The 459776-nt window shown below is 68.9% G+C and carries 406 protein-coding genes, 7 tRNA genes, 3 rRNA genes, 3 pseudogenes and 1 riboswitch (2 of these 420 cut by a window edge); of the genes and pseudogenes, 149 read left to right on the top strand and 270 right to left on the bottom strand.

All coding sequences use genetic code 11. From position 1 onward, the window contains the following. Positions 1–1329, bottom strand: the 5' portion of a protein-coding gene (locus tag EL338_RS08425) for a peptide MFS transporter (RefSeq protein ID WP_126333350.1). The gene continues 135 nt to the left of window position 1, outside the view; 1329 of the gene's 1464 nt are visible here — the first part of the coding sequence; its start codon is at positions 1327–1329; the stop codon falls past the left edge of the window. Between the two features lie 45 nt (positions 1330–1374). After that, the gene (locus EL338_RS08420) at positions 1375–2637 is read right to left on the bottom strand and encodes an FAD-dependent monooxygenase (RefSeq protein ID WP_197721923.1); all 1263 of its coding nucleotides are present in this window, start codon (positions 2635–2637) and stop codon (positions 1375–1377) included. Positions 2638–2678: 41 nt separating this feature from the next. Here EL338_RS08420 and EL338_RS08415 point away from each other — a divergent pair, with 41 nt between their 5' ends. Further along, a complete protein-coding gene (locus EL338_RS08415) occupies positions 2679–3251 on the top strand; it encodes a TetR/AcrR family transcriptional regulator C-terminal domain-containing protein (protein WP_235666407.1) in 573 nt (190 codons plus the stop codon). A 100-nt stretch (positions 3252–3351) separates the two neighbouring features. Here EL338_RS08415 and EL338_RS08410 read toward each other — a convergent pair whose 3' ends face one another. The 4 genes from EL338_RS08410 to EL338_RS08395 all read right to left on the bottom strand — a co-directional run bounded on the left by EL338_RS08410 (position 3352) and on the right by EL338_RS08395 (position 7882). Further along, positions 3352–3609: a hypothetical protein gene (locus EL338_RS08410; RefSeq protein ID WP_126333349.1), complete on the bottom strand. Its 258-nt coding sequence runs from the start codon at positions 3607–3609 to the stop codon at positions 3352–3354. 38 nt (positions 3610–3647) lie between these two features. Beyond that, entirely contained in the window at positions 3648–4895 is a 1248-nt protein-coding gene (locus tag EL338_RS08405; protein ID WP_163792078.1) for a phosphotransferase family protein, read from the bottom strand. A gap of 69 nt (positions 4896–4964) precedes the next feature. Continuing rightward, complete coding sequence (locus tag EL338_RS08400) at positions 4965–5801, bottom strand: energy-coupling factor transporter transmembrane component T family protein (RefSeq protein WP_126333347.1); 837 nt, start codon at positions 5799–5801, stop codon at positions 4965–4967. Continuing rightward, complete coding sequence (locus EL338_RS08395; protein WP_126333346.1) at positions 5798–7882, bottom strand: ABC transporter ATP-binding protein; 2085 nt, start codon at positions 7880–7882, stop codon at positions 5798–5800. The genes EL338_RS08400 and EL338_RS08395 overlap by 4 nt, the downstream gene beginning before the upstream one ends. 78 nt (positions 7883–7960) lie before the next feature. Between EL338_RS08395 and EL338_RS08390 the strand changes: the two genes are divergently transcribed. Beyond that, the gene (locus EL338_RS08390; protein WP_126333345.1) at positions 7961–8410 is read left to right on the top strand and encodes a MarR family winged helix-turn-helix transcriptional regulator; all 450 of its coding nucleotides are present in this window, start codon (positions 7961–7963) and stop codon (positions 8408–8410) included. A 30-nt stretch (positions 8411–8440) separates the two neighbouring features. On the opposite strand, the gene EL338_RS08385 is transcribed toward EL338_RS08390, so the two are convergent. Beyond that, positions 8441–9460 carry an esterase-like activity of phytase family protein gene (locus EL338_RS08385; protein ID WP_126333344.1) on the bottom strand — a complete coding sequence of 340 codons (1020 nt, stop codon included), beginning with the start codon at positions 9458–9460 and terminating at the stop codon, positions 8441–8443. Next, on the bottom strand, positions 9461–10165 hold the full coding sequence (locus EL338_RS08380; RefSeq protein WP_126333343.1) for a VIT1/CCC1 transporter family protein: 705 nt from the start codon (positions 10163–10165) through the stop codon (positions 9461–9463). A 100-nt stretch (positions 10166–10265) separates the two neighbouring features. On the opposite strand from EL338_RS08380, the gene EL338_RS08375 reads away from it, so the two are divergent. Then, positions 10266–12203: an acyl-CoA dehydrogenase family protein gene (locus tag EL338_RS08375; protein ID WP_126333342.1), complete on the top strand. Its 1938-nt coding sequence runs from the start codon at positions 10266–10268 to the stop codon at positions 12201–12203. A gap of 10 nt (positions 12204–12213) precedes the next feature. Here the strand turns inward: EL338_RS08375 and EL338_RS08370 are convergent. After that, a tRNA-Asn gene (locus tag EL338_RS08370) sits at positions 12214–12285 on the bottom strand. 156 nt (positions 12286–12441) lie between these two features. Here EL338_RS08370 and EL338_RS08365 point away from each other — a divergent pair. Continuing rightward, the gene (locus EL338_RS08365; protein WP_126333341.1) at positions 12442–12681 is read left to right on the top strand and encodes a hypothetical protein; all 240 of its coding nucleotides are present in this window, start codon (positions 12442–12444) and stop codon (positions 12679–12681) included. Here the strand turns inward: EL338_RS08365 and EL338_RS08360 are convergent, their stop codons facing one another. From EL338_RS08360 to EL338_RS08345, 4 genes are all read right to left on the bottom strand, one after another. Then, on the bottom strand, positions 12682–12918 hold the full coding sequence (locus EL338_RS08360; RefSeq protein ID WP_126333340.1) for a DUF7155 family protein: 237 nt from the start codon (positions 12916–12918) through the stop codon (positions 12682–12684). A 2-nt stretch (positions 12919–12920) separates the two neighbouring features. Next, positions 12921–13175, bottom strand: coding sequence for a DUF7155 family protein (locus EL338_RS08355; RefSeq protein ID WP_126333339.1), 255 nt, complete (start codon positions 13173–13175; stop codon positions 12921–12923). 54 nt (positions 13176–13229) lie between these two features. Beyond that, on the bottom strand, positions 13230–15128 hold the full coding sequence (gene dnaG, locus EL338_RS08350) for a DNA primase (protein ID WP_126333338.1): 1899 nt from the start codon (positions 15126–15128) through the stop codon (positions 13230–13232). A gap of 119 nt (positions 15129–15247) precedes the next feature. After that, the gene (locus EL338_RS08345) at positions 15248–16552 is read right to left on the bottom strand and encodes a deoxyguanosinetriphosphate triphosphohydrolase (protein WP_126333337.1); all 1305 of its coding nucleotides are present in this window, start codon (positions 16550–16552) and stop codon (positions 15248–15250) included. 70 nt (positions 16553–16622) lie between these two features. Here EL338_RS08345 and EL338_RS08340 point away from each other — a divergent pair, with 70 nt between their 5' ends. Together EL338_RS08340 and EL338_RS08335 are read left to right on the top strand one after the other, a co-directional pair. Further along, complete coding sequence (locus tag EL338_RS08340; RefSeq protein WP_126333336.1) at positions 16623–18653, top strand: TPM domain-containing protein; 2031 nt, start codon at positions 16623–16625, stop codon at positions 18651–18653. 65 nt (positions 18654–18718) lie between these two features. Further along, positions 18719–19561 carry a DUF1206 domain-containing protein gene (locus tag EL338_RS08335; protein WP_126333335.1) on the top strand — a complete coding sequence of 281 codons (843 nt, stop codon included), beginning with the start codon at positions 18719–18721 and terminating at the stop codon, positions 19559–19561. 22 nt (positions 19562–19583) lie between these two features. On the opposite strand, the gene EL338_RS08330 is transcribed toward EL338_RS08335, so the two are convergent. Next, a complete protein-coding gene (locus EL338_RS08330) occupies positions 19584–20969 on the bottom strand; it encodes a glycine--tRNA ligase (protein ID WP_126333334.1) in 1386 nt (461 codons plus the stop codon). A 111-nt stretch (positions 20970–21080) separates the two neighbouring features. Beyond that, on the bottom strand, positions 21081–21734 hold the full coding sequence (locus tag EL338_RS08325) for an SIMPL domain-containing protein (RefSeq protein WP_126333333.1): 654 nt from the start codon (positions 21732–21734) through the stop codon (positions 21081–21083). 134 nt (positions 21735–21868) lie between these two features. On the opposite strand from EL338_RS08325, the gene EL338_RS08320 reads away from it, so the two are divergent. Both EL338_RS08320 and EL338_RS08315 read left to right on the top strand, forming a co-directional pair. Continuing rightward, on the top strand, positions 21869–22219 hold the full coding sequence (locus EL338_RS08320; RefSeq protein WP_126333332.1) for an ArsR/SmtB family transcription factor: 351 nt from the start codon (positions 21869–21871) through the stop codon (positions 22217–22219). Beyond that, positions 22216–22608: a Fur family transcriptional regulator gene (locus EL338_RS08315; RefSeq protein WP_126333331.1), complete on the top strand. Its 393-nt coding sequence runs from the start codon at positions 22216–22218 to the stop codon at positions 22606–22608. The genes EL338_RS08320 and EL338_RS08315 overlap by 4 nt, the downstream gene beginning before the upstream one ends. On the opposite strand, the gene EL338_RS08310 is transcribed toward EL338_RS08315, so the two are convergent. Genes EL338_RS08310 through recO form a run of 3 tightly spaced genes read right to left on the bottom strand, consistent with a single transcriptional unit; the run spans position 22605 to position 24776 of the window. After that, a complete protein-coding gene (locus EL338_RS08310; protein ID WP_126333330.1) occupies positions 22605–23081 on the bottom strand; it encodes a hypothetical protein in 477 nt (158 codons plus the stop codon). The two genes, EL338_RS08315 and EL338_RS08310, sit on opposite strands and share 4 nt — an antisense overlap. Beyond that, positions 23081–23974 (bottom strand): decaprenyl diphosphate synthase, encoded by an 894-nt coding sequence (locus tag EL338_RS08305; RefSeq protein WP_126333329.1) that lies wholly within the window; start codon positions 23972–23974, stop codon positions 23081–23083. The genes EL338_RS08310 and EL338_RS08305 overlap by 1 nt, the downstream gene beginning before the upstream one ends. Next, the gene (recO, locus tag EL338_RS08300) at positions 23910–24776 is read right to left on the bottom strand and encodes a DNA repair protein RecO (protein ID WP_126333328.1); all 867 of its coding nucleotides are present in this window, start codon (positions 24774–24776) and stop codon (positions 23910–23912) included. The genes EL338_RS08305 and recO overlap by 65 nt, the downstream gene beginning before the upstream one ends. A 96-nt stretch (positions 24777–24872) precedes the next feature. Here recO and EL338_RS08295 point away from each other — a divergent pair, with 96 nt between their 5' ends. The 3 genes from EL338_RS08295 (at position 24873) to EL338_RS08285 (ending at position 27464) form a co-directional block, all read left to right on the top strand. After that, complete coding sequence (locus tag EL338_RS08295) at positions 24873–26294, top strand: amidase (RefSeq protein WP_126333327.1); 1422 nt, start codon at positions 24873–24875, stop codon at positions 26292–26294. A gap of 17 nt (positions 26295–26311) precedes the next feature. Then, a complete protein-coding gene (locus EL338_RS08290) occupies positions 26312–26860 on the top strand; it encodes a CAP domain-containing protein (RefSeq protein ID WP_372940703.1) in 549 nt (182 codons plus the stop codon). Positions 26861–26960: 100 nt separating this feature from the next. Continuing rightward, positions 26961–27464: a CAP domain-containing protein gene (locus EL338_RS08285; protein WP_126336743.1), complete on the top strand. Its 504-nt coding sequence runs from the start codon at positions 26961–26963 to the stop codon at positions 27462–27464. Between the two features lie 9 nt (positions 27465–27473). On the opposite strand, the gene era is transcribed toward EL338_RS08285, so the two are convergent. Genes era through EL338_RS08265 form a run of 4 tightly spaced genes read right to left on the bottom strand, consistent with a single transcriptional unit; the run spans position 27474 to position 31300 of the window. Beyond that, positions 27474–28397, bottom strand: a complete 924-nt coding sequence (era, locus tag EL338_RS08280; protein WP_126333326.1) for a GTPase Era — start codon at positions 28395–28397, stop codon at positions 27474–27476. After that, the gene (locus EL338_RS08275; RefSeq protein ID WP_126333325.1) at positions 28394–29695 is read right to left on the bottom strand and encodes a hemolysin family protein; all 1302 of its coding nucleotides are present in this window, start codon (positions 29693–29695) and stop codon (positions 28394–28396) included. Before EL338_RS08275 ends, era begins: the two co-directional genes overlap by 4 nt. Then, entirely contained in the window at positions 29692–30246 is a 555-nt protein-coding gene (gene ybeY / locus EL338_RS08270; protein ID WP_126333324.1) for an rRNA maturation RNase YbeY, read from the bottom strand. Before ybeY ends, EL338_RS08275 begins: the two co-directional genes overlap by 4 nt. Before the next feature lie 7 nt (positions 30247–30253). Further along, entirely contained in the window at positions 30254–31300 is a 1047-nt protein-coding gene (locus tag EL338_RS08265; RefSeq protein ID WP_126333323.1) for a PhoH family protein, read from the bottom strand. A 178-nt stretch (positions 31301–31478) separates the two neighbouring features. Between EL338_RS08265 and EL338_RS08260 the strand changes: the two genes are divergently transcribed. Further along, positions 31479–32597, top strand: coding sequence for a GGDEF domain-containing protein (locus EL338_RS08260; RefSeq protein WP_126333322.1), 1119 nt, complete (start codon positions 31479–31481; stop codon positions 32595–32597). On the opposite strand, the gene EL338_RS08255 is transcribed toward EL338_RS08260, so the two are convergent. The 3 genes from EL338_RS08255 to hrcA are packed head-to-tail and all read right to left on the bottom strand — an operon-like array spanning position 32594 to position 35592. Beyond that, entirely contained in the window at positions 32594–33337 is a 744-nt protein-coding gene (locus EL338_RS08255; RefSeq protein ID WP_126336742.1) for a 16S rRNA (uracil(1498)-N(3))-methyltransferase, read from the bottom strand. The two genes, EL338_RS08260 and EL338_RS08255, sit on opposite strands and share 4 nt — an antisense overlap. A gap of 18 nt (positions 33338–33355) precedes the next feature. Further along, on the bottom strand, positions 33356–34507 hold the full coding sequence (dnaJ, locus tag EL338_RS08250; RefSeq protein ID WP_126333321.1) for a molecular chaperone DnaJ: 1152 nt from the start codon (positions 34505–34507) through the stop codon (positions 33356–33358). Between the two features lie 41 nt (positions 34508–34548). Next, positions 34549–35592: a heat-inducible transcriptional repressor HrcA gene (hrcA, locus tag EL338_RS08245; protein ID WP_126333319.1), complete on the bottom strand. Its 1044-nt coding sequence runs from the start codon at positions 35590–35592 to the stop codon at positions 34549–34551. Between the two features lie 152 nt (positions 35593–35744). On the opposite strand from hrcA, the gene EL338_RS08240 reads away from it, so the two are divergent. Beyond that, entirely contained in the window at positions 35745–36053 is a 309-nt protein-coding gene (locus EL338_RS08240; RefSeq protein ID WP_126333318.1) for a type II toxin-antitoxin system VapB family antitoxin, read from the top strand. Between the two features lies 1 nt (position 36054). On the opposite strand, the gene EL338_RS08235 is transcribed toward EL338_RS08240, so the two are convergent. From EL338_RS08235 to EL338_RS08200, 8 genes are all read right to left on the bottom strand, one after another. After that, the gene (locus EL338_RS08235; RefSeq protein WP_126333316.1) at positions 36055–36267 is read right to left on the bottom strand and encodes an MbtH family protein; all 213 of its coding nucleotides are present in this window, start codon (positions 36265–36267) and stop codon (positions 36055–36057) included. Continuing rightward, complete coding sequence (gene mbtG / locus EL338_RS08230; protein ID WP_126333314.1) at positions 36245–37537, bottom strand: NADPH-dependent L-lysine N(6)-monooxygenase MbtG; 1293 nt, start codon at positions 37535–37537, stop codon at positions 36245–36247. Before mbtG ends, EL338_RS08235 begins: the two co-directional genes overlap by 23 nt. Then, on the bottom strand, positions 37534–41961 hold the full coding sequence (locus EL338_RS08225; RefSeq protein WP_126333313.1) for a non-ribosomal peptide synthetase: 4428 nt from the start codon (positions 41959–41961) through the stop codon (positions 37534–37536). Before EL338_RS08225 ends, mbtG begins: the two co-directional genes overlap by 4 nt. Beyond that, entirely contained in the window at positions 41958–47144 is a 5187-nt protein-coding gene (locus tag EL338_RS08220; protein ID WP_126336741.1) for a non-ribosomal peptide synthetase, read from the bottom strand. The genes EL338_RS08225 and EL338_RS08220 overlap by 4 nt, the downstream gene beginning before the upstream one ends. Positions 47145–47205: 61 nt before the next feature. Beyond that, complete coding sequence (gene mbtD / locus EL338_RS08215) at positions 47206–50181, bottom strand: mycobactin polyketide synthase MbtD (protein ID WP_126333311.1); 2976 nt, start codon at positions 50179–50181, stop codon at positions 47206–47208. Beyond that, positions 50178–51497, bottom strand: a complete 1320-nt coding sequence (locus tag EL338_RS08210) for a beta-ketoacyl [acyl carrier protein] synthase domain-containing protein (protein ID WP_126333309.1) — start codon at positions 51495–51497, stop codon at positions 50178–50180. The genes mbtD and EL338_RS08210 overlap by 4 nt, the downstream gene beginning before the upstream one ends. Further along, positions 51494–52237 (bottom strand): thioesterase II family protein, encoded by a 744-nt coding sequence (locus EL338_RS08205; protein WP_126333307.1) that lies wholly within the window; start codon positions 52235–52237, stop codon positions 51494–51496. Before EL338_RS08205 ends, EL338_RS08210 begins: the two co-directional genes overlap by 4 nt. After that, entirely contained in the window at positions 52234–55767 is a 3534-nt protein-coding gene (locus EL338_RS08200) for a non-ribosomal peptide synthetase (RefSeq protein ID WP_126333305.1), read from the bottom strand. Before EL338_RS08200 ends, EL338_RS08205 begins: the two co-directional genes overlap by 4 nt. 107 nt (positions 55768–55874) lie before the next feature. On the opposite strand from EL338_RS08200, the gene EL338_RS08195 reads away from it, so the two are divergent. Together EL338_RS08195 and EL338_RS08190 are read left to right on the top strand one after the other, a co-directional pair. Continuing rightward, the gene (locus EL338_RS08195) at positions 55875–57548 is read left to right on the top strand and encodes a (2,3-dihydroxybenzoyl)adenylate synthase (RefSeq protein ID WP_126333303.1); all 1674 of its coding nucleotides are present in this window, start codon (positions 55875–55877) and stop codon (positions 57546–57548) included. 117 nt (positions 57549–57665) lie between these two features. After that, on the top strand, positions 57666–62858 hold the full coding sequence (locus tag EL338_RS08190; protein WP_126333301.1) for a type I polyketide synthase: 5193 nt from the start codon (positions 57666–57668) through the stop codon (positions 62856–62858). A 1-nt stretch (position 62859) separates the two neighbouring features. Here EL338_RS08190 and hemW read toward each other — a convergent pair whose 3' ends face one another. Continuing rightward, the gene (gene hemW, locus EL338_RS08185; RefSeq protein ID WP_126333299.1) at positions 62860–64035 is read right to left on the bottom strand and encodes a radical SAM family heme chaperone HemW; all 1176 of its coding nucleotides are present in this window, start codon (positions 64033–64035) and stop codon (positions 62860–62862) included. Between hemW and EL338_RS26895 the strand changes: the two genes are divergently transcribed. The 4 genes from EL338_RS26895 to EL338_RS08170 all read left to right on the top strand — a co-directional run bounded on the left by EL338_RS26895 (position 63968) and on the right by EL338_RS08170 (position 67478). Next, positions 63968–64225 carry an Ms4527A family Cys-rich leader peptide gene (locus tag EL338_RS26895; RefSeq protein ID WP_353961623.1) on the top strand — a complete coding sequence of 86 codons (258 nt, stop codon included), beginning with the start codon at positions 63968–63970 and terminating at the stop codon, positions 64223–64225. The genes hemW and EL338_RS26895 overlap by 68 nt on opposite strands. A gap of 124 nt (positions 64226–64349) precedes the next feature. Then, positions 64350–66044, top strand: coding sequence for a nitrite/sulfite reductase (locus EL338_RS08180; protein ID WP_276005601.1), 1695 nt, complete (start codon positions 64350–64352; stop codon positions 66042–66044). A gap of 7 nt (positions 66045–66051) precedes the next feature. Continuing rightward, on the top strand, positions 66052–66765 hold the full coding sequence (locus EL338_RS08175; protein ID WP_126333298.1) for a phosphoadenylyl-sulfate reductase: 714 nt from the start codon (positions 66052–66054) through the stop codon (positions 66763–66765). Further along, positions 66744–67478: a sirohydrochlorin chelatase gene (locus EL338_RS08170; RefSeq protein WP_126333297.1), complete on the top strand. Its 735-nt coding sequence runs from the start codon at positions 66744–66746 to the stop codon at positions 67476–67478. Before EL338_RS08175 ends, EL338_RS08170 begins: the two co-directional genes overlap by 22 nt. A gap of 1 nt (position 67479) precedes the next feature. Here the strand turns inward: EL338_RS08170 and EL338_RS08165 are convergent, their stop codons facing one another. The 6 genes from EL338_RS08165 to EL338_RS08145 form a co-directional block, all read right to left on the bottom strand. Beyond that, complete coding sequence (locus tag EL338_RS08165; RefSeq protein WP_126333296.1) at positions 67480–68523, bottom strand: sulfate/molybdate ABC transporter ATP-binding protein; 1044 nt, start codon at positions 68521–68523, stop codon at positions 67480–67482. A gap of 17 nt (positions 68524–68540) precedes the next feature. Beyond that, on the bottom strand, positions 68541–69359 hold the full coding sequence (gene cysW, locus EL338_RS08160) for a sulfate ABC transporter permease subunit CysW (protein ID WP_126333295.1): 819 nt from the start codon (positions 69357–69359) through the stop codon (positions 68541–68543). Then, the gene (cysT, locus tag EL338_RS08155; protein ID WP_126333294.1) at positions 69356–70213 is read right to left on the bottom strand and encodes a sulfate ABC transporter permease subunit CysT; all 858 of its coding nucleotides are present in this window, start codon (positions 70211–70213) and stop codon (positions 69356–69358) included. The genes cysW and cysT overlap by 4 nt, the downstream gene beginning before the upstream one ends. A gap of 31 nt (positions 70214–70244) precedes the next feature. Then, a complete protein-coding gene (locus EL338_RS08150) occupies positions 70245–71267 on the bottom strand; it encodes a sulfate ABC transporter substrate-binding protein (protein ID WP_126333293.1) in 1023 nt (340 codons plus the stop codon). A gap of 125 nt (positions 71268–71392) precedes the next feature. After that, positions 71393–71485, bottom strand: a complete 93-nt coding sequence (locus EL338_RS26890; protein WP_353961622.1) for an Ms4533A family Cys-rich leader peptide — start codon at positions 71483–71485, stop codon at positions 71393–71395. Between the two features lie 135 nt (positions 71486–71620). Next, entirely contained in the window at positions 71621–71836 is a 216-nt protein-coding gene (locus EL338_RS08145; RefSeq protein ID WP_126333292.1) for a hypothetical protein, read from the bottom strand. Between the two features lie 100 nt (positions 71837–71936). On the opposite strand from EL338_RS08145, the gene EL338_RS08140 reads away from it, so the two are divergent. Next, positions 71937–73919 (top strand): glycoside hydrolase family 15 protein, encoded by a 1983-nt coding sequence (locus tag EL338_RS08140; protein WP_126333291.1) that lies wholly within the window; start codon positions 71937–71939, stop codon positions 73917–73919. A 16-nt stretch (positions 73920–73935) separates the two neighbouring features. Here EL338_RS08140 and EL338_RS08135 read toward each other — a convergent pair whose 3' ends face one another. The 3 genes from EL338_RS08135 to EL338_RS08125 all read right to left on the bottom strand — a co-directional run bounded on the left by EL338_RS08135 (position 73936) and on the right by EL338_RS08125 (position 76889). Further along, complete coding sequence (locus EL338_RS08135) at positions 73936–74589, bottom strand: biliverdin-producing heme oxygenase (protein WP_126333289.1); 654 nt, start codon at positions 74587–74589, stop codon at positions 73936–73938. A gap of 70 nt (positions 74590–74659) precedes the next feature. After that, the gene (gene stf0, locus EL338_RS08130; protein WP_126333287.1) at positions 74660–75463 is read right to left on the bottom strand and encodes a trehalose 2-sulfotransferase; all 804 of its coding nucleotides are present in this window, start codon (positions 75461–75463) and stop codon (positions 74660–74662) included. Positions 75464–75515: 52 nt separating this feature from the next. After that, the gene (locus tag EL338_RS08125) at positions 75516–76889 is read right to left on the bottom strand and encodes a sulfatase family protein (protein ID WP_126333285.1); all 1374 of its coding nucleotides are present in this window, start codon (positions 76887–76889) and stop codon (positions 75516–75518) included. A 116-nt stretch (positions 76890–77005) separates the two neighbouring features. Here EL338_RS08125 and cysK point away from each other — a divergent pair, with 116 nt between their 5' ends. Beyond that, a complete protein-coding gene (gene cysK, locus EL338_RS08120; RefSeq protein WP_126333283.1) occupies positions 77006–77941 on the top strand; it encodes a cysteine synthase A in 936 nt (311 codons plus the stop codon). 6 nt (positions 77942–77947) lie between these two features. Beyond that, complete coding sequence (gene epsC / locus EL338_RS08115) at positions 77948–78532, top strand: serine O-acetyltransferase EpsC (RefSeq protein ID WP_126333281.1); 585 nt, start codon at positions 77948–77950, stop codon at positions 78530–78532. 3 nt (positions 78533–78535) lie between these two features. Here epsC and lepA read toward each other — a convergent pair whose 3' ends face one another. Next, complete coding sequence (lepA, locus tag EL338_RS08110) at positions 78536–80416, bottom strand: translation elongation factor 4 (protein ID WP_126333280.1); 1881 nt, start codon at positions 80414–80416, stop codon at positions 78536–78538. Between the two features lie 75 nt (positions 80417–80491). On the opposite strand from lepA, the gene EL338_RS08105 reads away from it, so the two are divergent. Then, positions 80492–81103 (top strand): type II toxin-antitoxin system PemK/MazF family toxin, encoded by a 612-nt coding sequence (locus EL338_RS08105; RefSeq protein WP_126333278.1) that lies wholly within the window; start codon positions 80492–80494, stop codon positions 81101–81103. A 19-nt stretch (positions 81104–81122) separates the two neighbouring features. Here the strand turns inward: EL338_RS08105 and EL338_RS08100 are convergent, their stop codons facing one another. Together EL338_RS08100 and EL338_RS08095 are read right to left on the bottom strand one after the other, a co-directional pair. Continuing rightward, positions 81123–81743, bottom strand: a complete 621-nt coding sequence (locus EL338_RS08100) for a GNAT family N-acetyltransferase (protein WP_235666405.1) — start codon at positions 81741–81743, stop codon at positions 81123–81125. A gap of 31 nt (positions 81744–81774) precedes the next feature. Then, entirely contained in the window at positions 81775–82206 is a 432-nt protein-coding gene (locus tag EL338_RS08095) for a CBS domain-containing protein (protein ID WP_126333277.1), read from the bottom strand. A gap of 168 nt (positions 82207–82374) precedes the next feature. Here EL338_RS08095 and EL338_RS08090 point away from each other — a divergent pair, with 168 nt between their 5' ends. Next, positions 82375–83211, top strand: a complete 837-nt coding sequence (locus EL338_RS08090; RefSeq protein ID WP_126333275.1) for a ribonuclease Z — start codon at positions 82375–82377, stop codon at positions 83209–83211. 9 nt (positions 83212–83220) lie between these two features. Here EL338_RS08090 and EL338_RS08085 read toward each other — a convergent pair whose 3' ends face one another. The 3 genes from EL338_RS08085 to EL338_RS08075 are packed head-to-tail and all read right to left on the bottom strand — an operon-like array spanning position 83221 to position 86746. Beyond that, positions 83221–84060 carry a transglutaminase family protein gene (locus EL338_RS08085; protein ID WP_126333273.1) on the bottom strand — a complete coding sequence of 280 codons (840 nt, stop codon included), beginning with the start codon at positions 84058–84060 and terminating at the stop codon, positions 83221–83223. A gap of 2 nt (positions 84061–84062) precedes the next feature. Next, positions 84063–85037 carry an alpha-E domain-containing protein gene (locus tag EL338_RS08080; RefSeq protein WP_126333272.1) on the bottom strand — a complete coding sequence of 325 codons (975 nt, stop codon included), beginning with the start codon at positions 85035–85037 and terminating at the stop codon, positions 84063–84065. Then, positions 85037–86746: a circularly permuted type 2 ATP-grasp protein gene (locus EL338_RS08075; RefSeq protein ID WP_435404896.1), complete on the bottom strand. Its 1710-nt coding sequence runs from the start codon at positions 86744–86746 to the stop codon at positions 85037–85039. Before EL338_RS08075 ends, EL338_RS08080 begins: the two co-directional genes overlap by 1 nt. Before the next feature lie 186 nt (positions 86747–86932). Here EL338_RS08075 and rpsT point away from each other — a divergent pair, with 186 nt between their 5' ends. Continuing rightward, positions 86933–87193 carry a 30S ribosomal protein S20 gene (rpsT, locus tag EL338_RS08070; protein WP_126333268.1) on the top strand — a complete coding sequence of 87 codons (261 nt, stop codon included), beginning with the start codon at positions 86933–86935 and terminating at the stop codon, positions 87191–87193. A gap of 1 nt (position 87194) precedes the next feature. On the opposite strand, the gene holA is transcribed toward rpsT, so the two are convergent. From holA to EL338_RS08015, 11 genes are all read right to left on the bottom strand, one after another. Next, on the bottom strand, positions 87195–88181 hold the full coding sequence (gene holA / locus EL338_RS08065; protein WP_235666404.1) for a DNA polymerase III subunit delta: 987 nt from the start codon (positions 88179–88181) through the stop codon (positions 87195–87197). 43 nt (positions 88182–88224) lie between these two features. After that, on the bottom strand, positions 88225–89712 hold the full coding sequence (locus EL338_RS08060) for a ComEC/Rec2 family competence protein (protein WP_126336738.1): 1488 nt from the start codon (positions 89710–89712) through the stop codon (positions 88225–88227). Positions 89713–89726: 14 nt separating this feature from the next. Then, positions 89727–90569, bottom strand: a complete 843-nt coding sequence (locus tag EL338_RS08055) for a ComEA family DNA-binding protein (protein WP_126333264.1) — start codon at positions 90567–90569, stop codon at positions 89727–89729. A gap of 87 nt (positions 90570–90656) precedes the next feature. Further along, positions 90657–91493 carry a DegV family protein gene (locus tag EL338_RS08050; protein ID WP_126333262.1) on the bottom strand — a complete coding sequence of 279 codons (837 nt, stop codon included), beginning with the start codon at positions 91491–91493 and terminating at the stop codon, positions 90657–90659. A 3-nt stretch (positions 91494–91496) separates the two neighbouring features. Continuing rightward, entirely contained in the window at positions 91497–92231 is a 735-nt protein-coding gene (octT, locus tag EL338_RS08045; protein WP_126333260.1) for a diglucosylglycerate octanoyltransferase, read from the bottom strand. Further along, positions 92221–92889 carry a glucosyl-3-phosphoglycerate phosphatase gene (gpgP, locus tag EL338_RS08040; RefSeq protein WP_126333258.1) on the bottom strand — a complete coding sequence of 223 codons (669 nt, stop codon included), beginning with the start codon at positions 92887–92889 and terminating at the stop codon, positions 92221–92223. Before gpgP ends, octT begins: the two co-directional genes overlap by 11 nt. Then, entirely contained in the window at positions 92886–93281 is a 396-nt protein-coding gene (gene rsfS / locus EL338_RS08035) for a ribosome silencing factor (RefSeq protein WP_126333256.1), read from the bottom strand. The genes gpgP and rsfS overlap by 4 nt, the downstream gene beginning before the upstream one ends. Then, entirely contained in the window at positions 93278–93898 is a 621-nt protein-coding gene (gene nadD, locus EL338_RS08030) for a nicotinate-nucleotide adenylyltransferase (protein ID WP_235666487.1), read from the bottom strand. The genes rsfS and nadD overlap by 4 nt, the downstream gene beginning before the upstream one ends. A gap of 91 nt (positions 93899–93989) precedes the next feature. Further along, a complete protein-coding gene (locus EL338_RS08025; RefSeq protein ID WP_126333252.1) occupies positions 93990–95441 on the bottom strand; it encodes a vWA domain-containing protein in 1452 nt (483 codons plus the stop codon). Between the two features lie 10 nt (positions 95442–95451). After that, a complete protein-coding gene (locus EL338_RS08020; RefSeq protein WP_126333250.1) occupies positions 95452–96327 on the bottom strand; it encodes an AAA family ATPase in 876 nt (291 codons plus the stop codon). A 20-nt stretch (positions 96328–96347) separates the two neighbouring features. Continuing rightward, entirely contained in the window at positions 96348–97607 is a 1260-nt protein-coding gene (locus tag EL338_RS08015) for a glutamate-5-semialdehyde dehydrogenase (RefSeq protein ID WP_126333248.1), read from the bottom strand. A gap of 32 nt (positions 97608–97639) precedes the next feature. Here EL338_RS08015 and EL338_RS08010 point away from each other — a divergent pair, with 32 nt between their 5' ends. Continuing rightward, positions 97640–98506 (top strand): ribokinase, encoded by an 867-nt coding sequence (locus tag EL338_RS08010; RefSeq protein WP_126333246.1) that lies wholly within the window; start codon positions 97640–97642, stop codon positions 98504–98506. A 7-nt stretch (positions 98507–98513) separates the two neighbouring features. On the opposite strand, the gene EL338_RS08005 is transcribed toward EL338_RS08010, so the two are convergent. Beyond that, on the bottom strand, positions 98514–100556 hold the full coding sequence (locus EL338_RS08005; protein WP_126333244.1) for an NAD(+) synthase: 2043 nt from the start codon (positions 100554–100556) through the stop codon (positions 98514–98516). Between the two features lie 108 nt (positions 100557–100664). Here EL338_RS08005 and EL338_RS08000 point away from each other — a divergent pair, with 108 nt between their 5' ends. Further along, positions 100665–101507, top strand: a complete 843-nt coding sequence (locus EL338_RS08000) for an NAD-dependent protein deacetylase (RefSeq protein ID WP_126333242.1) — start codon at positions 100665–100667, stop codon at positions 101505–101507. A 34-nt stretch (positions 101508–101541) separates the two neighbouring features. Here EL338_RS08000 and EL338_RS07995 read toward each other — a convergent pair whose 3' ends face one another. Next, complete coding sequence (locus tag EL338_RS07995) at positions 101542–102783, bottom strand: cytochrome P450 (RefSeq protein WP_126333240.1); 1242 nt, start codon at positions 102781–102783, stop codon at positions 101542–101544. Between EL338_RS07995 and EL338_RS07990 the strand changes: the two are divergent. Further along, a pseudogene (locus EL338_RS07990) lies at positions 102772–103110 on the top strand (TetR/AcrR family transcriptional regulator); the annotation flags it as partial. The gene EL338_RS07995 and the pseudogene EL338_RS07990 overlap by 12 nt on opposite strands. A gap of 14 nt (positions 103111–103124) precedes the next feature. Here the strand turns inward: EL338_RS07990 and proB are convergent. From proB to EL338_RS07930, 12 genes are all read right to left on the bottom strand, one after another. Beyond that, positions 103125–104237, bottom strand: coding sequence for a glutamate 5-kinase (gene proB / locus EL338_RS07985; protein WP_126333238.1), 1113 nt, complete (start codon positions 104235–104237; stop codon positions 103125–103127). Continuing rightward, positions 104234–105682 (bottom strand): GTPase ObgE, encoded by a 1449-nt coding sequence (gene obgE, locus EL338_RS07980; RefSeq protein ID WP_126333236.1) that lies wholly within the window; start codon positions 105680–105682, stop codon positions 104234–104236. The genes proB and obgE overlap by 4 nt, the downstream gene beginning before the upstream one ends. Positions 105683–105768: 86 nt before the next feature. Continuing rightward, positions 105769–106026, bottom strand: a complete 258-nt coding sequence (gene rpmA / locus EL338_RS07975) for a 50S ribosomal protein L27 (protein ID WP_126333234.1) — start codon at positions 106024–106026, stop codon at positions 105769–105771. A 16-nt stretch (positions 106027–106042) separates the two neighbouring features. Beyond that, on the bottom strand, positions 106043–106354 hold the full coding sequence (rplU, locus tag EL338_RS07970) for a 50S ribosomal protein L21 (protein WP_126333232.1): 312 nt from the start codon (positions 106352–106354) through the stop codon (positions 106043–106045). Positions 106355–106541: 187 nt separating this feature from the next. Beyond that, positions 106542–109631 (bottom strand): ribonuclease E, encoded by a 3090-nt coding sequence (gene rne, locus EL338_RS07965; protein WP_435404895.1) that lies wholly within the window; start codon positions 109629–109631, stop codon positions 106542–106544. 314 nt (positions 109632–109945) lie between these two features. Further along, positions 109946–110356 (bottom strand): nucleoside-diphosphate kinase, encoded by a 411-nt coding sequence (gene ndk / locus EL338_RS07960; RefSeq protein WP_126333231.1) that lies wholly within the window; start codon positions 110354–110356, stop codon positions 109946–109948. Between the two features lie 40 nt (positions 110357–110396). Beyond that, complete coding sequence (locus tag EL338_RS07955) at positions 110397–111173, bottom strand: M15 family metallopeptidase (protein ID WP_235666403.1); 777 nt, start codon at positions 111171–111173, stop codon at positions 110397–110399. A gap of 34 nt (positions 111174–111207) precedes the next feature. Beyond that, positions 111208–111534 (bottom strand): DUF4233 domain-containing protein, encoded by a 327-nt coding sequence (locus EL338_RS07950; protein WP_179967258.1) that lies wholly within the window; start codon positions 111532–111534, stop codon positions 111208–111210. A gap of 56 nt (positions 111535–111590) precedes the next feature. Beyond that, entirely contained in the window at positions 111591–113003 is a 1413-nt protein-coding gene (folC, locus tag EL338_RS07945; protein WP_126333228.1) for a bifunctional tetrahydrofolate synthase/dihydrofolate synthase, read from the bottom strand. Continuing rightward, positions 113000–115666, bottom strand: a complete 2667-nt coding sequence (locus EL338_RS07940; protein ID WP_126333227.1) for a valine--tRNA ligase — start codon at positions 115664–115666, stop codon at positions 113000–113002. The genes folC and EL338_RS07940 overlap by 4 nt, the downstream gene beginning before the upstream one ends. A 118-nt stretch (positions 115667–115784) precedes the next feature. Next, positions 115785–116390 carry a DUF937 domain-containing protein gene (locus EL338_RS07935; protein WP_126333226.1) on the bottom strand — a complete coding sequence of 202 codons (606 nt, stop codon included), beginning with the start codon at positions 116388–116390 and terminating at the stop codon, positions 115785–115787. 93 nt (positions 116391–116483) lie between these two features. After that, on the bottom strand, positions 116484–117752 hold the full coding sequence (locus EL338_RS07930; RefSeq protein WP_126333225.1) for a saccharopine dehydrogenase family protein: 1269 nt from the start codon (positions 117750–117752) through the stop codon (positions 116484–116486). A 71-nt stretch (positions 117753–117823) separates the two neighbouring features. Here EL338_RS07930 and EL338_RS07925 point away from each other — a divergent pair, with 71 nt between their 5' ends. After that, complete coding sequence (locus tag EL338_RS07925; protein WP_126333224.1) at positions 117824–118996, top strand: FAD-dependent oxidoreductase; 1173 nt, start codon at positions 117824–117826, stop codon at positions 118994–118996. A 69-nt stretch (positions 118997–119065) separates the two neighbouring features. Here EL338_RS07925 and EL338_RS07920 read toward each other — a convergent pair whose 3' ends face one another. From EL338_RS07920 to EL338_RS07900, 5 genes are all read right to left on the bottom strand, one after another. Next, positions 119066–119389, bottom strand: a complete 324-nt coding sequence (locus EL338_RS07920; RefSeq protein WP_126333223.1) for a transglycosylase family protein — start codon at positions 119387–119389, stop codon at positions 119066–119068. A gap of 717 nt (positions 119390–120106) precedes the next feature. Continuing rightward, positions 120107–120670, bottom strand: a complete 564-nt coding sequence (gene mobA, locus EL338_RS07915; RefSeq protein ID WP_126333222.1) for a molybdenum cofactor guanylyltransferase — start codon at positions 120668–120670, stop codon at positions 120107–120109. A 105-nt stretch (positions 120671–120775) separates the two neighbouring features. Beyond that, positions 120776–121864, bottom strand: coding sequence for a 2-oxoacid:ferredoxin oxidoreductase subunit beta (locus tag EL338_RS07910; RefSeq protein WP_126333221.1), 1089 nt, complete (start codon positions 121862–121864; stop codon positions 120776–120778). Continuing rightward, positions 121861–123828: a 2-oxoacid:acceptor oxidoreductase subunit alpha gene (locus EL338_RS07905; RefSeq protein ID WP_235666402.1), complete on the bottom strand. Its 1968-nt coding sequence runs from the start codon at positions 123826–123828 to the stop codon at positions 121861–121863. The genes EL338_RS07910 and EL338_RS07905 overlap by 4 nt, the downstream gene beginning before the upstream one ends. A gap of 432 nt (positions 123829–124260) precedes the next feature. After that, complete coding sequence (locus tag EL338_RS07900; protein WP_126333219.1) at positions 124261–125274, bottom strand: LacI family DNA-binding transcriptional regulator; 1014 nt, start codon at positions 125272–125274, stop codon at positions 124261–124263. Positions 125275–125359: 85 nt separating this feature from the next. Here EL338_RS07900 and EL338_RS07895 point away from each other — a divergent pair, with 85 nt between their 5' ends. From EL338_RS07895 to EL338_RS07880, 4 genes are read left to right on the top strand one after another with little or no spacing between them, the layout of a single operon-like run. Continuing rightward, the gene (locus EL338_RS07895) at positions 125360–126547 is read left to right on the top strand and encodes a phytanoyl-CoA dioxygenase family protein (protein WP_126333218.1); all 1188 of its coding nucleotides are present in this window, start codon (positions 125360–125362) and stop codon (positions 126545–126547) included. Further along, positions 126544–127554, top strand: a complete 1011-nt coding sequence (locus EL338_RS07890) for a Gfo/Idh/MocA family protein (protein WP_126333217.1) — start codon at positions 126544–126546, stop codon at positions 127552–127554. The genes EL338_RS07895 and EL338_RS07890 overlap by 4 nt, the downstream gene beginning before the upstream one ends. Then, entirely contained in the window at positions 127551–128411 is an 861-nt protein-coding gene (locus EL338_RS07885; protein WP_126333216.1) for a sugar phosphate isomerase/epimerase family protein, read from the top strand. The genes EL338_RS07890 and EL338_RS07885 overlap by 4 nt, the downstream gene beginning before the upstream one ends. Further along, positions 128408–129382, top strand: a complete 975-nt coding sequence (locus tag EL338_RS07880) for a Gfo/Idh/MocA family protein (protein WP_126333215.1) — start codon at positions 128408–128410, stop codon at positions 129380–129382. Before EL338_RS07885 ends, EL338_RS07880 begins: the two co-directional genes overlap by 4 nt. Positions 129383–129459: 77 nt before the next feature. On the opposite strand, the gene EL338_RS07875 is transcribed toward EL338_RS07880, so the two are convergent. After that, positions 129460–129852: a heme-binding protein gene (locus EL338_RS07875; RefSeq protein ID WP_126333214.1), complete on the bottom strand. Its 393-nt coding sequence runs from the start codon at positions 129850–129852 to the stop codon at positions 129460–129462. 547 nt (positions 129853–130399) lie between these two features. Between EL338_RS07875 and EL338_RS07870 the strand changes: the two genes are divergently transcribed. Beyond that, positions 130400–131458: an IS110 family RNA-guided transposase gene (locus EL338_RS07870; RefSeq protein ID WP_126332096.1), complete on the top strand. Its 1059-nt coding sequence runs from the start codon at positions 130400–130402 to the stop codon at positions 131456–131458. 48 nt (positions 131459–131506) lie between these two features. On the opposite strand, the gene EL338_RS07865 is transcribed toward EL338_RS07870, so the two are convergent. The 4 genes from EL338_RS07865 to EL338_RS07850 form a co-directional block, all read right to left on the bottom strand. Then, positions 131507–132325 carry an ATP-binding cassette domain-containing protein gene (locus EL338_RS07865; RefSeq protein WP_126333213.1) on the bottom strand — a complete coding sequence of 273 codons (819 nt, stop codon included), beginning with the start codon at positions 132323–132325 and terminating at the stop codon, positions 131507–131509. 10 nt (positions 132326–132335) lie between these two features. Then, positions 132336–133394 (bottom strand): ABC transporter permease, encoded by a 1059-nt coding sequence (locus EL338_RS07860; RefSeq protein ID WP_126333212.1) that lies wholly within the window; start codon positions 133392–133394, stop codon positions 132336–132338. Continuing rightward, positions 133394–134380, bottom strand: a complete 987-nt coding sequence (locus EL338_RS07855; protein WP_126333211.1) for a substrate-binding domain-containing protein — start codon at positions 134378–134380, stop codon at positions 133394–133396. The genes EL338_RS07860 and EL338_RS07855 overlap by 1 nt, the downstream gene beginning before the upstream one ends. A 169-nt stretch (positions 134381–134549) precedes the next feature. Beyond that, a complete protein-coding gene (locus tag EL338_RS07850) occupies positions 134550–135278 on the bottom strand; it encodes a GntR family transcriptional regulator (protein WP_435404894.1) in 729 nt (242 codons plus the stop codon). A gap of 216 nt (positions 135279–135494) precedes the next feature. On the opposite strand from EL338_RS07850, the gene iolC reads away from it, so the two are divergent. The 8 genes from iolC to EL338_RS07810 all read left to right on the top strand — a co-directional run bounded on the left by iolC (position 135495) and on the right by EL338_RS07810 (position 145171). Further along, positions 135495–136469, top strand: a complete 975-nt coding sequence (gene iolC / locus EL338_RS07845; RefSeq protein WP_126333209.1) for a 5-dehydro-2-deoxygluconokinase — start codon at positions 135495–135497, stop codon at positions 136467–136469. Continuing rightward, positions 136462–137337 (top strand): Cgl0159 family (beta/alpha)8-fold protein, encoded by an 876-nt coding sequence (locus EL338_RS07840; RefSeq protein WP_126333208.1) that lies wholly within the window; start codon positions 136462–136464, stop codon positions 137335–137337. The genes iolC and EL338_RS07840 overlap by 8 nt, the downstream gene beginning before the upstream one ends. A 3-nt stretch (positions 137338–137340) precedes the next feature. After that, positions 137341–138228: a 5-deoxy-glucuronate isomerase gene (iolB, locus tag EL338_RS07835; RefSeq protein ID WP_126333207.1), complete on the top strand. Its 888-nt coding sequence runs from the start codon at positions 137341–137343 to the stop codon at positions 138226–138228. A 2-nt stretch (positions 138229–138230) separates the two neighbouring features. Continuing rightward, on the top strand, positions 138231–140180 hold the full coding sequence (gene iolD / locus EL338_RS07830) for a 3D-(3,5/4)-trihydroxycyclohexane-1,2-dione acylhydrolase (decyclizing) (protein WP_126336736.1): 1950 nt from the start codon (positions 138231–138233) through the stop codon (positions 140178–140180). A 5-nt stretch (positions 140181–140185) separates the two neighbouring features. After that, entirely contained in the window at positions 140186–141223 is a 1038-nt protein-coding gene (locus EL338_RS07825; RefSeq protein ID WP_126333206.1) for a Gfo/Idh/MocA family protein, read from the top strand. Positions 141224–141535: 312 nt separating this feature from the next. After that, positions 141536–141961: an MmpS family transport accessory protein gene (locus EL338_RS07820; RefSeq protein ID WP_126333205.1), complete on the top strand. Its 426-nt coding sequence runs from the start codon at positions 141536–141538 to the stop codon at positions 141959–141961. Then, positions 141958–144840 (top strand): MMPL/RND family transporter, encoded by a 2883-nt coding sequence (locus tag EL338_RS07815; protein ID WP_126333204.1) that lies wholly within the window; start codon positions 141958–141960, stop codon positions 144838–144840. Before EL338_RS07820 ends, EL338_RS07815 begins: the two co-directional genes overlap by 4 nt. Before the next feature lie 43 nt (positions 144841–144883). After that, a complete protein-coding gene (locus EL338_RS07810) occupies positions 144884–145171 on the top strand; it encodes a hypothetical protein (protein WP_179967176.1) in 288 nt (95 codons plus the stop codon). A gap of 169 nt (positions 145172–145340) precedes the next feature. Here the strand turns inward: EL338_RS07810 and EL338_RS07805 are convergent, their stop codons facing one another. Next, entirely contained in the window at positions 145341–145811 is a 471-nt protein-coding gene (locus EL338_RS07805) for a DUF5078 domain-containing protein (RefSeq protein WP_126333202.1), read from the bottom strand. Between the two features lie 29 nt (positions 145812–145840). Beyond that, entirely contained in the window at positions 145841–146227 is a 387-nt protein-coding gene (locus tag EL338_RS07800) for a DUF732 domain-containing protein (protein ID WP_126333201.1), read from the bottom strand. Between the two features lie 77 nt (positions 146228–146304). Between EL338_RS07800 and EL338_RS07795 the strand changes: the two genes are divergently transcribed. Further along, the gene (locus EL338_RS07795) at positions 146305–148635 is read left to right on the top strand and encodes an FdhF/YdeP family oxidoreductase (protein WP_126333200.1); all 2331 of its coding nucleotides are present in this window, start codon (positions 146305–146307) and stop codon (positions 148633–148635) included. After that, positions 148623–149447, top strand: a complete 825-nt coding sequence (gene fdhD / locus EL338_RS07790) for a formate dehydrogenase accessory sulfurtransferase FdhD (RefSeq protein WP_126333199.1) — start codon at positions 148623–148625, stop codon at positions 149445–149447. Before EL338_RS07795 ends, fdhD begins: the two co-directional genes overlap by 13 nt. Before the next feature lie 92 nt (positions 149448–149539). On the opposite strand, the gene clpX is transcribed toward fdhD, so the two are convergent. The 5 genes from clpX to EL338_RS07765 form a co-directional block, all read right to left on the bottom strand. Beyond that, complete coding sequence (gene clpX, locus EL338_RS07785) at positions 149540–150823, bottom strand: ATP-dependent Clp protease ATP-binding subunit ClpX (protein ID WP_126333198.1); 1284 nt, start codon at positions 150821–150823, stop codon at positions 149540–149542. Positions 150824–151053: 230 nt separating this feature from the next. Further along, positions 151054–151671 carry an ATP-dependent Clp protease proteolytic subunit gene (locus EL338_RS07780; RefSeq protein ID WP_179967257.1) on the bottom strand — a complete coding sequence of 206 codons (618 nt, stop codon included), beginning with the start codon at positions 151669–151671 and terminating at the stop codon, positions 151054–151056. A gap of 32 nt (positions 151672–151703) precedes the next feature. Further along, positions 151704–152288 carry an ATP-dependent Clp protease proteolytic subunit gene (locus EL338_RS07775; protein ID WP_163792329.1) on the bottom strand — a complete coding sequence of 195 codons (585 nt, stop codon included), beginning with the start codon at positions 152286–152288 and terminating at the stop codon, positions 151704–151706. A 103-nt stretch (positions 152289–152391) separates the two neighbouring features. Beyond that, positions 152392–153804, bottom strand: coding sequence for a trigger factor (tig, locus tag EL338_RS07770; RefSeq protein ID WP_163792071.1), 1413 nt, complete (start codon positions 153802–153804; stop codon positions 152392–152394). A 43-nt stretch (positions 153805–153847) separates the two neighbouring features. After that, positions 153848–153921 (bottom strand) — tRNA-Pro (locus EL338_RS07765). A 150-nt stretch (positions 153922–154071) separates the two neighbouring features. Here EL338_RS07765 and EL338_RS07760 point away from each other — a divergent pair. Further along, positions 154072–154145: transfer RNA gene (locus EL338_RS07760), tRNA-Gly, on the top strand. A 63-nt stretch (positions 154146–154208) separates the two neighbouring features. Here the strand turns inward: EL338_RS07760 and EL338_RS07755 are convergent. After that, positions 154209–155297 (bottom strand): methyltransferase, encoded by a 1089-nt coding sequence (locus tag EL338_RS07755; protein WP_163792069.1) that lies wholly within the window; start codon positions 155295–155297, stop codon positions 154209–154211. Positions 155298–155506: 209 nt separating this feature from the next. Between EL338_RS07755 and EL338_RS07750 the strand changes: the two genes are divergently transcribed. Both EL338_RS07750 and EL338_RS07745 read left to right on the top strand, forming a co-directional pair. Next, positions 155507–156694, top strand: a complete 1188-nt coding sequence (locus tag EL338_RS07750) for a serine hydrolase domain-containing protein (protein ID WP_126333195.1) — start codon at positions 155507–155509, stop codon at positions 156692–156694. Between the two features lie 47 nt (positions 156695–156741). Beyond that, complete coding sequence (locus tag EL338_RS07745; RefSeq protein WP_126333194.1) at positions 156742–157545, top strand: DUF1542 domain-containing protein; 804 nt, start codon at positions 156742–156744, stop codon at positions 157543–157545. On the opposite strand, the gene EL338_RS07740 is transcribed toward EL338_RS07745, so the two are convergent. The 4 genes from EL338_RS07740 to EL338_RS07725 form a co-directional block, all read right to left on the bottom strand. Further along, the gene (locus EL338_RS07740; RefSeq protein WP_126333193.1) at positions 157542–158339 is read right to left on the bottom strand and encodes an Fpg/Nei family DNA glycosylase; all 798 of its coding nucleotides are present in this window, start codon (positions 158337–158339) and stop codon (positions 157542–157544) included. The two genes, EL338_RS07745 and EL338_RS07740, sit on opposite strands and share 4 nt — an antisense overlap. Before the next feature lie 9 nt (positions 158340–158348). Next, the gene (locus EL338_RS07735) at positions 158349–158822 is read right to left on the bottom strand and encodes a ribose-5-phosphate isomerase (RefSeq protein ID WP_126333192.1); all 474 of its coding nucleotides are present in this window, start codon (positions 158820–158822) and stop codon (positions 158349–158351) included. Positions 158823–158875: 53 nt separating this feature from the next. Then, on the bottom strand, positions 158876–159754 hold the full coding sequence (locus EL338_RS07730) for an oxygenase MpaB family protein (RefSeq protein WP_235666401.1): 879 nt from the start codon (positions 159752–159754) through the stop codon (positions 158876–158878). Positions 159755–159941: 187 nt separating this feature from the next. Beyond that, on the bottom strand, positions 159942–160550 hold the full coding sequence (locus tag EL338_RS07725) for a mycothiol-dependent nitroreductase Rv2466c family protein (RefSeq protein ID WP_126333190.1): 609 nt from the start codon (positions 160548–160550) through the stop codon (positions 159942–159944). A gap of 97 nt (positions 160551–160647) precedes the next feature. On the opposite strand from EL338_RS07725, the gene pepN reads away from it, so the two are divergent. Next, positions 160648–163239: an aminopeptidase N gene (gene pepN, locus EL338_RS07720; protein ID WP_126333189.1), complete on the top strand. Its 2592-nt coding sequence runs from the start codon at positions 160648–160650 to the stop codon at positions 163237–163239. Between the two features lie 76 nt (positions 163240–163315). Here the strand turns inward: pepN and EL338_RS07715 are convergent, their stop codons facing one another. The 3 genes from EL338_RS07715 to EL338_RS07705 form a co-directional block, all read right to left on the bottom strand. Continuing rightward, entirely contained in the window at positions 163316–163795 is a 480-nt protein-coding gene (locus tag EL338_RS07715; protein ID WP_126333188.1) for a DUF5130 family protein, read from the bottom strand. Continuing rightward, positions 163782–163991, bottom strand: a complete 210-nt coding sequence (gene ctaJ, locus EL338_RS07710) for an aa3-type cytochrome oxidase subunit CtaJ (RefSeq protein WP_126336733.1) — start codon at positions 163989–163991, stop codon at positions 163782–163784. Before ctaJ ends, EL338_RS07715 begins: the two co-directional genes overlap by 14 nt. A 77-nt stretch (positions 163992–164068) precedes the next feature. Further along, the gene (locus tag EL338_RS07705; protein WP_126333187.1) at positions 164069–164728 is read right to left on the bottom strand and encodes an HNH endonuclease; all 660 of its coding nucleotides are present in this window, start codon (positions 164726–164728) and stop codon (positions 164069–164071) included. Between the two features lie 147 nt (positions 164729–164875). Between EL338_RS07705 and EL338_RS07700 the strand changes: the two genes are divergently transcribed. Further along, positions 164876–165910, top strand: coding sequence for a sensor domain-containing protein (locus tag EL338_RS07700; RefSeq protein ID WP_197721922.1), 1035 nt, complete (start codon positions 164876–164878; stop codon positions 165908–165910). Between the two features lie 6 nt (positions 165911–165916). Next, a complete protein-coding gene (locus tag EL338_RS07695; protein WP_163792067.1) occupies positions 165917–166318 on the top strand; it encodes a globin in 402 nt (133 codons plus the stop codon). Positions 166319–166322: 4 nt separating this feature from the next. Here the strand turns inward: EL338_RS07695 and EL338_RS07690 are convergent, their stop codons facing one another. From EL338_RS07690 to ssb, 5 genes are all read right to left on the bottom strand, one after another. After that, positions 166323–166988, bottom strand: a complete 666-nt coding sequence (locus EL338_RS07690; RefSeq protein WP_126333184.1) for a DUF8185 domain-containing protein — start codon at positions 166986–166988, stop codon at positions 166323–166325. Next, positions 166985–167398: an acyl-CoA thioesterase gene (locus EL338_RS07685; protein WP_126333183.1), complete on the bottom strand. Its 414-nt coding sequence runs from the start codon at positions 167396–167398 to the stop codon at positions 166985–166987. The genes EL338_RS07690 and EL338_RS07685 overlap by 4 nt, the downstream gene beginning before the upstream one ends. After that, the gene (locus EL338_RS07680) at positions 167398–172257 is read right to left on the bottom strand and encodes an NAD-glutamate dehydrogenase (RefSeq protein WP_126333182.1); all 4860 of its coding nucleotides are present in this window, start codon (positions 172255–172257) and stop codon (positions 167398–167400) included. The genes EL338_RS07685 and EL338_RS07680 overlap by 1 nt, the downstream gene beginning before the upstream one ends. A gap of 80 nt (positions 172258–172337) precedes the next feature. Continuing rightward, on the bottom strand, positions 172338–174011 hold the full coding sequence (ettA, locus tag EL338_RS07675) for an energy-dependent translational throttle protein EttA (RefSeq protein WP_126333181.1): 1674 nt from the start codon (positions 174009–174011) through the stop codon (positions 172338–172340). Positions 174012–174182: 171 nt separating this feature from the next. Beyond that, complete coding sequence (gene ssb, locus EL338_RS07670; RefSeq protein ID WP_126333180.1) at positions 174183–174635, bottom strand: single-stranded DNA-binding protein; 453 nt, start codon at positions 174633–174635, stop codon at positions 174183–174185. Positions 174636–174823: 188 nt separating this feature from the next. On the opposite strand from ssb, the gene EL338_RS07665 reads away from it, so the two are divergent. Continuing rightward, positions 174824–176074, top strand: coding sequence for an HNH endonuclease signature motif containing protein (locus EL338_RS07665; RefSeq protein WP_126333179.1), 1251 nt, complete (start codon positions 174824–174826; stop codon positions 176072–176074). 664 nt (positions 176075–176738) lie between these two features. Here EL338_RS07665 and EL338_RS07660 read toward each other — a convergent pair. The 5 genes from EL338_RS07660 to EL338_RS07640 form a co-directional block, all read right to left on the bottom strand. Further along, positions 176739–178742: a bifunctional copper resistance protein CopD/cytochrome c oxidase assembly protein gene (locus tag EL338_RS07660; RefSeq protein WP_126333178.1), complete on the bottom strand. Its 2004-nt coding sequence runs from the start codon at positions 178740–178742 to the stop codon at positions 176739–176741. Between the two features lie 33 nt (positions 178743–178775). Continuing rightward, complete coding sequence (locus EL338_RS07655) at positions 178776–181112, bottom strand: glycerol-3-phosphate 1-O-acyltransferase (RefSeq protein WP_126333177.1); 2337 nt, start codon at positions 181110–181112, stop codon at positions 178776–178778. Then, positions 181109–182755: an HAD-IB family hydrolase/lysophospholipid acyltransferase family protein gene (locus tag EL338_RS07650; protein WP_126333176.1), complete on the bottom strand. Its 1647-nt coding sequence runs from the start codon at positions 182753–182755 to the stop codon at positions 181109–181111. Before EL338_RS07650 ends, EL338_RS07655 begins: the two co-directional genes overlap by 4 nt. Then, positions 182755–184224: a WS/DGAT/MGAT family O-acyltransferase gene (locus EL338_RS07645; RefSeq protein ID WP_126333175.1), complete on the bottom strand. Its 1470-nt coding sequence runs from the start codon at positions 184222–184224 to the stop codon at positions 182755–182757. The genes EL338_RS07650 and EL338_RS07645 overlap by 1 nt, the downstream gene beginning before the upstream one ends. A 103-nt stretch (positions 184225–184327) precedes the next feature. Next, positions 184328–185521, bottom strand: a complete 1194-nt coding sequence (locus tag EL338_RS07640; protein WP_235666484.1) for an alpha/beta hydrolase — start codon at positions 185519–185521, stop codon at positions 184328–184330. Positions 185522–185725: 204 nt separating this feature from the next. Here EL338_RS07640 and EL338_RS07635 point away from each other — a divergent pair. The 3 genes from EL338_RS07635 (at position 185726) to EL338_RS07625 (ending at position 186659) form a co-directional block, all read left to right on the top strand. Next, positions 185726–185799: transfer RNA gene (locus EL338_RS07635), tRNA-Arg, on the top strand. A gap of 90 nt (positions 185800–185889) precedes the next feature. Next, the gene (locus EL338_RS07630; RefSeq protein WP_126333173.1) at positions 185890–186372 is read left to right on the top strand and encodes a hypothetical protein; all 483 of its coding nucleotides are present in this window, start codon (positions 185890–185892) and stop codon (positions 186370–186372) included. After that, entirely contained in the window at positions 186372–186659 is a 288-nt protein-coding gene (locus EL338_RS07625) for a hypothetical protein (protein WP_126333172.1), read from the top strand. The genes EL338_RS07630 and EL338_RS07625 overlap by 1 nt, the downstream gene beginning before the upstream one ends. Before the next feature lie 372 nt (positions 186660–187031). On the opposite strand, the gene EL338_RS07620 is transcribed toward EL338_RS07625, so the two are convergent. The 8 genes from EL338_RS07620 to EL338_RS07585 form a co-directional block, all read right to left on the bottom strand. Next, positions 187032–188225: a hypothetical protein gene (locus EL338_RS07620; RefSeq protein ID WP_126333171.1), complete on the bottom strand. Its 1194-nt coding sequence runs from the start codon at positions 188223–188225 to the stop codon at positions 187032–187034. A 222-nt stretch (positions 188226–188447) separates the two neighbouring features. Next, a complete protein-coding gene (locus EL338_RS07615; RefSeq protein WP_126333170.1) occupies positions 188448–188666 on the bottom strand; it encodes a hypothetical protein in 219 nt (72 codons plus the stop codon). Continuing rightward, entirely contained in the window at positions 188663–188959 is a 297-nt protein-coding gene (locus EL338_RS07610) for a hypothetical protein (protein WP_126333169.1), read from the bottom strand. Before EL338_RS07610 ends, EL338_RS07615 begins: the two co-directional genes overlap by 4 nt. Continuing rightward, positions 188956–189279: a hypothetical protein gene (locus tag EL338_RS07605; protein WP_126333168.1), complete on the bottom strand. Its 324-nt coding sequence runs from the start codon at positions 189277–189279 to the stop codon at positions 188956–188958. Before EL338_RS07605 ends, EL338_RS07610 begins: the two co-directional genes overlap by 4 nt. 94 nt (positions 189280–189373) lie before the next feature. After that, a complete protein-coding gene (locus EL338_RS07600; RefSeq protein WP_126333167.1) occupies positions 189374–191200 on the bottom strand; it encodes a DNA primase family protein in 1827 nt (608 codons plus the stop codon). Continuing rightward, the gene (locus EL338_RS07595; protein WP_126333166.1) at positions 191197–191526 is read right to left on the bottom strand and encodes a DUF2742 domain-containing protein; all 330 of its coding nucleotides are present in this window, start codon (positions 191524–191526) and stop codon (positions 191197–191199) included. The genes EL338_RS07600 and EL338_RS07595 overlap by 4 nt, the downstream gene beginning before the upstream one ends. 265 nt (positions 191527–191791) lie before the next feature. After that, positions 191792–191998: a helix-turn-helix domain-containing protein gene (locus EL338_RS07590; RefSeq protein WP_126333165.1), complete on the bottom strand. Its 207-nt coding sequence runs from the start codon at positions 191996–191998 to the stop codon at positions 191792–191794. A 144-nt stretch (positions 191999–192142) separates the two neighbouring features. After that, entirely contained in the window at positions 192143–193258 is a 1116-nt protein-coding gene (locus EL338_RS07585; protein ID WP_126333164.1) for a tyrosine-type recombinase/integrase, read from the bottom strand. A gap of 276 nt (positions 193259–193534) precedes the next feature. Between EL338_RS07585 and EL338_RS07580 the strand changes: the two genes are divergently transcribed. After that, a complete protein-coding gene (locus EL338_RS07580; protein WP_126333163.1) occupies positions 193535–194290 on the top strand; it encodes an enoyl-CoA hydratase in 756 nt (251 codons plus the stop codon). Here the strand turns inward: EL338_RS07580 and EL338_RS07575 are convergent, their stop codons facing one another. From EL338_RS07575 to EL338_RS07540, 8 genes are all read right to left on the bottom strand, one after another. Beyond that, positions 194291–195427, bottom strand: coding sequence for a dihydrolipoamide acetyltransferase family protein (locus EL338_RS07575; protein WP_126333162.1), 1137 nt, complete (start codon positions 195425–195427; stop codon positions 194291–194293). After that, positions 195424–196488, bottom strand: a complete 1065-nt coding sequence (locus EL338_RS07570) for an alpha-ketoacid dehydrogenase subunit beta (RefSeq protein WP_126333161.1) — start codon at positions 196486–196488, stop codon at positions 195424–195426. The genes EL338_RS07575 and EL338_RS07570 overlap by 4 nt, the downstream gene beginning before the upstream one ends. Position 196489: 1 nt before the next feature. Then, the gene (pdhA, locus tag EL338_RS07565; protein WP_126333160.1) at positions 196490–197590 is read right to left on the bottom strand and encodes a pyruvate dehydrogenase (acetyl-transferring) E1 component subunit alpha; all 1101 of its coding nucleotides are present in this window, start codon (positions 197588–197590) and stop codon (positions 196490–196492) included. 114 nt (positions 197591–197704) lie between these two features. Continuing rightward, positions 197705–198505: an HpcH/HpaI aldolase/citrate lyase family protein gene (locus EL338_RS07560; RefSeq protein WP_126333159.1), complete on the bottom strand. Its 801-nt coding sequence runs from the start codon at positions 198503–198505 to the stop codon at positions 197705–197707. Then, complete coding sequence (locus EL338_RS07555) at positions 198505–198996, bottom strand: MaoC family dehydratase (RefSeq protein ID WP_126333158.1); 492 nt, start codon at positions 198994–198996, stop codon at positions 198505–198507. Before EL338_RS07555 ends, EL338_RS07560 begins: the two co-directional genes overlap by 1 nt. 5 nt (positions 198997–199001) lie before the next feature. Continuing rightward, positions 199002–200162: an acyl-CoA dehydrogenase family protein gene (locus EL338_RS07550; protein ID WP_126333157.1), complete on the bottom strand. Its 1161-nt coding sequence runs from the start codon at positions 200160–200162 to the stop codon at positions 199002–199004. Then, positions 200155–202146, bottom strand: a complete 1992-nt coding sequence (locus EL338_RS07545) for an acetyl-CoA carboxylase biotin carboxylase subunit (protein ID WP_126333156.1) — start codon at positions 202144–202146, stop codon at positions 200155–200157. Before EL338_RS07545 ends, EL338_RS07550 begins: the two co-directional genes overlap by 8 nt. An 8-nt stretch (positions 202147–202154) precedes the next feature. Then, on the bottom strand, positions 202155–203705 hold the full coding sequence (locus tag EL338_RS07540) for a carboxyl transferase domain-containing protein (RefSeq protein WP_126333155.1): 1551 nt from the start codon (positions 203703–203705) through the stop codon (positions 202155–202157). Positions 203706–203797: 92 nt separating this feature from the next. On the opposite strand from EL338_RS07540, the gene EL338_RS07535 reads away from it, so the two are divergent. Further along, positions 203798–204424, top strand: a complete 627-nt coding sequence (locus EL338_RS07535) for an SACE_7040 family transcriptional regulator (RefSeq protein WP_126333154.1) — start codon at positions 203798–203800, stop codon at positions 204422–204424. Here the strand turns inward: EL338_RS07535 and EL338_RS26135 are convergent. From EL338_RS26135 to EL338_RS07525, 3 genes are all read right to left on the bottom strand, one after another. Continuing rightward, entirely contained in the window at positions 204421–204576 is a 156-nt protein-coding gene (locus tag EL338_RS26135; protein ID WP_170217432.1) for a DUF6131 family protein, read from the bottom strand. The two genes, EL338_RS07535 and EL338_RS26135, sit on opposite strands and share 4 nt — an antisense overlap. Before the next feature lie 40 nt (positions 204577–204616). Next, positions 204617–204817 carry a hypothetical protein gene (locus EL338_RS26445; protein ID WP_126333153.1) on the bottom strand — a complete coding sequence of 67 codons (201 nt, stop codon included), beginning with the start codon at positions 204815–204817 and terminating at the stop codon, positions 204617–204619. A 121-nt stretch (positions 204818–204938) separates the two neighbouring features. Continuing rightward, a complete protein-coding gene (locus tag EL338_RS07525; protein WP_126333152.1) occupies positions 204939–206831 on the bottom strand; it encodes an alpha/beta hydrolase family protein in 1893 nt (630 codons plus the stop codon). A 123-nt stretch (positions 206832–206954) separates the two neighbouring features. Here EL338_RS07525 and EL338_RS07520 point away from each other — a divergent pair, with 123 nt between their 5' ends. After that, entirely contained in the window at positions 206955–207719 is a 765-nt protein-coding gene (locus EL338_RS07520) for an MmpS family transport accessory protein (RefSeq protein WP_126333151.1), read from the top strand. A 1-nt stretch (position 207720) separates the two neighbouring features. On the opposite strand, the gene EL338_RS07515 is transcribed toward EL338_RS07520, so the two are convergent. Beyond that, positions 207721–209064, bottom strand: coding sequence for an MFS transporter (locus tag EL338_RS07515; RefSeq protein WP_126333150.1), 1344 nt, complete (start codon positions 209062–209064; stop codon positions 207721–207723). A gap of 59 nt (positions 209065–209123) precedes the next feature. Here EL338_RS07515 and cmrA point away from each other — a divergent pair, with 59 nt between their 5' ends. Next, entirely contained in the window at positions 209124–209930 is an 807-nt protein-coding gene (gene cmrA / locus EL338_RS07510; protein ID WP_126333149.1) for a mycolate reductase, read from the top strand. Between the two features lie 10 nt (positions 209931–209940). Here the strand turns inward: cmrA and EL338_RS07505 are convergent, their stop codons facing one another. Further along, positions 209941–211488 carry a helicase HerA-like domain-containing protein gene (locus EL338_RS07505; RefSeq protein ID WP_126336732.1) on the bottom strand — a complete coding sequence of 516 codons (1548 nt, stop codon included), beginning with the start codon at positions 211486–211488 and terminating at the stop codon, positions 209941–209943. 163 nt (positions 211489–211651) lie between these two features. Here EL338_RS07505 and orn point away from each other — a divergent pair, with 163 nt between their 5' ends. Next, the gene (gene orn / locus EL338_RS07500; protein ID WP_163792065.1) at positions 211652–212287 is read left to right on the top strand and encodes an oligoribonuclease; all 636 of its coding nucleotides are present in this window, start codon (positions 211652–211654) and stop codon (positions 212285–212287) included. 46 nt (positions 212288–212333) lie between these two features. Continuing rightward, positions 212334–212406, top strand: a tRNA-His gene (locus EL338_RS07495). Positions 212407–212467: 61 nt separating this feature from the next. Here the strand turns inward: EL338_RS07495 and EL338_RS07490 are convergent. The 4 genes from EL338_RS07490 to EL338_RS07475 all read right to left on the bottom strand — a co-directional run bounded on the left by EL338_RS07490 (position 212468) and on the right by EL338_RS07475 (position 217855). After that, complete coding sequence (locus tag EL338_RS07490) at positions 212468–214141, bottom strand: PPE domain-containing protein (RefSeq protein WP_126333147.1); 1674 nt, start codon at positions 214139–214141, stop codon at positions 212468–212470. A 66-nt stretch (positions 214142–214207) separates the two neighbouring features. After that, positions 214208–214386: riboswitch (cobalamin riboswitch) on the bottom strand. A gap of 5 nt (positions 214387–214391) precedes the next feature. Further along, on the bottom strand, positions 214392–215348 hold the full coding sequence (locus EL338_RS07485) for an acyl-ACP desaturase (protein WP_435404892.1): 957 nt from the start codon (positions 215346–215348) through the stop codon (positions 214392–214394). Positions 215349–215459: 111 nt separating this feature from the next. Further along, positions 215460–216608, bottom strand: coding sequence for a transporter substrate-binding domain-containing protein (locus EL338_RS07480; RefSeq protein ID WP_235666400.1), 1149 nt, complete (start codon positions 216606–216608; stop codon positions 215460–215462). A 32-nt stretch (positions 216609–216640) separates the two neighbouring features. Next, positions 216641–217855: a L,D-transpeptidase gene (locus EL338_RS07475; RefSeq protein ID WP_126333145.1), complete on the bottom strand. Its 1215-nt coding sequence runs from the start codon at positions 217853–217855 to the stop codon at positions 216641–216643. Between the two features lie 164 nt (positions 217856–218019). Here EL338_RS07475 and EL338_RS07470 point away from each other — a divergent pair. Both EL338_RS07470 and EL338_RS07465 read left to right on the top strand, forming a co-directional pair. Next, a tRNA-Lys gene (locus EL338_RS07470) sits at positions 218020–218095 on the top strand. A gap of 344 nt (positions 218096–218439) precedes the next feature. Then, complete coding sequence (locus tag EL338_RS07465; protein ID WP_126331946.1) at positions 218440–219687, top strand: IS256 family transposase; 1248 nt, start codon at positions 218440–218442, stop codon at positions 219685–219687. 9 nt (positions 219688–219696) lie between these two features. On the opposite strand, the gene EL338_RS07460 is transcribed toward EL338_RS07465, so the two are convergent. Continuing rightward, positions 219697–220098 (bottom strand): hypothetical protein, encoded by a 402-nt coding sequence (locus tag EL338_RS07460; protein ID WP_126333144.1) that lies wholly within the window; start codon positions 220096–220098, stop codon positions 219697–219699. A gap of 84 nt (positions 220099–220182) precedes the next feature. Between EL338_RS07460 and EL338_RS07455 the strand changes: the two genes are divergently transcribed. Next, positions 220183–221268, top strand: a complete 1086-nt coding sequence (locus EL338_RS07455) for a zinc-dependent alcohol dehydrogenase family protein (RefSeq protein WP_235666399.1) — start codon at positions 220183–220185, stop codon at positions 221266–221268. A gap of 35 nt (positions 221269–221303) precedes the next feature. Here the strand turns inward: EL338_RS07455 and EL338_RS07450 are convergent, their stop codons facing one another. After that, the gene (locus EL338_RS07450) at positions 221304–222260 is read right to left on the bottom strand and encodes a GlxA family transcriptional regulator (RefSeq protein WP_126333143.1); all 957 of its coding nucleotides are present in this window, start codon (positions 222258–222260) and stop codon (positions 221304–221306) included. A 25-nt stretch (positions 222261–222285) separates the two neighbouring features. Then, entirely contained in the window at positions 222286–223266 is a 981-nt protein-coding gene (locus EL338_RS07445; protein ID WP_235666481.1) for an extracellular catalytic domain type 1 short-chain-length polyhydroxyalkanoate depolymerase, read from the bottom strand. Between the two features lie 409 nt (positions 223267–223675). Between EL338_RS07445 and EL338_RS07440 the strand changes: the two genes are divergently transcribed. The 4 genes from EL338_RS07440 to EL338_RS07425 all read left to right on the top strand — a co-directional run bounded on the left by EL338_RS07440 (position 223676) and on the right by EL338_RS07425 (position 229682). Beyond that, positions 223676–224335: a sigma-70 family RNA polymerase sigma factor gene (locus tag EL338_RS07440; protein ID WP_126333141.1), complete on the top strand. Its 660-nt coding sequence runs from the start codon at positions 223676–223678 to the stop codon at positions 224333–224335. Positions 224336–224384: 49 nt separating this feature from the next. Next, positions 224385–225944, top strand: a complete 1560-nt coding sequence (locus EL338_RS07435; RefSeq protein WP_126333140.1) for an alpha/beta hydrolase — start codon at positions 224385–224387, stop codon at positions 225942–225944. 127 nt (positions 225945–226071) lie between these two features. Continuing rightward, positions 226072–227700, top strand: a complete 1629-nt coding sequence (locus tag EL338_RS07430; RefSeq protein ID WP_126333139.1) for a glutamate synthase-related protein — start codon at positions 226072–226074, stop codon at positions 227698–227700. Next, on the top strand, positions 227697–229682 hold the full coding sequence (locus EL338_RS07425; protein WP_126333138.1) for a thiamine pyrophosphate-dependent enzyme: 1986 nt from the start codon (positions 227697–227699) through the stop codon (positions 229680–229682). Before EL338_RS07430 ends, EL338_RS07425 begins: the two co-directional genes overlap by 4 nt. Before the next feature lie 61 nt (positions 229683–229743). Here EL338_RS07425 and EL338_RS07420 read toward each other — a convergent pair whose 3' ends face one another. Beyond that, positions 229744–229992, bottom strand: a complete 249-nt coding sequence (locus tag EL338_RS07420; protein WP_126333137.1) for a hypothetical protein — start codon at positions 229990–229992, stop codon at positions 229744–229746. Positions 229993–230072: 80 nt separating this feature from the next. Then, entirely contained in the window at positions 230073–230828 is a 756-nt protein-coding gene (locus EL338_RS07415) for an SDR family NAD(P)-dependent oxidoreductase (RefSeq protein WP_308213146.1), read from the bottom strand. Between the two features lie 147 nt (positions 230829–230975). Between EL338_RS07415 and EL338_RS07410 the strand changes: the two genes are divergently transcribed. The 5 genes and pseudogenes from EL338_RS07410 (at position 230976) to EL338_RS07380 (ending at position 236013) form a co-directional block, all read left to right on the top strand. Further along, on the top strand, positions 230976–231548 hold the full coding sequence (locus tag EL338_RS07410; protein WP_126333136.1) for a TetR/AcrR family transcriptional regulator: 573 nt from the start codon (positions 230976–230978) through the stop codon (positions 231546–231548). 96 nt (positions 231549–231644) lie between these two features. Next, a complete protein-coding gene (locus EL338_RS07405) occupies positions 231645–232469 on the top strand; it encodes a helix-turn-helix domain-containing protein (protein ID WP_126333135.1) in 825 nt (274 codons plus the stop codon). 367 nt (positions 232470–232836) lie between these two features. After that, entirely contained in the window at positions 232837–233718 is an 882-nt protein-coding gene (locus EL338_RS07400) for a dioxygenase family protein (protein ID WP_126333134.1), read from the top strand. A gap of 29 nt (positions 233719–233747) precedes the next feature. After that, positions 233748–234395 (top strand): FMN-dependent NADH-azoreductase, encoded by a 648-nt coding sequence (locus EL338_RS07395; protein WP_126333133.1) that lies wholly within the window; start codon positions 233748–233750, stop codon positions 234393–234395. Between the two features lie 671 nt (positions 234396–235066). Further along, a pseudogene (locus EL338_RS07380) lies at positions 235067–236013 on the top strand (DUF5996 family protein). Between the two features lie 82 nt (positions 236014–236095). On the opposite strand, the gene mhpA reads toward EL338_RS07380, so the two are convergent. The 3 genes from mhpA to EL338_RS07365 all read right to left on the bottom strand — a co-directional run bounded on the left by mhpA (position 236096) and on the right by EL338_RS07365 (position 239922). Further along, on the bottom strand, positions 236096–237709 hold the full coding sequence (gene mhpA, locus EL338_RS07375) for a bifunctional 3-(3-hydroxy-phenyl)propionate/3-hydroxycinnamic acid hydroxylase MhpA (RefSeq protein WP_126333132.1): 1614 nt from the start codon (positions 237707–237709) through the stop codon (positions 236096–236098). Positions 237710–237844: 135 nt separating this feature from the next. Continuing rightward, complete coding sequence (locus EL338_RS07370) at positions 237845–238783, bottom strand: fumarylacetoacetate hydrolase family protein (RefSeq protein WP_126333131.1); 939 nt, start codon at positions 238781–238783, stop codon at positions 237845–237847. After that, entirely contained in the window at positions 238780–239922 is a 1143-nt protein-coding gene (locus EL338_RS07365; protein ID WP_126333130.1) for a VOC family protein, read from the bottom strand. The genes EL338_RS07370 and EL338_RS07365 overlap by 4 nt, the downstream gene beginning before the upstream one ends. Before the next feature lie 110 nt (positions 239923–240032). On the opposite strand from EL338_RS07365, the gene EL338_RS07360 reads away from it, so the two are divergent. Then, positions 240033–240758 (top strand): TetR/AcrR family transcriptional regulator, encoded by a 726-nt coding sequence (locus tag EL338_RS07360; RefSeq protein WP_126333129.1) that lies wholly within the window; start codon positions 240033–240035, stop codon positions 240756–240758. Positions 240759–240979: 221 nt separating this feature from the next. Beyond that, positions 240980–241234 (top strand): hypothetical protein, encoded by a 255-nt coding sequence (locus tag EL338_RS07355; RefSeq protein WP_126333128.1) that lies wholly within the window; start codon positions 240980–240982, stop codon positions 241232–241234. 226 nt (positions 241235–241460) lie between these two features. On the opposite strand, the gene EL338_RS07350 is transcribed toward EL338_RS07355, so the two are convergent. The 7 genes from EL338_RS07350 to EL338_RS07320 all read right to left on the bottom strand — a co-directional run bounded on the left by EL338_RS07350 (position 241461) and on the right by EL338_RS07320 (position 247122). Then, positions 241461–242675, bottom strand: a complete 1215-nt coding sequence (locus tag EL338_RS07350) for an MFS transporter (RefSeq protein ID WP_126336727.1) — start codon at positions 242673–242675, stop codon at positions 241461–241463. Between the two features lie 47 nt (positions 242676–242722). Beyond that, a complete protein-coding gene (locus EL338_RS07345) occupies positions 242723–243205 on the bottom strand; it encodes a MarR family winged helix-turn-helix transcriptional regulator (RefSeq protein WP_126333127.1) in 483 nt (160 codons plus the stop codon). Positions 243206–243259: 54 nt separating this feature from the next. Further along, complete coding sequence (gene ehuA, locus EL338_RS07340) at positions 243260–244024, bottom strand: ectoine/hydroxyectoine ABC transporter ATP-binding protein EhuA (protein WP_126336726.1); 765 nt, start codon at positions 244022–244024, stop codon at positions 243260–243262. Positions 244025–244049: 25 nt separating this feature from the next. Further along, positions 244050–244721 (bottom strand): ectoine/hydroxyectoine ABC transporter permease subunit EhuD, encoded by a 672-nt coding sequence (gene ehuD, locus EL338_RS07335; RefSeq protein ID WP_126333126.1) that lies wholly within the window; start codon positions 244719–244721, stop codon positions 244050–244052. Beyond that, positions 244721–245413, bottom strand: coding sequence for an ectoine/hydroxyectoine ABC transporter permease subunit EhuC (gene ehuC / locus EL338_RS07330; RefSeq protein WP_126333125.1), 693 nt, complete (start codon positions 245411–245413; stop codon positions 244721–244723). The genes ehuD and ehuC overlap by 1 nt, the downstream gene beginning before the upstream one ends. A 4-nt stretch (positions 245414–245417) precedes the next feature. Beyond that, the gene (gene ehuB / locus EL338_RS07325) at positions 245418–246320 is read right to left on the bottom strand and encodes an ectoine/hydroxyectoine ABC transporter substrate-binding protein EhuB (RefSeq protein ID WP_235666398.1); all 903 of its coding nucleotides are present in this window, start codon (positions 246318–246320) and stop codon (positions 245418–245420) included. A 574-nt stretch (positions 246321–246894) separates the two neighbouring features. Continuing rightward, positions 246895–247122, bottom strand: coding sequence for a DUF3618 domain-containing protein (locus EL338_RS07320; protein WP_126333123.1), 228 nt, complete (start codon positions 247120–247122; stop codon positions 246895–246897). A 751-nt stretch (positions 247123–247873) separates the two neighbouring features. On the opposite strand from EL338_RS07320, the gene bcp reads away from it, so the two are divergent. Next, complete coding sequence (bcp, locus tag EL338_RS07315; protein WP_126333122.1) at positions 247874–248347, top strand: thioredoxin-dependent thiol peroxidase; 474 nt, start codon at positions 247874–247876, stop codon at positions 248345–248347. A 250-nt stretch (positions 248348–248597) separates the two neighbouring features. On the opposite strand, the gene EL338_RS07310 is transcribed toward bcp, so the two are convergent. From EL338_RS07310 to EL338_RS07295, 4 genes are all read right to left on the bottom strand, one after another. After that, on the bottom strand, positions 248598–248999 hold the full coding sequence (locus EL338_RS07310; protein WP_126333121.1) for a DUF2510 domain-containing protein: 402 nt from the start codon (positions 248997–248999) through the stop codon (positions 248598–248600). 123 nt (positions 249000–249122) lie between these two features. Beyond that, the gene (locus EL338_RS07305) at positions 249123–250463 is read right to left on the bottom strand and encodes a dipeptidase (RefSeq protein WP_126333120.1); all 1341 of its coding nucleotides are present in this window, start codon (positions 250461–250463) and stop codon (positions 249123–249125) included. A 127-nt stretch (positions 250464–250590) separates the two neighbouring features. Continuing rightward, positions 250591–250980 carry a holo-ACP synthase AcpS gene (gene acpS / locus EL338_RS07300; RefSeq protein ID WP_126333119.1) on the bottom strand — a complete coding sequence of 130 codons (390 nt, stop codon included), beginning with the start codon at positions 250978–250980 and terminating at the stop codon, positions 250591–250593. Positions 250981–251026: 46 nt separating this feature from the next. Next, a complete protein-coding gene (locus EL338_RS07295) occupies positions 251027–260278 on the bottom strand; it encodes a fatty acid synthase subunit beta domain-containing protein (RefSeq protein WP_435404891.1) in 9252 nt (3083 codons plus the stop codon). A gap of 893 nt (positions 260279–261171) precedes the next feature. Here EL338_RS07295 and EL338_RS07285 point away from each other — a divergent pair. The 3 genes from EL338_RS07285 (at position 261172) to EL338_RS07275 (ending at position 264145) form a co-directional block, all read left to right on the top strand. Next, positions 261172–262440, top strand: coding sequence for an MFS transporter (locus EL338_RS07285; protein ID WP_126333117.1), 1269 nt, complete (start codon positions 261172–261174; stop codon positions 262438–262440). 86 nt (positions 262441–262526) lie between these two features. Next, positions 262527–263081 carry a hypothetical protein gene (locus tag EL338_RS07280; protein WP_126333116.1) on the top strand — a complete coding sequence of 185 codons (555 nt, stop codon included), beginning with the start codon at positions 262527–262529 and terminating at the stop codon, positions 263079–263081. Next, positions 263078–264145 carry a PrsW family intramembrane metalloprotease gene (locus tag EL338_RS07275; RefSeq protein ID WP_235666397.1) on the top strand — a complete coding sequence of 356 codons (1068 nt, stop codon included), beginning with the start codon at positions 263078–263080 and terminating at the stop codon, positions 264143–264145. Before EL338_RS07280 ends, EL338_RS07275 begins: the two co-directional genes overlap by 4 nt. Before the next feature lie 45 nt (positions 264146–264190). On the opposite strand, the gene EL338_RS07270 is transcribed toward EL338_RS07275, so the two are convergent. Genes EL338_RS07270 through EL338_RS07260 form a run of 3 tightly spaced genes read right to left on the bottom strand, consistent with a single transcriptional unit; the run spans position 264191 to position 268523 of the window. Further along, a complete protein-coding gene (locus tag EL338_RS07270) occupies positions 264191–266197 on the bottom strand; it encodes a YhgE/Pip domain-containing protein (protein WP_126333115.1) in 2007 nt (668 codons plus the stop codon). A gap of 2 nt (positions 266198–266199) precedes the next feature. Next, on the bottom strand, positions 266200–266853 hold the full coding sequence (locus EL338_RS07265; RefSeq protein WP_126333114.1) for an ATP-binding cassette domain-containing protein: 654 nt from the start codon (positions 266851–266853) through the stop codon (positions 266200–266202). 53 nt (positions 266854–266906) lie between these two features. Then, complete coding sequence (locus EL338_RS07260) at positions 266907–268523, bottom strand: PucR family transcriptional regulator (protein ID WP_126333113.1); 1617 nt, start codon at positions 268521–268523, stop codon at positions 266907–266909. A gap of 81 nt (positions 268524–268604) precedes the next feature. Here EL338_RS07260 and EL338_RS07255 point away from each other — a divergent pair, with 81 nt between their 5' ends. Further along, positions 268605–270104 carry a CoA-acylating methylmalonate-semialdehyde dehydrogenase gene (locus tag EL338_RS07255; protein WP_126333112.1) on the top strand — a complete coding sequence of 500 codons (1500 nt, stop codon included), beginning with the start codon at positions 268605–268607 and terminating at the stop codon, positions 270102–270104. Between the two features lie 100 nt (positions 270105–270204). Next, positions 270205–271587: an aspartate aminotransferase family protein gene (locus EL338_RS07250; protein WP_126333111.1), complete on the top strand. Its 1383-nt coding sequence runs from the start codon at positions 270205–270207 to the stop codon at positions 271585–271587. Positions 271588–271591: 4 nt separating this feature from the next. Here EL338_RS07250 and EL338_RS07245 read toward each other — a convergent pair whose 3' ends face one another. After that, on the bottom strand, positions 271592–272014 hold the full coding sequence (locus EL338_RS07245) for a DUF1707 domain-containing protein (RefSeq protein WP_126333110.1): 423 nt from the start codon (positions 272012–272014) through the stop codon (positions 271592–271594). 91 nt (positions 272015–272105) lie between these two features. On the opposite strand from EL338_RS07245, the gene EL338_RS07240 reads away from it, so the two are divergent. The 3 genes from EL338_RS07240 to EL338_RS07230 all read left to right on the top strand — a co-directional run bounded on the left by EL338_RS07240 (position 272106) and on the right by EL338_RS07230 (position 274426). Beyond that, on the top strand, positions 272106–272732 hold the full coding sequence (locus EL338_RS07240; protein WP_163792059.1) for a TetR/AcrR family transcriptional regulator: 627 nt from the start codon (positions 272106–272108) through the stop codon (positions 272730–272732). 249 nt (positions 272733–272981) lie between these two features. Continuing rightward, positions 272982–273740 carry an Rv1363c family protein gene (locus EL338_RS07235; protein ID WP_126333108.1) on the top strand — a complete coding sequence of 253 codons (759 nt, stop codon included), beginning with the start codon at positions 272982–272984 and terminating at the stop codon, positions 273738–273740. Positions 273741–273805: 65 nt separating this feature from the next. Then, positions 273806–274426, top strand: coding sequence for an Rv1363c family protein (locus tag EL338_RS07230; protein WP_126336723.1), 621 nt, complete (start codon positions 273806–273808; stop codon positions 274424–274426). An 8-nt stretch (positions 274427–274434) separates the two neighbouring features. Here EL338_RS07230 and EL338_RS07225 read toward each other — a convergent pair whose 3' ends face one another. The 4 genes from EL338_RS07225 to EL338_RS07210 all read right to left on the bottom strand — a co-directional run bounded on the left by EL338_RS07225 (position 274435) and on the right by EL338_RS07210 (position 278025). Then, the gene (locus EL338_RS07225) at positions 274435–274629 is read right to left on the bottom strand and encodes a (2Fe-2S)-binding protein (RefSeq protein ID WP_126333107.1); all 195 of its coding nucleotides are present in this window, start codon (positions 274627–274629) and stop codon (positions 274435–274437) included. A 22-nt stretch (positions 274630–274651) separates the two neighbouring features. Further along, positions 274652–275257, bottom strand: coding sequence for a fatty-acid--CoA ligase (locus EL338_RS07220; RefSeq protein ID WP_276006071.1), 606 nt, complete (start codon positions 275255–275257; stop codon positions 274652–274654). A gap of 26 nt (positions 275258–275283) precedes the next feature. Then, positions 275284–276711, bottom strand: a complete 1428-nt coding sequence (locus tag EL338_RS07215; protein WP_220096884.1) for a FadD3 family acyl-CoA ligase — start codon at positions 276709–276711, stop codon at positions 275284–275286. A 123-nt stretch (positions 276712–276834) separates the two neighbouring features. Then, positions 276835–278025, bottom strand: coding sequence for an amidohydrolase family protein (locus EL338_RS07210; RefSeq protein ID WP_126333104.1), 1191 nt, complete (start codon positions 278023–278025; stop codon positions 276835–276837). Positions 278026–278196: 171 nt separating this feature from the next. Here EL338_RS07210 and EL338_RS07205 point away from each other — a divergent pair, with 171 nt between their 5' ends. After that, positions 278197–278913, top strand: coding sequence for an enoyl-CoA hydratase/isomerase family protein (locus EL338_RS07205; RefSeq protein ID WP_126333103.1), 717 nt, complete (start codon positions 278197–278199; stop codon positions 278911–278913). Here EL338_RS07205 and EL338_RS07200 read toward each other — a convergent pair. Beyond that, positions 278910–279554: a TetR/AcrR family transcriptional regulator gene (locus EL338_RS07200; protein WP_126333102.1), complete on the bottom strand. Its 645-nt coding sequence runs from the start codon at positions 279552–279554 to the stop codon at positions 278910–278912. The genes EL338_RS07205 and EL338_RS07200 overlap by 4 nt on opposite strands. A 136-nt stretch (positions 279555–279690) precedes the next feature. Between EL338_RS07200 and EL338_RS07195 the strand changes: the two genes are divergently transcribed. The 5 genes from EL338_RS07195 to EL338_RS07175 all read left to right on the top strand — a co-directional run bounded on the left by EL338_RS07195 (position 279691) and on the right by EL338_RS07175 (position 285294). Further along, positions 279691–281013, top strand: coding sequence for a cytochrome P450 (locus EL338_RS07195; protein ID WP_126333101.1), 1323 nt, complete (start codon positions 279691–279693; stop codon positions 281011–281013). A 27-nt stretch (positions 281014–281040) separates the two neighbouring features. Beyond that, the gene (locus EL338_RS07190) at positions 281041–282225 is read left to right on the top strand and encodes a cytochrome P450 (RefSeq protein WP_126333100.1); all 1185 of its coding nucleotides are present in this window, start codon (positions 281041–281043) and stop codon (positions 282223–282225) included. Positions 282226–282259: 34 nt separating this feature from the next. Further along, positions 282260–283099: a mycofactocin-coupled SDR family oxidoreductase gene (locus EL338_RS07185; protein ID WP_126333099.1), complete on the top strand. Its 840-nt coding sequence runs from the start codon at positions 282260–282262 to the stop codon at positions 283097–283099. 93 nt (positions 283100–283192) lie between these two features. After that, positions 283193–284470 (top strand): hypothetical protein, encoded by a 1278-nt coding sequence (locus tag EL338_RS07180; RefSeq protein ID WP_235666395.1) that lies wholly within the window; start codon positions 283193–283195, stop codon positions 284468–284470. Between the two features lie 11 nt (positions 284471–284481). Further along, a complete protein-coding gene (locus EL338_RS07175; RefSeq protein WP_126333098.1) occupies positions 284482–285294 on the top strand; it encodes an SDR family NAD(P)-dependent oxidoreductase in 813 nt (270 codons plus the stop codon). 15 nt (positions 285295–285309) lie between these two features. Here the strand turns inward: EL338_RS07175 and EL338_RS07170 are convergent, their stop codons facing one another. The 3 genes from EL338_RS07170 to EL338_RS07160 all read right to left on the bottom strand — a co-directional run bounded on the left by EL338_RS07170 (position 285310) and on the right by EL338_RS07160 (position 289932). Then, on the bottom strand, positions 285310–287712 hold the full coding sequence (locus EL338_RS07170; RefSeq protein WP_126333097.1) for a CaiB/BaiF CoA-transferase family protein: 2403 nt from the start codon (positions 287710–287712) through the stop codon (positions 285310–285312). 4 nt (positions 287713–287716) lie between these two features. Continuing rightward, a complete protein-coding gene (locus EL338_RS07165) occupies positions 287717–288685 on the bottom strand; it encodes an enoyl-CoA hydratase/isomerase family protein (RefSeq protein ID WP_126333096.1) in 969 nt (322 codons plus the stop codon). Between the two features lie 74 nt (positions 288686–288759). Further along, positions 288760–289932 carry an amidohydrolase family protein gene (locus tag EL338_RS07160; protein ID WP_126333095.1) on the bottom strand — a complete coding sequence of 391 codons (1173 nt, stop codon included), beginning with the start codon at positions 289930–289932 and terminating at the stop codon, positions 288760–288762. Positions 289933–290291: 359 nt separating this feature from the next. Between EL338_RS07160 and EL338_RS07155 the strand changes: the two genes are divergently transcribed. From EL338_RS07155 to EL338_RS07135, 5 genes are read left to right on the top strand one after another with little or no spacing between them, the layout of a single operon-like run. Continuing rightward, complete coding sequence (locus tag EL338_RS07155; RefSeq protein ID WP_126333094.1) at positions 290292–291332, top strand: phosphotransferase family protein; 1041 nt, start codon at positions 290292–290294, stop codon at positions 291330–291332. A gap of 1 nt (position 291333) precedes the next feature. Then, a complete protein-coding gene (locus tag EL338_RS07150; protein ID WP_126333093.1) occupies positions 291334–292095 on the top strand; it encodes an SDR family NAD(P)-dependent oxidoreductase in 762 nt (253 codons plus the stop codon). A gap of 30 nt (positions 292096–292125) precedes the next feature. After that, positions 292126–293433: an acyl-CoA dehydrogenase family protein gene (locus EL338_RS07145; RefSeq protein ID WP_126333092.1), complete on the top strand. Its 1308-nt coding sequence runs from the start codon at positions 292126–292128 to the stop codon at positions 293431–293433. Then, positions 293430–294056 (top strand): TetR/AcrR family transcriptional regulator, encoded by a 627-nt coding sequence (locus EL338_RS07140; RefSeq protein WP_126333091.1) that lies wholly within the window; start codon positions 293430–293432, stop codon positions 294054–294056. Before EL338_RS07145 ends, EL338_RS07140 begins: the two co-directional genes overlap by 4 nt. Continuing rightward, a complete protein-coding gene (locus tag EL338_RS07135; RefSeq protein WP_126333090.1) occupies positions 294053–295027 on the top strand; it encodes an NADPH:quinone oxidoreductase family protein in 975 nt (324 codons plus the stop codon). The genes EL338_RS07140 and EL338_RS07135 overlap by 4 nt, the downstream gene beginning before the upstream one ends. A 27-nt stretch (positions 295028–295054) precedes the next feature. Here EL338_RS07135 and EL338_RS07130 read toward each other — a convergent pair whose 3' ends face one another. The 3 genes from EL338_RS07130 to EL338_RS07120 form a co-directional block, all read right to left on the bottom strand. Continuing rightward, a complete protein-coding gene (locus EL338_RS07130; RefSeq protein ID WP_163792320.1) occupies positions 295055–296239 on the bottom strand; it encodes a cytochrome P450 in 1185 nt (394 codons plus the stop codon). Positions 296240–296326: 87 nt separating this feature from the next. After that, positions 296327–296521 (bottom strand): ferredoxin, encoded by a 195-nt coding sequence (locus EL338_RS07125; RefSeq protein ID WP_126333088.1) that lies wholly within the window; start codon positions 296519–296521, stop codon positions 296327–296329. Beyond that, positions 296518–297207 (bottom strand): TetR/AcrR family transcriptional regulator, encoded by a 690-nt coding sequence (locus EL338_RS07120; RefSeq protein WP_126333087.1) that lies wholly within the window; start codon positions 297205–297207, stop codon positions 296518–296520. Before EL338_RS07120 ends, EL338_RS07125 begins: the two co-directional genes overlap by 4 nt. A gap of 175 nt (positions 297208–297382) precedes the next feature. On the opposite strand from EL338_RS07120, the gene EL338_RS07115 reads away from it, so the two are divergent. Further along, positions 297383–298102: an alpha/beta fold hydrolase gene (locus tag EL338_RS07115; protein WP_126333086.1), complete on the top strand. Its 720-nt coding sequence runs from the start codon at positions 297383–297385 to the stop codon at positions 298100–298102. Positions 298103–298106: 4 nt separating this feature from the next. On the opposite strand, the gene EL338_RS07110 is transcribed toward EL338_RS07115, so the two are convergent. From EL338_RS07110 to EL338_RS07065, 10 genes are read right to left on the bottom strand one after another with little or no spacing between them, the layout of a single operon-like run. Continuing rightward, positions 298107–298895: an SDR family NAD(P)-dependent oxidoreductase gene (locus tag EL338_RS07110; RefSeq protein WP_126333085.1), complete on the bottom strand. Its 789-nt coding sequence runs from the start codon at positions 298893–298895 to the stop codon at positions 298107–298109. After that, a complete protein-coding gene (locus tag EL338_RS07105; RefSeq protein WP_126333084.1) occupies positions 298892–299764 on the bottom strand; it encodes an alpha/beta fold hydrolase in 873 nt (290 codons plus the stop codon). The genes EL338_RS07110 and EL338_RS07105 overlap by 4 nt, the downstream gene beginning before the upstream one ends. A 12-nt stretch (positions 299765–299776) precedes the next feature. After that, complete coding sequence (locus tag EL338_RS07100) at positions 299777–300535, bottom strand: alpha/beta fold hydrolase (RefSeq protein ID WP_126333083.1); 759 nt, start codon at positions 300533–300535, stop codon at positions 299777–299779. Between the two features lie 25 nt (positions 300536–300560). Then, positions 300561–301559, bottom strand: a complete 999-nt coding sequence (locus EL338_RS07095) for a cyclase family protein (protein WP_163792057.1) — start codon at positions 301557–301559, stop codon at positions 300561–300563. 2 nt (positions 301560–301561) lie between these two features. After that, positions 301562–302395: a coniferyl-alcohol dehydrogenase gene (locus EL338_RS07090; RefSeq protein WP_126333082.1), complete on the bottom strand. Its 834-nt coding sequence runs from the start codon at positions 302393–302395 to the stop codon at positions 301562–301564. A 2-nt stretch (positions 302396–302397) separates the two neighbouring features. Next, a complete protein-coding gene (locus tag EL338_RS07085) occupies positions 302398–303714 on the bottom strand; it encodes an LLM class flavin-dependent oxidoreductase (protein WP_126333081.1) in 1317 nt (438 codons plus the stop codon). A gap of 11 nt (positions 303715–303725) precedes the next feature. Beyond that, the gene (locus EL338_RS07080; protein WP_126333080.1) at positions 303726–305501 is read right to left on the bottom strand and encodes an FAD-binding protein; all 1776 of its coding nucleotides are present in this window, start codon (positions 305499–305501) and stop codon (positions 303726–303728) included. Next, entirely contained in the window at positions 305498–306415 is a 918-nt protein-coding gene (locus EL338_RS07075) for a 3-carboxyethylcatechol 2,3-dioxygenase (protein WP_235666394.1), read from the bottom strand. Before EL338_RS07075 ends, EL338_RS07080 begins: the two co-directional genes overlap by 4 nt. Next, complete coding sequence (locus EL338_RS07070; protein ID WP_126333078.1) at positions 306372–308096, bottom strand: bifunctional 3-(3-hydroxy-phenyl)propionate/3-hydroxycinnamic acid hydroxylase; 1725 nt, start codon at positions 308094–308096, stop codon at positions 306372–306374. Before EL338_RS07070 ends, EL338_RS07075 begins: the two co-directional genes overlap by 44 nt. Next, the gene (locus tag EL338_RS07065) at positions 308096–308962 is read right to left on the bottom strand and encodes an alpha/beta fold hydrolase (protein WP_126333077.1); all 867 of its coding nucleotides are present in this window, start codon (positions 308960–308962) and stop codon (positions 308096–308098) included. Before EL338_RS07065 ends, EL338_RS07070 begins: the two co-directional genes overlap by 1 nt. 107 nt (positions 308963–309069) lie before the next feature. On the opposite strand from EL338_RS07065, the gene EL338_RS07060 reads away from it, so the two are divergent. Continuing rightward, on the top strand, positions 309070–309795 hold the full coding sequence (locus tag EL338_RS07060; RefSeq protein WP_126333076.1) for an IclR family transcriptional regulator: 726 nt from the start codon (positions 309070–309072) through the stop codon (positions 309793–309795). A gap of 29 nt (positions 309796–309824) precedes the next feature. Beyond that, entirely contained in the window at positions 309825–311471 is a 1647-nt protein-coding gene (locus EL338_RS07055) for an FAD-dependent oxidoreductase (protein ID WP_126336720.1), read from the top strand. Here the strand turns inward: EL338_RS07055 and EL338_RS07050 are convergent. Together EL338_RS07050 and EL338_RS07045 are read right to left on the bottom strand one after the other, a co-directional pair. Continuing rightward, a complete protein-coding gene (locus EL338_RS07050; protein ID WP_126333075.1) occupies positions 311468–312460 on the bottom strand; it encodes an NAD-dependent epimerase/dehydratase family protein in 993 nt (330 codons plus the stop codon). The genes EL338_RS07055 and EL338_RS07050 overlap by 4 nt on opposite strands. Next, positions 312450–313994 carry an AMP-binding protein gene (locus EL338_RS07045; RefSeq protein ID WP_126333074.1) on the bottom strand — a complete coding sequence of 515 codons (1545 nt, stop codon included), beginning with the start codon at positions 313992–313994 and terminating at the stop codon, positions 312450–312452. Before EL338_RS07045 ends, EL338_RS07050 begins: the two co-directional genes overlap by 11 nt. Positions 313995–314150: 156 nt before the next feature. Here EL338_RS07045 and EL338_RS07040 point away from each other — a divergent pair, with 156 nt between their 5' ends. Both EL338_RS07040 and EL338_RS07035 read left to right on the top strand, forming a co-directional pair. Then, positions 314151–314624 carry a hypothetical protein gene (locus tag EL338_RS07040; protein WP_126333073.1) on the top strand — a complete coding sequence of 158 codons (474 nt, stop codon included), beginning with the start codon at positions 314151–314153 and terminating at the stop codon, positions 314622–314624. A 2-nt stretch (positions 314625–314626) separates the two neighbouring features. Then, positions 314627–315046 (top strand): Rv2576c family protein, encoded by a 420-nt coding sequence (locus tag EL338_RS07035; protein ID WP_126333072.1) that lies wholly within the window; start codon positions 314627–314629, stop codon positions 315044–315046. Positions 315047–315087: 41 nt separating this feature from the next. Here EL338_RS07035 and EL338_RS07030 read toward each other — a convergent pair whose 3' ends face one another. After that, complete coding sequence (locus tag EL338_RS07030) at positions 315088–315492, bottom strand: hypothetical protein (protein ID WP_126336719.1); 405 nt, start codon at positions 315490–315492, stop codon at positions 315088–315090. Positions 315493–315679: 187 nt separating this feature from the next. Here EL338_RS07030 and EL338_RS07025 point away from each other — a divergent pair, with 187 nt between their 5' ends. Together EL338_RS07025 and EL338_RS07020 are read left to right on the top strand one after the other, a co-directional pair. Further along, entirely contained in the window at positions 315680–316393 is a 714-nt protein-coding gene (locus EL338_RS07025) for an Rv1363c family protein (protein WP_235666393.1), read from the top strand. 150 nt (positions 316394–316543) lie between these two features. After that, a complete protein-coding gene (locus tag EL338_RS07020) occupies positions 316544–317017 on the top strand; it encodes an Rv2253/PknI dimerization domain-containing protein (RefSeq protein WP_435404890.1) in 474 nt (157 codons plus the stop codon). 143 nt (positions 317018–317160) lie between these two features. On the opposite strand, the gene EL338_RS07015 is transcribed toward EL338_RS07020, so the two are convergent. From EL338_RS07015 to EL338_RS06965, 11 genes are read right to left on the bottom strand one after another with little or no spacing between them, the layout of a single operon-like run. Continuing rightward, the gene (locus EL338_RS07015; RefSeq protein ID WP_126333071.1) at positions 317161–318930 is read right to left on the bottom strand and encodes an MCE family protein; all 1770 of its coding nucleotides are present in this window, start codon (positions 318928–318930) and stop codon (positions 317161–317163) included. After that, positions 318930–320285, bottom strand: coding sequence for an MCE family protein (locus tag EL338_RS07010; protein WP_126333070.1), 1356 nt, complete (start codon positions 320283–320285; stop codon positions 318930–318932). The genes EL338_RS07015 and EL338_RS07010 overlap by 1 nt, the downstream gene beginning before the upstream one ends. Then, positions 320282–321736, bottom strand: coding sequence for an MCE family protein (locus EL338_RS07005; RefSeq protein WP_126333069.1), 1455 nt, complete (start codon positions 321734–321736; stop codon positions 320282–320284). Before EL338_RS07005 ends, EL338_RS07010 begins: the two co-directional genes overlap by 4 nt. Further along, a complete protein-coding gene (locus EL338_RS07000) occupies positions 321736–322818 on the bottom strand; it encodes an MCE family protein (protein ID WP_126333068.1) in 1083 nt (360 codons plus the stop codon). The genes EL338_RS07005 and EL338_RS07000 overlap by 1 nt, the downstream gene beginning before the upstream one ends. Then, positions 322818–323843 carry an MCE family protein gene (locus tag EL338_RS06995; RefSeq protein WP_126333067.1) on the bottom strand — a complete coding sequence of 342 codons (1026 nt, stop codon included), beginning with the start codon at positions 323841–323843 and terminating at the stop codon, positions 322818–322820. The genes EL338_RS07000 and EL338_RS06995 overlap by 1 nt, the downstream gene beginning before the upstream one ends. Further along, on the bottom strand, positions 323840–325045 hold the full coding sequence (locus EL338_RS06990) for an MCE family protein (protein ID WP_179967175.1): 1206 nt from the start codon (positions 325043–325045) through the stop codon (positions 323840–323842). Before EL338_RS06990 ends, EL338_RS06995 begins: the two co-directional genes overlap by 4 nt. Before the next feature lie 20 nt (positions 325046–325065). Then, a complete protein-coding gene (locus EL338_RS06985) occupies positions 325066–325923 on the bottom strand; it encodes an MlaE family ABC transporter permease (protein WP_126333066.1) in 858 nt (285 codons plus the stop codon). 14 nt (positions 325924–325937) lie between these two features. Continuing rightward, the gene (locus tag EL338_RS06980; protein ID WP_126333065.1) at positions 325938–326759 is read right to left on the bottom strand and encodes an MlaE family ABC transporter permease; all 822 of its coding nucleotides are present in this window, start codon (positions 326757–326759) and stop codon (positions 325938–325940) included. After that, entirely contained in the window at positions 326749–327120 is a 372-nt protein-coding gene (locus tag EL338_RS06975) for a hypothetical protein (RefSeq protein ID WP_126333064.1), read from the bottom strand. The genes EL338_RS06980 and EL338_RS06975 overlap by 11 nt, the downstream gene beginning before the upstream one ends. Before the next feature lie 14 nt (positions 327121–327134). Continuing rightward, a complete protein-coding gene (locus EL338_RS06970; protein WP_126333063.1) occupies positions 327135–328343 on the bottom strand; it encodes a CaiB/BaiF CoA transferase family protein in 1209 nt (402 codons plus the stop codon). After that, positions 328340–329842, bottom strand: coding sequence for an aldehyde dehydrogenase family protein (locus EL338_RS06965; RefSeq protein WP_126333062.1), 1503 nt, complete (start codon positions 329840–329842; stop codon positions 328340–328342). The genes EL338_RS06970 and EL338_RS06965 overlap by 4 nt, the downstream gene beginning before the upstream one ends. Before the next feature lie 336 nt (positions 329843–330178). Between EL338_RS06965 and EL338_RS06960 the strand changes: the two genes are divergently transcribed. From EL338_RS06960 to EL338_RS06950, 3 genes are read left to right on the top strand one after another with little or no spacing between them, the layout of a single operon-like run. Then, positions 330179–331039, top strand: coding sequence for a mycofactocin-coupled SDR family oxidoreductase (locus EL338_RS06960; RefSeq protein ID WP_126333061.1), 861 nt, complete (start codon positions 330179–330181; stop codon positions 331037–331039). A gap of 48 nt (positions 331040–331087) precedes the next feature. Then, positions 331088–331279, top strand: coding sequence for a ferredoxin (locus EL338_RS06955; RefSeq protein WP_126333060.1), 192 nt, complete (start codon positions 331088–331090; stop codon positions 331277–331279). A gap of 52 nt (positions 331280–331331) precedes the next feature. Then, positions 331332–332696: a cytochrome P450 gene (locus EL338_RS06950; RefSeq protein WP_126333059.1), complete on the top strand. Its 1365-nt coding sequence runs from the start codon at positions 331332–331334 to the stop codon at positions 332694–332696. 81 nt (positions 332697–332777) lie between these two features. On the opposite strand, the gene EL338_RS06945 is transcribed toward EL338_RS06950, so the two are convergent. Continuing rightward, positions 332778–333950: an acyl-CoA dehydrogenase family protein gene (locus EL338_RS06945; RefSeq protein WP_126333058.1), complete on the bottom strand. Its 1173-nt coding sequence runs from the start codon at positions 333948–333950 to the stop codon at positions 332778–332780. 213 nt (positions 333951–334163) lie between these two features. Here EL338_RS06945 and EL338_RS06940 point away from each other — a divergent pair, with 213 nt between their 5' ends. The 4 genes from EL338_RS06940 to EL338_RS06925 are packed head-to-tail and all read left to right on the top strand — an operon-like array spanning position 334164 to position 337804. Continuing rightward, on the top strand, positions 334164–335270 hold the full coding sequence (locus EL338_RS06940; RefSeq protein WP_126333057.1) for an amidohydrolase family protein: 1107 nt from the start codon (positions 334164–334166) through the stop codon (positions 335268–335270). 30 nt (positions 335271–335300) lie between these two features. After that, positions 335301–336452, top strand: a complete 1152-nt coding sequence (locus EL338_RS06935; RefSeq protein WP_126333056.1) for an amidohydrolase family protein — start codon at positions 335301–335303, stop codon at positions 336450–336452. A 5-nt stretch (positions 336453–336457) separates the two neighbouring features. Further along, on the top strand, positions 336458–336886 hold the full coding sequence (locus EL338_RS06930; RefSeq protein ID WP_126333055.1) for a Rieske (2Fe-2S) protein: 429 nt from the start codon (positions 336458–336460) through the stop codon (positions 336884–336886). 18 nt (positions 336887–336904) lie between these two features. Continuing rightward, positions 336905–337804 (top strand): alpha/beta fold hydrolase, encoded by a 900-nt coding sequence (locus tag EL338_RS06925; protein ID WP_126333054.1) that lies wholly within the window; start codon positions 336905–336907, stop codon positions 337802–337804. Positions 337805–337818: 14 nt separating this feature from the next. Here EL338_RS06925 and EL338_RS06920 read toward each other — a convergent pair whose 3' ends face one another. Further along, positions 337819–338301 (bottom strand): hypothetical protein, encoded by a 483-nt coding sequence (locus EL338_RS06920; RefSeq protein ID WP_126333053.1) that lies wholly within the window; start codon positions 338299–338301, stop codon positions 337819–337821. A gap of 62 nt (positions 338302–338363) precedes the next feature. Here EL338_RS06920 and EL338_RS06915 point away from each other — a divergent pair, with 62 nt between their 5' ends. The 8 genes from EL338_RS06915 (at position 338364) to EL338_RS06880 (ending at position 345699) form a co-directional block, all read left to right on the top strand. Next, positions 338364–339680, top strand: coding sequence for an NADH-ubiquinone oxidoreductase-F iron-sulfur binding region domain-containing protein (locus tag EL338_RS06915; protein ID WP_126333052.1), 1317 nt, complete (start codon positions 338364–338366; stop codon positions 339678–339680). A gap of 11 nt (positions 339681–339691) precedes the next feature. Continuing rightward, the gene (locus EL338_RS06910) at positions 339692–339991 is read left to right on the top strand and encodes a ferredoxin (protein ID WP_179967174.1); all 300 of its coding nucleotides are present in this window, start codon (positions 339692–339694) and stop codon (positions 339989–339991) included. Continuing rightward, complete coding sequence (locus EL338_RS06905; RefSeq protein ID WP_126333050.1) at positions 339988–341664, top strand: thiolase C-terminal domain-containing protein; 1677 nt, start codon at positions 339988–339990, stop codon at positions 341662–341664. The genes EL338_RS06910 and EL338_RS06905 overlap by 4 nt, the downstream gene beginning before the upstream one ends. Continuing rightward, positions 341661–342584, top strand: coding sequence for an alpha/beta hydrolase (locus EL338_RS06900; RefSeq protein WP_126333049.1), 924 nt, complete (start codon positions 341661–341663; stop codon positions 342582–342584). Before EL338_RS06905 ends, EL338_RS06900 begins: the two co-directional genes overlap by 4 nt. Continuing rightward, the gene (locus EL338_RS06895; protein ID WP_126333048.1) at positions 342584–343402 is read left to right on the top strand and encodes an NAD(P)-dependent oxidoreductase; all 819 of its coding nucleotides are present in this window, start codon (positions 342584–342586) and stop codon (positions 343400–343402) included. Before EL338_RS06900 ends, EL338_RS06895 begins: the two co-directional genes overlap by 1 nt. After that, the gene (locus tag EL338_RS06890) at positions 343399–344199 is read left to right on the top strand and encodes an NAD(P)-dependent oxidoreductase (RefSeq protein WP_126333047.1); all 801 of its coding nucleotides are present in this window, start codon (positions 343399–343401) and stop codon (positions 344197–344199) included. The genes EL338_RS06895 and EL338_RS06890 overlap by 4 nt, the downstream gene beginning before the upstream one ends. Before the next feature lie 98 nt (positions 344200–344297). Further along, the gene (locus tag EL338_RS06885) at positions 344298–345500 is read left to right on the top strand and encodes a cytochrome P450 (RefSeq protein WP_126333046.1); all 1203 of its coding nucleotides are present in this window, start codon (positions 344298–344300) and stop codon (positions 345498–345500) included. Between the two features lies 1 nt (position 345501). Beyond that, positions 345502–345699 (top strand): ferredoxin, encoded by a 198-nt coding sequence (locus tag EL338_RS06880; protein ID WP_126333045.1) that lies wholly within the window; start codon positions 345502–345504, stop codon positions 345697–345699. Positions 345700–345770: 71 nt separating this feature from the next. Here EL338_RS06880 and EL338_RS06875 read toward each other — a convergent pair whose 3' ends face one another. The 8 genes from EL338_RS06875 to EL338_RS06840 all read right to left on the bottom strand — a co-directional run bounded on the left by EL338_RS06875 (position 345771) and on the right by EL338_RS06840 (position 354037). Beyond that, positions 345771–346289, bottom strand: a complete 519-nt coding sequence (locus EL338_RS06875; RefSeq protein ID WP_126333044.1) for a hypothetical protein — start codon at positions 346287–346289, stop codon at positions 345771–345773. Further along, the gene (locus EL338_RS06870; RefSeq protein WP_126333043.1) at positions 346286–346891 is read right to left on the bottom strand and encodes a TetR/AcrR family transcriptional regulator; all 606 of its coding nucleotides are present in this window, start codon (positions 346889–346891) and stop codon (positions 346286–346288) included. Before EL338_RS06870 ends, EL338_RS06875 begins: the two co-directional genes overlap by 4 nt. A gap of 215 nt (positions 346892–347106) precedes the next feature. After that, entirely contained in the window at positions 347107–348255 is a 1149-nt protein-coding gene (locus tag EL338_RS06865; RefSeq protein ID WP_126333042.1) for an acyl-CoA dehydrogenase family protein, read from the bottom strand. Between the two features lie 20 nt (positions 348256–348275). Continuing rightward, positions 348276–349418 (bottom strand): thiolase family protein, encoded by a 1143-nt coding sequence (locus EL338_RS06860; RefSeq protein WP_126333041.1) that lies wholly within the window; start codon positions 349416–349418, stop codon positions 348276–348278. Between the two features lie 19 nt (positions 349419–349437). Next, positions 349438–350670, bottom strand: coding sequence for a CaiB/BaiF CoA transferase family protein (locus EL338_RS06855; RefSeq protein WP_126333040.1), 1233 nt, complete (start codon positions 350668–350670; stop codon positions 349438–349440). A 5-nt stretch (positions 350671–350675) separates the two neighbouring features. Continuing rightward, entirely contained in the window at positions 350676–351434 is a 759-nt protein-coding gene (locus EL338_RS06850; RefSeq protein WP_126333039.1) for an SDR family NAD(P)-dependent oxidoreductase, read from the bottom strand. Positions 351435–351445: 11 nt separating this feature from the next. Continuing rightward, entirely contained in the window at positions 351446–352624 is a 1179-nt protein-coding gene (locus EL338_RS06845) for an acyl-CoA dehydrogenase family protein (RefSeq protein ID WP_179967173.1), read from the bottom strand. A 111-nt stretch (positions 352625–352735) separates the two neighbouring features. After that, positions 352736–354037, bottom strand: coding sequence for an amidohydrolase family protein (locus EL338_RS06840; protein ID WP_126333038.1), 1302 nt, complete (start codon positions 354035–354037; stop codon positions 352736–352738). 310 nt (positions 354038–354347) lie between these two features. On the opposite strand from EL338_RS06840, the gene EL338_RS26760 reads away from it, so the two are divergent. The 7 genes from EL338_RS26760 to EL338_RS06810 are packed head-to-tail and all read left to right on the top strand — an operon-like array spanning position 354348 to position 359724. Continuing rightward, positions 354348–354473 carry a hypothetical protein gene (locus EL338_RS26760; RefSeq protein WP_258538460.1) on the top strand — a complete coding sequence of 42 codons (126 nt, stop codon included), beginning with the start codon at positions 354348–354350 and terminating at the stop codon, positions 354471–354473. After that, entirely contained in the window at positions 354473–355801 is a 1329-nt protein-coding gene (locus EL338_RS06835) for an SRPBCC family protein (protein WP_126333037.1), read from the top strand. Before EL338_RS26760 ends, EL338_RS06835 begins: the two co-directional genes overlap by 1 nt. Next, entirely contained in the window at positions 355794–356147 is a 354-nt protein-coding gene (locus EL338_RS06830) for a hypothetical protein (RefSeq protein WP_126333036.1), read from the top strand. Before EL338_RS06835 ends, EL338_RS06830 begins: the two co-directional genes overlap by 8 nt. Positions 356148–356149: 2 nt before the next feature. Then, the gene (locus EL338_RS06825) at positions 356150–357370 is read left to right on the top strand and encodes a metal-dependent hydrolase family protein (RefSeq protein WP_126333035.1); all 1221 of its coding nucleotides are present in this window, start codon (positions 356150–356152) and stop codon (positions 357368–357370) included. Further along, positions 357354–357800 carry a nuclear transport factor 2 family protein gene (locus EL338_RS06820; protein ID WP_126333034.1) on the top strand — a complete coding sequence of 149 codons (447 nt, stop codon included), beginning with the start codon at positions 357354–357356 and terminating at the stop codon, positions 357798–357800. Before EL338_RS06825 ends, EL338_RS06820 begins: the two co-directional genes overlap by 17 nt. Next, on the top strand, positions 357797–358921 hold the full coding sequence (locus tag EL338_RS06815; RefSeq protein ID WP_126333033.1) for an acyl-CoA dehydrogenase family protein: 1125 nt from the start codon (positions 357797–357799) through the stop codon (positions 358919–358921). Before EL338_RS06820 ends, EL338_RS06815 begins: the two co-directional genes overlap by 4 nt. A 2-nt stretch (positions 358922–358923) precedes the next feature. Further along, positions 358924–359724 (top strand): acyl-CoA dehydrogenase family protein, encoded by an 801-nt coding sequence (locus EL338_RS06810; protein ID WP_235666392.1) that lies wholly within the window; start codon positions 358924–358926, stop codon positions 359722–359724. A 102-nt stretch (positions 359725–359826) separates the two neighbouring features. On the opposite strand, the gene EL338_RS06805 is transcribed toward EL338_RS06810, so the two are convergent. Beyond that, positions 359827–361197: an LLM class flavin-dependent oxidoreductase gene (locus EL338_RS06805; RefSeq protein ID WP_126333031.1), complete on the bottom strand. Its 1371-nt coding sequence runs from the start codon at positions 361195–361197 to the stop codon at positions 359827–359829. Positions 361198–361347: 150 nt separating this feature from the next. On the opposite strand from EL338_RS06805, the gene EL338_RS06800 reads away from it, so the two are divergent. Beyond that, positions 361348–361929: a TetR/AcrR family transcriptional regulator gene (locus EL338_RS06800; RefSeq protein ID WP_126333030.1), complete on the top strand. Its 582-nt coding sequence runs from the start codon at positions 361348–361350 to the stop codon at positions 361927–361929. Between the two features lie 6 nt (positions 361930–361935). On the opposite strand, the gene EL338_RS06795 is transcribed toward EL338_RS06800, so the two are convergent. Next, positions 361936–362790, bottom strand: a complete 855-nt coding sequence (locus tag EL338_RS06795) for a TIGR03619 family F420-dependent LLM class oxidoreductase (RefSeq protein ID WP_126333029.1) — start codon at positions 362788–362790, stop codon at positions 361936–361938. 85 nt (positions 362791–362875) lie between these two features. On the opposite strand from EL338_RS06795, the gene EL338_RS06790 reads away from it, so the two are divergent. Further along, complete coding sequence (locus EL338_RS06790) at positions 362876–364072, top strand: cytochrome P450 (RefSeq protein WP_126333028.1); 1197 nt, start codon at positions 362876–362878, stop codon at positions 364070–364072. A 5-nt stretch (positions 364073–364077) separates the two neighbouring features. Here the strand turns inward: EL338_RS06790 and EL338_RS06785 are convergent, their stop codons facing one another. From EL338_RS06785 to EL338_RS06770, 4 genes are all read right to left on the bottom strand, one after another. Continuing rightward, positions 364078–364872, bottom strand: a complete 795-nt coding sequence (locus EL338_RS06785; RefSeq protein WP_126333027.1) for an SDR family oxidoreductase — start codon at positions 364870–364872, stop codon at positions 364078–364080. A 100-nt stretch (positions 364873–364972) separates the two neighbouring features. Next, a complete protein-coding gene (locus EL338_RS06780; protein ID WP_126333026.1) occupies positions 364973–365530 on the bottom strand; it encodes a nuclear transport factor 2 family protein in 558 nt (185 codons plus the stop codon). Positions 365531–365570: 40 nt separating this feature from the next. Next, entirely contained in the window at positions 365571–366008 is a 438-nt protein-coding gene (locus EL338_RS06775; RefSeq protein WP_126333025.1) for a VOC family protein, read from the bottom strand. 19 nt (positions 366009–366027) lie between these two features. Beyond that, positions 366028–366798 carry an SDR family NAD(P)-dependent oxidoreductase gene (locus EL338_RS06770; RefSeq protein WP_163792317.1) on the bottom strand — a complete coding sequence of 257 codons (771 nt, stop codon included), beginning with the start codon at positions 366796–366798 and terminating at the stop codon, positions 366028–366030. 149 nt (positions 366799–366947) lie between these two features. Between EL338_RS06770 and EL338_RS06765 the strand changes: the two genes are divergently transcribed. Continuing rightward, positions 366948–367619, top strand: coding sequence for a nitroreductase family protein (locus tag EL338_RS06765; protein ID WP_126333023.1), 672 nt, complete (start codon positions 366948–366950; stop codon positions 367617–367619). A gap of 7 nt (positions 367620–367626) precedes the next feature. Here EL338_RS06765 and EL338_RS06760 read toward each other — a convergent pair whose 3' ends face one another. From EL338_RS06760 to EL338_RS06740, 5 genes are read right to left on the bottom strand one after another with little or no spacing between them, the layout of a single operon-like run. After that, positions 367627–368559, bottom strand: a complete 933-nt coding sequence (locus EL338_RS06760; protein ID WP_126333022.1) for a TIGR03564 family F420-dependent LLM class oxidoreductase — start codon at positions 368557–368559, stop codon at positions 367627–367629. Between the two features lie 21 nt (positions 368560–368580). Then, positions 368581–369444, bottom strand: a complete 864-nt coding sequence (locus EL338_RS06755; RefSeq protein ID WP_126333021.1) for an SDR family NAD(P)-dependent oxidoreductase — start codon at positions 369442–369444, stop codon at positions 368581–368583. Positions 369445–369474: 30 nt separating this feature from the next. Further along, positions 369475–370842 carry a cytochrome P450 gene (locus EL338_RS06750; protein ID WP_435404925.1) on the bottom strand — a complete coding sequence of 456 codons (1368 nt, stop codon included), beginning with the start codon at positions 370840–370842 and terminating at the stop codon, positions 369475–369477. Beyond that, positions 370832–371065: a ferredoxin gene (locus EL338_RS06745; RefSeq protein ID WP_126333020.1), complete on the bottom strand. Its 234-nt coding sequence runs from the start codon at positions 371063–371065 to the stop codon at positions 370832–370834. Before EL338_RS06745 ends, EL338_RS06750 begins: the two co-directional genes overlap by 11 nt. Positions 371066–371121: 56 nt before the next feature. Beyond that, on the bottom strand, positions 371122–371865 hold the full coding sequence (locus tag EL338_RS06740) for an SDR family NAD(P)-dependent oxidoreductase (protein WP_126333019.1): 744 nt from the start codon (positions 371863–371865) through the stop codon (positions 371122–371124). A 136-nt stretch (positions 371866–372001) separates the two neighbouring features. Here EL338_RS06740 and EL338_RS06735 point away from each other — a divergent pair, with 136 nt between their 5' ends. Together EL338_RS06735 and EL338_RS06730 are read left to right on the top strand one after the other, a co-directional pair. After that, positions 372002–373186, top strand: a complete 1185-nt coding sequence (locus EL338_RS06735) for a cytochrome P450 (protein WP_235666391.1) — start codon at positions 372002–372004, stop codon at positions 373184–373186. 327 nt (positions 373187–373513) lie between these two features. Beyond that, positions 373514–374572: an IS110 family RNA-guided transposase gene (locus EL338_RS06730; RefSeq protein ID WP_126332096.1), complete on the top strand. Its 1059-nt coding sequence runs from the start codon at positions 373514–373516 to the stop codon at positions 374570–374572. 41 nt (positions 374573–374613) lie between these two features. Here EL338_RS06730 and EL338_RS06725 read toward each other — a convergent pair whose 3' ends face one another. The 3 genes from EL338_RS06725 to EL338_RS06715 form a co-directional block, all read right to left on the bottom strand. After that, positions 374614–376212, bottom strand: coding sequence for a GMC family oxidoreductase (locus tag EL338_RS06725; protein ID WP_126333017.1), 1599 nt, complete (start codon positions 376210–376212; stop codon positions 374614–374616). A 109-nt stretch (positions 376213–376321) separates the two neighbouring features. Then, a complete protein-coding gene (locus EL338_RS06720; RefSeq protein ID WP_126333016.1) occupies positions 376322–377497 on the bottom strand; it encodes an acyl-CoA dehydrogenase family protein in 1176 nt (391 codons plus the stop codon). A gap of 3 nt (positions 377498–377500) precedes the next feature. After that, positions 377501–378517, bottom strand: a complete 1017-nt coding sequence (locus EL338_RS06715; protein WP_126333015.1) for an acyl-CoA dehydrogenase family protein — start codon at positions 378515–378517, stop codon at positions 377501–377503. Positions 378518–378693: 176 nt separating this feature from the next. Between EL338_RS06715 and EL338_RS06710 the strand changes: the two genes are divergently transcribed. Next, complete coding sequence (locus EL338_RS06710) at positions 378694–379347, top strand: TetR/AcrR family transcriptional regulator (RefSeq protein ID WP_126333014.1); 654 nt, start codon at positions 378694–378696, stop codon at positions 379345–379347. A gap of 129 nt (positions 379348–379476) precedes the next feature. Here EL338_RS06710 and EL338_RS06705 read toward each other — a convergent pair whose 3' ends face one another. Next, complete coding sequence (locus EL338_RS06705; protein ID WP_126333013.1) at positions 379477–380382, bottom strand: ArgK/MeaB family GTPase; 906 nt, start codon at positions 380380–380382, stop codon at positions 379477–379479. Between the two features lie 94 nt (positions 380383–380476). Between EL338_RS06705 and EL338_RS06700 the strand changes: the two genes are divergently transcribed. After that, positions 380477–381241, top strand: coding sequence for an SDR family NAD(P)-dependent oxidoreductase (locus EL338_RS06700; RefSeq protein ID WP_126333012.1), 765 nt, complete (start codon positions 380477–380479; stop codon positions 381239–381241). 56 nt (positions 381242–381297) lie between these two features. Here EL338_RS06700 and EL338_RS06695 read toward each other — a convergent pair whose 3' ends face one another. The 4 genes from EL338_RS06695 to EL338_RS06680 are packed head-to-tail and all read right to left on the bottom strand — an operon-like array spanning position 381298 to position 385443. Beyond that, positions 381298–382059 carry an enoyl-CoA hydratase/isomerase family protein gene (locus EL338_RS06695; protein ID WP_126333011.1) on the bottom strand — a complete coding sequence of 254 codons (762 nt, stop codon included), beginning with the start codon at positions 382057–382059 and terminating at the stop codon, positions 381298–381300. A 1-nt stretch (position 382060) separates the two neighbouring features. Beyond that, on the bottom strand, positions 382061–383152 hold the full coding sequence (locus EL338_RS06690; RefSeq protein WP_126333010.1) for an acyl-CoA dehydrogenase family protein: 1092 nt from the start codon (positions 383150–383152) through the stop codon (positions 382061–382063). Continuing rightward, the gene (locus EL338_RS06685; RefSeq protein WP_126333009.1) at positions 383139–384044 is read right to left on the bottom strand and encodes an acyl-CoA dehydrogenase family protein; all 906 of its coding nucleotides are present in this window, start codon (positions 384042–384044) and stop codon (positions 383139–383141) included. The genes EL338_RS06690 and EL338_RS06685 overlap by 14 nt, the downstream gene beginning before the upstream one ends. Beyond that, the gene (locus EL338_RS06680; protein ID WP_126333008.1) at positions 384022–385443 is read right to left on the bottom strand and encodes a class I adenylate-forming enzyme family protein; all 1422 of its coding nucleotides are present in this window, start codon (positions 385441–385443) and stop codon (positions 384022–384024) included. The genes EL338_RS06685 and EL338_RS06680 overlap by 23 nt, the downstream gene beginning before the upstream one ends. Positions 385444–385619: 176 nt before the next feature. Here EL338_RS06680 and EL338_RS06675 point away from each other — a divergent pair, with 176 nt between their 5' ends. Next, positions 385620–385949, top strand: coding sequence for a 2Fe-2S iron-sulfur cluster-binding protein (locus tag EL338_RS06675; protein ID WP_126333007.1), 330 nt, complete (start codon positions 385620–385622; stop codon positions 385947–385949). Here the strand turns inward: EL338_RS06675 and EL338_RS06670 are convergent. Genes EL338_RS06670 through EL338_RS06655 form a run of 4 tightly spaced genes read right to left on the bottom strand, consistent with a single transcriptional unit; the run spans position 385937 to position 389969 of the window. Further along, positions 385937–386956, bottom strand: coding sequence for a CaiB/BaiF CoA transferase family protein (locus EL338_RS06670; protein WP_235666479.1), 1020 nt, complete (start codon positions 386954–386956; stop codon positions 385937–385939). The genes EL338_RS06675 and EL338_RS06670 overlap by 13 nt on opposite strands. A gap of 44 nt (positions 386957–387000) precedes the next feature. Next, positions 387001–387957: an LLM class F420-dependent oxidoreductase gene (locus EL338_RS06665; protein WP_126333005.1), complete on the bottom strand. Its 957-nt coding sequence runs from the start codon at positions 387955–387957 to the stop codon at positions 387001–387003. Further along, positions 387957–388391, bottom strand: a complete 435-nt coding sequence (locus EL338_RS06660) for a cobalamin B12-binding domain-containing protein (RefSeq protein WP_126333004.1) — start codon at positions 388389–388391, stop codon at positions 387957–387959. The genes EL338_RS06665 and EL338_RS06660 overlap by 1 nt, the downstream gene beginning before the upstream one ends. Further along, the gene (locus EL338_RS06655) at positions 388392–389969 is read right to left on the bottom strand and encodes a methylmalonyl-CoA mutase family protein (protein ID WP_126333003.1); all 1578 of its coding nucleotides are present in this window, start codon (positions 389967–389969) and stop codon (positions 388392–388394) included. Between the two features lie 101 nt (positions 389970–390070). Between EL338_RS06655 and EL338_RS06650 the strand changes: the two genes are divergently transcribed. Beyond that, positions 390071–390937: an SDR family oxidoreductase gene (locus EL338_RS06650; RefSeq protein ID WP_126333002.1), complete on the top strand. Its 867-nt coding sequence runs from the start codon at positions 390071–390073 to the stop codon at positions 390935–390937. Positions 390938–391069: 132 nt separating this feature from the next. Beyond that, a complete protein-coding gene (locus tag EL338_RS06645) occupies positions 391070–392578 on the top strand; it encodes an adenylate/guanylate cyclase domain-containing protein (RefSeq protein ID WP_235666390.1) in 1509 nt (502 codons plus the stop codon). A gap of 8 nt (positions 392579–392586) precedes the next feature. Here EL338_RS06645 and EL338_RS06640 read toward each other — a convergent pair whose 3' ends face one another. Further along, the gene (locus EL338_RS06640; protein ID WP_197721921.1) at positions 392587–393897 is read right to left on the bottom strand and encodes an NAD(P)-binding domain-containing protein; all 1311 of its coding nucleotides are present in this window, start codon (positions 393895–393897) and stop codon (positions 392587–392589) included. 112 nt (positions 393898–394009) lie between these two features. On the opposite strand from EL338_RS06640, the gene EL338_RS06635 reads away from it, so the two are divergent. Together EL338_RS06635 and EL338_RS06630 are read left to right on the top strand one after the other, a co-directional pair. After that, a complete protein-coding gene (locus EL338_RS06635) occupies positions 394010–394738 on the top strand; it encodes a TetR/AcrR family transcriptional regulator (protein ID WP_126333000.1) in 729 nt (242 codons plus the stop codon). Positions 394739–394927: 189 nt separating this feature from the next. Further along, positions 394928–397303, top strand: a complete 2376-nt coding sequence (locus EL338_RS06630; RefSeq protein ID WP_126332999.1) for a flippase-like domain-containing protein — start codon at positions 394928–394930, stop codon at positions 397301–397303. A gap of 8 nt (positions 397304–397311) precedes the next feature. On the opposite strand, the gene EL338_RS06625 is transcribed toward EL338_RS06630, so the two are convergent. Continuing rightward, a tRNA-Leu gene (locus tag EL338_RS06625) sits at positions 397312–397395 on the bottom strand. A gap of 70 nt (positions 397396–397465) precedes the next feature. Between EL338_RS06625 and EL338_RS06620 the strand changes: the two genes are divergently transcribed. Both EL338_RS06620 and EL338_RS06615 read left to right on the top strand, forming a co-directional pair. Beyond that, the gene (locus EL338_RS06620) at positions 397466–397867 is read left to right on the top strand and encodes a hypothetical protein (RefSeq protein WP_126332998.1); all 402 of its coding nucleotides are present in this window, start codon (positions 397466–397468) and stop codon (positions 397865–397867) included. After that, entirely contained in the window at positions 397864–398229 is a 366-nt protein-coding gene (locus tag EL338_RS06615) for a DUF3817 domain-containing protein (protein ID WP_126332997.1), read from the top strand. The genes EL338_RS06620 and EL338_RS06615 overlap by 4 nt, the downstream gene beginning before the upstream one ends. A gap of 213 nt (positions 398230–398442) precedes the next feature. Here the strand turns inward: EL338_RS06615 and EL338_RS06610 are convergent, their stop codons facing one another. Then, positions 398443–399900, bottom strand: a complete 1458-nt coding sequence (locus EL338_RS06610) for an MFS transporter (RefSeq protein ID WP_126332996.1) — start codon at positions 399898–399900, stop codon at positions 398443–398445. A 39-nt stretch (positions 399901–399939) separates the two neighbouring features. Here EL338_RS06610 and EL338_RS06605 point away from each other — a divergent pair. Beyond that, a pseudogene (locus EL338_RS06605) lies at positions 399940–401118 on the top strand (acyltransferase family protein); the annotation flags it as partial. Here EL338_RS06605 and rdgB read toward each other — a convergent pair. Genes rdgB through clpS form a run of 8 tightly spaced genes read right to left on the bottom strand, consistent with a single transcriptional unit; the run spans position 401106 to position 406872 of the window. Then, positions 401106–401705: an RdgB/HAM1 family non-canonical purine NTP pyrophosphatase gene (gene rdgB, locus EL338_RS06600; RefSeq protein ID WP_126332995.1), complete on the bottom strand. Its 600-nt coding sequence runs from the start codon at positions 401703–401705 to the stop codon at positions 401106–401108. The pseudogene EL338_RS06605 and the gene rdgB overlap by 13 nt on opposite strands. Before the next feature lie 8 nt (positions 401706–401713). After that, entirely contained in the window at positions 401714–402493 is a 780-nt protein-coding gene (gene rph / locus EL338_RS06595) for a ribonuclease PH (protein WP_126332994.1), read from the bottom strand. Positions 402494–402514: 21 nt separating this feature from the next. After that, positions 402515–403294: a cyclic nucleotide-degrading phosphodiesterase gene (locus EL338_RS06590; protein WP_126332993.1), complete on the bottom strand. Its 780-nt coding sequence runs from the start codon at positions 403292–403294 to the stop codon at positions 402515–402517. Between the two features lie 58 nt (positions 403295–403352). Further along, positions 403353–404192, bottom strand: coding sequence for a glutamate racemase (murI, locus tag EL338_RS06585; RefSeq protein WP_126336712.1), 840 nt, complete (start codon positions 404190–404192; stop codon positions 403353–403355). Positions 404193–404203: 11 nt separating this feature from the next. Further along, the gene (locus EL338_RS06580) at positions 404204–404869 is read right to left on the bottom strand and encodes a rhomboid family intramembrane serine protease (protein ID WP_126332992.1); all 666 of its coding nucleotides are present in this window, start codon (positions 404867–404869) and stop codon (positions 404204–404206) included. Between the two features lie 55 nt (positions 404870–404924). Continuing rightward, entirely contained in the window at positions 404925–405959 is a 1035-nt protein-coding gene (locus tag EL338_RS06575; RefSeq protein WP_126332991.1) for a P1 family peptidase, read from the bottom strand. After that, positions 405959–406540, bottom strand: coding sequence for an oxidative stress transcriptional regulator AosR (gene aosR / locus EL338_RS06570; protein ID WP_126332990.1), 582 nt, complete (start codon positions 406538–406540; stop codon positions 405959–405961). Before aosR ends, EL338_RS06575 begins: the two co-directional genes overlap by 1 nt. Positions 406541–406569: 29 nt before the next feature. Further along, positions 406570–406872: an ATP-dependent Clp protease adapter ClpS gene (clpS, locus tag EL338_RS06565; protein WP_126332989.1), complete on the bottom strand. Its 303-nt coding sequence runs from the start codon at positions 406870–406872 to the stop codon at positions 406570–406572. Between the two features lie 81 nt (positions 406873–406953). Between clpS and EL338_RS06560 the strand changes: the two genes are divergently transcribed. The 3 genes from EL338_RS06560 to EL338_RS06550 all read left to right on the top strand — a co-directional run bounded on the left by EL338_RS06560 (position 406954) and on the right by EL338_RS06550 (position 411828). Further along, the gene (locus tag EL338_RS06560; protein WP_170217430.1) at positions 406954–408240 is read left to right on the top strand and encodes a nicotinate phosphoribosyltransferase; all 1287 of its coding nucleotides are present in this window, start codon (positions 406954–406956) and stop codon (positions 408238–408240) included. A gap of 10 nt (positions 408241–408250) precedes the next feature. Next, positions 408251–410302: an ATP-dependent DNA helicase gene (locus EL338_RS06555; RefSeq protein WP_126332988.1), complete on the top strand. Its 2052-nt coding sequence runs from the start codon at positions 408251–408253 to the stop codon at positions 410300–410302. A gap of 80 nt (positions 410303–410382) precedes the next feature. Further along, entirely contained in the window at positions 410383–411828 is a 1446-nt protein-coding gene (locus EL338_RS06550) for a neutral zinc metallopeptidase (protein WP_126332987.1), read from the top strand. A gap of 87 nt (positions 411829–411915) precedes the next feature. On the opposite strand, the gene EL338_RS06545 is transcribed toward EL338_RS06550, so the two are convergent. The 3 genes from EL338_RS06545 to glgP all read right to left on the bottom strand — a co-directional run bounded on the left by EL338_RS06545 (position 411916) and on the right by glgP (position 416249). Then, the gene (locus tag EL338_RS06545) at positions 411916–412725 is read right to left on the bottom strand and encodes an MspA family porin (protein WP_235666389.1); all 810 of its coding nucleotides are present in this window, start codon (positions 412723–412725) and stop codon (positions 411916–411918) included. 114 nt (positions 412726–412839) lie between these two features. Continuing rightward, positions 412840–413688, bottom strand: coding sequence for a virginiamycin B lyase family protein (locus EL338_RS06540; protein ID WP_126332986.1), 849 nt, complete (start codon positions 413686–413688; stop codon positions 412840–412842). After that, the gene (gene glgP / locus EL338_RS06535; protein WP_126332985.1) at positions 413685–416249 is read right to left on the bottom strand and encodes an alpha-glucan family phosphorylase; all 2565 of its coding nucleotides are present in this window, start codon (positions 416247–416249) and stop codon (positions 413685–413687) included. The genes EL338_RS06540 and glgP overlap by 4 nt, the downstream gene beginning before the upstream one ends. Positions 416250–416423: 174 nt before the next feature. Between glgP and EL338_RS06530 the strand changes: the two genes are divergently transcribed. Next, positions 416424–418493, top strand: a complete 2070-nt coding sequence (locus EL338_RS06530) for an alpha-1,4-glucan--maltose-1-phosphate maltosyltransferase (protein ID WP_126332984.1) — start codon at positions 416424–416426, stop codon at positions 418491–418493. Positions 418494–418519: 26 nt separating this feature from the next. Next, positions 418520–420730 (top strand): 1,4-alpha-glucan branching protein GlgB, encoded by a 2211-nt coding sequence (gene glgB, locus EL338_RS06525; RefSeq protein WP_126332983.1) that lies wholly within the window; start codon positions 418520–418522, stop codon positions 420728–420730. A gap of 38 nt (positions 420731–420768) precedes the next feature. On the opposite strand, the gene EL338_RS06520 is transcribed toward glgB, so the two are convergent. The 3 genes from EL338_RS06520 to EL338_RS06510 all read right to left on the bottom strand — a co-directional run bounded on the left by EL338_RS06520 (position 420769) and on the right by EL338_RS06510 (position 423349). After that, positions 420769–421695, bottom strand: coding sequence for a tetratricopeptide repeat protein (locus EL338_RS06520; protein WP_372939914.1), 927 nt, complete (start codon positions 421693–421695; stop codon positions 420769–420771). Between the two features lie 13 nt (positions 421696–421708). Beyond that, the gene (locus EL338_RS06515) at positions 421709–422095 is read right to left on the bottom strand and encodes a DUF3817 domain-containing protein (RefSeq protein ID WP_235666388.1); all 387 of its coding nucleotides are present in this window, start codon (positions 422093–422095) and stop codon (positions 421709–421711) included. Positions 422096–422167: 72 nt separating this feature from the next. Next, entirely contained in the window at positions 422168–423349 is a 1182-nt protein-coding gene (locus EL338_RS06510; RefSeq protein ID WP_126332981.1) for an acetyl-CoA C-acetyltransferase, read from the bottom strand. Between the two features lie 84 nt (positions 423350–423433). Between EL338_RS06510 and mce the strand changes: the two genes are divergently transcribed. Continuing rightward, positions 423434–423907, top strand: a complete 474-nt coding sequence (mce, locus tag EL338_RS06505) for a methylmalonyl-CoA epimerase (protein ID WP_126332980.1) — start codon at positions 423434–423436, stop codon at positions 423905–423907. Here mce and EL338_RS06500 read toward each other — a convergent pair whose 3' ends face one another. Beyond that, on the bottom strand, positions 423908–424213 hold the full coding sequence (locus EL338_RS06500) for an Rv1322 family protein (protein ID WP_126332979.1): 306 nt from the start codon (positions 424211–424213) through the stop codon (positions 423908–423910). It abuts the gene before it with no gap. After that, positions 424213–424884, bottom strand: coding sequence for an endonuclease NucS (gene nucS / locus EL338_RS06495; protein WP_126332978.1), 672 nt, complete (start codon positions 424882–424884; stop codon positions 424213–424215). Before nucS ends, EL338_RS06500 begins: the two co-directional genes overlap by 1 nt. 99 nt (positions 424885–424983) lie before the next feature. On the opposite strand from nucS, the gene EL338_RS06490 reads away from it, so the two are divergent. Continuing rightward, the gene (locus EL338_RS06490) at positions 424984–426588 is read left to right on the top strand and encodes an adenylate/guanylate cyclase domain-containing protein (protein ID WP_126332977.1); all 1605 of its coding nucleotides are present in this window, start codon (positions 424984–424986) and stop codon (positions 426586–426588) included. Here EL338_RS06490 and glsA read toward each other — a convergent pair. Further along, a complete protein-coding gene (glsA, locus tag EL338_RS06485; protein ID WP_126336708.1) occupies positions 426585–427856 on the bottom strand; it encodes a glutaminase A in 1272 nt (423 codons plus the stop codon). The genes EL338_RS06490 and glsA overlap by 4 nt on opposite strands. Positions 427857–427935: 79 nt before the next feature. Here glsA and EL338_RS06480 point away from each other — a divergent pair, with 79 nt between their 5' ends. Both EL338_RS06480 and EL338_RS06475 read left to right on the top strand, forming a co-directional pair. Next, on the top strand, positions 427936–429423 hold the full coding sequence (locus EL338_RS06480) for a DNA-3-methyladenine glycosylase 2 family protein (RefSeq protein WP_126332976.1): 1488 nt from the start codon (positions 427936–427938) through the stop codon (positions 429421–429423). Beyond that, the gene (locus tag EL338_RS06475; RefSeq protein WP_126332975.1) at positions 429420–429911 is read left to right on the top strand and encodes a methylated-DNA--[protein]-cysteine S-methyltransferase; all 492 of its coding nucleotides are present in this window, start codon (positions 429420–429422) and stop codon (positions 429909–429911) included. The genes EL338_RS06480 and EL338_RS06475 overlap by 4 nt, the downstream gene beginning before the upstream one ends. A 58-nt stretch (positions 429912–429969) precedes the next feature. On the opposite strand, the gene rrf is transcribed toward EL338_RS06475, so the two are convergent. The 4 genes from rrf to murA all read right to left on the bottom strand — a co-directional run bounded on the left by rrf (position 429970) and on the right by murA (position 436867). Next, positions 429970–430083 (bottom strand): 5S ribosomal RNA (rrf, locus tag EL338_RS06470). Positions 430084–430295: 212 nt separating this feature from the next. After that, positions 430296–433409, bottom strand: a 23S ribosomal RNA gene (locus EL338_RS06465). Between the two features lie 393 nt (positions 433410–433802). Then, positions 433803–435321: ribosomal RNA gene (locus EL338_RS06460) — 16S ribosomal RNA — on the bottom strand. The 16S, 23S and 5S rRNA genes sit together here, the layout of an rRNA operon. A 289-nt stretch (positions 435322–435610) precedes the next feature. Continuing rightward, on the bottom strand, positions 435611–436867 hold the full coding sequence (gene murA, locus EL338_RS06455; RefSeq protein ID WP_126332974.1) for a UDP-N-acetylglucosamine 1-carboxyvinyltransferase: 1257 nt from the start codon (positions 436865–436867) through the stop codon (positions 435611–435613). Positions 436868–436936: 69 nt separating this feature from the next. On the opposite strand from murA, the gene EL338_RS06450 reads away from it, so the two are divergent. Further along, positions 436937–437536 (top strand): cob(I)yrinic acid a,c-diamide adenosyltransferase, encoded by a 600-nt coding sequence (locus EL338_RS06450; RefSeq protein WP_126332973.1) that lies wholly within the window; start codon positions 436937–436939, stop codon positions 437534–437536. 4 nt (positions 437537–437540) lie between these two features. Here the strand turns inward: EL338_RS06450 and EL338_RS06445 are convergent, their stop codons facing one another. The 16 genes from EL338_RS06445 to fadD1 form a co-directional block, all read right to left on the bottom strand. After that, positions 437541–437993 (bottom strand): DUF2550 domain-containing protein, encoded by a 453-nt coding sequence (locus EL338_RS06445; RefSeq protein ID WP_126332972.1) that lies wholly within the window; start codon positions 437991–437993, stop codon positions 437541–437543. A gap of 12 nt (positions 437994–438005) precedes the next feature. Continuing rightward, complete coding sequence (locus EL338_RS06440; RefSeq protein WP_126332971.1) at positions 438006–438371, bottom strand: F0F1 ATP synthase subunit epsilon; 366 nt, start codon at positions 438369–438371, stop codon at positions 438006–438008. Between the two features lie 33 nt (positions 438372–438404). Continuing rightward, positions 438405–439841 (bottom strand): F0F1 ATP synthase subunit beta, encoded by a 1437-nt coding sequence (gene atpD / locus EL338_RS06435; protein WP_126332970.1) that lies wholly within the window; start codon positions 439839–439841, stop codon positions 438405–438407. A gap of 27 nt (positions 439842–439868) precedes the next feature. Continuing rightward, positions 439869–440792 carry a F0F1 ATP synthase subunit gamma gene (locus EL338_RS06430; RefSeq protein ID WP_126332969.1) on the bottom strand — a complete coding sequence of 308 codons (924 nt, stop codon included), beginning with the start codon at positions 440790–440792 and terminating at the stop codon, positions 439869–439871. A 15-nt stretch (positions 440793–440807) separates the two neighbouring features. Then, positions 440808–442454, bottom strand: a complete 1647-nt coding sequence (gene atpA / locus EL338_RS06425) for a F0F1 ATP synthase subunit alpha (protein ID WP_126332968.1) — start codon at positions 442452–442454, stop codon at positions 440808–440810. Positions 442455–442505: 51 nt separating this feature from the next. Continuing rightward, entirely contained in the window at positions 442506–443846 is a 1341-nt protein-coding gene (locus tag EL338_RS06420; protein WP_126332967.1) for a F0F1 ATP synthase subunit B/delta, read from the bottom strand. Next, positions 443846–444358: a F0F1 ATP synthase subunit B gene (locus EL338_RS06415; protein WP_126332966.1), complete on the bottom strand. Its 513-nt coding sequence runs from the start codon at positions 444356–444358 to the stop codon at positions 443846–443848. The genes EL338_RS06420 and EL338_RS06415 overlap by 1 nt, the downstream gene beginning before the upstream one ends. Before the next feature lie 9 nt (positions 444359–444367). After that, on the bottom strand, positions 444368–444613 hold the full coding sequence (locus EL338_RS06410) for a F0F1 ATP synthase subunit C (RefSeq protein ID WP_126332965.1): 246 nt from the start codon (positions 444611–444613) through the stop codon (positions 444368–444370). Positions 444614–444687: 74 nt separating this feature from the next. Then, positions 444688–445446, bottom strand: coding sequence for a F0F1 ATP synthase subunit A (gene atpB / locus EL338_RS06405; RefSeq protein WP_126332964.1), 759 nt, complete (start codon positions 445444–445446; stop codon positions 444688–444690). 8 nt (positions 445447–445454) lie between these two features. Further along, positions 445455–445922, bottom strand: coding sequence for an ATP synthase subunit I (locus tag EL338_RS06400; RefSeq protein ID WP_126332963.1), 468 nt, complete (start codon positions 445920–445922; stop codon positions 445455–445457). Between the two features lie 236 nt (positions 445923–446158). Further along, complete coding sequence (locus EL338_RS06395; RefSeq protein ID WP_126332962.1) at positions 446159–447394, bottom strand: glycosyltransferase family 4 protein; 1236 nt, start codon at positions 447392–447394, stop codon at positions 446159–446161. A gap of 42 nt (positions 447395–447436) precedes the next feature. Then, positions 447437–448090: an L-threonylcarbamoyladenylate synthase gene (locus EL338_RS06390; RefSeq protein WP_126332961.1), complete on the bottom strand. Its 654-nt coding sequence runs from the start codon at positions 448088–448090 to the stop codon at positions 447437–447439. Continuing rightward, positions 448087–448992: a peptide chain release factor N(5)-glutamine methyltransferase gene (prmC, locus tag EL338_RS06385; RefSeq protein WP_126332960.1), complete on the bottom strand. Its 906-nt coding sequence runs from the start codon at positions 448990–448992 to the stop codon at positions 448087–448089. The genes EL338_RS06390 and prmC overlap by 4 nt, the downstream gene beginning before the upstream one ends. Beyond that, positions 448992–450059: a peptide chain release factor 1 gene (gene prfA / locus EL338_RS06380; protein ID WP_126332959.1), complete on the bottom strand. Its 1068-nt coding sequence runs from the start codon at positions 450057–450059 to the stop codon at positions 448992–448994. The genes prmC and prfA overlap by 1 nt, the downstream gene beginning before the upstream one ends. A 97-nt stretch (positions 450060–450156) precedes the next feature. Beyond that, positions 450157–450381, bottom strand: a complete 225-nt coding sequence (gene rpmE, locus EL338_RS06375; RefSeq protein ID WP_126332958.1) for a 50S ribosomal protein L31 — start codon at positions 450379–450381, stop codon at positions 450157–450159. Between the two features lie 136 nt (positions 450382–450517). Continuing rightward, positions 450518–452134, bottom strand: a complete 1617-nt coding sequence (gene fadD1 / locus EL338_RS06370; RefSeq protein WP_126332957.1) for a fatty-acid--CoA ligase FadD1 — start codon at positions 452132–452134, stop codon at positions 450518–450520. 131 nt (positions 452135–452265) lie between these two features. On the opposite strand from fadD1, the gene EL338_RS06365 reads away from it, so the two are divergent. Further along, positions 452266–452883: a TetR/AcrR family transcriptional regulator gene (locus EL338_RS06365; protein WP_126332956.1), complete on the top strand. Its 618-nt coding sequence runs from the start codon at positions 452266–452268 to the stop codon at positions 452881–452883. A 61-nt stretch (positions 452884–452944) separates the two neighbouring features. Here the strand turns inward: EL338_RS06365 and rho are convergent, their stop codons facing one another. The 5 genes from rho to lysA all read right to left on the bottom strand — a co-directional run. Continuing rightward, positions 452945–454918 (bottom strand): transcription termination factor Rho, encoded by a 1974-nt coding sequence (gene rho / locus EL338_RS06360; protein WP_126332955.1) that lies wholly within the window; start codon positions 454916–454918, stop codon positions 452945–452947. Positions 454919–455200: 282 nt separating this feature from the next. Further along, positions 455201–456142 carry a homoserine kinase gene (gene thrB, locus EL338_RS06355; protein WP_126332954.1) on the bottom strand — a complete coding sequence of 314 codons (942 nt, stop codon included), beginning with the start codon at positions 456140–456142 and terminating at the stop codon, positions 455201–455203. Between the two features lie 4 nt (positions 456143–456146). Further along, the gene (gene thrC, locus EL338_RS06350; RefSeq protein ID WP_126332953.1) at positions 456147–457232 is read right to left on the bottom strand and encodes a threonine synthase; all 1086 of its coding nucleotides are present in this window, start codon (positions 457230–457232) and stop codon (positions 456147–456149) included. Next, positions 457229–458554: a homoserine dehydrogenase gene (locus EL338_RS06345; RefSeq protein WP_126332952.1), complete on the bottom strand. Its 1326-nt coding sequence runs from the start codon at positions 458552–458554 to the stop codon at positions 457229–457231. Before EL338_RS06345 ends, thrC begins: the two co-directional genes overlap by 4 nt. A 5-nt stretch (positions 458555–458559) precedes the next feature. Further along, a protein-coding gene (lysA, locus tag EL338_RS06340) for a diaminopimelate decarboxylase (RefSeq protein WP_126332951.1) crosses the window boundary here: on the bottom strand, positions 458560–459776 show its 3' portion. It continues 202 nt past the right edge of the window; 1217 of the gene's 1419 nt are visible here — the last part of the coding sequence; the start codon falls outside the window, past its right edge; it ends in the stop codon at positions 458560–458562.

The raw sequence follows: 459776 nt of genomic DNA, 5'->3' as shown, positions 1-459776 counted from the left end.
CCCCGACATCGCGGTACCGAGGCCGACCGAGAAGAAGTACAGCGCCATCATCTGCGCGCGGAACGCCTCGGGTGCCAGCTTGGTGGTCACCGACAGCCCGATGGGTGAGAGCAGCAGCTCCGAGACCGCGAAGGCGGCCATGATCGCGACGATGATCAGCACCGGCACCGAGCGGCCCTCAGTGCCGGCCAGCGGCACGAAACACAGGAACGCCAGGCCCATTCCGATGACGCCGTAGGCGAACTTGCGCGGCGTGGTCGGTGCGCGGTTGCTCAGCCGCGTCCACATGAGCGCGAACAGCGGCGAGAGCAGGATGATCCAGACCGGTTCGAAGGAACCGATCCAGTTCGACGGCGCCGTCCAGCCGAAGATCGACCAGTTCATCCGCTCGTCGGAGTAGACCGCGAGCACGGTGAAGATCTGTTGGAACAACGACCAGAACACGGCGTTGGCGACGAACAGCGGGATGAACGCGCGCACCCGGGTCCGCTCCACGGCCGTCACCCGCGCGTTGGTCAGCATGATCGCGAAGTAGGCGATCGACGCCAGCGCGATCACCAGGGTGGTCGCCTGCGACAGGTTGGCCAGCGTCACCCAGCCCAGCGCGACGACCGCGACGATGACGACGACGGCCCCGGCGATCACCGCGACGCTCTTGCCGACGGCGCTGCGCGGCAACGGGTTCGGCACGTCGCGGCCGTGCGTGCCGAGGTTGCGCCGGAACACCACGTACTGGGCCAGACCGAGCGCCATGCCGACCGCGGCCGCGCCGAAGCCCCAGTGGAACCCGACCCGGGTCTGCAGCAGGCCGGTGATCAGCGGCCCGGCGAACGCGCCCAGGTTGATGCCCAGGTAGAACAGGGTGAAGCCACCGTCGGCGCGCGGGTCACCCTTCGCGTACAGCGTGCCCAGAAGCGAGGACGCGTTGGCCTTCAGCGCGCCGGACCCCAGCGCCACCAGCACCAGCCCGACGCCCACCCCGGACATGCCGGGCAGCACCGCCAGCGCGATGTGCCCGGCCATCACCACGATCCCGCCGTAGAACACCGTGCGTTCCATGCCGAGCACCCGGTCGGCGATCCAGCCGCCCAGCACGGTCGACAGGTAGACCAACCCGCCGTAGGCGCCGACGATGCCCGTGGCGGTGCTCTGCGCCAGGCCCAGGCCGCCGTCGGTGACCGAGTAGTACAGGTAGTAGCCGAGGATGGTCAGCATTCCGTAGAACGAGAACCGTTCCCACAGTTCGACGCCGAACAGGTTGGTCAGGCCGATGGGATGGCCGAATACCGTGCGGCCCTGCTGCTCGGAGGAGGTGTCGGCGGTAGACATGGACACCACCCTTGCACTCCCGGTGCCGCATCGGCGGCGAATCCGTCAGGCAAAGTGGCCGTCGGGGCGCACCAGGCCCATGTCGGTCTCGACGTGCTCTCCGGTGCGCAGTCGCTCGAAGAGCGTTCCCCCGTCGGGAAGGGACAGGTTCGGCGCGCGCTGACCCGTGGGGTAGGAGACGCTGAGGCCCGAAAGCCGGCCCGCCAGAAACCTCGACACGTCGGGAACTGTCGCGATGAGCTCGCTGACCACGGCCCGTAAGGCATCGCCTTCGGGGCTGAAAGCAGTCATGAGGGCCGTCTGCGCCCGGGTGTGTTCCAGCAGATCAGCACCGACCGGGCGGCGTTCCCGCTCGTAGCTGTCCAGGAGTGTGCTGGCCGCCGTGCCGGTGACGACGCCGGCGAGCTTCCAGCCCAGATTGTGCGCGTCTTGGATGCCGACGTTCATGCCCACTCCGCCGGCGGGGAAATGCATATGGGCGGCGTCTCCGGCCAGCAGGACGTTGCCCCGTCGATAGGACGTCGCTTGGCGAGTTTCATTGCTGAACCGCGACAGCCATACCGCGTCGCGCATCCCGAAGTCGGTACCGGCGATCCGGCGCACCGTTTCCCGCAGGACTTCGAGGGTGAGTTCTCCCGGGTATGCGGATTGGTTGCTCGCGGGATCGCTGCCCACCAACCTGTGGAGACCGCCAGGAAGTGGTACGACCATCACGAAACCCTCGGCGTTGCGCACCGTCGAACCGAGCTGGGACGGAGGGGCGGCCAGCACCACGTCACCCAGCCAACCCCACGTAGTGGCCTCGGTTCCGCAGAACTCGATCCCGGCCGCCTCACGGACCACGCTGCGGGTGCCATCGCACCCCACGACAAAGGCCGCGTCGACCCTCTCTCCGCTGCTCAGCCTGACACCCTCGGCTGTTAACGAGGTGACCCGGCAGCCGCGGCGAATGACCGCACCGAGATCGCGCGCTCGCCTTTCGAGCAGCTCCTCTGTACGGGCCTGCGGCACCGCAAGAGTGAACGGGTACGGCGTCTCGAGCACCGAAAAGTCCATCCGGTCGGGCAATCCGGCGAAGTGGCCGTTGGGGATGCGGATTCCCTCGGCCAAGAACGGGTCCGCCACTCCGCGGCTGTCGAGGATTTCGATCGTGCGGGGGTGGATGGTCAGAGCCTTCGAGCGGGGATTGCGGCGCTCCCGCTCCTCCAGCACCGTGACGCCGGCGCCACCGAGCCGCAGTTCCCCCGCCAGCCACAGACCCGTCGGCCCCGCTCCGACCACAACAACATCGCTCATCGTCGACTCCATTGATCACTGACCAAGAACTTTGAACCCATTACACTGGGTCAGTGACCAAGGGTCAAGCGGAAGTGATTCAGGCAGCCCTGCAGGTCCTGAACGACCAGGGCTATGCCGGCGTCTCCCTGAGAGCGGTCGCACGCCAGATGGGCGTGCGCATGAACACCGTTGTCTGGCACGTCAAAAGCAAGAAGCGGCTTGATGAGCTGATGGCCGACGCCATCGTTGCCGGTGTCTCGCTGGAGGGGCTCCCGAAGCACTGGCAAAAGCGCGCTGCGGAGCTTGCCCGCCGTTACCGGCGCGCACTGCTGGCATATCGCGATGGCGCCAGCGTGGTCGTGGGCACCTACGCAGCGGAACCCGCGACGCTGGCCGTCGCCGATGCCCTCACCGCCGCCTTCCTCGACGGCGGTTTCACCGAGCAAGAAGCCGCCTGGACGTGTTGGTGTGTCGCCTACCTGACGCTAGGGCTGTGTCAGGAAGAGCAGGCTCTACCCCGAGCACCGGTTGCCGAATCCGAATCCGAGCATCTCGGGGCCCTACACCGCACCTGGCCCTTCGTTCAAGACGGGTCTTTCGACGAGCGATTCGACTACGGCATAGCGAAGCTCATCGCGCGCTGACTTCAGGTGCGGACCGACGCGGCACCCAAATGCTGAGTGGGGCAAACGAAAAAGGACGCGTACCCGCATGCGGATACGCGTCCCTCGGACCGGAGTGCGGTCAGTCGTCCCAGTAGGTGTCGGTCCAGTCCTCGTGGCCCTGGTAGCTCACGTCGTCCCAGTAGGTATCGGTCCAGTCGTCGTTCATGGCGGCGAACCCGACCTGCGGGGCGTCGACGCTGAGCGGGGCCTCGATGCTCGCGATGCCGGCAGTCGGGGCCGGGGCGACCGCCGCTCCGGCGGCACCGGCGCCGACGATGCCGAGACCGGTCAGGGCCACACCGACCGTGACGACTTTCCAGTGGGCTGGGCGTTGCATAGTGCTCTCCTGTTCGGCAGGGGTTTCTTTCTTACAGTTCAACTATCGGTCGCGAAGATGAGGGGCGCGGGAGCCGAAGATGAGTGAGTTCTCATGCTCGACAACCAGCGCTGCGCCAGCTCGAGGCGCTCCCGGGTGCGCTGCGCCCAGCCGTCGCGCTGGGTCCGGAACGGGCCGGTGGCCAGGCCGAACACCACCGCGGCGGTGCGCACCGCGAGATCCGCGGCGTCGGTGCGGCGCCGGGCGTGGGCGAGGATCTCGGCGCCGTAGGCCGCCGCGCGCGGCGTGCGCAGCCCGAACACCGAGAGGTGTCCGAGCAGGTTGGCCCACTCGTCGACCCGCTCGCCGGGGCCGGCGGAGTCGACGTCGATGACGCCGCTGATGCGGCCGTGCTCGATCAACAGCTGCGCCTCGTAGAAGTCACCGTGGACCGGCACCAGGGGGCCGGCGGGTTCGCTTGCCGCCGAACGTAGTTGGTCGGCCACCGACTCGCGGAGCCGCTCGGGCACCGCCGGGTTGGCCGCGGTGGTCAGCGCCAGTACCCGCGCCGAATCCTCGATGCGCCGCAGATGGCCGCGGCCCGTGGGTAATTCGAGCAGTGTGGCCGGCAGCGCGTCCAGGACGTCCTGCAGCTCCTGCGGTGACGGGATCGCCGCGTCGGTGGCCAGCAGTTGGCGCAGCACGGTGCCCGGCGCCTCGGGCAGCACGATGAGTCCCCGCTCGTCGGCGGCCACGACCGGCGGCACCGGCAGCGCGGCCCCGAGCAGCCGGTGCCGCAGCTGTAGTTCGGGGACCAGCGCGGGGCGCACCACCTTCACGAACCAGCGCGGGCCGCCGGCCTCGGAGCCGATCTCCAACACGGCGCGCTGCCCGGGCCGGTAGGCGCGCACCGAGATGCGCGGCGCCGGCGGCACCGTCAGGCCCGCGGACGCCAGCAATTCGGCCAGGCGGGCGGGGTGGGCGGCCACCGCCATGCCGGGCAGCGCGGGGTCCTGTGGCCAGCGCCACACTCCCACCTCGACCGGTGTGCCCGCGAACTCGCCGGCCAGCACCGCGGCACCGGCCGGGATGCGATCACCGGTCGCGGCGACGAACACCTCGCCGCGAACGCTGCCGTCGGCCCGTCGCACGTCGGCGACATACCGCACCCGGACACCGCCGGTCGGCGCGACATGCGCGTCGGCGACCCGCAGCGCCGTGAGGTCCGCCTCGTACTCACCGGCGGCGGCCGCCAGGATGTCGGCGGCGTCCGGCCCCAACAGCAGATTCAGGGCGGGGACAGACATATCGACCACCATGCCCGGCGCCCCAGAGCGAGACATGAGACCCAGATGAGAGGGCTCTCATCTGGGCGGTCAGGGCGCGGGGCTGGTGCCCAGCAGGAACAGTTCGGAGCCCAGCGCCGCGGCGCACAGGGTGAACACGATCGCCAGGGCGACCACGTCGCGGCGACGCAGCCCGGTCTTGGTCGCCGAGAACTGTCCGGTGCCGCCGCGGGCGGTGATGGCGTCGCCCATCTCGTCGCCGCGGCGCAGCGCGGCCGTGATGGCCGCGGCCAGCAGATCGACGAGTTCGAATCCGAGCCGGCGCAGCCGCATTCGCCGCGGGAAGTGCGGTCGCGGCCGCAGCTTGCGGGCGGCGTAGAGCACCCGGAACTCGTCGAGCAGCATCGGGAAGGAGCGCAGCGCGAGCGCGGTGGCCACCGCCCAGTCGTCGACGGGGATGCGCAAGACCTTGAACGGCCGGCCCAAAGTGGCGATGGCGGGGGCGATCTCGGAGACGTTCGTCGTCCAGGACACCAGCATGCACAGGCCCAGCAGCACCACCGCCAGCAAAGTGATGCGGGTGAAGTTCAACAGCCCGCCCAGCCCCAGTTCGACGGAGCCGACGGTGATTTCGGGGCTGCCGGCACCGAGCGCGGCGGTCAGCGCCCCGAATGCCAGCAGCAGCCACAGCCACCACGGGATCGTCGGCAGCACGCCGCGGGTGATGCCCGCCAGCTTCGCCGTCACCAGCACCAGCACCCCGACCCCGAGGATCGGCACCCAGCCGGGGAAGAACGTCAGCAGCACCGACAGGGTGAAGACCACGATCAGTTTGGTGCCGGCCCACAGCTCGTGGATCGGCGAGGTGCCGGGCACCGGGCGCAGCAGCACGACCGGCCGGCGCTGGCGTTTCGTCGGTGCCGTCACGACAGCTCCTTCGCCGATTCGGACGCGGACTCGAGCACGCCGGCCCGCAGGTGCAGGGTGCGCGGGCACAGCCCCTCGAGGCCGACGAAGTCGTGCGAGATCACCACCACCGTCAGGCCGGTCTCGCGGCGCAGCTCCTCGAGCAGCACGAGCAGATTGCGCTGGTTGGCGGCGTCGACCCCGGCCAGCGGCTCGTCGAGGATCAGCACCCGCGGGGACCGCGCGAGCAGGCCCGCGAGCACCACCCGGCGCATCTGCCCGCCGGAGAGCTGGTCGATGCGCCGGCGCGCCAGGGAGGCGTCGAGGCCCACCCGCGCCAGCGCGGCCACGACGCGATCGTGGTCGCCGGGTGAGAAGCCGGCCGCCGAGGCCACCTCGAGGTCCACCCGCGGCCGCAGCAGCTGCAGGCGGGCGGCCTGGAAGGCCACCGCCACCGCGCCGGACTGGTCGCCGGCGGGCTTGCCGTCCACCATCGCCGTGCCGGCGGTCGGGGTGATCAGGCCGGCCATGATCCAGGCCAGCGTCGACTTACCGGAGCCGTTGCCGCCGTGGATGAGCACGCCGTCGCCCTCGTGCACGGTGAAGCTGATGTCGCGCAGCGCGGACTTGGCCCAGGGGGTGCCCGCCCCGTATTCGTGACTGACCCGGTCGAATTCGATGACCGGGGCGGCGCCGTTGTGGTCGACGGCGCCGGTGGCGCTGGGAACGACGGCGGTGCCGACCATCTCGGTGTTGTCGCGCGATTCCGACAGGCTCACGATGCGGTCCGCCGATTCGGCCTCGCCGGCGTAGTGGGTGATCTGCAGGACGCTCATCGAGTGCCGTCGGGTCAGACCGGAGAGCACCTCGAGCAGGGCATCGCGGCCGGCCTGATCGACCATCGAGGTCACCTCGTCGGCGATCAGCAGCGACGGGTTGCGGGCCAGCGCGCCGGCGACGGCCAGGCGCTGCAGCTCGCCGCCGGACAGCCCGCCGGTGTCGCGCTCCCCCATGCCGGCCAGGCCGACCTCGTCGAGCAGGGCGTCGACATCGACGTCGCGGCCCGGGGGCAGGCCCCACACCACATCGTCGGCGACCCGGGTCCCCAGCACCTGGCTCTCCGGATGCTGCAGCACCACCGAGGTCCCGTCGGCCTCGCCGAGTGCGACCGCACCCGGGCGCGCCACGGTGCCGGAGGTGGGTTCACGGCCGGCGAGCAGCAGCATCAGCGTGGTCTTGCCGGAACCGTTGGCGCCGGTGACGGCGATGTGTTCGCCGACGTTGATGTCCAGGTCGATGGGCGCCAGCGCGTCGTGTTCGGCGCCGGGATAGCGGAACCGGACGTCGCGCAGCTGCACGGGCAGCGGGCCCGGGGTGCCGGGCTCGGGGGTCTCGAGTTTGTGGACGTCGGGGATGCCGCGGAGCTGTTCGAGCACCCGGGACAGCACCCACCACCCGATCATGGAGACCACCATGATGGAGAACACCGCGTAGCCGATCACCAGCAGCGGCCAGTACCGCAGCCCCCAGGCCACGATGTCGCGGATCGGGTCCGCGGTGGCGGCCAGCCCGTCGGCCAGCCAGGTGAACGGCGCCACGCCGATCCAGTCCAGGAAGCGGGCCGCGGCCTCGTTGAAGCGGGCCAGGCCGGTGGCGTTGGCGGTGATGGTGTCGAAGATGAGCAGCCGCAGCCGGGACAGCCCCAGCAGGGCGGTCGTCACGAAGAGGCCGAACGCCACGCCGGCGACGATGCTGGCGCCCAGCACCGTGAACGCACCGCGGCCCTTGCGTTTGACGATGCCGGTCAGCCCGCCGATGTAGGCGCAGATCATCACGGTCATGAACCCGCCGAGGCCGGCCACCAGGAAGGCGATCGCACCGCCGGCGAAGGCCGCGGAGATCAGCGCCCGCAGCCGATACCGGTAGGCCAGCAACCCCATGGGCACCATGCCGAGCAGGGAAATGCCCTGCGCAAAGGGCACGACGACGGCGATCACCGCGCACGCCGCGCACAGCGCGGCCATGACGGCGGCCTGGGCCATCTCGGCCGGACGCAACGAGCCGGCCCGCGCAGGACGGGGTGCGGGCCGGGTTGCGGTCATTTCACGATTCTGCCAGGGCCGCGGCGCCGCGCCCGGAGTCGGGTTGATTTACATAGCAAAGCTATCTAACGTGGGGGGATGTCGCCGTCAAGCAGCGAGCTCGGGGTGGAACTGCTGGCCGTCGTGGCCCGATTCAACCGCATGGCCACCCAGCGCAGCCGACCGCCGCTGCCGTGGGCCCAGGCCCGGCTGCTGTCCATGATCGAGGAATCCGGCGAGGCGCGCATCTCGGACCTCGCCCACCGCGACAACTGCTCGCAGCCGACGATGACCACCCAGGTCCGCCGCCTCGAGCAGGCCGGGCTGGCCACCCGCACCCCGGACCCCACCGATGCCCGGGCGGTGTTGATCCGCATCACCGACAAGGGCGTGCGCACGTTGCAGCAGGTGCGCGCCGACCGGGCCGCGGTCGTCGATCCCCTGCTCGCGGACCTCGACGAGGCCGACCGGGAGGTGCTGGAGTCCGCCGTCGGGGTGTTCCGCCGGCTGCTGGAGGCCGGGGCTGCCGGGTCTGCTGCCGAGAAGTAGCTGCCGTACACGTTTCCCCAGGACGGGGTGTCACTTGGCTTCTTCTCGGCGCAGACCGGACAACAGCAGGAATTGCGTCACCTGGGCGGGATTGAAGTTGTCGTCGCTGACCAGGACCACCGAATTGTCCGGGCCCAGCGTGATGCCCTCGATGTTGTCCAGCGGCACCGGCCCGCCGGCCGCGCTCAGGTCGGCCACCAGGGTCTTGGTCATCGGCACGACGTCCGCGGGCAGCACCTCGGCGTCCAGGGTGTCGGTCGCCGCGCCGATCTCGGCTCGGAACAGCCGGATCGTCGGTCCCGGCCCACCGGCGCGCTCGATGGTCAGCAGCGAGGTCTGCGACAGCGCCACCAGGCCCGAGAGCCCGTTGGACCGCCCGGCCGGCGCGGGCTCCAGCCGATAGGCGTACTGCGCGACGGGTTTTCGGGCCTCGACGTCGAACACGGTGATGCGGGTCAGCGCGGACGGGTCCTGGTAGAGCGGTTCCTCCAGGCCAGCGAACAGCGACTCGCCGCTGGGGCTCAGCGCCAACCCCTCGAGCCCGTTGTTCGCCCGGATCCCCCGGTCGGCGTCCGGCGACACCACGAAATTGGGCGGCAGCGCGAACTCGCCGGCCGCGCTGCCGTCGAGCCCGGCGATGCGGAGCCACGGCTGCAGCACGGGCGCACCGTCGCCGCTGGGCCGCCCACCCTCGGTCGACCAGTACAACCGGCCCCGCGCCGCGTCGACCGCCAGTCCCTCGGCGTCGGCGGCACCGGCCCCGGCCAGCGGGTGCATGCCGGTGAAGCCCACGTCGCCGAACTTGTTGTCCACCAGGGGTAGAGCCACGGTGTAGAACCGCACCGGCCCGTGTTCGGCCTTGTCGTCGCTGAGGACGTAGTAGCGGTCCTCGCCGGGGTGGTAGCTGATCGCCGAGAGCCCGCCGACGACGGTGCCGTCGAACACCTCCCCGTGCGGGATCGTCACCTGGTCCAGGTAGCGCAGTTCCGCGCCGGCGGCCGGGGCGCAGGCCAGCGCCACCGCGGCAACCAGCGCCACGACGCGCAGCACTCAGACGACCTGACCCACGAGCAGCCCGACGACGTAGGTCGCGCCGATGGCTATCGCCCCGAACACCAACTGGCGCGCCCCGCCGAACCACAGCGGCTGCTTGGTGAAGTGCGCGGCCGTCGCCCCGGCGATGATCAGTCCGACGCCGCCGCAGATCAGTCCGGCGGTCAGCGATGCGTAGCCGAGCAGGTACGGGATCAGCGGGATGATCGCGCCGATGCAGAACATCAGGAACGACGACACCGCGGCCAGCCGCGGCGAGGGTTTCTCGGTGGGGTCGACGCCGAGTTCGGTGACCAGGTGCACGCGCAGCGCCTGACGCTTGTCGCGATGCAGTTCGGCGGCGGCGCGCTGCGCGGTGTCCGCCGAGAGCCCCATCTCCTGGAAGGCCACCGTCATCTCGCGCTGCTCGGCCTCCGGGAACAGCTTGAACGCCCGCTTCTCGACGCGCACCTCCGCGTCGATCTGCTCGTTGGCGGTGGTCACCGAGGTGAATTCGCCCAGCGCCATGGAGAACGCCCCGGCCAGCAGACCCGCCACCCCGGCGAGGACCACCGCGCTGGAATCGGCGCCGGCGGCCACGCCCGCGATCAGCGCGGTGTTGCTGACCAGTCCGTCCATCGCCCCGAACGTCGCGGCTCGCAGCCAGCCCCCGGTCACATCGGGATGCTCGTGATCGAAATCATGCGGCAAACGCCTCGGCATGCCCTGATTCAACGCCAGCCGCGAAACCGCCCTCAACTCAGGCTTGCCTGGGTTGGCGGAGAGACGTTTGCCGTCCACCTTCAAGGGCTACGGTCGAATTATGACGACAACCGCGGAGCATTTGCAGAACACCCTCGACGGCCGGTGGCGCGACGTGAAGAACAGAATGCGCGCGGAACTGTCCAGGGACGTCTTCCGGCCGCACTACACGCCGAACACGGTGATCGCGCGGACCAAGGTCGCCGAGCAACTCAAGATCATGGCGACCGCCGGGGCCGCCGAAGACGGCTTCAAGAAGGAGCACGGCGGCAACGGCGACGTCGGCGCGGCCGTCACGCAGATCGAGATGCTGGCCATGAGCGACCTGTCGCTGATGGTCAAGGCCGGGGTGCAGTGGGGGCTGTTCGGTGGCGCCATCGAGAATCTGGGCACCGAACGCCATCACGAGGCCTACGTCAAGGACCTCATCGACCTGGACCTGCTCGGCTGCTTCGCGATGACCGAGACCGGCCACGGCTCCGACGTGCAGTCGCTGGAGACCACCGCCACCTACGACCCGGCGACCGAAGAGTTCGTCATCCATTCGCCCACCCCGACCGCGCGCAAGGACTACATCGGCGGCGCCGCCGAAACCGCCCGCGTCGCCGCGGTTTTCGCGCAGCTGATCACCCCCGACGGCGAGGGCCACGGCGTGCACTGCCTTGTCGTGCCCATCCGCGACGAGGACGGCAACGACCTGCCGGGCATCACCACCTCGGACTGCCACTACAAGGGCGGACTGCCCGGGGTGGACAACGGCCGAATCGTGTTCGACCAGGTGCGGGTGCCGCGGGAGAACCTGCTCAACAAGTACGCCGACGTCTCCCCCGACGGCACCTACAGCTCGCCGATCGAGAGCACCGGCCGACGCTTCTTCACCATGCTGGGCACGCTGATCCGCGGTCGGGTCACCGTCGGGGGCAGCGCGGCCGCCGCCGCGCGGGTCGCCCTCGACATCGCCACCCGGTATGGCCTGCAACGCAAGCAGTTCGACGACCCGGACACCGGCGAAGAGGTGGTCATCATGGACTACCTGGTGCACCAACGCCGGCTGCTGCCGCTGATCGCCGAGTCCTACGCGCTGCAGTTCGCCCAGAACGAACTGGTGGCCAAGTGCCACGAGCTGCAGACCGCCGACGATCCGGACCCCGAGGAGCAGCGGGAGCTCGAGTCGCGCGCGGCCGGGTTGAAGGCCGCCAACACCTGGCACGCCACCCGCGCCATCCAGGAGGCCCGCGAGGCGTGCGGCGGCGCCGGCTACATGGCGGAGAACCGGTTGATCGCCCTGAAGGCCGACACCGACGTCTTCACCACCTTCGAGGGCGACAACCACGTGCTGACCCAGCTGGTGGCCAAGCAGTTGCTGACCGCCTACGCCGACGACATCAAGGGCATGAGCCCGGTGGAGTGGGTGCGCTTCGCCGCCAACTTCGCCGGCGAGCGCGTGCTCAAGCGCACCGCGGCGGAGACCATCATCCAGACCATCCTCGACACCCGGCAGGACAACGAGGAGGAGGGCAGCCTGTTCAACCGCGGCACCCAGGTCCAGATGTTCGAAGACCGCGAGGAGTACATGCTGGCCTCGGTGGCCCGTCGCCTGCAGGGCAAGGCCAAGGAGATGTCGGCGTTCGACGCGTTCAACGCCGTGCAGGACCACGTGCTGCACGCCGCGCAGGCGCACATCGACCGGGTGATCCTCGAGGCGTTCGTCGCCGGCATCGACGCGTGTGAGGACGACGAGGCCCGCGAGATCCTCGGCATGGTGTGTGACCTGTACGCGCTCAGCGTGATCGACAAGGACAAGGCCTGGTGGATCGAGCACCGCTACCTGTCCACCGAACGCGCCAAGGCCGTCACCCGCGGCATCAACGACCGGTGCCGTCGGCTGCGCCCGCACGCCGAACTTCTGGTCGACGGGTTCGGGATTCCGGAACAGTGCCGGTACGCGGAGATGCTGCATCCGGAGAAGCTCGCCGAACAGGTGGCGGACGGAGCTTAGAGAAGAGAAGCTCCCCCGGATGGATTCGAACCATCAACCGCCCGATTAACAGTCGGGTGCTCTGCCATTGAGCTACAGGGGATTGACCGAAGCAAGACTCTAGCGCACAGATTACCGAGGGCAAGAATCGTGCTGGTGACGCGGGTCGTCGGGGCCCGGGCGCGGGCACCCGTCGGCGCGTCCGGCGATCATGAGGCAGGATGGGGAGGTCCGCCCATCGCGTTCTTGGAGGCCCGCTTTGTTAGGTGTTCTGACCGTCCTCGGAGTCGGCTATGTGCTGGGCGCCAAGGCCGGCCGGAAACGCTACGACCAGATCGTCGGGACCTATCGGGCCGTCACCGCGCATCCGGCCACCAAGTCGATGATCGATGCAGGACGACGCAAGATCGCCGAACGGGTCTCCCCCGACCCGTCGATGGTGAAGCTGACCGAGATCGACAGTCAGACCACGGTGATCGAGCCGGATCCGCGCGCCTGATCAGCCGAGCGGGATGTCGATCGAGCGGCCCGGCAGCAGTGGCCCGGTCTCGACGCCCCAGCCGTTGAACCCGACCTGAGGCAGTCCGCCGTTCGACTCGCTGATGCACTGCCCGGTGTCGCGCGCACCGAGCCACGACACGCAGTTGCCCGGCTGGGCGTGGGCCACCGCGACGCCGCCGGCACAGGTGGCGAACAGCGCCAGGGCGCCGGCCGCCGCGAGACGTCGCACCAGCACGGTCAGTACCTCGGCCCGACGCTGTTGCCCCCGCCGTCGGGGATGGGGCCGTTGACGGTGATCGGGATGCCGTTGAGCGAGGAGTCGACCGCGCTGCCCATCGACCAGGAGATGCACTTGCCGTCGTTCATGCTGCCGATCCAGGCCAGGCAGGCCGGCGCGGCCTCGGTCACCTCGGCGGGCGTGCTCAGCATCGGCGCCGCGACGGCGGCACCCGCGATCGCGAACCCGGCGACCAGCAACCTCGTGCGTGCCATCCCATACCCTTCGATCTGCCAACAGCAGGCCCCAGCGTAACCGCTGCGCGCCCCTCACGCAGTGAGGTCGTCGCCGGAGGCCTGTTCGAGCAGGCTGCGCCGGTAGGCCTCCATCGCGACGAGGTCACCGAACAGCGCGTGGTACTCGTCGCCCTGCTCCACCGGCGACATGCGCTGCAGCTTGGACTTCAGCTCGGCGATCTGCCGGCCGATGGAGACCTCCTGCAAGCGGGCCAGCACCCCGGAGATGTAGCGCGGCAGGACCTCGTCGTCGTCGACCCGGCTGGCCTCCACACTGAGCTCGTTGACCAGCGCGGCGGCGGCCGGGGTGGCGGCCTGTTGGCGCACCTGGTCGATCCACTGCCCGCCGCTGACCCCGCCGGCGGTGCCGCCGGCGGCCTCGATCGCCGCCCGCACCGCGGCGTAACCGGGGTGGGTGAAGCTCTCGACGCTCAGCGTGTCGAAGATCGGGCCGGCCAGCGCCGGATACTGCAGGGCCGCCTTGAGGGCCTCGCGCTGCGGCCACAGCGTCGGGTCGCGCGGGTCGGGGCGCGGCACCTGCGGGGCCGACGGGCCGGCGACCGCGCGCCGGGTGTCCCGGCCGTTGCTGCGGCGGCCGCCCTTGGCGGTCTCGCGGACCCGGCCGATCACCTGGGCGACGTCGTCCCAGCCGACCCAGCCGCTGAGCTGGCGGGCGTACTCGTCGCGCAGCGTCGGGTCCTTGATCTGCGCGACCATGGGCACGCAGCGGCGCAGCGCCGTCACCCGGCCCTCGGCGCTGTCCAGGTCGAACTCGGCCAGCGCGGTGCGAATCGCGAACTCGAACAACGGTGTTCGGCGGGCCACCAGATCCCGCAGCGCGGCGTCACCGGACTTCAGCCGCAGATCACACGGGTCCATCCCGTCGGCGGCCACCGCCACGTAGGACTGTCCGGCCAGGTTCTGCTCGCCCTCGAACGCCTTGAGCGCGGCGGCCCGGCCGGCCGCGTCGCCGTCGAACACGTAGATCAGCTCACCGCGGAAGAACTTGTCGTCCATCATCAGCCGGCGCAGCATCGCCAGGTGGTCGTCGCCGAACGCGGTGCCGCAGGAGGCGACGGCGGTGGTGACCCCGGCCAGGTGCATCGCCATCACGTCGGTGTACCCCTCGACGACGACGGCCTGGTGCCCCCTGGCGATGTCGCGCTTGGCCAGGTCGATGCCGAACAGCACGTGAGACTTCTTGTACAGCAGCGTCTCCGGGGTGTTGACGTACTTGGCCGTCATCGGGTCGTCGTCGAAGATGCGCCGGGCGCCGAAGCCGATCACCTCGCCGCTGGTGCCGCGGATCGGCCACAGCAGCCGCCGGTGGAACCGGTCCATGGGGCCGCGCTTGCCCTCCCGCGACAGCCCCGCGGCCTCGAGTTCCTTGAACTCGAATCCCTTGCGCAGCAGGTGCTTGGTCAGCGTTTCCCAGCCCGAGGGGGCGAACCCGCAGCCGAAGTGCTTGGCGGTGGCGGCGTCGAAGTTGCGTTCGGTGAGGTAGGCCCGCGCGGGTGCGGCCTCCGGGGAATCCAGTGCGGCGGCGTAGAACTCCGCGGCCGCGGCGTTGGCGGCGATCAGCCGGCTGCGGCTGCCACGGTCGCGCTGCACGTTGGTGGCCGACGCGCCGGTGTAGGTGATGGTGTAGCCGATGCGGTCGGCGAGCAGTTCGACGGACTCGACGAAGCTGACGTGTTCGATCTTCTGTAGGAAGGCATACACGTCGCCGCCCTCGCCGCAGCCGAAGCAGTGGAAGTGGCCGTGGTTGGGGCGGACGTGGAACGACGGGGACTTCTCGTCGTGGAACGGGCACAGGCCCTTCATGGAGTCGGCCCCGGCGCGGCGAAGCTGCACGTAGTCGCCGACGACGTCCTCGATGCGGATGCGCTCACGAATGGCCGCGATGTCGCGATCTGCAATACGCCCGGCCACGCGGACAGTCTAGGCCGAGGCCCGCGACGCCCTCATCCCACTGGCGAGCGGGCGCAGACTACGAGATTTTGGCGGCGTGTCGGCCGGGGACGCGCACCTTCGCGCAGGCTGGAAAGCGGTCAGGGGAAGTCGACGGCGAGCTGGCCCGGGATGAGCTTGCTCGCGGCCGGGAACAACCGCTCGAGGCGGCTCTCGGTGAACGACGCGATCTGGTCGATGACCACCCGCAGCCGGCCGGCGTCGTCCTCGGCGGCCAAGAAGTACGGCACGAACAGCGGGTCCAGGGTGGCCGGCGCGTCGGCGTAGAGGAACTCGGCGACGGCCTTGATCTGCTCGCGCTGCTCGGCCTGCATCAGCAGGTGCTCGGGGTCGGACATGATGAACTGCAGCGCCAGGATTTTGAGCACCGCGACCTCGGCGGCCACCGTCGGCGGCACGGTCAGCTCCGCGGCGAAGCGCACCAGCGGCCCGGGCCCGGCGGATTCGCGGGTACCCGTGATGGCCGCGTTGGCGAACCGGCCGACCAGCTCGCTGGTGAGCCGCTTGAGCGCCACCGAGGCGCCCACCGTGCCGTCGTACTTGCCGACGGCCTCGACGACCGGCAGTTCGGACAGCCGCTGCGCGGCCGCCCGCAGGTCGTCGGGCTCGGCGCCGAAGGACTCGCGCCCCAGGGCGGCCAGCGCCGAGGCGGCGTCGTCGTCGGCGAGCACCCGCAGGTCGATGCGCCCGGAGATCACCCCGTCCTCGACGTCGTGCACCGAGTACGCGACATCGTCGGACCAGTCCATCACCTGCGCCTCGAGGCAGGTCCGCTCCCCCGGCGCGCCCTCGCGGGCCCATTCCGCGGCCGTCGCGTCGTCGTCGGGGAAGCCCACGTAGAAGCCGAACTTGCGGCGGTTCTCCCCGCGCGCCCACGGGTACTTGGTGACCGCGTCCAGCGCGGCGCGGGTCAGGTTCAGGCCGGCCGAACCGCCCTGACCGTCAAGTACTTTCGGCTCCAGTCGGGTCAGGATCCGGAAGTTCTGCGCGTTGCCCTCGAAACCACCCGCCTTGGTGATGATCTCGTTGAGGGCGCGCTCGCCGTTGTGGCCGTACGGCGGATGGCCGATGTCGTGGGCCAAACCGGCCAGGTCCACCAGGTCCGGGTCGCAGCCCAGGCCGATCGCCATGCCGCGGCCGATCTGGGCGACCTCCAGCGAGTGGGTGAGCCGGGTGCGCGGTGTCTCGCTCTCCCGCGGGCCCACCACCTGGGTCTTGTCGGCCAGCCGGCGCAGGGCGGCGCAGTGCAGCACGCGGGCCCGGTCGCGGGAGAAGTCGCTGCGATGCTCGGCGGTGTTGCCGGGCAGGGCAGCGGACTTCGGGCCTTCGACGACCAGGCGCTCGCGATCGTGCGCGCTGTAGGGGTCCTGCTGACTAGTGCTCACCGAGGCACAGTCTGCCAGCACCGGGATGCAATAGCGCCGACGCCCGCGCGCGCCCGTCTAGATTGGCATCATGCGCCTAGCCCGCTCACTGCACGTGCTGCTCGTGGTCCTGCTCGCGGCCCTGGTGACCGCGCCGACGGTCACCGCCGAACCGCCGTTCCGGCTGCCCGCCCAGGTGACCGACCGCGTCGGGGCGCTCACCAGCAGCGAACTGACCCAGGTCGAACGCGCCGTCGACCGGCTCTACGACGATCGCCGCATCAAGCTGTGGGTGGTCTACGTCGAGTCGTTCGACGGCCTGGGCTGGATGACGTGGGCGCAGAACACCATGCGGGCCAGCGACTTCGGCGACGACGACGCCCTGCTGGCCGTGGCGACCGTGGACCGCTCGATGGCCTTCCAGGTGCCCTCGACGGTCAGCGGCGGCAGCTCGACGCGTACCGACGACATCCGCCGCTACGACATCGAACCGGCGCTGCGCAACGACGACTGGGCCGGCGCGGCGATCGCCGCGGCCGACGGGCTCAACGCCAACGCCGCTCCGTCGAGCGGCGGGCAGGTGTCCCTGGCCCCGGTCCTGGCCGTGCTGGCCGTCATCGGTCTGCTGGTGCTCGGGCTGTGGGTCTGGTCGCGCCGGCGCCGCGCGCGGCGGCACGCCGCGGAGGTCGAGGCCGCCAAGCGGGTCGATCCGACCGATCCGGCCGCGCTGGCCAAGGTGCCGCTCGAGGCCCTCGACGAGCTGAGCCAGACCATCGTCGTCGACGTCGACAACGCGGTCCGCACCAGCGAGGGCGAGCTGGAGCTGGCGATCGAGGAGTTCGGCCCGGCCAAGACCGAGCCGTTCCGCAAGGCCGTCGATGACGCGAAAGCCGCGCTCCAGCAGGCCTTCACCACCCGGCAGATCCTCGATGACGCCATTCCGGAGACCCCGCTGCAGCGCCGCGAACTGCTGACCCGGGTGATCGTGTCGGCCGCCAAGGCCGACCGGGGCCTCGAGGAGCAGAGCAACGCCTTCCAGCAGCTGCGCGACCTGCTGATCAACGCGCCGTCGCGGCTGGACGCGCTGACCCAGCAGATGGTGGCGCTCACCGCGCGGGTGGAGCCGGCCACCCAGCGGATGGCCGGGCTGCGCGAGCAGTTCTCCCCCACCGCGCTCGAGTCGGTCGGCGACAACGTCGACACCGCCCGCGAGCGGCTGACCTACGCCGAGCGCACCATCAGCGAGGGCCGCTCGCTGCTGAGCCGGCCGGCCCCCGACCAGAACCCGCTGATCGATGCGATCCGCGGCGCGGAGAACGCGCTGGGCCAGGCCAAGACACTGCTGGACGCGGTGGACACCGCCGCCGGCGACATCAGCCGCGCGATCAACGATCTGCCGGCCGAGATCGAGGACATCCAGGCGGGGATCGACGCCGCGACAACACATTTGCGCCAACCCACCACGCCGAAGGCCGACGAGCTGGCCAAGCTGCGCGACGCCGCGGTGCAGGCCGTCGAGGACGCGAAGACCAACGGTGCCAAGGATCCGTTGGGCACCTACACCCGGCTGAACAAGGCCGACGCCGAACTCGACGCCATCCTGGCGGTCATCGCCGAGAAGCAGCAGGAGGCCCAGAAGCAGGCCAAGCTGCTCGAGCAGGCGCTGTTCACCGCGCAGTCGCGGGTGCGCTCGGTGTCGGACTTCGTCGACACCCGCCGCGGCAGCATCGGCCCGGAGGCCCGCACCCGGCTCGCGGAGGCCACCCGCCAACTCGAGGCCGCCGAGGCCAAGAAGACCAGCAACGTCGCCGAGGCCATCGCCCACGCCAACGGCGCGGCTGCCTTGGCCGCCCAGGCTCAGCAGTTGGCCAACAACGACGTCAGCTACGCCCGGCAGGCCTACGGCTCGCAGTACGGCGGCCGCGGGGGCGGCTCCGATCTGGGCTCGGTGATCGGCGGCATCATCATCGGCAACGTGCTGCGCGGCGGGTTCGGCGGCAGCTGGGGTGGCGGCTACGGCGGCAGCTGGGGCGGCGGCGGTCGGCCCGGGCGCCCGACCAGCTACGGCGGTGCGTCGCGCTCGTCGACCCGCAGCTACCGCGGCGGCGGCGGCCGCTTCTAGCCACCCGAGTTTCACCGCCGTCACATCGGGGGTATCCAGGGCCATCCGTTTCACAGGAGGACCCGATGGCTGCCCACACCTCTGCGGCCGGCGTGCCGGACTCGCTGCACGGCGCCGCCGACCGCGCCACCGACAGCGATGCCTTCCAGTACGCCGCGCGGGCGGGCTTCGCCGTCAGCGGCGTGCTGCACCTGCTGGTCGGCTACATCATCGCCCGGTTGGCATTCGTCGGCGGCGGCGGCAACGCCGATCAGTCCGGAGCGCTGGCCACGCTGGCCGGCAGTACCGGCGGCGCCGCGCTGCTGTGGGTGGCCGCCGCGGGTCTGGTGGCGCTGGGGTTGTGGCGGGTCGCCGAGGCGGTGCTGGGGGCCAAACCCGGTGAGAGTTCCGGACGCAGGGGCGACCGGCCGGCCTGGAAGCGCGGCAAGGCCCTCGGTCTGGCGGCGATCAACTTCGCGATCGCGTTCTCCGCGGCGAGGTTCGCGATGGGCAGCGGCCAGTCCAGCGCGCAGCAGAACGCGACCCTGTCCGGTCAGCTGATGGCCTCCGGGTGGGGCAAGGCGTTGCTCATCGGCATCGGGGTCGGGGTGCTGGTCGTCGGCGCCTACCACGTCTACAAGGGCGCCTCGGAGAAGTTCCTCGACGATCTGCGCGTCTCCGGCGGCACCGCGATCGTCGCGGTCGGCATCACCGGCTACGTCGCCAAGGGCTTCGCGCTGGCCGGCGCCGGGCTGCTGGTGATCCTGGCGACCCTGCAGGCCGATCCGTCGAAGGCCACCGGCCTCGACGCCGCGGTCAAGATCGTCGGCGCGGCCCCGTTCGGGAAGGTCCTGTTGGTCGCGGCGGCTCTGGGCCTCGCGGCCTTCGGCGCCTACAGCTTTGTCCGCAGCCGCTACGGCCGGATGTGAGACGGCCGGATGTGACGAGCGGTCAGCAGCCCTTGAGCCGCACGGCCAGGTAGTTCGATACCTCGGACAGCGCGACGCGCTCCTGCGACATGCTGTCGCGCTCGCGGATGGTGACCGCCTGATCCTCGAGCGAATCGAAGTCCAGCGTCACGCAGAACGGCGTGCCGATCTCGTCCTGGCGGCGGTAGCGGCGACCGATCGCGCCGGCGTCGTCGAACTCGATGTTCCACAGCTGGCGCAACTCGGCGGCCAGGTCGCGGGCCTTCGGCGACAGGTCGGCGTGCCGCGACAGCGGCAGCACCGCGGCCTTGACCGGCGCCAGCCGCGGGTCCAGCCGCAGCACGGTGCGCTTGTCGACCCCGCCCTTGGCGTTGGGGGCCTCGTCCTCGGTGTAGGAGTCGACCAGGAACGCCATGAACGACCGGGTCAGGCCCGCCGCGGGTTCGATGACGTACGGCGTGTAGCGGGTGTCGCTGGCCTGGTCGTAGAACGTGAGCTCGGCACCGGAATGCTTTGAGTGCGTGGACAGGTCGAAGTCGGTGCGGTTGGCGATGCCCTCCAGCTCACCCCACGGGTTGCCCTGGAAACCGAACTTGTACTCGATGTCGACCGTGCCGTCGGAGTAATGCGACAGCTTCTCCCGGGGGTGGTCGTAGAGGCGCAGGTTGTCGCGCTCGATGCCGAGGTCGACGTACCACTGCAACCGGGTGTCGATCCAGTACTGGTGCCACTGCTTGGCCGTCGACGGCTCGACGAAGAACTCCATCTCCATCTGCTCGAACTCGCGGGTGCGGAAGATGAAGTTGCCCGGGGTGATCTCGTTGCGGAAGCTCTTGCCGATCTGGCCGATGCCGAACGGCGGCTTCTTGCGGGCGGTGGTCAGCACGTTGGCGAAGTTGACGAAGATGCCCTGGGCGGTCTCGGGCCGCAGGTAGTGCATGCCCTCCTCGGACTCGATGGGGCCGAGGTAGGTCTTGAGCATCATGTTGAACTCGCGCGGCTCGGTCCACTGCCCCTTGGTGCCGCAGTCCGGGCAGGCGATCTCCGACATCGGCACCGAGTCCGGATCGTCGAGCTTTTTCTTCTCGGCGTAGGCCTCCTGCATGTGGTCCTGCCGGTGCCGCTTGTGGCAGTTCAGGCACTCCACCAGCGGGTCGTGGAACACGTCGACGTGACCGGAGGCGACCCACACCTCGCGCGGCAGGATGATCGAGGAGTCCAGGCCGACGACGTCATCGCGGCTGGTGACGACCGATTTCCACCACTGGCGCTTGATGTTGTCCTTGAGCTCCACACCCAGCGGTCCGTAGTCCCAGGCGGACTTGGTGCCGCCGTAGATCTCGCCGGAGGGATAGACCAGGCCGCGCCGCTTGGCCAGGTTGACGACGGAATCGATGACGGACGCCACGGGAAAAGCTCTCCTGTCTGGGGGGATGCAACCCGGCTAGCCTAGCGGCGCGACGAAACCGCCGAGGCACGAGGCGGTGAGGAGCACCGCAATCGGATTCAGCGGGCTTCCCTACTCGGCCAGGAATCGCGCATCCACCGACACCGAGAGCTCGATGTCGTCGGGCTGCAGATCGAGCTCCGGGGCCCCCGCGGAGTCCGCGAGCGCGGCCATCGCCATCACGCGCGGGCCCGCTCGGTGGCCGGTGTCGAGCATGTCCGGGTCGGATAGTTGCACCGCGACGACCTTGCCGCGGCCGGCGGCGTCGGCGTAGGCCTGGGCCTTGGCGGTGGCGTCGCCGACCGCGTCGCGGCGCAGCTGCGCCTCGTACTGTCGGCGGTTGTCCTCGGTGACGTCCCAGCGGGTGTAGCCCACCTCAACGCCGTCGGAGACCGCCCAGCGATCCAGGAACGCCGAGAGCTGCTCGAAATCGGTGAACTCGGCATCGAACTTGATGGCCACCCGGTAGCGCAGCCGGCGGGTCTTGGTCTCCGAGTACGGCCGGTAGCTGTACACCCGCAACTGGTCGCTGCTCCACCGCGTCACGGCCCCGGCGTCCTGGCACCGCCGCAGGTCCTCGCCCAACGGCTCGGCCAGGGCGACGGCGCGGCGGTACACGTCCTCGCGCTCGCCGCCCTCCAACGTGGCGGACAGCCCGACGCTCGCGCGTTCCGCCGGGTAGCGCTGCCGGGCGTGACCGCGGACGATGATCTCCAGAGGATTCATGGCAGCGACGGTAGCGGCACCGACCGACACGCACGGGCGCGTTCGACCGAAGCCTTTGACATGCGTGAGACTGCATGAAACAGTGGCAACCTGGTATTGAAAATCGTTTCCAATAGACTCGGGAGGTGGCCAGCATGTCGACGTCGACCGACGAACTACACCATCCGCACTCCGACGAACCCTTCCCGGAACTGCCCGAGCGGGAAACCCTGGACGCCGCCGGCGACATCCTGCGGGCGCTGGCCGCCCCGGTGCGCATCGCGATCGTGCTGCAACTGCGCGAGTCGCGCCGCTGCGTGCACGAACTCGTCGACGCCCTCGGCGTGCCGCAGCCGCTGGTGAGCCAGCATCTGCGCATCCTCAAGTCCGCCGGCGTCGTGGCCGGTGAGCGCTCCGGGCGCGAGGTGCTCTACCGGCTGGTCGATCACCACCTGGCCCACATCGTCGTCGACGCGGTCGCCCACGCCGCCGAGGACCACCCATGACGGCGGCCCGGCCCACCCGCGCGACCCGGCAGCGCGCGGCCATCACCGAACTGCTCGACAGCGTCGACGAATTCCGCACCGCCCAGGAACTGCACGACGAGTTGCGACGCCGCGGCGAGAACATCGGGCTGACCACCGTCTACCGCACCCTGCAGTCGATGTCGGCGGCCAACCTGGTCGACACCCTGCGCATCGACACCGGCGAATCGGTGTACCGGCGCTGCTCCTCGCATCACCACCATCACCTGGTCTGCCGGCACTGCGGCGCGACGGTGGAGGTCGACGGCCCCGAGGTGGAGGCGTGGGCCGCGGAAATGGCTGTGCAGCACGACTACTCCGACGTCAGCCACACCATCGAGATCTTTGGCACCTGCCGGGCCTGCCGCTAGTTCAGCAGGGCGCGGCGCACGTCGGAACCGGCGGCCAACACCATGAGGATCAGGGTGCGCAGCGCGTCGTCGCTCAGGCCGGCCCCCGGAAAGTTGTAGCGCAGCATCACGTCGGCGACCTTCTTGCTCGGCGTGCGCCGGCGCGCACTGGTCACCGAGTCGCCGTTGGCCGGGGTGCCCGCATGCTTCGCCGAGGATTGCTCGGGGGCCTTCTCGATCAGCGCGACCGTGCCCAGCACGGTGTGGGCGGCGTGCTCGGCGACCGCCGCGCGCAGCTTGGCGTTCAACGGCAGATCCCACGCCAGCGGCTGGGTCAACGAGACCATCTCCAGACCCTCGGCGATGGTCACCACCCGCAGCGAGGCCACCGCCCCGGCCTGGCTGACGGTCAGCGCGCCGTCGGATTCCTCGACGACGTTCGCGACGTCGGCGAGCGCGGACGACAAGCGTTGGGTCAGCGAGGCTTCGGACATCAGGCCCTGCCGAACCGCCGGTTGCGCGAGACGTACTCCTCGCAGGCCGCCCACAGGTCGCGGCGGTCGTAATCCGGCCACAGCTTGTCCTGGAAGACGTACTCGGCATACGCCGACTGCCACAGCATGAAGTTGCTGGCCCGCTGCTCCCCCGAGGTCCGGATGAACAGGTCCACGTCCGGGATGTCGGGCCGGTGCAGGTGCTGCGCGATGGTGTCGTCGTCGATCTTGTCCGGTTTCAGCTTGCCCTCGGCGGCCTGCCGGGCGATCTCGCGGGTGGCCTCCACGATCTCGGTGCGTCCCCCGTAGTTGACGCAGTAGTTGACGATGATCGTGTCGTTGCCGATGGTCATCTCCTCGGCAATGTCGAATTCCTTGATGACGCTGCGCCACATCCGCGGGCGCGATCCCACCCAGCGCATGTTGACGCCCATGATGTCCAGGGCCTCGCGGCGGCGCCGCACCACCTCGCGGTTGAAGCCCATCAGGAAGCGCACCTCCTCGGTGCTGCGCTTCCAGTTCTCGGTGGAGAACGCGTACACCGACAGGTGCTTGATCCCGAGTTCGATCGCCCCGCAGGTGATGTCGATGAGCACGGCCTCGCCCATCTTGTGCCCCTCGGTGCGGGCCATGCCGCGCTGCTTGGCCCAGCGCCCGTTGCCGTCCATCACCAGCGCCACGTGGTTGGGCAGCTGGTCGGCGGGGATCTGCGGCGCCGCGGCCTTGGAGGTGTGCTGCGGCGGTCGGCGCGGCCCGCCGTCGGGGGCCGCGGGCAGGTCGGGGAACAACACCGGCCATGTCGAGGTGTCGGGAAAGGTCGGGTAGTCCTCAGGCGCCGGCGGCAGCTGGGGGCAGTCCGCCTGGGCCTGCTTTCCTTCCCTCTTCAAAGCCATGGGGCACATCCTGCCTGACCGCGGCGAGGCGCTGTTCGAGGGCCGTCCCAAGACCGCCGGGCACACCCCGCTCACCGCGCTCCACCAGCGGCAATGTCCGCAGCTGCCGCTCCAGATGCCACTGCAGGTGCGCGGCCACCAGACCGCTGGCCTGGCTGCGGTAGTTCGACGGGGACGCCTCGGCGTGCGCCCAGTCGCCGTCGTTCAGGGCCGCCATCAGATCCAGCACACCCTGCGGCGGGGTGCTGGACCCGGACGGCCGGCAGTGCACGCACACGCTGCCACCGGCGGCGACGTGAAAAGCCCGGTGCGGGCCGGGGGCAGCGCAGCGGGCGCATTCGGTCAACGCCGGCGCCCAGCCGGAGATCCCCATCGCGCGCAGCAGGTAGGCGTCGAGCACCAGTTCCCGGGGCCGGTTCCCGTCGGCGACGGCGCGCAGCGCCGCCACGGTCAGCCGATGCAGGGCCGGCACCGCGGCCCGCTCCTCGCCGGCGAGCCGCTCGGCGGTCTCGAGCACGGCGCACGCGCTGGTGTAGCGGCCGTAGTCGCTGACGATGTCGGAGGCGAACGCGTCGATGGACACCACCTGCGTGACGATGTCGAGGTTGCGGCCGGGATGCAGCTGGACGTCGATGTGCGCGAACGGCTCGAGCCGGGAGCCGAACTTGCTGCGGGTGCGTCGCACCCCCTTGGCGACCGCGCGCACCAACCCGTTGTCGCGGGTGAGCAGCGAAACGATGCGGTCGGCCTCGCCGAGCTTGTGCTGGCGCAGCACAACCGCCCGATCCCGATAAAGCCGCATCGGACCAGTGTCCCTTGCCGCGACGACCAGATCCACTTGGCGCGCCGGACACGCCGGGAGGGCACCGCACCCGCGCTCAGTAGGGTCGAAGACACAATGCGCCTCACACACCGCTATCCCACCGTCTCCGATCAGCGCTTCCAATTGGCCAGCGGCGCCGCGACCGCGGTGGACCTGGTACAGCAGTCGCTGCGGGACATCGAGGCCAGCCAGCCCCGGCTGAACGCGTTTCGGGTGGTGCTGGCGGCCTCGGCGCTGGCCGAGGCCGCCGAGGCCGACCGGCGCCGCGCCGCCGGCGACCGGTCCCCGCTGCTGGGCATCCCCATCGCGGTCAAGGACGACGTCGATGTGGCCGGTGCGCCAACGGCTTTCGGCACCTCGGGGCCCGTACCGCCGGCGACCGCGGACTCCGAGGTGGTCCGCCGGCTGCGGGCGGCCGGCGCGGTGATCGTCGGCAAGACCAACACCTGCGAGTTCGGCCAGTGGCCGTTCACCAGCGGACCGGCGTTCGGGCACACCCGAAACCCGTGGTCCGCCAACCACACTCCGGGCGGGTCCTCCGGCGGCAGCGCCGCGGCGGTGGCCGCCGGGCTGGTGCCCGCCGCCATCGGTTCCGACGGCGCCGGCAGCGTGCGCATCCCGGCCGCGTGGACCAACCTGGTCGGCATCAAACCGCAGCGCGGCCGCATCTCCACCTGGCCGCTGCCGGAGTCCTTCAACGGCATCACCGTCAACGGCGTGCTGGCCCACACCGTCGCCGACGCCGCACTGGTGCTCGACGCGGTCTCCGGCAACGCGGCCGGGGACCTGCATCAGCCGCCGCCGATCGCGGCCTTCGAGGCGGTCGGCACCGCCCCCGGCGCGCTGCGCGTCGCGCTGTCGACCCGGTTCCCGTTCACCGGATTTCGCGCCAAGCTGGACCCGCAGATCCGCGCCGCGCTCGAGCGGGTCGGCGATCAGCTCGGCGAACTCGGGCACACCGTGATGACCGGCAACCCGGACTACGGGCTGCGCCTGTCGTGGAGTTTCCTGTCCCGCTCGACCTCGGGATTGTTGGACTGGGCGCACCGGATGGGCGACGCGGCCGAACTGGACCCGCGGACCAGGGCCAACCTGCGGATGGGCCGGGTGCTCTCCGAACAGGTACTGCGCCGGGCGCGCCGGCACGAGGCCGTGGCGCAGCGGCGCGTCGGGGCGATCTTCGACACCGTCGACGTGATCGTCGCCCCGACCACCGCCCAGCCGCCGCTGCGCGTCGACGCGTTCGACGACCTCGGGGGGCTCGGCACCGACCGCACCATGATCGCCGCGTGCCCGGCGACCTGGCCGTGGAACGTCCTGGGGTGGCCGTCGATCAATATTCCGGCCGGGTTCGCCGACGGCGGTCTGCCGATCGGCGTGCAGCTGATGGGACCGGCCAACAGCGAACCGCTGTTGATCTCGCTGGCCGCCGCGCTCGAGGCGGTCAACGGTTGGCACACCCGCCAACCGACCGCCTGGTGGACGCAGTCGGACTGACCTTTAAGATCGGCCAGATGAGACGGACCACACGCACCGCCCCGATCATGTTTGCGGTCACAGCTCTGAGCGCGGTCACAGTGCTGGCGGCCCCGACGGCCGCGGCCGACAACAAGCGCCTCAACAACAGCATCGTCGCCAACGTGCACACCATGATGATGAAGAACGGCTGCGCCGACGACTACGACATCGAACCCATGGTGCGGGTGAACCCGAAGCTGCGGCTGGCCGCCGAGTGGCACGCCAACGACGTGCTGAACAACCGCGCGCTCGACGGCGACATCGGCTCGGACGGTTCGACCGTGGCCGACCGGGCCCGCGCCGCCGGCTACGAGGGCGAGGTCGCCGAGACCGTCGCCATCAACCCCGCGCTGGCCATCAACGCCGTCGAGATCATGAACCAGTGGTTCTACCGGCCCGACTACCACGCGACCATGTCCGACTGCGGCAACACCGACATCGGGGTGTGGTCGGTGAACAGCCTGGACCGCAGCGTGCTGGTGGCCGTGTACGGCCACGGGGATGCCGCCGGCCCGGCCCCGGTGGGGCCGCGGCAGTTCGGCTGAGGGACCAATCGGCTGTGTCCGGGTGGGCACTCGCGTAATCTCCCTGCGCATGAGGATGCGCAGTGTCGCGGCAGGGTCCGCGTTCGGTGTGGTGACGGCGATGGCCTTCGCCTCGGTGGCCGCACCGGTCGCCGGAGCCGACAACCGTCGGCTCAACGACGGCGTCGTGGCCAACGTCTACACCATGCACGAGCGCGCCGGCTGCGACACCAAGATCAAGATCAATCCGAAGCTGCGCCTGGCCGCCCAGTGGCACACCAACGACGTGCTGCACAACCGCGCACTCGACGGCGACATCGGCTCGGACGGTTCGACCGTGGCCGACCGCGCCCGCAAGGCCGGCTACCAGGGCGCGGTGTCGGAGACCGTGGCGATCAACCCGGCGCTGGCCATCAGCGGCGTCGAGATCCTCAACCAATGGTGGTACCGGCCCGACTACCACGCGATCATGCACGACTGCGCCAACGTCGACATCGGCGTCTGGTCGGAGAACCTGGTCCCCGACCGCAGCGTGGTGGTCGCGGTCTACGGCACCGGCGACGGCGCGAACCCGGTTCCGGCGCCGCCGCGGCAGTTCGGTCAGCGCCCGCCGAATCACCCGTAGTCGGTCTGCTCAGAAGCCCAGTCGGCCAAGCTGTTTGGGGTCGCGCTGCCAGTTCTTGGCGACCTTCACCCGCAGGTCCAGATAGACCTTGGTGCCCAACAGCCGCTCGATCTGGGTGCGCGCGGCGGTGCCGACCTCGCGCAGCCGGGCCCCGCCCTTGCCGATGACGATGCCCTTCTGGCTGTCGCGCTCCACGTACAGCAGGGCGCGCACGTCGATCAGCGGATCGCCTTCCGGGCGGTCGGGCCGCTCCTCGACCTCGTCGATGACCACCGCCAGCGAGTGCGGCAGCTCGTCGCGCACCCCTTCGAGTGCGGCCTCGCGGATCAGCTCGGCCATCAGGACTTCCTCGGGCTCGTCGGTGAGCTCCCCGTCGGGATAGAACGCCGGCCCGGGCGGCAGGTGGCTGACCAGCACGTCGGTCAGGGCGTCGACCTGGGTGCCGGCGGTCGCCGAGACTGGCACGATGTCGCGCGCGTGCTCGCCGAATTCCTGGTCGACAGCGACCAATTGGGCCGCGACCCGGTCCTTGGGCACCTTGTCGATCTTGGTGACGATGACGATCAGCGTGGTGCGCGGCGCCACCTCGCGGATCTGCTGGTAGATCCAGCGGTCCCCCGGGCCGATCGCCTCGTCGGCCGGGATGCACAGCCCGATCGCGTCGACCTCGCTGTAGGTGTCGCGCACCAGATCGTTGAGGCGCTGCCCGAGCAGCGTGCGCGGGCGATGCAGCCCCGGGGTGTCCACCAGGACGATCTGGAAGTCCGGCCGGTGCACGATTCCCCGGATGGTGTGCCGGGTGGTCTGCGGCCGGTTCGACGTGATGGCGATCTTGCTGCCGACCAGCGCATTGGTCAGCGTGGACTTGCCGGTGTTGGGCCGGCCCACCAAACAGACGAAACCGGAACGGAATTCGCCCTCTGTATTCGTCACCGGGACTCCTCCTCCGCCGCGGGCACGGGGTCGACGGGCCGGACCAGGACCGTACCGATGCGCACCCGGCCGCGATGGTCGTTGCCGCCCTCGGCGCGCAGTCGCAGCCCGTGCGAGACCACCTCGGCGCCGGGCAGCGGCACCCGGCCCAGTTCCAGCCCGAGCAACCCGCCCACGGTGTCCACGTCGAGGTCGTCCTCGAACTCCACGTCGTCGTACAACTCGCCGAGGTCCTCGATGGGCAGCCGGGTGGAGACCCGGTAGCAGCGATCGCCCAGTTCCTCGATGGGCGCGATCTCGTCGGCGTCGTACTCGTCGGCGATCTCGCCGACGATCTCCTCGAGCACGTCCTCGATGGTCACCAGCCCGGCGATGGCGCCGTACTCGTCGACCAGCAGCACCATGTGGTTTCGGTCACGCTGCATCTCGCGCAGCAACTCGTCGAGCCGCTTGGAGTCGGGGACGAACACCGCCGGGCGCAGCACATCGGCGATCTGGGTGTCGCTGCCGCCGTTGACCGAGTGATACGTCTGTTGGACAAGGTCTTTCAGATAAACCACGCCGACGACGTCGTCGACGTTCTCGCCGATCACCGGGATCCGGGAGTGCCCGCTGCGCACCGCCAGCGAGGTCGCCTGGCCGGCGTTCTTGTCGGACTCGATCCACACCATCTCGGTGCGCGGCACCATCACCTCGCGCGCCGGGGTGTCCCCGAGTTCGAACACCGACTGGATCATCCGGCGCTCGTCGTCGGCCACCACGCCGCTCTGCTGCGCCAGGTCGACGACCTCCCGCAACTCGATCTCGGAGGCGAACGGCCCGTTGCGGAAGCCGCGGCCCGGCGTCAGGGCGTTACCGAGCAGGATCAGCAACCGGCTGATCGGGGCCAGCAGCACCGAGATCGCTTGCAGCGCAACGGCCGAGGCCAACGCGATCGAGTAGGCGTTCTGGCGGCCCACGGTGCGCGGACCCACCCCGATCACCACGAAGCTGACCACCACCATGACCGCGGCCGCGATCAGCAGCGCCCACCCGACGCTCATCAGGTCCCGGAGGTACTCGACCACCAACACCGTGGCCGCCGTCTCGCACGCGATACGCAGCAGCACCACCAGGTTGATGAAGCGCGGCCGCTCGCTGACCACCCGGGCCAGCCGGACCGCGCCGGGCCGCTCGTCGCGCACCATCTCCTCGATGCGCGCCATCGACACGGTGCTGATGGCGGCGTCGATGGCGGCGAACAACCCCCCGAGCCCCACCAGCGCGATCGCGCCCAGTAACGGCGCCAGTTCGGTCACAGCTGATCGTCGGCGGCCGGCGTCATGAAGTACTCCGACTTGCCCAGCAGGCTGCTGTCGCGCTCGGCCTGCCGGTTGCGGCGGTACAGCTGGGCCTGGTCGTGATACCAGTCCTCGAGCAGCTGACGCTGCAACGCGAACATTTCCTTCTCCTCGTCGGCCTCGGCGTGGTCGTAGCCCAGCAGATGCAGCACACCGTGCACGGTCAGCAGCGCCAACTCGTGCTCCACGTCGTGGCCGGCGGCCTTGGCCTGCTCGGCGGCGAACTGCGGGCACAGCACGATGTCGCCGAGCATCGACGGTCCCGGTTCGCTGGCGTCGGGCCGACCGCCCGGTTCCAGCTCGTCCATCGGGAAGCTCATCACGTCGGTGGGACCGGGCAGGTCCATCCAACGCATGTGCAGATCGGCCATGGCGGCGGTGTCGAGCAACACCATCGACAGCTCCGCGCCCGGGTTGACGTTCATCTTGTCGATGACGAAGCGGGCCACGCTGATGAGCTCCTCCTCGGAGACATCAAGCCCGGACTCGTTGGACACCTCGATGCTCACGGCCGGCTCACCTTCGCGCGCGACGGGTCACGCGGTTGCCCAGGGCGTCGCCCGCCCGGGCCCCGGCCTTCTCGTAGGCGTCGACGATCTCCGAGACCAGCCGGTGCCGCACCACGTCGGCGCTGCTGAGTTCGGCGACGTGGATGTCGTCGATGCCGTCGAGGATGTCGACCGCGGCGCGCAGCCCGGATCTGGCCCCACCGGGCAGGTCCACCTGCGTCACGTCACCGGTGACCACGATCTTGGCCCCGAAACCGAGGCGGGTCAGGAACATCTTCATCTGTTCGGGCGTGGTGTTCTGCGCCTCGTCGAGGATGATGAACGCGTCGTTGAGGGTCCGGCCGCGCATGTAGGCCAGCGGCGCGACCTCGATGACCCCGGCGCTCATCAGCTTCGGGATCGCCTCGGGATCCATCATGTCGTGCAGCGCGTCGTACAGCGGGCGCAGATACGGGTCGATCTTCTCGCTCAGGGTGCCCGGCAGGAACCCCAGCCGCTCCCCGGCCTCCACCGCGGGCCGGGTCAGGATGATCCGGTTGACCTGTTTGGTCTGCAGCGCGTGCACCGCCTTGGCCATCGCCAGATAGGTCTTGCCGGTGCCGGCCGGGCCGATGCCGAACACGATGGTGTGGGCGTCGATCGCGTCGACGTAGCGCTTCTGGTTCAGCGTCTTGGGGCGGATGGTCCGACCGCGCCGCGACAGGATGTCGAGCGTGAGGACCTCGGCCGGGGAGGCGTCCTCGGCGCCGTTGACCATCGCCACGCTGTGCCGCACGGCATCCGGGGTCAGGGTCTGGCCGCTGCCGACGATGGCGAGCAACTCGGTGAGCACCCGCTCGGCCAGCGCCACGTCGGCGGGGGTCCCGGACAGGGTCACGGCGTTGCCGCGCACGTGCAGGTCGGCGTCGAGGCTGCGTTCCAGTACCCGGAGATTCTCGTCGGCAGAGCCCAGCAGGCCCACAACCAGGTCGGGCGGCACATTGATGCTGCTTTTCACCGAGGAACCCGCAGGGACGGACGTAGCGGGGGCGGCGTTGGTATCGCGGGGCGTCACGTGGGCTTTTCTGCCTGCTTTCTCACTTCGGGGCGGTTTGCTCGGTGCCCCGAGTCTACCGCCGTCATTCCGAGCAACCCAATGATTACCGCAGTTGGGCCGCGTAGCCTGAGGGGCGTTAGTTGCACGTCCGTCCCGTTGCGGTGCGGACGACGGTCGGAGGAGCAGCGCCACTGTCATGATTCGGACATTGCGTGTCTGGCTACGGCAACCCGATCACTACTACTGGATCACGGCGCTGCTGGCGGCCCGCGGGGCCGAGGTGGCCGCCACCCGGGTGGTGTCCGCGCTGGTGGGCAGCCTGGCCATCCTGCCGATCTTCATGATCTTCTCCCCCGCGGGCCCGCACGGCCCGGTCAACGTGGCCATCTCGTTGGTCGCGGCGCTGGTGGCCATTGGGCTGGCGCTGTGGTGGCGACGGGCTCACTGGCCCAGCCGGCAACAGTCGCTGCTGTTCGTCACGCTCGCGTCGATCTCCGTGACCGCGGTCGCGCTCGTGCAGTCCAACCCGGTCAGCGGCATCTTCGCCACCTGCGCGTTCGCCGGGATCGGCGGCTACCTGGTGTTCTTCCACAGCGCGCGGCACGTGTTCAGCATGCTGTTGGCCACGCTGCTGGTCGGCGCCATCCCGTTCGTCCGACTGACCGCGGCCGGGGATCCGATCTGGGGCGCCGGGATGATCACCGCGGTGCTGGTGATCATCCTGTCGGCGACGGCGGGTTGTCAGGCCTTCGTGCAGATGCTCGGGGAGGCCACGGTCGGCGGCGACCTCGAGCCGGTGACGGGCCTGCTGAACCGGTCGGCGTTCTACGAGGCCGCCGGGACGTTCATCGCCTCCCGCAGCCGCGTCGACGACCGCCACCTGGTGATCGTCGTGGTCAGCCTGGACAACTTCGCGTTGCTCGCGCCCGCACACGCCACCTCGGCGCGCATCGCCGCCGGGCGGGCGATGCGCGAGACCACCCGCCGCGACGCCGTCGTCGCCCACATCACCGACAGCGAATTCCTGGTCGCCGACAGCTTCGCCGCACCGGACGCCAGCGCCCTGGTGGAACGGATCCGCAGCGCCATCCGGAGCACGCCGCTGCGGCTGACCACCAGCATCGGCGTGGTGTGCACCCCGATGGCCGGGCTGGCGGCCTGCCCGCCGTATGAACTGCTCGACGAGCTGATCGCGTTGGGCACCAAGGTGATGTACGACGCGCGCCGGGCCGGCGGCAACCGCGCCCAGTACGCGGTCTGCGAGCGACCGGCCTGCCTGGACGGCTACCCGGACGAGACCGAGGACACCGGCTAACCCCAGCGCGGGGTCAGTACGCCGAGCGCGCCGAGTGCGACCGCGGCCGCCGTCGAGGTGCGCAACACCGTCGGGCCCAGCCGCACCGCGTGCGCACCGGCCCCGGTCAGGGCGGCGATCTCGTCGTCGGTGATGCCGCCCTCGGGACCGACGATCAGCATGATCGAATCCGCCTGTGCCAGAGGCAGTTCGGTGAGTTCGGTCAGTGCGGTATCCGCCGCCTCGTGCAGCGCCAGCACCACATCGCACCCCGCCGCCCGCGCGACGACGTCGGCGGTGCGCAGCGGGCCGGCCACCGCCGGGATGTGGGCTCGGCGGGACTGCCGGGCGGCCGAACGGGCCACCGCGCTCCAGCGTCGCAATCCCTTGTCCGCGCGGGCATCATCCCAGCGGGCGACGCAGCGCGCAGCCTGCCAGGCGATGACCTCGTCGGCGCCGGCCTCGGTGGCCAACTCGACCGCCAGCTCGGAGCGTTCCGACTTGGGGATGGCCTGCACCACGGTGACGGACGGCCGCGCCGCCGCGACGCTGCGGCGGGCCAGCACCCGGGCGGTCAGTTCGCGTTTCGCGGTGCCCTCGACGACGCAGTCGGCCAACTCGCCGACGCCGTCGCCGAGCACGATGTGCTCACCGGGTCGCAGTCGGCGCACCGTCGCGGCGTGGAACCCCTCGTCGCCGTCGACGACGGCGATCCCACCGACGTCGGGAACGTGGTCGACGTAGAACAGCGCGTGGGAGATCGGGGCCACCCTCCGGTGTCAGCGGCCGGAGAAGGTTTCGCGCAGCCGGCTGAAGATGCCGCCGCCGTTGTTCTGAGCGGCCGCGGCGGCCGAGCGGATCTGGGCGACGTCGCGGCCGCGGTTCTCCTTGAGCTGGCGCAGCAGCTCGGTGTCGGCCGGGTCGAGCTTGGCCGGCACCACCACGTCGACGTGCGCGTGCAGGTCGCCGCGGACCCCGGAGCGCAGATGCGGCATGCCGTGGCCGCGCAGCGTGATCACCGCGTCCGGCTGGGTGCCCGCCGGGATGACGATGTCGACCGCGCCGTCGAGAATGTCGTCGACGGCCACCGTGGTGCCCAGCGCCGCGTCGACCATCGGTACCTCGACGGTGCAGTGCAGGTGGTCGCCCTCGCGGACGAAGATGTCGTGGGCCTGCTCGTGCACCTCGACGTACAGGTCGCCGGCCGGGCCGCCGCCGGGGCCCACCTCGCCCTGGGCGGCCAGCCGCACCCGCATGCCGTCGCCGACGCCGGCGGGGATCTTCACGCTGATCTCCCGGCGGGACCGCACCCGGCCGTCGCCGCCGCAGCGGTGGCACGGATCGGGGATCACCTCGCCGACCCCGCGGCAGGTGGGACACGGCCGGGAGGTCATCACCTGGCCCAGCAGCGACCGCTGCACGCTGGACACCTCGCCCAGCCCGCCGCAGGTGTCGCAGGAGGCCGGCTTGGAGTCGCCGTGGGTGCCCTTGCCGTGGCAGCGGTCGCACAGCACCGCGGTGTCGACGGTGACCTGCTTGGTCACACCCGTCGCGCACTCGGCGAGGTCCAGCCGCAGCCGCAGCAGCGAGTCCGAGCCGGGACGGACCCGGCCGACGGGCCCGCGCGAGGCGGTGCCGCCACCGAAGAACGCCTCGAAAACGTCGCCGAGGCCGCCGAAGCCGCCGGGGAACCCGGCGCCGTTGCCGCCCGCGCTGTCCAGCGGGTCACCGCCGAGGTCGACGATGCGCCGCTTCTCCGGATCGGTCAGTACCTCGTAGGCCACCGAGATCTCTTTGAACCGGGCCTGCGCCTCCTCGTCGGGGTTGACGTCGGGATGCAGCTCCCGGGCCAGCTTGCGGTAGGCCCGCTTGAGCTCCGCATCACTGGCGCCCTTGCTCACGCCGAGCAGACCGTAGTAGTCGCGTGCCACTCGTGTTCCCCACACTTCTCTGACTAGCCGGGCGGGCGCCGTTACCGGGTGCCCAAAACCTCACCGATGTATAGAGCAACTGCGGCGACGCTGGCCATGGTGCCCGGATAATCCATCCGCGTGGGTCCGAGCACGCCCATGCCGCCGTAGACCGTGTCCATTGTGCCGTACGTCGTGGACACCACCGACGTCCCGGCCATCTGCTCGGTACCGGAGGCCACCTGCGCCTCGTGCCCGATGCGCACCGTGACCTTGCCGGCCTCCTGCTTGGCGGCCAGCAGCTTGAGCACCACGACCTGCTCCTCGAGCGCCTCGAGGACCGAGCGCAGCGAGCCGCCGAAGTCCGCGGTGTTGCTCGTCAGGTTCGCCGTCCCGCCGGTGAGGAGACGTTCCTCACGATGTTCGACCAGCGACTCGAGCAGCACCGTCGCCGAGCGCCCGACGGCGTCGCCGAGCCCGCCGGTGCCGTCGAGCTGGCTGGCCAGGTCGGCCACCGCCACCGAGGCCGCGGCCATCTTCTTGCCGTCGAGGGCCTTGCCGAGCAGGTCGCGCAGCTGGCCGAGCTGATGTTCGTCGATGGCGTCGCCGAGTTCGACGATGCGCTGATCCACCCGGCCCGAATCGGTGATCACCACCAGCAGCAGCCGGGCCGGCGACAGCGCCACCACCTCGACGTGCCGCACCGTCGACGACGACAGGGTCGGGTACTGCACCACCGCGACCTGGCGGGTCAGCTGGGCGAGCAGGCGCACCGAGCGGCGCAGCACATCGTCGAGGTCCACGCCGGATTCCAGGAAGCTCAGGATGGCCTTGCGTTCCGGTGAGGACATCGGCTTGACGTGGTCGAGGCGGTCGACGAACTCCCGGTAGCCCTTCTCGGTGGGCACCCGCCCGGAGCTGGTGTGCGGCTGGGCGATGTACCCCTCGGCCTCGAGGACCGCCATGTCGTTGCGGATCGTGGCGCTCGAGACACCGAGATTGTGTCGCTCCACCAGCGACTTGGAGCCGATGGGCTCCTTGGTCGACACGAAGTCGGCCACGATGGCGCGAAGCACTTCGAAGCGACGATCGTCGGCACTGCCCATGCCCGGACCCACCCTTCTCTAGCGCGTGACACAACCGGCCACCACGACCGGTGTAGCCCATTTTACGATCCGGGCCGTTCGGCGGGCCGATCACCGGCTAGCCTCAAGGGGTACATGTCGAGCTGGGGGCATGCGGGAAGACGACGCTGGAAATGATTTTCAAGGGTGTCCGGGACGGGAAGCCCTACCCCGACCATGGCCTGACCCACCGCGACTGGTCGAAGATCCCGCCCCGGCAGATCCGCCTCGACGAGCTGGTGACCACCACCACGGTGCTGGCGCTGGACCGGCTGCTGTCCGAGGACTCGACGTTCTACGGCGATCTGTTCCCACACGCCGTGAAGTGGCAGGGCATCGTCTACCTCGAGGACGGCCTGCACCGCGCCGTGCGGGCGGCGCTGCGCAACCGCACGATCTTGCACGCGCGGCTGTTCGACATGGACCTGCTGGCCCCGGCCTGAACTATCCGCGCAGGGCCTCGCGCAGCGTCCGCGGCCGGATGTCGCTCCAGTTCTGTTCGACGTAGGCCAGGCAGTCGGCCCGCGAGGCCTCGCCGAACACGCTGCGCCAGCCGGCCGGCAGCTCGGCGAAGGCCGGCCACAGGCTGTGCTGTTCCTCGTCGTTGACCAGCACGTAGAAGGTGCCGTTCTCGTCATCGAAGGGGTTGGTGCTCATAGCTTCTCCTACTCGCGCGGTCGTGGTTGTCGGTCAGCTCGGCGCCCAGCACCCGGTCGGACAGCAGTCCCAGGCAGCTCAGGTTCGGGAATCCGGGACCCTGGTTGAGTCCGGACAGGTTGGGCAGGAACAGCTTCGGGGTCAGATGCGAGACCGCCAGGTCGTAGCCGACCGACTCCTGCAGCCGCTCGCCGGTCATCGGGCCGCCGAGCCCCAGCTCGATGAGGTCCAGCGCGTCCTGGTTGAACAGCTCGGTGAACCACAGCGCGTCGGCGCCCGAACCGTCGATCACCAGGTCGAAACCGTGCACGGTCTCCAGCGACTCGCCGGCGCGGTCGCTGTGCAGCGTCAGCCGGATCTGCTCGTCGCGGGCCACGGCGTGGGCCACCCGGCCGCGCAGGTGCCGGATCCGGTCGTCGGCCAGCAGCGCGTCCTGCACCCGCGCCGAGAACACCCCGCGGTCGGTCCGCGCGATGGCGTCCTTGCGCTCGGCCAGCGTCAGACCCGACCAGTGCGTCGGGTCGGAGAACAGCGTGTTCTCGAAGAACCCCTCACCGCGGGTGAACAGCGTCACCTGCGGCGAGATCACCGTGATGGTCGAGACTCGGTGCGCGAAAAGCTCGTTGAGGATGGCCGCGGCGGTCTCGCCGCCGCCGATCACCACCACCCGCTCGGCGCTGATGCGTTCGTGGGCCGCGGCGCGATGCCAGAACTCGGCGATCGAGAGCACCCGTGGGTTGCCGGGCAGGATCGACCGCTCGGGCTGGCCGGGTCCGGTGACCATCACCGCGTCGGCCCGGATCGTGGTGCCGTCGGTGCCCAGCGCCCAGCGGCGGCCGTCCACCCCGATGCTGGTGACCTCGCCGCGCAGCACGTTCATGTTGACGTTGTCGGCGACCCACTTGAGGTACTGCGCCCACTTGCGGTGCGCCGGGGCGGGGCGGCCGCGGTCGATCCATTCCGCGAACTGCCCGGTGGCCACCAGGTAGGACTGCCAGCTGTAGCGCATCATGCGCTCGTCGAGTTCGCCGTTGCGCCGCGGGACCAGCGAGGACCGGTACGGGAACCCGACGTCCTTCTCCGGTCCGGTGCCCAATCGGTGGTTGCCGTCGGTCCAGCCGCCGGCCGGTTGCCAATTGGCCGCCACCGCACTGCGTTCCACGGCGACGACGTCGGGCACCGCGACACCCATGTCGCGCAGGACGGCGGCCTTGGCGGCCACCGCGACCGCCTTGGGTCCGGCGCCGATGATTGCCAGCGTGCCGGTCATGATGCGACCTCCCTTGCCACGTCACTGAGTGCGTCCTCCCACAACGACTGCAGGACGGCGATGTCATCGGCGGTGAAGATATCGGGCAGCGCCCGCCACTGGGTGGCCAGCACCGGCGCCTCGGTGGCGTCCAGCATGACCGCGGCGGTGACGGTGAGCTCGTGCAGCACCGCCAGTTCCGGCTCCGGCAGCAGCGAGGCGCCGGCGAGCAGGGTGCGGTCCAGTTCGGCCGACCCGCCCCGCGCCGCCTCGGTGCGGCCCAGGTAGTTCAGCATGATCTGCGGCTCGGCATGCTCGCGCAGCTGTGCGCCGGTGTCGGCGCGCAGATAGCGCAGCAGGCCGTAGTCGATGCCGTCACCGGGGATCCGGGGCAGGCCGGGCTCCGGGGCGACCCGGACCGGGTAGATGGCGCTGAACAAACCGACGGTCTCGCCGATGTCGGTGCTGCCGTCGGGGTCGACGACGGCCTCGGCGCGGCCGTGGGTTTCCAACGCCAACAACGGGGTCGGGCTGTCCTGACCGCGCCGGTGCCGCCAAGCCGTCACCATCCGCGAGGCCGCGGCAGCCAACAGATCGGTCATCGGCACCGCCGCTCCCACCAGCCGCTCGGCAACCTCGCGGCCGCTCATCGACAGGCTGACCTGAAGGTGTGCGGCGCGGTCGGTCTGCGGGCGGATCCGCCGGGCCCCGAGGTCGGGATCCGGTCCGCGCAGCTGCGACACCCAGAACTCGCAGGTGTCGAGCTTGAGCGCCCGCTCCCCCAGGCGGTGCGACCACTGCCGGTAACCGGTGTGTTCCCGCACCGACACGGGCTGATGCCCGTCGGCCAGCGCGTGCCAGCCCGCGTCGAGTTCGCCGATCAGGATGCGCCACGACGCCGGGTCGAGCGCCAGCACGTGCGCGGTGAGCACCAGCACGCCGGGCCCGCCGTCCTCGCGGACCCAGACCGCCGAGAGCAGCCGACCCCGTTCCGGGTCAAGGCTTTCCACCGCCTTGGCGGTCTGCTCGACGACGGTGGCGGCCAGGTCGGCGCCGGCGTCGACCTCGCTGAACACGTCGGCGGGTTCGGGATCGGGTACCAGCGTCATGGTCGCGCGGTCCAGGCGGCAGCGCAGCACCTCGTGGCCGGCGACGATGGCGGCCAGGACCGCGCGCAGCTGCGCACCGGTGGTGCCCTGCGGTAGGCGGATCGCCTCGGTCTGGGCCAGCCGCCGCGGTGAGCCGTACTCGTAGAGCCAATGCACGTTGGGCAACACCGGGATCGGGCTGCCGTCGGTCGCGTTGTCGACGGTGGCCGCGGTGCTCTCGACTTCGGCGTCGATGGCGGCGGCCAGTTCGCGGATGGACCCGCACTCCAGCATCAGCCTGGCCCGCAACGGAATTCCGCGCCGGCGCGCGGCCTGCACCACCGACAGCGCGACGATGCTGTCCAGGCCCATCGACAGCAGGTCGGCGGCGACGTCGACGACGGGGGTCTCCAGCAGTTCGGCGACCACCTCGGCCAACGCGGCCTCGGTCTCGGTCTCCGGTTTCGCGACCGGTCCGTCATCGATGTCACCGTCCGCAGCCGCCAGCGCCCGCTCGTCGACCTTGCCGTGCGAGGTCAGCGGCAACTCGTCGAGCACCACGATGCGGTGCGGCACCAGGTAGCGCGGCAGCCGGGTGGTCAGCATGGCCCGGACCTCGGCGACCGGCACTTCGGTGCCGCCGGTGGCGACGTAGGCGATCAGGCGCGGGCCGCTGCGGTGCGCCCGGACCGCCACGTGGGCGGTCTGGATCAGCGGATGGGTCAGCAGCACCGCGGTGATCTCGCCGGGCTCGACCCGGTAGCCGCGGATCTTGACCTGGTCGTCGGAGCGGCCCAGGTACTGCAGCGTCGCATCGGGGTTGCGGCGCACCACATCTCCGGTGCGGTACATCCGCGCGCCGGGGTTGGCGGGGTCGGCGACGAACCGGCCGGCCGTCTCGGCGGGGCGGCCCAGATAGCCGCGGGTCACCTGCGCACCGGACAGGTACAGCTCCCCGGCCACCCCGTCGGGCACCGGACGCAACCAGGAGTCCAGCACCTGGGCGCGGGTGTCGGTGGTGGGCCGGCCGATGGTCGGCTGCGGATGATCGGCGATGGCCGCCACGACGGCCTCGACCGTCGTCTCGGTGGGCCCGTAGCAGTTGTAGGCGGTCATGCCGGTGCGCTCGCAGGCCGCGCGGATGTTGCGCCAGGTGCCGATGCCGATGGCCTCGCCGCCGAGGGCCAGCACCGTCAGCGGCACCTGGGTGAGCAGGCCGACGTTGTAGAGCTGGGCGAACATCGACGGCGTGGTGTCGATCAGGTCCACCCCGTGCCGGTCGATGACATCCACCAGCGCGTCGGCGTCGCGCTGGACGGCGTCCCCGACGATGTGCACGCTGTGCCCGTCGAGCAGCCCGGCCAGCGGCTGCCACGCCGCGTCGAAGGTGAACGACCAGGCGTGCGCGATGCGCAGCGGCCGCGACAGCCGGGTCGCCGCGGGCCGCAGCACGTTCTCGGCGTGGTCGGCCGCATACGACAGCACCGCGCCGTGAGTACCGATGACGCCCTTGGGTTTTCCGGTGGTGCCGGAGGTGAAGACGGCGTAGGCGGCGTGCTCGGGGCCGGTGCGCGCCGGCCGGTAGTCCGCGGGCGGCTCCGGGCTCTCGGCGGGCCAGTCGGCGTCGATGACCACCCGCGCGGCGCTCTGGTCGATGATGTCGGCGATCCGCTCGGCCGGCATCGCCGGGTCCAGCGGGACGATCATCCCGCCGGCCTTGAGCACCGCGAACATCGCGATCACGTACTGCGGGCCGCGCGGCAGGTTGATCGCCACCGGCGCCTCGTCGGCGACGCCGCGCGCCACCAGAGCGGCGGCCAGCCGGTCGGCGGCGCGGTCGAGTTCGGCGTAGCTGAGTTCGCCGTCGGCGTGGCTCAGGGCCACGGCGTCGGGGTGGCGCGCGGCGATCTGCGCGAACCGCAGGTGCACCCCTGCGGCGACCGGCGAGCCCGCCATCGCGGCGGTGTCGGGGCCGGTGCGGGCCGCGGCGCGGATCGCCTCGGCCTCCTCGGCGAACAGGCTGTTGACGTCGCGAAGCGGGTTGTCCCACTGCGTGATCAGATCCTCGGCGGTGGCGATGACCCGGCGACCGAGTTCGGCCTCGTCGACGGGACCCAGCGCGCCCTCGAGGGTCTCGACGAGCACGGTGAGCTCACCGTCGGTCAGGTGCGCGGCGATGGTCACCGGGAAATGCGACAGGCTCTCCAGCGCGGCGGGGGTGAAGGTCGCACCGTTGGCGGTGAATTCGCCGCCGCCGACCAGCCCGCCGGGCGGGAAGTTCTCGTAGACCAGCAGGGTGTCGAACAGTTCGCCGACGCCGGCCAGGCCGCGCAATTCGTTGTGCGCCAGGTAGCTGTGCTCGCGCAGTTCGGCGGCGGTGCGCTGCAGCGCCGTGCACTGCTCCCCCACGCTGCGCCGCGGGTCCAGCGAGATCCGCAGCGGGACGGTGTTGACGAACAGGCCGACCATCGATTCGACCCCGGACAGTTCGTCGGGCCGACCGGACACCGTCATCCCGAAGACCACGTCGTGGCGGTCGGTGAACACCGAGAGCACTGCGGCCCAGGCCATCTGGACCAGAGTGTTCAGGGTGACCCGGCGGGCCCGGGCGGCCTCGGCCAGCGCGGTGGTGGCCGCCCGGTCCAGCCGCACCTCGGTGCGCCGCGGCAGTCCGGGCGTGGGCTCGACGTCGGTCAGCGCCGGCGTGAGCAGCGTCGGGCCGGCCAGCCCGGCGAGGTGGCGCTGCCACACCGCGCGGCTGGCCTGCTGGTCGCGGGACGCCAGCCAGCCGATGTAATCCCGGTACGGGCGGGGCGAATTCGGCAGTGCGGCCGCGTCGCCGCCGGCGCGGTACAGCGTGATCAGCTCGCCGACGAACAGCGGCAGTGACCAGCCGTCGATGATGATGTGGTGCGCCATCACCGCCAGCCGCCACCGCTGCTCGGGCAGTTCGATGAGCAGGAACCGGATGGCGGGGCCGTGTTCGAGGTCGAACGGCCGGGCCCGCTCGGCGGCCTCGAGCGCGGCGGCCTCCTCGTCGCCCGACGCCGTGCGTTCGGTCCACGGCACCTCGACGGCGGCCGGGATCACCTGCACGGTGCGGCTCAGGTTGCCGCGAAAGAAGCTGGCGCGCAGGTTCGGATGGCGCGCCAGCATCAGCGCCGCGCAGTCGCGCAGCAGCCCCGCGTCCAGGGTGCCGGTCACGTCGGCGGCCATCGCGATGACGTAGGGGTCCGGCCGGCCGTCGGGGTCGGTGCCGGCCAGGGTGGTCATCGAGAACAGCCCCTGTTGCAGCGGGCTCAGCGCGATGACGTCCTCGATCGCGGGGGCGCCCTTGTTCTGGTCAGTGGAGGTCACTGGGACCCGTTCTGACCGTTGGGCGTCCCCCAGGACGCGGTGAGTTCGGCCAACTCGTCGGAGGACAGGCCCGAGGCGGCCATGGGCGCGTGCCGGGTGTCCGCCGCCTCCTCAGCGGCCGCGGCGGCGCCCTGATCGGCGGGGGCCGGGGCGCTGTCCACGACCTCGCCGAGCTCCTGCAGGACGGGATGTTCGAACACCATCCGGGCCTTGAGGTTCAGCCCCGCGTCGCGGGCCCGGGCCGCCAGCTGCACGGCCAGGATGCTGTCGCCGCCGAGGGTGAAGAAGTCGTCGCGGCGTCCCACGTCGGTGACGTCGAGGACCTCCTCGAGCATGGCCGCCAGCGTGCGTTCGGTGGCGGTGCTCGGCGGTTCGGCCGAGCGTGGCGTCGCCGCCGGTGCGGCCGCCGGCGCCGCCCCGGCCCGCTCGAGCAGTTCCAGGATCCCGTCGCTGGTCCACCGGCCGCGCTCGCCGGTGCGGTACAGCCGCGAACCGGCCTGGTCGGTAAAGGGATTGGCCACGAAGCGGGCCGCGGTGTCGCCGGCCCCGCCGTACCGGGCGGCCGCCAGCGGCCCGCCGCCGGTGTAGACGTCGCCGACCACCCCGGCCGGCACCGGCTGCAATGTCTCGTCGAGCACGTAGGCCCGGGCGTCCCCGACGCCGCTGAACTCCGCCAGGATGCGGTGCCGCTCGGCCGGATCGATGACGTCGATGTCGCGCAGGGTCGCGTCGGGGTTCGCGGCGAACGCGTCGACGACACGGCCCAGCCACTCGGTGAACCGCGTCATGGTGCCGCGGTCGTAGAGCTCCGAGCGGTAGATGGCGTGGCAGCGGTAGCCGTCCTCGCCGGCGAAGAAGCTCAACTGCAGGTCGGCGTGCGCGGCGTCGAAGTCCGGCTCGAGCGCCGTAAACGTAGTGGGGCCGGCGCCGTCGGTGCCGGGATCGATGACCCGGTCCACGGGCAACTGCTCGCGCACGTGCACGACGACACCGAACAGCGGGTTGCGCGACAGCGACCGCACCGGGCTCACCGCGTCGACCACCTGGTCGAACGGCAGGTCCTGATTTGCGTAGGCGGCCAGCGCCATGTCCCGGGTGCGACCGAGCAGTTCGCGCACCGTCGGGTTGCCGCGCAGGTCGTTGCGCAGCACCAGGATGTTGATGAAGAACCCGATCAGCTGATCGAGTTCGGCCTCGGTGCGCCCGGCCACCGGGCTGCCGATCGGGATGTCGAGCCCGCTGCCGGCCTTGTGCAGCGCGACGGCCACGGCGGCCTGCAGGATCATGAACTCGGTGACGCCGAGCTCGGCGCCCAGCGCCGCCAGCTTCGACCGGGTGGAGGCGTCGACGTCGAACGCGACGGCCTCGCCCACACCGCTGAGCACCGGCGGGCGCGGATGATCCGGGCGCAGGCCGATGTCCTCGGGCAGGCCGCGCAGCTGCTCGACCCAGTAATCCCGTTGCGGCCCCGCGATTCCCGCGTCCTCGGCCAGCAGCTCGGCCTGCCAGACGCCGAAGTCCGCGTACTGCACGGGCAGCGGCGCCCAGTGCGGGCGTTCGCCGGCGCAGCGCGCCTGATAAGCGACCAGCAGATCGGTGAACAACACGTTGGCCGACCAGTGGTCACCGGCGATGTGGTGCATGGTCAGCGCCAGCACGTGGGCATCGTCGGCGCGGAGCACGGCGGCCCGGATCGGCCATTCGTTCTCCAGGTCGAAGATGTGCGCGCGTTCACGGTCCAGCTGCTCGGTGATCCACTGCGCGCCGGTGCCGTCCTCGACGCGCACCGGCAGGCCGGCCGCGGGGTTGATGATCTGATAGGGGACGCCGTCGATCTCGCGGTAGGTGGTGCGCAGGATCTCGTGGCGGTCCACCAGGTCACCGATCGCGGCGCGCATGGCCTCGGTGTCCACGGGCCCGTTGAGGCGGGCCGCGAACGGGATGTTGTTGACCACGCCGGGGCCCTCGACCCGGTAGGTGAACCAGCTGCGCAGCTGCGAGGCCGACAGCGGGGCGGGCCCGTCGTGCGGGACGGGCACCAGCCGCGGCCGCGCCGGTCCGGCCGTGCCGGCGGCCACGGCGTCGATGTGCCGGGCGATCGCGGCGACCGTGGCCAGCTCGAAGATCTCGCGCACCCCGATGTCCACCCCGCACGCCGAGCGCACGGCCGCAACGAGTTTCGTCGCCAGCAGGGAGTGCCCGCCGAGGTCGAAGAACGAGTCGTCGGCGCCGACCCGGTCGCGGGCGAGCAGCTCGGCGAACAGCGCCGCCACCTGCCGCTCGGTCGCGGTCTCCGGCTCGCGGAACGCCGTCGCCGAGACGATCTCGGGCTGCGGCAGCGCGGCCTTGTCGATCTTGCCGTGCGTGGTGATCGGGATCTCCTCGAGCACCACATAGCCGGCCGGCACCATGTATTCCGGCAGCGCCGCGGCGACCCGGGTGCGGATCCGGTCGACGTCAACGGATTCCAGCGGTTCCCCGGCCACCGGGGTCAGGTAGCCCACCAGGCTCTTGCCCAGCTGCGGCAGATCGCTGACGACGACGACGGCCTGCCCCACGCTGGGGTCCACCGAGATCGCCGCGGCGACATCGCCGAGTTCGATCCGGAAGCCGCGGATCTTGACCTGCTCGTCGGCCCGGCCGACGAACTCGATGTCGCCGTCGGCGTTGCGGCGCGCCAGGTCACCGGAGCGGTACAGCCGCCCACCGGGGGTGAACGGGTCGGCGACGAACCGTTCGGCGGTCAGGCCGGGCCGGCGGTGATAGCCGTGGGCGACATGGGTTCCGCCGATGTAGATCTCGCCGATCACGCCGACCGGGACGGGCTGCAGCGCGTCGTCGAGCAGGTAGATCTGGGTGTTGATCTTGGGCTTGCCGATCGGCACGATGCGGGTGCCCTGCTTGCCCTGCACCTTGAACCGGCTGGCGTTGACCACGGTTTCGGTGGGCCCGTAGAAGTTGTGCAGCATGGCGTCGAAGGTGGCGTGGAACTTGTCGGCCACCTCGCCGGGCAGCGGTTCACCGCCGATCGGGACGCGCTGCAGGGTGCGCCACTGGTTGACGCCGGGCAGCGACAGGAACAGCCCCAGCAGCGACGGCACGAAGTGCATCGCGGTGATGCCCTCGTCGCGCAGCAGGTCGGTCAGGTAGCCGATGTCGTTGAGCCCGCCGGGCTTGTGGATGACGATGCGCGCACCGCAGGCCAGGGTGCCGAACACCTCGCCGATGGAGATGTCGAAGCTGGGCGAGGCGACCTGCAGCAGCCGGTCGTTCTCGTCGATCTGGTAGTCGCCCTGGAACCAGACGAAGTACTCCGAGATCGGCCGGTGCGACACCGGCACACCCTTGGGCTGCCCGGTGGTGCCCGAGGTGTAGATCAGGTAGGCGGTGTTGTCCGGGGTCAGCGGGCGGACCCGGTCGGCGTCGGTGGGGTCGTCGGTGCGGTACTTGTCGAGGCCGGTGAGGGGTTCGCGGACAACGAGTTTGGCGTCGCAGTCACCCAGGATGAAGTTCAGCCGGTCCTGCGGGTACGTCGGGTCCACCGGCAGGTATACCGCGCCGGCCTTGACCACACCGAGGGCGATGATGACCAACTCGGGCGACTTGTCCAGCAGGATCGCGACGCGGTCCTCGGCGCCGATGCCCTGCTCGATGAGCCAGTGCGCCACCTGGTTGGCCGACTCGTTGATCTCGCGGTAGCTGTAGCGGCGGCCCTCGTAGACCACCGCGACCGCGTCCGGGGTGCGCTGCACCTGCGCGGTCACCAGGTCCCCGAGGGTGGCCGGCGGGGTCTCGAACCGCTCGCCGTGCGACATCTCGTTCAGCCAGGCGGCGTCGGCGTCGTCGAGCACGCGCAACCGGCCCAGCGCGGTGTCCGGGGCCGCCAGCGCCCCGTCGAGCAGCACCGAGAAGTGGTGCAGCAGTTGCTCGGCCAGCGCCGGCTCCAGGATCTCCACCAGGTGCTCGGCCTCGACCAGCGCGCCGGTGCGGTCGAATTCGACCATGAAGCCCAGCGGCAGCTGGGTCAGCTGCCCGCGCAGTTCGGCCCGGTGGCACTCGACCCCGGGCGGGCAGAAGCCGCCGCCGTCGGGTTCGCGGAAGCCGAAGCTGACCCGCGTCATGCGTTCGGCGCCGTGGCGCCGGTCCGGGTTGAGCTCGCGGACCATCCGGTCGAGGTTGACGCGCTGGTGCGCGAACGCCCCGAGCGCGGTGTCCCGGGTCTGGTTCAGCAGGTCGCGGAAGGTCAGCGCCGCGGTCGGCCGCAGCCGCATGGCCACGGTGTTGCCGTAGTAGCCGATGGTGTCCTCGGCGTCGGCGTCCCGGTTGAGCACCGGCGTGACCACCAGGAAGTCGTCGCTGTGGGTGTAGCGGTGGATCAGCGCGCCGAACGCCGCGAGCAGCACCATGTACGGCGTGCAGCCGGCGTCCTTGGCCAGCTCGGCGATGCGCTGCGCGGTGTCGGCCGAGAGCCGGACGGTGCTGCGCGACGAGCGCCAGTTGCTCGGCACCGCAGAGCCGTTGGGCCCGGGCAGTTCCAGCGGCTCGGGCATGTCGGCCATCACGGTCCGCCAGTAGGCGATGTCGTCGTCGACCGTGTCGGGGGCGGCCCCGCCGGCGCGGCGCGGTTCCGGGTCCAGCTGCGCGCCGCCGTAGGCGCGGGTCAGGTCGCCGAAGAACACCCGCCAGGCGCCGTCGTCCCACGCGATGTGGTGGGCGACCAGCAGCAGCACGTGCTCGTCGGGTCCGGTGCGCACCAACGTGATCCGCAGCGGCGAGTCCTTGGTCAGGTCGAAGGGCGCGGCGAATTCGCGCTGGGCCAACACCTCGAGGCGCAGCTGCCGGGCGTGCTCGGAGAGCTCGGCCAGGTCGTGGCTGGCCCAGCCCGGGCGCAGGTCGGGGTCCACCCTGGGATGCGGCTCGCCGTTCTCGTCGGCGTGGTAGGTGGTGCGCAGGATGCTGTGCCGGGCGGCGACCGCGTCAACGGCCTCGTGCAGTCTGGCGGCGTCGACGACGCCGGTCAGCCGGTAGGACACGCAGATGTTCAGCAGCGCGCCGCTGGGATCGGCGGCCTGCATGAACCACATCCGCAGCTGACCGTCGGAGAGCCGGTCGACGGCATCCGGCGACGACGTGTCGGCGCCGGCGGAGTTCGACAGCCCACGTTCGCTCAGCTTGCGTCGCATCAACTCGAGACGCCGGTCTTCGAGGGAGGTTTCAGTCACGCTGAGATTCGCTTTCTGTAGTTCATCGGGTCGTGCTCGACGCGGCGTCGAGGTCGGAGACAAGTTCGGTGCCGGTGATGCCGCTGAGCAGGCGGGCCAGTCCGACGGTGTGCCCGAGGCTGCGCTTGAGCCGCTTGCGCAGGTCCAGCGCCAGCAGCGAGTCGACGCCCAGGTCGAACAGCGAGGCGGACAGGTCCAGGTCGTCGGGGCCCGCGCTCAGCACGGCGGCCAGGTGGGTGCGCACCACCTGCGCGGTATCCGCGCCGTCGAGGTCGGCCGAATCGGCTGTGGCGGTGGGTGTCTCGGCGGCCGCACCGGTGACTCCGGCCAGGAACATCCGCAGCCGGTCGGGGTCGGCGGCCAGCACCATCGGGTCCAGGGTGTAGTCGCGCAGGCTGGCGGCGATCGCCAGGTCGGGCGCCATCTGGCGCAGCCCGGACCGCTCGATCTGGGTGATCTCGGCGGTGTCGACGATCCCGTCGGCGCCGGCCTGCCACAGCCCCCACCGCACGGCGGTGCAGCGCCGGCCCGCGGCACGCTCCTGGGCGGCCAGCACGTCGAGCATCCGGTTGGCCGCCGAGTACGCGGCGTGGCCCTGCCCGCCCCACACCGCGGACATCGAGGAGCACAACAGCATCCGGCAGTCGGCGCGCCGCGGCCAGTGCTCGATCAGCCGCGCCAGGCCGGTCACCTTGGCGGCCAGGGTGTGCGCGAAGGCAGCACCGTCCAGTTGCGTCGCGGGCCCGAAGGTGGCCGCGCCGGCGGCGTGGACGATCAGGGAGGCGCCGTCGCCACTGAGTGCCGCGGCGACGGCGGCCAGCTGCGCGGCGTCGGTGAGATCGCAGGCGGCCGAGACGATCTCGGTGCCGTACCGCTGCCCGAGTTCGGTGATCAGGGCGGGGTCGGCACCGCGGCGGCTGACCATGACGATGCGCCGCGCGCCGCGTTCGGCGAGGTGCCGGGCGTAGTGCGTGCCGATCGCCCCGGCGGCGCCGGTGATCACGACGTCGTCGAGCAGGCCGGTGTCCAGCGGCAGGTCCGGCGCGTGCACCGTCGACCCGCCGAACAGGTCCAGATCGCGTCGGTACCGGCGCGGCGCCCCCGCCGACCAGCGCAGCGCGAAGGTTCCCGGGCCGGCCAGCACCGTGTCGAGCACGGCGGCAGCGGCGGCGGGCGGTTCCGCGCCCAGCACGTCGACGTGCCCGAAGCTCTGCTCGGGGTGTTCGAGACCGATGCTGCGGACCGCGGCGGCCAGCGCGGCGGGCACCGGCGCGGGCACCGGGTCGGTGGCGTCGACCTGCTCGGCGCCGGCGGTGACCAGCCATACCTCGCGGCAGGCGGGCCCGATCCGGTCGGCCAGGCGCAACCCTCCGGCCTCGGCCAGTTCGGTCAGGGTCGTCGCCGCCGCCACCGGATCGGTGTCGTGCGCGTCGGGGGCGACGAGCACCAGCACCTCGGCCTCGGCCGGATCCGTCTCGGTCACCCCGGCATCGGCCAGGCTGGTGCGCAGCGCGGCGGCCAGCGCCGACTCCGGTCCGAGCGGCAGCACCGCCGGCCGCGGCGCCGCGGCCGGGCGGACGGGAGCTTCGGTGAGCGGCCGCCACGTCTCGCCGGCGACGGTCAGCGCCGCGATCGGTTCCAGCGGTTCCCGGTGGGCCCACAGCGGGGTCGCCCGCATCGGCGCGTTGGGAAAATGCGGCAGCGGCGACGCCGGCGGCGCGTCGGCGCCGAGTTCCCGCCACCGGTGGGTGGGGTCGGCGACCGCGACGGCGGCCAGGTTGGCGCTGAACTGTTCGGCCGCCGGGGCGTCGCGGTGGCCCGTGCCGACCAGCACGGCCGAGTCCGCCGCACGCTCGGCGACGGCGTGCAGCAGCGCGGGATGGCCGGAGAGCTCGATGAACACCGTTGCGCCACAGTCGATCGCCGCCTGGACGGCGTGATCGAAGCGCACCGTGTTGCGCAGATTGTCATACCAGTAGTCGGCGAACCCGGTGCTGGGCTCGACGACCGCCCCGGTGGTCCCGCCGATGAACTGCACCGGGCTTTCGGCGAACCGGCCACCCTCGTCGGGCTTGGGCAGCTGCGCCTGCACCCAGTTCCGCAGCGGCTCGAGCACGCTGGTGTGCACGGGAAAATTGACGGTGATCTCGCGGCCCAGCTGACCCCGCTCGCGCACGCGGGCGACGGCGGCCGTGACCGCCTCGGCCTCCCCCGATACCGCCACGGCGCTGCTGGCGTTGATCACCGACAGTTCCAGCCAGCCCGGGGTTTCGGCGATCAGCTCGCGGGCCGCCGCCGGCGTGATGCCCAGCGCCGCGACCGCGTAGTCGCCGGTCAGTTTGTCGACGACGCCGGCGCGCGCGGCCACCACGCCGATCGCGGCCGGCAGGTCGATGACTCCGGCGAGGTAGGCCGCGGCGATCTCGCCGAGGCTGTGGCCCACGGTGAGGTCCGCGACGATGCCGTGGTGGCGCCAGACCGCGGCCAGCCCGACCGCGTGGGTGAACTGCGCGCCCTGAATCTCGATCTCGGCGAACGACTCCGGGTCGTCGACCTCGGTCAGGTAGCGCAGCGGCGTCGCGCGGTCCGCGGCCGCGAACGCGGCGCAGCAGGTGTCCACCGCGTCCCGGTAGCCCGGCAGCGCCCGGTAGGCGTCGGCACCCATGCCGGGATGCTGACCGCCCTGCCCGGGGACGACGAACGCGACGCGCGGTGCGCTCGCCTCCGTCGCGGTGGCCACCAGCGGGTGCGCCTCGGCGCGAGCGACGGCATCCAGGCCCGCGGTCAGTTCGGTGAGACCGGCGGCGCGCACCACCGTCCGGTAGCGCCGGATCCGCCGGGTGCGCAGCAACTGTGCGGCCACCTCGGCGACGCCGACCTCGGTGCCGCCGCCCAGGTACCGGCCGATGGCCCGCGCGTCGGCGGCGATCAGATCCTCGGCGTGCGCGCTCAGCAGCACCGGGACGCGGCCGTCGGGCCAGCTCGGGATACGCGTCATTGGGCCATCTCCACGATCACGTGGGTGTTGGTCCCGCTCATGCCGAACGCCGACACGGCCGCGATCCGGGAACCGTTCGTCGCGGGCCACGGCTGCAACTTCTCGGCCAGCCGCAGACCCTGACTGTCCCAGTCGATTTCACCGCTGCGCTCGTCGACATGCAGGGTGGGCGGGATGGTGCCGCGCTCGGCGGCGATGAGCACCTTGGCCAGGCCGAGCGCCCCGGCGGCGGCCTGGGTGTGCCCGACGTTGGACTTCACCGAACCCAGGACCGGCCCGGCGCCGGGCGCGGTGGCCCCGTAGGTCGCCGCCAGCGAATGCAGTTCCGTGCGGTCACCGAGCGAGGTGCCGGTGCCGTGGCCCTCGACGACGTCGACCTGGGTGGGTTGCAGCCCGGCCTGGTCCAGCGCGCGGCGGAACAACCGCGCCTGGGCCGCTTCGCTCGGGGCGGTCAGACCGGTGGTGCGGCCGTCGGAGTTCAGCGCGCTGGCGCGCACCTCGGCCAGGATCGGCCGGCCGGCGCGCTGCGCGGCGGACTTGCGCTGCAGCAGGAACATCGCGGCCCCCTCGGCCCACACCGTGCCGGTGGCGTGCGCGCTGTAGGGGCGGCAGTGCCCGTCGTCGGAGAGCGCGTGTTGCTTGGCGAACTCGACGAAGTAGCCGGGGCTGCCCATCACGCAGACCCCGCCGGTCAGCGCGAGGTCGCAGTCGCCGGACCGCAGGGCGCCGACGGCGGTGTGGAAGGCCGCCAGCGCCGAAGAGCAGGAGGTGTCGACGGTGAGCGCCGGCCCGGCGAGATCCAGCGTGTAGGCGATCCGCCCCGAGATCACGCCCAGCGAGGTGCCGGTGATCAGATGCCCACTGTGGTGGGAGAACTCGCTCAGCGGCGGGCCGTACTCCAGGGTGGAGGCGCCCACGTAGCAGCCGACGTCGTGGCCCGCCAGGTCGTCGGGATTGATCCCGCTGTTCTCGATGGCGCGCCACGCCAACCGCAACGCCACCCGCTGCTGCGGGTCCATCGCGGTGGCCTCGCGCCGCGAGATGCCGAAGAACTCGGGGTCGAACTCGGCGGCGCCGGTGAGGAATCCACCGAGGTTGTGGATCTGCTTGAAGCCCTCGCGGCGGGAGCCCTCGAACAACTCGGCCAGCGCCCAACCGCGGTCGGTGGGGAACGGGCCGAGCGCCTCACGCTGTTCGCTGAGCAGGCTCCAGTAGTCGTCGGCGGTCGCGACGCCGCCGGGGGTTTCGACCGCCATGCCCACGATCACCACGGCGTCATGCGGATCGCCAGGATTGTTGATCCGACCGGCGGTCATCTCCTACTCACCAGCTCCGTCACCGCGTCGAGGTGGTCGTTGAGGTAGAAGTGGCCGCCCTCGAAGTGCGAGAGGGTGAATCCGCCGGTGGTGTGGGAGGCCCAGTTCTGCAGCCAGTGCGGGCGGATCCGGTGGTCGCGGGTGCCGCCGATGGCGTGGATGTCGGCGCTGATCCGCGCGTCGGGGGCACACGAATAACCGCTGAGCGCACGGTAATCCGACTTGACCGCCATCATCAGCAGCTCGGCGAAGTCCTCGTCCTCGAGCAGTCGGGGGTCGGTCCCGCCGAGGTCGACCATGTCGGCCATCACGTCGGTGTCCGTGCTGGGCAGCGGCAACACCTCGGGGACCGTCGACGGGGCCTGTCCGGCCGACGCCCACAGCCGGTCCACCGCGATGTGGTGCTCCTCGGCCAGCCGCGCGAACTCGAACGCCACCACCGCACCCATGCAGTGGCCGAACAGGCTCAGCGCGCCCACCCGGCCCCACTCACCCGCCTCGAACAGCTGGCGGGCCAGCTCGTCGACGCCGTCGACGGCGGGGTGCGCCAGCCGGTCGGCCCGCTGCGGATACTGCACGATGAAGGCGTTGACGCCCTTGTCCGCCAGGGCCTTTGCCAGCGTGCGGTAGGCGGCCGCCGCACCCCCGGCGTGCGGGAAGATCACGGTCGACCCGGCCGCGCCCGCGGCCTCGAAGCGTTTGACCCAGGGCTGGAACTCGACGTCGGAAGGTGTGCTCACGGTGCCGCCGCCGAGTCGAGCGCGGAGGCGACCTCGGAGCTCTCCATGTCCGCCACTTCCAGGTACACCTCGGCGACCTGTTCGAGCCGGTCGCTGCCCGCCTCCCGGCCCTGCAGCAGGGTCGCCAGGGCGGCCACGGTCCGGGCCGCGAAGATGTCGGCGACCATCACCGTCGGCGTGTCCAGCCAGGCCCGGGTGCGGGCGACCAACTGCGTGGCCAGCACCGAATCGCCGCCCAGGGCGAAGAAGTCGTCGTCGGCGCCCAGCGAGTCGAGACCCAGCAGGCTCGCGGTGATGTCGGCCAGGGCCCGCTCGAGCGGGGTGGCGGGCGCCCGGTGGGCCGGGCCCTGCGCCGCGCCGCGCCGCTCGGCCGCGGCGGCCAGGCGTTCGGCCGCACCGCGGCGGTCGATCTTGCCGCCGACCGTGTAGGGAATCGCCTCCACGAGCTCGATCAGGTCCGGAACCATGTGCGGCGGAACGAATCCCGCGATGGCCTCGGCGATCTGAGCTGCCGTCAGGTTCGGATCGGTGATCGCCACCAACGCGGCCAGCTGCTCGCGACGCGGGTCGCCGGCCACCGGCACCACGGCGGCGACCGCGCCGTCGACGGCGTCGAGGCGGTTCAGCGCGCCCTCGACCTCGCCGAGTTCCACGCGGTAGCCGCTGATCTTGACGCGGTGGTCGGCGCGGCCGACGAATTCCAGTGTGCCGTCGGGCCGGTAGCGCGCCAGGTCCCCGGTGCGGTACCAGGTGGTGCCGTCGTATTCGACGAAGCGCTCCTCGGTCAGGTCGGGCCGGCCGCGATAGCCGCGCGCGATGCCGCGCCCGCCGACCCAGAACTCGCCGGGCACCCAGTCGGGGCAGTCCGAACCGTCGGCCGCGACCACCCGGCACTTGTTGTTGGGCAGCGGCACGCCCAGCGGGACGGCGGCCCACTGGGCCGGCAGCTCACCGGGTTCGCAGATGGTGTTGTGGGTGGCGGTCTCGGTGGCGCCACCCAGGCCGGCGATACGCGCGCCGGGGGCCTGGGACCGCAGCGCGCGCACCATCTCGGTGCGCACCCAGTCCCCGCCCGTCGGCACGACCCGCACCGAGGAGATCCGGTCCGAGTTGACCGCGACCAGCATCTCCAGCCAACCCGGCAGCCAGTGCAACACGGTGACCTGGTGCTCGTCGATCATCCGGACCCAGGCGTCGGGGTTACGGCGGTCGTCCTCGTCGACGACGACGATCGAGCCGCCGGCGCGCAACATGCCGAAGATGTCGAGCACCGAGATGTCGCATTCCAGGGTGGACAGCGCCAGGCAGCGGTCGGCCGGCCCGATCTCGAAGTGCCGGTTGATGAATTCGAGGGTGTTCATCGAGGCGCCGTGGCTGACCTCCACCCCCTTGGGTTCGCCGGTGGAGCCGGAGGTGAACAGGACGTAGGCGATGTCGTCGGGGGCCGCCGTCGCCGGCTCGGTGCCCTCGGCCGCCGTCCGGCCGGCCGCGATGGCCTCCGCGACGGTCAGCGCCGGGACCGGCAACGCGGCGGTCTGCGCGGTGGCCTCGCCGCACCACAGCACCGAGTGCACGTCGGAGCTCGCCAGGATGCGCGTCGCCCGGTCCTCGGGCTGGTCGACGCCGATCGGCAGGTAGACCGCGCCGGCGGCGTGGATGCCCAGCAGCGCCGGGATCTGCTCGGCGTTCTTCGGTCCCATCACTGCCACCGCGTCGCCGGGCCCGACGCCGCGGTGGCGCAGCGTCGCGGCCACGGCCAGCACCTGCTCGCGCAGCTGGGCGTAGGTCAGGTCGCCGAGGCTGCTGAACACCGCCGGGGCGTCCGGGGTGGCGGCGGCAGCGCGAAAGAACCCGTCGTGCAGCGCATCTCCGCTCAGCGGAGCCGTCTGCGAGTTGTGCGCGTCCCGCACCTCGCGTTGCTGTCCGGGCACCGCGGTGATGTCCAGCGCATCCCAGGCCGCGTCGTCGCGGGCCAGCCGGATCAGCTCGTCGACGTGGTGGGCGAACATCGCGTCGGCCACGCCGGGCCGGAAGGCGTCCTCGCGGACGTCCCAGTTGATCAGCAGGCCGCCGTCGAACGGGGTGGCCTGGGCGTCCAGCAGCACCTGCGGGCCCTGCGAGATGTGCCAGACGCACTTGCCGAACTGATCGGTGACATCGCCGGCGAACAGGTCGCCGAGGCCCAGGGCGCTGGTGAACACGAACGGCGCCAACGTGGGCACGCCGCGGTGCCGGGTGAGGTCGCGCAGCACCGACAGCCCGGAGTAGCTGGCGTGCCGGACCGTGGTGTGCAGCGATTCCTGCACCGCGCGGGCCCGCTTGGCCGCGCTGTCCGCGCCGGTCAGGTCGACGTCGAGCATCAGCGACGAGGTGAAGTCGCCGACCAGCTTGTCGACGTCGGGGTGGAAGGGTTCGCGGCCGAACATCGGCAGGTTGAGCAGGAAGTGCGAGTTGGTCGACCACCGGGCCAGCGTCCCGGCGTAGGAGGCCGCGATCGCCATCGCCGGGGTGATGCCGCGCTTGTGCGCCGAGGCGAACAGCGCCTCGCGGATGTCCGCGTCGAAGAAGTGCCAGCGGCGGGTGTTGCGCCGCGGGTTGGCCTGCTCCGACGGCGGGACCAGCGGCGGCGACGGCGGCTCCGGCAGGTGCGGCACCCGCTCGGCCCACCACTGCCGGTCCTCCTCGGACACCGAGGTCGAGGCCGTCAGCGCCGAGCGGTAGCGCCGGTAGGTGTAGCCCAATTCCGGCAGGTCCTCGCCGCGGTAGAACACCGCCAGGTCGGCCATGAAGTTGCGGTAGCTCACGGCGTCGGCGGCCGACATGTCCATGTCGACGTGCAGCCGGGTGCGGCCATCGGCCAGCAGCGACAGCGAGATCTCCAGGACCTCGCCATGCAGGATCTGATGCGACTTGGCGTCCCGGATCTCCTCGAGCCGGGCGTGCGCGGCCTCGGTGTCGAGGTCGCGCAGGTCGTGCACCGTGACCGGCAGGGTGCGGTCGCTGATCCGCTGGGTGCCGTCGGGCAGGATGTCCACCCGCAGCATCGGATGGCGACGAGCCAGGGCGGCCGCGGCGACGCGCAACTGCCGCGGGTCGACGCCCTCCCCGTCGAATTCGACATACAGGTGGGGGGCGACGCCGCCGAGGGCCTGCTCCTCGTTGCGACCCAGCCACAGCGCGTGCTGGATGGGCGCCAGCGGGAACGGTTCATCGTCGTCGAGGTCTTGGGGGCCGTCGGGGCCCTGGGGGCCGTCGGCGTCCCGGGGCGCCTCGGCCGGTTCGGCGGGGACGTCCTCGGTGCGCTCGGCGACCAGCCGGGTCCAGGCGGCCACGGTCGGCGTCTCGGCCAGCGCGGCGAAACCGATGTCGATACCCTGTCGCCGCCAGCGTCCGGACAGCGACATCATCCGAATGGAGTCGAGACCGGAAGCGATGAGGTCGGCTTCGGGGTCCAACGTGTCCGGGCTGACACCGAGCAGTTCTGCGACCTGCTGGTGTACGGTCTGGGAACTCGTCGCGGAGCGACCCACTTATCGACCCTCCCAAAGTTTTAGTAAAGGCTGCCCTAACTTTGAGGAGGCTACCCTATATATGATCGTCCCGACACACCTACCCGGAAGGGCGGTATTGGTACGGGATGAGTACAGGAACACCGAACACGCAGCACGCCGTCGATAACGAAATCGACGACCTCCGAACGGGATTCGTCCCCTTCCCGGCCGACCGGGCGGAAACCTACCGGCAGGCCGGATATTGGACCGATCAGCCGTTGGACACCCTGCTGAGCGAGGCCGCGGCCCGCTGGCCGCAGCGGACCGCGATTGCTGACGCGGGCACCAGCTACACCTTCGCCGAACTCGACGCGCTGGCCGACCGGGTGGGCGCGGGGCTGACCGCCCAGGGCATCGCCCCCGGCGACCGAATCCTGCTGCAACTGCCCAACTCGTGCCGGTTCGCGGTGGCGCTGTTCGGCCTGCTGCGCGCGCGCGCTGTTCCGGTGATGTGCCTGACCGGTCACCGCACCGCCGAACTGGGCCATTTCGCCGAGGTCAGCGGCGCGGTCGGGATGGTCATCACCGATCGGGCCGGCGGGTTCGACTTCCGCGACATGGCCGGTCGGCTGGTGGCCGAGCACCCCCGGTTGACCCACATCCTCGTCGACGGCGAACCCGGCGACTTTCGCCCGTGGTCGGCGGTCACCGACTATGCCGGACCCCTCCCCGAGCCCGCCCCGGTCGACGCCACCCTGCCCGCGCTGCTGCTGGTCTCCGGCGGCACCACGGGTCTGCCCAAGCTCATCCCCCGCACCCACAACGACTACCGCTACAACGCGATCGCGTGCGCCCAGGCCTACGGGATGACCGGTGACGACGTGTGCCTGGTGGCGCTGCCGGCCGGACACAACTTCCCGCTGGCCTGCCCCGGCCTGCTGGGCTCGATGACCGTCGGCGCCACAACGGTTTTCACCGACGATCCGTCCCCCGAGGCCGCCTTCGCGCTGATCGACAAGTACCAGGTGACGCTCACCGGTCTGGTCAACGCGCTGGCCAAGCTGTGGGCGCAGGCCTGCGACTGGGAACCGGTGCTGCCGACGTCGCTGCGGGTGGTCCAGGTCGGCGGGTCGCGGATGATGCCCGACGAGGCCCGCTTCATCCGGGAGAACCTCTCGCCGGGCACGCAACAGATCTTCGGCATGGCCGAGGGCATGCTGAACTTCACCCGCCCGGGCGACCCGATCGACGTCGTCGACAACGTGCAGGGCCGGCCCATGTCGCCGCACGACGAGATGAGGGTGGTCGACGAGAACGGCATCGAGGTGGCCCCCGGCGAGGAGGGGGAACTGCTGGTCCGCGGCCCCTACACGCTCAACGGCTACTACCGCGCCGACGAGGCCAACGCCCGGTCCTTCAGCCCGGACGGCTTCTACCGCAGCGGGGACCGGGTGCGGATCTTCACCGAAGGCCCGCGCGCCGGCTACGTCGAGGTCACCGGCCGCATCAAGGACGTCATCCATCGCGGCGGGGAGACGGTGTCGGCTTCGGACCTCGAGGAGCACCTGCACACCCACCCGAAGATCGCCGCAGCGGCCGCGGTCGCGCTGCCCGACGAGTACCTCGGCGAAAAAATCTGTGCCGCCGTGGTTTTCAAGGGGCCGCCGATCACCCTGGCGGAACTCAACGGGTTCCTCGACGAGCGCGGGGTCTCCGCGCACACCAAGCCGGACCTGCTGGCCCCGATGCCGTCGCTGCCCAAGACCGCCGTCGGGAAGGTGGACAAGAAACAGATCATCGCCGCCCTGGTGGACAAATGACACCGGTACCGCACGGATGTAGCCCCCAATTCGACGGGTCGACATGCCAAGATCGACCTCGGGCGAGGTCCATTCGGCCTGCTCAAAACCCCTTGGCGCACTTGGACTCTCACTGACATGAACACGAACGGCCAGTTACACGAAGCGGTTTCACAGCCAACTGTGAGCGCCGCCACTCCGGAACCGATCGCCATCGTCGGCATCGGTTGTCGCCTCGCGGGCGACCTCACCACCGTCGCGCAGTTCTGGCAGTTCCTGCTCGAGGGGCGCAGCGCCGTGCGGGAGGTACCCAGCGAACGCTGGGAGCCCTACCTGCGGCGCGACCCGCGCAACGCCGCGGTGCTCAGCGAGACCACCACGCTGGGCACGTTCCTCGACGACCTGGCCGGCTTCGATGCCGAATTCTTCGGGGTCTCGCCGCGCGAGGCCGAACTGATGGACCCGCAGCAGCGCCTGGCCCTCGAGGTCAGCTGGGAGGCCCTCGAGCACGCCGGGGTGCCGCCCCGGGCGCTGGCCGGCTCCGACACCGCGGTGCTGATGGGCGTCAACTCCGACGACTACGGCAAGTTGCTGATGGAGGACCTGCCCGGCATCGAGGCGTGGACCGGGATCGGCACCTCGCTGTGCGGCATCGCCAACCGGGTCTCCCACCTGCTGGATCTGCGCGGACCCAGCGTGGCGCTGGACGCGGCCTGCGCGGCCTCGCTGGTGGCCGTGCACCAGGCCTGCCAGTTGCTGCGCGCCGGCGAGACCTCGCTGGCGCTGGCCGGCGGCGTCAGCGCGTTGATCGGGCCCGGGCTGACCCGGGTGCTCGACCAAGCCGGCGCCACCGCCCCCGACGGGCGCTGCAAGACCTTCGACGCCGCGGCCGACGGCTACGGCCGCGGCGAGGGCGCCGCGGTGGTGGTGCTCAAGCGGCTCACCGACGCCGAACGCGACGGCGACCGGGTGCTGGCCGTGGTCCGCGGCGGAGCCGTGGCCCAGGACGGTCGCACCGTCGGGATCATGTCCCCCAACGGCGCCGCGCAGGCCGACCTGTTCCGGCTGACCTGCCAGACCGCCGGCGTCGACCCCGCAACCGTCGATTTCATCGAGGCGCACGGCACCGGCACCCCCACCGGCGATCCCGTCGAGGTGGGCGCGCTGGCCGAGGTCTACGGCGCGGCGCGCCCCGACGACGATCCCGCGCGCATCGGCTCGGTCAAGCCCAACACCGGTCACCTCGAGGGTGGCGCCGGGGCCGTCGGCCTGATCAAGGCCGTGCTGGCCCTGCACCACGAGACCATTCCGCCGACCGCCGGCATCCAGACGCTGACCCCCGCGGTGGACTGGGCCGACACCGGCCTGCGGGTCCCCACCGAGGCCGAGGCCTGGCCGCGGCGCGCGGATCGCCCGCGCCGCGCCGCGGTCTGCAGCTACGGCTACGGCGGCACCATCGCCCACGTGCTGCTCGAGGAGGCGCCGGCCGCCGCGACCCCGCCGGCTCCGCACCCGCTCGCGGGGCCGGTCTCAGAGCCGGTCATCGTGCCGGTCTCGGCGCGCTCGCAGACGCGCCTGGCGGCCCAGGCCGCCGCGCTGGCAACACATCTCACGGAACATCCGCTCGGGCTCACCGAGGTGGCCGCCGCACTGTGGGCACGCCGCTCGCACGAATCCGTGCGGGCCGCCGTCATCGCCGAGGACCGCGCGCAGTTGGTCGCAGGACTACAGGCCCTCGCCAACGACATCCGCGACCCGGACGTCGTCGTCGGCCACGTGTTGCCCAAGGCCGCCGACGGCGCGGTGTGGGTGTTCTCCGGGCACGGCTCGCACTGGCCGGAGATGGGCCGCGAACTGCTGTCCACCGAACCCGCCTTCGCCGCGGTCGTCGACGAGATCGATCCGATCTTCGGCGCCGAGTTGGGCTTCTCCGCCCGCGCCGCGCTGAGCACCGGTGAACTGGGCGGCACCGATCAGGTCCAGGCGCTGACCTTCGCCATGCAGGTCGGCCTGGCGGCGGTGCTGCGCCGGCGCGGGGCCCAACCGGCCGCGGTGATCGGCCATTCGGTCGGCGAGGTCGCCGCCTGCGTGACCGCCGGGGTGTTCGACCTGGCCCAGGGCGCCGCGGTGGCGTGCTACCGGGCCCGCGGCTTCCGCGCCGTGCTGGGTCAGGGGGCCATGGCGCTGGTGCAACTGCCGTTCGACGAGGCGGCGCGCCGCCTCGGGGAGCGCACCGACGTCGTCGCGGCCATCAGTTCCTCACCGACGTCCACCGTCATCTCCGGGCACCAGGGGGCGGTCGAACAGATCGCCGCCGACTGGTCCGAGGCCGGCGTGATGGTGCGCCGGGTGAAGACCGACGTCGCCTTCCACAGCCCGGCCATGGACGCGCTGACCGGCGAACTCGGCCGGCTCACCGGCGCGCTGCCGCCGTCGCGGCCCGCGCGGGTGCCGCTGTACACCACCGCGCTGGCCGACCCGCGCTCGACGGTGGCCCGCGGCCCCGACTACTGGGTGGCCAACCTGCGGGACCGGGTGCGCTTCGCCGAGGCGGTCACCGCGGCCGCCGAGGACGGCCATCGCCTGTTCCTGGAGGTCTCGGCGCACCCGGTGGTGTCGCATTCCGTCGTGGAAACGTTGCTGCACTTGGGGATCGACGAACACGCCGCCGTCGGCGTGCTGCGTCGCGAGCAGTCTCCCGTCCGCAGCGTCGCCGCGGCCGTGGCCGCGCTGCACTGCCACGGCGCCCCGGTGGACCACGGGGCGGCATCGCGCCCGTGGGCCCACGATCTGCCCGGCACCCAGTGGCAGCACCGACATTTCTGGCGCACGCCGAGCACGCCCCCGGCCGGGCGCGGCCTGCACGATGTGCACAGCCACACCCTGCTGGGCGGTCCGCTGGAGATCACCGGCGGCGTGCCGGCCCGGGTCTGGGAGACCCGCCTCGACATGGCGACGCGGCCCTACCCCGCCAACCACCCCGTGCAGGGCACCGAGATCATCCCGGCGGCCGTGCTGCTCAACACCTTTCACACCGCGGCCGGCGGCGATGTCACCGATGTGCACCTGCGCACCCCGGTGGCGCCCGCGCGCACCCGCGACGTGCAGGTGGTGCTGCAGGATCAGGCGCTGAGCATCGCCAGCCGCCTGGTCAGCGAGGACGACCCCGGCGTCGGTGGCTGGCTGACGCACTCGACCGCGCTGGTCGCCGCCGACCCGCGTCCCGACGTCGCCCCGCTCGACGAGCAGGCCGTCCGGGCCCGCTGCGGCACCGAATTGGCACCGGACTACGTGGTGGAGCGGCTCGCGACGCTCGGCGTGGCCGAGATGGGCTTCGGCTGGCAGGTGGTGGATCTGCGCCAGGGCGACGGCGAATTCCTCGCGCAGGTGCGGGCCAATCCCGACGGCTCCCGGCCGGACACCTGGGCCGGCCTGCTGGACGCGGCCACCTCGGTGGCCTCGACCGTGTTCGACGGACCGCCCCGGCTGCGCATGCCGGCCCGCATCGAACGGGTGAGCATCCTTGCCGCACCGTCGGATTCGGTGCTGCTGCATGTGCAGCGCCGGCCCGGGACGACCTGCACCGACGTGGTCATCGCCGACCTGACCGGCACCCCGCTGGTGGTGCTCACCGGGATGGCGTTCGAGGAACTCGAGAACGCCGCCGGCGACGTCAATCGCGTGCTGCACCAGGTCAACTGGCACCCCACCGAGTACGCCGAACAGGCCCGGCCGGCGCACGTGGCGCTGGTCGGCGGCGACGCCGAGACGCGCAGCTGGTGCCAACGCGACCTCGCCGCCGCGCGGGTGAGCGCCAGCGTGCACGCCGATCCGGCCGACCTCCCGGCCGATCTGGGCCCGGATGCCATCGTGCTGGTGCTGCCCGACGCCGAGCACAGCGCACTCGACGCGGTGGACACCGTGCTGGGAACCCTGAAACACCTGCTGGACAAGGGCATCGATGCGCGCCTGTGGGCGCTCACCCAGCGCGTGCACGAGGGCTGCGGTTTCGACCGCTCGCCGCTGTGGGGCCTGTCGCGGGTCGCCACCACCGAACACCCGCAGCTGTGGGGCGGGGTGCTCGACCTCGCCGACCGACACCTGCCGCTGGGGGCGCTGGCCACCCTGGCCGGCCACGCCGTGGTGGTCGTGCGCGACGGCGTGGCGCTCACCGCCCGGCTGGGCAACCTCGAATCCGCCACCGGTACGCCGATGGAATGCTCACCGGCGGGCAGCTACCTGATCACCGGCGGCACCGGCGTGCTGGGCCTGCGGATGGCCGAACGGCTGGCCGATCTGGGTGCGCGCCGGCTGGTGCTGCTGTCCCGCTCCGGCCTGCCGTCGCGCGCCACCTGGGACACCGCCGAGAACCAGCAGCAGATCCGCGCCGTCGCCGCGCTGGAGGAACGCGGGGTCTCGGTGCACGTCTCGCGGCTGGACATCGCCGCCGACGGCGCGGCCGAGCAACTGCGCGAGTTGCTGACCGAACTGCCGCCGGTGCGCGGCGTCGTGCACGCCGCGGGCGTGGAAGCCGGTGTGTTCCTGGCGAATACGACCATCGACGAGATCGCCACGACCATGCACCCCAAGGTCGACGGCGCGCTGGCCCTGCACGAGATGTTCCCGCCCGGGCAGCTGGACTGGATGGTGCTGTTCTCGTCGTGCGGCTACCTGGCCGGCTTCCCGGGGCAGGGCGCCTACGCCTGCGGCAACGCGTTCCTGGATGCGTTGGCGCGGCACCGCCGCGAACTCGGCGACGCCACCACCAGCGTGGCGTGGACCGCGTGGCGCGGACTCGGCATGGGTTCGGACTCCGGATTCGTTGCCGCCCAACTCGATGCGCTGGGCATGGACACCATCGGCGCCGACGACGCGATGCGCGCACTGGACGTGGCGATGCGGTCCGGACAGGCGAACCCGGTGGTGCTGCCGGTGCTGCCGGACGCGGTGTCGGTGCCGATCCTGGCCGACGTGGCGGCCGCCGCGGTCGCCGAATCCGCGGCGTCCGACGACGCACCCGCGGGACCCGTCGGTCCCGGCGACATGGACACCCCGGAATGGGTTGCCGAACAGGTGCTCTCGGCGGTGGCGGGCGAACTCGGGCTGCCCGCCGACAGCGTCGACACCCGGCTTCCGCTGGTCGAGATCGGGGTCGATTCGATCATGACGGTGTCGTTGCGGCGGCAGCTCGAGAAGCAGACCGGCCTGTCGCTGCCGCCCACGCTGCTGTGGGAGCACCCGACCGCCGCGGCGGTGACCGCGCGCATCATCGAATTGCTCGATGACGAGATCTCCTCGGCGACCGCCGAAGAGGGCGTCTCGGTCTCCTGACTCAGTCCGACAGCAGGTCGCGCACCACGCCGTCGGCGAGGAGTCGGCCGCGGTCGGTCAGGCGCAGGCGCCGATCCGCCTCGGTGAGCAGGCCGTCGGCCACCGCGGCCCGGGCGCGCCCACGTTCGTCGGCGTCGAGCAGCGTCAGCGGAAGGCCGGTGCGCATCCGGATCTGCAGCAGCACGTCCTCGACGTGCCGGTCCCGCGCGTCGAGCACCTCGAAGCCCGCGATCGGCAGCGCGCCGTCGGCCAATATCTGCGCATAAGCGTTGGGGTGCTTGGCATTCCACCACCGGGTATCGCCGATGAAGCCGTGCGCGCCCGGCCCGGCGCCCCACCACTGGCCGCCGCCCCAGTAGCCCAGGTTGTGCCGGCACTCCGCACCCGGGCGGCTCCAGTTGGAGACCTCGTACCAGCGCAGCCCGGCCTGGGCCAACCAGCCGTCGAGCAGTTCGTAACGCCGGGCCAACACGTCGTCGTCGGGCGCCGGCAGTTCCCCGCGGCGCACCCGGCGCGCGAGCGCGGTGCCGTCCTCGACCACCAGCGCGTACGCCGACAGATGGTCGATGCCGGCATCCAACGCCGCGGCCACCGACCGGCGCAGGTCGTCATCGGTCTCGCCGGGCGTGCCGTAGATCAGGTCCAGGTTGACGTGTTCGAAGCCGGCGGCCTGGGCCTCGCGGGCGGCGTCCAACGCGCGACCCGGCGAGTGCACCCGGTCGAGCACCCGCAACACCGCCGGGGCCACCGACTGCATGCCCAGCGAGACGCGGGTGAACCCGGCGGCCCGGATGCCGGCGAAGAATTCCGGCGAGGTCGACTCCGGGTTGGCCTCGGTCGTGACCTCGGCGTCCGCGGCCAGGGTGAACTCGGCGCGGATCGCGTCGAGCACCGCGGCCAGCCCGGCCCCGCCCAGCAGCGACGGGGTCCCGCCGCCGACGAACACCGTGTCGACCGCCGGACCGGACAGCCGCCGCGCGGCCAGCGCCAACTCCACCCGCACCGCCTCGAGCCAGCCCTGCGGCGTCGCACCCCCGAGTTCGCCCGGCGTGTAGGTGTTGAAGTCGCAGTAACCGCAGCGCGTCGCGCAGAACGGCACATGCACGTAGATGCCGAACGACCCACCGCGAGTCAGCTCGAACTCGGGCGAGGAGGCCTGCAGCGCCCGCATCGTCATGATCGCCAGTGTCCCAGACGATGGGTTTCGTTCACCGCGAGCGGAAATCTGGCCTGATTGGGAGGTCGCGGGTGGTTCATGGCAGAATGGCCGCGTGACCGCCGTACGCAGCTTGACCCACCGAGTTTCTCTGGTGGCGCGTCGGCATGTCGATTTCAAGCGCGTTTGTACCTGTTCTTGTCTGCCGTAACGCGCTGACTTCGGAAGCCCTGCCCACCTGTACGTACAGCTGGCCACCGGACCTGCGCTGCCGGAACAGCCACCGGTAGATGTGCGCACACCGATCGCCAGCTCCTTGATATGAGGAGCATCAATTGACCGAGATCACCGAAGCCCCGCAGAAGGCTGCGGCCCGGCCCGCCAAAAAGCCCCGCTCCGAGGGGCAGTGGGCGCTGGGCGAACGCGATCCGCTGAACCACAACGAGCAGTTCAAGCTCGACGACGACGCGCTGAACGTGCGCGACCGCATCATCAACGTCTACTCCAAGCAGGGCTTTTCGAGCATCGCCAAGGACGACCTGCGCGGCCGGTTCCGCTGGATGGGCCTCTACACCCAGCGCACCGAGGGCTACGACGGCACCTGGACCGGCGACGACAACGCCGACCTGCTGGAAGCCGAGTACTTCATGATGCGGGTGCGCACCGACGGGGCCGCCATGTCCGCGGCCGCGCTGCGCACCCTCGGCCAGATCTCCATCGACTTCTGCCGCGAGAGCGCCGACATCACCGACCGCGGCAACCTGCAGTATCACTGGCTGCGCATCGAGGACGTGCCGGAGGTCTGGCGTCGCCTGGCCGAGCACAACCTGCAGACCATGGAGGCCTGCGGCGACTGCCCGCGCGGCATGCTGGGCTCCCCGCTGGCCGGCGATTCCCTCGACGAGGTGATCGACGGCACCCCCGCGCTCGACGAGATCGTGCGCCGCTACATCGGCAACCCGGCGTTCTCGAACCTGCCGCGCAAGTACAAGACCGCGATCTCGGGCCTGCAGGACGTCGCCCATGAGATCAACGACGTGTCGTTCATCGGCGTGCACCACCCCGAGCACGGCCCCGGCTTCGACCTGTGGGTCGGCGGCGGGCTGTCGACCAACCCGATGCTGGCCCAGCGCCTCGGCGCCTGGGTCCCGCTGGACGAGGTCGCCGACGTCTGGGAGGGCGTCACCTCGGTGTTCCGCGATTACGGCTACCGCCGGCTGCGGTCCAAGGCCCGGCTGAAGTTCCTGATCAAGGACTGGGGCACCGAGAAGTTCCGGAAGGTGCTCGAGGAGGAGTACCTCAAGCGGCCGCTGATCGACGGGCCCGCGCCCGAGCCGGTCAAGCACACCGTCGACCACGTCGGCGTGCAGCGCACCAAGAACGGCCTGAACGCCGTGGGTGTGGCGCCGATCGCGGGCCGGGTCACCGGCACGCTGCTGACCCAGGTCGCCGACCTGGCCGCCGCGGCGGGCTCCGACCGCATCCGCTTCACCCCGTACCAGAAGCTGATCATCCTCGACGTCGCCGACGACAAACTCGACGCGCTGCGGGACGGCCTGGACGCGCTGGGTCTGGAGACCCGCCCGTCGCATTGGCGCAAGAACCTGATGGCCTGCACCGGCATCGAGTACTGCAAGCTCAGCTTCGCCGACACCCGCGGGCGCGCCCAGCATCTGGTGCCCGAACTCGAGCGCCGCCTCGAGGACCTCAACACCCAGCTGGACGTTCCCGTCACGGTGAACATCAACGGCTGCCCCAACTCGTGCGCCCGCATCCAGGTCGCCGACATCGGCTTCAAGGGGCAGATGGTCGACGACGGCGACGGCCCCGAGGAGGGCTTCCAGGTGCACCTGGGCGGCGCGCTGGGGCTCGACAGTGGCTTCGGCCGCAAGCTGCGCGGCCACAAGGTGCTGGCCAGCGAGCTCGGTGACTACATCGAGCGGGTGGTGCGCAACTTCGTGAAACAACGCGGCAGCCAAGAGCGTTTCGCAGAGTGGGCCGTTCGGGCCGACGATGACGATTTGAAGTGAGACGCTGATGACTGTTGAGGCAAACCACACCACGGAAAGTGAACTGCGGGAGCTTGCCGCCCGCGGGGCCGCGGAACTGGAGGGCGCCGGCGCCGAGGAGTTGTTGCGCTGGACCGACGAGCATTTCGCGGGCCACTACGTGGTGGCGTCGAACATGCAGGACGCGGTGCTGGTGGAGATGGCGGCCAAGGTGCGGCCCGGGGTCGACGTGCTGTTCCTCGACACCGGCTACCACTTCGCCGAGACCATCGGCACCCGCGATGCCGCGGAGCTGGTCTACGACGTCAAGATCGTCAACGTCACGCCCGAGCACACCGTCGCCGAGCAGGACGAACTGCACGGCAAGGACCTGTTCGCGCGCGACGCCGCCGCGTGCTGCCGGATGCGCAAGGTGGAGCCGCTGTCGAAGGCGCTGTCCAGCTACTCGGCGTGGGTGACCGGCATCCGCCGGGTTGAGGCGCCGACGCGCGCCAACGCCCCGCTGATCTCGTTCGACGAGGCGTTCGGCCTGGTGAAGATCAACCCGATCGCCGCCTGGTCCGACGAGCAGATGCAGGACTACATCGAGGCCAACGGCATTCTGGTGAACACCCTGGTCGACGAGGGCTACCCGTCGATCGGTTGCGCACCGTGCACCGCCAAGCCCGCGCCGGGTGAAGATCCGCGCAGCGGACGCTGGCAGGGGCAGGCCAAGACCGAATGCGGACTGCACGCTTCGTGACCTGGTCCCCCACCCTTGTCCTGACCGCCCACGGCAGCGCCGATCCGCGCTCGCCGGCGGTGACGCACGCCGTGGCGGGCCGGATCCGTCGGCTGCGCCCCGAACTCGATGTGCGGGTGGCGTTCTGCGAGCAGAACGCGCCGAACCTGCGCGACGTGCTCGTCTCGCTGGACCGGCCCGCGGTGGTGTCGCCGCTGCTGCTGGCCGACGCCTTCCACGCGCGGGTGGACATCCCGGAGATGATCGACGCCGCCGGCGCCGACGTGCTGCAGGCCCCGGTGCTCGGCGAGGACCCGGCGTTGCTGACGGTGCTGCGCCAGCGGCTCAGCGAGGCCGGGGTATCCGGCGACGACGACGAGATCGGCGTGATGGTGGTGTCGGTGGGCTCGTCCAACGACCTGGCGAACGCCCGGACGGCGACGGTGGCCAAGATGCTGCTCGCCGGAACCCGTTGGGCCGGAGCGCGTACCGCCTTCGCCGCGGGCCCGAACCCGAACCTGGCCGAGGTCGCGCTGCGGCTGCGGACCGCGGGTGCGCGCCGCGTGGTGATCGCGCCCTGGTTCCTGGCGCACGGCCGCATCACCGACCGCATCCTCGATTACGCTGCGGGCCAAGGGATTACCGTGGCCGAGCCGCTGGGCTCGCACAACCTGGTCGCGGCCACGGTGCTGGATCGCTACGACGCGGCCCTGGATCAGCGGGTCGCGGCCTGACTCAGCTCGGCAGGCTCACGGCCTGCGCGGGCGCGGTCTGGGCGTCGCCCGCAATCGGGGGCACGCGGGTGGCCCGGACGTACACCGTGTCGCCGGCCGCGAGATTCAACGCCTCGGCGTCGCCGCGGGTGATCTGCGCGGTGAAGGGCGCGCCGTTGACCGCGCTGGTCAGCTCCACACGCACCTCGAAGCCGAGCACCACGATCCGGTCGATCGTGGCCTTGGTGACGCCTGCGGCCTCCGCGCTATCGTCGACCGCGACGGCCATGTCCGGGTTCAGCCCGACGCGAATGTCATGCGGGCGCACCAGGATTCCGTTCAGCGAAGAAACCGTGCCCAGGAACGACATGACGAACGCGTTGGCGGGCTGGTCGTAGACCTCGGTGGGCGAGCCCACCTGCTCGACGCGGCCCTTGTTGAGCACAGCGATGCGGTCGGCGACGTCGAGCGCCTCGGCCTGATCGTGGGTGACCAGCACGGTGGTGACGTGCACCGTGTCGTGCAGCCGCCGCAGCCAGGTCCGCAGGTCATCGCGCACCTTGGCGTCCAGCGCGCCGAACGGCTCGTCGAGCAGCAGCACCTCCGGGTCGACGGCCAGCGCGCGGGCCAGGGCCATCCGCTGCCGCTGTCCGCCGGAGAGCTGATTCGGATAGCGGTTCTGGAACCCGGCCAACCCGACGACCTCGAGCAGGTTGTCGACCCGCTCCTTGATCTCGGCCTTGGGCTTCTTGCGGATCTTGAGCCCGAAGGCCACGTTGTCGCGCACCGACAGATGCTTGAACGCCGCGTAATGCTGGAAGACGAACCCGATCCCGCGCTTCTGCGGGGGGATCCGGGTGACGTCGCGACCGTTGATGGTGATCGACCCGGTGTCGGGCTCGTCGAGGCCGGCGATGGCGCGCAGCAGCGTCGACTTGCCCGAGCCGCTGGGCCCCAGCAGTGCGGTCAGCGAGCCGGTGGGCACCACGAAGTCGACGTTGTCCAGGGCGGTGAAACTCCCGTAGCGCTTGTTGGCGCCCACTACCGAAATGGCGTTCTCGGTCATCGGATGGGTCTCCTTGCTCAATCTTCGGTCTGGACTCGGGAGCGCTGCGAGTCGAACAGGATCTGCGCGACGAGCACGATCAACGCCACCGCCATCAACACGATCGAAATGGTGTAGGCGCCGTAGGGGTTCCCCAGGACGTAGCGGTCGTGCACCAGCAGCGTTAGGGTCTGCGATTGGCCGGGCAGGTTCGACGACACCATCAGCACGGCGCCGAACTCTCCGAGGGTGCGGGCCACCGTGAGGACCACGCCGTAGGTCAGGCCCCAGCGGATCGAGGGCAGGGTGATCCGCCAGAAGGTCTGCCACCAGCCGGCGCCCAGCATGGCCGCGGCCTCTTCCTGATCGGTGCCCACCTCGTGCAGCACCGGTTCCACCTCGCGGATGACGAACGGGATGGTGACGAACAGGCTGGCCAGCACGATGCCGGGGAACCCGAAGATGATCTTCAGCCCCAGACTGTTCTCCACGAACCCGAACAGGCCGGCACTGCCCCACAGCACGATCAGCGCGACACCGACCACCACCGGCGACACCGCGAACGGCAGGTCGATGATCGCCTGCAGCGCACTCTTGCCACGGAAGCGCTTGCGGGCCAGCACAATTGCCGTCGGTACACCGAAGATGACGTTCAGCGGCACCACGATCGCCACCACCAGCAGCGACAGCTGCAGCGCCGACTGCGCGGCCGGGGTGGTGATCGAAGCCCAGAATTCGCCGATCCCGGGCGCGAAGGCGCGCCACAGGATGGCTCCCAGCGGAACCACCAGCAGCGCAAAGATGTACACCGAGGCGACCAGGCGCAGCGCCAACTGAGCGGGCTTGGACAGCGTCATCCGACCGTCGCCTCCCGCCGCGCGGCCCGCGCCCCGAGGTAGCGCAGCACGAACAGCACCGCGAACGAGATCACCAGCAGCACGATCGAGATGGCCGCCGCACCCACCGGGTCGTCGTTCTCGATCAGCGTGCGGATCCACTGGGAGGAGACCTCGGTCTTGCCCGGGATGGCCCCGCCGATCAGCACGATCGACCCGAACTCGCCGATGGCCCGCGAGAACGCCAGGCCCGCACCGGAAAGCAGCGCCGGCGCCAGCGCGGGCAGGATCACCCGGACGAAGATCGTCAGGTTGTTCGCGCCCAGCGAGGCCGCGGCATCCTCGACCTCGCGGTCCAGTTCCAGCAACACCGGTTGCACCGCGCGCACCACGAACGGCAACGTGACGAAGGCCAGGGCCAGGCCGACACCCCAGGCGGTGTGCTGGATGTGGATGCCCGCGGGGCTGCCGGGACCGTAGAGCGACAGCAGCACCAGGCTGGCCACGATCGTCGGCAACGCGAACGGCAGGTCGATGATCGCGTCGACGGCGCGTTTGAGCGGGAAGTCGTCGCGCACCAGCACCCAGGCGATCAGCAAGCCGAAGACCGCGTTGACCACCGTCACGATCACCGAGATCGTCAGGGTGACCCGGAACGACGCCAGCGCCGACGGGGTGGTGACCGCCGACCAGAACGCGTCCCAGCCGCCCTGGGCCGACGTCCACAAGATCGCGGCCAGCGGCAGCAGGACGATCAGCGACAGCCACAGCACCGCGACGCCGATCTGCAGCGATCCGCGATCGCGGCGCCCCGGCAACCGAAGCCCCCGCCCGGCCGCCGCGGCGGCCGGTTCGGGGTCGACGAGAGTACTCATCCGCGATCCGCTAGCGCTACTCGCTGCCCGGTCATCCCGTGGCCTGCTTGTAGATCTGGGTGATGGTGCCGTGGTCCTTGTCGAACAGCTTGGCGTCCACCTCGCCCCAGCCGCCGAGATCGTCGATGGTCCACAGCTTCTCGGGGGCCGGGAACTTCTCGGCGAACTCCTCGGCCACCGCCGGGTCGACGGGACGGAAACCGGCTTCGGCCCACACCCGCTGCGCCTCGGGGGTGAACTGGAAGTTCACGAACTGCCGGGCCTTCTCGACGTGCTTGCTGGTGTTGACCACGGCGACCGGGTTCTCGATCTTGAAGGTCTGCGCCGGGTTGACGTACTCCAGATCGAAGTTCAGCGCCTCGTTCTCGTAAGCCAACAGCACATCGCCGGTGCCCTGCCGGAACACGTCGGTGGCCTCGCGACCCGACCCCGGGCGCAGCTTCACGTGCTCCTTGACCAGTTCTTCGACGAAAGCGATGCCGGCCTCATGGTCCTCGCCGCCGTTGCTCTTCGCCGCGTACGGAGCCAGCAGATTCCACTTGGCGGACCCGGAACTCAGCGGGCTGGGGGTGATCACCTCGATGTCGTCGCGCAGCAGGTCGTCCCAGGTCTGGATGTTCTTCGGGTTGCCCTCGCGCACCGCAAAGGTCACCAGCGAACCGAACGGCACCCCCTTGTGAGCGCTGCTGTTCCAGTCCTCGTCGACCAGGCCGGCCTTGACCAACCGGGTGATGTCGGGCTCGACGGAGAAGTTGACGAGGTCGGCCGGCTTGCCGGACTCCACGCCGCGGGACTGATCCCCAGAGGCGCCGTAGGACGCCGTCACCCCGACTCCCTCGCCCTCGGGGGTGGCCGCGAACGCCGGGCCCACCTTCGACCAGCCCGGCTCCGGGACCGCGTAGGCCACGAGCGTGAGCGTGGTGTCGGCGTCGGGAGCCGCGCCCTCGCCGGCGACATCGCTGGCACCGCCGCCGCAGGCCGCGACCAGGGTGGTCGTCAGGGCCAACGCGGCCAGCGCACCGAGGCGCTTGGACGACGTGATGACATTGCGCATAAAACGGCCTTTCCTCATAACGGACTTTAGGGAAAAAGAATCCCGCCCAAACGGAAAGACGATGGCTCAGTACTCGAGGCTACGACGCAGCTCGCACCGACGCCAGACCGCAGACGGGCTGGTGATCAGCGACAACAGCAGACATCGGCGACAGCAGAAAAACCCACGGCAATGAGGGCCAAGACATGGCCGCCCTTGTTGCCGGTCGCTGTGCGCATGGCGGGAAGCGTAACAGAAACGCCCCGGTTCGCCCGGCGCGGGACCGACTGATCAGCGCGTCAGCAGCCACATCACGACGACGAACACCACCAGCAGCACCAACGCCAAGGTCACCCGTGATCGCGGCATGGATTTCACTTCCCGTCCCCGTCGGCTTGTCGACCGCCCCGAACGGCGGCGGTGAGGCGGTTGCTCACCCGGATGGTGTTCCCCAGCGCGGCGTCGAGCAGCAAGGCGATGCCGTAGGCCAAGGCGAGCACGACGGGCATCACCACCAGCGTCTGCAGCACGAAGTCCAGGCCGGACAGCCACAGCTCGACGCCGTCCCACCAACTCAGAAACCCGTCCATCGCCACCACCCTACGAGCACCGGCCGGCCACGCCCGCCCAGCCCGGGTGCAAGACCGGCGAAAGTGGACGCCGGCAGCGTCGAGAGCCGATGATGTGCCAATGGCAATTGACACCGGGACCAACCAGAGCCCCCCTTTCACTGCCACCGCGCCCGTGCCCTACGTGCCGTCGGGTCCGCTGCGCAACGCGTTCCCGCCGATCGCCGACTACGGGTTTCTGTCGGACTGCGAGAACACCTGCCTGATCAGCTCGGCCGGCTCGGTGGAATGGCTGTGCGTGCCGCGGCCGGACTCGCCCAGCGTCTTCGGCGCCATCCTGGACCGCGGCGCCGGCCATTTCCGGCTCGGCCCCTACGGGGTATCGGTGCCCTCGGCGCGGCGCTACCTGCCCGGCAGCCTTATCCTCGAGACCACCTGGCAAACCCACACCGGCTGGCTGATCGTGCGCGAGGCCCTGGTGATGGGCCCGTGGCACGACATCGAGTCGCGGTCGCGCACGCATCGCCGCACCCCGATGGACTGGGATGCCGAACACATCCTGCTGCGCACCGTGCGCTGCGTGTCCGGCACGGTCGAGTTGGTGATGAACTGCGAGCCCTCGTTCGATTACCACCGCATCCCCGCCACCTGGGAGTACTCCGCGGCCGCCTACGGCGAGGCCATCGCCCGGGCCAGCCGGGACGCCGATGCGCATCCGACGCTGCGGCTGACCACCAACCTGCGGCTGGGCCTCGAAGGCCATCAGGCCCGGGCGCGCACCCGGCTGACCGAGGGCGACAACGTGTTCGTCGCGCTGAGTTGGTCCAAGCATCCGGCGCCGCAGACCTACGAAGAAGCCGCCGAGAAGATGTGGAAGACCAGCGAGGCCTGGCGGCAGTGGATCAACATCGGCGACTTCCCCGACCATCCGTGGCGGTCCTATCTGCAGCGCAGCGCCCTGACGCTGAAGGGGCTGACCTACTCCCCGACCGGCGCGCTGCTGGCGGCGAGCACCACGTCGCTGCCGGAAACGCCGCAGGGCGAACGCAATTGGGACTACCGCTACGCGTGGGTGCGGGACTCGACGTTCGCGCTGTGGGGGCTCTACACCCTGGGCCTGGACCGCGAGGCCGACGACTTCTTCTCGTTCATCGCCGACGTCTCCGGCGCCAACAACGGCGAACGGCATCCGCTGCAGGTGATGTACGGCGTCGGCGGGGAGCGCAGCCTGGTCGAGGACGAACTGCACCACCTGTCCGGCTACGACAACGCACGGCCGGTGCGGATCGGCAACGGCGCCTACAACCAGATGCAGCACGACATCTGGGGCACCATGCTCGACTCGGTGTACCTGCACACCAAGTCCCGCGAGCAGATTCCCGAGACGCTGTGGCCGGTGCTCAAGAAGCAGGTCGAGGAGGCCATCAAGCACTGGCGCGAACCGGACCGCGGGATCTGGGAGGTGCGCGGCGAACCGCAGCACTTCACCTCCAGCAAGATCATGTGCTGGGTGGCGCTGGACCGCGGCTCCAAGCTCGCCGAACTCCAGGGCGAGAAGAGCTACGCCCAGCAGTGGCGCGCCATCGCCGAGGAGATCAAGGACGACGTGCTGCGCCACGGGGTCGACGAGCGCGGCGTGCTCACCCAGCGCTACGGCGATCCGGCGCTGGACGCCTCGCTGCTGCTGGCGGTGCTGACCCGGTTCCTGCCGCCGGACGACCCCCGAATCCGCGCCACCGTGCTGGCCATCGCCGAGGAGTTGACCCACGACGGGCTGGTGCTGCGGTACCGCGTCGAGGAGACCGACGACGGGCTGACGGGCGAGGAGGGCACCTTCACCATCTGTTCGTTCTGGCTGGTGTCGGCCCTGGTCGAGATCGGCGAGATCCACCGCGCCCGGCATCTGTGCGAGCGGCTGCTCTCGTTCGCCAGCCCGCTGCACCTCTACGCCGAGGAGATCGAACCCCGCACCGGGCGGCACCTGGGCAACTTCCCGCAGGCGTTCACCCACCTGGCGTTGATCAACGCCGTCGTGCACGTGATCCGCGCCGAGGAGGAGGCCGACAGCTCCGGGGTGTTCGTGCCCGCCAACGCGCCGATCTAGCGCCGGTTGATCCAGCTCAGCGCACGTAGGCGGCCAGGTTCTCGCCGAGTTCGTCGAACAGCGCCTGGTTCAGGTTGAACGCCACCTTCACCTCGTCGACTACGCGCGCCTTGTCGGCGGGGCTGAGGTCGAGCTCGTCGAGGCGGGTGCGGTAGGCGTCCTTGTACGGCTTGGGCTTGGCGATGTCGGGGAACGCGTAGAACGCCGTACCGGCACCGTCGAGGTCGAAGCTGCGCTCCAGGATCCGGCCGATCGCCTGCCCGCCGGACAGATCGCCCAGGTAGCGGGTGTAGTGGTGGGCCAGCAGGTCGCCGCCCCAGTCGCGGCTGCGCAACCGCTCGGCGTACTCGGTGGCCGCGGGGCTGTCGGTGTCGTACGGCGCGCCGGGCGCCCAGTGGTCGAGGTCGGCTTCCAGCGCGGCGCGGCGCTCCACCGCCGGGTCGTAGACGGCGGCCACCGCGGGGTCGCTGCGCCGCGCTGAGATCGCGTCCTCGAGGGCCACGTAGACCGTGTGCAGCCGCTGCAGGTAGGCGGTGTAACCCGCCGCGTTGATCCGGCCGGCCAGCAGTTCCACGGTGAAATCCGAGTTCTCCGCGGCATCGTGCTCGGCCTCCGAACCCTCCCGCATCGCGGTGGACAGCTGCTGTTCGGCCAGTGCGGTGCTCGTCATCGACACTCCCTTGTGCGGTTGGACGCCTGCGGACCACCCTAGGTGGCGCCGGCCGGTTCGTCGCCCGCTCTTACAGCGGCAGGCCGTCGCGCTCGGCGTCGGCGCGGTAGCGCTCCACCCACTCGTCGGAGCGCTGGTCGGCCTGGCGTTCCAGCACGGGGGGCGGCGCCAGCCCGGGATCCTCGCCGAGCGCCTCGAGCACGGTGCCGACGGTCTGGGTCAGGTTGCGCCACAGCACCGGATACGGCACCTCGATGGGATGCACGTCCTCCTCGACGAACCAGTTGCGCCAACCGTCATCCTGGGCGCGCAGCATCGTCACCACGTGCGCGATGGCCCCGGCGTGGTACTCGGCGCGCGCGTCGCGGACCGGGTCGGGCCGCCCACGCCAGACCCGGGTCTGCACCGCCCGCCAGAACGAGACGGCCTGGGACACCACGTCGGGCCGGTAGACGTGGACCAGCACGGGGTCGGAGCCGACGACGTCGCGGATGGCAGCCAGCAGGCCCTCCCCGGAGCGGTCCGGCAGGTTCTTGGCGCGCTGCAACAGCAGCGGGACCTGGTTCCACATCAGCTTGCCGCCCCAGGTCCCGTTGGGGGTGCGGCCGACCGTGCGGATGTAGTCGCGCCAGATCTCGGCCGGCGCCAGATCCGGCGTCCCCTCGACGAGCGGGTCCAGCAGCGTCAGGATCGTGGGGTCCTCGATATCGGCGAACCACTCGCGCGGCTGCGGGGACATGCTGGTGTGCGGCAGGTACTGGAAGAACTCCTGCGGTTCGCCGGCCACCCCGGTGGCCCGCAGCGATTCCACCAGCAGCGTGCTGCCGCTGCGCTGGGAGGCCAGAACGAGGTACGCCGTCGGTGTCTCGGACATTCGCGAGAGCCTAGTAGCAATTCAATCGGGCCGCGCACCTCCGTGATTTTGTTCAGTCCGAAGGTAACTCTTGTTCGGCCTGCGGTTTCATGCCTCTTTCCGAGGACGCGGCCGACCGACTCGGATAGGGAATGCCCTTGATGTGCGCATAAGTGCGGGTATAGCGGTCCGATATCCGGGTGCCGGCGAACTCCGACGGAATGACGTCGTTGGTCTCTTCGCGCCACTCGTTGAGGCGCAGCGCGAATTCCTGCGCGACCGATTCCATTTTCTGGCTGTCCGCACTGGTCAGCAAGTTGTTCAGTTCACGCGGGTCGGCGCGCAAATCGTAGAGTTCGCGGCGGGGCCGGGGGCCGTCGATCTGACCGGCCAACGCCCGACCCGGGGCACTGTCCTCGATGTCCCACGGCAAGTCCAGGACCGGCCGGTCCGCGTAATTCTCGATGTAGCTGTAATCCTTGGTGCGAATGGCCCGAATGGGGTCGAATGAATCGTGGTAAGTCTTGCTCGTATACACCGCCGAGCGCATTTCTTCGGCATTCTCCAGCAAATTTGCGGCTTGGGAAATTCCCTCCACCTCCGCGGGCACCTCGACGCCGAGGACATCGAGCAGCGTGGGCAACAGATCCACCCCGCTGAAGAGTTCGTCACAGACCCGCGGCGCCACCTTCCGGGCCCGCGGCGGGCGGACGATCAGCGCGATCCCCGTGCCCGCGTCGTAGAGCGTGGACTTCGCCCGCGGCAGGGCCGGGCCGTGATCGGTGACGAAGACCACCCAGGTGTTCTCGTCGAGTCCGGTGTCGGCCAGCGTGTCGAGCAGTTGCCCGACCGCCGCGTCGGCCACGGTGATCGACCCGTAAAAATCAGCGAGATCCTGACGCACCTCCGGGGTATCGGGCAGATAGTCCGGGACCCGTACCGCCGACGGATCGGCCGGTTCGTAGCGGTCGTGAGGATAGGGCCGGTGGGTCTCGAAGAATCCCGCCGTCAACAGGAAGGGTTGCGCTGGGGGGCGGCGCAGCCACTCGACGGCGCGTTCGACGACGTATTCGCAGTACGAATTGGACACGTCGAACTCGTCGAAGCCCAGCCTCGACGGGAAGCTCGACTCGTGCTGCATACCGAAAAGAGCGGTGTGCCAGCCGGATTCGGAAAGCAGCGCGGGCAGCGTCCGGACCCCGGACCGGTACTCCCAACCGTGGTGGGCCAACCCGACCAGGCCGTTGCTGTGCGGATGGCGGCCGGTGAACAACGATCCCCGCGACGGCGAGCACAACGGTGCGGTGGCATGAGCCCGGGTGAACAGCACGCCTTCGCCGGCCAGCGCGTCCAGACAGGGACTGTGCACGCCGGGGTTTCCGTAAACACCCAGGTAGCGGCCCAGATCGTGCCAATGTACGAGGAGAACGTTCTCGTTGGCGGTCACAATCCCACCTTGCCTGATGGCCTCGGGATGCGCGCTGGTGGGCTGCGTTGCCGACAGGTTCACCGGCACCCGCTAGTCTCGATCTGACGAATCTGAGCTGCATCAGAAGGGCGGTCATGGGCACTATCTACAACGACGTCAGCGAATTGGTCGGGCGCACGCCGCTCGTCCGACTCAACCGCCTCACCGAAGGCCTCGGTGCGCAGGTGCTGGCCAAGCTCGAGTTCTACAACCCGGCCAATAGTGTCAAGGACCGCATCGGTGTCGCCATCATCGACGCGGCCGAGGCCGCGGGCGCGCTGCGTCCAGGCGGCACCATCGTCGAGGCCACCAGCGGCAACACCGGGATCGCGCTGGCCATGGTCGGTGCCGCCCGCGGTTACCGGGTCATCCTGACCATGCCCGACACCATGTCCACCGAGCGTCGCGTGATGCTGCGCGCCTTCGGCGCCGAGATCGTCCTGACCCCGGGATCGGAGGGGATGGCCGGCGCCGTGGCGCGCGCCAAGCAGATCATCTCCGAGACCGAGAACGCGGTGGCCGCAGACCAATTCGCCAACCCCGCCAACCCGGAGATCCACGAGCGCACCACCGGTGCGGAGGTCTGGACCGACACCGACGGCGCCGTCGACATCTTCGTCGCGGGCATCGGCACCGGCGGCACCCTGACCGGTGCGGGCCGCTACCTCAAGGCGCGCAAGCCCGAGGTCAAGATCGTCGGCGTGGAACCGCTGGACTCCCCCATCCTCAACGGTGGCGACCCCGGTCCGCACAAGATCCAGGGCATCGGCGCCAACTTCATCCCCGAGGTGCTCGACCGCGGTGTCTACGACGAGATCATCGACGCCACCTTCGAGGACTCGATCCGGATCGCCCGCGCACTGGGCACCGACGAGGGCATCCTGGGCGGGATCTCGGCGGGCGCAAACGTCTGGGCCGCACTCGAATTGGCCAAACGCCCGGAGAACGCGGGCAAGCAGATCGTGGTCATCATCCCCGACTTCGGCGAGCGCTACGTGTCGACTCCGCTGTTCGAACACATCCGGGACTGAGGACCTATGGCGCTGTTGGCCACGCTGCGTGAGGACCTGCGCAACGCCCGAGCACACGACCCGGCCGCGCGCGGGGACGTGGAGAACGCGCTGGTGTACTCCGGGCTGCACGCCATCTGGGCGCACCGGCTGGCGCATCGGATGTGGGCGCGACCGGCGCTGCGCGGCCCGGCGCGGATCCTCATGCAGGCCGTCCGCGCGTTCACCGGGATCGAGATCCATCCCGGCGCCACCATCGGCCGACGCTTCTTCATCGACCACGGCATGGGCGTGGTGATCGGCGAGACCGCCGAGATCGGTGACGACGTGATGCTCTATCACGGGGTGACCCTCGGTGGCCGCACGCTGCAACAGGTCAAGCGGCATCCCACCATCGGCAACCGGGTCACCATCGGCGCCGGCGCGAAGGTGTTGGGACCGTTGACCATCGGCGACGACAGCGCCGTCGGCGCCAACGCCGTCGTCACCCGGGACGTGCCGGCCGAGTCGATCGCGACCGGCATCCCGGCGGTGGTGCGGCAGCGCTCGGCCAAGGAACGCGAGCAGGCCGTCGACCCGACCAGCTACATCGACCCCGCGATGTACATCTGAGGGCTACTTCTTGGTGGTCTTGTCGCCCGCGGAATCGGTGGACAGCGCGGCCACGAAGGCCTCCTGCGGGACCTCGACCCGACCGATGGTCTTCATCCGCTTCTTGCCCTCCTTCTGCTTCTCGAGCAGCTTGCGCTTACGGCTGATGTCGCCGCCGTAGCACTTGGACAGCACGTCCTTGCGGATGGCCCGGATGTTCTCGCGGGCAATGATCTTCGAGCCGACCGCGGCCTGCACCGGCACCTCGAACTGCTGCCGCGGGATGAGCTCCTTGAGCTTGGTGGTCATCTTGTTGCCATAGGCAAACGCCGAGTCCTTGTGCACGATCGCGCTGAACGCGTCGACGGCCTCACCCTGCAACAGGATGTCGACCTTGACCAGCTGCGACTGCTGCTCGCCGGCCTCCTCGTAGTCCAGGCTGGCGTACCCGCGGGTGCGCGACTTCAACGCGTCGAAGAAATCGAAGATGATCTCCCCCAGCGGCATCGTGTAGCGCAGTTCGACGCGCTCGGGCGACAGGTAGTCCATGCCGCCGAGTTCGCCGCGCCGCGACTGGCACAGCTCCATGATGGAGCCGATGAACTCGCTGGGCGCGATGATGGTGGTCTTGACCACCGGCTCGTAGATCTCGGCCACCTTGCCCTCGGGCCAGTCCGACGGGTTCGTCACCGTCATCTCGGTGCCGTCGTCCTTGCGGACCCGGTAGACCACGTTGGGCGAGGTGGAGATCAGGTCGAGGTCGAACTCGCGCTCCAGCCGCTCGCGGGTGATCTCCATGTGCAGCAGGCCCAGGAAACCGCACCGGAAACCGAAGCCCAGCGCCACCGAGGTCTCCGGCTCCCACGTCAGCGCCGCGTCGTTGAGCTGCAGCTTCTCCAGCGCGTCGCGCAGGTTCGGGTAATCCGAGCCGTCCACCGGATACAGCCCGGAGTACACCATCGGCTTGGGTTCGCGGTAGCCGGTCAGCGGCTCCTCGGCGCCCTTGCGGGCGGTGGTGACGGTGTCACCGACCTTGGACTGGCGGACGTCCTTCACGCCGGTGATCAGGTAGCCGACCTCGCCGACGCCGAGGCCGTCGCTGGCCTTGGGCTCGGGCGAGACGATGCCCACCTCGAGCAGTTCGTGGGTGGCCCCGGTGGACATCATCGCGATGCGCTCGCGCGGCATGATCTTGCCGTCGACCACGCGGACGTAGGTGACCACGCCGCGGTAGATGTCGTAGACCGAGTCGAAGATCATCGCCCGGGCCGGAGCGTCGGCGTTGCCCTGCGGCGCCGGCACCTGCCGCACCACCTCGTCGAGCAGCTCGGTCACGCCCATCCCGGTCTTGCCCGAGACCCGCAGCACGTCGTCGGGTTCGCAGCCGATGATGTGGGCGATCTCGCCGGCGTAGCGGTCCGGGTCCGCGGCGGGCAGGTCGATCTTGTTGAGCACCGGGATGATGGTCAGGTCCCGGTCCAGCGCCAGGTACAAGTTGGCCAGCGTCTGCGCCTCGATGCCCTGGGCCGCATCGACCAGCAGCACCGCACCCTCGCAGGCCTCCAGCGCGCGCGACACCTCGTAGGTGAAGTCGACGTGGCCGGGCGTGTCGATCAGGTGCAGCACGAACTCCTCGTCGCCGACGCGCCACGGCAGCCGGACGTTCTGTGCCTTGATGGTGATCCCGCGCTCGCGCTCGATGTCCATCCGGTCCAGGTACTGGGCACGCATCGAACGGTCGTCGACCACGCCGGTGAGCTGCAACATCCGGTCGGCCAGGGTGGACTTCCCGTGGTCGATGTGGGCGATGATGCAGAAATTCCGAATCTGCGCCGGCGCAGTGAACGTCTTGTCGGCGAAGCTGCTGATGGAAATCTCCTGGTAGGTCGGCCTGTCAGGCGCGATGGGACGTGTCCAGAGTAGCCAGCGAACGACCTCGGCTCACAATCGAGCGTGTCCGGGAGCGCTTATGCTTCAGCTATGGCGTCGCAATGGAGGCCGCTGCAGCAGGTTCTGAAGGTCACCGAGCATCTGGTGTTCAACGAGGCACCGAAATTGATCCGCAATCTGCAGAACCCGCAGGCCGTGCAGCGCGGTATCCAGCAGGGTCTTCAGCAGGGGCTGAAGATCGGCGTCGACGCGCTGGTCGGGGCCACGGTCGCCCCACCCGCGGCCATCACCACGGGCCGGCCGGTCACCCACACCATCGTGCCGACGGCCCACCGGGCGCGCCGGATCTCGTATGCCCCCGACCTCGACGGTCAGGCCGATCCGGGCGAGATCGTCTGGACCTGGGTGGTCTACGAGGACGACCCGAGCCGCGGCAAGGACCGTCCGGTGCTGGTGGTCGGCCGGGACCGCAAGGTCCTGCTCGGCCTGATGCTGTCCAGTCAGCAGCACCACGCCGACGACCGGCACTGGGTCGGGATCGGCGCGGGCCCCTGGGACGGTGAGGGCCGGCCGAGCTGGGTGCGGCTGGACCGGGTGCTCGACGTCCCCGAGGAGGGCATCCGCCGCGAGGGCGCCATCCTGGACCGCACCAAGTTCGATATCGTCGCGACGCGGCTGCGCGCGGAGTACTCCTGGAGCTGACGCGGTTGCCTGCGACTGATCAGCGCGGCTCGCGCCACATCTGCCACATCGTCGGGCCGTCGTCGGGCAGGGGGATCTCGCCGGTCACCTCGAACCCGAACCGCTGGTAGTAGGGCAGGTTGTCGGGGTTGCTGGACTCCAGATAGGCCGGGGCGAACTCGGCATCGACACGGTCCAGGCGCGATTTCATCAGCGCGTGGCCGTAGCCGCCGCCGCGGAAGGTGGGGTCGCTGCCGATCACGCCCAAATACCAGTGCGGCTCCTCGGGATGATGCTTCTTCATCAGCTCGCTCATCTGTTGCCCGCGCTGGAAGCGCGAACCGAACGCGCTGACGAAGGAGGCCAACATGCGCAGGTCCTGCCAGCCGGACGTCTTCCACTGACCCGGCGGTGTCCACAGCGCGGCCGCCGCGATGTGCGCCCCGTCGGTGGCGACCTCGCACGCGCCGTGCGCCAGGAACTGGTGCCGGGTGATCGTCGCGAACATCTTGGGCAGGACCTTGGCGCGCCGGCCGGCCTCCGGCAGCATCCACGTCATCACCGGATCGTCGAAGAACGCGCGGCCCAGCGTGTGCGCCAGTTCGCGGATGTCGGTCTTTCGGGCGGCCGCGACTTCGGGGGCGGCGTCGGGGGAAAGCACCCGTTCAGCCTGTCATAGCAAAGTCCGAGGGTCAGCCCTGGGTGATGTAGGCCTGCAGCTGTTCCTGCTCGGACTGCAGTTCCTCCAGGCGGGTCTTGACGATGTCGCCAATGCTGACGATCCCGACCAAACGGCCGTCGACCAGCACCGGGATGTGGCGCACCCGATTGGTGGTCATCATCTCGGAAAGCTCGTCGACCGAGGAATCCAGCCCGCAGGTGGCCACCGCGGGGGTCATGATCTGGGCCACCGGCAACTCGAGAATGGCCGGGCCCTTTTCGTAGAGGCGGCGCACCACGTCGCGCTCGGAGACCATGCCGGCGATCACCCCCGCCGAGCCGACGACCACCATGGCGCCGATGTTGGCCTCGGCCAGCCCGGTCAGTAGCTCTCGTACCGACGCCTGCGGGCTCACCGTCGCGACGTCGGCCCCCTTGCTCCTCAGGACATCCGCGATCCGCATCGCAACCTCCACAGCTGTGATCCAGTTCACACCAGACTAGGCGCGATCGTCCGCCCGCGAAAGGTTTCGGCGAACCATTGGGCACGGTGCCGTCACGTCTCGGTGAACGACGGATGCCATTTCGCGAGATTTCCCGCCGCCGCGACGGCGGTGTGAGATACCCAGCGCATGGCCATCGAGATCACCCTGTTGGGCACCGGCAGTCCCATCCCCGACCCGCACCGCGCGGGCCCGGCCACCCTGGTCCGGACCGGCGGTCAGACGCTGCTGGTGGACTGCGGCCGCGGCGTGCTGCAACGCGCGGCGGCGGTGGACGTCGGGGCCAACAACCTCGACGCCCTGCTGCTCACCCATCTGCACAGCGACCACATCACCGACCTGGGTGACGTGATCATCACCCGGTGGGTGACGACTTTCGACGCGCAGGCCGCGCCGTTGCCGATCATCGGCCCGCCCGGCACCGCCGAGGTGGTGCGGGCGACGCTCGAAGCGTTCGGTTTCGACATCGGCTACCGGATCGCGCACCACGACGACCTGACCGAACCGCCCCCGCTGGAGGTGCACGAGTACACCGAGGGCCCGGTGTGGGACCGCGAACCGGTGCGCATCACCGCCGCGCCGACCGATCATCGACCGGTGGAGCCCACGCTGGGATTCCGCGTGGACTGCGAGGGCACCGCGGTGGTGCTCGCCGGCGACACCGTGCCGTGCGCCGGCCTGGATGACCTGAGCGCCGGCGCGGACGCCCTGGTGCACACCGTCATCCGCGAGGACCTGGTGAATCAGATACCGATGCAACGATTCAAGGACATCTGCGACTATCACTCGTCGGTGCAACAGGCGGCGGCCACCGCCGCGCGCGCCGGGGTGGGCACGCTGATCCTCACCCACTACGTCCCGGCGATCGCCCCCGGACAGGAGGAGCAGTGGCGGCAACTGGCGGCCACCGAGTTCGACGGCCGCATCGAACTCGGCGACGACCTGCATCGGGTGCAGGTCGGCTGAGGCCGCCGGTCAGGCCAGCCGGGTGATCTCCACGACGACGTCGAGGTCGGTGGAACCCGCGCCGGAGTAGATACCCTTCAGCGGCGTCACGTCCGAGTAGTCGCGGCCCACCCCGACGCTGATGTACTGCTGGTTGATGCCGGTGTCGTTGGTCGGGTCGTAGTACCACCACTCGCCGGTCCACGCCTGGATCCAGGCGTGGCTCTGCCCGTCGACGGTGTCGCCGACGGCGGCGTCGCGGTGCGGGTGCAGATAACCCGACACGTAGCGCGCCGGAATCCCCATCCCCCGCAACAGGATCAGCGTCAGGTGCGCGAAATCCTGGCACACGCCCTTGCCCTCGCGCAGCGCATCCAGGCCCGAGGAATGCACCCCGGTGGTGCCCGCGACGTAGGTCAGCTCGCCCTGCACCCAGCGCGCCGCCTCGATGACGGCCCCCTGCGGGTCGTGATCCCTGGCGATGCGGCGCCCGACCCGCTCGATGCGCTTGCTCGCCGGCGTGTAGTGGGTGGGGCTGAGCATCTCGTTGTAGCGGTCCGCCACGGCCTCCGAGGCCAGGTCGTCCCAACTCACCGAATTCTGCGGCGCTTCGGGCTGTTCGGTCTCCACCACCGACGACGCGGTGACCTCGAGTTCGGTGTGCGGGGCGTGCAGATCGAACGCCGTGACGGCGGTGCCCCAGTAGTCGACGTAGCGGTAGGACCGGGTGGCCGGCACCGTCTCGACCCGGTTGAGGATCACGTTCTGCCGCTGATCCGACCGCGGCGTCAGCCGCGCCTCGTTGAACGAGGCGGTCACCGCGGACTGGTAGGCATACCCCGTCGCGTGCACCACGCGCAGCCGCCACATCGCTAGATCTCCCCCTCTTCGATCACCAACGCGTCGTGCCCGGCGTCGGTCCAGGCCACCCAGGGTGCGGAGTGGAAGTACTGCAGCGCCAACGCCTCTGACACCTCCGAGCAGGTGCGCTGCAGATCGTCCAGCCCGGATTCCAAGGACTCCAGCAGGACCCCGGGGCGCAGGAACTCCAGCTCGCTGCGGGCGCGGCCCAGCAGCCGCTGCGCCTCGTCGGTGGCCCCGACGCGGTTACGCGTGCGGTGCTGCAGGCCCTCCAGGCTGTGCTCGGCCATCCGCAGCGAGTAGAACACCGACCGCGGGAAAAGCCGGTCCAGCAACAGGAATTCGACCACCCGCCGGGCGTCGAGCACGCCGCGGTAGGTGCGCAGGTAGGCGTCGTGGGCGCCGGCCGAGCGCAGCACCGTGACCCACGCGGGCGAGGACGCGCTCTCCCCGACGCGGGACTGCAGCATGCGCACCGTCATGTCGACGCGCTCGATGGCCCGCCCGAGCACCATGAACCGGTAGCCGTCGTCGCGCGACAGCGTGGAGTCCGCCAGGCCGTCGAACATCGCGGCGCGGCCCTCCACGTAGGCGAGGAATTCGTGCGGCCCGAGCCGCCGCGCGGCGCGCTCCCGCTCGGGCAGCGCGTTGTAGGTGGTGTTGAGGCATTCCCACATCTCGGCGGAGGTGACCTCGCGTGCGCCGCGGGCATTCTCGCGCGCCGCGGTGATCGCGTCGACGATCGAGGAGCCGCCCCCGGCGCCGCGGGAGAACGCCACCAGTTCGGTCAGCGACCACACGTCCAGGGCTTCGTCGGGCGGGTCGATGCCCAGTACCCGCAGCAGCACCCGCGACGTGTGGTCCGGGTCGACGCTGGAGTCCTCGAGCAGCTGATGGATCACCACGTCGAGGATGCGCGCGGTGTCGTCGGCGCGCTCGACGTAGCGTCCGATCCAGTACAGCGATTCGGCGTTGCGGGCCAACATCAGTCGCTCACCGCCTGCTGCTGTTGCTGCTGCTGTTGCTGCTGGTCGCCGGTGACGACGGCCTGCTGTTGCTGCTGCTGTTGTTCGCCGCTCTTGCCGTTCTTCGACGGCCGCTCGGTGGATTTCGGCGCCGGCGCCTTGGCCTCCCCGGGCAGGCTGCGGACCACCTCGGCGGCGGCGAGTTCGCGGTCGGCCGAGGACGCGCGCGACGCCAGCACCCAGGTGTCCTTGGAGCCGCCACCCTGACTGGAGTTGACCACCAGCGAACCCTCCGGCAGCGCCACCCGCGTCAGGCCGCCCGGCAGCACCCAGACCTCGTCGCCGTCGTTGACCGCGAACGGCCGCAGGTCGACGTGCCGCGGGGCCAGGGTGTGGTCGATCTGGGTGGGCACCGTCGAGAGTTGCACGGCGGGTTGGGCGATCCACCCGCGAGGATCGGCTTCGACCTTGCGCCGGATGGTGGCCAGTTCCTTCTCGGAGGCCTCGGGCCCGAACACGATGCCGTACCCGCCGGAACCCTCCACGGGTTTGATGACCAGTTCGTCGATCCGGTCGAGCACCTCCTCGCGCTCGTCGTCGAGCCAACAGCGGAAGGTGTCGACGTTGGCCAGCAGCGGCTTCTCCCCCAGGTAGTAGTCGATGATGGTCGGCACGTAGGTGTAGACCAGCTTGTCGTCGCCGACGCCGTTGCCCACCGCCGAGGAGATCACCACGTTGCCCGCACGCGCGGCGTTGACGATCCCGGCCACGCCCAGCACCGAATCCGGCCGGAAGTGCATCGGGTCCAGGAACTCGTCGTCGATGCGGCGGTAGATGACGTCGACCTGACGTTCCCCCTCGGTGGTGCGCATGTAGACGGTGTTGTCGCGGCAGAACAGGTCGCGGCCCTCGACCAGTTCGACGCCCATCTGCCGGGCCAGCAGCGAATGTTCGAAGTACGCCGAGTTGTAGACCCCGGGCGTGAGCACCACGACGGTGGGATCGGCCACGTTGGTGGGCGCTGCCTTACGCAGCGCGCGCAGCAGGTACGACGCGTAGTCGCCGACCGCGCGGACCCGGTTGGTGGCGAACAGGTTGGGAAAGACCCGCGCCATGGAGCGGCGGTTCTCCATCACGTAGGACACCCCCGACGGGGACCGCAGGTTGTCCTCGAGCACCCGGAAGGTGCCCTGTTCGTCGCGGATCAGGTCGATGCCGGCGACGTGGATCCGGACGCCGTTGGGCGGCACGATGCCCGCGGCCTCCCGGTGGAAGTGGTCGCAGGAGGTCACCAACCGGCGCGGGATCACCCCGTCGCGCAGGATCTGCTGGTCGCCGTAGATGTCGTCGAGGTAGGCCTCCAACGCGGTGACGCGCTGTTTGATGCCGCGTTCCAACCGGGTCCATTCGGCGGCCGAGATCACCCGGGGCACCAGGTCCAGCGGGAACGGGCGCTCCTCGCCGTACAGCGAGAAGGTGATGCCCTGATCGGTGAAGGCCCGGTCCAGCGCCTCGGAGCGCGCCGCCAGTTCGGAGGCGTCCGACGGCGCCAGTTCCTTGTAGATCCCCTTGTACGGTCCGCGGACCGCGCCCTGGGCATCGAACATCTCGTCGAACGCGTCGGCGTAGGTGCCGCGTTCGGTGTAGCCGTCGAAGATGGGCGCGGACTTCTTGGCGGCGCGCGAACTCGTCTTTCGTTTGCTCTGGCCGGACACAGTGCGAACGCTCATCGTTCCCATGCTGCACCACGCGGGTTGTTCAGGCAGGCTGGCTGGGCAATCGGGTCGGCGGATCCGGCACGCTTTGGGGGTTGCCCGGCCGAACTGGTAACCTGAACAATCGCTGCCCGGATCGGGCATCCGGAGATTGCTTCTCCCGAAGACAACCCAGCTCGAGAAATCAGAAGGAACTGACGCGTGGCCAACATCAAGTCGCAGGTAAAGCGCAACCGCACCAACGAGCGCGCCCGTCTGCGCAACCAGTCGGTGAAGTCCTCACTTCGCACGGCTGTCCGCGGGTTCCGTGAGGCCGTCGAGGCCGGCGACAAGGACAAGGCCGCCGAGCTGCTGCTGTCGACCAACCGTCAGCTCGACAAGGCCGCCAGCAAGGGCGTCATCCACAAGAACCAGGCCGCCAACAAGAAGTCGGCGCTGACCCTGGCGCTCAACAAGCTCTGATTCAGTTGTTCCTGGCCAACTCGGCCACCTTCCGCACGGCCGCCTCGAGCGCGTAATCCGCGTCGGCGGCCGCTCCCTTGACGTCCGCGTTCAGCGCCGCCACCAGCTGCAGCGCGCTGGCCACCCGGTCCCGCGACCAGCGCCGGGCCTGCTTCTGCGCCTTCTGGATGCGCCACGGCGGCATGCCGAGCTCTCCCGCCAGCCGGTAGGGATCCCCGGACAGCGGCGCCACCCGCGCGACGGTGTGCACGGCCTCGGCGAGCGCGTCGGCCAGCACCACCCGCGGCTCGCCGGCCAGCATGGCCCAGCGCAGCGCTTCGGCCGCCCCCTCGACGTCGCCCACGATCGCCTTGTCCGCGATGTCGAACCCTTTGACCTCCGCTTTTCCGCTGTGATAGCGGCGCACCGCGGCGGCGTCCACCCGACCGTCGGTGTCGGCGACCAGCTGCGAGCACGCCGAGGCGAGCTCCCGGATATCGGAGCCCACCGCATCCAGCAGCGCGGTCACCGTCTCGTCGCCGACCTTGATTTTCAGGGAACGGAACTCGCCGCGCACGAAGTCGGCGCGTTCGCTGACCTTGGTGATCTTCGCGCACTTGTGCACCCGGGCGCCCAGGTCGCGCAGCCGGGTGGCCAGCGCCTTGGCGCGGCCCCCACCGGAATGCACGACCACCAGTTCGGTGCCCGACGGCAGATCCGCCGCCGCGGCGGCGACCAACTCGACGGCGTCCTTGCCGGCCTCGCCGGCGGCCTCGAGCACCACGATGCGCTCGTCGGCGAACAGTGACGGGCTGAGCAGCTCGGCGAGCTCGCTGGTGCTGACATCTCCGGCGCGCAGCCGGTTGACCGGGATGTCGCCGATCTCCAGGCCCCCGCCACCGGAGCCGACCCGCCCGCGGACCTCCCGGGTGATCGTGGCGACGGCCCGCTCGACGAGCAGTTCTTCGTCACCGAGGACCAGATGCAGACCGGGAACCTGTGCACTCACGCGACGATGGTGCCACATCCCGGCGACGCCGCGAGACCAGCGCTCACAGCAGCCCCGACAGCGCCCACGCGAACGCCACCGCGGCCGCGCAACCCAGCCCGATCCGCGCCCAGCGGCGCCCCCAGCTGAGTGCCACCGCCAGGGTGGCGCCGGCCAGCGCCAGCACGCCGACGGCACCGGAGGGCACCGGGACCGCGGCGTGCGGCACCGCCGAGGTCCAGTGCGCCACCTGCAGCAGCCACCACAGCTCCGGGCCGGTGAACCGGATCAGCAGCCGCGCGGCGGCCGGCCACAGCATGCCCAGCGCCGCGGCCGCGGTGCCCAGCAGCGTGATCGGCGCGATCACGACGGTCACCAGCAGGTTGGCCAGCACCGCGACCAGGCTCAGGGTGCCGGAGATCCCGGCCACCAGCGGGGCGGTGACCAGCTGCGCGGCCACCGCCATGCACACGGCGTCGGCCAGCGGCTTGGGCCAGCCGCGCCCGACCAGGCGCTGCGACCAACGCGGCGCGAGCACGATCAGCGCGGCGGTCGCCGACACCGACAGCGCGAATCCGACGTCGACGGCCAGCTGCGGCGCGACCACCAGCAACACCAGCACCGCGCCGGCCAGGGCCGGGATGGCCTGGCGGCGCCGCGCGGTCAACAGCGCCAGCAGCGCGATGGCCCCCATCACCGCGGCCCGCAGCACGCTGGCGGTCGGCTGCACCACCACCACGAACGCCACGAGCGCGACGGCGGCGAGCACGACCGCGCTCCGCGGGCCGAGCAGCCCCGCGCCCAGCAGCACCGCCCCGCAGACGATCGTGACGTTGGCGCCCGAGACCGCGGTCAGGTGGGTCAGCCCGGCGATGCGGAACTCCCTTGTGGCCGCCGGCGGCACCGCGGAGGTGTCGCCGAGGACCAGCGCGGGCAGCATCGCGGCCTGATCGGCGGGCAGGACCTCCCGGGCCCGCGCGGCCAGCCGCGCGCGCACGGTGGCCGCCGCGCGCTGCAGCGCCGAGGGTTCGCCGAGGGTGGGTTCGCCAGAGGCGTTGAGCGCCGCGACGGTGAGGTCGCGGCGGCCGGGCGGGGTGACCCGGGCGCGAAAGCGCAGCGGCTGCCCCGCGGTGACCGCGTGGTATTGCAGCACGGGCGCGAACACCACCACCCGGCCCCGGGTGCGCAGGTCGTCGACTTGGCGCAAATCGGCGCGGATCAACAGCCGGCCACTGCCGATGGACAGCGGCGATTCGGCGGCCACCACCGTCACGGTCGCCGTGGTGCCGTACCGGTCGACCACCGGATGGGTGCGAATACTGTTGGCGCGCAGGCTGATCGCCAGGCCAAAGCCTACTCCCACCAGCGCCGCGGTGGTCACGACCGCGCCGATCACCCGGGCCGTGTCTCGCTCCGCCGGCATACGGCCCCGCAGCACGGCGGCCACCGCCGCGACGACCAGGCACACCACCGCCGACGCGGCCCCGAGGTTCCAGTAGGTGCCCGCGGCGGTGATCGCCCACGCGACCAGTGCCGCGGGTACCAGGCGCAGATCGGGGCGATCATTCACACCCGAACCTGGTCGCGCAGCCGCTCCAGCCGCGCCGGCCCGATCCCGTCGACCTCCCCGAGTTGCTCGACGCCGGTGAAGCCCCCGTGCTGTTCGCGCCACGCGACGATGGCGGCCGCGGTCACCGGGCCGATGCCGGGCAGCTCCTCGAGCTGAGCGGCGGTCGCGGTGTTGAGGTCCAGCGGGGCCCCTGGATCGTCGCCGTCCGCCGGGGCACCGGGGGCCGGGGTGGCGCCGCCGCCCGGGGCGGGACCGCCGCTGATCGAACTGCCCAGGACCGGCGGCGCGCCCGGCGCCGGCGACAGGCCGACCACCACCTGTTCGCCGTCGCTGAGGTGGCGCGCCAGGTTCAGCCCCACGGTGTCGGCGCCGGTCAGGGCGCCGCCGGCGGCGGTCAGCGCGTCGGCCACCCGGGCCCCCGGCGCCACCGTGACCAGCCCGGGCTGCTGCACCAGGCCGACGACGCTGACCACCACCGGTTGATCCGGGGGCGGCGCGGGCGCACTCGCGCTGGGGCCGGGGCTCGCCGAGGCCGCCATCTCCACCGGCGGCAGCTTGGCCGACGCCACCGGGGTGGGGTCGTCGCGCATCAGGGTGAATACGGTCACCAGCACCGCCAGGGCCGCGACACCGGCCAACGCGAACCCGCCGGCGCGGCCCGGGTCCGCCCGCGCGGCGGCCATCCAGCCGCGCAGCGTGCCGTCGTGGCCCGCGTCGGCGTCGGGCAACCAGCGCGGCAGCAGGTCCCGGGGGTCACCGTCGTCGGTGTCGTCGGCGTCCGGATCGACGTCGAGGCCGTCGAGGCGGCGCAGCCGATCCGCGGGTGTTTCGTGGGGCATGCCGCCGACGCTAGGACCGCGCCGCGACATTCGCCGCCCCCGCCGCCGGCTCCTGTGGAGCAAGCCCGCGCTGTGGACAGCCGCGGGTTATTCGCCCTCGGGCACGTCGGCGACGACGGCGACCGCACCGGCGCCGACATGCAACGCCAGCACCGGACCCAGCTCGCTGCGCAGGGCCGGCGGGCAGGCCGGCAGGCGTTCGGCCAGAACGGCGGCCACCTCGTCGGCGCCGTCGGGATTGGCCACGTGATGCACCGCCAGCGCGGCCGCGCGCGGACCCACCACCTCGCAGACCCGGTCGATCATGGTCGCGACCGCCTTGCTCGGCGTCCGGACCCGTTGGGCCAGCACCAGTTTGCCGTCGTCGATGCGCAGCAGCGGCTTCAGCGACAGCGCGGTACCCAGCCAGGCCGCCGCGCCGCCGATGCGTCCGCTGCGCCGCAAATTGTCCAGCCGGTGCACCACGATGTAGCCGTGGCTGCGGCCGATCGCCGAATGCGCCTGGGCCGCAACGGCGTGACGGTCCGCGCCGGCAGCGGCCGCGCGGGCCGCGGCGAGCGCCACGAAGCCGGTGCCCATGGCCGTCGAGCGGGAATCCACCACCGCCACCTCGGGACCCACCTCGGCGGCGGCCTGCTGTGCCGCGCCGAACGTGCTCGACAGCGCGGCGGACAGGTGCACCGCCACCACCCCCGCGCCGTCGCTGTCGGCCAGGGCCCGCCGATAGGCCGTGCGTAGTTCCTCCGGGCTGGCGCCGGCGGTGCTGGCCTGCCGGTCGTGGATGTCCGGCGGTACGTCGTCGACCCCGTCGTGCAGATCCGCCCCGTCGAGCAGGATGTGCAGCGGAACCACCCGGATACCGTGTGCGTCAGCAAGTTCGGTGGGTAGCCGGGCGGCGGAGTCGGTGACGACTATGACCGGCACCGATCAACCGCCCGATTTCTCGACCGCGACGGCCAGCGCCTTGAGCATCAACTCCGCGACGGCCTCGTGCGCCTCGAAGTTCCAGTGAATGCCGTCGGGATTGCCCCGGCCGCCGTAGATCTCGTCGGCGACGGCTTCCTTGAGGTCCACCAGCGGCACGTCGTGCTCGGCCGCCCAGGAGGTGATCGCCGCGACGGTACCGTCGCGGCCGCGGTGCGAGTTGCCGTAGGTGTCGGCGGTGTGCACGCTGGGCAGCGTGGCGACCATGGGGATGCCGGGTCGGTTGAAGTCGATTGCGCCGCGGGTCATCTCGAGGTATTCGGCCGTCAGGTGCGGCGGCAGCGCGGGCCGCGCGACCGGCGACAGCCGCGGCTGCAACCACCCGTAGCCGTCGCGCACCCAGCGGCGCAGGCGCGCCGGGCGGACGTAGCGGATCGACTCGCGCAGCGCGGTCGGCAGCGGCGAGGGCAGCGAATCCATGCCGCAGGTCGCGAAGACCACCGCCCCCGCGCGCGGCAGCGCGGCCCACGAGCGCGGGTCCTGGGTCGCGGCCCACCACACGTCGCGGCAGGTCCAGCCGATCCGACCGATCAGTTCGAGATCCCAGTCGAGCTGCCGGGCAACGATATTGGGCCAGATGCGCGGGTCGTCGGAGGGCAGTCCGCCGGTCGGTCCGTAGTAGGCCAGCGAGTCGGCGAACACCAGCAGCGTCTTGCGCGCCCCGGGATCAGAGGACATCGTTGGCCACCTGCGCCGAGGCGTTCCAGACATCGAGGCGCCACCGGATGCCCTCGAAGGCCGCGTCCGGGGCCGAATGCCCGGCCAGCTGCACCCAGCTGGCGTTGCCCATCCCGCCCAGGATCGGCCAGTTGTCCACCGGGATCCCGAGCAGGGCCGCGGTCAGCGCGGCGATCAGGCCGCCGTGGGCCACCAGCACCACCGGCCGATCGGATTCGTCGGCACCCCAATCCCGTTGGCTGCCCACGAGTTCGGTCACCAGCGGCACGCTGCGCTCGGCGACATCCACCCGACTCTCCCCGCCGTGCGGGGCCCAGCGGGCGTCGTCGCGCCACGCCAGGCGCGCCCCCGGGGCCAGGGCGTCGACCTCGGTGTGGGTCAACCCCTGCCAGTCCCCCAGATGCGTTTCGCGCAGCCGCTTGTCGACCTCGACCGGCACGCCGGCCTGCTCGCCGAGGGTCACCGCGGTGTCGTAGGCCCGGCGCAGATCCGAGGACACGATCAGCAGCGGCCGGCGCTTGCCCAGCACCTCGGCGGCCGCGACCGCCTGCGCGCGGCCCAACTCGGACAGGTCGGTGTCCAGCTGGCCCTGCATCCGGCTGCCGGCGTTGTACTCGGTCTGGCCGTGCCGCAGCATGACCAGTCGGCGGATCCTCACTGCTGATCCTCGCCGGATCCGTCGCCGGGGCGATCACCCAGGTCCACCGGCACCACCGGGCAGTCCTTCCACAGCCGGTCCAGCGCGTAGAACTCGCGCTCGTCGCGGTGCTGGATGTGCACCACCACGTCGACGTAGTCGAGCAGGACCCAGCGGCCCTCCCGGGTGCCCTCGCGGCGCGCCGGCTTGTTGCCGGCCTGGCGCATCTTCTCCTCGACCTCGTCGACGATGGCGTTGACCTGACGGTCGTTGGCGCCCGTGGCGATCACGAAGCAGTCAGTGATGACCAGCTGACCGGAGACGTCGATCACCACCACGTCCTCGGCGAGTTTGTCGGCGGCCGCGCGGGCGGCCACGGCGGCCATCTCGAGGGCTTCGTCGGTCGCGGTCATGGGTTCACCTCGGGGATCGGAACGGCGGTCGGATGGCTGCGGTACAGCGCCCGCTTGGCGACGTACTGCACCACACCGTCCGGTACCAGGTACCAGATGGGCCGCGATTGCGCGGCGCGGTTGCGGCAGTCGGTGGACGAGATCGCCAGCGCGGGGATCTCGACGAGGGTCAGCGCCTCGGCGGGCAGTTCGGACATGGCCTCGGTGATGTGCTTGCTGTCGAGTTCGAAGCCGGGTCGGCTGACCCCGATGAACCGGGCCAGGGAGAACATCTCCTCCCAGTTCTGCCAGCTCAGGATCGACGCCAGCGCGTCGGCGCCAGTGATGAAGTACAGCTCGGTGTCGGCGTTGGCGGCCTTGAGGTCGCGCAGGGTGTCCTTGGTGTAGGTCGGGCCGCCGCGGTCGATGTCGACCCGGCTGACCGTGAAGCGCGGGTTGGACGCGGTGGCGATCACCGTCATCAGGTAGCGGTCCTCGGCCGCGGTCACCGATCGGCCGTGCTTCTGCCAGGGCTGTCCGGTGGGGACGAACACCACCTCGTCGAGGCCGAACAGGTCGGCCACCTCGCTGGCCGCGACCAGGTGCCCGTTGTGAATGGGATCGAAGGTCCCCCCCATCACGCCCAGCCGTTTCACGGTAGGCCAGCTTACTGGAGCGATCTCGGCGTGATTTTCCACGGTGAGCATGGGAAATCACGCCGAAATCCCGCTATACGGGGAGCAGGTTGTCGATCACCGAGGCCAACTGCTTGGCCGACCGGCATTCGTGCATGGTGATGATCTCCTCGTAGCGCGGGACCGCCGAGTCCCCGCTACCCCACAGATGGCGGGGTTCGGGGTTGAGCCAGTGCGCGTGCCGGCTGGCGCTGACCATGTGGGCCAGCAGTTCCAGTTCCGGGTTGCGGTAGTTGTTGCGGCCGTCGCCGAGGATCAGCAGCGAACTGCGCGGCGAGAGCACGTTGGGGAACTTGTCCAGGAACGACGAGAACGCGTGCCCGTAGTCGCTGTGGCCGTCGCGGGTGTAGACCTCCGCCTCGCGGGTGATCCGCTGCACGGCCACCGCCAGGTCGGCGTCCGGGCCGAACAGGTGGGTCACCTCGTCGGTGGTGTCGATGAACGCGAAGACCCGCACCCGGGAGAACTGCTGACGCAGCGCGTCGACCAGCAGCAGGGTGAAGTGGCTGAAGCCGGCGACCGATCCGGACACGTCGCAGAGCACGACGAGTTCAGGGCGCGCCGGGCGCGGCTTGGCCAGCACGACGTCGATGGGCACCCCGCCGGTGGACATCGACTTGCGCAGCGTCTTGCGCAGGTCGATCTGGCCGGCGCGGTGCCGGCGCCGCTTGGCAGCCAGCCGGGTGGCCAGCGTGCGGGCCAGCGGCGCCACGGTCTTGCGCATCTGCTTGAGCTGTTCCCCGGAGGCGCGCAGGAACTCGACGTTCTCGGCCAGCTGCGGGATGCCGTACATCTGCACGTGGTCGCGGCCCAGCTGCTCGGCGGTGCGCCGCTTGGTCTCGGACTCGACCATCTTGCGGATCTGGGCGATCCGTTGGGCGGCAAGCGATTTGGCGATCTCTTCCTGGGTCGGCGACGGGCTCTCGCCGTAGGGGGCCAGCAGACCGGCCAGCAGCTTGCCCTCCAACTCGTCCAGGGCCATCGACTTGAGCGCCTGATAGCTCGAGTACGACGGGCCCCGGCTGGAGTTGTACTTGCCGTACTGCTCGACGATCTGGGCGATCATGGCGGCCAGGCGCTGATCCATGTCGGCCAGATCCTGGTTCTGCGAGAGCAGATCCAGCAGCATCGCCCGCATGGCCTCGACGTCCTCGGGCGGCAGCGTCGGCGGCTGGTCGGCTTCCGGCACGCCGTCGTCGTCGGCCAGGACCGTGCGGTCGCCGAGCGCGGCCGGCCACCACAGGTCGAACATCGCGTCGTAGGTCTCGCGGTGATCCGACCGGCGCAGCACCGCGCACGCCAACCCCTCGCGCAGCACCTCCCGATCCCCGAGGCCGAGCGTCGCGAGCACCTTGCCGGCGTCGACGGTTTCCGACGGCCCGACCGAGATACCTTGTGCGCGCAGCGCTTCGACGAAGCCGACGAGGTGGCCCGGCAGCCCGTGCGGGGCCAGTGGCTGTGGGGGGCTGGTGCGCCGGGGTGCCATCAGTGCGGCCTCAGTTGAGCCGGAGCTCGGAGCTGGCCTTGGTCTGATCGGACTGATGCTTGAGGACGACGCCGAGCGTCGCGGCGATGGCCGCGTCGTCGATGGTGTCCATGCCCAGGGCCAGCACGGTGCGGCCCCAGTCGATGGTCTCGGCCACCGACGGCACCTTCTTGAGTTGCATGCCGCGCAGCACGCCGATGATGCGTACCAGTTCCTCGGCGAGCTTCTCCGGCAGTTCCGGGACCCGCGACAGCAGGATCCGGCGCTCGAGGTCGGCGTCGGGGAAGTCGATGTGCAGGAACAGGCAGCGCCGCTTGAGCGCCTCGGAGAGCTCCCGGGTGGCGTTCGAGGTGAGCAGCACGAACGGCTTGCGCTCGGCGGTGATGGTGCCGAGTTCGGGGACGGTGACCGCGAAGTCGGACAGCACCTCGAGCAGCAGGCCCTCGATCTCGATGTCGGCCTTGTCGGTCTCGTCGATCAGCAGCACGGTGGGGTCGGTGCGGCGGATGGCGGTCAGCAGCGGCCGCTGCAGCAGGAATTCCTCGCTGAACACGTCCATCTTGGTCTGGTCCCAGTCCCCCGAACCGGACTGAATGCGCAGGATCTGCTTGGCGTGGTTCCACTCGTAGAGCGCGCGGGCCTCGTCGACCCCCTCGTAGCACTGCAGCCGCACCAGCCCGGCCCCGGTGCACTGGGCCACCGCGCGGGCCAGCTCGGTCTTTCCGACCCCGGCCGGGCCCTCCACCAGCAGCGGCTTGCCCAGCTGGTCGGCCAAAAAGACCGCGGTGGCGGTGGCGGTGTCGGGCAGGTAGCCGGTCTCGGTGAGCCGACGGGTCACGTCGTCGATGTCGGTGAACAGCGGCGCGGGCCGAGCTGGGGTGTCCAAAGGAAGCTCCTCGTTACTCATCAGGCGGGCCGGATGTGACCGTCGCCCCAAACAATCCATTTGCTCGAGGTCAGTTCCGACAATCCCATGGGGCCGCGGGCATGCAGTTTCTGGGTCGAGATACCGATCTCGGCGCCGAACCCGAACTGCTCGCCGTCGGTGAACGAGGTGGCCGCGTTGACCATCACCGCGGCGGCGTCCACCTGTTCGGTGAAGCGTTGGGCCGCGGCCAGATCCGTGGTGACGATGGCCTCGGTGTGGCCGGTGCCGTACTCGTTGATGTGGGCGATCGCGCCGTCGACGCCGTCCACCAGGGCCACGGCCAGGTCCATCGACAGGAACTCGGCGCGCAGCTGGTCCTCGCTGGGCTCGCTGTGCACGGCGACGCCGGCCTCGGACAGCGCGGCGGTCAGCCGCGGCAGCGCGGTCTCGGCAAGCGCCCGGTCGACCAGCAGCGTCTCCGCGGCGTTGCAGACGCTGGGACGACGGGTCTTGGAGTTCAACAGGATGCGCTCGGCGACCTCGAGGTCGGCGGCGGCGTCGATGTAGACGTGGCAGTTGCCGACACCGGTCTCGATGGTGGGCACCGTGGCGTCGCGCACGACGGCGTCGATCAGGCCCGCGCCGCCGCGCGGGATCACCACGTCGACCAGCCCGCGGGCCTGGATCAGGTGGGTGACGCTCGCGCGGTCGGCGCTCGGCAGCAGCTGCACCGCGTCGGCCGGCAGGCCCTCGGCCGTCAGCGCGTCGCGCAGCACCGCCACCAGCGCCGCGTTGGAACGGGCCGCCGAGGAGCTGCCGCGCAGCAGCACGGCGTTGCCGGACTTCAGCGTCAGGCCGAAGGCGTCGACGGTGACGTTGGGCCGGCCCTCGTAGACGATGCCGACCACCCCGAGCGGCACGCGTTGCTGGCGCAGCTGCAGCCCGTTGGGCAGGGTCCGGCCGCGCAGCACCTCGCCGACCGGGTCCGGCAGGCCCGCCACCTGGCGCAGGCCGGCGGCGATGCCCTCGACGCGCTGCGGGTTGAGCGCCAACCGGTCGAGCATGGCCTCGGGGGTGCCCGCGGCGCGGGCGGCGGTCAGGTCCTCGCCGTTGGCCGCGAGGATGTCGTCGACGGCGGCCAGCACGGCGTCGGCCGCGGCGTGCAGGGCCTGATCCTTGACGGCGGTGGTCAGCGCGGCCACGGCGCGCGAGGCGGCCCGGGCGCGGCGCGCGGCGTCGTGGACCTGTGCGCGCAGGTCGGCCTGGGCATCCGAAAGCGTGGCTGCTTGCAGATTCATCGTCCCAGCGTATCGCGGGTTAGCCTGGCCGGGTGGCTCGGGTGACGGTGGTCGGCAGTGTGAACCTCGACGCGGTCTACGGCGTGGCCGCGCTGCCCAAACCGGGCGAAACCATCCTGGCGTCCTCGACGACGCTGGGCCCGGGCGGAAAGGGCGGCAACCAGGCGGTGGCCGCGGCCCGGGCCGGGGCGCAGGTGCAGTTGGTCGCCGCGCTCGGCGAGGACGCCGCCGCGCAGCAGCTGCGCGCGCATCTGGACGCCAACGGTGTCGGCCTCGACGGCGTCGCCACGCTGCCGGTGCCCAGCGGCGCCGCGGTGATCCTGGTCGAGGAGAACAGCGCCGAGAACCTCATCGTGGTCTCCCCCGGCGCCAACGCCCACCTGACGCTGGACTCGCAGCGCGTGCGCGACCTCGTCGGCGACTGCGACGTGCTGCTGGTGCAGCTCGAGATTCCGTTGCCGACGGCGTTGGCCGCGGCCCGCCAAGCCCGCTCCACGGGGGCGACGGTGATGCTCAACGCCTCCCCGCCGGGTGCGGACCCGGCGGCCTTGGCGGAGCTGGCCGCCGCGGTCGACGTGGTGGTGGTCAACGAGTCCGAGGCCGCGCAGTGGCAGTGGCCGGTGCCGCATCTGGTGGTGACCCGGGGTGCCGACGGGGCCCGCTACACCGGGCCCGACGGGGAGGTGACGGTGGAATCGCCGGCCGTGGAGGCGCTCGACACCAGCGGCGCCGGCGATGTGTTCGCCGGGGTGCTCGCGGCGGGCTGGGCCGCGGATCCGCTCCGGGCGCTGCGCCGCGCGTGCGCCGCGGGCGCGCTGGCGACGCTGACCGAGGGCGCCGGCGACTGCGCACCCACCGACGAGGCGATCGAGGACGTGCTGGCGCTCGGATCCGGCTGAGCCGCGCTCAGCGCTCGGGCACCTCACGTTCGATGGCGTCGAGCCAGATCCGCGCCGACATGTCCGACGGTGCGCGCCAGTCCCCGCGCGGGGACAACGCACCGCCCGCGGAGACCTTGGGGCCGTTGGGCAGCGCGGAGCGCTTGAACTGGCTGAACGAGTAGAACCGCTGCGCGAACACCTGCAGCCAGTGCCGAATGTCGGCCAGCGAGTAGGCCGGCCGCTTGTCCAGCGGATACCCCATCGGCCAGTGTCCCTGCTCGGCGTCGTGCCAGGCGTGCCAGGCCAAAAACGCCACCTTGGCCGGCCCGAACCCGTAGCGCAGCACCTGGAACAGCGAGAAGTCCTGCAGCACATACGGACCGATCTTGTCCTCGCTGCTCTGGATCTCCTCGTCCTCGCCGGTGGGCACCAGTTCGGGGCTGATCTCGGTGTCGAGTACCGATTGCAATACGGCGTCGACGTCGTCGTCGAACTGCCCGCTGGAGATGACCCACCGGATGAGGTGCTGGATCAGGGTTTTCGGCACCCCACCGTTGACGTTGTAGTGCGACATCTGATCGCCCACCCCGTAGGTGGACCAGCCCAGCGCCAGCTCGGACAGATCACCGGTGCCCAGCACGATGCCGCCGCGCTGGTTGGCCAGCCGGAACAGGTAGTCGGTGCGCAGGCCCGCCTGCACGTTCTCGAACGTGACGTCGTAGACCTCCTTGCCGCGGCCAAACGGGTGGTCCATCTCGGTGAGCATCAGCTTGGCGGTGTCGCGGATGTCGATCTCGGCGAAGGTGACGCCGAGCGCCTCCGACAGCGCGATCGCGTTGCCCTTGGTCCGGTCGCCGGTGGCGAAGCCGGGCATGGTGAACGCCAGGATGTCGCTGCGCGGGCGGCCTTCTCGGTCCATGGCCCTTGCCGCGACGATCAGCGCGTGGGTCGAATCCAGCCCGCCGGAGACGCCGAGCACCACCTTCGGATAGTTCAGCGCCCGCAGCCGCTGCTCGAGCCCGGCGACCTGGATGCTGTAGGCCTCGTAGCAATCCTGCTGCAGCCGCGAGGGATCCGACGGCACGAACGGGAAGCGTTCCACCCGGCGCCGCAGCCCGATGTCGCCGTCGGGCGGGTCGAGGGTGAATTCGATTCGGCGCGTGCTGGTCTGGTCGATGCCGAAGGTGCGGCGGTTGTCGTCGAAGGTGCCCATCCGCAGCCGCTCGGCGCGCAACAGCGACACGTCGACGTCGGCGACGCTGCGCAGCGGGCCCTTGGGGAACCGCTCGGATTCGGCCAGCAGCACGCCGTTCTCGTAGATCATGGTCTGGCCGTCCCAGGCCAGGTCGGTGGTCGATTCGCCCTGACCGGCCGCGGCGTAGACGTAGGCGGCCAGGCAGCGCGAGGACGCCGAGCGCGCCATCAGCTTGCGGTCCTCGGCGCGGCCCACCGTGATGGGGCTGCCCGACAGGTTCGCCAGCACCGTCGCCCCCGCCAGCGCCGCGGGGGCGCTCGGCGGCACCGGCACCCACATGTCCTCGCAGATCTCGACGTGCAACACGAAATCCGGATGGTCGACGGCGGCGAACAGCAGGTCGGCGCCGAACGGCGCCTCGAGCCCGCCGAAGGAGATGAGCCCGCGCTCATCGTCGCCGGGGGCGAGCTGCCGTCGTTCGTAGAACTCGCGGTAGTTCGGCACGTAGGACTTGGGCACGACACCCAGGACCGTGCCGCGATGCAGCACCACCGCGGTGTTGTAGACCCGGTTGCCGAACCGCAGCGGGGCCCCGACCACCAGCACCGGCACCAGCTCGGCCGAGGCCTCGGCAAGGTCGACCACGGCTCGTTCCACCGCGTCGAGCAGGGTGTCCTGCAGCAGGATGTCCTCGATCGAGTACCCCGTCAGGGTCAGCTCGGGGAAGACCGCCAGCGCCACCCCCTCGCCGTGGCATTCGCGGGCGGTGCTCAGCACCGCCTCGGCGTTGGCGCCGGGGTCGGCCAGGGTCGTGGTCAGCGTGCAGGCGGCCACGCGGACGAAACCGTGCTGGTAGACGCTGTAGAAGTCCATCGGCGGCCATTCTTCCTGCTCGACATCAAGATCTGGTGACGGGGCACCAACGAAACGTGCGATTCGAGCTTCTCGTACCCGTAACCCTCACCCTTTAGTCTCGATGGCGTGGACGTGGCGGAGCTTGTCGGGGTGCTGAGCGGCCGACGCCTCGCCGTGCTCACCGGCGCCGGGCTGTCCACCGACTCGGGGATCCCGGACTACCGCGGCCCGGATTCGCCGCCGAGCAACCCCATGACCATCACCCAGTTCCTGTCGGGTCCGCAGTTCCGGCAGCGCTACTGGGCGCGCAACCACATCGGCTGGCGGCATATGGACGCCTGCGAACCCAACGCCGGGCACCGCGCGCTGGCCGCACTCGAGGATGCCGGCGTCGTCGCCGGGGTGATCACCCAGAACGTCGACCTGCTGCACACCAAGGCGGGCAGCCGCACGGTGATCAACCTGCACGGCACCTACGCGCGGGTGATCTGCCTGGACTGCGGCGCGACGATGAGCCGGGCCGCGCTCGCCGAGGAACTGCACGCCCGCAATCCGGGGTTCACCGAGCGCGCCGAACCCGTCGGCGGCATCGGGGTGGCCCCCGACGCCGACGCCTTGGTGTCCGATGCGGCGTCGATCGCGGCGTTCCGCTACCTGGACTGCCCGCAGTGCGGCGGCATCCTCAAACCCGACATCGTCTACTTCGGCGAGAACGTCGCCAAAGAAGTTGTGCAGCAGGCCTACTCACTGGTGGAGGACGCCGACGCCCTGCTGGTGGCCGGGTCGTCGCTGACGGTGTTCTCCGGCTACCGATTCGTCCGGCACGCTGTTGCCCGCGGGATGGCCGTGGCGATCGTCAACCGCGGCCCCACCCGCGGCGACGAGCTGGCGACGGTCAAGTTGGACGCCGGCTGCTCAGAGATCCTGGCGCTGCTGGCGGGCGAGCTCACCCCGGTGAGTTCGGCGTGATCACGCACGCTCACCGTGGACGATCACGCCGAAATCACCAGTAGGCGGGCATGCTGCGGACCGCGTGGATGAAGTTGCCGGCCACGTAGGACGGCTCCCCCACCCGGAGATCCGGCAGCTGGTGCAGCAGCTCGCCGAAGATCGCCCGCAGTTGCGCGCGGGCCACGTGCGCGCCCAGGCAGAAGTGCCGGCCGCCGCCGCCGAAGCCCACGTGCGGGTTGGGGTCGCGGGCGAGGTTGAGCAGGTCGGGCCGGTCGAACACCTCGGAGTCCCAGTTGCCCGACGGATAGAACATCACGACCTTCTCGCCGGCCTTGATCTGCTGCCCGTGCAACTCGTAGTCGGTGGCCGCGGTGCGCCGGAAGGTCATCACCGGGCTGGCGAACCGGACGAACTCCTCGACCGCCAGGCCGATGCGCCCGTCGAAGTCGGCGGCCAGGTACTCCCGCTGATCGCCGAAGTCGCACAGCGCCTTCATGCCGTGGCTGGTGGTCTGCCGGGTGGTGTCGTTGCCGGCCACCGCCAGCAGCACGAAGAACGCCGCGATCTCGGGGTCGGTCAGCCGCGCGCCCTCCACCTCGGCCTGCACCAGCGCGCTGAACAGGTCGTCACCCGGGTTCTCCCGACGCTCGGCGGCCAGCGCCAGCGCGACCTGGTGCAGGTACATCTGGTTGCTGACGAGCACCTCGAGCGGGTTGCGGCCGGCCAGGTATTCCTCGTCGCCCCAGGACACCAGCGCGTCGGCGGCGTCGGCCACCTGCACGCGTTCGGATTCGGGGATGCCGACCATGTCCGCCAGCGTGCGCAACGGCAGTTCCTTCGAGCAGTACTTGACGAAGTCCGCGCCGCTACCGGCCTCGCGCAGTTCGCTGACGATGTCCTTGGCACTGGCCTTGATCGAGTCCTCGATGCGGCGCACCTGACGCGGGGTGAACGCGGAGTGGACCACCTTGCGGATCAGGGTGTGCCGGGGCGGGTCCATGGCCAGGAAGGACTGCGAGGCCTCCAGCAGTTCCTGCGGAACGTTCTCGAAGAGCACGCCGTGGCCCGACAGGAACACCTCGCTGTTGCGGCTGACCTCGACGATGTCGGCGTGGCGGGTGACCGCCCAGAAGCCCTTGTCCTCGGGATCGGGCATCAGGGAATCCTCGACCGGCGGATGCCAGCTCACCGGGCGCTCGGCGCGCAGTTCGGCGAACGAGCGCTCGCGGTCGACGGCGGTGGTCGACCAGAACGCGCGCGAGGACAGATCGATGGGGTCGTCTACCGGCAACATCAGCCGGTGCTGGTGGCGCTCAACGAACTCGCGCCCTACGACGCCGCCGTCGGCGACACCTACCGCGAACTGCTGAGCGGGGTGAGCACCGGCCTGACCCGGGTGATCACCGACGGTCAGGCCGACGGCAGCATCCGCGCGCAGCTACCGGCGGCCACCACCGCCGACACGCTGACCTGGATGGTGGAGCGGACCTGCCAGCAGAATCTGCCCAACCGGCCGGGCTCCTACGACGCCGAGCTGGCCGACGTACTCACCGAGATCGTCTGGAGCACGCTGTATTTCACCGGTGATTTCGGTGCGCTGGGTTGCGGCGAGCGCGACTGAGCGCACCGAAATCGCTAGCCGGGGACCAGGTCGTCGGCGTGCACGGCGGGCCGACGCATCTCGGCGGGCAGATCCGCGGTGGAGCGGCCCAGCATGGTGCTCAGTTCCGTGGCGTCATAGGCCACCACGCCGCGGCCGATCACCGTCGCGTCCGGGGCGTGCAGTTCCACGACGTCGCCGCCCAGGAACCGGCCCGCGACGGCGGTGATCCCCGCCGGCAGCAGCGAACGCCGCTGCTGCACCACCGCGCGCACCGCGCCCTCGTCGAGGGTGAGCACGCCGGTGGTCTCCGCGGCGTAGCGCACCCAGAACCGGCGGGACGACATCCGGGTGCCGCGCGGGGCGAACACCGTGCCCACCGAGGCGTCCGAGAGCGCGGCCTTGGCCTCGGCGGCCGCCGCGAGCAGCACCGGAACGCCGGCGTCGGCGGCCAGCAGGGCCGACGACAGCTTGGACACCATGCCCCCGGTGCCCAGGCTCGACCCCTGCCCGGCCGTCACATCCGCCAGGTCGTCGGGGCCGGCGACCTCCGGGATGAACCGCGCGGGCTCGTCCGCGGTGGCCTTGCGCGGGTCCCCGTCGTAGAGACCGTCGACGTCGCTGAGCAGGATCAGCGCATCGGCGCCGACCAGGTGCGCCACCAGCGCCGAGAGCCGGTCGTTGTCGCCGAACCGGATCTCATTGGTGGCCACGGTGTCGTTCTCGTTGACGATGGCCACCGCGTGCAGCGACCGCAGCCGGTCCAGGGTTCGCTGGGCGTTGGTGTGCTGCACGCGCATCGAGATGTCGTGCGCGGTCAACAGCACCTGACCGACGGTGCGGCCGTAGTGCCCGAACGCCGCGTTCCACGAGTTCACCAGCGCCACCTGACCGACGCTGGCCGCGGCCTGCTTGGTCGCCAGATCGGCTGGGCGCCGGGACAATCCGAGCGGTTCGAGGCCCGCGGCGATCGCCCCTGACGACACGATCACAACATCGGAGCCGGCGCGCATCCGGGCCTCGATCGAGTCGGCCAGGTACTGCAGCCGGGACGGGTCGAACTCGCCGGTGGGCGTGGTCAGCGCCGTCGTACCGATCTTGACGACAACCGAACGCGCGGTCCGGATCGCCTCGCGGTGCCGGCTCATCGGTCCATGTCGTCGTCGGACAGCCGGCGCTCGCGGCGGGCGGCCTTGCGCTCGGCCGCGCCCACCCGGTCGGAGCGTTCGAGGCGGGCATCGGTGCCCCGGCCGGTCGGCGTGACGTCGACCCCGGCCGCGGTCTGCGGTTCCCAGTCGAAGGTCATGTCGCCGATGGTCACCTCGGCGCCCGGCTCGGCGCCGAGCTTCAGCAACTGGTCCTCCACCCCGAGGCGCGCCAGCCGGTCCGCCAGATAGCCCACGGCCTCGTCGTTGTCGAAGTTGGTCTGGGCGATCCACCGCTCAGGCCGGGCGCCGCGCACCAGGAAGCCGCCCTGCCCGTCGGGTTCGACCGAGAAGCTGGTCTCGTTGACCGGGACCGGCCGGATCACCGGCCGGCGCGGTTCCAGCACCGGCTGCGCGGCGCGATAGGCCGCGACCATATCCCACAGCCCGAAGATCAACGGCCGCAATCCTTCTCGGCTCACCGTCGAGATCTCGAAGATCGGCCAGCCGCGCTCCTCGAGATCGGGGCGGACGAGCTCGGCCAACTCCTTGGCGTCGGGAATGTCGATCTTGTTGAGCACCACCGCGCGCGGCCGCTCGGCCAGGTCACCCAGCGCCGAATCGCTCTGCAGGGACGGCTGATACGCCGCGAGTTCGGCCTCGAGCGCGTCGATGTCGGAGATCGGGTCGCGCCCGGGTTCCAAGGTGGCGCAGTCGACGACGTGCACCAGCACCGCGCACCGCTCGAGGTGGCGCAGGAAGTCCAACCCGAGGCCGCGCCCCTCCGAGGCGCCCGGGATCAGGCCGGGCACGTCGGCAACGGTGAAGGTGTTCTCCCCCGCCGACACCACACCCAGGTTGGGCACCAGGGTGGTGAACGGATAGTCGGCCACCTTGGGTTTGGCGGCGGAGATGGTGGAGACCAGCGATGACTTGCCGGCCGACGGGAACCCGACCAGGCCGACGTCGGCCACGGTCTTCAGTTCCAGGGTCAGGTCGCGCTCGTCGCCCTTCTCACCGAGCAGGGCGAAGCCCGGGGCCTTGCGCGCACGGGAAGCCAGCGCCGCGTTGCCCAGCCCGCCGCGACCGCCGGCGGCCGCCTCGAACCGGGTCCCGGCGCCGACCAGATCGGCCAGCAGGTTCCCCTGTTCGTCGAGGACGACGGTGCCGTCGGGCACCTTGACCTCGAGATCGGTACCGGCGGCGCCGTCGCGGTTGCTGCCGGCGCCCTGCTTGCCCGAGGGCGCCACCACGTGCGGGTGGAAATGAAAGTCGAGCAGCGTGTGCACCTGCGGATCGACGACCAGCACGATGCTGCCGCCGCGACCGCCGTTGCCGCCGTCGGGCCCGCCGAGGGGCTTGAACTTCTCGCGGTGCACCGAGGCGCAACCATTACCGCCGGAACCTGCCCGCGCGTGAATCACCACGCGGTCGACAAACCGGGGCATGGGGACAACCTTTCGTCGAATGTGAAGCTAGCGCGAGGAGACGAGAACTCGCAGCAGCTTCACATCGCGGGGAAGTCCTCGGGTGGTTACGCGTCCGCCGGGACGATGTTGACGGTCTTGCGACCCCGCTTGCTGCCGAACTCGACCGAACCGGCCGAGAGCGCGAACAGCGTGTCGTCGCCGCCACGGCCGACGTTGACGCCGGGATGGAAGTGCGTGCCGCGCTGACGGACCAGGATCTCGCCGGCCTTGACGACCTGCCCGCCGAACCGCTTCACGCCGAGCCGCTGGGCGTTCGAATCGCGACCGTTACGTGAGCTGGAAGCGCCCTTTTTGTGTGCCATGTCGTTCGCTCCGTCGTTACTTGATGCCGGTGACCTTGAGCACCGTCAGAGGCTGACGGTGGCCCTGCCGCTTGTGATAGCCGGTCTTGTTCTTGAACTTGTGGATGCGGATCTTCTTGCCCTTGATGTGCTCGAGCACCTCACCGGTGACGGCGACCTTGGCCAGATCCTTGGCGTCGCTGGTGACCTTGGCGCCATCGACCACCAGGGCAACGGGCAGCTCGACCGTGGCGCCGGGCTCGACCTCGAGCTTCTCGACCTTGAGCACGTCGCCGGCGGCAACCTTGTACTGCTTGCCACCGGTCTTGACGATTGCATATGTCGCCATCGTTTGCCCTGTTCCTTTACGTTCGTCTGGGTCTAGCGGGCGCGCGCCACCCGGAGGCTGCGAGCGCGGGTCGGGGTGCGGAGCCGCGGCTTTCACCGCCGCCGTCCGCCGCTGCGGGCCCACGGGGCCTGCAGACAACTGCTCAAGGTTACGTGACCAGCGGGTAGAGGGTCAAACCGCCCAGTCGTCAGGCCGGCGGGCCGGCGGGCCGGGCCGCCGAGCGGCGCCGCCGGTGCCGACCGACCGAAACCGGAGGCGGGGCGTCCTCATCATCGTCCTCGTCCTCGTCGTCCTCATCATCGTCCTCGTCGTCGTCCGAGTCGTCGTCCTCGTCTTCCGAGTCATCGTCGTCGGAGTCGTCGAGGTCGATCGGATCGAAGTCCTCCTCGTCGGCGTCCTCGTCGTCATCGTCGAGGTCGATCTCGTCCTCGTCGTCATCCTCGTCGTCCGAGTCGTCATCCGAGTCGTCGTCTTCGGAGTCATCGTCGTCGGAGTCATCGGTGTCGCCCGCGGAGTCCTCGGTGTCGTCCTCGGTGTCGTCCTCGGTGTCGTCCTCGGTGTCGTCCTCGACCTCGCGGGTCTCCTCGTCCTTGCCGGCGACGTCGTCGGCCGCCCCCTCGGGCGTCGCCTGCGCGGCCGAGGTCTCGTCGGTGTCCTCGGTCGACTCCTCGTCCTCGTCCTTGCCGTTGGCCTCGGCCATCGCCTTGAACATCGGATGCTCGCCGGCCGGGTGCGTGGGCACCTTGGCCACCACCGGCGCGGCTTCCTCGGTGCGGCCCTTCTTCCCGCGGCGGCTGCGGCGGCTGCCACCGCTGGAGCCGCTGCTGCGGGCCGCGGGCGGTGCGGCGTCGACCGGGTCGTTGTGCAACACGATCCCGCGGCCGGCGCAGTGCGTACACGTCGTGGAGAACGCCTCGATCAGGCCGGTGCCGAGCTTCTTGCGGGTCAGCTGCACCAGCCCCAGCGACGTCACCTCGGAGACCTGGTGGCGGGTCCGGTCGCGGGCCAGCGCCTCGGTCAGGCGGCGCAACACCAGGTCGCGGTTGGACTCGAGCACCATGTCGATGAAGTCGATGACCACGATGCCGCCGATGTCGCGCAGGCGCAGCTGCCGCACGATCTCCTCGGCGGCCTCCAGGTTGTTCTTGGTGACGGTCTGCTCGAGGTTGCCGCCGGCGCCGGTGAACTTGCCGGTGTTGACGTCGACAACGGTCATGGCCTCGGTGCGATCGATGACCAGCGTGCCGCCCGAGGGCAGCCAGACCTTGCGGTCCAGCGCCTTGGTCAGCTGCTCGTCGATCCGGTGGACGGCGAACACATCGGGGCCGTCCTCGGCCGCCTCGTACTTGTTCAGCTTCGGGAGCAGTTCCGGCGCAACCGAATTCACGTAGTCGTTGATGGTGGTCCAGGCATTGTCGCCGGACACGATCAGCCCGGAGAAGTCCTCGTTGAACAGGTCCCGGATGACCTTGACCAGGACGTCGGGCTCCTCGTAGAGCGGCACCGCCGCCCCGGCCGCCTTCTTCTTGGTCTCGGCGGCCGTCGCCTCGATCTGGGTCCAGCGTTCCTGCAGCCGCGTCACGTCGTCGCGGATGCCCTCTTCCTTGACGCCCTCGGAGGCCGTCCGGATGATCACCCCGGCGTCGGGCGGGACGACCTCGCGCAGGATCTCCTTGAGTCGCTGCCGCTCGGTATCGGGGAGTTTGCGGCTGATGCCGGTCGAGGACGCGCCGGGCACGTACACCAGGTAGCGGCCGGCCAACGAGACCTGCGTGGTCAACCGGGCGCCCTTGTGCCCGACCGGGTCCTTGCTGACCTGGACCACCACGTAGTCGCCGGGCTTGAGGGCCTGTTCGATCTTGCGGTTGGCGCCGCCGAGACCGGCCGCCTCCCAGTTCACCTCGCCGGCGTAGAGCACGCCGTTGCGGCCGCGGCCGATGTCGACGAACGCCGCCTCCATCGACGGCAGCACGTTCTGCACGATGCCGAGGTAGATGTTGCCGACCAGGGACGCCGAACCGGCCGAGGTGACGAAGTGTTCGACCACCACGCCGTCCTCGAGGACCGCGATCTGCGTGTAGCGCGCGCCGGCGTGCGGCGGTTCGGCGCGCACCTTGTCGCGCACCACCATGACGCGCTCGACGGCCTCGCGGCGCGCCAGGAATTCGGCCTCCGACAGGATCGGCGGCCGCCGCCGGCCCGCGTCGCGACCGTCGCGGCGACGCTGGCGCTTGGCCTCCAACCGGGTGGACCCGGTGATGCCCTGGATCTCGTCGTTGTCGCTCTTGGCCCTGCTCCGGGGCGCGCGCTCGTGCACGACGGTGTTCGGCGGATCATCCGGCGAGCCGTTGTCGTTGTCGTCGCCGGAGCCGGACTTGCGCCGCCGCCGACGGCGCCGCCGCCGGGTCGCACCCTCGCCGCTGCCGCTCTCGTCGTCATCGGAGCTGTCGTCGTCCGAGCCCTGCTCGTCGGAATCCGAATCGTCCGAGTCGTCGCCGGAGGCACCGTTGGCGGTGTCGTCGTCGGACTTGTCGTCGTCCTGATCGTCGTCGCCGTCGGAGTCACCGGCGCTCTCGCCGCCCCGGCCGCGACCGCGCCCCCGACGGCCGCGGCGCCGGCGCCGGTTGGCGGGCCGGCCCGCCTCGTCGCCGTCGTCGCTGTCGGTCTGATCGTCGCTGCTGTCCTCGTCGTCGGAGCCCTTGGTGTCCTCGACGGCGACATCCTCGCTGGGCTGCGGGCGCCACGGCTGCACGGGCTGGGGCGCCACGAACAGCGGCAGGTAGTCAGCGACCGGTGCGCTCTCGGCGGCCGGTTCGGGGGTTTCGAGCAGCAGCCGCGATTCGGGTTCCTCGGGCGCCGGGGTCGGTTCGGTCGCTGGGGTCGGTTCGGTCGCGACGGCCTCCACGGTCGCCGTCACCTCGACGGCCTCGGCGGATGGGGCCTGCTCAGCGGCCTCGGTGGTCGCAACAGCCTCGGTGGTCGCAACGGTCTCGGTGACCGCCTCCGCCTCGGTGGCCGCAGCGGCCTCGGCGCTGTCGGCGGCGGCGAGCAGATCCCGCACCCGGACGGCCTCGGCGCGGTCCACGCTGGAGTGCGCGCTGCGGGAGCGACCGTCGAATTCGATCAGCGCATCGAGTATCCGCCGGCTGGTGGTGCCGAGCACCCGGGCCAGCGAATGCACCCTCAGACGTTCGGGAATGTCGGGGTGTTCGGGAGCCGCGGCGCCGGCCGCGGTGTCGTGGTTGCTGTCGTCATGGATTTGGGCATCGTGGTCCACGTATTCTCCTTTAGCCCCCGGGCGCGTCGTGAGGACGCGGCCGCGCGAGGGCCTCCGTTATTCACCCGGGTGGCTTCCCGGGGTTGTAGGTCTCGCCCCGAGCAGCTCTGAAGGTTCTCAGGGGGCCCACTCGGTGCCTGGTTGAATGACGGCTGGGACGGTCGGCGCCGCATCGCTGGTAGCGGTGGTCGCGCTCGTCAAAGTCTTCATCCGGACGTTCGCCGCCGGTTTTGACGACGTTCACCCGGAGTCAGTATCCCACACCGCGCCAGGCCGCCGGACCAGGCTGGGAATTTGCCGACGTGGACGGAGAGTCAGCGCTCGGGGAACCAGAGCGCGATCTCGCGCTCGGCGGACTCGGTCGAATCCGAGCCGTGCACCAGGTTGAACTGGGTCTCCAGGCCGAAGTCGCCGCGGATCGTGCCGGGCGTGGCCTTCTCCACGGGATCGGTGCCGCCGGCCAACTGCCGGAACGCGGCGACCGCGCGGGGACCCTCCAGGATGGCGGCGATGACCGGGCCGGAGGTGATGAACTCGAGCAGCGAGTCGAAGAACGGCTTGCCGTCGTGCTCGGCGTAGTGCGCGCGGGCGACCTCGTCGCTGACGTTCCTCAGTTCGAGCGCGGCGATCGACAGCCCCTTGCGTTCGATGCGGCTGATGATCTCCCCCACCAACTGTCGCTCTACACCGTCGGGCTTGATCAATACGAGAGTCCGCTCAGTCACGGCGATCAGCGTACCGGGTGCCAAGATCGGCCGCTGATCGTCATCGGTGTTCGAAGTGCTGGTAGTCCAGCGGGCTGCGCCAGTGCCCGCCCCAGACCCAGCCGCGATCGGTGAACGCCCGCACCGCCGAACCGCCGTCGTGCAACGTCCCGGCGTCGACGCGACGCCGATCGACGAACGGCGCACCGTTGCGCGGTTCGACCGCACCGCTGCCGTCGATGAACGGGTTCAGCACGGGGTTGATGTCGATGGCGCGGCCGCGGGCGTGGAACGACCAACTGCCGCTGCCGGGGATGCGCCGGCAGTTGAACGCCGAGGTGTTGTTGTCCTCCATCGACGCCTCGTCCGAGGCGCCCGGATAGTGGTCCAGGGTCACCATTTTCGCGATCGGATAGCGCATCCGGTACAGCTCGCCGAAGATCTCGATGACCTCGTCCGCCAGGTCCTGGTGCACCACCAGGTCCCCGCGCCGGGTCTGGCCCTCGAAGTCGATGTGGCTCAGGTTGATTCGCCGCAGCTGCGCCGGGTCGACGGGACAGTCCGGACGCCAGCTGGCACCCAGCTCCGCGGCGGTGACCGGATGGGTGGTGGCCGGCGGTGGGTCGACGGGCGGGGCCGGCGGTGCGGGCGGGGGCGGTGCTGGCGGCGGGGGCGCAACGACGGTCGCCGTGGTTTCGGGCGCAGTGGTCGGGGCAACCGCGCTGCTCGACGGGGTCGACGGCGGGGCGGGTTCGGGTGCCGGGCTGCAACCGACCAGCACGGCGACGACCGCCGCGCCGACGGTGGCGCGGGACCGGGACGCAGGCAGGTACCTCACCGCATCGATGGTCCCCTCAACCGGCGGGCGGGGGCTACTGTTGACCGGGCAGCAAACCCCGTCGCTGCCGGCGCAGCACCTCGGCGCGCAGGTAGACGATCATCAGCCAGACGATGCCGAAGATGATTCCGATGAAACCCACCCCGGGATACAGCGCCCAGCCCGCGATCAGGATCACCTGCACGCCCAGGTTGGCCCAGATCGCCCAGGGCCGGCCCTGGATGCCGGACATCAGCACCAGCACCAGCGCGAAGGCCACCAGGAACGCGGTGGAGACGGGCGTCAGTCCCCCGCCGACCGTGCCGACCACCGGCAGGGCGAGCAGCACCACGATGGCCTCGAGGATGAGCGTCGCCGCCATGACGCCGCGGAAGCTCTTCCACGGGTCCGCGTCGGCCGGTGTCGGTTCCTGATCGGTCACTCCGGTTCCCTCCCGAACAGTGTGCGCGCGGCGCCGGCGGTCACGACCGAACCGGTGATGACGATGCCGGTGCCCGACATCGCCGCGTCCGCGCCGGCGTCCTCGGCCACCGCGGTGGCGGTCTCGATGGCGTCGGCCAGGGTCTGCGCGACAATCACGCGCTCCGGACCGAAGCGTTCCTCGGCCCGCAGGGCGAGTTCGGCGACGTCCATCCCGCGCGCCGAACCGTTGTGGGTGACCACGATCTGATCGAACGCGGGCTCGAGGGCCGCGAGGATGCCGTCGACGTCCTTGTCGGCCATCACCGCGACCACGCCCACCAGGTACTGGAAGTCGAACTCCTCGGCCAACGCGGCGGCCAGCGCGCCGGCACCGGCCGGGTTGTGCGCCGCGTCGATGAATACCGTTGGGGCGCTGCGCATCCGCTCCAACCGGCCGGGGCTGGCGACGGCGGCGAAACCGGCCCGCACCGCGTCGATGTCGAGTTGTCTCTCGGCGCCGGCCCCGAAGAACGCCTCCACCGCGGCCAGCGCGACGACGGCGTTGTGCGCCTGATGCGCGCCGTGCAGGGGCAGGAACACCTCGGAGTACACCCCGCCGAGGCCCTGCAGTTCCAGCAGCTGCCCGCCGATGGCGACCTGCCGGCTCAGCACCGCGAACTCCGAACCCTCGCGGGCCACCGCGGCGTCGGCCTCGACGGCCTGGGCCAGCAGCGCCTCCATGGCCTCGGGGGTCTGCTCGGCGATGATGGCGACGGTGTCGACGGGCACCAGGTCGTCGGGTTGGCGCTTGATCACCCCGGCCTTCTCCCGGGCGATGCCGGCGATGTCGGAGCCGAGGTACTCGGCGTGGTCGACGCCGACGGGGGTGATCACGGCGACGGGCGCGCTGACGACGTTGGTGGCGTCCCAGCGGCCCCCCAACCCCACCTCGACGACCGCGATGTCCACCGGGGCGTCGGCGAACGCCGCGAACGCCATCGCGGTGAGCACCTCGAACTTGCTCATGGCCGGGCCGGGGGCACCGAGCGCGCCGGACTCCGACTGCTGGTCGACCAGCTGGATGAACGGCTCGAGCTCGCGGTAGGTGTCCACGTACAGCGCTGGGCTGATGGGCTTTCCGTCGATCGCGATGCGTTCGACGGCCGACTGCAGATGCGGGCTGGTGGTGCGTCCGGTGCGGCGGTGCAGCGCGGTCAGCAGCGCGTCGATGATCCGCGCGACCGAGGTCTTGCCGTTGGTGCCCGCGACGTGGATGCACGGATAGGACAGCTGCGGTGACCCCAGCATCTCCAGCAGCGCGGCGATGCGCGCGGTCGACGGCTCGATCTTGGTCTCCGGCCAGCGCTGGTCGAGCAGATGCTCGACCTGCAGCAGCGCGGCGATCTCGTCCGGAGTGGGTGCACTCATGTGGGCAACGCACCCAGCCTGGTGCTGATGCGCTCGACTTCCTCGGTGGCCAGCCGCTGCCGTTCCCGGATCTTCGCGACGACCGGCTCGGGGGCCTTGGCCAGGAACGCCTCGTTGCCCAACTTCGCTGTGGTGCCGGTCAATTCCTTCTGCGCGGCGGCCAGGTCCTTCTCCAGCCGGCGGCGCTCGGCGGCGACGTCGACGGTGCCGGAGGTGTCGACCTCCACCAGCACGGTTCCGTCGGTCAGGCGCACCTCGATCGAGGCGGTCGGGGTGAAGCCGTCCTCGGCGCCGGTCAACCAGGCCAGCGCGTGCACCGCGGCCAGCTGTGAGGTGATGTCGGCCGCGTCGGTGCCGGACAGCCGGGCCGGCACCTTTTGCCGGTCGGCCAGGCCCTGATCGCTGCGGAACCGGCGCACCTCGGTCACCAGCTTCTGCATGTCCGAAACCCGTTTGGCCGCCGCCGGTTCCAACGCGATGCCGCTGGGCTGCGGCCACGGCGCGACGACGAGGGACTCCGCACCGGTGAGCGCCTTCCACAACACCTCGGTGACGAACGGCATCACCGGGTGCAGCAGCTTGAGCAGGCTGTCGAGCACCGTGGCCAGCACCGCGGAGGTGTGCGCCGCGCCGGTCGCGTCCTGTGCGCCGATCTGCACCTTGGCGAGTTCGACGTACCAGTCGCAGAACTCGTCCCAGGCGAAGTGGTACAGCGACTCGCACGCCCGGCTGAACTCGTAGGCGTCGAACGCCGAATCCACCTCGGCGCGCACCTGTTCGAGCCGGCCGAGGATCCAGCGGTCGGCGTCGGTGAGCGCGTCGAGGGCGGGCAACTCGGCCGGGGCGGCACCGTTGATCAGCGCGAAGCGGGTCGCGTTGAACACCTTGGTGGCGAAGTTGCGCGATGCCCGGGCGTGGTCCTCGCCGATCGACAGGTCACCGCCGGGGCTGGCACCGCGGGCCAGGGTGAAGCGCAGCGCGTCGGCACCGAACAACTCGACCCAGTCCAGCGGGTCGATGCCGTTGCCCTTCGACTTGCTCATCTTGCTGCCGTGTTCGTCACGAATCAGGCCGTGCAGGAACACATTCTGGAACGGGACCTGCGGGCCGCGGGCACCGTCGGCGGTGATGGCCGCGTCGTCGCCGACGAAGGTGCCGAACATCATCATCCGGGCCACCCAGAAGAACAGGATGTCGTAGCCGGTCACCAGCACCGTGGTGGGATAGAACTTCGCGAGTTCGGGGGTGCGGTCGGGCCAGCCCATGGTCGAGAACGGCCACAGCGCCGAGGAGAACCAGGTGTCCAGCACGTCCGGGTCCTGTTCCCAGCCCTCCGGCGGCGTCTCGTCGGGGCCCACGCACACCTTCTGGCCGTCGGGGCCGTGCCAGATCGGGATGCGGTGCCCCCACCACAGCTGCCGGGAGATGCACCAGTCGTGCATGTCGTCGACCCAGGAGAACCAGCGCGGTTCCAGGCTCGGCGGGTGGATCACGGTGTCGCCGTTGCGCACCGCGTCCCCGGAGGCCTTGGCCAGCGACTCGACCTTGACCCACCACTGCAGGCTCAACCGCGGCTCGATGGGCTCGCCGCTGCGCTCGGAATGGCCGACGCTGTGCAGATAGGGGCGCTTCTCCTCGACGATGCGGCCCTGCGCCGCCAGCGCCTCGCGGATCGCCACCCGGGCCTCGAACCGGTCCATGCCGTCGAATTCGGTTCCGGTGTCGGCGATCCGGCCCTTGGTGTCCATCATGGTGGGCATCGGCAGCTGATGGCGCAGCCCGATCTCGAAGTCGTTCGGGTCGTGCGCCGGGGTCACCTTGACCGCGCCGGTGCCGAACTCGGGATCCACGTGCCCGTCGGCGACGATGCGGATCTCGCGGTCCAGGAACGGGTGCGGCAAGGTGGTGCCGACCAGGGCTCGGTACCGCTCGTCGTCGGGGTGTACCGCGATCGCGGTGTCGCCCAACATGGTTTCCACCCGGGTGGTGGCCACCACCAGATGCGGCTCGGCATCGGACATCGAGCCGTACCGGAAGGACACCAACTCGCCCTCGACGTCGGAGTACTTGACCTCGAGGTCACTGATGGCGGTCTCGAGCACCGGCGACCAGTTCACCAGCCGCTCGGCCTGATAGATCAGCCCGGCGTCGTAGAGCCGCTTGAAGATCGTGCGGACCGCCCTGGACAGCCCCTCGTCCATGGTGAAGCGGTCGCGACTCCAGTCGACGCCGTCGCCGATCCGGCGCATCTGGTCGCCGATGGTGCCGCCGGACTCGCGCTTCCAGTCCCACACCTTCTCGATGAACTTCTCGCGGCCGAGGTCTTCCTTGGTGGTGCCGTCGGCGGCGAGCTGCTTCTCGACGACGCTCTGGGTGGCGATGCCGGCGTGGTCCATGCCGGGCAGCCACAGCACCTCGAAGCCCTGCATCCGCTTGCGGCGGGTCAGCGCGTCCATCAGGGTGTGGTCCAGCGCGTGGCCCATGTGCAGGCTGCCGGTCACATTCGGCGGCGGCAACACGATGGAGTAGGCCGGCTTGTCGCTGGCGGGGTCGGCGGTGAAGTAACCGGCGTCCACCCACCCCTGGTACAGCTCGCTCTCTACGGCCTGCGGATCCCAGGACTTCGGAAGGGATTCAGCGCGGGTATTAGGGGTGGCGGTCACCCATCGATTCTAGGTAGCAGCTCAAACCGACGCGAAGGCCCCCGACCTCGACGGAGATCGGGGGCCTTCGGAACCGGTCGCGTTCGCTGAACCGCGCCCGCCACCGGGTCGACGTTTGTTACTTCTTACCGCCCAGCAACCCGCCCAGGATGTCGCCGATCGGGTTGTTGCCACCGCTGCCGCCGCCGAGCACGCTGCCCAGGATGCTGCCCAGTGCGTTGTTGCCGCCACCGCCGCCGGTCGCGCCGCCGAGGATGCTGCCGAGCACGTCGCCGAGCACCCCGCCGCCGCCCTGCTGGGCCTGGGCCGGGGCGTTGTTGCCGGCGAACTGCTTGCCGATGTAGGCCAGCACGATGGGCGCCAGGATCGGCAGCAGCCGCTTGATCAGGTCGCCGCCGGCGCCACCGGCACCACCGCCGGCCAGCGCGGACGCCACGGTGTCGCTGTTGTTGCCGCCGAAGATGTTGGCGACGATCTTGTCGCCGTCGTTCTCGTCCACGTCGTCGACGGCCACGCCGCCGTCGAGCAGTCCGGCGTGCTTCTCGGCCGAGGAGGCGATCTTGCTGGCCACCTGGTCATCGTTCTGCGCGTTCACCTGCAGGCCGCCCACCAGCGCCGGCACCAGTTGCTGGATGGCGTTGTTGACCTCACCCTCGGGCGCACCGAGCCTGCTCGCGATGTCTTGTACCGGGATCTGTGCGAACAGATCGTCGAGTCCGGCCATGCTTCACCTTCTGTCTGTCTTTGCTATTTGTGGACGTATTTCGCCGATGACAGTAGTCCAAACGATCTTGGTTCAGGCGTGATCGTCGGTGATTCAGCCCAGCCGTTCCGTGGTCAGCGTGACCCCGGCGGCGGGCAGTCTGGTCAGCAGCGCGTCCCCGGCCGCCGCAGCCGGGGTCAGCACGCCACGCAGCGGAGATAGCGCCTCGCGGTCCAAGGCCAACGCCAGGCCGGTCTCCCCCAGCAGCACCGCGGTGGCCTTGTATCCGGGGTCGCCCTGCTGGGCGATCGTGGCCCGGTAGCGCGCCCCGGTGGCGGTGGTGGTGTAGGTCTCGATGGTGTAGTGGCCGCGTTCCCTGGTTTGTTCGCTGGGACCCTCGCCCGGCTTGGGGACCACGCGGTCGACGAGGCCGCGCGGCAGGAACTTGAAGAAGCGGCTCCCCAGGCCCAGCGCCGCCGCGTTGACCCCCGTCACCGCGGCGGCCGCCAGCGGCGCCACCAGCGACCGGCCGACGCTCATCTGCTCGCCGTATTCGAACTTGCGGCCGTAGGCGTAGTCCAGTAACGCGTTGCTGCGCCGCACAATTCGGCTGTTGGGCATCGCCATCGCGAACGCCGCGGTCCAGTATCCGCGCAGTTCGGGGGCGATCTCGGCGCCGCGGCGCCACCGCACGTCGGGCTGGGCGCCCAGGTTCGGCTCGGCACCGCGGTCCGGGCTCAACGTGTAGGGATCGTTGAGTTCGTCGCGCAGCTTCGGGTCGTTCGAGGCCGCCGTCATCAACTCCAGCATCGAGGCCGTCGTACCGCCGGACACCCCGCCGGCGAAGGTCCGCACCACCAGGTTGGTGTCCCGCAGTTCGCCCGCCCCGTCGGCCTGTGCCCGCTTGTAGAGCGCGTAGACGTTCATGTCCGACGGGATGGAGTCGAACCCGCACGCGTGCACGATCCGCGCGCCGGTGTCGATGGCCTGCTTGTGGTAGAGGTCCATGCTCTCGAGGATGAAGTTGGGTTCCCCGGTCAGGTCCGCGTAATCGGTGCCGGCCGCCGCGCAGGCCGCGACCAGCGGCAGACCGTACTTCGCATACGGGCCGACGGTGGTGATGACCACCCGGGTGCGGGCGGCCATGTCGTTGAGCGTCGAGGGCGAGGATGCGTCCGCGGTGAGGATCGGCCAGTCCTGCGCCGCGGCGCCCAGCGAGTCGCGCACGGCCAGCACCTTGTCGGGGGAACGCCCGGCCAGCGCGATGCGCGCCCCGGTGCCCGCGCGGGACAGATACTCGGCGGTCAGCTTGCCCACGAACCCTGTCGCGCCGTACACGACGATGTCGAATTCGCGGTCGGATTCCCGTTGTGTTTCGGCCATGGGAATCAACCTACCGCCGTCGGCGGCGCCGCCCCCGAGGCAATCGCGCCGCGGTGCCCTAGGTTCGAATTGTGACGGGCGGCGCGGGCGCGGGCAGATCCTTTCTCGTCGTCGGCGCCGGGATCGCCGGCCTGGCCACCGCGGCGGCGCTGCAGCGCCGCGGCCATTCGGTGCGGGTGTTCGAGGAGCGCCGGGATACCGCGATCGGCGCGGGCATCAGCATCTGGCCCAACGCTCTGGCCGCCCTCGACGAGATCGGGCTGGGCGACCCGGTGCGGCAGGCCGGCGGGCGGGTCACCGCCGGGGCGTTGCGCTGGCACGACGGCACCTGGCTGCGCCGGCCGTCGGCGCAGCGCATGGTCAAGGCGCTCGGCGAGCCGCTCGTGGTGATCCAGCGCGGCGCGCTGGGCGACATCCTCACCGGTGCGTTGCGCGACGGGACGGTGTCCTACGGCGTGGCGGTGCGCGCCGTCGAACGCACGGCGACCGGCGCCGCGGTGCGCACCGCGGCCGGTGAGCGCATCGAGGCGGACGCGGTGATCGGCGCCGACGGGGTGAACTCGGTGGTGGCGCGGCACCTCAACGGCGCGTTGCCCGCGCGCTACGCCGGGTACACGGCCTGGCGCGGCGTCGCCGATGTCGCACTGGACCCGGACCTGGCCGGGGAGACGCTGGGCGCCGGGACCGAGGTGGGTCATGTGCCCCTGGGCGCCGACCGCACCTATTGGTTCGCCACCGAGCGACTCCCGGAGGGTCACCGCTGCCCCGACGGGGAGCTGGCCTACCTGCGCGCGAAGTTCGCCGACTGGGCCCACCCGGTGCCCGCCGTGCTGGCGGCCACCGCGACCGAACAGGTCCTGCGCAACGATCTGTACGACCGCGCTCCCGCCCGCACCTGGGCCGCGGGGGCCGTGGTGCTCGTCGGCGACGCGGCCCACCCGATGCGGCCCCATCTCGGCCAGGGCGGCTGTCAGGGGTTGGAGGACGCCGCGATCCTGGCGCACCTCATCGGCGCGGAGCCCTCGGATCTGCCGGGGTCCTTCGCCCGGTACGCGGCGGTGCGCCGGCCGCGACTGCGGCGCCTGGTGTGGGAGTCGAAGTTGGTGGGCCGGGTGGTCAACCTGCGGCCGGCTGTTCTCGGTGCGGCCGCGAGTCGGGCCACCGTGCTGATCCCCGAGGCGCTGTTGACGCGGCATCTGGCCGGCATCGCCGCCGGGTCGGCGTTCCGGCTGCCCGTGGTCTGACCCTCGCACCGAACGCAACAGCGCCGGACACTTCGGCAGTGTCCGGCGCTGTGCGCGTTGAAGGTGGTGTTAGCCGCGTCCGCCGCAGCTCGGCCACGCGCCGATGCCCTGGCTGCGCAGGGTGTTCTCCGCGACGCGGATCTGCTCGGACTTGCTGGCGTTGTGCGGCGAGCCGGAGCCGCCGTTGGCGTGCCAGGTGCTCATGGAGAACTGCAGGCCACCGTAGTACCCGTTACCGGTGTTGATGGCCCAGTTACCGCCGGACTCGCAGGCCGCGATGGCATCCCAGTTGACGCTGTCCGCGTTGGCGGTAGCGGTCCCCAGGGCCAGCGGAGCGGCAACAATCGCTCCACCGATGGCGGCCATGGTGAGCTTCTTCCGGAGGTTCTTCAAAGGTCATTCCTTTCGCAACGCGCGCGCCGATGAACACGTCCAACTCGGCTTCGAGTCGGACGTGTGATGCCTGTCGCCAGGCCAGCGTTTGGGTTGGGGCGTGCCATCTCGGTCAGGCACGACAACGGGGGGTAGAGCACCCCGCCGGAACATCGGTCCGGCGGCCGGTGAGGCCTGTCGGCCTCTCACGGCCCCATTCACACGCAGGGGTTCGTAGATTCAGTTTTTCGTTTCCCTGTTCGGGTCGGAATCGAACGTACGGACCCGATTCGGGTTAGTCACATCGCCAAAACGGGTATCTCGGTTTGATAACGGACAGATCACGGTCGAACCTGAGAGAAATCTGTGCAGGTCACGCGGGGATTCTGAAAGCGCTGCGATCTCGCACGCCGTGGCCGTATTTGTGACGCGAATCACCACGATTTTGTGACCCCGCACACGTAACGATCTGGCCGCCAAATCGATTGCAGGACAGCCATTCTGGTAGCAGCGTTACGGTTGTGAAAGTCGTGACTCGGCATTTCGGCGGCGCCCCGGGCCCAATTCAACAGTTTGCGTCGGCAATATCGAGCCCGACTAACGAATTCGGGTAGGCGCCGTTACCAAACCATTGTTTCAGCGCGCGCCGGCGATATCGGATTGTCGCCGCGGCGTGGTGAATCGCGGCGATGAATGGGAGCTATCCCCTTGCCGCGCAACGCCATTGGCCCGCCGGCCTCAGGGCAGATCCGCCGCGGAGTTGATATTGGTCAGGGCCGGCGTCGGGTCGAGCACGATCCGCTGGGTGTGCACCGTGTCCACGAGCGCGCGCATGCTGCGTTCGCCGGCGGCGACGAGGCCATCGATGCGGTCGGCCAAGGACGTCGCGTAGATGCCCGCCAGGTAGTGGTCGCGGCCGTCCCACGGCAACACCACGTCGGGGCCGACGTGGGCGGCCAGTTCGTCGATGAGCGCGGGAGTCATCAGCGGCATGTCCACGGCGCAGACGAACGCGCGTTCCCGACCGGCCTCGGCGGCGGCCCGCAGGCCCCGCCCCGTGGCCAGCAGCGGCCCGACGCCGCGGATCTCGTCGCGCAGGATGGTGGCCGGCAAGTCCGGAAGTTGTTGTCCTGGTGCGGCGATGACGAAGACGGGAGTGCAGCGGGCACTCAGCGCGGCGACCACCAACTCGACCATGGTCTGATCGCCATCGGGGCCACCGAACAGCACCGTGGCCTTGTCGCGGCCCATCCGTCGCGACGCCCCACCGGCCAGCACGACGCCGGCCAATGGGGAGGACATGGCACACAGATTAGCCCGCGGCCCGGGCCGAAAAAGGCCTTTGGGCGCGAAATCCGTGAGGATTTCGCGCCCAAAGGGTCGGTTCGGTGTCAGACGGTCCAGGTGTCAGACGGTCCAGGTGTCACGGCCACGCAGCAGCGACTGCAGGGCGGCGGTGTCGTTGGGGATGGTCTCCCGCGCCGACGCCACCTGCGCCCGGGCCTGATCGTTGTAGGTCGGACGACTCACCTGACGGAAGATGCCCATCACGGTGTGCTCGAGGTTCTGGTCACTCAGCCGCGACAGCGCGAACGAGTAGGCCGGATCCGCGATCGTGGCGTCGTGCACGACGATGTCCTCGGCCGCCACATCGGCGGTCTTGGCCACGTCGAGCCCGAATCCCGAACGCACGACGCAGTATTCACCGTCGGCGCCGAAGGTGATCGGTTCACCCTGGGTGACCCGGATGACGCGCTCCTCGGCGCCGTCCTTGCGCAGCACGTCGAACGAGCCGTCGTTGAAAATCGGGCAGTCCTGCAGGATTTCGACGATCGCGGCGCCGCGGTGCTCGGCGGCCCCGCGCAACACCGCGGTCAGGCCGGCACGGTCGGAGTCCAGCGCCCGACCGACGAAGGTGGCCTCGGCGCCCAACGCCAGCGACACGGGGTTGAACGGCGTGTCCAGCGAACCCATCGGCGTCGACTTGGTGACCTTGCCGACCTCCGAGGTGGGCGAGTACTGCCCCTTGGTCAGGCCGTAGATCCGGTTGTTGAACAGCAGGATGGTGATGTTCATGTTGCGGCGCAGCGCGTGGATCAGGTGGTTGCCACCGATCGAGAGCGCGTCACCGTCACCGGTGACCACCCAGACCGACAGGTCATCGCGCGCCAGCGTCAGGCCGGTGGCGATGGTCGGCGCGCGACCGTGGATCGAGTGGAATCCGTAGGTCTCCAGGTAGTACGGGAAACGGCTCGAGCAGCCGATGCCGCTGACGAACACCATGTTCTCGCGCTTGAGCCCCAACTCCGGGAGGAAGTTGCGGATGGTGTTGAGGATGACGTAGTCGCCGCAACCGGGGCACCAGCGGACCTCCTGGTCACTGGTGAAGTCCTTGCCCTTCTGAGGCACGTCGGTGGTGGGCACCCCGCTGGTCTTGCTCGGACCGGGCGTGATACCCAGGTCGACACCGCTGATGCTTCCCATCAAATCCGTCATACGTTCGCTCCTACGCCGGAATCCACCGTGGCTGCCGCCACGCGCGCGAATTTGGCTTTGTCACTTTCCTTTTCGGCCAACGTGCCATCGAGAGCCGCGTCGATGATGCCCTCGACCTCGTCGGCCAGAAACGCCATTCCCTGCACCTTGGTCACCGACTGCACGTCGACCAGGAACTTGCCGCGCAACAGCAGCGCGAGCTGGCCGAGGTTCATCTCGGGAGCGACCACCTTGGGGTAACGCTTCAGCACGTCACCGAGGTTGGCCGGGAATGGATTGAGATAGCGCAGCTGTGCGTGGGCCACCTTGATGCCCTTGCGCCGCGCCCGTCGGCAGGCTTCACCGATCGGTCCGTACGAACTGCCCCAGCCGAGCAGCAGCAGTTCGGCATCGCCGGTCGGATCGTCGACCTCGAGGTCGGGTACCTCGATCCCCTCGATCTTCTGCTGCCGCAGCCGGACCATCAGGTCGTGGTTGGCGGGCTCGTAGGAGATGTTGCCCGACCCGTTGGCCGATTCCAGGCCGCCGATGCGGTGCTCGAGTCCGGGCGTGCCGGGCACGGCGAACTGCCGGGCCAGCGTGTCCGCATCACGGGCGTACGGCTGGAACGGCTCACCCTGCTTGGCGAAGGTGTGCTCGATCTTCTCGTAGCCGGCGATGTCCGGAATCCGCCACGGCTCCGAGCCGTTGGCGATCGCGCCGTCGGACAGCAACACCACCGGGGTGTGGTACTTCACAGCGATCCGGGCGGCCTCCAGGGCCATGTCGAAGCAGTCGGACGGCGAGCGCGGCGCCAGCACGGCCACCGGCGATTCACCGTTGCGGCCGAACATCGCCTGCAGCAGGTCGGACTGTTCGGTCTTGGTCGGCAGACCCGTCGAGGGGCCGCCGCGCTGCACGTCGACGATCACCAGCGGCAGCTCGGTCATCACGGCCAGGCCCATGGCCTCGGACTTCAGCGAGATGCCGGGGCCGGAGGTGGTGGTCACGCCCAGCGAGCCGCCGTAGGAGGCGCCGATGGCCGAGCCGATGCCGGCGATCTCGTCCTCGGCCTGGAAGGTCAGGACGTTGAAGTGCTTGTGCTTGGACAGCTCGTGCAGGATGTCCGAGGCCGGGGTGATCGGGTAGCTGCCCAGCATCACCTGCAGGTCGGCGAGGTGACCCGCGGCGACCAGCCCGTAGGCCAGCGCGGTGTTACCCGAGATCTGCCGGTACTCGCCCTCGGGCAGCTTGGCCGGGGCGATCTCGTAGGTGGTGCCGAAGGCCTCGGTGGTCTCGCCGTAGTTCCAGCCGGCCTTGAGCGCCAGCACGTTGGCCTCGGCGATGTCGGGCTTGCGGGCGAACTTCTCCCGGATGAACGTCTCGCTGGTCTCGATCGGCCGGCCGTACATCCAGGACAGCAGCCCGAGGGCGAACATGTTCTTGGCGCGCTGACCGTCCTTCTTGGTGGCGCCGATCTCCTCGACGGCGCCCAGGGTCAGCGTGGTCATCGGCACGGCCTGCACGACGTACTCGGACAGCTCCTCGTTCTCCAGCGGGTTGGCCTCGTAACCGACCTTGGCCAGGTTGCGCTTGGTGAACTCGTCGGAGTTGGCGATCACCAGACCGCCGCGCGGCAGGTCGCCGATGTTGGCCTTGAGCGCGGCCGGGTTCATGGCCACGAGCACGTCGGGCCGGTCGCCGGCCGTCAGGATGTCGAAATCGGCGATCTGGATCTGGAACGACGAGACGCCGGGCAGCGTGCCCTGCGGCGCACGGATCTCCGCGGGATAGTTGGGCTGGGTCGCGAGGTCGTTGCCGAAGAGCGCGGCCTCCGAGGTGAACCGGTCACCCGTGAGCTGCATGCCGTCGCCGGAGTCACCGGCGAACCGGATGACGACCTTCTCCAGCTTCTGCCTTGGGTGTGTCGCCGAACCATTGACGCTCGGAGTCCCATCGACTGGCGTGCTGTCGCTTGGACCCACGTCTCCGCCTTTCGTCTGCACTGTCTGCGTTGTTGTCTGGGCTGATATCTGTTTGTCTTGGGTTAAATCTCGTCCTGTAGGTGTCTCTACATGCGCTGATGTGTGCTTGTATGACCCTGGACTTCGGTATGCCTGGGGATCTCCCGGGCGTCGCCATCCGAATGCGGACGCGCCGTTATAGCGGACCATCCGTAGTTGGTGTCACTGGTAGTCACGATTATTGCACTTCTCTTAGGCGACCCCACGCGCCGGGGTGTGTCGACACGCCGATCGTCCGCGCCCGAAGGCGCAGTTCAGAGCCATAAGGGTACGTGAACCGAGGCATGAATGTGTGTTTCCTCACTTTCGCCACGGGCCGAACTCTAAGAACCTGGGAATACGCGCGAGTAACTTCGCCCAGCCGCTGCTGAGCGATCGCTCAGCATTACACTATCACCCCGGAATGTTGTAAGGGGTAACGATTTGGACCGGGACCAACTTCGCGGGCTCGGCAGGGATCGCCCCGCGCGCCTGCAGGATCATCCGCAGCGCCAACCGCGCGTCGGCGCGCAGGTCGTTGTGCAGGACCGCGGAGATCTTGCCCTCCCGCAGCAGCCGCCGGTTGTCGACGTCGAGATCGTGGGCGATGAAGACCCGGCAGGCCCGGCCGAGCTTCTCGAACGCCGAGACCGTCGCGGCGTTACCGCCGCCGACGGAGTAGACGGCCTCGATCCCGGGGTGGCGGCGTAGCGCCTCGAGCACCAGTCGCTCGTTGGTCTCGTCGATGCCGTCGCTGTCGGACACGTCGACCACCTCGTAGCCGGACCCGCGCAGCGCGGCGCGGAAGCCGACCTCGCGCTCCCCCTCGCCGCGGAAGACGGTCCGACTCAGCGTGATCAGGACCGGCGTGCCCGCGCCGGCGGCCGGCCCCAGCCACTGCCGGACCAGATACGCCGCCGTGCTGCCCGCGCCGTGGTTATCGATCCCGACATAGCCGGTGCGGGCGCTGCTGGCGACGTCGGTCGTGTAGGTGACCACCGGGGTCCCCGCGGCCTCCAGCGCATCGATGGCCTCGGCCACCTCGGGCTGGTCCTGGGCCTTGAGGATGACGCCGTGGCTGCCGCGCAGCCGCGCCAACCGGTCCAGCGTGGCCTGCGCGGTGCCCGTTTCCCACAGGTGGAACCGGGCGCGCAGCATCGCCGGCGCGAACGTCGGCAACTCGGCCTCGACGGCCGCGCGGAACTCGTCGGAGAACCGCTGCGGGGTCTGCATGACGACGTCGATCAGGTAGCGCCGGCCGTTGAGCCGCAGCTGGGCGCGCTGTTTGTCGAGATCCGCGATGGCCTGCAGCACCTCGGCCCGGGTGCTCTCGCGCACCCCCGGGCGGTCGTTGAGCACCCGGTCGACGGTCGCCTCGCTGAGCCCGGCCTGTTGGGCGATCTCGCGGACCTTGTAGCGGTGCGCCATCGGCTCCTCGACCCCCTTGTCAGTGATGGTTTTTTGATGGCTTTTTGGTGTTGATTGTGTCCCATTGCACAGCAAGACTGGCGGCATGTCCACTGCGAAGACGCTGCCGACGGGCGCCTGGATCACCGAGGCGGACTGCCGCCTCGAGGACTTCCGCGCGCAGCTGGACCAGCGCACCGATCTCGCCGACTACCCGCACGCGGTCGCGGTGCGTGCCGGGGTGCTGGTCTACTCGGCGACGGCCTGGGCGGAGTTGAGCCCGACGGAGTTGAACCCGACGCGGCGGCGCGACCTGCAGGCCGAACTGATCGCGGCCCTGACCGACGGTCCGGGCGTGGTGGTCATCGAGGACGCCTTCGACCACGCCGTCGTTGACGCCGCCAGCGCCGCCTTCGCGGAGCTGATCGCCGCCCAGCGCGCCCGCGGCGCCGAGGGCGGTGACCACTTCGGCCGGCCGGGCGCCAACGACCGGGTGTGGAACGCCGCGCAGAAGCTGGCGCTGCACGCCCCCGAGGTGTTCGCCGACTATTACGCCAACGACGCGCTGGCGCTGGTGTCCCAGGCGTGGCTGGGGCCGCGCTACCAGGTCACCTCGCAGGTCAACGTCGTCAATCCCGGCGGCGCCGCCCAGGTCCCGCATCGCGACTACCACCTGGGCTTCGTCGACCCCGAGCGGCTGTCGGAGTATCCGGCGCACCTGCACCGCATGTCGGCGGCGCTGACGCTGCAGGGCGCGGTCGCCCACTGCGACATGCCGCTGGAGAGCGGCCCCACCATGCTGCTGCCCTATTCGCAGCGCTTCGCCGGCGGCTACGTGGCGTTCTCCCGGCCCGAGTTCGTCGAGTACTTCGCCGCGCATCACGTGCAGACCCCGCTGCGCAAGGGCGACGCCGTCTTCTTCAACCCGGCGCTGTACCACGGCGCCGGCGCGAACACCTCGGCCGACATCCGCCGGATGGCCAACCTGCTGCAGGTGTCCTCGCCGTTCGGCCGGGCGATGGAGTCGCTGGACCGCTCCGCCATGGTGCGCGCCGTGTACCCGGCGCTGCGCGCCATGCGCGCCGCGGGCCGGCCCGAGCGGCAGATCCACAACGCCGTCGTCGCCACCGCCGAGAGCTACCCCTTCCCCACCAACCTCGACGCCGATCCGCCGGTCGGCAGCCTGGCGCCGCCGAGCCAGGTGGACGTCGTCCTGGCGGCGCTGGCCGCCGACGCGACGCCCGCGGACCTCGACGCCGCCGTCGGCACCCAGGACGAACGGAGAACACCATGACCACTCTCGGCCTCATCGGCTTGGGCCGCATCGGCACCTTCCACGCCGGGACGCTGACCGAGCTGCCCGGCCTGGACCGACTGATCGTCACCGACGAGCGCCCCGCGCTGGTCGCGCAGGTGGCCACCAAATACGGTGCCACCCCGGCAGATTCGGTCCAGGCACTGCTGGATTCCGGGGTCGACGGTGTGGTGGTGGCCGCGGCGACGCCGGCGCACGCCGCGCTGACGCTGGCCGCGGTGGAGCGCGGACTGCCGACGTTCTGCGAGAAGCCGGTGGCCGGCAGCGCCGCCGAGAGCGCACACGTCGCCGAGGTCATCGTCCGCTCCGGGGTCCCCGTGCAGATCGGCTATCAGCGGCGCTTCGACGCGGCCTTCACCGCCGCGAAGGCCGCCGCCGACAGCGGTGCGCTCGGCGCGCTGCACACGGTCCGCAGCACCACCATGGACCCCGCTCCCCCGCCGATGGAATACATCGCCGCCTCGGGGGGCATCTTCCGGGACTGCGCCGTGCACGACTTCGACGTGCTGCGCTGGATCACCGGCCAGGAGGCCGTCGAGGTCTACGCCACCGGCAGCGTGCAGGGCGACCCGCTGTTCACCACCCACGGCGACGTCGACACCGCGGCGGTGACCGTCCGCTTCGACGGCGGTGCGCTCGGGCTGGTGTCGGCCGCGCGGTACAACGGCCGCGGCTACGACTGCCGGCTGGAGGTGCACGGGTTCGACGACACCGTCGTCGCCGGCTGGGACCAGAACGTGCCCGTCCGCAACGCGGACCCGGCCACCGCGGCCGTGTTCCCCACCGGCACACCGCATCACTTCTTCATGGATCGCTTCACCGAGGCCTTCCGCACCGAACTCGGCGCCTTCCTGAAGGTCGTTCAGGGCGAGCCCGTTGCGGGTGCCACCGTCGCCGACGCGGTGGAGGCGACGTGGATCGCCGAAGCCGCCGCCGAGTCGCTGCGCCGCAACGCCCCCGTCACCCTCGAGGAGGTCAAGAAATGAAGATCGCCGGTGCCCCCATCTCCTGGGGTGTGTGCGAGGTCCCCGGCTGGGGCCATCAGTTGCAGCCCGACCGGGTGCTCGCCGAGATGCGTCGCGCCGGGTTGAGCGCCACCGAACTCGGTCCCGACGGGTTCCTGCCCGCCGACACCGACGAATTGACCTCGCTGCTGGACGGATTCGGGCTGGCCTGCGTGGGCGGCTTCGTGCCGGTGGTGCTGCACGACGCGGACCACGACCCCGTCGAGGACCTCGCGGGTCCGTTGAACTCGCTGGCCGCCGCGGGCGCCGGGGTGGTCATCCTGGCCGCCGCGACCGGCACGGCCGGCTACGACAGCCGCCCTGAACTCGACGAGGCCCAGTGGGCCACCGTGCTTTCCAACCTGGACCGGCTCTCCGCCGCGGCCGCGCAGCGGGGCATCAAGGCCGTGCTGCACCCGCACGTCGGCACCATGGTGGAGAACCACGCCGAGGTCCAGCGGGTGCTGGCCGGGTCCGGCATCCCGCTGTGCCTGGACACCGGCCATCTGCTGATCGGCGGCACCGATCCGCTGGAGCTGACCCGGACCGCGCCCGACCGCATCGAGCACGCCCATCTCAAGGACGTCGACGCGGCACTGTGCGCCAAGGTCCAATCCGGCGAGATGACCTACACCGAGGCCGTGGCCGCCGGCATTTACGTGCCGTTGGGCGCCGGGGACGTCGACATCACCGGAATCGTCAAGCTGTTGGAGGACAACGGATACGACGGCTGGTACGTGATGGAGCAGGACAGCATCCTCGACGCCGAACCCGCCGACGACGACGGCCCCCTGGGCGACGTGCTGGCCAGCGTCGCCTATCTGCAATCCGTGGCATGACGCTGCGCATCGGTGTCCTGGGGGCCGCCCGGATCGCGGAACTGGCGATCGTCGGCCCGGCCCGGGAACTGGGGCACCGACTGGTCGCGGTCGCGGCCCGCGATCCACGACGGGCCGAGGCCTTCGCCGAAAAGTACGGCGTGGAACGGGTTCTGGACAACTACCAGGCGGTGATTGCCGACCCGGAAGTCGACGTCGTCTACAACCCGCTGGCCAATGCGTTGCACGCGCCGCTGAACCTGGCGGCGATCGCGGCGGGCAAGCCGACACTGACGGAGAAGCCGTACGCCCGCAACCAGGTCGAGGCGCAGCAGGTGGCCGTGGCGGCCGAGGCCGCCGGGGTGCCGGTGGTCGAGGCGTTCCACTACCGCTACCACCCGGTGACGCTGCGACTGCTCGAGCTGATCCGCGGCGGCGAGATCGGCGAGCTGCGGCACGTCGAGGTCACGATGGCCATGCCGGCGCCGGCCGACGACGACCCGCGGTGGTCCCTGGAGCTGGCCGGCGGCGCCCTGATGGACCTGGGGTGCTACGGCCTGCACTTCCTGCGCACGGTCGCGGACCTGCTGGGCACGGCCCCGCGGATCACCTCCGCGAAGGCCACCGAGCGCGCCGCCGGGGTGGACGCCACCTGCGAGGTCGACCTGCGGATCGGCGAGGTCAGCGCGCGCTCGGTCAACAGCATGGTGGCCGCCGAGTACAACTTCCGCATCGCGCTGCACGGCAGCCGCGGAGAGGTGTTGGCGCACAACTTCATCAAGCCGCACGAGGACGACCGGATCACCGTGCGCACCGATTCCGGCGAGCGCGTCGAGCGGCTGGGCAGGCGCTCGTCCTACAGCTATCAGCTCGAGGCGTTCGCCGAGGCACTGGCCGGCACGCGCACGCTGCCCGTCGACGGCGCCGATGCGGTGGCGAACATGGCGCTCGTCGACGCGGCCTATCGCAGCGCGGGGCTACCGCCGCGCTGAGCACCGACGACCTGAGCACCGACGACGAGGCTGCGGTCACCCGCACGGTGACCGCAGCCTCTGTTGTCGAGCGGGACTCAGCCGGCCATGAACTCGTCGTAGGCGGCCGACAGCGACGGCGGCAGCGCCGACACGTTGCACTGGCTCTGGGTCTCGCCGATGGGAGCCAGGATGCCCCGGAGTTCGTAGTACTCGCTGGGGTTGGCGGTGAAGTACGCGCGCAGGTCCGCCGACGCCTGGGCGGGGGCCTTGCCACGCGCGGCATTCACGGCCTGGTTGGCACCGGGGTGTCCGTTCAGGTAGGACAGCGCCGAGGCGTGCACGTTCTCGACGGTGGTGGCCACCCCGCCGGGGCTGCAGTCGGGCGCCGCCGAAGCGGTCGGGACTGCGATGACCGCCGCCACGGTTCCCCCGAGCAGAGCACCCGCCGAGACGCCGGCGATACGGCTGATTCCACGGTTGAATTTCATGATCACTTGTTCCTCTTCGAGTGTTGCTTCCCCGTCCCGAAAACCAAGGTACGTGCGCCGAATATCTCGTCGGCCCAGCCGAATTGCGGCGCGCGTCAGCGGTTGTGGGCGTTACACCCCGGCGGCGTGAGTTGGACCTCAATTCGCGGCCGAAGGGCCCCCGAATTCGCCGTCGGCGAACGGTTTTCTTAGACCCCCGGTCGGATTCTTAACCGGCCGTGATCTATGACAGATTCGTGACAGGCCTGGTTACAGGCCCGCGAAGGTGCGCAAACCCGGGATTTGGCGCGGCGTGTCGGCCGGGGACGCGCACTCAGTGTCACTGTGGTGATTGCCGCGTTGCGGTGGTTGGGTTCTTCTCACCTGGTGTCTGGCTCAGACGCGCACTGCTGCTCTTCGGGGTTGGCTAGCGAGCATTGTGCCGATATCAGGTGGGAAGGACCGACCGGCGTGACTTGATAGGAGCGTGGCATCGCCCCCACTGAGATGTGTCCGCCGGCCGGCCCAACCTTCTACCCATCCACATCTGAGGAAAGAAGGCACCTCCATGGTGGTTCTTGGAGCCGATGTACACAAGCGCAGCCACACCTTCGTCGCCGTCGACGACCGGGGCCGCAAAGCAGGAGAAAAGACCGTCCCCGCCACCACCGAAGGCCATCTCAAGGCGTTGGCTTGGGCCAAGACCAACTTCGGTGAGGACCTGCTGTGGGGTATCGAAGACTGCCGCAATCTATCAGCGCGCCTGGAGCGGGACCTGTTGTCGGCGGGTCAGAAGGTCGTGCGGGTCGCACCGAAGCTGATGGCCCACGAACGCGCCGGCGCACGCACCCAAGGCAAATCCGACCCCATCGACGCGCTGGCCGTGGCCCGCGCAGTCCTGCGCCACCCGGATCTGCCCGTAGCCGCTCACGACGAGGTCTCCCGCGAACTCAAACTGCTCGTCGATCGACGCGAAGACCTTGTCGCCCAACGCACCTCGACGATCAACCGACTGCTGGGCCGCATCCACGAACTCGACCCCACCCAAATCTTGAAGAAGAAAGCACTCACCCGCGCCAAAGCCCAGACCGCCATGGCCGCCTGGCTGGCCACCATCGACGGGCTACTCGCCGAGCTGGCCACCGACGAACTCGGTGACATCATCCGGCTCACCCTGAGCATCAACGAACTCGAGAAGCGCATCGGCACCGCGGTGCGGGCAGTGGCCCCCCAGCTGCTGGCACTGCCCGGCTGCGCCGAGTTGACCGCCGCCAAGATCGTCGGCGAAACCGCCGGCATCACCCGCTTCAAAAACGAAGCCGCGTTCGCCTGCCACACCGGCACCGCCCCCATCCCGGTCTGGTCAGGCAACACCGCCGGCCGGGTACGTCTGAGCAGAGCAGGCAACCGACAACTCAACGCCGCCCTCTACCGCATCGCCCTCACCCAGACCCGCCTAGCCGACAGCCCCGGCCAGACCTACTACCGCAAACGCATCGACCAGGACGGCAAAACCAAAGCCGAGGCACTGCGCTGCCTCAAACGACGCCTGGCACGAGTCGTCTACAACCGCCTCCACGCCGACGAACAATCACGACACCACACCCACCAAACCGCCGCCGCTTGACATAGGAGCAATTCTCGCGGGAGACGTTTAGTGCGACCTACGTGCGGCCTAGGTGCGGCCGAGTTCGTGGCTGAGGGCCTCGAGTTCGTTCCCGCCGGCCATCTCCTGGGTCAGCTGTTCCAGCGTGATCTCCCCGAAGCTGCAATCCAGCTTCTGCTGGCCGCGGTTGAGCAGCACGAAATGGTCGCCGACCATGTGCGCGTGGTGCGGGTTGTGCGTGATGAAGATGACGCCGAAACCCTGTTCCTTGGCGGCGGTGATGTAGCGCAGCACCATGCCGGACTGCTTGACGCCCAGCGCCGCGGTGGGCTCGTCGAGGATCAGCACGCGCGCCCCGAAGAAGATCGCGCGGGCAATCGCCACGCACTGCCGCTGACCGCCGGACAGCGAACCGATCGGCGCGTCGACGTCGGGCAGGTCGATGCCCATCTTCTTGAGCTCCGAGATGGTCGTGGCGCGCATGCCGTTGATGTCCAAGGACTTCAGGAAGCCCTTCTTGCGCAGCTCGTTGCCCAGGAAGAAGTTGCGCCACACCGGCATCAGGGACACCACGGCCAGGTCCTGATAGACCGTGGCGATGCCGACCTTCAGCGCGTCCTTGGGCGAGTTGAACTCGGTGGGCTTGCCGTCGACGAGCAGCTGGCCCTCGGTGGGCTTGTGCAATCCGGCGATGATCTTGATCAGCGTGGACTTACCCGCGCCGTTGTCGCCGAGCACGCCGGTCACCTCGCCGGCGCCCACGCGCAGGTTGATGTCCTTGAGCGCGATGATGTTGCCGTAGCTCTTGCCGACACCCCGGAGTTCGACCAGCGGCACCTCGGCACCGGAGGACGAGTCGGCGGTAGGGGCTTCCGCGGTGGTACTCATGCTCTGTCTCCTAGCGCTTGGTCGCGTAGTTCCGGAAGGCGTTGTTGGCGATCACCGCGAACAACAACATGGCGCCCAGGAAGAACTTGAACCAGTCGGGGTTCCACCCGGCGTAGACGATGCCCTGGTTGGTCATGCCGAAGATCAACGCGCCGATCAGCGTGCCGATCGCGGTGCCGTACCCGCCGGTCAGCAGGCAGCCACCGATGACCGCGGCGATGATGTAGAAGAACTCGTTGCCGATGCCCTGGCCGGACTGGATGGTGTCGAACGAGAACAGCAGGTGCATCCCGACGAACCAGGCGCAGAAGCCGACGGCCATGAACAACCCGATCTTGACCTTGGTCACCGGCACGCCGACCGCACGCGCGCTGTCCTGGTTGCCGCCGACGGCGAAGATCCAGTTGCCGATCCGGGTCTTGAACAGCACGTAGGTGGCGATCAGCGCGAACAGGATCCACCACAGCACGGTGACCCGCACCGAGACCGGACCGATGGGCAGCGACGAGGCGAAAATGGTTCGGCCGGAGTCGAATCCCTGCATGTCCGAGACGCTGGGGGTGGCCACCTGACCGCTGACCAGTTTGGTCACCGCCAGGTTGATGCCGGTGAGCATCAGGAACGAACTCAACGTGATCAGGAACGACGGGATCTTGGTCTTCATCACCATGTACCCGTTGAAGAACCCGACGGCCAGCGAGACCACCAGCGCCAGCGCCGCCCCGGTCCACAGGTTCAGGTGCAGGTTGTAGCAGAGCATCGAGGCGGCCAGCGAACTCGTGGTGACCGCGACGCCGGCCGACAGGTCGAACTCGCCGCCGATCATCAGCAGACCGACGCCGACGGCCATGATCCCGATCGTCGAACTGGCATACAGCACGGTGGCCAGCGACTCCGGGGAACGGAACGGCGGCGCGACGATCAGGAAGAACACGAAGATCGCGACCGCGCCCACCAGGGCGCCCATCTCGGGTCGAATGATCAAGCGCTGCAGCTTGTTCTGCTCCTTGACCCGTTCGTCGTGCACCACCTGGCGGTTGCTGAGGTTGACCTCGGCCTGAGTGCTCATCAGCGGGTTCCCGCCTTCGCGTACTCGGCGACGTCCTCGATGTTGGTCGCGTCGATGAACGCCGGCCCGGTGAACGTCGGCTGGTTGCCGCCGATCACGTTGCCGTTGTTGAGGTAGAGCCAGAGCGAGTCGACGGCCAGGTAACCCTGCAGGAACGGTTGCTGGTCGACGGCCCACTGGATGTCGCCGTTGCGGATGGCGTCGACGAGCGCGGCGTTGGTGTCGAAGGTGGCGACCTGGGCGTTGCTGCCGGCATTGCCCACCGACTGCACCGCGGTCAGCGCGTAGGGCGCGCCGAGGGCGAGCACGGTGTCCACCGCGGGATCCTGGCGCAGCTTGGCGGTGATGGTCGACTCCACCGAGGGCATGTCCTTGCCGTTGACGTTGAGCGTCTCGACGGCGGGGAACGCGTCCCGCACACCGGCGCAGCGGGCTTCGAGGTCGACGTGGCCCTGTTCGTGGATCACGCAGATGACCTTCTGGGCACCGTCGTTCGCGAGGCGCTTGCCGGCCTCCTGCCCGGCGATGAAGCCGTCCTGCCCGAAGTACTGGGTGACCCCCATGTCCAGCCAGGCGTCCTGACCGGCGTTGAAGGCGACCACCGGGATGTTCTTGCCCGTCGCGTTGCGTACCGCCGGGCGCATGGCGTCCGGCTTGGCCAGCGTCACGGCGATGCCGTCGACCCCGCTGTCGACCGCGGACTGCACGTGGTTGGCCTGGTTGGGCGCCTCCGGATCGGCCGAGTAGAGCAGTTCGATGTTGTCCTTCTTGGCCGCGGTCTCCGCGCCCTTGCGCACCAGGTCCCAGAACGAGTCGCCGGGGACCTCGTGGGTGATCATGGCGATCTTCATCCGTGGGGTGTCGGCGGTGCCGGCCCCCATGCCGCCGCCGCTGGTATCGGGCTTGCCCCCGGTGCTGGAGCACGCGGTCATGCCCACGAGCAGCACCCCGGCCCCGATTGCCGCCACGAGCCGACTCAACGTCATTGTCTCTCCTCGTCCATGTCCTCGACATCGCCGCGGGGCTTGCGGTTCTCCGACATCAAGCAGGACATCAAGCAGCAAGCGACACGGCCTATGGCGTCGATGTAATACCGCTCACACCTGAAAGTCAAGACTTTGTTCTGACATTAGGACCGCTTATCAAAGAAAAGCGTCAGCGGTCCACGAGCGTGGTGTCGAAGTAGTAGCGCGAGGCCCGATAGACATGGCTGCCGTACTCGACCGCGCGGCCCGAGTCGTCGAAGGCGGTGCGCTCCATCACCAGCAACGGGGCCTTGGGCTTCTCGTCGAGCAGCTTGGCCTCGTCGCGATCGGCGGACTTGGCCCCGATCCGTTGGCGCGCCAACCGAATGTGCACGCCGCGGGACCGCAGTGCCTGATACAGCCCCGAGCGCTCGAGTTCCTCGCGCTCCGGGGCCAGGTTGACCGGCAGATGGTTGGTCATCAACGCCAACGGCTGCCCGCCGGAGAAGCGCAACCGGCGCACGGTGACCACCTCGGTGCCGGCCGCCAGGTTCAGCTGCGCGGCCACGTCGTCGGCCACCGGGCCCACGGCATAGTCCAGCACCCGCGTCGCGGGTTCCTGACCGGCGCGCGCGAGATCGTCGTAGAGACTGGTCAATTCGACGGGACGGTGCACCGGGGCCTGCACCACCTGCGTGCCGACGCCGCGCTTGCGCACCAGCAGACCCTTGTCGACGAGTTCCTGGATGGCCCGGCGGGTGGTGGGCCGCGACAGGTTGAGCCGATCGGCAAGGGCGAGTTCGTTCTCGAACCGCTCCCCCGGCTTGAGCACGCCGTCCATGATGGCCTTCTCGAAAACCTGCGCGACCTGGAAGTACAGCGGCACCGGACTCGACCGGTCCAGGTCGATCTGCAGCATCGTGGGCACCCTGGCTCCCATTCCTCTCGGCCGGCCCGCGCCGGCGTCGCCCGGCGGTGCGATTCAGATTACATGGCATTGACTGCAAGTAAGAATGTCAGAACAAAGTCTTGACATGGGCGGGATCGGATAGCACAGTCGATAGCGAGACGCCGGTGCGCTCGGCACCATCGGTGTGGCGCACCGGCACGCACCACTTGCACCAGGGAGTCAGCCTTGACTGCTTCATCCACCCCGCCCCATGACGTCCTCGCCATCGGTCGCAGCGGCGTCGACGTCTACCCACTGCAGGTCGGAGTCGGCCTCGAGGACGTCGAATCGTTCGGAAAGTTCTTGGGCGGCAGCGCGGCCAACGTCGCGGTGGCCGCCGCGCGACTCGGCAACCGCAGCGCGCTGATCTCCGGGGTCGGCGACGATCCGTTCGGCCGGTTCGTCCGCGCCGAACTCGCCCGCCTCGGTGTGGACAACTCCTACGTGAGCACGCACGCTCAGTACCCCACCCCGGTGACGTTCTGCGAGATCTTCCCGCCGGATGACTTTCCGCTGTACTTCTACCGCAAGCCGTCGGCCCCCGACCTGCAGATCCGCGCCGACGAGCTCGACCTGGCCGCCGTCCGCGCGGCCCGCCTGTACTGGTCCACGGTCACCGGTCTGAGCGAAGAGCCCAGCCGCGGCGCGCATTTCGCGGCGTGGGAGGCCCGCGGCCGCGCACCGCTGACGGTGCTGGACCTCGACTACCGCCCGATGTTCTGGGCGAGCGCCGCCGAGGCCACCACCCAGGTGCAGCGCGCGCTGCAGTTCGTCACCGTGGCGGTCGGCAACCGCGAGGAGTGCGAGATCGCGGTCGGCGAAACCGAACCCGACAAGGCCGCCGACGCGCTGCTGGACCTGGGCGTGGAACTGGCGATCGTCAAGCAGGGCCCGCGCGGGGTGCTGGGCAAGACCAAGCACGAGGCCGTGACGGTGGCACCCAACGAGGTGGACGTGGTCAACGGCCTGGGCGCCGGGGATGCCTTCGGCGGCAGCCTGATTCACGGACTGCTGCGCGACTGGCCGCTGGACAAGACGCTGCGCCACGCCAACGCCGCCGGCGCGATCGTCGCCTCCCGGCTGGAATGCTCCACCGCCATGCCGACCGCCGACGAGGTGGCCGCGCTGGCCGGCACCGCCGCGGAGGCCGCCAATGCCTGATGCCACCAGCTACGCGGACCTCACCGACCTGCGCGCGCAGGACCCCGGCGCCATCGCCCGAGCCTGGCAGGCCCGGACCACCCGCCCGGTCTCCCGCGGCAACGGGCGGCTGATGATCGTCGCCGCCGACCACCCCGCCCGCGGCGCCCTGTCCGTCGGGAACCGGCCCACCGCCATGAACAGCCGGACCGACCTGCTGGACCGGTTGCGCGCCGCGCTGGCCGACCCCGGCGTCGACGGCGTGCTGGCCACCGCCGATATCCTCGACGACCTGGTGCTGCTGGGCGCGCTCGAGGACAAGGTGGTGTTCTCGTCGTTCAACCGCGGCGGGCTGGCCGGATCCAGTTTCGAACTCGACGACCGGATGACCGGGGCCACCGCCGCCTCCACCGCCGTCGCCAAGATGAACGGCGGAAAGATGCTGTGCCGCATCGATCTCGATGATCCGGGCACGGTGGCGACCATGGCGGCGTGCGCGCGCGCCGTCGACGAACTCGCCGAGCGCGGCCTGACCGCGATGCTCGAGCCGTTCCTGTCCAGCCGGGTCAACGGCAAGGTCCGCAACGATCTGAGCCCGGATGCCGTCATCAAGTCGGTGCACATCGCCCAGGGGCTCGGGTCGACGTCGGCCTATACCTGGATGAAGCTGCCCGTCGTCGAGGAGATGGACCGCGTGATGGCCGCCACGACGCTGCCGACGCTGCTGCTCGGCGGCGACCCCACCGACCCCGACCAGGCCTTCGCCAGTTGGGAGAAGGCACTGGCCCTGCCGTCGGTGCGCGGCCTGATCGTCGGCCGAACCCTGCTGTATCCGCCCGATGACGACGTGAGTTCCGCGGTGGCCACCGCCGTGGCGATGGTGAGGTAACCCGTGCACAGCAAGCTCTACATTCCCGCCGGCAGCGCCGCCGAGACCGCCGGTGCGCCGTACCTGGTCGACATCACCCCGGCCTCGGCGGGCTGGGCCGAATCCAGCCTGCAGGTGGTGGAATTCCCCGCGCCGCAGGAGATCCGACTGCACACGGGCGGCACCGAGGTGATGATCCTGCCGCTGGCCGGCGGCGGCTCGGTGCACTGCGACGGCGAAATCTTCGAACTGTCGCCGCGCGCCTCGGTGTTCGACGGCCCCGCCGACATGGTCTATCTCGGCATCGACCGCAGCTACACGCTGGCCGGCACCGGCCGCTTCGCTATCTGCGGCGCCCGGGCCACCGCGTCGTTCCCCAACCGTCGGGTGGCCGCGGCCGACGTGGCCGTCGAGTTGCGCGGCGCGGGCAACTGCAGCCGCCAGGTGCACAACTTCGGCACCGCGACCGCCTTCGAGGCCGACTCGCTGATCGCCTGCGAGGTGATCACCCCGGGCGGGAACTGGTCGAGCTACCCGGCCCACAAACATGACGAGAACACCGAGGTGGAGACCCAGCTCGAGGAGATCTATTACTTCGAGATCGACGACAGTCCCGCCGGCACACCGGGTTTCGGCTACCACCGGGTGTACGGCACGCCGCAACGCCCCATCGAGGTGCTCGAGGAGGTGCGCTCCGGGGATGTGGTACTGGTGCCGCACGGCTACCACGGGCCGTCGATCGCCGCACCGGGCCACCACATGTACTACCTCAACGTGATGGCCGGTTCCGGGCCCGAGCGGGCGTGGCGGATCTGCGACGACCCGGACCACACCTGGCTGCGCGGCAGCTGGGAACACCAGCAGGTCGACCCGCGTCTCCCCTTCACCGCAGCCAGCACCCGAGGAGCATGACCGTGGTTTCCACCGCGCCGAAATCCGCCGACAAGCTCGCCGACACCGAACCCCGGATCCGGCTCACCGTCGCCCAGGCCACGGTCCGCTTCCTGGCCAACCAGTACGTCGAGCGCGACGGCGACCGGCACCGGTTCTTCGCCGGTTGCTTCGGCATCTTCGGCCACGGCAACGTCGCCGGCATCGGGCAGGCGCTGCTGCAGGACGAGGTCGAGGCCCACGCCGCCGGGACCGCGCCGGGGCTGCGATACGTGCTGGGCCGCAACGAACAGGCCATGGTGCACAGCGCGGTCGCCTACGCGCGCCAGCGCGACCGGCTGCAGGCCTGGGCCGTGACCGCCAGCGTCGGACCGGGCTCCACCAACATGCTCACCGGCGCGGCCCTGGCCACCATCAACCGGCTGCCGGTGCTGCTGCTGCCGTCGGACACCTTCGCCACCCGCGTCAGCGCGCCGGTGCTGCAGGAACTGGAGTTGCCCGGCAGCGGCGACATCACCGTCAACGACGCCTTCAAGCCGCTGTCGCGCTACTTCGACCGGGTATGGCGCCCCGAGCAGCTGCCCGCCGCGCTGCTGGGCGCCATGCGGGTGCTCACCGACCCGAGCGAAACCGGCGCCGCGACAGTGGCTTTGCCGCAGGACGTCCAGGCGGAGGCGTTCGACTGGCCGGTCTCGCTGTTCGCCGAGCGCACCTGGCACGTCGGGCGGCCGCTGCCCGAGCGCGCGGTGCTCGACCGCGCCGCCGACCTCATCCGGTCGGCCACCGCGCCGCTGATCGTCGCCGGCGGCGGGGTCATCTACGCCGACGCCGACGAGGCCCTGGCCGGCCTCGCCGCCCGCACCGGCATCCCCGTCAGCGAGACGCAGGCCGGCAAGGGATCCCTGCCGCACGATCACCCGCAGTCCGTCGGCGCCATCGGGTCCACCGGCACCACCGCCGCCAACGCCCTGGCCGCCCAGGCCGACGTCGTCATCGGCATCGGCACCCGCTACAGCGACTTCACCTCCGCCTCGCGGACCGCGTTCAACAATCCCGACGTGCGCTTCGTCAACATCAATGTGGCCTCACTCGATGCGGTCAAGCAGGGCGGCCTGTCCGTCGTCGCCGATGCACGCGAGGCGCTCGAGGCGTTGAGCGAAGCCCTGGCCGGCCACGCGGTGAGCGCCGAATACCGCACGCGCACCGCCGAACTGGTCGACGAGTGGAACGCCACCGTCGACGCCGCGGTCCGGGTCAGCGACGACGCGCCGTTGAACCAGAACCAGGTCATCGGGCTGGTCAACACGCTGTCCGACCCGCGCGACGTGGTGGTGTGCGCCGCCGGATCGATGCCCGGTGACCTGCACAAGTTGTGGCGCACCCGTGACCGCAAGGGCTACCACGTCGAATACGGCTTCTCTTGCATGGGATACGAGATCGCCGGCGGGATCGGGGTGCGCCTGGCCGCCCCCGATCGCGACGTGTTCGTCATGGTCGGCGACGGCTCGTATCTGATGATGGCCACCGAACTGGCGACCGCCGTGCAGGAGGGCGTCAAGATCATCGGGGTGCTGGTGCAGAACCACGGCTTCGCGTCCATCGGCGGACTGTCGGAATCGCTGGGCTCCCAACGGTTCGGCACCGCCTACCGCTACCGCGCCGACGACGGCCGCCTCGACGGCGACAAACTTCCCGTCGACCTCGCCGCCAACGCGGCCAGCCTGGGCGCCGATGTCATCCGGGTGCGCACCGCCGCCGAGTTCACCGCCGCCGTCAAGACGGCCAAGGCCGCCGAGCGCACGACGGTGATCCACGTCGAGACCGACCCGAAGGTGACTGCGCCGGACAGTAATTCGTGGTGGGACGTCCCGGTCAGCGAGGTCTCCACGCTCGAGTCCACCCAACGCGCCCAGGCGCGCTACGCCGACTGGAAGCGCGTCCAACGGCCGCTGATCACGCCGACCGAGGGCTGACGGGGATGACCGCACCGAAGGCGGATCTGCGGGTCGCGGTGATCGGTGTCGGGGTCATGGGCGCCGACCACGTCGCGCGCCTGAGCGCCACGACCTCCGGCGCCCGCGTCGCGGTGGTCAACGACCACCTGCCGGCCAAGGCCGCACAACTGGCCGCGACGATCCCGGGCTGCCGGGCCGTCGAGGACCCGCTGGCCGCCATCGCCGATCCCGGGGTGGACGCGGTGGTGCTGGCCAGCCCGGGCCCCGCCCACCACGAGCAACTGCTGGCCTGCCTGCAGCACCGCAAGCCCGTGCTGTGCGAGAAGCCGCTGACCACCGATCTGGACACCGCGCTGGACGTCGTCCGCCGGGAGGCGGCCCTGGGCGTGCGGCTGATCCAGGTCGGGTTCATGCGGCGCTTCGACGACGAGTACCGCCAACTCAAGGCCGCGCTGGACGCCGGCGAACTCGGCCGTCCCCTGCTGATGCACTGTGTGCACCGCAACCGGGACGTGCACGCGGGCTTCGATTCGGCGATGGTGGTCCGCGACTCGCTGGTCCACGAGGTCGACGTCGCGCGCTTCCTGCTCGACGAGGAGATCACCTCGATCCAGATCGTGCGGCCCGCCACCAACCCCGGCGCCCCGGCCGGGCTGCAGGATCCGCAGATCGCCATCCTGCGGACCACCTCGGGCAGGTACGTGGACGTGGAACTGTTCGTCACCACCGGCGTCGGTTACGAGGTGCGCACGGAGGTAGTGGGCGAACGGGGTTCGGCGCTGATCGGCCTGGCGGTTGGCCTGGTGCGCAAGAGCGCCGACGGGCGCTGGGGCGGCGGCATCGCCGCCGATTTCCGCGCGCGGTTCAGGGCCGCCTACGACACCCAGATGCAGCGGTGGGTCGATGCCGTCGCGGCCGGTGCCCGGACCGGGGATTACGCCGACGGGCCGGGCGCCTGGGATGGTTATGCCGCGGCGGCGGTGTGCGCCGCCGGGGTGCGGTCACTGGAATCCGGCCGGACCGAATCGGTGGAGTTGGCACTCCGGGATACCCCCGAATGACTCCGCCAGCAAACTTTTTTACCACGCGACGCGAGTCCAAAATATGTCGTTTTGTGAGACAGATCACATTTGAGCCCGCATGTGACGTCCTCCGCTTTTGGCGCCTCGGCGCTCGTTAAACGCCCAGCGCACGGAGAAATCTGCGACTGAAGTTACGGCATCCTTACCTACCTCGGGAAGGTGCCTAGGATTGCCCTGCAACTCTGTTATATGGTCTAACGGGTCCGTTAACGGGGCTAATCTGCGGTGAATCATCGAAGCAAATACCGACGTAAGGGTGCATGTGGCACGGCCAACGGTCTGGGGAGTCCTATGTTCAGTCTGCTGAAGCGCGTCTGGATCCCTCTGGTCATCGTAATAGTCCTGGTGGTAGGCGGCCTGACGGTGTCCCGCATCCGCACCTTCTTCGGCGCCCAGGACGACATCGGCGTCTCCACCCCGATCGAGGACACCGAGCCCTTCGACCCCAAGGTCGTGACCTACGAGGTCTGGGGCAACGGGACCTACGCCGACATCAACTACCTGGACCTGGACGCCGAGCCCCAGCGCGTGGACGGCGCCAGCCTGCCCTGGACGTTGCGGCTGGAGTCCACCGCCCCGTCGGTGTTCCCCAACGTCGTGGCCCAGGGCGACAGCAGCTCGATCACCTGCCGGATCACCGTCGATGACGAGATCAAGGACGAGAAGACCACCACCGGCGTGAGCGCCCAGACCTTCTGCTTGGTGAAATCTGCATGAGTTCCAACGACGCCCCCACCGACTCCTTCGCGGCGGTGACCGACACCCGCAGTCGCCTCGCGCGGGGCATCCGCACGATGGCGGTGCCGGTCATCCTCGGCTGGGTCGCGCTGATCGTCGTCCTGAACGTCTCGGTGCCGCAGCTCGAGACGGTCGGGCAAATGCGGTCGGTGTCGATGTCGCCCGACGATGCGCCGTCGGTGATCGCCATGAAGCGCGTCGGTCAGGTCTTCGAGGAGTTCGACTCCAACAGCTCGGCGATGATCGTGCTCGAGGGCGAGGACCAACTCGGCGACGCCGCGCACGACTACTACGACGAGATCATCGACCGCCTCGAGGCCGACACCAAGCACATCGAGCACGTACAGGATTTCTGGGGCGACCCGCTGACCGCCAGCGGCGCGCAGAGCCCCGACGGCAAGGCCGCCTACGTGCAGGTCTACACCGCGGGCAATCAGGGCGAGGCGCTGGCCAACGAGTCCATCGAGGCCGTCCAGGACATCGTCGCCGGCGTGGAGGCACCCGAGGGCGTGGCGGCCTACGTCACCGGGCCCGCCGCCCTGGCGGCCGATCAGCAGATCGCCGGTGACCGCAGCCTGCGCACGATCGAGGCGCTGACCTTCGTCGTGATCATCACGATGCTGCTGCTGGTCTACCGGTCGATCACCACCGTGCTCCTGACGCTGGTCATCGTCGTGCTGTCACTGATGTCGGCGCGCGGCGTGGTGGCCTTCCTCGGCTATCACGAGATCATCGGGCTCTCCACGTTCGCCACCAGCCTGTTGGTGACGTTGGCGATCGCGTTGTCGACGGACTACGGCATCTTCCTGACCGGCCGATATCAGGAAGCCCGTTCCGCCGGCGAGGACCGAGAACAGGCGTACTACACCATGTTCCGGGGCACGGCCCACGTCATCGTGGGCTCGGGCATGACCATCGCCGGCGCGATGTTCTGCCTGCACTTCACCCGGATGCCGTACTTCCAGACCCTCGGCGTGCCGCTCGCGATCGGCATGACGGTGGTGGTCCTGACCGGCCTGACCCTGGGCTCGGCGATCATCGCCACGGCGAGCCGCTTCGGCAAGCTGCTGGAGCCCAAACGTGCGATGCGCGTGCGGGGTTGGCGCAAGGTCGGCGCCGCGGTGGTCCGCTGGCCCGGTCCGATCCTGGTCGCCGCCGTCGCGCTGTCGCTGGTCGGTCTGCTGACGCTGCCGGGCTACATCACCAACTACAACGACCGGGTGTATCTGCCGGACGACCTGCCCGCCAACGTCGGCTACGCGGCCGCCGACCGGCACTTCTCGCAGGCCCGGATGAACCCCGAACTGCTGCTGATCGAAAGCGATCACGACCTGCGCAACCCGTCGGACTTCCTGGTCATCGACAAGATCGCCAAGAGCATCTTCCGGGTGCCCGGCGTCGGTCGCGTGCAGGCCATCACCCGTCCGCAGGGCACTCCCATCGAGCACACGTCCATCCCGTTCCAGATCTCCATGCAGGGTGTGACGCAGAAGATGAACGAGAAGTATCAGCAGGACATGATGGCCAACATGCTGCAGCAGGCCGACGACATGCAGGCGACCATCGACAACATGGAGAAGATGCAGGGCATCACCGTGCAGATGGCCGAGACCACGCACAGCATGGTCACCAAGATGAAGACGATGACGTTGGATATCGCCGAATTGCGGGACAACATCTCGAATTTCGACGATTTCTTCCGGCCGATCCGCAACTACTTCTACTGGGAACCGCACTGCTACAACATCCCGGTCTGCTGGTCCATCCGGTCGATCTTCGACACCCTCGACGGCATCGACGTGATGACCGACAACATCCAGGACCTGATGCCCGACATGGAGCGCCTGGACGAATTGATGCCCCAGATGGTCGCGCTCATGCCCTCGATGATCGAGACCATGCGGAACATGAAGACCTACATGCTGACCATGTATCAGAGCCAAAAGGGTCTGCAGGATCAGATGTCGGCCATGCAGGAGAACTCGACCGCCATGGGCAAGGCCTTTGACGAGTCGAAGAACGACGACTCCTTCTATCTGCCGCCGGAGACGTTCGAGAACCCGGACTTCAAGCGCGGCATGAAGATGTTCCTGTCCCCCGACGGGCACTCGGTGCGCTTCATCATCAGCCACGAGGGCGATCCGATGAGCCCCGAGGGCATCAAGCACATCGACGCGATCAAGCTCGCCGCCAAGGAGGCCGTCAAGGGCACCCCGCTGGAGGGCTCCAAGATCTACCTCGCCGGCACCGCGGCCACCTTCAAGGACATGCAGGAGGGCGCGAACTACGACCTGATGATCGCCGGCATCGCCGCGGCGTGCCTGATCTTCATCATCATGTTGCTGATCACCCGGGCCATCGTGGCCGCGGCGGTGATCGTGGGCACGGTGATCTTCTCGCTGGGCAGCGCGTTCGGCATCTCGGTACTGATCTGGCAGCACCTGATCGGGATCGAATTGCACTGGATGGTGCTACCAATGGCCATCATTGTGCTGCTGGCCGTGGGCGCCGACTATAACCTGCTACTAGTGGCCCGAATGAAGGAGGAAATACACGCCGGACTCAATACCGGCATCATCCGAGCCATGGGTGGCAGCGGTTCGGTGGTGACGTCGGCCGGGTTGGTGTTCGCCTTCACCATGATGTCCATGGCGGTCAGCGAACTCATCGTGATCGGCCAGGTCGGTACGACGATCGGTATGGGTCTGCTCTTCGACACCCTGGTGATCCGCGCGTTCATGACGCCGTCGATCGCGGCCCTGCTGGGCAAGTGGTTCTGGTGGCCGCAGCGGGTGCGGCAGCGGCCGCTGCCCTCGGAGTGGCCCAAGCCGCAGAGCGAAGAGCCGGCATCGGTCTGACCGGCCCCGAACACCCGATGACATCGACGCAGGAGACATGCACATGATCTCGATCAAGACCTCTCTTTCCGCTTTCGCGGTGGCCGGCGCCCTGACCGCGGCGTCGCTGGGACTCGGTGCCGCGGTGGCCGTCGCCGGGCCGGTGCCGCCCCCGCCGGTGCCCTCGCCCCCGCCGGGCGAGATCCCGCCGCACTGGGCCCCGCCCAAGCCTGCCGAGTTCTGGAACGGCGAACCCGTCGTCTGGATCTCCGGTTGGGGCGGCCGCTGGGGCATCTGGAAGAACGGCTACTTCATCCCGCTGACCTCCAACCCGGTCACCGGCGGCGGCTGACCCGCCGGCGCGTAAGCGTTTCCACCACGGCACACCCTCCCCCGCGAACCGGGGCGAGGGTGTTCTGCTTTCCGGGTGCCGGGAGTCACTCCGACTCCCGGCAGTCACAAAAAACTCCGTGGGCCCCGGCTTGCGCCGAGGCCCACGGAGTTTCGTTCGTCTGCAGCTGTCAGAGCATCCAGGTCCACACCGACGGATCGGAGACCGGGTACTCGTTGCACACGTCGGTGGCGTGCGCGACGACGCCCTTGTTGTTGAAGAACAACTTGGCCCAGTTGCCCCAGCGGGTGGCCATCTGCTCGTAGTACACGTTGGTCGCGGTGTTCTCCGAGTACTGCCGGCGGGCCGGGTAATCGAGCGAGAAGAACCAGGAGATGCGGTCGCGGGCGCCCTGCTGGACGTCGGCGGGCCGGTTGTTGTAGTCGATCATGTAGCGCTCGTAGTACACCGGGCTGGTGTCGCGGGCCGCGGCCATGTACTGGTCCACGGTGCACGTGGTCTTCAGCATCCGATTGGGGATCGGGTAGTTGTCCGTCGAATCAGCGGCGGCGAGGGCGGGCGTGGTCGCCAGGACGGCGCCGGTGGCCAGCGCGCCGACTCCCGCGCGCAGCCAGAGCTTGGATCGCTTGAGGTTGAACATCACGTCTCCAGACGGTTGAATAAGGACGGTCAGCCGGCTTGCTCAGCGGGCAGGGCCGGTCCCGACGGGTCAGCGGGCGGGGCAACGGGCTGCCCGGCGGCCTGCTGCAGGACGTACTGCTTGGCCGGGCAATAGATCGGGATGGCCAAACCGAGGAACTGCCAAGCCTGCTCGGTGCTGGTGTCTCGGTTCAGCTGATCCGAGACGAACTCCGCCGATGCGAAAGCGTCCTTGTCCAAACCGCGGTCAAGGCGTTTGCAAGCAATTTTGGCGATCCAGGCGTTGTAATCCTTCTGCCCGTAGATGCCGTGAGTATGCAGCGCATTGGTGAAGTCGGTGTCCGGATCGGCGTTCGCCGGCGCGGCCAAACCCAGTGCCACAGCTACAGCGGCAAGCGCAATCGTGACTGCCTTCATGGTGGATATCTTAGCTTGCCTAATGCAGTGCTGTGCCCGTAACCCGTTCCGTTTGCACTGCTGCTTAGGCTGGACACATGAGCAGGCCCAAGCATTCCCACGTCAACGCCGATTTCGACGAACACGACGTCGTCGTCACGGAGCGGGCGAGCGAAGCCGCCGGCGTCAAAGCGGTACTGGTGGCGTTGCGCCGCGGCTGGGAACAGATGGGGCTGGTCCGCACCGCCGCCACCCTGACGCGGCTCAACCAGCGGCACGGCTACGACTGCCCGGGCTGCGCGTGGCCCGAGGAGCCGGGCGGCCGCCGGCCCGCCGAGTTCTGCGAGAACGGCGCCAAGGCCGTCGCCGAGGAGGCGACCAAGCGCACCGTCGGCCCGGAGTTCTTCGCCGCCCATTCGGTGGCCGACCTCGCCGCCAAGCCCGAGTACTGGCTCTCCCAGCAGGGCCGCCTGACCCATCCCGTGGTGCTGCGCCCCGGCGACACCCACTACCGCCCCATCTCCTGGGACGAGTCCTACCGGTTGATCGCCGAGCACCTCAACGCGCTCGACCATCCCGATCAGGCGGTGTTCTACACCTCGGGCCGCACCAGTAACGAGGCCGCGTTCCTCTACCAGCTGCTGGTGCGCAGCTTCGGCACCAACAACCTGCCGGACTGCTCCAACATGTGCCACGAGTCCTCGGGGACCGCGCTGACCGAGTCGATCGGCGTCGGCAAGGGGTCGGTCAGCGTGCTCGACCTCGAACACGCCGACTGCATCCTGATCGCCGGCCAGAACCCCGGCACCAACCACCCCCGCATGCTGTCGGTGCTGGAGAAGGCCAAGGCCAACGGCGCGAAGATCATCGCCGTCAACCCGCTGCCGGAGGCCGGCCTGATGCGGTTCAAGGATCCGCAGAAGGTCCACGGCGTGGTCGGCGGCGGGGTGTCCATCGCCGACGAGTTCGTGCAGATCCGCCTCGGCGGTGACATGGCGCTGTTCGCGGGGCTGGGCAAGCTGCTGCTCGAGGCCCATGACAAAACCGGCACCGTCCTCGATCGGGCGTTCATCGACGAGCACTGCGCCGGTTTCGCCGAGTACGAGGCGCAGACCCGCGCGGTCGACCTCGACACCGTCACCGAGGCCACCGGCGTCCCCCGCGCGCAGCTCGAACGCGTCGCGCAGACGCTCATCGCCTCGCAGCGCACCGTGTTCTGCTGGGCGATGGGCCTGACCCAGCACCGGCACGCGGTGGCGACCATCGGCGAGGCCACCAACGTGTTGTTGATGCGCGGCATGATCGGCAAGCCCGGCGCCGGCGTCTGCCCGGTGCGCGGGCATTCCAACGTGCAGGGCGACCGGACGATGGGCATCTGGGAGAAGATGCCCACGGCGTTCCACGACGCCCTGGACAGCCGATTCGGCATCACCACACCGCGCAAGCACGGCTACGACACGGTCGAGGCCATCCGCGCCATGCGCGACGGCCAGGCCAAGACGTTCCTGGCGATGGGCGGCAACTTCGTCTCGGCCTCGCCGGACACCGAGGTCACCGAGGCCGCGCTGCGCAATTGCGAACTGACCGTGCAGGTTTCGACCAAGCTCAACCGCAGCCACGTGGTGCACGGGCGCACCGCGCTGATCCTGCCCACCCTGGGCCGCACCGACCGCGACGTCCAGGCCGGCGGCAAACAGCTGGTGTCCGTGGAGGATTCGATGTCCATGGTGCACCTGTCCCGCGGGCGGCTACGGCCGGCCAGCGACCAACTGCGCAGCGAGGTCGCCATCGTCTGCCAGCTGGCCCGCACCGTGCTCGGTCCCGAGCATCCGGTGCCGTGGGAATCCTTCGTCGAGGACTACGACCGGATCCGCGACGCGATCGCCGACGTGGTCCCCGGCTGCGCCGACTACAACACCCGGGTCCGCCAGCCCGACGGCTTCCAGCTGCCCCACCCGCCGCGGGATTCGCGCGAATTCCCCACCGTCACAGGCAAGGCCAACTTCGCGGTCAATCCACTGGAGTGGGTGCCCATCCCGCCGGGGCGGCTGGTGCTGCAGACGCTGCGCAGCCACGACCAGTACAACACCACCATCTACGGTCTCGACGACCGCTACCGCGGCGTGAAGGGCGGACGCCGGGTGGTGTTCGTCAACCCCAACGACATCGCCGCGATGGGGATCCCCGACGACGCCCGCGTCGACCTGATCTCGGAGTTCACCGGGGACGACGGGTCGCTGCAGGAACGGCGCGCCAAGGATTTCCTGGTGGTGCCGTTCTCCACGCCGATGGGCAACGCCGCGGCCTACTACCCCGAGACCAATCCGCTGGTGCCACTGGATCACACTGCGGCCAAATCGAATACGCCGGTGTCCAAGGCCGTGGTGATCCGCCTGGAACCGGCCGCGGGGTCGGCATGGGGCGGGTAACCACCCGGCGGCGGATCGCGCATCTGTCCTCCGAGCAGATCACCGAGCGCCCCGACACGCTGGTGGTCGAGGAGCCGTTGGAGATCCGGCTGGGCGGCACCCCGCTCACCGTGACCATGCGCACCCCCGGCTCGGATGTCGAACTGGCGCAGGGCTTTCTGCTCACCGAGGGCATTATCGGCAGCCGCGACGACGTGGCCACGGTGCGGTACTGCCGCGGCGAGGTCGACGGCGCGAACACCTACAACGTCCTGGACGTCACGCTGGCCCCCGGCGTGCCGATGCCCGATGTGGACATGCGCCGCAACTTCTATGCCACCTCCTCGTGCGGGGTGTGCGGCAAGGCCGCGCTGGACGCCATCGCGACGGTCAGCCGGTACGGACCCGGCGACGACCCCACGGTGGTCGACAGCGCCGTCGTCGCCGAGCTGCCCGAGCAGCTGCGGAGCGCGCAGAAGGTGTTCGCGAGCACCGGCGGGCTGCACGGCGCGGGGCTGTTCACCGCGGCCGGTGAGCTGCTGGTGGCCCGCGAGGACATCGGCCGGCACAACGCCGTCGACAAGGTGCTGGGCTGGGCCGTCGAACAGGACCGCATCCCGCTGTCGGGCACCGTGCTGCTGGTCAGCAGCCGCGCCTCCTTCGAGCTGACGCAGAAGGCCGTGATGGCCGGGGTGCCGGTGCTGGCCGCGGTGTCGGCGCCGTCGTCGCTGGCGGTGGATCTGGCCCGGCAATCGGGCCTGACCCTGGTGGCGTTCCTACGCGGGGACTCGATGAACGTCTACAGCCGCCCGGACCGGATCAAGCACAGCTGAGGCTCTGGCCCAATATGCACTGCCCCGAAATGCACTCAGGGTCGTGACCCCCGCGGGAGTCACGACCCTGTGCGCAATATCGGTCTGTCTGGTCAGGCGCTCTTCTCGCGACGCTCGGCCCGCGAGGGCTTGCGCGGCACGATGGTCGGCAGCACGTTGTCCAGCACGGTCTCCTTGGTCACGACGACCTTGGCGACGTCGTCGCGGCTGGGGATGTCGTACATCGCCGGCTGCAGCACCTCTTCCATGATGGCGCGCAGGCCGCGGGCACCGGTGCCGCGATGGATGGCCTGATCGGCGATCGCCTCGAGGGCCTCCGGCGTCATCTCCAGCTCCACGCCGTCCATCTCGAAGAGTCGGGTGTACTGCTTCACCAGGGCGTTCTTCGGGGTGGACAGGATCTGCACCAGTGATTCCTTGTCCAGGTTGGTCACCGAGGCCACGACCGGCAGGCGGCCGATGAACTCCGGGATCAACCCGAACTTGATCAGATCCTCCGGCATCACCTCGGCGAAGTGATCCTGGGTGTCGATGTCGGCCTTGGAGTGCACCTCGGCGCCGAAGCCCAGGCCGCGCTTGCCGACCCGGTCCGACACGATCTTCTCCAGGCCCGCGAACGCACCGGCCACGATGAACAGCACGTTGGTGGTGTCGATCTGGATGAACTCCTGGTGCGGATGCTTGCGCCCGCCCTGCGGCGGCACCGAGGCCTGCGTGCCCTCGAGGATCTTCAGCAGCGCCTGCTGCACGCCCTCGCCGGAGACGTCGCGGGTGATCGACGGGTTCTCGCTCTTGCGGGCGATCTTGTCGACCTCGTCGATGTAGATGATGCCGGTCTCGGCGCGCTTGACGTCGTAGTCGGCGGCCTGGATCAGCTTCAGCAGGATGTTCTCGACGTCCTCGCCGACGTAGCCGGCCTCGGTCAGCGCGGTGGCATCCGCGATGGCGAACGGCACGTTGAGCATCTTGGCCAGGGTCTGGGCCAGGTAGGTCTTACCGCAACCCGTCGGGCCCAGCATCAAGATGTTGGACTTGGCCAGCTCGACGGTCTCGGCGCGGGAATCCCGGCCGCCCTTCTCGCCGGCCTGGATCCGCTTGTAGTGGTTGTAGACGGCCACCGCGAGCGTGCGCTTGGCGGTGTCCTGCCCGATCACATAGCTCTCGAGGAAATCGCGGATCTCGGCCGGCTTCGGCAGCTCGTCGAGCTTGACGTCGTCGGCGTCGGCCAGTTCCTCCTCGATGATCTCGTTGCACAGATCGATGCACTCGTCACAGATGTAAACGCCGGGGCCCGCAATGAGCTTCTTGACCTGCTTCTGACTCTTTCCGCAGAACGAGCACTTCAGCAGATCACCGCCGTCTCCGATGCGCGCCATAGTGGTGGTGTCCTACTTCCTGTAGCCGAATGTCGGTAGGTCTTCATCCCGACGCTACCCGCTAGACCCGAGTACGGGCGACCGATGAAGCGAATAGCGCCGTTGGTATTCCTCTGTGGCACGAAACATATCGCCTCAGGCGTCCCGTCGCGTGCGCAACGCGCTGCCGTGTCCCTGGCGTGTCGTCGCAGTTATCCGTTCGGGATGCGTGGCGACGACCCGCCCGGGGGTCAGGCGGTCTGCGCCGAGAGCTTCCGGTACTCCAGCACGGTGTCGATGATCCCGTATTCCTTGGCCTCCTCGGCCGTCAGGATCTTGTCGCGGTCGGTGTCCTTGCGGATCTGCTCGGGCGACTTGTTGGTGTGCCGCGCCAGCGTGGTGTCCATCAGGGTGCGCATCCGCTCGATCTCGGCGGCCTGGATCTCGAGGTCGGAGACCTGGCCCTGGATGGCCCCGCCGACGGCCGGCTGGTGGATCAGCACGCGCGCGTTCGGCAGCGCCATGCGCTTGCCCGGGGTGCCCGCGGCCAGCAGCACCGCCGCGGCCGAGGCGGCCTGGCCCAGGCACACGGTCTGGATGTCGGCGCGGACGTACTGCATGGTGTCGTAGATCGCCATCAGCGAGGTGAACGAGCCACCCGGGGAGTTGATGTACATCGTGATGTCGCGGTCGGGATCCAGCGACTCGAGCACCAGCAGCTGGGCCATGATGTCGTTGGCCGACGCGTCGTCCACCTGCACCCCGAGGAAGATGATGCGCTCCTCGAAGAGCTTGTTGTACGGGTTGGACTCCTTGACGCCGAAGCTCGAATGCTCGATGAACGACGGCAGGATGTAGCGCGACTGCATCGGATTCACGGCGGCGCCGTGGACTGGCTGACTCATGAGGCACTCCCGTTCAGGTGGGCGCGGGTGATGATGTGGTCGACGAAGCCGTACTCGAGGGCTTCCTGCGAGGTGAACCAACGGTCGCGGTCGGCGTCGGCCTCGATCCGCTCGAGGGTCTGGCCGGTGAACTCCGCGTTGAGCCGGTTCATCTCCTTCTTGGTCAGCGCGAACTGCTCGGCCTGGATGGCGATGTCCGCGGCGCTGCCGCCGATCCCCGCCGACGGCTGGTGCATCATGATCCGCGCGTGCGGCAGGGCGAAGCGCTTGCCCTTGGTGCCGGCCGCGAGCAGGAACTGCCCCATCGACGCCGCCAGCCCCATGGCGTAGGTGGCCACCTCGCACGGTGCGAGCACCATGGTGTCGTAGATGGCCATGCCGGCCGTCACCGAACCACCCGGCGAGTTGATGTAGAGGTTGATGTCCTTGGTCGGATCCTCGGCGGCGAGCAGCAGAATCTGCGCGCACAGCCGATTGGCGATGTCGTCGTCGACCTGGGTGCCCAGGAAGATGATCCGCTCGGCCAGCAACCGCTCATAGACCGAATCGGTGAGGTTCAAGCCCATGCCACCGGAACGCATGTCAGTCACGACGGGTTACCTGCTTTCTCGTATGGGTATTGCTCGACACTAACCAAACCGCGGCACCGCGCGTTCCGCAGGACGCGCGCTTTCGCTCTAGGCGTTATTTCGCCTCGGCGGCCTCGGTGGCCTCGGCAGCGTCGTCGGCGGCGTCCTCACCAGCGTCGGCGTCGTCCTCGGCAGCCTCGCCGTCCTCGGCGCGGCCGAAGAACTCGCTGGTGTCGACGACATTGCCGTCGGTGTCGGTGACGTTGGCCGCCTCGACCACCGCGGCGACCGTCAGGCCGCGGCGCACGTCGGCGTACATCGCCGGCAGCTGGTTGTTCTGCTGCAGCACCTGGATGAGCTGCTGCGGCTCGATGCCGTACTGACGCGACATCAGCATCAGACGCTCGGTGATGTCGTTCTGCCCGACCTGGATCTCCAGGTCGTCGGCCAGCGCGTCCATCAGCAGCTGGGTCTTGACGGCCTTCTCGGCGTTGGTGCGGGACTCGGCGTCGAACTCCTCACGCGAGGAGCCCTGCTCCTTGAGGTTCTCCTCGAACTTGGCCTCGTCGTGGTCCAGCCCGTGGATGGCGTTGTGCAGGGTGTCGTCGATCTGCGCCTGCACGATCTGCTCCGGCAGCGGCACCTCGACCTGCTCCAGCAGGGCCTCGAGGGCGTTGTCGCGGATCTTCTCGGCCTGCTGGATGCGCTTGAGCCGCTTGACCTGCTCGGTCAGGTCGGCCTTCAGCTCGTCGATGGTGTCGAATTCGCTTGCCAGCTGGGCGAACTCGTCGTCGGCCTCGGGCAGCTCGCGCTCCTTGACCGACGCCACGGTGACGGTGACCTCGGCCTCCTGACCCGCGTGCGGGCCGGCGACCAGCGTGGTGGTGAAGGTCTTGGTGTCCTCGGCGGACATCCCGACCAGCGCGTCGTCGAGGCCCTCGATCAGCTGGCCGGAGCCGACCTCGTGGGACAGGCCCTCGGTCTTGGCCTCCGGCACGTCCTCGCCGTCGACGGTGGCCGACAGGTCGATCGAGACGAAGTCGCCCTCGGCGATCGGCCGGTCGACGCCGGTCAGGGTGCCGAAGCGCGCGCGCAGCGACTGCAGTTCCTTGTCGACGTCCTCGTCGGCGACCTCGATCGCGTCCACGGTGATCTTCAGCGCGCTCAGGTCCGGCAGCGTGATCTCCGGGCGGATGTCGACCTCGGCGGTGAACACCAGTTCCTCGCCGTCCTCGATCTTGGTGATCTCGATCTCGGGCTGACCCAGCGGCTTGACGTCGGTGGTGGTCACGGCCTCGCTGTAGCGGCTGGGCAGCGCGTCGTTGACGACCTGCTCGAGCACCGCACCGCGGCCGATGCGGGCCTCGAGCAGCTTGCGCGGCGCCTTGCCGGGCCGGAAGCCGGGCAGGCGGACCTGCTGGGCGAGCTGCTTGAACGCGCGGTCGAAATCGGGCTCGAGCTCGGCAAACGGCACCTCAATGTTGAGGCGTACCCGCGTGGGGCTCAGTTGCTCGACAGTGCTCTTCACGGGTACTCCTATGACGTTTCTGTTCGGTCGGGGTGGTGCTCTGTCGGGGTGACAGGATTTGAACCTGCGGCCTTCCGCTCCCAAAGCGGATGCGCTACCAAGCTGCGCTACACCCCGATACGGCCCTCCAGCGAAGCGAAAAGCCCTCGGCATCCTACGGCCTACATGCGGCGCAAGGCCAAGTCACGGCGGACAGCCGGGATCTGTCCTGGACCGGATTGGATATGATCTTGGCCGGGCCGTACAGTTTTGGCTCGTGCAGTACACGCGGGCGTAGCTCAATGGTAGAGCCCTAGTCTTCCAAACTAGCTACGCGGGTTCGATTCCCGTCGCCCGCTCCAGAAAATCAACAGGTCAGGCCGTTTTTGCGGCCTGACCTGTTGTTTTGCGTCCGACCTCCGGCCTCAGACCGCTCTGCCCTCCACCAGGCTGAGCGGCGCGGCGGTGGGAACCACTCGGGTCATCCGGAACCCGGCGCGCTGCAACAGGGCGCCGTGTTCGTCGGCCGTGCGTTCCCGCGCGGCGAGATTGACCAGCATCTCGATGTCGGTCCACTTCCCGGGGAACGACCGCTGATGCGCCGGGATCACCGCCTCGACGAGCACCAGCGTGGCACCGGGTTCGGCCGCGGCGCGGATGTTGCTCAGGATCGCCACGGCCTCGTCGTCGGGCCAGTCGTGAATGATGCTCTTGAGCACGTAGAGGTCACCCTTGGCGGGCGCGGCCTCGAAGAACGACCCGGCCTGCACGCGCACCCGGTCGGCCACACCGTGTTCGCCCAGCAGGGCCGGGGCGCCGGCCACCACGGGCGGCAGGTCGTAGAGCACGCCCTGGGAGGCGGGCGCGGCGGCCAGGATCGCGGCCAGCAGTCGACCGTGCCCGCCGCCGACGTCGGCGATGGTCGGGAACGCGGCGAAGTCATAGGCGGCCACCACCGGCGCGATCGCCAACTCGGAGATGCTGGTCATCGCATCGTTGAAGATCCCGGCCAACTCGGGCTCCTCGAGCAGGTACTCGAAGGTCGGCTTGCCGCGCAGCGCGGGGACGACGGCCTTCCCGGTGCGGACCGCGTCGACCAGGTGGCTCCAGTGCTCGCGGTGGGCGGGCGCCCCGACGAAGCGTGCCATGCCCGCCACCGACACCGGGGCGTCACGGCGCAGCGAGTCCGCCAACGGGTTGAGGGCGAAGCGACCGTCGCGCCGCTGGGTGAAGACGCCCTCGCCGATCAGCGCGCGCAGCAACCGCCCCAGGGCATCCGGGTCCGCCTCGACGCGGCGCGCCAGTTCGTCGATGGGCAGCGGGCCGTCGGCCAGGGCGTCGGCGACCCCCAACTCGGCCGCCACGGCGATGCCCTGGGCCACCCAGGCCCCGAAGATCATTTCGAGCATCGCGGCCGGCGCCGGGGCGCTGCGTTGGTGCAGGCGGGACAGTATGTGCCGGAAGCGTTCTGCCACGCGAGCGACCCGCGCCGGTGGCACACCAGGTGAATTCACCAGCTGAACTTAGAGCAGCCTGACCGCCGCGGCGGGCCTTAATTTCCTGGGAGTTTCCTCCGAATTCTCGGGTCACGCGCGGGTCTCGAAACGCTTCCAATCCGCTGCCGACACTCGCCTCGCCCCGCGCGGCGCCCCTACATTCGGCGCAGGGGTCAACAGCCGACGACAACACCGTCGCGGCTGCCCGCCTGCTGTTCTGGAGTCCCATGCCCCACCCCGTCACCATCGAGGGCACCCACGCGCCGGAGTTCGACCGGGTCCGCGCCGCCTTCGAGGACAACTTCACCGCCCGCGACGAGGTCGGCGCCGCCGTCGCGGTCTGGGTCGACGGCCAACTCGTCGTCAACCTCTGGGGCGGGCACGCCGATGCCGCGCGGCGCCGGCCGTGGCGACAGGACACGCTGGCTAGCGTCTTCTCCGGCAGCAAGGGCCTGACCAGTACGTGTGTGCACCTGCTGGCCGACCGCGGCGAAATCGACCTCGACGCCCCCGTCGCCCGGTACTGGCCGGAGTTCGCCCAGGCCGGCAAGCAGGACATCACCGTCGCGATGGTGCTCGGTCACCGCTCCGGGGTGATCGGTCCCCGCGAGCCGATGGATTGGCACGAGGTCGCCGACTGGGACACCGTCTGCGCGCGGATCGCCGCGGCCGAACCGTGGTGGGCCCCGGGCACCGGGCAGGGCTATCAGGTGGTGACGTTCGGCTTCATCCTCGGCGAGGTGGTGCGTCGCGTCACCGACCGCACCCTGGGCCAGTACCTGCGCACCGAGATCGCCGAGCCGATCGGCGCCGACGTGCACATCGGGCTGCCCGCCCGCGAACACCACCGGTGCGCGGAGATGGTGAACAAGCCGACGGTGCGCAACCTGCTGCGCGACGCCGGCCTCACCGATCCGCCCCGCGCGCTGCACGATCACCCGATGGCCGGCTGGGCGGTGTCGATGAACTTCCTGCCCGACGACGAGTTGGGCGTGCACGCCATCGACACCTGGCGCAGCGCGGAGTTCCCCAGCACCAATGCGCACGTCTCGGCGCTGGGCATGGCGACGGTCTACAACGCGATGGCGTGCGAGAAGCTGCTGAGCCGAGAGCACATGCAACGAGTTCGCCTGTCGCAGGGCGGATTCGACGCCGACCTGGTGCTGGGCCCGCGGGTGGCCGACCACGGCTGGGGCCTGGGCTACATGCTCAACCAACGCGGGGTGGCCGGACCGAACCTGCGCAGCTTCGGGCACGGCGGCTCGGGCGGGTCGTACGCGTTCGTCGACCTCGAGCACCGCATCGGCTACGCCTACGTGATGAACTTCTTCGACGCCACCAAGTGCAACGCCGACCCGCGCACCGTGGCCCTGTCCGACGAGGTGTACGCCGCACTCGGCATCCGCGCGGAGTGAGATTCGCGTTCCGCGAAACCGCCGGACTCCCTCGGTAGTCTGGACCCATGAACGGCGCCCTGCTGATCCTGCTCCTTGTCGTTGTCGGCGCGATCGGGCTGGTGGTCTACAGCTCGTCGCAGGCCTCCGGACGACGGGCGGAGGTCTCGCTGGACGACGCCCGCGCCGACGCCCGGCGCGTGATCGAGCGCCTGGGCGGGCAGGTGCTCAACCTGTCGGGCAACGACGACGCCTCCAAGCAGGCGATGGCCGACGCGTCCGAGCGTTATACGGCCGCGTCGTCGGCGATCGAGCAGGCGACCACCCCCAAGCAGGCGATGCTGGCCAAGGAAAGCGCGCTCGAGGGCCTCTACTACGTGCGCGCCGCGCGCACCGCGATGGGCATGGATCCCGGACCGGAACTGGAATCGCTGGCCGGACAGTCGTCCGCGGGCCGGGTCACCGAGGACCGTCGCGTCGAGTTCGAGGGCCGGCAGATCGAGGCCTCCCCCGGCCCGACCGCCCGGACCCCGAACTACTACCCCGGCGGCCGCGTGGCCGGGCGCCCGGTGCCCGCGGGCTGGTACTCCGAGCCGTGGTGGAAGCCCGCGCTGGTCGCCGGCGCCTGGGGCCTGGGCTCGGTGCTGCTGTTCAACGCGATGTTCTCCGGCATGAGCGGTGTCGGCTATGACGCGCAGGCCTTCGAGAGCGGTTACGGCGACGGGTTCGATCAGGGCTACGACGCGGGCATGGACTCCGGCGGCGACTTCGGCGACGGCGGCGGCTGGGACAGCGGCGGCGACGGGGGCGGCTGGGGCGACTTCGGCGGCGGCGACTTCGGTGGCGGGGACTTCGGCGGGTTCGACTTCTAGGACTGACAGCCCGGGCACCAGAACAGGTTGCGCCCTTCCAGCACGGCGGTGCGCACCTCGGTGCCGCACAGCCGGCACGGCTCCCCGGCGCGGCGATACACATAGGTCCGCGGCCGCCCCGGGCCGTAGGCCGGCGCGCCGTGGTCGTCCTCGGGCCGGATCACGATGATCTTCCCGCGCCGCACCCCGATCTTCATCAGCGCCACCAGGTCCGCCCACATCTGCGCGAACTCGTCGGCCGTGATCGAGGTCCCGGGCCGGAACGGGTCGATGCCGTGCCGGAACAGCAGCTCGCTGCGGTAGATGTTGCCCGCCCCGGCGAGCACCGACTGATCCATCAGCAGCGCGGCAATCGACCTGCGGGACTTGCTGATTCGTTGCCATGCCAGCGACGGGTCGGCGTCGGGCCGCAGCGGGTCGGGACCCAGGCGGGCCAGCACGTCGGGCACCTCGGCCTCCTCGATCACCTCGCAGATCATCGGCCCGCGCAGGTCGGTGCCGTACTCGGTGCCGATCATGCGCATCCGGACCTGCCCCACCGGGTCGGGGATGTCACCGGTCGCGAATTCGGTGAAGGTGCCGTAGATGCCGAGGTGAACGTGCACCACCTTGGCGCCCTCGTAGTGATGGAACAGGTGCTTGCCCCAGGCGTCGGCCTTGCGCAGCACGCGCCCGTCGACCAGGGCCGCACCGTCGGTGAACCGGCCCTGCGGGCTGCCGACGCGCACCGGTGCGCGGCCGAACCGTCGCTGGTGCAGCCGGGCGAGCCGGTGCAGCGTGTGGCCCTCGGGCATGGGGTGCGGTCAGGCGCCGGGGACCGCGGGCGCGTCGTGCGTCTTCTCGTACTCGGCGAGGATGTCGATGCGCCGCTGATGCCGTTCGGCCTCCGACCACGGGGTGGCCAGGAACGCGTCGACGATGGCCAACGCCTCTTCCTCGGTGTGCATCCGGCCGCCGATGCCGATCAGCTGGGCGTTGTTGTGCTGCCGGGCCAGTTCCGCGGTCTCGACGCTCCAGGCCAGCGCGCACCGGGCGCCGGGCACCTTGTTCGCCGCGATCTGCTCGCCGTTGCCCGAGCCGCCGAGCACGATGCCCAGGCTGCCCGGGTCCGCGACGGTCTTGGCCGCGGCCGCGATGCAGAACGCGGGGTAGTCGTCCTCGGCGTCGTACTCGAAGGCGCCGCAGTCGATCGGCTCGTGCCCCTTGGACTTGAGGTGGTCGACGATGGCAGCTTTGAGTTCGTAGCCGGCGTGATCGGCACCGAGGTAGACGCGCATGGCGGTTACCCTAACCGCTGCCCAGGTCCCCCCGCGAACGCGCTCGGGCCGGGCTACCCCGCGCGGCGCCGGGCCAACCGGCGGCGGCCGCCGCCGTCGCGGATCAGGGTCTCGTTGATCTTCAGCGTGCCCAGCACCGGCAGCCCGAGCCGGCGGCGCAGCCGGAAGTCGGCCACCTGCAGACGGTAGGCCAGTTGCATCGCGAACGGGTTGATCACCGGGTCGACGCGGCGCAGCACCGCCAGTACCCGGTCGAACCGGCGTTGGTCGGCCGCGGTCCAGTCCCACCCCATCAGCGCGCGGAACTCCGGTGGCAGCGTCGCGCGGGTCATGAACCGGTAGGCCGGCCCCGGCAGCCACGCCAGCGCGTATCCGATTGCGCCCCAGGCCTCCCCGACGAACGTCAGGTCCGACAGGGTCTCGAACTCGCGGTGCACCACGGGATCGATGGACAGCTGCGGCAGCGTGGCGTCCCAGCGGGCGCGGTATTCGGCCCAGGTCTGCGGCCACTCGCCGGGTTGCACGTTGACGCCGGTGGCCAGCGGTTCGGCCGCCTTGGTCAGCGTGTCCAGGGTGGCCTCGTCGAGCGGGCCGTACACGAAGGTGTACTGGTCCACGTAGTACTTGAACAGGCACATCGCGACCCAGATCTGCAGCTCGCGGCTGTTGCCGCTGTAGCGGACGGGGCTCTCGGCCCGGGAGTACACCTCTTTGTGGACCTCGGCGACGGCGCTGCGCATGACGTCGCGGTCCTCGTCGCTGCCCAACACCGACAGCGCGAGGTACTGCCCCGTGGTGCGCGCTCGCTTGAGCGGGTAGCGCCGGGGGCTGCCCGACTGCACGCGGCTCTCGCTCACGCCGTGGCCGACCGGTGGCAGCGACAGCTGCATGATGATGTTCGCGACGCCGTTGGTCAGGCCGATCGTGGTCATCAGATCCCGCAACTCCCGCGGCGCTCGGCGCCGGGCCCGGGGGCGGTTCCGGCTTCGGATCGGCACGCTCATGGTGTCCCTCGCAATCTGATAACCGATGTTCTCAGATTGTGCGTGGAGTTTGCTGCGGTTGTCAATGACCGGTTCTCGCCGCCGACGGGTCAGCCCGCCGGCGGCGAGGCGGGCCTCAGTCGAACTCGGGGGACTCGGTGCGCGAACGCTTGAGCTCCCAGAAGTGCGGGTACGCGGCGAAGATCACCGAGGCGTCCCACAGCTTGCCGGCCTGCTCACCGCGCGGAATCCGCGACAGCACCGGGCCGAAGAACGCGACCCCGTTGACGTGGATGGTGGGCGTGCCGACGTCGTCGCCGACGGCATCCATCCCGGCGTGGTGGCTCTTGCGCAGCGCCTCGTCGTACTTGTCGGTGGTGGCGGCCTCGGCCAGTTCGGCGGGCAGGCCGACCTCGGCCAGGGACTTGGCGATGACGTCGGCGAAGTCCTTGTTGCCCTTGTTGTGGATCTGCGTGCCCATCGCGGTGTAGAGCGGCCGCAGGATCTCCGGGCCCTTGGCCTGCTCGGCGGCGATCGCGACGCGCACCGGGCCCCACGCCTGCTTCATCCGCTCCTGATAGTCCTCGGGCAGATCGCGGCCCTCGTTGAGCACCGCGAGGCTCATCACGTGGAACTTCACCTCGATGTCGCGGACCTTCTCCACCTCGAGGATCCAGCGCGAGGTGATCCAGCACCACGGGCACAGCGGATCGAACCAGAATTCTGCGACATCTTTGGCGGGCACGAGAGCATCCTTTCGACGGCGTGGGGGCCACTCCCCCGGTTCACACAACTGCGTGTACCCGGCAAGTGTTCCCCAGTGCCGACTAATGTTGGCGAGCGTGGCACTTCCGAATCTGACTCATGACCAGGCCATCGAACGGGCCGCGCTGATCACCGTCGACAGCTACCGCATCACGCTGGATGTCACCGACGGCAACGGCGCCCCCGGCGAGCGCACCTTCCGCTCGATCACCACCGTCGAGTTCGCCGCGCTGGCCGGCGCCGACAGCTACCTGGACCTCGCCGCGGACCGCATTCGCAGCGCCACGCTCAACGGCCACGACATCGACGTCTCCGGCTACGACGAGTCCACCGGCATCCCGCTGCGGGGCCTCGCCGAGCACAACGTCGTCGTCGTCGACGCGGACTGCCTCTACTCGAACACCGGCGAGGGCCTGCACCGCTTCGTCGACCCCGTCGACGGCGAGGTGTACCTGTACTCGCAGTTCGAAACCGCCGACGCCAAGCGGATGTTCGCGTGCTTCGACCAGCCCGACCTCAAGGCCGCCTTCGACGTCACCGTCACCGCGCCCGCGCACTGGGAGGTGATCTCCAACGGCGCCACCACGCTGGTCGAGGACGGCGACGGCGGCGCCAAGGTGCACACCTTCGCCACCACGCCGCGGATGAGCACCTACCTGGTGGCGCTGATCGCCGGGCCGTACGCGGTGTGGCGCGACGTGTACACCGACGAGCACGGCGAGATCCCGCTGGGCTTGTTCTGCCGCGCCTCGCTGGCCCAGTACATGGACCACGAGCGGTTGTTCACCGAGACCAAGCAGGGATTCGGCTTCTACCACAAGAACTTCGGCATTCCCTACGCGTTCGGCAAGTACGACCAGCTGTTCGTCCCGGAGTTCAACGCCGGTGCCATGGAGAACGCCGGGGCGGTCACGTTCCTCGAGGACTACGTGTTCCGGTCCAAGGTCACCCGCTACTCCTACGAGCGGCGCTCCGAGACCGTGCTGCACGAGATGGCGCACATGTGGTTCGGCGACCTGGTGACCATGACCTGGTGGGACGACCTGTGGCTCAACGAGTCGTTCGCGACGTTCGCCTCCGTGCTCTGCCAGGCGGCGGCCACCGAATACACCGAGGCCTGGACGACTTTCGCCAACGTGGAGAAGTCGTGGGCCTACCGGCAGGACCAGCTGCCGTCGACGCACCCGGTCGCCGCGGACATCCCCGACCTGGCCGCCGTCGAGGTCAACTTCGACGGCATCACCTACGCCAAGGGCGCCAGCGTGCTCAAGCAGCTGGTGGCCTACGTCGGCGAGGAGTCCTTCCTGGCCGGCCTGCGTGACTACTTCCGCGACCACGCGTTCGCCAACGCCACCTTCGGGGATCTGCTGGGCGCGCTGGAGAAGTCGTCGGGCCGCGACCTGTCGGGGTGGGGCCGGCAGTGGCTCAAGACCACCGGCCTGAACACGCTGCGCCCCGAGTTCGACGTCGACGGCGACGGCAGGTTCACCCGGTTCGCGGTGCTGCAGAGCGGGGCGGCGCCGGGCGCCGGCGAGACCCGGGTGCACCGGCTGGCCGTCGGCATCTACGACGACGACGGTTCCGGCAAGCTGGTCCGGGTCCACCGCCACGAGCTCGACGTCGAAGGCGAGGCGACCGAAGTTCCCGAGCTGCAGGGTGTTTCGCGCGGCAAGCTGATCATCGTCAACGACGACGACCTGACCTACTGCTCGCTCCGGCTGGACCCGGAATCGCTCGAGACGCTGCTGAACCGCATCGCCGACATCGCCGATCCGCTGCCCCGCACCCTCGCGTGGTCGGCGGCCTGGGAGATGACCCGCGACGCGGAGCTGAAGGCCCGCGACTTCATCGCCCTGGTGCTGCGCGGCATCGGCGCCGAGACCGAAGTCGGTGTGGCCCAACGCCTGCTGCTGCAGGCGCAGACCGCGCTGGGCTCCTACGCCGAACCCGGGTGGGCGAAGGCCGAGGGCTGGCCGGCGTTCGCCGACCGCCTGGTCGAGCTGGCCCGCGCCGCCGAGCCCGGCTCGGATCACCAGTTGGCGTTCGTCAACTCGCTGTGCACGTCGTCGGTGCTCTCGACGCCACACACCACCCTGCTCGCCGACCTGCTGGACCAGGACCCCGCCGACCACGGGTTGGCCGGTCTGGTGATCGACACCGACCTGCGCTGGCGCATCGTCACGGCGCTGGCCGGTGCCGGCCGGATCGACGCCGACGGGCCCGAGACCCCCTTCATCGACGCCGAGGCCGAGCGGGACAACACCGCCGCGGGCAAGCGCAGCGCGGCGGCCGCGTCGGCGGCGCGCCCGCAGGCCGCGGTCAAGGACGCCGCCTGGGAACAGGTGATCGAGGACGACACCCTGGCCAACATCACCGCCCGGGCGATCATCACCGGGTTCGTCGCACCGGGTCAGGCCGAGGTGCTGCGCCCGTTCTCGCAGCGGTACTTCGAGGCGATCCGCGGGGTCTGGGAGCGGCGGTCCAGCGAGGTGGCGCAGACGGTGGTCATCGGGCTGTACCCGGGCTGGGACATCAGCGACGCCGCCGTCGACGCGGCGGACCGCTTCCTGGCCGATCCCGAGTTGCCGTCGGCGCTGCGCCGGCTGGTGGTCGAGGGGCGTGCCGGGGTGGTGCGGGCCCTGCGGGCGCGGCAGTTCGACGCCGGCTGACGGGCGCGAGCGTGCGCAGGAAACGCGAAGTCCCCGGCGTTGCGGCCGGGGACATGCACGTTCGCGCTGAGAAAACCTAGGGGCGGGAGATGCCGGCGCTGAGGACGCGGATCGCGCTCACCAGGCCGTCGATCAGGTTGCCTTCCTTGAACGACGACGCGGCCGCGGCCACGCCCAGCGGCGCCGCGGCTTCCGCGCCGCGACCCCGCACACCCTCGCCATAGACGACCTCGATGGCCTTCTGGTTGGGCGAGACGGCGAGCAGCACCGCGTCGTTGGGGGTGGGCACCCGGGCCAGCAGCTTGCGGGCCTCGGCGGCCGGGTCGGGACCGAGGTCACCGAGGTAGACCGCGAACCGGGCCTTCGACGCCCGCGAGCCCCACTTCAGCGCCTCGTCGACCTCGACGAGTTCCTTGATCGAGAACGGGTCGTACTGCGAGATCTCGCCCGGTTCGACGACGCCGGAGAGCCGACCGCTGGATGTGATCGCCCAGCCGAACGGCAGCGAATCCGGATCTACCGGCACCACCTGCGTGCCATGCTCACCACTTGCCACTTGCGCCACCTCCCACGGTGAACTCGGCGCCGTGGCCGTGCCCGGCGCTGCCGATCTTCTCTTCGGTGGCGGCCCACAGCAGCGGGCCGTGGGTCCACTCCTCGGGCAGCTTGTAGGACGGCGGGCGCGGTCCCTTTTTCGGCAATGTCAGCAGCGCGAAGAACGCGCCGACCGCCAGCGTCACGCCGATGATGATCGTCCAGGTAAGTAAGGCACTCACGGGGATCAACTTATCTCACGGTCGTTCGCACGGCCGCGCAAGGCGGCCCAAAGTCAGGCCGCGCCCTCGCCGAGGTAGCGCATCCAGGCCGGATCGAGCTCCTTGATGGTCGACAGCAGCCGCCAGTGCTGTCCCTTCGGGGGCAGCGGCGCCAACCGCAGGTCCCAGCCGAGCTCGGAAAGCAGCTTGTCGGCCTTGCGGTGGTTGCACGTCGAACAGCACGCCACGCAGTTCTCCCAGGTGTGCTCGCCGCCGCGGCTGCGGGGCACCACGTGGTCGATGGTGTCGGCCTTGGTGCCGCAGTAGGCGCAGCGGAACCGGTCCCGGTGCATCAGCGCCGCCCGGGTCATCGGGATCCGGGCGCGGTAAGGCACCCGCACGTAGGTGCGCAGCCGGATCACCGAGGGCACCGCGATGGCGCGCGTCGCGGAGTGCACGACGGGGCCGGCGGGGTCGTCGTGCACCACGTCGGCCTTGCCGCAGAGCACCATGACGATCGCCCGCCGCATGGGCAGCGCGGTCAGCGGTTCGTAGGTGGCGTTGAGCAACAGGACCCGTCGTCGACTCCACAGCGAGACGCCGTCATAGGGGGCGTGCGGGGGTGCTGCGGCGGTTTCCACACTGTGCAGCGACGTGCCCCCGCTGGGCCCCGTCGGGTTAGCCGACGCTCGGGAGCCCATCCTTCTAGCCAGGTTGCGTTTGCGCTGCGCCATAGGTCCTCCGTCGGACAGTCCACCACGGATTGGGGCCAAGCGCACGACAATTCTGATCGTGTTCGCAGGTCAATCACGTGAACAGCGGGTATCGCACAACGTCGCCCGGTGTCCACGGCCCAAACGCAATCCGCTTGAATGGCGGGTATGACCTACGGCAACTACCACCCGGGAGGTCCTGAGTACACGGGTCCGCCGGGGCCTCAGTATCCGTATGGGCAGCCGCCGGCCGGCGTGCCCTACCCGCCTGCGCAGCCCTACGGCGGGTACGGCCCGTACGGTCCGCCACCGGGCCCGGGCGGCTATCCGCCGCCATACCCGCACCCGCCGACGAACCCGCTGGCGACGTGGTCGATCGTGTTCGCGTTCCTGTTCGCCCCCGTCGGCGCGGTGCTGGGCCACCTGGCGCTGGGTCAGATCGCTCGCACCGGGCAGCGGGGCCGCGACCGCGCGCTGATCGGGGTGACGCTGTCGTATGCGCTCATCGCCGTCGCTGTCGTCGGGGTGGCGCTGTCCTTGGTCCTGGCCAGTGGGCCCCGGGAGAACTCCTCGGTGACCGCGACGGCACCGGATCAGGTGGTCTCCCCCACCCAGCCGACGGCACCGTCGCGACAACTGCCGGCGACGGCACCGGTGTTGCTGAGCCTCGACGAGGTGCGTTCGCTGCTGGACATGCCCCGGATGAGCGAGACGAAGTCCGGTTCCGGCGGCGGCTCCGGGGAAGCCGGCGACGCGAGCGCGGATCCGGCGGAGTGCGTGGGTGCGGTGGCCCCGGGCATCGACACCGTCTACGACAAGAGCGGCGCGGTCGGGTTCCAGCGCTCGAGCTTCAGCGACACCAGCAACGCGACCATGGTCGAGCAGCTCGCCGCGGAGTTCCGCAGCCCCGCCGCGGCGCGCGACTTCGTCGCCGAGAACCGGGCGCAATGGCAGGAGTGCGCGGGCAAGACCTTCACCGTCACGGCCTCCAGCGGCGATCTGAGCTGGGACATCGGCACCCCGGGCGGGACCGCCGAGCGCGTCACGCTGCAGAACACCATCACCACCGGGCCGGGTGTGCCGCAGGCCCGCATCATGGCGGTGCGCGGCAAAACCGTCATCGAGGTCAGCCTGGTGTCGCCCAGCGTCTCCGGCGAGGCCGGGACGATCGCCGACCGCATCCTGGCGCGAATCCCGTCCTGAGCCACAATGGGAGAGGTGGACCAAACACAGTCGTTCTATGACGCCGTCGGCGGCCACCGCACCTTCGACGCCATCGTCTCGCGGTTCTATCAGCTGGTGCGCGAGGACGAGATCCTGCGCCCGCTCTACCCGGAGGACGATTTCGAGGGCGCCGAGAACCGGCTACGGATGTTCCTCGAGCAGTACTGGGGCGGGCCGCGCACCTACTCCGATCAACGCGGGCATCCGCGGCTACGGATGCGGCACGTCCCGTACCGGATCGGCTTCATCGAACGCGACGCGTGGCTGCGGTGCATGCGCACCGCCATCGCCGAGATCGATTCCGTGACGCTGGACGACGCGCACCGCCGGGAACTGCTGGACTACCTGGAGATGGCCGCCGAGGCCATGGTGAACGCCCCGTTCTGAGGGTTCAGCGCAGCACCACCGAGGGGTCGCCGCGGCGCCGGTAGACCGAGCCGAACCGGGCGTCGATCCGCAGCCAAGCCGCCTGCGCCCGCACCCGCACGATCTCGTCGGCCGCCACGTCCTGCGCCGACTGCGGCAGGAAACCCATTGCGGTCAGGGCGAATACGCAGCGCATCGGCACGCCCACGCTGACGTCACCGGCGCTGACCGCGATGACCTCCTGGTCCAGCAGCGACACCGGCGGGCCGTGCGCGCTGCCGTGCTCGCGGGCCAACTCGGCCCCGCGGTCGGCGAGGTCGAGCATCACCCGGGCCGGGACGTCGTCGACGTGGACGAACCCGGACTCCGGCGGCAGGCCGCCGTGCCACGCCGAATCCATCGCGAACCCCGGGTCGACGTAGCCCGCCCCGGGCCCCGCCGCCAGGCCCATCGCCAACGCGTCGGCGCCGGCCGACAGATCCTCGGGCTTGACCCTGCCGCCCACCACGCGACTAGCCAGCACATCGAAACCCGTTGCCACCCAGGCAATCACCGTGTCGGGGCCGCGGGTGCGCAGCCGGATCACCGCGGCGTCGTCCAGCCGCAGGGCGCGGTCGGTGAAGATGGCCAGGTCGATCCGGTCGAAGTCACCGGAGAGCCACAGGCCGCGTTCCGCCGGCGGAAACGTCACCGCAGCCACCGCTGCAGGTACTCGCGGTGCTCCGGCGAGAGCCGGACCAGCTTCTGTTCGTCGATATCGAAAGCGGCCAGCTGGGTTTCGGCGATGACGGCGGGCCGCGAATCCGGATCGGCGTTGACCGACCGGACCTCGTAGCCCAGCGTGAAATCGACCGCGCGCAGCCGGTTCACCCAGATGGTCACCTGCAGTGGCGAATCCACCAGCCGCAGCTGCCCCTTGTAGGACACCTTGACCTCGGCGATCAGCAGTCCGGTGGTGGTGATGGTGGGGCCGAAGGCGTCGGACAGGAACGGAACCCGGGCCTCCTCGAGGATGGTCACCATGGTCGCATGGTTGATGTGTTGGTACATGTCGATGTCCGACCAACGCACCGGGACCGGTGTGATGTAACGCTCGCCCATTATCCGGAAGCTCCTGTTCCACTTGCTCGGGTCATATTACGGATCTGGCGCGCGGCCACCGACAGGGTCGCCAGGTCGTGCGACTCGTGGGCACGCAGCTCGGTCAGGGTACGACGGGCCCGCTCCAGCCGCGACGCATTGGTCTGCTGCCACTCGGCGATCTTCTCCTCGCCGGTTTCCTCCGGTTCCCCGACGGCCAGCACGTCCAGCGTCAGCAGCCGCAACGAGCTGTAGAGGTCGTCACGAATCGCCAAGCGCGCCAACGCGTGCCACCGGTCATCGCGCGCCAGCCCCGACACCGCCGTCAGCAGACCGTCGGCACCGAGCGCGTCCATCAACGCGAAGTAGGTGTCGGCCACCTCGGCCTCGTCGCGGTCGGCGATGTCGGCCACGTCGATGATGTCGAGCAGGCTGTACTGGTAGAGCCCGGTGGCCACCAGGTAGGCCAGGTCCTCGGGGGCGCCCTGATCGGTGAACTCGCCGGCCTCCTTGGCCACGATCGCGCGGTCGTCCCCGCGCAGCCACTTGGGCATCTGCGGGCGCAACGCGGCCACCTTGGCGCCGAACCGGTTGATCTCGGCGCCGACGGCGAGCGGTTGCGGCCGGTTGTTGAGCAACCACCGGCACGACCGGTCGATGAGCCGCCGCAGGTCCAGCGTCATCCGGTCGGAAACCTCCACGGGCATCCGGGTTTCCAGCGCAGTGGAACGGATACGCCGCCACGTGTCACCGATCCCGAAGATGGCGTCGGTGGCGACGTAGCTGCGCACCGCGTCGACGTAGCTGACGCCGGTGTCCTCGGTGACCCGGTAGGCGAAGCTGATGCCGGCGGTGTCGACGACGTCGTTGACCAGCATGGTCGTGACGATCTCGCGGCGCAGTTGATGGTGCCGGATCTCCGGGACGAAGCGGTCCCGCAGTTGCGCCGGGAAGTAGGCCGGCAACCGCGCGGCGAACACGTCCTGATCGGGCAGCTCGCAGGCCAGGACCTGGTCCTTGAGCGCCAGTTTCACGTGCGCCATCAACGTCGCGAGTTCCGGTGAGGTCAAGCCCATCCCGGCCTCGGTGCGGCGGTGGATCTCCTTGTCGGCCGGTAGCACCTCGAGTTCACGGTTGAGTCCGGCGGTGTCCTCGAGTTCCTTGATCTGGCGGGCGTGCACGTTGAGCAGGCTGGCGGCGTTGGTGCGGCTGGTGCCCATCAGGTCGTTCTGGGCGGCGTTGTCCGCGAGCACCAGCGCCCCGACCTCGTCGGTCATCGATTCCAACAGTTCCGAGCGCTGGTCCGGGCGCACCTTGTCCTGGGTGACCAGCGAGTCGACCAGGATCTTGATGTTCACCTCGTGATCCGAGCAGTCCACGCCGGCCGAGTTGTCCAGGGCGTCGGTGTTGATCCGGCCCCCGCACAGGTCGAACTCCACCCGCCCGCGTGGCGTCACACCCAGGTTGCCGCCCTCGCCGATCACCTTGGCGCGCACCTGATTTGCGTTGACCCGTAGCGGGTCGTTGGTGCGGTCGCCGACCTCGGCGTCGGATTCGGCCTCGGCCTTGATGTAGGTGCCGATCCCGCCGTTCCACAGCAGGTCCACCGGCGCCTTGAGGACGGCCTTGACCAGAGCCGGCGGCGTCATCTCGGTGACGTCGTCGGAAAGGCCCAGGGCGGTGCGGATTTCCGCGCTGATCGGGATCGACTTCTGCTGCCGGCTGAAGACGCCGCCCCCGGCGGAGATCAGCGACTTGTCGTAGTCGTCCCAAGTGGACCGCGGCAGCTCGAACAGTCGCTTGCGCTCCTCCCAGGACCGGGCCGCATCCGGTTGCGGGTCGACGAAGATGTGCAGGTGGTTGAACGCGGCCACCAGCCGGATGTGCGGCGAGAGCAGCATGCCGTTGCCGAACACGTCGCCGCTCATGTCGCCGATGCCGACGACGGTGAAGTCCTGGGCCTGGGTGTCGACGCCGAGTTCCCGGAAGTGCCGCTTGACGCTCTCCCACGCCCCCTTGGCCGTGATGCCCATCGCCTTGTGGTCGTAGCCGACCGAACCGCCGGAGGCGAACGCGTCACCGAGCCAGAAGCCATAGGATCCGGCGACCTCGTTGGCGATATCGGAGAACGTCGCGGTGCCCTTGTCGGCGGCGACCACCAGGTAGGCGTCGTCGCCGTCGCGGCGCACCACCTGCGGGGGCGGGAGCACCGCGCCGCTGGTGGTGTCGACGTTGTCGGTCAGGTCCAGCAGGCCGCCGATGAACAACCGGTAGCAGGCGACGCCCTCGGCGCGGGTGGCCTCGCGGTCGGCGGCCGCGTCGCCGGTGGGCAGCGCCGGCTGCTTGACGACGAAGCCGCCCTTGGCGCCCACCGGGACGATGACGGCGTTCTTGACCGCCTGCGCTTTCACCAGGCCCAGCACCTCGGTGCGGAAGTCCTCGCGGCGATCCGACCACCGCAGACCGCCGCGCGCGACCGCGCCGAACCGCAGGTGCACACCCTCGACGCGCGGCGAGTAGACGAAGATCTCGAATTTGGGCCGCGGCAACGGCAATTCGTCGATCAGCCCGGGGTTGAGCTTGGTGGCCAGCACCCCCTGGCCGCGCGCCGAGCCGTCGGCGGTGACGAAGTAGTTGGTGCGCAGCGTCGCCTGGATCAGCGAGGCGAAGGCGCGCAGCACCCGGTCGGTGTCCAGGCTGACCAGGGCATCGATGTCGGCGGCCACCGCCGCGGCCGCGGCCTGCGCGGCCTGCGAACGACCGCTTTCGGCCGCACTTTCGCCCAGGGCGGGATCGAAGACCGCCTCGTAGAGTTCGATCAGCGACCGCGCGGTGTGCGCGTTGTCGTTCATCACCGACTCGATGTGCGCCTGGCTATAGGGAAAACCCGCCTGCCGCAGGTACTTTGCGTAGCTGCGGAGGACGACCACCTGCTGCCAGGTCAGCCCCGCGCGCAGCACCAGCTCGTTGAACCGGTCGATCTCGACTGAGCCCTTCCAGATCGCGGTCACCGTGTCGGCGAAGCGCTGTGCGACGTCGTCGATCTCGTCGGCCTCGGCGGGCGGGACGGTGGGGTGCGGCGAGATGCGGAACTGATAGATCCACACCTGCAGCCCGTCGGGGCGGGTTACCGAGAACGGCCGCTCGTCGAGGACGACCACGCCCATGGACTGCAGCATGGGCAGCAGTTCGGACAGCGACGCCGAACGGCCGCCCAGATACCAGGTCAGCCGGTGGATCCGGGTTTCGGTGTCACCGGCGAAGATCAGCTGCACGCCACCGTCGGCCAGGCCTTCGATGATGCCGATGTCGGCCAGCGCGTCGACCGGGCTGACGGCCTGGCGGTAGGACTCGGGCAGCGCGGTGGCGTAATGCTCGGCGGTGCTCTGGTCGATGGCGTCGCCGACGGCCGCACCCAGGAAGCGGTCCCCCCAGGTGCGCGCCGCCTGGGTCAGCAAGCCCTGGATGCGGGTCTTGTTCTCCGGGGAGACGTCGACGTCCCGGGGCCGGGTACCCTGCGGCAGCTTGACGGTGAAATGCACCAGCGCCCAGGGTGATTCGCTGACCCGCGCGGAGTATTCGATGCCGGTGCCACCGAACTCGCGGACCAGGATATCCTGCATCTCGAGGCGCACGGCGGTGGTGTAGCGGTCGCGCGGCAGGTACACCAGGCTGGAGACGAAATGCCCGAGCTGGTCGGCGCGGGCGAACAGCAGTGTGCGGCGCCGGGATCCGAGGTCGATCACCGTCATCGCCATGTCGAGCAGCTCTTGGGCCGACAGCGCGAACAGTTCCGAGCGCGGCACGGTCTGGATGATGTCGAGCAGCAGTTGTCCGGGCCGGCTGGGGTCCTGACCGGCCAGCCGCAGCGCCTCCTGGACCCGCCGGGAGATCAGCGGGATGTCGAGCACGTTGTCGTTCATGGCGGCGATGGTGAACAGCCCGACGAAGCGGTGCTCGACGGTGGTGGAGCCGCCGCGGTCGCGCACCACCACCACGTACGGGTAGGCGCCGTAGCGCAGGTAGCTGGGCGCGGTCGCCTGCGCGAGCACCAGCGTCTCGCCGTTGCCGGTGAGCTCCGGCAGGACCTCTTCACGCCAGCGCAGCACGCCGAGCCGGCTGGATTCCTCGACGGTGGCCCGCCCGTCGCTGACCGGGCAGCGCTGGTAGCCCAGCAGGACGAAGTGCCCGTCGAGCAGCCACCGCAGCCATTCGGCGACGTCGCGGCGTTCGGCCCCGGCGTCATCCGCGGCGTCGCCGTCGAGGTGTTCGGCCAGTTGCCGCAGTTCGGTGGCCATGGCCGCGGAGTCGCGGGCCACCTGGCGGCTGTCGCTGAGCACGTTGGGGATCAGGTCTTCGACCTTCGCGACGGTGCGCCGGTCGGCGGTCGGGGCGAGCTGGATGTGGATCCAGGTCTCGTTGTCGTCGGTGTTGTCGTCGGCGGTGTCGGCGGCGTCGGTGACGGGTTCGAGTGCGCGCAACTCGCCGGTGTCGTCGCGGCGTACCCGCAGCGTGGGATTCATGATCGCGGTGTAGGCGAGCCCGACCCGGTGCATCAGCACGGTCACCGAATCCATCAGCATCGCGGACTGGTCGGTGACGATCAGCAGCGCGGAGTCGGGCCCCGGCAGGTAGGCCACCTTGGTCTCGCCGCGCTCCCGCCGGCGGCCCAGCTCCAGCTGAGCCGCCAGCGCGGCGTCGTCGACGATGTCGCCGCGGTCGGTCTGCGGGGCGTCGCCGTGCGGGCCCCGGTAGGTCTCCTGCAGCGCCGCCCGCACCGTCGCCGCCGCCTCGGACGGCGGCGGTGTCGGACTGGGCGAATCAGCTCCCGGGCGGTCGTGCGGGGTGGCCGCGTGGGCCTTGGGCTGATTCACCGTCATGCGACACTCCTGACTCAGCGCCGTGCCGCTCCGCCGTTGGAGTCACCGCTGATGCGGCTCACCGGCACGCCGCCGTCAGACTAGTCGCGGGTGAGCTTGCGGTGGGTCACTCGGTGCGGACGCGCCGCCTCTTCACCGAGACGCTCGACCTTGTTCTCCTCGTAGGCCCCGAAGTTGCCCTCGAACCAGAACCACTTGGCCGGGTTCGCGTCGTCGCCTTCCCACGCCAGGATGTGCGTACACGTGCGGTCCAGGAACCACCGGTCGTGGCTGATGACCACCGCGCAACCCGGGAAGCTCTCGAGCGCGTTCTCCAGCGAACCCAGGGTCTCGACGTCGAGGTCGTTGGTCGGCTCGTCGAGCAGGATCAGGTTGCCGCCCTGCTTGAGCGTCAGCGCCAGGTTCAGGCGGTTGCGCTCACCACCGGAGAGCACCCCGGCCGGCTTCTGCTGATCGGCGCCCTTGAAGCCGAAGGCCGAGACGTAGGCGCGCGAGGGGATCTCGTTCTGACCGACCTGGATGTAGTCCAGACCGTCGGAGACGACCTCCCACACGTTCTTCTTCGGGTCGATGCCGGCGCGGTTCTGGTCGACGTAGCTGAGCTTGACGGTGTCACCGACGCGGACGACGCCGCTGTCGGGCTGTTCGAGACCGACGATGGTCTTGAACAGCGTCGTCTTGCCCACGCCGTTGGGACCGATGACGCCGACGATGCCGTTGCGCGGCAACGTGAACGACAGGTCCTTGATCAACTGGCGGCCGTCGAAGCCCTTGTCGAGATGCTCGACCTCGACCACGAGGTTGCCCAGCCGGGGACCGACCGGGATCTGGATCTCCTCGAAATCGAGCTTGCGGGTCTTCTCCGCCTCGATCGCCATTTCCTCGTAGCGCTGCAGCCGGGCCTTGTTCTTGGCCTGGCGGGCCTTGGCGCCCGAGCGGACCCAGGCCAGTTCGTCCTTGAGCCGCTTCTGCAGCTTCTGGTCCTTCTTGCCCTGGACCTCGAGCCGCTCGGCCTTCTTCTCCAGGTACGTGGAGTAGTTGCCCTCGTAGGGGTAGGCGCGGCCACGGTCGAGCTCGAGGATCCACTCGGCGACGTTGTCCAGGAAGTACCGGTCGTGGGTGACCGCCAGGATGGCGCCCGGGTAGGCGGCCAGGTGCTGCTCGAGCCACAGCACGCTCTCGGCGTCGAGGTGGTTGGTGGGCTCGTCGAGCAGCAGCAGGTCCGGCTTGCTCAGCAGCAGCTTGCACAGCGCCACGCGACGGCGCTCACCACCGGAGAGGTGGGTCACCGGCTCGTCCGGCGGCGGGCAGCGCAGCGCGTCCATCGCCTGCTCGAGCTGCGAGTCGATGTCCCACGCGTCAGCGGCGTCGAGCTCCTCCTGGAGCTTGCCCATCTCCTCCATCAGCTCGTCGGAGTAATCGGTGGCCATCAGCTCGGCAACCTCGTTGTACCGGTTGAGCTTGGCCTTGATGGGAACGCCCTCTTCGACGTTCTCCCGCACGGTCTTGGTCTCGTCCAGCGGCGGCTCCTGCAACAGGATGCCGACGCTCGCGTCGTTGGCCAGGAAGGCCTCGCCGTTGTTGGGCTTGTCCAGGCCCGCCATGATCCGCAAGACGCTCGACTTGCCGGCCCCGTTGGGGCCCACCACACCGATCTTGGCTCCGGGGAGGAAGTTCAGCGTGACGTCGTCGAGGATGACCTTGTCGCCGTGCGCCTTGCGGACCTTTTTCATCGTGTAGATGAACTCAGCCATGCCGCAGTGTCGCCTTTCTGGTCTTGCAGGAGTTTCGGGGGTTGCTCTAGGCAACGCTTCTGACCATCCTAGGCGGGCGACGCAGCGGGGCGAGGGACGAGCCCCGTGGAGGAGCGCGACCATTCAACCCGGCCGTGCGGCAGTAATGCGAGATAACCGCCGGTCGCGGCCTCAGACGGGCAGCGGCTCGGGCTCGTCGAGGAGATCGACGGCCGCGGCATCCGACAACCGCTCGTCCTGATAGACCTCGGCATCGGGTTGTTCGTTGTCGACCACCCGGCCCACCTTGACGACGTAGTACGCCAGGTCGGGTCCGACGGCATGGGCGCGCATCTCCAGCGAGGAGCGGCGGTTGCCGTCGCGATCGTCGTACTCGCTGGTGTAGACGAACCCGGTGACCACCACCGCGTCACCCTTGGCCAGGCTGGCGGCGACGCCGATGCCGAGGTTGCCCCAGCAGCTCACGTTCAGGAACAACGAGTTGCCCTGCTCCCAGGTGCCGTCGGGGGTGCGCCGCCGGGAGTTGCTGGCCAGCCGGAAGTTGGCCACTTGGGCGTCACCGACCCGGCGCAGGACGGGAGCATTCACGAGTCGGCCGATGACGGTCAAGGAGGTGTCGAACATGTTCGGTCCTTTCGATGCGGGATGCACTGGCTTGTGCGATTGCCAGTCAGCCCGCCGGGACCGACGGTCCGGCCGACAACGGTGAGGGCTCCCGACCGGGTTGTGGATGGAGTCGAGACTGTGAATAGACGGGCTAATCGGACGCCACAGCGGGCGCATGTGTCAGACGCCGTGGCGATGCTGCTGTCATGTCCTCGATCGCGCCTGCGGCCCCCGCCGAAATGCACGGCGACGCGCGCATCGAGGTGCTCTTCGACGAGCTGGCGGAGCTGACCGGACAACGCAACGCCATCGACGGACGCATCGTCGACATCATCGCCGAAATCGACCACGACGGCCTCTGCGGCAACACCGGCGCCCGCTCCCTACCCGCCCTGATCGCCTGGAAAACCGGCCTCACCCCCAACAACGCCCAAACCCTCGCCGCAGTGGCACACCGCCGCGACGAATTCCCCCAATGCACCCAATACCTACGCGACGGCCGCCTGTCCCTAGACCAAGTCGGCGTCATCGCCGAACGCGCCGCCGACGGCTCCGACGCCCACTACGCCCAACTGGCCCCCTACGCCACCGTCAGCCAACTCCGCACCGCCATCAAACTCGCACCACGCCCCGAACCCGAACCTCAGTCGGCGCCGCCGGCGATCACCAGAACCGACCGCGGCAACCACGTCGACTATCGCCTGCGCCTCTCACCGCTAGCCGCAGCCACCTTCGACGCCGCCCTGCAATCCCACCACGACGCCCTGATCACCGACTGGAAACGCGACCACGACGCTGACGGCGCCGGCGCGGCTGAGCTGCGACCCCCGATGCCGACCCAACTCGACGCCTTCACACGCCTGGTCGAAGACAGCTGGGACGCCGAAGCCACCCGCCGCCCCCACGGCCAACGCACCACCCTCGTCGTCCACCTCGACCTCGAAGCCCGCCTCGCCGACCTGCACCTCGGCCCCCTGCTCACCGACACCGACCGCCAATACCTCACCTGCGACGCCACCGCCGAAGCCTGGTTCGAACGCGACGGCACCCCGATCGGCGCCGGCCGGACCACCCGCACCATCGGCCGCCGCCTACGCCGCGCCCTGGAACACCGCGACCAACACTGCGTCGTGCCCGGCTGCGCAGCCACCCGCGGCCTGCACGCCCACCACCTCATCCACTGGGAACACGGCGGCCCCACCGAACTCGACAACCTCGTGCTGGTCTGCCCCTACCACCACCGCGCCCACCACCAAGGCCTGATCACCCTCACCGGACCCGCCCACCAACTCGTCGTCACCAACCCCGACGGCCAACCCTTACACCCCGGCGCCCTGGCCCGACCACCCCAAAACCCACCACCAGACGTACCACCGTGTCCCGGGCCCACCGGCGAACGCGCCCAATGGTGGTGGTACGACCCCTTCCAACCCCAACCACCACCGAACACCAACTAGCACGGCCCGTAACCACCTGCGCTACAAGGTGATTGACCTTCTCCGGGCAGATCGTGGTCTCCGGCACCATCACTGGGCCGCAACGGCGCAACTCCCCCGGTCACCACAGTGGCCAGATCGTGTTGGTTGCCGCGCCATCATCGTCGACAACAACTGCGCCGGACTCCTACGCGCCCTGCCGCTGCTCGACAATGACTGTGAGAGAGCAATGTTCACAATCCGCACCTTCAACGACGAGCTTCACCCAGCGCTGACCGGGGGGTGAGCTCAACGAGGTGGTCGACGTGCTGGCCGCCGAGTCCAAGGTGGAATGGAAAGTCGAAGAAGGATCCGCGTGCGGCGTCGATGCTCGCGAGATTGATCTAGCTCCGTAGACCGTTCTACTTTTCGAGTGCTTTCGAGTAAGCGTGTTTGTGCAGGTCGAAGAGTTTTTCGACCGTGCCCAAGTTGTCCAAGTTTTTCTAGCGCTTTTAAGTAGGAAGCCTGCCGCCATCCGAGCGCCGGTATCAGCCGTCCGTCACCGCCGACTCAGCACATCGCCGATCGATTCTCCAGGCCCCGGCCAACAAGTCCTCACCCGACGGTATCGACGCCGGCCGATCGACCGAGATCACCGGCAGCGCCTCCTCACGCACCGGTAGGACACCGTGGGCGGGGCCAGGGTCTAACGCCCCTGCTTCTCCCGGCGCGCCAACTCGGCGAGCATGTTGTTGTAGGCGGCCAGGTCGGCGTCGTCGTCGCGGTCGGCGGCGCGGTCCAGCCGTTTGGCGGTGCGCCGGTCGCTGCGCGACCACTGGATCAACAAGGCCATCATGACAATGACCAGGGGCACCTCGCCGGCCGCCCAGGCGATGCCTCCGCCGAGCTTCTGATCGCCCAAAAGATCGGTGTGCCACGGCAGTTGCAGCGACCGGTAGAAGGGCTCCGCGAGGACGGTGTTCATCCCCATCAGCACCACACCGAAGAAGGCGTGCAGCGGCAGCGACCCGAAGACCATCGCGAGCTTGGCCAGCGGCTGCATCGGTCGCGGCGTCGGATCGACGCCGATGACGCACCAGTAGAACAGGTAGCCGGTGGCCAGGAAGTGGAAGTTCATCGCCACGTGGCCGGCGTGGTCGCTGGCGGCCGAGTCGAAGATGCCGCCGAAGTACAGCCCGTAGAAACCGGCGACGAACAGCGCCGTGGCGATGATCGGGTTCGTGAAGAACTTCGATACCCGGCTGTGCAACGCGGCCAGCAGCCATTCCCGCATGCCGGGCGGTTGTCCGCGCCCGGCGACCGGCAGCGCCCGCAGCGCCAGGGTCACCGGTCCGCCGAGGGCCAGCAGGATCGGCACCAGCATCGACATCATCATGTGCGCGCCCATGTGCATGCTGAACATCGCCGGCATGTAGCGGCCCAGCCCCGAGGAGGTGGCGAACAGCAGCACCGCGCAACCCAACAGCCAGGCCACCAGTCGTCCGGTCGGCCAGGCGTCGCCGCGCTTGCGCAGCCGCCACACCCCGGCCACGTAGACCAGCGCGAACACGATCGCCGCGGTGCCGAAGATCATGTCGAACCGCCAGTCGAACAGCACCCGGGCCAGCGTCGGCGGGCCGTCCAGGTTGTAGCCGATCTCCACTTCCGGGATCGACGGGTTGAGCACCCGCGGCGGGGGCGGCGGGGTGCGGCCCAGCGCCACCGCCACCCCGAAGGTGAGCCCGAGGATGACGGCCTCGGTCAGCGCCAGCCGGATCAGCGGCCCGCGCGCGTTCGGGTCGGCATCCAGCGCCACCAGACCGGATCGGCGCTGCCGCCAGCCGAAGAACCCGAGCAGGCACAGCGCCAGCAGTTTTGCGCCGACGAGCGCGCCGTAGGTGGTGTCGATCAGGTCGGCGGGGCGCACCCGGATCAGCGCGTTGATCACACCTGAGGCGGCCATCGCCACGAAGCACCACAGCGCCACCGCGGAGAACCGCCGGGCGGCCAGCGCGCCGTGCTCGCCGCCGCGCAGCGCATGGGCCAGCAGGGCGAACAGTCCACCGGCCCACAGCGCCGCGGCCACCAGGTGGATCAACAGGCTGTTGGTGCCCACGTCATGGGAGCCGCCGGCGGCCGAATGCCCGGTCAACCCGAGCGGGATCAGCGTCACCAGCGAGGCCAAGAACAGCACCGGGGTCCACGACCAGCGCAGCACGGGAATGCTGGCCAGCGTCACCCCGGCCGCCAGGAACGCCGTCCAGCGCCACGCGTCGGCGGTGTCGATCAGGCTCGCCGCCGACCACACGTCCATCAGGTTGAGGTGGTCGAGCATCGGCTGGCCGGACACGTCGGACACCGTCAGCGGCACCAGCAGCGCCGCGCACACCGCCCACACGCCGGCGGCGACGGTGCCGGTCCGCAGCGCGCGGTATCCCCCGACGTCGAGCACCCCGTTGGCTTGCGGCGGGACGAAGAACGTCGCGAACAGGAAGCACCCGACGGCCAGGGTCGCGGCGATCTCGCCGGCGGCCCGCACGAACGGCAGACCGAGCGTGGTCACCGGGCCCGGATCGGGCAGGCCGGTGGCGGTCAGCGCGTCGGCGAGCGACAGCGCGGCCAGCCCGGCGGCCGTGCCGCCGGCCAGCAGGCCCACCCCGAGCAGCACCGGCCACACCGCGGTGCGCTGTCCGGTAACTGAGGAGGTCACCGCATCAGAGTATGACCAGATCGAACGCGGACGCTAAACGGTCTGGTGGGCGGCGGCCTCGCGTTCCATGAACTGCTGCCGAGAAATCATGTGCACCTGGTGCATGTCGGCGAGGATGCCGCGCAACTCTGTGAGGAACGTCTCGCGCCGCTGGGCCAGATCCGGGGCGGGTTCCAGCAGGCCCTGGTCGGCCGCCACCTGCCGCGCGGTGGCGAACAGCAGCGCCGACACCGACTCGTTGCTGCGCACCAGACGCTGCGCCGCCCGTTGGCTGCCCACCCCCAGCGCCCGCTGGGTCAGTTCCTTCTCCTCGATCTGCGCCGGGGCGTCGCGCAGCACGTCGGCGACGATCTCGTAGGCCTCGATGAACGGCCGCAGCATGGCGTGGGCCATCAGCGGCCGCATCTCGTGCAGCAGCGCCTCGACGTCCGTCCCGTCGGCCAGCCGGGTCTCCCAGTCGTCGAGCCAGGCCATCTCCTCGGCGATATGTGCGCGGAAGGCCGCCGAGTCGGCGAAGTAGAACTCGAACTTCAACAGGTCCCGTAGTCGCATCACCTGCGACCAGAACGCTTCGAGCCGGTCGCCGTCGGCTCGGCCCGCATAGGCCAGCGCCAGTTCGGCGATCGAGGTCTCCAGGAAGGCGTGGATGATCGAGTTGCGGTAGAACGCGGCCTCGTGCTCGTCCTCGGGGGCGATCTTCCAGACCGGTTCGCGTCCGCCGTCGACCCGGGTGACGGGGTTGCGCCCGGACAGCGCGTCCAGCGCCGCCTGCACCCCGTCGGCGCTGCGCAGCCGACGGGTGGATTCGGTGACCGGGGTGCCCTTGCGTTCGAGGTAGTCCAGCGAGTCCTGCAGCGTGTGGTGCACCTGATCGCGGGTCAGCGCGATGCCGCGGGTGACCAGCAGCAGCGCCGACACCAGCCCGGTGGCGTTGATCGGGGTGGCATCCAGGATGCGCCAGGCCACCTCGAACGCCATCTTCTGCAGCGCAAGGCGTTTGGCCGCCTCCTCCATCTCGGGCTCGCCGGGAGGCAGGTAGAGGTATTCGCGCATCGACACCGCGGCCGGGAAGCGGACGTAGATCTTGCCGAAGTTGCGCTCCCCCTGCGCCTTGATGAAGTTGTACAGCCAGCTGACACCTTCGGGGGTCTTCTCCCCGCCGCGCGCGTAGGCGGCGTATTCGCGGGTCTCGTGCAGCTGATCGAAGCTGATGGACACCGGCTGCAGCAGGATGTCGTCGCTGCGCCCGTCGAGGTAGGCGTCGGCGACGTAGGCCAGCAGACCGAGCTTGGGCGGCAGCATCTTTCCGGTGCGCGAACGGGTGCCCTCGATGGACCAGCTGAGGTTGAACCGCTTCTCGACGATGTAGCCGACGAACTGGCGCAGCACGTACTTGTACAGCGGGTCGTCGAGCTTGCGGCGGATGAAGATGACACCGGAGCGGCGCATCAGCGGGCCCATGAAGCCGAAGGACAGGTTGATCCCGGCGAAGGTGTGCACCGGCGGGAGTCGGTTCTCCTGCATGGCCACCGGCACGATGGCCCCGTCGAGGTAGGAGCGGTGCGAGAACAGCAGCACCGCGGGGTGGCGCTCCAGCGCGCCGCGCAGGGTTTCGATCTCGTCGGCGTCGTAGTCGATGTTGGGATCGAAACCGCGGCTGAAGATGGCCCGGCCCAGGTTCGGCATCAGGTCCACGGAGAATCGGCTCCAGCCGGTGGCCAACTCGTCGAGCATCTCGCCGGCCTTCTCGACCGTGGCGCCCGGGATCTGTTCCAGGCCCTCCCGAAATCGACTGGAGGCCAACATCTCCGGCTTGACCAGCCGCGGCGACTTGTATTCGGGTCCGAGCAGCCGCAACTCGATCCGTTCGATGGCCAGCGACGCGCGCCGCAGCACGAACCGGGCGAACTCGCGCGGTGAGTCGGCCACGGTGGTGTCCTGCCACTGCTGGCGCAGTTCGGAGACCTTGGCGGGTTCGCCGGCGACGACGGTGGCCCGCGACTTGTCCCGGCGCAGGATGCGCCGCTGCAGCATCTCGGGCGGACGGTAGGTGTCGCGGCCCTGGATCAGCCCGACGATCTTGACCCGGGTCGGCAGGCCGCCGGGCACCCAGAACACCCGCACCGGGACCACCGCGCGGTCGTCACCGGTCTCGAGTTGCTCGACGAGTTCGGCGATCACGCCGGGCGGCGGCTCGTCGGCCGGCAGTTGGATCACCTCGATGTCGGCGCCCGGGTGCGCGGCACGCTGCGCCCGCAACCAGTCGGTCAGCAGGTCGAGTTCGGCCGGCGAGGTCACCGAGGCGAGCACCAGCGCGTCGCCGTCGATGGTGACCTCCGGCAGCGCGCGGTCGCCGTTGCGGCTGGTCATGGCCGACCCCGCACCGGCGGGGCCTCCCCCGGCTCGGCATTCTTGGGTGAAACCTTCTTGGCCGCAGTCTTTTTGGCTGTCTTCTTCTTGGCTGTAGCCTTTTTGACCGGCGCCTTCTTGGCGGGGGCCTTCTTCGCGGCGGCCTTCTTCGCAGGCTTCTTCGTCGGCGCACCCAGGTCGACGGCGGGCACCTCGTCCTCGGGCCAAGACGCCAAGGTGTCCAGGTACAGCTGACGCACCTGGCCGATCCGGTCCTCGAGATCCTCGACCGTCCAGTCCTGCACCGGGATCGGCGGATACACCACGACGTCGACGGTGCCGGGGCGCATCAGCGTCGCATCGCGGGATCCGATGACCTCCGCATTGCGGATGACCACCGGGACAATCGGGATGCCCGCCGCCATCGCCAGGCGGAACGGGCCCTTCTTGAACGGGCCGACGGTGGTCGTGTCGAGCCGGGTGCCCTCCGGGGCCATCACGATGGACAGGCCCTTGCGGATCAGTTCCTCGACCTGTTTGAGGGAGGCGACGGCGGCCTCGGTGTTGTCCCGGTCGATGAACACCGCGTCCATCAGCTTGCCCAGGGTGCCGGCGAGCGGATCGTCGGCGAGTTCCTTCTTGCCGACCCCGGTGAAGTTGTCCCGGACCAGCGCGCTGGTGATGATCGGGTCAAAGTTGTTGCGGTGGTTGAAGATGAACACCGCGGGCCGCTGCGCGGTGAGGTTCTCCCGGCCGAGCACGTTCAGCTTGACCCCGCTGGAGGCCAGCAGCATCGCCCCCCAGTTACCGGTGAAGAAGTTGATGCCGCGGCGCCGGCTGCGGGTCAGCAGCCCCCAGCCGATGGCGCCGGCCGCGATCGGCACGACGGAGCCGACGCCGACCAGCGTCTTGAGCGTGCCGGTAAGACTGGGGCCGCCGCGGCTGGTGAACCGCAGGATGGGCCAGCCGCGCTGGCGGGCCACCGCGGCCATCTTGCCCTCGGGGTTGGTCGGGCGGGGATGGCCCACCAGGTACATCAGCGCGACGTCCTCGTCGCCGTCGGCGTAAAAGTAGCTGTCCTTCAGGTCGATTCCGCGTTCGGCCGCGAACTTCTGCACGGCGTTGGCCTTGCCCGGCCCCCACAGGATGGGCCGCACCACCTGGCCGGTGAGCGCGCCGTCCTCGTCGAGTTCGAACCGGTTGGTCAGCGTGTTCGGGATGCCGAGGAACTCCGCGACGGGCTCGACCTGGATGGTCAGCGCCGAGGAACTCAGACACACGGTGTGGCCCTGGTCGAGATGCGCCCGCACCAGTTCCCGCATCTCCGGGTAGATGCGGGATTCGATGTGCTGCTTGAACAGCCGCTCGCCGACCTGGTCCATGTCGGTGATGGACCGGCCCCGCATCGCCGAGGACGCCGAGGTGATGAGGTCCTCGAACTCGAGGCGGCCCAGCTGGTGATTCAGACCGGCCTGGATCATGCCGATCAGGTCGCCGAGGCCCAGTTCGCGGCGGCGGAACTGCTCCTGGGTCAGGATGACTCCGGTGAACCCGGCGACCAGCGTGCCGTCCAGGTCGAAGAACGCGCCGATCTTCGGCCCGCGGGGGCTGGCCTTGACCTCGGCCACCGAGCCAGGCAGTCGCATATCGCGTGGGGTTGTCATCACACCGCCGATCCGTTGGTCGAGGCATCGGGGGTGTCGAACGAGGCCGGGACCACCCGCAGATCCGGGTCACCGGCCAGCGCGAGCACCTCGTCGAAGCCGTCGGCAAAGCAGCGGGCGAACAGCGCCTCGTCGGTGATCGCGGCCCGGTCGTAGCGCGCCGCGATGGTGCAATAGCCGCCGCGCGAGACCAGCACCACCATCATGGCCACTCCGGGCAGCGGGCCGATCCCATACTGCCGCAACACTTTCGAACCGGCGATGAAGCTGTCCCCCGGATACACCGGCACGTTGCTGGCCTGGACGTCGGAGGCGATCACCGAGCCCGTCATCGACTCCAGCACCGGGTCGGGCAGCAGCGAGAGCACCGGTGCCACCACCCCCAGCAGGTCCAGGGCCGCCTCCTCGCGGCGCTGCGTCATCTGCGCGCGGATCTTGTGCATCCGCGCGGCCGGGTCGGCGGTGCCGATGGGGGCGGCGATGTTGACGCCGGTGAACCGGTTCCCGCCGGCCGGGTCGGAGTCGGCGCGCAGGTTGACCGGGACCGCCATCGGCAGCGTCTGCACGGGAACGCCGAGGGCCTCGTGGTAGCGCCGCAGCGCGCCGCACAGCCCGGCCAGGTACGCGTCGTTGATGGAGCCGCCGGCCGCCTTGGCCACCCGGTGCAGATCGGCCAGGGGGATCTCGATGGCCTCGGTGCGCGTGGAGAGGCTGCGCCGGCGCAGCAGCGGCGACGGCGGCGCGGCCTGACGCACGATCCGTCGGCTCGATCCCGCGTAGTCGAGCACGCCGGAGACCGCGGAACCGGGACGGCTGATCGCCTTGCCCACCGCCCCGATGGCCCCGAACACCGCGCCGCGAAGGCCGCCGACGATCGAGCCGGGCAGCGCGTTGAGCCCGGAGCGCATCAGGTCGTTGGGCGAGAGGTCCTGCGGGATCGGCAGCGGCGCCACCGGCCGCGGCGGCGCATCCGGTTCCAGGTCGTAGATCTCGGTGAACATCGCGACCATGCCCACCCCGTCGGCGACGGCGTGGCTCAGGTGCAGGATCTGCGCGGCCCGCCCGCCTTCGAGGCCCTCGATCAGCGTGGCGCTCCACAGCGGCCGGGTGATGTCCAGCGGCGACTGCTGGATGACCTCGGCGAGGTCGAAGACCTGACGGATGCCGCCCGGTTCGGGAGCGCGGACCCGACGGACGTGGAAGTCCAGATCGAAGTCGGGGTCGACGACCCAGCGCGCAGGCGCGGTGGGCAGCGTCGGCATGACGACCTTCTGCCGCAGGCGCGGCACCCGCCGGGACGCGTTCTCGTAGGTGGCGCGGTAGCGCTGCCAGTCCGGCGCGGCTTCGAGGAGTTCGACGGCCATGATTCCCGACCGCGTGCGCGGGTTGGCCTCGCCGCGGTGCAGCAGCTGGTCGACGGCACTGAGTTCATCGGAGAACGCGGACGCGTCGAAGGAATCGCTCGCCAAGGTGTCTCAAACCCTCCATAGGTTCGTGGTCGTCGCGCGCAGGGTCCGGCTCGCCGTCCACGCTAGTCTCAGCGCCGGTTCGGCGAGAGCCGATTGGCGTGGATCACCCCACGTGGTGAACGACGCGGTCCAGGCCCGTGCGATGCCGACCATAGGTGATGCCGAGGAAGTCGGCGACGGTGTCGGTCACCATCTGTGAGCGCACCGTGGCGATGGTGTCGAAGGCGTGGTGGGCATTGGGCAACTCGGCGTGCGCGACGGTCGCGGCGCCGGCTCCCCGCAGCGCCCCGACGAAGGACTGGGCCTGGGTGTGCGGGATGACCGCGTCGTTGCGGCCGTGCAGGACGAAGAACGGCGGGGCGTCGCGGTGCACGTGGGCGATCGGCGACGCGGCCCGGTACAGGTCCGGGGCGTCGGCCAGTCGCGCGCGCATGACGAAGTTCTCCAGGAACGGCAGCATCAACTCGCACATGTTGGCCGGGTCGGTCAGGTCGTAGGCGCCGTAGTAGGGCACCGCGGCGGCGACGCTGGTGTCGACGTCCTCGAATCCGGGTTGCAGCGCGGTGTCGTTGGCCGTCAGGGCCGCCAGCGAGCCGATGTGCGCGCCCGCCGAGCCGCCGGTGATCGCGATGAACTCGGGGTCGCCGCCGTGGTCGGCGACGTTCTCGCGCAGCCAGGCGATGGCCCGCTTGACGTCGATGATGTGCGCCGGCCAGGCGCTGAACGGGCTGCGGCTGTAGTTGATGGTCACGCAGATCCAGCCCAGTTCGACCATCCGGCTCAGCAGCGGGACGGCCTGACCGCGTTTCTCGCTGAGCGCCCACGCCCCGCCGGGCACCTGCAGCAGCACCGGTGCCTTGGCGCCGGGGGTGATGTCGGGGCGGCGCCAGATGTCGAGCAGGTGGTCACGCCCGCCCGGACCATAGGACAGGTTGCGGGTGACCGTGGCGTACCGGCTGCGCTGCGCGGCGCGCCACACCCCGGCGACGCTGTGCCGGCGGATGGTCGGGTCGGTGACCGGGTGGGACACCTTCTCGGCGTAGTCGGATCCGTGCGTCTCGGTCAGCGCCTCCTGCAGCACGCTGTCGGCGCGTTGGGCGGCCAGACCGGCGGTGAAGCGGTTGACCGGGGCGGCGTTGACCGAGGACAACGCGTGCCCGGTGAGCACGCGCAGCGGAAACTCCGTGATGGCCCAGCCCGCCAACCAGCCGGCCAGCGACGGCGCCCCGCGCAGCAGCACCGAGGCGGCCTGGAAAGTCCCTACTGGATTGGCGATCAGGCCCAGCGCCGTCTGCATCGGCCCCGGGCGGGCGGCAGGCTCGACCGCATCCGTCACCAGCGTCATCGCAACACACCCTCGCATTCCGGCTCGGGCATCGTCGCCCACCGCTGTGCCGTGAGTCACACAGTAGCCAAACCTGCTGCCATTCAAACGCATTTGCCGCTTCGCGTGGCGCGCACTGTGGGCCGGGGCCGGGGTTGGCTAAACTACCTGCACATTGCCTCCGTAGCTCAGTTGGATAGAGCAAGAGCCTTCTAATCTCTAGGTCGCAGGTTCGATTCCTGCCGGGGGCGCAACTTGACCAGCGTATTTGCGAATCCGCGCAAGATACGCACAACAGTGACGTCAGTCCGGGTCGGCGCCGACCGAAACGGAGACGTCTTATGACCACCACCGAATCCACCACCGAGACAGTCGATGCCGCCTGGGCCGACCCAAATTGGCAGATCGACTCGGCCACCCGCACATGCTGCGGCTGCATCGGCGCACACGCCCGAGGCTGCATGGGCGAAAAGACCACGCAGGATACGAGCCGTGTCGTACCCCTAGCGGACAGTGCAGCCATGACCACCGCACTCGCTGACCCTGCTCCCCCACCCGGTTCGGAACACATCGACGATTGGGGATCTGGCGGCGATGACCGCCGCATCGTCCTGGGCGCGACCCACCGCATCATCGACAGCGACGTGACAGTGTCGTTCTCCTGCATTCAGTGGCGTGACGGCCACATCGAATCCGGCAGCGACCCCGAGCCGCCCATGCTGTACCTCGACGGCGCGCCGGAGAACCTGAACGCTGACCAGGCCCGCCACCTCGCCGCGGTCTTGCTGGCGCTGGCCGCGCAGGTCGACGGGTGGGTGAAGTGATGAGCGCAACGTGTGAATTCGACTGGTGCGAGAGCGCTGGCGAGGGCCACAAGGAACACACCTGGACAGATGGCGTCTTCGCGGGCAGGTCGCGGCGGGCCTACGTGTGGACTTCGCTGCAAGAGGGCTTTCCGAAGCCGGTGCTCGTGGGCATCGAGAACCCTGAGGATGAGGGATACGGCGGTGAGATCTGGCTCAGCGTTGAGGACGCGACGTATCTGGCCCTGGCGTTGGGTCAGGCCATCGTGAACGCCAAGAGTGGGGCGGCCGCAGGGGGCGCCACCTGAGCCGAGGATGACTCGACCAGGTGTATCAAAGTGACACACCTGGCCGAGGATGACTCGACCAATGGCCCCGACCACCCGTTAGGTGGTCGGGGCCATTTTTTGGAGAGCTCCCACCTGACCCCCGGCGCAGTCAGGATTTCTCTCCCCGCGCGAAAAAAACAAGGCGGCCGGGGATCGTAGCCGGTACGGACTCCGGGCGTTCTGGGCGGATTCTGGGGCGATGACGGCGGAATGCCGCCCAATCAGGGGGGAGGGGGGGTATCGGAGAGAGATTCCTGACTGCGCCGGGGGTCAGGTGGGGGGTCGGTCAAAAAACGGTGATGGCCCGGACCGCGCTGGGGTTGCCAGGGGTCCGGGCCACCGCCGAGGGGGTTACGAGCCGTCGACCGTCGCGATGGAGACGGCGCCGCCGACGAGTCCCTGTCCGACGGGGGTGGCGTGCAGCCAGCTCCCGAATCGGTTCGACCCGTCGGTGGGGTCAATCTGGGACGCCGATTGCAGCGGGGACATGAAGACGGCGAACGCGGCGGGCGCGAACACGGTCAGCAGTCCCGCCGTGGCGGCCTGGGACGGGTACAGGCGGGCGCCGGCGAATCGTGCGGTGACGCTGCCGGCGTCGGGGCCGTTGGCCGGGTGCACGGCTTGCAGGACCGCGATATCGGCGGGCGTACCGACGATGACGAGATCCTCGACTTGTGCGTACACGTTGGCGGCAACGGTGTTGGCCGCGTAGCGCATGTGGCCGGCCACATCGGTCTCGAAGGCCAGTGCGGAGGCGGCCGCGGATTCGATGGCACTGACGGCGGACAGATCCAGGTCGCGGGCGATGCCGACGGCGTGGGCGTTGCTCAGTCCTTCCAGTGTCACGAACTGGTCGACAGCGGCGGACACCTTGGACCATCGGCCGTAGCGGACGGCGGTCAGCGGCACGTCCACCACGTCGTCGTATTCACCGTGGGGGGTGACCTCGTCGACCCCGGACGCGCCGGAGGGCAGCGTGTACTGCGCGAGGACGGCCTTGTCGCCGGTGAGCTGCTGGACCGGGATGCCGGCGTAGCCGATGAGGTGGCGGGGGTCGCGGGGGCCGGTCTGCGCCCATGCGGCCGGTGAACCCGTCGAGCTGCCGGCGGCGGGGTTGACCTGCACGGTGGCTCGAGTTTCCACGGCACCGTAGGTTTGGCCGGCTGCCATCGCTGCGGCGTGACGGTGCAGATTGTCAGCACTGACCAGCAGGCTCGGGGCGGCGCCGTTGGTGAATGCCTGCCGGCTGCCGGCGCGGTGCTCGTCGATGGCGGAGCCGATTTGGGCGGCGCGGGTCCGGGATTCGGTTTCGACGCGCTCGCGCTCGGTGCGTTCGGCGTCGCGGACCTCGTAGGCGTCGCGGATGGCACGCAGTTCGTCCATGTCCTGACGGGTCAGGTCGCTCTCGCGGGTGGACAGGTCACGGTCTTCGGTCTGCGCCCGGTCGACGCGGGTTTGGATTCGGGCGGTGACGGTTTCGAGCCGGCCGCGTAGTTCCTCGTCGGACACGGTGACGAGCTCGTCGATGTTGTTGCGCTTGGACATATCGGTTTGCCTTTCAAGCAAGAGGGATAGCGGAATCGGTGGGTGGCGGTGCCGCGCTGCCGGAGTGGAAGAACCGACAGCAGCGCGGCACCGAACCCTTTGAACCGCGAAAAGGAACTAGAGACGTACACAGCAAGGCGGACAACGGTCCTCAACTTGCCTCGGCGTCCACAACGGTGGGGCCGGGTACTGCCACCCACAACGGTGGGCTTGCTTGTGATTCTAGCCCTGGTGTCCGTCATTGTCGCCGGTGTCGATGGCGTTGACTTCGGCGACGAGCTGGCGGTGGGCGTCGAAGTCTTGGATGGCTGCGCCGAGTGCGTGGAAAAGGTCGAGGGCGTCACTGGGGCGCAACACAATCGGCGCGGTCGCGGTCGTGGTGGCGATCTGGATGACGATTCCGTCGTCGTTGTATCCGACGGTGAAACGGGCCTGGCTCATGCTGCGGTCTTCTTTCGGGGTCGGCGGGTAGATGGTTCGTGGTTGCGGCCGGCAATCACGCCGGTCGGTTTCTGGGCGGTGGGTAGGGATTCGAACCACGTTGTGCAGTCGGGCTGCGCTGGGCAGGCTCGGCAGATTCGGACGGCCTTGTCGTGGCGGTACTTCCGGTCGTCAGGGTCCTCGTGGTCGGCGCGTTCGTCGAACAATTCAGACCGGCCGACGCAGGCGGCGCCAGGCAGGAGAGGTATCCCGCCGAGGCTGGCGAACAGCGCTGAGGGGTCGGCGTAGCTCATCGGCCCACCGCCGCGTCGTAGGCCTCGATGGCTTGGCGCAACAGTGCGATGTCGGCGGCGTCGAGGTTTACCGGGCCGCATTCAAGATGCCAGCCCGCACCAGCGTGGTGGACCAACCGCAGCGGCATCGAACGCCAGGTGTCGGCCGCTGGCTCGAACGGTTCGAGCCAGCCGAACACGTCGCACACCACGCGGTCCAGCTCGGCCGTCGCGTAGGTCCGTGGGTCGTCGTAGACCTTGAACCGTGGCTCTATCTGTCCGATGAGCTTCTCGGTGGCTTGGCGGATCTTGAACTCGATGATGTTGTCGTCGGTGCTCATTCGTTGTCCTCGGGGTCGTCGTGGGCGGGTTGCGGTTCGGTCAGGGTGTGGTCGTCGAGGCGGTCCCGGTCGGCCTGGTCGACATGCGGGTGGGTCACGATGCGGCCTCCCGATTTGCTGTGACGCATTTGCCGAGGCCGCAGAATCCGCGTGCATGCTGGTGTGGTTTCAGTGGGCCGCCGCAGAACCGGCATGACGGTTCGGGATGTTGGACCTTAAATGGGATTTCACCTGTGTCACCTGTGTCAGCATGTTTGACCTGCGGTTTTGGGTCGCACCCTGACACAGGTATGCCGGTGTCAGGCGTACCGCGGTCGGTGACAGTCTCGGGCTGACACAGGTGCGCCTGTGTCGACCCTGTGTCAGGTTTTACTGTTTGACCTGCGGTTTCATCGACTGACACAGGTGACACACCCGCAAGTCCAATTAAGGTGTAACAACGGATTTGCTTGCCGTCGATTCTGGGCTGACTGGTGCGGATCTCGGGCACCACCGCGCGTAGGTTGCGCCCGAACGTGGCGTTTGCTCCCGGCTCGTGGCCGTTGTCCTCGCACCACGCTTTCCAGGCGCCGTAGAGGCGGTCGCGCTCCACACTCTTACCCGGCCCACGCTCGCATTGGTCGCGGACGAACGCTGACACCGGGGAGGACAGGTCCATCATCAGCCGCGCGGCTTCGGCTGACGACGCGGGCACCGTGAACCTGCCGTTACGGGTCAGCCTGTCCAACCCGGCCAGCGCCCAGTTCAAGACCCCAGGTAGTTCGGCGGCCAGTTTGGCGTCCAGGTCGCGGTCCTCGCGGCCGAGGAAGCTGTTGGCCATCTGCAAGATCAGCAGCCGATGCGCGATGGCGCCCGAACTGTCGGAGAACCGCGGCAATTCGTTCGACAAGATCACGAACCGGGTCGGCAGCTTGCCCGACCACGGCTCGCGGAACTTGCGGTCAACGGTGAGCATGTCCTCGCCGGTGATCGACAACAGCCGTTCCACCACCAGGTGCCCCGGCGTGCTGCCTAAACGGGCGTCGGACACGATGGCCAACGGCTTGCCCAGCAGCGGAGCCAGGCCGAAGTTCGTGCCGATGCTGGCCAGGGTCGGGCCGACGACATGGCCACGTCCGAGCAGCTTGGGTAACAGCCGGCCGATGGTGCCCTTGCCGGAGCGGGTCGGCCCGAACAGTCCCAGCATCTTCTGCTGGTCGGTGCGGCCCGACACGATGTAGCCGAGGAATTCCTGGAGCAGGGCAACGGCTTCGGCGTCCTCGGGCCACACGGACTTGAGGAACGTCTGCCAGGCTGTCGGATTGGGAGCGTCGGGGTCGTAGGCGAACGGCACGCTGACGACGTTGAACAACGCCGGGGTGTGGTCGGACAGTCGGCGAGTCGCCAAGTCGAGCAGCCCGTTACTGCAGGAAACGACCTGTGATGCGCCGGTGTCGCCTGTTCCGATGAGCCAGGTCGGCGGGTCGATGTCCGCGGACACATGCCCGACCGCGGCCATCGCTTCGAGTACGTCGGCGACCCGCTTCTTGTTGGGATCCCAACGGATCGGCTCGTAGTGGTGGATGTCGCCGCCCATGCGGACCGCGCGCAGACAGTTGACCCGGCCGAGGGTGTCGTAAACGTGCTTGCGCAACTGGGCAGTGTCCATCTCCGACCAGTGCGGCCCGTGCCACTGCATCCACGTGCCGCGCCAGCACAACAGGGTCCGAGCACCGCTGGCCGTGCGCCAGGCGCGGTAGAGCCGGTGCGCGACAGCCAACGGCGCGGCGGGGCCGGGCCACACGTCACGGTCCGACTCGGTGATGGCCGCAGCGATCAACTCCTCGTGATCGCGGGGGCCGAGGTCGTCAACAGTCGGCCCGTCCTCATCTTCGGCATACCAGTCCCGCAGCTCGTCGGAACGGTCGATATCGCTGCTCATCGGCGGACCACCTCCCGACGCAGCCACGGCCTGCTCCGGTAGATCTCCTCGCGCTGCTGTATCTCCTGCGCGATGCCACGCCAATCAGCCGAGGCGGCAACAGCTTGGGATGTCTCGGCGCGCAGCTCTTGCGCAGTTTCGACCCGCAGCGCGTGGTGCTGGGCGAAGTCGAGCAGGGCCGCCCACTTCCGCTTGTCGTCGTCGGCAAGCTCGGACCAGGCCACCGTGCCGCACATCGGGAAGTCGCCAGCGGTGGCGAGGAACTTCTCAACCCATTGGTGAACTTCCCAGAACGAAACAGCTTGGGAATCAACATGGTTCGTCATTCGGCCACCACCTTCGACCGGCAGACCGGACCCATATGCGCGGCCACCGATGCATCGGCGACGACCCACTGATTGCAGCGCGTGCATCGGACCGCGGGCCGATAGCCGCACTCGCGCAATTCGGCGAGCAGTTGGGCTTCACGACGGTCCTCGGCCGTTGGTGCGGCGTAGCCATCCTCGGAGCGGTGCGCGGTAGACTTGGTGGCATTGGGTGAGTGATTACGAGAGGGCCGGTCCTGTGGCGGGGCCGGCCTTTTTCGTGTGCTCATGCCGCACCACCGCCGACCGGCTGCATGATGGTGTCGAGGTCGGCGACCGCAACCTTGAGCAGCCGCGGACCGACGCGAACAGCGTTCAGGTGGCCTGCGCTGATCCAGCGACGAATGGTGCGATACGAAACGTCGCAGTGCTCGGCGGCTTGTTGCAGTCCGATCAGTTCGGGACGGCCTGCGCGAGAGGGTGAAATGGGCATGGCAGTAGCAACTTTCAAAAGTTGCCCTACTGCCGTTCAGGTCTTGCGCGACGAATCGCGCCGTGAAGCTCATCGGATTGAGCGCCTACGGCAGATAGTGCCACATGTGTCCGACAGAGCCGCGCATTGTCCGCAAACGGCGTGTCACTCAGGGCCGGGCGAGCATTTCGTTTCCTGAGCAAGTCTCGACAGCCGCTCGGCGATCTCAGCGTCTCGCCCCTCGGCAACATGCTGATAGCGCAGGGCCATCGCCGGGGTGGTGTGCCCGAGTCGGTGCATGAGTTCGGCTGTGGTGGCGCCGGATTGCGCGGCCAGGACAGCGCCGACGTGACGCAAGTCATGAACCCGCAAGTTTGGCTTCCCGATGGCGGCACGCGCTTTCTCCCAGTGGGTCCGGTATTCACCATCTCGCATGTGCCCGCCAGATTCGGCGGGGAACAGAAGGGCATCGGCGCCCTTTCCGACATGACTCCTCAAGTGCGCCTTGACTGCTGGTCGGATGTGCGGGGGCACGGCAACGTCACGTATGCCGGCTGCGGTCTTGGGCTCACCGACGTAGAACTTGCCGCCGCGATAGGTGACTGCCCGCCGCACCCGCAGCACTGAGCAGTCCTTTCCGACATCGCCTCGACGCAACTCAGAAGTTTCGCCCCAGCGGGTGGCGCACCAAGCAGCCAGGAGCACGCTGGCCCGCAGCCTGGCGGGCATCTTCGCGGCAAGCTTGTCGACTTCCGCCGGGGTCAGCACATCGACATCACGCTTGCGGTTGGTTTGCATCGCTGCGCGAATACGGCACGGGTTGGCGTCGAGCACCTCGTCCTGGACCGCGGTGGCGCAAATGGCGTGCAGCAACGCGTAGGCGTGAGCGTTGCGGGTCCGATGTTCGGTGCCCAGGGCGGCGTGCCAGGTGCGGACCTTCGCCGGGGTGAGCGCGACAAGTTTTGTGTCACCGAGCTCGGGCAGGATGAGCCTGTTGAGCATCGAATCGTAATGCTGGCGTGTCCGGGGGCGCAGTTGCCGTTGCTCCAGCCATTGCGTGGCGTAGGCCCGCAGGGTGACCGCATCGGAACGCTCGACCGCGCCCCAGGTGCCGAGGTCGATCTTGCGGCGTTCGATAGCGAGCCAGCCCTCGGCGTCGCTATCGGTGGCGAAGGTTCTGGGTGCCCGGTGCAGCTTGGCGTCCGGGCCGACGTAGGCGGCGCTGTAGCGCCCTGAGCGTTCCTCCCGAATGCGGCCGAAGCCTCTGCGCTTACGAGCCATCGTCTGGGATCCTGCACAAGCTTTGCACAACAAGAGGGTACCAATATGTCCGGCAGTGTCCTATACTGCCGGAGTGGCGATAGGGACAAATAAGCAGTTCAAAGCCCCTAAACCGCATGTAGATGAACTAGCCGCCCCGGAGTGTCCCGTCAGGTTCGATTCCTGCCGGGGGCGCATCCGTCCGGCGCTGAGGGTCGAGTTGTTGTACGTATCGCGCGAGTGGACCGGGCAACAACCCAACTCTGGGCGCGGGCGGCGACGAGTAACGTCACCGTCATGAGTTCTGACCTCGTGCTCTATTCCGTGGCCGACCGCGTCGCCCTGCTCACCGTCAACGACCCGGACCGGCGCAACGCCGTCACCGACGCCATGTCGGCGCAGTTGCGCGCCGCCGTCGAGCGCGCCGAGGCCGACGAGAATGTGCACGCGCTGGTCATCACCGGCGCCGGCAAGGCGTTCTGCGCGGGCGCCGACCTGAGCGCGCTGGGCGCGGCGGCCGAGGAGGGGCTGCTGCGCATCTACGACGGGTTCATGGCCATCGCCAACTGCGCTCTGCCCACGGTCGCGGCGGTCAACGGCGCCGCGGTCGGGGCCGGGCTGAACCTGGCGCTGGCCGCCGACGTGCGCATCGCTGGCCCGCACGCCCTGTTCGACCCGCGGTTCCAGAAGCTGGGCATCCATCCCGGCGGGGGCGCCACCTGGATGCTGCAGCGCGGCGTGGGCCCGCAGGTCGCGCGCGCGGCGCTGCTGTTCGGGATGCGCTTCGACGCCGAGGCCGCCGTCACCCACGGATTGGCGCTGCAGACCGCCGACGATCCGGTGGCCGCCGCGCTCGAGCTGGCCGCCGGTCCGGCGAACTCCCCGCGCGAGGTGGTGTTGGCCACCAAGGCCACCATGCGGGCGACGGCCGCCCCCGGCTCGGTCGACACCGAAGCCCACCACACCGCGATGCGCACCGAGCTTGGCCCACAGGCGAAGTCGATCCAGTCCCCGGAGTTCCAGTCCCGGCTGCAGGCCGCGCAGCGCAAGTAGCTACAGGTCCAGCAGCGCGGTCTCGGGTGCCTCGAGCAACCGCCGCAGCTCGCCGAGGAACGCCCCCAGCTGGGCGCCGTCGGCGATGCGATGATCGAAGGCGCACGTCACCGTCATGGTGGGGCGCGCGACGACGGCACCGTCGACCACGACCGCGCGCGGCTTGATGGACCCGATGCCCAGGATCGCGGCCTCCGGGTAGTTGATGACGGGCACGGCTTCGTCCAGACCCAGCGCGCCGAAGTTCGACACCGTGAACGTCGACCCCTGCAGCTCCACGGGTTTCAGGCTGCCGGCCCGGGCGTCCTCGACCCGCTGCCGCACCGTCTCGGCCAGTGCGCGCATGCTCAGCCCCTGCGCGTCGCGCACCACCGGCACCAGTAGACCGCGCGGGGTGGCCACGCCGATACCCAGGTGCACCCCGCGATGGGTGTGCAGTTGCGGGCCGGCGGGGCCGTCCACCCAGGTTGAGTTGAAGACGCCGTGCTGGGTCAGCGTCAGGACCAGCAGCCGCAGGGTCACGACGAACGGCGTCACCCCCAGCCGGTCGCTGAGTTCCAGCAGCCGCGTGCAATCCACCGTCACGCTGCCGTGTGCATCGGGAATCTGGTTGCGCGACAGGGTCATCCGCTTGGCCATCTCGGCCTGCACGCCGCGCACCTCGGTGACCTGATCGTCCGTGCCGCCCGGCGGAGTGTCCGCGGCCGCCAGCACCGCGTCCCGGGAGACGATCCCGTCCGGACCGGGTGCCAGCCCGGCGAGGTCCACGCCGAGGTCGGCGGCCAGTTTGCGCACCGCGGGCTTGGCGCGCGGTCGCCCGTCGCGCCGGCTGGTGTCGAAGGCGGCGTCGGCGCCGTACCCCACCAGCACCGGATTCCGCGCCGCGGCCGGCGGCTCAGCGGCATCGGTATCGATACGTACCAGCACCGCACCCACCGGCAGCACATCGCCTTCGGCACCGCCCAATTCGGTGATCCGGCCGGCATACGGGCTGGGGATCTCCACCTGCGCCTTGGCGGTCTCGAGCGTGCACAGCGTCTGGTTGAGTTCCACCTCGTCGCCGACCGCCACGCTCCAGCCGATCACCGTCGCGTCCTCGAGTCCCTCCCCGAGGTCGGGCACCAGGAACTCGCTCATGGCAGGCTCATGACTTTCTCGACGCAGTCCAGTAGTCGATCCGGCCCGGGCAGCCACAGCTTCTCCAGCCGCGCCGGCGGATACGGCGTGTCGAATCCGGTGGCGCGCACCACCGGTGCCTCCAGGTCGTAGAACAACTCCTCGTTGACCCGCGCCGCCAGTTCGGCGCCGAAGCCCAGGGTGCGCGGGCCCTCGTGCATGATCACGCACCGCCCGGTCCGGCCCACCGAGGCCGCGACGGTGTCGAAGTCCAGCGGGTTCAGCGTCCGCAGGTCCACCACCTCGAGGCTGCACCCGTGTGTGTCCTCGGCCAGCGCGGCGGCGCTGAGCGCGGTGTCCACCAGCGATCCGTAGGTGACCACGGTGACATCCCGCCCGGAGCGCCGGATCGCCGCGCGCCCAAGGGGTTCGGCGGGCACCGCGGTGTCCAGGGGGCCGCGGGTCCAGTACCGCCGCTTGGGTTCGAGGTAGATCACCGGGTCCGGACTGGCGATGGCGTGGCGCAGCAGCCAGTAGGCGTCCGACGGGGTCGACGGCACGACGACCTTGAGCCCGGCGGTGTGCGCCCAGTAGGTCTCGGTGGATTCGGAGTGATGCTCCACCGCCCCGATGCCGCCGAACGACGGGATCCGCAGGGTCACCGCCATGTCGACGCCGCCCCGGGTGCGCATCCGGTACTTGGCGAGGTGGCTGACGATCTGGTCGAACGCCGGATAGCTGAACCCGTCGAACTGGATCTCGGGCACCGGGGCCAGCCCGCGGATCGCCATCCCGATCGCGATGCCGACGATGGCGGATTCGGCCAGCGGGGTGTCGAAACACCGGTCCGCACCGAAGGTTTCGGTCAGGCCCTCGGTCACCCGGAACACCCCGCCGAGGCGGGCGACGTCCTCGCCGAACACCAGCACCCGGTCGTCGGTGGCCATCGAGTCGTGCAGCGCCCGGTTGATGGCGCCGACCATCGTCACCTCGGTGTCGGTGGGCATGGCCCGCAGCAGCGGTCCCCGGGGTGCGGCCGCGTCGTCGTCGGCCGTCGGTGGCCGGTCGAAGATCTGGGTCATCTCACGCCTCCTTCGCCAACTCGGTACGCAACTGCTCGCGCTGGGCGGCCAACTCCGGGGTGATCTCGGCGTAGACCGTGTCGAACAGTTCGGTGACATCGGGGTCGGGCGCCCCGACGATCGCGTCGCGCAACTCGGCGCGCAATCGCTCGGCGCGGGCGGCGACGCGGCGCTCCAACCGATCGCTGTACACCTCGATGCGCTGCAGGTAACTGCGATAGCGCGAAATCGGGTCGCGCGCGGCCCATTCCCGCACTTCGTCGTCGTCGCGGTAGCGGGTGGGATCGTCAGAGGTGGTGTGCGGACCCATCCGGTAGGTGACCGCCTCGATCAGGGTGGGGCCGTCGCCGGCGCGGGCGCGGGCGGCCGCCTCGGCCATCGCCGCGTAGCAGGCCAGCACGTCGTTGCCGTCGACCCGGATGCCGGGCATGCCGTAGCCGGCGGCGCGGTGCGCGATGGACGGGCCGGCCACCTGCCGGCTGACCGGCACCGAGATGGCCCACTGATTGTTCTGCACGTAGAACACGCACGGCGCGTTGAACACCGACGCCAGGTTCAGCGCCTCGTGCACGTCGCCCTCGCTGGTGGCGCCGTCGCCGAGGAAGGCCACCGTCACCGAATCCTCGCCCAAGCGTTGGGCGGCCATCGCGGCGCCGACGGCGTGCAGTTGCTGCGTGCCGATCGGGATGGAGATGGGTGCGCAGCGCTTGTCGGTGAAACCCAGCCCGCCGTGCCAGCTGCCCCGCCACACCGCGCCCATCTGCGCCGGGGTGATGGCGCGGATCAGAAAGGCGCCGATCTCGCGGTACTGCGGGAACAGCCAGTCGGTCTTGCGCAGGCAGGCCGCGGCGCCGATCTGCGCGGCCTCCTGACCGCGACACGAGGCGTACAACGCCAACTCGCCCTGCCGCTGCAGGTTGACGAACTCCACGTCGAGTTCGCGGGTGACGACCATCATCTCGTAGAGCCAGGACAACGTCTCCGGCGGCAGATCGCGGCTGAAGCGCCGCTGGGCAGTGGGGGCACCATCGGGTGCGATGAGCTGCACCGGTTCGATCTGGACGGTGCCGTCGGACACCGGTGCGTGAGCAGACCCAGCCATAGCGCCTCCTTCAGGCCGCCGACGGCATGTTTGGCCGTCAGACCCTTAGTCAGCTCCAGCGCGGGGCCAGTCGAGCATCCCGCTTGTGGCGGTATGCCAGCCAGCGTCCGAGTGTCAGGGCGCGAGCTGCACGATTCGCTCTGCTCGCCTTAGCACTGGCGCATCCACCATTATGCCCTCGAAAGCGAAAGCACCGCGCTGTTCTTCGGCGGCGGCCAGTACGTGTCGCGCCCACTGCACCTGCTCAGGCGACGGCAGGTAGCCCTCCCGGATCACCGCGACCTGGGTGGGATGGATGGCCACCTTGATGTCGAATCCGACCGCCACCGCGTCGTCGACCTCGCGCCGCAGCCCGTCGAGGTTCTTGATGTCGATGTACACCGAGTCCAGCGCCTGCTTGCCGAACGCCTTGGCCGCCAGCAGCGACCGCGAGCGCACATGCTTGGCCACGTCGCGGTAGGAATCGTCGGGGAAACGGTTGGCGGTGCCGCCCATGAAACCGAACAGGTCCTCGGCGCCCCACATGACGCCGACGGTGTTGTCCACGGCCGCGGTCTCGTCGACCCGCAGCGCGCCCAGCGGGGTCTCCACGATCAGCACGACCTCCAGCGGCGCCAGCGCGCTCACCTGCTGCGCGGACTCGCATTTGGGCAGCATCACGGTCGTGTACCGGGTGCGGGCCAGTGTCTCGAGATCGAGTTTCTGCTCCGGCGAGTCGCCGGGGTTGATCCGGACGACGGTGCGGTGGGGATCCAACGGTGTGCTCAGCAGCGCCTCCCGGGCCGCGGGCTTGTCGCCGGCGCCGTCCTCGAGGTCGAGGATGACGATGTCGGCGGCCGCGGCGGCCTTCTCGAAGCGCTCGGGGCGATCGGCCGGGCAGAACAGCCAGGCGGGCCCGGCGTTGTCGAGTGGCACTAGTCCTCCTGGGGTTTCTTGCGCACCATGGTCTTTCGCGACGCGGTGGCCACGACGTCGCCATGCTGGTTGCGCGCGGTGTGCGCGAACGTGACGATGCCCTCCCCGGGCCGGCTCTTGGACTCGCGCTTCTCGGTGACGACGGTCTCGGCGTACAGGGTGTCGCCGTGGAACAGCGGCTTGGGGAACGCGATGTCGGAGAAGCCGAGGTTGCCGACGATGGTGCCCTGGGTCAGCTGGGTGACCGACAGACCGACCAGCGTCGACAGCGTGAACATCGAGTTCACCAGGCGTTGATTGAACGGCGGCAACGCATCCGAGAACGCGGCGTCGAGGTGCAGCGCCTGAGTGTTCATCGTCAGCGTCGTGAAGAACACGTTGTCGGCCTCGGTGATGGTCCGGCCGGGCGCGTGCACGTAGCGCACGCCGACCTCGAACTCCTCGTACCACAGCCCGCGCTGGTGCACGACCTTCTCTTCGTCAGCACTCACGGCGCTCAGACCCCCATCTCTCGAGCAATGATCATCAACTGCACTTCCGTTGTCCCCTCACCGATTTCCAGGATCTTGCTGTCGCGGTAATGCCGCGCCACCGCGTACTCGTTCATGAAGCCGTAGCCGCCGTGGATCTGGGTGGCGTCGCGCGCGTTGTCCATCGCGGCCTCGCTGGCGACCATCTTGGCCACCGCGGCCTCCTTCTTGAACGGCTTGCCCGCGAGCATCAGCGCCGCGGCGTCGTAGTAGGCGGTGCGGGCGGCCTGCGCGCGGGCCTCCATCCGGGCCAGCTTGAACTCGATGGCCTGGTACTTGCCGATCGGCCGGCCGAACGCCGAACGTTCCTTGGCGTACTTGACGCTCTCGTCGACGCACCCCTGCGCCGCGCCGACCGACAGCGCGGCGATCGCGATGCGTCCCTCGTCGAGGATGCGCAGGAAGTTCGCGTAGCCGCGACCGCGCTCGCCGAGCAGGTTCTCCTCGGGCACCCGGACGTCGTCGAAGCTCAGCGGGTGGGTGTCCGAGGCGTTCCAGCCGACCTTGTTGTACGCGGGTTCGGCGATGAAGCCGTCGGTGGGCACAGGCACCAGGATGGCGCTGATCTCCGGCTTGTCCGGGGTGCCGCCGGTGACCGCGGTGACGGTGACCAGCTTGGTGATGTCGGTGCCGGAGTTCGTGATGAACTGCTTGGAGCCGTTGATCACCCAATGGCCGTCGTCGAGGCGCGCGGTGGTCTTGGTGGCGCCGGCGTCGCTGCCGCCGCCGGCCTCGGTCAGGCCGAACGCGCCGAGGGCCTGCCCGCTGGTCAGTTGCGGCAGCCAGGCCTGCTTCTGCTCCTCGGTGCCGAACCGGTAGACCGGCATCGCGCCCAGCGACACCCCGGCCTCCAGCGTGATGGCCACGCTCTGGTCGACCTTGCCGAGTTCCTCGAGCGCCAGGCACAGCGCGAAGTAGTCGCCGCCCATCCCGCCGTACTCCTCGGGGAAGGGCAGGCCGAACAGGCCCATGTTCGCCATGCCGGCCACCACCTCGTACGGGAAGCTGTGTTCCTCGTCGTGTTTGGCGGCCACCGGGGCGACGACGTTCTGCGCGAAGTCGCGCACGGTCTTGGCCAGTTCGGCGTAGTCGTCGGGCAGGTTGCCGGTCGACAGGTAATCAGTCATCGGTTGCTTCCTTCTCGGTTGCGGTGATGCGGGCCAGCGGCTGGCCCACCTTCACCTGATCGCCCACTGCGACAAGAATTTCCACCACACCGTCCACCGGTGCGTTCAGCGCGTGCTCCATCTTCATGGCTTCCACCGCGACGACGACGGCGCCGGCGGCGACCGTGTCACCGTTGGCGGCGTTGACGGCCACCACCGCCCCGGGCATGGGGCTGACGAGTTCGGCATCCCCGCTGTGTGCGTCGTCGGCTCGCACCGGCGCCTCGCGGATCTCCTCGGCAAGGGTGACCCCGGCGGGCCCGGCCAGCCAGATCTGGTGATCGGTTTCGGCGACGACGTACTGCGTGCGCACGCCGTCGAGCACCACGGTCAGCACGTCGTCGTCAAGGGTGGCCGTGAGGCGCTGCTGCTCGCCGTCCTCGATGACGGCGGTCGCGGCCTGCGGGGTGCCGGTGATGGCGACGTGGTCGGTGCGCTCCCCGGAGTTCAGCCGCAGCACCGTGGCCGCGGGTTCACCCATCCGCCAACCCGAGGGCACGCTCCAGAGCGAGTCGTCGGCGGCGGCCCAGCGTTGCAGCCAGCGGTAGGCCGCCGCCGCGATCAGCGTCGCGTCGTCGGTGACCGGGGCGCTGTAGTCGCCGACCCGGCGGTCCAGCAGGCCCGTCTCGAGGCGCCCGGCGGCCACGTCGGCGTCGGCCAGCAGGAAGCGCAGGAAGTCGATGTTGGTGACCACCCCGAGCACCGCGGTCTGCGCCAGCGCGCGGTCCAGGCCGGCCAGCGCGGCGGCGCGGTCGGGGCCGTGCGCGATCACCTTGGCCAGCATCGGGTCGTAGTCGCTGCCGACGACGGTGCCCACCCGCAGCCCGGAGTCCACCCGGACCCCCTCGGATTCGGGTTCGGCCAGTCCGAGCACCGGTCCCCCGGTCGGCAGGAAACCGCGGGCGGCGTCCTCGGCGTACACCCGGGCCTCCACGGCGTGCCCGTGCATCTCGATGCCGTCCTGGGTGGTCGGCAGGGCCTCGCCGGCGGCGATGCGGACCTGCCACTCCACCAGGTCCCAGCCGGTGACCATTTCGGTGACCGGGTGTTCGACCTGCAGGCGGGTGTTCATTTCCATGAAGAAGAACTCGTCGGGTTTGTCGGCCGAGACGATGAACTCGACGGTACCCGCGCCGCGGTAGTCGACGCTGCGCGCGGTGTCGCAGGCGGCGGCACCGATGCGACCCCGGGTCTGGGCGTCCAGCAGCGGCGAGGGCGCCTCCTCGATCACCTTCTGGTGGCGACGCTGCAGGCTGCACTCGCGCTCCCCGAGATGGATGACGTTGCCGTGCGCGTCGGCGAGCACCTGGACCTCGATGTGCCTGGGGCGCAGCACGAATCGCTCCAGGAACAGCGTGTCGTCGCCGAAGGCGGCCGCGGACTCGCGACGCGCGCTGGTCAGCGCGGCGGGCAGCTCCGCGGGGTCGGCCACCATCCGCATGCCCTTGCCGCCACCGCCCGCCGACGGCTTGACCAGCACCGGATAGCCGATGTCGTGGGCGGCGTCGATGAGTTCCGCATCGGAAAGGCCGGGCCGGGCGATGCCGGGCACCACCGGCACGTCGAACCGCGACACCGTCGCCTTGGCGGTGATCTTGTCGCCCATGGTGGCGATCGCGGCCGCCGGCGGGCCGATGAACACGATCCCGGCCCGCTCCAGCGCCGCGGCGAATTCGGCGTTCTCCGAGAGGAATCCGTAGCCGGGGTGCACGGCCTGGGCGCCGGTGCGCACCGCGGCGGCGACCACCTTCTCGATGTCGAGGTAGCTCTGCCGGGCCGGGGCGGGGCCCAGCAGCACGGCGGTGTCGGCCTCGGCGACGTGGCGCGCGTTCGCGTCGGCCTCGCTGAAGACCGCCACGGTGCGGATCCCCATCCGCTTGAAGGTGCGGATGACCCGCACGGCGATCTCGCCGCGGTTGGCGATCAGGACGGTGTCAAAGGACATATCGGTTCTCACATCCGGAACACGCCGTAGGACACCGGTTCGACCGGTGCGTTACCGACAGCTGAGAGGGCAAGACCAAGAACGGTTCTGGTATCGGCGGGATCGATGACCCCGTCGTCCCAGAGGCGGGCGGTGGAGTAGTACGGGTTGCCCTGATGTTCGTATTGCTCGCGGATCGGCGCCTTGAACGCTTCCTCCTCCTCGGCGCTCATGTCGCCGCGCACGGTGGCCAGCACCGAGGCGGCCTGCTCGCCGCCCATCACCGAGATCCGCGCGTTGGGCCACATCCACAGGAAGCGCGGCGAATACGCGCGCCCGCACATCGAGTAGTTGCCCGCGCCGTAAGAGCCGCCGATGACCATGGTGAGTTTCGGCACCCGCGCGCAGGCCACCGCGGTGACCATCTTGGCGCCGTGCTTGGCGATGCCGCCGGCCTCGTAGTCGCGGCCCACCATGAAGCCGGCGATGTTCTGCAGGAACACCAGCGGAACCAGACGCTTGTCGCACAACTCGATGAAATGCGCGCCCTTGAGCGCCGATTCGCCGAACAGCACCCCGTTGTTGGCGACGATGCCGACGGGGTGGCCGTGGATGTGCGCGAAGCCGGTGACCAGGGTGGTGCCGTATTCGGCCTTGAACTCGCTGAATTCGCCGCCGTCGACGATCCGGGTGATCACGTCGTGCACGTCGTAGGGCACCCGGGAGTCGATGGGAACCACGTCGTAGAGCTCGGCCTGGTCGGCGATCGGTGCCACGGTGGGGCGCACCTCCCACGGTGGGGAGGCCACCGGCCCCAGGGTGGAGACGATGCGCCGGACGATGCGCAGGGCGTCGCGGTCGTCGTGGGCCAGGTGGTCGGTGACCCCGGAGACCTTGGAGTGCAGGTCGCCGCCGCCGAGGTCCTCGGCGCTGACCACTTCCCCGGTCGCGGCCTTCACCAGCGGCGGCCCGCCCAGGAAGATGGTGCCCTGGTTGCGGACGATGACGGCCTCGTCGCTCATGGCGGGCACGTAAGCCCCACCGGCGGTGCACGATCCGAGCACCGCGGCGATCTGCGCGATGCCGGCCGCGCTCATGGTGGCCTGGTTGTAGAAGATGCGGCCGAAGTGGTCGCGATCGGGGAACACCTCGTCCTGGCGGGGCAGGAAGGCGCCGCCGGAGTCGACCAGATAGATGCACGGCAGCTTGTTCTCCCATGCAATCTCTTGCGCGCGTAGGTGTTTCTTGACCGTGATCGGGTAGTAGGTGCCGCCTTTGACGGTGGCGTCGTTGGCCACGATCATGCACTCCCGGCCCGAGACGCGGCCGATCCCGACGATCATGCCCGCGCCCGGGGACTCGTCGTCGTACATGCCGTCGGCGGCCAGGGGCGCCACCTCGAGCAGCGGGCTGCCCGGGTCCAGCAGGCCGTTCACCCGGTCGCGGGGCAGCAGCTTGCCCCGCTCGACGTGGCGATCGCGGGAGCGCTGGGAACCGCCGAGGGCCGCCGTGGCCAGCTTGGAGCGTAGCTGGGCGACCAGCGCCAGATGCTCTTGCCGGTTCGAGGTCGCAAGTGCCATCGCCCGTCCCATCATTTGAGTTAATGACAACTAACTCATGGTAGGTTAGTCGCCATTAACTCAAACGTCCAGACCCGCTCCAGGAGGCCGCCATGCCCGCTGCCCCAGCCTCGGACGACCCACCGCCGGTGACCAACCGGCGCTCCCGGCAGAAGTCCGACCGGCGCTCCCAGCTGCTGGCCGCCGCCGAGCGGCAGTTCGCGGAGCGCGGCTTCCTGGCCGTGCGCCTCGAGGACATCGGGGCGGCCGCCGATGTCAGCGGGCCCGCCATCTACCGCCACTTCCCCAACAAGGAAGCCCTGCTGGTCGAACTGCTGGTGGAGATCAGCACCCGGTTGCTGGCCGGCGGGCGCGCGGTGGTCGACGGTGCCGACGACGCGGTCGCGGCCCTGGACGGCCTGGTCGACTTCCATCTGGACTTCACCCTGGGCGAGCCCGATCTGATCCGGATCCAGGACCGCGACCTGATCCATCTGCCGACGGCCGCGGCCCGGCAGGTGCGGCGCAGTCAGCGCCAGTACGTGGAGATCTGGGTCCGGGTGCTGCGCGACCTCGACCCCGCGCTGGAGGAGGGTGAGGCCCGGGTGATGGCGCACGCTGCCTTCGGGCTGATGAACTCGACCCCGTACAGCACAAAGCCGGCCGGTGGGAAACCGGCCGGCTTGCGCACACGGACCGTACTGCGGGCGATGACACTCGCCGCGCTACGTACGGGTTAGTACCAGTATTTTCGACCACCCACCGGACGTCCGACCGCGCCCAGGATCCACAGCACGGCGCCGATCACCAACAGGATGATGCCGATCGTGGTCAGGATGCTGATGCTCAAGACGTATCCGAGGATGAGCAGAATAATGCCGAGGACAATCATGGCGACTCCATTCGTTTGTCAGTTGAGTTAGGCAAAGGGCTTATTGGCTGGGCTGCGGCAATCTGCACCCCTCGACTTTCGGATTGACACCCGCGTAATTCAATGGCCCCGCAAGAACCGTCAAAGCAATGGTCCCCGCATCGGCGCAATTGGTTTCACTGTTCTCGAAATACCCGCGCTGGAAGGTTGCAAATGCTCCGATCAACATCCATACCACTGCAACGACAGTGAGTATTCGCATGTGAACCCTCCGTTCGCTCGACTCCGGCGGACAGAGGTTTACCCGGCCGATAAATTTCCAAACATCACAATTTCGTCATACCGGCTGGACTGAGCGCCGGCCGCACCAAAGGCGAGGGAGACTATGCGCCGGGCGGCCGGGAGAAGGCGACACCCAGCCAGCTGCGGACCTCTTCGGCCATTCGGACGCGATTCTCCCGCTTGGCAATCTCGTGGCCGTCGTCCTCGAAAAGCAAATACCGCACCGGCCGGCCGCGCTCCCGCAGGGCTTCATACATCTGTTCGGACTCGCCCACCGGAACATTGGTGTCATTCCCGCCGTGCACCAGCAACAGCGGCGCGATCAACGCATCGACGCGTTGCAGCGGCGAAAGACTTTCCAACAGTTCGTAATCACTGACCGGGTGGCCGTATTTCGGGTAGGCCGCGGCGGCAATCCAGGCCTCGGTGTTGCGGTAGAAGCTGTTCAGATCGCTCATCCCGCAGATGCTCACCCCGGCCGCGAACAGCTCGGGATGGAAGGTCAGCGCGGCCAGCGTCAGATAGCCGCCGTAGGACCATCCGCCACACGCCACCCGCGACGGGTCGGCGTAGCCGCTCGAGACCAGGTGCTTCACGCAGTCGGCGACGTCGTCGATGGCGGCGAACCGTTTCTCGCGGTCGTCGGCGTGCATGAACTCCCGGCCCAGGCCCCCGGATCCGCGCACATTGGGGGCGAACACGGTGATGCCGGCGTCCAGCAGCAGGGGGAACACCTCGCTGTAGTCGGGCCTCGACTGCCCCTCCGGTCCGCCGTGCAGATAGATCAGCGCACCGGCGTCGTGCACACCCGGCGGCGGGGCGTACCGCCACCCCGTGATGGTCAGACCGTCGCGCGCGGCAAAGGTTTCCAGGGTCGGCGTGGTGCCGACAGGGCCGGACATCGGCACCCGGTCCACCGGTTCCCATTCCAAGGTGCGGGTGTCGACGAGTTCGACCGTGCGCGGCTGCGACGGGCTCTGCACCGTCAGCGCCACCATCGCCCCGCCGGCGCTGATGGACAGTTCACCGGCGACCAGACCCGGCAGCGGGATCGGGTCGCTGAGCACCCGGTCGGTGTAGCGCATGATCTGCAATTCGCTGCAGCCGTAGAGATTCCACAGCATCGCGACCGTCGAGAGGTCGTCGCTGATGACGAACTCGTCGAGTTCGAAACCGGGGCGCTCGGCCACCACCTGATAGGACACACCGTCGGCGGTGACGGTCACCTCGAGCAGCCGGGCGTGGGTGGCGCCGTTGTCGCTGCGGATCAGCGCCCGCACGAAACCCTCGGTGCTGTCGGGGCCGTAGTCCTTGGCCGGGTGATAGAGCTGGGTCGAGTCACTGTCGAAACCGTGCCGCAGCCGCCGGGACATGTGGTCGTCGAGGATCACCCCGGCGTCCGTGACCGAGCCGGGATCATATGGCAGCAGGGCGATTTCGGTGTTCCCGCGCAGCATCAGCAGCTCGCGGTAACCGCGCGGGCCCACCCGGATGAGCGCCGCACCGGCCCAGGAGTCCACCAACCGGCCCGCCGAACGCCGGTCCAACACCACCCGGGAACCGGTCGCGGGGTCGATCAGACACGAGTGCCCGACCCCGTCCTCACCGGTCAGGATGGCCGAGACGCGGGTGCCGTCCCACCCGATCAGTTCGGCGGTGCCCTCGCTGCTGTCGTCGGTCTGGGTGCTCCAGGCGTCGATGCGGCGCGCGTCCCGATCGTCCGGGTCGGTGGTCACCACCCAGATCTGCGTGCGTTCCCGACCGTCGGGCGCGACCTCGCAGGCCAGCCAGTGCCCGTCGGGCGAATGCATGACCCGGGTGACCGGGCCCTCGACCGGCAACTCGACATCACGGGAGGAGGTGGCCCGCCAACCACGCAGGAAGCGCTGCACCGCGCGGGGATAACCGCCGTCATCGACGATGTTGGCGAAGGCCGTGGCGTCCGGGGACAGCGAAGCGCCGTAGATCGCGCGTACCTGCGCCCGCACAGCCATCCCTCCTCGTCGTCGGTCTGATCCGCACGCTACCCGCGATGACGGCCCGGCAAACGGCGGATGCTGAGTCGGGTCGATTCCGGCACTTCCGGTCCGCAGGTAACCTGCAAGCATGAGGTGGGCATGAGCGATCCCCGTCGACCCTATGGGTCCGACCCGAACCAACCCGGCTGGTCACCTCCGACGGAACCGCTGGGCGACCGGAACCCCCCGTACACCGATCCTGCGTACGCGGGTCAGTTCAGCTACCCCAGCTACACCCCGCCGCCGGACGCGACCCGCGAGCTGCCCCCGTACTGGACGCAGACCCAGTACCAGGGCCCCGGATACCCGCCGCCGGGCGAGGTGCCGCCACCGCCGCAGCCGGAAGGACCGCGCTCGCCGCGCTGGCTGTGGGTGCTCGCCGGCGGCGCGGTGCTGCTGGTGATCGGTCTGGTGGTGGCGATGGTGATCGCCAACGGTTCCTCCCAGCGGGACACCGCGGTGACCCCGCTGCCGCCGATGCCCGAGCCCACCGGGATCACCCCGCCGCCGACGACGACGCGCACGCCCACCACCACGCGGCCCGTCGTCCCCCCGCCGTTGCCCACCGAACCGCCGACCACCAGCGCGCCGTCGGGGGCCACCGAGACCGTGGTCTACAGCGTCACCGGTGAGGGCCGGGCCATCAGCATCACCTACGTCGACTCCGGCGCCATGATGCAGATGGAGTTCAACGTCGCCCTGCCGTGGAGCAAGCAGGTCACGCTCAGTGCGCCGGCGTCCAGCACGGCCAGCGTGACGGTGTTCAACGTCGGCCGCGACGTGACGTGCTCGGTGACCGTGGACGGCGAACAGGTGCAGCAGCGCACCGGTTCGGGCATCACGATGTGCGCGGGCGGGCGCTGACTCAGCGGTCCAGGTCGGCGGTCTGCGCCCGGGGCGGTTCGTCGGCGCGGTAGCGGCCCGGGGTGCGCACGAAGAGCATCGCCGTCAGCCCGGCCGTCAGCACCACCAGGATGCCGGCCAGGCCCGCGCGGTCGGTGCCGAAGGCGTCGACGAACAGGAAGAACAGCCACGGCGCCAGGAACGACACCGCGCGCCCGGTCATCGTGTAGAGCCCGAACGCCACCCCCTCGCGTCCGTCGGCCGACATCCGCAGCAGCAGGTTGCGCGCCGAGGCCTGGGTGGGCCCGAGGAACAGGCACAGCGCCAGCCCGCAGATCCAGAACACCGTCGGCCCCGACAGCGCGAGCATCACCAGACCGACCGCGACCATCACGGTCAGCGACCCCACGATGACGGGTTTGGCGCCGATCCTGTCGTCGACGTGGCCGCCGAGCACCGCGCCCGCCGCCGCGATCACCAGCGCGGCCATCCCGAAGATCAGCACGTCGGCCTGCGAGATGCCGTAGACCTTGACGCCCAGCACCGCCCCGAAGGTGAACACCCCGACCAGCCCGTCCCGGAAGACCGCGCTGGCCAGCAGGTAGTAGACCAGGTTACGGTCGCGCCGCCATTCCATCCGCAGGTCCGACCACACCTGGCGGTAGGCGCCGAGCATGCTGATCGGTGTTCGCGGTTCGGTGACGGCGGGGGTGATGTGCTGGGCGGTCAGCAGCAGCGGGATCGCGAACAGCGCGAACCACGCCGCCGCGACCAGCATCACCATCCGGACGTTGAAGCCGTCGTCGACGGACAGACCGAGCAGGCCGCGGGTGGGTCCGTCGCCCATGATGAAGCCGACGTAGACGATGACCAGCAGCAGCACACTGCCGAAATAGCCTGCGCCCGAACCGAGTCCGGAGATCCGCCCGGAGGTCGCCGGGGTGGACAGCTGCCGCAGCATCGCGTTGTAGGGCACCCCGGCCAGGTCGCCGCACGCCGCGGTGGCCGCCAGCAGCACCAACCCGGCGAACAGGTAGGACGAGTTGTCGTGGATCAGGCTCATCGACGCCGTCAGCAGCACCGCCATCCCGGTCAGGACCGTCAGCGCGCGGCGCCGCAGGTGCGGGGCCTGCACCCAGACCCCGGTGGCCGGCGCCAGCACCGCGACGGTCAACCCGGCGATGGTCAACGCCCGCCCCAGCCAGCTGGCCGGGGACGCCCCGCCGGGCATCCCCTCGCCCACCGACTCGGTCAGATACACCGAGAACACGAACGTGACGACGATCGCGTTGAGGCCGACGAATCCGCAATCCCACAGCGCCCAGGCCGCGACCCGCGATTTCGTCACGGCGGGAGGCTGCGTCATGGTCGGAACTCTACGGGTCCGAGCCGACCGCGCCGCCGGCTCCCTCGTACCATGACCGCATGCCCGTACCCCCTCCCAGTCCGGACGCCCGCGCCGTCGTCACCGGCGCCTCGCAGGGCATCGGTGAGGCGCTGGCCGCCGAACTCGCCGCCCGCGGACACAGCCTCATCGTCACCGCCCGTCGCGCCGAGGTACTCACCGACCTCGCCGCGCGGCTGACCGAGCGCCACGGCGTCACCGTGGAGGTCCGCGCCGTCGACCTCACCGACGCCCAACAACGCGGCAAGCTGGCCGAGGAGCTGCGCGGCCGCAACATCTCGATCCTGTGCAACAACGCGGGCACCGCGACCTTCGGGCCGGTCGCCGAATTGGATCCCGCCGACGAGCAGGCCCAGGTTGCGCTCAATGTCATTGCGGTGCACGACCTTACGCTCGCGGTGCTGCCCGGGATGGTGGAACGCGGCGCGGGCGGGATCCTGACCTCGGGGTCGGCCGCCGGTAACTCGCCGATCCCCAACAACGCGACCTACGCGGCCAGCAAGGCGTTCGCCAACACCTTCAGCGAGTCGCTGCGCGGCGAGCTGAAGAAGGCCGGCGTGCACGTGACCCTGCTGGCGCCGGGACCGGTGCGCACCGAACTCCCCGACGAGGCCGACCGCTCGCTGGTGGAGAAGGTGATCCCGGATTTCCTGTGGATCAACACCGAGTACACCGCGAAGGTGTCGCTGGATGCGCTGGAGCGCAACCGGATGCGGGTGGTGCCGGGGCTGACCTCGAAGGCCATGTCGGTGGCCGCCGGCTACGCGCCGCGCGGCATCGTCGCGCCGATCGTCGGGGCGGTCTACAAGAAGCTCGGCGGCGAGTAGCGCCGGAACGCTAGCGGCGGCGCCGGCGTCCGGTGCCGAAGATGCTGCGGGTGATCTCGCGGCCGATCACGGTGCCCGCCGAGCGCATGGCGCTCTTGAACGCCGGGCTGTCCATCATCTTCTCGAAGAACCCGGGCTCCGGCGGGGCGGCCGGCGCCGGCATCGGCGGCACGTCGATGCCGGTGGGCACCGGCGGCAGCTCGTCCTGGGCGGGCGGGGCGATGGTCGCCATCAGCCGCTCGTAGGCCGAATCCCGGTCGACGGTCTGGCCGTACTCGGCCTGCAGGGTGCTGGCCCGCGCCGCCGCGGCGATGGCGTCGTTGCCGATGGTGTCCATCAGCGACCGCGGTGCGCGCATCATGGTCCAGGCCACCGGGGTGGGGGCGCCCTTCTCGGAGAGCACCGTGACGATCGCCTCGCCGGTCCCCAACGACTTCAGCGCCTCCTCGAGGTCGTACACCTCGGTCTTCGGATAGGTGCGGACCGTCTTCGACAGCGCCTTCTGGTCGTCGGGGGTGAAGGCGCGCAACGCGTGCTGCACCCGCGCGCCGAGCTGCGAGAGCACCGCGTTGGGGATGTCGGTGGGCAGCTGCGTGCAGAAGAACACCCCGACACCCTTGGAACGGATCAGCTTGACGGTCTGCTCCACCTGTTCGAGGAACGCCTTGGAGGCGTCGGTGAACAGCAGATGCGCCTCGTCGAAGACGAACACCAGCTTGGGCTTGTCGATGTCGCCGACCTCGGGCAGATAGGTGAACAGGTCGGCGAGCACCCACATCAGGAACGTGGAGAACATCACCGGGCGCGCGGCCTGATTGCCCAGCTCCAGCAGCGTGATGATGCCGCGGCCCTGGTCATCGACGCGCATCAGGTCCGCCGGGTCCAGCTCGGGTTCCCCGAAGAAGGTGTCGGCGCCCTCGGCCTCGAGGTTGACCAGCGCGCGCAGGATCACCCCGGCCGTCGTGGTCGACACCGCGCCCAGGGCCTTGCGTTCGGCCTTGCCCTCGTCGCTGGTCAGGTACTGGATGACGGCCCGCAGATCCTTGAGATCCAGCAGCGGCAGACCCTTCTGGTCGGCCCAGTGGAAGATCAGGCCCAGCGTCGACTCCTGGGTTTGGTTGAGGTCCAACACCTTCGACAACAGGATGGGGCCGAAGCTGGTGATGGTGGCCCGGATCGGCACCCCGATCCCGGAGGTGCCCAGGGACAGGAACTCGACCGGGTAACCCGTCGGCGCCCAGTCGTCGCCGGTGTCGGAGGCGCGCTGGGTGACCTTCTCCCCCGGCTCCCCCGGGCGCGACAGCCCGGACAGGTCGCCCTTGACGTCGGCCATCAGCACCGGCACCCCGGCGGCCGACAGCTGCTCGGCCATCACCTGCAGCGACTTCGTCTTGCCGGTGCCGGTCGCGCCGGCGACCAGTCCGTGCCGGTTCAGGGTCGCCAGCGGGATGCGCACCCGCGCCTTGGGATCCACCGTGCCGTCGACGATGACCGAGCCCAACTCGAGGGCCGCCCCGTCCACCGAGTAGCCGCCGGCAATGTGTTGAGCGGGGGTCATCGCCGACCCGGTACCAGTGGATTGGGTGCTCACGGCCGAAGTCCTCTCGCCAGTTGTCCGGGGTCCAGCAACCCACGACATTACTTGCCCGGCCACCGTCGGCGACGGGCCCTTGGGGGACGGCGCACACCCGCGCACCGCGATGGGCCTACTGTTATTCGCTGTGCGTGACGAATTGGTGTGGATCGATTGCGAGATGACCGGACTGAATCTGCAGTCGGACCGACTCATCGAAATAGCCGTGCTGGTCACCGACGCCGAACTCAACATCCTCGGCGACGGCCTGGACGTGGTCATCCACACCGACGAGGCCGCGCTGACCGGGATGATCGACATCGTCACCCAGATGCACACCCGGTCCGGGCTCATCAACGAGGTCAGGGCCTCGACCGTCGATGTGGCCACCGCCGAGCAGATGGTGCTCGACTACATCAAGCAGCACGTCAAGCAGGCCAAGACCGCGCCGCTGTGCGGCAACTCGATCGCCACCGACCGCGGTTTCATCAGCCGGGACATGCCCGCCCTCGACGACTACCTGCACTACCGGATGATCGACGTCAGCTCCATCAAGGAGCTGTGCCGGCGCTGGTACCCGCGGATCTACTTCGGCCAGCCGGAAAAGGGCCTGGCGCACCGCGCGTTGGCCGACATCCACGAGTCGATCCGCGAGTTGCAGTATTACCGCAGCACCGCGTTCGTTCCGCAGCCCGGGCCTTCTACCAGCGAGATCGCGGCCATCGCGGCCGAACTGGGCCCGCCGGCGGAAACCGATTCGGCTGCGACGGACTCGACCGGCTAAGATCGACCACGCTGCTCGAACGGGTTCGCCCGGCCGGACAGCAATGGTGGCTGTAGTTCAGTTGGTAGAGCACCAGGTTGTGATCCTGGATGTCGCGGGTTCGAGCCCCGTCAGCCACCCCGAGAGAAACACCGCCGCACCGGCGAACCCGGTGCGGCGGTGTTTTTGTTTTTGCCGACGTCAGTGGGCGCGCTCGTCGCCCCAGGTGCTGGGCAGCATCGGCGTGGCCACAGTGCCGTCGAACGCGTCGGTTTCCATCGCGGTCAGCCCGGCCGGCGGCGCGGCCGACGGGCGCGGCGCGGTGCCGCGCAGCCCCATCGTGCCCGCACCCCGCTCCGATGGAGTCGCCTCGGGTTCGAGGTCCATGTATTCGTAGCCGCGGCCCAACTGCTCGGCCTGGGTGCGACGGCGGCGCGCCCGCTGCTGGGTCTTCTCCTCCTCGACCGCGGGGGCGGCCGCGGGGTTCTCGGCGTCCTCGACTTCCGGGGCCCGACGACGGCTGCGGTTGCTCGCCGTCCGCTTCGCGTCGGCGGCCAACCCACCCACCAGGTAGCCGAAGGCGTCCATGTTGCCCAGCGTCGGCGGCGAACCGGTGGGCGGCGGCGGTCCCGGTGGCGGCGGGGCCGACGGTGCCGGGGCCGGTGCGGGGGCCGGCGCCGAGGCCGACGACGGCACCGGTGCGGGCGCCGGGGTCGGGGCCAGGGCCAGCGCCACGGGCGGGGGCGCGAGCGGCGCCATGGGGATCACGGGCAGCGCGTTCTGCAGTCCGGCCGCCAGCCCCGCCGCGCCCAGCATGCCCCCGGCCGCCAGCCCGGCGCCGGCGGTCACCGTGGCCAGCATCGGCAGCAACACCGGCAGGGCCACCAGGAGCACCGACTGCAGCGTGGTCTTCAGCAGCGCGATGGTGTCGGTGGTGATGGCCACGAACATCGCCCCCGCGCCGAACAGCAGCGTGTAGGCGATGGCCACCGGATTACCCGAGGCGAACGCGATCCCGATGTCGGCCAGGACGAAGCCGGCGGTCTGCGACAGGTAGAGGACGTACTGGCTGATGTCCATCGGATAGCCGAGCGCGAACGCCAGGTTGAACGGGTGGAAGAAGCTCAGCGGGTTACCGGTCCAGGGCAGGTAGGGGTCGATGCCCGCGAACAACTCCGCGATGAACGGGTGGTTGTTGAGTCCCTGGATCAGCGGATCCAGGACGTTGTTGTAGAAGTCGGTGTAGCCGATCTGGTCGAACCACTCCAGATAGTCATTCGTCTTGTCCGGTGGCGGTTCGGATTCCGCCGCCCGCGACGCGGTGGCCATCGACGGGGCCGCCAGGATCTGCGGGGCCGCAACGCTTTCCGGCGCGGCCGCCAAGCTGGTGGTCGTCACACCGTCGTAGGTACTCATCACCGCGGCGGCCTGCGCCCACATTCGGGCGTAGTCGGCCTCGTTGACCGCGATCGGGATGGTGTTGACGCCGAAGAAGTTGGTACTCACCAGGACCGCGCGGGTGGCGTGGTTGGCCGCGAGTTCCGCCAGCGTGGGCATCGCGGCCAGCGCACCCGTATAGGCGGCCGCGGCCGTCTCGTGCTGGGCGGCCCGCAGCGCGCTGCCGGAACTCTGCTGGGTCAGCCAAGTCAAGTACGGGGTGTGGGCCGCGACATAAGCTGCGGCACTGGGCCCCTCCCACGCACCGGCGTTCACGCTGCCCAACAGCGCCGTGAGTTCGGCGGCGGCCTCGGCGTACTCGGCGCCCAGGGTGGTCCAGGCGCCCGCGGCGGCCAGCAACGGTCCGGGCCCCGGCCCGGACGAGAGCAGACCCGACCAGACCTCCGGCGGTGCGGCCATGTATATCGGCGCGGTCATCGGCGCGCGCCCTATGCGAAAGACACTGTCGTACATCGGCTTTCTCGGGGTACACCGCCCCGGGTAGCAGGATGCAATGACGCGAGTGTCCTGGCTCTCGGATCACCGCTCGCCTCGCCTTCCAGCCTTGCAGCCGTGGCGGTTGAGGTTCGCTCCCCGATGACAGTGGCGGGACCGCGCCGGATTCACACCGGCTTCCTACGTCGTCATCACCTATCGGGTGGATTATGACATGGCGGGCGCGGCCGGCTCAGACCGCCTGCGCTTCGGCCTTCTTGGCTTCCCGGGCCAGCAGTCGGTCGCGTTGTTCCTCGAACTTGATCACCTGGCGGCCAAGGCCTTCCAGGAACTCCGCGAGCTGTTCGCGGCGTTGTTCGCCCTGGCTGGTGAAGTCGTCGCGTTCGAAGATCCGCCACTTGCGCAGCACCGGTTTGACGACCTCGTCGAGGTGCTGGCGCGGGTCGTAGATGCCGTGCTTGGCCATCAGGACGCCGTTGCGGCGGAAGTTGGGCATGCCCTGGCCGGGCATGCGGAAGTTCTCCACGACGCTGGCGACGGCTTCCAGGGCCTGATCGGGTGCCAGGTCGATCGCCGCGCCGCACATGTTCCGGTAGAACATCATGTGCAGGTTCTCGTCGGCGGCCACGCGTTGCAGCATCCGGTCGGCCACCGGGTCGTTGCAGACCTTGCCGGTGTTGCGGTGGCTGACGCGGGTGGCCAGTTCCTGGAAGGTGACGTACGCGATCGACAGCAGGAAGTCGGTTTTGTGTTGCTCCTCTTCCTCCTCGGTGGGCCCGAAGCCGTTGGTCACGTGTTCCATGCGGGCCTGTTCGAGCGCCACCGGGTCGACGCCGCGGGCCACCAGCAGGTAGTCGCGGATGACGATGCCGTGCCGGTTCTCCTCGGCCGTCCACCGCCCCACCCAGGTGCCCCAGGCGCCGTCCATCGAGAAGTACGCGCCGGCCTGGCGGTGATAGGACGGCAGGTTGTCCTCGGTGAGCAGATTGGTGATCATCGCGGCCTTGGCCACCGCGCTGAGCTGGGAATTCTCCTCGGCCCAGTCCTGGCCGCCGAGCATGGCGAAGTCACGGCCCCGGTCCCAGGGCACATAGTCGTGCGGATTCCAGTCCGTGGTCACCGACAGGTGCCGGTTGAGATTGCGCTCAGCAATCGGTTCCAGCTCGGCGATGATCGCCGAATCGGACATTTTCCTGACCATAAGACCGTTTCCTTGCGTAGATGCCGGGCTCAGCGTAGCTTGCGCCAGCTAATTCGGTGTCGAACCCGACCAAAGGCTGTACCGCTCGACGAGAATGGTTCAGTTCGTGTCGCCGGCGGTGGTGTTGACGTTGTCGCCGAACCATTTCTCTTTGATCAGGTTGTAGGTGCCGTCCTCGCGCATGCGGAACAGCGTTTGGTTGATCGGCTTGCGCAGCGGGCTGTCGACGTCGACGACGAAGCCCTGATCCTCTTCCTGGAACATCGGTCCCGCCGTCACGGCGACGCCCTCGCCGCGGTGAGCGACGTAGTAACGCAACACCGGCGCATCGAATACCACCGCGTCGTACCCACCTTCGCGCAGCAGGTGATAGGAGTCCTCGATGGTCGGTGTCTCGGTGGCGTCGACGCCGAGGTTGCGCAGGAAGGCTGCCGCCGTGGTGTCGGCGACCGTGGCGACGGACTTCTCGTAGAGGTCGGCCGGGCCGGTGATCTTCGCGTCCAGCTTGGCGACGGTCAAGGTGGCGCTGAGGTTGGCCGAATAGAACGCCACGAACACGATCGCCGCGAAGCCCCACAGGATCGCCAGGACCTGGGTGAGGGCACGGGTCGCCGTGGTGTTCGCCGAGCCGACCAGCGAGCCGATCCCCCAGCCGAACGACTGGACAATGCCCGGATAGTACGACCGCGACACGACGGGTTTGTCGCTGCGGCGCTCGATGAACCAAAAGACGTGCGCCGGAATGATACTGACGACCACCGCCGCGCTCAGCCAGATCAGCATCGTCCGGGAGAACAACAGGTCCAGGAAACCACCGAGGCCCGGAACCGACGGGCGGGTGTCGTGCACGGGAACGATGATCTGCAGTCCCGCATCCAGGGTGGGCTGGGTGAAGTCGAAGTGTTGTTCGCGATCGGCGGTCAGCGAGATCGCGCCCACCGCGACATCGGCGCGGTCCTCGGCCACCGCGGCCAGCTGCCCCCGGACGTTGTCGGTGCGCAGGTACTCGGTGGTCCAGTCCAGCCGCTTGGCGATCTCGTTCCACAGATCGACGCTGAACCCGGTGAGCTCCCCGGAGCTGGTCTCCACGACGAAGGGTTCCAGGGGGTGCACCGCGACGCTGACCGCATCCGGTTCAGGCTCCGGTTCCGCGGCGGCCGTCGGCATCAGCGCGGGCGCCATCCCGAGCACGACCGTCAACAGGAACGCGACGATCGCGCCGACGTGCCGCGAACCCAACGGGCTCACCTCTTCTTTCCCCACTCCGCCGACGCAGGGCGTCAGGTGCTGGAGTTACCCGCCTGCCACTGTTTCCACGGAATGTTCCAGTCGCCCAGGCCATCGGTGCCCGGCAACGTCGACCCTACGGTGTTGACCACGTCGACGATGTCGCCACGCTTGACGTTGTTGTAGAACCACTGCGCGTTGCTGGTGCTGACGTTGATGCAGCCGTGGCTGACGTTGTCGTAGCCCTGGCTGCCCACCGACCACGGCGCGCCGTGGACATAGATTCCGCTGTAGGACATCTGCGTCGCGAAGTCGACCTCGGTGCGATAGCCGTTGGGCGAATTCACCGGCACGCCATAGGTGGACGAATCCATCACCAGGTGCTCGTAGCGGTCACCGACGATATAGGTGCCGTTGGGCGTGGGGGTGCTGTTCTTGCCCATCGAGATCGGCATGGTCTTGACCACCTCACCGTTGACCCGCACGGTCAAGGTCTTGGTGGCGTCGTCGGCCGTCGCGATCACCTCGTCGCCGATGGTGAACTTGGTACTGGCGTTGCCCTGGCCGAACAGACCGTCACCGAGATCCACCCCGTAGGTGTTGACCTCGACCTCGACGGTGGTGCCGGGCTTCCAGTATTCGGCCGGGCGCCAACGGACTTCGCGATTGTTCAGCCAGTAGAACGCGCCCTGAACGGCAGGCTCGGCGGTCACCTTGATGGCTCGTTCGGCGGCCACCCGGTTGGGAATGTTCTCGTCGAATCGGATCGCGATGGGTTGGCCGACGCCGACGGTCTGACCGTCGTTGGGCATCAGGTACGGCATGGTCTGATTGGCCGGCGAGTGCGTCTCGAAGGTCATCTGCCGGGTGGTGACGCCGCCGAGGCCCAGCGAGCGGGCGTTGACCGTGTAGGTCTTGTTGAAGCCCAGCGGCTCGGCGGTCTCCCAGGTCAGACCGTCGTCGCTGAGCTTGCCTTCGACGACGGTGCCGCTCTCGTTGGTCATCACCACCGAGTCGAGCACGCCGGCGGTCGCCGTCACGGTCACCGGCTTGTCGACCGGAACGCCGACCGCACCGTCCTTGAAGGACGCGGTGACCCGCGGCACCAGCAAGTCAGCAAACGGGGTGCCCTTGTCGGCGATGCGCTCGGGGGAAGCTGTGTCGGAACCGGCACCGCATGCGCTGAGCACCAGCACGGGAACCAGCAGGAACACTGCCCACCAGGATCGATAGCCGTGCGGACGGGCCGCAGAACGGACCTGCCACATAAATACGTACACCTCACAAACGGGGTTCTGCGCGAATCTTGGCAATAGTCTAAGGGCTCCGATGCCCGTCTGCGACCACGGCGTCGCTGCCCCAGCATACCGGTCGGGGGTACTTGATTTCGTGTCGCGAGGCTTCGCCTGTTATTGTCGCTCTCGCACCAAACGCGCCGTTAGCTCAGTTGGTAGAGCAGCTGACTCTTAATCAGCGGGTCCGGGGTTCGAAACCCTGACGGCGCACCAGATCAGAGGGCATTTCCTTCTGCCAATTGACTCCACAGCTGTACACAGACGTGGCGGAAGCACGCTCCGCTCAATCGACTGGGCGGAGCGTGAACCGGTGGATGTAGCCATCCCGGTCGGCATTCGTACGTGATTGACCTCATAGGCCACCAACCCCCGGCGCACAAGCGCCTCCACGCTGCGGCGGCGCTGCCCATTCACCGACACCTCGCCCTCTGCAGTTGAGTCCCGCATAGTGGTGTAGCGCGGTTGCTGGGTTCGTCATCGTGTCGGTGATGGACGTGAAGCGGCCACCGCGTGATCCTTCGAGTCAACCTTCCACAGAATCCTCGAGGAGTCCCACGATGACCGCACCCCACATTGTCGACCCTGCCGGCCTTCTTGGCGAGGCCCTGTCCGAGGCATCCCCAGATCTGATGCGCTCGCTGCTGCAGACGGTCATCAACGCCCTGCTGTCGGCGGATGCTGATGCCGTGGTGGGCGCTGAATGGGGCCAGCCCACACCGGGGCGCCGTGCCCAGCGCAACGGGTATCGCCACCGCGGCCTCGATACCCGGGTGGGCAGCATCGATGTTGCAGTCCCGAAGTTGCGCAAGGGAACCTACTTTCCCGAGTGGCTGCTCGAACGCCGTAAGCGGGCCGAATCGGCGTTGATCACCGTGGTCGCCGACTGTTACCTGGCCGGGGTGAGCACGCGGCGGATGGACAAGTTGGTCAAGACCCTGGGCATCGACTCGCTGAGCAAGTCGCAGGTCAGCCGTATGGCCACCGACCTCGACGAGCACGTCGAGCAGTTCCGCCACCGCCCACTCGATTCTGCTGGTCCGTTCACCTTCGTCGCCGCGGATGCGTTGACGATGAAGGTGCGCGAAGGCGGGCGGGTGGTCAACGGGGTCGTGCTGCTGGCCACTGGCGTCAATGGCGACGGACACCGCGAAGTCCTGGGCATGCGGGTGGTCACCAGCGAGACCGGCCCGGCCTGGAACGAGTTCTTCGCCGACCTGGTCGCCCGTGGGCTGGCCGGGGTGCGGCTGGTCACCAGCGACGCCCATGCCGGCCTGCGCGAAGCGATCGCGGCCAACCTGCCCGGAGCCAGCTGGCAACGGTGTCGCACCCACTACGCGGCCAACCTGATGAGCATCTGCCCCAAGAGCATGTGGCCGGCGGTCAAAGCGATGCTGCACAGCGTTTATGACCAACCTGACGCGCCCGCGGTGGCCGCGCAGTTCGACCGGCTCATCGACTATGTCACCGACAAGCTGCCGGCGGTGGCTGACCACCTCAGTGCTGCACGCGAAGACATCCTGGCCTTCACTGCATTTCCCAAGGACGTCTGGACCCAGATCTGGTCCAACAACCCCGCAGAACGGCTCAACAAAGAGATCCGCCGCCGGACCGACGCCGTCGGGATCTTCCCCAACCGCGACGCCATCGTCCGCCTCGTCGGCGCCGTGCTGGCCGAACAGAACGACGAGTGGGCCGAAGGCCGCCGCTACCTCGGCCTCGACGTCCTCGCCCGATGCCGCCTGACTACCGTCACCAACGACAACCCTGAAATAGGAGCCGACGACATGCCCGCACTGACCGCCTAACCCACCGGATCACGCAGCACTACACCACTTCCCGGGACTTGACCCCGGGAACCCGTTCGGTGGACTGCTCGGGTTTCCATTGCTGACCCGTTCGAGGTTGTCGGCGAGCCTCACCGTCGTGGACCGCAATGTCGGATCCTCGATCGCCGCGGCTTCCCCTCGGATCGCCGCGGCGGCCGCAGTGACATCAGAGACCCGGCGTGTGTCGACCGGATCGACCAGACCGCGCTGAATCTGGGGCAGCACACGCATCCAGTGCCGCAGCGCCTGATCCACGTACAGACAGTCACCGGTGAGCCCCGGCGGTTCCGTGTGGTACCTCCACGCGAGGATGGGGATGCCGACGACAAGCAGGGCCGGTAGCACGATGAGCACGGCGATTTTGGCCTTCGACCAGTCCCGGATCCCCATCAATGCAGCCTATGGCAGTCAGTACCTGGTGAGACGGGATGTCACTTTCCTCGCGAATATTGGCGAAACCGCCACTGGATAGTGGTGGTCGTTCGCGCGACACTGGGATCACCGCCCGTCGGGCGCATCACACTCAGAACAACGGTGAGGAACACCGATATGGCTGATCCGATGAAGGCCGTAGTACTCGCCCGGTTCGGAGGGCCAGATGCTTTCGAGCTTCGCGACGTCTCCGTACCGCAGGTAGGACCCCGCCAGATACGGGTCAACGTGCACGCAACCGCGGTCAACCCGCTCGACTATCAGATCCGGCGCGGAGACTACGCGGATTACGTGCCACTGCCGGCGATCATCGGGCACGACATCTCCGGGGTCATCGAAGAAGTCGGCTCCCACGTGACCGAGTTCCGCCCGGGCGACGCGGTGTACTACACGCCCCGAATCTTCGGAGGGCCCGGTTCCTACGCCGAGCAACACGTCGCCGACGTCGACCTCGTCGGCCGCAAGCCGGAGAATCTCAGTCATCTGGAGGCGGCGAGCCTGACGCTTGTCGGCGGTACCGTCTGGGAGTCCCTGGTCACCCGCGCCCAGCTCACCGTCGGCGAGACCATCCTCATCCACGGTGGCGCCGGCGGCGTCGGGACGATCGCCATCCAGATCGCGAAAGCGATTGGTGCACAGGTGATCACCACGGCAAAGGCCGCCGACCATGAGTTCGTGCACGCACTCGGCGCGGATGCGGCCATCGACTTCACGTCGACGGACTACGTCGAAGCCGTGGCCGATATGACCCGCGGCAAGGGCGTCGACGTCGTCTTCGACACGATCGGAGGTGACACGCTCACCAAGAGTCCGTTGACGCTCACCGACGGCGGACGCGTCGTCAGCATCGTCGACATCGCGCAGCCACAGAACCTCATCGAGGCCTGGGGCCGCAACGCGGCCTATCACTTCGTCTTCACCCGACAGAACCAGGGAAAGCTGGACGCACTCACCACCCTGGTCGAGCGCGGTCTCGTCAAACCCGTCATCGGCGCAACGCTTCCGCTCGCTCGCATGGGCGAGGCTCACGACCTCCTGGAGAACAGGCAGCGCTATGCCCTGCGCGGCAAGGTCGCGATCGACGTTGCCGGTGACACCGTCGCGCTTCCCCCGCCGCGCGCCGCGTAGCACAACACCCAGACTCCCAGGCGACCGTTGTGGTCTCAGATCCGCCCGGCGAAGGTGGCGCGGTACTCGGTGGGGGACACATCCAGCAGCCGGCGGAAATGCAACCGGAGGTTCGATCCGGTCCCCAGTCCGGCCTCTTCGGCGATCCGGTCGACCGGCAGCCGGGTGCTCTCCAGGAGTTCGCGGGCGGTGTCCACCCGCGCCCGGAGAATCCACTGCAGCGGGGTGCTACCGGTCTCGTCGGTGAAACGGCGTAGGAACGTGCGGGGTGACATCCGCGCGTGCGCGGCGAGCCCGGCGACCGTGAGTGACTGATCGAGCCGCGTCATGGCCCATTCGCGGGTCGCGGCAAGGGTTTCGCCGTGACCGATCGAGCTGGTCTTGGGCAGGTACTGGGCCTGGCCCCCGGCGCGGTAGGGAGCGGTGACGAGTCCCCGTGCGATCTCGTGCGCCGCACTCACGCCGCGGTCACGCCGAACCATGTGCAGGCACAGGTCCAGACCCGCGGCGGCTCCCGCCGAGGTGAGAACGGACCCCTCGTCGACGAAGAGCACATTCGGCTCGACCGTGATCTGCGGATAACTCTCCGCGAGCTTTTCGGCTGCGTCCCAGTGCGTCGTCGCCCGAAGACCATCGAGCAGACCCGCCTCCGCGAGAGCGAAAGCGCCGTAACAGATCGACGCGATACGGGCCCCGCGGGACGCAGCGCTCCGTAACGCCTCGACCGCCTGCGCCGGTATCTGCCGACCCGCCGGTGCGTATCCGGGGACCACGATCGTGTCCGCGTCGGACAGGGCGTCCAGTCCCCGCGCGACGGCGAAACCGAAACCTCCGTGGGACGGCACCGTACCGGCGGTCACGCCGCAAGCCGACACCTCGTATCCGAACCCCGACTCCGGATGGAACACCTCCGCCGGGATCCCGACGTCCATCGGCAGCGCCCCGTCGAGTACGAGGACCACCACCTGATGCGGTCCCTGCGAGGTTCTCATGGCAGATCCGTTCATTTCTCGATAACTAGGAGAGTGCATATTGACTCGCGAAATCCCAAGTGAGAGCGCTTGCGTCGGGACCCGCGTGGTCGACGAACAGGCCGGTGCCGGACGGTCCCGGCCAGGCATGCCCCATGTCCTCGACGAGATAGGAGTCGACGATCACGACACCTCCCGCCGCCGTCCGGGTGGTTCGGGTGTAGGCATGGCTGCCGGGAGCGGACGGCACGTTGTGGACTTTGTCCACCAGGTCCAGGCTGTCGTTGAGCAGGCCATCGTCGACCAGATCGTTCACCGCGGTCCAGTGCGAGACAAGGCGATTCGCGACCAGCGGCGGCACCACCTCATCCCGTGCGCCCTGGATGACGAGCATCGGCACATGCCTGGCCCGCTCTCCCATCTGGGCCCACGCCTGACGTGCGGTGTACTCCGGCGGCGTGGCGTCCGGGTCGTCGGGGTGCACCTGATTCAGCCCGTATTCACCGCCGGCGACGGATGTGACCGTCGCGAATTGATCGGGATAGGTGGCCGCGAGGATGACCGCGGTACCGGCTCCGGACGAGGCGCCCACCACATGGACGCGATGCGGATCGGCCCGGTAGTCCTCGACGACCTGGCGTGCGACGCCGGCCAGAAGTGCGGGTTCGCCACTGCCGCGGTGCTGTTCGCGCGGGTCGGCCGATTCCCAACAGTTGCCTGCCCCGCGGAACAGTCGCTGTGTCGGATACACCACGAGGAACCCTTCGCGGTCGGCCAGGTGGTTGAACCGGGTACTCGCTTTCATCGAGTTCCACCCGAATCCGGTCATTCCGCACCCGTGTATCGCCATCACCACCGGCAGCCCGGAAGCCCGGTCGTGGCGTGGCGGAACGTGCACCTGGTAACGCTGGTACCCGTCCTCGCCCACGAACACGTGGTTACGGTCGCCTGTCCCCATCGCCCACGGCGCACCGAACTGGAAGGCGGCGGTCGCACCGGTCGCCGTCATGGTCAGCGCCAGTATCACGGCCAAGACGGCGCGCCCGCGCCTCCGCTTCGCCGGAGCCGTCCGACGAGCTGCTGCGCAGGTGTTGGTAGTTCGCATCGAGAGGGTCAACGCCGCCGCTCTTCGATTTCATTCACCGACCCGCCGGCATCAGCGCCCCCGCAAGACGGGACGACCCGTCTTGACGCGAGACGACCCGTTCCGTATCGTATCCGGTACCGGCTCGACGACATGAACTTCCCCACGAATTTGTCTGTCAGATGCAAGGAAGCACCCGACAGAAAAAGAATCCGCGTGCCCACGACCGGTCTCGGTGCAGTGCTTTCGCCCCGCAGACTACGACCGCGACGGTCGTACTCCCGTGGTTAACAAAGGCTCTCATGCTTCACCCGGAGTTGACGCTGCCCGACGACACCTAGGAATCACTCCCATGAGCGTGCCTGATCGACGTGACGACGACGACGAACTGACCGCCCGTTTCGAACGCGAGGTGATCCCCCTGGTGGACAGACTCTTCGCCGCGGCGATGCGGATGACCCAACAACGCGCCGACGCTGAAGATCTGGTCCAAGAGACGATGATCCGCGCATACGCGGGGTTCCGGAGCTACCAGCCCGGAACGAATCTCGTGGGATGGCTGCTCCGCATCCAGGCGAACGCGCACATCAGCGGCCATCGCAAGCGGATGCGTCGCCCCACGGAGACCGTCATGAGCACCATCGAGGAGTGGCAACTGCCCGCCTACGCCGGACGGTCGCCGAGAGCGCTCCGCTCGGCGGAATTGGTCGTCTTGGAATCCCTACCCGACAACGACATCAGAGCCGCCTTGGACGAATTGCCTGAGGTGTTTCGGATGGCGGTGTACTACGCCGATGTCGAGGGCCTACCCCACAAAGAGATCTGCACGATCACGGGCACGCCGCTGGGCACCGTCATGTCGCGAGTTCATCGCGGCAGATCGCGGCTGCGGGTTCTGCTAGCCGACCTCGCCGCTGAACGCGGCTACCTCCCGCCGCCAATCACAACCCGCGTCCGGAGCACTCCTCGCGGTCACAGACAGCACGACATTCCAGCACCGGCTGCGCGTTGAGCACCCACCCTCAGCCGATATCCGATGCTCAATTCCCTTAAGGACCACAGTGGAACCGCACGCACGAAACCGACGCCTGGTGAAGAAGGCGGCCGGAGCTCTCACCCTGGGCTCGGCGGTGTTGCTCACCGCGTGTACGTCGGCGCCGGCAAGTACCCCGCCCGGTGGGCTGGACCGGTTCTACGAGCAGCGGATCGCCTGGGAGCCATGCGAGGACTACGCCACGACATCCATCGAGACCGCAGTATTCGCCGCCGCGCCCGCGGCCGAGTGCGGGCGTCTGATGGTGCCGCTGAACTACCGCGAACCCGCGGGCAAGACGGCACGACTCGCCGTCATGCGGGTACCTGCCCGCGGCGAAGCGATCGGCTCGCTGGTCATCAACCCCGGCGGGCCCGGTGGTCCGGGCCTGTTCGCCGCTGCGGCAACATCGCTGGGACATGCCAAGACCCCCCTTACCGAGAGCTTCGATCTGGTCGGGCTGGATCCCCGCGGTGTAGGCAAGTCGGAGCCGGCCATCGATTGCTTCTCCGACGCTGAAGCCGACGAGGGCAATGTCCTGCTGAGTACCCAGGGCACGACTGTCCAATGGACGGAAGCGGATACCCGAGCAATCGTCGACCGTTGCGCCGAGCGTTCGGGCGGCGCCGACGTACTGGCCGGTGTCGGCACCCGTGATGCGGCTCGGGATGTCGATGTGTTGCGGGCCGTCCTCGGCGACGAGAAGTTGACCTTCCTGGGCCAGAGCTACGGAACCCGACTGGGCGCCGTGTACGCCGAGCAGTTCCCGCAGAACGTACGCGCCATGTTGCTCGACGGGGCGATCGACCCGCACCAGGGCACCTCGGAGCGCCGCATCGGTGCATTCGCCGGTTTTCAGCGGTCCTTCGAGGAGATGGCTGCGTTCTGCGTCACGCAGGCCGTCTGTCCGCTGGGCCACGACCCGGACCACGCCACCGAGACATTTCATCAAATCGTGCGCCCACTCTACGAGACCCCCGTTCCCGCATTGAACTCCGAGCTGAGCTACGACGAAGCGATCGGTGGCGTGATCTCGGGGCTGTACACCGAGGCGGCCTGGCCGCGCGTCATTGCCGGGATAGCCCAGCTACCGCAGGGACGCGGCGACGAGCTGCTACAACTGAACTACGACTTCGCGCTCCGGGACGCCGAGGGCCGCTGGACCAATTTCACCGAGGCGCTCTACGCGATCAACTGCATGGACGAGGAGCGGCTCAGCGAGACTGAGGGCGACGAACTGCGGGCCGCCATCTTTGCGGCGGCACCGTTCATGGATCCCGGCGTCACCCTGACCGGTGCGCGCGACGGATGTGAGCACTGGCCGGCCGAACCCACCCTCGGCTACCCCTACGCCACCGATATCGCCGACCTCCCAGCGACATTGGTCGTGTCCATCACCGGAGATCCCACCACGCCCCATGCCGGTGGCATCAACCTGGCGAAGACGCTGGGCAGTGCGTTGCTGACGGTCGAGGGGGAAGGGCACACGATTGTGACAGCGGGTACCAATTCGTGTGTCAACGCAATCGCCGCCGACTACCTGATCCACCTCGAACTTCCGCCGGCGGGTTCCTCGTGCCAGTTGTGACGCGCCCCCTCTTCAGTCTCGACCCGTGCTGTGCCGCCGAGTCATCAAGCGGATCAGAGCATTTCAGCAAACCGCCGTTGCACCCGCACGGGCGTGACAGCATCGGACGCAACGGAAGGGTGGGGCGATGAGCGCAATAGCGGGAAAAGTTGTCCACGTGGGTGGACTGGCGGACATCCCCGAGGGGGCACCCTACGGTGTGCGGATCGCGGGCGTGGACGTGGTCCTGATCCGCGTCGGCGATGACATCTCGGCGTTGCACGGCCGCTGCGCGCATCGCGGTGCCCGGATGGCAGACGGCCACATCGAGGGTGGGACTTTGGTATGCGGTCTGCACGGATGGCGGTACGACACCAACACCGGTATCGCACCGGTCAACCCGTCGGTGGCGTTGACGAAGTTTCCCGCCTGGGTGACCGGCGGCGAAGTCTACGTCGACGAATCCGCGGTCTCCGCTTTCGCCGACGCGAACCCGCAACCGTACAGCGACGATGGCTACCAAGGCGCATGGATCAAGCCCACCGATACGTCCGAAGAACCGTTCGTCACGCAGATTCATGAGTTCGCCGCGCATGGCCTCAGCCGGGTGGGTCCCGACGGCCCGGTGGACGCGATGGGGGTCCCGCGCGATCGGCTCCCCTCCTGGGATTCGATCCAACTGTTGCCCGCCCAGCTGCATCGGCTACCGCTGTTGGAGGACGAACCGGTCAGCACCGAAACGGTGATCGGCCCCAGCGCCGCACGGCCACTGATCCTCGACATCCCGTTGTTCGTCAGCGATATGAGCTTCGGTGCGCTGTCCCAAGAAGCCAAAGTCGCCCTCGCCACCGGAGCGGAACTCGCCGGCACCGGAATCTGCTCGGGTGAAGGCGGCATGCTTCCCGAAGAGCAAGAGGCGAATTCCAGATACTTCTACGAACTGGCCTCCGGCCGGTTCGGTTGGAGCTTCGAGCATCTGCCCAAGGTGCAGGCCTTTCACTTCAAAGGCGGCCAGGGCGCCAAGACCGGCACCGGTGGACACCTGCCCGGCAACAAGGTTGTCGACCGCATCGCCGCGGTTCGGGGACTGGCCCCGGGGACACCGGCCATCTCGCCGGCGCGGTTCCCGGAGTGGGACGCACTGGCACAGTTCAAGGACTTCGCCGCGCGGGTGCGTGACGAGTCCGGCGGAATTCCGGTCGGATACAAGATGAGCGCACAGCACATCGAGCAGGACATCGACGCCGCGCTGGAGATCGGCGTGGACTACCTCATCCTCGACGGCCGTGGCGGCGGAACCGGGGCCGCACCGACCATCTTCCGCGACCACATCTCCGTACCCACCATCCCCGCGCTGGCGCGGGCACGGCGGCACCTGGACTCCTCCGACGCCGGTCACGTCACGTTGGTGATCACCGGTGGCATCCGCACCCCGGCCGACATGGTCAAGGCGCTGGCACTGGGTGCCGACGCCATCGCCTTGTCCAACGCGGCCCTGCAGGCAATCGGGTGCGTGGGAATGCGCGCCTGCCATACCAATACGTGCCCTGCGGGCATCGCCACCCAAGACCCGCGACTGCGCGCACGGCTCCCGGTCCCGGCGGCCGCCCAACGGCTGAATCGCTACCTGCGCTCCGCCGTGGAGTTGATGGTGGTGCTGGCCCGGGCGTGTGGACACCGCCGCCTGGCCGACTTCGACGTCGACGATCTCACAACATTCGACCGGGACTTCGCGTATCTGTCCGGAGTCCCCTATGCAGGGGCGGTGCCATTGTGACCAGTACAGACCACACTCCCGACGAACTCGACGGTCTCGACGTCAAGCGAAACCTTTACTGGTACAAGGTCGCCGAGCCGGACGACTTTGCCGACAGTGAGGTTCGGGTCTGCCCGGTCGGGCTCAAGACCGTCGCGGTGACCAAACTGCACGGCCGCTACGGTGCCATCGACAACCGGTGTCCGCACCAGGGCGGGCCCCTCGGGCAGGGGACCGTGGAAAACGACAAGATCCGCTGCCCCTGGCATGGGTTCGACTTCGACCCGTTCACCGGCCACGCCGCGGGCGGACCGGGTTTCGACGTCCCCACCTATCCCGTAGAGGCCCGTGACGACGGCATCTACGTTGCCGCACTGCCGCCACTCCCCCACACCCGCACTATCAGTGACGTCTTGGTCGAGACGATGACCGAGTGGGGGGTGGACACCGTGTTCGGCATGGTCGGCCACTCCAATCTGGGTGTCGCCGAGGCGCTGCACCGCGCGGAAACGGCCGGGGAACTGAAGTATTTCGGGGTCCGGCACGAAGGAGCCGCGGCCTTCGCCGCCGCTGCCTACGGAAAGCTCACCGGGCGACCCGCGGCGTGCTTCGGGATTGCCGGGCCGGGCTCGACGAACCTGCTGACCGGGCTCTACGACGCCAAGTCTGATCGCGTGCCGGTGCTGGCACTATCGGGAAACGTCAACTCGTCAGTGGCGGGCAAGGGCGCATTTCAGGACATCGACCTGCTCGCTGCCTTCGCCGATGTGGCTGTCTACTCCCAAATGGTGCGGGCCGGTTCAGAACACGGCGAACTCATGACGCTGGCACTCAAGCACGCGATCATCCAACGGGGTGTGGGCCACTTGGTCATACCGGACGACGTTCAGGTGCTGGAGGCGCCCGATCAGCCGGCGTCCGGCCCGCAAGGCCGGATGCCGGATCTACGGACCGGGCCTCCGACCGCACCGCTACAGCAGGCCCTGCAGCAGATCGCGGCAGCGAAACGTCCCGTGGTGATCGTCGGCGCCGGCGCCAGACACGACATGGAAGCCGCGGTCGCCCTGGCCGAGGCGCTGCATGCCCCGGTGCTGACCACCTTCAAGGCCAAGGGCCAGATCTCCGATGCCCATCCCCTGGCCTGCGGTGTCCTGGGCCGCTCGGGCACGCCGGTGGCCTCGTGGATGATGAACAAGGCCGACCTGCTGCTCGTGTTCGGTGCGTCGTTCTCCGACCACACCGGCATCTCGCCGTACAAGCCGACCATCCAGGTCGACACCGACCCCCTGGCGCTCGGCCGGTTCAAGCCGGTGACCGTGCCGCTGCTCGGTGACGTCGGAATGTCCTGCGCTGCTCTGTGTGCTGAATTGCGCGTGCATCCGGAACTGATCGACCAGCGTACCGAGGTGGCGGAGCGGTGGACCGTGTGGCGGGGCGAGAAGGCGCGGCGGGCGGCGGCGCGCACCGACCGCGGCGTACCCGCGGCGGCGGTCATCGAGGCCCTCAACGACGTGGTGCCCGCGGACGCGGTTGTCGCCGTCGACGTCGGCGATCACGCCTACTCGTTCGGGCGGTACTTCGAGACGAAGCAGCAGTCGGTTCTGATGTCGGGCTATCTCGGGTCTATCGGCTTCGGCTTCCCCGCCGCCATGGGCGCCTGGGCCGCCGCCCCGGATCGGCCCATCGTGACGGTCACCGGCGACGGAGGATTCGGTCAGTATCTGGCCGAGATCACCACGGCGGTCAAGTACGGGATGAGCATCACCCACATCCTGCTCAACAACGGCGAACTCGCGAAGATCAGCGACGAACAACGGGCCGCCGAGTACGCGGTATGGCAGACTTCGCTGCACAACCCGGATTTCGCGGCCTTCGCCCGCAACTGCGGCGCTCACGGTGTTCGGGTGGAGGACCCGGCCGACCTCTCCGCGGCGGTCGCCGAGGCTCTTGCCTACCCTGGACCGGCGCTCGTCGAGATCGTCACCGACCCCCAGTCCCGGTAAGGGACTGCCACGCCGGTCCGGCCGTATCCCTGTGGTACGAGACCTTTTGGCCTTGATGCGCTCAGTCGCGGAAGACCGGCGCGTTGGGTGCCCGGACCGTCTGCTGCGGCGCCTTCACCGGCGGAGTGAAGTCCTCTTCCCCGGAGTTGATCGACTTCTCGGTCGGGGTCAACGTGGGTTCCGTGGTGGTGGGCGCCTGCTCGGGCGTATCGCTGTCGGTGCTGCACGCGGCGGCGAAACCGATCATCGCGAGGATGGCGGCACCGCCTAGCGCTGCCGAGAGCCGACGAGTCAGGGTATTCGGTGCCATTTCATTCCCTTACGTTCTCTGCCTGCGATGAATCATGTTGCGGCGGTCCTGGTTCAAATCTCGAAGATTGCGCCCTGGCATCAGAATTGGCTGGCTCCGCCGTCGGCGTAGATCTCTGAACCGGTGATATAGGAGCTGCCCGGGGAGGCCAGGAAGGAGATCACGCTGCCGATTTCCTCCGGGCGCGCGCGCCGCTTCATCGGCACGGTGGCGGTGAGGTCCTCCAGCGCATCATCGGCGCCCACGAAGAGGCCGGCCAACCCGGGTGTCTCGGTGAGTCCCGGGGCGACGACGTTGACGCGGATCCTGCGGTCGACGAGTTCGGCGGCCCAGCTTCGGGCCAACGAGCGGATGGCGGTCTTGGACGCGGCGTAGACGCTGGTGCCCGGCGAGGCCTTCACGTCACCGGCGGAACCACACAGGATCACCGACGCGCCCTCGTTGAGCAGGGGAAGGACGGCCTGGACGGTGAGGATGATTCCGCCGACGTTGGTGTTGAACGTGCGCGCGTAGTGGTCCCAGGTGATGTTTCCCAACGGCGCGACCTCGGCAACACCCGCATTGGCGAAGACAATGTCGAGCCCGCCTCCCCGGGTCTCGACGGCGGCCGTGATGCGGGCGAGGTCTGCCGGGTGGGTCACGTCGGCGCGAATGGCACTGGCCTTTTGGTAACCAATTTCGGTGACGGTGTCATCGAGTGCGTCTTGGCGGCGCCCGACGAGAAACACGTGCGCGCCGTCGCGGGCGAGTGCCCGTGCCCCGGCACGGCCGATGCCCGAAGTGGCCCCGGTGACGAGGGCCGCCTTGCCTGTGAGTACTGACATCGGATCTCCCATTTTGTGTACCGTCGGCGTCCTACTGATGGAAACCATGCCTAGCCCGGTACCGCGGCCGACCGCATAACGTTACGACACGTCTCGTCTCGGGTCAAGACGGTACGTCTCGTGTTGTCTCTGGGGCCGGTGGGGCGTTAATGTTCTGCCATGCCGCCACCCGATCCCAGCCGACGCAACGAGCACTCGCGGCGGGCGATTCTTGAGGCGGCGCTGGCCCTGGTCGGCGAACTCGGCTACGACAACGTCTCGGTCGAGGCGATCGCCAAGCGGGCGGGTTGCGGTAAGCAGACCATCTACCGCTGGTGGCCGTCCAAGGGCGCGGTGGTGCTCGAAGCGGCGATCCAGAGTCTCAATCCGGTCGTCGTGTTTCCTGACACCGGCGATATGGTCACCGACCTGCGGGAGCAGCTGGTCGGAATCGTGGACCTGATCGCAACCACCAGTTTCGGAGCGGCGTACCGGGGTGTCATCGCCGCCGGTCAGTCCGACCCCGACCTGTTGCAGGCGGTCTTCGAGCAGGTCATCGAACCCAATATCAAAGGGTTCACCGCGCGGGCGGCCCTGGCGAAACAGCGCGGCGAGATACGTCCCGACGCCGACGTGGCCACGCTGCGCGATGTGCTCTACGGCGTCATCGAATATCGGCTGTTCCACGACATGCCGCTCGAGCCGCAACACATCGACGCACTGCTGACGCTCACCTTCGACGGGGTGCGCTGAACGCACCTGCGACGGCCGACCACAGTGCGTTTTGCACATCAAGTTCTGTGAATTCTGCTGCTGCTGACCGCATGATCCTCCACCTACCCTGAGGAAGTGCCCAGCAGGAACACCGCTCTCGCGGAATTTCTCCGACAGCATCGCGCCAAGGTCCAACCACGCGATGTAGGGCTACCGACGGGAAGCCGGCGCCGCGTGACCGGACTGCGCCGGGAAGAAGTGGCAAGCCTGGCCGGTATCAGCGTCGACTACTACCACCGCATCGAACAAGGACGCGAGCGACCATCCGATCAGGTCCTCGATGCCATCGCCGGCACCTTACGGCTCACACCCGACGCGACCGCATATCTGCGACATCTGGTGGCGCACTCCACATCCCGACGCCCGGTCGTCAGGCCGCGACGGCCGGTGAATCCCGCCCTGCAGGCCCTGATCGACAGCTGGCAGGTGTCTCCGGCGTGTATTCATGACGGTTCCGCAACCGTGGTGATGGCCAACGCGTGTGCCGCCGCGCTGTCGGCGAGCTTCGCGGTCGGGGGAAACCCGGTGCGCAGCCTGTTCCTCGACGAGGACATGCGCGAGTTCTGCCGGGACTGGGAGGGCCTGACCGCGTGGGCGGTGCGCTGGCTCCGTGACTTCGCAAGCCACCACCCCGATCCCGGGATGGACGCGTTGATCGAGGAGTTGTGCAGTCACAGCGCGGACTTCCGCGCGCTATGGGCCACCTATGACGTCGGGCGTCACGGCCGCGGCCTGCTGTTGATCAACCACCCCCTGGTCGGGCCGCTCGATCTGCACTTCCAACAGCTGGCCCTGCGCGGCAGCGAGTACATCATGGTGGTCTACTGGGCCGACCCTGGCTCGCCGTCGGAAGCTGCGTTGCACGAGTTGAGCGGGTGCCAAGTGCCCGACGTGGTCTGACATGGCGGTCGGCGTCACATCACATACACCACCACGACGAGCAGCACGGCGGCGAAAAGCACTGTCCGCGCGATGGAAAGCACGGTCTGCTTGAAGAAGTCTCGGTAGCGATCCGGTTCAGCGGGCACACAACGATCGTGGGGGTGCGGGGCACGGGGATCCAGGCAGTGTCAGCACCACCTTTAGCACCCAAATGTTCTGTAAGTAACGCAGTTCCGCCGCGTGGCCCTCGCGGTGCTAGGAAAACTGCTGCCTGGGCCCTGGTGCGCGACCGCGCCAGGATGATCGGTGAAGTCGCTGAGACACCGCATTCCCATCACCACGTCATCCTGACGACGGTCGATCACGAGCACATTGAGGAATCACAATGACTTTCGTCACCGAGGACAACATCACCGATCTGGCCGTCAAGCGTTGGTCCACCGCGTACTCGCCGCGTACGGCCGAACTCATGAGCGTCCTTGTCCGCCACATCCACGACTATGCCCGCGAGGTCGCGCTGACCTCCGAGGAGTGGATGGCCGCCATCGACTGGCTCACCGAGGTCGGCGAGATCAGCACCGACAAGCGCCAGGAGTTCATCCTGGCCTCCGACGTGTTCGGCTTGAGCATGCTGGTGGTTCAGATGAACAACCGGTTCCCGGCGCCGGCGACCCCGGCGACCGTGCTCGGCCCGTTCTACATCGATGGCTCACCGCCCGCCCCGTTCGGATTCGACATGTCCGACGGCGTCGAAGGGACACCGCTGTTCATCACCGGCACCGTCACCGACACCGCAGGCACCCCGATCGCCGGCGCGATCCTCGACGTGTGGCAGGCCGACGCCACCGGGACCTACGAAGCGCAGTACACCGGGCTCGACGAGGCACGCCTCCGCGCCAAGTACTGCACCCGCTCCGACGGCACGTACTGCGTGCGCACGATCACCCCGATCGGATACACGATCCCCATGGACGGGCCGGTCGGAAGGCTGATCAGTGCCACGGACATCAGTGAATACCGGCCCGCCCATGTCCACTGTCTGTTCGAGGCGCCCGGTTACCGCACGCTGATCACGCATCTTTTCCGCTACGGCACCGACTATCTCGACACCGACGTCGTCTTCGGCGTCAAGGACGAACTCGTCGTCAGCTTCACCGAGCACCCTGCCGGCCCGGGCCCCGACGGTCGGCAGGTGGACGAACCCTTCCTGGTGGCCCGCTACGACTTCGTTCTGCACGCAGCTGATCCCGCCCCGAGTCCTCGATGACCGGCACCCGAAATACAGAAGGACAGATCATGCGCACACTCCTGCACATCGACTCCTCGGTCCGCGTGGAGGGATCGGTCAGCCGCGCGCTGACGGCTCGAGCGGCTGCCCGGTGGCTCGTGGCCAATCCCGCTGGGACGGTGACATACCGCGACCTGGCGGCCGACCCCATACCGCATCTGGATGGTTCGAACGGTCTGGCGTTGATGACTCCGCCAGAGCACCACAACCCCGCCGAAGCTCGGACCTACGCGTTGAGTAGGAAGCTGATCGACGAGATCAAGGCCGCCGACGCCGTGGTGTTGGGCATGGCGTTGTACAACTACGCCGCGCCCAGCCTGGTGAAGACGTGGGTCGACCATATCGTCGCCGGCGGACTGTCTTTCGCCTCGGACGGCACCGGCCTACTCTCCGGGACGGAGTTCATCGTGATCGAGAGCCGCGGCGGGGGCTACCGGGGAGGCACTCCCAAGCATGGCTGGGATCACGCGGAATCCTGGATCGCACACGCGGTTTCGCTTACCGGTTTGGAGCCGCAGATCATTGTGGCCGAGCTGACCATGGCCGCCGACGACGCCCGTATGGCGCACCTTCGACCCTTGGCCCAGGAGAGCCTGGAACGCGCACACGCGCAGATCGATGCCCTGTGGGATACCGCCGGCGAGAGCGTCGCCTGAGGATCCGCTCCCCCCGTTTGTCAACGAGTGCGGGTACTCATCCGCGGTCGATGGGCTCGTTCGGAGCCCGGACCGTCTGCTGGGGCGCTGTCACCGGCGGAGTGAAAGGCCCTGGGGCGGGCTTGATCGACTTCTCGGTCGGTGTCAGCGAGGACTCCGTGGTGGTCGTTGGTGACTGCTCGGGTGTTTCGCTGTCGGTACTGCATGCCGCGGTGATGCCGATCATTGCGATGACGGCGGCACCACCTACTACTGTCGAGAACCGTCTGGTCAAAGTGTTCGATACCATGCAGTGTCCAACGTGGCGGCGGTGTCTGTGCATTCCCGTTCCGACCGTGGCCGCGGTTTGCAGTGTCGCACGCGACTGGCGATTCCGGAGGGTCCGATGCAGCCAGTCGTGCGGCGGCCGCACGATGTGGCCGGCGAACAACGAGTAGCCCGAAGGCACTTCGACGCGCCGGCACGCTGCGCAGGGCCGATCCGTTGCGTTCGCCCGATACATCCGCATCGATGAGCCGATCGTCGACGTCAACCAGTAGATCGACACGTTGATGAGGATCCCGTCTCGGGAGAAGACACTTTGGAGCCGGTGGGAGAACCCGAAACCCGATATGTCGGGGACACCGCGAAGCAGGGTTTGCATGTGATGCGCATCTCAGTAGGGTCGGGGGATGGCAGAGCACTCGCGCCTCGACAACTGGCCCCGTCTGCGTGTCGACGACTGGACACCGACGCGCGACACGCTCCACATGTGGACGCAGATCATCGGCAAGATTCGGCTCGCCCACGCCCCGCTGGTCGCCACTGGTGGCAAGTCACGTTGTACGTGACGCCGCGTGGACTCACCACATCGGCGATCCCGCACGGCGGTGACACCTTCGACATCGAGTTCGACTTCATCGACCACCAGCTGCGAATCCGAAGTAGCAGCGGCGCGAGCCGATCCATCCAGCTCAAGGCGCAATCCGTCGCGGACTTCTACTTCAAGGTCATGGCGGCGCTACACGAGCTGGGACTCGACACGCGGATCCAGTCGCGCCCCAACGAGGTCGAGCCGGCCGTGCCGTTCGCCGAAGACGTCGAACGGGCATCGTACGATCCCGCTGCCGCGAACCTGTTCTGGCGGCAACTGCTGCAGGCCAACCGCGTCATCGGCCAATTCCGATCGCGGTTCGTCGTCAAGGTCAGTCCTGTTCACTTCTTCTGGGGAGCAATGGATTTGGCCTGTACCAGATTCTCCGGCGGTACCGCGCCGATCCACCCCGGTGGTTCACCCAATGTCGGTGACTGGGTGATGGAAGAGGGGTATTCCCGCGAACTGAGCAGCTGCGGGTTTTGGCCCGGCGGCGGCGACGAGGGGGCGTTCTATGCCTACGCCTACCCGGCACCCGATGGTTTCGCCGACTACCAGGTCGGCCCAGAAGAGGCGTTCTACAGTCAGGACTACCGCCCGTTCCTGCTGCCATACGAGGCGGTGCGGCAAGCCGCGGACCCTGATCAGGCTCTGACCGAATTCCTCCAGGACACTTACGAAGCGGCGGCAGTCCTCGGCAACTGGGACCGTGCCGCGCTGGAGGACGACCCCGATCGCTGGAAAGTCCGGCAATCGCGTGCATGAGGGAGTGCGGGGACCGTGCACGCGGCTACCGCGGGCCGGCAGTCGTCGAGATCGTCACCGACCTCGATCACGCTGACGATCTCTATTCGTCGATGATGTCGGCACGCGGCGCAGTCGGCGAGGTGTCCGGCCGGATGTGTGCGTCCGGGGTGGCGCATTGGTGGTCGACCAGGAACCGGGGAACGGCGCGGCACACCGTGTCCAGGTCGCGGCTGGCGAACATGATGGCGCGGTCGGGTCGCACCACCACCGCGGTGACCTGATGGCGCTTGAGCCACCGGGCCAGCTCGGACCCGGCCGCGGCGTGCACAGTGCTCGCGCCGCGGGTCTCGACGATCTCGCGCTGCGACGGGCTCAGCGCCACGGTGGTGATCACCGCGAATCCCAAGCCCAGCTCATCATCGAGGAAAGAGCCGTTGTCCAGCAGCACATTCCGGCATAGGTGTCCCCCGACGCGGCCGGTACGCACCGTGCGCCGCACCAGGGTCGATGACCGCAACGGCGGCGTCTGGGAATCGGTCACCTTCGTCCGCAGCCCCGGCACCAGGTGTAGCCACGGCAGGATCAACGAGCGGGCGGCCGTCCCGAGCCGACCACCGCAGGTCATCGCCCGTCCGACGTTGAGCGCCAGCCAGATCATGTGCCGAGCATGCGGACGTCGCTCAGTCTCATAACTGTCGAGCGCACTGCGAGACAGATCGCCGCGCCACACACCGGCGATCTTCCACGACAGGTTCATCGCGTCACGCAACCCGGAGCCCATACCCTGGCCGATGAACGGTGGGGTCAGGTGCGCAGCATCACCGAGAAGAAAGACGTTGCCACGCCGCCAGCAGTCGGCGAGTTGTGCACGGAAGGTGTACTCCGCGACACGAATCAACTGGAGATCCGCGTCATCGACGTCCCGTGTCCACGGGGCGATCAGCGGATGAAGCGCGGCCACGGTGGCGTAATCGTCGACCGACTCGTGGTCGAGGAGGCGGAATTCCCAACGGTAACGGGTGGGACCGATCCGCATATAGGTGCCTGCGCGGTGGTCATCGCAGAGCTGGTGCACTCCCTCCCACTGGTGCAGATCGGCGTCGGTGGCGATGTCGACGACCAGCCAGCGTTGATCGAACTTCAGGTTGCGCATCTGCGCGCCGATCGTCGTGCGCACCATGCTGTTGGCACCGTCGCAACCGAGCACGAAATCGGCGGTGATCACCGACTCATCGCCGGTCGTCCGGTCGCGCATCCGCAGACGTATTGGGCGGTCACCGGCGGCGAGCTCGAAAACCTCGGTGTCGCCGCGAAACCGTGCGCGCGGGTGCCGGTGCAGGTTGGTGCGCAACAGTTCTTCGAGCTGAGGTTGGTCGAACATGCTGGCCGCCGGAAAACCGTTGCGCGTCAGCGTGGTATCGCGACGGAACTCAGCGAGCACCGACAGGTTGCGGTCGACCAGCCGCAAACCCTGAGCCGCACGCGAGATGCCGGCGAACTCCTCGGCTATCCCCAGCCGGGCCAGGATGCGGTAGACCTCGTCATCGAGGTGGACCGCACGCGGTTGCGGATACACCTGCGGCCACCGGTCCAACACCAAGGTGTCGACGCCGTACTCGGCGAGCAAAGTGGCTGCGGTGACCCCGGTGGGACCACCGCCGACCACCACCACCGGGACGTGCTCGGTGGTCGCGCTGTCCGCCGTGCCCGTCATTGCCCATCGGTCTCGTAGTTCACCGAGAACGACTTCACCAGGCGTTGCAGTGCGGTGCGGTCAGCCGACCCTCCGAGTGTGATCGCGGCGGCAGGAAGTCCCGTGATTACGCTGCGAGACAACGTGATTTCCCCCTCATGCATGGCGCACCGACAGCCGTTGTGTGCCCAGATCGATCACACCGTCGTCGGTGGCGACCGACGCTTCGACGACATCGCCGTGCTGCAGATACTTCCGGTTTTTGGCCTGGCGGGAGAAGAATGCCTTCCACTTGACCGCCGGCGGTAGCAGGTTGCCGATCATCTCGATCGGCTTCGGCGGGGCGGTCAGCGCGGTGCCCGCCGGGGTCCCGGTCAGCACCAAGTCACCGGCAGCCAGGTCCTGGAAGCGGGTGAGCGACTGCAGTGCCTGTAACGGGCGGTACAGCATGTCACCTTCGACCAGCGAGTTCTGGCGTTCTTCGCCGCTGACGCTGAGTCGCAGTCGCAGGTCACCGAACCGTGACAGCTCGGCGCCATCGAGAAGCACCAGCGCCGGGCCGACGGGTGTGAACGTCGGGTACGACTTGCCCTCGTAGAACTGGGTCTTCGGGAGCTGGATGTCGCGGGCGGACACATCGTTGGTGATAGTCAACCCGGCGATGATGTCGGCCAGGTCGTTCTCGGCCACCGTCGAACCAGCCGGAACGTCGCGCCCGATGACCAGACCGATCTCGACCTCGTAGTCCAGCAGTGTGACGTGCGCGGGCCGGACGATCTCCCCGAACGGACCGGTGATCGAGGCCGACGACTTGCGAAAGAAGGTCAGTGGCAGCGTCTTCGGGTCCATTCCGGAATCGACGGCGTGGGATTCGAAGTTCGTCATCTGGGCAATGACTCGGCACGGTGCGGTCACCGGTGACAGCAGTTGCAGTTCCTCGACGGGTACCGCGTCCCCGCCCACCGCGGCGGCGTCGATCGCGGCCCTGTCGGTCAGCAGCTCCGCGGTGGTGGTCGCAGCCGTGGCGATCTGGACGGCGCCTGTCGGCGTGTGAACCCACCAGCCATCGGATGTACGCAGGACGGAAGTGGTCATGAGATCGCTACTTTCACTAGGCCGACAAGACGGTTGAGGTCGAATTCGTTGTCACCGCGCAGGGCCGAGACCATGGACGTCAGCTGATGGCGGGCGGCACGCGGATCTGCGTCGAGGAAGTCCTTGGTGGCCGGCGGGCCCCACTGCGCCAGTCCCGACGCGGTGAACGGCGCCCAGCCGGGTTCGAGGGTGTTGTCGAACATGTCGCCGTCGGCGAAGTGCTCGACCAGCAACCCGTCGGGGTCGCGCCAGTAGTCGAACAGCTGGCTGCCCTGGATGTGACGACCGATCCCCCAGGAGCGGTAATAGCCACGCTCGCGCAGATATTCGCCGCCGGCGGCCAGCGCGTCCAGATCGCTGACCTCATATGCCGAGTGCACATAGCGGTTGGCCGGCCCTAACGCCAAGGCCAGCGTGTGGTGATCGGCTGGCGTGGCGCCGCGATCACACCGGATGAAACTCATCGCCGGACCCCGCGCTCGCTGCCCGGGGAAGAACAGGAAGTCGCTGACGATCATCCCGAACGTATCCAGATACCAGTTCAGGGTCTTCATATAGGTGGTGGACTGCAACACCACATGGCCCAGCCGTTGCACCCGTGCCGGCACCCGCGGCGGACGGACCGTGGCGTTGACCCGCGCGGTATCGGGACCGGTGTTCAGAATCTGCGGCCCCTGAGCAGGCTGGTCGGGCAGATCGTGCATTCCCGCAACGATCTTGACCGCCATCCCACTCGGATCACTCAGTTGCACCGCCATCCCGCCGATCGCCTCCGGCAGCCGATGCACGGTGGCGCCCGTCTTATCGGCGAGCCGCAGCACATCCACTTCGTCGGCAGCCCGCAACGCCAGCCCCGCAAAGCGAGCGCGCTGACCGCGGCGCATGATCACACACGGCGATCCGGCCTTGGTGCCGCGAAGATGCAGTTCCTGCGGATCACGCAAAGCGATACCGAACCCGAACGACCGCGCAAATGCCTCCGCGCGCACCAGATCGGGCTTGTCGAACTCCAACCATGCGATGTCCGCGACCCGAATGATCGGATCCCGCGCGCGGCCGGCATGCTCGCCACGCACCGCGCCTTGGTCGCTGTGTAGGTCCTTGTGGCCGTCTCGACTCGGTTCGATCGCCTGTGCCACGTTGCACCTCCTCCATTGCGGATTCTGAGGAAATCGTCACATACGATCGTATGCTCAGTCAAAGTTCTGACGATATCCTCAGGATTGATGGTGGCTGCTATCATCGCGCCATGGATCTGCCGGAGCTCAGCGTCGCCGCATCGCCGAGTCCGCCGGTCAGCCGGTTGGAACGGCGGAAGCTGCGTACCCGGCGCGCCCTGATACGCGCGGCGCAAGGCTTCATTGCTCAAGGAAGAACGAGCGTGCCGATCCTGGAGATCACCCAGGCAGCCGATGTGGGCATGGGTTCCTTCTACAACCACTTCGCCACCAAGGAAGAGTTGTTCGAGGCGGCCCTGGCCGATGCCCTCGACGATCTCGGTGCCCTGCTGGACGGCTTCACCGACTCCATCTCGGACCCAGCCGAGGCCTTCGCCGTCAACTACCGTTTGAGTGGACGGTTGTTCCGCTATCGCCCGCGCGAGGCCGCGTTGCTGCTCGCGCACGGCGATTCCTTGATCATGTCCCATCGCGGCTTGTCGCCGCGCGCGCTACGTGACATCACCGCCGCCATCGACCACGGGCGGTTCACGATCGCCGATCCCGAATTGGGCCTCGCCATCGCCGGAGGCATGTTCGTCGGCCTGGCCACCCTGCTCCGGGAACGGCCCGAGCGTGATACCGAAGCCACCGTGGACGCGGTGACCGAGCGACTGCTGAGAACGCTCGGCCTGACGGCCAAACAGGCCAGAACCTTATGCCAGAAGCCACTTCCCGACATCTCGCCGCTACGTGAGTCGCCTGCCGAGTGGCCCACGCTCATGACAGCCGAGAAACCCCATCAGCAATCCGACTGATGACCCGCTAGCGACATCGCCTTACCTTCACCGGCTCTACGGTCGATTCGTCGGCGGTAGCGCGCGCCCCGGCGATTCTGCCGGGGTCGCCGCCCCACGTCGTCGCTGGCCGGCTCAACAGCCCATTCCAGCCGGGCTGACCCCCAACCGCTACCTGTCTGCTCGCGACCGGCGTCGCCCATAGGCGGCCTGGGCGTTCTGCGAGGTCTACCGTGGGCGGAATGGGTTTGTTCAGTCACGAGGAGTTCCCGGGCGCGGCCGACGGCGTTGTGGTCAGCGCTGTGCGCAGTTTTCATCGTGTGATTGCTGGCGGGGTGCGGATCAATGCGGTCCGGGTGCCGATCGACTATGACAACCCCCTCGAAGAACGGCTGACAGAACTCACGGCAAGCGGACAATCGGCGGCGGCACGACCTGACGGACTTCACTTGGGACGAGGTTCACCTGCTCCGAGGTCTGACCAAGCAGAAGGTTGAGGAGATAGTCGTAGCGGAGGTCATCAGATACGAACGCTACGACCCAGAGATCAACCTGCTGGTGTTCGAGGACGAGCAGACTGTAGTGAAAGTCATCGGTGTCTACGGCATGCTTACCGCTGAGCGTCCGAGTTGGCCGCGCGAAGTGCTGTTGGAGCCGTGGCGCGGACTATTGAAGCTCCCCCTCCCCGGTGAAACGAGTTGATCACCACGCACAATCCACGACTCATCGCAGGCCGCCCGCATCGCTGCAGGGCATCGGACCGGCCAGCGTGCTGGGCCTGGCCAGCACGGCGATCAGCAGCACCGACGCGGCGGCGATGACGAAGGCCGCCTGCACGCTCACCGCGTCCGCCGCCCCGCCGAGGATGGCCGCGGCGAACGGCCGCGATCCCAGGAAGCCCACCAGCCACAGCGCCATGATCCGGCCGCGCAGGTAGTCGGGGGCGCGTTCCTGCACGACGGTACTCAAACCCGTCATCGCCCACCCGAAGCCCAGGCCCGCCACCGCGAAGCCGATCAGCGCCGCCGCGGTGACATTACTCACGGCCAGCAACCCGCAGCCGGCGCCCAACAGCGCCAACCCGATCCAGGACACCCACGCCGACTGCACCCGGCCGCGCATGAAGGCCAGCGCCACCATGCTGACCGCGGCGCCGATACCGAACGCCGCCGACAACGTGCCGACCAGCTGCGCTCCGCCGCCCAACTCGTCGGCCATGACAGGGGTGAGCGTGATCGACGGGTCCGCGGCGAATCCCACCGTGGCCACGGCCAACAGCCCCAGCAGCAGCGGGCGGTCGCGCCAGACGTAGCGCAGCGCGGCCCGCACGCGGTAGTCGGCGTCGGCCTTGCGCTCGGGCGGGGCCGGGAAGTGCACGAGGATCAGGAAGATCGCGAAGATCAGATGCAACGCGGCGCTGAAGGTGAACGCCGCGGAGGTGCCCAGGTGCGCCGCGAGGTAGGCCCCGACGGCCGGGCCGGCCACCCGGCCGATGGTCATGGGGATGCTGTTGAGCGCCATCGCGGTGGACAGCTCGCCGGGCCGGATCAGGCTGGGCACGATGGATTGCATTGCCGGGCCGCCGATGACGAAGCCGAGCCCCACGAGCAGGGTTCCGAGCAGGATCGGCAGCGCGGCGCGACTGCCCGCCAGTTCCGGGGTGAGGGCGAACCAGATCGCGATGGAGGCCGAGCCGGCCACACAGAAGATCCGGCCCAGCAGGATCTGCCGGGCCGGGTTGCCCAGGTCGGCCCACTTACCAGTGATCGGGCTCAAGATCAGCTGCGGGGCGAACTGCACCACGCCGACCATTCCGACCATCAACGCCGAACCGGTCGCCTCGTACATCACGATGGCGGCGACGATGCCGTGCGTCCACACCCCGACGACGGAGAGGATCTTGCCCCAGAACAACGCCCCGAACACCCGGTCGAACATCAGACCGAGCGCCCCGCGGGGCCGTGCCGGAGCAGCGATGTGGGTGGTCAAGCGTCAGCACCTCGTTCGAAATCGTCGGCGAGTCGGTCGAGCAGTGTCACCAGGGTGTCCACTTGCTCGTCGGGCCAATCGGCCACCACGGCGGTGACCATGTCGCGGCGTCGCGCGGTCACCTGCGCCAGCGTCTTGCGCCCGACGTCGGTGAGTACCAGCAGGGAGCGGCGCTGATCGTCGGCCGCCGGTGACTTGGTCAGCAGCCCGGCGGCCACCACCGTCGACACCGTGCGACTGGCGGTGGAGTGCTCGATGGCCAGGTCCTCGGCCACGTCGCTGATCGAAGCGGCGCGGCCGCTCAGCGCCCGTCGTTCCACGGCCCGCAGCACCCGCAGGGTCGAGAGCGCCCGCACCGAATCGGTGCTGTCGAGCACCCGACGGCGCCATTCGGGGCGCTGGCGGGCGGTGAAGATCCGCGTCAGCAGCTCGTCGAGATGGTCATAGCGGGACGGCGACACCAAATATGCATAGCACATATATGTTTCTGGGCCCAAGCCGTTTTGACCACCGTCACAGCGGGGTCAGGGCGCTCAGCGCTCCTCGAGGACCGCCTTGAGGAACGTGCGGGTGCGCTCGTTGTCCGGATCGTTGAAGATCTTCGACGGCGGGCCGTCCTCGATGATCACGCCCTGGTCGAACATCATCACCCGATGCGAGACGTCGCGGGCGAAGTGCATCTCGTGCGTCACGATCAGCATGGTGATGTCGGTGGTCTCGGCGATCTCGCGCAACACCCCCAGCACGTCGACGACGAGTTCGGGATCCAGGGCGGAGGTCACCTCGTCGAGCAGCAGGATGTCGGGTTCCATCGCCAGCGCGCGGGCGATCGCGACGCGCTGCTGCTGACCGCCGGACAGCCGGGTCGGGTGCGCGTCGACGAAATCGACCATGCCGACCTTGTCGAGCAGTTCGGTGCCGCGGGCGCGCGCGTCGTCCTTGCTCAGGCCCAGCACGGAAACCGGTGCCTCCATGACGTTTTCGATGACCGTCATGTTCGGGAACAGGTTGAACTGCTGGAAGACCATCCCGATCCGCTGCCGGGCCTTGCGCAGGTACTTCTCCGAGGCGGGTTCGAGCTTGCTCCCTTTGCGCTCATGGGTCAGCGGCTCGCCGTCGACCCAGATGACGCCGCCGCTGACCCGCTCGAGGGTCATCAGCAGCCGCAGGATCGTGGTCTTGCCGGATCCGGACGGGCCGATCAGCGTCACGCGTTCGCCGGGGGCGATCGAGAAGTTCATCCCGTCCAGCACGGTCTTGGGACCGAACCGCTTGACCACGTCCTCGAAACGGATCATCGGTTCGCCGGTGGCGGCGGATTCTTCAGCGGGCAAGGCGAGTCTCCAGTCTTCTCATGAGGACCGACGTCGGGTAGCTGGCCAACAGGAAGATCAGGCCGGCGACGGTGATCGGCTCGATGTAGCGGTAGTTCTGGCCACCGAACTGGTTGGCCACCGTGACCATCTCCGCGACCCCGATGACGATGAGGAACGGGGTCTCCTTGAACAGCGCGATGATCTGATTGCCGGTCGACGGCAGGATCCGCCGGACCACCTGGGGCAGGATGACGCCGATCCAGGTCCGCCGCGGCGACAGCGACAGCGCCGTGCACGCCTCCCACTGCCCCTTCGGGATCGCGTCGATGCCGGCGCGGTAGACCTCCGACATGTAGGCGGCGTAATGCACCCCGAGCACGGCGATCCCGGTGACCAGCGCGCTGAGTTGGACGCCGACCACGGGCAGCCCGAAGTAGACGAAGAACAGCTGGATGGGGATCGGGGTGCTGCGGATGAATTCCACCACCCAGTAGGTGGGCCAGGAGATCCACGACGCGTCGGCGCGGCGGCCGAGCGCGAAGAGCAGGCCCAGCACGATCGCGACCACCGCGGCCGCCGCGGTGATGCCCAGCGTCAACTTCAGGAACGCCTTGACCAGCTCGGGCAGGACCTCCCAGGTGTAGTCCCAGTTCCACAACCGCCGTTCGGTGCCGTTCATCACGCCACCGCCTGCGGTTGCTCGATGACGACCTGTCTCGCACCGCGGCCCACCCGGGCCGACGCGCGCTTCTCGAACCACCGGATGACCAGGACCAACAACTGGGCGATCAGGAAGTAGACCACCAGCGCGATGCTGAACGCGGCCAGACTGCCGATGTCGAACTGCAGTTGCTTCACCTCATAGGTCAGTTCGGTGATGCCGATCAGGTACAGCAGCGACGAGCTCTTCAGGATCTGGATCCACAGGTTCCCGAACGGCGGGATCATCTCCGGCAGCGCCTGCGGCAGGATGACGCGGCGCATCCGACGGACCCGGCCGAGCCCGAGCGCCACCGTGGCCTCCCACTGCGCCTTGGGCACGGCCATCACCGCGCCGCGGACGATCTCGGCGCCGTAAGCCCCGAAGTTGAGCCCGAACGCGATGGTGGCCGCGGCAATCGGTTCGAAGCGGATGCCCAGCTGCGGGAGCACGAAGAAGATCCACAGCAACTGGATCACCAGCGAGGTACCGCGGAAGAACTCGACGACCACGCGGGCGAAGCCCCGCACGGCGACCAATCGGGACAGCGACATCAACCCGAAGACGAACGAGAGCACCAGCGCCGCAAGGGCGCCCAGCACCGTGTAGAGCAATGTCACGCCGATGCCGGTGAGGAAGAACGGCGCGGTCTCGACGAACTGTTCGGTCATGACATCAGCCTTGGCAGAGCTGTTCGGCGGTCAGTTCCGGGTCCGGACGTTCGGCCTCGGTGAACCCGTACGGTTCCACGAGTTCGAGCCACTTGTCACTCCTGATCAGTTCGGCCAGTTGGGCATTGAACGCCTCGCGCAGCGCGACGTCACGCTGGCGGAACACCGCAGCCCCGGCGTTGACCTGTTCCTTGCCGTCGATGACGGGAACGAAGGCCTCGCCGACCTGCAGGCTGCTGTCGCCGCCGGCCAGCGCGCGCAGCGAAATACTGGTCAGCGCAAAGGCGTCCGCGCGGCCCGACTTGACCGCGTCCAGGCCGGCCTGCTGATCGGCGACGAGTTGCAGCTGCCCGTCCGGCACCCCGGACCCGGTTGCCTGCCCGACCTCGGCCGCGCCGTTCATCACCGCCAGCCGGGCACCGGCGTCGATCACCGACTGATAGTCGGTCAGCCCCTTGGGATTACCTGCCGGGACCAGCAACGACGTCGTCGCGACGTAGACCGGGTTGCTGAACGCGGCCTGCTTGCACCGATCCGGGGTGATGAACATCCCGGCCGTCACCACGTCGACCCGTTCGGAGTTGAGGGCCTGGATCAGCGAGCCGAACTCGAACATCGTGGGATTGAGCGAAATTCCGCCGATCTGGTCGAAGATGTAACCCTGCACGGCCGGGGACTGCCCCACCAGATCGCCGCGGTCACGGTAGGCGTAGGGGCGCTCGTTGGCGAAGCCGACGTTGATGCTGCGGTCTTCCTTGACCCGTTCGAGGGTGTTCGTACCGCCCAGGGATTTCCCGGTACCCGGCTCGGTGAAGGTGCACCCACCGACCGCCAGAGCGATTGTTGCCGCCCCGGCCAATACCGACCGGAACCTCGCGCGACCACTGCGCGCACGTTGCGACTTCACGTTGCCTCTCGTTGCCTGAGCTCGAGCACATTTCGTTGGTAGCTGTCCCGACGTTATCGGACTTGATGGGGCCTCGGGGCGCCAATTGCCGGGTTCGGCGTGGCGGCCGGCTCGGCGCGCACCTCGCGCAGCAACACCCGCCAGCGTTGCGTTCCGGAGGTGCCGGGCGGGCCAGGTCGGCCCGTTACTCAGCATGCGAATATTGCTGAACGGGTGACGTGTGACGGCACAGTTAATTTGCCGAAACGGAACCGCCGGTACCGCACACTTTACTTGCGTGGGCAATAATGCGGCTTATGCTGCACAAATACGTTCCACTACTGCTAGTATCGGAACAGCTGCAACCACCTACGGGTTAACGGACACAGTCGGCAGCTGGGAACGAGGTCGTTAGCTATGACAACGGTTGAGCCGTCGTCACGGACAGACCTGCCCGACGTTGACATCGTCGTGGCGCTAGCTTCCCACCCGCCAGCAACGGCACCGATCAAGGTCATTCACTGCAGCCGATTGGGCATGCAGGCCAACCCGCCGGCCGCCCCGTGGCCGTTCAGGTGGTTTTTTCGCCGCTGATTCAGCGGTTGCGGAGTCGGCGGATGACCAGCGCGACGGTCAGCACACCCAGCCCCGCCAGCGAGATCGTCACCGCCGGCTTCTGCACGAACGCCAGGGCGCGCGCCTTGGCGTCCTCCGCGATCCGCTGCGGGTTCGCGCGAGCGGCCAGCGAGTCCACCGTCGCCGCCAACTGGTCGCGCGCCTGATCGATCTCCTTCATGATCTCTTCGGGATCCCGATCCGCCACGCTCATCCTCCATGTCCGGCAGTCCGACTCTTGCAGTACCTGCCGAATTACCCTAGATCAGCTGGCACCGTAATCCACCACCGGTGGACAGGAAGGAACAAAGTTGACCGCAACGGCTCGTCTCACAGCAGGTGACAAAGCACCGGCGTTCGCACTGCCCGACGCCGACGGCAAGCGGACCGAACAGACGGGTGTACCAGGTAGATCCGATCTGGATCTGGACCGCAAATAGCACGCACTGCGGAGTCTTAGCTGCTGAAGGGGTGGGATCGCATTAATCGCGTTGTGGAACGGAGACTGCGGCTGTGGCCCAATAAACAGACCCGCGCAGAAGCTGCGAGGTTGTTGACCGGCGGAATGGAACTGGGCGAAGTACTCGCGCGCTACCCAGACGAAGTGATCGCGGTCGACCGGGGCAAGCGCCGCGGGGCAGCCCGCAGAGCGATTTGGGCACACTACGCATTACTGCAAGAAACTGCCGGTGAACCGGACATCGACCCAGGAGACCGCACGGCCGTCGAGCGCGTAGTCCGTGACGAAGGCGCCGAGGTCGCGCGGTGCCGAACGGGTAGCCCATTGAAGATGTACGAAGACGCCATCCCAGACCTAAGACGCTGGCCTGACCTAGCGTGGTATCTCCGACAGGCACCGGCGAGTTGGCCGCGGTGAAACTGAACGACCAGGAAAGCAGCTCAGGGCGTTTCGGCCGCTGAGCGACCAATGCCGCAAGGCGACACAGGAAGGAACAACGTTGACCGCAACGGCTCGTCTCACAGCAGGTGACAAAGCACCCGAATTCGCACTGCCCGACGCCGACGGCAAGACGGTGAAACTCGCCGACTACCGCGGCCGCAAGGTGATCGTCTACTTCTACCCCGCCGCGTCGACGCCCGGCTGCACCAAGCAGGCCTGCGACTTCCGCGACAGCCTCGCCGAGCTCAACGACGCCGGCCTGGACGTCATCGGCATCTCGCCGGACAAGCCCGAGAAGCTCGCGAAGTTCCGCGACACCGAAGGGCTCACCTTCCCGCTGCTGTCCGACCCGGACAAGGAAGTGCTCACCGCGTGGGGCGCCTTCGGGGAGAAGAAGATGTACGGCAAGACTGTGCAGGGCGTCATCCGCTCGACGTTCGTCGTCGATGAAAAGGGCAACATCGAGGTGGCGCAGTACAACGTGAAGGCCACCGGTCACGTCGCTAAGCTGCGTCGCGACATCTCCGTCTGATCCTGCGCCGGAACAACAACCGAAGATTCAGCAGTCCATCGAGCACAAGATCTTTCACAACCGCCAAGCCAGCGGGCTCTCCATGGAGAATGAACTCTCGAACAAGGTGGCGGTCCCGCTGGCTGGCGTTCTCTTATGCGATCGTGCGAACCTGTCGAAAATTCACCGAAGATCATCGAAGCAACCGGACGTTGGTGTCCACGACGCAGACGCTGGCGCTGGCCGCGCCGCAACTAACTGCTGTGGGGAACTAGTTGTCGAACAACTGGGATATCTCGTTGCGCCTGTTGTCCATCTCGTTCTCGACGTACAACACGTTCACCAGAGCGAGAAGCAAAACCGCAACAGCGACCACGCGTACCCAGTTCGCGGCACCTAAGAAGAACGAGACGGCAAGGCCGGCTGCGACGAAGCCGACCCCGGTCCATAAGGGACCCGACCCGCTCATGAGGCTTACCGACTGCATCGACATCAGCAGACCGATACCGACCAGCAGACAGACACCCACCGCAACCGCGGTTTGCTTGCCCTTGCTGTTCTTCTCGGCCTCCGCAGACGGTTCACCGCGCCACGCGCTGCCGTCCCAGTAGATCTGCTTGTCTGGATTCGACGGGTCTGGATACCAACCAGGTGCCTGCGATGGTTGTGTCACAGCGGATTTCCCCCTCTGTCGCGATTGGTCAGAGGGTAGCAAGGAGCCCCGACATCCCGGCTGAACACAGTACAACGTGAAGGCCACCGGTCACGTCGCCAAGCTGCGTCGCGACATCTCCGTCTAGTCCGGCGCAAGGGCCGCCAGGAACAACGACTCGGCCATCGCGGCCTTCGCCAGCACCAACAGGTCCAGGCTCTCGTTGATGCTGTGCGCCTGGGTGCCCGGATCTTCGACGCCGGTCACCAGGATGGTCGCGGCCGGGTACGCCTCGGCGAACTCGGCGATGAACGGGATGGATCCGCCCATCCCCATGTCGACCGGGGCCGCCCCCCACGCCTGCGCGAAGGCGGTGCGGGCGGCCTCGTAGACCGGCCCGGTGGCGTCGATGGCATACGGCTGTCCCACGTCGCCGGGGGTCACGGTGACCTTCGCACCCCACGGTGCGTGCGTCTCGAGGTGGCGGCGCAGGGCATCCAGGTGCGCGGCGGCGTCGCCCCCGGGGGCCACCCGCAGGGACACCTTGGCCCGCGCCGACGGGATCAGCGTGTTGGAGGCCTTGGCGATCGGCGTGGTGTCGATGCCGATGACCGTGATGGCGGGCTTGGCCCAAAGCCGTTGCACCACAGAGCCGGTGCCGATCTCGGAGACGCCGTCGAGCAGACCGGTCTCGGCGCGCACCCAGTCCGGCCCGCGGTCCACGTCGGCCGCGGTGCCCTCGTGCAGACCCTCGACGGCCACGTTGCCGTCGTCATCGTGCAGGGTGGCGAGCAGGCGCACCAGGACCGTGATGGCATCGGGCACCACCCCGCCCCACAGCCCCGAGTGCAAACCGTGGTCGAGCGTCGCCACCTCGACCACGCAGTCGGCCAGACCGCGCAGCGACACCGTCAGCGCGGGGATCTCGGTGCTCCAGTTGTCGGAATCGGCAATGACAATCACGTCGGCGGCCAGGGCGTCGCGGTGCGCGGCCAGCAGGCGCCCGAGCGACGGGGACCCGGACTCCTCCTCCCCCTCGACGAACACCGTGACCCCGACCGGCAACGCGTTGCCGCCGGCGCTCAGTGCCCGCAGGGCCGCCAAATGGGTTGCGATACCGGCCTTGTCGTCGGCGGTGCCGCGGCCGTAGAGTCGGCCGTTGCGCTCGGTGGGCTCGAACGGCGGCGAGTGCCACTGCGCGACGTCGCCCTCGGGTTGCACGTCGTGATGGGCGTAGAGCAGCACCGTCGGCGCGCCGGGCGGCGCGGGATGGCGGGCGATCACCGCCGGGGCGCCGCCCTCGCTGACGATCTGGACGTCGGGGAAGCCGACGCCGGTGAACAGGTCCGCGACGGCACGCGCGCTGCGGTGCACCTCGTCGCGGCGCTCCGGGTCGGCCCAGACCGACTGGATGCGCACCAGGTCCTCGAGATCGGCGCGCACCGACGGCAGCACCTCACGGACGCGGGCTTCGAGATCGCTCATGCGGCCAGATTAGTGCGGGGCTCCTGGCTGCGCGAACGTGCGCAGAACCGGAAAATCACCCGGCGTGTTGCCCGCGGACACGCACGCTCGCGCTGAATTGGGCCCAGCACGCTCGCGCGGGACAGGGTCAGGATTCGAGGATGGCGACCGCGGCCGCCGTGTCGGCCTCGTGGGTCAGCGACACGTGGATGGTCACCTCGGCCAGGTGCTTGGCGATCTCGCCGGTGAGCCGCACCTTGGGCCGACCCCACATGTCGGTGACCACCTCGATGTCGCGGTGGATCGCCTCGGGCAGCACCGGCCGCTGCGCGAAGCGCGAACTCGACCACGCCTTGATGACCGCCTCTTTCGCCGCCCAGCGGGCCGCCAGGTGCCGCGCCGCCACCGAACTCTTGTCGGCGGCGTCGCGGCGCTCCCCCGGGGTGAAGGTCTCGGCGAAGACCGTCCCGGGCTGGTCGACCTGCTCGGCAAACTCCGGGATGGACACCAGGTCGATCCCCACTCCGACTATCGCCACGGCGTGAACCCTAACGGAACCGTCCCGTCGATGGACACTGAGCCGATCACCGGATGTAGACGTCGCCGTCGCCGAGGCGCGCCGCCGCATTCAGCAGCATGGCCGCTTCCTGCTTCTTCTCCGGTGCGTCGTGGTCGAAGCGACGGTCGGCGGGCCGCTCGTACATCGGCCGGCCGCCGGCGATCGCCGAGGCCAACCGGTGCTGACCGGCCAGCACGCGCTCCTGCGCCCGGGCGACGTAATCGTCGCGCTGCGCGGGATCGAGTGCGGCCAGGAACGCCTGCGGATGCACCAGCGCCACCAGACCCGACACGTGACCGAAGCCCAGGCTGGTCACCAGACCGGCCTTCAGCGGGAACTTGTCGCCCAGCCGCAGGGTGTCGCGCACCCAGACGAAGTGACCGGAGCCGGCCAGCTCGTCGTCGACGCAGTCCAGGCTGCGGTTCGGCGGGATCACGCCGTCGCGCAGGATCTGGCACAGGCCCATCAGCTGGAACACCGCGGCACCGCCCTTGGCGTGGCCGGTCAGCGTCTTCTGGCTGACGATGAACAGCGGCGCGCCCTCCGAGCGGCCCATCGAGTCGGCCAGCCGCTCGTGCAGCTCGGTCTCGTTGGGATCGTTGGCCAGCGTCGAGGTGTCGTGCTTGGAGATCACCGCGATGTCGTCGGCGCCGACGCCCAGCTTGGCCAGCGAGCGGGCCAGCTGCGAATCCTTGCCGCCGCGCCCGGCGCCCAGCGCGCCGAGCCCCGGAGCCGGGATCGAGGTGTGCACACCGTCGGCGAAGCTCTGCGCGTAGCCGACGACCGCCAGCACCGGCAGCCCCATCTTGGCGGCCAGGTCGCCCCGGGCCAACAGGATGGTGCCGCCGCCTTGGGCCTCGAGGAACCCGAGACGACGACGGTCGTTGGCGCGGGAGAACTTCGAGTCGCTGATGCCCTTGGCGCGCATCATCTCGGTGTCGGCGGTGGCCGCCATGTCACCGAAACCGATGATCGCTTCCAGCGTCAGGTCGTCGAAACCGCCGGCGACCACCAGATCGGCCTTGCCGAGGCGGATCTTGTCGACGCCCTCCTCGACCGAGACCGCCGCGGTGGCGCACGCGCCGACCGGATGGATCATCGCGCCGTAACCACCGACGTAGCTCTGCATCACATGCGCGGCAACGACGTTGGGCAGGACTTCCTGCAGGATGTCGTTCGGCTTGGAGCGGCCCAGCAGGTTGCCGTGGTACATGGTCTGCATCGAGGTCATGCCGCCCATGCCGGTGCCCTGCGTGCTGGCCACCAGGCTCGGGTGCACCCAGCGCATCAGCTCGGTCGGCGTGAAGCCCGACGACAGGAACGCGTCGACGGTCGCGACGATGTTCCACAGCGCCACCCGGTCGATCGAGTTGGCCATGTCCTGGCTGACGCCCCACACTGTGGGATCGAACCCGGTCGGGATCTGCGCCCCCACCGTCCGCGACAGCTTGGTCTTGCGCGGAACCCGAATCTCGGTGCCCGCCTTGCGGATCACCTCCCAGTCGGAGCTGTCCGGGACCGGGCGGGCGACCGTGTGCTCGGGGTCGTAGGAGACGAACGCCCGGGCGTCGGCCTCGCTCGAGACCACGAACGAGAAGTCGCGGTCCAGGAACACGCTGACCAACAGCGGCGAGGCGTGATCGGGATCGATCGCACCGTCGTCGACGAATTCGCGGATGCCGCAACGCTCGACCACGGTGTCGTGGTAGCGCTCGACCAGTTCGGCCTCCGGCACCAACTCACCGGAGTCGGCGTCGTACCAACCCGGGGTCGGGTCGTCCTCCCACTTGATCAGGCCGGTGGTCCAGGCCAGCTCGAGCACGCCCGCGGCGGACAGCTCGTTGTCGACCTCCATCTCGAAGCGGGTGCGCGACGAGCCGTACGGGCCCAGTTCCGCACCGCCGACGATGACCACCAGATCGGCCGGGTCGACGTCCAGGTCGTCCCACGCCGGCGCCGGGGCCGGGCTGTACCCGCGCGGCGGCGAGGGCAGCGCGGCGATGGTGCCGTCGAGGTCCTCGTCCTCGGTCTCCGCGGATTCGGCCGACATCTCCTCGCGGGCCTTGGCGGCCAGCGCACCCATGTCGAGCTCCACCTCGGCCAGTCCACCGGTCAGGTCGGCCTTGATGGGCTCGGCGGCCGCGGCCACCTTCGACTCCGGGGAGCACAGTTGCAGCAGCATGGCCGCCATCTCCGCGCTGGTGTAGGTGGTCACGCCGGCCTCTTCGACCGCGTCGACGATGACGTCGTTGTGACCCATCAGGCCGGTGCCCTTGGTCCAGCCGATCAGCGCGTGCGCCAGCGTGACCCGCTCGGCCCACGAACTCTCGGCCTTCCAGCGGTTGACCAGCGCGTCCAGCGCGGACTTCGCCTCGCCGTAGGCCCCGTCACCACCGAAGGTGCCGCGGTTGGGCGAACCGGGCAGCACCACGTGCAGGCGGGAGGCGATATCGCGCTCGGCGCCGATCGTGGACAGCCCCGCGATGAGCCGCTCGACGGCCCACAGCAGCACCTTCATCTCCATCTCGGCGCGGGACCCGACCTCCGACAGATCCCCGCCCACGCGCGGCGCGGCGAACGGGAACAGCAGCGTCGGGGTCTGCGCGTCCTTGAGGTGAATCGATTGCGGCCCAAGGTTTTCGCTCTGCTCGGTCCCCACCCACTCGACCAGCGCGTCGATGTCGGCGTAGGAGGCCATGTTCGCCGGGACCACCCACAGGGTGGCGCCGAAGCGGGCGTTCTCCCGGTAGAGGTCCTTGTAGAACGCCAACCGCGCATCGTCGAGGCGCGAGGTGGTGGCGACGACGGTCGCACCGCCCTCGAGCAACTGACCGACCACCGCGGAGGCGATCGAACCCTTCGACGCGCCCGTCACCACGGCGACCTCGTCGGAATACCGACCGGTGCCGGGGTTCTCGGCGCCCGCGGCGATCCGGCCGAACAGCGAGGCGTGCACGTTGCGGCCCGCGGCCAGCGCCTTGCCCTGCCACCAATTGGCTTGCGTGGCAACGACATGCCCGGCGCCCTCGAACCGCTCCGACAGGCGCGGCCAGTCGCCGTCGATCTCGTTCTCTTCGGCCAGCCACAGCTTGACCAGGTCCTCGCGCGCACTGGCCCACCGGTCGTCGAGCACAACGGCCTTGCGGCCGTCGAACGCCGGAGACACCAGACGCGGCCAGTCCGAACCGAGTTCGGCCGACACCAGGTCGACGAGTTCGGCGTCGGTGGCCTGCTCGGGCGCGGTGACCGGGCTGTCGAGACCCAGCTGGCTGAGCACCTGACGGGCGGCCGTGGCCAACACGCCGTCCGGGCCGGTGACCTGCTCGGCGAACTCGCCGAGCGCCGCGGAGTCCACGACCCCGCCGGCGGCACCGCCGGCCGACGGCAGCGACACGGCGACACCCTTGCGGGCACCGACCGCGGCGACCGCGGCGTCGATGGCCTTGTCGACCGCGCCCGCATCCGCGAGCGCGCCCTCGTGCAGGCCGCCGAGGCCGCCGCCGCGCACGCTGGAACCCTCCCGGGTGCCCAGCGCGAGTTCGACGGTGGCGTGCTTGGCCCAGCCCGGGCCCAGCTCCCACACCTTCGAGACCCGCTCGGTGATGTAGGCCGGACGCTTGCCGGAGGGCCCGAGCACGGTGCGCAACTGGTCGTTGATCGCATCGGAGAGCACCGGACCGAACGGCTTGTAGGTCCGCGCCAGCTTGGTCACCTGCCCCTTGAGCGCACCCAGGTCCGCCTCGGCGGCACCGTCGATGGCGCCCAGGTTCAGCTCGGAGCCGAGGTCCACCAGCAGCTGATTACGGCGCGAGGAGGCACCGTCGGTGATCGACTCGATGGAGTCCAGCGCCTCGATCTGGTCGAGCCGCATCTTGGCCGACAGCGCGATGAGCGCCACCGTGGCGTCCGCGGCGTCGAACACGATGTCGTCGGGGCGCGGGCCACCGGCGGGAGCCGCCGGCGCGGCGGCCGGAGCCGGTGCCGCCTCGACGGCGGCCGGGGCCTCGGCGGCCGCGGTCTCGGCCGGCTCGGCCGGTTCCTCTTCGGGCTCGGGATCGGTGTCGTTGGCGAACAGCACCGCGGCGTCCCGCTCGGCGTTGAGCACCTCGACGGTGCTGTGCGCGTACTCCGGCAGCTTGAGCGTGTTGGTGGCCAGGCCCGCGACCGTCGGCGCGTTCTTCACGCCGATCTCGACGAACCGTTCCACCCCGAGGCCACCGGCGGCCTCCTCGATGAACAGCAGGTCCTGCGTCTCGATCCAGCGCACCGGGCTGGCGAACTGCCAGGCCAGCAGCTCGATGACGATCTTGCGGCACAACTCGACCGGCTTCTCGTTACGCCAGGTGTCGTAGTCGGCCAGGATCTCGTCGAGGGGCTCGGCCGGGACCAGATCGCGGATCTCCTGGATGAAGTCGCGGTCCAGGGTGAACGGCCGCGGCACCAGGTTCGGGATGTAACGGCCGACCACCAGCTCCGGATCGCGGTCGCGCGGGAGCACCCGCTCGAGGCTGCGCCGGAAGTCGTCGACGCCCACCCGCAGCACGCTGGAGTGGAACGGCACGTCGATGCCGGGCACCAGGATGAACGAACGCTTGCCGCCGGAGATCTCGCGGCGACGCTCGACCTCTTCCTCCAGGGCCTCCAGACCGCGCACGGTGCCGGCGATCGCGTACTGGGCACCGCGCAGGTTGTAGTTCACGATCTGCAGGAATTCGCCGGTGCGCTCGGAGATCTCGGCGACGAAATCCTTGACGTCATCGTCGTCGAGGTCGATCTGGCTGGGCCGGATCGCCGCCAGGCGGTAGTTGGACCGCCCGCGCTCGTCCCGCGGCACGATGTCGTGCATCTTGGAACCGCGGTGGAACACCGCCTCCAACAGGCCTTCGAGCTCGATGACGCCCGACACGCAGGCCAGCGCGGTGTACTCACCGACGGAGTGACCGCAGGCGATCGCCCCCTCGACGAACGCGCCCTGCTCCCGCATCTCGGCCACCTGGGCGGCAGCCGTGGTGGCCATCGCGACCTGGGTGAACTGGGTCAGGTACAGCACACCCTCGGGGTGCTCGTAGTGCACACCGGAGGCGATCAACGAGGTCGGGTTGTCCCGGACCACGTGCAGCACCGAGAAGCCCAGGGTTTCGCGGGTGAACTTGTCGGCGCGGTCCCACACCTTGCGCGCGGCCTTGGAGCGGGCGCGCACCTCCATGCCCATGCCCTTGGACTGGATGCCCTGGCCCGGGAAGGCGTAGACGGTCTTGGGCGCCGTCAGGCGCGCGGTGGCCGCCATCTTCAGGTCCGAGCCGACCCGCGCGGAGATCTCGAGCACCTCGGCGCCCAGGTCGACGCCGACGCGGTCGACGCGGAACTCGACCTCGTCGCCCGGCAGCACCATGCCCAGGAAACGTGCGGTCCAGCCGAGCAGCTTGGCCGGCGGGACGGGCGTGCCGTCGGTGGCGGTCACCACGTGCTGCGCGGCGGCCGAGAGCCACATGCCGTGCACGATGGGCGATTCCAGGCCGGCCAGCAGCGCCGCGGCCTGATCGGTGTGGATCGGGTTGTGGTCACCGGAGACCACGGCGAAGGGCCGCATGTCGACCGGCGCGGTGATGGTGATGTCGCGGCGACGACGACGCGGGGTGTCGGTGGCGTTGGAGGACACCGCTCCCCCGGCGCGCACCGGGTCGGCCAACTCGGCAGCGCCGGTGCGGCCGCGGATCGCGAAGCGCTCCTCGAGGGCGGCCAGCACCGCACCGGAGGCGTCGGAGACGTTGACGGTGACCGGCACCACGCGGCCGACCTCGGTGTCATAGGCCGCCGAAGCCGTTGCGGTGACGGTCAATTCGGTCCGCTCGGTGGGCAGCGCGCGCACCATCTGTGCGGCGTGGTCGAGGTGCACCAGGCTCAGCAGGCCCTCGACCACCGGGAAGCCGGAGTCGGTGAGCGCCGAACCGATGGCGGCGAAGACCGCGGGCCAGCAGCGTCCGACCAGGGCGTCGGGGACCACCGTCAGCGTCGGGGCCAGCGGGGCTCCAAACGTCGCGGTGACGCCGGTGTGATCGGCGACGCGCTCGGGATCCCAGTCGACAGTGACCGTGGTGGTGGCCCGTCCGTCGGTGACCCGCACCGGCGGCAGCGCGTCGGGGCCGTCGACGCCGGCCGCGATGGCCAGCACGGAACGCATTGCGGTCGAGGCGTCCTCGACCGAGACCACCGGTGCGCCACCGTCGACGGTGGTGGCCGGCAGGCTGAACTTGATCTCGATCCAGGTGCCCGACAGCGGCAGGCTCAGCACGACCTGCTCGCCGACGACCTCGAGGCGGGCGCCGGTGGCGTGGTTGGTGGCGCTGCCGGTCTCGTGCACCTGCCAGTCTGCCGGCGGGGCGATCCGGTGCACCGGGTTGGTCGCGATGCGACCGGCCCACAGCACGTCGGGGGCGTCCAGCACCAGGGCCAGCGGTCCGGTGACGTCGGCCAGCCGCGCGATCACCGGGGTGGGCTCGGCACCGGCGGCGAGCACGCCGTCGACGGCGGCCTGCTCGAAGCGGTCCAGCAGTTCACCCACCGGCTCGTCGACCCGGGTGATGCCCGCGACGGCCGCGGTGCCCGGGATGATGCAGACCTGATCGGCCGGGTAGCGCGCGTCGTGCGCCTGCCACAGCGAGTCACTGCGCCACCAGCGGCGCACGTCCTTGTCGATGACGGGAACGAAGTTGACCGGCTTGCCGAGGGTCTTGCACAGCTGTACGAAGAACGGCACGTCGGCGGGGTGCAGCCGGACGGTGGCTGCATCCGGGTAGGCGGCCAGCAGCTCGGCGATGGCCAGCTGCGGATCTTCCAGCAGTGCCTCGCCGGCTTCGGTTGCGCCGTACAGGGTTTCGATGGGGCCGTAGTCGGCGGCGTTGAGCCGCGCCTCCACGCGCTGCAGCATCTCCTGGAACCGGTCGCGCCAGGTGATGTCGAGCCACGGCGAGTCGGGCCGCTTGGAGTCGGCGGTGGAGCTGCCGTCGCCGATGGCCAGCTCGACGTAGCGGCGCAGCCACTGCTCGTAGGTCATCTCGGCGACATCGCCGAAGTACGGCTTGGCCGTGTTGGCCATCGCGGCGATGATCTCGTCGCGGCGCTCAGCGACCGCGTCGGCGTCACCGGCCACCTCGTCGAGCAGGCGTCCGCAGCGCGAGGCGGTGTTGTCGATCTCGTGGATGTCGGCGCCGAGCTGGCTGCGGCCGGAAGCCATGCCGCCCTGCGCTTTTCCGGCACCAACCCAGTGCTCGGTGCCGTTGGTGTCGACCAGCATCTGCTTGACCTGCGGGCTGGTGGTGGCCTCCAGGGTGGCCATCGCGGCGGTGCCGACCAGGATGCCGTCGACCGGCATCAGCGGGAAGCCGTAGGCCTCCGACCAACGGCCGGACAGGTACTCGGCCGCGCGCTCGGGCGTGCCGATGCCACCGCCGACGCAGACGGTGATGTTCGAGCGGCCACGCAGCTCGGAGTAGGTGGCCAGCAGCAGGTCGTCGAGGTCTTCCCAGGAGTGGTGGCCACCGGCGCGGCCGCCCTCGACGTGGGCGATGACCGGCTTGGTCGGCACCTCCGCGGCGATCCGGATGACCGCGCGGATCTGCTCGACGGTGCCCGGCTTGAACGCCACGTGGCTGATGCCCAGGTCGTTGAGTTCACCGATGAGCTCGACGGCCTCCTCGAGTTCGGGGATGCCGGCGGTGACGATCAGACCGTCGATCGGCGCCCCGGACTGACGGGCCTTCTGCACCAAGCGCTTTCCGCCCACCTGCAGCTTCCACAGGTACGGGTCGAGGAACAGCGAGTTGAACTGGACGGCGCGGCCCGGCTCGAGCAGCTCGGTGAGCTCCTCGATGCGGTCGGCGAAGATCGGCTCGGTGACCTGACCGCCGCCGGCCAGCTCGGCCCAGTGCCCGGCGTTGGCCGCGGCGGCGACGATCTTGGCGTCGACGGTGGTCGGCGTCATGCCCGCCAGCAGGATCGGCGAACGGCCGGTGAGGCGGGTGAACTTCGTCGAGAGCTTGACCGAGCCGTCGGGCAGCGTCACGACCTGCGGGGCGTAGCTCGACCACGGCTTGGCCACCTCGGGGACCGCGCCGATGGTGAACAGGTTGCGCTGGCCGCCGCGGGTGGCCGCGGGCACGATGCCGATGCCCAGGCCGCGGATCACCGGGGCGGTCAGCCGGGTCAGGATGTCGCCGGGCCCCAGGTCCAGGATCCACCGGGCGCCGGCGTCGTTGAGGGTGTTGATCTCGTCGACCCAGTCGACCTGGTCGATCAGGATGGCCTTGGTCATCGCCTTGGCCAGTTCCACGTCGATGCCGATCGCCTCGGCCCAGCCGCCGACGATCTCGACGCCGTCGGACAGCCGCGGCGTGTGGAAGCCCACCTCGACCTGAACCGGGTCGAACACCGGCGCGAACACCGCGCCGCCGCGGATCTTGTTCTTGCGCTCGGCCTCTTCCTTGTCGGCGATCTGCTGGCAGTACAGCTCGAAGCGGGACAGCTGCTCGGGGGTGCCGGTGATGGTCACCGAGCGGCGGCCGTTGCGGATCGACAGCACCGGGGGCAGCACGGTGCGCACGTCCTGGCTGAACTCCTCGAGCAACTCGTAGATGCGCTCGGGGTCGGCGTTGGTCACCGACACCATCGGCGGGCGATCGCCCAGCACCGCGATGCCACGGCGGCGGGCCACCAGGGTGCCGGCGGCACCGATCAGCTGCGCCAGCGCCAGCAACTCGACGTCGCGGGCCCCACCGGCCTTGAGCGCCTCGACGCCCAGCACGCCCTGGGAGTGTCCGGCCAGCGCCACCGGGGGCGTGGTGGCAAGGTCCAGGCCTTGACGCGCCAGCGCGCGCACGGCGGCGATCTGGGTCAGCAGGACGCCGGGGACCGAGACCGCGGCCGAGGTCAGCTGCTTGTCGCTGGGAACGGGCTCCTCGGCGGCCAGCGCGCGCACCCAGCGCAGCGGCTCGAAGCCGATGGGCCGCACGACGACGAGTTCGCGGGCGACCGGCTCGAGCAGCAGTTCGGCTTCGCCGGCCAGCGTGGCGAGGTCGGATTCGATACCGGCCGAGGACACCAGTTCCTCGAGCGTCTCGAGCCAGGCGCTGCCCTGTCCCCCGAAGGCGACGGCGAAGGGCTCACCGGCGGACAGCCGGTCGACAAGGGCGTGGGTGGACGGTACGGGCCCGGCAGCGCTGCCATTGGGGGTGGTGGATCCACCGGCGTTCATGGCACGGTCGTGCTCGAAGATCGTCACCTTGTGTATCTCCCTGTCTCTGCTACGTCTTGTACTGCTCGTCGCGATGCGTCTCGGGTCTGTGGGTCCTCGCGCTGACCAGCGGAGGCCTGGCGACTCCTCGGTGAGTCCGCCTGCTGAACCGGCGCCGGTCCACCATTGGGCCGGCGTGGTGCGTCGATCGGCTTGAATCGGCCGTTCGCGTTGCACCGGCTGTACTAAGAGTGTCATAAGGCCGGACCCGGTTGACGTGCCGAAATTGGTTACTGACGAGTTCTACGGACGGGTAACCCAGGGTTGCGTAACGTGCCGCTGAACTGAGTGCGCCGCCCTGGAGGACAAACATCCTGCTGACGGGTGGTTACGGTCGAGTAGCTACAAGTTCGCAGATCACGGCACGATTGTTACCGAATCGTTATCTTCTATTTTCGGCCGCCGAAGCGCGCCGCAATGAGCGCCGTCGGACATTCGCCCGGATGCGATCTGCGTCACTTCTGCGCCCGGACGCTCCGAGAAGTTTGCTGGCAAATCTTACTGGTCGGTAATTTTCGGCGGTCCCATGGCCGTAGCGGGGTCTGCGGAGGTGATCGATGTCGACGCCGGCCCCGGCGACCTTGCGCTTGTCGATCTCGACCCACTGCAGGTGCGCGGCGGGGTGGCGACGATCCCGAGGCGGTGTCGGCAGAGGTCGCGCGCCTCGGAGCACCGTGTGGACGCGCCGAACATCCACTGCCCGCCGGGGCGCCGGCCCGAGCCGTAGCGAATGGATCCGGGTATCCCGCGGCCCTGGTGCCGGTGGCGGCGGATACCCCCGAAACCGCGTCGCCCCGCACCGCCCGGGCTGGCATGATCGAACGGGGCCACGCGGGCTCGGGGGTCGAGAAATCGGCGACGCCGGGAAAGGCAGAGGAACAGTGCGGCGCTGGATCGTGTGGTCCGTGGGGCTTCTGGCCTACATCGTCGCCGTGCTCGATCGCACCACCCTCGGGGTGTCCGGGCTCGACGCAGCCGACCGGTTCAACGCCAGCCCGGCGATCCTCTCGACGTTCGTGGTGCTGCAGATCGTCGTCTACGCCGGCGCCCAGATCCCGGCCGGGCTGCTGCTGGACCGCTTCGGCTCCCGGGCGATGATCGTCAGCGGCGGGCTGCTGATGGCCGCCGGACAGCTCACCCTGGCGTTCAGCGAATCGCTGCCCACCGCCATCGCCGCCCGGGCGGTGGTCGGCCTGGGCGACGCGTTCACCTTCATCTCGGTCCTGCGGCTGGTCCCCTACTGGTTCTCCGAGCGGCAGATCCCGATGGTCACGCAGTTGACCGGCATCTGCGGACAGCTCGGACAGGTCCTGTCGGCGCTGCCCTTCCTGGCGCTGCTCGGGGCCGCCGGCTGGAGTACGGCCTACCTGTCGGCGGCGGCCTTCGGGGTACTGGTGGTGGTGCTGACCATCGTGGTGGTCCGCGATACGCCGCGCGGGCGCGCCCAGGTGGTGCGCAGCGCCGACCTGGCCGAGACGTTCGGCAGCCTCAAGACGGTCTGGCTGCGCCCGGGCACCCGGCTCGGCTTCTTCACGCACATGGGCTGCCAGTTCTCCATCACCGTGTTCGCGCTGATGTGGGGCATTCCGTATCTGACCGAGGCGCAGGGACTTTCCCGCGGGACCGCCGGCGCGTTGCTGACGGTGTCGGTGGCCGCGGCCATCGCCGCGGGGATCCTGATCGGCATCATCACGGCCCGCAATCCGCACCGCCGATCGTGGCTGGTGCTCGGCATCATGGCCAGCAACGCCGCCATCTGGGCCGTGGTGCTCGCGCTGCCCGGGCCCGCCCCGCTGTGGTTGCTGGTGGTGTTGATCATCGTGATCTCCATCGGTGGGCCGGGTTCGATGGTCGGCTTCGACCATGCGCGGACGTTCAATCCGAGCCGGACCCTGGGCACCGCGACCGGCATCATCAACATGGGCGGGTTCATCGCCTCGCTGCTCGTCATGCAGGCGATGGGCATGATCATCGACGCCGCTGGGGGCTACTCGTTCGACGCGTTCCGCTACGCCTGGGCGGCGCAGTACGTCATCTGGATCCTCGCGGCCGTCGCCATCCTCATCGCGCGCCGCAAGGCCCGCCGCACCATCGGCGACATCGACGAGAGCAAGTACCTGCTGGAGTTCTTCGACGACCGCCGCGAGTGATTTCGGTGCGCTGGGTTGCGGTGTGCGCAACCGAGCGCACCGAAATCGCCCCTCGCGCCGGGGCATTGGCGGTTACGCTGCCGTCTGTGACGGTCCCCCACACCACCGCCGGACGCCGCGGGCTCACCCAACGGCCGGCCGCCCTGGCGCTTGCCGCCGGTCTGCTCGCCGTTCCCGGAATCCCGATGCTGGCCAATGCCGCGTTGCCCGAACCCCCTTGGCAGGACGCCCAGGCCGAGGATCAGCTCGACATCGCGACCGAGGACGGCCACCGGCTGGCAGTCGTGGCGCCCGACGGCTGGGTGGCGCGCGACCTCGGCGACGGCGCGGTGCTGCAAGGCGAGGACGCCACCGTGCTGATCCAGGTCTTCGATCTCGACGGCCGCGACCCCGATGCGGTGGCGCAGCGGCTGATTCGGCTCAACCGGGTGCAGGGCATCAGCTCCGCACTCGACGGCGGCCGGGTCGAATCCACCGACGGCACGCTGACGGGCACCACCTGCCTGGCGGTCACCGCCGCGGCCGCCGGCAGCTGCGCGTTCCTCGCCGACGAGGACATGATCGTGTCCGTGGTCGCGCTCGGCCCCTCCGCCCCACCGATCGCCGACGTCGTCGGCCCGATGACGAGGACCGCGCCGTGACCGCCACCCTTGCCGACGACACCATCCCCGCCACCGACCGGCCCGTGGTCTACCGGCCGCAGTCCGCGGTGTTCTGGCTGCTGATCGCGGCCCTGGGCCTCGGGATCCTCGGGCTGCTGGGCGAATTCGGGCCGGCGATCAGCGAGACCCTGAACACCCAGTTGGCGCTGGCGCCGATCTGGCTGGGATTCATCGTCTTCCTGCTGTGGCTGATGTTCAAGTTCGACCCGTACCGCAGCGTGCGCCCCTACCCGCAGGGCCTGGTGGCCGGCGCCGCGCTGGGCGCGACCACCGCGGTGGTGATGGCGATGCACGGCAACGGTGCCCTGCAGCAGTTGTGGGCGCGCGTCCTGGACCCCGACACGGTGGCCGCCTGGGGTCCGGCGCTCAGCGCCCCCTTCGTCGAGGAAGCCGCAAAGGGGCTGTGCGCCACCGTAATCCTGGTGCTGTGCGCCGCGACCTACAACCGCATCGCCCACGCGTTGATGCTGGGGATGTTCGTCGGCTTCGGCTTCGACATCAGCGAGGACCTCACCTACGCGACCCGCTCGGCGATCTACAGCCTGGACTCCGACCTCGCCGGGGCCGGTGTCAACCTCGTTGCCCGCATCCTGACGGCCATCCCCGCGCACTGGTCCTACACCGGGTTGTTCACCGTCGGCGTGCTGGTGCTCCTGCCGTCGTTCGCCGGGCGCGACCGCTGGTCCCCCGCCCGACGCCTCGGCGTCGCGGCCGCCCTGATGTTCAGCGCCGTGTTCATGCATTTCGTCTGGGATGCGCCGGTGCCGGAGAACATCCTGACCAAGTTCGCCATCAACCTCGTCATCTTCTTCACCGCGGCGCTGCTGCTGATCCGCGACGAACGCGACCGGGTGCGCGGCCGGATCGCCGCGGGCCGCGACGTCGATCCGCTGCGCGGCGTCGACGACGAGGTCCTGGACTCGCTCGGCAGCTGGCGCGACCGGCGCCGGTTCCTCCGGCAGGCGCGCCGCGCCGGCGGCCGGAAGGCCAAAAAGGCCGCCCGGCAACGTCAACGCGACGCTCTGGACCTGCTCAACCGGTGATTTCGGTGCGCTGGGTTGCGTTCCGCGCAACCCAGCGCACCGAAATCACACCTCGATGGGCGGGTGCAGGCGCTCCATCGTGTACTGGCGGTTGCGCCGGGCCGCCCAGGCGCTCGCCGCCAGCGACGCGGCGAGCACCCCGGCCAGCACCGCGATCGCGATCCACAGCCGGGAGTCGATGCCGCCGACGGTCAACTGCCGTAACCCGTTGACCGCATACGTCATCGGGTCAAAGGGGTGGATGATCTGGAAGGGTTTGGCCGTCGTCTCCACCGGATAGATGCCCCCGGCCGAGACCAGCTGGAACATCAGGAACGCCAGCGTCACCACTCGGCCGACGGCCACCCCGAACACCGCGTTGAACGCCTGGATGAGCGCCAGGAACGTCGCGGCCACCAGGATCAGGAACGCCACCGTGGCCACCGGGTGGACGGCTTTCAGTCCCACCCCGAAGTGCACGACGGCATACATCACGAGCACCTGGCAGACGGCGATCAGGATCGCCGGCCAGTACGACGCGAGGACCACCCGCAGCGCGCCCAGGCCGTTGACGATCGGCCGGGACTGCAACGGCGTCAGCAACATCCAGATGATCAGGGCGCCGATGAACAACGCCAGCGGCAGGAAGAACGGCGCGAACCCGGTGCCGAAGGTGGCGGCCTGGTTCTTGGTCACCAGGTCCAGGCCGACGGGGGCGGCCAGGGTGCGGGCCACGTCGGTGCGTTCCTGCGGGGTCCAGGACGGCACCTGGGTGGAGCCCTCCCGCAGCTTGCTGGACAGTTCCTGGCTGCCGTCGGCGAGGCGTTCGGTGCCGGCGGCGAGTTCGACCGCGCCGCCGGCCAACTCGCTGCCGCCGTCGCTGAGCTGCACCAGCCCGGCGGCCAGCCGCTGGGCGCCGTCGTCGAGCTGGTCGACGCCGTCGCGCAGCTTGACGACGTCGGCGCGCAGACCGCCGTTGAGTGCGTTGGTCAGGAACACCCGCAGTTTGCTGTTGGGGTCGGCCAGGTCGTTCTCCAGCTGGGTCGCGCTGTCGCGCAGGTGGATCAGGCCCTCGTCGGTGGTCGGGTCGATGCCGCGCGCGTCGAGCAGCCGCTGCGCGCCGGCCAGGAAACCGCCGAGGTCGCGCAGCGCCGGGTCGGGGTTGGACCGCAGGAACCCGACGGCCTGATCGACGATCGACGCGGCGTGCGCGGTGTCGATGTGCAGCGCGGCGATGCGGTCGGTGGTGGAGCGCACCGCGCCGCTGAGGTGCTGCGCGGCCCGGCCCACCTCGTCGGGGTCCAGCCCCAGATCGCCGACCTGGTCGAGCACCTCGATCAACGGGTCGATGGCGGAGTCCACGGCGGTGGACAGCTGGCGGGTGCCGGCGGCCAACTGCGCCGAGCCGTCCTTGGCGGTCACCAACCCGGCCGCCAGAGTGCCCGCGCCCGTGGCCAACTGGTGGGCGCCGTCGTTGGCGGTCGTCATGCCGGCGTTGAGCTGGTCGGCGCCGTCGGCGGCCTGGCGCAGACCGGCGCCCGCATCGGTCAGGCCGGTCAGCACGGTGCCCACGGTGCGTTCCCCGACGCTGGCGTTGACCTGGTTGATCACCTCGCGCGCCGCGTTCTGCCCGATGATGGAGCCCAGGTAGTTGTTGGCGTCGTTGAAGGTGAACTGGATCTTGGCCTGCTGGGGATCACCGCCGGACGGCGAGGCGATGGCGGCGCTGAAGTCCTCGGGCAGGGTCACCGAGAAGTAGTACTTGCCGGCGGCCAACCCCGCGGCGGCCTCGTCGGCCGAGACCGGGTGCAGATCAAGTTGTTTGGAGTCGATCAGCGCCTGGGCCACCTGGTCGCCGGCGCGCATCGGTTGACCATCGGCGACCGTGCCGGCGTCGGCGTTGACCAGGGCCACGGGCACCTTGTCGACCTCGCCGAACGGATTCCAGAACGCCCACAGGTACATCGCGCCGTACAGCAGCGGCATCACGATGACGGTGACCAGCGCGATGCGCGGCAGCAGGCCGCGGGAGTACCGCTTGAGGTCGGTGCCGAGCGACATTCCGGCGAGCATGTCTACTGTCCATCCTTCTGCTGGCGGGCCAGTTCGGCCCGGGCGGTGTTGGCCACCGGCAGTTGCGCACGCACCTCGTGGCCGGTGACGCCGTTGACGGTCGCGGTGACCACGGTCTGCTCAGCGCCGAGCGCGATCAGCCGCTGCACCAACAGGTCTCGGTTGTGATCGCTGGTCACGTAGTCGAGGTTGCCGACCACCAGCAGCGGCGGGCGCGCGGTGTTGGCCAGCGCGATGCGCAGCAGCAGCCGGTCGAGCTCGGTGAGCTCCTCGACGTATTCGTGCAGCGGGGGCAGCGGCAACTCGCCGAACACCGGGGCGCACACCGCGCGCAGGTCCGCTTCGTCGGCGCGCCGGACCAGCTGGTACCACCGCGCATTCCAGCGCAGCGTCTCGGTGATCACATCGCGCACCGTGACCGACTCGGCGACCGAGTCGAGTTCGTCGATGCCGGCCAGCGCCGCGATCGCGAAGATATCCTTGGCGCGTCGGCGCCCGAACACGGTCAGCTCCCCGGTGTCGGGGGCCATCCGCCCGGCCAACGTCATCAGCAGTGCCGTGCGGCCGGAACCGGCCGGGCACACCAGCACGGTCACGCCGCCGGCGTCGATCTCCAGATCGATCGGTCCGTAGACCGGCCCCCACGGGCCGGCCATCGTGAGACCTCTTGCGCGGAGGGCGGGGGCGGGTGGGTCCTGCGGTACATCGGTCACGGGACCATCTCATCATGGCGCCGGTCGGCGCTCAGCATGATGAGCATCGCCACGTGCAGCGAGGTCCGCGACTCGGCGTCCTCGAGGTCCACGCCGAGCAGCCGTTGCAGCGCCGCCAGCCGCGAGTACAGCGTGGGCCGCGACAGGTGCAGCTTCTTGGCCAGTTCGGTCTTGTTGCCGCCGACCTCCACGAACGCCCGCAGCAGGTCGAACATCGCGGGCCCGTTCTTGGCGCGGTCGGCCAGCACGGCGCGTAGCTCGGTCTCGGCGAAGGCCTGCACCCGCGGGTCGGAGCGGATCAGCCCGACCAGACCGCGCAGCCGCACGTCGGCGACGCGGTGAAACGACCGCGTCGAGGCCGGCATGGCCGCGGCCACCTCCGCGACGTGCGCCGAGATGGCCAGCCCGCCGGCCGTATCCACCAGCCGGGGCGACTCGGGGCCCACGCCGATCGAGCATCCCCGCACCCCGTCGAGGCGGACGACGCCGCGGCGCATCGCCGCGCACAACTCACCGATCACGTCGCCGGCCCCGCCCGGGCGCAGCGCCAGCAGTAGGTCGATCTGACCGTCCTCGCGGCCGGCGGCCAGCGCCGAATGCCCGCCGGCGCGCACCGCGTGCAGCACCGCGTCGACCGCGCGGGCGCGGCGCTGCTGCACCGCGACCTGATCGGGTACCGCGCTCTCGACCAGGCGCACCGTCACCGGCAGGTAGGTCAACGCCGGCTGCAGGCCCAGCGCGTGGGCGCGGGAGGTCGCGTCGGCCTCGTCGCGGACCCGGCCGCGGCGCAGTTCGTCGACCAGGCCGCTGTGCGCGCGCAGTTCCAGCGACACCCGGTCCTGTTCGATCATCCGGCCCAGGGCCAACGCCTGCGCGGCGCGTTCCAGGGTGATCACGGACTGACCGCCGGCGTTGCCGTCGTCCTCGAGGGTGGGCGCGACGAGTCGCCCCCACTCCTGGCGGTACGGGCCCACCGGGCGCATCAGCCAGCGCCGGCCGGCGTGACCGGCCAGCCGGGAACGCCGCTCCCAGTCGGCCAGCAGCGCGGCGGTCGGCAGGCCGTGCCCGGCGAACGCGATGACCTGGCGGTTGAGGTCCTCTAGCACGACGGGGGCCTGCAGGAGTTCGGCGGCGACCGTGACGATCTCCTCGAGCGCGGGCCGGTGCATGCTGAGGTTGGTGAACGTCTCGTGCACGCGACGGGCGTGGTCGACCTCCGCGTACTGCTCGGTGACGATGCGCCGGTGCACCTGTTCGGTGACCTCGACGAACCTGATCCGCCGGTGCAGCACGACGACGGGCAGCGGCAGCCCGGCGGCCGCCCGCAACACCGAGGTGGGCAGTTCGGGCAGATGCGGGCCCAGTTCGATGACCACCCCGGCCGCGCCCGCCGCGGCCAGGCCGGGCAGATAGGCGTCGCGGGCGGCGGCATCGGTCAGCGCCAGACCGGTGGTGAGGACCAGTTCGCCACCCTCGAGCAGGTTGGAGAGGTCGGCGAGTTCGCTGACGTGCACCCAACGCACCGGCCGGTCCAGCGGCCCGTCGCTGACGACCTCGGGCTCGCCGGCCCGCAGGACGGGCAGGGCGAGCACCTCGGCGACGGTCGGCTCCATTGACATACTGTAAAGCAGCCGCCACGAACCGTTACGGAACGTCGGAGCTCAAACCCCGGTTCCCGCCGCAGACTCGGGGGCATGACGAGCATCCAGACCATCGGACATTGGGCAGACGGCAAGAGCTTCACCGGCGACAGCGACCGCACCGCCCCGGTCACCAATCCCGCGACCGGCGTCGTGACCGGCGAGGTCGCCCTGGCCTCGGCCGAGGACGCCCGCACGGTTATCGAGGCCGCCGCCGCGGCCTTCCCGGCGTGGCGCGACATGTCGCTGGCCAAGCGCACGTCGATCCTGTTCAACTTCCGCGAGTTGCTCAACGCCCGCAAGGCCGAACTCGCCGAGATCATCACCGCCGAACACGGCAAGGTGCTCTCGGACGCGCTCGGCGAGGTGACGCGCGGTCAGGAGGTCGTCGAATTCGCCTGCGGCATCCCGCATCTGCTCAAGGGCAGCATGTCGGAGAACGCCTCGACCAACGTGGACGTGGCCTCCATCCGTCAGCCGCTGGGCGTCGTCGGCGTCATCGCGCCGTTCAACTTCCCGGCCATGGTGCCCATGTGGTTCTTCCCCATCGCGATCGCCGCCGGCAACGCCGTGGTGCTCAAGCCCTCGGAGAAGGATCCGTCCGCCGCGCTGTGGATGGCCGAGCTGTGGGCCGAGGCCGGCCTGCCCGCCGGCGTGTTCAACGTCCTGCAGGGCGACAAGGTCGCCGTCGACGAGCTGCTGACCAACTCGTCGGTCAAGGCCGTGTCCTTCGTCGGGTCCACCCCGATCGCGCAGTACGTCTACGCCACCGGGACCGCGCACGGCAAGCGCGTGCAGGCCCTCGGCGGCGCCAAGAACCACGCGGTGATCCTGCCCGACGCGGACCTGGACCTGGCCGCCGACGCGATGATCAACGCCGGCTTCGGTTCGGCCGGCGAGCGCTGCATGGCCATCTCGGCCTGCGTGGCCGTCGGCCCGATCGCCGACGAACTCGTCGCCAAGATCGCCGAGCGCGCCCACACCCTCAAGACCGGCGACGGCACCCGCGATTCCGATATGGGCCCGCTGGTGACCAAGGCGCACCGGGACCGGGTGGCCTCCTACGTCGACGCCGGCGAGTCCGACGGCGCCAAGGTGGTCGTCGACGGCCGCACGGTCGAGGCCGACGGCGAGCAGGACGGGTTCTGGCTCGGACCGACGCTGCTGGACCACGTCACCCCCGAGATGAGCGTGTACACCGACGAGATCTTCGGACCCGTCCTCTCGGTGCTGCGGGTCGACACCTACGACGACGCCCTCGAGCTGGTCAACTCCGGACCGTTCGGCAACGGCACCGCGATCTTCACCAACGACGGCGGCGCCGCACGGCGCTTCCAGAACGAGGTCGAGGTCGGCATGGTCGGCATCAACGTGCCGATCCCGGTGCCCACGGCGTACTACAGCTTCGGCGGTTGGCGTAGCTCGCTGTTCGGCGACACCCACGCCCACGGCACCGAGGGCGTGCACTTCTTCACCCGCGGCAAGGTCGTCACCACCCGCTGGCAGGACCCCACCCACGGCGGCATCAATCTCGGCTTCCCCCAGAACAACTGACCCCAGCCGGGTCTGCGGTCGTCGCGCGATCGGTGAGCGGGTCGCGCGGCGACTACAGTCGCGGTAATCCCTCGTTCGGATTTCTCTACTAGGAGCATTCATGACTGCGACCACACCCCAGCTGTTGCCCGGCGGGCGGGATCTCGACGCCGCCATCGCCGAGGGCAAGCGGGCCTACGAGCTGGACCGCGCCCACGTCTTCCATTCGTGGTCGGCCCAGGCCAAGTTGTCGCCGATGACGGTGGTGGCCGCGGAGGGGTCCTACGTCTGGGACGGCGAGGGCAACCGGCTGCTGGACTTCAGCTCGCAGATGGTCAACACCAACATCGGCCATCAGCACCCCAAGGTGGTCGCGGCCATCGCCGAGCAGGCCGCCAAGCTGTGCACCATCGCCCCGGCGCATGTCAACGACGCGCGCTCGGAGGCCGCCCGGCTCATCGCCGAGCGCGCCCCCGGCGACCTGAACAAGGTGTTCTTCACCAACGCCGGCGCCGACGCCGTCGAGCACGCGGTGCGGATGGCCCGGCTGCACACCGGCCGCCACAAGGTGCTCTCGCGCTACCGGTCCTACCACGGCGGCACCGACACCGCCGTCAACCTCACCGGGGACACCCGGCGCTGGCCCAACGACAACGGCACCAGCGGCGTCGTGCACTTCAACGGGCCGTTCCTGTACCGCTCGTCGTTCCACGCCGAGACCGAGGAGCAGGAGTCCCAGCGCGCGCTGGCCTACCTCGAGCAGTTGATCGCCATGGAGGGCCCGGACACCATCGCCGCGATCATCCTGGAGTCGGTGCCCGGCACCGCCGGCATCATGATCCCGCCGCCGGGGTACATGGCCGGGGTGCGCGAGATCTGCGACCGCTACGGCATCGTGTTCATCGCCGACGAGGTGATGGCCGGGTTCGGCCGCACCGGCAAGTGGTTCGCCATCCAGCACTTCGACGTCGTCCCCGACCTGATGACCTTCGCCAAGGGCGTCAACTCCGGCTACGTCCCGCTGGGCGGCGTGGTGATCAACGAGGAGATCGCGGCCACTTTCGCCGAGCGCGCCTACCCCGGTGGCCTGACCTACTCCGGCCACCCGCTGGCGTGTGCGTCGGCCGTGGCGACCATCAACGCCATGGAGGACGAGGGCATGGTGACCAACGCGGCCCGCATCGGCGAGCAGGTGCTGGGCCCGGGTCTGCGCGAGCTGGCCGCCAAGCACCGTTCCGTCGGCGAGGTCCGCGGCCTCGGGGTGTTCTGGGCCATCGAGCTGGTGGCCAACCAGGAGACCCGCGAGCCGCTGGCGCCCTACGGCGGTTCCAGCCCCGCGATGGCCGCGACGCTGGCGGCGTGCAAGGCGGGCGGGTTGCTGCCGTTCGCCAACTACAACCGCATCCACGCGGTGCCGCCGTGCAACGTCAGCGACGACGAGGTGGCCGAGGGCCTGCGCATCCTCGACGAGGCGCTGACCGTCGCCGACGGCCACACCAGCTAGGGCCTCAGCGCGCGCACAGCCGCACCGGCAGCGCGTGCGACACCACACCGATCGCGCCGCCGAGCATGGGCCAGATCGGCCAGAAGTACCAGGCGCCGGCGGTCAGGCCGACGGCGAGCCAGACGCTCAGGCAGATGGCCACCATGGTCGCGTAGGCGGCGAGGTGCCAGGTCACGCCGCGGCGGGCGGCGGCGCGGCGACGGTGCCGCACGCGTGGGTCGTTGCGGGTGATCAGGGGCACCGGCAGGTCGGCGACGAGTCGGCGCAGTTCGTCGGCGGTCTCCGCGGTGAAAGCCTGCGCCACCCGTTGCTCGTATTCGGGCAACGACAGGTAGCCCTGGGACATGGCCTGGCCGAGCAGTGCGGTGCAGCGTTCGCGTTCGCGGTCACCCGCGCGCAGCGGGTGCTCGACGGCGGAGTGGGTCATGACGACTCCCTGTCTTGACACTGTCAATCTGATGCTCCCAGCGTCGCACCGCAGGTTGACACTGTCAAGAAGTAGCGGGGAGAATTTCGTCATGACCACTCCGCCGGCCCGACCCCAGGTCCGCGAGGCGCTGCTGGCGGCCGCGCACGACGAACTGACCGACCACGGCCAGGTGGGGATCAGCCTGCGCGCGGTCGCGCGCCGGGCCGGGGTGTCCCACGCAGCGCCCAAGCACCATTTCGGCGACCGCGGCGGACTGTTGACGGCCGTGGCCGCGGAGGGATTCGACGCCCTGGCCGTCGACCTGACGACCGCGGCCGACGAACTCGACAGCGACGACGCCCCGGCGGCCCGGTTGGCCGCACTCGGCCGGGCCTACGTCGGCTTCGGACTGCGGCACCCGGCGCTGTTCGACCTGATGTTCCGGCCCGCCGAACTGCACCCCGACGACCCCGCCCTGGTGGAAGCGCGGCGGGGCGCCCTCGGCGTCCTCAGCGCCGCCGTGACCCGGGTGGCGCCGAGCGAACTGGAACCCTCCGGGACCCCGGATCTGGCGTTGCTGAGTTGGGCGTTGGCGCACGGCCTGGTGGTCCTCGCGCGCGACGGCGCCCTGCACCGGGCGGCGGGACGCGCCACCGAGGACAAGGCGCTGCCCCTGGGCCTGATCGGGCTGTTCTCCGCCGCCATGGCCGGCGAGGCGCCTCCCGAGGCGCCTTGACTTTTGCGACGACGACCGTCATGGTCATCGTGCGTTTGCGCCTCGCGGTGCCGCGGCCCCCGGGTCGCCCGGACGGCCATATGTAGAAAAAGAAAACCCCGTTTCCGCTGTTCAGCGATGCTCAGGGTCGTCGCGCGCGGGTGCGATAGGGTGGGCACTCAGATTTGCGGAGTAACGTCATTCTCGCTTAGGACGGCACGGGAAGGCACCGCAGGGCCACGCAAGGCGGCCGTCAATGTCAGGAGAGTGATGGCATCGAGTTCGACCAACGACGAGCGCGAGTCGGCGCTGTCGCTCGCCGAGCAGGCGGAGGCAGAAGCCGAGGCCGCCGAGGCTGAGGCCGCGGCCGCCCGGGCACGCGCCGCCGAGTTGCGCGCCGCGCAGACCACCGAGAGCACCGACAGCGACGAGACCACCGACAGCGACGCCGCCGAAGCCGACGCCGACCTCGAGGAGATCAGCGACGAGGCGAGTCCAGCGGCCGCCGCTGTGGACACCGAGTCCCGCGGGCGCCGCAAGTGGATCCCGGCCTGGCCGGTGCTGGCCGTCGCGGCCGCCGTCGTTGCGATCTGCGGTCTGCTCGCCGCCAGCGGCTTCATGCTGTGGTCGAGCCAGCGCGAGGCGGACCGGGCCGCGACCGACGCCGAGTACGCGGCCGCTGCGCGGCAGGGCGTGATCAACCTGATGTCGTTGGACTTCAACCAGGGCGAGGCCGATCTGCAGCGGCTGATCGACAGCACCACCGGCGACTTCCGCGCTGATTTCGAGGCCAGCAAGGACGACTTCCTGACGGTGATGAACGAGTCCAAGGTGGTCACCGAGGCGGAGGTGCGGGCGACCGCCGTCGAGCAGACCGGCAAGGACACCGCGACGGTCCTGGTGGCGGCGTCCTCGCAGGTCACCAATTCCGCTGGGGCAGAACAGCAACCGCGCGCCTGGCGGCTCTCCATCGATGTCGCCCGCGACAACGGCCAGGTCAAGATGTCGAAAGTTGAGTTCGTACCGTGACCGCTGACGAGAAATCGCGCACCGACGAGCAGCCCGAGAACACCGAGAGCCCCGAGGACACGGCGATCACCGAAGTCACCGAGGACGCAGAAGGCACCGAGGACGCCGAGGGCACCGACGTCGAGGACACCGAACCTGCCACGGGCGAACTCGTCGACGACACCGACGCCGGCGGCCCGGCCAAGAGCGAGGGCAAGCGCAACAACATCCGGCTGCTGGCGATCGCGCTGGCGGTGTTGCTGGTCGCCTCGGCAGCCGTGACGGCCTGGCTGTACTTCACCAAGTACCGGCCGGCGCAACTGACCGGCGAGACGGCGCAGGCGCAGGTGCTCGAGGACGCCAAGACCGGGACGCTGGCGGCGCTGACCTACTCCCCGGACAGCCTCGACGAGGACCTGACCACCGCGAAGTCGCACCTGACCGGCGACTTCCTGTCGTACTACACGACTTTCACCGACGACGTGGTGCGCAAGGCCGTCGACGAGAAGAAGGTCGCCACCACCGCGGAGATCGTGCGGGCGGCGGTCTCGGAGATGAACCCTGACACCGCCAAGGTGCTGCTGTTCGTCAATCAGACCACCACCAGCGCCGACCGCCCCGATCCTTCGATGGCTGCCAGCAGCGTGCTGGTCACCATGACCAAGGTCGACGGCGACTGGCTGATCTCGGCCTTCGACCCGGTCTGATCGGCCGGTCAGCCCGGGCGGGGTTCGGTCGAGCCGGGTTCGGCGGCCGCGGCGTCGATGATCGCGCGCACGGATCGGCGGCAGCGCGCGCATTCCGAACCGGCCCCGCACGCCTCGGCGACCGCGTTGGCCGTGGTCGCGCCCGCCGCCACCGCCTCAGCAACGGTGCGACTGGTCACGCCCAGACACAAGCAGACATACATATCGAGCGGCCCCCACCGGACGTCATTGCTCGCCGTTGATCCGCAGCATCTGGACGAATTCCCCGATGAACAACGGCGGATACACCCCCACCCCGGTGTCGGCCATCCAGGCGGCGGCCTCGTCATGCTGCCGGATCCAGCGTCGGGCGTTGTCCGCGTTGTCGATCTCCTGCAGGATCATCACCTCGCGGGAGTCGTCGAAGGCCTGGAACACCCACACCTTGCGGACCCCGGCATCCCGGAATGTCGGTTTGGCCGAGTGCAATTCACTGATCAGCCACGCGGCGTTGTCCACCGAGACGATCCCGGACACCAGCACCCCGGGCGGGTCGTCGGGGGCGGCCTCGATCAGTTCGTAGCGGTCGATGATCTCGCCGGCGAACACCGCCGGGATGTCCTCGACCCCTACCGCGTCGAACCAGTCGAAGAACACCCGCGAGCGCAGCAGGTCCACGACGGGTTCGCGGCTGCGCACGCCGATCATCACCAGCACCCGGCCGGGTTCGGTCAGCGACCGGTAGATCAGCACGTGGTGGGCGCCCATGTCGGCCAGGCCGTCCTTGCGGCGCTCCAGCAGCGGCCAGACCCGCGACGGGTCCGGGATGCGGTAATCCGACGCGATGACCATGGAATGCCGATAAACCTCGGCGATGTTCACCGCAACTGATCCTTCATCACCTTGCCGCTGGCGTTCAGCGGCAACGCATCGACGAAGGTCACGGCCCGCGGCACCTTGTAACCCGCCATCCGCTGCTTGCTCCACGAGATCAATTCGGCCTCCGACAGCGCCGACGTGTCCCCCGCCTTCCGAACCACGAAAGCCTTGCCCACCTGCCCCATTCGCTCGTCGGGGATGCCGATGACGGCGGCCTGCGCGATCCCCGGGTGCTCGAGCAGGAAGCCCTCGATCTCGGCGGGATAGGCATTGAAGCCACCGACGATGAACATGTCCTTCTTGCGACCGATGATCCGCAACCGGCCGCCGTCGGTGAACTCGCCGAGGTCGCCGGTGTGCAACCACCCGTCGGCGTCGATCGTCTCGGCGGTGGCCTCGGGATCGTCGAGGTAGCCCTGCATGACGCTATAGCCGCGGACCAACACCTCCCCATCCTCGGCGATGCGGACCTCGATTCCGTCGCACGGCATGCCGACGGTGGTGGCGATGTCCTCGAAGGAGTCGCCGGGCCGCGAGAGGGTGGCCGTTCCGCATTCGGTCAGGCCGTAGCCGGTGGCCAGCGTCTCGAACGGCAGTTCCTCGTGCACCCGACGGATCAACTCGACGGGGATGTCGGCGGATCCGGTGACCCCGGCGCGCAGGGTGGCCAACTTGGTCTTGTCGGGCACGGCCAGCAGCGAGTGGTACAGCGTCGGCGGGCCGGGCAGCATCGTGATGTGCTCTCGCTCAACGAGATCCACGACGGCATCGACATCGAACACCGGCACGGGCAGGACGGTGGCGCCGCGGATCATCGCCGCGATGGTGCCGGCCTTGTAGCCGAAGGTGTGGAAGAACGGGTTGACGATCAGATAGCGGTCGCCGGCGCGCAGGTCGGCAAGGTCGCACCATTCGGCGTAGAGCCGCAGCGTCTGCCGGTGGTTCATCATCACGCCCTTGGCCCGCCCGGTGGTGCCCGAGGTGTAGATGATGTCGGCGATGTCGTCGCCGGAGATCCAGTCCGGGGACGGCGCCTCGAACGGTGTTGCGTCGGTGAGGAAATCGGACTTGAGGTCGATCACCTCCACCCCCGCGGGCGCGGCGAAGTCCATGCCGAGGAAGCCCGGCTGGATCAGGACGGCGCGTGCTCCGCTGCGGGTGATGACGTCGGCGGCCTCCTCGGCCTTGAACCGCGTGTTGACCGGGACCAGCACGCCGCCGGCGGTCAGCAACCCGAAGGCCGCGATCATCCATTCCGCGGAGTTGGGCGCCCAGATCGCCACCCGGTCGCCCTTGCCGATGCCGCGCTGTTGGAAGGCGCCGGCGGCGAGGCGGACCCGGTGGACCAGGTCGGTGAAGGTCAGTCGTAGTGAACCGTCGACGACCGCCTCGGAATCTCCGAAGCGGTCGCCGACGCTCAAGACCATCTCGGGGATGGTCTGCCAGTCAGAAATGGCCGTGTCTCCTCAGTAGGTCGCGAGGGTGCGGATTCATGCTGATGCACCGATATTCGCGCATGAATCCGCACAGTCGGCGAACAGCGAGGGGACCTAGGCGGTGACCAGACGGGAAAGGTTGCCGCCCATGATCTTGGCCTGATCCTCGACCGAGAGGTGCTCGAGGGCGGTGACGTAGTGCGTCGGCTCGGCCAGGCCCTCCGGATGCGGCCAGTCGGAGCCGTACAGCACCTGGTCGACACCGATCAGGTTGATCAGGTCGTCGATGCCCTCCTCGTAGAACGGGCTGACGTAGATGCGGTTCTTGATCTCCTCGATCGGGTTGCCCAGGAAGGCCTCGGGGGCCTTCTTGTAGACCTCGGCCATGGAGTCCAGCAGCGGGAACATCCACTTGGAGCCGGCCTCGACGATGCCGACCTTGAGCTTCGGGTGCCGGAACAGCGCACCGTGGATCACCCAGGAGGCCACCGCGTCCTGGATCGGGCGCCACTCGTTGAGGATCGACATGGCGTTGGTCTGGAACGGCAGCATCTCCTGCGCCGCACCGTCCCACTCGGAGGTGTAGCGCGAGTAGCCGCTGTCGCTGGAGTGCATGCCGACGAAGACGTCGTGGTGCACCACACGCTCCCAGAACGGGTCGAACTCGGGCAGCGCGAACGACCGCGGGCCACGGAAGCCCGGCACCGGCGCGGGGCGGATCAGGATGGCGCGGGCGCCACGCTTGACGGCCCACTCGAGCTCCTCGATGGCCTTCTCGACGATCGGCAGCGTGATCACCGGGGTGGTGAAGATGCGGTTCTGGTAGTTGAAGCCCCAGACCTCGTGCAGCCACTCGTTGAGGGCGTGGATGATGACGTGGATGGCCACCGGGTCGTCGCTGAGGCGCTCCTCGATGAGGCTGGCGAGCGTCGGGAACATCAGGGAGCGGTCCACGCCGAGCTCGTCCATCACCTTGAGGCGCGGCTCGGGCTCGAAGAACGCCGGGATGGCCTTCATGGGCTCACCGAAGAGCTCACGCTTGCTCTTGCCGTCGGGGTTGCCGAACTTGAAGTACTCCTCCCACGCCCCGGGCTTGGCGACCACCGAGAAGGTGGGGTTCGGGATGTAGTTGCTGATCTGGCCCTTGATCGCGATCTTGGTGCGGCCGTTGATCTCGACGTACTGGACGATGTCCTTGTACTCCTTGGGGAGGTACTTCGTCATCGCCTCGGGCGGCTCATACAGATGGTTGTCCGCATCGAACAGCGGAAACGGAATGTCGACCTTGTGCGACAGTTGCCCCATTGGAATTCTCCTTTTCAGATCCTGAGAATCATATTCTCAATGACTCGCGGGTGCAATCACTCGGGCTGGGCAGCAACGACTCGGCTGCACCGCGGACTGCGCGGTCGGGCCCTCTCGCGATGATATTCTCACTTTTGGAGAATGCCAATATCAGCATGGGAGAACGCCTACATGGTCGACCTTGAAATCGATGACGGGCTCGCGGTGATCACGATCGACCGTCCGCAGGCCCGCAACGCGATCGCGCCGGAGACCATGGATCAGCTCGACACCGCGCTGGACTCGGCCGCGGGCGCGCTGGCGCTGGTGATCCGCGGCGGCGGCGACCGCGCGTTCGTCTCCGGTGGTGACCTCAAGGAACTGGCCAAGCTGCGCACCGAGGAGCAGGCCGCGGCGATGGCGCGACGGATGCGCGGGGTCTGTGATCGCATCGCGGCGTTCCCGGCCCCGGTCATCGCGGCACTCAACGGGCACGCCCTGGGCGGAGGCGCGGAGGTGGCCGTCTCGGCCGACATCCGCATTGCCGCCGACGACATCCGGATCGGCTTCAACCAGGTGTCGCTGGCGATCATGCCGGCCTGGGGCGGCGCCGAGCGGTTGGCCGCCCTGGTGGGGCGCAGCCAGGCGCTGCTGCTGGCCGGCAGCGGGACCATCCTGACCGCCGGCGAGGCGCACCGCGTCGGGCTCGTCGATCAGGTGCTACCGCGCGCGGCGTTCGACGAGGGGTGGCGCGCGGTGGCACGGTCGTTGACGAACCGTCCCGCCGGCGAGATCAAGCGCGTGCTCGGCGGCGTCGCACCCGAGGAGGCCATCGGGGCCTTCGCGCGGCTGTGGGTGGCCGACGAGCACTGGGAGGCCGCCGACCGGGTGATGACGAAGAGTCGTTAGTCCTCGGCGGCCGCTTCGAGCGGCCGGCGCCAGTTGTCGTCGAGCCGGCGCTCGCCCTCCAGGTAGGTCAGCCACCGCTCGGCGAACTGGTGGGTCTCCTCGTGGCCGACGGTCATGCCCAGCAGCTCTTCCTGCACCAGCACCTGCGTCGCACCCGTCATCAACACCATCAGGACGGTCGGCGTGAACTCCTCGAAGGGCACGTCATAGCGCGACATCGCCGCGGTGAACGTCCGGATCTGCTCCCGACGGGACATCTCGGCGAACCGGGCGATCTCGGCGCGCAGCGCCTTGCGATGGTTGGCCAGCGCGATGAACTCCATGGTCATCCCGGTGCCCTCCGGGTCGGTGTTGAGCTCCCACAGCGCCCACAGCGGCTGCGGGGAGTCCAGGGCCAGCTGGTGGTAGTGCTGCATCTGCTCGGCGCGGCGGCCGAACAACGCCAGGAACAACTCGTCCATCGTGCGGAAGTAGTAGTGCACCAGCTGGGGTTTGAGGCCGGCCTTGTCGGCCACCCGCCGCGAGGTCACCGCGGCGTAGCCCTCGTCGCGCATCAACTCCTCGGCGGCGTCGAGGAGCACAACCCGGTTCTTCGCATCGGGGGCTCCCAATCGACGCGACGTCCCGGCAGGCGATGCCATCAGCGGCTCCTTCTCTACTCCCGCGACCCAATTTTTTGACACGGCCATGGTAATGCCGACGCCAATCTTGACCGTGCGCCAGACCACATGCTAAGCAAGTGCTCAGCATCTGTCAGCCCTTTGCAGGAGGTTCGCGTTGTCCACGTCCGGTTCCGCGACTGAGTTCGACAACATCGATTACTTCACGGACCCCTCGCTGGTCCCCGACCCCTACCCGTACTACGACCACCAGCGGTCGCAGTGTCCCGTCCTGCCCACCTCCAACTACGGGGTCGTGGCGGTCACCGGCCACGAGGAAGCCTCGATCGTCTACAAGGACGCCGAGCTGTACTCGTCGTGCATCGCCGTCGGCGGCCCGTTCCCGCCGCTGCCGTTCACCCCCGAGGGCAGCGACATCAGCGAGCAGATCGAGGCGCACCGCGCCGAGCTGCCGATGAGCGAGCACATGGTCACCATGGACCCGCCGCAGCACTCGCGTGCCCGCTCGCTGCTCAACCGGCTCCTGACGCCCAAGCGCCTCAAGGAGAACGAAGAGTTCATGTGGCGGCTGGCCGACCAGCAGCTCGACGAGATCATCGGTGACCAGACCGGCACCGTGAAGTGCGAATTCCTCGAGGGCTACGCCAAGCCGTTCTCCATGCTGGTCATCTGCGACCTGCTCGGGGTGCCCGAGGAGGACCACGACGACTTCCGCCAGATGCTCGCGCCGCGGCCCGGAAACACCGTCGGCAGCCTGGAGGGCGAGACCCTCGATCACAACCCGCTGCAGTGGCTCGAGGACAAGTTCTGCGCCTACCTCGAGGACCGCCGCGCCAACCCGCGCGACGACATCCTCACCGGATTGGCCACCGCCAAGTACCCCGAGGGCGACACCCCCGAGATCATCGACGTGGTCAAGAGCGCGACGTTCCTGTTCGCCGCCGGTCAGGAGACCACCACCAAGCTGCTCAGCGCCGCGATGCGGCTGCTCGCCGAGCGGCCCGACGTGGTCGAGCGGTTGCGCAAGGACCGCAGCAAGATCCCGAACTTCGTCGAAGAGATGCTGCGGATGGAAAGCCCGGTGAAGTCAGCCTTCCGGTTGGTCAAGAAGGACACCACGCTGGGCGAGGTCGACCTGCCGGCCGGCACCATCGTGATGGTCAACCCCGGCGCTATCAACCGCGACCCGCGCCGGTTCGACGAACCGCACGACTTCAACTTCGAGCGTTCCAATGTGCGTGAGCACCTGGCGTTCGGCCGCGGCGCGCACTCCTGCCCCGGCGGTCCGCTGGCCCGGGTGGAGGGCCGGGTGTCCATCGAGCGCCTGCTGGACCGGATGGACGACCTGCGCCTCGACGAGGAGAAGCACGGCCCGGAGGGCGACCGCACGTTCAACTACGAGCCGACGTTCATCCTGCGCGGCCTGACCGAGATCAACATCGAGTTCACCCCCCGCCGGCCCGACGCCGCCACCTCGTAGCCTTCGGGCCCGAACGGAGAGAATTTCGTGACCACCAGCACGGCCAGTACCGCCGAGGTCTACTACGACCCATATGACCTCGAGCTGAACAAGGATCCGTACCCGATGTTCGCGCGGATCCGCGAGGAGGCCCCGCTCTACTACAACTCCACGCACGACTTCTACGCACTGAGTCGGTACGACGACGTCAACCGCGGCCTGATCGACTGGGAGACGTTCAGTTCGGCCCGCGGGGCCATCCTGGAGATCATCAAGTCCGGCATGGAGATCCCTTCCGGCACATTGATCTTCGAGGACCCGCCGATCCACAACATCCACCGCAACCTGTTGTCACGGATGTTCACGCCGCGCAAGGTGCTCGCCCTGGAACCGCAGATCCGTGAGTTCACCGCGCGTTGCCTCGATCCGGTGGTGGGCACCGGCAAGTTCGACTTCGTCCAGGACCTCGGCGAGCAGATGCCGATGCGGGTGATCGGCATGCTGCTCGGCATCCCCGAGGAGCATCAGCGCCACATCACCGACCACGGTGAGGCCACCCTGCAGAAGGAGAAGGTCGACGCGCTGGCCACCGGCGAGGTGTTCGGCGAGTTCATCGACTACCGGCTGAAGAACCCGTCCGACGACATCATGACCGAGTTGCTCAACGCGGAGTTCGAGGACGAGACCGGCACGCTGCGCAAGCTCGGCCGCGAGGAACTGTTGCTCTACCTGACGGTGATCGCCACCGCCGGCGCCGAGACCACCACGCGACTGATCGGCTGGTCAGGCAAGCTGCTCGGCGAGCATCCGGATCAGCGGGCCCAGCTGGCCGCCGACCCGAGCCTGATCCCGGCGGCCATCGAGGAGATCCTGCGGATGGAGCCGCCGGCCCTGCAGGTGGCCCGCTACGTCACCCGCGACGTCGAGTACTACGGCCAGACGGTCCCCGAGGGCAACGTGATGATGTTCCTGCTGGCCGCGGCCAACCGCGACCACAGCCGGTGGCCGAACGGTGACAGCTTCGACATCCACCGGGAAACCAAGGCGCACATCACCTTCGGCGCCGGCACGCACTTCTGCATGGGCAACGCGTTGGCCCGGTTGGAGGGCAAGATCGCGCTCGAGGAGATCCTCAAGCGCTTCCCCGAGTGGGAGGTGGACTACGCCGGCGCGAAGATGTCCCCCACCACCGCGGTTCGCGGGTGGGAGAGCATGCCCACCCGCATTTCCTGATTCACCCAGAGCACGAACTCACACAAGGAGAACCATGGCAGGACGCGTTGAAGGCAAGGTCGCATTCATCACCGGTGCGGCCCGCGGTCAGGGCCGCGCCCACGCGGTGCGGCTGGCCGAAGAGGGCGCCGACATCATCGCCGTCGACATCTGCAAGAAGATCGACACCGTCGACCTGATCGCGGAATCCACCCCGGAGGATCTCGCCGAAACCGCCGAACTGGTCAAGAACCTGGGCCGGCGCGTCTACACCGCCGAGGTCGACGTGCGCGACTACGACGCGCTCAAGGCGGCCGTCGACAGCGGTGTCGAGCAGCTGGGCCGGCTGGACATCATCGTGGCCAACGCCGGCATCGGCAACGGCGGCCAGACGCTGGACAAGACCAGCGAGACCGACTGGACGGCGATGATCGACATCAACCTGGGCGGCGTCTGGAAGACCGTCAAGGCCGGTGTCCCGCACATCCAGGCCGGCGAGCGCGGCGGCTCGATCATCCTGACCAGCTCGGTCGGCGGCCTCAAGGCCTACCCGCACACCGGGCACTACGTGGCCGCCAAGCACGGTGTCGTCGGCCTGATGCGCACGTTCGCCGTCGAACTCGGCGCGCAGAACATCCGGGTCAACTCGGTGCACCCGACCAACGTGAACACCCCGCTGTTCATGAACGAACCCACCATGAAGCTGTTCCGTCCCGACCTGGAGAACCCGAACGCGGACGACATGAAGGTCGTCGGTCAGCTCATGCACACGCTGCCGATCGGCTGGGTCGAGCCCGAGGACATCGCCAACGCGGTGCTGTTCCTGGCCTCCGACGAGGCCCGCTACGTCACCGGTGTCACGCTGCCGGTCGACGGTGGCAGCTGCCTGAAGTAGGCCTTTTCTCGACAAGCGAGCCGGGGGCGCGGGGCGGGCCCCCGGCTCGCTGTTTTATTGCGTAGTTCTATTGCGTACGGAGAGGAAGCGCCGGTGGACGAGCCCCGCTGGGTGCCCGGAGACTTCTTCGGCCTGCCCATCCCCGCCGATGCCGCCGCGCTGCGGACGGATCCAGTGTCCTTCCTGGACGACGCCTTTCACCGCTTCGGTTCGCTGAGCCCGGACAATCACGTCACCGCGGTCACGCAATTCGAGGAATGCGCGGGCGGCAGCACCGGCCGCAAGCTGCTGCTGTCGCTGAGCTATGCGCGCCCCGAACCGGGGTTGCCCACCGAGTTGTTCGTCAAGTTCTCCCGCGACTTCGACAATCCGCGCCGCGACCGGGGTCGCACCCAGATGGCCCGCGAGGTGCGCTTCGCCGTGCTGGCCCGCGGCGACTTCCCGATCAGCATCCCGACCGCGACGTTCGCCGACTACCACGGCGCGTCGGGCACCGGAGTGCTGATCACCGAACGCATCCCGTACGGCACCCCGCCGGTGGAACCGCACTACGACAAATGCCTCGACTACCGGATGCCCGATCCGCTGGGGCACTACGAAGCGCTGCTGACGGCCGTGGCGCGGGTGGCCGGGGCCCAGCGCGCCGGCCGGTTGGACACCGGCTTCGCCGACGGGTTCGAGTTCGACCCGGACCTCGTCAACGTCGGGCAGCCGATCGGCTACTCCCCCAGCCAGTTACACGACCGGGTCGCGGCCTACGCGCAGTTCGCGGCGGCGCTCCCCGGCTTGGTGCCGCAGCGGCTACGCGAAGCGGAGTTCGTCGAGCGCATGCACCGCGAGGTCGAGGGCATCGCCGCGGCCGCGGATTCGGTGGGCAAGGAACTGAACTCGGTCGACGACCATGTGGCGCTGTGCCATTGGAACGCCAACGTCGACAACGCCTGGTTCTGGCGGTCGGCGGCCGGCCTGCAGTGCGGCCTGTTGGACTGGGGCTGCGTCAGCGAGATGAACGTGGCGATGGCGCTGTGGGGTGCGCTGTGCAGCGCCGAGACCAGCCTGTGGGAGTGCCACCTCGAGCATCTGTTGGCGCACTTCGCCGACGAGTTCGAGGCGGCCGGCGGCCCACGCCTGGACGCGGGTGAGATCCGGCGTCAGCTGGTGTCCTACGCCTTGGTGATGGGCCTGACGTGGCTGCTGGACGCCCCCGGCTACCTGCGCGCACTCGTGCCCGATCTCGACACCGTCGCCGACCGCTACGACCCGCGGATCAGCGACAACGAGGCCGCGCGCGCCCAATTGCTGATGCTGACCAACTTCCTGCACCTGTGGCAGAGTGGCGATTCGGCCGACGTGCCCGGAGCCGCTGTCTAACATCGGCGGTCGTGGATACCTTCGAGGGCCGCGGCGCGGTCGTGACCGGCGGGGCGAGCGGCATCGGGCTGGCCAGCGCCCGCGAGTTCGCCTCGCGCGGCGCCAGTGTGGTGCTCGCCGACATCGACCCGGCGGCCCTGGATGGCGCGGTCGCAGCGCTGCACGAGGACGGATTCGACGCGCACGGCGTGGTGTGCGACGTCAGCGACCGGGATCAGGTGCAGCGGTTGGCCGACGAGTCCTTTCGGCTGCTCGGCGCGGTACACGTGGTGTTCAACAACGCCGGCATCGCCCTGAGCGGACCCATTTCGGCGATGTCGCATCAGGATTGGCGCACCATGATCGACATCGACCTGTGGGGTCCCATCCACGGCGTCGAGGCGTTCCTGCCCCGCCTGACCGACCAGGGTCAGGGCGGGCACCTGCTGTTCACCGCGTCGTTCGCCGGCCTGGTGCCCAACATCGGGCTGGGCCCCTACTGCGTGGCCAAGTACGGGGTCGTCGCGCTGGCCGAGGTGCTCTCCCGTGAGGTCAAGAGCGAGGGGATCGGCGTCTCGGTGCTGTGCCCGATGATGGTGTCCACCAACCTGTTCGCCACCTCGGCGCGGGCCCTCGAACGCGACGGCAACCCGGTAGAGGATCTGTCGATGACCGGCGAGGGCGTGCTCGAGGTCGGCGATGTCGCGCGGTTGACGGCCGAAGCCGTGCTGGCCGACCGGCTCTACGTGCTGCCGCATCAGGAGTCGCGCACCTCGATCCGGCGCCGGTTCGACCGGATCGACGCGACGTTCGACGCCCAGGCGGCCGCGGGCTGGCAGTTCTAGCTGCTGTCCAGCGCCTCAGGTGGTGGCCTTCTTGCGGCCACCCATCGCCGGTTCGGTGCCGATCACCCCGTCGGCCTCCAGCGCCGCGAGTTGTGCGGCGTCCACCCCGAGGCGGCCGAGGACCTCGGCGTTGTGCTCGCCGAGCAGCGGCGCCGGGGCCCGGTGGTACCGGTCGGGGCCCGTCGAGAGCCGGATCGGTAGCGTGCTGTGCGCCGCGGCCCCGGCCGCCGGGTGCTCGACATGTTCGAAGAAGCCGCGGTGCTCGAGTTGGGCGAGTTCGGTCTGCCGGTGCGGCTGCATCACCTTGGCCACCGGAACACCTGCCGGCCATAGGGTTTCGACCACCTCGTCGGCGCTGCGCGGGCGACACCAGGCGGCCAGCTCGGCGTCGATGCGGTCGTGTCGGGCGCGTCGGCCCGCCGCGGTGGCGAGCTCGGGCGCCGACGCCCACGCGGGATGACCCAGCGCGGCCACCAGGGCCTGCCACTGCCGATCGTCCGCGACGGCGATGGCCACCCAGGTGTCGTCGCGGCCGAACTCGTCGATGCCGCTGACCTGATAGATGTTCTGCGGGGCGGCGACCGGACCGCGGTTGCCCTGCCGCTGCAGCAGGGCGCCGTAGGCGCTGTACTCGATGACCTGTTCGGCGGCGACGTTCAGCGCGGCATCCACCATGGAGGCCTCCACCAGCGCCCCCTGCCCGGTGCGCCGGCGATGCTCGAGTGCGAGCATCAGCGCCGTGAGCGCATGGATTCCCGCGTTGGGGTCACCCACCGAATACGGTTCGTACGGCGTGCGATCGGGATAGCCGGTCAGCCAGCTCAGGCCCGCCGCGTCCTCGATGATGTAGGCGAAGGCCGGGTTGTCCCGCCACGGCCCGTCCAGCCCGAAACCGGGCATGCGCACCATCACGATGTCCTCGCGCAGCGCGCGCACGCTGTCGTAGTCCAGGCCCAGCTGGTCGATCACCCGCGGGGTGAAGTTCTCCACCACCACGTCGCTGTCGGCGATCAGGCGACGCAGCAGATCGCGTCCCGCCTCGGTCTGGAAGTCCAGCGTCACACTCTTCTTGTTGGTGTTCAGCCCGGAGAAGATCGGCGAACGTTCCCACCACAACGGCTCGCTGACCGGTATGCCGGCGATCAGCCGGGTGCCGTCGGGGCGCGGGGTGGACTCCAGGTGGATCACCTCGGCGCCCAGCATCGCCAGGATGTGGGTGCACGACGGGCCGGCCCAGAAGGTCGTCATGTCCAGCACCCGAAGACCCTCGAACGGCAGTGGTTTCGGCTGGTCCGTGCGCGGGGGGACCGGAAGTTGCGCGGCCGCATAGTGTTCGGTGTGCTCGCCGAGGCGCGGCGCGGGCTCCGGGTCGCGCAGCGCGATCCCGGCGAGCCGGTAGGGGTGCCCGGGCTGGGTGAAGCCGTCGCGCGGGTTACGGACGAAGATGCCGCGCTGGACGAAATGGTCCATCTGCGTGACGTTCTCGCCGTTGCCCACCGGCGAGTTCGGGATCCGGAACGCCGTGGCCAGGTCGCGGACGTCCTCGACCCGCTCGTTCCGCAGCCACGCGAAAAGTTCCTCGGCGTGCAGGTTGGCCTGCTCGGTGATCGACAGTTCGGAGGTCTCGTCGATCCATTCCTGGTGCCCGGACATCGCGCACAGGTCGAACCACTGCTGGGCGGTGCCGCAGCCGAGGGCCACCAGGCCGTCGGCGGCCTCGGCCACCCCGGGAACCGTGGGCCGACGTTCGGTACGCCAGGGCTTGTCCAGCATCTGGTAGTAGGTCACCGGATAGTAGGTCAGCCCCAAGATCTGGGCCTCGAGCATCGACAGGTCCAGCAACTGCGCGCCGCCCCCGGCGCGCACCGCCAGGGTCAGCGCCGCGGCGTACGCGCCGGCCAACCAGTCCCCCACCTGACCGCCGACGTGCGCGGGCGCGCGGTGTTGCTCGCCGCGGCCGATCCCGAGCGCCCCGCCGGACCAGGCCTGCAGGGTGAACTCGGTGGCGGCCCTGTCCCGCCACGGGCCGTGCAGACCGAACGGTGTGATCGCGGTGATGCTGAGCCCGGGATGGCGCTCCCGGATCCGGTCGGGATGCAGGTCCGCGGTCTCGGCCAGCCGCGACCCCGGCGACCACACCACGGCGTCGGCCGCTCCCAGTAGCCGTTCGACGGGGCCGAGGTCGGCCGGGTCAGCGACCACGCTGTGCTTGGATCCGGCCAGGAAGCTGAACAACGCGCCGCCGGCCACCGGATCGACGTCGGCACCGGAGGCCGACCATCGTCGCAGCGAATCACCCTCGGGTGACTCGACTTTGATCACCCGGGCACCGCCGTCGGCCAGCAGTTTGGTGCAGTACCCGCCGGCGATCCCGGACGACAGGTCGACCACCGTGTAGCCGTCAAGTGGTGGGGGCACCGGTCTAGTCCTTCTTGCTGCGGTTCTTCTTGCTGAGCCGGAATTCGGGCGGGAACTTGCTGTCGTTGTCGTTCACCGCAGCCGACAGCCCACTGTCGATCGACTCGAACATGTCCAGGTCCTGATCGCTGTCGTTGGCCACGCCGTTGCCCATGGACTCGAAGAACGCGGACAGCAGGCTGCCCATGTACTCACCCTGTTGCTGCTTGAAGATCTCGAAGAACATCTTCTGCTGGAACACGGTGTCCACCGGGCGGTTCCGCGCGCACGCCAGCGCGTACTTGGCCACCTCGTCCTCGAGATCGTCGCGGGGCACCACCTTGTTCAGGAAGTTGCAGTCGTACATCTCGGCGGCGGTGAACGGCCGGCCGGTGAACACCATCTCCTGGAACTTGCGCAGGCCCATCATCTGCACCCACGTCCACATCCGCGGGCCCCACCCGTGGTACCGGAACGACGGGTGCCCGAACAGCGCGTCGTCGCTGGAGATCACCAGGTCGGCGTCGGCGCACTGGTAGAAGTGCCAGCCGTAGCAGTAGCCCTTGGCCTCGACGATGCTGATCTTCTTGAAGTCCTGCAGCGCGCGGTTGCCCGCCTGCGAGTTGGCGTACCAGGCGGAGATGGTGGCCCCGTTGCGGAAGGTGCCCTTCGGCGGGTACGTCACCTCACCCACGCCGTCATCCTCGAGCCGCAGTTCGGCCAGCCGCACCGCCGGATTGTCGTTGCCCTCCATAAATTCCGGCAGATCGGCGCCGCTGCCGAGGTTGGATCCGACACCGCGGATGATGACGACCTTGACGTCGTTGTCCGCATTGGCGGCGCGCAGCACGTCGGCGTAGCGCAGCCGGGCCATCGACGTCGGCGCGTTGAGGAACTCCGGTCGGTTGAACGTGATGGTGGCGATCTTGGTCTTGGGGTCCTTCTCGTAGAGAATGATCTCTTCGGGTGTCGGCCGGTTCTCAGACGCCGCCATTGCACGAACTCCTTTGCATCAGAATGAATTACCGTGGCAGCCGGGAGCGGCACCGCGCCGCGGTGCCGCAGCGGTCACAGCAGGCCGAGGAACTTCTGGACGTTGGTGCTGACGATCTTCGTCGCGTTCTCGGGCCCCACCGCCGACACCACGGTGGCCAGCGACTTCTCCGAGTAGCCGAAGGTGCTCTCATTGTGCGGGTAGTCCGAGGACCACATCACGTTGTCGACACCGATCTTGTCGATCAGCTCGAGCCCGAGCGGGTCGACCATGAACGACGCGCTCATGTGTTGCTTCCAGTAGTGCTGGATCTCGTGCTGCAGTTCGTGGTTGAACATGTGCCGATAGGACGCCAAAAGGTGCTCGCCGTCCTGCAGGGCCGTTGGCACCCAGGCGATTCCGCCCTCGAACCAACCGATCCGCAACCTCGGGTGCCGATCCAGGATGCCGGAGAACAGGTACTTGGCGAACTGCTCGCGGAAGGAGTCGACGTTGACCATCATGCCGACGACGACGCTGTTGTGCTCGCAGGGCGTCTTGGGCGGTGTCTCGCCGATGTGGTGCGACACCGGCAGACCGGCGTCCTCGATCTCGTCCCATACCGCGTCCATCGCGGTGCTGCCGTAGTCGTAGATGTTGCCGTCGTCGTCCTTGCCGGGGTTCAGCGGCAGCAGGAAGGTCTTGAGCCCCAGGGACTTGAGCTCCGCCAACGTGCTGCGGGTGCCCTTCGGGTCCCACCAGTTGATCAGGCCCACGCCGTAGAAGTGGCCCTTGGAGCGCTCCTGCAGTTCGGCGATGTGCTCGTTGTAGATCCGGAAGACCCGCTCCCGCAACTGCTTGTCGGGGTAATGAAACAGTGCCAGAACGGCATTCGGGAACGCGAGTTCCTTGTCGATGCCGTCCTCTTTGAGCTCGCGGATGCGCGCCTCGATGTTGTTGGAGGCGGCACCGGCCAGGTCGTCGTACTGCATGAGCACGCGGCCGAAGTCGCCGCCCGTCCAGGCCTTGCCCTTCATGCCCACCATGTAGGCGCCGTCCTCATACCAGATGCGCGGCGCGGCGCCCTTGAGTTCCTCGGGGAAGCGGTCGTAGAAGATGTCGTCGGCCACGGAGATGTGGTTGTCGGCGGAGAAGATCTCGGTGCCCGGCGGGAGGCCGAGGTCGCCGGTGGCGTGGCCGCGCCGATCCTTGGGAGCGCCGAAACCGCCGGGCGGATACAGCGTGGCGGTACTGGACTGACTGGACATCATCGACCTTCCGTGAACGTTCCGGGCTTCAGCTTCCTCTGCGGGGCTGCCGCGCGAGCGAGTTTCTTCCAAGAACCGGCCCAGCGCGCAACCGCCGGACTCGTGGGTAATGACATTATCAGTTTGCCTGTCCGAACAACAGCAAGATTGCCGCTCCGACCAGGACAGTTGCGGGTTTTGGTGCGGAAATATCGTTCTCTTTTTAAGAGAATTGATTCTCCTGGGCTCTTGACACCATGCCACCTGCAGCGGGCGTCGATCCGTTCGATAGTCGCACGCCCGCTCCCGCCGCCGCGGACCGGAGACCCTTGGTTCCCAGAACGGAGAATGCTAGTCTCCGCAGCGAGAGTGAGGGGTTCATGCCACACACGACCGACATCGACGCCGACGTCCTGGGCCATTGGCTCGACAAGAACGACGCCCCCGGCCAGGGCGAACGCCCGCAGCTCGAACTGCTGACCGGCGGCTCGCAGAACACCCTGTACCGGGTCCGCCGCGGCGCGGCCCGGATGGTGCTGCGGATGCCCGGCGCCCGCGCCGATACCGCCCGGGTCGACGGCCTGCTCCGCGAGATCCGGCTGGTCCGCGCGCTGCGCGGCACCGACGTTCCGCACGCCCAACTGATCGCCGCCGACGACACCGGCGCGGTGCTGGACAAGCCGTTCTACGTGATGGCCGAGATCGACGGCTGGAGCCCGATGGGCGGGGGCGGCTGGCAGGCGCCGTTCGACACCGACCTCGAGGCCCGGGCCGGGCTGGCGTTCCAGCTGGTCGAGGGGGCGGCCCGACTCGGCAGCGTCGACTGGCGCGGTCAGGGCCTCGACGGGTTCGGCCGGCCCGACGGCTTCCACGAACGTCAGGTCGATCGCTGGCTGAAGTTCCTGTCCGCCTACCAGGTGCGCGAGCTACCCGGCCTCGACGTGGCCGCCGAGTGGTTGCGCCGCAACCGGCCGGCCCACTACACGCCGGGGATCATGCACGGCGACTATCAGTTCGCCAACGTGATGTACGCCCACGGCGCCCCGGCCCGGTTGGCCGCGATCGTCGACTGGGAGATGACCACCATCGGCGACCCACTGCTGGACCTCGGCTGGGCGCTGCTGGGCTACGACGGCGAGAACCCGGTCACCGAAGGGTTTTATCTGGACATGACCGGGATGCCGACCCGCAGCGCGCTGCTCGCCCACTACGAGAAGATCAGCGGCCGACCCACCGACGACATCCAGTACTACCTGGTGCTGGCCAACTGGAAGCTGGGCATCATGCTGGAGAAGACGTATGCGGCCTCGCTGGCCCCGGACAGCAAGGTCGACCCGGCCGTCGCCGCCGCGATGGGACCGATGGTCCCGCAGCTCATGGCGACCGCGGCCGAGCTGACCCGCACCGCAGGAGGTGCCTGAGATGACCTCTCCGACCGAACTTTTCGACCTCACCGACCGGGTGGTGCTGATCACCGGTGGTAGCCGCGGCCTGGGCCGCGAGATGGCCTTCGCCGCGGCGCGGTGCGGCGCCGACGTGGTGATCGCCAGCCGCAAGCTGGACACTTGCGAGGCCACCGCCGCCGAGATCGAGGCCGAAACCGGCCGGGCCGCATGGCCGTACGCGGTGCATGTGGGCCGCTGGGACCAGCTCGACGGACTGGTCGACGCCGCCTACGAGCGGTTCGGCAAGGTCGACGTGCTGGTGAACAACGCCGGCATGTCACCGGTCTACGAGAAACAGACCGACGTCACCGAGAAGCTGTTCGACGCCGTGGTCAACCTGAACCTCAAGGGGCCGTTCCGGCTCTCGGCGCTGATCGGCGAGAAGATGGTGGCCGCCGGCGGCGGGGTGATCATCAACGTCAGCACCCATGGCTCGCTGCGCCCGCACCCCAGCTTCCTCCCGTACGCCGCCTCCAAGGCCGGGCTCAACGCCATGACCGAGGGGCTGGCCCAGGCGTTCGGGCCGACGGTGCGGGTCAACACCCTGATGCCCGGGCCGTTCCTCACCGACATCAGCAAGGCCTGGGACTTCGACGGCACCAGCAACCCCTTCGGCCACTCGGCGCTGCAGCGCGCCGGCAACCCGGACGAGATCGTCGGCGCCGCACTGTTCCTGATGTCGGACGCGTCGAGTTTCACCACCGGTTCGATTGTTCGGGCCGACGGCGGCATTCCCTGATCACCACTTCGCCCAGCAGAGGAGCAGCACATGGCATGGGATTTCTCCACCGAGCCCGAGTTCGAGGAGAAGCTCACCTGGATCCGTGATTTCGTCCGCGAGGAGGTCGAACCCCTCGAGGTCCTCTTCCCGGGGTGTGAGTTCCTCCCGCTGGACGAGGACCGGCGCAAGATCGTCGACCCGCTCAAACAACAGGTCCGCGACCGGGGGCTGTGGGCCCCGCACCTGGGACCCGAACTCGGCGGCCAGGGGTTCGGCGCGGTCAAGCTGACGCTGATCAACGAGATCCTCGGACGCAGCGGCTGGGCGCCCATCGTGTTCGGCACCCAGGCCCCCGACACCGGGAACGCCGAGATCCTGGCCCGCTTCGGCACGCCCGAGCAGAAGGAACGCTACCTGGACGGGCTGCTGTCCGGGGAGATCTTCTCCTGCTTCTCCATGACCGAACCCCAGGGCGGCTCGGACCCGCGGGTCTTCACCACGCGCGCGGTGCGCGACGGCGACGACTGGGTGCTCAACGGGCGCAAGTACTTCTCGTCGAACGCGTCGGTGGCGTCGTTCATCATCGTCGTCGCCGTCACCGACCCGGACGTGCCCGTGCACCGCGGCGCCTCGACCTTCCTGATCCCGGCCGACACCCCCGGGGTCAACATCGAGGCGACGCATCACCTCGTCGGTTCGCTGCCGCACGAGGCCGGGCACTCGTTGATCCACTACGACAACGTCCGATTGCCCGCCTCGGCGATGCTGGGCGAGCCGGGCCACGGCTTCCAGATCCTGCAGGCCCGGCTGGCCGGCGGCCGCATCCACCACGCCATGCGCTCCATCGGGGTGGCCCAGCGCGCGCTGGACATGATGGCCCACCGCGCGAAAAGCCGTTTCACCCAGGGCAGTTCGCTGGCCGACAAGCAGCTGGTCCAGGCGTTCATCGCGGACTCCTACGCCGAGTTGCTGCAGTTCCGGCTGACCGTGCTGCACACCGCGTGGTTGATCGACACCGCCGGCGAGCACGCCGCCCGCGCCGAGATCGGGGTCTGCAAGATCCTGGCCTCCCAGGTGCTCAAGTCCATCGGCCTGCGCGCCATCCAGGTGCACGGCGCCATGGGGCTCACCCAGCAACTGCCGCTGACCAACGTGCTGCTCGGTGGCGTCGCGCTGGGCCTGGCCGACGGGCCCACCGAGGCCCACAAGGTGAACCTGGCCCGGATGCTGCTCAAGGACTACGAGGCCGAGGATCCCGAATGGCCCAGCGAGTTCCTCGACGTCCGGGTCGCCGCCGCGCAGGCCAAGTACGGCGACCGGGTCAGCCAGATCCCGCTGGTGCCGCCGGCGCCATGACCACCACCCGGGTCGCCCAGGCCGTCCACCGGGCCCTGGATGACCGGCAGCGCGAGGCCACCGACGACGTGGAACGCATTCTCGCGGCGGCGATCACGGTCATGCAGCGGGTGGCCCCCGAGCCGCCTCGGGTCAGCGACATCGTCGCCGAGGCCGGATCGTCGAAGAAGGCCTTCTACCGGTACTTCGCGGGCAAGGACGATCTGCTGCTGGCGGTGATGGAACGCGGCATCGGGATCGTCGTGTCCTATCTGGAGCATCAGATGGACAAGGCCCACGCCCCCGCCGACAAGGTCGCCCGCTGGGTCTCCGGGGCGCTGGCGCAGGTGTCCGACCCGCACCTGACCAGCATGAGCCGCGCCGTGGTCGAACAGATGACGCGCACCGAACCCGTCGACGGCATCATGGCACCCATGCGGGATCTGTTGGTCGCACCGCTGGCCGCGCTCGGCAGCGACGACGCCGGCCGCGACGCGGAGGCCATCTTCCAGCTCACCATGGCCACCATGCGCCGCCACGTGGGATCCGGGACGTCGCCGCGGCCCGACGACGTGACCCATCTCGTGCGGTTCTGCCTGCGCGGCATCGATGCGGTCGGAAAGGCGAGAAAGGACAGAGAATGAAAGCAGTGTTGTGCCACCAGTACGGACCACCCGAGAGCCTGGTGTACGACGAGATCCCCGATCCGACACCGGGCCCCGGCGAGGCGGTCGTGCGCGTCCGGGCCGCGGCGGTGAACTTCCCCGACGTGCTGTTCCTGTCCGGCAGCTATCAGGTGCGCATTCCGCCGCCGTTCTCGCCGGGCAGCGAGTTCGCCGGCGAGGTGCTCGCCGTCGGTCCCGACGTCACCTGGCGACCGGGTGACCGGGTGTCGGGGTCGATGATGGTCGGCGCCTTCGCCGAACAGGTTGCGGCACCGGCAGATTCGCTGACCCGGGTGCCCGACGGCGTGGACTTCGCCGACGCGGCCGCCTTCGGGGTCACCTACCGCACCGCGTACTACACCCTGCGCACGGTGGCGCCGGTGCGGCCCGGCGATGCGGTGGTGGTCCTCGGCGCGGCCGGCGGCGTCGGACTGGCCGCCGTCGACCTGGCCACCGCGATGGGGGCGCGCGTCATCGCCGCCGCGTCCGGCCCCGAGAAGCTGGCGATCTGCGCGCAGCGCGGGGCCGTCGCGACCATCGACTACGAGCAGGAGAACCTGCGCGACCGGATCCGGGAGATCACCGAGGGCGCCGGGGCGGCCCTCGTCCTCGACCCGGTCGGCGGCCCCTACGCCGAACCGGCGCTGCGCGCACTCGGCCGCGGCGGGGTGTTCGTCACGCTCGGCTATGCCTCCGGAACCATCCCGGCGATCCCGCTGAACCTGGTGCTGCTGAAGGGAATCACCGTCCGCGGCATGGAGATCCGCACGTTCGCCACGGACTACCCCGACGACATCGGGCCCGCCGACGCCGAGCTGGCCCGGATGTTCGCCGACGGCAAGATCCGGCCCTACATCGGCGCCCGGTTCCCGCTGGCCGACGCGGCCGCCGCGCTGCGCTACGTCGCCGACCGCAAGGCGATCGGCAAGGTCATCATCGACGTGGCGTGACCGTCCGGCGCCGCGCGGCGGAGCCCATCACCAGGTGACGGGCAGGCTGTAGACGCCGTAGGCCAACCGGTCGTGCTTGAACGGCACCTCGTCGAACGGGATCGCCAGCCGCATGGTCGGGATCCGGCGCAGCAGGGTGTGGAACACGATCTGCAGCTCGGCGCGGGCCAGCTGCATGCCGACGCACTGGTGGCGACCGAAGCCGAAACCGAGCTCGTTGCGGGCGTTCTCACGGGCCAGGTCGAGCTGGTCGGGGGCGGCGAAGGCCGCGGCGTCCCAGTTCGCCGGGGCCAGGTCGAGGATGATGCCGTCGTTGGCCTTGATGGTGACGCCCGCGATCTCGATATCCTCGAGGGCGACCCGGCGCTGACCGTTCTGGATGATGCTCAGGTAGCGCATCAGCTCCTCGACAGCGTTGGCGATCACTTTCGGGTCCTCGGTATCGCGCAGCAGCGCAGCCTGTTCCGGGTTCTCCAGCAGCGCCAGGACACCGATGCCGATCATGTTGGCGGTGGTCTCGTGCCCGGCGATCAGCAACCCGGTGCCCAGCTGCGCGGCCTCCTTGACGCTGATCTCGCCCGCGGTGACCCGCTCGGCCAGATCCGAGATCGCGTCCTCGGCCGGGTTTTCCATCTTCTTCTTGACCAGGTCGATCAGGTAGCCGTGCAGGCTCATCGCGCCCTTCTGGCCGTCCTCGGCGCTGGCGTTGCGGGCCAACCCGACGTTGGCGTGATGCTGGAAGAACTCGTGGTCCTCGTAGGGCACGCCGAGCATCTCGCTGATCACCTGGGTGGGCACCGGCAGCGCGAGATCGGCGACCACGTCGGCGGGCTGCTCGCCGGCCAGCATCGCGTCGATGCACTCGTCGGTCACCCGCTGGATGTAGGGCCGCAAGCCCTCGACCCGCTTGAACGTGAAGGGCCGCGAGAGCATCCGGCGAAAACGGGTGTGCTCCTCGGCATCTGAGGTGAACACCGAGCGCGGCCGCTTGTACACGGTCGAGAGCATGTGCTCGTTCCAGTGCGGGAAGCCCTCATTGCGGTCGTCGACGCTGACGCGCGAGTCGGCGAACAACGTGCGCGCCACCTCGTAACCGGTGACCAGCCACGGGGTGGTGCCGTTCCAGATCCGCACCCGCGAAAGCGGGGCCTGGGCGGCGAGTTCCATGACGCCCGGCGGCGGCGCGAACGGACACGCGGCGGCCCGCTCCATCGGGTACTCGGGGACGTCGGTCACGGTATCGGTCAGGGTTTCGGTCACTGGGTTTCCTCTATCGGGGGCTGTTGGATGAAGGTCTGGTCAGTCTTCGACGCGGATGGCCTGGGCCGGGCAGGCCGCGACGGCCTCGCGCACCGCGTCGTGAAGGTCTTCCGACGGATTCTCGTCGAGCAAAATCACGCTGCCGTCGTCCTCGTCCTGATCGAACACCTCGGGGGCGTTGGCGACGCAGTTGCCCGCCGACACGCACTTGAGTTGGTCGACAATGACTTTCACGGTGTCTCTCCCTCTACGCGACGTGACGTCACGGGCGCCAGCAGCAGCCCGGTGATCGCGTCGACCAGCCCGTCGGCCGTGGCGTCCCAGTCCGGGCGCACCATCGGATCGCCGGCGGCGCGGGCGCGTTCCTGTTCGGCGAAGATGTGCACGATCAGGTGCCGGGCCATCGCATTGCGCTCGATGCGCACCTCGGCGGGCATGTCGGGCAGGCAGCGGTTGAGGCCCTGGATGATCTTGAGCACCGACCGAGACGACAGCGATTCCTCGGAGACGATGTCGCGGTGCGTCGGGTCCGGCATCAGCTGGGCCGAGAACCGGGCGTAGGTCGAGGTGCCGTTCGCGCCGGACAGGTTGGTCAGGTGGGCGGCCAGCGGGCGCACGAGGCACTGCACCCAGTCGCGCAGTTCGGCGGGGCGGTCGGCGCGCTCGATCTCGTCGACCATCTGCTCGCACAACCGCTCGACCTGTTCGTTGTGCCGGCGGACGATCGCGCGGATCAGGTCCGCCTTGGTGCCGAAGTGGTAGCCGACCGCCGCGTTGTTGCCCTGCCCGGCCTGGTCACTGACCTGGCGGTTGGATACGGCGAAGACGCCGCGTTCGGCGAAGAGCCGTTCGGCGGCCGTCAGGATGGCCTCGCGGGTGTCGGTGGCCCGGTCCGAGCGCAGGGGCCTGGTGGCGGTCACGCGGTCCAGTCAACCGCGCGCACCGGGGTTAAGTCAAGTGATTGATTTAATTGCCGGGGTCGGTCGGCAGCCCTGCCAGACACTCATTTCCGTGGGCGCCCTGAGCAGCAAATCGTACGGTCCGGAAACCACTCCGATTTGAAGTGCAGACACTCGTAACTGGTAACCATGACGAATGGCATCCGCGTTCACCCCCCACGGCGAGGTCCGAATCCACTACCTCGATTCCGGCGGTGACGACCTGGGCGCGCCGCTGATCTTCGTCCCCGGGATGACCGACGTCGCCGAGGATTACCGCGCGGTCCTGCCGGCGTTCGGCCGGCGCACGGTGGTCGTGGAGGTGCGCGGCCACGGCCGCAGCGACGCCCCGGCGGCGGGCTACGACCTGCCCACCCTCGGGGCCGACGTCGGCGCCGTCGTCGACGCGATCACCGCCGGTCCGGTCCATCTCGTCACGTTCTCGCGGGGAACGTCGGCCGCGCTGTGGTGGGCGCTGCAGCACCGCGACCGGGTGCGCTCGATCGCCATCGGCGACTACGTGCCGCAAGAGATCGTCCTCGGCGAACCGCAGGTGCGCTTCCTGCTCGACGGCCGTTGGCGCGGAACACCGGTGCGGGACCGCCTCGACGAGACCGCCGCGCTGGCCACCTTTCGGGCGGCCCAGATCCGGTCGTTCTGGGAACCGCTGTCCGACTGGCAACCCCCGCTGCTGGCGGTGCGCAGCGGTAGCGGCAGCATCATCGACGCCGACGCGTGGGCGCGTTACCGGCAACTGTTCCCGACGGCGGAACTGCACGAGTTCGACGACTCGCCCCACGACATCTTCCGGCCCGACCGGCAGCGCTATCCGCTGCTGGTGCGCGAGCACACCCGCCGCGCCGACGCGCGGCCGTGACCGGCTACTTGGGTTTGCGCTGAATCACCTTGCCCGCCACCGTGCCACCGTCGATCGGTAGCACGGTGCCGGTGACGTACGGGGAGCGGTCCCCCGCGAAGTACAGCGCCGCCTCGGCGACGTCGTCGACGGTGCCCTCCCGCTTCAGCGGGCGGTCGTTGCGCATCTGCGCGCGGATCGCCTCCTCGAACTGCTCGAGGCGCTCGAGGTCCTCCCCGGCGGCCGACTTCTTGACGATGGCGGTGCGGATATTGCCCGGTGCGATGGCGTTGACCCGGATCTCGTAGTGCGCCAATTCGATTGCGACGGACTTGGTGAACTGGATGACCGCGGCCTTCGACGCCCGGTACGTCTGCACGCCGCCGCCCGCCTGGATCCCGCCGATCGAGGTGAGGTTCAGGATCGAGCCACCGCCGTGTTCGGCCATGTGGCGCGCGGCGTCGCGGGTGCCGGCCATCACCGCCCGCAGGTTGACCGCCATCACCTTGTCGAAATCGGCGAGGTCGTCGTCGAGGAAACGCCGATGCATGGTCCCGGAAACACCGGCGTTGTTCACCATGATGTCGAGTCCCCCGAAGGTCTCCACCGTCGTCGAGACCAGCCGCTCGATCTGGTCGAGGTCGGCGACATCGGTTTCGAGGAACTTGTAATCGCCGCTCAGCGGCGGCCCGTCGCCGAGGTCGCCCACCACCACCTTGGCGCCCTCGGCGAGGAAGCGCTCGGCGATACCGCGGCCCAGCCCGCCGGCTCCCCCGGTGACGATGGCGACCTTGCCGGCCAGTTCGTTGCTCATGGTGCGTGCGCTCCGCTCTTCGTGCCAGTTCGGTCGGTGTCGTCCTGATCGCCCAGGAACGACAGCAGCAGATCGTTGACGGCCCGGGGCTGCTCGATCTGCGGGCAGTGTCCGGCGTTCTCGATGACCGCCGAACGCGCCCCGTCGATCTGGGCGGCGATCTCCGCGGCCCAGCCCGTCGGCAGTAGCTTGTCACCCCCGCCCTCGACGATCAGCGTCGGTACCGTGATGCGCTCGTAGGCCCGCCGGCTCGACGCCGCGGCGGGCGGCTCGGAACCGGGCCGCCGGAACCGCGCGGCGGCGATCGTCTCCCACGCCCCGGGCAGGGTCGCCGATTCGTGCCGGCGCGCCACGTAGGCCTCGTCCTCCGGATAGGAGGGGGCGAAGAACAGCGCGGTCACAATGGCTTTCATGGCACCCAGCGTGGCGTCGTAGTCGTAGAGCGCGCGCATGTGCTCGTTGTTCTGGATCTCGCCGCCGCCGCAGATCGCCACCAGGCTGCGCATGGGCAACACCGGGTCGGTGGAGGTGGCGTCGACGAGCAGGTTGATGGCGCCCATCGAGTTGCCGACGAAGTGGGCGGAGTCGACCCCGACCGCCGCGCAGAACGCCGCGACGTGCCGGATCCGCATACCCCGACCGTCGACGAAGTCGAGCACCTTGGCCGTGTGGCCGTAGCCGAGCATGTCGGGCGCGAGCACCCGGAACCGCTCGCCCAGCGCGGAAATGGTCCGCTCCCAGCCCAACTCGGCGCCGGCACCGAACTCGCCGCCGTGCAGCAGCACCACGGTCTGCGCGTGCTCGGCGCCGGCCTCCAGGTAACTGGTGACCAGGCCGTCGACGGTAATGGTCTTGCGCTGAAAGTTCATGCGGGCTCCTGTTCAGTCCGGGATCAATGGGCCGACGGGACTCGTCGAGATGGCGTGCACCAGCAGGCCGGCGAGTTCGGCGGGACGGCTCAGAAACGGCGAGTGCGAGGTATCGATGCTCAGCTGCTCGACACCGAGCCGGTGGGCCACGGTGTCGGCCAGCCACCGGGGCATCGACCGGTCCTGTGCGCAGACGATGAAGCTGCGCGGCAGGTCGGCGGCCCAGAAATCGGGCACCGACACCGGGGTCACGGTGGTGTCGCCGAACCGTTCGGGACCCAACCGATCGAAGGCCCAGCGCGCGGTGGCCTCGTCGCAGTCGTGGTAGAAGTACTTCCAGGCGCCGTCGAAATCGGCGAAGGTCATCGCCCCGTCCTCGTCGAACTCGAGATAGGACAACATTTCTCCGGTGTCGGCGTCGAAGTCACCGTCCTCCTCGTTGCGCATCGCCATCGCCTCGGGATAGGTGCGGCCCTCCCGGGGCAGCGCCGCGGCCAGGTACACGATGTGGCCCACCAGATCCGGTCGCGCGTCGGCGGCCAGCGTCGCGTCGAAGCCGCCGCCGGAATGCCCCACCAGCACGTCGCCGGGTCGCATCACCTCGACGATGGCCTCGCGCCGCCTGTGCAACGTGGATTCCTCGTCGATGCGTGCCCCGTGGCCCGGCAGGTCCACCGCGACGGCGTCGTGACCGAGCACACGAAGTTCCTCGATGGCGCGCTCCCAGCACCACGCGGCGTGAAAGCCGCCGTGCACCAGAACGAATCTCACCTGCGCGCGCCGCTCGACCGGGCGATCACTTGATCGCGATCGGGTTCACCGGGGAGCCCACTGCCCCAACGACACTGAGTGGGGGCGCCACGAGTTGGAACTCGTAGACGCCGTCCGCGGCGCAGTCGGCGGACAGCGCCGTCAGGTCCCAGTACTCGCCGAGCATCAGACCCATGTCGCGCAGGCAGAGCATGTGCATCGGCAGGAACGTGCCCTCGACGCCGGCGGCCGGATCCGGATCCTCGACCATCAGGTTGTCGGCGGCCACCGCGGCCACCTCGTGGGCGTGCAACCACGATGCGCAGCGCCAGTCCAGGCCCGAACCGGCCTCGGCGCCGTCGCCGGTGGCGCAGAACCGGGTCCACCAGCCGGTGTGGACCAGCACGACGTCACCGCTGCGCACCTCGACGCCCTGGCTCTTGGCGACCGCGTCGAGTTCGTCGGGGGTCACCGGGTTGCCCGGTTCCAGGAACACCTCGGCGCCCCGGAAGCGCACCACATCGAGCAGCACCCCGCGCGAGGTGATGCCCTTGGCGTCGACCTTGTCGATCCCACAGTGGTAGGCACCGAAGCTGGTCACCGAACCTGCGGGAAACCCGTTGTACAGCTTGTCCTCGTAGTACACGTGGCTCAGGGCGTCCCACTGGGTGGCCGCCTGCAGCGGCATCACGATCATGTCGTCGTTGAACCGGAACGGGTTGTCGGCGAAGAACGCGCTGACGTCGTGGGCGACGGCGTTGCGCAGCCAGTCGGGCCCGTAGCGGACCAGGGTGTCGGCGTCGCCGCCGTCGACGGTCATCACGTGCACGGGATTGTTGCGGAACTTGAACGCCCCCTGCGGCCCGTTGGAGCCGAAGTCGGCACCGAGGGCAAAGACCTTGCCGCGCTTGGCCAATCCTGCCGCCTCGGTGATCTTCTCAGGCGTGATGAAGTTCAGCGTGCCGACCTCGTCGGCGTCGCCCCAGCGACCCCAGTTGCGGACCTCGTCGGCCATCTTGCGGAAATCCTGCATCGTGCCGGCCATGCTCACCTTCCCGAGATGTGGTCGAGAGAATCGTTGGCCGCGGTGAACCGCTGCGCCAGGATGCCGCCGTCGGCCCAGATCACCTGTCCGGTGACGTAACTGGCCGCCGCACTGCCGAGGAACACCAACACCGCGGCCTGCTCCTGCGGCGTGGAGGCCCGGCCCAGCGGCGTGCTGAACGAATCGAGGTACTGCTGGCCGTAGGCCGTGCGCAGCTGATCGAGGATCGGGGTCTCGGTGACCCCGGGCGCGGTGCAGTTGATCCGGATGCCGCGCGCGCCGAGTTCGGCAACCCTGCTCATGGTGTAGAGGATGGTCGCCTCCTTCGACAGCCGGTAGCCGCCGCCGTCGGCCAGCGCGTCGGGATGCTCGTCACACCACTGCACGCCCTGCTGCGGGGATGCGGTGGCCACCAAACCGGCTGTGGTCGAAGCATTCTCGCGGTAGGCCGACGCGGCCAGCGAGGACACCGAGGTGATCGATCCCCCGGCGGGGATGCGTTGCATCATCGCCTCGGTGAACTGCCGCATGCCCAGGAAGTTGATCCGGACCACGAGCATCGGGTCCCCGACGCCCGAGGACACCCCGGCCACGTTGAACAGCGCGTCGACGCCGCCGTCGACACCGCCGGCCGCGGCCTCCACCGAATCCGGGTCGGCGAGGTCCACGGCGACGAAGTCGTCCAACCCACTGTGCGGATCTTTCAGGTCCAGACCCGTGACCCGGGCGCCCAATTCGCCGAGCTGGCGGGCGACTTGCGCGCCGATTCCGGACGCGCAGCCGGTGACCACGACGTGTTTGCCGTCGTAGCGCACCAGCTCGTCGAGTGCCGTCACGTTCAGTTCGCCGCTTCCCGCGCGGCCTTCTGTTCCTTCTCCAACTGGGCGGCCTTGACGCGGCCCTCGTTGATCTCGGCCATCGCCTCGGGGATCTCGCCGGCGGTGAACTTGTCCCGGCCGGTGGGCAGCCCGCCGAAGGCGTAGGTCTCGTCGAACAGCGGGGCGTCCGACGGCTGGCGCCGGGCCTCGACCTTCTCGATGACCGGCTCAAGGCGCTTGGCCTTGTCCGCCACGGCCTTCTGGTCGCGCTCGATGAACTCGGGCAGGATCTCCTTGCCCATGATCTCGATGGACTCCATGGTGCCCTCGTGGCTGCGCGGGTTCAGCAGCAGGATGATCTCGTCGACGCCGCTGGCCTCGTAGCTGCGCAGGAACTCGCGTACGGTGTCGGGTCCGCCGATCGCGCCGCGGCCGGGGCCGTAGGCCAGCGTCGGATCCTCCTTGACCGCCTGCTCGTAGCGTTCCCAGACCTTGGTGCGGCCGGGGGTGTGCATGCCGGTCAGGTAGTAGTGCATGATGCCGAACGAGAAGAAGCCGCCGCCGATGCCGAGTCGCTTGAGCGCCTCGTCGTCATTCTTGGCCACCATCATCGACAGGTCGCCGCCGATGGCCAGCAGGTTCGGGTTGATCGCCGGGGTGACGGGCGCGCCGTTGGCCTCGAGTTCCTGGTAGTAGCCGTCCACGCGCTCCTTGAGCGCCTCCGGGCCGGTGTAGGCGAAGCTGAGTGCGCCGATGGCCTTCTGCGCGGCCATCTGCACCGACGACGGGCGGGTGCAGGCCACCCAGACCGGCGGGTGCGGCTTCTGCAGCGGCTTGGGAATCACGTTGCGCGCGGGCATCTCGACGTGCTCACCCTTGAAGCCGGTGAAGGGTTCCTCGACCATGCAGCGGATCGCGACCTCGAGGGCCTCCTCCCACTGGGCGCGCTTGTCGGCCGGATCGATGTTGAAGCCACCGAGCTCGGCGACCGAGGACCCCTCGCCGGTGCCGAATTCCACGCGGCCGTTGGACAGGTGATCCAGCGTGGCGACCCGCTCGGCGATGCGCGCCGGGTGGTTGATGGGCGGGGGCAGGTGCATGACACCGAAGCCCAGCCGAATGTCCTTGGTGCGCTGGCTCGCCGCGGCCAGGAACATTTCCGGGGCGGTCGAGTGGCAGTACTCCTCGAGGAAGTGGTGCTCGGTCAGCCAGACGGTGGAGAAGCCGGCCTTGTCGGCGGCCTCGACCTCGTCCAGACCGTGCTGGAACAGCTGGTGTTCATCGTCCTCCGACCACGGCCGAGGCAGCGGGAATTCATAGAACAGCGAGATCTTCATTGATTGCCTCCTCAGGCGTTGCGGACGTCGTCGTGGACTTGCTGTTGATTCTGGGTCGTGTTCTGGGCGGCAATGTGTTTGGCGGCGACATAACCGAAGGCCATGGCGGGGCCGATGGTGGCCCCGGCCCCGGCGTAACTGCGGCCCATCACGGCCGCCGACGCGTTACCCACGGCGTAGAGGCCCGGGATGTGCCGCTCCTCGGTGTCGAGCACGCGGGCGTGCTCGTCGGTGCGCAGCCCGCCCGAGGTGCCCAGATCGCCCAGGATGATCTGGAACGCGTAGTACGGCGGCTTGGACAACGGGTGCAGATTCGGGTTGGGCAGCGTCGGATCGCCGTAGTAGTTGTCGTAGGCGCTGTCACCGCGGTTGAAGTCGTCGTCGTGTCCCTTGCGGGCCAGTTCGTTGAACCGCTCGGCGGTGCCGCGCAGCGCCTCCGGTGGCACGTCGATCTTGGCCGCCAGTTCCTCGAAGCTGCCGGCCTCCTTGACGATTCCGGAGTCCAACCAGGCCTGCGGGATCTTCCGGCCGGTCGGTACCGGGGCGAACGGGACCTTCGGGATGGGCAGGTGCCCGCCGACCACATAGCGGTGGAAGGAGCGCTGATCGGTGATCAGCCAGACCGGGATGTGGGTGATCCCCGAGCGCTGCCCGTCAATCATCGCGTGCGCGAAGTCCATGTAGGGCGCGGCCTCGTTGATGAAGCGCTTGCCGGCGCCGTTGACGACGAACTGCGCGGGCATCATGCGTTCGTTCAGCATGAACTGCAGCCGCCCGTCGGGCCAGCACATGGCCGGGAACCACCAGGCCTCGTCCATCAGTTCGGTCGCCGCACCCACCTTCTGGCCGGCCCGGATACCGTCGCCGGTGGCCGCCGGATTGCCGAAACTCCAGTCCTTCTCGACCTCCGGCAGGTGTTCGCGACGCCACGCCATGTCGTGGTCGAAGCCGCCGGCGGCGATGACGACCCCGGCGCGCGCCCTGATCCGCTGGGTGCGGCCGTCCCGTTCGACGACGGCGCCGATGACCCGCGCCGCGGGGCCGTCGCCGTCGGTGATGAGTTCGGTCATCGGCGTGTTGAGCCACAGCGGGATGTTGTGCTCCTGCAACGCCAGGCGCATCCGCGCCACCAGGGACTGGCCGATGGCGGCCATCCGGTCCCCGAACACCCGCGCCCGGAACATTCGCCAGATCAGCTTGACCAGCACGGCCTTGCCGCGCCAGTTCTGCCGAACCTGATAGAACAGCCGCAGGTCCTTGGGCGCGAACCAGATTCCCTTGGGCGCCAGCGCCAGCGGCTGCAGCAGGTTCTGCTCCTCGGCGCCGAGCTTGCGCAGATCGATGGCCGGCACGTTGATGGTGCTGCCCAGCTCCGAACCGCCCGGCAGTTCCGGGTAGTAGTCGGCATAGCCGGGCTTCCAGACGAATTCGAACCAGCGGCTGCGGTCCTCCAGGAACTGCATCATCTCCGGTGCGGCGTCCACGTACTGCCGCAGCCGGGCGTCGCTGACCAGTCCGCCGGTGATCTGCTTGAGGTAGCCGAACACCTCGTCCGGGTCCGGCGAGTAGCCCTCGCGGCGCTGCGAGGGCGCCCCGGGCACCCAGATCCCGCCGCCAGAGAGCGCGGTGGACCCACCGTAGTGCGCGGACTTCTCGATGACCAGCGCGTCCAGGCCCTCGGCCTGGGCGGTCAGCGCGGCGGTCAGCCCGCCGCCGCCGCTGCCGATGACCAGCACGTCGACCTCGTGGTCGAAGCCCGCCGTGGGTCCATTGTCATTGGGCGTCATGCGGGCACCGCCGTTCGGATTGCGAACCCGGCGATCAGTTCCGGCGCCGGGCGGTAATAGTGGTGTGCGGTCGCATACGGTCCCGCGGCGGCCAGCGCCGCGAACGCCGCCACCCAGGTCCGGACCTCGTGCGCGGAGTTGCCGGCCTCGCCGGCGATCCAGGCGTTGGTCCAGCCGTCGACCTCGTCGAGCCGGTTGGCGTCGATCAGATCCAGGAAGGCGCGGTCCCAGTCCGGGTTCAGCGGCTGCAACGCCGACTCGCCGTGGGCGAAGTCATGGGCGGCGGCCATCACCGCGTCCTGCCGGGCGCTGCGCTGCTCTGGGGTCATCGCCACCCCGCGCACGATGCGGTCCAGCGCGGCCGGCGGCGCGGTGGCCAACGTGGGCACCGGCGGATCATGGGACAGCCCACCGGATCCCAGCACCAGCACGCGCTTGTCCAGCGTCGCCAGGAACTTCCCGATCGCGGTACCCAAGGCGCGTACCCGGCGCAGCGGGCCCAGCGGGGTGGCCACCGAGTTGATGAACACCGGGATGATGGGCACCGCGGCGGCGTCGCCGAACAGGGTCTGCAGCGGCTGCACCGTGCCGTGGTCGACCTCCATGCCGGCCGAGATCGCCACATCCACGTCGGCGTCGAGAACCGCTGCCGCGCAGGCGTTCGCGAAATCCTCGGCGACGTTGAGCGGGCCCGACTGGGTGCCGTAGTCCCCCACGCCGGATGCCGAGGTGCCGATGCAGAACGGCGGCATCAGCCGGTAGAAGAACCCGTTGTAGTGATCCGGGGAGAACGTCACCACCAACTCCGGGGCGAAGTCGGTGACGAAATCCCGCGCGCCGGCCAGCGCGGCGCCGATGTCGTCGAGAAGTTCAGCCGACGGTCCCGGAAGATTCAGCAGCGGGCTGTGCGACATGCAACACAGTGCCAGTTGCGCCATGGTTCTCACCGCCTTCCACCGCAGTCGAGGGGGCGATGCGCAGGACCGCGAACAGTTGATCGCTCAGCTCGGCCGCGCGTTGGGCCACGCAGGCCGCGGCGATGCAGCGGTCGGGCCGCAGGAACAGCACCGAGTCGGTGTGGCCGTCGAAGAAGGACTTCAGCGCGCCGGTGCGGTCGCCGACGACGATCACGTCGGGGTCCTCGGCGGTCTCACCGGCCGGCCGCCAGTGCAGCTGGGTGCTCGGGCGGGCGGCGATGAACTTGGTGCCCAACGCCTTCCAGCGCTCGAGTGTCGCGTCGCCGAGCAGACGGCGCGGATCGTTGTTCCAGCACAGCACCGCAAAGCCGGTGCCGATGACGTCGTCGAGCAGGACATTGCTCTCGGTGCGGGTGTCCACCCGCGGCTGGATGAACAGCGTGCCCGCCGACGAGCCGGGCGGGGGCGGGGTGCTGGCGTGCACGACGGCGCCCTGGTCGTAGCGCGGCATGGGCTTGAACCGCATCTCCAGCACGTACCGCTTGAGCGTCGGGACGACCGAGGCCGCGCGGATCACCTTGTCGCGCAGGCCCGCAACACGACGGTTGGTGGGCGAGATGACCCGGCCGACCATGGTCGACAGGTCGATCATGGCGCGCGCGTGCTTGCGCCGCTCCACGTCGTAGCTGTCGAGCAGGGCGTCCCCGGCGTGCCCGTTGACCACCGCGGCCAGCTTCCAGCCGAGGTTCGCCGCATCGCGGATCCCGCTGTTGTAGCCCTGCCCCTGCCACACCGGCATCAGGTGGGCCGCATCCCCGGCCAGCAGCAGTCGGCCCTTGCGGAAGGCCCCGGCGATGCGGGAGTGGTGCGTGTAGACCCGGTGCCGGATGATGTCGACCCGGTCGGGATGCGGGACGAAACTGGCCAGCAGCTTGCTGACGAACGCGGGGTCCGACGCCAGTTCGTCGGACTCGTCGTCGTGGATCATGAACTCGAAGCGGCGGATTCCGTGCGCGATCGAGATCGAGGCGTACGGCCGCTCGGGGTCGGCGCCGACCTCGCTGTTCGGATGGCCCAGCGGGTCGTTGGCCAGATCGATGACCACCCAGCGCGTCGGCGAGGTGGTGCCCTCGAAGGAAACCCCCATCAGGTGTCGGGTGGCGCTGCGGCCGCCGTCGCACCCGACGACGTAGCGGGTCTGCACCTCCGAAGTCGTGCCGTCCCCGCCGGTCAGTTCGAGCCTGACCCCGTCGGCGGTCTCGGTGGCGGCGGTCATCCGGGTGCCCCAGCGCACCTCGACGTGCGCGAACCGGCTCAGGCCGGCGAACAGTTCGGCATCGACCAGGGGCTGGACGAAGCCGTTGCGCTTGGGCCAGCCGAACCGGGCGTCCGGTGGCGCCATCTCGACCAGCAGCCGCCGGTTCGAGTCGAAGAACCGCAGGATCTGGTTCGGCACGGTGTGCGGCAAGACGGCGTCGACCAGTCCGATCGACTGGAAGGTGCGCAGCGATTCGTCGTCCAGGCCGACCCCGCGCGGGTAGTCGATCAGGGTGTCGCGTTCCTCCACGATGAGCGTCGGGACACCCTGCAGGCCAAGGATGTTGGCCAAGGTCAGACCCACCGGTCCGGCCCCGACGATCACCACCGCGGGGTTGTCCGGGCCGCTCGGCGTGGCCATCACGCCCGTCCCAGCAGGAAGTCGACGTGCAGCCGGTTGAAGGTGTCGGGATCCTCGTACTGCGGCCAGTGCCCGCAACCACTCATCACCTCGAACCGCGCGCCCGGGATCATCGAGGCGATGCGGCTGCCCTCGCTGACGTCCGCGGTGGGGTCGTCACTGGTCCAGAGCACCAGCGTCGGGGCGGTGATGGCGCCGTACTCCTTGGCTCCCATCAGGTTCCGCGCCCGGATCTCGGGATCCTGCAGCGCCATGATGTCGCGCATCGCGTCGACGAAGCCGGGTAGCCGGTAGATGCGCTGGCGGCTGGCCACAATGTCGTCGTAGTCCTTGGACTTGTCGGCCATCAGCCACTTGATCCGGGCCTGCACCGTCTCCCAGGTCGGATCCTCGACCGCGGCCATCGACAACGTGATGATGCGTTTCATCACCTCGGGGTCGGCCTGCGAACCGCCGGCGGTGTTGAGCACCAGGCGGTGGATCCGTTCGGGGTGATCGGCGGCGGCGCGCGAGGCGACCCAGCCGCCGAGGGACTCCCCGGACAGGTAGACCCGCTCGGCGCCGATCGCGTCGAAGAACGCCAGCAGGTGCTTGACGTAGTGCTCGACCTCTAGCGGATGCCCCGGCTTGTCGGTGTAGCCGTGTCCGAGCATGTCGATCGACCAGGTGGAGAAGTGCTCGGCATGGGCCGCGAGGTTGCGGACATAGGCCTCGGCGTGCCCGCCGGAGCCGTGCAGGAGCACCAGGGCCGGCTTGTCGAGGTCCCCGGCGTGCAGATAACGCGTGCGCACGCCCCCGGCGTCCAGGTACCCCTGCGAGAACGGAACGCCCTGAAGATCGCTCCAAATGCTCTCGAACTCAGCCACAAAAAGCCTCTCTGCCTGCGATTACGTCATTCTCTTTTTCTGCGATCGATGTGTGCTAATATCGTACATCGATGTGCACTATCTATAGAGCATCACTCTCTTGGGTGATGTCTGTCAAGGGAGGAATCGCCGCGACCGAGCAGCCGATACCCGTTGTCGCCACCGGCGCACCGGGCTCGCAGACACTGGCCCGCGGGTTGACCGCGCTCCAGGTGGTCGCCGCCACCCCGGGCGGGTTGACCGCGCAACAGGTCGCCGAGCGCATCGGCGTGCACCGCACCATCGCCTACCGACTGCTGAGCACGCTCGCGCAGTTCCGGATGGTGGCCAAGGCCGAGGACGGCCGCTACCGCCCCGCCGCCGGCCTGGTCGCCCTCGGCGCATCCTTCGACAACAACCTGCGGCAGGTGTGCCTGCCGCGCCTGCGCGCCCTGGCCGACGAGTTGTCCACCACCGTCTCGATGCTGGTCGCCGAGGGTGATCATCAGGTGGCCATCGCGGTGATCGTGCCCACCCAGGTGGCCTACCAACTGTCCTTCCACGAGGGCAGCCGCTACCCGCTGGACCGCGGCGCCGCCGGAATTGCGCTGCTGGCCAGCATGCCGCCGCGCCCCGAGGAACGAGACCTGGTGACCCTGACCCGCGAGCAGGGCTGGGTCATCACCCACGGCGAGATCGAACCCAACACCTATGGCCTTGCCGTACCGGTGCATCGCCTGCCGCCGGCCCCGGCGACGTGCCTGAACCTGATCTCCCATCGCGAGGACGTCGTCGAGCGCGGTCGTGACGCGGTGATCAAGGCAGCCGAAGAGCTGTCGGTGATATTGAACTGACGTCTTACCGAAAGGATCTGCGTGTGGCCATGGGGGAACTGAACGCAACCAAGTGGGACCGCGAAGCCGACGTCGTCGTGCTCGGCACCGGCGGGGCGGGTCTCACGGCGGCCCTGTCCGCGGTGGTCGCGGGCGCTGACGTGGACATGCGGGTGGAGGTGTACGAGAAGGCCGAGACCGTCGGCGGCACCACGGCGGTCTCGGGCGGCATCGCCTGGATCCCGGCGCATCACCGCTCGCCCGAAGGCGAACTGACCGTCGAGGACGCCATGGCCTACCTGCGCGCACAGTCCTTCGGCGCCATGGACGAGGAACTGGTCGAGACCTTCGTGCGCACCGGCCCGGCCATGATCGACTTCGTCGAGGCGCACAGCGACATGCGCTTCGAGATCGCCACCGGCTTCCCCGATTACAAGCCCGAGCTGCCCGGCGGCCGCCCGGGTGGCGGACGCTCGCTGGGGCCGGTCCCCTACGACCTCAACCGCATCCCGGCCTGGCGCGACCGAATCACGTCCTTCCCACCGGATTTCAGCAACGTCGGGATCGACGCCGAGACCCGCGCGCGGCTGCACGCCGACATCGACGACACCTCCGGTGACATCGTGGTCGCCGGCACCGCGATGATCGCGGGACTGCTCAAGGGCGTGCTCGACGCCGGGATCACCCCGTTCACCGGGACCCGGGCCGTCGAACTGATCGCCGAGGACGGCGTCATCGTCGGGGTGCGAATCAGCTCCGGCGACAACACCATCAACGTCCGGGCGCAGCGCGGCGTGGTCCTGGCCAACGGCGGATTCGAATGGGACACGGCCCTGGTCGAGGCGTTCCTGCGCGGCCCCATGCACGGCCCGGTGTCCCCGCCGAACAACACCGGCGACGCGTTGCGGATGGCGATGGCGCACGGCGCGGACCTGGCCAACATGGGCGAGGCGTGGTGGGTGCCCATCGTGCAGATCCCCGACGACACCATCGACGGCCATCAGCGCAGCCGCAGCGTGCGCCTGGAGCGGACCCGGCCGCGCAGCATCATCGTCAATCGCGCCGGCCGGCGGTTCATCAACGAGGCCTGCGACTACAACTCGATGGCCGGCGCGTTCCAGTACCTGCATCCGCGCGACGGCTACGTCAACGACCCGGCCTGGATCGTATTCGACCACCGACACCTCGAGCGCTACGGGTTCCTCGGTGTCGAACCCGCCGAGCAGGCCCCCGAATGGTTCTGCGCCTCCGCCGATCTCGACGAATTGGCGGAGAAGACCGGGATCGACGCGGCAGGTCTGGCCCGCACCCTGACCGACTGGAACCGCAACGTTGCCGGCGACGATCCCCGCGATCCCGAGTTCGGCCGCGGCAGCAGCGCCTACGACGGGTACTGGGGCGACCCCGACGCGTCGACCGACGCGGGACGCACGCTGGGCCCGCTCGACACCGCGCCGTACTACGCCGTCCCGGTCGCCCTGGGCGCGATGGGCACCAAGGGCGGGCCGCGCACCGACCGAGACGGGCGCGTGCTGCACGTCTGCGGCGCGCCGATCCCCGGGCTGTACGCGGCGGGCAACGCGATGGCCGGGGTGACCGGTCGCGCCTACGGCGGTGCCGGCGGCACCATCGGACCGGCCATGGTGTTCGGCTTCCGCGCGGGCCATCACGCCGCGACGGGCCGCTCGGTCGACTAAGGGCGGGAGCGGAAGAAGGCGACGGCCCGGGCCAGCGACTCCTCCACCGGTTCGGGCTTCCAACCCAGTTCGCGTTCGGCCTTGCCGTGATCCAGCGGCGACATCAGCTCCGCCATCCGCTGCCCCGCCGCGGCGAACGGCAGATCGCGGCGCAGCAGCCGCGCGGCCACATCGTTGAGCCGGGCGGCCACCCGTAACACCGGCAGCGGCACCTTGATTCGCGCCGGACGCACCCCGGCGGCCTCGGCGACGACGCTCTGGATCTCGCGCATGGTCATGAACCGGTCGGAGATGATGTAGCGCTCCCCCACCCGGCCCTTGTCGGCGGCCAACAGCATGGCCCGCGCGGCGTCCTCGATGCCCACCACCTCCAGGCCAAAGTCGGGGTAGAACGGCATCTTGCCCGCGGCCACCATCGCGACCTGACCGCCGTGCGGGGTCGGCTGCCAGTCGCCGGGGCCGTAGGTGGTCGAGACGCACATCGCGACGCCGGGCAGGCCACGGTCGCGGACGTAGTCGAAGAGCAGGTCCTCGGCGGCCACGCGGGCCTCGATGTAGGCACCGCCCTCGTCCCAGTTGCGCGGATCGTCCTCGGTCACCAGGCGGGTCTTGCTGATGGCCAGGGTGCCGATGGTGCTGGTGAAGACGAACTTGCGCAGGTCCGCCGCGATCTCCGGTTCGGTGGCAACGTCCAGGACGTCGCGCAGCCCGTCGACGTTGGTGCGGAACAGCGGCGCCGGGTCCCGCAGCCACATCCGGGCGTCCACCACGCAGTAGTAGAGGACATCGCAGCCCGTCATCGCCGCGCGCACCGCGTCGGCATCGGACAGCTCGCCGTAGCAGCGTTCGACGTCGAGGTCGTCGATGGCCTTGGTGGAGCTGGTCTTTCGCAGCATCACCCGCACGTCCTCGCCGGCCTCAACCAGCTTCCTGGTCACATGCGAGCCCAGGAACCCGCTGGCCCCGAGCACCAGTTTCTTACCGGTCACCGCGCACCGCCTGACGGACCTTGAACTTCTGCACCTTCCCGCTGGCGGTGCGCGGATACTCGTCGACCCGCAGCAGTTCCTCGGGCCACTTCTGCCGCGCGACCCCGGAGGCCTCGAAGTGCCGGCGGACCTCGTCGAGGCTGGGCAGTTCGTGGCCGGGGTGGATGCGCAGCACCGCGGCGGCGCGTTCGCCGTAGCGGGGGTCCGGGGCGGCCACCACGACGGCCTCGGCCACCGCCGGCATGCCGAGCAGCGTCTCCTCGACCTCCACCGCGCTGATGTTCTCGCCACCGCGGATGATGATGTCCGACTTGCGGTCGGTGATGGTCAGGTAGCCGTCGTCGTCGAGCGTGCCGATGTCGCCCGTGTGATACCAGCCGTCGTCGTCGAATGCCTTGGCGGTCAACGCATCATCGGTGTAGCCCAGGCACAGGTCCGGTCCGCGGGACAAGACCTCGCCGTCGTCGCCCAGCTTGACCTCGACCCCCGAGAGCGGGCAGCCGTCGGTGTAGAGCCGCTTGTCCTGCGCCGCGTCCCAGCGGGAACCGGTGATCGACGGGTGCTCGGTGCTGCCATACGAGCGGTAGGTGTTGATGCCGAGATCGGTGAGCCGCTGGGTGACCGCGATCGGCACGGTCGACCCGCCCAGCCCGACGGTGCGCACCCCCGCCAGGTGTTCGGTGGTGAAGTCGGGATGGTCCAGCAGGCTCGTGATGAAGTAGGGCGGACCGCCGCCGATGGCCAGCCCGTCGCTCTTCATCAGCGCCAACGCCACTCCGGGATCCCAGACGTCGGTGAGGTGGATCGGGTGCCGAGCCAGCACCGGCATCAGCAACGCGCCGACCATACCAATGAAATGCCCCACCGGCGTGGCGATCAGCTGTTTGCCGGTGTCCGTCATGTTCTGCCCCACCAGCTGGTGAGTCTCGTGGACCAGGCTCTGGTGGCTGTGGATGACGCCCTTGGGCGCGCTGGTCGTGCCCGAGGTGTAGGCGTAGAGCGTCGGGGCGGCCGGGTCGGCGGGCAGCACCCCCTCGAAGGGCACCTCGTCGAGCAGGTCGTCGAAGGTGGGCCGGGGCCCGCCGACCACACCCACGATCTCGATGTCGGCGGCAAGGTCCGGCTCGAACTCCATGCGCCCGAACGAGTCCGCGGTGATGAACACCTTGGGTTTGGCATCGCCGAGGATGTGGGTCAGTTCCTTGCGGCCGTAGAAGTGCACGATCGGTACCACCACCGCGCCGAGGAAGGCCGAGGCCCAGAACGTTGCGGCGGCCTCCACCCAGTTGGGCAGTTGCATGGCGACCACATCACCCGCGCGCACCCCGCGCTGGTGCAGACCGGCCGCGAGCCGTCGCGCCGTCGTCTCCACTTCGGCGATGGTGCCCCGATAAGGGCGGACCTTCGAGTGCACCCGGAACTCCAGGTCGGCTCCGGCCGGCAGTTCCCGCGCCAGCAGGTCGCCGAGGGTGTCGGGGGTCCACCACCCATTTTCTCGGTACCGCTGGACGAGTTCGTCGGGGATCGTTCGCATCGGCTCTTCGCTCCTCACCGTCGCCGATGATGCTATTCTCCGGATTCGAGAATGCCAATCTCCGGTGTGGCGAAGGCGGGATTCCGGTTTCGGCCCAATGGCCTGGCTCGGGGTTTTATAGTCAGCCGGACAGTCCGAGAACCGTGGAGGAAGCCCGTGAAGTCCATTCGGGCCGCGCTGAGCGCGGTGGCCAGCGTGGTGTTGGTGGCGGCCGCGATCTCGGTGGCGCCCACCGCGAACGCGATGTACTTCGGCAACTACAACCTGCACATCCCGGACCGGCGCGACTTCCACACCTGGATCTTCTCTACGCTGACACCGTGCAAGGGAGTGCCGGCCGAGGGGGCCACCTGTATGCGGATCCTGACGATCCCCCAACCGGTCGCCAAGGCGGTCTACACCCACGCCGACGCCGTGCTGGGTGACGACGGGTTCTACACCATGGTGATCGACGACCCGTTCGGTCTGCGCTGCGGCGACATCTACTACGGTCCGACGATTCCCACCCACGATGTTTACCGCTGGCACATGGACACCTTGGCCGGCGAGATGGTCTCGCACTTCGCGGCCGGGTGCGACGGCGCCCCCGGCGGCAGCTTCACCTATCCCATCTCATTGACGAGGATGTGACGATGCGCGCATTGGCAACCACGGCAGCCGCGCTGGCGATGCTGGGCGGGTCCGTCTCTATCGCGGCCCCGGTCGGCGCGAACGAGCCGGTCCTGCACCATGTCCGGTACACCGTGACCGCGAACGCGCCCATCTGGTCGCACATCTACTACCGGGACACCGAGCCCGCGCTGTTCTCCGACTACAGCCACAACCCGTACATGTTCAGTCCGCGGGCCGACGTCGAGGTGGGACCCGACCAGCCGTGGGTGCTCGAGGCGCATCTGGCCGACCCGGGCATGTGGGCCATGGTGACCGTGCAGAGCGGAGAGGCCCCGAACTTCCCGGTGCCGGGCTACAGCTGTGAACTCACCGTCGACGGCGTGGTGGTCAAGACCGACAGCGGCCCCAAGGGCGCGCTGTGCTCGATTCGCAACTGGTAACTACGAAGACCACTCGCCCGCCGAAGACTGATGCCGCGGCGTCAGTCGCCGCGCCGCCACAGCGATTCGCCGCTGTGTGCGATGCAGCTCAGGAACAGACCGTCGGGGGCCTGGGCAACCATGTGCAGTTCGTTCGAGCACTTGCTGCCCTCGTCGCGGATACCCGCCAGCGGTGGAGAACGGAACCACCGAGGTTCGTAGCGGCGCGGCGATCCGCAGAAGACCAGCCGGCCGGGCTGGATGGACGGACCGGCCACCGCCGTGCCGAACACGAAGTAGGACGTGTTGTCGCAGTACGACCCGAGTACCACGTTGGGCCGGATGCCGGGGACGCAGAAGGCGTCGTTGCAGGTTTGCGGCCCGGCCTGGGCCACCGGAGCGCTCACCGTTGCAGCAGGCGCACTGAGCATCGCGGCTACCGTCGCCGCAGCGGCGGCCATCACCATCACACGCACGTCATTACTTTCGCACAGCTGGAAACGAAACTCTTCATTTCGGAGAAGATTACTCAGCCAATGGGCACTCCCCCGCCCCGGGGTCCGCTGAAACGCTAGGCTGCAGTGAGTTTCTCAGAGCCGCGCGCGGCCGATCGACGGCCAGCGCGACCACCCCGACAGACGGAGCAGGCGGGTCATGGCAGTTGAGCCACCCGAGAACGACCAGTCGGCCGCCGCGGCGGCCCTCGACCCGTTGAACCAGGCCGCGGCCGAGGAAGCCGAGGCGCAGGCCGCGCTGGCCGAGGCTCGCGCCAACGCGGCCCGCGCCCGCGCCGAACTGCTGCGCCGCCAGGCGGAGGCCGGCGTCGCAACCCAGGCCGGCCTCGAACAACCCGCCCCACACCCCACCGCGGCCGCTCGCCGATCCACGGCGACCTGGGCTGCGATCGCCGTAGCGGCAGCAGCTTTGGCGGTCTGCGGGTTGGTGGGGTTCAGCGCTTTCATGGCCTGGCAGCAGCACAGCGTCGACCAGGAGCGGGAACGCCACGCCGAGTACGCGGCCGTCGCGCGACAAGGCGTGGTCAACCTCATGTCGTTGGACTTCACCAACGCCGAGGAGAATGTGCAGCGCGTGATCGACAGCGCCACCGGCGAATTCAGGGAGGAATTCGAGGCCCAGTCGGAGTTCCTGGTCGAATCGCTGGAAGCCTCCAAGGTCATCACCGAGGTGACGGTGAATTCGGTGGCGGTGGAATCGGTCGCCGAGGAATCCCCGGTGGTCCTGGTGGCGGCCGAATCGCAGGCCACCAACGCCCAGGACGCCCGCAAGGACCCCCAGCGGTTCCGGGTGGCGGTGACCCTGGCTCGCGATGGTGACGAGCTCAAGATCGCCCGGGTCGATTTTCTCTGACGTAAGTCGCCCCCCGACGGCATAATTTGGGTCGGATCCCCACCTCGAGCCATAGCGACAGTGATATTCTCCGCTTCTGAGAATGAGACTATCGCCGGACGTAGGAGCGCAGTGATGTCGGCCATTAGGGCGAGTGTGACGGCGGCGGCTTTGGCGACCCTGGTCGCGGCCGGAGTCAGTAATCCGGCCGTCGCGGGGGCCAATCCCGAGTGGGGCATCAACGGCACCTTCGCGACCTCCTCCAACGGCGTCTGGGCCAAGGTCAATGACCGCTACCAGGAGCAGCCGAGCACGCGCGGCACCTGGAACATCTCCACGGTCTGCACCACGCCGGTCGACTGCGCCGGCACGGTCCACAGCGATGCGGGCTGGTCCGCTCCGATCTACACGAAAAGTGGTGTCTGGTACCTCAAGCGCGCGGTGCCGGAATGGCGTTGGTGCGCGGACGGGGCACCAATCGAAGGCCTGCAGACCATCCTGATTTACCCCGTGGGCGCTGACGGGCGTGTCGACGCCAAGTCCGACGAGTACACCGGCGAGGACGTCACCACGGGCCCCAGCGGCTCCTGCGGCCGTAACCAGTGGCCGCACATCCGCATGCCGTTCTACATGAAGAAGATCTGACACGCGGTCCACCCGAGGCCGCGAAACTGCCGTCGGGGTCGCCCCTTCTGCCTGGGCCCAACCCTGACGACAATCTCGCCGACACAACCAGAGAACGCAAAACCGGCCACGGGATCCCGTGGCCGGTTTGCTTTGCGCGTGCCCTAGGTGGGCAGCAGATCCGTCCAGGACTTTGGCGTCTGGGCCAGATCCGCTTGCTGATACAGCTTGCCGTCGGCGCCCATGTACTCCCCGGTGCGCGGGTTGTACTTGGCCACCGCCACCGACGGGCCGTCAGATCCGTTGCTGCCGAAGGCACTTGGGGCGGCCTGCGGCGCAGCCGACGTGCCGGGGTTGGGAATCCCCACCACGCCCGGGGGCAGCGGAACCTGGTCCGGCGCCGCACCGGGGGGCAACGGCACCTCGGTGGCATGCGGCGAGTGGGCCGGGTCATCCGGCGTGGTCGCCGGATTGTAGATCTGCTCGGGCGGCGGCGGAGTCACCGGCGGATCGAGATAGATCGGTTGTCCCGGCAGCAGCGGACCCGGGCCGGTGCCGGCAAAGCTCGGCGGCGGCGCGTTGGGCGGCGACAGCGGGGCCGGCGGGGGCGGAGCGGTGACACCGACCGGCAACGGGGTGCCCTCGATGGGCCCGAAGGTCTGCGAGTCCGGCAGCGCCCGGTTGTCCGGTGGGATGCCCTGGGCGATCAGGTTCGGATCGATCGGGTACGGGCCCAGCGCGTGCTGACGGGTGGCCAGCGGCTGGAAACCCTCGGGGTCGTTGCACAACTCGACGGTGGGTGCGCGCTTTCCGGGATGACCCATGCACGGATAGTTGCGCGCGCCGCGGACCGCGATGGGCGAATCCTGCGGCAACTTGCAATAGATGTCGTCTGGGGTATCGATGACCTCGGTGTCCGACGGCGAACGCCACGCCGACGGGGGCAGGAAGCCCACCGTGCAGGACGGGGGATCACCCAGACCGAGCGAGAAGTCGCCGCCGGGCATACCCACCGGGTTGTTGATCGGCGCGTAGGTCTGGATCTGCGCGACATACGGCGGCAGCAACACCAGCAGCTGTTCGATCGACGGGTTGTAGGTGACGCCGACCTGGCCGATCGTGGTCATATTCGCCAGTAACACCGGCAATGTCGGCTTCACCTGCTCGAGCAGCCGGGACGTCTCCTGTGCGAAGCCCGGGCCGTTGGCCAACACCGACCGAAACTCGGGGTCGTTGTCGGACAGTTGCCCGGTGATGCCGGCCATGCTGCGCGCCCATGTCCGGGTCGAATCAGTGGTCTGCTCTTGGGCTTCCAGGAACGGGACGGAGTCGTCGATCAGCGCGCGGGTCCGGTCCGAGATGGCGTTGGCGTCCCTGGTGATCGTGGCAGCCGAGTCCAGCAGCGAACCGAAATCGTAACCGGTGCCGTTGAACGCCTCGAAGGTCTCGTCGAGCAGGTGACTCAGCGTGTCCTGCGGGATGGTATCCATCAGGGCGCTCACCTGATCGAGCATGGGACCGACCTCCTGCGGGATGGTCGTGTCCGCCGCCGCGATGACCGACCCGTTCTCCAGGTAGGGCCCCGAATCGGTGCGCGGCTGCAGATCCACGTACTGCTCACCCACCGCCGACATGCTGAGCACGTGCGCCTGAAGATCGGCGGGCACCTTCGGTGAGCGATCCAACGACAAGGTCGCCCGCGCACCGGTTTCGGTGAGCTCCACCGAGGTGACCTTGCCGATCTGCGAGCCGCGGTAGGTCACGTTGCTGAACTGATAGAGACCACCGGTGGCCGGCAGGTCCATCTTCACGGTCAGGCGACCGACCCCCAACAGCGTCGGCAACTGCATGTAGGCGAACAGCATGACCGCCACGCCCACGATGGAGGCAATGGTGAAGAGGATCAGCTGCGTTCGGACGAAACGCGTGAGCATCAGCCACCTCCGTTGGTCGGCACCGGCGAATTCGGTTCGGCCCCATAGGGTCCGGCGAAGATGGGATCACCCGGTTTCGCCGGCGGCGCCGTCAGGTACACGGGCGCACCGGGTACCTGCAGCGGTCGCGGTGGGGTCACCGGCAGAATCGGGCCCACCTCGGCGGGCACCGGGGGCATCGGTCCCTGCTGCAGACCGATGGGTGCCTCACCTTCCGGCCCGGACGGGAACGCGTCCGGCGGCGGCGGGTTGGCCCCGGTCTTGAGCGGGTCGTAGGTGTAGTTCATGTAGTACGGATCGCCGGGTGCCGGGACCAACTGCGCATCGGTGTCCTCCCAGCGGGTTCCGAGGAACAGGGTCCGCTTCAACCGCGGGATGGTGAGATCGACCGTGGCGAACAGATTGTAGTAGTCGCCCCGGATACCGCGGTCCATGAAGCTCTGCGTGTACGGGAACGTCGGAGCGTAGCCCAACACCTCGCCCAGGTCGGGTCCGATATCGGCGAGTGCCTTGATGGTCGGTTCCAGGTTCTTCAGGTTCTGCACCAGGTCGGCCTGGGATTCGTTGGCGAACTGGTGCGCGGTATCGCTGAAGGTGCCGAGCTTCTGCAACGCCGTCGTCAACCGTGGCCGCTGCTGGATCAGCACATCGAGGGCCGGCGGAATCCGTTCCAGCGCTTGGGTGATGGTGTCGCGTTGGCCCGCGAACGTAGCTGATAGCCGGTTCAGCGATTCCACCGACGCCACGATGTTGTCGCGCTGGGCGTCCAACGTGCCGACGAAGGTGTCCAGCCGGACCAACAGATCACGTACCTCGGATTCGCGGCCGTTGAGCGAGGCGCTGAAGTTGTGGATCACATCGCCGAGTTGGCCGAGACCGCCGCCGTTGACGACCGCCGCCAGCGAGGACAACGTCTGCTCGGTGGACGGATAGGTCGAGGCATTGTCCAGGGCGATTGTCGCCCCGGCTGGTAACGGATCCCCGGGCGCCTCACCGACGGGCGGGTTCAGCGCCAGGTGCATGGACCCCAACAGGCTGGTCTGGCCGATGGTCGCGACCGCGTTCAACGGCACCTCGATACCCGGTTCCACCGAGAACTCGACGTCGGCGTGCCAGTCGCGCACGGTCATCTTGCGCACGCTGCCGACCACGACGTCGTTGATCATCACCGGCGAATTCGGCTCCAACGTGGCCACATTCGCGATCTCGACGTGGAAGACCTGAGACTCCGCACCGCGGCCCACCGCACCGGGCAGCGGCAGCGAGTTGACGCCCTGGAACGCGCATCCGCTGGTGGTCAGCGCCACCACGCAGGCAGCCCCGATCCCCAGTCGAATGGATCTCTTGCCCATCATGCTGGCGGCGTCCCTTCTGCGGCAGGCGCTCCGGCGGGTACTTCAGCGGCCAGTGCCGGGCCCGGGGCCGGTCCTGGCGCAGCGCCGGCCGGGTTGAGCATGTCCGGCGTATTGGCCAACACGTTCGGCGGTACGACCGGCGGCGCACCCGGCAGCATCTGCTGCGCGCCCGGCGGTGGCACTCCTGGAGCCCGACCGGTGAACGGGGGCGGTCCCGGCGGCACATCCTGCGGGTACGCCGACACGGCCGGCGGCGGCTCCGGCGCCTCCGGGGAGCCACCACCGCCACCCGGCGCCAGACCGGGCTCGGAGTAGATGATGTTCTCCGGGTTCGCCGACGGCATCAGGTACGGCGCAATCGGGAACGGCAGGTGGTTGAAGTTGATCATCCGCAGCGCGGGCCCGAAGTACTGCGAGCACAGTTTGGCGGTCTCCGGCGCCGTGGTGTTCTCGATGGCACCGATTGCGCCACAGATGAACTCGACCGGGTTGGAGAAGTTGTTCAGCACGAACTGACCGACCGCGGTGCCGGCGTCCGGGTTGTAGATGTTGTAACCGTTGGCGAACGCGTTCGGCGCGACGTGCAGGATGTTCTCCACATCGATCTTGTGGTCGACGAGGTTCTGGGTGACATTCCCGAGCCGCTCGATCTGCTCGGCGGTCTGGTCCCGGCTGCCGGCGACGAACCGCTGCACCTCCACGACCGCCACGGACAGGTGCTTGAGCGCCGCGTCGAGGTCGCTGCGGCTGCCGTCGACCACGCTGGTCAGCGTCGCCAGGCGATTCTGGAACGACACCACCTGCTGGTTGCTGTTCTTCAAGGCCGTCATGAAGGTCTGCAGGTTGGTGATGATGTCGACGATGTTGCCGCTGCCTTCGGCCAGGATGCGCGACACCCCGGACAGCTGCGAGATGGTCTCGCGCAGTTTGGCGCCGTTACCGTCCATGGCGCTCGCCGCGCTCTCGATGAAGCGGGAGACCGACGTGCCGTCGACCCCGCTCTGCGGGCCGAGTTCGGTGGACAGCCGCATCAACTGCGTCTTGACCTCGTCCCATTCCACCGGGACCGCGGTGGCGTCCAACGGAATCACGGTGCCGTCGGCCATTGTCGGACCGCTGCCCCGATACGCCGGCGCCAGTTGCACATAGCGGGCCGCGACGAGGTTCTGCGCCACGATCACGGCATTGGCCTCCGCCGGGACCGGGACATCGTGATCGACCTCGAGCACCACCCTGGTCTGGGTGCCCTCCGGCTTGATCGCCTCGATGGTGCCGACCTTGACACCGGAGACCCGCACCTCGTCGCCGGGGTAGATGCCGGTCGCGGAGGTGAACAGCGCCTCGATGGTCTTGGAGCCGAAGAACTGCTGCCGCACCACATATGCCACGCCCGCCACCAGCGCCACGGCCAGCAGCACTGCCAGGGGTCCGACCAAACGCTTGCGGTTCATCAGCGCGAACCTCCGGGAATCCCGTTGTAGGGCAGCGGCAACTCGGCGCGCGGGCCGGCGTCATCGCCGGGCTGCCCGGCATTGACCCCGCGGCGGAACCCGAACGCGTAATCCAGGAAGGGTTGGATGAGCTGCGCGGGCTGCAGGTTGGGCACGTAGGCGTTGTAATACGGGCCGTTGGCCAGCGTTTCGCCCTGTGTCACTTGGAACTTCGCGATACCCGGCAACGCCTCACCGATATTGTCGCGGTTCTTCTCCAGCATCGCGGTCACCACGTTCAACCGTTCCAGGGTGGGAGCCAGTTCGGCCTCGTTCTCGGCCACCAGCGTGCTGAGCTGCTGTGACACCGCGGCGGTGTTGGCCAGCAGATCCACGATCGCTTCGCGCCGGTCGTTGAGCACGCCGAGCAGATCGTTGGCGTTGAGGATCAAGGTGTTCAGCTTCTCGCTGCGCTCCCCCAGGACCTTGGTGACGTCGCCGGCACTCTCGAGCAGGGCGGCCAGGTTCTCGTTGCGGCTGTTGATCGACCGCGAAAGCCGGGACAGCCCGTCGAACGTCGGACCGAGTTGCGGGGCAAGCTGATCCAGCGTCGCCGACAGCGTGTCCAGGGACTGATTCAGCGAAGCGGTGTCGGTGCCTTCGGTGTTGGTGGTCAGCTCACCGATCGCGTCGGTCAGCGAGTACGGCGACGACGTCCGGGTCACCGGGATCACGGTTCCCGGTGACAGCTTCTCGCTGCCCTCGGACTCAAGGGTCAGCACACGCTCGCCGAGCAACGAGCCGGTGCGGATGTGCGCGGTCGTCTGCGAGCCCAGCGGCTGCTTGCCGGACACCGTGAACGTCACCAGGGCGTCGCCGTTCTCGAGCTCCACGGCGGAGACCGAGCCGACCTTCATGCCGGACATCGTCACGTCGTTGCCGACGATCAGGCCGCCGGCCTCGGAGAACAGGGCCTGGTGACGGACCGAGGTGGCCCACTGCATGAGCCGCTCGGGCTGCAAGCCGACGGCGATCACGAGGACCATCAGCGCGGCGCCGATGAAGCCCGCGCGAACAAGATTGGATTCGCGGTACTTAAGCATCAGGGCTCCGCGCACCTCCCACTCAGTTGTTTCAGCATCGGGAAGACCGCAGTCCGTCCCTGGAGGTCGGTGACTCGCCACGACAGCCCGCAGATGTAGTACATGATCCAGCTGCCGTAGGCGCCCAATCGGCGCAGCTTCTTGTAGTTCTCCGGCATCTTCTGCAGTGCCGCATCGAGATTCGGGGAGCCGGCTTCCAGCAGCGGAGCCAGGATGTTGAGCTGATCAACGGTGGCGCTCAGCGGCGGACGCGCCTCGGCCAGCAGACTGGCCAGCGATGCGGTGCCGTTGTCCAAGGAGGTGATGGCCGTGCCGATGGGATCTCGGTCCTCGGACAACCCGCTGATCAGTTGCTCGAGCCGGTCGATGCTGCCGGAGAACTTGTCGCCGTCCTCGGACAGCGTCTCGACGACCGTGTTGAGGTTGTCGATCAACTGCTCGACCACCTGGTTGTTATCGGCCAGCGTGGTCGAGAACGAGGACGTCTTGCTCAGCAGTGACTCCAACGTGCCGCCCTGCCCCTGCAGGATCTGGACCAGCGACGAGGTCAGCGCGTTGACGTCCTGCGGGTTGAGGCCCTGGATCACCGGTCGCAGGCCCCCGAGGAGCAGATCGAGATCCAGTGCCGACTGGGTCCGTTCCTCGGGGATGTGTGACCCCGCCGGCAGGATCTTCGTCGAACCCGGGCTGTCCAGCAGTTCCAGGTACCGGTCGCCGACCAGGTTCAGGTAGCGCACGGCGGCCTTGGTGCCGGTGGTCAGCTTGATGTCGCGCTCGGCGTTGAACTTCACCAGCACGGTCCGGTCGGGCTGCAGCGCAACCGAATCCACCGTGCCGACCCGGACACCGGCGACACGTACCGAGTCGCCGCCCTCGAGGCGGGACGCGTCGGCGAACACCGCCGAGTACTTCGACGTGGCCCCACCCCGGTACTCGCCGAACGCCATGAACAGGAAGGCGGTCAGCAACACCATGATGGTCGCGAAGATGCCGAACTTGACGAGGGTGCTTCTGGTACGCGTCATCCCGGATGTCCAACCTGTGTGGTGTTGCGCGGCGGGCCGTCCAGCGGTCCGAAGAGCAACTGCTTGAGACCATCGGAGTTGAGCAGGATGCCCTGGTTTCCGTACTGCCACGGGTTCGAGTTGGTGTCGGTCACCAGGTACGGCGCCTTGTTCGCAAATCCGATGTCCGGCAGGCCCATGCACTGCGGGCCGCCCTTGGCCGCGACCTTGGGCAGGCTCGACGGGTAGCGGTAACGCTCGATGTGCAGCGTGAAGGCCACGTTCACCGCGATACCCGGGTCGGCGGCCGGCGGCTGCTTGGCCAGCACGGCCATGCCACCCAGGGCACAGTTGAGACCCGGCGCGTATTCGTTGAGCAGATCGGTGGTGGGCACCAGCAGCCGCAGCGTCTCGCTCAGCGCGGCGCGGTTGCCGCCCAGGACGTCGTTGCCGACGTCGGCGAGCCCGATCATGCTGACCAGGAAGGCATCCAGGTTCTGCTGCTCGTCGACGATGCTGTCGCTGACCCGGATGGTGTTCTCCACGGTGCGCATCAGATCCGGCGCCGCGTCGGCGTAGGCGTCGGCCACCACGGCCGTGGCCTCGGTATCGCGAGCCATATTCGCCAGGCTGGGCTCCAGCTTCTCCAGCAGCGCCTCGAACTCGGTCAGCGTCCGCCCCATCTTCTCGCCCCGGCCGCCGAAGGCCGCGGACATGGCGCCGAGGGTCTCGTTCAGCTTGACCGGGTCGATCTTGTCCAGCACACGGGTCAGCTGCTGGAACACCGTGTTGATCTCCACGGTGACGTGGTCGCCGCGCAGCACCTGGCCGGCCGCCATCTTCTGCGGCGACGGGTTCTCCGGCGCCTTGAGGTTGACGAACTTGGCACCGAAGACCGTGGTGGACTCGATGTCGGCGGTGACGTTCGACGGGATCAGCCGCAGCTGACCCGGATCCATCGCCAGGTGCAACTCCGCGGTGCCGTCCGGGCGCGTCTCGATGGCGGCCACCTTGCCGACCTGCACACCGTTCATCTTGACCTTGGCGTCCGGGTTCATCACCAGGCCTGCCCGATCCGAAATCAGGGTCACCGGCACCGTTTTGGTGAAGCTGCCCTGGAACAGCGCGACCGCCAGGGCGATGACGCCGAGGATGGCGAGCACCGCCACCCCGCCCGCCACGGGCCGGGCCCAGGCCCTACCGCGTCCGAGATTGTCTGTCACAGTTCTGTTTCCCGAATCCGCTATCCGCTGAGGTTGAAGTTGCCGTTGGAGCCGTAGATCGACAGTGAGACCAGCAGGGTGACACTGACCACCGCGACCAGCGAGGTGCGTACCGCGTTACCGACCGCGGCGCCGACCCCGGCCGGCCCACCGGTGGCGAAATAGCCAAAGTAGGTGTGGATCAACAAGATCGTGATCGCCATCAGGATCGCCTGCAAAAACGACCACAACAGATCGATCGGATTCAAGAACGTATAGAAGTAATGGTTGTACAACCCACCGGACTGCCCGAGCAGCACCACCGTGGTGAACTGCGCCGCCACGAACGACATGATCACCGCGATCGCATACAACGGCGTGATCGCCGTCATGCCCGCGATGATCCGCGTGGAGACCAGATACTCAATCGGCGGGATCCCCATCGACTCCAACGCGTCGACCTCTTCGTTGATCCGCATCGCCCCCAACTGCGCGGTCACCCCCGCACCAAACGTCGCGGCCAACCCGATCCCGGCCACGATCGGCGCAGCGATGCGCACATTGATGAACGCCGACAAGAACCCCGTCAACGCCTCGATACCGATATTGCCCAGCGACGAATACCCCTGGATCGCCAACACCCCACCGGTGGCCAACGTCAAGAACCCGACGATCACCACGGTCCCGCCGATCATCGCCAACGTGCCCGCACCCATCGAGATCTCGGCGATCAACCGGATGATCTCCTTGCGGAAATGCATCGTCGCGTGCGGCACCCCGGCAATCGCGCGACCGTAGAACAAGATGTGATCACCGATACGGGAAAAGAAATCCACCGGCCGGCCCGCCTGGCCGACCAACCGCGGAAACCGCTGCCGTAACAATGTCGAAGTACCCATAGCGTGCGCCCCGCCTAGTTATTCGTCATCTGGATACCGATAGCGGTCACGATCACATTGATCACGAACAACGCCATGAACGCATACACCACCGTCTCGTTGACCGCATTACCGACCGCCTTGGCACCACCACCGGTGATCGTCAACCCCCGATAACAGGCCACCAACCCCGCGATCAACCCGAACAACGCCGCCTTCACACACGAGATGATCACCTCCGGCACCCCGGTCAACAACGTGATCCCCGCCGCGAACGCCCCCGGATTCACATCCTGGATGAACACCGAGAACACATAACCGCCCAGGATCCCGATGATCACCACCAAACTGTTCAGCAACAACGCCACCAAACCCGAGGCCAGCATCCGCGGAGTCACCAACCGCTGCACCGGGTTGATCCCCAACACCTCCATCGCGTCGATCTCCTCACGAATCGTCCGCGACCCCAGATCCGCACACATCGCCGTCGCCCCCGCACCCGCGACGATCAACACCGTCACCATCGGACCCAACTGCGTCACCGCACCAAAAGCCGCACCCGCCCCCGACAGATCCGCCGCCCCCAACTCCCGCAACAAAATGTTCAACGTGAAGCTGACCAACACCGTGAACGGAATCGCCACCAACAACGTCGGCGCCAACGACACCCGCGCCACAAACCACGACTGCTCCAAAAACTCCCGCCACTGGAACGGGCGGACGAAGATGTAGCGCACCGCGTCGGCCGACATGGCAAACAAACCGCCGATTGCCTGAAACGCCCCGGAGGCGTTGCGCAGCTTCGGAATACCGACCGACCAACGCTCCGGCCCCTTGACCGCCTCTTTATTTGCCACGACTCGCCCCTTCCGGACTTTCGGGGGTGCTGACGGCCGAAACCGCGGTCGTACCGTCACTGTGCTGCGAAAGCCCGCTGCGGGCGCTGCCGAGTGCGTTGATGGCGTCTCCCCCTGTCCGACCAAACAGTCCCACACCTTGAGCGACTCCGCTGGTATCGGGGCCCTGATCTTCATAGCCGATCAGCCCGATCGCCGTGATCACTTTGCGCAGTTCCGCAACAAAACCGCCGTGAAGTGTAACGCCGTCACTGCCGCGCCCCCGCGCAAAGGTGACGGCACCCGAGGAGGCGCCGACGGTGCGACGCACATCACAGCCCGAACTGGGCAGTACGGTGCCGATCGCGGCGGTGCAGGACATGTCGTGGCTTTCGGCTAGGTGACGGCGCCGGCCGTTTTGAGTTCGATGATGCGGTCCCAGTCCAGACCCAACTCTTGCAGGATGTCGTCGGTCTGTTCGGCGAATCCGGGCGCCGGCCCGGTGCTCGGCGCGGCGACGTCGAACTGGACCGGGTTGGAGACCAGTTCCATCTCGCCGGCCTGGACGAGGTACTCGTTGGCCCGGATCTGCGAGTCCTGCGCGGCCTGCAGGGTGTCCTGCACCGGGGCCCAGGGCCCGGCCAGCGTGGTGAAGCGCTCGCTCCACTCCGGCAGGGTCCGCTTTTGCATTGCCTCGGTCAGGATCTCGTTGGCGGTCGCGGTGTTCTCCGCGATCGCCTCGGCCGTGGCGAACCGTGGGTCGTCGATCAGATCCTCGAGGTCCATGTGCCGGCACACGTCGGCCCAGAACTTCGTCGGCTGCATCATGACGAACGAGATGTAGCGGTCGTCGGCGGTCGGGTAGAGCCCGACCAGCGGATTGAACGGCGAGCCTTGCGTTCCCGGCGGGAATGCCTCCATGCGCTCACCGAGGTAGTTGGTCAGGGCGACGGTGTGCCCCAGGGCCCACAGGCCGCTACCCAGCAGCGAGACGTCGACCACCGACGGCTCGCCGGTGCGTTCCCGCTTCAGCAGGGCCGCGGCGATGCCGCCGGCGAGGTTGGTGCCGGAGATGGTGTCGCCGTAGGCCGGTCCGGGCGGGCCCACCATGCCGGGGGTGTCGGGCGGGGTGATGGTGCGCGCGGTGCCGGCCCGGCACCAGAACGCGGTCATGTCGTAGCCGCCCTTGACCGACTCCTCGCCGCGCGGGCCGAGTGCGCTGCCGCGTGCGTAGATGATCTTCGGGTTGACCGCGCGGATGTCCTCGACGTCGATGCCGAACTTCTGCCGGTGTCCGGGCAGGAAGCTGGTCAGGAACACGTCGGCGCGCTTGGCCAGCTCGAGCAGGACCTCTTTGCCCTCGGGCACCGACATGTCCAGACCGATGCTGCGCTTGCCGCGGTTGGCGTGCTCGATGTTCGGGTTCGGGTCGCCCTCCACGCGCAGCAGGCCGGTCTGCCGCAGCCCGCGCTGCGGATCGCCGGTGACGGCGTGTTCGACCTTGATGACCTCGGCGCCCCACTCCCCCAGCACCGCGCCGGCCGACGGGACGAAGCCGTACATCGCAACCTCGAGGACCCGGATGCCCTCCAGCGGCCCGCTCATGCCTGCGCTCCCGACTCGGCGGCGACCGGAACGGCGAAGGTCTTGGTCTCCTGGAACTCCTCGAGACCGGCGGCACCCATCTCGCGGCCGATGCCGGACTGCTTGTAGCCACCGAACGGCGCGTCCGGGTGAAAGTAGTTGCCGCCGTTGATGGAGAACGTTCCGGTGCGGATCCGGCGGGCCAGGCCGAGGGCCCGCTCGTGGCTGCCGAAGATGGCGCCCGAGAGGCCGTAGATGGAGTTGTTGGCGATGCGCACCGCGTCGTCGTCGTCCTCGTAGGCGATGACCGCCAGCACCGGGCCGAACACCTCCTCCTGGGCGATCTCGCTGTCCGGGTCGACGTTGGCCAGCAGGGTCGGGGTGTAGAAGTAGCCCGGCCCCTTCTTCTCGCCGCCGGTGACCAGGGTGGCGCTGGCGGAGACCGCGCGCTGGACCATGCCGTCGACCTTGTCCCGCTGCTTCTCGCTGATCAGCGGGCCCATGTAGGTCTTCGGATCGTTGGGGTCGCCGTAGCGGACGTGGCCGAAGTTGGTCTTGATCAGCTCGACGATCTCGTCGTGGTGCTTGCGCGGCACCAGCAGCCGCGAGGTGAGCGCGCAGCCCTGTCCGGCGTGGGTGACCATCGAGAACGCCGAGAAGACCGCGGCGGTGTTGAAGTCGCCGTCGTCGAGGACGATCGCGGCGGACTTGCCGCCGAGTTCCAGGAACACCCGCTTGAGGGTGGCGCTGGCGGCGGACATGATCGCCCGGCCGGTGGGCGTGGAGCCGGTGAAGGTCACCATGTCGACGTCCGGGCTGGTCGTCAGCACGGCGCCGACCTCCGGGTCGGCCCCGGAGAGCACGTTGACCACGCCGGCCGGGATGTCGGTGTGGTTGGCAATCAGTTCGCCGAGCGCCAGCGTGACCAGCGGAGTGTCCGGGGCGGCCTTGAGGATCACGGTGCAACCGGCGGCCAGCGCCGGGGCGAGCTTGGCCAGGGCCAGCTGGTTCGGATAGTTGTAGGCGATGATCGCCGCGACCACGCCGGCGGCTTCCTTCTCCACCCAGCGGTGATGCAGCGCGCCGCGCGCCTCGACATTGCCGAGGTCCTCGGTCAGCTCGGTGTTCTTCAACAGGTCCGCGTAGTAGCGCACGATCTCGACGGGTCCGTCGTACTGCGCGCCGGCCAGCAGCGCGGGGGTGGCGCCCACCTCGTCGGTGGTCAGCTGCCCCAGCTCGGCGCGGTGGTCGACCAGGGCGCGGTGCAGCTGTTCGAGGCAGCGCACCCGCAGTTCCTTGTTGGTCGACCAGTCGGTCTCGTCGAAGGCGGCCCGCGCCGCGGCGATGGCGGCCTCGGCCTCGGCGATGCCGGCGTCCGGCGCGTGACCCAGCACCTCTTCGGTGGCGGGATTGAGGCTCGCGAAGGTCTTCTCGGTCTCGACGAGCTTGCCGCCGATGAGCAACCGACGGTCCGGCGCGGCCTGCTGCTTGGTCGCCGTTGCCGACTCAGGGGATCCCATCAAGCGGCCTTCCTGCTAGTTGATAACTGGATTCTCATCTTCGGCGAATCTTACATTCGCCAGGCGAGAACTCAAGAAACTAAGCAGGACTCGGAGGCGCCTGTCAACACCCGGTGCGACGCGGTCCTGGCCTGGGCACTTTTGAGACTCTTAGTGCAGTAACCTTGCGGGACGAGTGGCGCGGAGAGTACGGTTCTCACAATCGAAAGGGAGATTCTTTCAGGTGGCGTCATCCGGTTCCCGGTCCCGCACCGGGCACGGCGGTCGCCGAGGCCTGCCCGCCTCCCACCTGACCCCCGAGCCGGGTAGCTCGACAACCAAGTGAAAGGAACCTCTGTGGGACGCGTTCAAGGCAAGGTCGCATTCATCACCGGCGCGGGGCGCGGTCAGGGCCGCAGCCACGCGGTGCGGTTGGCCGAAGAGGGCGCCGACATCATCGCGGTGGACCTGTGCGAGGACCTCGAGACCATCGGCTACCCGATGGCGACCCCGGAAGATCTCGAGGAGACCAAGAACCTGGTCGAGAAGACCGGGCAGCGGATCGTGACCGCCAAGGCCGACGTGCGCGAGGTCGCCCAGCTGCGCAGCGCGCTGGAGGCCGGCCTGGCCGAGTTCGGCAAGGTCGACGTCGTGGTCGCCCAGGCGGGCGTCGCGGGCATGAAGGGCCAGCCGCCGATGCAGGCCTGGACCGACGGCATCAACACCAACCTGATCGGCACCATCAACGCCATCCAGGTGGCGCTGCCGCATCTGACCGAGGGCGCCTCGATCATCGCGACCGCCTCCGCGGCGGCGCTCATGGACGCCCACAACAAGCCCAACCCGGGCGGCGATCCCGGCGGCATGGGCTACATGGTGTCCAAGCGGATGATCTCCGAGTACGTGCACTACCTGGCGACCGAGATCGCCGTGCGCGGGATGCGCGCCAACGTCATCCACCCGACCAACTGCAACACCGACATGCTGCAGAGCGAGCCGATGTACCGCAGCTTCCGGCCCGACCTGGAGAAGCCCACGCGCGCCGACGCCGAGCCGGTCTTCGGCGTGCAGCAGGCCATGAAGGTCAACTACGTCGAGCCCGAGGACATCAGCAACGCGGTGCTGTGGCTGGCCTCGGACGAATCCCGCTACGTCACCGGCATGCAGTTGCGCGTCGACGCCGGCGGCTACCTCAAGTGGTACGACTACCACGTTTGATCCCATCCGGTTGCAGCACAAGATGATTGGGCGCGAGAGGAAAACACGATGAAGGTTTGGGTAGACCGCGACAAGTGCCAGGGCCACACCTTGTGCTCGATGATCGCGCCCGATTCGTTCGAGCTCGACGACGTTGACGGCCACGCCTCGGCCGTCAACGAGATCGTCCCGGACGATCAGCAGGACGCCGTACGTGAGGCCGCCCAGTCCTGTCCGGAACAAGCCATCATCATCGAATGAGCCTGGTCGCCCCGCGGGGCTGTCCGATCGGCCAGAACAAGGAGACAACGCCGTGAGCATCGACGATGTCACGACCGACGACCGCAAGAAGAACCGGTATCACTTCGACCGGCACACCCCCGAGTATCGGCTGCAGTTCCAAGAGATCACCGAGGAGATGCAGGCCAAGTGCCCGATGGCCTGGACCGATACCCACGGCGGGCACTGGGTGGCCGCGGACAGCGCGCACGTGTTCGAACTCGCCCGCTGCCCCGCGGTGTCCAACCATCACGACATCTCCGGTGAGACCCCGTTCCAGGGCATCACCATTCCCAAGGCCAGTCGCGCGACCGTGGTTCGCGGCGGCATCCTCGAGATGGACGAGCCCGAGCACAGCCAGTACCGCGGGGCGTTGAACCCCTACCTGTCCCCGGCGGCGATCAAGCGCTGGGAGCCGTTCGTCCACGAGATCACCCGCGCCGCACTCGACGAGCACATCGAATCCGGTCAGATCGACTTCGTCGAGCATCTGGCCAACGTCGTGCCCGCGGTGCTGACGCTGGCGATGATGGGCATCGAGCTCAAGAAGTGGAACGTCTACAGCGAGCCCACGCACGCCTCCGTCTACACCCCCGAGCATGCGCCCGAACGCGAGAAGATCAACGAGCAGCATCGCGAGATGGGCATCGACATCATCAACAACATGATGGAGATCCGGGAGAACCCGCGCCCGGGCCTGGTGAATGCCCTGCTGCAGTTGCGCATCGACGGCGAGCCCGCTCCCGACATGGAGATCCTGGGCAACCTGGGCCTGGTCATCGGCGGCGGCTTCGACACCACGACCGCGCTGACCGCCCACGCCCTGGAATGGCTGGGCGAGCATCCGGACGAGCGGACCCGACTCAGCGAGAACCGCGACACGCTGCTGAACCCGGCCACCGAGGAGTTCCTGCGGTTCTTCACCCCGGCCCCGGGGGACGGCCGCACCTTCTCCGAGGACGTCGAGGTGATGGGCCAGCAGTTCAAGCAGTACGAGCGGCTGTGGCTGTCCTGGGCCATGGCCAACCGGGACCCGGCGGTCTTCGAGCAGCCCAACGAGCTGATCATGGAGCGGAAGGGCAACCGGCACTTCAGCTTCGGCATCGGCGTGCACCGCTGCGTGGGCTCCAACGTGGCCCGCACCGTGTTCAAGTCGATGCTGACCGCGGTGCTCGACCGGATGCCGGACTACGTCTGCGACCCCGAGGGCGCGGTGCACTACGACACCATCGGCGTCATCCAGGGCATGCGGAACCTGCCGGCCACCTTCACCCCGAGCAAGCCGCTGGGCCCCAAGCTGGACGAGACGCTGGAGAACCTGCAGCGCATCTGCAACGAGCAGGAATTGGCGCGTCCGATCACCGAGCGCAAGGAAGCGGCCGTCATCGACTGGCCCTGATACTGGCCCCTGACAATGATTTGGGCGTGATTTCCCACGGTGACCGTGGGAAATCACGCCCAAATCGCTTAAGACAATCGCTTAGGACATCGGGAGGCCGAGGCCGCGCGCGATGATGTTGCGCTGGATCTCCGAGGTGCCGCCGGCGATGGTCCCCGCGAAGCTGCGGAAGTAACGCTCGATCCAGCTGGCCGACAGGTAGTCCAGGTCGTAGGGCTGGTACGACGACGTGTTGGCCGGATGACGCAGACCGTCCACGCCCGCACCGTCCAGGGCCGCCTCGGTGGCATCCCGTTCGGCTTCGGAGCCAAGCACTTTGAGCACCGAGATGGTGGTCATGTCCTCTTCGCCGCGGGCGGCCTTGGCGATCGCCGCCGAACCCAGCAGCCGCAGCGCGTGGTAATCCATCACCAGGGTGGCGTAGCGGTCGCGGCCCAGCGCATCCTCGGGCCGGAAGTCCTCGACGAGGTTGTGCAACCGGTCGGCGTACTGCATCCACATCATGGTGCGCTCGTGGCCCAGGGCACCGTTGGCCACCCGCCAGCCGCCGTTGAGCGGCCCGATCAGATTCTCCTTCGGCACCCGCACGTCGGTGAAGAACACCTCGTTGAAGTCGAGGTCGTCGTGGTGGCACACGGTCGGGAAGGGGCGCCGCACCAGGCCGGGGGTGTCGGTGGGGATCATCAGCACCGACAGACCTTTGTGCTTGGGCACATCGGGATCGGTGCGCACGAAGGTGAACAGCACGTCGGCGTCGTGGGCGCCGGAGGTCCACACCTTCTGGCCGTTGACCACGAAGTGGTCGCCGTCGGAAACCGCCTTGGTCCGCAGCGACGCCAGGTCCGAGCCCGCACCCGGTTCGCTCATGCCCACCGAGGCCGTCATCTCGGCGCGCAGGATCGGCACCGCCCACTTCTGTTTCTGCTCGTCGGTGCCGAACGACAGGATCGACGCGGCCACGATGCCCACACCCTGCGGGTTGTAGCTGTGATAGATGCGCCGCTTGGACAACTCCTCGCGGTGCACGTACTGCTCCACCACGGTGGCGTTGCGCCCGCCGAACTCCGGCGGGTTGCCCGGCAGCAGCCAGCCGTGCTCGAACTGCAGACGCTGCCAGCGACGGGCCCATTCCGGAATGTGCGAGCAGGTCTGCGAGCGTTCGGCGGTCTCGCTCTCCGCCGGCAGGTGCTCGTCGAGGAAGGCGACGAACTCGCCGCGAAACCGCTCGACATCGGCATCAAAATCCAGTTGCACTGTTCTCCTCGGTCCTGGGCCCTAGATATAGGCGACAAAGTCGTGGTTTCATTGGAGAATATCATTCTAGTATGCTGGAATCGAAGTCTCACCGGTCTCCGCGAGAGGCCCAGCCCGGCCCGCCGGACACCAGCCGACCAGTGAGAATTCCATTCTTGCTCTCGAAGAACGGGGTTGTACTATGAGTCACATGTCCGACCGTGGGTGGCAGTCATGATCGAGATCAAAACCGGTGCAGACACCGTCACCACGCCGGTGATCGACGCCAGCGTGCACATCTTCTTCGGCTCCAACAAGGACCTGCGGAAGAACTTCATGCACGAACCCTTCCGTAGTCGCGGCTTCCCCGACTACGAGATGGACTGGTACGGCGCCCCGGGCGGTGAGTACGCCAAGGGCACCAAGGGCCCGGACGGCCAGTACCCGGGCTCCGACGTCGAGGTCGCCGCCAAGCACCTGTTCACCGACCGCGGCGTCGACGTCGCGGTGCTGCACCCGATGACGCGCGGCGTGATGCCCGACCGGCACCTGGGTACCGCCATCGCCGCGGCGCACAACGAGATGATGGTGCGGCGCTGGCTCGAACACGACACCTTCGGCGACCGGTTCCGCGGCACCATCCGGATCAACCCGGACGACATCACCGGCGCGCTGCGCGAGATCGACAAGTACAAGGACCATCCCCGCGTCGTGCAGATCGGCATCCCGCTGCAGTCCCGCGAACTCTATGGCAAGCCGCAGTTCTGGCCGCTGTGGGAGGCCGCCCAGGACGCCGGCCTGCCGGTGGCCACCCATATCGAGGTCGGCGCCGGGATCGGCTTCGCGCCAACACCATCCGGACGCACCCGAACCTACGAGCAGTACCACGGGTTCATGTCGCTGAACTACCTGTACCACCTGATGAACATGATCGCCGAGGGCGTCTTCGAGCGCTACGACGGACTCAAGTTCGTCTTCGGCGACGGCGCCGGCGACTCGCTGACGCCGTTCATGTGGCGGATGGACTGCTTCGGCCGACCGCACCTCGAGCAGACGCCGTGGGCCCCGAAGATGCCCAGCGACTACCTGCCCGGCCACGTGCACTTCGTCCAGGGGCCGTTCGACGGCCCGGGCGACGTCGACTACGCCGGTGAGTGGTTCAGCTTCACCAACAAGGACGACATGACCATGTTCGGCTCCAGCTATCCGCACTGGAACATGACCGAGCTGACCGTGCCGCGCGCCTACAGCGCCGAGCAGCGCGAGAAGTACTGCTGGCGCAACGCGGCCGAGCTCTACGGCATCGAGATCCCGGCCGCCAGCGGCCTGGTCACCCAGTAAGCCGACATCCACCGAGAGGAGCAGGCCGAGATGACCACCACCGAGCCGAAGACCACCGACCGGGTCACCCCCGTCGAACGCACACCCATCCGCTGCGTCGATTCCGATGTGCACCCGGTGCCCCGCCGGGGCGAGCTGTTCCCGCACATCCCCGAACCGTGGCGCAGCAAGTACTTCATGACGCACAAGTTCGGCGAGCAGATCTACTACGACGCGCCCGATTACGCCCACGCCTTCGCCATGCGTGTCGACGCCTTCCCCGACGACGGCGAATTCGCCTGCAGCGACCCCGATCTGGCGTTCCGCCAGCTCATCATGGAGGCCGGCTCCGACATCGCCATCCTGGAGCCGGGCGCCTATCCGTGCCGGATCCCCGAGGCCGACCACGCCATGAGCCAGGCCCTGAACTCCTGGCAGGACGCCTGCTGGCTGGACCCCCACAACAACTGGCACCAGCGCTGGCGCGGATCGATCTGCGTATCCATCGAGGCCCCGCAGCTGGCCGCCGCCGAGATCGAGAAGTGGGCCGACCACCCCTACATGGCGCAGATCCTGATCAAGGCCGAACGCCGCCCCGCCTGGGGCGACCCCATGTACGACCCGGTGTGGGCCGCGGCCACCAAGCACGACATCACCGTGTCCTGCCACCTGTCCCGCAGCCACCACGAGGAACTGCCGCTACCGCCGGTCGGGTATCCCAGCTACAACCACGACCTGATGGTCACCTACTCCCTGCTGGCCCACAACCAGATCATGAGCCTGATCTTCGACGGGGTCTTCGACCGCTTCCCCACCCTGCGCTTCGTGTTCGTCGAACACGCCTTCACCTGGATCCTGCCGCTGATGTGGCGCATGGACGCCATCTACGAGGCCCGCAAGCAATGGCTGGACATCAAGCGCAAGCCCAGCGAGTACGTCAAGGACCACATCAAGTTCACCACGCAACCGCTGGACTACCCCGAGGACAAGACCGAACTGACCCGGGCCTTCGAGTGGATGGAGTGCGAGAAGATCCTGCTGTACTCCAGCGATTACCCGCACTGGACCTTCGACGACCCGCGCTGGCTGGTCAAGCACCTGCCGGAGCATGCCCGCGAGGCCATCATGTTCCGCAACGGCATCCAGACCTACAAGCTGCCCGACACCGTCCCGGCCCTCGAGGGCCAGACCCGGGTGTTCTGATCGCCATGACCGACACCGCGAAACCGAACGCCGGTCCCGGGTCCACACCGGAAGCCAAACAGCCCCGGCTGGCCCAGGGCCGCGAGCACATCGTGGCCACCGTCGACGAGATCCCGCCCGGCACACACAAACTCGTGCCCATCGGCCGGCACGGGGTCGGCGTCTACAACGTCAACGGCACGTTCTACGCGATCGCGAACTACTGTCCGCACGAGGGCGGCCCGCTGTGTTCGGGGCGCGCCCGCGGGCGCAACATCGTCGACGAGACCATGCCCGGTGACGCCGTCATGGTGCGCGACATGGAGTACATCTACTGCCCCTGGCACCAGTGGGGTTTCGAACTCGCCACCGGCACCACCGCGGTGAAGCCGGAGTGGAGTATCCGCACCTATCCCGTCCGGGTCGTCGGCAACGACGTCCTGGTCCAAGCGTAAGGACACAGAAGAGCACCCATGCCGACCAGCACCGCACTCGCCCCGGGGGAACACACCGCCGAGATCAACGGCGGCAACGTCGTCTACGAAATCCTGGGTGAAAAGGGCGATTTCATCGCCCTGACGCCCGGCGGCCGGTTCAGCAAGGACATCCCCGGCCTGCGGCCACTGGCCGAGGCCCTGGCGGCGGGTGGTTACCGGGTGCTGCTGTGGGACCGGCCGAACTGCGGCAAGTCCGACGTGCAGTTCTACGGGCAGAGCGAATCGCACATGCGGGCCGAGACGCTGGCGAAGCTGATCACCTCGCTCGGGATCGGCCCCTGCATCATCGCCGGCGGTTCCGGCGGGGCCCGCGATTCGATGCTGACCACCATGCTCTATCCCGAGCTGGTGCGAAAGCTGGTGGTGTGGAACATCGTCGGCGGGGTGTACGGCAGCTTCGTCCTCGGCGGTCACTACGTGGTGCCGAGCATCCTGGCGGTGCGCGGCCTCGGCATCGACGGCCTGGTGAAGGTGCCGGAGTGGCGCGAGCGGATCGAGCAGAACTCGGCCAACGAGGAACGCTTGCGCGCCCTGGATCCCGACGAGTTCCTGAAGGTGATGTTGCGCTGGCTCAACGCCTACGTGCCCAAGCCGGGTCAGACGATCCCGGGCGTCGTCGACGAGATGTTCGACAACATCACCGTGCCCACGCTGATCATCCGCGGCGGGGAGAACGACTGGGATCACCCCAAGCGCACGTCCTTCGAAGTGCACTGCCTGATCAAGGGTTCGACGCTGATCGACCCGCCGTGGCCCGAGGACGCCTGGGAGCGCGCCGGCGAGAAGATGGCCCAGAGCGGCGGTAAGGACTTCTGTCTGTTCGACACCTGGGTGCAGGCCGCGCCGGCGATCCTGGATTTCTTGGACAAGCCGTGAGCGTCGCGGTGCCGTCAGACCGTGCGGATGCGGACCTCGCAGTTCAGGGACGCCTCCAGCGCGGTGTGGATCCTGCTCTCCGGCACCCGTTCCAGATCGGTCTTGCGCAGGGTCACCTCGACGATGTCCCAGCCCTCGTCGGTCGGGGTCCGTTCGATCTCGCCGGCCAGCCCGAAGCCCGCGAGCACACCGTACGCGTCGTCGTCGGTGCCGTGGCTGACGTAGGTCAGGACGCCGGGCTCCGGACGGCCGCCGAGTTCACCGAAGGTCTTGATGCACAGCGCGATCGCGGTTTCCTGCAGCTTCGCGGCGTCGGTCCCGCTCATCAGCAGCTCGACCTCGCGGCGGCTGGGCGGCAACGCGGCGAGGTTGTTCTCGATCAACTCCGCGCCGGCCGCGGCCGCGAGATCGGCCAGGGCCGCCATCGCGGTGTTCAGCTGAGCCGCGGTCAATTCCCCCTCGGGGTCCACCCGTACTCGCACCACTGCGGTTCGCATGCCCACGAGCGTAGCCAGCATCGACCGTCCTCAGCCCACCCCCCGGTCCGCAGGAGTCAGTCATGAACACCACCAAGGCAGCGCCCGCCGGTTTCACGGTCGGCGTCTGGCCCGGCCTCACCCCCCGGTTGCTGCGCCAGGGCACCGGCGTCGAGGATCTCGCCGACTACCGCGGCGCCGGAGGCTATGCGCCGCTGGCCAATCCGGCCGCACTGCTCGACGAGGTCCGCGCGGCCGGGATCCGGGGTCGCGGCGGTGCCGCCTTCCCGTTGGCGGTCAAGCTGCAGACGGTGCGGGCCGCGGCGACCGCCGGGCGCGACACCGTGCTGGTGGCCAACGGCGAGGAGGGCGAACCGGCGTCGGTCAAGGACCGCTGGTTGCTGCGCAACCGCCCGCACCTGGTGCTCGACGGCGCCCGGCTGGCCGCCCACGTGGTCGGCGCCAAGCACGCCCACGTCTACGTGTCCGATCCGGCCTCGGCGCAGGCCGTCGACGCCGCGCTGAGCGAACTGCGGGCCGCCGGTGACGATCCGCTGGGCGGACTGACCGTCAGCCTCCGGGTGGTCACCGCCGGATACGTCGCCGGCGAGGAAACCGCGGCGGTGCACGCGATCAACGGCGGCCCGGCCAAGCCCACCGACAAGCCGCCGCGGCCCTTCGAGGAGGGTGTCGGCGGCCTGCCCACGATCGTCAGCAACGTCGAGACCCTGGCCAACCTGCCCTTCGTGCAGCGCCACGGTGCCGGCGCCTACCGGGAGGCCGGCACCGACGCCTCCCCCGGGACCTTCCTGGCCACCGTCACCGGTGCGGGCCGCCCCGCCGGGCTCTACGAACTACCGCACGGCGTCGCGCTTTCCGAGGTTCTGACCCTGCACGGCCTGGCCCCCGACACCGTCCGGGGCGCCCTGATGGGCGGCTACTTCGCCGGTTTGCTGGGGCCCGATGTCGTCGACGCCGCACTGGACCACGAGACGCTGCGCGGCCTGGGCAGCGGGCTCGGTTGCGGCGCGGTCTCGGTCCTGACCGACGAGTGCCCCGTGGCCGTGGCGGCCGCGGTGCTGGCCTACTTCGACCGCGAGAACGCCGGGCAATGCGGATCGTGCTTCAACGGGACCGCGGCGATGGCCGCGGCCGCGCGGGCGCTGCGCGACGGCGTGGCCACCGACGAGGATGTGGCCCGGCTGAAACGCTGGTCGGTGGTGCTGCGCGGGCGCGGGGCCTGCGGCACGTTGGACGCCGCGACCAACATCGCCGCGAGCCTGCTCGACACCTTCCCGGCCGAGGTCGACCGGCACCTCTCCGGCGGCTGCACCGGCTGTGCCGCAGAGGTTTACGACGCGCTGCGTCCCTTCGAGGTAGAAACAGTGGAGGCCCCGTAATGTCCGACAAGATGCGAATCAAGTTGGACCGCACCCTGTGCGACGGCTTCGGTATCTGCGCCAAGCACGCGCCGGAGTACTTCTCGCTCGACGACTGGGGCTACGCGGTCCTCGTCGGCGACGGCAACATCCCCGAGCAGGATCGCGACGCCGTCATGCGGGCCCTGTTGGACTGCCCGGTGCACGCGATCATGGAGATCAACGCGCACGGACCCGGCGAGGCTCCGCCGCCCCCGCCGCCCACCAACGAGGACCCGGCCGAGCAGCTGAAGGTCGAAGACAACGAAGCCGAATGGGGATTCACCCGATGAGTTCTTCCGATACGCCCACCCGGTTGCCGCTGCCCGAGCTGCGGCCGGACACCGAATTCTTCTGGACCGCGGGCGCCGACGGTGTGTTGCGGATCTGCGAGTGCGGCGACTGCAAGTCGCTGATCCACCCGCCGCAACCGGTCTGTCGGTATTGCCACGGCCGCAACATGGGCGTGCGCGAGGTGTCGGGCCGCGCGGTCCTGTCGGCGTACACGGTGAACCACCGCTTCAGCCTGCCCGGCCTGCCCGCGCCGTACGTCGTGGCCCAGGTGGCCCTCGAGGACGATCCGCGGGTCCGGTTGACCACCAACATCCTCGTCGACATCGATGATGCCGGCGAGGTCGATCTGGAACTGGGGCAGATCGTCGAGGTCGAATTCGGGAAGTTCGACGACGTCTACCTGCCGTTGTTCCGGCCGGTGGCACCCAAGGAACTGGGTGAACTACCCGCCGATGAGATTGCGCCCGAGGACTTCTCGAAGCACGTCCGTCCGATGGTGCGACAGGAGAAGTTCGAGGACAAGGCCGCCATCACCGGCATCGGGGCCTCCCGGCTGGGTCGGCGCCTGATGGTGCCGCCGCTGTCGTTGACGGTCGAGGCCTGCGAGGCCGCGATCGCCGATGCCGGGCTGACGCTGGCCGACATCGACGGCCTGTCGACCTATCCCGGGCTCGACATCGCCGGGATGGGCGAGGGCGGAGTCGGCGCGCTCGAGGGTGCGCTGGGCATCCAGCCCACCTGGATCAACGGGGGCATGGACACGTTCGGCCCGGGCGGTTCGGTGATCGCCGCGATGATGGCCGTCGCCACCGGCATGGCGCGGCACGTGTTGTGCTTCCGCACGCTGTGGGAGGCCACGTTCAGCCAGTTGATGAAGGAGGGCAAGGCCGCCCCGCCCGGCGGCATGCGCACCACCAACTGGCAGGCACCCTTCGGGGCCACCTCGGCCGCACACACGCTGGCGCTCAACGCGCAGCGGCACTTTCACCGCTACGGCACCACTCGGGAGACGCTGGGCTGGATCGCGTTGAACCAGCGCGCCAACGCCGCACTGAACGCGACGGCGATCTACCGCGACCCGATGACCATGGAGGACTACCTGTCGGCGCGGCTGATCACCACGCCGTTCGGCCTCTACGACTGCGACGTCCCGTGCGACGGCGCGGTGGCGGTGATCGTCTCGGCGGTCGACACCGTGGCCGACCGGCCCAAGAAGCCCGTGCTGATCGAGGCGGTCGGCACCCAGATCATCGAACGCACCGACTGGGACCAGACCACGCTGACCCACGAGCCGCAGGTGCTCGGCCAGGCGGCGCACCTGTGGACGCGAACCTCGTTGCGGCCCAGCGATGTCGACGTCGCCGAGCTCTACGACGGCTTCAGCTTCAACTGCCTGTCCTGGCTGGAGGCGCTGGGCTTCTGCGGGATCGGCGAGGCCAAGGACTTCCTCGACGGCGGCAAGAACATCGCGCGCGACGGCGTGATCCCGCTGAACACCCACGGCGGTCAGCTCTCCCACGGCCGCACGCACGGGATGGGTCTGATCCACGAGGCCGTCACCCAGCTGCGCAGCGAGGGCGGCGAGCGCCAGGTCGCCGACGCCAAGGTGGCCGTGGTCAGCAGCGGCGGCCTGACGCCCAGTGGCGTTCTGCTGCTGCGGACCGACGCGTGAGCGACGTAGCCGCAGCACCCACCCCGCGGGTGGTCCTGGTCGACGGGGTGCCGATGTCGGGCCTGTTGGCCTGTCCGGCCGAGGCCGACCCGCTGGCCGTCGTCGTCGCGATCCACGGCGGCGCCACCACCGGGGCCTACTTCGATTGCCCCGGACACCCGCATCTTTCGCTGCTGCGGCTCGGCGCCCGGCTGGGCTTCACGGTGATCGCCCTGGACCGTCCCGGCTTCGGTAGCTCGGCGCTGTACGCCGAGGAGTTCACCGACCCCGCCCGCCGGACCGAGATGACCTTCGGCGCCATCGACGCCATTCTCGGCGACCGCGGACGCGGCGCCGGGATCTTCGTGCTGGCGCACTCCAACGGCACGGAGCTGGCGCTGCAGATGGCGGCACACCCGGACCGCGGCGAGCAGCTGTTGGGGGTCGAGATCTCCGGCACCGGGCTGCGGCAGCAGGAGTCGGCCGCCGCGGTGTTGTCGACGGCGTCGATCGACAACGTGCCGACCGGGTTGCGCCAACTGCTGTGGGAGCCCGCCGAGCTGTACCCCGACGGCATCGTCGGAGCGGTACGGATCAAGGCCGGACCGATCTCGCCGGGTTATGAGGGCGGTCTGGTCACCAACTGGGCCGCGACCATCACCGAACTCGCGGCGCGCGTGCGGGTTCCGGTGCGCTACGCGTTGGCCGAGTTCGAGCGGGTCTGGTCGGTCGACGACGCGGACGTGCGCGAGGTCGCCGAACTGTTCACCGCTGCGCCGCATGTGCGCACGGCGCAGCGGATCAACGGCGGGCACAATCTGAGCCTCGGCCACACCGCCGCCGCATACCACCTGAGCGCGTTGTCGTTCGCAGAAGAATGCCGGGTCCGCCGCCTCTCGGGCGTCCCGGCCACAACCGATTTCACGATGGAGGCCAACTGATGCGTGTCGGATTCATTGGACTGGGGAGCCAGGGCGGACCGATGGCCCGGGCCATCGTCGAGGCGGGCATCCCGACCACGCTGTGGGCCCGCCGCGCCGCGTCCCTGGAACCGTATGCCGACACCGCGGCGAAGACGGCGGGATCGCCGGCCGAGCTGGCCGCCGACTGCGACATCGTCTGCCTGTGCGTGATCGGCGACGACGACATCCGCGAACTGTGCGAGGGCGAGCAGGGTCTGCTGGCCCACATGAAGCCCGGCGGCGTGATCGTCATCCACAGCACCGTGCACCCCAACACCTGTCGCGAGCTGGCGGAAGCGGCGGCGCAGAAGCAGGTTTCGGTGCTGGACGCCCCGGTCAGCGGCGGCGGGCCGGCGGTGGAGATCAAGCAGCTGCTGGTGATGGTCGGCGGTGAGGAAGCCGATCTGGAGAAGTGTCGGCCGGTCTTCGAGACCTACGCCGACCCCATCGTGCACCTGGGACCCGTCGGCGCCGGTCAGGTCAGCAAGATCCTCAACAACCTGCTGTTCAGCGCGAACCTCGGCAGCGCGATGAGCCTGCTGGCTCTCGGCGAGGAGCTGGGCGTGGAACGCACCAAGATGTGCGAGGTGCTCAGCCGCGGTTCGGGCACCAGCAAGGCGCTCGGCAGCATCGCCGCGTTCGGCGGCACCCTCGATCGGCTCGCCCCGATCGCCGGTGCCCTGCTGCAGAAGGACGTCCGGTTGGCCGCCGACCTGGCCGCCCGCGCCGACGCCAAGGAGGGCACGGTGTTCACCGTGGCCGACACCGCGCTCGAGCACATGGACCATCCCCGGTGAAGGTCGGCTTCGTCGGCGCCGGCCGGATGGGCACCCCGATGGTGCAGCGGCTATTGGCCGCCGACCACGAGGTCGTCGTCCTGGGCCGATCCGAGGACAAGCGCGCCGAACTGACCGAGTTGGGCGCCACCGCGGTGGGCGTCGCGACCGACGTCGCCGACGCCGACGTGGTGATCGTGTGCGTGTTCACCGACGAGCAGGTGCGCGAGCTGTGCGCCGACGACGGCGGTGGGCTGCTGGCGGCCATGCGGCCCGGTTCGGTGCTGGTGGTGCACACCACGGGCAGCCCGCAGACCACGGCGACGCTGGCCGAGGCCGGCGCCGCCCGCGACGTCGGCGTGCTCGACGCCCCGGTCAGCGGGGGTCCGCACGACATCGCGGCCGGGCAGTTGACGTTGTATCTCGGCGGGGCCGAGGACGCGGTGGCCAAGGCGCGGCCCGCCCTGGAGAGCTACGGCGATCCCGTCGTACATGTCGGACCGGCCGGTTCGGGGCAGAAGATGAAGCTGATCAACAACGCGTTGTTCGCGGCGCAGATCGGTCTGGTGGCCGAGGCCGCCAAGCTCGCCGACCGGCTCGGCATCGACGAGTCCGCCGCGCTGAACGCGCTGCCGCACGGCAGCGGAGCCTCGAAGGCGATGGGCAACATCGCGCGCGCCGGGTCGACGGCGGGATTCATCGCCGCGGTCGGCGAATTCATCGGCAAGGACGTGGCCGTCGTCCGGCAGACCGCGGCCGAACTCGGCGCCGATCTCGGCCGCCTCGATCCGTTGGTGGACGCGGGACTCGGCCGATGATTCCGGTGCTTTACGGCCCGCCCGGACGAGACTACTGTTAACGTTACAGTTCGACCATCATCCGTAACTTTTCGCACCTCTCAGCCCCGGAGGCCGCAATGACCAAGCCCCAGGTCGTATTCGACCCGTTCTCCGACGAGTACTACAACGATCCCTACGACATCTACCTGCGGATGCAGGACGAGGCACCGGTCTACTACAGCGAGGAACTGGACTTCTACGCGCTGACCCGCCACGCCGACGTCGCGGCCGCACTCAAGGACCACGAGACCTACTCCTCGTCGCGCGGCTGCGACCTGGCGATGGTGCAGTCCGAGGAGGGTCCGCAGAAGTCGATCATCTTCATGGACCCGCCGGACCACCGTGTGATGCGCAGCCTGGTGAACAAGGCGTTCACCCCGCGCGCCATCCAGGCGCAGCGCGAAACCGTGGAGAAATTGATCGATCACTATCTGGGTCTCGTCGACCCTGACAACTTCGACGTCGTGCAGGATTTCTCCGGACCGTTCCCGGTCGAGGTGATCACCCGGATGGCCGGGGTTCCCGAGGATTACCGCCAGATGGTGCGGCACTGGATCGACACGTCGCTGACCCGCGAACCCGGCAACATCGGCTACACCGAGGCCGGCATGGCCGCCGCGATCGAATCGGGCACCTACTACTACCAGCTGGCCCAGGAGCGGCGCGCCAATCCGCAGGACGACATGATCAGCCGGCTGGTCGAGGCGGAGATCCTGGCCGAGGACGGTCAGCTGCGCAAGCTCGACGACATCGAGATCGCCGGCTTCACCTCGCTGCTCGGCGGCGCCGGCGCCGAGACCGTCACCAAGCTGGTGGGCAACGCGATCGTGACGTTCGCCAAGAACCCCGACCAGTGGCAGAAGCTGCTCGACGACCGCAGCAAGGTGCCCGCGGCGGTCGAGGAGATGCTGCGCTTCGACGGACCGGTGCACTACAACGTGCGCTTCACGCTCAAAGAGGCGCACCTGCACGGCACGACCATCCCGGCCGGCAAGCCGGTGTTCTTGATGAAGGCCGCCGCCAACCGCGATCCGCGCGCGTTCACCGACGCCCACCTCTTCGACATCGACCGCGACCGCACCGAGTCGCAGAACCTCGGCTTCGGCTACGGCATCCACAGCTGTCTGGGTGCCGCCCTGGCTCGCCTGGAGACCACCGTCGCGCTGGAACGGCTGCTCGATTTCATGCCGCGCTACGAGGTGCAGTGGGACGGCCTGAAGAAGGTCCAGATGCAGAATGTCGGTGGCTACCACCACGTTCCAGTGAAGGTGCTGCGCTGAAATGGCCAAGAAGGTAGAGGTCGACTTCGAAATCTGTGAGGCCAACGGGGTGTGCATGGGCATCATCCCGGAGGTGTTCGAACTCGACGACGAGGATTATCTGCACGTGTTGCAGGACGAGGTGACCCCGGAGAACGAGGACCAGATCCGCGAGGCCGTCCGGCAGTGCCCGCGGCAGGCGATCTCCATCCGGGAGTAACCGGCCCGACGACAACGCGAGCGCCCACCGGCGGATCTAGGTGGGCGCTCGCGGCGTTAGTGGGTGGCGCGTCAGCTGGCGGGCACCAGGTCGGCGGCGACGGGGCAGCTCGCCGGGGTACCGCTGCGGAACAGTTCGATCTCGGCGCGGGACGCCGAACAGTCCAGCGCGGCCAGCGCTTGGGCCTTGAAGGCCCGTGCGGCGACGCTGAGCCGGTGCTCCACCGAACCGACGCTGCTGCCCTCGAGTTCGGCCGGCCAGCTCTCGCCCCACAGCGTGACCTCGGTCTGCCCACTGTCTAGGGCCTGCTGCACGCCCTCACGAATGCGCGAGTCCGTGTCGTAGAGGTCGGCGGCCACCGCCAGCGCGTGCGGCCGCACGCCGCGGGGCCCGGTGATCAGCGCGGATTCCAGGTCGCCGGTGTCGGCGCCGAGGATCTGCAGCGCCCGGTCGTCGGCCCCGTCGGTGCGCTCGGGGTCGACCAGCACGCGGACGTCCCAGCCCGCCATCACCCGGTCGAACATCCACCCGCCGGCCGCGCGCACCGCCTCTCGCACGCTGGGCGCGACGACGTCCAGGCGGTACCTCACGATGTGGCGTCCGGCGCGAACTCCTGGCTCAGCGACTTCGCGTACTCGCGCAACGCTTCCTGCAGCGGCATTGAGGGATCGAGCAACCATGAGATTTCCATTCCGTTGACGAGGGACACGATTTGCACGGCCTTGAGAGCAGGGTCGATATCACTGCGGTACTTCCCCGATGCCTGCCCCCGACGGATGAGGTCGGCCACGATGTCGATCGCGGCCCGCTGCCGGGCCAACAGTCGGTCGTGCAGCGGGGCATCGGGCATCAGGTTCTCGAGGAGCAGCACGGAGTACGTGCCGACCAACTCGGGGGCGCGGTCCACGCGCGCCCCCGCCCGGGCGATCTGCTCGAACAGGTCGCCGGCACGGTCGGCGTGCGCGTCGTCGTCGGCGTCGCGCGCGTCCACGACCGCGTGCAGCAGCTGTTCCTTGGATTCGAAGTGGTGCAGCAGACCCGCCGCGCTGACCCCGGCCTCCTTGGCGATCTGCGCCAGCGAGGTGTTACGCCATCCGTTCTGGGTGAGCAGCCGCTGCGCGGCCGCGAGAATCCGAACCTTGCGGTCCTCACCTTTGGCGAGCAGCGTCGCATAAGGCCTGGCAGATGACACGGGGCTGAGTCCTTCTGGTCGGGCAAACCTACTTAATGAACATACAGTAGGTTGGTTTGCGCCGTGTGACAAGGGTCTCTTTTGATCTGTTTTTGCCGACCGTCACAGCGCCGGCCGCGATGTGTGCCCCGACGCTAACCGGGCGTCGCCCCCGGCGCCGCGGAATCGCCGTTCTGAGCCCTCGGCCGGCGGCCCAGGCGTGGATGCGCTGCGGCTCAGAGGCCGAGCGACTTGGCGATGATCACCTTCATGACCTCGCTGGTGCCCGCGTAGATGCGGGCCACGCGCGCATCGGTGTACAACCGCGCGATCGGATACTCCATCATGTAGCCGTAGCCGCCGAACAGCTGCAGGCAACGGTCGACGACGCGGGCCTGCATCTCGGTGCAGAACAGCTTGACCCGCGCCGCGTCGGCACCGGACAACTCGCCGGTGACGTGCTCGGCGACCGCCTGATCCAGCATCGCCTGGGCCGCCTCGACCTCCGTGGAGCAGGCCGCGAGTTCGAACTTGGTGTTCTGGAACGAGGCGACCGGGGTCCCGAAGGCCTTGCGGGTCTTGGTGTAGTCGATGGCCGCCAAGATCGCCGAGCGGGCCTGCGCGACCGACCCGACGGCCACGGTCAGGCGTTCCTGGGCCAGGTTGTGCCCGAGGTAGGAGAACGCCTCCCCCTCCTCGCCGAGCCGGTTGGTCACCGGGACGCGCACGTCGGTGAAGGACAACTCGGCGGTGTCCTGCACCTTGCAGCCCATCTTCTCGAGCTCGCGGCCGCGTTCGAAGCCGGCCATGCCGTCCTCCACCACCAGCAGGGTGAGCCCGCGGCGCCGGTTGTCCGGATCGGTCGACGTGCGCGCGACGACGATCACCAGGTCGGCCTGCATGCCGCCGGTGATGAACGTCTTCGCGCCGTTGAGCACATAGTGGTCGCCGTCGAGCCGGGCGGTGGTGCGCACACCGGCCAGATCCGACCCGGTGCCGGGCTCGGTCATCGCGACCGCGGTCAGCAGCGTGCCCGCCGCCAGGCCCGGGAACCAGCGCTGCCGCTGCTCCTCGTTGGCATAGTGCAGGAAGTACGGCAGGATCACCTCGAGCTGGGTGCGCACGGTCGACAGGGTGACCAGCGCGCGCGCCGCCTCCTCCTGCAGGACCACGTTGTAGCGGTAATCGGGCTGCCCGCCGCCGCCGTACTGCTCGGGGATGGCCATCCCCATCATCCCGGTGGCACCGAGCTTGGCGAACGCCTCGCGCGGCATCCGCCCGGCCTTCTCCCACTGCGGGTAGGCGGGCACGACCTCCTTCTCGATGAAGTCGCGAGCCAGTTCGCGGAAAGCCTCATGGTCCTCGGTGAACAGCGTGCGGCGCACAGTCTTCTCCCTTGTCGGTGCTAGATGAGCTCGACGACGGTGGCGTTGGCCGTGCCGCCGCCCTCGCACATCGTCTGCAGCCCGTAGCGAATGCCCTTGTCGCGCATGTGATTGATCATCCGGGTCAGCAACACCGCGCCGGACCCGCCGAGCGGGTGCCCCAGGGCGATCGCGCCGCCGAGCGGGTTGAGCCGCGCGGGGTCGGCGCCGGTGTCGGCGAGCCAGGCCATCGGCACCGGCGCGAACGCCTCGTTGACCTCGAAAACACCGATGTCGTCGATCCCCAATCCGGCCTTGCGCAAGACCTTTTCGGTCGCGGGGATGGGGCCGGTGAGCATCAGCACCGGATCAGCACCGGTCACCGCGCCGGCCACGTAGCGGGCCAGCGGGGTCATCCCCAGCTCGCGCGCCTTCTCGGCGGTCATCACCAGTAGCGCGGCGGCCCCGTCGGAGATCTGCGAGGAGTTACCGGCGTGGATCACGCCGTCGTCCTTGAAGGCCGGCTTGAGTCCCGCGAGTTTCTCCACGGTGCTGCCCCGCCGGATACCCTCGTCGGCGTCGACGACGCCGGCCTCGGTGCTCACCGGGACGATCTGATCCTTGAACGCACCCGCGTCCTGCGCGGCGGCGGCCAGTTCGTGGGAGCGCACGGCATACTCGTCGACCGCGGTGCGGTCGAAGCCCCACTTCTCGCAGATCATCTCCGCGCCGATGCCCTGGTTGAACTCGAAGTTGTCATAGCGGGCAAGGGCTTTCGGACCGTACGGCATGCCGGTGGACCGCGCGGCGCCCAGCGGCACGCGGCTCATGACCTCCACGCCGCCGGCGACGACGACCTCCTGCTGACCGGACATCACCGCCTGCACCGCGAAGTCCAGCGCCTGCTGGCTGGATCCGCAGGCGCGGTTGACCGTGGTGCCGGGGATGTGCTCGGGCCAACCGGCCGCCAGCACCGCGTACCGGCCGATGTTGCTGGACTGATCGCCGACCTGAGACACGCAGCCCCACACCACGTCGTCGACGATCTCGGGGTCCAGCCCGGTGCGGGCCGCCAACTCGTTGAGCACCACCGCCGACAGGTCCGCGGCGTGCGTCTCGGCGAGCCCGCCGTTGCGCTTGCCGACCGGGGTGCGCACGGCACCGACGATGACTGTTTCTCGCATTGTTCCTCCGCCTCGAATCTCAGTGCGTCGTAGCCGAATAGGCCGGGCCGATCGCGCCCTGTTCACGTAACTGCGCGATCCCCGCCGCGTCGAATCCGAACTCGGCCAGCACCGCGTCGGTGTGCTCGCCGAGCCCGGGGACCGCGCCCATCGGTTGTTCGAACCCCTCGATCACCGGTGGGGGTCGCAGCGCCGGGATCGGGCCCTTGGGGGTGTCGACCTGCCGCCAGCGGTCGCGGGCCTGCAGGTGTGGATGCGCGACGACCTCGCTGGGCAGGTTGTAGCGCGAGTTCCCGATACCGGCGTCGTCGGCCGTCTTCTGGATGTGCGCCAGATCGTGCTGGGCGCACCAGGATCCGATCGCCTCGTTCAGGGTGTCACGGTGCGCGCACCGGTCGGAGTTGGTGGCGAACCGGGGATCGTCGGCCAGGTCGGGACGGTCGATGATCTCGCGGGCCACCCGCTGCCACTCGCGGTCGTTGGTGGTGCCCAGCACGACGGTCTGCCCGTCGCGGGTGGGAAACGCGCCGTACGGGGCGACCGCGGGCGAACTCATGCCCAGCGGTTCCTGGTCGATGCCGGAATGCTGGGTGTAGGTCAGTTGGTAGCCCATGATGTCGGTCATGGTGTCGAACAGGCTCACCGCGACCGCCGGTGCGGTCGCGACGTTGTTGCGTTCCCGGCCGATGAGCAGCGCCATGATGGACAGCGCCGCGTACAGACCGCTGGAGACGTCGGCCACGGGTGGGCCCGGCTTGGCCGGCATGCCGGGATAGCCGGTTGCGGCGCAGGTTCCCGACTCGGCCTGCACCAGCAGGTCGTAGGCGCGCTTGTGGGAGAGCGGACCGCCGGGGCCGTAGCCGTCGATCTCCACCGGGATCACGTTGGGGTGCCGCTCGCGCAGGTCGGCGGCGGCCAGCCCCATCCGGGCCAGCGCCCCGGGAGCCAGGTTGGACACCAGCGCGTCGGCGCGGTCCAGCAGCCGGTGCAGCACGTCGAGGCCCGCGGGGTCCTTCAGGTTCAGCGTGATGGACTCCTTGCCGCGGTTGGCCCAAACGAAGTGCGCGGCAAGGCCTCCGGGGCCGTTGACGACGTCGTCGTAGTCGCGGGCGAAGTCTCCGCCCTTGGGGTTCTCCACCTTGATCACCCGGGCACCGAAGTCGGCCAGCACGCGGGTGCACATCGGCGCCGAGACGGCCTGTTCCATCGCGACGACGGTGATCCCGGCCAGCGGCGCGGCGTTGCTCTGCATGCGGTTCACATAACCATGCCGCCATCGACCGGCAGCACCTGCCCGGTGATGTACGACGCGGCATCGGAGGCCAGGAAGACGAACGGACCGGCCACCTCGTCGGCGTCGGCCCACCGCTTGAGCGGGATCCGGTTCATCATGTTGGCCGCGAATTTCTCGTTGGTGCGGATGGTCTCGGTCATCGGCGTGGCGGCCAGCGGTGCCAGCGCGTTGACCAGGATGCTCTTCGGGGCGAGTTCGCGGGCCAGCGATTTGGTGAAGCCGATCAGGCCGGCCTTGGCCGCCGAGTAGTTGACCTGTCCGAGCGTGCCGGTGATGCCCGCCGCGGAGGTCACGTTGATGACGCGGCCGGTGCCGTCGGTCGGGATGTGCGGCAGGGCGGCCTGGGTGCAGTGGAACGTCCCCATGACGTGGATGTCGAACGTCAGCCGGAACGTCTCGTCGGTCAGCTTCGGGAACATCGCGGGCGAGGTGACGCCGGCGTTGTTGACCAGGATGTGCAACTGCCCCGCACCGAGGCCGGCGGCGCGTTCGGCAGCGGCCACCGCGGCGTCGCGGTCGCTCACGTCCAGGGCGGTGCTGTCGGCCTTGCCGCCGGCGGTGTTGATCCGCTCGGCGACGGCGGCCGCCGCATCACCGCTGATGTCGGTGACCAGGACCGCGGCGCCCGCGCGGGCCAATGCCTCCGACACCGCCGCGCCGATGCCGGCCCCGGCGCCGGTCACCAGGGCAGCGCGGCCCGTCAGGTCGAACAGGGGGTTCATTGGTTGGCTCCTCAGTAGCTGCGGGGCAGGCCCAGCACGTGCGATCCCAGGAAGTTCAGGATCATTTCCTGGCTCACCGGGGCGATCTTCATCAGCCGCGACTCGCGGAAGAACCGGGAGATGTTGTACTCCTCGGAGTACCCCATCCCGCCGTGGGTCTGCAACGCACGGTCGGCGGCGCCGAAACCGGCGTCGGCGCAGAGATACTTGGCCATGTTGGCCTCGCGGCCGCACGGCTTGCCGTTGTCGTAGAGCCAGGTCGCCTTGCGCAGGATCAACTCGGCGGCATCGAGCCGGGCCAGCGAGTCGGCCAGCGGGAACTGGATGCCCTGGTTCATGCCGATGGGCCGGTCGAAGACGTGGCGTTCGTTGGCGTACTTGACCGCTCGGTCCAGCGCGACCCGCCCGATGCCCAGGGCTTCGGCGGCGATCAGCATCCGCTCGGGGTTCAACCCGTGCAGGATGTACTGGAATCCCTTGCCCTCCTCGCCGATCCGGTCCTCGACTGGCACCCGCAGGTCGTCGATGAACAGCTCGTTGGACGACACGGCGTTGCGGCCCATCTTCTTGATGGGCCGGATCTCCACCCGGTAGCGGTCCAGGTCGGTCAGGAACAGCGACAGCCCGTCGGTCTTCTTGGTCACCTCGTCATACGGCGTGGTGCGGGCGAGCAGCAGGATCTTCTCGGACTCCAGCGCCTTGGAGATCCACACCTTGCGCCCGTTGACCACATAGTGGTCGCCGTCCCGCTTGGCGAACGTGGTGATGCGCGAAGTGTCCAGTCCGGCACCGGGTTCGGTGACGCCGAAGCAGACGTGCAGGTCGCCGTTGACGATGCGGGGCAGGGTCGCGGCCTTCATCTCATCCGAGCCGAATACCACCACCGGCTGCATGCCGAAGATCGACAGGTGGATGGCGCTGGCGGCGTTCATCGCCCCACCGGAGCGGGCCACCTCCTCGGCGAGGATGGTGGCCTCGGTGATGCCCAGGCCGTGACCGCCGTACTGCTCGGGGATGGTCATCCCCAGCCAGCCGCCCTTGGCGATGGCGTCGTAGAACTCCTGCGGGAACTCGTGTTCCTGATCCTTGGTCATCCAGTAGTGATCGTCGAACTTCGACGCCAGCTCGGCCACCGACTTCCGGATCAGCTGCTGGTCCTCGGTCAGCTCGAAGTTCATTCCGCCAGACATGGTGCGTCCCTCACGTTCTCGTATGTATCTCGTCGCGTGCGACGAAAGGCCGAAAGTCGCTCGCACCGTGCGGCCCGGCCTCAATCTTGTGACCGCACAGCGCGAAAGTGGTTACCGGGCCGAGGAGTTGGCCTCGGCCGCGGCGGTCAGGGCGTCCATGCCGCTGCTGCCGTTGCTGCGGTCGCGTTCGTGGGACAGGGCCCGGATCTCGACGTCGTGGCCTTCGACGGACTTGCGTAGCGCCCCGACGGTGGCCTGGTCCTTGGGGATGTGGTTGAACGGCTCGAACTGGTAGAGCTTCATGGCGTTCTCGTGGGTGATCTTGTTGATCTCCTCGTCGGTGACGTCGTAGGTGTCGAAGACCGCCGAGAGTTCTTCGGGGGCCCCGGGCCACATCGAGTCCGAGTGCGGGTAGTCCATCTCCCAGCAGATGTTGTCCACCCCGATCAGATGCCGGTTCTTCACCCCGACCGGGTCGGAGATGAAACACGTCATGAAGTGCTCCCGGAACACCTCCGAGGGGAGTTTGCCGCCGAAGTCCTGATTGGTCCAGGTCGAATGCATCTCGAAGGTGCGGTCGACCCGGTCCAGGAAGTACGGGATCCAGCCCGTGCCGCCCTCGCTCAAGGCGATCTTCAGCGTCGGGAACTCCTTGATCGGCGCCGACCAGAGGAGATCCGCGGCGGCTTGGACGATGTTCATCGGCTGCAACGTGATCATCACATCCATCGGCGCATCCGGAGCGGTGATGGCCAACTTGCCCGACGACCCGATGTGGACATTCATCACCGTCTCGGTATCGACCAAGGCTTCCCAGACCGGGCGCCAATACTCCAGATCATGGAACGACGGATAGCCCAGGGTGGAGGGGTTTTCGGTGAACGTCAGCGAATGCACCCCCTTGTCGGCCACCCGGCGGATCTCCTGGGCGCACAACTGCGGATTCCAGATCGCCGGGATCGCCATCGGAATGAACCGACCCGGATGCGACCCGCACCACTCATCGATGTGCCAATCGTTGTAGGCCTGCACCAACGCCATCGAGAACTCGTCATCATCGGTGGCGAACAACCGCGCCGCGAACCCCGGGAACGACGGAAAGTTCATCGTGGCCAACACCCCACCGGCCGACATGTCCTTGACCCGCTCAGCCGGGTCATAACACCCCTTGCGGATCTCATCAAGACCCTGCGGCTCCAGGCCGTACTCCTCCTTCGGGCGCCCCGCCACCGCATTCAACGCCACATTCGGGATCACCACATCCCGGAACTGCCAGGTATCGGACCCATCGGCGTTGTGCACCAACCGCGGCGCCTCATCCACATACTTGGCCGGCAGATGATTCTTGAACATCTCCGGCGGCTCGATGATGTGATCATCCACCGAAATCAAAATCATGTCGTCCTTGTGCATGGCGCTTCCTTCCATGTAGGGCGCCCGATCCCGACGGGGTCGGTTGGTCGGGCGGCCACGACAGACGTCGACGCGCTAGGCTGCGCGCGTTCTCTCAACTAGGAAACTAGCTTCTCGCTAGGCGAGAATCAACATCCGAACCGCAGTTCCGGCGCAGCGTAGGCACCGAATCGCCTGGTCGGCGCGGACAACGGCCGGGCCCGCGCGCAGACTCCGGAGGAACGCCACGTTGACCAAACGGCAAGTTCATGGAAATCTGTTATCCGGATATGAGAATATGATTCTCGTGAGCGAGAGGAGACCGGTCAAAATGACATCGCCCAGCCTGCCCGCGGCGCCGTCAGCCGGCCCCGGTCAACTCACCGCTCAGCCCGCGGGGCTGCGCGCCCAGCGTGAACACGGCACCGAGCGTCGTAAAGAACAGGAGATCCACTGATGGCTTTCTTCCCCAAACCGGCTGTGGGCAGCTGGACCGAGAACTGGCCAGAGCTTGGCACCGCACCGGTCGACTACACCGACTCCATCGATCCGGAGCAGTGGAAGCTCGAGCAGCAGGCGATCTTCCGCAAGCTGTGGCTGCACGTCGGCCGGGTCGAGCGCCTGCCCAAGACCGGCAGCTACTTCACCCGCGAGATGCCGTCGGTGGGCCCGGGCACCTCGATCATCATCAACAAGGACAAGGACGGCACCATCCGTGCCTTCTACAACCTGTGCCGTCACCGCGGCAACAAGTTGGTCTGGAACGACTACCCCGGCGAGGAGACCTCAGGCAGCTGCCGGCAGTTCACCTGCAAGTACCACGCCTGGCGCTACGACCTCAAGGGTGATCTGACCTTCATCCAGCAGGAGCAGGAGTTCTTCGACGTCGACAAGGCGGACTACCCGCTGAAGTCGGTGCGCTGCGAGGTCTGGGAAGGCTTCATCTTCGTCAACTTCGACGACGACGCCGAACCCCTCGAGGACTACCTGGGCGAGTTCGGTCAGGGCCTGAAGGGCTACCCCTTCCACGAGATGACCGAGGTCTACAGCTACCGCTCCGAGATCAAGGCGAACTGGAAGCTGTTCATCGACGCGTTCGTCGAGTTCTACCACGCGCCGATCCTGCACATGAAGCAGGCGACCAAGGAAGAGGCCGAGAAGCTGGCCAAGGTCGGGTTCGAGGCGCTGCACTACGACATCAAGGATCAGCACTCGATGATCTCGTCCTGGGGCGGCATGAGCCCGCCGAAGGACCTGAACATGGTCAAGCCCATCGAGCGGATCCTGCACTCGGGGCTGTTCGGCCCGTGGGACCGCCCCGACATCAAGGGCATCCTGCCCGACGAGCTCCCGCCGGCGGTCAACCCGGCGCGCCAACCCACCTGGGGCCAGGACTCTTTCGAGTTCTTCCCGAACTTCACCCTGCTGCTGTGGGTGCCGGGCTGGTACCTCACCTACAACTACTGGCCGACCGGTGTGGACACCCACATCTTCGAGGCGAACCTGTACTTCGTGCCGCCGAAGAACACCCGTCAGCGGCTCAGCCAGGAACTGGCCGCGGTGACGTTCAAGGAGTACGCGCTGCAGGACGCCAATACGCTCGAGGCCACCCAGACCCAGATCGGCACCCGGGCGGTCACCGAGTTCCCGCTCTGCGACCAGGAGATCCTGCTGCGGCACCTGCACCACACCGCGCACAAGTACGTCGACAAGTACAAGCTGGAGAAGGCCGCCGCCGAGGCAGCCAAGACCAACGGAAATGTGAAGGACGGCGCACATGTCTGAGACCAACGGAACCAAAGAGGCCCTGCTGCCGGCCGAGTTCGCCGACCTGGAGCGGTTCAGCGACTGGATCCTGGCCACCGAGCCGGAGCGCTACGCCAAGCGGCTGGACTCCAGCATGGAGGAGATGCAGGAGCTCTATGACGCCGGGATGGCCCGCCTCGAAGAGGTCATGGTCTACCTCGACGCCCGCTTCCCGCTGCACGACATGCCGGATCAGGCCAAGCGCCTGATGCACCTCATGCAGTCGGTGGTGATGGTCAGCTTCCCGGTGGAGGTCTGGAAGCAGCCGCGCGTGCTCGACAGCGGTGCGGCGTGGGTCGAAATCGTCCGGGAGCCGGTGGTTTAAGGGTGCTCACCCTCAAAGCCGCAGGGTTGCTCGACGTAGATGCCGGGGCGATCATTCGCCCCGGCATCGTCCATGTCGACGGTGATCGGATTGTCGGGATCGGTGGTCAGCCACAGGGGGAGCTGATCGATCTCGGCGATTCGATCCTGTTGCCCGGCCTGATGGACATGGAGGTCAACCTGCTGATGGGCGGCCGGGGCGAGAACCCCGGCCTGTCCCAGGTGCAGGACGACCCGCCCACCCGGGTGCTGCGTGCGGTCGGCAACGCGCGGCGCACGCTGCGCGCCGGGTTCACCACGGTGCGCAACCTCGGATTGTTCGTCAAGACCGGCGGATACCTGCTCGACGTCGCACTCGGCCGGGCGATCGACGCCGGCATGATCGACGGGCCGCGAGTGGTGCCGGCCGGGCACGCCATCACGCCGACCGGTGGGCACCTGGACCCGACGATGTTCGCGGCCTTCATGCCCGGGGTGCTGGAGTTGACCATCGAGGAGGGCATCGCCAACGGGGTCGACGAGATCCGCCGGGCCGTGCGCTACCAGATCAAGCACGGCGCCCAGCTGATCAAGGTGTGCTGTTCCGGCGGCGTCATGTCGCTGACCGGTGAGGCCGGCGCACAACACTATTCGGACGAGGAACTGCGCGTCATCGTCGACGAGGCGCACCGGCGCGGGCTGCGGGTGGCCGCGCACACGCACGGCGCCGAGGCCGTCAAGCACGCCGTGGACTGCGGCATCGACTGCATCGAACACGGCTTCCTGATGGACGACGAGGCCATCCAGATGCTCGTCGACAACGACCGGTTCCTGGTGAGCACCCGACGACTGGCCGAGGCGATGGACGTCTCCAAGGCACCGAAGGTGCTGCAGGACAAGGCCGCCGAAATGTTCCCCAAGGCACGCACCTCCATCAAGGCGGCCTACGAGGCCGGGGTGAAGATCGCCGTCGGCACCGATGCGCCGGCGATCCCGCACGGTAAGAACGCCGACGAACTGGTGACCCTGGTCGAGTGGGGGCTGCCCCCGGCCGCGGTGCTGCGCGCCGCCACCGTAGTGGCCGCCGACCTGATCAACGTCACCGACCGCGGCCGACTGGCCGAGGGCCTGCTGGCCGACATCATCGCGGTGCCCGGCGATCCACTGGCCGATATCACCGTTACACGAGATGTGAATTTCGTAATGAAGGGAGGTAAGGTCTTCCGCAATGACTCAGCCAACTGACAAGCCGACCCGCACCGAGGATCTGATCGAGATCCAGCAGGTGCTCGCCAAGTACGCGGTGACCATCACCCAGGGCGACATCGATGGCCTCATCAGCGTTTTCACGCCCGACGGCACCTACAGCGCCTTCGGGGAGACCTACACGCTGAACCGCTTCCCCGTCCTGGTCGACGCCGCACCCAAGGGCCTGTTCATGACCGGCACCGCGCTGATCGACCTGGTCGAGGGTGCCGACAATGCCACCGGCACCCAGCCGCTGTGCTTCATCGAGCACTCCAAGCACGACATGCGCATCGGCTACTACCGCGACACCTACGTGCGCACCGCCGACGGCTGGCGGCTGCGGACGCGCGCGATGACCTTCATCCGGCGCAGCGGCGACCACGACCACGGCCGCCCGCACGCGATCGGCAGGCCCGAGGCCGGATGACCGAGCTGCACGAGCCCGCCGCGTTCCGGACCGCGCTGCGCACCTGGCTGGACGAGAACGACCTGACTCCCCCGCCCGGCGAGGACTCGCTGGACGCCCACCAGGCTCAGCACCTGCGCGTGCTGAAGGCGCTGTGGGATGCCGGCTGGATGCGGTACGGCTGGCCGGAATCCGCCGGGGGCCTGGGCGGCCCGGACATCCTGCGCGCCATCGTCGGTGAGGAGATCGTCGGTCGGCGCCTGGATCACCCCGGCCCGTACTCGATGCTCGAGGTCCTGACCCCGACCATGATCGACTACGCCCGCCCCGAGCTGGCCGCCGAGATGGTGCCGAAGTTGTTGTCGGGCCAGGAATCCTGGTGCCAAGGCTTCTCGGAGCCCGGCGCCGGCAGTGATCTGGCGTCGCTGACCACGCGGGCCGAGCAGCGCGGCGACACCTGGGTGATCAACGGCCAGAAGGTGTGGACCAGCTTCGCGCAGTACGCCACCCGGTGCGTGCTACTCACCCGCACGGGCGGCCCGGACACCCCCGCCCATCAGTCCATCACCGCGTTCTTCGTGGATCTCGACACCCCCGGCATCTCCGTGCGTCCGCTGCGGACCATGCACGACGTCGACGAGTTCTGCGAGGTCTATTTCGACGACGTGGTGGTCGACGAGAGCCGGATGCTGGGCAAGCCCGGCGACGGTTGGCAGCTGGCCATGGACCTGCTGCCCTACGAACGCTCGACGTGCTTCTGGCAGCGCATCGCCTATCTGTACTCGCGCTTCGACGCCCTGGTCGACGAAGTGAAAAGGCAGGGTCAGGCCATCGATGCGGAGATGGGCGACGCCTACCTGGCGCTGCACACGCTGCGCTGCCGGTCGCGGGCCACCCAGCATCGCCTCGCCGAAGGCCAGAAGCTGGGCCCGGACACCTCGATCGACAAGGTGTTGTTGGCCGGCGCCGAACAGCAGCTCTTCGACACCGTCCGCAACCTGCTGCCCGGTGTCATCGAGCTCGACGACACCGAATGGCGCACCGAGTACCTGTATTCGCGGGCGGCGACCATCTACGGCGGCACCGGCGAGGTGCAGCGCAACATCATCGCGCGCCGGTTGCTGGATCTCGGGAAGGAGTGATCGTGGACAAAGAGTCACTCGACATGCTCGAGGCGTCCCTGCGGAAGACGATGCTCGCCAAGTCCGGCCCGGCTCTCGACGCCGCGCTGACCGAGATGGGCTGGGCCGAGATGCTCTCCGAGGCCGCCGACGCGGCAGTACCGCTGGTGTTCCGCCTGCTGGGCGAAACCGGTTCGCACGCCTCGGTTCTCGTCGACGTGGTGCTCAACGCCACGGGCAACGAGATCGGCACGGACGTGGAGCTACCGCTGCCGTACGCCGGCAACACCTGGGTGATCTGGGACCGCGGGGCAACCGACGGCGCCGACACGGCCCTGGGCGGGCTGCCGCTGCGCCGCGAAGAAGAGGGCTACCCGATCCGGGTCGCCGAGGCGCGCCTGGCGGTCGGTTGGTGGCTGATCGGATCGGCGCGGGCGATGCTCGCCCTGGCCCGCCAGCACGCGCTGGACCGGGTGCAGTTCGGCAAGCCGATCGCGTCGTTCCAGGCCGTGCGGCACCGGCTCGCCGAGACGCTGGTGGCCATCGAGGGCGCCGAGGCGACCCTGACGCTGCCCGGCACCGACAACCCCGACCTGACCGCGCTGCTGGCCAAGGCCGCCGCGGGCAAGGCCGCGCTGACCGCGGCCAAGCACTGCCAGCAGGTCCTCGGCGGTATCGGCTTCACCGAGGAGCACGACCTGCACGTGCACGTCAAGCGCGCGCTGGTGCTCGACGGGTTGCTCGGCAGCTCACGGGAACTCACCCGCAAGGCCGGCGCCGGTCTGCGTGCCCGCGGGTCGGTCCCCCGGCTGGCCCAGCTGTAACTGTTCGTCCTGTTCGTCCGCGCGAGCGGCCACTGAGATACGGAAATTCGCAAGTTTCTGTACACCAGTGGCCGCTCGTCGCGTCTCAGCAAAACATGCGTTTCAGCAGAACATGCCGCGGTACCCGTGGGCCGGGTGCCGCTCGGAGATGTCGGGCCGGTCGGTGTCGAATAGCTTCTGCCGCAACGTGCCCGGCCGATACTCCGTCTGCATCAGACCCTTGTCCTGCAGCACCGGGACAACGTGCTCGAAGAACTCGTCGTAGCTCTCCGGCATCAGCATGTTCATCACCTGTACGCCGTCGGAGCCCGCGGCCTGGAACTCGAGCAGCCGCGCCGCAATGGTTTCCGGCGATCCGACGACCATCTGCGGCAGCGACATGGTGGTCAGGAAGTCACCGATGGTGGGCTTACCGCCCGGCGGCCACGCGTTGATCAGCGACAAGAAGGCGCCCCGGATACCGGGCATGGTCTCGATGAGGTCCTCGAGCGGAGTGTCCGGGTCGTGCCGGCCGAGGTCCATGCCGCTGAGACTGGCGAAGTAGGCGGCCTGCGCCTCCTGGGATCGCCACTGTTCCAACTCCATCCACTTCCGGTTGGCCTCTTCGTCGGTGGAACCCACGACGAACATCAGGCCCTGCAGAAACAGGATGTCCTCGTCGCGACGACCGTGCGAGCGGGCCTGGCTGCGCACGGTGTCGACCTGCTGGGTGATCGCTTCGGGAGTGAAGGCCGACAGGAACATCACCTCCGCGTGCCGACTCGCGAAGTCCAGGCCGGCCGGCGATCCGCCCGCCTGAGCCAGCAGTGGCGTCCGCTGCGGCGAGGGCTCCATCAGGTTGTAACCCTCGACCCGGTAGCGCTCGCCGACGTGGTGGATGTCGTGCACCTTCGTCGGGTCGGTGTAGACACCCCGGCCCGGGTCGTCGACCACGGCACCGACGTCCCACGACCCTTCCCACAGCTTGTAGGTGACGTCCACGTACTCGTGTGCCCACTCGTAACGCTGGTCGTGCGACAAGCCGCCGGGCACACCGAAATTGGCGAAAGCTCGTTCGTTGGCCGAGGTGACGATGTTCCATCCCACCCGGCCGTTGCTGAGGTGGTCGAGAGTCGAGACCTGTCGGGCGAACGAGAACGGGTGTTGTTGGATGACCGAACTCGTGTACATCAGGCCGATGTCGGTGGTCTCGCGGGCGAGCACGGGCAGCAGCATCGTGCAGTCGCCGACCGGAACGTTCATCGCCTGCTCGAAGACGATGTCGCGCGAGCCGTCGTACTCGCCCTGCACCCCGAGCACGTCGGTGAAGAAGAACGCGTCGAACTTCGCGGCCTCGGCCTTCTGTGCGAGTTCGACCCACATGTCGAAGTTCTTGTACTCGCGGTTGCGCGCACGAGGATGGCGCCAGCCGCCGTGAAAGTTGTGGCCGACGGAGTCCATCACCAACAGCGTGAAGATCATTCGTTTGGACACCGGGCATCCTCCGTGCCGTTCAGGCCGGGCCGCGTCACCCAGCCGTGGGCTATACATTCGTATAGCATTGCGCATCGAGCAGTCAAGGATGGCGGACCGTACCCGGTCGACGTGTCAAGATGTAGGCGTTCTTCGACCGAGCGAGGAGATATGGCAGCTTCACCGCGGCGCGTGGGCGCCGAGACGTCCAAGACGCGGGACGCATTGCTCAACTGCGTGGAGCGTCTGCTGCTCGCCAAGGGCTACGCCAGCATCAGCTACCGCACGCTGGCGTCGGAGGCCGGGGTCACGCCCAGCCTGGTGCAGTACTACTTCCCCACCCTCGACGACATCTTCCTCGCAGCCATCCGTCGCTACGCCGATCAGAACCTCGAATACCTGACCAAGACCCTGAAGGAGCATCCCGACGATCCGCTGCGCACGCTGTGGAACTACAACCAGCGCGAGGCCACGGGCGCGCTGATGACCGAGTTCATGGCGCTGGGCAACCACCGCAAATCCATCCAGGCCGAGATCGCCAAGGTGACCAAGCGGATGCGCAAGGTCCAGGTCGACGCGCTGGTGGCGAAGTACGGCAAGGATGCGCGCCTCGGCGACCTGTCGCTGCCCGCGCTGCAGCTGCTGATGTCGGGCATACCGAAGTTCCTGAGCCTCGAGGAGGGCGTCGGCGTCAAGACCACCCACCGCGAGGTCACGGCGGCCTTCGAGCGGTTCTTGGACTCCGTCGGCTGACCCGACTCAGGCCAGCTGCTCGACCATCTCCGCGCACCGATCGAGAAATGGCAGCGTGGTCGTCGGATCGGTGCCGCCGCGGCGCCCGCCGCCCAGCACGGCGCGATTGAAGCCGAGTTCGCGATAGCTCTGCAGCACCTCCAGCGTGGGCTCGCCCCACACCATGATGGTCAGATCCAGCGCGGCCGGATCGCGCCCCGCGTCGCGGGCGAGTTCGCGGAACCGGTCCAGCGCGGCAGGCACGTCCCCGAGCGCGGCGTCACCGGGCAACCACCCGTCGGCCCACTTCAGGCAGGACCGCAGCGCCTTCGGACCGGTGGCTGCGACGAGCAACGGCGGACGCGGCCGCTGGTGCGGCTTGGGGTAAGACCAGACGGGCTCGAAGTCGAAGAACTCACCGCGGTAGGACGAGTCGTCCTCGGTCCAGAGCACGTCGAGGGCGGCCACCATGTCCGCGAGCGCACCGTAGCGCTGGGACCACGCGATGTTGCGCGACGCCACTTCGAGTTCGGAACGAACACCCACCCCCATCCCGAACAGCAGCCGGCCCGCGCTGAGGCGGTCCAACGTGGCGACCTGCTTTGCCAGCGTGAACAATTCACGCTCCAGCGGCAGCGCCACCGCGGTGCCCAGCCGCAGCCGCTCGGTGGCCTGCGCGGCCATCATCAGCGAGATGAGCGGGTCCCACATCTGCTTCTGGGCCGCCAGCAGCCGGCGCGGCATCCCGGCGCCCGATGCGACGGGGACCTGGGGGTGCTCCCCCACCCACAGCGACTCGAAGCCACGCGCCTCCAGTTCGGCGGCCAGGACATCCGGCGCGATGTCGTCGGGGGTGTTCAACGAGACGTAACCGAGGTCCATCGCCGCTCCTTCTGTTCGATCACCACGTGCTGTACGATCGTACTGCATGCCAGGTCACCCTCTGACACAAAGGCTTAGGAGCACGATGGACGCCGCGACCGACAGGCAGCTCACGTATGACCCCTATGACATCGAGATCGACGTGGACCCCTACCCCACGTATCGACGGCTGCGGGACGAAGCTCCGGTGTACTACGACGAGAAGTTCGACTTCTGGGGTTTGAGTCGCTTCGACGATGTCGAGACCGGACTGCGCGACACGGCGAACCTGAGCAACGCCAAGGGCGACATCCTGGAGGTCGTCAAGGCCGAACCCAACATGCCCGAGGGGGTCTTCATCAACGAGGACCCGCCGCTGCACACCGTGCATCGGCTGCTGGTCTCGCGGGCCTTCACGCCGAAGAAGATGCGCGCCATCGAGGAACAGGTGCGCGCGTTCTGCGCCGCCTGCCTGGATCCGCTGGTGGGCGGCGATCGTTTCAACTTCACCCTGGACCTCGGGGCCGAAATGCCCATGCGGGTCATCGGAATGCTGGTCGGCATGCCGGATTCGTTGCAGCGCAGCGTCCGGTCCATCGCCCACCGCCGGTTGCGCAACGAGCCCGGCAAGCCGCTGAAGGTCAGCAAGGACAACTACTTCAACGGCAACATGTTCGCCGAGTACGTCGACTGGCGAGCCAAGAATCCGTCCGACGATCTGGTGACCGAACTGCTCAACATCGAGTTCGAGGACGTCTCGGGCACCGTTCGCCGGCTCAACTCCGAAGAGTTGCTGGTGTTCCTCGGGGTGATCGCGAATGCGGGCACCGAGACCGTCGGACGGCTGTTCGGTTGGCTGGGCAAGCTGTTGGGCGAACACCCCGATCAGCGCCGCGAGTTGGTGGCCGACCCGTCGCTGATCGGCGGGGCGGTCGAGGAAGTGCTGCGGTTCGAGCCGCCCGTGCACAACATCGCGCGCTACGTCTCCAACGACATCGAGTACCACGGTCAGACCATCCCGGCCGGCAGCGCGCTGCTACTGATGGCGGGCGCGGCGAACCGCGACGAGCGCAAGTTCGACGACCCCGACCGGTTCGACATCCACCGCAACGCAAACCATCTGTCCTTCGGCCGGGGCACCCACTTCTGCCTCGGGGCGTCCCTGGCCCGGCTGGAAGGTCGCGTGGCCCTGGAGGAGATCCTGAAGCGCTGGCCGGATTGGACGGTCGACCTGGACAACGCGGTGCGGGCGCCGACGGCCACGGTGCGCGGGTGGGACAGCATGCCCGTGGTCGTCGGCTGAGGCCCTCAGCCCTTCCCGGACGGCGCGATCGGCACGTTCAGTCGCGCGTCGCGAGACTCGACCTCGGCGAATTCCATTGCCCACGCCGGCTTCCCATGTTGGGACACCCAGCAGGAGCCGCTGGCCTGCGGCCCCGCGGCGATAGCGGTGAGTACCGCATCGGCGACGTGCTCGGGTTCCATGACCGGCACACCGATACGCTCGACGAGCGCACGGCGGTCGCCGAGCACCCCGGTCTCGGTGATGCCGGGGCAGATGGTGTGCACGGTAATGTCGTCGGCGGCAAGGTTCGGCGCGATGGACCGCATGAAGCCGACGACCGCGTGCTTGCCCAGCGAGTAGACCGGGTCCGGATGCCACGGCAGGATGCCCGCCAGCGAGGCGGTCGCCAGGATGACACCCCCACTCGGAGTGCTGCGCGCCCGCATCGCCCGGACGGCCGCCCGGACGCCGAACACGACGCCGTCGACGTTGACCCCCAGTGAGCGGCGGTACTCCGAGATATCCAGCGTGGCGATGTCGCCGGACCAGTGGATCGTGATGCCCGCGTTGAGGAAGGCGAGATCCACGCTCCCGAGCTCGGCAATGCACGTGGTGAAGGCGCGGTCCACCTGTTCGGGATCGGAGACGTCGCACTGCAGTCCCAGCCCACCCAGCGATTCGGCGACCGACACGGCGGTGTCCCGGTCGATGTCGAGCACGCAGATCCGCATGCCCTCGGCCGCGAGTCGCTGTGCGGTCGCGCGACCGATGCCCGATCCGCCGCCGGTGATCAGAGCGACCTTGTTGGCAAGTTCCATCGATCCTCGTTCCTGAAATCAGTTGTGCGAGTGGGGCAACAACGGCGCGGGCCGACACCAGGTGCGGTGCCGGCCCGACGCGTTGGAAGGTGATGCTGGTTCACCAGCGGCTGACGGGCTCGCTGTCCAGCTGCAACGGACGGGTGTAGGACGGGTCGGTGCGGTCCCAGGTGCCCTTGATGAAGCCCTTGACGGCGCCGGAAGCCAGTGCCGAGGAGTCGCCGTTCATCATCCACTCGATGGTGCAGCGGCGCAGGGCGATCTTCCATACCCCGTCGCGGCGCTCCAGCCGGTCCAGGTAACGGCCGCCCATCAGTGAGACGACCTTGCCGCCCTTGGCCCGCATGGCACCCATGACGTAGCTCTCGGCGTGGGCCTCGTCGCCGTTGATCTCGCAGGTGTGCGAGGTGATGTTGTGCAGGTGGTCCTCGAACACCATCCCGTGCACGTCGTTGGCCCACGCGCCGTACTCCGGCCCGGTCTTCACCGTGGGTCCGTGCTCGTCGATCCCGTCCTCGAAGTACACGCTGCCCATCAGCTCGGCATCGTGGCGGTCGTGGCCGCGGGCCTGGTTCATCACGCAGTCCAGGATGGCGCTGCGGTCCTCGAGGTACTGCACACGTTCGCGCAGCTGCTTGATCTCATCGTCGTTGCTCATTGAGGCTCCTTGGGTTCTCGGTGGGTTTTCGTTTTCGGGATCAGGTCTTCTGCTGCGGTGGCACCGGCCGCACGCTCGCGTGGATCAGCTCGATCAGCTGCCCCTCGGGATCGCGGATCATGCAGGCGTAGCCGCCGGGGGGCTCGGCGACCACGGTGCCGCCGGAGTCCCGGGCCGCCGCGATGGTCGCCGCGACGTCGTCGACCGCCAGCGACAGGTGGGTCAGGCCGGCGTTGGTCATGTTTCGCTCGGCCTCCTCGGGCGCCGGATACCCGGAGAAGGTCAGCAGTTGCAGGACGAAGTCGTCCTTGCGCAGATACACGGCCTCGAATCCGATCGGCTCGGCCAGCCCGAGCAGACCGCCGGCCACCTTGTCCGGCACGGTCAGCCGGTTGGCCTGGACGAAGCCGAGGGCCTCGTAGAACTGTTGGGACTTCTCGAGATCGCGGACCCGCAGTCCGACGTGGCTCACACTCATCGCTGTCCTCCGCAGGCGATCAGACGCCGGCCGGGCCGGGGCCGCCGTGGATGTACAGGGTCTGGCCCGAGCAGTAGCTGGACGCATCGGAGGCGAAAAACAGCACGCCGTAGCCGATTTCCTCCGGGTCCGCGATGCGCCCCGAGCCATTGGTCTGGCCGATCATGTCGATGTCGAAGCCCTGCCTGGCCGCATCCGCCTCCAGGCCCGGGGTGCGGACCGCACCGCAGGCGATGCAGTTGACCCGCACACCCTTACGGGTCCAGGCCGCGGCCATCGAGCCGGTCAGGTTGTTCAGGCCCGCCTTGGCGGCCCCGTAGATCGCCGCCTGCGGCATGGCCAGCAGGCTCGCCCCCGAGGAGATGTTGACGATCGACCCGCGTCCCTGCGCGATCATCGGCCTGGCCGCGGCGCGCGAGAGGTACCAGGCGCTGGACAAGTTCAGGTCCAGAACCTGGTGCCATTCCTCGTCGGTCCACTTCATCAGCGACTTGGTCTCACCGCCGCCGGCGTTGTTCATCAACACGTCGAGCCGGCCGAACTCGCCCACCGCCGCGTCCACCAGAGCCTGACATTCCTCGGCGGAGGTGACGTCGGTGGGCACCGTCAGCGCCCGGCGGCCCAACGCCTCGATCTCGCGCGCGGTGGTCTTCAGCGGCTCCTCACGGCGACCGGCCAGCACGATGTCGGCACCGCGCTCGGCCAGCACCAGCGCTGACGCACGGCCGATACCCGTTCCCCCACCGGTGATCACGGCGACCCGGCCGTCCATTGCGAACTTGTCGTCCACCACTGCTGTTTCCTCTCGATTGAACACCGCACGTCGAATGCAATACGACTGTACAGCACGTGACGATCGGCACAACACCCCGCGGAACACTGGGTGCGACAAACGCGGAAGTACTCGACAACGGCGCTGCGGTGGAGTACACCGATCACATGCCCCAACCGACCAATGACGTCTGGGAAGTGCTGTCCACCGCGCGGTCGATCCGCCGTTTCACCGATCGCCCCGTCGACGACGAGACCCTGCGCCGCTGCCTCGAGGCGGCCACCTGGGCGCCCAACGGCGCGAACGCGCAGTTGTGGCGGTTCATCGTGCTCGACGGGCCCGAGCAGCGCGCCGCGGTCGCCGAGGCCGCGCAGGCGGCGTTGCACACCATCGAGTCGATCTACGGCATGACCCGGCCCGCCGCCGACGACGACAGCCGGGCGGCCCGCAACAATCGGGCCACCTACGAATTGCACGACCGCGCAGCCGAACACACCTCCGTGCTGTTCGCGGCGTTCAAGAACGACTTCGCCTCCGAATACCTGCAGGCCGGGTCGATCTACCCCGCCATGCAGAACTTCTACCTGGCCGCCCGGGCGCAGGGCCTGGGCGCCTGCTTCACCAGTTGGGCGGCCTACCAGGGTGAGCAGACGCTCCGAGCCGCCACCGGCGTCCCCGACGACTGGTTCCTGGCCGGGCACGTCGTGGTCGGCTGGCCGCGGGGCCGGCACGGCCCGGTCCGGCGCCGCTCGGTCGACGACGTGGTGTTCCGTAACCGCTGGGACACCGCCCGGGCCGGCATCGTCTACGGCGCCGGCGCCCGTCCGGGTGACAAGTGAGCCGCCGCTAATCCGATTGGCGCGCCAGGGCGCTCAACAACGCGCGGGTCCGCTGCAGCGAGGACCGTCGTCGGTCGCGGTCCGCGCCGACGGCGACGGGTTGGGCCCAGACCTCGGTGGCCCCGGCCGCGATCAGGCGCTCCAGTTGGTCGCGCACCGCCTGTTCGTCGCCGACGATCGCCACGTCGGCCGCCGACGATCCACCGCCGGTCTCGATGATGCGCTCGAAGTTCGACATCGCCCCGTAGCCGGTGGCCGTCGCCGCCACCGCCGCGCGGACCTCGTCGCGGTCCTCGTGCACCGCGATCGGGAGGCCGGCCACCACGCGCGGGGCGGGGCGGCCCGCCTCCGCGGCCGCCCCGGCCAGCACCGGCATGATGGCACCCTCGAGGGCCGCGGCCGAGGCGAGCCAGAGGATGACGCCGTCCGCGTGGCGGCCCGCGATGCGCAGCAAGCGTGGCGAAAGCGCGGCCAGCAGAACCGGAATCGGGTGCTCGGCGGCGGCCATCCGCCCGGCGCTGTGGGTGCTCCAGTCCGCGCCATCGAAGTCCGCCTCCCCGTCCCGCAGCAGGGCCGCGACAATGCGCACGTACTCGTCGGTGCTGCGCCCGGGATGGTCGTACGAGAGGCCCAGGACGTCTTCCACGACAGGACGGTGCGACGGCCCCAACCCCAACGCGAAGCCGGGCCGCCCCATCGCGTTGGCGGCGGCCACCGCGCGGTTGGCCTGCAGCAGCGGGTGGCAGGGATAGGTCTGCAGGACTGCGGTGCCCAGTTCGATCGAGGAGGTGGCGCGCCCGGCCAACGCCATGGCCACCAACGGATCCCCGGCGACCGCGCTGGCGTACCACAGCGCGGCGAACCCGTCCTCCTCGGCCTGCTTCGCCTGGCGCACAATCGAATCAACCGATGATCCGCCGCCGGTCAGTCCGATGCGCACGCACAAACTCCTTCGGATCGGCTACCGCATGACGTGGGACTGCTGTTGTTGCGGGTGCACATCGAACAGTTCCCGGTATGACGGTGGCTGCCGGTCGCCCTCGTCCTTGATGCCGTACTCGGCGGCCAGTTCGGCGCCGATCAGCGTTTGGCCGCTGACCGCCATGACATCGGGGTCATTGTAGAGCGCCGCGATCACGTGGCCGGTCAGCTCGGGGGTCTCCGCGGTGTCCAGGATGTACCCCAGCTTGTCCGGGTTCTTGGCGACGATCGCGCGCACTCGATCGGTGAGCAACGACCCCATCCAGATCGACACCGTCGCGATGTCGAATTCCTTGAAATCCAGGGCCATGTCGGCGGCCATCTTGTCCACGGCGGCCTTGGGCACCCCGTAGGCCGGGCCGAACGCGTAGTGCACCGCACCCGAGGACGAGGTGAACACCACCAGGCCCCGACGCCGGGGAAGCATCAACGGCGCGGCGTACACCGTGGCGACGTAGCTGCTGCGAACGCCGACGTCGAGCGTGTCGACGACGTTGAGCGGCTCCTCCCAGAACTTGGTGCGGCCCATCATCTCGTCGCGGATGACGGCGGCGTTGTTGACCAGGATGTCCACTCGGCCCTGCTCGCGCTCGACCCGCGCGAACAGGGCCCGCACCTGTTCGTCGTCGCCGTGGTCCACCCGGACCGCGATCCCCTGCCCGCCGGCCGCGGTCACTTTCGCGGCCGTGTGCTGGATGGTGTCGGGAGTCGTTGCGTCCGGGTCGGATTCGCTGCGACCGGTGACATAGACGATGGCGCCGTGGCTGCCAAGGGCGTGCGCGATGCCCGCTCCGGCCCCCCGACTGGCCCCGGTGACGACGGCGACGAGCGGCGTTGTCGACATGGTTTCCTTCCCTGTTGGGCCGCGATGTGCTCAGTCGGAGAGCCGAGCGGCCTCACGTTGTTCGGTGATGGGCCGGGCCAGACCGTTCTCGTCGCACGCCCGTTGCAGCTTGGCCAGGGTCTCGTCCAGACCGGGCCCCAGCCGCCGCCCGGGAGTGAACGTCGCCGGCAGGTGCCGCATGCCCTGGATCACGCCGATGCTCTCGTAGTGCACGGTCCCCTCGGCCTGGCACTCGTAGTCCGGCATCCTGTCCAGCACCGCGGTCAGCATCGACTTGAACACCGTGCGGGCCACATTGGACCCGATGCAGCGGTGCACGCCGAGCCCGAAACTGAAGTGCCGATTCCCCTTGCGCTCCATGTCGATCTCATTGGGGTTGGCGAACAACGAGGGATCACGGTTGGCCATCGCCCAGGACAGCCACAGGCGATCGCCCTCTTTGAGGCTCGTACCACCGAGTTCCATATCATCGGAAATGGTCCGGGCGTCGCCGGGGGCCGGGGTGAAGTACCGCAGGAACTCCTCGGTGGCGGGGTTGAGCAACGTGGCGCGCTCCCGGCTGAGCCGGTCGCGCTGGTCGGGGTTGTGCGACAACCACTCCAGGGCGTGGGCGGTCAGGGCGGTGGTGGTATCGAAGCCGCCGCCGATCAGCAGGTTCAGCATGCCGATCAGTTCGATGTCCGGCGGGGCCTCGCCGTCGATGCGCAACTTGGCCAACGCGTCGATGATGCCGGGGCGCGGATTCTCGCGTATCTCGGCAAGATTCGTGAACAGGTCCATGCCCATCGCCATGTAGAGCTCGAGCACCCGGGGCGCGTCGGGAGAATCCGGCGCCGTGTACACCGAGGCGTGCGCGGGTTCGTTGTACATCGTCCACTTGTCCAGGGGAACACCGAGCATGGCCAGGGTGAGGACTGCCGGCACCACGTTGGCGAGATCGTCGACGAAATCGATGCGCCCGGTCTCGATGTGCTCATCGATGCTGGCGCGGACGATCTCGTCGACGAAGGGCACCCACCGCTTGACCGCGGCCGGCGACAGGTACGGATTGAGGGCGGTGCGATAGAAACGGTGCTCGGGATCGTCCATCTCCAGCATCCCGCCGCGGAAGTTCTCCGCCTGCATCATGGTCGGGATCGAGATGCCCTTGTAGCCCCGACGCTCGTTGTTCACGTCGTGGTCGTTGGACACGTGCGGGCAGCGAGCGAGTTCGAAGACCTCCTCCCCGCCGGCGGCCACCCAGTGGCCTTCGTAGGTGTCGGTCCACGCCAACGGGCACTGCTTTTGCATCTCCTCGGTGATCGCCACGAACTTGTCGCGGTAATCCGGTGCCGGTCGAAGTGGTAGTGCTTGGCTTCGGCGATGTGCGGCGGACGCTGCGAGGTGGTCATCGCGGATCGCCCTGCGCCGGTGCCGCGAGCGTGGCCTCGGTCAGCACGATGATGGCCTGTTCCGGACACGACCGGATGGCCTCCTCGACCTGTTCGCGGTGTCCGGCCGGCACTTCGTCGGCGATGGCGTGGGCGTGACCGTCGACGTCGTCGAGTTCGAACGATTCCGGCGCAATCATCGCGCACAACGTGTGCCCCTGGCATCGGGTGCTGTCGACTCGGACCTTCATCGGCACTCCTTCTGAGTTCTCTCGCCGCAACGCTTGCTTCAGATGTCACGCGGGCGCTACAGCACGGCGCCGCCGTTGACGCCGATCACCTGTCCGGTCACGTAGCCCGCGCCCTCGGAGCACAGGTAGGAACACAACTCCGCCACATCGGTGCCCGAGCCCAGGCGGCCCGCGGGAATGGCCTGCGTCAGGTACTCCTCCGGCGGAAGCTTGCCGGCCTGTTGCTGCTCCCGCAGCATGGGCGTATCAATAACGAAGGGCGGCACCGTGTTTGCGGTGATGCCCTTGGCCGCGTAGTCGATGGCGATGGACTTCGTCATGGCGATGACGCCGCCCTTGGTCGCCGAGTAGTGCGCCTGACGTCCGGCGCCCCGCTGCCCCGCCGCCGAGGAGATGGTCACGATGCGGCCCCAGCCGCCGGCCACCATGTCGGGTATCGCCGAGCGCACGCTCAGGAAGGTGCCGGTCAGGTTGACCGCCAGGTAGCGGTTCCATTCGTCCAGGCTGATCTTGTCCAGCCGGGTGAATCCTGAGATGGCCGCGCTGGTCACCAGGATTCCCACCGGTCCGAGTTGACTGCGGACCTCGTCGAAGGCCGCGGTGATCGAGGCTTCGTCGCCGACGTCGGCCCGCACCCCGATCCCCTGGCCGCCGTTGTTGCGGGCCTCGGTGACCGCACTCGTCGCGGCGTCACCGTCGATGTCCAGCACCGCGACCCGGTGGCCGTCGGCGGCGAGCTGGAGCGCGATGGATCGCCCCATACCGGATCCGCCGCCGGTCACGACCGCTACTCGACTCACGTTGCGCACTCCTTCTCGCCGGACGGCCGACGCTGTACATATGTATAGCGGAGCTGCCCGCCGGATACAAGCATCGGATCCGCTGCTGTACGCTCGTACAGTACTACCCGCGCACCCCACCAGCCAAGGAGCGGATGTGGATCTCTACTACGACCCGTGGGACGTCGAAATCGATCTCGATCCATACCCGACGTATCGTCGGCTGCGCGACGAGCAACCGCTCTATTACAACGAGCGCCATGACTTCTGGGGTATCAGTCGTTACGCCGATGTCGATGCGGCCCTGCGTGATCCGCAGCGACTGAGCTCCGCCAAGGGCGACATCCTGGAGGTCGTCAAGGCCGACCCGGTAATGCCGCCCGGGGTCTTCATCAACGAAGATCCCCCGCTGCACACCATCCACCGCGCGCTGGTGGGACGGATGTTCATGCCCAAGAAGATGCGCGCCCTGGAGGACAAGGTCCGCGCCTTCTGCGTGTCCTGCCTGGACCCGTTCGTCGGTGCGGACGAGTTCGACTTCGTCCGGGACCTGGGCGCCGAGTTGCCGATGCGGACCATCGGAATGCTGGTGGGCATCCCCGACGCCGACCAGCCGTCCGTGCGCGCCCAGGCGCACGCGGTGCTGCGCAACAAGCCCGGCGAGCCGCTGCCGGTCAAGAAGGACCACTACTTCGACGGCGACATGTTCACCGACTATGTCGCGTGGCGGAAGAAGAATCCGTCCGATGACCTGATCACCGAGCTGCTGAATGTGGAGTTCACCGACGAGACCGGCACCGTGCGCCGGCTGCGCAGCGAGGAACTGCTCATCTTTCTCGCGGTCATCGCCGGCGCCGGCGTGGAGACCACCGGCCGGTTGTTCGGCTGGATGGGCAAGGTCCTGGCAGAGCACCCCGATCAGCGCCGCGAGCTGGTCGATGACCCGTCGCGGATTCCGGGTGCCATCGAAGAGCTGCTGCGTTATGAGCCGCCCGGCCCGCACGTCGCCCGGTTCGTCGCCACCGAGGATGTGCGCTTCCAGGACCAGACCGTACCCGCGGGCAGCGCGCTGCTGATCATGCTGGCCTCGGCGAATCGCGATGAGCGGCATTTCACCGACCCCGACACGTTCGACATCCACCGCAAGCCGGGCGGGCACCTGACCTTCGGCCGCGGCGCGCACTTCTGCCTGGGCGCCCCGCTGGCACGCCTGGAGGGCCGGGTGGCGCTCGAGGAGGTGCTCAAGCGCTTCCCGAAGTGGGAAGTGGACATGAGCCGGGCCACCCGCTCGCGCACCTCGACGGTGCGCGGTTGGGACCGCATGCCCGCCGTCATCGGCTGAGCGGGCCGCGACGGCGGCGGGTGCCGGCACCCCAACCGGTCGAGGGTGCGCAGAACACGTGAGTTCAGCGGCGTGTCGGCCGGGGACCCGCACTCAGTGTCACTGTGGTGATTGCCGCGTTGCGGTGGTTGGGTTCTTCTCACCTGGTGTCTGGCTCAGACGCGCACTGCTGCTCTTCGGGGTTGGCTAGCGAGCATTGTGCCGATATCAGGTGGGAAGGACCGACCGGCGTGACTTGATAGGAGCGTGGCATCGCCCCCACTGAGATGTGTCCGCCGGCCGGCCCAACCTTCTACCCATCCACATCTGAGGAAAGAAGGCACCTCCATGGTGGTTCTTGGAGCCGATGTACACAAGCGCAGCCACACCTTCGTCGCCGTCGACGACCGGGGCCGCAAAGCAGGAGAAAAGACCGTCCCCGCCACCACCGAAGGCCATCTCAAGGCGTTGGCTTGGGCCAAGACCAACTTCGGTGAGGACCTGCTGTGGGGTATCGAAGACTGCCGCAATCTATCAGCGCGCCTGGAGCGGGACCTGTTGTCGGCGGGTCAGAAGGTCGTGCGGGTCGCACCGAAGCTGATGGCCCACGAACGCGCCGGCGCACGCACCCAAGGCAAATCCGACCCCATCGACGCGCTGGCCGTGGCCCGCGCAGTCCTGCGCCACCCGGATCTGCCCGTAGCCGCTCACGACGAGGTCTCCCGCGAACTCAAACTGCTCGTCGATCGACGCGAAGACCTTGTCGCCCAACGCACCTCGACGATCAACCGACTGCTGGGCCGCATCCACGAACTCGACCCCACCCAAATCTTGAAGAAGAAAGCACTCACCCGCGCCAAAGCCCAGACCGCCATGGCCGCCTGGCTGGCCACCATCGACGGGCTACTCGCCGAGCTGGCCACCGACGAACTCGGTGACATCATCCGGCTCACCCTGAGCATCAACGAACTCGAGAAGCGCATCGGCACCGCGGTGCGGGCAGTGGCCCCCCAGCTGCTGGCACTGCCCGGCTGCGCCGAGTTGACCGCCGCCAAGATCGTCGGCGAAACCGCCGGCATCACCCGCTTCAAAAACGAAGCCGCGTTCGCCTGCCACACCGGCACCGCCCCCATCCCGGTCTGGTCAGGCAACACCGCCGGCCGGGTACGTCTGAGCAGAGCAGGCAACCGACAACTCAACGCCGCCCTCTACCGCATCGCCCTCACCCAGACCCGCCTAGCCGACAGCCCCGGCCAGACCTACTACCGCAAACGCATCGACCAGGACGGCAAAACCAAAGCCGAGGCACTGCGCTGCCTCAAACGACGCCTGGCACGAGTCGTCTACAACCGCCTCCACGCCGACGAACAATCACGACACCACACCCACCAAACCGCCGCCGCTTGACATAGGAGCAATGCTCGCGGGGTGGGCGAGCGGGGGTGGGGCTAGCGGTCGGCGAGGATGAAATCCGCTGCGCGCCAGGCCATTGCCATCATCGGGCCGTTCAGGTTGCCCGACACCATGGTGGGCATGACCGAGCAGTCCACCACGCGCAGGCCCTCGATGCCCCGCACCCGCAGTCGACTGTCCACGACAGCCTCGTCGTCGAGCCCCATGGCCAATGTCCCCGTCGCGTGATACCCGCAGTAGCCGCCCTCCAGCGCGGCGTCGACCAACTCCTCGTCGCTGCGGATCTCGGGCCCCGGGTAGGTCTCGTGGCTGATCCGCTCGGCGATCGGAGACTGCTCGAAGATGCTGCGCATCCTGCGCAGCAGATTCGCGGTGGCCGCGCGGTCGTCGTCGGTGCCCAGGTAATTCGGGTCGATCCGCACGGGCGCAGCGGGGTCGCCGGAGGTGATCTCGAGCGAGCCCACCGACGTCGGTCGCAGGACCATCCCCAGGCACGAGGCCCCGGGTTGACGTTCGATCGCGACCGGGTCACCGGTGTTGTAGGTCGGTATCGTCCAGGGCCCCATCATGACTTGGGCGTCGGGGCGGTCCGCCGCCGGGTCGGTCTTCAGGAACGCCACGATGTCGAAGGCCGGCGCGGCCAGTGGCCCCTTGCGCGTCGCGAGGTACCGGACCCCGGTGAGCGCCTGCGCGACGCTTCCGGAGATCTGCTTGTTGTAGCCCAGATCCTCGTTGAGGCGGAACCGCAGTGCGGCACAGCGGTGTTCGCGTAGGTTGCGGCCGACGTTGGCGCGCTCGAGGTACAGCCCGACCCCCGCGGCGGCCAATACCTCCCGAGGCCCCACACCGGACAATTGCAGCAGCTTCGGACTGTTGAGGCTGCCGAGTGCCAGGATCACCTCCCCGGTGGTCCGCACCTCGGAGGCCTTCCCCTTGTGCATGACCTGGACGCCGACGGCCCGGCCGTTCTCGAACAGCACCCGCTGCGCGATGGTCCGGGTGGCGACGGTGAGGTTCGGTCGGCGACGGGCCGGCTTGAGGAACGCGGTCGCGGCACTGACCCGGCGGCCGTCCTTGATGTTCGAGGTGGTGAAGCCGATCCGCTCCTCGTCGGATTCGTTGAGGTCCTGCACGCGGGTCAGGCCGGCCGCGGCCCCGGCGGCGACCATCTCCTCGCAGAGCGGGTCGGGCTCGCGCGGGACCGAGATGTGCAGCGGCCCACCGGCACCGCGCGTGGGCGACGGGCCGAACTGGCTGTCCTCGAACCCCTTGAAGATGGGCAGCATCTCCTCCCAGCCCCAGCCCTTGTTGCCGAGGCGTTCCAGGCCGTCGTAGTCGGCTCGGTGGCCGCGGTTGTAGACCATCCCGTTGATGGAGCTGGAGCCGCCGAGCACCTTGCCCCGCAGCCATTGCTCGACATGCGCGTCGGGCCCGAACGGCTGAGTTTCGTAGTGCCACATGTATTTATCGTTCTCGAACAGCATGCCCGCACCCTTGGGGATGGTGAAGAACGGGTTGCGGTCCAGCCCGCCGGCCTCGAGCAGCAGCACCTGCGCATCCGGGTCGGCGCTCAGCCGGTTGGCCAGGACGCAGCCGGCGGAACCGGCGCCGACGATGATGTAGTCGAAGCTCATGCTGTACGAGTGTACGGCAGAGGTGCCCCAAAAACAGCGCGAGCGGCCACCGAGGTACAGATCCGCGAAGATTTCTGTACCTGGGTGGCCGCTCGCGGCCGGTTCGCGATTATGCCCGGGGCAGACCCAGCACCCGCTGGGCGATGATGCTGCGCTGGATCTCCGAGGTTCCGCCGGCAATGGTGCCGCCGAAGCTACGGGCGTAGCGCTCGAACCAACTCGTCGTCGGTGCGTCCTCGCCGAAGGGGGCGAACGGCGCCGTCGACATCGGGTGGCTCAACCCGTCAGAACCCGCGGCCTCCAACGCATTCCCCACCGCGTTCTGGAACGCCTCGGAGCCGAACAGCTTGAGCACCGACAGGGCCGCCACGTCCTGCTCGCCGCGGGCCTCGCGCGCCACCGCGACCGAACCCAGCAACCGCAGCGCCTGGGCGTCCATGTACAGCGTGGCGTACTGGTCCCGCTCCAGCGGCGTCTTCGGCCGGAAGTCGGTGATCAGCTGCTCGAGCCAGTCGGCGTAGCTGAGCCACAGCAGCGTGCGCTCGTGGCCGAGCGAGCCGTTGGCCACCTTCCAACCCTCGTTGAGCGGGCCGATCAGGTTCTCCGCGGGCACCCGCGCATCGGTGAAGAACACCTCGTTGAAGTCGAGATCCTCACGGCCGCAGATGGAGGCGAACGGCTGGCAGGTCACCCCCGGGGTGTCCGTGGGGACCACCAGCACGCTGATGCCCTTGTGCTTCGGCGCGTCGGGGTCGGTGCGCACGAACGTCAGGACCACGTCGGCGTCGTGCGCCCCGGAGGTCCAGACCTTCTGCCCGTTGACCACGAAGTCGTCGCCGTCGCGCACCGCGGTGGTGCGCAGCGAGGCCAGATCCGAGCCCGCGTTGGGCTCGCTCATGCCCAGGGCCGCGGTGATCTCCGCGCGCAGGATGGGCACCGCCCACTTCTGCTTCTGCTCGTCGCTACCGAAGGACAGCAGCGAGGCCGCGATGATGCCGACGCCCTGCGGGTTGTAGCTCTGGTAGATCCGGCGGCGCGACAGCTCGTCGCGGTACACATACTGCTGCAGGATGTCGGCGTTGCGGCCGCCGAACTCCGGCGGGCTGCCGGGCAGCAACCAACCGTTGTCGAACATCACCCGCTGCCACTGCCGCGCCCACTCGGGAACGTCGGCCGTCGAGGTCGAGCGCTCGGTGGTGGTCGCCGGATCCGGCAGGTGTTCGTCGAGGAAGGCGATGAACTCGGAGCGGAACTTCTCGACGTCGTCGTCGAAGGTCAGTTGCACGGCTCAGACCTCCGCGAGGGCCATGTCGGCCACCACGGCGCGGTGCTCGGCGGCGCCGCCGAGCAGCAGTTCGCCGGCCTTGGCGCGCTTGAGCGCGAACTGGACATCGTTCTCCCAGGTGAAGCCCATGGCGCCGAACAGCTGGATGCCGTGCTTGAACACCAGGGATTGGCACTCGCCGGCCGAGGCCTTGGCCATGGCCGCTGCCAGCCGGCGGCGCGGGTCGTCGGCGGCGATGGTCAGCGCGGCGAAGTAGGACAGCGCGCGGGCCCGCTCGATGGCGACGTGCATGTCGGCGGCCTTGTGCTGGACGGCCTGGAACGAGCCGATCAGGACGCCGAACTGCTGGCGCGAACCGACGTGCTCGAGGACCATGTCCAGCACCCGCTGGCAGGCGCCCACCATGGTCAGCGCCAGGCCGGTCAGCGCGACGTCCTTGGCGCGGGCGGCGTGGTCGCTGTGGGCGGCCGTGACGCGGTCCTCGGGAGCCACCAGCACCCGGTCGAAGGTCACCTCCGCGACGTGCAGCACCGGGTCGAAGACCGGGACGCGACGGGCCGAATACTTCTCGGGCGCAACGACAAACACCCCGGCCGGCGTCGAGACCGCGATGCGTTCGGCGCGGTCGCCGTCGAGCACGTGCCGTGCGGTGCCGTCCAGCACCCAGCCGTCGGCGACGCGCGCCGCGGTCACCCCGTCATAGATCGCGGCCCCGGACAGCTTGGGGTCGGCGGCTTCCGGCGCCAGCGGGTTGAACTGGGTCAGGGTGGCCAGGTAGGGCGTCGGGTCGGTGGCCCGCCCCAACTCCTCGACCAGCAGGCCCAGTTCCACGGTCTCCTCGGCGTCGGTCAGCTCGGTCCAACCGTTGGCCACGTAGGACTTCCACAGCGGGGCCGAGGCGTCCTGCGCGTCGTCCCCCTCGGCAATGGCGCGTACCAGGGACGCGGGGCACTCCTTGGCCAGCGCGTCGCGCGCGGTGTCGCGCCACAACCGCTGGTCGGAATTCAGCTCCAGCAGCATGGGCCGCCCTTCCTCGTCAAAGTGTGATGTCGCGATAGTTTCGCGTTCGGAGAATAGCATTCTCCACATCAGCGAGTAAGAATCTCATAAAGCGGCCTCGCGACGTCCCATCGCGGGTAGTTCGTCCGGTACAGTTCTTGCATGCACTTTCCACAGGGCCGCAGGTCGGTAGCCCGATGAGCAGTCCCAGCGAAGAGCCCGCGTGGAAGCAGCGTGCCGTCGAGCGGTCCATCAAGACCGCGAAGTTGCGTGCCGCCCAGCGCGTGCAACGCTTCCTCGACGCCGCCCAGGCGATCATCACCGAGAAGGGCAGCACCGACTTCACGGTCCAGGAAGTCGTCGACCGCTCCCGGCAGTCGCTGCGCAGTTTCTACCTCCAGTTCGACGGCAAGCATGAACTGCTGCTCGCGCTCTTCGAGGATGCGCTGAGCCGCGCGGCCGACCAGATCCGCGCCGCCACGTCCGGTCAGGCCGACCCGTTGGACCAGCTCAAGGTGGCAATCGAGCTGCTGTTCGAGCTGTCCCGGCCGGACCCGACCGCCAAGCGACCGCTGTTCACCGACTTCGCGCCGCAACTGCTGATCTCGCATCCCAACGAGGTCCGGGTGGCGCACGCCCCGCTGATTTCGTTGTTCACCGAACTGATGGAGGCCGCCGAGGCGGCCGGCCGGCTGCGCGCCGGAGTCAACGCGCGACGGATGGCCGCGATGACGATGCAGACGGTGATGTTCACCGCGCAGTCCAGCGCCCCGGCCGACGACGAGGCCGTCAACCCCATCGCCGCCGAGGAAGTCTGGGCGTTCTGCGCCCACGGATTCGCCGCCGAGTAGCGGCAGAACCGCGTTCTCTGTGGTCTAGAACCACGCTTACAGCGATTGTGTCCCACGTCTCGAAAACCGTCGAACGCCGACGGCGGTCAGCGACACGCCCGACCGGATCCGAGATTCTCAACCAAGTCGTCAGCCCCGCTTGTCGGTGAGCCCCGCCAACACGTCGGCAGCCGAGTACGCGTCGGTGCTGCCGTCGGCGACCGCGGCGGCCAACCGCGCGAGGTCCGGATGGCGTTGCAGTCGGCTCTGCGCCAATGACAAGATCTGCGCGCGCGCCCGGGCCGTCCGGCGCTCCGGGGTGTCCGCGCGGTGGTGCGCCTCGATGGCCTCCACCACCTCCGGCAGCCCCTCCCCCTGTGCCGCAACGAGTTTGAGGATCGGCGCGGACGTCTCGGCATGCAGATCGCGGACCGTCTGATCGGCGCCGTCGCGGTCGGCCTTGTTCACCACCACCAGATCGGCGACCTCCAACAACCCGGCCTTGGCGGCCTGGATGGCGTCGCCGGCGCCCGGGTTGAGGATGACCACCGTCGGGTCGGCGACCGCGGAGATCTCGACCTCGGACTGACCCACGCCGACGCTCTCCAGGAAGATCAGCCCGTAATCGAGGGCCGCGAGCAGCCGGATCGCGGCCGGCACCACCGCGGCCAGGCCGCCGAGGTGCCCGCGGCTGGCCACCGAGCGGATCAGCACCTGGGGGTCGTTGATATGGGCGACCATGCGGATCCGGTCGCCCAGCAGCGCCCCGCCGCTGTAGGGCGAGGACGGGTCGACGGCCAGTACCGCCACCCGCACCCCGCGCTCGCGGTACGCCCCGACCAGCGCGCCGACCGTCGTCGACTTCCCGGCCCCGGGCGGGCCCGTGATCCCCACGACGCGCGCCGGCGCCGACTCGAACTGCTCGAGCACGGTCAGGGTCTCGGCGCGGCGCGGGCCCTCGACCAGGCTCAGCAGCCGACCGGCCGCGCGGATGGAGCCCGCTTTGGCCGACTTGATCAACTCGGTGGTGGCGGGGAGTTCGCGGGTCACAACCATGGATTATCTGTCCTTGCGCCGGAGGGTCGCCCCCAATCCTAGGAGAGGCGTATTCTCGTCATCCGAGAGCCCGAATTTCACGAAGGGAAACGGTATGCAAATCCAGGGGACCTCGGCGATTGTCGTGGGCGGCGCCGGTGGACTCGGCGAGGCCACGGTCCGCCGGCTGCACGGCGCCGGCGCCAAAGTGGTGGTTGCCGACATGGCCGACGACAAGGGTAAGGCGCTGGAGTCCGAACTCGGCGTGCGCTACGTCCGCACCGACGCCACCAGCGAGGAGAGCGTGCTGGCCGCGCTCGCCGAGGCCGAAGCCCTGGGGCCGCTGCGCATCTCGGTCGACACCCACGGCGGCCCGGCCGCCGGCGGTCGGCTGATCGGCAAGGACGGCAGCCCGCTGGGCCTCGACGGTTTCAAGACCACCATCGAGTTCTACCTGACGGCGGTGTTCAACGTGATGCGGCTGTCGGCCGCCGCGATCGCCAAGCAGGAACCGCTGGACGAGGGGCAGCGCGGGGTCATCATCAACACCGCGTCGGTCGCCGGCTACGAGGGGCAGATCGGGCAGCTCCCCTATTCGGCGGCCAAAGGCGGCGTGATCGGCATGACTCTGGTTGCCGCGCGCGACCTTTCGCCGCTGGGCATCCGGGTGGTCACCATCGCCCCGGGCACCATCAACACCCCCGCCTACGGGCAGGCCGCCGATCAGCTGGAGGCCTACTGGGGGCCGCAGGTGCCGTTCCCCAAGCGGATGGGCCGCTCGGTCGAGTACGGGCAGCTCGCGGCGTCGATCATCGAGAACGACTACCTCAACGGCGAGGTGATCCGCCTCGACGGCGCCCTGCGCTTCCCGCCCAAGTAGCCCTGCGACTTCGGCGTGATCTCCCACGGTGAGCGTGGGAGATCACGCCGAAATCACTACTTCTTGATGAGGCCGTCGACGATGCGGTTGAAGTCCGCGGTCCCGAACGACACGTACTCGCTGAGGTTGGCGTAGTCCAGCGACGCCATCACCGAACGCTCGAGCTGGATGTTCATCAGCCGCTTGGTGGCCTCGACGGCCTGCTGCGGCAACTCCAGGATCTTCTTGGCGCAGGCGATGGCCTCGCTGAGCGGGTCGGCCACCACGTGGTTGGCCATGCCCAGCTCGAGGGCCCGCTGTGCGGTGATCTTCGTTGCGGTCAAGGCGAACTCCTTGGCCTGCAGGAAGCTGATCTGGCTGGGCCACACCAGCGGACCGCCGTCGGCGGCCACCAGACCGATCTGCACGTGCGGGTCCGCGAAGTGCGCGGTCTCGGCCATGTAGACGATGTCCGACATGCCGGCCAGGCTGCAGCCCAGGCCGACGGCGGGCCCGTTGACCGCGGCGATGACGGGGATGCGGCAGCGGATCATGCCGATCACCAGGTCGCGGCCGTGCTTGATGGTCTTGGTGCGCAACGCCTCATCGTTGCGCAGCTCGTCGAGGTAGTTGAAGTCACCGCCGGCCGAGAAGGCCCGGCCGGCCCCGGTGAGCACCGCCACGCGCGCCTCGGCGTCCTCGTTGAGCGCCTCCCACAGGTGCGCCAGTCCGACGTGCAACGCGTCGTTGACGGCGTTGAGGGCATCGGGCCGGTTCAGCGTGATGATCCGCAGCGGGCCGTCGGCCTGGACGTCGATTTCTGCTGGCATTCCATACATTTCAGACTCCCAATCCCAGGATGCGCGAGGCGATGATGTTCTTCTGGATCTGCGACGTGCCGCCCATGACGCTCTGGGCGCGGCTGTACATGTAGGCGCCCAGCATCTCCTCGTCGTCGGTGCCGGCGACGTCCAGCGCGGCGTGCCCGACGGTCTGCTCGACCCAGGTCATCAGCAGCTTGTCGATGGATCCGTTGGGCCCGTGCGACAACCCGTCGAGCTGTTCGGAGAGCCGACGGCGCACGTGGTGGGTGAGCATCTCCACCTCGACGGCCGCCCACACGAGTTCCTCCGACGGGTTCTCGGTGCGCTTGGCCAGCGACCGCACGATCTTGTCGTAGCGCGCCGCGAAACCCAGCGTCGACGGTTCCCGCTCGTGGCTGACCACCGTCATCGCCAGCGGCCACCCCTCACCGGGGGCGCCGACCATGTTCTCGACGGGGACCTTGACGTCCTCGAAGCTGACCTGACCGAACTCCTTGGTGACGCCGCTGATCATCTGCAGCGGACGCTGTTCGATGCCCGGCTGGTGCATGGAGCAGATGAATGCCGAGATGCCGCGGTGCCGTTTGGCTTCCGGGTCGGTCCGGGCCAGCACCAGGCACCAGTCGGCCACATCCGAATAGCTCGTCCAGATCTTGTGCCCGTTGATGACGTAGTTCTTGCCGTCCTCGTCGAGCACGGCGGTGGTGGTCAGCGACGCCAGGTCGGAGCCGGCGCCGGGTTCGGAGAAGCCCTGGCACCAGCGCTCGGTGCCGTCGATCATCCCGGGCAGGAAGCGCTGCTGGATCTCCTTGCTGCCGTGGTGCCCGAGGCCGACGACGAGGTACCCGAGGCTGGGCCGCGCCGGGGCGCCGGCCCGCGCCAGTTCTTCGTCGAGGATGACGTCGTAGACCGGCGGCAACTCCTGGCCGCCGTACTCCTTGGGCCAGGACAGCCCGAAGAACCCGCCCTTGTACAGGGCGCGGTGCCACTCGCCGGCCTTGGCCCAGTACTCGTCACCGGAGGTCGGAAATTCCTTGGCGTGCACGGCCAGCCACTCCCGCAGGCGCTGCCGGAACGCCGCTTCCTCGGCGGAATCACGAAAGTCCAAGATCGATGTCCTCCCACTTGACGGGCCACAGTTCGGTAGAGGTCAGCGCCCGGCGCAGGTACACGTGCGCCAGGCATTCCCAGGTGTTGCCGATACCGCCGTGCACCTGAATCGAGGTCTCACAGACGGTGCGGGCGCTGCGCGCGCAGTACAGCTTGGCCACCTTGGCCGCGCGCACCGCTTCCGCGGCGGGCAGTTCGTCGACGGCCCAGGCGGCATGCCGCAGCACGCTCACCGCACCCTCGGTGAGCGTCAGGCTCTCGGCCAGCAGGTGCGCGACGGCCTGATACGAGCCGATCGTATTGCCGTACTGCTCACGGATTTTCGCGTACTCGACGGCCAGGTTCAACGCGCCGCGGGACACCCCGACCAGGTCGGCGGCGGTGACGACCAGCGCCAGCGCGTACCAGCGCTGCGCCTCCTCGTCGGTGATCGAACCCACGGACTCGGCCGCGCCCACCTCGGCGCGGGCGCGGGTCAGATCCGCGTTCGCGACGGTCCCGGCGAGGTCGGCGCCCAGCACGGTGGCGCCGTCGAGTGCCAGGGCCCGGGTGCTCCCGCGCGCGTCGACCGCGCGGCCGTCGATGGCCACCGTGGCCGTGGCGGCGTCCACGCCGTCGAGGCGGCGGGCCAGGTCGTCGGCCAGCACCGGTCCTAGGAACGGCGCGTCCACCAGACCGCGGCCGAACTCCTCGGCGACGATCGCGACCTCCACCCCGGAGGCCTCGTCGGACCGCAGCGAACGCCAGCCGGTGACGGCAATCTGCTTGTCCAGCCGGGTGATTCGACCGTCGTCGTCGAGCTCGGCGACCGAACCCGGTCCGAGGTCATCGGCAAGCTTGGCAGCGGCATCACGCAGCTGCTGTTGCTCAGTTGTCAGACGTACATCCATGGCGCTCCTTCAGCACGCGACGCAGCACCTTGCCCGAGGGCAGGCGCGGAATCTCTGGCACGAAAACAATTTCGGTGGGACGTTTGTAGGACGCCAGCGTGTCCCCGACCAACGAGATCAACTCCTCGGCGGGCACATTCTGGTTGGTGGCGACGGCGGCCACCACGGACTCGCCGTCGGCCGGGTGCGGCACGCCGAACACGGCGCAGTCGCTGACCGCCGGATGCCCGTGCAGCACCGCCTCGATCTCGGCCGGGGCGACCTGAAAGCCCCGCACCTTGATCATCTCCTTGGCGCGGTCGGTGATCCGCAGATAGCCGCGGTCATCGAGGTGGCCGACATCGCCGGTGCGGTACCAGCCGTCGTCCAGGGCGGCCGGGGTCGCCTCGGCCGGCAGGTAACCGGTCATCAGGGACTCCGATTGCGCCTGGATCTCCCCGGTTTCGCCGGCCGGCAGCACGGTGCCGTCCTCGAGGGACACCACCCGCAGCCGCACGCCGGGTGCGGCGCGTCCGACGGTGTCCAGGGGCCCGTCGCGCAGATCGTTGCAGGCCAGCACCGGCAGCTCGCTGGCGCCGTAGGCGGTGGTCCAGCCGACGCCGGTGCGACGGGTCACCTCTTCGGCCACGCTGACGGTCACCGGGGTGGCGCACCACATGAGGTAGCGCAGCGAGGACAGGTCGAACGATTCCAGGTCGGGGTGCGACGCGATGGCCAACGCGATCGGGGCCACGGCCATCTCGACGGTGATGCCGTCGGATTCGATGTGCCGCAGCATCGCGTCGATGTCGAAGCGTCGGTGCAGGCGCAACCAGCCGCCGGCGTCGAGCACGGTGACGATGTTGAGCAGCCCGAGGATGTGCGTCGGCGGCGTGACGATCTGCAGCCGGTCCCCCTCGCCGAGTTCGAGCACCGTGCGCCAGTGCCCGACGGCGGCCCGGAACGAACCGTGGGTGTGCCGCACGGCCTTGGGCAGCCCCGTGGTGCCGGAGCTGAAGACCAGCACCGCCTCGGTGTCGTCGGCGGGAGTGTCGCCGGCAGGGGTGACGGCCGATGCGGGCGCACCGGGGGTGATCGGCTCGTCGAGATGGCGCATCGGCATCAGTTCGGCCAGCACGGGCTGATCGCCGACGGCGTGCTGCGGTTCGGTCAGGGCGAGTGCCGCGGCCACCTCGGCCCGCTTCCAGGCTGGGCTCAGCAACACCACCGAGGCGCCGAGTTGCCACACCGCGAAGAGCGCCGCGACGAACTCCGGCCGGTTCGAGGACATCAGCGCCACGCGCCGGCCGGCCCGCACGCCGCGGGCCGCCAACTCGGTGGCCAGCCCGTCGGTCAGGGCCGCGAGCTCCGAACGCCGATAGGTACGCTCTTCGAATGCGAGAACGACCGGATCGGGCATCGGTCCTCCTCGACAGCTCGAAGTGTCAGCGTCTCCTTTACGACCTGTGGGCCACGGCGGGCTGCAGGCGTCTGACCTGGCAGACTTGAGAAGATGCTATCGCGGTATGAGAATACTATTCTCGTTAGGGTAGAATACACATACCAGTTTGCAAACCGAGGCCCGAGGATGGGGTGATGACAGTTCAGATGTCCAGCGACACCGAGACCACTCCGACGTCGGCGAGCGACGACCAAGGCGGCGTGACGATCCAGCTCGACGGCAAGACCGCGCAGGTGCCGTTGCGCGACGGGGAGACCATCCTCGAAGCCGCCCGCCGGGCCGGCATGACCCCGCCGTTCTCGTGCGAGGCGGGCAACTGCGGCACGTGCATGGCCAAGCTGACCTCCGGCACCGCCACCATGCGGGTCAACGACGCGCTGGACGACGACGAGGTCGAAGAGGGCTACGTGCTGACCTGCCAGGGCACCCCCGACGGACCCGTCGTCGTCGACTACGACTGCTGAGCAGTTTCGGCGTACTCGTCCAGCGTCGGCGGGGGCCGGTAGTCGGGCTCATACCCGTCGATCCGCACCGAGCTGCCCACCAGCCGGTACTGCCCCGCGGCCACCACCATCTCCGGCAACGCCTCCAGCGCCTCGGGTAGCGATCGCACGGCCGCGGCGGGGATGCCCAGCGGCTTGAGCCGCGCCTCCCAGCCCTGCGCGGTGTCGGTGGCCAGGGCGTCGGACACCAATGCCAGCACCTCGTCGCGCCGCTCGGCGCGCTCGGCCATGGTCGCGAACGGCAGTTGCGCGCCGGCCGTCAGACCCGCCTCGGTGGCGAACGAACGCCAGAACCCGTCGTGGGTGATGAACAGCGCCAGATGCCCCTCGGCGGTCGGGAACAGTTGCGCCGGAACATAGAACGAGTGCGCGCCGTTCGGCCGCCGCTGCGGGCGCACCCCGTCGTTCAGGTACGCCGAGGCGTGATAGTTCAGCTGCGAGAGCATCACGTCGCGCAGCGACACGTCGATCTGCCCGCCGCGGCCGGACACGATCTGCGCCAAAAGGCCCAGGGCCGCGGTCAATCCGGTCGAGTTGTCCGCCGACGAGTACCCGGGCAGCGTGGGCGGCCCGTCGGGATCGCCGGTCAGCGCCGCGATCCCGGTGGCGGCCTGCACCACGTAGTCGAACGCCGGGTCGTCGCCGCCGTAGAGCCCGAAACCGGTGAGCGCGACGCAGACGATCTTGTCGTTGTGCCGCCGCAGGGCCTCGTAGGTCAGCCCGAGCTTGAGGATCGCCGACGGCTTCAGATTCACCAGCAGCGCATGGGATTCGGCCACCAGCTCGCCGAGCCGGCGCTGCCCTTCTTCGGTGCCCAGTTCCAGGCAGACGCTGCGCTTGCCGCGGTTGAGGCTCGCGAAGTAGCTGTCGCTGACCTGCCGGGAGATGTCTCCGGTCGGCGGCTCGATCTTGATGACCTCGGCGCCGAGGTCCGCGAGCATCATCGTCGCGTACGGCCCGGCCAGCATGGTGCCGACCTCGAGCACCCGGATCCCGGCCAGCGGGCCCGAACTCACGACACCTGCTTGGCGAGCTCGGCGATCACCTCGCGGGTGCGGTACTTCGAGGCGACCAGCTCGTCGCGGTTGTCCCCGATCGGCAGCAACCGCACCGACAGGTCGGTCACGCCGGCATCGGCGAACGCCTTGAACCGCTTGAGGATCGACTCCTCGTCACCGGCCGCGCACAGATCCCCCACGGTGCGCGCGTCCCCGCGGTCGAGCAGGCGCTGATAGTTCGGCGACGTCTCGGCCTCGGCCAGGATCCGGTCGGCACGCGCCTTGGCCTCCTCGATCTCGGAGTTGGCGCACAGCGTGACCGGGATGCCGGCGACGATCCGCGGCGCGGGCTTACCGGCCTCGGCGGCGGCCTTGTTGATCTTCGGGGCGATGTGCTCCCCGATGGCCTTCTCGTCGGCCATCCACAGCGAGGTGCCGTCGGCGTGCTCGCCGGCGATCTGCAGCATCACCGGCCCCAGCGCGGCGACCAGCACCGGCATCGGGGTCTCCGCGGCCAGCGCGGTCGGGTTATGCACGGTGAAGTTGTCGTTCTCGACGTCCACCGGGCCGGGCCCGCTCAGCGCCGCGTTGAGCACCTGCAGGTAGTCGCGGGTGTAGGCGGCCGGCTTGTCATACGGCAGGCCGAGCATGTCGCGGATGATCCAGTGGTGCGACGGCCCCACCCCCAGCGCGAGCCGGCCACCGGAGATCGCGTGCACCGAGAGCGCTTGGCGGGCAAGGGCAATCGGGTGCTGGGCCTGCAGCGGCACCACCGCGGTGCCGAGTTCGATGCGAGTGCTGTGCGAGGCCATCAGCGCGACCATGCTCAGCAGGTCGAAGTCGTCGGGCACCTGCGGCATCCACGCGGTGGCCAGCCCCGCCGAGTCGGCCCACTCGATGTCGGCGATCAACTTCTTGACCTTGCGGGACATGTCGCCGCGCTCGGCCCCGATCATCACACCAAGTCGCATCAGCTTGCACTCCCCTCGGTCGCGACCGGCGAACCGGTCAGCGCGCGGACATCACGGACGAGAACATCGAGCGCGGTGCCGGTCGGGAAGACCGCCGCGGCCCCGGCGTCGAGCACCTTCTGCACGTCGCCCTGCGGGATGGTGCCGCCGACGACGACGGCGATGTCACCGGCGTCGGCCTCGCGCAGCGCCTCGGCCACCCGCGCGGTCAGCGCCACGTGCGCACCGGAGAGGATCGAAAGACCCACCACCGCAACGTCTTCCTGCACGGCGATGGACACGATGTCCTCGATGCGCTGGCGGATCCCCGTGTAGATCACCTCGAAACCCGCGTCCCGCAGCGTGCGCGCGACGATCTTGGCGCCGCGGTCGTGGCCGTCGAGGCCGGGCTTGGCGACGAGGATCCGCGCCGGATTGTCTGCAACGTCAGTCATCTAGAACACCACCGGTTGTTGGAATTCGCCCCAGACCGCCTTGAGCGCGGACACCATCTCTCCGACGGTGCAGTAGGCGTTGGCGCAATCGATCAGGGCATGCATCAGGTTGTCGGTCCCCTCGGCGGACCGCGACAGCGCGGCCAGCTTGGCCGCCACGTCGTCGCTGTCGCGCTCGGCCTTGACCCGGGCCAGCCGCTTGAGCTGCAGTTCGCGGCCCTCGGCGTCGAGTTCGTAGGTGGAGATGTCCGGTGGCGGCTCGTCGGAGACGAACTTGTTGACCCCGACGACGGGTCGCACGCCGGACTCGACCTCCTGGTGGACCTTGTAGGCCTCGTCGGCGATCAGCCCCTGCAGGTAGCCGTCCTCGATGGCCCGGACCATGCCGCCGTGGTTCTCGAGATCGGTCATGATCTCGATGATCTTCTCCTCGGTGGCGTCGGTCAGCGCCTCGACGAAGTACGACCCGCCCAGCGGATCGGCGACCCGCGTCACCCCGGTCTCGTACGCCAGGATCTGCTGGGTCCGCAGGGCCAGCGTCGCCGACTCCTCGCTGGGCAGCGCGAACGGTTCGTCCCAGGCCGCGGTGAACATCGACTGCACGCCGCCGAGCACCGAGGCCATGGCCTCGTAGGCCACCCGCACCAGGTTGTTCTGGGCCTGCGGCGCATACAGCGAGGCACCGCCGGAGACGCAGCCGAACCGGAACATCGAGGCCTTGTCGCTGCCGGCGCCGTAGCGTTCCCGCACGATCGTGGCCCAGCGCCGCCGGCCGGCACGGTACTTGGCGATCTCCTCGAAGAAGTCGCCGTGGGTGTAGAAGAAGAACGAGATCTGCGGCGCGAACTTGTCGATGGTCATCCGGCCGCGCTCGATCACGGTGTCGCAGTAGGTCACGCCGTCGGCCAGGGTGAAGGCCATCTCCTGCACGGCGTTGGCGCCGGCGTCGCGGAAGTGCGCCCCGGCCACCGAGATCGCGTTGAACCGCGGGACCTCCGCGGCGCAGAACTCGATGGTGTCGGCGATCAGGCGCAGCGACGGCTCCGGCGGCCAGATCCAGGTGCCGCGCGACGCGTACTCCTTGAGGATGTCGTTCTGGATGGTGCCGGTCAGCTTCTCCCGGGGCACCCCGGACTTCTCCGCCGCCGCGACGTAGAACGCCAGCAGGATGGCCGCGGTGCCGTTGATGGTGAAGCTGGTGCTGATCTTGTCCAGCGGGATGCCGTCGAAGAGCACCTCGGCGTCGGCCAGCGTGTCCACCGCGACACCGACGCGGCCGACCTCCTCGCCGTACTCGGCGTCATCCGAGTCGTAACCGCACTGGGTGGGCAGGTCGAGCGCGACGGACAGACCGGTGCCGCCCTGGTCGAGCAGGTAGCGGTACCGCCGGTTGGATTCCTCGGCGGTGCCGAAGCCGGAGTACTGCCGGAACGTCCACAGTCGGCCGCGGTACCCGGATGCGAAGTTGCCCCGGGTGAAGGGGTACTCGCCCGGCGCGGGCGGGTCGGCCGGCGGGTCGGGAGGACCGTAGACCGGATCCACCGGGATCCCGGATGAGGTCGAGGCTGTGTAATCCATCGCGCTCCAGTCGTGGATAGATTATGGATCAGGCTTGGATAACGTACTTCCAAAAAAAGAGAATGCCAATATCGTACGGTGCAAATGACCAAGGGAGAGACATGACCGACAGTTCCAACACCGCCGCGCTGCGCGACCGGACCCTCGTCGTATCCGGCGCCAGCCGCGGGATCGGCCTGGCAATCGCGGTCGCCGCGGCCCGCCAGGGCGCCAACGTGGTGCTGTTGGCCAAGACCGCCGAACCGCACCCGAAGCTGGCCGGCACCATCTACACCGCGGCCGAGGAGATCGAGGCCGCCGGCGGCAAGGCCGTCCCCGTCATCGGCGACGTGCGCAAGGAAGAGGACGTGCAGCGCGTGGTCGACACCGCGGTCGAGCACTTCGGCGGCGTCGACATCTGCGTGAACAACGCCAGCGCGATCTCCACCGACCCCACCGAGACGCTGTCGGCCAAGAAGTTCGACCTGATGATGGACATCAACGTCCGCGGCACGTTCCTGCTGACCAAGGCGTGCGTCCCGCATCTGCGCAAGTCGGCCAATCCGCACGTGCTCACCATCGCCCCGCCGCTGAACATGAGCCCGTACTGGCTGGGCGTACATCCCTCCTACACGCTGTCCAAGTACGGCATGACGCTGCTGTCGCTGGGCTGGGCCGAGGAGTTCCGCGCCACCGAGGACAGCGCCGGCATCGGCTTCAGCTGCCTGTGGCCCGAGACCTACATCGCCACCGCGGCGGTCACCTCGCTGGCCGCCGGCACCGAACTCGCGGCCTCCTCGCGCAGCCCGGAGATCATGGGCGACGCCGCCGTCGCGATCCTGTCCCGGCCGGCCGCCGACGTCACCGCCGGCTGCTTCATCGACGCCGAGGTGCTCACCGATGCCGGCGTCAGCGACCTGTCCCGCTACGGCGGCGGCGACACCCCCATCCCCGATCTGTTCCTGGACGCCGCCGAGCCCAAGCAGTGAAAATCTGACTCTCTTTTTTGGAGAGCGCTCGTCGCCACCCCGTCGGCGACGTAAGGTAACACCGGTTATCGCGTGATCCCCGTCGTCGCCGGCGCGGAGGATATTCTCTTCGACGAATGACCGGGTGGGAGCGTGACGACGAAGACTGAGCCGCCGGCGAGCGCCACCGAACTCGCGTTGCGCTACGCCGCCGGTGTCACGGTGGCGCACCTGCTCGCGGTCACCGAGGTGGTGCTGGTGATGACCGCCCTGCGCCGCGAGACGCTCAACGAGAACCAGGCGCCCTTCACCGAGGCCAACAACGGGCTGATCATCGCGCTGGCCGTGGTGGCCCTGATCGTGGTCACCGTCGGCAGCCTGCTCAACGTGCTGCCGAGCCTGCGCTGGTACGTCGCCGGGGCCACCCCGACGCCGGAGCAGCGGCAGACCGCGCTGCGCATCGCGCACCGCGGCTCGATGCTGTTGGCGGGGACCTGGGCGGCCAGCGGGGTGGCCGTGGTGCTGGCCAACCCCCACGACGCATTCACCGTGACGGTGCTGGTGGGCCCCGCGGTCTTCTTCGGCGCGACCGCCGCGGTGTGCACCGCGCTGCTGCTCACCGTGCGGACCTTGCACCCGCTCAGCGCGGCCGCGGATCCCTACGGGGTGCGGCTGGACACTGCGGACAACGCGCCGGGCGTCATCGCCCGGCTGCTGATGATGTGGGTGTTGTGCTGCGCGCTGCCCAGCGTCGGGGTGGCGCTGCTGATCCTGATCCGCTCGCACGGCTGGATCATCGACCGAACCTCGTCGGTCGAGATCCCGGTGCTGGTGTTGTGTGCGGTGGCCGTGGTGTGGGGGCTGCGCGGCATGGTGCTGGTCTCCCGGTCGATCTCGGATCCGGTGCGCGAGGTCGTCGAGGCGATGGCCGACGTCGAGCGCGGCGACATCCGCCGCCGCGTCGATGTCTACGAGCGCTCCGAGATCGGCCTGCTGCAGAGCGGGTTCAACCGGATGGTGGCCGGGCTGCGCGAGCGCGACCGGTTGCGGGATCTGTTCGGCCGCCACGTCGGCGACGACGTGGTGCAGGTGCTCGTGGAGCAGAACGAGGCGCTGTATCGCGACGTCCGCGAGGTGTCGGTGCTGTTCGTCGACCTGACCGGGTTCACGCAGTTCGCCGCCAACCGCGACCCCGCCGAGGTGGCCGACGTCCTCGACCACTTCTACCGGGCGATCGTCGCCGTCGTCGATCAGCGCCGCGGCTTCATCAACAAGTTCCAGGGCGACGCGGCGCTGGTGGTGTTCGGCGCGCCCGCGCCCGCCGCGGACCCGGCCACCGACGCCGCGGCCACCGCGCGCGACCTGGCCGCCCGGCTGCACGGCCGGCAGCTCGATTTCGGCATCGGGGTGTCGGCGGGCCGGGTCTTCGCGGGGTTCGTCGGCGCGGAATTCCGATTCGAGTACACCGTCATCGGCGATCCCGTGAACGAGGCCGCCCGGCTGGCCGACCGCGCCAAGATCAGCCCGGCGCGGGTGCTGTGCTCGGCCACCGTGCTCGACTCCGGCGATGCGGTCGAGCGCCGGCGCTGGGAGCACGTCGGCGACGAGGTGCTACGCGGACGCAGCACCCCGACCGCGATGTACCAGCCCGTCGATCACTGACCGTCGGTTCACTGACCGTCGGTGGGCGCGACGAAGCCGCCCTGCCAGCTCTGCAGCGCGGCGTCCACGCCGGCCTGCACCGCGGTGCCGTTGCCCCAGCCGGCGTAGTAATGCAGCTGCAGGACGATCTCTTCCAGTTCGTCCTCGGTGAGCTCGCCGTTGATCAGCGCGCCGCGCACCTGCACCTCGATCAGGTCGGCCCGGCCCAGCATGGCCGTGGCGCCGAGCACCACCAGCCGCCGGTCCCGCAGGGACAGGCCCGGGCGCGCCCATACCTCGCCGAAGAGGTGATCGACGGTCATGGCCAGCGCCGGGCTGCGCTCCTCGGGCATGTGGGCGGCCAGCCCGGTGCCGTAGACCTTGTCCATGGTCTGCAATCCGCGCTCGGTGCGATCGTCCGACGGCCGGTCCTCGACGATGCCGAGCGTGTCGGCGGCCTGGTCGCGGGCCACCTCCACCATGGGCACCTCGACGCCGCGCTGGGCGGCCAGGCTCTGGGCCGCCGACAGGTCCTTGTCCATCAGGCGCAGCACCTGCGGGCCCGCCTCGGCGGCGAGTTCCGGGGAGTCCACCCGGTTGCGCAGCCACGCGAAGGTCGTCGCGCCGGTCGGGTCGGCCTCCTCGACCACATCGATGAGCACCCGCGGATCCACCCCGGCGGCCTCGGCCAACGCGGCGGCCTCGTGCGCGGCGCGCCAGGAGCCGTAGGTCAGGACGTTACGCGCGATCTTGGTGGCCATGCCCGCGCCCAGCGGGCCGCAGTGCACGACCTTCTTGGCGAAGTCGGCCAGCACCGGCATGGCCCGACGCACGCTGTCGTCGTCGCCGCCGACCATGGCGACCATGCCGTTGTGGGCGGCCTGGTCACCGGGCGTCACGCCGCAGTCCAGCACGGTCACGCCGTAGGGGCGGCACTCCTCGGCCACATCGAGGACCTCGGGCACCGCCAGCGTCGACAGCAAGGCGACGACCAGGCCGGGACGCGCGCCGGCGAGCACGCCGTCGGTGCCGCGCAGCACCTCGCGCACCTGGGCGGCGTCGACGACGGCGAGCAACACGACGTCGCTGACCGCGGCGACCTCGGCCGGCGTCGGCGCCGCGAGCGCCAGACCCAACTCCTCGGCCGCCTCGGCGCGGATGTCGTAGACCACGGGGATGCGCCCGCGGGCCTCCAGGCTGACCGCAACCCCGCCGCCGATCATGCCCAGACCGATCACGCCGGCGCGCGGGGCGATCCCGCCGCCGATGCGCTCGGAGCGCTCCACGGCGTCCTGGTCGATGTCGAAACCCGACACCAATTCCTCGGGGTATGCAGTCACTGCGACCTCCATCACATAAACTAACAATGTTCAGTTAACTGAAGTTTAGCCCGGCTACCGACCCAAAAGGGACCGTTGGCCTGGTGATTCCTCGCACACCCGGAGGTGAACTGTGCAGCGCGACGCACCAGCGCGGCGTGGGGGCCGGCCCCGTAGCCGCCGCGGCCACGGCGACCAACTGCGCGACGAGATCCTGGCCGCCGTCAACCGACTCCTCGACGAGTGGGGCAGCGACGAGAAGCTGACCATGCGCGCGGTTGCCCGGGAGGTCGGCGTGGCCGCACCGAGCATCTATCTGCACTTCGCCGACAAATCCGAACTCGTGTGGGCCGCGCTGGCCGACAAGTACACCGAACTGGCCGACACCATGCGGGCGGCCGAGGCCGCCGGCGAACCGGCAAGCCCGCGGGAACGCCTTCGCGCCCAGTTACACGCCTACTGCCGCTTCGCGCTGGACAACCCCGGCCGATACCGGCTGATGTACCAGGTGCGGCAGCCCGTCGGCGATCCCAGCCAACTGGGCCACCACCCGGCCCGCCAGGTGACCGGCCCGCTGCGGCGCGTGCTGCGCGAGTGCGCCGCGGCCGGCCATCGGCTCGGCCTGCCGCTGCACCAGTGCGCCCACACGCTGTGGACCAGCCTGCACGGTCTGGTGTCGATCCAGCTGACCATGGCGGATTCGGCGGCCATGCCCAACGCCACCGAGGGGGTGCTCGATCTGGCCGACGGACTGCTGGACGTCCTGGTGGGCGCCGAGGTCACCGACGGGCCCGCGATCCCCGCGCCGACCGAGGTGGAGCGGGTGATCGCCGCCTCCGTCGTCGACGAGGCGCCGCGCTGATCGGCGCCGGGTTCACCGCGGCCGCCCGGGCCCCGCACATCGAACGACGAACATCGAACGGCCCGGTCCCTTATCCAGGGACCGGGCCGTTCCCGAGGCAAGTCTGGCCCGAGCATGATTCCCACCCGAGGCGCGACTCAAACCCGCTTGCGCGGCACCGGCGCCACGGCACCGTAGGATCCTGCAGACATGCGGGTTGACGGGCGCGAGATCACCGTTTCGGGCCGCCTGCTGCAACCGTTGGGCAGGCGCACCAACGACATCATCCGGCTGATCCTGGCCACCGTCTTCCTGGCGATCGTGATCACCAGCTCGCTGATCACCCGCTACGAGTGGGAATCGCTGGAGAAGTCGATCTCCGAGATCGTCGGCGTGCTGACCCCCACCCAGTCCAACCTGGTCTATCTGGCCTACGGCATCGCGATCCTCGCGCTGCCGTTCGTCATACTGATCGGGCTGATCGCCGCGCAGCAGTGGAAACTGCTGGGCGCCTACGTCGCCGCCGGTCTGATCGCCGGGCTCGCGCTGTCCATCAGCGGCAACGGCATCGCCGCGCCCACCTGGCATTTCGATCTGACCGACCGGCTCGACACCGTGCTGTCGCAGTTCCTCGACGATCCGCGCTGGATCGCCATGCTGGCCGCGATGCTCACCGTGTCCGGCCCCGGGCTGCCGGCGCGGTGGCGCCGCTGGTGGTGGACCCTGCTGCTGGCGTTCGTCCCGATCCACCTGGTGGTCAGCGCCGTGGTCCCGGCCCGCTCGCTGCTGGGTCTGGCGGTCGGCTGGTTCGTCGGCGCGTTGGTGGTGCTGGTGGTCGGCACGCCCGCCCTCGAGGTCCCGCTCGACGGCGCGGTGCGCGCGCTGGCCCGACGGGGGTTCACCACCTCGGCGCTGACGGTCGTGCGCCCGGCGGGCCCGGGACCGCTGGTGCTCTCGGCGTTGTCGGTCGAACCGGCTTCGACCGTGCTGGTCGAGCTGTACGGCCCGAACCAACGCAGCGGCGGCGCGCTGCGGCAGTTCTGGCGCAAGGTGCGCCTGCGCACCAGCGAGACCGCTCCCCTGCAGCCCTCGATGCGCCGCGCCGTCGAGCACCGCGGTCTGATGACCATCGCGATCGGCGACCTCGGGGCGGCCAACACCACCGAGATGTCGGTGGCCCCGCTGGACCGCGGCTGGACGATGTTCGCCCGCACCCCCGCGCGCGGGACGGCGCTGCACGACGTCGTCGACGAGACTCCGGTCCTACAGGTGTGGGAGGCGCTTGCGGTGCTGCACCGCAATCAGATCGCCCACGGCGACCTGCGCAGCAAGGAGATCACCGTCGAGGACGGCGCGGTGTCCTTCGGCGGCTTCGCGCACTCCGAGTACGGCGCCACCGACGTGCAACTGCAGGCCGACATCGCCCAGCTGCTGGCGACAACCACCTGCCTCTACGGCGCCGAACCCGCCGTGGCGGCCGCGATCGAGGTGTTCGGCAAGGACGCGGTGCTGACGGCGTCGCGCCGGCTGACCAAGGCGGCGATGCCCGCCCGGCTGCGCGACACGTTCGAGGAGCCGGGCGACGTGCTGGCCGCCGCGCGCGACGAGGTCAAGCGGCAGACCGGTGCCGACCAGATCCAGCCCGAGACCATCACCCGCTTCACCCGCAGCCAGGCCATCCAGCTGGTGTTGTTGGTCGCGCTGGTCTACGTGGCCTACCCGTTCATCAGCACCGTGCCGACCTTCTTCTCCGAGCTGCGCACCGCCGACTGGTCCTGGGCGCTGCTGGGGCTCGCGGTGTCGGCGCTGCGCTATCTCGGCGCCGCCGCGGCGCTGTGGGCCTGCGCCGACGGCGCGGTCAGCTACCGCAACCTGACGATCATGCAGGTGGCCAACACGTTCGCCGCCACCACCACCCCGGCGGGCGTGGGCGGGCTGGCGCTGTCGACCCGCTTCCTGCAGAAGGGCGGTCTCGGCGGGGTTCGCGCGACCACGGCCGTCGCGTTGCAGCAGTCGGTGCAGGTGATTGTGCACGTGTCGCTGCTGATCCTGTTCAGCGCGGTGGCGGGCGCGACGGCCGACCTGTCGCACTTCGTGCCGTCGGCCCCGGTGTTGTACCTGATCGCGGGCCTGGCGCTGGGTCTGGTGGGCGGGTTCCTGGTGGTACCCAAGCTGCGCCGCTGGCTGGGCACGTCGCTGGGCCCCAAGCTCAAGGAGGTCGGCGCCGACCTGATCGAACTGGCCAAGGAGCCCAAGCGCTTCGGGCTGATCGTGCTGGGTTGTGCGGGAACGACTCTCGGTTCGGCGCTGGCGCTGTGGGCCAGCGTCGAGGCCTTCGGCGGCAACGTCTCCTTCGTCACCATCACGGTGGTGACGATGATCGGCGGGACGTTGGCGTCGGCGGCGCCCACCCCGGGCGGCGTCGGGGCCGTGGAGGCGGCCCTGATCGGCGGGCTGGCCGCCTTCGGCGTGCCCGCGGGCGTGGCGGTCCCGGCGGTGCTGCTCTACCGCATCCTGACCTGCTGGTTGCCGGTGTTCGCGGGCTGGCCGATCATGCGCTGGCTGACCAAGAAGGAAATGATCTGACGCGCGAGTGCGGACGGTGGGACTCGAACCCACAAACTCTTTCGAGCACCGGCACCTAAAGCCGGCATGTTTGCCAATTTCATCACGTCCGCGTGGCGCTGATCGTACCGTCAGCACCGCCTCGATTCCTGGCTAGGCCCTGCTAGGCGGTACCTTCGAGGTATGTCCACTACACGGCGTCGGAGATGGGCGCTGATCGCGCTGGTCGCCGTCGCCGCCGGCGCCTGCCTGGCGTTGTCCTGGTGGCAGTGGACCCGTTACGAGTCCACCTCGGGCACCTTCCAGAACCTCGGTTACGCCATGCAGTGGCCGTTCTTCGCGGCATTCTGCGTCATCGCCTACCGCAAGTTCATCCGCCTCGAGGAGGCCCCGCCGCAGCCCGACGATCAGGCCGCGCCCACGGAGATCCCGGCGGACCTGCTGCCGCAGCGACCCACGGCCGACCCGCGTGACATAGACGATCCCGTGTTGCGTGAATACAACGCCTATCTGGCCGAATTGGCCCACCACGATGGCGAACTCGCCGACGACGACGACGACAGACAGGACAGGACCACCGCATGACCGCCTCCGAAACGCCGTCGATCCCCGCCGGCGCCGCGCCGCTCGAGACGATCGCCAAGGCGCTGAAGGGCTACCGCATCCTGGCGTGGGCGACGGGCATCTGGCTAATCGCCCTGACCTACGAGATGATCGTGAAATACGTGCTGCGGGTGGAGGATCTGCCCGGCTGGATGGATCTGATCGCGCCCATCCACGGCTGGGTCTACTTCATCTACCTGCTGTGCACCGCGAACCTGGCGGTCAAGGTGCGCTGGCCGATCGGCAAGACGATCGGCATCCTGCTCGCCGGCACCGTGCCGCTGGTCGGCATCATCGTCGAGCACTTCCAGACCAAGAAGCTCAAGGCCCAGTTCGGCCTCTGAGCCTCTGGTGAGCCCCTGAGCGAGGCTTATTAACCGTGGACCAGCTCCGCCCTGGGTAGCGGCGGCTGTCTCCGGACGGCCTCTCGATCGAATGGCGTCACCCTCAGGTGACGGATATCCACAGGCCAACCGACGGGCACGCCCCAGCTGTGCATGACTGTCACTCCCAGGTGACGCGTTTCGGTCGAGGAGCCGCGTGGAGAGCAGCGAACCCTAGGCCCGCGCCGCGCCGCTGGGCACCAGCTCTTCCTCGGAATCCTGCTCGGCCGCACCGATCGTCGGCTTGGGAATCAACAGCGCCAGCAGCGCCGCCAGGGCGGCCGCGCAGGCCGCGGCGATGAGCGCGGTACGGAAGGCGGCCAGCGTCGGCACCTCGTGACCGGCGAAGGTCATCGTCATCCCCGAGAGCACGGCCCCGATCACCGCGCTGGAGATCGAGGTGCCCAACGCCCGCGCCAACGAGTTGATGCCGTTGGCCGCGGCGGTCTCCGACATCGGGACCGCGGCGTTGATGAGCGCGGGCATCGAGGAGAACGCGAAGCCGACGCCGATGCTGATCAGCACGCTGAACACCACCAGCCGCGGCGGGCTGCTGAGGAGTTGCAGCCCGGCCAGGTAGGCGCCGGCGATGATCACGCAGCCCACCACCAGGGTGAACTTCGGACCGCGGCGGGCGGCGACGCGGGCCGCGACCGGCGAGGTGAGCATCATCGCCACGCCGCCGGGTGCCATCCACAGGCCGGTCTGCAGCATCGTCTGCCCCAGGCCGTAGCCCGTCGCGCTCGGCAGTTCCAGGATCTGCGGGGCGATCAGCGACATCCCGAACAGCGACATGCCGACGCCGATCGAGGCCAGATTGGTGGTGAGCACGGGACGCCGCAGGGTGGTGCGCAGATCGACGATCGGCGAGGACATCCGCAGCTGACACCACGCGAAGATGGCGAAGATCACCACCGAGGACCCGAACAGCGCCAGCGTCACCGTCGAGGTCCAACCCCAGATCGCACCCTTGGAGATCGGCAGCAGCAGCGTCACCAGGCCGGCCGCGAGCAGGACCGTGCCCAGCGGGTCGAAGCGGTCGGCGGAGCGGGCCGGCAGCCGCGGTACCAGGAAGACGAACAGCAGCAGCGCGCCCACCCCGAGGCCGGTGGCGAACCAGAACAGCACGTGCCAGTCCCAGTACTGCGCGATCGCCGCGGCCATCGGGAGACCCAACGCGCCACCGACACCCAGCGAGGCGCTCATCATTCCCATTGCGGCGCCGACCTTCTCGGGCGGGACGCAGGAGCGCAGCACGCTGATGCCCAGCGGGATGATCGGCATGCCGAAGCCCTGCAGGCCGCGCCCGATGATCAGGGGCAGCAGCGAGGTGGTGACGGCAGCCAGCAACGATCCCGCGATGAGGCACAGCGCGCAGGCGATCAGGACGCGCTTGGGTCCGTACATGTCGCCGAGGCGGCCGAACACCGGGGTGGCCACCGCCGCGGTCAGCAGCGTCGCGGTGATCGCCCAGGACGTGTTGGCGGCGCTGGTGTTCAGCAGCATCGGCAACTCCGGCAGGACCGGGATGATCAGGGTCTGCATCAGCGAGACGCTCACGCCGGCGGCGCACAGCATGAAGATCAGGACACTCGGATGCTCGGCACGGGGAGAATTTCGGTACCGGCGCATGACGGCACAGATTACACACTTAGGTCATCTATTCAAATTGTGGCTACACTCGATGCGGTGTTGGCCGGCCCGTCCAGATCCGCGCGCACCAGCAACCCCGCTGGTGCGCCGCGGCGTGCCCCGCAGCGGCTGAGCGCACACCTGGATGCGCTGACCGGACTGCGCGCGGTGGCCGCCCTGCTGGTCGTCGCCACCCACGCCGCGTTCGCCACCGGCGGCCTCACCGACACCTTCCTCGGCAACGTCTACGCTCGCCTCGAGGTCGGCGTCCCGATCTTCTTCGCGCTCTCCGGATTCCTGCTGTTTCGCCCCTGGGTTCGGCACGCCCTCGACGAGCGTGCCGAGCAACCCCGGCTGCGTCGCTACACCCGGAGCCGGGTGCGACGGATCCTGCCCGCCTACGTCGTCACGGTGCTCGCGGTGTTCGCCGTCTACACGGTGTTCACGCCCGGCCCGAACCCCGGCCAGAGCTGGTCCGGGTTGCTGCGGTACCTGACGTTGACCCAGATCTACACCGACGACTTCCTGATCACGCTGCTGCATCCGGGGCTGTCGCAGATGTGGAGCCTGGCCGTGGAGGTGTCGTTCTACGCGGTGCTGCCGGCGTTGGCCTATCTGCTGCTGACCGTGTTGTGCGGCGGTCGGTGGCGCCCCGGCCTGCTGCTGGCCGGCCTTGGCGCGCTCGCCGCGGTGGGGCCGCTGTGGCTGATCGCGCATTACGGCGGCGACTGGTTGCCGAACTCGGCGGGCATGTGGCTGCCCGCGCACCTGGCCCCGTTCGCCGGCGGCATGATGCTGGCCGTGCTGCACGCGATGGGTGTGCGGGTGCGCGCGGCGACCACGCTGCCGCTGGCGGTGCTGGCCTTCCTGCTGGTGTCCACGCCGATCGCGGGTGGCACCGCCCTGACCGAACAGCAGCTCTCCCAACCGCTGGCCAAGGCCGTGCTGTACGCGGCGGTCGCGCTGCTGCTGCTGGCACCGCTGGTGCTCGGCGACCGTGGCTGGTTCACCCGCGTGCTGAGCAGCCGGCCGCTGGTGTGGCTCGGCGAGATCTCCTACGAGATTTTCCTGGTGCACGTCGCGGTGATGGCGATCGCCATGCACCTGGTGCTGGACTGGCCGCTGTTCACCGGCTCGATGCTCGGGCTGATGCTCACCACGCTGGCCCTCAGCGTCCCGCTGTCCTGGCTGCTGCGTCGGCTGACTCAGGCCAGAGCGCGCAGCGCGGGCACCAGCAGCGTTAGCGCCCGACCGCGGTGCGACGCCGCATCCTTCTCGGCGGGGCTCAGCTCGGCGGCCGACCGGGAGGATCCCTCCGGGATGAAGATCGGGTCGTAGCCGAAGCCGCCGGCACCGCGCGGCGCCCGCGCGATGGCCCCCGGCCACTCGCCGCGCACCACCGTCTCGCCGGCGCCGCCGACCAGCGCGCACGCCGACACGAACGCGGCACCGCGGCGCTCGTCGGGAACATCGGCCAGCTGCGCGAGCAGCAGCCGGTAGTTGGCCTCGTCGTCGCCGTGAACGCCGGACCAGCGGGCCGAGAGCACCCCCGGCATGCCGTTCAACGCCGCCACGGACAACCCGGAATCGTCTGCCACACACGGGATTCCGGTTGCCGCGAAGCCGTCGCGGGCCTTGGCCAACGCGTTTTCCTCGAACGTCGCCCCGGTTTCGGGGGCCTCGTCGTAGGACGGCACATCGGCCAGCGAGAGCAACTCCAGCCCGGACACGCCGGCACCGTCGAGCACCCGACGCAGCTCGGCCAGCTTCTTCACGTTGCGGCTGGCGACCAGGATCCGGGCCATGGGCGCGGCTAGCTCCCGAACGCCTTCTTCGGCGCGGGCCCCTCGGGCAGCTCGCCCGGATAGGGCGCCTCGAGGGCCGCCGCCTGCAGCGCGAAGAGCTGCTCGCAGGAGGCCATCGCCAGATCCAACATCTTGTCCAGGGTGGACCGCGGGAACGTCGCCCCCTCGCCGGTGCCCTGGATTTCGACCAGCGTGCCGGTGTCGGTGGCCACGACGTTCATGTCGACCTCGGCGCGCGCGTCCTCCTCGTAGGGCAGGTCCACGCGCACACGGCCGTCGACCACGCCGACGCTGACCGCGGCGATGGCGCACGACAGCGGCCGCGGATCCGACAGCTGACCGCCCGCCCCCAGGTAGGTCACGGCGTCGGCGAGAGCCACGTAGGCGCCGGTGATGGCCGCGGTCCGGGTGCCGCCGTCGGCCTGCAGCACGTCGCAGTCGATGGCGATGGTGTTCTCCCCCAGCGCCCGCAGGTCGATGCAGGCGCGCAGCGAGCGACCCACCAACCGGCTGATCTCCTGGGTGCGGCCGCCGACCCGGCCCTTGACCGATTCGCGGTCCGACCGGCTGTGTGTGGCCGCCGGCAGCATCGCGTACTCGGCGGTGAGCCAGCCCAGCCCGGAGCCCTTGCGCCAGCGCGGGACCCCCTGGGTGACCGAGGCCGTGCACATGACGCGGGTCTGGCCGAACTCGACCAACACCGATCCGGCCGGATGCGAGGTGAAGCCGCGGGTGATGGTTACCGGTCGCAGCTCGTCATCGGCGCGACCGTCTTCACGTGGAGACACCCGGTAACCCTATCGGGTCGGTCAGCGGGCCCGGCGGACGTCGAAGCTCTCGCCGCAGACGACGGCGCGCACCGGGCCGTCGAACTCGGCCTTCGCTTCGCTGATCACGTCCTCGCGCGAGGTCCACGGCGGAATGTGCGTCAACAACAACTCGCCGACGCCTGCCTTCGCCGCGATCTGGCCGGCCTCGGTCCCCGACAGGTGCACATCCGGCGGGCGGTTGTCGGGCGCGTGCGTCCAGGAGGCCTCGCAGAGGAACACGTCGGCGTCGCGGGCCAACTCGACGACCGAACCGCAGATTCCGGTGTCGCCGCTGTAGACCAGCACCGCGCCGGAGGGGTCGGTGAACCGCATGCCGTAGGACTCGGTGGGGTGCGACACCGACCGGGGCAGCACCTCGAGGCTCCCGATCCGCACGGGCTCGCCATCGGTCCAGTGCCGGATGTCGAAGATGTCCTTGAAGTCGTCGAGTTCGCCGCCCTCGGGGGAACTCGCGGCGGCCAGCCGGGCCCAGGTGTCGCGGGGCCCGTACATCAACCCCTTGCCCGGCGGCGGATTCGGGTGGTAGCGCCGCCACACGAAAAGCCCCGGCAGATCCAGACAGTGGTCGGCATGCAGGTGGCTCAGCAGCACCGTGACATCGCCAGGGTCGGCGTAGCGTTGCAGCGCCCCCAACACCCCGCCGCCGAAGTCGATGACCAGTGGCGGCGTGTCCGGCGCAGTCAACAAGTACCCCGAGGCGGGCGAATCCGGGCCGCTGACGCTGCCGGAGCAGCCGAGCACGGTGATTCGCACAGTCACTAGCTTGCCATGCCCGTCCTGGCTACGCCGAAAACCTCATGAGTTTGCGCGCGGCCCCTCACGGCGGGCTCCCCACCTGCCGGCGCGCCGGCGCCACCCCGGTGATGACCGGGCCGAGGAACCGCGCGGCCAACGCGGTGAAGGCCGCCGGGTCACCCGTCGCCTCGAACACCCGCGACGCCGACGCCCCGGACTCGGGGTGCGGGTGCAGCAGGTCCTGTTCGGTCAGGACGCGCAGCAGGTCCTTGGCGGTCTCCTCGGCGCTGGAGACCAGCGTGACGTTGTCGCCCATGGCCAGCTGGATCAGACCGGACAGCAGCGGGTAGTGGGTGCAGCCCAGCACCAGGGTGTCGACGCCGGCCAGTTGCAGCGGCGCCAGATAACCCTCGGCCAGGCCGAGCACCTGCCGGCCGCTGGTCACCCCGCGTTCGACGAAGTCGACGAACCGCGGACAGGCCACCGCGGTGATCTCGGTGTCGCGGGCCGCGGCGAACGCGTCCTGGTAGGCCCGCGAGGTCACCGTCGCCTGGGTGCCGATCACCCCGATCCGGCCGTTGCGGGTGGTGGCCACCGCGCGGCGCACCGCGGGCAGGATGACCTCGACGACGGGGACGTCGTAGCGTTCCCGCGCATCCCGCAGGCAGGCCGACGACGCGGTGTTGCACGCGATCACCAGGGCCTTGACCCCGCGGTCCACCAGATCGTCCATGACGGCCAGCGCGTGCGAGCGCACCTCGGCCAGCGGCAACGGACCGTACGGGCCGTTGCCGGTGTCCCCGACGTAGATGATGTCCTCGTCAGGCAACTGGTCGATGATTGCCCGCGCCACGGTCAGGCCGCCCACGCCGGAGTCGAACACCCCGACCGGGGCCATGCGTTTCGTCGCGTCGTCGGTCATGGCATCGCCGGTCATGACAGCGGGTACTGCGGACGGGTCTTGGTCAGCTTGCGCTGCTGCCGGGCGTTGCGTTCGGGACCGGAGAGCAGGTAGGCGGCGACGACGCCGGCGATCGCGCCGCACAGGTGCCCCTGCCAGGACACGCCACCGCAGCGGTCGAGCACCGGCACCGCGCCCCACAGCAGGCCGCCGTAGAACAGCAGCACCACGATGCCGATGACGATCTCCCAGACGTTGCGGCTGAACCAGCCGAAGATCAACAGGAAGGCCAGCCACCCGAAGATCAGGCCGGAGGCGCCGACGTGGTTGGTCGGCAGGCCCGCGCAGCCGCCCATGTTGCCGATCAGCCAGGTGCCGAAGCCGCCCAGGATCCAGATGATCGCGGTGGCCCAGATGAACCGGCTCATCCCGGCCAGCGTCATCAGGAAGCCGAGCACCAGCGCCGGCACCGTGTTGGCCAGCAAATGGCCCCAGTTGGCGTGCAGCAGCGGGGAAAAGATGATGCCCCACAGGCCCTCGGTCTCGAGCGGGCGGATGCCGTTCTGGTCGAGGCGATGCCCGAAGAGTTGATCGACCAACTCGATGACGTAGAGCAGCGCGACGAAGGTGAGGATGGTGGCGCCGCCGACCTTCCACGCCGGCTGTTTCCGCGGCGCGGCACCCGGCTGTGCGGTCATGTCCATAGGCTACCGGCGCCCCATGACGCCACCGCGGCACCGACGAGCACGGCGCTCACCGGCCGTCCGGACCGAACGCCGTGGGCAGCAGCTCCCGGTAGGCGGGCACGCCGGCCAGCGATTCGGCGGCCAGCACGCCGGCCAGCACCGCCCGGCCCAGGACCTCGGCGGCGGCCGCGCCGAGGTCGGCGACCAGCTTGGTCTCCGGCGACATCGACGCCGGGGTGTCCGGATCCGGCGCCACCTCCACCGCCCCGGTCGCCAGCGCGAACACGGTGTCGCCGTCGACCGGGGTGTGCGCCGGCTTGATGGTGTGCGCCAGCCCGTCGTGCGCGGCGATGGCCAACCGCCGGCAGCCGGCCGGGCTGAGCGCGGCGTCGGTGGCGACGATCGCGATGGTGGTGTTCAGGGGGCTGCCCTCGCGAACCAACTCGGCGAACGCCTCGACCTGGTCGGCGACGGGCCGCTGCAACCCGAACTCCTCGATGAGGTGGGCCATCCACGGCAGGCCGGTGCGCGGGTCGAAGACGTTGCCGGCGCTGTTGACCGCGACGATCGCACCCACCGTGGCGCCGTTGGGCAGCGTCACCGAGGCGCTGCCCAACCCGCCCTTCAGCACGCCCGCGCGGGCGCCGACGCCGGCGCCGACATTGCCCATCGCGGTGCCGGTCGCGGCCGTGGCCGCGGCGCGGTAGCCGAACTCGGCGTCGGGGCGGCACTTCCAGCCGCCGACCGGCAGGTCGAAGATGACGGCCGCCGGCACGATCGGGACCAGCCCGCCGTCCAGCGCGACCCCGCGGTCGTTCTCCTCCAGCCAGGTCATGACCCCGTCGGCCGCGGCCAGCCCGAAGGCGCTGCCGCCCGTCAGGACCACGGCGTCGACATAGCGCACGCTGTTGGAAGGATCGAGCAGATCGGTCTCGCGGGACCCCGGCGCGCCGCCGCGCACGTCCACCGCGCCGACGGTGCCCGGCGGGGTGAGCACCACCGTGGTGCCGCAGGCCCAGCCCGAGCCCAACGCGGCATCGTCATCGATGCGCTGATGGTGGCCGACGAGGATCCCCGCGACGTCGGTGATCGACCCCGCCATCAGGACTGCCCCATCAGCGCCAGCACCAGGTACTCCTGCAGCACGGTCAACCACTGGTAGACGTCCAGGTGCCCGGACAGCGGGTGGTCGGCGGGTAGGCGGTCGGGTCCGTCCGGGCCGATGTCGAGCATGGCGCCCAGCGACAACCGGACGTCGTTGACCGCCGCGATCCAGGAGTTCGCCTGGTCCTCGGTGAGCTCGAAGCGGCCGCCCTCGGCCGGGCAGGTATCCAGGATGCATTGCGCCGCTTCACGTTTGGCGTCGATGATCTCGGGTTCGTGCAGGCTGCGCAGCGCGCCGTTGAGGCTCTCGGCCGCGGCCGACCCGGCCGGATGGTCGTTCTGCGGACGGAAGAAGTCCGGCAGCAGCCGACCCATGGTGGCGTCCTCGGGCGGGGTGGAGTTGCCGGTGCGCATGCCGGTGATCGCCTCGAGTTCGTCGGCGGGCGCCGCGGCCTGCCGCTCGTCGAGCATCCCGACGACCGAGGTCACCAGATTGCGCAGCAGCGCCGCCTCGTGCGCGGCGAGCGCGGAGCGGAACCGGGGACCGTCGGGGCCCTCGACCCGCTTCCACTTACGCACTCGCTACTCGCCCGACCCTCGCGCTACCGTCAGCGGTCCTGCTGCATGGTGGCCCACAGGCCCGCCGCGTGCAGCTTGGTGACGTCGACTTCCATGGACTCCCGGGTGCCCGACGACACCACGGCCTTACCCTCGTTGTGCACCTGCAACATCAGCTTGGTGGCGTGCGGTTCGGAGTAGCCGAACAGCTTCTGCAGGATGTAGGTCACGTAGTTCATCAGGTTCACCGGGTCGTCCCACACGATGGTCACCCACGGACGCTGGGTCGCCTCGACCGAGTCGTCCTGCCGTTGCCCTACCGACCCGGGCTTGGTCGGTGCTGACGCAGCCATGGGTCCCAGGATAGCGGGCGGCGATCTCGGGAAAAACTCGCTCCTCACCCGCTCGCTCATCGATCCGCTAACGTTCCCTTGGTGACGCCGGCGTTGCTGACCGACAAATACGAGCTGACCATGCTGTCGGCGGCGCTGCGCGACGGCACCGCCGAACGCCGGGCCGGCTTCGAGCTGTTCGCCCGCCGCCTGCCGGCCGGCCGACGCTACGGCGTGGTCGCCGGCACCGGCCGCTTCCTGGATGCCCTGGCCCAGTTCAGGTTTGACGACGCCGCACTCGAGTCGGTGGCCGCGTTCTGCGACGACACCACCCTGGAGTACCTGCGCGACTTCAGCTTCGGCGGCGATGTCGACGGCTACGCCGAGGGCGAGCTGTACTTCCCGGACTCCCCCGTGCTCTCCGTACACGGCACCTTCGCCGAATGCGTGCTGCTGGAGACGCTGTCGCTGTCAATCTTCAACCACGACAGCGCGATCGCCTCGGCGGCCGCGCGGATGGTCAGCGCCGCGGCGGGACGGCGGCTGATCGAGATGGGTTCGCGGCGCACCCACGAGCGGGCCGCGGTCGCCGCGGCGCGCGCCGCCTACATCGCCGGGTTCGACGGCAGCTCCAACCTGGAGGCCGACCGCACCTACGGCGTCCCGGCGCTGGGCACCAGCGCGCACGCCTTCACCATGCTCTACACCGGGCCCGACGGCCCCGACGAGCCGGCCGCGTTCCGCGCGCAGGTGGCCGCGCTGGGGGTGGGCACCACGCTGCTGGTCGACACCTACGACGTCACCGCCGGGGTGGCCAACGCGGTCGCCGCGGCGGGCCCGGAACTGGGCGCGGTGCGCATCGACTCCGGCGACCTGGGGGTGCTGGCCGGTCAGGTCCGCCGCCAGCTCGACGAGCTGGGCGCCACCGACACCCGCATCGTGGTCTCCGGGGATCTCGACGAGTTCGCGATCGCCGCGCTGCGCGCCGAGCCCGTCGACAGCTACGGCGTGGGCACCTCGCTGGTCACCGGCTCGGGCGCGCCCACCGCCAACATGGTCTACAAACTGGTCGAGGTCGACGGCCGGCCGGTGAGCAAGCGCAGCAGCCACAAGCAGTCCCACGGCGGCGCGAAACAGGCCGTGCGGCTGGCCAAACCGTCGGGCACCATCACCGAGGAAGTGGTGTTCCCCGCCGGGCGGCCCCCCGCCGACGCCGACGGCGGCCGAGCGCTGAGCGTGCCGCTGGTGCGGGCCGGACGCCGGGTCGACGACGGCGGCCTGGGGGCGGCGCGCGCCCTGGTCTCGACGGGGCTGACCAGCCTGCCGTGGGAGGGGCTCAAACTGTCCCGCGGCGAGCCGGCCATTCCGACCCGGCTGGTCGCGCCGTGACCGCGCACCGATGACGGTCGGCGACCCCGAACAGGCCGGCACCGTCGAACTGCTGGCCGAGGCGGTCGCCGCGCTCGGCGGCACCGAACGGTCCGGGCAGATCGAGATGGCCCAGGCCGTGGCGCGCGCGTTCGCCACCGGCGAGCATCTGGCGGTGCAGGCCGGCACCGGCACCGGAAAGTCACTCGCCTACCTGGTGCCCGCGCTGGCCGCGGCGATCTCGGCCGACCGCGACCCCTCGCGCGCGGCCGTCGTCGTCTCGACGGCGACCATCGCCCTGCAGCGCCAACTCGTGGACCGCGACCTGCCCCGCCTGGCCGAGGCGCTCACCGCGAAACTGCCCCGCAAGCCGCGCTTCGCGCTGCTCAAGGGCCGCGGAAACTACCTGTGCCTGAACAAGATCCACAGCGGCGGCACCGATTCCGAGGCCGCCGAGGCCGCGCAGGACGAACTGTTCGAACCGTTCGCGGCCACCGCCCTGGGCCGGGAGGTGCAGCGGCTCACGGCGTGGTCCTCGGAGACCGAGACCGGTGACCGCGACGAGCTCAAGCCCGGTGTCAGCGAACGGGCCTGGGGCCAGGTCAGCGTGTCCGCGCGCGAGTGCATCGGGGTGTCCCGCTGCCCGTACGGCACCGACTGCTTCTCCGAAAAGGCCCGCGGCGCGGCGGGTTTGGCCGACGTCGTCGTCACCAACCACGCCCTGTTGTCCATCGACGCGATCGCCGACGCCTCGGTGCTGCCCGAGCACGACCTGCTGGTGGTCGACGAGGCGCACGAGTTGGTGGACCGGGTCACCGCGGTGGCCACCGGCGAACTGACCCCGGCGAGCCTCGGGGTGGCCCAGCGGCGCAGCAGCCGGTTGATCGGCCCGGAACTGGTGACACGCCTCGACGCCGCCGCCGCGACCTTCACCTCCGCGATCCACGACGCCGAGCCCGGCCGCATCGACCACCTTGACGACGAACTGGCCACGTACCTGACCAGCCTGCGCGACGCCGCGCACGCGGCGCGCTCGGCGATCAACCCCACCCCGGGTGACCCGCAGGCCGCCGCGGCGCGGGCCGAGGCCGTGGCCGGCCTCAGCGACATCGCCGATACCGCCGCCCGGATCCTCGAGTCGTTCGGGCCGCCGTTGACCGAGCGCACCGACGTGGTCTGGCTCGACCACGAGGAGAGCCGCGGCTCGGTGCGCCCGGTGCTGCGCGTCGCGCCGCTGTCGGTGGCGGGCCTGCTGCGCGCGCGTCTGTTCGCGACCACGACGACGGTGCTGACTTCGGCGACGCTGACCGTGGGCGGCACCTTCGACTCGATGGCCGCCGCGTGGGGCCTGACCCGCGCCCCCAGCAAGGAACCCGACAACACCCCGGCGCCGGCCGCTCCGCAGTGGCGCGGCATCGACGTCGGATCGCCCTTCCAGCACGCCAAGGCCGGCATCCTCTATGTCGCCAAGAAGCTGCCCCCGCCGGGTCGGGACGGCACCGGGACCAGCGAACAGCTCAGCGAGATCGAGGAATTGATCACCGCGATCGGCGGCCGCACCCTGGGTCTGTTCTCCTCGATGCGCGCGGCCCGGGCCGCCGCGGAGGTCATGCGGGAACGGTTGGACACCCCGGTGCTCTGTCAGGGCGAGGAGTCCACCTCGACGCTCATCGAACAGTTCGCCGCCGACGACGCCACCTCGCTGTTCGGGACGCTGTCGCTGTGGCAGGGCGTCGACGTGCCGGGCCCGTCGCTGTCGCTGGTGCTCATCGACCGCATCCCGTTCCCCCGCCCGGACGATCCGCTGCTGACGGCGCGGCAGCGCTCGATCGGCGCGCGCGGCGGCAACGGGTTCATGGCGGTCTCGGCCTCGCACGCGGCGCTGCTGCTGGCCCAGGGCGCCGGGCGACTGCTGCGCCGGGCCGACGATCGCGGCGTGGTGGCGGTCCTGGACTCCAGGATGGCCACCGCGCGCTACGCCGGCTATCTGCGGGCCTCGCTGCCGCCGTTCTGGTCGACGACGGATCCGGCCGCGGTCCGGCAGGCATTGACGCGTCTGCGCGCGACATTGGACGGCAAGTGATCCCGGTCGGCGCGCCGCGCCGTTAGTCTGACTGGCGAAACGGGGGCGCGGGCTCCTCGGGGTCGGGAGGTGGCGCCAGTATGCCGAGGCGGGGCCTGGGTTTTGCGATCGGTGCCGCGGCGGTGATGTTGGCAGCCTGTTCCACCACCGTGCAGGGCGCGCCGGTCTCGGTGTTCGCCGATCCGTTCAAGGTCGCCGGGATGCGCGCCGTCGACGGGCCGACGGGTCTGCGCGACAGCGTGCACCGCGAGGGGCGCTCGGTCGCCGAGTCCGACGGCGGTGAGATCGACGAGATCGCCGGGCAGTCTGTCGCCGACATCGAGCAGTTCTGGGACGGCGCCTTCCCAGCAGCGTTCCCGGGCCGTACTTTTCGTCCCGTCGACGCGGTGATCTCCTGGGACGCCGACGATTACGACGGCGTGTTCTGCGGATCGGAGACCTACGGCCTGGTCAACGCGGCCTTCTGCCCCATCGACAACACCATCGGCTGGGACCGCGCCGTGTTGCTGCCCGCGCTGCGACAGGCGCACGGCGACATGGCGATCACCATGGTGCTGGCCCACGAGTACGGCCATTCGGTGCAGCAGCAGGCCCGGCTGAACCGGCGCGGCACCTCGACGTTGGTGGCCGAACAGCAGGCCGACTGTTTCTCCGGCGCCTACATGCGATGGGTGGCCGAGGACAACTCCGACCGGTTCACGCTGAGCACCGGCGACGGGCTGAACAACCTGCTGGCCGGGATGATCGTGTTCCGCGATCCGCTGCTCACCGAGGACGACTTCGTCTACAGCGACGACATCGACGAGCACGGTTCGGCGTTCGAGCGCATCTCGGCGTTCCAGTTCGGCTTCACCGACGGCGCCGCGGCGTGCGCGGCCATCGACGCCAAGGAGGTCAAGCAGCGCCGCGGCGAACTGCCGGTGGCGCTGCAGCAGGGCGAGACCGGCGAATGGCCGGTGACCGAGGAATCGGTACGCTCGTTCATCGACGCGCTGAACACCAAGTTCACGCCGTCCGCGCCGCCCGAGTTGAGCTTCGACACCGACCCGTCGAGCTGTCCGGATGCGCGGCCCAGCCCGCCCGCGTCGTACTGTCCGGCGACCAACACCATCACCGTCGACCTCGCGGGTCTCGCCGAGATGGGCTCCAGCCCCACCGAATTCGACCCAGGCGCACCGTTTTCCGGCGACAACTCGGCGTATTCGGTGTTGGTGTCGCGCTACATGCTGGCCCTGCAGCACGCCCGCGGCAACCTGGCGCTCGACACCGCCGAGGCCGCGCTGCGCACCGCCTGCCTGACCGGGGTGGCGACCACCATCTTGGCCCAGCGGGTCACCACCCCCGACGGCAACACCATCGCGCTCACGGCCGGCGACCTGGACGAGGCCGTCGCCGGTCTGCTGAGCAACGGCCTGGTAGCCAGCGACGTCAACGGCGAGTCGGTGCCCGCCGGGTTCTCCCGCATCGACGCGTTTCGCACCGGCGTGCTCGGCGATCAGGCCCGCTGCCTCAAGCGCTTCCCCTGACCCCCGCCACCACCTCAGCGCGAGCGGGCGTGTTCCCGGCCGACACGCCGACAATCTGACGTGTTCTGCGCACCCTCGCGCCGGTCGTCAGACCTTCTTCGTCGTCCCGTAGTAGGCCTGAATGGCATCGGAGACATCGGTCGAACGGGTCAGCACCGCGTAGGACCGGATGAACGATTCACCCACGCAGCCGTCGATCTTGATCTGGAAGCCGTTGATCGACACCCACGGTTCGGCGCCCTTGTACTCCTTCTTGGTCACCGGGACGATGTGGATGATGCCCGGCTTGAGGCCGATCGCGATGCCGCCGCTGATCGGCGTCGACAGCACCGGCGCGATCCCGTCGGCGATCACACCGGCCGCATCGATGCCCAGCAGACCGACCGACGGCGTCATGCCGACACTGCCGGTGAGCGTGACGCCGTTGGAGGTACTCATGTCGATGCCGCAGCCCACGTGATAGCCGACCTCGAGCACGCCCTCGGGGACCTCGCCGTCATCACCGGGGCCGCTCACCGCTCCGTTGAACACCCCGGCCACCTCGTAGCTGCGCGACGACAGCGCGGTGGTCAGCGGCGCGATGGGGCGCAGGACCTCATCGGTGGCGCCGACGGTCAGCGTCCAGCCGTCGGGGGCTTCGGAGGTCGCCGGCGGCGCGGAGACGACCACGGCCTCATCGACGGGCGGGGCCTCCCCTGGAGGCAACTCGCCCGGATCCACCGCCACGGCCGGATCCACCGGCGCCGCAGCGGGATCCGCCGGATCGAGCGGCGCAGCGACGGCCGCGACCTCGACGCCGGGTTCCGTCACCGGTTCGGGATCCGCGCCCGCCGGCGGGGCCGACAGCACCAAGAGCAGACCCGCCACGCCCGCGGCGAAACGACGACCAAGGATCACGATGCTGCCCCTCCCGGGCGTTCGGCCGACTCCGTCGCCCCGATGCGACGACCCGCGACGCCCCTTTCCGGAACTTACCTGCACCGCAGATACACCCGGGCAGGTGGTTCCCGCTCAGTCGGGCAGGCGCAGCACGAAACCGCTTTCCAGGGCCACCCACAGCGCGCCGTCGGGGCCGATCGCCAGCCCGTGCGGCTCGCTGCCCGGCGGCAGATCGAACGTGACGGCCTCGCCGTCCGCGTCGACGCGGGCCAACTGATCGCTGCCCCACAGGCTGACCCAGACACCGCCGGCCGGGTCGGCCACCACGGCGTGCGGCTTACCCGGCATGTCGAGTTCCTGCATGGCCTCGTCCATCGGGATGCGGCCCAGCTTCTCGGCGAGGATCTCGGTGAACCAGACGGCGTCGTCGTGGGTGGTCGCGATCCCGACCGGCCCCGCGCTCGGGGTGGGCAGCTTGCGGACCGTGAGTTCGCCCTCGAGGTCCAGCCGGCCGATCGCGTTGCCCTGGTTCAACGTGAACCACACCGCGCGGTCAGGGCCGGCGACGATCATCGAGGGCATCCCGCCGACGGCCTGCTCGACGGAGATCTCTCCGTCCGTGGTGATCCGGCCGACGGTGCCCGAGGTCATGTCGGTGAACCAGAGACAACCGTCGGGGCCGTTGGTGATCCCGAACGGCATGCTCCCCTCGCCCAACTCGTAGTCGCTGAACTCACCGTCCACCGTGACCCGTCCGATGCGTCCGTCTCCGGCGCGGGTGAACCACAGCGCGCCGTCCGGGCCGGCGACGATGTTGGACGGCTTGGCGTCCGGCGCCACCGGGAAGATGTCGAAGGCACCGTCGGCACCGACCCGCGCGATCTCCCCGCTGTGCACCAGGGTGACCCACATCCGCTGGTCCGGGCCCGCGGTCAAGCCGTACGGTCCACCGTCGAGTGCGACGGTCAACGGGCCGCTCACGCCAGCGTCACCAATCCGAGTTCGTTGTCACCGGCGAGCAGTTCGTGGCGCGGCAACACCCGGACGGTGTACCCCACCGAACCGGCGACCGGCAGCGCGACCGCGGCGCGGAACACCTCGCCACCCTCGCCGGCACCGGTGTGGGCCATGGCCACGGTCACCGGATCCAGCAACGAATCGGTGCCGTCCACCCGTCCCAGCACTGCTTGCACGTCCACCTCGTCGGGCCGCAACCCGGCCAGTTGCACGGTCGCGGTCAGCGTCAGCTCCGAACCCAGCAGCGGCGTGTCCGGCAGCCCGGTGGCGTCGACGTCGGCGATCGCGATCTGCGGCCAAGCCGCCTCGACGCGCCGGCGGTAGTCGGTGAATTCGCGCGCGGGTTCGAACGACGACCCGGCGGTGCGCCGGAACGACTGCGCGGCCGGCGCGTAGTACTGCTCGGTGTAGTCGCGCACCATCCGCGAGGCCAGCACCTTGGGCCCGAGGACCTGCAGGGTGTGGCGCACCATCTCGACCCACCGGGTCGGCACGCCGGCGTCGTCGCGGTCGTAGAAGTTCGGGGTGACCGACCCGGACAGCAGGTCGTAGAGGGCGGCGGCCTCGAGGTCGTCGCGGCGGGCCTCGTCGGCCACGCCCGCGGCGGTCGGGATCTCCCAACCGTTCTGGCCGTCGTACCACTCGTCCCACCAGCCGTCGCGGATCGACAGGTTCAACCCGCCGTTGAGCGCGCTCTTCATGCCGGAGGTGCCGCAGGCCTCGAGCGGCCGCAGCGGATTGTTCAGCCAGACGTCGCAGCCCCAGTAGAGCAGCCGCGCCATCGACATGTCGTAGTCCGGCAGGAACGCGATGCGGTGCCGCACCTCGTGGCGGTCGGCGAACCGCACCACCTGCTGGATCAGCGCCTTGCCGCCGTCGTCGGCCGGGTGTGACTTGCCCGCGACGATCAGCTGCACCGGACGGCTCTCGTCGAGCAGCAACGCCTCGAGCCGCTCGGGGTCGCGCAACATCAGCGTCAGCCGCTTGTAGGTGGGCACCCGGCGGGCGAACCCGATGGTCAGCACGTCCTTGTCGAAGGCCGTCGAGATCCAGCCGAGTTCGGCGTCGGTGGCGCCGCGCTCCAGCCAGGAGCGCCGCAGCCGGGCCCGCACATCGTCGATCAGCAGCGCGCGCAGCTCGGAGCGGATCTGCCAGAGCCGGCTCGCGTCGACCTGCTGGACCCGCAGCCAGGTGTCGGGATCGCCCAGCGAGTCGTCGCCGGCCAACTCGAACGCCAGGTCGATCCACGGCGGGGCGGCCCAGGTCGGTGCGTGCACGCCGTTGGTCACCGAACCGATCGGCACGTCGGCAGGATCGAATCCGGGCCACAGCTCGGCGAACATCGACCGACTGACCTCGCCGTGCAGCAGCGAGACACCGTTGGCGCGCTGGGCCAGGCGCAACCCCATGTGGGCCATGTTGAACTTCGCCGGGTCGTCCTCGGCGCCGAACTCGATCACCCGGTCCAGCGGCACGCCCGGCAGCAGCGGATTGGGTCGGTCGTCGGCGAAGTAGCGCCGCACCATCTCGGTCGGGAACCGGTCGATGCCGGCGGGCACCGGGGTGTGGGTGGTGAACACGGTGCTCGAGCGCACCACCGTCAGCGCGGTGTCGAAGTCCAGCCCGGACGACGCGATGTACTCGCGGATCCGCTCCACCCCGAGGAAGCCGGCGTGCCCCTCGTTCATGTGGTAGACCTCGGGATCCGGTAGGCCCTCGATGGCGGTGTAGGCGCGCACCGCGCGGATGCCGCCGATGCCGGCCAGGATCTCCTGCTTGATGCGATGTTCCTGGTCACCGCCGTAGAGCCGGTCGGTCACCCCGCGCATGTCGTGCTCGTTCTCCGGGATGTCGGAGTCGAGCAGCAGCAGCGGCACCCGGCCCACCTGGGCCACCCAGATGCGGGCCCGCAACTGGGCACCGGCCGGCATCGTCAGGTCCACCAGCGCGGGGTTCCCGGCCGCATCGGCGAGCAGCCGCAGCGGCAGCCCGTGCGGGTCCAGCGACGGGTAGGTCTCGTGCTGCCAGCCCTCGGCGGTCAGCGACTGCCGGAAGTACCCCGAGCGGTAGAGCAGGCCGACCGCGATCAGCGGCAGGCCCAGGTCCGAGGCCGACTTCAGGTGGTCGCCGGCCAGGATGCCCAGCCCGCCGGAGTAGTTGGGCAGCACCGTGGCCACGCCGAACTCCATGGAGAAGTACGCGATCCCGGTCGGCAGGTCGTCCGAGGACTGTTGCTGGTACCACAGCGGCCGGCTCAGGTAGTGCTCGAGATCGCTGCTCACGGCGTCCAGCCGGGTGACGAACTCGTCGTCGCCGGCCAGTTCGTCGAGCCGCTGCGGGCTCACCGCGCCGAGCAGCGCCACCGGATCGCCGCCGGAGCCGCGCCACAGCTCGTCGTCGATCGTGGCGAACAGGTCCTGGGTGGGTTTGTCCCACGACCAGCGCAGGTTGGTCGACAGCTGGGCGAGGGCGGCGAGCCGCTGCGGCAGGTGTGCACGGACGGTGAACCGGCGGAGGGCTTTCACGCATCGATACCCTACCGACATTTACCGGACCTGCAGTGCCGTCGCCGGGTCGCTTGCCACCCCTTCGCGCACCGCGACCATTACGGTGTGAAGAACGCGCGAAGTGGTTAAACCGAAGACCAGCAGGGACAGTGCAGACCCTTCCGTAGCCGCCTACACCAAAGGAGCGCATGAGTGTCCGGTCGCATCGAGATCGATGACGTCGCGCCCGCAGTGTCCGGAGGCAGGTTCCCGGCGAAGGCGGTCGTGGGTGAGGTGGTCCCGGTCAGCGCCACGGTGTGGCGGGAGGGCCACGACGCGGTGGCGGCCACCCTGGTGGTCCGCTACCACGGCACCCACTACCCGGCCCTGGGGAAGGGCCCGGTACCGGCGAGCACCGACGCCACCCCGGCCCCGCCGGCCGCGCGGCGCAAGCCGCAGTTGTTGCCGATGGCCACCGGCGCCAACCCCGATGTGGTGCACGGCCAGTTCATTCCCGACGAAGTCGGGCTGTGGACGTTCCGGGTCGACGGGTGGGGTGATCCGCTGACCACGTGGCGCCGGGCGGTGGTCGCCAAGCTCGAGGCCGGGCAGAGCGAGACCGAGCTGTCCAACGACCTGCTGGTCGGCGCGCAACTGCTGGACCGCGCGGCCACCGGGGTGCCCCGGGAACTGCGCGCGCCGCTGCAGGCCGCCGCGAAAGCACTGCGCGAGCCCGGCGACCCGACCGAGCGCGCGGCGCGCGCGCTGTCCGACGAGGTGACCGTCCTGGTGGCGCAGTATCCACTGCGCGAATTACTCACCCGCGGTGAACAATTCGGGATCTGGGTGGACCGGCCCGCCGCCCGGTTCGCGGCCTGGTACGAAATGTTCCCCCGCTCGACCGGCGGCTGGGACGCCGACGGGCGGCCCGTGCACGGCACCTTCACCACCGCCACCAAGGCGCTGCCGCGGATCGCCCGGATGGGGTTCGACGTGGTGTACCTGCCGCCCATCCATCCCATCGGCAAGGTGCACCGCAAGGGCCGCAACAACACCGTGACCGCCGCACCGGGCGACGTCGGCTCGCCGTGGGCCATCGGCAGCGACGAGGGCGGCCACGACGCCGTGCACCCCGATCTCGGCACCCTGGACGACTTCGACGAATTCGTCGGCGCGGCAAGGGACCTGGGCCTGGAGGTCGCCCTCGACCTGGCACTGCAGTGCGCACCGGATCACCCGTGGGCCGTCGAGCACCGCCAGTGGTTCACCGAGTTGCCCGACGGCACCATCGCCTACGCGGAGAATCCGCCGAAGAAGTACCAGGACATCTACCCGCTGAACTTCGACAACGACCCGGCCGGCCTCTACAACGAGGTGCTGCGCGTGGTCAAGCACTGGATCGCCCACGGCGTCAAGATCTTCCGGGTCGACAATCCGCACACCAAGCCGCCGAACTTCTGGGCCTGGCTGATCGCCGAGGCCAAGCGCGTCGACCCCGACGTGCTGTTCCTGTCCGAGGCGTTCACCCGGCCCGCCCGCCTCTACGGGTTGGCCAAACTCGGCTTCACCCAGTCCTACAGCTACTTCACTTGGCGGACCGCGAAGTGGGAGCTCACCGAGTTCGGCAACCAGATCGCCGAATTCGCCGACGTCGCCCGGCCCAACCTGTTCGTCAACACCCCGGACATCCTGCACGAGAGCCTGCAGCACGGCGGTCCGGGCATGTTCGCCATCCGCGCGGTGCTGGCCTCGACCATGAGCCCGCTGTGGGGTGTCTACTCCGGTTTTGAGCTGTTCGAGGGCCAACCGGTGCGCGAGGGCAGCGAGGAGTACCTCGACTCGGAGAAGTACGAGCTGCGCCCGCGGGATTTCGACGCCGCGGTGGCCGAGGGGCGTTCCCTCGAGCCGTTCATCACCCAGCTCAACGAGATCCGCCGGCTGCATCCGGCCCTGCGGGAGATGCGCACCATCAGATTCCACCACATCGACAACGACGCGCTGCTTGCCTACAGCAAGTTCGATCCGATCACCGGCGACTGCGTGCTGGTGGTGGTGGCCCTCAACCCGTTCGGGGCCGAGGACGGCACGCTGTGGTTGGACATGGGCGCGCTGGGTATGCACGCCTACGACCGTTTCTGGGTGCGCGACGAGGTCAGCGGAGAGGAGTACCAGTGGGGTCAGGCCAACTACGTCCGGCTCGACCCGGTCAAGGCGGTCGCCCACATCATCAACATGCCGCTGATCCCCCCGGAAGCCCGCCGGACGCTGCTGTACCGCGAGTGAGCGACGATATGGAAGGACAGGCCCCGATGACCGGCACCGAGACCACCAGCTTGCACCTCGCGCCGGCTCCCGCCGATCTGCACCGGCTGACGTCTGGCACGCATCACGACCCGCATTCGATCCTGGGCGCCCACGAATACGGCGACCACACGGTGATCCGGGCCTACCGACCGCACGCGGTGCGCGTCACCGCGCTCATCGGCGGCCGGCGCTACCCGTTGCAGCCCATCGATTCGGGCCTGTTCGCGGTGGCACTGCCCTTCGTCGACCTGATCGACTACCGCCTGGAGATCGGCTACCCGACCCCCGACGGCGGGGTGTTCGGCCCGACCGTGGCCGACGGCTACCGCTTCCTGCCCACGCTGGGCGAGGTGGACCTGCACCTGTTCGCCGAGGGCCGCCACGAGCGGCTGTGGGAGGTCCTGGGCGCGCATCCCCGCTCGTTCGAAACCCCCGACGGCACCGTGGCGGGCGTGTCCTTCGCGGTGTGGGCGCCGAACGCCAAGGGCGTCAGCCTCATCGGCGACTTCAACCACTGGGACGGCAGCGAGGCGCCGCTGCGCGTGCTGGGTTCCACCGGCGTCTGGGAGCTGTTCTGGCCCGACTTCCCCGCTGACGGCCTCTACAAGTTCCGCATCCACGGCGCCGACGGCAGCGTCTCCGATCGCGCCGACCCGATGGCGTTCGCCACCGAGGTGCCGCCGCAGACCGCGTCCCGGCTGTTCGTCAGCGACTACCGCTGGACCGACGAGCAGTGGATGACTGCGCGCGCCGCGGGCAATCCGGTGTTCGAGCCGATGAGCACCTACGAGGTGCACCTGGGTTCGTGGCGGCCGGGGCTGTCCTACCGCGAACTCGCCGACGAGCTCACCGAATACGTTGTGGCTCACGGCTTCACCCATGTCGAATTGCTGCCGGTGGCCGAGCACCCGTTCGGCGGGTCCTGGGGCTATCAGGTGACCTCGTACTACGCACCGACGTCGCGGTTCGGTTCGCCCGACGACTTCCGCTACCTGGTCGACGCCCTGCACCGGGCCGGCGTCGGCGTCATCGTCGACTGGGTGCCGGCGCACTTCCCCAAGGACGCCTGGGCGCTGGGCCGGTTCGACGGCACCCCGCTCTACGAGCACGCCGACCCGCGCCGCGGCGAGCAACTGGACTGGGGCACCTACGTTTTCGACTTCGGTCGCCCCGAGGTGCGCAACTTCCTGGTGGCCAACGCGCTGTACTGGCTGCAGGAGTTCCACGTCGACGGCCTGCGCGTGGACGCGGTGGCCTCCATGCTCTACCTGGACTATTCGCGGCCCGCGGGCGACTGGACACCCAACATCTACGGCGGCCGGGAGAATCTCGAGGCGGTGCAGTTCCTGCAGGAGATGAACGCCACCGTGCACAAGACCACCCCCGGCATCGTCACCATCGCCGAGGAATCCACCTCCTGGCCGGGCGTGACGCGGCCCACCAGCCTTGGCGGACTGGGCTTTTCGATGAAGTGGAACATGGGCTGGATGAACGACACGCTGGACTACATCGGCCGTGACCCGATCTATCGCAGCTACCACCACCACGAGATGACGTTCTCGATGTTGTATGCGTTCAGCGAGAACTACGTGCTGCCCATCAGCCACGACGAGGTGGTGCACGGCAAGGGCACGCTGTGGGGCCGGATGCCGGGCAACGATCACGTCAAGGCCGCCGGGCTGCGCAGCCTGCTGGCCTACCAGTGGGCGCATCCGGGCAAGCAGTTGCTGTTCATGGGGCAGGAATTCGGTCAGCGCGCGGAATGGTCCGAGGAACGCGGCGTGGACTGGTTCCAGCTCGACGAGAACAGTTTCTCGACCGGCATCCAGCAGTTGGTGCGCGACATGAACGGTATCTACCGGGACTCCCCGGCGCTGTGGAGCCAGGACACCAAGCCCGAGGGCTATTCGTGGATCGACGCCAACGACTCGGGCAACAACGTGCTGAGCTTCCTGCGCTTCGGCGCCGACGGGTCGGTGTTGGCCTGCGTGTTCAACTTTTCCGGTGCCGAGCACGCCAGCTACCGGCTGGGCCTGCCGCACGCCGGCCGCTGGGGCGAGGTGCTCAACACCGACGCCACGACCTACAACGGGGCCGGGGCGGGCAATCTGGGCGGCGTGGACGCCACCGCCGAGCCGTGGCACGGCCGGCCCGCCTCGGCGGTGCTGGTGTTGCCCCCGAACTCGGCGCTATGGCTGACCCCGGAGACCGACTGACGGCGTTTAGAACCGACGTCGTTCAGAACCGACGTCGTTCAGAACAGCGCGTTGGCCAGGTTGCGGCGCCCGGCGATCACGTCGGGATCGGCCGCGTCGAACAGCTCGAACAGCTCCACCAGCCGCGCACGCACGGCGGTCCGGTCGTCACCGGCCGTGCGCTTGACCAACCCGATCAGGCGGTCGAAGGCGCCGGCCACGTCCTGGTTGAGCAGCTGCACGTCGGCCGCGGCGAAGGCGGCCTCGATGTTCGTCGGGTCCGCGTCCGCGGTCGCGATCGCGTCCGGGGTCTGCGCGGTGGCGCGGCTCAGGAAGGAGATCTGCCGGATGGCGCCCTTGGCCTCGGCGTTGGCGGGATCGCCGGCCAGGATCTCCTCGTAGGCCGCCTTGGCGGCCTCGAAGTCGCCCGACTCGAGGTGCTGGCGGGCCGCCGCGACGGCCGGATCGACCTGCTCGGGCTCGTCGGGTGCGCCGCCGCCGGACAGCTTGCCCGCGGTGACCTCGAGCAGCGAGTCGACCCACTTGCGCAGCTGCTCGGGCGGCTGCATCCCCTGGAAGCTGCCGCCCTGCAGGGGCTGCCCGCCGGCCAGCGCGACGACGGTGGGGATGGCCTGCACGCCGAACGCCTGCGCCACCCGCGGGGTGGTGTCGACGTCGACGGTGGCCAGTACCCATTTCCCGTTGTCCTGACCGGCCAGGGCGCCGAGGATCTCGGCCAACTGCACCGAGGCCTCGCTGCGCGGCGACCACATGACCACCACGACCGGCACCTCGCCGGAGCGGATCAGGACCTCGGCCTCGAAGTTGGCCTCGGTGATCTCGACGGCATTGGGGATCTCGGCTGGGGCGTCGCTCGGGGCGGCGGCTTGCGCGGCCGGACGTTTCAGGGCGGAGAGGTCGACGGCACCGGCCATCGAGGCCGCCGCCGCAAGACGCGAGGGATCAGAAGCGCGTGGCGGTGTCACGCCGACAAGTCTGTCACGTCGCTTCGGGCACCGGTCGCCCTGCCGGGCTACCGGCACTCGCGCCCACCGGGGCCCCGAGCTTGGCCGTCCGGTCGGCCCATATGACGAAGATCACTGTGGCCAGCGGCACGATGCTCGCCAGCAACGCCAGCACCCACGTCAGCACCGACCATTTGAAGGCCAGTCCGGCGAACAGCGCGACGATCAGGAAGGCGACGAAGATCCCGCCGTGGAGGGGCCCGAAGATCTTCACGCCGATCTCGGTGCGCGGGGTACCCAGGTACTTGAAGTACATCCCGAGCAGCAGACCTACCCAGCTGACGGCCTCGGCGAGCGCCACCAGTCGAAATCGGCCGGCCGTCGTCCGGATGTCCAGAGTGCTAGTCGTCGCGGAGTTCACAACAGACATTGTGCCCAACCGCGACGCCAGCTACTACTCCGTGTAGTTCTTCAGCGGCTCTCGCCCCGGCGATCAGCCGGCGCGCAACACCAAGGCGTCGCCCTGGCCACCGGCGCCGCACAGCGCAGCAACGCCGTAGCCGCTGCCGCGACGCTTGAGCTCGAGCGCGACGTGCAGCGCGATGCGCGCGCCCGACATGCCGATCGGGTGGCCGACGGCGATGGCGCCGCCGTTGACGTTCACCTTGGCCGGGTCGACACCGAGCTCCTTGGTCGAGGCCAGCGACACCGCCGAGAACGCCTCGTTGATCTCGATGACGTCGAGCTGGTCGACCGTGATGCCCTCGCGCGCGATGGCCTTCTTGATGGCGTTGGCCGGCTGGCTCTGCAGCGTGGAGTCCGGGCCGGCGACCACGCCGTGCGCGCCGATCTCACAGAGCCAGTCCAGGCCCAGCTCCTGCGCCTTGGCCTTGCTCATCACCACGACGGCGCAGGCACCGTCGGAGATCTGGGAGGCCGAACCGGCGGTGATGGTGCCGTCCTTGCGGAACGCCGGACGCAGCCCGCCCAGGGACTCGGCGGTGGTGTTGCCCCGGATGCCCTCATCCTCGCTGAACTCGATCGGGTCGCCCTTGCGCTGCGGAATCGACACCGAGACGACCTCGTCGGCGAACACGCCGTCCTTCCACGCCGCCGCCGCCTTCTGGTGGCTGGCCGCGGCGTATTCGTCCTGCTCGGCGCGGGTGAACTTGTCCTCGTCGTTGCGCTGCTCGGTGAGCGCGCCCATCGGCTGGTCGGTGAACACGTCGTGCAGACCGTCGTAGGCCAGGTGGTCCTTGACCACCACGTCGCCGTACTTGTAGCCCGAGCGCGAGTCGATCAGCAGGTGCGGGGCCTGGGTCATGGACTCCTGGCCGCCGGCGACCACGACGTCGAACTCACCGGCGCGGATCAGCTGGTCGGCCAGCGCGATGGCGTCGATCCCGGACAGACACATCTTGTTGATCGACAGCGAGGGCACGTCCCACGGGATGCCCGCACCGACGGCGGCCTGCCGGGCCGGCATCTGACCGGCGCCGGCGGAGAGCACCTGGCCCATGATCACGTACTGCACCGCGGCGGGGTCCACGCCGCCCTTCTCCAGCGCGCCCTTGATCGCAATGGCACCGAGGTCGGAGCCGGAGAAATCCTTCAGCGACCCGGACAGCTTGCCGATCGGCGTGCGGGCTCCGGCAACAATCACCGATGTGGTCATGACTACCTCCAAAATCAGGGTGCGCCCCGGTCACTGTGACCTGGGGCATAGGCGCGTCCGTCAGGGCTAGGTTACCGTTATGTTATGACCACCGATCAGGCTGATACCCGTCCCGCACTCGCCAGCGCACTGGTCACTGCGGTTGATCACGTCGGTATCGCCGTGCCCGACCTCGACGCCGCCAAGAAGTGGTACCACGACCACCTCGGCATGATCGTGCTGCACGAGGAGGTCAACGAGGACCAGGGTGTCGTCGAGGCGATGCTCAGCGTGCGCGGGGCCCCGGTGGGCAGCGCCCAGATCCAGCTCCTGGCGCCGTTGAACGAGTCGTCGACGATCGCCAAGTTCATCGATACCCGCGGCCCCGGCCTGCAGCAGCTGGCCTATCGCACCAGCGACATCGACGCGCTCTCCGAGCGCCTGCGTGAGCAGGGCGTCCGGTTGCTCTACGAGGCCCCGCGGCGCGGCACCGCCGATTCCCGGATCAACTTCATCCATCCCAAGGATGCCGGCGGCGTGCTGATCGAGCTCGTCGAGCCCGCCGCAGACCCCCACTAGTCACGACCACTTGCGCGTCGGCCCCCGGCTGGCGCGCTTGCCCCAGCACGCCGTGTGCCAGTGCCGCCGGTCGGCGATGGCGTCCTCCCCCAGGTCCGCGGGCCACACGACCACGTGCGCGACACCCGGCCGGATCTCCTGATCACAGCCTGGGCACCGGTAGACCTTGGCGGCCCGGGCCGCCGCAACCTGACGCACCGCGTAGTCGTGACCGTCGGCGCCGACCTCGATGCGTTGTTGGGCCAGGGGCATCCCCAGCGGGCGGTGCGGGCCCTGCCGCTTGGCCGAGCGCCGATTCCGCGCCATCAGAACAGCCGGTACTCGTCGCTGTCCATGCCGCGCATCTGGTCGTAATCCAAAGTGACACAGCGGATCCCGCGATCCTCGGCCAGCGTGCGCGCCTGCGGCTTGATCTGCTGGGCGGCGAACACACCGCTGACGGGAGCGATCAGCGAATCCCGGTTCAGCAGGTCCAGATAGCGGGTCAGCTGCTCGACGCCGTCGATCTCGCCGCGGCGCTTGATCTCCACCGCCACGGACTTGCCCTCCTCGTCGCGGCACAGCAGGTCCACCGGACCGATTGCGGTCGGGTACTCGCGGCGCACCAGCGTGTATCCGACGCCGAGCAGGTCGACGTGCTCGGCCAGCAGGACCTGCAGGTGCGCCTCGACGCCGTCCTTGACCAACCCGGGGTCCACCCCGAGTTCGTGCTCGGTGTCGTGCTCGACATCCTCGATGGTGATCCGCAGCTGTTCGCCCGCCTTGTTCTCCACCACCCACACTGGCAGTTCGCCCTCGGCGTTCTCGGTGATCCAGCACGGCGGGCTCATCCAGTTCAGCGGCTTGTAGGCGCGGTCGTCGGCGTGCACGCTCACCGAGCCGTCGGCCTTGATCAGCAGCAGCCGACGCGCCGAGGGCAGATGGGCGGTCAGCCGGCCGACATAGTCCACGGTGCACTGGGCGATCACGAGACGCACCCGACCAACCTTAGGGGTTGGCCGCCCCGGCGCCGCGGCACCAGCGCAGCGCGTCACATCGTCGGTGTATCCACCCCGTCGGACTAGGCTCAAAAATTGATGAAAGCCAACGCGACGCTGGCGCAGCGCCTGGGCCGCTTCCTCGAGCGCCTGACGCAGACCAGCGGCCGGTTACCGGAGACCTCCTCCTACGGCTCCTGGCTGCTCGGCCACGTCGCCGAGGGACCGCGCCGCCGCCGCATCCGGATCCAGCTGATCCTCACGGTGTTCATCCTGGTCACCAACCTGGTGGGGATGGGCGTCTCGATCCTGCTGGTCACCGTCGCGTTCCCGGATCCCAGCGTGTTCGACGACGCACCCGCCTGGCTCACCTACGGGGTGGCGCCGGCGTATCTGACGCTGGCGCTGGGTGTGGGCACCATCTGGATCACCCGCGCGACGGTCAACGCGCTGCGCTGGGCCGTCGAGGACAGCCCCCCGACCGCCGACAACATGCGGCAAGCCTTCCTGGCGCCATGGCGGGTGGCCACCGCACATCTGGCGCTCTGGGGAACGGGCACGGTCATCTTCGCGGTCCTCTACGGGATCTACGACACCCTGTTCATCCCGCGGTTCCTCATCGCCGTCGGCATCTGCGGCGTCATGGTCGCCACCTTCGCCTACCTGTTCACCGAGTTCGCGCTGCGCCCGGTGGCCGCCCGAGCGCTCGAGGCCGGCGATCCGCCCAAGCGCCTTGCCCCGGGCATCATGGGCCGGATCATGACCGTGTGGACGGTGGGGGCCGGCATCCCGGTGATCGGCATCGGCCTCATCGCGCTGTTCGTCCTGCTGCTGCGCAACCTCACCCAGACCCAGTTCGCGGTCGCGGTGCTGATCTCGGCCGCGGCAACGGTGATCTTCGGCTTCGTCCTGATGTGGGTGGCGGCCTGGATCACCGCGACCCCGGTGCGGGTGGTGCGCGCCGCGCTCAAGCGCGTCGAGGAGGGCAAGCTGGACACCAACCTCGTCGTGTTCGACGGCACCGAACTGGGCCAGCTGCAGCGCGGCTTCAACTCGATGGTCGCCGGACTACGCGAACGGGAGCGGGTCCGCGACCTGTTCGGCCGTCACGTCGGCCGCGAGGTCGCCGCCGCGGCCGAGGCCCGCCAGGTCGACCTCGGCGGCGAGGAGCGCCACGCCGCAGTGCTGTTCGTCGACATCGTCGGTTCCACGACGCTGGTCACCTCACGGGCGGCCACCGAGGTCGTGGCCCTGCTCAACCGGTTCTTCACCGTCGTCGTCGACGAGGTCAACGAACACGACGGGCTGCTCAACAAATTCGAGGGCGACGGCTGCCTGGCGGTGTTCGGCGCCCCCAACGACCTCGACAGCCCCGAGGACGCCGCGCTGGCCACCGCGCGCGGTATCGCCGCGCGGCTGCGGGTGGAGGTCCCCGGGATCGAGGCCGGCATCGGCGTCGCGGCCGGCACCGTGGTCGCGGGCAACGTCGGCGCGCACGACCGCTTCGAGTACACCGTCATCGGGGCACCGGTCAACGAGGCCGCCCGGCTGTGCGAGCTGGCGAAGAACTCGCCGGGGTGCCTGCTGGCGTCCTCGGACACCGTGCGCGGCGCCACCGAAAGCGAAAGAGCGCTCTGGACTTTCGGCGACACCGTGACGCTGCGCGGCTACGAGGTCCCGACCCTGCTGGCGATGCCGCGCTAGCGTGCGCCGGCGGCGTCGAGGGCCTGGGCGACCGTCGGGAAGATGACCGCGCTGGCGGTGGCGCTCCCGGCCGGCATCACCCGGCGGTCGGGGTCCACCAGATAGCCTTCCTTGCCCCGTCGGTTCAGCGACTGGCGCATCCCGGCCAGCATCCGCCGGGCCACATCGTTGATGTCGTCGACCCGGGACAGCTCGAGGATCGCGACGTCCACCTCGTCGCTGTCGTGTTCGACGATGCGCAGCGCCCGTTCGGCGCCGGCGAACAACAGGTCGCCGTGCAATTCGTAGACCCGCACGCCGGCGGCGATGTCGTGGGTGGCGCGGATGGTCGAGCGGGATTCCCGGGTCACCGACATCACGTGCAGGCCCAGTTGGGCCGACAGGCTCTGGCAGGCCCGGAGCCCGCGCACGCTGTTGCCGTTCTTATCCAGCGGCGGTGCGTAGACACCGATCCCGAGCTGGCTGGGCAGCACGGCGATGATGCCGCCGCCGACCCCGCTCTTCGCCGGCATGCCGACGGTCGTCGCCCACATCCCGGTGGCGTCATACATGCCGCAGGTCATCATCACGCTCAGCGTGCGCTGCACCACCGCGTCCGAGGTGATGCGGATGCCGCTGCCCGGATTGACGCCGCCGCGCGCCAGCGTCGAGGCCATGCACGCCAGGTCCGAGCTGGTGACCTTGATGGCGCACTGCCGGAAGTACACGTCGAGGACCTCGTCGGGGTCGCCGTCGAGCACCCCGAAGCTCTGCAACATGTAGGCGATGGCCCGGTTGCGGCTGCCGGTGGCCTTCTCCGAGTTGTAGACGTCCTCGTCGACGTCGAGGCGCCGGCCCGCGCAGGCCGAGTAGAAGTCCAGCAGCCGCTCGAAACGCTGCTGCGCATCGGCTCCCGGGATCAACGAGACCGCCGCGATGGCCCCGGCGTTGATCATCGCGTTCTTGGGCGTCTTGGTCTGGTCGTCGACGCTGATCTCGTTGAACGGCTCGCCGGAGGGTTCGACACCGATCTTCGCATCGACCGCGTCGGTGCCCACCTGGTCGATCGCGAGCGCGTAGGTGAACGGCTTCGAGATCGACTGGATGGTGAATTCGGTTGCGCTGTCGCCCGATTCGTAGACATAGCCGTCGGACAGTTCGAGGGACAATCCGAACGACGACGGGTCGACGGAGGCAAGTTCGGGGATGTAGTCGGCCACCGCCCCGTCGGTGATGTCGGCATGCTCGGCGAGGATGTCGTCGAGGTACTTCTGCACCAACACCGCCACGGTCGCGAGTGTACTCACCGGCAACCGCCATGTCGGATTTCCGCTAGTCATGTCGGCGGGCGCGTGTAATCGTGGAAGGGTGCACGACGACTTCGACCGCTGCTACCGCGCCGTCCAATCCAGGGACGCGCGGTTCGACGGCTGGTTCGTCATCGCCGTGCTCAGCACCGGGATCTACTGCCGACCCAGCTGCCCCGCCCGCACCCCGCTGGCCCGCAACGTGCGCTTCTACCCCACCGCGGCGGCCGCGCAGCGGGCGGGCTTCCGGTCCTGCAAGCGGTGCCGGCCCGACGCGTCGCCGGGTTCGCCGGAGTGGAATGTCCGCGGCGACGTCGTCGCCCGGGCCATGCGGCTGATCGCCGACGGCACCGTCGACCGCGCGGGCGTGACGGGGTTGGCCGTTCGCCTCGGCTACACCACCCGCCAACTCGAGCGCCTGCTGCAGGCCGAGGTGGGCGCAGGACCGCTGGCGTTGGCCCGCGCCCAGCGGGCCCAGACGGCGCGGGTGCTCATCGAGACCACCGCGCTGCCGTTCGGCGATGTCGCGTTCGCCGCGGGCTTCTCCAGCATCCGGCAGTTCAACGACACCGTGCGCGAGATCTTCGACGTCACCCCGAGCGAACTGCGCCGACGCAACGCCCTGCGCCCCGCCGGACAGGGCACCACGACCGGGCCGTTGACGTTGCGCCTGGCCGTGCGCCAGCCGTTCGGCTTCGAGGGGCTGTTCGGTCACCTGGCCGCCACGGCGGTGCCCGGCTGCGAGGAGATCCGCGACGGCGCGTTCCGTCGTACGCTGCGGCTGCCGTCGGGCACGGGCATCGTCAGCCTACTGCCCACCCCCGATCACGTGCGCTGCACACTCGAGTTGGACGATTTCCGGGATCTCCCGGTGGCCATCGCGCGGTGCCGCAGATTGCTCGACCTCGATGCCGACCCCGAGGCCGTGGACAACGTGCTGCGCGACGACGAGGCCCTGCGGCCGCTGGTGCTCAAGGCGCCCGGTCAACGCGTCCCCCGTGCCGCGGACGAACACGAGATGGCGATCCGGGCCGTACTGGGCCAACAGATCTCCACGAAGCGCGCGGGCAACCTCGCCGGCCGCCTTGCCGCCGATTACGGGCAACCCGTGTCGGACGTTTCCGGCGGGCTCACCCATGTCTTCCCGGCCGTCTCCGATCTGCTCGAGATCGATCCGCAACGGCTTGCCATGCCGCACGCACGCAAACGTGCGGTGCAGGGGCTGGTCGCCGCGATCGCCGCCGGCGATTTGGTGCTCGATGCCGGGGCCGACTGGAACACCGCGCGGACGCAGCTGCTCCAGCTTCCCGGAGTCGGACCGTGGACCGCGGAGATCATCGCGATGCGCGGCCTGGGCGACCCGGATGCCTTCCCGGCCACCGACCTTGGCACCCGTGTCGCCGCGGGCAGACTGGGATTACCCGATGAAGCGCGTGGGCTGACCGAGCACAGCAACCGGTGGCGCCCCTGGCGGTCCTACGCCACCCAGTATCTGTGGACCGCCCTCGAACATCCTGTGAACCACTGGCCACCGAAGGAAGCAGCATGACTCAGTACCGCATCATCGACAGCCCCATCGGACCGCTCACGTTGGCCGGCGTCGGCCCGGTGTTGACGCATCTGCGGATGGTCGACCAGACCTACGAGCCCGATCGCGCCGATTGGGAACTCAACGATCGAGCTTTCCCGGCGGCGGTCGAACAATTGGCGGCGTATTTCGCCGGCGAATTACGCGCCTTCGATCTGCGCCTGGAAATGGCGGGCACGGAATTCCAACGACGGGTGTGGGCGGCATTGCGCGCGATTCCCTATGGCGAAACTCGGTCTTATGGGGAAATTGCGAAAGCAATCGGTTCGCCGACGGCGTTTCGGGCCGTGGGATTGGCGAATGGACGCAATCCCATTGCGGTCATCGTGCCCTGCCACCGCGTGATCGGCGCCAACGGCAGCCTGACGGGATTCGGCGGTGGGATGGAACGTAAATCCACGCTGCTGGAATTGGAGAAGAATACGGCGAACTTGACGCTGTTCGACTGAAAGTCCCTACAAATAGAAACGCCCCCCACGGTTGGTGGGGGGTGTTTCTATTGTGTGTGTTCGGCGGTGTCCTACTTTTCCACCCGTGTTGGGTAGTATCATCGGCGCTGGCAGGCTTAGCTTCCGGGTTCGGGATGGGTCCGGGCGTTTCCCTGTCGCTATTTCCGCCGTAACTCTATTTTCTTGTATCGGTGCCGGCCCGAGGTGTTGGGGGTCGCCCCGGTGGGGGGCGGGGTCCCGTGGTTCCCCGGGGGCACCATGGTTCACCAAGAAAGGTGTTTTTGGTGGTGGGATGCAATGTTTGTTGCATTCGTGGGTTGTGGTTGCGAAACGCGTTGTGGTGTTTACCGAACAGTTTTTGTTCCCACCACGAGGGGTGGGGTTGTTGGTAAGTTTTCGGCCGGTTAGTGCCAGTTCCCTGCACACATTGCTGTGCTTCTAGGTCTGGTCTATCAATCCCGTGGTCTGCGGGGGGCCTTATCCCTCCTAGAGGGTGAGAAACCTGGTCTTGGAAGGGGTTTCCCGCTTAGATGCTTTCAGCGGTTATCCTGTCCGAACGTGGCTATCCAGCCGTGCCCCTGGTGGGACAACTGGTGCACCAGAGGTTCGTCCGTCCCGGTCCTCTCGTACTAGGGACAGATTTCCTCAAGTTTCTGACGCGCGCGGCGGATAGAGACCGAACTGTCTCACGACGTTCTAAACCCAGCTCGCGTGCCGCTTTAATGGGCGAACAGCCCAACCCTTGGGACCTGCTCCAGCCCCAGGATGCGACGAGCCGACATCGAGGTGCCAAACCATCCCGTCGATATGGACTCTTGGGGAAGATCAGCCTGTTATCCCCGGGGTACCTTTTATCCGTTGAGCGACACCCCTTCCACTCGGGGGTGCCGGATCACTAGTCCCGACTTTCGTCCCTGCTTGACATGTACGTCTCACAGTCAAGCTCCCTTGTGCACTTGCACTCAACACCTGATTGCCATCCAGGTTGAGGGAACCTTTGGGCGCCTCCGTTACATTTTAGGAGGCAACCGCCCCAGTTAAACTACCCACCAGGCACTGTCCCTGAACCGGATATACGGTTCGAGGTTAGAGGTCCAATACGACCAGAGTGGTATTTCAACAACGACTCCACAATAACTGGCGTTACTGCTTCACAGTCTCCCACCTATCCTACACAAACCGAATCGAACATCAATACCAAGCTATAGTGAAGGTCCCGGGGTCTTTTCGTCCTGCCGCGCGTAACGAGCATCTTTACTCGTAGTGCAATTTCGCCGAGTCTATGGTTGAGACAGTTGAGAAGTCGTTACGCCATTCGTGCAGGTCGGAACTTACCCGACAAGGAATTTCGCTACCTTAGGATGGTTATAGTTACCACCGCCGTTTACTGGGGCTTAAATTCTCCGCTTCACCCCCGAAAGGGTTAACAGGTCCTCTTAACCTTCCAGCACCGGGCAGGCGTCAGTCCGTATACATCGTCTTGCGACTTCGCACGGACCTGTGTTTTTAGTAAACAGTCGCTTCTCACTGGTTTGTGCCACCCACTCACGCTCACCACCGCGAAGATGGATCACGCCATGTGGGTCCCCCTTCTCCCGAAGTTACGGGGGTATTTTGCCGAGTTCCTTAACCATAGTTCACTCGTACGCCTTAGTATTCTCTACCTGACCACCTGTGTTGGTTTGGGGTACGGGCCGTGTACGGACTCGCTAGAGGCTTTTCTCGACAGCATAGGATCACCGAATTCGCCTCAATCGGCTATGCATCACCTCTCAGACATATGAGTGACGGATTTGCCTATCACTCGTCCTACAGGCTTGCCCCAGTATTACCACTGACTGGTACGGCTACCTTCCTGCGTCACCCCATCGCTTGACTACTACCACCGAAGGTCCCGCGCAGCCGGCAACAGTCCTTTCCCGAAGGATCAGATCTGCCACCTTTTGGGCGGTTAGTACCGGTGATTCATCAGGGACGCTCATACACGGGTACGGGAATATCAACCCGTTGTCCATCGACTACGCCTGTCGGCCTCGCCTTAGGTCCCGACTCACCCTGGGCGGACTGGCCTGGCCCAGGAACCCTTGGTCTTTCGGCGGGCAAGGTTCTCACTTGCCTTATCGCTACTCATGCCTGCATTCTCACTCCCACACCCTCCACAACACGGTCACCCGGCTGCTTCACTGGATGCAGGACGCTCCCCTACCCATCGAACAAGTTCGATGCCGCGGCTTCGGCGGTGTGCTTGAGCCCCGCTACATTATCGGCGCACAATCACTTGACCAGTGAGCTATTACGCACTCTTTCAAGGGTGGCTGCTTCTAAGCCAACCTCCTGGTTGTCTTCGCGACTGCACATCCTTTTCCACTTAGCACACGCTTAGGGGCCTTAGCCGGCGATCTGGGCTGTTTCCCTCTCGACGCACGGAGCTTATCCCCCGCCGTCTCACTGCCACACTTCAACTTGTCGGCATTCGGAGTTTGGCTGACGTCAGTAACCTAGTAGGGCCCATCGGCCATCCAGTAGCTCTACCTCCAACAAGAAACATGTAACGCTGCACCTAAATGCATTTCGGGGAGAACCAGCTATCACGGAGTTTGATTGGCCTTTCACCCCTACCCACAACTCATCCCCTCAGTCTTCAACCTAAGTGGGTTCGGGCCTCCACAACATCTTACTGCTGCTTCACCCTGGCCATGGGTAGATCACTCCGCTTCGGGTCCAGAACACGCCACTACACCCCTCACGGGGATACGCCCTATTCAGACTCGCTTTCGCTACGGCTACCCCACCCGGGTTAACCTCGCGACATGTCCCTGACTCGCAGGCTCATTCTTCAAAAGGCACGCCATCACCCCACGTAAAACGAGGGCTCTGACGGATTGTAAGCGCACGGTTTCAGGTACTATTTCACTCCCCTCCCGGGGTACTTTTCACCATTCCCTCACGGTACTAATCCGCTATCGGTCACTGAGAAGTATTCAGGCTTACCGGGTGGTCCCGGCAGATTCACAGCAGATTCCACGGGCCCGCTGCTACTCGGGGAACATTCCACAACAGAGTGCATGTTTTCGCCTACAGGACTCTCACCCTCTACGGCAGGCCATCCCAGACCACTTCGACTAACACACACTTTTCTGACTGTCGCCCAGGCCGGCGGACCTGAGAAGAAACGCCCCACAACACCGCACACACAACCCCCGCCGGGTATCACATGCACACGGTTTAGCCTCCTCCGCTTTCGCTCGCCACTACTCACGGAATCACAATTGTTTTCTCTTCCTACGGGTACTGAGATGTTTCACTTCCCCGCGTTCCCCCCCGCCACCTATGAATTCAGTGACGGGTGACACGACATCACTCGTGCCGGGTTTCCCCATTCGGACATCCTCGGATCCACGCTCGGTTGACAGCTCCCCGAGGCTTATCGCAGCCTCCTACGTCCTTCATCGGCTCCCAGTGCCAAGGCATCCACCATGCGCCCTTAAACACTTACAAACACAAAAACCAAAAGAAAAATCAGAAATTACACCACAACAAACCACACACCCAACCCCCACCCCAAAGAGTGAGAACCGTTGTGCGGCCTGATGCTCGCAACCACTATCCACAAATCAAACACCACACCCCACCACCAAGATGGAGCGACAACACGCCTCCCACCCCACACAGGGGCCAGAGAAAAACGGGCCTGTTGCCTCAGGACCCAACAGTGTGTCTGGCAGCATCACGAACAACAACCCCAAAAGGTTGCTTCCCGGTCCATGACTGCATTGTTTGTTGTTGCACCAGACCCCCACCCACTACAGGCAAGAGGCCATCCAACGAATCGCTCAGGTCACCGAACCCCCACACGATGTGGGCGGGCCCGAGTCTCGTGGTGCTCCTTAGAAAGGAGGTGATCCAGCCGCACCTTCCGGTACGGCTACCTTGTTACGACTTCGTCCCAATCGCCGATCCCACCTTCGACAGCTCCCTCCCTTACGGGTTAGGCCACTGGCTTCGGGTGTTACCGACTTTCATGACGTGACGGGCGGTGTGTACAAGGCCCGGGAACGTATTCACCGCAGCGTTGCTGATCTGCGATTACTAGCGACTCCGACTTCACGGGGTCGAGTTGCAGACCCCGATCCGAACTGAGACCGGCTTTGAAAGGATTCGCTCCACCTCACGGCATCGCAGCCCTTTGTACCGGCCATTGTAGCATGTGTGAAGCCCTGGACATAAGGGGCATGATGACTTGACGTCATCCCCACCTTCCTCCGAGTTGACCCCGGCAGTCTCTCACGAGTCCCCACCATAACGTGCTGGCAACATGAGACAAGGGTTGCGCTCGTTGCGGGACTTAACCCAACATCTCACGACACGAGCTGACGACAGCCATGCACCACCTGCACACAGGCCACAAGGGAACCGACATCTCTGCCGGCGTCCTGTGCATGTCAAACCCAGGTAAGGTTCTTCGCGTTGCATCGAATTAATCCACATGCTCCGCCGCTTGTGCGGGCCCCCGTCAATTCCTTTGAGTTTTAGCCTTGCGGCCGTACTCCCCAGGCGGGGTACTTAATGCGTTAGCTACGGCACGGATCCCAAGGAAGGAAACCCACACCTAGTACCCACCGTTTACGGCGTGGACTACCAGGGTATCTAATCCTGTTCGCTCCCCACGCTTTCGCTCCTCAGCGTCAGTTACTGCCCAGAGACCCGCCTTCGCCACCGGTGTTCCTCCTGATATCTGCGCATTCCACCGCTACACCAGGAATTCCAGTCTCCCCTGCAGTACTCTAGTCTGCCCGTATCGCCCGCACGCCCACAATTGAGTTGTGAGTTTTCACGGACAACGCGACAAACCACCTACGAGCTCTTTACGCCCAGTAATTCCGGACAACGCTCGCACCCTACGTATTACCGCGGCTGCTGGCACGTAGTTGGCCGGTGCTTCTTCTGTCACTACCGTCACTTGCGCTTCGTCGTGACTGAAAGAGGTTTACAACCCGAAGGCCGTCATCCCCCACGCGGCGTCGCTGCATCAGGCTTGCGCCCATTGTGCAATATTCCCCACTGCTGCCTCCCGTAGGAGTCTGGGCCGTATCTCAGTCCCAGTGTGGCCGGTCACCCTCTCAGGCCGGCTACCCGTCGTCGCCTTGGTAGGCCATTACCCCACCAACAAGCTGATAGGCCGCGGGCCCATCCCACACCGCAAAAGCTTTCCACCACAACCCATGAAGGCCATGATCATATTCGGTATTAGACCCAGTTTCCCAGGCTTATCCCAAAGTGCAGGGCAGATCACCCACGTGTTACTCACCCGTTCGCCACTCGAGTACCCCGAAGGGCCTTTCCGTTCGACTTGCATGTGTTAAGCACGCCGCCAGCGTTCGTCCTGAGCCAGGATCAAACTCTCCAAACAAAAACCCCCAGACCAAACTGGGCAGAATTCAATCAGAAAAATCCGATCACAAACAAAAGACACCAAAAACTGGCATCCAAAAAAACCACGCCCTAAACGGGAAAAAGAACGCGGCAAAAAAACAACAAACAAAAACCACCAAACACACTATTGAGTTCTCAAACAACAGACTTTGCTTTTTGTTTCCCCTGTTTGGGGCAACCCTGCCAGCTTAGACCGATCTGGACTGGGAAGTCAAGTCGCGGTGTGCGGTCCTCGTTGTGACGGTCGCCTCACGCGGTGCTTGCTTCTAAGAACTTACCCTCTCGATCTCCGCTCCCAAAATCAGGAGGTTCTCGACGAACAGCGGATAGCCCCGATCGATGTGAAAAACGTCGTGGACCTCGGTGTCTCCGTCGGCGACGAGGCCGGCCAACACCAGGCCGGCACCGGCCCGGATGTCCGAGGACCACACCGGCGCACTCGACAACTGCGGGATTCCGCGCACCACCGCGTGATGACCATCGGTGCGGGCATCGGCCCCCAACCGGATCATCTCCTCGACGAATCGGAACCTGGCCTCGAAGACGTTCTCGGTGATCATCGACGTGCCGTCGGCGATCGACGCCAGGGCGATGGCCATCGGCTGCAGGTCGGTCGGGAAACCCGGGAACGGCAGGGTGGCGATGTTGACGGCCTTGGGCCGGTCGTACTGGACCACCCGGAACCCGTCGTCGCTCTCGGTCACGGTGGCCCCGACGTCGTGCAGCTTGTGCAGCACCAATTGCAGGTGGGCTGGGTTCACCCCGGTGATCGTGACGTCCCCGCGGGTCATCGCCGCCCCGATCCCCCACGTCGCCGCGACGATTCGGTCGCCGATCACGCGATGCTCGGTGGGGTGCAGCTTGTCGACGCCGGTGATCGTCAGAGTCGACGAGCCGGCTCCGGAGACCTGGGCCCCCATCTGGTTGAGCATGTCGCACAGGTCGACGACGTCGGGTTCGCGCGCGGCGTTGTGGATCGTGGTGACGCCCCCGGCCAGGACTGCGGCCATCAGGATGTTCTCGGTCGCGCCGACTGACGGGAACTCGAGCTGGATCTCCGCGCCGTGCAGCGAGTCCGCCTCGGCGACCACGCAACCGTGCTCGATGTTGCAGTCCGCGCCGAGTTGCCGCAGACCGGATTGATGCATGTCCAGCGGCCGGGAACCGATGGCGTCCCCGCCGGGCAGTGCAACCTTGGCCCGCTTGCAGCGCCCGACCAGCGGGCCCAACACACAGACCGAGGCCCGGAACTGCCGGACCGCGGCGAAGTCGGCGTCGTACTTGGGTTCGTCGGGCGAGGTGATCCGCACGACGTCGCCCTCGAGTTCGACGGTGGCACCCAGACCGCGCAGCACCTCCGCCATCAACGGCACATCGAGAATGTCCGGACAGTTGGTGATCGTGGTTGTGCCCTCGGCCAGCAAGCTCGCGGCCATCAACTTGAGCACGCTGTTCTTTGCTCCCCCGACAGCAACTTCGCCAGACAACCGGCTGCCTCCGGTCACTACGAATCGCTCACTCACGCGGTAAGTGTAAGCAGGCCGCCCTTGGGTGTCAGTCAGCTCGGTCACTGTCACGGGTACGGTTTGGCTATGGCAGTCCACCTGACCCGTATTTACACCCGTACCGGGGACGACGGCACCACCGGACTCAGCGATTTCTCCCGCGTCTCCAAGACCGACGCGCGGCTGGTGGCCTACGCCGACTGTGACGAGACCAACGCCGCCATCGGCGTCGCCCTGGCGCTCGGATCGCCCGACCAGCAAATCGCCTCGGTGTTGCGGCAGATCCAGAACGATCTCTTCGACGCCGGTGCGGACCTGTCGACTCCGGTGGTGGAGAACCCGGAGTACCCGCCGCTGCGCATCGCGCAGAGCTACATCGATCGGCTCGAAAAGTGGTGCGATGAGTTCAACGAGTCGTTGGCGCCGCTGAACTCCTTCATCCTGCCCGGCGGCACGGCGCTGTCGGCGCTGCTGCACGTGGCGCGCACCGTGGCCCGGCGCGCCGAGCGGTCCGCCTGGAGCGCGATCGACGCGGAGCCGGATTCGGTCAGTGTGCTGCCGGCCAAATACCTGAACCGGTTGTCGGACCTGCTGTTCATCCTGTCGCGGCTGGCGAATCCCGACGGCGACGTGCTGTGGGTGCCGGGCGGCCCGGAGGCCAACAGGGACACGGCCACCGAGGACTGAACCGCTACGTCGTGCGCCGCCGTGCGCGCGGGTTCGGCCGGGACTCCAGCCAGGACAGGAAGGCGGTCAACGCCCCGCGGTCCAGGGCGATCTCGTACCCGTTGCGCCGCTCGGGGCGTTCGGCGCCGGTGTCACGCAGTTCGAGGACCACGATCTGATCGGTCATGATGTCGAACTCGTCGCCGCGGGGCGCCCGACGGGAAATGATGTCGATGTCGCGCCGGCTCAACCGGCGATCCGGCCACCAGCGCACACTCGACAAGCGATAGAAGACGGCTTCGCCGCCGCGATAGCGGATCACCCCGTGGCGCCAGCCGTGGCCGGCGACCGCGGGGGTGTCGCGCAGAATTGCGGCGGTCCCGCCCTGACGCAGCTTCCACAGCCGATACGTCAGGGCGAGGACCGACAGCAAGAGCACGGCCACCAGCACGACCATCAGGATCATGGGCGTGCTCATGGCAGCGCGTACCTAGGCGAGTTGGCCGACTGCGCGCAGTCTGGCCCGGCCCCGGGCGGCCGTCGCGGCATCATCGGATTCCGCGTCGGCCTTGGCCGCGTCGACGTCGATCTCGGATTCGAACTCGGCCGCCTCGGCCAGGATGATCACGCCTTCTTCGGTGACCGACAGGAATCCGCCGTCCACCGCGATCCGCAGATCATCCTCGCCCTCCCGCTCGACGCGCACCATGGCGTCGTCGACCAGCTGGGCGACCAGCGGGATATGCCGCGGCAAGATGCCGATCTCGCCGGCGGTGGTCCGGGTGAAGACGAACGTGGCCTTACCCGACCAGATTTTGCGCTCGACGGCGACGATATCGACGTCCAGTTCAGCCACCACACACCACCTTTCGAGCCTTCAACAACCCGATCACAGCTTGGCGCCGAGGCTCTCGGCCTTCTTGGCGAGGTCGTCGAGTCCACCGATCAGGAAGAACGCCTGCTCGGGCAGGTGGTCGAAGTCGCCCTTGGTCAGCTTGTCGAAGGCCTCGATGGTCTCCTTCAGCGGCACCGTCGAACCCGGCTGGCCGGTGAACTGCTCGGCGGCCATCATGTTCTGGCTCAGGAAGCGCTCGATCCGGCGGGCCCGGTTGACCAGCTGCTTGTCTTCTTCGGACAGCTCGTCGATACCGAGAATCGCGATGATGTCCTGAAGGTCCTTGTAGCGCTGCAGGATCCGGATGACTTCCTGGGCCACCCGGTAGTGCTCGTCGCCGACGACGCCCGGGTCCAGGATGGTCGAGCTCGACGCCAGCGGGTCCACCGCCGGGAAGATGCCCTTCGAGAACACCGCACGAGAAAGCTCGGTGGTGGCGTCGAGGTGCGCGAACGTGGTCGCCGGCGCCGGGTCGGTGTAGTCGTCGGCGGGCACGTACACGGCCTGCATCGAGGTGATGGAGCGGCCACGGGTCGAGGTGATGCGCTCCTGCAGCTCGCCCATCTCGTCGGCCAGCGTCGGCTGGTAACCCACGGCCGAAGGCATACGACCCAGCAGGGTCGAAACCTCGGAACCGGCCTGGGTGAACCGGAAGATGTTGTCGATGAACAGCAGCACGTCCTGGCCCTGCTCGTCGCGGAAGAACTCCGCCATGGTCAGCGCGGACAGCGCGACGCGCATACGGGTGCCCGGCGGCTCGTCCATCTGACCGAACACCAGGGCGGTGTCTTTGAGGACGTTGGCGTCGGCGAGCTCGACCCACAGGTCGTTGCCCTCACGGGTGCGCTCACCCACGCCGGCGAACACCGAGGTACCACCGAAGTTGCGGGCGATACGGTTGATCATCTCCTGGATGAGCACCGTCTTGCCCACGCCGGCACCACCGAACAGGGCGATCTTTCCACCACGCACGTACGGGGTCAGCAGGTCGACGACCTTCAGACCGGTCTCGAGCATCTCGGTGCGGGGCTCCAGGTCGGAGAACTCCGGCGGCTTGCGGTGGATCGACCAGTGGTCGAAGTCCTTGCCGTAGCCCGGCTCGTCGAGGCAGTCGCCCAGCGCGTTGAACACGTGCCCCTTGACGCCGTCGCCGACGGGCACCGAGATGGAGCGACCGGTGTCGCTGACCTCGACGCCGCGCACCAGGCCGTCGGTGGGCTGCATGGAGATGGCGCGCACCAGGTTGTCGCCGAGGTGCTGGGCGACCTCGAGCGTCAGCGTCTTGGCCAGATCCTTGTAGGTGATCTCGGCGTGCAGCGCGTTGAACAGCTCGGGTACCGAGCCGCGGGGGAACTCGACGTCCACGACCGGGCCGGTAATGCGAACCACGCGCCCGGTGGTGTCCTTCTTAGCTTCTGCGGGGGCAGTCATATCTCTTCGCTTTCCTACGGTGTGGGTCTATTGGGCGTCGGCCAACGCGTTGGCGCCGCCGACGATCTCGCTGATTTCCTGGGTGATCTGGGCCTGCCGCTCGCGGTTGGCTTGCAGCGTGAGGTCCTTGATGAGCTCGTCGGCGTTGTCGCTGGCGGACTTCATCGCTCGGCGCCGCGCCGCGGACTCGGAGGCGGCGGCCTCGAGCATCGCCGCGTAGACCCGGGTCGCGACGTAGCGCGGCAGCAGCTCGCCGAAGAGTTCCTCGGCGTTCGGTTCGAAGGAGAACAGCGTGTGCGGTCCCTCTTCTGCCTCGCCCACGTACTCGACCACCATCGGCGCGATCCGACGCGCTTCCGCGGTCTGCGAGAGCATCGACCTGAATTCGGTGAACACGATGTGCAACTCGTCGACGCCGAGGATGCCGTCCGCACCGGCGTCGTCGCCCTCGTCGTCCTGGCCGGACATGAACGCCGCCACCAGGGTGTCGGCGATCTCCTTGGCGTCCTCGTAGGTGGGCCGCTCCGAGGAGCCGGTCCAGGACTGGGTCACCTCGCGGTTGCGGAAGCTGTAGTAGCCCAACGCCTTACGGCCGACCACGTACAGCACCGGCTCCTTGCCCTCGTCCCGCAGGAGCGCCAGCAGTTCCTCGGCGCGCCGCAGCACGTTCGCGTTGTAGGCACCGCACAGCCCGCGGTCCGAGGACACCACCAGCACGGCCGCGCGCCGGGGGTTCTCGCGTTCCACGAGCAGGGGATGATCCAACGCGCTGGCCCCCGCCAGGTCGGTCAGCATGGTGGTGATCTCCGCGGCGTAGGGCCGGGCCGCCTCGACCCGGGCCTGCGCCTTGGCGATCCGCGACGTCGCGATCAGCTCCTGGGCCTTGGTGATCTTCTTGATCGACCCGGCGGAGCGAATGCGGCCGCGCAATTCGCGCAGTGTGGCTGCCATCTGTCTTCCAGATCCCTACTTCTTGGGCGGTGCCGGCTTGCGGACCTTGACCGATTCCTTTTCGACGTCCTCGTCCGACATGGCGTCGACGCGCTCGTCGACGACCACGGAGCTGCCGTCGGTGGCCTGGAAGCCCTTCTTGAAGTCGTTGATGACCTCGACGAGCTTGTCCTCGGTCTCCTCCGAGAGCTTCAGGCTCTCGCGGATCTCGGTGAGGATGCCGTCATGGCTGGCCTTGACGTGCTCGATGAACTCGGCCTCGAAGCGCTGCACGTCCTCGACCGGCACCGAGTCCAGGTGACCCTTGGTGCCGAGGAAGATCGCGACGACCTGGTCCTCGACGGACATCGGCGCGTACTGCGGCTGCTTGAGCAGTTCCACCAGGCGCGCACCGCGCTCGAGCTGCGCCTTGGAGGCGGCGTCGAGGTCGGAGGCGAAGGCGGCGAACGCTTCCAGCTCGCGGTACTGCGACAGATCCAGACGCAGCGAGCCGGCCACCTCCTTCATCGCCTTGATCTGCGCGGCGCCACCGACGCGGGACACCGACACACCGACGTTGATGGCGGGACGCACACCCTGGTTGAACAGGTCGGACTCCAGGAAGCACTGCCCGTCGGTGATCGAGATGACGTTGGTCGGGATGAACGCCGAGATGTCGTTGGCCTTGGTCTCGATGATCGGCAGACCCGTCATCGAGCCGCCGCCGAGCTCATCGGACAGCTTCGCGCAACGCTCCAGCAGGCGCGAGTGCAGGTAGAAGACGTCACCGGGGAAGGCCTCGCGACCCGGCGGGCGACGCAGCAGCAGCGAGATGGCGCGGTAGGCGTCGGCCTGCTTGGACAGGTCGTCGAACACGATCAGCACGTGCTTGCCGTCGTACATCCACTGCTGGCCGATGGTCGAACCGGTGTAGGGCGCGAGCCACTTGAAGCCGGCCGCGTCGGAGGCCGGGGCCGCGACAATGGTGGTGTACTCCATGGCGCCGCCCTCTTCCAGCGCGCGCTTCACGCTGGCGATGGTGGTGCCCTTCTGCCCGACCGCGACGTACACGCAGCGGACCTGCTTCTTGGGATCGCCGGATTCCCAGTTCTCCCGCTGGTTCAGGATGGTGTCGACGCAGACGGCGGTCTTGCCGGTCTTGCGGTCGCCGATGATGAGCTGACGCTGACCGCGACCGATCGGGGTCTGCGAGTCGATGGCCTTGATGCCGGTCTGCAGCGGCTCGCTGACGCCCTGCCGCTGCACCACCGAGGGCGCCTGCAGCTCGAGGGCACGACGGGCGTCGGCCTTGATGTCGCCCTGGCCGTCGATGGGCTCGCCGAGCGGGTTGACCACGCGGCCCAGGAAGGCGTCGCCGACGGGCACCGAGAGCACCTCGCCGGTCCGCTTGACCTGCTGGCCCTGCTCGATCTTCTCGAAGTCACCGAGGATCACGACGCCGACGCTGTGCTCGTCGAGGTTCAGCGCCACGCCGAGCACGCCGCCGGGGAACTCGAGCAGTTCCTGGGTCATGACCGAGGGCAGGCCCTCGACGTGCGCGATACCGTCGCCCGCGTCAATGACGGTGCCGACCTCTTCACGCCCCGTGTCAGCGGAAAACGAGGATACGTAGTCCTCGATGGCACCTTCAATATCAGCAGCGGAGATTGTCAACTCTGCCATGGTCTTTCGTCTTCCTGCCTTTGGTTGTCTACTGCTCGAAGTTCTTGGTTGTCAGTCCGGCAGGCCGGCGCGGGCCGCCGCCAACCGCGATGAAATAGCCCCGTCGATGACCTCGTCGCCGACGGCGACCTGCAGTCCACCCAGCAGAGCCGGGTCGATACTCAGCTGCACGGCCACCGGGTGGCTGTAGATGCGGCCGAGGACCTCGGTGAGGCGGGTGCGCTGCGCATCGCTGAGTTCGGCTGCGGCCGTAACGTGTGCGACGATCTCGCCCCGGCGAGCGACCGCGAGTTCGGCCAAGTCAGCGATCGCTGAATCGGCGCGATCCCCGCGCAGCAGCTCGACAGTCTGGGTCAGCAGGGCCGACGTGGTGGCGTTGGCCGTCCCGACAGCATCGCCGAGGACCTTGCCCAGCAAGGCGACTCGACGGTCGGCCGGCGTCGTCTCGTCCGACAGCAGCGCCGTCAGGCGCGGCTCCTCGTCGAGCACCCGGCCGAACCGGAACAACTGGTCCTCGACCTGTTCGCCCTCACCGGCACGGTCGGCGCCGACCAGCAGGGCCAGCCGCGCGACGTGTTCGATGGCGTCGACCAGGTTGGCCTCCACCGACCACCGCTGCGCGACGGCGGTGTTGACGAGCTCCAGGGTGGGCGCGCCGACCTTGCCGCCGAAAAGCTTGTTGGCCATCTTGGTCCGGGGCTCGGCGTCATCGGCCGGGTCGGCCAGATGCTTGAGGACGATCGACTGGTCGAGCAGCACCTTGGCCACCGAGGCCAGTTCGTCGGCCAGGGTCCGGAGGGCATCGGCGTCGAGGCCCTCGGTCGTCTGCTCGAACTTCTTCACAACCTCGGCCAGCGCCTCACGGCTGGAGGCCCGCAGGTTCAACGAGGCACCGGCGTCGAAGACCGCCGGCGAGGGCGACATGGCGTCGAGCTCGTCGAGGAAGCGGTCGACGGTGGCCGACTGGGCAGCCGGGTCGGCGACGTAGTTGCGAACGATCTCGCCGGCCTTCTCCACCGACTCGGCGCCGAGGTTCTGGCGCAGTTCCCGAATGGTCTGCTGCTGCAACAGATTCACCTGCTGATCGCCGAGCGCGCGGACCCGGTCGGCCTCGGCGGCCGCCTGCTCGCGGAGTTGCTCCGCGATGCGCACCGAGTCGTTGCGGGCTTCCTCGGTGATCCGAGTGGAGTCGGCCTTGGCCTCTTCGAGCGCCTTGGCGTGATCCTGATCAGCGTTGGCGAGCTTCTCCGAGGCCGACTTGCTCTCCTCGAGGGACTCCCGAATGGCTTCCTGCTGGGTCTTCATCATCTTGGCGACGAGTGGAACGACCCACTTGCGCAACGCCCACACGATGATGGCGAAACCGATCAGGTTTCCGATGAAAGTCGACATCAGCGGCTCCCGCCCGAAGCATCGGCCCCGGAGACATCGACCCCGAGGATACGGCTGGCGAGCTTCGTCGAAAGCCCGTCAACCGAAGGCTGCAACTCATTGGAGGTGGCGGCGGCGGTCTGCGACAGCTGATTGCTTGCGCTCTGCAGCTTCTCACTGACCTCGCCGCTGGCCCCCGCACGCGATTCGTCGATGAGCTGGCGGCCCTCGGTCCGCACTTCGTCGCGGATCGCCGAGGCTTCGCCCCGCGCTCCCGCAATCGCCTCGTCGTAATCGGCTCGGGCCGCGGCCATCTGCTCCGCGGCTTTCTTGTTGTCGGCGGCCGTCTTGGCCAGCATGGCCTCCCGTTCGGCGAGCACCTTGCTGATCGGTGGCACCACCCATTTACCGATAACACCGAGCACGATCAGGAAGATGAACAGCACGACGAAGAACGTGCCGTTGGGGAGCAGGAAGTTACTCGTCTCCCCGACGTCTTCCACCGCCAGGACGGTTGCGGTCAAATCACCCATGACGCTGAATTAGCCGACCGGGGTGGCGAACACGAAGAGCGCCATGAACGCCAGGTTGATGAAGTACGCGGCTTCAACCAGACCGACGGTGATGAAGAACGGAGTGAACAGTCGACCCTGAGCTTCCGGCTGACGGGCGATACCCGAAATCAGCGCGTTACCGGCGACACCGTTACCGATACCGGCACCGATCGCGCCGCCCGCCATGATCAGACCACCACCGATGAGCGCGCCGGCAGCGATTGTGGGATCCATTCCTTATCCTCCTAAATAGCTGGTAGCGGTTTGTCTACCAGGGGTTTTGTTGGTTCTTGTCTTGTTACAAGTTGTCAGTGCGCTTCGGCGTGTTCGTCGTCGTGGATCTCCATGGCCTGGCCGAAGTACAGGATGGTCAGCAGCGCGAAGATGAACGCCTGGATCAGCCCGATGAACAGGTCGAACGCCTTCCAGATCGCGTTCGGCGCCCACAATATCCAGGCCGGGAACATCGCGATCAAGCCGACCATGATGCTGCCCGCGAAGATGTTGCCGAAAAGTCGCAGCGACAGCGAGATCGGCTTGGCCAGCTCTTCGACGATGTTGATCGGGGCCAGGAAGGCCACGTGCCCCTTGAGCAGCTGCTTCGGGTGGCCGAACAGACCGCGGCGCCAGATACCGGCGGCGTGGGAAGCGATGAAGACGAACGCCGCGAGCGCGAACACGAAGTTGACGTCGGCCGCCGGGGGCTTGAGGATCTCGTGCTCCATGCCGTCGCTGCCGGTGTACTGCAGCGGCAGCACCGCGATCCAGTTCGCGAGCAGGATGTAGGTGAACAGGCTGACCGCCAGCGGCAGCACGAACGGGGCGATCTTCATACCGATCGCGCTCTCCACCTGCTGGCGGAACTGAATCGTCACGGTCTCGAAGAACAGCTGCACCCCGCCCGGCACGCCGGTCGAGGTGACCTTGGCGCGCAGGAAGAATGCCAGTCCGAGGATGATCACCGCGGCGATCGCGGACGACAGCACGGTGTCGACGTTGACCGTCATGCCGAACCACTGCTGCTCGATGTGGTGTCCGACCTGGAGAGCGAGGACGTTTTCAGTCATGTGCGGGATCAATCCTTCGAAGCAAAGCCGTCGTTGGAAGCAGGTACTGGTGAATCATCGGCGTCGGAGCCGGAGCGCAGCTTCTTGAGCACCGGCAGCGACGTGGTCGCCACCAGCAGGACCTGGAACAAGGCCAGGCCGAACAGCACTCCGAGACCCGTCGGGCGGAAGTAGAAGGCGATGACGAGACCGACGACCGTGACGACCAGCAGTCGCGTCGCGGAATTCATGGCCATCTGACTCTTGAGCGGATGGTCCTTGGCGGTGATCGCCTCGACCGCTCGCCGCACCATCAGCGCGTTGAACAGGCCGAGGCCCAAGCCGATACCGAAGAAGGCCCCGAACATCGGAGAACCGAGGTAGGCAGCAATCGCGGTCGCCACACCGGTGAGCACGACACAGATCGCGAACAGGCGAACGGGCCTGAACGCAACGGACGGAAACACCAACGGCGCGTCCTGCGCTGGCGTTGTCACGGCCTCTCCTCATTCTCGCGGCGGTTACGTGCCCGCTGAGCGTATCGGAGGCGCGCGTGCGCGCTCGACTCACCCAACGGGTAGCTCCCTGTACGTCAATCTAGCGTCGGTCAACAACCGGTGGTTAATGGCGCCGAACGGACTTTTCAGCCCGTGGACCAGACCGGCAACCCGCGAGGTTTTTCGGGTTCTGGCAGGAACCGTACCACATGGTAGAACGCCGAAACGGGGGCCTACTACTTAACGTCGTATCTGCCTTCGAAGTAGTCCTCGAAGCCGTCATCGAGGTCCCCACTTGAGCGTCGCAGCAAGGGAATCAGCGTCACGACGACGGCGACGACGATCGCCGCCAGCATCACCGCGCCGGTGTAGCGCGGATCGAAGAAGATGGTGCTCGCCGCACCGAAGGCCACGATGCCCACCCACAGGTAGATCAGCAGCACCACGCGGCGATGGGAATGGCCGATCTGCAGCAGTCGGTGATGCAGGTGCATCTTGTCCGGGCTGAACGGGCTGCGGCCGGCCCGGGTGCGACGGACGATCGCCAGCAGCATGTCCAGCGCCGGCACGAACACCACGGCGATCACCAGCAGGAACGGCGAGAGCAGGGCGAAGACATCCCGCGCCCCGTAGGCGTTCTGCGAGATCGGTCCCGCCGCCGTCGTCGACGCCGCGGCCAGCATCAGACCGATCAACATCGAGCCCGAATCGCCCATGAAGATCTTGGCGCGGTGGAAGTTGTGCGGCAGGAAGCCCAGGCACGCCCCCGCGAGGACGACGGAGATCACCGCCGGCGGGTAGAACAGCACGTCGCCGCCGTGGTCGGCGAGCAGGCCGACCGAGAACACGCAGATCGCCATGGCGGTGATGAACCCGAGGCCGGCGGCCAGCCCGTCGAGTCCGTCGACGAAGTTCATCGCGTTGACCACCGAGACGGTCAACGCGAGCGTCAGCAGGATCGAGGCGGTCTGGTCCAGCACGATGGTGCCCACCCCGCCGATCGGGATGTAGAGCACGCTCCAGGCCACCCCCATGGTGACCAGCACGCTCGCGGCGGTGATCTGACCGGCGAATTTCGTCAGGGCGTCCAGCCCCCACCGGTCGTCGATCAGGCCGATGCCCATGATCAGCCCGCCGGCCACGACGACGGCCGGCATCCCGTTGGAGTAGACGAAGCCGCGAGTCAGCGCCGGCAGTTGCGAGGCCAAGAAGACCGCGGCGACGATGCCGGTGTACATCGCCAGCCCGCCCATCCGCGGGGTGGGCTGGACGTGGACGTCCCGGTCGCGCGGAATGGCGACCGCGCCGATCTTGGTGGCCAGCACGCGCACCGGACTGGTCGCGAAGTAGGTGATGATCGCCGCGGTCAGCCCCACCAGCGCGAGTTCGCGCAGCGGGACGCCGGCGCCGCGTTCGGAAAGGGCGAGCAAACCGTCGGCCAGGACCGTGCCTGGACTAGCTGCACTCGCCACCGCATGAACCGTACTGCACAAAGCTAAGACCCCAGTCGAGAATCAGTCCTGCAGCGACTCGGCGGACACGCCGAGCACCGTCGCGATGTCCGCGGCCGAAATGGGGCCCTCCCGCAGGATTCTGGGTGACGGGCCGGTGAGGTCGACGATGGTGGAGGCGGCGCGCTGTTCGGCCGGGCCGCCGTCGAGGTAGACCTGCACCTGGTCACCGAGTTGTTCGCGGGCCTCGTTGACCGTCACCGCCGGCGGGTGCCCCGAGATGTTGGCGCTCGAGACCGCCATCGGGCCGACCGCACGCAACACCTCGATGGCCACGGGGTGCAGCGGCATCCGCAGCATGACGGTGCCGTCGGCGTCGCCGAGATCCCATTGCAGCGACGGCGCCTGCCGCACAACCAGACTCAGCGCGCCGGGCCAGAACGCGCGGATCAATTCGCGCGCGGCTTGGGGCACCGTGTAGACCAGGCCCTCGATGGTGTGCCAGGAACCGACCAGGACCGGCACCGGCATGTCCCGGCCGCGGCCCTTGGCGGCCAGCAGCGCCGCGACCGCGTCGCTGTCGAAGGCGTCCGCGCCGATCCCGTAGACGGTGTCGGTGGGCAGCACCACGAGCCGGCCGTCCTTGGCGGCGCGCACCGCCGCGTCGATACCGGTCTGCCGCTGCGCCGGATCGCCGCATTCGAACAACTTGCTCATGGCTGCTCCTCCCCCGCGACAGCGGGTCCACGTCGTAGCGCGGTCACGAACCGCGGTCGGCCCGCGAGGTCGGCCCGGGGCCGGACCTCGTCGAACAAGCCGGTGTCGCGGATCAGGTCGACAGTAGCCGCCGAGGTGGTGTCGTCGTGCTCGACGGCGAACCGGCCGCCGGGCTTGAGCCAGCGTCCGGCCAGCGCGGCGAGCGGGCCGATGACCGCCATGCCGTCGGCGCCGCCGAACAGCGCGTGGTGCGGATCGTGCTCGGCCACTTCGGGTTCCAGCCGCGCGCCCTCGGGGATGTAGGGCGGGTTGCTCACCAGCAGGTCCACCCGGCCGTTCAGGTCGGTGCGCAGGTCGGCCGCGGTGACGTCGGCCTCGACGAGTTCCACGCCGGTGCCGGCGGCGTTGCGCCGGGCGTAGTCGAGTGCGGCAGGTGAGTCGTCGATGGCGATGACGGTCGCGTCGGGCCGGTGCCGGGCCAGGGCCACGGCCAGCGCCCCGCTGCCGGTGCAGGCATCGACAACGATCGGGTTCGGTTGGGCGGCAATCTCATCCAGCACGGCCATGGCCCATTCGAGCAGCGACTCGGTCTCCGGCCGCGGCACGAACACCCCCGGCCCCACCGCCAGCGTCAGCGGTCCGAAGGGCGCCGTCCCGACGAGGTGCTGCAGCGGGATGCGCTGCGCTCGGGCGGCGACGAGCCGCCGGTACGCGGCGGCGAAGTCCGCGGCCGGTTCGGCGAACCGCAGTCGGCCGCGGTCGACACCGAGGACGTGGGCCGCCAGGAGTTCGGCGTCGACCCGCGCCGCGGCGATGCCCGCCCGGGCCAGGGTCTCGGTGGCGGCCGTCACCTCGGCGGCCACCCCGGCGACCCCGGCGGCACGCGCGTCCACCGGAGTCATCAGCTCTGCTGGAGCCGGGTCTGCTTGTCGGCCTCGGCCAGGGCGTCGAACAACGGGTCGAGCTCGCCGTCGAGAACCTGATCGAGGTTGTGGGCCTTGAACCCGATGCGGTGATCGGTGAGCCGGTTCTCCGGGAAGTTGTAGGTGCGGATGCGCTCGCTGCGGTCCACCGTGCGGATCTGGCTGGCGCGGTCCGCCGAGGCGCTGGCCTGCGCCTCCTCCTCGGCGATGGCCTGCAGCCGCGCGGCGAGCACCTGCAGCGCGCGGGCCTTGTTCTGCAGCTGGGAGCGCTCGTTCTGGCAGGTGACCACGATGCCGGTCGGCAGGTGTGTGAGGCGCACCGCGGAGTCGGTGGTGTTGACGCCCTGGCCGCCCTTGCCGGAGCTGCGGTAGACGTCGACGCGCAGGTCCGACTCGTCGATCTGGATCTGCTCGACTTCCTCGGGCTCGGGGTAGACGAGGATCCCGGCGGCCGAGGTGTGCACGCGGCCCTGCGATTCGGTCACCGGGACCCGCTGGACCCGGTGCACGCCGCCTTCGAACTTCAGCCGCGACCACACGCCGTCGGCCGAATCACCCTTGCTGGCGATCGAGAGCGTGGCGTCCTTGTAGCCGCCGAGGTCGGAGGTGGTCTCGTCGAGCACGGTGACGTTCCAGCCGTGCCGCTCGGCGTAGCGGATGTACATCCGCGCCAGGTCCGCGGCGAACAGGGCGGACTCCTCGCCGCCCTCGCCGGATTTCACCTCGAGCACGATGTCGTCGGCGTCGTGCGGGTCGCGGGGGGCCAGCATGTCCATCAGCTGGGCGTCCAGCTCGGCGATGCGGGACTCGAGCTCGGGGACCTCGGCGGCGAAGGACGCGTCCTCGTCGGCGAGTTCGCGCGCGGCCTCGAGGTCACCGCGGGCGGCCTCGAGCTTGCGGTAGGTCGCCACCGTCGGGGACACCTGCGAGAAGCGCCGGGCCACGCGGCGCGCGTTGGCCGCATCGGCGTGCAACTCGGGGTCGCTGAGCTGCCGTTCGAGGTCGGCGTGCTCGGCCAGCAGCGCATCGATCGCACTGTTGGTCACGAGGGTCTCCTAACGCCGCCTGATTCGTCGTCCACAAACAAGAACCGGCGCCCGAGACCCGCATGTACATGCGGGCGTTCGGGCGCCGGACTCACAGCTACTTGTCGTCGGCTGCCTTGCGCTTGCCGTAGCGCTTCTCGAACCGGGCGACGCGACCGCCGCTGTCCAGGATCTTCTGCTTGCCGGTGTAGAACGGGTGGCACTGCGAGCAGACCTCGACCACGATGTGGCCGCTGTCCTTGGTGCTGCGGGTGGTGAAGGAGTTGCCGCAGCCGCAGACCACGGTGGTCTCTTTGTAGTCTGGGTGAATACCCGTCTTCATGGTGTCCTCTTCGATCGTCGGCCGCCGGGTCGCCCGTCTGACCTGCTGCATTGGGGCGTGAACCGGAACCTGAGGTGGTCGACGGTCCATTATGCCAGTTGGGCCGCCGTAGTCCTAAACGCCGAGGGCACCCGCATCATTCCTGGCCCGCCGCGGCGGGGTCGAGTTCGGCGTAGGTGCTGCCCCGGGGATCCCGGACCCACAGGCGCCCGCCGGCCGGTGCGGGCCCCATCCCGATCAGTTCGCGCTTGAGCACCTTGTTGGTGGCCGTCGACGGCAACACGTCGGTGATCCACACCCGCCGCGGCCACGCCTTGGGTGACAGGTCCGCCTGGGCGGCCAGGAACTCGCCGAACTCCTCGGCGACCAGCTTGGCCGCCGGGTAGGGCACGACGGCCGCCATCACCTGATCGCCGACCTGCTCGTCGGGCACCGGGTACACCGCGACCTGGTTGACGGCGTTGTGGCGCAACAGGATCCGCTCGATGGGGGCCGAGGTCATGTTCTCGCCGTCGACGCGCATCCAGTCCGCGGTGCGGCCGGCGAGGTAGATCCAGCCGTCGGCGTCCCGGTAGGCGAGGTCCCCCGACCAGTACATCCCGTGCCGCAGCCGGTCGTCGGTGGCATCGGTGTCGTTGTAGTAGCCCCGGAACAGCCCGGCGCCGGTGGTGTTGACCAGTTCGCCGATGGCCTTCTCGCCGTTGAGCAGCGCGCCGTGGGCGTCGAACTCCGCGACCGCACACTCGGTCACGGTGTCGGGGTCGTAGATGGCCACCCCCGGGAATCCGCGACCGACCGAGCCCGGCGGGCAGTCGTCCTCGCGGGTGACGATCACCGCCCCCTCGGTGGAGCCGAACCCGTCCCACACCGTGCAGCCGAACCGCCGGCCGAACTCGGCGATATCGCGGTCGCCGGCCTCGTTGCCGAACGCGACCCGCAGCGGGTTGTCGGCGTCGTCCGGCCGCTCGGGCGTGCCGAGCACGTAGGCCAGCGGTTTGCCCACGTAGTTGAGGTAGGTGGCGCCGTAGCGCCGGACATCGTCGAGCAGGCCGGAGGCCGAGAACGTCGCCGGGGCCATGGCCGCGCCGGCGCCGACGGCCACGCTCCACCCCGCCAGCAGGGCGTTGGAGTGGAACAGCGGCATGGACAGGTAGCAGACGTCCTGCGTCGTGATGGTGAACCGCTGCACCAGGGCCATGCCCGCGAAGAGCACGGTCATGTGGGCCACCTGCACGGCCTTCGGGTCGCCGCTGGTGCCGGAGGTGAAGATCATCATGAAGGTGTCCAGCGGCTCGACCTCGCGGTGCGGGATCAGCGGGGGCGCCGCGTCGAGCAGGTCGCGCCACCGCGGGGAGTCGATGTCCAGCACCGTCACCCCGGGCAGGTCCAGGCCCTCGAGCAGCGGGCGGTGCGCGGCGTCGACCAGCAAGATCTGGCAGTCGGCGTGCAGGATGTCGCGCCGCAGCGCCGGGCCGCGCCGGGTGTTGTTGATGCCGCACAGCACGTAGCCGCCCAGGCCGGCCGCGGCCATCGCGGTAAGCATTTCCGGGGTGTTGCCCAGCAGCGCGCCGACGTGCACGGGCCGGGCGGTGTCCACCGTGGCCAGCAGCGCCGCGGCCTGCGTCTCGGCCGCGTCGAGGTGTTCCCGCCAGCTCCAGCGCCGGTCGCCGTGGCGCACCGCGGTGCCGGTCTCGGCGCGGCGCGACCGCAGCAATTGCTGAATGGTCTGGAACGTCGGAGAAGACTCCGTCACTGGTCGCACCGCCCAATCCGTGAATGTCAGTGAACAGAACTCTAGATCTGTCTACTACATCGGCGGCGCGCCACCCCGGTGTTGGCGCCGCTGGTGCGAAGATATGCCAGACAGTTCACGGCAGATGAGGAATGGACAACGTGACCGACGGCTCCGACACCAAGGCGCAGACCGCCGCCCGGCCGGTCCGGGACCGCCTGATGGACGCCGCCGAGGAGTGTCTGCGCACCAAGGGGATTCGCGCCACGACGGTCTCCGAGGTCGCCGAGCTGGCCGGGGTCTCCCGCGGCTGGCTCTACCGGCACTTCCCCGACAAGGCCGCGCTGCTCGGTGCCGCGATCGTGCGGCTCAACGACGCGTACTGGGGTGAGGCCCACGCCGTCCTGGCCGAGATCGACAACCTGCCGGCCCAGATCGCCGAGGGCATCCGGCTCGGTCGCAGTGCCTATGACTCGCCGGGCGCGCTGGTGATGAAGCTGCGGCTCGACGAGCCCGAGGAGTTCGCCGCCTGCGCCGGGGCCGGCGTGCAGGGGCTGATCCCGGACCTGACCGCGTTCTGGGAGCGCTACCTGGCCGCCGCCCGCGACCGCGGCGAGATCGCCGTCGAGGATCTCCCGCAGGCCACCGAATGGGTGGCCCGCACCCTGCTGAGCCTGGCCACCGTCCCCGGCGAGCACGTGGACGTCGACGACCGCGCGGCGCTGCTGAAGTTCCTCGATCGCTACGTGATGCCGGCGCTGCGGGCCTGAGTCCCATCTGGCAAAGCAGAATCCCCCGCACGCAGGCGGGGGATTCTGTTGCTCGTCGCGGCTAGTCGGCGTCGTCCGGGGCTCCGGGTGCGGTCTTGGAGACCTGGACCAGGAACTCGTAGTTGTTCTTCGTCTTGCGCAGCTGGCTCATCAGCAGGTCGATGGCCTGATGCGAGTCCAGGCCGGACAGCACGCGACGCAGCTTGTGCACGATCGCGAATTCGTCGGCACCCAGCAGCAGTTCGTCCTTACGGGTGCCGGACGGGTTGACGTCGACCGCCGGGAACACCCGACGCTCGGCGATCTTGCGGTCCAGCTTCAGCTCGGCGTTGCCGGTGCCCTTGAACTCCTCGAAGATCACCGTGTCGCCGGTGGACCCGGTCTCCACCATGGCGGTGGCGACGATGGTCAGCGAGCCGCCCTCTTCGATGTTGCGGGCCGCGCCCAGGAACCGCTTGGGCGGGTACAGGGCGGTCGAGTCCACACCACCGGAGAGGATGCGGCCCGACGCCGGCGAGGCGTTGTTGTACGCGCGTCCCAGACGGGTGATGGAGTCGAGGAGGACGACGACGTCCTTGCCCTGTTCCACCAGGCGCTTGGCGCGCTCGATGGCCAGCTCGGCGGCCTGGGTGTGGTCGGACGGCGGACGGTCGAAGGTGGAGGCGATGACCTCACCCTTGACCGAGCGCTGCATGTCGGTCACCTCTTCCGGACGCTCGTCGACGAGCACCACCATCAGGTGGCATTCCGGGTTGTTCTTGGTGATCGCGTTGGCGATGTCCTGCATGATCGTGGTCTTACCGGCCTTGGGCGGCGACACGATCAGCGCGCGCTGCCCCTTACCGATCGGCATGATCAGGTCGATGACGCGGGTGGTCAGCTTCTCCGGCGTGGTCTCCAGCCGCAGCCGCTGATTCGGGTACAGCGGCGTCAGCTTGCCGAACTCGGGACGGTTCTTGGCCGCCTCGACCGGGCCGCCGTTGACGCTGTCCAGCCGCACCAGGGGGTTGAACTTCTGCCGGGGGTTCTTGTCCCCGCTGTCGCCCTCGCGCGGAACCCGGACGGCGCCGGTGACCGCGTCGCCGCGGCGCAGGCCGTTCTTGCGCACCATGTTCATCGAGACGTACACGTCGTTGGGGCCGGCCAGGTAGCCCGAGGTGCGGACGAACGCGTAGTTGTCCAGCACGTCGAGGATGCCCGCGACCGGCTGGACGACGTCGTCCTCGCGCAGTTCGGTGTCGCCACCGCCGTCGCCCGAGCGCTCGCCGCGGCGCCGGCGATCCCGGAACCGGCGGCCGCGCCGCCCCTGGCGGCCATCGCCGTCGTCGTCGTTGTCGTTGCTGTTGTTGCCGCCGCCGCGGTTCTGCTGGTCCCCGCGGTTCTGGTCGCGGTTCTGCTGGTCGCCGCGGTTCTGCTGGTCGCCACGACGGTTCTGCTGATCGCCACGGTTCTGGTCGCGGTCCTGCTTGTTGTCGTCGCGCCCGGGGTTGCCGCCGCCCTCGGAGCCCGACCCGGCATCGGCCGACTCGGCCTTGGGGGTGTTCTTGGGGTTCTCGGCCTTGGGGTTCTCGGCGTTGTCGCCGCTCTCGGACTTCTCGGCGTTCGGGGCCTTCTCGGCGTCCGGGGCGCCGGACTGGCGCGTGGCCGCCCGACGCTCACGACGCGGCGCCTCGCTGCGCTGCGGGGCCTCCTCGGCCGGCGCCGCGGTGTCGGCCTTGGACTCGGCGTCCTTGGTGTCCTTGCCGCCGGACTTGCTGTCCTGGCCATTGGCTTGTTTGGGCGCGGCCTCCTGGGCCTGCGCGCCGTCTCCCCCGGCTTGGCGCTCCCGGATGGCGGCGATCAGGTCGCCCTTGCGCATCCCGGAGGTGCCCTTGACGCCTACTTTGACGGCCAACGCGCGAAGCTCAGGGAGCACCATGCTGGCCAGCGAGCCCCCTTTGGCCGAGGCGTCGGCGGAGGTCTTGGAGGTCACGGTCTGGGGCAGATCCGCCTTGGGATTGGCGTCCCCGGCCGTGATGAGGTCCGTATCGGTCACGGAGTTCCTTTCTTCCCTCGGCAGGGTGTTCTGCGAGGGTTCGGTGTGCCGGGTTACCCCCGGACACGAAGTGCCACCGTCGAACTTGGCAACGGCGATCTCCGGGATTCGCGGCGAAACGGCGAACCGTCGGTGCACGAGTAAGACTACGAAAGTGAGTGGTCGTCCTAGTGTCGGCGCAGAAGACGCTGCGAATTGCCGGGACGGCAACGAGGATAGCCTGCATTTTTACGCGAAGCAAGCAAACCCACCCTCAGGGCGCGTCAACCGCGCCGCGTCCGCTCAGGCGCTGGCCGTGACCCCGGAGGTCCAGCGGACGGCCTCGCCGACCTCAACCTGGCGAATGTCGAACCCCTTGGCGGCGGCGTACTCACGGGCCTCGGCCGGCAGCTCCGGGTCGGTGCCGAGCGCCAAAACCGCAGGTCCGGCGCCGGAAAGCACCGCTGCCCGACCGTGGCGACGCAGCAATTGCAAGAATTCCGCCGTCGCCGGCATCGCCGGGGCGCGCTGGGTCTGGTGCAACGCGTCCTCGGTCGCGGCCATCAGCAGATCCGGGCGTTCGGTCAACGCCACCACCAGCAGCGCGGCCCGGCTCAGGTTGAACCGCGCATCGTCATGGCTGACCTGTTCGGGAAGCAGCACGCGGGTCTCGGCGGTCGACGAGCGGACCTCCGGGATGGCGACATGCAGCCGGATGTCGGGATGCAGTTGCACCCGCGCCGCGGAATACACCGGCTGCGCGCCCGCCTCCGTCCAAGAGACGATCGCACCGCCGAGCACGGCGGCCGCGGCGTTGTCCGGGTGCCCCTCGAACTCCGAGGACAACTGAACCAGGGTCCGCTCGTCACACGGCGTGCAGTCCGTCTGGGCGACCAGCCCGTTGGCGGCCGCCAGTCCACCGACGACGGCCGCGGCCGACGATCCCAGACCGCGCGAATGTGGAATTGCGTTGCGGCAGCGGACAATCAGACCATCGGCGCGCAGTCCGGCGGCGGCCAGACCGCGTTCGATGGCCCGGACCACCAGATGCTCGGGGCCGGTGGGCACCTGACCGGCGCCCTCGCCGTCGACCTCGACGCGCAGGCCGGATTCCGTTGATTCCACTGCGATTTCGTCGTAGAGGCTCAACGCCAGGCCCAGGCTGTCGAAGCCCGGTCCCAGGTTGGCGCTGGAGGCCGCCACGGTGGCCTTCGCGACGAGCCCGGCCGGCAGAGTCTGGATCATCGGGCTAGACCAGACCGAGTTTCGCGACCACCGCGGACGGGTCGACGGGCACGGCCTCCACCGGCGGCATGCCCTTCAGCGCGGTGTCCGGATCCTTGAGGCCGTTACCGGTCACCGTGCACACCACGGTGGAGCCGCGGGCCACCCAGCCGTCCTCGACGGACTTGAGCAGCCCGGCGATGCTGGCGGCCGAGGCGGGCTCGACGAACACGCCCTCGGTCCGGGCCACCAGGTGGTAGGCGGCCAGGATCTCCTCGTCGGTGGCCGCGAGGAAGCGCCCGTCGGACTGCTGCTGCGCCTCGATGGCCGACGACCACGACGCCGGCGAACCGATCCGGATCGCGGTGGCAATGGTTTCCGGCTCCTTGACCGGCTCGCCGTGCACCAGCGGCGCCGCACCGGCGGCCTGGGTCCCGAGCATCCGCGGCAGCTTGTCCACCAGGCCGTCGCGGTGGTACTCGGTATATCCGCGCCAATAGGCGGTGATGTTACCGGCGTTACCGACCGGCAGCGAATGCACGTCGGGGGCGCGGCCCAGCACGTCGACGATCTCGAAGGCGGCGGTCTTCTGCCCCTCGATCCGGACCGGGTTGACGCTGTTGACCAGCGAGATGGTCGGGTAGTCGGCGGTGAGCTTGCGGGCCAGCTCCAGGCAGTCGTCGAAGTTGCCGTCGATCTGAATGACCTTGGCGCCGTGCATGACCGCCTGGGCCAGCTTGCCCATCGCGATCTTGCCCTGCGGGATCAGCACCGCGCAGGTGATCTCGCCGCGGGCGGCGTACGCCGCGGCCGAGGCCGAGGTGTTGCCCGTCGAGGCGCACAGCACCGCCTGCTGACCGCGGGCCACCGCGTCGGTGACCGCCATGGTCATGCCGCGGTCCTTAAACGAACCCGTGGGGTTCAGGCCCTCGACCTTCAAATGCACTGTGCAGCCGGTGTATTCGCTGAGCCGCTTGGCGTGGATGAGCGGCGTGCCGCCCTCGAGCAGCGTGACGGCGGTCCAGTCCTTGGCGACCGGCAGGCGATGCCGGTAGGCCTCGATCAGGCCCGGCCACGCCCGGTGCACGGGGGTGTTGGGGTCGGGACTCATTCGCCGGCTCCTTCCATTCGCAGCACGCTGGCCACGCTCGATACCGCGTCATGTCCTTCCAGCGCGGTGATGGTCTTGCTGAGCGCCTCGTCGGTGGCGCGGTGGGTCAGCACCGCGATGCGGGCGCCCACCCGTTCGCCGCCCTCGTTGACGACGCCCTCCTGGCGGACCTCGGCGATGCTGACCTCGCGCTTGGCGAATTCGGCTGCCACCGAGGACAACACGCCGGGCTTGTCGCTGACGTACAGGCTCACGTAGTAGCGGGTGGGGATCATCCCGATCGGCGCGATGGGCAGCTTGGCGTACTTGGATTCGCGCGGTCCGCGCCCGCCCTGCACCCGGTTGCGCGCCGCCATCACCAGGTCGCCCAGCACGGCCGAGGCGGTCGGGGCGCCGCCGGCACCCTGGCCGTAGAACATCAGCCGGCCCGCGGCCTCGGCCTCCACCACGACGGCGTTGAAGGCCCCGCCGACCGAGGCCAGCGGGTGGTCCAGCGGAACCAGCGCGGGGTAGACCCGCGCCGAAACCCGTTGCTTGCCCTTGTCGGTGGTCAGCCGCTCGCAGATGGCCAGCAGCTTGATGGTGCAGCCCAGCGCCTTGGCCGACTCGAAGTCCTCGGCGGTGACCTTGGTGATGCCCTCGCAGTACACGTCGTCGGCGGTCACCCGGGTGTGGAACGCGATCGAGGCCAGGATGGCGGCCTTGGCGGCGGCGTCGTGGCCCTCGACGTCGGCGGTCGGGTCGGCCTCGGCGTACCCGAGCGCGCTGGCATCGGCGAGCGCGCTTTCGTAGTCGGCGCCGGTGTCGTTCATCGCCGAGAGGATGTAGTTGGTGGTGCCGTTGACGATTCCGGCGACCCGCAGCACGGTGTCACCGGCCAGCGACTGGGTCAGCGGGCGGATCACCGGGATCGCGCCGGCGACGGCGGCCTCGAAATACAGGTCCACGCGGGCCTTTTCGGCCGCCTCGGCCAGCTTGCCGGTGGACTGCGCCAGCAGCGCCTTGTTGGCGGTGACGACGGACTTGCCGTTCTCAAGGGCCGCCAGGATGGCCTTGCGGGCCGGTTCGACCGGACCCATGAGTTCGACGACGATGTCCACGTCGTCGCGGGCGACCAGGGCGTCGATGTCGTCGGTGAGCAGTTCCACCGGGACACCGCGATCCGCGGCGACGCGGCGCACGCCGATCCCGCGCAGCTGCAGCGGCGCACCGATGCGCGCGGCGAGGTCCTCGGCGTCCTCCTCGATGATCCGGACCACCTCGCTGCCGACGTTGCCCAGCCCCAGTACCGCTACTCCGACGGCGTTCTTGTCCTCGGCCACGGCGCTCACCTCACTTCCAGACTCAACAGGTCGTCGACCGTCTCCCGACGCAGCACCAGGCGGGCCACGCCGTCGCGCACGGCCACCACGGCCGGCCGGCACAACAGGTTGTACCGGCTCGACATCGAATAGCAGTACGCCCCGGTGGCCGCGACGGCCAGCAGGTCGCCCGGCTCGATGTCGTCGGACACCCAGGTATCGCGCACGACGATATCGCCGCTCTCGCAATGCTTTCCGACGATGCGCGCCAGCGCGGGCGGCGCCTCGCTGAACCGGGACACCAGGCGCGCGTCGTACTCCGCTCCGTACAGCGAGGTGCGGATGTTGTCGCTCATGCCGCCGTCGACGCTGACGTAGCGGCGCTGCGCGGTGGCGCTGATCGCGACGTCCTTGACGGTGCCCACCTCGTAGAGGGTGATCGTGCCGGGCCCGGCGATGGCGCGACCGGGTTCGACGACCAGCTTGGGCGCCGGCACCCCGACGGCGGCGGCCTCGTCGGCGACGATGGCCAGCAGCTTGTCGGCGAGTTCCTTCATGGGCGGCGGATCATCGGCCGGAAGATAGGAAATACCCAGTCCCCCACCGAGGTCCACCGTGGAGATCTGCGCGGTCTTGTCCACGCCGAACTCGGCGACCACGTCGCGCAGCAGGCCCAACACCCGGCGCGCGGCGATCTCGAAGCCGGCCACGTCGAAGATCTGCGAGCCGATGTGGCTGTGCAGGCCGACCAGGCGCAGGTTCTGGGTCTCGAAGACCCGCCGCACCCCGGCCATCGCGGCCCCACTGGCCAGCGACAGGCCGAACTTCTGGTCCTCGTGGGCCGTCGAGATGAACTCGTGGGTGTGGGCCTCCACACCGACGGTGACGCGCAGGAACACGTCCTGCACCACCCCGGCCGCACCCGCGATGGCCTCGAGCCGGTCGATCTCGATCATCGAATCCAGCACCACGTGCCCGACGCCGGCCTTGACGGCGGTGGTCAGCTCGTCGACCGACTTGTTGTTGCCGTGCAGGGCGATCCGCGCCGGCGGGAAGTCGGCGTGCAACGCCACGGCCAACTCGCCGCCGGTGGACACGTCCAGCGACAGGCCCTCCTCGGCCACCCAGCGCGCGATCTCGGTGCACAGGAACGCCTTCGAGGCGTAGTGCACCTTGTCGCCGCCACCGAACGCCGCGGCGATCTCGCGGCAGCGGAAGCGGAAGTCCTCCTCGTCGATGACGA

The organism is Mycolicibacterium chitae (genome assembly GCF_900637205.1).
Classification (GTDB): domain Bacteria; phylum Actinomycetota; class Actinomycetes; order Mycobacteriales; family Mycobacteriaceae; genus Mycobacterium; species Mycobacterium chitae.
This window is presented reverse-complemented; position numbering and strand designations above follow the sequence as displayed.

Coding starts and splice junctions, on each gene's coding strand:
- EL338_RS08420 (WP_197721923.1), bottom strand. CDS start 2,637: ATGGAGTCGACGATGAGCGATGTTGTTGTGGTCGGAGCGGGGCCGACG.
- EL338_RS08410 (WP_126333349.1), bottom strand. CDS start 3,609: ATGCAACGCCCAGCCCACTGGAAAGTCGTCACGGTCGGTGTGGCCCTG.
- EL338_RS08405 (WP_163792078.1), bottom strand. CDS start 4,895: ATGTCTGTCCCCGCCCTGAATCTGCTGTTGGGGCCGGACGCCGCCGAC.
- EL338_RS08395 (WP_126333346.1), bottom strand. CDS start 7,882: ATGACCGCAACCCGGCCCGCACCCCGTCCTGCGCGGGCCGGCTCGTTG.
- EL338_RS08390 (WP_126333345.1), top strand. CDS start 7,961: ATGTCGCCGTCAAGCAGCGAGCTCGGGGTGGAACTGCTGGCCGTCGTG.
- EL338_RS08380 (WP_126333343.1), bottom strand. CDS start 10,165: ATGCCGAGGCGTTTGCCGCATGATTTCGATCACGAGCATCCCGATGTG.
- EL338_RS08375 (WP_126333342.1), top strand. CDS start 10,266: ATGACGACAACCGCGGAGCATTTGCAGAACACCCTCGACGGCCGGTGG.
- EL338_RS08355 (WP_126333339.1), bottom strand. CDS start 13,175: ATGGCACGCACGAGGTTGCTGGTCGCCGGGTTCGCGATCGCGGGTGCC.
- EL338_RS08340 (WP_126333336.1), top strand. CDS start 16,623: ATGCGCCTAGCCCGCTCACTGCACGTGCTGCTCGTGGTCCTGCTCGCG.
- EL338_RS08335 (WP_126333335.1), top strand. CDS start 18,719: ATGGCTGCCCACACCTCTGCGGCCGGCGTGCCGGACTCGCTGCACGGC.
- EL338_RS08325 (WP_126333333.1), bottom strand. CDS start 21,734: ATGAATCCTCTGGAGATCATCGTCCGCGGTCACGCCCGGCAGCGCTAC.
- EL338_RS08320 (WP_126333332.1), top strand. CDS start 21,869: ATGTCGACGTCGACCGACGAACTACACCATCCGCACTCCGACGAACCC.
- EL338_RS08315 (WP_126333331.1), top strand. CDS start 22,216: ATGACGGCGGCCCGGCCCACCCGCGCGACCCGGCAGCGCGCGGCCATC.
- EL338_RS08310 (WP_126333330.1), bottom strand. CDS start 23,081: ATGTCCGAAGCCTCGCTGACCCAACGCTTGTCGTCCGCGCTCGCCGAC.
- EL338_RS08305 (WP_126333329.1), bottom strand. CDS start 23,974: ATGGCTTTGAAGAGGGAAGGAAAGCAGGCCCAGGCGGACTGCCCCCAG.
- recO (WP_126333328.1), bottom strand. CDS start 24,776: ATGCGGCTTTATCGGGATCGGGCGGTTGTGCTGCGCCAGCACAAGCTC.
- EL338_RS08295 (WP_126333327.1), top strand. CDS start 24,873: ATGCGCCTCACACACCGCTATCCCACCGTCTCCGATCAGCGCTTCCAA.
- EL338_RS08290 (WP_372940703.1), top strand. CDS start 26,312: ATGAGACGGACCACACGCACCGCCCCGATCATGTTTGCGGTCACAGCT.
- EL338_RS08285 (WP_126336743.1), top strand. CDS start 26,961: ATGGCCTTCGCCTCGGTGGCCGCACCGGTCGCCGGAGCCGACAACCGT.
- EL338_RS08260 (WP_126333322.1), top strand. CDS start 31,479: ATGATTCGGACATTGCGTGTCTGGCTACGGCAACCCGATCACTACTAC.
- hrcA (WP_126333319.1), bottom strand. CDS start 35,592: ATGGGCAGTGCCGACGATCGTCGCTTCGAAGTGCTTCGCGCCATCGTG.
- EL338_RS08240 (WP_126333318.1), top strand. CDS start 35,745: ATGATTTTCAAGGGTGTCCGGGACGGGAAGCCCTACCCCGACCATGGC.
- EL338_RS08235 (WP_126333316.1), bottom strand. CDS start 36,267: ATGAGCACCAACCCCTTCGATGACGAGAACGGCACCTTCTACGTGCTG.
- mbtG (WP_126333314.1), bottom strand. CDS start 37,537: ATGACCGGCACGCTGGCAATCATCGGCGCCGGACCCAAGGCGGTCGCG.
- EL338_RS08220 (WP_126336741.1), bottom strand. CDS start 47,144: ATGCGACGCAAGCTGAGCGAACGTGGGCTGTCGAACTCCGCCGGCGCC.
- mbtD (WP_126333311.1), bottom strand. CDS start 50,181: ATGACGCGTATCCCGAGCTGGCCCGACGGCCGCGTCCCGGTGCTGCTG.
- EL338_RS08210 (WP_126333309.1), bottom strand. CDS start 51,497: ATGACCGCCGGTCGGATCAACAATCCTGGCGATCCGCATGACGCCGTG.
- EL338_RS08195 (WP_126333303.1), top strand. CDS start 55,875: ATGAGTACAGGAACACCGAACACGCAGCACGCCGTCGATAACGAAATC.
- EL338_RS08190 (WP_126333301.1), top strand. CDS start 57,666: ATGAACACGAACGGCCAGTTACACGAAGCGGTTTCACAGCCAACTGTG.
- EL338_RS26895 (WP_353961623.1), top strand. CDS start 63,968: ATGCCGAACGACCCACCGCGAGTCAGCTCGAACTCGGGCGAGGAGGCC.
- hemW (WP_126333299.1), bottom strand. CDS start 64,035: ATGACGATGCGGGCGCTGCAGGCCTCCTCGCCCGAGTTCGAGCTGACT.
- EL338_RS08175 (WP_126333298.1), top strand. CDS start 66,052: ATGACTGTTGAGGCAAACCACACCACGGAAAGTGAACTGCGGGAGCTT.
- EL338_RS08170 (WP_126333297.1), top strand. CDS start 66,744: ATGCGGACTGCACGCTTCGTGACCTGGTCCCCCACCCTTGTCCTGACC.
- EL338_RS08165 (WP_126333296.1), bottom strand. CDS start 68,523: ATGACCGAGAACGCCATTTCGGTAGTGGGCGCCAACAAGCGCTACGGG.
- cysW (WP_126333295.1), bottom strand. CDS start 69,359: ATGACGCTGTCCAAGCCCGCTCAGTTGGCGCTGCGCCTGGTCGCCTCG.
- cysT (WP_126333294.1), bottom strand. CDS start 70,213: ATGAGTACTCTCGTCGACCCCGAACCGGCCGCCGCGGCGGCCGGGCGG.
- EL338_RS08150 (WP_126333293.1), bottom strand. CDS start 71,267: ATGCGCAATGTCATCACGTCGTCCAAGCGCCTCGGTGCGCTGGCCGCG.
- EL338_RS26890 (WP_353961622.1), bottom strand. CDS start 71,485: ATGCGCACAGCGACCGGCAACAAGGGCGGCCATGTCTTGGCCCTCATT.
- EL338_RS08145 (WP_126333292.1), bottom strand. CDS start 71,836: ATGGACGGGTTTCTGAGTTGGTGGGACGGCGTCGAGCTGTGGCTGTCC.
- EL338_RS08140 (WP_126333291.1), top strand. CDS start 71,937: ATGGCAATTGACACCGGGACCAACCAGAGCCCCCCTTTCACTGCCACC.
- EL338_RS08135 (WP_126333289.1), bottom strand. CDS start 74,589: ATGACGAGCACCGCACTGGCCGAACAGCAGCTGTCCACCGCGATGCGG.
- stf0 (WP_126333287.1), bottom strand. CDS start 75,463: ATGTCCGAGACACCGACGGCGTACCTCGTTCTGGCCTCCCAGCGCAGC.
- cysK (WP_126333283.1), top strand. CDS start 77,006: ATGGGCACTATCTACAACGACGTCAGCGAATTGGTCGGGCGCACGCCG.
- epsC (WP_126333281.1), top strand. CDS start 77,948: ATGGCGCTGTTGGCCACGCTGCGTGAGGACCTGCGCAACGCCCGAGCA.
- EL338_RS08105 (WP_126333278.1), top strand. CDS start 80,492: ATGGCGTCGCAATGGAGGCCGCTGCAGCAGGTTCTGAAGGTCACCGAG.
- EL338_RS08095 (WP_126333277.1), bottom strand. CDS start 82,206: ATGCGGATCGCGGATGTCCTGAGGAGCAAGGGGGCCGACGTCGCGACG.
- EL338_RS08090 (WP_126333275.1), top strand. CDS start 82,375: ATGGCCATCGAGATCACCCTGTTGGGCACCGGCAGTCCCATCCCCGAC.
- EL338_RS08085 (WP_126333273.1), bottom strand. CDS start 84,060: ATGTGGCGGCTGCGCGTGGTGCACGCGACGGGGTATGCCTACCAGTCC.
- EL338_RS08080 (WP_126333272.1), bottom strand. CDS start 85,037: ATGTTGGCCCGCAACGCCGAATCGCTGTACTGGATCGGACGCTACGTC.
- EL338_RS08075 (WP_435404896.1), bottom strand. CDS start 86,746: ATGAGCGTTCGCACTGTGTCCGGCCAGAGCAAACGAAAGACGAGTTCG.
- EL338_RS08055 (WP_126333264.1), bottom strand. CDS start 90,569: ATGCCCCACGAAACACCCGCGGATCGGCTGCGCCGCCTCGACGGCCTC.
- octT (WP_126333260.1), bottom strand. CDS start 92,231: ATGTCCTCTGATCCCGGGGCGCGCAAGACGCTGCTGGTGTTCGCCGAC.
- rsfS (WP_126333256.1), bottom strand. CDS start 93,281: ATGACCGCGACCGACGAAGCCCTCGAGATGGCCGCCGTGGCCGCCCGC.
- nadD (WP_235666487.1), bottom strand. CDS start 93,898: ATGGGGGGGACCTTCGATCCCATTCACAACGGGCACCTGGTCGCGGCC.
- EL338_RS08025 (WP_126333252.1), bottom strand. CDS start 95,441: ATGGCACCCCGGCGCACCAGCCCCCCACAGCCACTGGCCCCGCACGGG.
- EL338_RS08015 (WP_126333248.1), bottom strand. CDS start 97,607: ATGAATCTGCAAGCAGCCACGCTTTCGGATGCCCAGGCCGACCTGCGC.
- EL338_RS08005 (WP_126333244.1), bottom strand. CDS start 100,556: ATGGACTTCTACAGCGTCTACCAGCACGGTTTCGTCCGCGTGGCCGCC.
- EL338_RS07995 (WP_126333240.1), bottom strand. CDS start 102,783: ATGTTGCCGGTAGACGACCCCATCGATCTGTCCTCGCGCGCGTTCTGG.
- proB (WP_126333238.1), bottom strand. CDS start 104,237: ATGAGCCGGCACCGCGAGGCGATCCGGACCGCGCGTTCGGTTGTCGTC.
- obgE (WP_126333236.1), bottom strand. CDS start 105,682: ATGCCCCGGTTTGTCGACCGCGTGGTGATTCACGCGCGGGCAGGTTCC.
- rpmA (WP_126333234.1), bottom strand. CDS start 106,026: ATGGCACACAAAAAGGGCGCTTCCAGCTCACGTAACGGTCGCGATTCG.
- rplU (WP_126333232.1), bottom strand. CDS start 106,354: ATGGCGACATATGCAATCGTCAAGACCGGTGGCAAGCAGTACAAGGTT.
- EL338_RS07950 (WP_179967258.1), bottom strand. CDS start 111,534: ATGGCGGCGACGCTCATCCTCGAGGCCATCGTGGTGCTGCTCGCCCTG.
- folC (WP_126333228.1), bottom strand. CDS start 113,003: ATGAGTGCACCCACTCCGGACGAGATCGCCGCGCTGCTGCAGGTCGAG.
- EL338_RS07935 (WP_126333226.1), bottom strand. CDS start 116,390: ATGGCCGGACTCGACGATCTGTTCGCACAGATCCCGGTACAAGACATC.
- EL338_RS07930 (WP_126333225.1), bottom strand. CDS start 117,752: ATGGCCGAAACACAACGGGAATCCGACCGCGAATTCGACATCGTCGTG.
- mobA (WP_126333222.1), bottom strand. CDS start 120,670: ATGTCCTCCCCATTGGCCGGCGTCGTGCTGGCCGGTGGGGCGTCGCGA.
- EL338_RS07910 (WP_126333221.1), bottom strand. CDS start 121,864: ATGACGGATTTGATGGGAAGCATCAGCGGTGTCGACCTGGGTATCACG.
- EL338_RS07900 (WP_126333219.1), bottom strand. CDS start 125,274: ATGGCGCACCGCTACAAGGTCCGCGAGATCGCCCAACAGGCCGGGCTC.
- EL338_RS07895 (WP_126333218.1), top strand. CDS start 125,360: ATGTCCACTGCGAAGACGCTGCCGACGGGCGCCTGGATCACCGAGGCG.
- EL338_RS07890 (WP_126333217.1), top strand. CDS start 126,544: ATGACCACTCTCGGCCTCATCGGCTTGGGCCGCATCGGCACCTTCCAC.
- EL338_RS07885 (WP_126333216.1), top strand. CDS start 127,551: ATGAAGATCGCCGGTGCCCCCATCTCCTGGGGTGTGTGCGAGGTCCCC.
- EL338_RS07880 (WP_126333215.1), top strand. CDS start 128,408: ATGACGCTGCGCATCGGTGTCCTGGGGGCCGCCCGGATCGCGGAACTG.
- EL338_RS07875 (WP_126333214.1), bottom strand. CDS start 129,852: ATGAAATTCAACCGTGGAATCAGCCGTATCGCCGGCGTCTCGGCGGGT.
- EL338_RS07870 (WP_126332096.1), top strand. CDS start 130,400: ATGGTGGTTCTTGGAGCCGATGTACACAAGCGCAGCCACACCTTCGTC.
- EL338_RS07865 (WP_126333213.1), bottom strand. CDS start 132,325: ATGAGTACCACCGCGGAAGCCCCTACCGCCGACTCGTCCTCCGGTGCC.
- EL338_RS07860 (WP_126333212.1), bottom strand. CDS start 133,394: ATGAGCACTCAGGCCGAGGTCAACCTCAGCAACCGCCAGGTGGTGCAC.
- EL338_RS07855 (WP_126333211.1), bottom strand. CDS start 134,380: ATGACGTTGAGTCGGCTCGTGGCGGCAATCGGGGCCGGGGTGCTGCTC.
- EL338_RS07850 (WP_435404894.1), bottom strand. CDS start 135,278: ATGCTGCAGATCGACCTGGACCGGTCGAGTCCGGTGCCGCTGTACTTC.
- EL338_RS07840 (WP_126333208.1), top strand. CDS start 136,462: ATGCCTGATGCCACCAGCTACGCGGACCTCACCGACCTGCGCGCGCAG.
- EL338_RS07825 (WP_126333206.1), top strand. CDS start 140,186: ATGACCGCACCGAAGGCGGATCTGCGGGTCGCGGTGATCGGTGTCGGG.
- EL338_RS07820 (WP_126333205.1), top strand. CDS start 141,536: ATGTTCAGTCTGCTGAAGCGCGTCTGGATCCCTCTGGTCATCGTAATA.
- EL338_RS07815 (WP_126333204.1), top strand. CDS start 141,958: ATGAGTTCCAACGACGCCCCCACCGACTCCTTCGCGGCGGTGACCGAC.
- EL338_RS07810 (WP_179967176.1), top strand. CDS start 144,884: ATGATCTCGATCAAGACCTCTCTTTCCGCTTTCGCGGTGGCCGGCGCC.
- EL338_RS07805 (WP_126333202.1), bottom strand. CDS start 145,811: ATGTTCAACCTCAAGCGATCCAAGCTCTGGCTGCGCGCGGGAGTCGGC.
- EL338_RS07800 (WP_126333201.1), bottom strand. CDS start 146,227: ATGAAGGCAGTCACGATTGCGCTTGCCGCTGTAGCTGTGGCACTGGGT.
- EL338_RS07795 (WP_126333200.1), top strand. CDS start 146,305: ATGAGCAGGCCCAAGCATTCCCACGTCAACGCCGATTTCGACGAACAC.
- fdhD (WP_126333199.1), top strand. CDS start 148,623: ATGGGGCGGGTAACCACCCGGCGGCGGATCGCGCATCTGTCCTCCGAG.
- clpX (WP_126333198.1), bottom strand. CDS start 150,823: ATGGCGCGCATCGGAGACGGCGGTGATCTGCTGAAGTGCTCGTTCTGC.
- EL338_RS07780 (WP_179967257.1), bottom strand. CDS start 151,671: ATGCAGTCGCGCTACATCCTGCCGTCGTTCATCGAGCATTCGAGCTTC.
- EL338_RS07775 (WP_163792329.1), bottom strand. CDS start 152,288: ATGCGTTCCGGTGGCATGGGCTTGAACCTCACCGATTCGGTCTATGAG.
- EL338_RS07750 (WP_126333195.1), top strand. CDS start 155,507: ATGCCCCACCCCGTCACCATCGAGGGCACCCACGCGCCGGAGTTCGAC.
- EL338_RS07745 (WP_126333194.1), top strand. CDS start 156,742: ATGAACGGCGCCCTGCTGATCCTGCTCCTTGTCGTTGTCGGCGCGATC.
- EL338_RS07740 (WP_126333193.1), bottom strand. CDS start 158,339: ATGCCCGAGGGCCACACGCTGCACCGGCTCGCCCGGCTGCACCAGCGA.
- EL338_RS07735 (WP_126333192.1), bottom strand. CDS start 158,822: ATGCGCGTCTACCTCGGTGCCGATCACGCCGGCTACGAACTCAAAGCT.
- EL338_RS07730 (WP_235666401.1), bottom strand. CDS start 159,754: ATGACCACGATCGGCCTGACCAACGGCGTCGCGAACATCATCATGCAG.
- EL338_RS07705 (WP_126333187.1), bottom strand. CDS start 164,728: ATGGCGCAGCGCAAACGCAACCTGGCTAGAAGGATGGGCTCCCGAGCG.
- EL338_RS07700 (WP_197721922.1), top strand. CDS start 164,876: ATGACCTACGGCAACTACCACCCGGGAGGTCCTGAGTACACGGGTCCG.
- EL338_RS07695 (WP_163792067.1), top strand. CDS start 165,917: ATGGGAGAGGTGGACCAAACACAGTCGTTCTATGACGCCGTCGGCGGC.
- EL338_RS07685 (WP_126333183.1), bottom strand. CDS start 167,398: ATGGGCGAGCGTTACATCACACCGGTCCCGGTGCGTTGGTCGGACATC.
- EL338_RS07680 (WP_126333182.1), bottom strand. CDS start 172,257: ATGACGGTGAATCAGCCCAAGGCCCACGCGGCCACCCCGCACGACCGC.
- ettA (WP_126333181.1), bottom strand. CDS start 174,011: ATGGCTGAGTTCATCTACACGATGAAAAAGGTCCGCAAGGCGCACGGC.
- ssb (WP_126333180.1), bottom strand. CDS start 174,635: ATGTTCGACACCTCCTTGACCGTCATCGGCCGACTCGTGAATGCTCCC.
- EL338_RS07665 (WP_126333179.1), top strand. CDS start 174,824: ATGTCCTCGATCGCGCCTGCGGCCCCCGCCGAAATGCACGGCGACGCG.
- EL338_RS07655 (WP_126333177.1), bottom strand. CDS start 181,112: ATGACCAGCCGCAACGGCGACCGCGCGCTGCCGGAGGTCACCATCGAC.
- EL338_RS07650 (WP_126333176.1), bottom strand. CDS start 182,755: ATGACAACCCCACGCGATATGCGACTGCCTGGCTCGGTGGCCGAGGTC.
- EL338_RS07640 (WP_235666484.1), bottom strand. CDS start 185,521: ATGCAGACGGCGCTGGGCCTGATCGCCAATCCAGTAGGGACTTTCCAG.
- EL338_RS07630 (WP_126333173.1), top strand. CDS start 185,890: ATGACCACCACCGAATCCACCACCGAGACAGTCGATGCCGCCTGGGCC.
- EL338_RS07625 (WP_126333172.1), top strand. CDS start 186,372: ATGAGCGCAACGTGTGAATTCGACTGGTGCGAGAGCGCTGGCGAGGGC.
- EL338_RS07620 (WP_126333171.1), bottom strand. CDS start 188,225: ATGTCCAAGCGCAACAACATCGACGAGCTCGTCACCGTGTCCGACGAG.
- EL338_RS07615 (WP_126333170.1), bottom strand. CDS start 188,666: ATGAGCCAGGCCCGTTTCACCGTCGGATACAACGACGACGGAATCGTC.
- EL338_RS07610 (WP_126333169.1), bottom strand. CDS start 188,959: ATGAGCTACGCCGACCCCTCAGCGCTGTTCGCCAGCCTCGGCGGGATA.
- EL338_RS07605 (WP_126333168.1), bottom strand. CDS start 189,279: ATGAGCACCGACGACAACATCATCGAGTTCAAGATCCGCCAAGCCACC.
- EL338_RS07600 (WP_126333167.1), bottom strand. CDS start 191,200: ATGAGCAGCGATATCGACCGTTCCGACGAGCTGCGGGACTGGTATGCC.
- EL338_RS07595 (WP_126333166.1), bottom strand. CDS start 191,526: ATGACGAACCATGTTGATTCCCAAGCTGTTTCGTTCTGGGAAGTTCAC.
- EL338_RS07590 (WP_126333165.1), bottom strand. CDS start 191,998: ATGCCCATTTCACCCTCTCGCGCAGGCCGTCCCGAACTGATCGGACTG.
- EL338_RS07585 (WP_126333164.1), bottom strand. CDS start 193,258: ATGGCTCGTAAGCGCAGAGGCTTCGGCCGCATTCGGGAGGAACGCTCA.
- EL338_RS07580 (WP_126333163.1), top strand. CDS start 193,535: ATGAGTTCTGACCTCGTGCTCTATTCCGTGGCCGACCGCGTCGCCCTG.
- EL338_RS07575 (WP_126333162.1), bottom strand. CDS start 195,427: ATGAGCGAGTTCCTGGTGCCCGACCTCGGGGAGGGACTCGAGGACGCG.
- EL338_RS07570 (WP_126333161.1), bottom strand. CDS start 196,488: ATGACCCAGATCTTCGACCGGCCACCGACGGCCGACGACGACGCGGCC.
- pdhA (WP_126333160.1), bottom strand. CDS start 197,590: ATGGCTGGGTCTGCTCACGCACCGGTGTCCGACGGCACCGTCCAGATC.
- EL338_RS07550 (WP_126333157.1), bottom strand. CDS start 200,162: ATGACTGATTACCTGTCGACCGGCAACCTGCCCGACGACTACGCCGAA.
- EL338_RS07545 (WP_126333156.1), bottom strand. CDS start 202,146: ATGTCCTTTGACACCGTCCTGATCGCCAACCGCGGCGAGATCGCCGTG.
- EL338_RS07540 (WP_126333155.1), bottom strand. CDS start 203,705: ATGGCACTTGCGACCTCGAACCGGCAAGAGCATCTGGCGCTGGTCGCC.
- EL338_RS07535 (WP_126333154.1), top strand. CDS start 203,798: ATGCCCGCTGCCCCAGCCTCGGACGACCCACCGCCGGTGACCAACCGG.
- EL338_RS26135 (WP_170217432.1), bottom strand. CDS start 204,576: ATGATTGTCCTCGGCATTATTCTGCTCATCCTCGGATACGTCTTGAGC.
- EL338_RS26445 (WP_126333153.1), bottom strand. CDS start 204,817: ATGCGAATACTCACTGTCGTTGCAGTGGTATGGATGTTGATCGGAGCA.
- EL338_RS07525 (WP_126333152.1), bottom strand. CDS start 206,831: ATGGCTGTGCGGGCGCAGGTACGCGCGATCTACGGCGCTTCGCTGTCC.
- EL338_RS07520 (WP_126333151.1), top strand. CDS start 206,955: ATGAGCGATCCCCGTCGACCCTATGGGTCCGACCCGAACCAACCCGGC.
- EL338_RS07515 (WP_126333150.1), bottom strand. CDS start 209,064: ATGACGCAGCCTCCCGCCGTGACGAAATCGCGGGTCGCGGCCTGGGCG.
- cmrA (WP_126333149.1), top strand. CDS start 209,124: ATGCCCGTACCCCCTCCCAGTCCGGACGCCCGCGCCGTCGTCACCGGC.
- EL338_RS07505 (WP_126336732.1), bottom strand. CDS start 211,488: ATGACCCCCGCTCAACACATTGCCGGCGGCTACTCGGTGGACGGGGCG.
- EL338_RS07490 (WP_126333147.1), bottom strand. CDS start 214,141: ATGACCGCGCCGATATACATGGCCGCACCGCCGGAGGTCTGGTCGGGT.
- EL338_RS07485 (WP_435404892.1), bottom strand. CDS start 215,348: ATGTCCGATTCGGCGATCATCGCCGAGCTGGAACCGATTGCTGAGCGC.
- EL338_RS07475 (WP_126333145.1), bottom strand. CDS start 217,855: ATGTGGCAGGTCCGTTCTGCGGCCCGTCCGCACGGCTATCGATCCTGG.
- EL338_RS07465 (WP_126331946.1), top strand. CDS start 218,440: ATGACCGCACCCCACATTGTCGACCCTGCCGGCCTTCTTGGCGAGGCC.
- EL338_RS07460 (WP_126333144.1), bottom strand. CDS start 220,098: ATGGGGATCCGGGACTGGTCGAAGGCCAAAATCGCCGTGCTCATCGTG.
- EL338_RS07450 (WP_126333143.1), bottom strand. CDS start 222,260: ATGAGAACCTCGCAGGGACCGCATCAGGTGGTGGTCCTCGTACTCGAC.
- EL338_RS07440 (WP_126333141.1), top strand. CDS start 223,676: ATGAGCGTGCCTGATCGACGTGACGACGACGACGAACTGACCGCCCGT.
- EL338_RS07430 (WP_126333139.1), top strand. CDS start 226,072: ATGAGCGCAATAGCGGGAAAAGTTGTCCACGTGGGTGGACTGGCGGAC.
- EL338_RS07420 (WP_126333137.1), bottom strand. CDS start 229,992: ATGGCACCGAATACCCTGACTCGTCGGCTCTCGGCAGCGCTAGGCGGT.
- EL338_RS07415 (WP_308213146.1), bottom strand. CDS start 230,828: ATGGGAGATCCGATGTCAGTACTCACAGGCAAGGCGGCCCTCGTCACC.
- EL338_RS07410 (WP_126333136.1), top strand. CDS start 230,976: ATGCCGCCACCCGATCCCAGCCGACGCAACGAGCACTCGCGGCGGGCG.
- EL338_RS07400 (WP_126333134.1), top strand. CDS start 232,837: ATGACTTTCGTCACCGAGGACAACATCACCGATCTGGCCGTCAAGCGT.
- EL338_RS07395 (WP_126333133.1), top strand. CDS start 233,748: ATGCGCACACTCCTGCACATCGACTCCTCGGTCCGCGTGGAGGGATCG.
- mhpA (WP_126333132.1), bottom strand. CDS start 237,709: ATGACGGGCACGGCGGACAGCGCGACCACCGAGCACGTCCCGGTGGTG.
- EL338_RS07370 (WP_126333131.1), bottom strand. CDS start 238,783: ATGACCACTTCCGTCCTGCGTACATCCGATGGCTGGTGGGTTCACACG.
- EL338_RS07360 (WP_126333129.1), top strand. CDS start 240,033: ATGGATCTGCCGGAGCTCAGCGTCGCCGCATCGCCGAGTCCGCCGGTC.
- EL338_RS07355 (WP_126333128.1), top strand. CDS start 240,980: ATGGGTTTGTTCAGTCACGAGGAGTTCCCGGGCGCGGCCGACGGCGTT.
- EL338_RS07350 (WP_126336727.1), bottom strand. CDS start 242,675: ATGTTCGACCGGGTGTTCGGGGCGTTGTTCTGGGGCAAGATCCTCTCC.
- EL338_RS07345 (WP_126333127.1), bottom strand. CDS start 243,205: ATGTGCTATGCATATTTGGTGTCGCCGTCCCGCTATGACCATCTCGAC.
- ehuA (WP_126336726.1), bottom strand. CDS start 244,024: ATGATCCGTTTCGAGGACGTGGTCAAGCGGTTCGGTCCCAAGACCGTG.
- ehuD (WP_126333126.1), bottom strand. CDS start 244,721: ATGAACGGCACCGAACGGCGGTTGTGGAACTGGGACTACACCTGGGAG.
- ehuC (WP_126333125.1), bottom strand. CDS start 245,413: ATGACCGAACAGTTCGTCGAGACCGCGCCGTTCTTCCTCACCGGCATC.
- EL338_RS07305 (WP_126333120.1), bottom strand. CDS start 250,463: ATGAGCGATCTCGAAGCCCGCGTCCGTGAGGTGCTGCCGTCGGTGCGC.
- EL338_RS07270 (WP_126333115.1), bottom strand. CDS start 266,197: ATGCTCGCCGGAATGTCGCTCGGCACCGACCTCAAGCGGTACTCCCGC.
- EL338_RS07265 (WP_126333114.1), bottom strand. CDS start 266,853: ATGGCCGGCCCGTGGGGGCCGGTCTACGGACCGATCGATCTGGAGATC.
- EL338_RS07260 (WP_126333113.1), bottom strand. CDS start 268,523: ATGGAGCCGACCGTCGCCGAGGTGCTCGCCCTGCCCGTCCTGCGGGCC.
- EL338_RS07255 (WP_126333112.1), top strand. CDS start 268,605: ATGACGAGCATCCAGACCATCGGACATTGGGCAGACGGCAAGAGCTTC.
- EL338_RS07250 (WP_126333111.1), top strand. CDS start 270,205: ATGACTGCGACCACACCCCAGCTGTTGCCCGGCGGGCGGGATCTCGAC.
- EL338_RS07245 (WP_126333110.1), bottom strand. CDS start 272,014: ATGACCCACTCCGCCGTCGAGCACCCGCTGCGCGCGGGTGACCGCGAA.
- EL338_RS07240 (WP_163792059.1), top strand. CDS start 272,106: ATGACCACTCCGCCGGCCCGACCCCAGGTCCGCGAGGCGCTGCTGGCG.
- EL338_RS07235 (WP_126333108.1), top strand. CDS start 272,982: ATGGCATCGAGTTCGACCAACGACGAGCGCGAGTCGGCGCTGTCGCTC.
- EL338_RS07225 (WP_126333107.1), bottom strand. CDS start 274,629: ATGTATGTCTGCTTGTGTCTGGGCGTGACCAGTCGCACCGTTGCTGAG.
- EL338_RS07220 (WP_276006071.1), bottom strand. CDS start 275,257: ATGGTCATCGCGTCGGATTACCGCATCCCGGACCCGTCGCGGGTCTGG.
- EL338_RS07215 (WP_220096884.1), bottom strand. CDS start 276,711: ATGGTCTTGAGCGTCGGCGACCGCTTCGGAGATTCCGAGGCGGTCGTC.
- EL338_RS07210 (WP_126333104.1), bottom strand. CDS start 278,025: ATGGGGCAACTGTCGCACAAGGTCGACATTCCGTTTCCGCTGTTCGAT.
- EL338_RS07205 (WP_126333103.1), top strand. CDS start 278,197: ATGGTCGACCTTGAAATCGATGACGGGCTCGCGGTGATCACGATCGAC.
- EL338_RS07200 (WP_126333102.1), bottom strand. CDS start 279,554: ATGGCATCGCCTGCCGGGACGTCGCGTCGATTGGGAGCCCCCGATGCG.
- EL338_RS07185 (WP_126333099.1), top strand. CDS start 282,260: ATGGCAGGACGCGTTGAAGGCAAGGTCGCATTCATCACCGGTGCGGCC.
- EL338_RS07165 (WP_126333096.1), bottom strand. CDS start 288,685: ATGGCGGCGTCTGAGAACCGGCCGACACCCGAAGAGATCATTCTCTAC.
- EL338_RS07160 (WP_126333095.1), bottom strand. CDS start 289,932: ATGTCCAGTCAGTCCAGTACCGCCACGCTGTATCCGCCCGGCGGTTTC.
- EL338_RS07155 (WP_126333094.1), top strand. CDS start 290,292: ATGCCACACACGACCGACATCGACGCCGACGTCCTGGGCCATTGGCTC.
- EL338_RS07150 (WP_126333093.1), top strand. CDS start 291,334: ATGACCTCTCCGACCGAACTTTTCGACCTCACCGACCGGGTGGTGCTG.
- EL338_RS07145 (WP_126333092.1), top strand. CDS start 292,126: ATGGCATGGGATTTCTCCACCGAGCCCGAGTTCGAGGAGAAGCTCACC.
- EL338_RS07140 (WP_126333091.1), top strand. CDS start 293,430: ATGACCACCACCCGGGTCGCCCAGGCCGTCCACCGGGCCCTGGATGAC.
- EL338_RS07135 (WP_126333090.1), top strand. CDS start 294,053: ATGAAAGCAGTGTTGTGCCACCAGTACGGACCACCCGAGAGCCTGGTG.
- EL338_RS07130 (WP_163792320.1), bottom strand. CDS start 296,239: ATGGAGCGGGCCGCCGCGTGTCCGTTCGCGCCGCCGCCGGGCGTCATG.
- EL338_RS07115 (WP_126333086.1), top strand. CDS start 297,383: ATGGCATCCGCGTTCACCCCCCACGGCGAGGTCCGAATCCACTACCTC.
- EL338_RS07110 (WP_126333085.1), bottom strand. CDS start 298,895: ATGAGCAACGAACTGGCCGGCAAGGTCGCCATCGTCACCGGGGGAGCC.
- EL338_RS07105 (WP_126333084.1), bottom strand. CDS start 299,764: ATGAACTTTCAGCGCAAGACCATTACCGTCGACGGCCTGGTCACCAGT.
- EL338_RS07095 (WP_163792057.1), bottom strand. CDS start 301,559: ATGGCCGGCACGATGCAGGATTTCCGCAAGATGGCCGACGAGGTCCGC.
- EL338_RS07085 (WP_126333081.1), bottom strand. CDS start 303,714: ATGAAGATCTCGCTGTTCTATGAATTCCCGCTGCCTCGGCCGTGGTCG.
- EL338_RS07080 (WP_126333080.1), bottom strand. CDS start 305,501: ATGACGCCCAATGACAATGGACCCACGGCGGGCTTCGACCACGAGGTC.
- EL338_RS07075 (WP_235666394.1), bottom strand. CDS start 306,415: ATGTCGCACAGCCCGCTGCTGAATCTTCCGGGACCGTCGGCTGAACTT.
- EL338_RS07070 (WP_126333078.1), bottom strand. CDS start 308,096: ATGGCCACGCCGAGCGGCCCGGACAACCCCGCGGTGGTGATCGTCGGG.
- EL338_RS07060 (WP_126333076.1), top strand. CDS start 309,070: ATGTCTGTCAAGGGAGGAATCGCCGCGACCGAGCAGCCGATACCCGTT.
- EL338_RS07055 (WP_126336720.1), top strand. CDS start 309,825: ATGGGGGAACTGAACGCAACCAAGTGGGACCGCGAAGCCGACGTCGTC.
- EL338_RS07045 (WP_126333074.1), bottom strand. CDS start 313,994: ATGCGAACGATCCCCGACGAACTCGTCCAGCGGTACCGAGAAAATGGG.
- EL338_RS07035 (WP_126333072.1), top strand. CDS start 314,627: ATGCGCGCATTGGCAACCACGGCAGCCGCGCTGGCGATGCTGGGCGGG.
- EL338_RS07030 (WP_126336719.1), bottom strand. CDS start 315,492: ATGGTGATGGCCGCCGCTGCGGCGACGGTAGCCGCGATGCTCAGTGCG.
- EL338_RS07025 (WP_235666393.1), top strand. CDS start 315,680: ATGGCAGTTGAGCCACCCGAGAACGACCAGTCGGCCGCCGCGGCGGCC.
- EL338_RS07015 (WP_126333071.1), bottom strand. CDS start 318,930: ATGCTCACGCGTTTCGTCCGAACGCAGCTGATCCTCTTCACCATTGCC.
- EL338_RS07010 (WP_126333070.1), bottom strand. CDS start 320,285: ATGATGGGCAAGAGATCCATTCGACTGGGGATCGGGGCTGCCTGCGTG.
- EL338_RS07005 (WP_126333069.1), bottom strand. CDS start 321,736: ATGAACCGCAAGCGTTTGGTCGGACCCCTGGCAGTGCTGCTGGCCGTG.
- EL338_RS07000 (WP_126333068.1), bottom strand. CDS start 322,818: ATGCTTAAGTACCGCGAATCCAATCTTGTTCGCGCGGGCTTCATCGGC.
- EL338_RS06995 (WP_126333067.1), bottom strand. CDS start 323,843: ATGACGCGTACCAGAAGCACCCTCGTCAAGTTCGGCATCTTCGCGACC.
- EL338_RS06985 (WP_126333066.1), bottom strand. CDS start 325,923: ATGGGTACTTCGACATTGTTACGGCAGCGGTTTCCGCGGTTGGTCGGC.
- EL338_RS06975 (WP_126333064.1), bottom strand. CDS start 327,120: ATGTCCTGCACCGCCGCGATCGGCACCGTACTGCCCAGTTCGGGCTGT.
- EL338_RS06970 (WP_126333063.1), bottom strand. CDS start 328,343: ATGAGCGGGCCGCTGGAGGGCATCCGGGTCCTCGAGGTTGCGATGTAC.
- EL338_RS06965 (WP_126333062.1), bottom strand. CDS start 329,842: ATGGGATCCCCTGAGTCGGCAACGGCGACCAAGCAGCAGGCCGCGCCG.
- EL338_RS06955 (WP_126333060.1), top strand. CDS start 331,088: ATGAAGGTTTGGGTAGACCGCGACAAGTGCCAGGGCCACACCTTGTGC.
- EL338_RS06940 (WP_126333057.1), top strand. CDS start 334,164: ATGATCGAGATCAAAACCGGTGCAGACACCGTCACCACGCCGGTGATC.
- EL338_RS06935 (WP_126333056.1), top strand. CDS start 335,301: ATGACCACCACCGAGCCGAAGACCACCGACCGGGTCACCCCCGTCGAA.
- EL338_RS06930 (WP_126333055.1), top strand. CDS start 336,458: ATGACCGACACCGCGAAACCGAACGCCGGTCCCGGGTCCACACCGGAA.
- EL338_RS06925 (WP_126333054.1), top strand. CDS start 336,905: ATGCCGACCAGCACCGCACTCGCCCCGGGGGAACACACCGCCGAGATC.
- EL338_RS06920 (WP_126333053.1), bottom strand. CDS start 338,301: ATGCGAACCGCAGTGGTGCGAGTACGGGTGGACCCCGAGGGGGAATTG.
- EL338_RS06915 (WP_126333052.1), top strand. CDS start 338,364: ATGAACACCACCAAGGCAGCGCCCGCCGGTTTCACGGTCGGCGTCTGG.
- EL338_RS06910 (WP_179967174.1), top strand. CDS start 339,692: ATGCGAATCAAGTTGGACCGCACCCTGTGCGACGGCTTCGGTATCTGC.
- EL338_RS06905 (WP_126333050.1), top strand. CDS start 339,988: ATGAGTTCTTCCGATACGCCCACCCGGTTGCCGCTGCCCGAGCTGCGG.
- EL338_RS06895 (WP_126333048.1), top strand. CDS start 342,584: ATGCGTGTCGGATTCATTGGACTGGGGAGCCAGGGCGGACCGATGGCC.
- EL338_RS06885 (WP_126333046.1), top strand. CDS start 344,298: ATGACCAAGCCCCAGGTCGTATTCGACCCGTTCTCCGACGAGTACTAC.
- EL338_RS06880 (WP_126333045.1), top strand. CDS start 345,502: ATGGCCAAGAAGGTAGAGGTCGACTTCGAAATCTGTGAGGCCAACGGG.
- EL338_RS06860 (WP_126333041.1), bottom strand. CDS start 349,418: ATGCGAGAAACAGTCATCGTCGGTGCCGTGCGCACCCCGGTCGGCAAG.
- EL338_RS06855 (WP_126333040.1), bottom strand. CDS start 350,670: ATGCAGAGCAACGCCGCGCCGCTGGCCGGGATCACCGTCGTCGCGATG.
- EL338_RS06850 (WP_126333039.1), bottom strand. CDS start 351,434: ATGAACCCCCTGTTCGACCTGACGGGCCGCGCTGCCCTGGTGACCGGC.
- EL338_RS06845 (WP_179967173.1), bottom strand. CDS start 352,624: ATGTCTGGCGGAATGAACTTCGAGCTGACCGAGGACCAGCAGCTGATC.
- EL338_RS06840 (WP_126333038.1), bottom strand. CDS start 354,037: ATGCACAAGGACGACATGATTTTGATTTCGGTGGATGATCACATCATC.
- EL338_RS26760 (WP_258538460.1), top strand. CDS start 354,348: ATGACATCGCCCAGCCTGCCCGCGGCGCCGTCAGCCGGCCCCGGTCAA.
- EL338_RS06835 (WP_126333037.1), top strand. CDS start 354,473: ATGGCTTTCTTCCCCAAACCGGCTGTGGGCAGCTGGACCGAGAACTGG.
- EL338_RS06830 (WP_126333036.1), top strand. CDS start 355,794: ATGTCTGAGACCAACGGAACCAAAGAGGCCCTGCTGCCGGCCGAGTTC.
- EL338_RS06820 (WP_126333034.1), top strand. CDS start 357,354: ATGACTCAGCCAACTGACAAGCCGACCCGCACCGAGGATCTGATCGAG.
- EL338_RS06815 (WP_126333033.1), top strand. CDS start 357,797: ATGACCGAGCTGCACGAGCCCGCCGCGTTCCGGACCGCGCTGCGCACC.
- EL338_RS06800 (WP_126333030.1), top strand. CDS start 361,348: ATGGCAGCTTCACCGCGGCGCGTGGGCGCCGAGACGTCCAAGACGCGG.
- EL338_RS06795 (WP_126333029.1), bottom strand. CDS start 362,790: ATGGACCTCGGTTACGTCTCGTTGAACACCCCCGACGACATCGCGCCG.
- EL338_RS06790 (WP_126333028.1), top strand. CDS start 362,876: ATGGACGCCGCGACCGACAGGCAGCTCACGTATGACCCCTATGACATC.
- EL338_RS06785 (WP_126333027.1), bottom strand. CDS start 364,872: ATGGAACTTGCCAACAAGGTCGCTCTGATCACCGGCGGCGGATCGGGC.
- EL338_RS06780 (WP_126333026.1), bottom strand. CDS start 365,530: ATGAGCAACGACGATGAGATCAAGCAGCTGCGCGAACGTGTGCAGTAC.
- EL338_RS06775 (WP_126333025.1), bottom strand. CDS start 366,008: ATGAGTGTGAGCCACGTCGGACTGCGGGTCCGCGATCTCGAGAAGTCC.
- EL338_RS06765 (WP_126333023.1), top strand. CDS start 366,948: ATGCCCCAACCGACCAATGACGTCTGGGAAGTGCTGTCCACCGCGCGG.
- EL338_RS06755 (WP_126333021.1), bottom strand. CDS start 369,444: ATGTCGACAACGCCGCTCGTCGCCGTCGTCACCGGGGCCAGTCGGGGG.
- EL338_RS06745 (WP_126333020.1), bottom strand. CDS start 371,065: ATGAAGGTCCGAGTCGACAGCACCCGATGCCAGGGGCACACGTTGTGC.
- EL338_RS06730 (WP_126332096.1), top strand. CDS start 373,514: ATGGTGGTTCTTGGAGCCGATGTACACAAGCGCAGCCACACCTTCGTC.
- EL338_RS06725 (WP_126333017.1), bottom strand. CDS start 376,212: ATGAGCTTCGACTACATCATCGTCGGCGCCGGTTCCGCCGGCTGCGTC.
- EL338_RS06715 (WP_126333015.1), bottom strand. CDS start 378,517: ATGCTGCTGGAGCTGAATTCCGACCAGCGGTTGTGGCGCGACACCGCG.
- EL338_RS06710 (WP_126333014.1), top strand. CDS start 378,694: ATGAGCAGTCCCAGCGAAGAGCCCGCGTGGAAGCAGCGTGCCGTCGAG.
- EL338_RS06705 (WP_126333013.1), bottom strand. CDS start 380,382: ATGGTTGTGACCCGCGAACTCCCCGCCACCACCGAGTTGATCAAGTCG.
- EL338_RS06700 (WP_126333012.1), top strand. CDS start 380,477: ATGCAAATCCAGGGGACCTCGGCGATTGTCGTGGGCGGCGCCGGTGGA.
- EL338_RS06695 (WP_126333011.1), bottom strand. CDS start 382,059: ATGTATGGAATGCCAGCAGAAATCGACGTCCAGGCCGACGGCCCGCTG.
- EL338_RS06685 (WP_126333009.1), bottom strand. CDS start 384,044: ATGGATGTACGTCTGACAACTGAGCAACAGCAGCTGCGTGATGCCGCT.
- EL338_RS06680 (WP_126333008.1), bottom strand. CDS start 385,443: ATGCCCGATCCGGTCGTTCTCGCATTCGAAGAGCGTACCTATCGGCGT.
- EL338_RS06675 (WP_126333007.1), top strand. CDS start 385,620: ATGACAGTTCAGATGTCCAGCGACACCGAGACCACTCCGACGTCGGCG.
- EL338_RS06670 (WP_235666479.1), bottom strand. CDS start 386,956: ATGCTGGCCGGGCCGTACGCGACGATGATGCTCGCGGACCTCGGCGCC.
- EL338_RS06665 (WP_126333005.1), bottom strand. CDS start 387,957: ATGCGACTTGGTGTGATGATCGGGGCCGAGCGCGGCGACATGTCCCGC.
- EL338_RS06660 (WP_126333004.1), bottom strand. CDS start 388,391: ATGACTGACGTTGCAGACAATCCGGCGCGGATCCTCGTCGCCAAGCCC.
- EL338_RS06655 (WP_126333003.1), bottom strand. CDS start 389,969: ATGGATTACACAGCCTCGACCTCATCCGGGATCCCGGTGGATCCGGTC.
- EL338_RS06650 (WP_126333002.1), top strand. CDS start 390,071: ATGACCGACAGTTCCAACACCGCCGCGCTGCGCGACCGGACCCTCGTC.
- EL338_RS06630 (WP_126332999.1), top strand. CDS start 394,928: ATGCGGGTTGACGGGCGCGAGATCACCGTTTCGGGCCGCCTGCTGCAA.
- EL338_RS06620 (WP_126332998.1), top strand. CDS start 397,466: ATGTCCACTACACGGCGTCGGAGATGGGCGCTGATCGCGCTGGTCGCC.
- EL338_RS06615 (WP_126332997.1), top strand. CDS start 397,864: ATGACCGCCTCCGAAACGCCGTCGATCCCCGCCGGCGCCGCGCCGCTC.
- EL338_RS06610 (WP_126332996.1), bottom strand. CDS start 399,900: ATGCGCCGGTACCGAAATTCTCCCCGTGCCGAGCATCCGAGTGTCCTG.
- rdgB (WP_126332995.1), bottom strand. CDS start 401,705: ATGGCCCGGATCCTGGTCGCCAGCCGCAACGTGAAGAAGCTGGCCGAG.
- murI (WP_126336712.1), bottom strand. CDS start 404,192: ATGACCGACGACGCGACGAAACGCATGGCCCCGGTCGGGGTGTTCGAC.
- EL338_RS06580 (WP_126332992.1), bottom strand. CDS start 404,869: ATGACCGCACAGCCGGGTGCCGCGCCGCGGAAACAGCCGGCGTGGAAG.
- EL338_RS06575 (WP_126332991.1), bottom strand. CDS start 405,959: ATGGCGGGGTCGATCACCGACGTCGCGGGGATCCTCGTCGGCCACCAT.
- clpS (WP_126332989.1), bottom strand. CDS start 406,872: ATGGCTGCGTCAGCACCGACCAAGCCCGGGTCGGTAGGGCAACGGCAG.
- EL338_RS06555 (WP_126332988.1), top strand. CDS start 408,251: ATGACGGTCGGCGACCCCGAACAGGCCGGCACCGTCGAACTGCTGGCC.
- EL338_RS06550 (WP_126332987.1), top strand. CDS start 410,383: ATGCCGAGGCGGGGCCTGGGTTTTGCGATCGGTGCCGCGGCGGTGATG.
- glgB (WP_126332983.1), top strand. CDS start 418,520: ATGACCGGCACCGAGACCACCAGCTTGCACCTCGCGCCGGCTCCCGCC.
- EL338_RS06510 (WP_126332981.1), bottom strand. CDS start 423,349: ATGACCACATCGGTGATTGTTGCCGGAGCCCGCACGCCGATCGGCAAG.
- mce (WP_126332980.1), top strand. CDS start 423,434: ATGACCACCGATCAGGCTGATACCCGTCCCGCACTCGCCAGCGCACTG.
- EL338_RS06500 (WP_126332979.1), bottom strand. CDS start 424,213: ATGGCGCGGAATCGGCGCTCGGCCAAGCGGCAGGGCCCGCACCGCCCG.
- EL338_RS06490 (WP_126332977.1), top strand. CDS start 424,984: ATGAAAGCCAACGCGACGCTGGCGCAGCGCCTGGGCCGCTTCCTCGAG.
- EL338_RS06475 (WP_126332975.1), top strand. CDS start 429,420: ATGACTCAGTACCGCATCATCGACAGCCCCATCGGACCGCTCACGTTG.
- EL338_RS06450 (WP_126332973.1), top strand. CDS start 436,937: ATGGCAGTCCACCTGACCCGTATTTACACCCGTACCGGGGACGACGGC.
- EL338_RS06445 (WP_126332972.1), bottom strand. CDS start 437,993: ATGAGCACGCCCATGATCCTGATGGTCGTGCTGGTGGCCGTGCTCTTG.
- atpD (WP_126332970.1), bottom strand. CDS start 439,841: ATGACTGCCCCCGCAGAAGCTAAGAAGGACACCACCGGGCGCGTGGTT.
- EL338_RS06430 (WP_126332969.1), bottom strand. CDS start 440,792: ATGGCAGCCACACTGCGCGAATTGCGCGGCCGCATTCGCTCCGCCGGG.
- atpA (WP_126332968.1), bottom strand. CDS start 442,454: ATGGCAGAGTTGACAATCTCCGCTGCTGATATTGAAGGTGCCATCGAG.
- EL338_RS06420 (WP_126332967.1), bottom strand. CDS start 443,846: ATGTCGACTTTCATCGGAAACCTGATCGGTTTCGCCATCATCGTGTGG.
- EL338_RS06415 (WP_126332966.1), bottom strand. CDS start 444,358: ATGGGTGATTTGACCGCAACCGTCCTGGCGGTGGAAGACGTCGGGGAG.
- EL338_RS06410 (WP_126332965.1), bottom strand. CDS start 444,613: ATGGATCCCACAATCGCTGCCGGCGCGCTCATCGGTGGTGGTCTGATC.
- atpB (WP_126332964.1), bottom strand. CDS start 445,446: ATGACTGAAAACGTCCTCGCTCTCCAGGTCGGACACCACATCGAGCAG.
- EL338_RS06390 (WP_126332961.1), bottom strand. CDS start 448,090: ATGAGCAAGTTGTTCGAATGCGGCGATCCGGCGCAGCGGCAGACCGGT.
- prmC (WP_126332960.1), bottom strand. CDS start 448,992: ATGACTCCGGTGGACGCGCGTGCCGCCGGGGTCGCCGGGGTGGCCGCC.
- rpmE (WP_126332958.1), bottom strand. CDS start 450,381: ATGAAGACGGGTATTCACCCAGACTACAAAGAGACCACCGTGGTCTGC.
- EL338_RS06365 (WP_126332956.1), top strand. CDS start 452,266: ATGGACAACGTGACCGACGGCTCCGACACCAAGGCGCAGACCGCCGCC.
- thrB (WP_126332954.1), bottom strand. CDS start 456,142: ATGATCCAGACTCTGCCGGCCGGGCTCGTCGCGAAGGCCACCGTGGCG.
- thrC (WP_126332953.1), bottom strand. CDS start 457,232: ATGAGTCCCGACCCCAACACCCCCGTGCACCGGGCGTGGCCGGGCCTG.